Here is a 461,373-nt window from a genome sequence, read left to right on the forward strand (position 1 = left end):
ATGTGGCAGGAAATAAAGTCTACGAAAAATAAGTATTTCTAATAAGTAATTTTAATAAAAAAGTTATATTTGCGGATATAGCTAAAACACTAAATTTTACAGCAATATGAAGAACATTATTATCTTGCTTTTATTATGTTGGTGCGTATCCGGTGTATATGCACAGCGTAAGGTGGTAGAGGTGGAGCCTCAAGCTTCAACGCAGGCTGAATCTACAAAAGGGTTAAAACGGAAGGTTGCAATCAGCCGGTTCAGCAACGAAACCCAATACGCCAAAGGACTTTTCTACGATAAGAATAATGACCCGATGGGTAAACAGGCACTCGATATTCTTTCGGCAAAACTGGCTGCTTCAGGAAAATTCTTATTATTGGAACGTAATGATTTGGATAAATTGATGGAGGAATCCAAAGCTACTGAGGGCGGATTCCAGAAACTAGGAGCCGATTATTTAATATTGGGTTCTATTACAGAGTTTGGTCGTAAGAACGTAGGAGATGTAAGAGTTTTCTCGTCGACTAAAACTCAGATAGTGGAAGCGGCTGTCAGTATCCGTTTGGTGGATGCTTCAACCGGATTGATTATTTACTCGGATGAGGCAAAAGGCGATGCCGAACTGAAAACAAAGTCTACTTTGGGCGTTGGTGGTAGAGCTGATTTTGATGCAACGTTGAGCGATAAAGCTATTTCTGCTGCTATCTCTCAATTGGTTGAAAATATTATCAATAAATGTACGGACAAACCGTGGAAGGCTTATTTTCTTTCATATGATCCGGATGCTATCATTGTTTCAGGTGGTAACAGCCAGGGGATAGAAGTCGGCAACCAGTTTATAGTAAAGGAAAAAGGTAAAACCGTGAAAAATCCGCAAACTGGCATTAATATCGAGCTTCCGGGTAAAACGGTAGGCAAAGTGGAAGTCTTGTCCGTTGGTGGCGATACTCCGGAAACCGAATACTCGATAGTTTCCATGAAAGAGGGGACTGTTGATGCTCAAAACTTGCAAAACTATTATATAGAGGAGATAAAGTAATGAAAACAAAATATATTTTAGGCATATTCGCCGTTTTTTGTTTGTTGTTAAGTGGTTGTAAAGTAGGTAATGTGGCTTCCAGCCAAGGATTGTCCGACCAGGCATTTCTATTTTTCACGTCTACCCATAAGTATAGCACTCCAGTGAGTGTAACAATTGATAAGACAACGCATTTTGATGCAAAGGTTGTAAAGGAAGGCAAGCATACGGTGAAAGGGGATACTTATGCTGTTGCTACCGGCAAACGGCATGTGGTAGTTAGCTATCAGGGAAAAATCCTTTTTGAACGGGATGTATTTTTATCTACTCAGGAAACTAAGAAAATTGCATTGCCATGAAGAAAATCCTGTTATTCGGTTTCTCATTGTTCATGTTGACTTCGTGCATGACTTCTACCAGTTTATATGATTGGAAGAATTACGAGACGACCTCTTACCTGTATTATAAAAAACAGACGGCGGAGGCTACTGAGCAATTAATGAAAACTTACGAAGCAATGATTAACAAGCCGAACGGTTCCCGGAAAACAATTGCTCCTGGAATTTGTGCGGAATATGGCTATTTCCTTTTGCAAAACGGTAAAAAAGCGGAAGGAGTTGCCATGCTGAAAAAGGAGAGGGAGTTATATCCTGAGTCGAAAGTATTTATGGATCGTCTTATTAATCGGTTTTCAGAATGAAAAAGTTAGTATATCTTTTATTGATAGTAACCGGGCTGGCTTCATGCACGACAAGCAATACGGTTACCCGGCAGAAGAATTATCCTAAGATGTATGAGGATAAGCCTTTGAGTATTTTGATTATGCCGCCCATCAACAAAACAGTAGATGTGGATGCCAAAGAGTATTTCTATACTTCAATGGCCAAACCTCTTTGTGAAAAGGGCTATTATGTAATTTCTCCTTTCGTAGCGATGGATTTCCTGAAAAGCGAGAGTGCCTACGACAGTGAATTATTTATTGATGGCGACTTGGCTCCTTTCCGTAATATTCTGGGAGCTGATGCCGTTCTATTTACGGTCATCAATAAATGGGATAAATCTACTATAGGCGGAAAGATTACCGTGGATATTGAATATGTATTGAAATCAACGGTTACCCGAGAAGTTTTATTCGAAAGGAAAGGCGAGTTGACTGTGGATACGAGTGTTAACTCCGGAGGTGGAGGTTGGGGTGCTTTGATTGACTTGGCGGCTTCTGCCCTGAGTACGGCACTTACAGATAAAGTGGTGGCTGCCCGCCGTTGTAACAATTACGTTTTACGGGACTTACCGGAAGGCAGATATTCACCCTTGTTTGAAAAAGACCAGGATGTAGAAGCTGGAGGCCCGGTATTTTCGGGTGTGGTAAAATATTAATCATAACTATGATTTCGGAAAACCATAGTTATGAATACAAAAACAGAGCAGGTAGAATTTTGAATCATTCAAGACTCTGCCTGCTTATTATTTAGATAAATATCAGGTCAATTTTAAAATAGAGGGATTGCGTTTTTTATTTTTTTGACTCCAACCAGACGGTCGTAGCGGGCACCTTCCGCACGATGGTAAACGTAGATAATGTATTCATTTTGTGTCTGGAAATAATCTCCTTCCAGAGGAGCAGTTTCACCGGTTGTCCCGTTTGTTGGGACAAAAAGATACTGGTAATCGTAGTTCCCTTGTTTCAGCAAAATAGATTTTTCGTATTGTCCCTTCTCTGCATTGTAATCCATTTTACTCTTTTTGTTCAGGGCATTGCATAAGAAACCACCATTCAGATGAACGTCTCCACCTGGGAGAGAATCGCTGATCAGTGTGAAATGTACGATAAAATAATCTGCTTCCGTATCTGCATCCATGCAATTGTCGCAGCGGATAATAAAACGTCCGTTCTGGTCATGGTCGTATTGATAGACCTGGTTACTGCGTTTATAATCCGGCATAAGTATAGCATGATGTTGATATTTATGGACGCTGGTTTCCTGTACGTGCAATCCATTATAATGGGAACTGAGGAAATCCATTCGCCGGTATTCGTTTCCTGCAGGAAAGATCAGGGCAGGATTGTTTGTATAAGAAATCCGGTTGCCCCGGATTGAGGTTGGTTCCGATACATGTGCTGCATTATCCGGACGGTTGTTCTGGTAGACAAATACATTCAGTTCCGTTTCAGGATTTACAGGAGAGAGCTCCCGCATATCTATATCCAGATTAACTTGTTGGTGATGAAGGTTCGTATCTATCTCTGTGTTTCCACTTACGGAAGCCTGGATGTCGACTAATGGTTCTATAATAGAAAAACAAGCGGTAAACATAATATTCCCCGGATCATCTTCCCTGTATACCTGTAAGGCATAATTCCCGGAAATTTTAAATTGAATATCTTGGTTCGGCAGGAAAAGACGATAGTTCGAATAAATCCGGCTTGTTTCGAAAGAATTTCCGAAATCATCGATCGTCATACCTTGCAGACCATCCATATATTCGATAGGAGACAGACCAGACGGAGTCCAGTCCCCGTTGCAATGAATAATTTTATAAACATAGCCTAAATAGCCGTTACCCATTCCATCGAAGTTGATTTCAATTTGCTCGTTTCCACCTAATGGAATACAAGGTACTGAAGTCATATTCCCGGCAACTTTGACCTGTAATGTTTTTATTTGTTTGCCATTGATGTTTGTGTGGTATTTTTCTTGTGCGTCCGTCGTGCCGGCGGCGGCAAATAACCACAAAACAAACAGGCAATACACGCTCTTTTTCATATCAGTTTCTTTGACGGTGCAAAATTATGGAATTATTTCTCTAATTATTTCCTTTTCCCTGCTTTTAAGCATAAAAAAATGTTTACTTTTGCGGGAAAATTACATATAAACAATTTTAGTTGTATCATGGCAAATGTGATTAAGATTAAAAAGGGTTTAGACATTAATCTGAAGGGTAAAGCTTCGGAGGCACTGTTAAACGGCGGGAAAAGCGAAACTTATGCGATCGTTCCCGACTATTATAACGGTATTGTGCCGAAAGTTGTTGCCAAACCAGGTGAAAAAGTCAAAGCCGGTTCTGTATTGATGATTGATAAGAACCGCCCCGAAATCAAGTTTGTTTCGCCTGTAAGTGGCGAAGTAACTGCCGTTAACCGAGGAGAGAAGCGTAAAGTGCTCAGCATTGTTGTGAAGCCGGATGCGCAGATCGAATACGAGGAGTTCGGTAAAAAGAATGTGGCTTCCCTGAAAAGAGAAGAGGTAAAGGAGACCATACTGAATGGAGGTATGTGGCCTTTTATCAAACAACGTCCTTACGACATTGTTGCTGTACCAACGGAAACTCCGCGTGATATTTTCGTTTCTGCATTTTATTCCGCACCGCTGGCTCCGAATTTCGATTTCATTCTGAAAGGGCAGGAAGTTGATTTTCAGGTTGGATTGGATGCACTTGCAAAACTTACCGATGGTAAGGTATATGTAGGTGTACGCAAGGGTTCTGCTGTTAAAGCAAATGGTGTTGAAATTGTAGAAGTGGAAGGTCCGCATCCTGCAGGAAATGTAGGTGTACAGATTAATCACATCAAGCCTGTAAATAAGGGTGAAGTGGTTTGGACGGTAAATCCTGCCAATGTCATCATGATTGGACGTCTTTTCAATAAAGGTGTTGCTGATTTCAGCCGCTTGGTTGTGCTGACTGGTTCTGAAACGACAGAAAGAGGATATATCAAAGCTATTTCCGGTTGCACAATTAACAGTTTGGTTGCAGGAAAAGTTCTGGACAATGAACATATCCGCATCATCAGTGGTAACGTTCTGACCGGAACGAAGGTGAACAAGGACGATTATCTGGGTGCTTACGATAACCAGATTACTGTTATTCCGGAAGGTGATGACAATAATGAACTTTTCGGATGGGCAGTTCCCGGTTTTGGAAAATATAGTGTAAGCCATTCATATCCTACCTGGTTGATGGGTAATAAAGAATATGTAATAGACGCCCGTATCAAAGGAGGTAAACGTGCGATGATTATGTCGAACGAGTATGACAAGGTATTCCCGATGGACATCATGCCTGAATATTTGCTGAAAGCAATTATCGCTTATGATATCGATAAGATGGAAAATCTGGGTATCTATGAAGTGGCTCCGGAAGATTTCGCTCTTTGCGAATTTGTAGATACTTCAAAAATCGAGATACAGAAGATTGTCCGTAACGGATTGGATCTGTTATACAAGGAAATGAATTAATAACATTAAAAAATTAGAATACTTTGAAAGCGTTAAGGAATTACCTCGACAAGATTAAGCCTAACTTTGAGGAAGGCGGAAAGCTGGCGATGTTCCGTTCTGTATTTGATGGCTTCGAAACATTCCTGTTTGTTCCGAATGCAACATCCAAATCAGGCGTACATATTCATGACAGTATTGATTCAAAGCGTACGATGACTGTGGTTATCATTGCTTTGCTGCCTGCTTTGCTTTTTGGTATGTATAATGTCGGTTATCAGCATAACCTCGCAATTGGTGCTGATCCGGGATTTTTCATGACTTTTATTTTCGGATTTTTGGCTGTATTGCCTAAAATCATTGTTTCGTATGTAGTAGGTCTGGGTATCGAATTTATGGTAGCCCAATGGAAGAAGGAAGAAATTCAGGAAGGTTTCCTGGTTTCCGGTATCTTGATCCCGATGATTGTTCCGGTGGATACTCCGCTGTGGATGATTGCCGTTGCTACTGCATTCGCCGTCGTTTTTGCGAAAGAAGTATTTGGCGGTACAGGATATAATGTATTCAATGTTGCTTTGGTAACACGTGCATTTTTGTTCTTTGCTTATCCGGCTGCAATGTCCGGCGACCAGGTGTTTGTTCGTACAACCGATACATTCGGAATGGGAGCAGGTCAGGTAGTAGACGGTTTTTCCGGAGCTACTCCATTGGGACAAATTGCTATAGCAGGCAAGGATCTGATTAATTCGTTCCAGTCTGTTGACGTATTGGGTAACCCTCTTTCTACATGGGATATGTTTATCGGATTGATTCCGGGTTCTATCGGTGAAACTTCCGTACTGGCTATTTTGATTGGTGCGGCTATTCTATTGTTTACCCGTATTGCAAGCTGGAAGACAATGGTATCTGTATTCGTGGGTGGTGCTTTCATGGCGGCAATCTTTAATATGATCGGTACAACGGTTGCAATGTGTGTATCTCCGATAGACCATTTGTTCTTGGGAGGTTTTGCATTTGGCGCTGTATTTATGGCTACCGACCCTGTTACTTCCGCACGTACGGAGACAGGTAAATATATCTATGGCTTCCTGGTGGGTGCCCTGGCTATTATCATCCGTGCATTGAACCCGGGTTATCCTGAAGGTATGATGCTCGCTATCCTGTTGATGAACGTATTTGCTCCGTTGATTGACTATTATGTAGTTGAAGCTAATATTTCACGCAGATTGAAACGTAGTATTACAATGAATAAATAAAAGGAGTATGGCTGCAAAAAAATATATTTGTAAAGTATGTGGCTATGTCCACGAAGGAGATAAAGCTCCCGACACGTGTCCTGTTTGTAAGGCTCCGGCTTCTAAATTTGAAGAAGTAAAAGAGGCAAAGAAAGGATTGAACCGGGATAGTAACGCATATACTATTATATATGCTTCTGTAATGGTTGTTCTGGTTGCTGTTGTTTTGGCATTTACATCTCAGTCATTGAGATCTTATCAGCAGAAGAATGAGGAAAATGATAAAAGACAACAGATTCTTCGTTCTATCAACGTGAATGTTCCTTCTTCTGAAGCAGAAGCTAAATATAATGAATTGATAAAGGAAGCATTCCTGGTGAACAACGAAGGAACAAAGGTGGAAGGCGATGCATTTAATGCTGATGTAGTAAAAGCAGCAGCAAGCAACGAGTATCCCGTATTTGTTGCTTCTGTCGATGGAAAAACTAAATATATCATGGCTCTTCACGGAGCAGGTCTTTGGGGACCGCTATGGGGATATATTTCTTTGGATGAAGATAAAAACACGATTTTTGGTGCAGACTTCAGCCATGCCGGTGAAACTCCGGGTCTGGGTGCTGAAATCTCCAAGCCTGCATTTAGCAATGAGTTTAAAGGCAAGCATATCTTCATGAATGGAGAATTTAAATCTGTAGCAATCGTTAAGCCGGGTAAGAGTGTTGCCGGTCAGGATTATGTAGATGGTATTTCCGGTGGTACAATTACAAGCCAGGGTGTGAATCACATGATTTTCGACAGCTTGAACGGCTATGTTAAGTTTTTAACCTCACAAAATCAGTAAGAAATGGGATTATTATCTAAAAAGAATAAAGAAACGTTGTTAGGCCCGTTGAGCACTAATAACCCTGTTGTCGTTCAGATGCTGGGTATTTGTTCTGCTTTGGCTGTAACATCGAAGATGGAACCTGCTATTGTGATGGGGCTTTCCGTTACTGCTGTCGTTGCATTTGCCAATGTGATTATTTCGTTACTTCGCAATACGATACCTAACCGTATCCGTATTATTGTGCAGTTGGTTGTTGTTGCAGCCTTGGTAACAGTAGTTAGTGAAGTATTGAAAGCCTTTGCTTATGATGTAAGTAAGCAACTTTCCGTATTTGTCGGTTTGATTATTACGAACTGTATTTTGATGGGACGTCTGGAAGCTTTTGCTTTGGGTAACGGACCGTGGGAATCTTTCCTCGATGGTATCGGTAACGGTTTGGGATACGGTTTGATTCTGGTAATTGTCGGTTTCTTCCGCGAATTGCTGGGTTCAGGAACATTGATGGGCTTCCCTGTTATTCCGGAAGCATTCTACAATATGGGTTATGTGAACAACGGTTTGATGATTTTGCCTCCGATGGCTTTGATTGTTGTTGCAGTAATCATTTGGGTTCACCGTTCTAAGAACAAAGAACTACAGGAAAATTAAGCTAAACCATTAAACAGAAAAATAGAATGGAACAAATATTAAGCACATTCGTCCGCTCGATTTTTGTGGATAACATGATCTTCGCATATTATCTGGGTATGTGTTCGTTCGTGGCTGTTTCCAAAAATGTGAAGACTGCTTTGGGATTAGGTATGGCGGTAACATTCATTCTTGTATGTACCCTGCCTATTAATTATATGCTTGAGAATTATGTATTGAAAGAAGGCGCATTAAGCTGGCTGGGAGCAGACTTTAAGGATGTAAACCTGAGCTTCCTTGCATTTATCCTCTTTATTGCCACAATTGCTTCGTTTACACAGTTGGTGGAAATGGCGGTGGAAAAATTCTCTCCGTCGTTGTATGCTTCACTGGGTATTTTCTTGCCATTGATTGCCGTAAACTGTGCCATCTTGGGTGGTTCACTCTTTATGCAGCAAAAGGCATTCCCTAATGTGGGTGTTGCAACTGTTTACGGTTTAGGTTCCGGTATCGGTTGGATGCTTGCTATTGTTGGTATGGCTGCTATCCGCGAAAAACTGGCATACTCTGATATACCGAAGCCTTTGAAAGGTTTGGGTATTACCTTTATCATTACAGGTCTGATGGGTATGGCATTTATGTGTTTCTCGGGACTTAAGATATAAGTATTAACGCATTAAATAAGAAATAGAAATGACTTTATTAATGTCAGGCGGACTTACTATTGCAGCCGGAGCTATCGTGTTCTTGATAGTAACACTGATTCTTGTGGGTGCATTATTATACGCAAAAGAAAAATTAGTACCGTCCGGTAATGTAAAACTGGAGGTAAATGGAGAAAAAGATATTGAAACTCCGATAGGTGGTACACTGCTGGGAGCTTTACAGAGTGGAGGCATTTTCTTATCGTCTGCCTGTGGTGGTGGCGGTAAGTGCGGACAATGCCGTGCTCAGGTAATCGAAGGCGGTGGCGAAATTCTGCCTACTGAAAAAGGTTTCTTCTCCCGCAAACAGGTAAAAGACCATTGGCGTCTTGCTTGCCAGTGCAAGGTGAAGGAAAATATGACTGTTCATGTGCCGGATGAAGTATTCGGTGTAAAAGAATGGGAATGCGAAGTTATCAGCAACAAGAATGTGGCTACTTTCATCAAGGAGTTTATTGTTGCTTTGCCTAAAGGTGAACATATGGATTTTGTTCCGGGTTCTTATGCCCAGATTAAAATTCCGGAATATTCAATGGATTATGACAAGGATATCGATAAGAGCCTGATTGGTGACGAATATCTGCCGGCATGGAAAAACTTCGGTTTGTTCGGCCTGAAATGTAAGAATACCGAATCTACTATCCGTGCTTATTCTATGGCTAACTATCCGGCAGAAGGCGACCGTATTATGTTGACTGTACGTATTGCTACTCCTCCGTTCAAGCCGAAACCTCAGGTTGGCTTCCAGGATGTAATGCCGGGTATCGCTTCTTCTTATATCTTTACCCTGAAACCGGGTGATAAGGTGGTAATGAGCGGTCCTTATGGTGATTTCCATCCGATTTTCGACTCTAAGAGAGAAATGATGTGGGTCGGTGGTGGTGCCGGTATGGCTCCTCTGCGTGCTCAGATTATGCACATGACGAAGACATTGAAGACTACAGACCGCAAGATGTCATACTTCTATGGTGCCCGTGCATTGAACGAAGTATTCTATCTGGAAGACTTCCTGGAAATCGAAAAAGAATTCCCGAACTTCACATTCCACTTGGCGCTTGACCGTCCGGATCCAGTAGCAGATGCTGCCGGTGTAAAATATACGGCTGGTTTTGTTCACCAGGTAATTTATGATACGTATCTGAAGGATCACGAAGCTCCGGAAGATATTGAATACTATATGTGTGGTCCGGGCCCGATGTCAAAAGCTGTGGAAAACATGCTGGACAATCTGGGTGTGCCGCGTGAAATGTTACATTTCGATGACTTCGGCGCTTAATTGCCCATAAGTCGGAAATTATAAGGAACCGGAAAGAGAATTTTTCTCTTTCCGGTTTTTTTGTTAATACGTGTATGCTTATATAAGTTAGGCCTGTTATCATTCATCCGTTTCTTTTATATTATAACTGGCAGTAATATTTATATTCGATAAGAAAAGATGTCTTGTAAAAGAAATCATAAAAAACATCTAACTTTTTAACCGGATAATTTGTTTAATAGATAAAAATTACTATGTTTGCGGTTACATATTTTATAATATTCAGATATGCAGTATTTTAAATCTAATATATATACATTCTTTTCGATGATGGTGAATGCCTTGGTCAAGCTGATCCGTCTATTTTTAATCTCTCCATCTTTTGAAGATAAAGAACGGAAAAATGAAAGAGGATATAATCTGTTTGTTCCGATGATGGTTTTTGCGGGGAAACCGGAAGAGGAAACAGGATATAGGATTCTGTTTTTTCGAAAATTTTCATTACCTGAATTTTATATAAAAGTAATTCCGGATCGATTGGGGTGAGAAACCCTTATCTATCGCTAAACCGCTGAAAGATAAGGGGAGAGAACTTTCTGTTTTATTATTAAGGTAGCTTTTTTGAAGTTATCATTGTTTTTTATTCTCCCAAGTCAACATATTCCGGGATATTTTCTAAAAAAATGTAAGTTTGTTTTTCATAATCTATTTTGCAGCAGAAGTGGCGGAGTCCGTTACTTACTATCAGGTATTTTACGTGTAGCACCATGTTATAACGTACTATCTGGTCGAATACGGCACTTGTTATGTTTATGGCAGGTGCTTTATATTCTACAATGACTAAAGGAGTGAGGAAACGATTATATACAACAGTATCGCAACGTTTTGATGTGTTATTCAACTTTACCTGGACTTCGTTTGCTATAAGTTCTTTTCGATAACCCTTATTGGTAATCAGATAATTAACAAAATGTTGACGTACCCATTCTTCCGGGGTTAGTGCAACATACTTGTTACGGACTGGATCGAAAATGAAATGCTTTCCTTCTTTTTCGACTACTTTAGGTGTGTAAACAGGCAGGTTTAATGCGAGCATTTATTATATTTGTTGTTTTATTCTGCAAAAATAAACTTTCAAAGGGATGATTTATGAAAACAAAGCAAGAAATTGTAGAAAATTGGTTACCCCGTTATACGGAACGTCGGTTGGAAGACTTTGATAAATATATATTGTTGACGAATTTTACTAAGTATATAGAATTGTTTGCGAACCATTTCAATGTGCCTATCTTGGGTTTGAAAAATACAATGCCTAATGTTGCGGCAGAGGGGATTACTTTTATAAATTTCGGGATGGGTAGTGCAAATGCAGCTACTATAATGGATTTATTATCAGCTGTTAAACCTAAAGCCGTCTTGTTTCTCGGGAAATGTGGGGGTCTTAAAAAAGTAAATCATTTAGGCGATTATGTCATGCCGATTGCTGCGATTCGTGGTGAAGGAACTTCAGATGAATATCTGCCTCCTGAAGTACCGTCGCTTCCTGCATTTTCTATGATGCGTGCTATTTCGTCAGCCATCCGTGACCGGGGAAAAGATTATTGGACCGGGACGATTTATACAACTAACCGACGTGTCTGGGAGTATGATAATCATTTCAAAGAATATCTTGTTTCAACCCATGCAACAGGAATCGATATGGAGACAGCAACCTTGTTTACAGCAGGTTTTGCGAATGAAATCCCGACCGGAGCTTTGCTTATGATTTCAGACAAGCCTATGGAAGAAGATGGTGTTAAGACAGAAGCAAGTGATAAAGCAGTAACTAAAAATTTTGCAGAAGAGCATGTAATGTTAGGAGTGGAAGCTTTACGACAGATTATGGATGGAAAGAAAACAATCCGCCATATCCGTTTCAGTTGGTAATAAAACGAAGATTATATGGCTAAGAAAGAATATGTTTTTGAAGAAATCTACCGGGACATAAAAGCCAGGAAATTCGCTCCTGTCTATATTCTTATGGGGGAAGAGCCCTATTTTATAGATCAAATCACCGATTTGCTGATTGAGAATGTACTGGAAGAATCGGAGCGGGATTTCAACCAAGTAATTATGTACGGTGCCGATACGAGCGGTGCTTCAATTATTAATGCCGCACGCCGGTTTCCTATGATGTCCGAATACCAGTTAGTTGTTGTTAGGGAAGCACAATTAATCAGGGATATAGAACTTCTTACGAATTATGTGAAAAATCCGTTGAAGTCTACCGTCTTAGTGATAAACTACAAATATAAAACGTTGGACCGCCGGAAATCCTTGGCTGTAGCAGCGGATAAAACCGGAATTGTATTTGAATCAAAAAAGATACCGGATTATAAAATGCCCGGTTTTATTACTGCTTTCTTGCAACAACGCTCCATAGGAATAGAGAATAAAGCCGCTCAAATGCTTTCTGATTACCTTGGAAACGATTTAAGCCGTTTAAGTAAGGAATTGGACAAGTTATCATTAATCCTGCCTGAAAACGCCCCAAAACGCGTCACACCTGAATTAATCGAACAAAATATAGGCATAAGTAAGGAATATAATAATTTTGAGCTAATAAAAGCTCTGGCAGTTAAGGATGTTCTGAAAGCAAACCGTATCGCCCAATATTTTGAGAAGAACCCGAAAAGCAATCCGATACAAATGACACTTCCTGTATTGTTCAACTATTTTTCTAACTTGCTGATTTGTTATTATACCAAGGATCGCTCTGAAACAGGGTTGATGACTGCGCTTGGTCTGCGGGGTACTTTTCAGGTGAAAGATTATCAGACCGGCATGCGGAATTATTCTGCAATGAAAATCTTTAACCTGATAGGTGATATCAGGACTACCGATGCCCGGTCGAAGGGAGTCGGTAATACCTCCGTCCCGGATGCTGAACTTTTAAAAGAGTTACTTTATAAAATTTTACACTAAACGCTTCACAAAAGTATTTTTTACAAAAAGAATCGAGGTAAAAGCCATTTTTTTCTGGAACGTTCAAAAACAGGAACAGAAAAAAGTGGCTTTTCTTTTTGTATTTCAGAAACTTATACGGATTTTTCCCCTCTGAGATTTTAATATTTTCTTTCTTCTGTCCCTTTGTCCACAAATATTACAAAAATACCGCAGAAAAGGGTAAGGTTAATACAAAAGTATACTTGTTACAAAAAGATACAGATAATAATAAGACATTCTGGCAGCTCTGTTGAGAGACATAAATAAAGTTTGGATACAATTGTAATCAAACAGGGTAGGTTACAATTGTGGCTATACACACTTGTAATAAGAATCTGTTTGTGTACCTATACAAATGTAATCACAGTAAGTGTTTTACAATTGTATCAGTACACATTACTAATCTATCAAATAAAAATAGATTACATAGAGTCTCTATTTAAATATATCTATTACTTTTCTATGAACCAATCGTTTATTCGATATTATTAATGAAATACATTAATACATTTATTACATTTGTGTACAAAACTAAGTTAAATCATAAATATTCGCTCTTTATTTTATATATAATCATTAGTTAATCATATAGTTATGCAAAACAAGTAAAGTTTAGCTTAAATGGTTTTTTCTTGTGGAATATAGAAATAACATTTGTGTATTATACAAAATTGAATTATACGACACAAATGTACTCGTTTATGTTTATAAAAATAAATTGCACATTTGGAAATTATAGTTTATATTTGTGTCGTGATTGATTTGTGTACATTCTTATTTGTAAACAGTCACAATGGCAGTATTTTTATAAACAATATGAAGATATACAAGAATGAGAGAACGTATTAAGATGGTTATGGACCGGGAAGGACTTACTCCTGCTAAATTTGCAGAAGAAATCGGTATTCAACGTTCAGCCATGTCACATATCATGAACGGAAGAAATAATCCGAGCTTGGATGTACTTGTTAAGATTCTTGAACGGTTCACTTATGTGGATTCCGACTGGTTATTGTTTGGAAAAGGTAACATGATACGCAATCTGATACAAAATGAGCCGGATTTGTTTACAAATACGCCCATAAATCCGCCCGAGGTACAGGTTGTTCCCGAAAATCGCAAGGAAATTAGGGTTGATACACCTGTAAACAGCTTAAAACAGCCTGTAATTGAGCGAATTATACAGGAAGAAAAGCCTTCCAGAAATGTGAGCAAAATAATGATTTTTTATTCCGATAATACCTTTGATACTTTCGTCCCCGAAAAAAACAAGAAAGAATAAGCCCTGTTGGTAAAATACCAACATTCATGTATCTTTGCATGGAAATAGAGTAATCATATTATATGAAAAAGTACATGTTAGACATGAAGGTGACTGAAAACAGCCGCCTGCATAAAAATTACTGCCTGCTGAAGCTAACATCCGACGAGGCTCTCCCCGATATGCAACCTGGACAGTTTGTTGAAGTCCGTGTGGATAATTCTCCTACAACATTCCTGCGCCGCCCTATCTCTATTAATTATGTAGATAAGGCAACCAACGAATTGTGGCTGCTTATCCAGTTGGTTGGCGATGGTACACGCCGGATGGCTGAATATAGACCGGGTGACACTGTAAATATTATGTTGCCTTTGGGTAATGGTTTTACTGTCCCGTCTCAGAAAGAACAAAAATTATTGCTGATTGGCGGAGGTGTCGGTACGGCTCCGATGCTATATTTGGGTGCCATACTGAAAAATGCAGGTTTCAATCCCACTTTCCTGTTGGGTGCACGTTCAAAAGATGATGTGCTGCAACTGGAAGAATTCAAGAAATTCGGAACTGTATATATCACTACTGAAGACGGCTCTTTGGGTGAAAAAGGATATGTAACCAATCATACGATCTTGAAAGAGACTTATTTTGACCAGATTTACACCTGTGGTCCGAAGCCGATGATGGTTGCCGTTGCTAAATATGCGGCATCTGCCTCTATCTCATGTGAGGTTTCCCTTGAAAATACAATGGCTTGTGGTATCGGAGCTTGTTTGTGTTGTGTGGAAAAAACAGTAGATGGCCACATCTGCGTATGTACTGAAGGACCCGTATTTAATATAGATAAATTGACATGGCTGAATTAAACGTAAACATAGGAAACTTGCAGTTAAAGAACCCGGTTATGACAGCATCGGGTACCTTCGGATATGGAATTGAATATTCCGATTTTATGGATATTTCCCGTTTGGGCGGTATCTTCGTAAAAGGAACGACTATCCAGCCACGGGAAGGGAACTTGTATCCCCGTATGGCGGAAACTCCTTCCGGAATGTTGAACGCTGTAGGTTTGCAGAATAAAGGTGCAGCCTATTTTGCTGAACATATTTATCCGGAAATCAAGGATATTGATACGAATATGATTGTGAATGTAAGCGGTTCTTCCATAGAAACTTATGTGGAATGTGCCGAAAAGATTGCCGCATTGGATAAAATTCCGGCTATCGAACTGAACATCTCCTGTCCGAATGTAAAACAAGGCGGTATGGCCTTCGGTGTGACTACTTGTGGAGCCTCCGAAGTAGTAAAAGCCGTTCGTAAAGTATATCCTAAAACACTTATTGTAAAGCTTTCTCCTAATGTAACAGATATTACCGAGATCGCAAGAGCAGTGGAAGCCGAAGGTGCAGACTCTGTATCTCTTATTAATACAATGTTAGGTATGGCTATCGATGCAGAGAAACGTAAACCTGTATTATCAACAATAACCGGCGGTTTGTCGGGACCTTGTGTAAAACCGGTAGCGCTGCGTATGGTATGGCAGACCTATAAAGCAGTGAAGATTCCTATCATCGGTTTGGGGGGTATTTCCAATTGGAAGGATGCAGTGGAATTTATGTTAGCGGGTGCAACTGCTATCCAGATTGGTACATACAACTTTATTGATCCGGCAGTCGGCATTACAGTAATTGACGGAATGAATGAATATTGTGACCGTCATGGATTTAAGAGTGTAAAAGAACTGATTGGAGCACTTGATGCTTGATTGAAGACATATTTCATCTATATTTAAAGAAAAAAGGTATCTACAAACGTAGATGCCTTTTTTCTTTTGTTAAGAGTTATGTTGGCATTTTAGATAAATATTCTATCTTTGTTTGCATATTTGTTTATTAATACCATGAATTTACTGAGTAGTTCAGTAATTTACTAATTGAAAAATATCGTGTTACCTATAAAATCAAGAAAATCTAACATTATTAATTAAACAAGAACATGAAAATCAGACACATTCTATTCGTGTGCATGGTTGCATTTACTACTGTGTTTCATGCAAGTGCTAAAACAATCATTCCGATCACAACAGACAATATCAGCCTTATCTATAAGGTAGATGAAGCCAATGGTCGGTTGTATCAATCTTATTTAGGACAAAAGTTATCTTTTAGCTCAGACATCGACCAGTTGCCATTAGGAAGAGAAGCCTATCTGACACATGGCATGGAAGACTATTTTGAGCCGGCGATCCGTGTCCTTCACAATGATGGTAACCCCTCTTTATTGCTAAAGTACGTATCCCACGAAACGAAACAGATGCAACCGGGTGCCAATGAAACTGTAATTATCCTGCGTGATGAAGTTTATCCGGTAGAAGTAAAATTGCATTTCATCGCTTATCCGAAGGAAAACATTATTAAGGAATATGCCGAAATATCCCATAATGAAAAGAAGCCTGTTACCTTATATAATTATGCTTCTTCCTTACTTCACCTGAACAGTGATAAATATTACCTCACCGAGTTTGCCGGGGATTGGGCGCATGAAGTGAATATGAAAGAAAGCGAACTCTCTTTCGGCAAAAAAATATTGGATACTAAATTAGGTAGCCGTGCCAATATGTTCTGTTCCCCATTCTTTCTGCTTGCTCTTGATGAAAAAGCGGAGGAAAATTCCGGAGAAGTATTGTTCGGAACCATCGCATGGACAGGCAACTATCGTTTTACTTTTGAGGTAGATAATTTGAACGGCCTGCGTATCCTTTCCGGTATTAATCCATATGCTTCGGAGTATACATTGAAACCGGGTGTTGTATTCCGTACACCTGAATTTATCTTTACCTACAGTTCGGAAGGAAAAGGAAAAGCAAGCCGTGACTTCCACCGTTGGGCTCGTAAATATCAATTGAAAGACGGCGAGAAATCCCGTATGACTTTATTGAATAACTGGGAGGCTACCTATTTTGATTTCAATGAAGACAAACTGGTGGAAATCATGGGAGAAGCAGCAGATTTAGGTGTCGATATGTTTTTGCTTGATGATGGCTGGTTTGCCAATAAATATCCCCGTAGCAGTGACCATCAAGGACTGGGAGACTGGACGGAAACCATTACAAAATTGCCAAACGGTATTGGCAAACTGGTGAAAGAAGCAACCGATAAAGGCATAAAATTCGGTCTTTGGATTGAGCCTGAAATGGTAAACCCGAAGAGTGAACTGTATGAGAAACATACGGACTGGGTGATTCATCTGCCTAACCGCGATGAGTATTATTTCAGAAACCAGATGGTTCTCGACCTGAGCAATCCGGAAGTACAGGATTATGTATATGGTGTTGTTGATGGCCTGATGACGAAATATCCGGGTATTGCATACTTTAAATGGGATTGCAACAGTCCGATTACCAATATTTATTCTGCTTATCTGAAAGACAAGCAATCTCATCTTTATATAGAATATGTACGTGGATTATATAGCGTATTGGAACGAATCAAGGCTAAATATCCCAATCTGCCGATGATGCTTTGCTCCGGTGGTGGTGGACGTTCTGATTATGAAGCATTGAAGTATTTCACTGAATTTTGGCCAAGTGATAATACCGATCCGGTAGAACGTCTTTTTATCCAGTGGGGATTCTCTCATTTCTTCCCGGTAAAGAGTATGGCAGCACATGTTACCAGCTGGGGTAAGCAGCCGGTTAAGTTCCGTACGGATGTTGCCATGATGTGCAAATTAGGTTTCGATATCCGTCTGCATGAAATGGAACCTGCTGATTTACAATATTGCAAGGAGGCTGTTGCCAACTTCAAACGTCTTTCTGATGTGATTTTGGATGGCGACCAGTATCGTTTGAAATCTCCATACGAAAGCGATCATGCAGCCTTCCTATATGCCAATGAGGCGCAAAGTAAAGCAGTCCTTTTCGCATTCGATATCCATCCACGTTATGCGGAAATGCTTCAACCGCTTCGTTTGCAAGGCCTGAAGAAAGATGCCCGGTATGAGTTGAAAGAGATAAATCTGGCTCCCGGAACAAAATCAAGAATGTCCGGTACAATGACTTATTCCGGTGAATTTCTGATGAAGGTTGGTATTCCGGTTTTCTCAAGCCGTCATACGGTTAGCCATGTAATAGAGATTACGGAAGTAAGGTAAGAAATAATTCATTTAAAGGAAAAGAAGGGCTTGCCAGGTAAGCCCTTCTTTTTTATTGTATAACGGACTATTATTGTAGCAATTTATACGAGACGAAAATGAAATGAAAGAAAGTCATGTATCCAATAAATATATACATTTGCGTATAAAACCATATATTTTCTGAACGCGAGGCATATGTCTTTTGTTTTTAAAGTATATAGGGATTGAAAAAACGAACTGAATAATATAGTTGAGCTATGTATATAATTGAACATCTGAGTGAAATATTAGAGAGCACCACAATAACCCCGTATACGGCGGGGATAAGGTTAGCCTTCAGTTTTTTTCTTGGTGCTATTGTAGGTATTGAACGCCAGTTCAGGAGACGGGAAGCTGGGATGCGTACGTTTACCCTGATATGTATGGGGTCTACTGCTGCTATGTTGATTTCCATCTGGATACCTCAAATATATCCAAACTTTCTGAATGGAGACCCCGGACGTATTGCAGCCCAGGTTCTTACCGGTATAGGTTTCTTGGGTGCCGGAGCGATTATGCAAAGCCACGGAAGTATCCATGGGCTGACCACCGCTGCCTGTATCTGGGTAATGGCTGTTATCGGATTGGCCGTAGGTGCCGGCATGTATTTGCCTGCTATATTGGCTACTCTGCTGACTTTATTTATATTGATAAGCTTGGAAAGACTGGAAAAACGGATGTTCCTGAACGGGGTGAACAAGATACTTACGATTACCTGTTCGACAGCTACCCCTGATTTGAAAATGGTTCGTAAGATATTGGAGAACAGGAGTATTTATATTGTAAGCGTATCCTTTGAATCACTATATGAACAGGATAAAGCCATCATAACCTATAAAGTAAATGTGAAGGCACAATCCTCGTATACAAGTTTATTCAGCGATATAAAAAGCCTGGGGTATGTAACGCAAATCAGATTGATAGCCTGAGCTATCAATCCAATTCACCATTCAGCATTTTTCCTGCTATGCGCGCGGCGTCTTCTACGAACCTTGCACAAGGGCGCCGGGCATAATATTCTTTTGTACGGATCTCCGGAGCCGGAGAGCTATCAGTATTTATTGACTTCAAAAGATTCCGGCATATAATTGTTTCGTTCTTTTCTTTAAACATCTCCGCCATTTGCTGCACAATGCCATAATTTTTTTTGCGGGCTTCCTGGTCTTGCGGGTCCATTACAGGATATTTGAAACCTGCCAGCATAGCCATTGCACTGACTGTTCCGCAGACTTCACGCATGCGTCCTAATCCTCCCCCGAACGAAACAGACATCTTTTTAGCTATTTCCAAATCCATTTCAAATACATCGCTATAGGCAAGAAATACAGACTGGGCGCAATTGTAACCTGATTCAAAATTACGGACCGCCTGGTTTACGCGGTCCTCCAAATCAAATTCTCTCATAATATAATAAAGTTCCTGTTTCTTAAAATTCGTAATCCACGCAAGCCCGGTCTGCTTTGACCGGTCCGATGATGCCTTTAGATACGGCAACGTGTTCGGGGTGGTTAGCATATGTGCTAACGTCTTCCAGCGAATCGAGTTCTGTTGTAAGAATGATGTCCCAGGTTTCGGCCGGATTGATATTGAAATCTACCCGTATCAGACGCAGAACATCGATTTTATGGATTAATGCTTCCAGTTTGGTTTTAATCTCTTGCATTTTAGCTGTTTTCTCAGCCGGAGTGGCAAACTCTGTCAGTTTGAACATTACGATGTGTCTTACCATATAGCTACTTCTTAAAGTTTAATTATATCTGTTCATCTAAATGAGAATCTTTGTATCCCAGGAAATATAAAATACCGTCCAGCCCGATTGTCGAGATAGATTGTTGGGCATTGGCTTTTACCTTCGGTTTGGCATGAAAGGCAATCCCCAGTCCGGCAATACTGATCATCGGCAGATCGTTGGCCCCATCGCCTACAGCTACCGTCTGGCGAATATCCACATTTTCTACCTGCGCAATCAGACGGAGGAGTTCGGCTTTACGCTTGCCGTCAACGATATCACCCAAGTGACGTCCGGTCAGCTTGCCGTCTTCCACTTCCAACTCATTGGCATATACGTAGTCGATATTATATTTCTGTTTCAGGTAATTTCCGAAATAAGTGAATCCTCCGGAAAGGATGGCAATCTTGAATCCGATTTTCTTGAGGATACGCATCAGGCGGTCCACACCTTCGGTAATCGGAAGGCTTTCTGCTATTTCCTGCATGACAGAAACATCCAATCCCTTCAGCAGGGCACAACGTTGGCGGAAACTTTCATTAAAGTCGATTTCCCCACGCATGGCAGATTCGGTAATAGCCTTTACCTGGTCGCCTACACCGGCGCGTATGGCCAGTTCGTCGATAACTTCTGTTTCAATCAGGGTAGAGTCCATATCGAAACAAATCAAGCGGCGCATACGGCGGAACATACTTTCCTCCTGGAATGAAATGTCCATTTCCTGTTCAGACGAAAGTTTCATGAATGCAGCCTGCATTTCTTCCTTGTTACACGGTGTGCCCCTGACAGAGAACTCAACACTGGCTTTCGGTGTACGGGCATTTTCATCCAGCGGAATACGTCCGGTAAGACGTTTAATGTCGTCGATATTCATACCTTGTTCGGCAACGATACGGGTGACACCGGCTATCTGCTTCGCTGTAAGTTTACGTCCTACAATCGTGATGATGTACCGGTTCTTTCCCTGCATGGAAACCCACTGGTCGTAAGCCTCTTCTGTAATCGGATTGAAACGGATATTTACATCCAATTCATAGCTTTTGAACAATAATTCTTTCAGAATATCTCCCGAATTTCCTTCACAGCTTTGAAAAAGAATGCCCAGAGATAAATTATTATGAATGTCAGCCTGACCTATATCCAAAATAACCGCATTATTTTTTGCCAGAATTTCGGTAAGCGCCGCAGTTACTCCCGGACGGTCTGTTCCATTAATATTTATCAGTATTATTTCGTCTTTTTGTTGCATATTTATTATATTTGTGGACAAAGGTACAAAGTTATGTACATAATTTGACGATTTAAGTAACAAAAAACACTTTGTAACTGTTACACATAAAGAGATATTATTGTCTAACTATAGAACCTGGCGACCTTAAAAAGTCCTGACTGGCAGGCACACAGAATGAAGATACAGTTTGAAATTAAGGAAAAAATGCCTGAAATTATCGAGGAAATAATGCATTCTGATAAATGGCAGACAAATGTATTTGAGAAAATGCAAGGTTTGAAGCGTGTTAAAATCAAAGATCCTCAGTTTGATTCCGAGGCATGTATCGAGATCTGGGACCGTGAAATCCATATCCGGACTGCATGGTCTAATTATACCTATCGTATCTTTATGCGTGGGGATTCCGTTTGGTGTGAGTATATTGGTGCTTATCGCGGATTGTTGGAACAGAAACTCTTGCCGACTCTTACTCCCAAATTGAATATTTTGGATTCGGAAGTGGTAGAGAGCTCTCTTACCGGAAATAAAAAGGAAACTTTACGTACCTATGGCACAGAAAATCTTAAATTGAAAAACTTCCGCCGTGGAAACTTCAAGGAAGAATATAATAGAGCATCACCTATGGATCACCCAACTGTAGTATATGATGAGTATATAAAGGAAGGAATGCCGATGCCTTCGCCATATGATAAAAAAGGGTAGAACCCTTTTTTATAGTTGACAGTTGACAAGTGACAGTCATTTCGGCTTTCTGCCGATTTATATACCGAGCGCAAAGCTCAACTGTCACTTGTTAACTTTGTTTTATGAGATGGCATAAAACAAGTATATCAGGAATGGCAAGAGATATAAAGTTGCCATCAACAGGAAAAATATCTTATTACTTTTTTTCATGACTTTTCTGTATTAATGGATGTATATAATGTGTAAGCCTCTGTTAGTTCATCCAGACTGATTCCAAGTAAATTCATTTCTTTGAAAACAGAAGGGAGGACCTCTTCTACAAATTGGTTACGCCGCATACAGCGTATTTTGTTTTCAGCTTCCGGGGAGATAAAATAGCCGATACCACGTTTATTATAAATGATTCCATGTGTTTGCAGACGCTCGAATGTACGCATGATTGTGTTCGGATTCACCTCCATCTCGACAGCCATTTCACGTACCGACGGAATACGTGCTTCTTCTTGGTATTCACCGCTCAATACACGGTCGCATATCCGTTCGGCTATCTGGATAAATATGGATTGGTTTGTATTATAGTTCATCGCAATTCCTTTTCTTTAAGTTTTAGATAAGCCACATAAAGAATTACTATGGTGGCGATAATTAAAATACGCCCATAATATAGCCATATGAACTTGAACATGTTCATTAAAGGAGATTCTGCTGTAATCGTTGTGGGATCAAAAAACAACATACCATTGAGTAAGAAACGTGCAAGCAGTGTCCCGGCAATCATCATCATCGCAGAACCGCATATGGCGATCAGAAAGGCATGTTTGGAAAATGTGATATACGAAAGGAAAAATAAGGACGACATAAATAAGGCTATCGGTAGAAAAAATGGCAAAAGGCCGCTTATTTTTTGCCATTCAATAGCTATATTTTCCTGAGCAATTATTATTGTTGTAAATGTTATAATATGTACCAAAAGAATATAAATCAAGGCAATAATACTACCGACTGTCAATATGGATAGAAATTTCTCTAATGTACTGGCGGGAAGAGTCATATAAACTCCTTTAGGGAAATGAACCTTCTTTCCGGCATAGTTACAGTAATAAATAAATGTCCCCAATCCGCCTAAAATGTAGAAGCCTTGTAGCTGTTCAGACCGGAATATTACCGTGCCGGAATTAATAATAGAGACAATAAATATAAGAAGTGCAGCCATATAAGCCCCCATTAAATAGAGGAACTTAGTTTTATTCTCCATCCAGTCCGCCAACAGTAAATATTTTATGCGTTGTAAACTTAATTGATTTTTCATGTCGGAGTATATTTATCGGTTGAATAATCTTTTTATTTCAGCAGGATGCTGGGTGGCAGCATTGAATAAGAGTTCCAATGATACGGAAGTAGTTTCCCCGTCCAGGTTTTCGCCAACTCCCATCGTTCCCATCGGAGTCGTTTCTGAGTAGAGGACTTTCTCATCTGGTCTGACCAAGTGGAAAAACAGTTTGGAAGAAACCTCGTTCAGGCTGCAATTCATCAGGAAATCCTTATTATCCAGTATTAAGACCGAATCGATCAGACTTTCCAAGTCACGAACCTGATGGGTGGAAATGATAATCGTCTGATTTTCTTCCGTAAAAGAGGCGACCAATTTGCGAAAAATGGTTTTCGACGGAATATCCAGCCCGTTTGTCGGTTCGTCCATCAGCAGGAGAGGAGTATGTGCCGAAAGAGCAAGAGTGATTGCCACTTTTTTGCGCTGCCCTTGCGACATTTTGTTTAACCGTGCGGTAGCATCTATTTCCAGTTGGTCAAAACAACTTTTGAAAATATCTTCCCTGAAAGTAGGATAGAAGGGAGCATACATTTTTATATATGCCTCCGCTGTTACATCCGGCAAAGAGATTTCTTCCGGAAGCAAGAATAACTTTTGGAGCAGGCTTACGTTCCTTTCCGCCGGGTTCTCGTCGAATACTTGGCAAGAACCACTGTCCAGGAAAATCTGTCCACTTAATATGTTTAATAAGGTGGTCTTTCCTTCGCCATTCTTGCCTAATAAGCCATAGATACAACCGGAGGCTATATCCAGGTTGATATGCTCTAATATTGGCTTATTCTTTTTATAACAGAGCGTTGCTTCTTTTAATGTAATCATAGATTATCTGTTTTAGTGTATTAGTTTAATAGTACACAGCAAATGTAGAACTATTTTAGATACAAACAAGAGGTTTCCGGATTATTTTCTTGATTTTAAAAAATATTTTCCAACTTGGGAAAGAAGCAAGGAAAGAGGCATAAATGTTAAAGAATATTAGTAGCGATAGTAATTTGAATTAGTACTGCTACTAATTGAATTTACTATCGCTACTAATTTTTATATGCAGTGGTACTTTGATTATGCCTGAAAACAGTAGACAGAATTAAATCTCGCACTATAACCTTGACTGTTATCGGAATCTCAGGACTGATAGGGTAGACAAACTGCTTTGGGTTATCCTATTATTAATCATATCAAATGTAAAAGCTATTTATCTGCTGGATAATCAATGCTGTACGAATTAATCATTTATTTACGAAAAGTTAGTAATTTGATTGCTTTTAAGGAATTTAATCGCGTTATTTGTTACCAACAATTTAATTCTGATCAGCATGAATACACATTTAAACTTTTTAGGTGCGTTGTTAATCACATTGACAGCCGTTTCCTGTAATACAGGGAACAAAAATTCCGGAGACAATAACCTGCTGGATGATTGTCCGGTAGTGGGTAAGTATGTACAGGTGGGCAACGACAAAGTGCTGTCGTGTGACCAGTCGCTTCTGACAGATACGATTTCTCTCCCTCTTAGCTTTTTTGCAGAAGAGATGGAAATCGTCAAGTTGGATAGTCGGGATACGGCACTGGTCGGGCAAAGCAATGTCAGCCTTTCTGATAATTATATACTGGTACACAGCGGCTATCCTCCTACAGCATTTAAACTTTTCGACCGGAAAGGAAATTATCTGACAGACATCGGTTCTGTCGGACAGGGGCCAGGCGAGTATCAGAGTGTGTATGCAGCTCAGATTGATGAAAAGAACAATCGTGTTTATCTGATGCCATGGCAGTCGGAACAGCTTCTGGTTTTCGATTTACAAGGGAATGTATTGGAACCGGTGCCGCTGGGATTTCGTTGTCCGAAAGCTACTTTTAAAGTCGATCCGGAACGGGGGACCGTTACTGTCGTTGTGCTGCCCTTCCCGAATACTCCCGCGATTGTATGGGTACAGGATTTGTCGGGGAAGCATCTTAAAGAGGTGGCTCCCGGACATCTGGAAGTACCCTGGACTTTCAATAATGAGGTGATGCCTGCATTTAATCTCTCCGGAGTATTTGATGTCGATATTTTGTGTGTCGACCCGACCCGTGCCGATTCCTTGTACCGGTATGATATGGAGAATAACCGGCTGTGTCCGACTTTTACTTTCAATTATACGAAGAACCCTATCCCCTGGCATGATAATTGTGAATGGCCGGATCATTTTGTAGGTCAATATTCAGGTCCTCCGGTCGTTCAACAAGTTGAAGGAGGAACGATTGCTACACCCGGTGAAACCGTTCATTATATTATAGAGAAGAACACTTGTAAAGGTGCTTATTTCAAAATGTATAACGATTATTTCGGCAATCAGGAAATCGACTGGCCCAGCGGTACATTCTACAACGGTTATTTTGTCCGTAACCTGGAACCCGGTAATTTATCGAATGATATCGATAATTTGTTAAAGAAGGAGGAGCTCTCTAATGACATGCGAAAGAAATTGACTGATTTGCAAAACACAATAGACGAGAACGACAATAATTATATAATGATTGCCCGGCTTAAAAAGAGGATGTAATCAGTCAATATAAAAGTAACTATCGTATTCGAAAGTTCATGTGGTGCATGGTCAAACAAGAAGGATAGTTCGGTTTATTTGCAAATAACTGTTAATACTATGCTATAAAACAGGCTATTTTTGCCTAATGTGTGCGGTAAAACATATAAAAAAACTTGTTTTCTATCAGAAAAGTGTTATATCATTTGGAGGAAAGAGGACTTTCCCTGTATCTTTGCTGCCGTTAAGAACAAGAAAACGATTCCTTAGCGAAGGAAAAAGCTCTTGTTTACTTCCTGAAAATCAGGAGTCGGAAGAATGAAACTCCCCTGCGGAGACGTTGTTCCGATTAAGTTTAACGTAAAAATGATGATATGAAAGTAAGAGCTTATGTTCTCTTTGTTGCGGCTGCGTTGCTTGCCATTTCAGCCGGAACAAAAAACGCGAGACCTACTGAGGGTGCAAACCCTGGAGACCTTGCGCCGAGAATAGAGTTTTTGGGAAACGGAAGAGATTCCAGTTTCCAAAATCATTCGGGACGCTACACTTTGCTTAATTTTTGGGCAGCTTACGATGCTGAATCGAGGGCCCGTAACGTTCAATTATGGAATGAAGTTAATAAGATGAGTTCTGACAAAATTGACATGTGCTCAATCTCGATGGACGAGAAGCCGTCTATCTTTACCGAGACGGTAAAGGCTGACAAGCTGGAAGGTACAAAACAATTTCATGAAGGACTCGGAAGAAAGTCAAAGTTGTATGGGAAGTATAAACTGGATAAAGGTTTCCGGAACTTCCTGATAGACGACAAAGGAGTTATTATAGCCGCCAATGTAACTCCGGATCAATTGACAAAGATGCTTGAAAAAATTTAATCAGTAGATTATTTATTATTTTAGAAAGAGTTGTTTCGTTTATTCGAGACAACTCTTTTTTATTTTAATGAATACAGAAAGCTCCATCCACTAATAGAGCAAAGTGTTATTGAATATAAGGAATGGATCCGGATAATAAGGGAGCATTCCTATTTATTGAGATAATCATCTATCCATCCAAGTTTTAAAGTCAGATACACGCTCTCTGCTAACAAGAATATCTTCTTTCTCGTGCCAGTTAGCAAGAATAATTTTTATCCTATTTGACGAGTATGTGATCATATCCTGAATAGCATAATAATTAACTATGAAATTTCTGTTAATTCGGTAAAACAGCATTGGATCAACCAATTGTTGTATTTTATCTAATGAGTAATCGACAGGATAACTTTTGCCGGAGTTCGAGAAAAGGAATACAGATCGTTCAAGAATATAAAAGCAGAAAATATCTGATGTCGGAATTGATTTGTAATGTTCGCCTATCTTTATCAAAAAGCGTTTTTTATTCCGGACAGGTAACTGTTGAATGACGGATTCGTATTTAGAATAATCCTGTATCGTTCTATATATCGTATTGAACTTGTCGATGGCACCTCGCAATTCATCCGGGTTAATAGGTTTCAATAAATAATCGATACTGTTTACCTTGAAAGCTTTTAAAGCATATTCATCATAAGCTGTAGTAAAAATAACGGGAATTTTTATTCGGATTTTCTCAAAGATTTCAAAACACAGTCCATCTTCAAGTTGGATATCCATAAATATCAATTCGGGACTCCGGTATTCAAAGAGCCAATTAACAGACTGCTCAACCGATTCAAGCACATTGATCACTTCTATCTCCGGATCGATTTCTTTCAGTAGACGGATTAGTTTCCGAGAAGCCGGGCGCTCATCTTCTATTATCAATACTTTCATCTTAAATGTCTATAACGTGTATTTTTACTATGAATTTATTATTTTCCCGGCTTACAATCATCTCCTTGCCTGTAATAAGTTTAATTCGTTTCTTTAAATTGGACAAGCCTGTACCGTATGAGTTATCCAGTGTATTTTTTCTCTGTATATTGTTTGAAACAACAATAAACAGCTCTTCCTCATAGATGTTTATTTTTAAAGGATTGTTTTCCGAAGCTGAATTGTGCTTAAGGGCATTCTCTACCAATGTCTGCAACGATACCGGTACTATTTTGTATTTTCCAATATTAGGAATATCTATGTCAAGAGAAATTTTATCACCATCACGTTCTTGTTGCAATTGGAAATAGTTCGTTATAAACGTAATTTCTTTTTCCAAAGGCACTAAATCCGTCTCCTCATTATCCAGTATATACCTGTAGATACTCGATAACTTTTGAATATAACTGTCCGCTTTTTTCGGCTCTTCGTATACCAGTTCAGACAAGGTATTCAGGCTGTTAAACAGGAAGTGCGGATTAACCTGTGTTTTCAAGGTTTTATATTGATATTTCAGATTCTCCTCCCTTAATTTTTGTTCGTTGCCAATGGCTTGACGCCATGTTGTATAAAAAAACACAACACAGCATATAAACAGCCCGATTGAAAGGGATATTATTGCTCCTGACCCTATTCTGTTTATGAAATTCTCCATGCCCCATCCTTTAATCCGGAATAATACGTAATTACCCGAATAATATAGAGTAAGTGCAATAAACAAGGTGGCAAGGAGGGAGAATACGAATGAGGGAATAAGTTCCTTTTTCAACTGTGCAATCGACTTTTTTGAATTATTGCCGAGTATCTTGATAAATAAATAAGCGATATTCAAAACAGACAGTAAATTAGTTATACCAAACACGACTGTTGTAACATCAAACGGACTTAAGTTCTCGGATAAACTTATGACCATACTGAATCCGAAGCTAAATAATGCCGCAACAACTAATAGTGCTCTTGTATTCTGTTTCATTTATGCAAATTTAATAATTATTCCGAAAGTTAGGACTGTGGTTTTCAAATCGTTTCAATCGATTCTTGACAAGGTTATGTATCTTACCGTATACTTTATATCATTATATGGCTGTGTCTTTTCTTTTATGTCCATAAGTACATCTTCCGTCAGAATTGCATATTCGATCTGTTTATCGGAAAGGGAAACATAAACCTCACCCCAATAATGGCTTCTACCCTTTATTGTAATATTTTCATATTCCAGGTTTAAAGGATTATTCATAACCGAATATTTCAAAATGGCACATATCTCATTATTGACTTCCGTAATTCCCAACCATGTAATTCTTGTGTCTTTATTCTCAAATGTTCCATAGGCTATTCCCAGTTCCCGATTTATGTTCATGGCTTTGTATTCGGTATTTAATTTTAAAGAATCCCAGTATTCGTATGCAAATATCTCAAAACTCAAAACATCCCACATCAAATTCATAATCAGCGGATCTGCCTCAGGTAAATTTTCTTTGAAAAAATCAGCTGGTATAATTTCTGCCCCCTGTTTATACTTGAAGTTTTCCATATAGTTGACTCTTTTGCCTTTGGGAAATTCAGTATAAAGAGATTTGGATTTGCATAAATAGATATTTCCCCATTGGACAGAGTCATTTTTACAGGTTAAGTCCCCTGCTATTCTGGTTTTTACTTGAAAATCACCAGATAAATCAAAGTCATAATAATCTGTTATCATGTGGTAAGATCTGGCCTGCGATTTATCAAGTTCAATTGCCGGAAGAGACTTAAGATAAGCCAATGCGTTTGCCGTCTGTGAAAACGTACGTTTAGCAGTAAATGTTACTGCCATCAATGTTAAAAATAAACTTAATGCTTTCATTTCTTTGTGTTTTCATGTGAATATTTATCACAAAGAAAAGTTTTGTACTTTACATGACTAAATAAAAGTTGCCAAACTGTTGTTTCAGGTCGACGAATTGTATAAATTATGTTTTTATTCGTTTAATACAACGGGCATTGTACTTGATAAATGTAGTTTTAAGCGGATGTGTATAAATCCGGAGACATCTATTCTATATATCTTAATATTTTTACAAGGATTACCGGCGGCTATACTGTTGGCAGGGATAGTTCTTCAAATGTGTTTTTTTGTTTTTTTATTTTACCGTTTAATAATTCTTTTACCTTTGTATGCGTAACTATATACGTTATGGATAAGGAATCACATCACATCTGTAATCTTAGAAGAGGAGATATCGTATCTTTCGAATATTTGTATAATTGTTGGAGTGGTAAGCTATACAACTTTGTAATGCGTATATCCCGGAATGATATTTATCTGGCTGAAGAAATCGTACAGTCGGTATTTATAAAGGTTTGGGAGAACAGGGAACAGATTGAGACAGATAAATCGTTTGGCGCTTACCTCTGTACTATCGCCAAAAATCAATTAGTAAATATCTATCAGCACCGGATGCTTGAATCTCTTTACCAAACAAAAATAAAAACATCCGAACCTGTAGAGAATACTACAGAAAAAGAAGTCGATTACCATTTACTGGAAGAATATATCGATTCTTTAATAGAGCAATTACCTCCTGCCCGAAGGGAAATATTTATACTGAGCCGTAGAAAGTTATTGACAAACAAAGAAATAGCAGCAAAACTCAATCTTTCTGAAAATACAGTAGAGTCACAATTAACTAAAGCAACCGCTTTTCTTCGTAGCAAGATAGATCGTCACTATGGTTTATCTATCCCTTTACTTCTTTCTTTGCTGATTAATTAACTAATAAAAGTTAAAATATCAAATATGGGTAATGGATTTTATTTCGTTGCCTGTATACCTAATAGATACAATAAAATGGGAAAGATAGATTACATACAATTATACGAAAAATCTCTGGAAAAGACGAATAAAAAGGGACAAATGTCTTCGTAATGCCTGTCAATAAGGCGTTTGCGAAGACAAATGAGGACAGGCGAAAAATCGAGGTAACGTAAAGGAAAGCGGATTTATGAAGAAGAACGGTCTCCAAATCATTACCCGCCGAATGGTGATTTTTAACACACCGTGTTGTATTTGGCAGCTTGTGGCACAGGTTGGCATATCAAGGTCTAACTCGTTGAGTAATAACTTTGCAAACAAAAAACGAGTATGGCAAGAAGCACATTCAAGGTTCTGTTCTACGTGAACGGCAGCAAGGAGAAAAACGGTATTGTCCCCATCATGGGACGAGTGACAATCAACGGGACTGTGGCGCAGTTCAGTTGTAAGCAGAACATCCCGAAAACGCTTTGGGACGTGAAAGGAAACAAGGCGAAAGGCAAGAGCCGCGAGGCACGAGACATCAACCTTGCCCTTGACAACATCAAGGCGCAAATCATCAAACATTACCAGCGCATTTCAGACCGCGAGGCATTTGTTACGGCTGAGATGGTGCGCAACGCCTATCAGGGAATCGGCAGCGAGTATGAGACGCTGCTAAAAGCATTCGACCGTGAGAACGAAGTGTTCAAGAAACGGGTAGGCAAAGACAGGGTAATGGCTACCTATCGGGCACGTGTACGGGCAAGAAACCATGTAGCCGCCTTTATCAAGTCGTTTTACAGACGCAGCGATATGTCCATGTTGGAACTTACTCCCGATTTCATCAAGGAGTTCGCCGCATACCTCTCGACTGAAGCCGGATTGCGGAACGGTTCGATATGGGCAAACTGTATGTGGCTGAAAGGCGTGGTCATGAAAGCGCATTATAACGGGTTGATACCGCGCAATCCTTTCATCCAGTTTCATATCAGCCCCAATGTGAAAGAACGGGAATATCTGACGGAGGATGAACTGAAAGCGGTCATGACACATGAGTTTGCAGACAGCAAGCTCGCATACATCCGTGACATTTTCATCTTTGCCAGTTTCACCGCCTTGTCATTCGTGGACATTCAGGAACTGACGAATGACAACATCGTGGAGGTGAACGGCGAGAAGTGGATATTGTCCAAACGCCACAAGACAAAAGTCGCCTTCCAAGTGAAGCTGCTGGATATACCCTTGCAGATAGTCGAACGCTACCGACCGATGCAGAAAGACAATCGTATATTCCCCGGCTTGAACTATTGGTCTATCTGCAAACCGTTGAAACGGATGATAAGGGAATGTGGCATAACCAAGTCAATATCATTTCATTGCAGTCGTCATGGCTTCGCAACATTAGCTTTGAGCAAGGGGATGCCCATTGAAAGCGTAAGCCGTGTGTTGGGACATACGAATATAGTCACGACCCAACTCTACGCAAAGATAACCACGCAGAAGCTCGACAACGACCTGACCATGTTCGGCGACAAACTGAGTAAGACGTTTAACGGAATAACGATGTCATGAGTATGAGAAGAAACAGCATAACAGTGAATGAATCCGGCAATATCATCATGCCGGAGAATGTCTCAAACATTTGGATGAGCGAGCCGGAATTGGTGGAACTGTTCGGAGTAATTGCTCCGACACTTCGTTCTGCCATCAGAAACATCTATAACAGTGGAGCATTAAAAGAATACGAGGTACAGAAGTATGTTCGGCAGGAGAACGGGTATCATGCCGATGTGTTCAGCTTTCCGATGATAGTCGCACTTGCTTTCCGCATTGACAGCTTCGGTGCGGAACAGGTGCGCAATGCCATATTTAAAAGGCTGTACTTGCGAAAAGAGAAAACAAATATCTTCTTTTCGCTGGGTATAAATGGTTGGGATATGTCTAATTATCAGGCATAAGTTCTAATGATATGACGACATGAAGTAGTGAGACCTATGCGTATTCCCATTGCCAACAATGTATTTATACGAGTATGTGAATAGGTGTATTGCCATTCATACGTACGATTACGACAAACCCGAAGAAAAATCCATTAGAATGGCATTTCTTCGGGCTTTTGTTGTATGTCATAAAGCCAAATCCAAGAAAATCTTACGTGAGGTATGCGTGAGTTGTTAATCCGTTCTGCGCTAATTGCCGAGTTTTGCACTGATTAAACAAAAAAATGAAGTGCTAATGAAACAAGGCAACTTTGAAAATGAGGAGTTTATCCGTGTGGGTACTACCCTCTACAAGTTAGTGAACCAGCCCCGTCTGAACGGAGGCTATGTGAAGAAGCGCATCGTGTGGAACAACGAAACACTGCGGCAGGACTACGGCAAGGACTATCTCGCCACCGTGCCGAAGTACGACGGCTTCTGCACCGTCCCCGACCATGTGGACTACCGTCCCGTGGTGGACAAGTTCCTGAACCTCTACGAGCCGATAGGACACCGTCCGCAACAAGGCGAGTTTCCCTGTATCCGGTCATTGGTGCGCCATATCTTCGGTGAACAGTATGAATTGGGCATGGACTATCTTCAATTGCTCTACCTGCAACCCGTGCAGAAACTGCCTATCCTGCTGTTGGTATCAGAAGAACGCAACACGGGCAAGAGTACATTCCTGAACTTCCTGAAAGCTGTGTTTCAAAACAATGTCACTTTCAATACCAACGAGGACTTCCGCAGCCAGTTCAATTCCGACTGGGCAGGAAAACTGCTCATCGTGGTGGACGAGGTATTGCTCAACCGCAGGGAGGACAGCGAGCGGTTGAAGAACCTCAGCACCACACTTTCCTACAAGGTGGAAGCCAAAGGCAAAGACCGTGACGAGATAGCGTTCTTTGCCAAGTTCGTGCTATGCTCCAACAACGAGTATCTGCCTGTTATCATTGATGCAGGTGAAACACGCTATTGGGTGCGCAAGATAGACCGTCTGCAATCCGATGACACAGACTTCCTGCAAAAGCTGAAAGCTGAGATACCTGCCTTTCTGTATTACCTGCAATACAGACAACTTTCCACCGAAAAGGAAAGCCGTATGTGGTTTGCGCCCTCTTTGCTGCATACCGAAGCCTTGCAGAAGATTATCCGCAGCAACCGCAACCGATTGGAGATAGAGATGTGCGAACTTATCCTTGACATTATGGAAAGTGTCGGCACGGACACATTCTCGTTCTGCCACAACGACATTCTTCTTTTGCTGGTACATTCGCAGGTAAAGGTGGAGAAGCACCAAGTCAGAAAGGTATTGCAGGAATGTTGGAAACTTACTCCTGCCTCTAACGGGCTTACATATACCACTTACCAATTCAATTACAATCGGGAGTGCCGATATGAGCCGATAAAAAGAGTCGGTCGTTTCTACACCGTCACAAGGGAACAACTTGAATCCCTGTAATACTATTCTTTTTTTGTTGAATTGATGAATAATGATATAACCATACTGATAATAAACAGCATACACTCTCAACAAATTCTCAACAATCGAAAAGAAAAGTTGAGAGGGAAACAGCATCAGTTTGTTGGATTCTCTATTTGTGAGTGGTTTGTTGAGAAGATGTTGAGAATATAAAGCATTAACGTATAGGACAATACATATCTCATTCATCAAATCAACGTTTTTACAGTCATCATCAAATCCATAGAAATTATATCATGAACATCCAAGAAGCAAAACAAATCAAAATTGCGGACTATCTGCAAAGTTTGGGTTATTCGCCCGTAAAGCAACAGGGAAACTGCCTGTGGTATAAATCCCCGTTCCGTCAGGAAACGGAAGCCTCGTTCAAGGTGAACACCGACCGCAACCTGTGGTTCGATTATGGACTGGGAAGAGGTGGTAACATCATCGCACTTGCAGGGGTACTGTACGCATCCGACCATGTGCCTTATCTGCTTGGCAAGATAGCGGAACAGGCACCACACATCCGTCCCATATCTTTCTCTTTTCGCCAGCAGGCATCCGAACCGAGTTTCCAACATTTGGAGGTGGGCGAACTCACCCATCCGGCATTGCTCCGATACTTGCAGGAACGGGGCATAAACATCGCTTTGGCAAAGGCGCAATGTAAAGAGCTCCACTTCACCCATAACGGCAAGCCCTATTTCGCCATCGGTTTTCCGAATGTGGCGGGAGGATTTGAAGTGCGTAACCGTTTTTTCAAAGGCTGTGTCGCACCCAAAGACATCAGCCATATTCGGCAACAGGGAGAAGCGAGAGAGAAATGCCTTGTATTCGAGGGCATGATGGACTATCTTTCATTCCTCACGTTGCGGAAGAGGAACTGCTCGAACTTGCCCGACCTTGACAGGCAGGATTACGTCATCCTCAATTCGACCGCCAATGTTTCCAAAGCTATAGATGTGCTGCACGGGTATGGACGTATCCACTGCATGCTCGACAATGACGAGGCGGGAAGAAAGGCGTATCGGGAATTGGAAAGGAAGTTCGCCGGACGCATCCGCGACTTCTCCGACAACTACAAAGGGCATAAAGACCTGAACGATTACCTGCGTGGAATCCGGCAGAAATTAGCCGTTAGTCCACCGCCAAGAACTATCGTAAAACCCAAGAAGAAAGGGTTGGGATTATGACATCCCGAATGAGAAAAACGGGAGATGCCCGAAACTCATTCCTTAAGGATTGGGAGGTAGCAAGTTTGTGTTTCGGGTGTACCGAAACCGCTTGCCACCCACCATCCAAATTGCAGGAGGTGGCATCCCGTCGGTCTATACAGTTGAATCAGTAACCGAATTAAAAGGAATAAAATATGGAACAGACAAAGGAACACAAGGAACGCAACAAGGGAGGTCGCCCCAAGAAGGAAGCAACCGAGAAACTGAAATACCGTATCGCAGTGAAAATGACGGCAGCCGACTACTTCCGCCTGCTGACACGATCGCATGAGGCGGGCGTATCACCAAGCGAGTACATGAGGGAATGTTTCCGTAACGGTCATGTGAAAGAACGGCTGTCGGAGGAACATGCCGGATACATCCGCCAACTCTGCGGCATGGCTAACAATCTCAACCAGCTTGCGCGTAAGGCAAACGCCGGAGGCTTCCACGATGAACGGTGGGACTGCAAGGTGGCAGTGGCAAGGATTCATGAACTTATAACCAAGATAGGGATATGATGGCGAAAATCGTAAAAGGAAGCGACTTCAAGGGTGCGGTGGATTACATCATCGACAAGAAGAAGGATACGCAGATAGTAGCAAGCGAAGGCTTGTTTATGGAAAATCTGGAAACTATCGCCATGAGTTTCAATGCCCAGTCACGGATGAACGATAAGGTGACAAAACCTGTCGGACATATCGCGTTGAGTTTTTCCAAAGAGGATGAGTTACGGCTGACGAACCGTATCATGGCAGGCATCGCGCTTGAATATATGGAACGGATGGGAATCAAGAATACGCAGTTCTTCATCGCCCAGCATTTCGACAAGGAGCATCCGCACGTGCATATTGCTTTCAACCGCATAGACAACAACGGCAATACCATATCGGACAGGCACGAGCGTCTGCGCAGTACCCGCATCTGCAAGGAATTGACCTTGAAATACGGCTTGCATATGGCTGGCGGAAAGGACAATGTCAAACGCAACCGCCTGAAAGAGCCAGACAGGACGAAATATGCGCTTTACGACATCATCAAAATGGAAGTCGGCAGATGCGGCAACTGGAACGTGCTTATCGCCAACCTGAAACGGCAGGGAGTGGAAGTACATTTCAAGCATAAGGGGCAGACCAGCGAGGTGCAGGGTGTTGTATTCTCCATGAATGGCTACCATTTCAACGGCTCCAAAGTGGACAGGCGTTTCAGTTATTCCAAGATTGACACGGCTTTGCAGCACAACAGATGCAGGGAACGTATGGGAATAACAGCCGGAATATATGAAACGGCTACACCAAGCGCACCGTCCGGCACGGCACAAAGCGAGTTGTTCAACGGCTCTTGGGGATTGCTAAAAAGCAGTGGCTCATCTTATAACGCTGCTGATGCGGAAGCCAATCAGGAAATGGTGGATATACTTCGCAGAAGGAAGAAAGTTAAGCGCAAGAGAGGTGTTGGGTTCTAATATTCTGTACTAATCCAATTCTCACGACACTTGCGCTCTATATTCATTCGGAGTGTAACCTACCTCTTTCTTGAACAGTCGGGTAAAATGTTGCGGGTACTGAAAACCGAGATTATAGGCGATTTCATTAACGGTGTCGTCTGTAGATGCAAGTTCCGTCTTGGCTATTTCAATAGACTTGTCATGAATGAAATGCAGGGCGGTTGAACCTGTTTCTTTTTTCAATAAATCACTGAAATAGTTGGGCGAGAGGCAGAGCTTGTCTGCACAATACTGTACAGTGGGCAAGCCTATCCGTTTAGCAGCCCCATCATGGAAGTATTCGTCAAGCAACCGCTCAAATCTTGCGAGGATGTCTCGGTTTTGGTTGTCGCGTGTGATGAACTGGCGGTCATAGAAACGTGTGCAGTAATCAAGGAACGTCTTGATGCTGTCTGTGATGAGGTTCTTGCTGTGACGGTGTATCGGATGGTTCAATTCATATTGAATCTTGTGGAAGCAATCCATGATGATTTGCCGTTCTTCCACACTAAGGTGCAATGCCTCGTTTGTCTCGTAGGAAAAGAACGAATATTCACGCATTATCCGCCCGAGAGGTGTATTCCGCAGCAGGTCGGGATGGAACATAAGCAGGTAGCCATCTGGTTGGAACTGCATGCCGTCATCTTCCGCACCGAACACCTGTCCGGGCGCGATAAATATCAGTGTGCATAATTATTCCTAAGTCTGTGAAACCGGAACGCATGAAGCAGAATCTCGACATATTAGACTTCACCCTGTCGGCCGACGACATGGCACGGATAAAGACGCTGGATACCGACAAGCCTTTCTTACTCGGCTCGCACGAAGATCCAGAAATCGTAAAATGGTTCATGCAGTACAAAAACGCCTGAACATCAACAACCATATTTCGATAGCCGCTATCGACTATATTAAGAAGTTATTCGTATATGCCTTTATTGTAATCCGTCATGTACTGAGTAAATGTTTTGCCTGTTTGCTGTTTGAAGAAGCGCATGAGATGGCTCGGATCAGAGAAATTGAAATCATCCGCCATTTCACTGACAGTGCGGTTGGAGAATAGCAATTCGTTCTTCAGTTCCTCAAGCAGACGTTGTTTTATCAAATGGGTAGCTGATACTCCGAATTGGGCTTTTACTGAGTTATTGAGTGTGATGCGACTGACATGAAGCATGTCTGCATATTCCTGCACCCGCTGGTGGGTGCGGATATTCTGTTCCAACAAGTCCTTGAACCGAAAAGCGAAATTGTTTTTAGCAATTTCAGCGGGCAAGCAATAGGCGGCAGCGTATGTACGATTGATAATCAGCAAAAGATAATATAGTAAGGAAACAATGATATTGTACGTATCGGACACTGGATTCATCAGCTCATACTTAATCTTTCCGAGCAGCCGCATATATTCCTTCATTTCGTCATGTGTGGCATTGATGTAAGGCGGCGTATCTGTCTGGTAACAATACAAAAGGCGAAAAACGAAGAACTTGTCGGCGATAAAAGTACGCATGAAATCTTCGCGGAATATAAGGAACGTGTAATCCAACGCCGTCTCATCTACATGCCACTCTTGTTGCTGATGGGGTGAAAGCAGGAGAACCATGCCGTCGCGCAGTTCAATCTTGCGGAAGTTCAGTAGCAAATATCCGTTTGCCTTACGGAAAAAGTAGAAGCTGAAGAAGTCTGTCTTAAACCGCTTGTTTTCTGTCAGCACAAGTCCGATGTCCTTGTTTATGGCAGTATTGATGTAAAAATCCACGCCGCAGCGTGTCTTGTTGAACGGTACGCTGACCAGTCGATCAGGGTTGATTATCTCGTCCATATCCTTGTCGTTTTTGCAAAGATAATAATTTCATTTATCAAAATGGCATAATTACCGTTTTTTCAGGCATAGATGTTTCGCCGGATTCTTCCGAACTTTGCACCCGTAATCAATAACAAGACATATAGTCATGAAAAAGACATCTACAGTACAATTGGTGCGCAATGCCACCTTGAAAATCAGGTATGCGGGACACACCATGCTAATTGACCCCGTTTTAGCCGACAAAGGCACTTTGATATCGGCCCTCGGTGTGAATAAAACACCGAGGGTACACCTCACCATTCCTATTCAGGATATTATCGGAGGCGTGGACATGGTGCTCCTGACCCACAATCACATCGACCATTACGAGCCGAGTGTCCCCACACATTTGCCCAAAGAAATTCCTTTCTACGTTCAGCCCCAGGACGCGGACGCCATCAGAAACGACGGATTTACAAATGTGATACCCATCGAAGAAATAAAAACAATAGACGGCATATCCATTTACCGCACGACCGGACATCATGGTTTCGGGCAGATCGGGCAGATGATGGGACCTGTATCAGGTTATGTGCTAAAAGCCGAGGGCTTCCCGACCGTTTATATAATGGGTGACTGCCGATGGGAAGCATGTATCCGAGACACCGTGGAACGGTTCAATCCTGACTATATCGTGGTAAACTCCGGAGGTGCAATCTTTCCCGAATTTTCCAAAACGGACGGTCCTATCATCCCCGACGAGAACGAAGTGATGCAGATACTTGACGAATTGCCTTCGCATATCAAGCTGATAGCCGTACACATGGATGCCATCGACCATTGCCAGACCACCCGTGCAATTCTGCGCAATGAGGCAACGCATCACGAAGCCGACATGAGCCGGCTGATTATCCCGGAGGACGGAGAAACAGTTGTGTTATGAGTGTCTGCATTAAATCCCTGATAAAAAACATGAACATAGTGGTAGGGTGCACTATAGGATGCCCTTACTGCTATGCCCGTAACAACTGCCGCCGTTTCCACATTACCGACGACTTTTCCGTGCCTGAATACATGGAACGAAAACTGCGCATCATCGATACGTCCCGTCCTCATGTGTGGCTCATGACAGGAATGAGCGATTTCTCCGATTGGAAGCCTGAATGGAACGCAGAAATTTTCGAGCGGATCAGCAGCAATCCCCAGCACGCCTATATCTTTCTGACGAAGCGCCCTGACAAAATCAGTTTCTCCTCTGACGACGAGAACGTATGGATGGGCGTGACCGTCACGCGCAGTTCCGAGAAAAGGAGGATTGATGATTTGAAAAAGAATATCAAAGCACGACACTACCATGTCACGTTTGAACCTCTCTTCGATGATATCGGCGAGATTGATTTCGAGGGAATTGACTGGATTGTCATAGGCACAGAGACCGGAAACCGAAAAGGAAAGTCATATTCGCGCCCCGAATGGGTGCTTAGCATTGCAGAACAGGCAAAGGCTCATGGCATACCGGTGTTCATGAAAGAGGATTTGCTGCCGATTATGGGCGACGAAAGAATGATTCAGGAATTGCCGGAACAATTTACCAGACGAATACAATGAATATGGATACAATAAAGGAAATAGATGTAAAGAGTGTAATGACCAAATCCTCTCTGCCGGTGGGAGGATATTCGGTCAACCCTTATGTAGGGTGTCCCCACGCCTGCAGGTATTGCTACGCATCGTTCATGAAACGGTTCACCGGGCACACCGAGCCGTGGGGTACGTTTTTAGATGTAAAAAACTGGAAGCCGATAACGAATCCTCATAAATACGACGGTGAACGTGTTGTAATAGGGTCTGTGACGGACGGTTACAATCCGTATGAAGAAGAATTCCACCGTACCCGAAGGCTGCTCGAAGAGCTGCGAGGAAGCGATGCCGAGATTATGATATGCACAAAGTCCGATCTTGTCCTTCGCGATCTCGACCTGTTGAAGAGTTTTCCCAAAGTGACTGTGTCATGGTCTGTCAATACGCTCGACGAGCAGTTCTGCGCAGATATGGACAACGCCGTAAGCATTGAACGCCGTCTGAAAGCGATGCGTCAGACATACGAGGCAGGTATCCGCACCGTATGCTTCGTCTCGCCCATATTCCCCAGAATAACAGACGTAAAGGCAATAATAGAGGAGGTAAAAGATTATGCTGATTTAATCTGGCTTGAAAACCTGAATTTACGCGGGCAGTTCAAAGGCGGGATAATGACGTATATCCGTGAGAAGTATCCTGACCTCATACCGCTTTACGAGGAAATTTACAATAAAAAAAGGCTTGAATACTGGCAGGCATTGGAGCAGGACATTTCAAATTACGCCAAGGAGCAGGGCTTCCCGTATCGTATAAACGATCTGCCATACGGACGCTCGGAAAAAGGCAAACCTGTCATCGTAAACTACTTCTACCACGAAAAAATACGATTGACAAAATGAGGCTATGCCGGACTGATGCAGAAAAGTTGTAGCGCGGATAAAAGCACCATGTATGTGGATAATATCCGGCAATCTTCCGAGCGTATGCGGGAGATGCTCAACACGCTGCTGGATTTCTTCCGTCTGGACAACGGCAAGGAGCAACCCAACCTTTCCCCTTGCAGGATTTCCGCAATCACGCATATTCTTGAAACGGAGTTCATGCCCATTGCCATGAACAAGGGGCTGACTTTGATAGTGGAGAGCCACACCGATGCGGTGGTTTTGACCGACAAGGAACGTATCCTGCAAATCGGCAACAACTTGTTGTCAAACGCCATCAAGTTCACGGATAACGGTAGTGTATCATTGGCAGCGGATTATGATAACGGTTTGCTGAAACTTATCGTTGAAGATACCGGTACGGGCATGACCGAAGATGAGCAACAACGAGTATTCGGTGCATTTGAACGTCTTTCAAATGCCGCCGCAAAAGACGGCTTCGGATTAGGATTGTCCATCGTGCAGCGTATTGTGGCGATGCTCGGTGGAACTATACGCTTGGAAAGCGAGAAAGGCAAAGGGAGCCGCTTCACGGTGGAAATTCCCATGCAGACAGCCGAGGAACTGCCGGAACAGACAATTCAAGCGCAAATGCGCCATAATCATATCTGCCATGATGTGATTGCCATCGACAATGACGAGGTACTTCTCCTTATGTTGAAAGAAATGTATGCCCATGAAGGGATGCACTGCGATACCTGTACCAATGTTTCGGTACTGATGGAGCTGATACGAAAAAAGGAATACAGCCTGCTTCTGACGGATCTGAATATGCCTGAGATAAGCGGTTTTGAACTGCTGGAACTGTTGCGCTCATCCAATGTAGGCAACTCGAAGAGTATTCCCATAGTCGTGACAACCGCTTCGGGCAGTTGCAGCAAGGAGGAACTTATAGGGCGTGGATTTGCCGGATGCCTGTTCAAGCCGTTCTCCATATCCGAACTGATGGAGATTACGGATAAATGCGCATTAAGCAGCATATTGGATGAAAAGCCGGATTTTTCCACTCTGCTATCTTATGGCAATGAATCCGTCATGCTGGACAAACTGATAGCGGAAACCGAAAAGGAAATGCAGGCGGTCAAGGATGCAGAACAGCGTAAAGACCTCCAAGAACTGGACACACTTACACACCATCTGCGAAGTTCATGGCAGATTCTCCGTGCCGACCAGCCATTGAGGGAACTTTACGCCCAACTTCATGGAAGTGCCACTCCAGATGACGAAGCGATATGCAAAGCGGTGACCGGCTGTGCTGGATAAAGGTGCTGAAATTATCCGGCAGGCAAAAGAAGAAAGGAAAAATACGAAAATGGATAAAACAAGAATCATCGTGGTGGAGGACAATATCGTGTATTGCGAGTTTGTCTGCAACCTGCTGGCACGGGAAGGATTCCGTACCGTGCAGGCTTACCACCTCTCGACCGCGAAGAAACTTCTGCAACAAGCCTCAGACGGGGACATCGTGGTTTCTGACCTACGACTACCCGACGGTGACGGCATCGACCTATTACGATGGATGCGCAAGGAAGGCATGACACAACCGTTAATCATCATGACCAACTATGCCGAAGTGCATACGGCAGTCGAAAGTATGAAACTCGGCTCGCTGGACTATATCCCCAAGCAGCTTGTGGAGGATAAACTTATGCCTCTGCTTCATACCATCCTGAAAGAACGGAGTATCGGACGAAATCGTATGCCCGTTTTTGCCCGTGACAGTTCCGCCTTTCAGAAAATCATGCAACAGATAAGATTAGTTGCCCCTACTGATATGAGCGTGCTGATATTCGGAGAGAACGGCACGGGCAAGGAGCATATCGCCCACCATCTGCATGATAAGAGCAAAAGGGCAGGGAAACCGTTTGTGCCTGTGGACTGCGGTTCACTCTCCAAAGACCTTGCGCCCTCGGCATTCTTCGGACATGTCAAAGGCGCGTTTACGGGTGCGGACAGCACAAAGAAAGGATACTTCAATGAGGCAGAGGGTGGCACATTGTTCTTGGATGAGGTAGGCAATCTCGCATTGGAAACCCAGCAGATGTTACTCCGTGCCATACAGGAACGGAGATACCGCCCTATAGGTGACAAGACGGACAAGAGCTTCAATGTCCGCATCATCGCCGCCACCAACGAGGATCTGGAGAAAGCGGTCATTGAAAAACGTTTCCGACAGGATTTGCTGTACCGTTTGCACGACTTCGAGATAACTGTTCCGCCCTTGCGTGACTGTCAGGAGGACATCATGCCGTTGGCGGAGTTCTTCCGTGAGATTGCCAACAATGAATTGGAATGTAGCGTGACTGGGTTCGATGCGGAAGCCCGTAAGACATTGCTGACCCATCCGTGGCCGGGTAATGTCCGTGAGCTTCGGCAGAAGATAATGGGCGCGGTGTTGCAGGCACAGACGGGAGTTGTCATGAAAGAGCATCTGGAACTTGCCGTAACGAAACCGACCTCACCTGTCAGCTTCGCCTTGCGAAACGATGCGGAGGACAAGGAACGCATCTTACGCGCGTTGAAGCAGGCAAACGGAAACCGCAAGGTTGCCGCCGAATTGCTCGGAATCGGACGTACAACGCTGTATAGCAAGTTGGAAGAGTATGGATTAAAGTATAAATTTCAGCAATCATAGCCCGCAACTTGCCGAAAATAGAAGTAACGGTTAAACCGGATTATTCAGCGAAGATAAAAAACGTCCTGTGATAAAAATCATGGGACATTTTGATGTGTATCCGATTTTTATTGCTACTTTTGTACCAAGACGAGAGACATTGACAGCAACTCACAGCAGAACGTAGAAATAGACAGGGTTGCCAAATCATTACCTCATTTTTACCTTATCCTCAGAACTGCTTGCTAATAAAGTGGTTATAAAAATCTTCCAGAATTTCGATAAGTTCTTGCAGAAGCAGGCTTCTCCCGAAGAAGTACAGATGCTTATCCTGTGGCTGAAAAATGAAGGTGAATTTCAGGATTGGGCTGATGAGCAGTGGAATGCTGTTTCATTCGATATAGATACGGATTTACAACAAAAGTTATTTGGCCGGATAAAAGAAAAGATAGACCGGAAGAACAATACACAGGCATTTACAAAACAGGGTAAATCCCATAAGATTTATTTATGGACGGCACGTGTGGCTTCAATTGTAATACTTCTGTTGTTGACGGGTTTGTCTACCTACTATTATGCAATGAATTTGCAGGACATGGAAGATATGATTGTTCTGGTAGAGAGAGGACAAAAGGCGAATGTTATACTTCCTGACGGTTCTAAAGTTTGGGTAAACTCGGACTCTAAATTATCATATGGCAACCGGTTCAACCGTCATGAAAGAGTTTTATCTCTGGAAGGAGAAGCCTATTTCGAGGTTACGCCTGATAAAGAACGTCCGTTTATTGTAGAGACTAAAGACATAGCAGTTCGTGCATTGGGTACCAGTTTTAATGTAAAAGCCTATGCAGAAGAAAAAGATGTATCGACTGTATTAAGAACCGGAAAAGTGGAGGTGACATCTGGGGATGATAGTTTAATTTTAAGTCCGAACGAAAAGATTGTTTTTAATAAACAAACTGGCCGTATGGAAAAAAGCACAGTCGATGATGCAGTCGATTACATCAACTGGAAATATAATGAACTGACTTTTAATGGGGAAACTTTTGAAAATATCGTTCATACGCTGGAACGTAATTATAACACACGGATTGTATTCGAATCCGAGTCACTGAAAAAGTATCGTTTTACCGGAACTCCGGGCAATACGAGTCTGGAAAGTATTTTGCAAATATTATCCCTGACTTCGCCATTATCGTATGAGGTGCGTGACAGCGTGATTGTCTTGCGGGAAAATATGAGCCAAAAGGCTTATTATGAGAGAGCGTTAAAATAATATGGTTTGTCTAACATTTAAAATACAGAGCATGGAAGATACAGGATAAAGTAAAAAAGGGATAGTGACAGACACCATCCCCTAATTCGTGATTTATAAACAGCACTTCGGTATCTCGCAAATAACAAGTGCAATTAATAAATACCTTTAAGTCTACAAAATTATGAATTATTTAATTAGTAGGGCTATTTATGTCCTTAAAAAACGGCAATTTAGGTCAATTAAATTAATATTGCTCATTCTGATACTTGCCCCATCGTTGTTTGCTCAAATAACGATTAATGTAAAGAGCCAATCAATCCGTCAGGCATTAAAAGAGATAGAGCGTTTAAGTAATTATAAATTCTTTTATAATAACGATTTATCAAGTTTAGATAAAGTCATTTCTTTTTCTGCAAAAGATGAGAATATAGATTCGGTAATGAGTAAACTTCTTGCTGGCTCGGATATTACTTACAAAGCGGATGATAACAACCTGATTGTTCTTACCTTAAAGGCTGCTTCTCCAAAACAAACAAGTAATGACCGTAAAATAAAAGGTTCTGTTGTTGATGAATCCGGCCTGCCTGTTATCGGTGCAAATATTGTAGTTGAAGGCACAACAAACGGCACTATTACCGATTTGGACGGAAACTTTTCTCTTCAAGTGCCGGAAAAAGCAGAATTGCGTATCTCTTATATCGGTTATTTGGATCAACGGGTAAAAGTTGGAAATAATAATACGCTGCACATTATCCTAAAAGAAGATACGCAGGCTTTGGATGAAGTGATAGTGGTAGGTTATGGGACGATGAAGAAGAGTGATTTGACCGGTTCCGTATCTTCTATAAAAGTGGATGAATTAAAAGAGGGTATAGGTACATCTGTTGACCAAATGCTATTTGGTAAAAGTGCAGGTGTAAGTGTTATACAAAACAGTGGTGAACCGGGAGCTGGATTTTCTATTAATATCCGTGGGGCAAGTTCTATTAATGCAGGAGTTGAACCTTTGTATGTAATCGATGGGGTTCCGATTGATAACTCCCGTGCAGTAGAATCAGGTTCTATTGTCGGTTTTAACAGTAACCGTACCCCTCGTAATCCGATGTCCACTATTAATCCGGCGGATATTGAATCGTTAGAAGTTTTAAAAGATGCTTCTGCTACAGCTATCTATGGTTCAAGAGGTGCCAATGGGGTTGTTTTGATAACAACGAAATCAGGAAAGACAGGCAAGCAACAGGTCAGTTATTCTGGTTCAGTCAGTATTTCCAGTCCTGCAAAAAAGCTGGACCTATTGAATGCTGCTGATTATAAGAGAGTATTGAATGCCATTATTGATGAAGGTGGCGAAAGTGAGATTTATAGGGTTGGAGATATTGCAAACAATGGCTTGGGTACGGACTGGCAAGATGAAGTGACCAAACAAAATGCAATTAGCCATGAACATCAGCTATCGTTTACCGGAGGAAATGAGAAGACATTCTATTATGCATCATTGAATTATGCTAATCAGGATGGTATTGTTAAGAATACGAGTTTTGAACGCTGGGGGGCACGTCTGAACCTGAAATCGAATATTAACAGCCGCTTAACCGTTAATTTTAATGTGTCCGGCAGTTATGTAAAGGATCATTTTGTTGCTAATGGTTATGGTGTAAATGCAGAAGCCGGCGTTCTGTATGCTGCTTACAATTATGACCCGACTCTTGCTGTAAAAGATGAAGACGGAAACTATGTCCGTTCTACGATTCTTTCTGTTGATAATCCTGTAGCCATCCAGGAAGGAATGAAATCACATTCGGATACTTATCGTATATTGGCTTCTGCTTACGGAGAATATCGTATCATCGATGGACTGACTGCCAAACTTAGCCTAGGTACTGATTTTGTGAATGAGAATAGAAAGAATTTTATTTCCAGTTTGACACAATATGGAGAAGATAATGGCGGCATAGGTTCTAATCAGAACTCAGAGAAGAGTAACTATATTATAGAAGGTACATTGAACTATGCCAAGACATTTAAAGATAAACATTCTGTAGGTGGTTTGTTTGGTATGAGTTATCAACGTTTTGTTAATACCAGTATGAATAGCCGTGCCGCAGATTTCCCGGATGAGTCTTTAGGTGCTGACAATTTGCAATTAGGAAATCAGGAAACTTTTAGGATAACAAATTCTGTGACCGGAAATCGTTTGGCATCTTATATTAGTCGTTTTAATTATGGGTTTGATGATAGATATTTGGCAACTATTACTTTTCGAGCTGATGGTTCTTCACGTTTTGGTACAAATCATCGATTCGGTTATTTCCCCTCTGCAGCATTAGCTTGGAAAATCTCAAATGAATCTTTTTTAAAGAGTTTCAATGCTCTTTCCCAATTAAAGATGAGATTAAGCTGGGGACGTACAGGTAATCAGGAAATAGGCAATTATCCTGCTCTTAGTACGTATAGTTCGGGAAATGATGCTATTTGGAATGGTCAAGCGGTTACAGGAACTAAACCCTCGAAAATACCTAATCCAGATTTGAAATGGGAAACAACAGATCAGTATAATATTGGAGTCGACTATGGCTTTTTCAATAATAGATTGAATGGTAGTATTGATTACTTTTGGAAAAAGACAACAGATATGTTGTTGGAACTTCCGATTCCTCAGTCGACAGGATACAGCAATCAGTTAACTAATATTGGTCGTATCGATAACCGGGGAATAGAATTGTCATTAAATACAGTCAATATTGATAATCGTGATTTTAGTTGGACTTCTAATTTCACGTTCTCTGCAATGAAAAATGAAGTGAAAGATTTGGGAGGGATAGATGAAATTATCATTGGAGCTGGCTATACTCATGTTGATCAGGTTGTTATCCGCCGTCCGGGAGTTCCTTTGAATTCTTATTATGGATATGAAGTGGAAGGGGTATGGCAAGTAAATGATGATTATAGTAAAATGAAAGAGGACTATGTTCCTGGTGATTTGAAGTATGTGGATCAGAATGGTGATGGAGTAATAGATGATAAAGACCGTGTTGTTTTAGGTAATTCATTCCCTGATTTCTCCTGGTCTTTCGGTAACACTTTTACTTATAAGAATTTTGGCCTTTATGTTTTCTTTGAAGGTGTTCAAGGTGTAGATATGTTGAACGGAAATTTGATTGATAATTATTTCCCGATTAGTTTCAGACGAAATAAATTTTCTGAACTGTATTTGAATAGATGGACAGTTGATAATCCGACTAATGAATATCCATCTTTTGTTAATCCTTTGAAGTTTGGGCGTAAAGTATGTAATTCGAGAACCATTTCAGATGCATCTTATGTTCGTTTAAAAACAATCCGTTTGAGTTATACATTCCCTAAAGTATCAAAATATATTGCATCCTTGCAAGTATATGCTACAGCGGAAAACCTTTTCACATGGACAGACTACATCGGACTGGATCCAACATTGAATTCAAATAATAACTCGAATTTCCGTATGGATTTCAACTCCTATCCAAGCGCAAGAACATACATGTTTGGAGTAAAATTAGATTTTTAATACGATTAATACAATGTCTTATGAAACGATTATCAATATATCTGTTCTCAATATGTGCTTTATCTTTGTTTTCAGGATGTGAAGCTCTATTGGAAGAACCTGTTAAATCAGAATACACAGAAAGTACGTTATTAGCTTCTAAATCCGGATTAGAATCTGTGCTGGCTGATGCCTATGGTAAAGGCAATGATATCCGAAATATCGTAAAACGCTCAGATATGACTACGGATATTTTAACGCAAAGTGGAGGAGGAGAGAATGGAACCGCAGTCCCTTTGATTAACTTTCGTTGGGATCCGTCAAATGAATTGGAAGCATTTAGTTGGATGCAATATTGGGAAATGATACGTAATGCGAATGTTGTATTAAGTAATATATCTAATGCTTCAGGATTTACAAAGGAAGAGGATAAAACACTAATGGAAGCTGAAGCTCGTTTTATTCGTATTTGGGCCTATTATTATCTATGGGATCAATACGGGCCAATGCCCATCCGCCGAAGTGTGGATGACCCGTTGGAATTATCCAGAGCTTCAGAAGAAGAATTTCTTGAATTTATGGAAACGGAGTTGACTGATATAATAAAAGTCCTTTATCCGGCAGATAGTGAGCCTGCTTATGGAAGAGCAAATAAAGGTGCAGCATTAGGGTTTCTGTGTTTATGGTATCTGAATACACATCAATGGCAAAAGTGTGTAGATACAGCCCAAGAAATTATAGATGGTAAAGCAGGCAAGAAATATGAATTATTCAAAGACTATAATATGTTGTTTGCTTTGGAAAATGAGAGAAACAATGAATTTATATGGGAAACAACATGTTTAGCTAATAGTGGGTCAACTAATATTTTGTTAGCAACAGATTTGCCTTTGGATTTTAAAGAAGGAATAGATGGATATCTGGAAGGAGTTATAAATTCTAAATGGTCGAATTTTGCTTCCAATTATAAACTTTATGATGACTTTTATTATAGTTTTGAAGCGAACGATCAACGGAAAGGTCGAATAGTAACAAAATATAAAGATTCAAAGGGTAATACGATTGATTTATTGGATGCTTCTCACCAAAATGATACAAGAGCTATCAAATTTCCACCGGATCCTGCAGCTTCTGGTAATGCTCATGGTAATGATTTCCCCCTTATCCGTTATGCAGAAATATTGTTGGCAAAAGCAGAGGCTTTATTAGAGTTGGAAGGTGTTAACCAAACAAGTATCGATTTAATTAATCAGATCAGAAATAGAGCAGGCCTTACTGATGTTTCATTAAGCGATTTCTCGTCTAAAGAGGCTTTATTGGAACAAATATTGAAAGAACGTAAATGGGAATTTTATCATGAAGGAAAACGCCGTCGTGATTTAATTAGAACAGGGAAGTATATTCAATGTGCTCGAGACCGGGGTATTACAAATGCTCGGGAGTTTCATGTTTGGTTTCCTATAAGGCAGTCTGCTATAGATGCTAATTCTTTATTAAAACAAAATGAGGGATATTAAACCTGACAATCGATGAAACATTGTTTATGTACATGTTTAACTTTAGTCGGTTGGGCTGCGACTTCAGTGTCAGCCCAACCGGCTAAGCCCAATATTGTTTTGATCATTACAGACCAACAACGGGCGGACCTCTGCGGGCGTGAAGGTTTTCCTTTGCAGGTTACTCCTTATGCCGATTCGTTAGCTTCTCAATCTGTATGGTTTAATAATGCATATACATCTGCTCCGGCAAGTGCTCCGGCTCGTTGTTCTTTGTTATCGGGGAGATTTCCCAGTGCAACTCATGTGCGAACGAATCATAATATACCTGATGCGTATTATGAGAAAGATATGTTGGATATATTGAAAGAAAATGGATACCATACAGCTTTGATCGGAAAAAACCATACATATCGAAATGCAAATACGGCATTTGATTATTTTGTCGGCTATGGACATCGCGGTAAAGATAAACCTGAAACAAGTAATGAAAAAGCATTTGCTCAGTTCTTAAATAAAGAAGTACCGGGACATTATTTGGAACCAGCGCCTTTCTCTGTCGAACAGCAACAGCCTTATCAAATCGTAAGTCACGCATTAGAATGGATTAAACAACAAAAAAATAATCCGTTTTTTATCCAGGTATCTATACCTGAGCCTCATACTCCCTCCCAAGTGTGTGACCCCTATTTTTCAATGTTTCCTCCGGAAAATTTACCTCCACTTTTGACATCCCGTAAAGACTTGGAAAAGAAAGGTGAGAAATATATGGCACTGGCAGCATTGGAGGATAAAGCCTGCCCGAACTTACAGCAACAGATACCTCTTCTAAGAAGCATCTATTTAGGGATGGTCCGTATGATCGACGATCAAATGAAACGGCTGATAGAAGGGATAGAATCGTATGGCTTAGGGGATAATACATTGTTCATTATTTTATCCGATCATGGAGATTATTGTGGTGAGTACGGACTTATCCGCAAAGGTTCAGGTGTGGCAGAGTCTCTTACTCGCATTCCTATGATTTGGTCTGGATATGGTATTAAGCCTCAAAGTAAACCGATGGATGCACATGTATCTATTGTCGATATATTCCCGACATTATGTAGTGTTGTAGGCGCAGAGATTCCAGTAGGAGTGCAAGGGCGAAGCCTTTGGCCAATGCTGAAAGGAGAAGAGTATCCTCGTGAAGAGTTTTCCAGTATTATGGTAGAGCAAGGGTATGGAGGAGAAGACTTTACCATGGATGAACCTCTCACTTTTGAAGAGGCTGGAAGTTGTAAAACGGATGTAGAAGGAAGTTTTGATGGCCTTAATCCCTGGACACAAAGCGGTTCTTTGCGGATGGTGCGTAAAGGAGACTGGAAATTGGCTATGGATAATAACGGACGGGGAGAACTGTATAACCTGAAGGAAGACCCTTCTGAAGTAAATAATTTGTTCGATAATAAAAAATATGTATCTGAACAGCTTGATTTGTTAAAAGAATTATTAATTTGGAACGTTCGTTTGCAAGACCCTCTGCCTGTTCCGCGCAGACAATACCCTTTCAAACGGAATCCTTATAATTATCATAAAATATACCATGAATAAAGCAGTTTTATTATTAACAGCATGTAGCAGTCTGGTCCATACAGTGGATACGATTGCCCAGAAGCAGAGACCTAATATTATCATTATCTATACGGATGATATGGGAATAGGCGATTTGTCTTGTTACAACAGCGGGTGGGTGAGTACCCCTAATATAGATAAACTTGCATCGCAAGGATTGAAGTTCAACCATTATTATACATCCTCGCCGGTCAGTTCGCCTTCCCGTGTAGGTCTGACTACCGGAATGTTTCCGACGGAATGGGGCATTAACACTTTCCTGCACGAACGGAAAGGAAATGCCAATTGTGAGCAGTGTGACTATCTGGACAGCAATGCGCCTACGATGGCCAAGTCGTTGAAAGCTGCCGGTTATGCAACCGCACATATCGGGAAGTGGCATATGGGAGGCGGACGGGATGTCGACGATGCGCCACAAATACCGAAATACGGTTTTGACGAATATGTGACCACCTATGAAGGTCCGGACCCGGACCCGCTGATTACGGCATCCAATTGGATTTGGAGTGAAAAGGATAGTATCCAGCGTTGGGATCGTACAGCTTATTTTGTAGATAAGACATTGGATTATTTGGCCCGCCATAAAGATAAACCGTGTTTCGTTAATCTTTGGCCGGACGATATGCATGATCCGTGGATTCCATCATCAGGATTTTATCCGATTTCCGAATCTTGGGCAAGCCGTAACAATTTTGTGGCTGTACTTACTCAATATGACAAACAGATCGGGCGTTTGATGGAGGGACTCGAACGGTTAGGAATACGCGAAAATACATTGGTTATCTTTACAAGCGATAATGGTGCATTGCCGACTTTCGATAATGCACGAACCAATGGACACCGTGGGTCAAAAAACAGTATTTATGAAGGAGGTGTCAATATGCCTTTTATCGTCAGTTGGCCGGGAACCATTAAAGCCGGTGAAACAGATAATGAAAGTGTAATTAATGCGGTAGACCTTTATCCTTCTTTGTGTCAGATTGCAGGAGCAAAACTGATTGAAGGTTTCGAATATAGCGGAGAAGACATGAGCCAGGCGTTGTTAGGCATCAAGGAGCAGCAGCGGACCAAAGATATGATGTGGGATTTCGGACGGAACAAATATTTCAATAAGCCCCAGAAGAAACAACGGAGTCCGCATCTGGGTATCCGGCGGGGTGATTGGAAACTGTTAGTTGATTCGGACGGGAAAAATCTTGAACTTTATGATATTAAAATAGACCCGAACGAGACGACCGATCTCTCTGCTAAATATCCGGAACTTTGTTCGGAACTGAGCCAGAAGGTAATCAACTGGTATTTTACCAAAAGGAAAGTACGGACAAAATAATCTTCAATAAATATATAAATGTTATATGAATAAGAATATTTTAAAATTAGGCTATCTGGGAGCAATGGCAACATTGGCTCCCGGTCTTTCAGCCCAACAGGATTCCCGACCGAATATCCTCGTTATTTTGGCGGATGATATGGGATATTCAGACTTGGGATGTTATGGCGGTGAAATTCATACTCCCAATCTGGACAAGTTGGCGGCGGAAGGGCTTCGCTTTACCCATTTTTATAATACAAGTCGTAGTTGTCCTACCCGGGCTTCATTGTTGACCGGACTTTACCAGCATCAGGCAGGTATCGGACGTATGACGTTTGATGAGCATCAACCGGGTTATCGTGGCACGATGACCCAGAACGGGGTGACGATTGCCGAAGCACTAAAGGAGAATGGTTACCAGACAGCTTGGGTAGGTAAATGGCATATTGCCGAAACGCCTTTACGTCCGGACCAGCGTCAGTGGTTAGCACATCAGGTACAACATGATGAGTTTACACCGAAAGAAAACTACCCGATCAACCGTGGTTTTCAGGATTGCTATGGTACGATTTACGGAGTAGTGGATTATTTTGATCCGTTCAGTTTAATCAGTGGAGACAAACCTGTAAATTCCGTTCCTGAAGATTATTACAGCACGATCGCACTGGCGGATACGGCAGTAGCCTATGTGAATAAATATGCAGAAACAGAGAAGCCTTTCTTTATGTATCTGGCATTCCACTGTCCGCATTGGCCGTTGCATGCACTGCCGGAAGATATTGAAAAATATAAAGATACATATAAAGACGGTTGGCAGGCTATACGTGAGTCCCGTTACCAGCGAATGAAAGAAATGAAACTGTTTGGTGATGCCGACAATTACCTTTCTCCCCGTCAGTTCAACGACTCTTGGGAAGAGAACCCGACCAAAGAATGGGATGCCCGTGCGATGGCTGTTCATGCAGCAATGGTCGACAGGATGGACCAGGAGATTGGTCGCGTAATAGAAACGCTTCGTAAAAACGGTCAGCTGGATAATACCTTAATCCTTTTTATGTCGGATAACGGGTGCAGCAACGAAGACTGCCAGAATTATTCGGAAGGCGAGAATGACCGTCCGGCGGAAACACGTGATGGGCGGAAAATCGTTTATCCCCGTCAGAAAGAGGTGATGCCCGGCCCGGAAACCAGTTATGCATCTGTAGGGGCTAAATGGGCGAATGCAGCCAATACCCCGTTCCGTTTCTGGAAGGCAAAATCGTATGAAGGGGGGATTTGTACTCCGATGATTGCCCACTGGCCGAAAGGTATCAAACAGCCAAAAGGCTCGATTACAACACAGATGGGGCACGTAATGGATATTATGGCAACTTGCCTGGATATCTCCGAAACGAAATATCCGGCAGAATATAATGGGCATAAGATAATTCCTTTAGCCGGTCAGAGCCTGGACCCGATATTTAAAACCGGTGTACGTAAAGGGCATAACGAATTATGTTTCGAGCATTTTAATGAGAAAGCCCTGATTGATGCTTCCGGTTGGAAGATTGTTTGGCCAAACAATAAGAAAAGTTGGGAACTTTACAATTTGAATGAAGATCGCAGCGAAATGTATAATCTGGCAGAGCAATATCCGGATAAGGTAAAAGATATGGTGGCCCGTTATGAAGAGTGGGAGAAAGATTATATGGTTGTTCCCCGCCCGAAGTAAAAAATAAAAACTATGAATATCAACATGAATAGTAACGGTTTGAAGCCATAAAGAATCTCCGGTAACGCTTCCTTTTATTTTATCTTTTCTTAATTATTGGGAAAAAGCCGTATATTTGTCTTAATTTCTTGTTTATATAGTATACATATAATAAGGAAACAAATCTATGGAAGAGGAAAACAACATATTTAAGAAATTTCAGGAGTCCTTCAATCATTTGAACGGGCATTTACATATATTGGAACAGCGTGTACCGGTGGAGCTTCAAATGGAATATTTTAAATATTCGGAAGAGATAAAGAAGAATAAATCGGAATTGACCGATTCTGATTATATCGTATTCTCGGAAGGGTTGGAAGACCCCGAAGTGACGACAGAACGGAAGAAATACATATTGGCGGTATTGGCAACATCGCGTGAGGTTAAAGCTTACCGTATGCTTGAGAGCTACATGAAGTCGCCGGGGCAGGATGTAAGAGACTGGGCAAGTATGGCATTGATGGAAAGCCGTATCTCGCTGGAATCCGAATTGTCGGACGAAAAACAGATTTATATATCTACCGGTTTAGGAGGGAAAGGGGAGAAATTGCGTTTTTATGTGTTGATACTCGCTAAAGAATTGAAACCTTTCCAGGATTATCAGCGGACAGTAATCGAACGTGAGTTTGCTTATTCTTTGCCAAGGGCTGATTGTGAAATCGAACGCCTTAGCATACACGACGAATATGTAGAGTTGGTATTCCTGATACCGGTACGTACAGATATAAAACTAACACTCGACAAAATAATAAACGAATGTAACCAATACGGTGATTTTCTTTCGGATGTTTTTACCATAACAAATGTAAAGGAATTGACGGAAGATGAAATCACAGCAATTTTAGAAAAAAAGCATGGGGGAGACAATCAAGCAAGCCGTTAAATACGGCTTAGTAGGAGCGAGTAATACGCTTATTACAGCAACTGTCATATGGGTTATGATGAAGTTGTGTGGTTTTTCAGAGGTAACATCCAATATCACCGGATATGTTGCCGGAGTTTTAAACAGTTTCATATGGAATAAGCAATGGACATTCCAAAGTTCGGCAGGATGGATTAGTAGTGCCGTACGCTTTGGCGTCGTGTTCGGTATCTGTTATTTGCTGCAACTTAGTTTCCTTATGTTTGTCTTGATGCCTTATGTGCCGATAGACCCGTATTACAATCAGTTGATTGCAATGGCATTCTATACAATGATTAATTTTTTGATGAATAAGTTCTATACATTCAAAAATTAGAGTTTGCATTAATTACATAAATACCTAAAATACCTATTAAATGGAAAACCAAAAAACACTGGGCCCTATACAGAAGACTGTAGTAGGTGTCCAGTTTCTTTTTGTTGCATTTGGGGCAACGGTGCTTGTTCCTTTATTAGTCGGCATGGACCCTTCGACGGCTCTCTTTACAGCAGGGTTAGGAACCTTATTATTTCATCTGGTGACCAAAGGTAAAGTCCCTATTTTTCTGGGAAGCAGTTTTGCTTTTGTCGCACCGATTGTAAAGGCTACGGAATTATACGGGTTACCGGGGACCATGTCGGGACTTGTAGCCGTAGGTGCGGTCTATGCGATTATGAGTTTATTGATCAAACTGAGAGGTATCGGATTTATTAAGGCATTATTCCCACCGGTTGTGATCGGACCGGTTATTATATTAATCGGTTTGTCGCTGGCAGGTTCCGGGGTCAATATGGCTAAGGAGAATTGGGGTTTGGCTTTGGTAGCACTGTTAACAGCCATATTCGCTTCATTGTTGGGTAAAGGTATGTTGAAACTTATCCCTATTTTTTGTGGAATAGTTGTTGGTTATGCAGTGGCAAGCGTATGTGGTTTGGTCGATTTCGAACCGGTCATGGCGGCTCCCTGGTTTGCTTTTCCCCAGTTTGTAAAGCCAGCGTTATCATGGGAGGCTATTATTTTTATGATACCGGTCACGATTGCTCCGATCATTGAACATATAGGCGATGTATATGCGATAAATGAAGTCACCGGTAAAGATTTTGTAAAAGACCCCGGACTTCACCGGACTATGTTAGGGGATGGCTTGGCTTGTGTTGCCGCCGGCTTTATCGGAGGTCCTCCCGTGACCACCTATTCAGAGGTAACCGGAGCTATCTCACTTACAAAGATAACCGACCCGGTGGTAATCCGTATAGCCGCCGTAGCAGGTATTGTGTTTTCTGTATTTGGAAAAGTCAGTGCTTTACTTAAAAGTATACCGCAGGCAGTGCTGGGCGGGATTATGTTGTTGCTGTTCGGTACGATTGCCGCAGTCGGCATTAATAGTCTTATCCATAACCGGACAAATCTGGGGGATACGCGCAATTTGATTATCGTATCCCTGATTCTGACATTTGGTATCGGTGGAGCAGCGATTGAATTTGGAGGATTTACTATGGCTGGTATCGGATTGTCGGCTTTGCTTGGAGTCCTCTTGAATCTGCTATTACCCAGGAAAGACAAAGGAAATGGATAATATCCCCGATGTTTGAGGCAAATTTGCCTTTTTGTGAATTAAAGGAAAAAGGATATTTATAGTGTAGTTTAATACTTCTACAGGCGATTAGATGCTGCAAATATCCTTTAATTTATCTACCTTTGTGCCGCTTTTACTAAAAAGCTCGTATGTTTAATCTGTTTCGATAAAAGAGGCATAGCCTATGCAAAAGTCAGACTGCATCATCGGGGTGGAACATGTGTCCAAACATTTTGGCGACAAAGCCGTACTGAATGATGTGAATTTGTTGGTCCGTAAGGGCGAGTTTGTAACGATATTGGGACCTTCAGGGTGCGGTAAAACCACCTTGTTGCGATTGATTGCAGGCTTTCAGACTGCTTCGGAAGGTATAATAACCATAGCGGGGAAAGATATAACGCAGACACCTCCCCATAAGCGTCCGGTTAATACAGTTTTCCAAAAGTATGCTCTCTTTCCCCATTTGAATGTTTTCAATAATATAGCTTTCGGTTTGAAACTGAAGAAGCTCCCTGTTGCAGTTATTGAAAAGAAAGTGAAGCAGGCTTTGAAAATGGTAGGGCTTACAGATTATGAATACCGCGATGTCGATTCCCTTTCCGGGGGACAACAGCAACGTGTGGCGATAGCCCGTGCCATTGTAAACGAACCGGAAGTCCTTTTGTTGGATGAACCGCTTGCCGCCCTCGACCTGAAGATGCGTAAGGATATGCAGATGGAATTGAAGGTGATGCATAAAACATTAGGTATCACTTTTGTTTACGTAACCCACGACCAGGAGGAAGCTCTTACGCTTAGTGATACGATTGTCGTAATGAGTGAAGGAAGAATCCAGCAGATAGGTACGCCTACCGATATATATAATGAACCGGTCAATTCTTTTGTTGCCGACTTTATCGGAGAAAGTAATATCCTGAATGGCAGGATGATTAAGGATAAACAGGTGTTTTTTGCCGGGCATGAGTTCGAATGTGTGGACGAAGGTTTTGGCGAACAGGCTCCTGTAGATGTTGTTATTCGCCCGGAAGATATATACATATTCGAACCATCCGAAGCTGCCATGCTTACGGGAACAATCACTTCTTCTATTTTCAAAGGAGTCCATTATGAAATGATGGTGCAGACGAAAGAGGATTATGAATTTATGGTACAGGATTATCATTGCTTTGAAGTAGGACAGGAGGTCGGTTTGCTGGTTAAGCCTTTTGATATACATGTTATGAAGAAGGAACGAATCTGCAATACGTTCGAAGGAAAGTTGATAGATGCTACCCATGTGGAATTTTTAGGAAGTACATTCGAATGTAAAGAGACGCTGGATATTGAAGAAGGCGCTCCGGTACAGGTCCAGGTAAATTTCGAGCATGTCATTCTGGAAGATGATGAAGAAGACGGTATCCTGACCGGGGAGGTGAAGTTTATCCTTTATAAAGGCAATCATTACCATTTGACGGTTTCATCCGATTGGGATGAAGATATCTATGTGGATACGAATGATGTCTGGGACGATGGGGACCGTGTCGGTATAACCATTGCTCCTGAAAATATACGAATTGTTCAAATAATAAAGGAGGAAGGTGGTGATCAGTAAGTTTTCAGCTTTTTTCATGCGGCGGAGGAATTGGACGATTCCTTATGCATTATTCCTTTTTATTTTTGTGGTGATGCCTTTGTTGCTGATCGTGTTCTATGCTTTTACGAACGCCGACGGTAGCTTTACTTTTGCTAATTTCCGGAAGTTCATGGTCCATCCGGAGGCAATCAATACGTTTGTCTATTCTATCGGAATTGCGATTATCACGACATTGGTCTGCCTGATATTGGGGTATCCGGCTGCTTATATACTGGCTCATAAACAGTTCAATGTTTCCCGCACAATGGTTGTTTTGTTTATTCTGCCTATGTGGGTGAATATCCTGATCCGTACGTTGGCTACCGTTGCTTTGTTTGATTTTCTGAACTTGCCGTTGGGAGAGGATGCTTTGGTATTCGGTATGGTTTACAACTTCCTGCCGTTTATGATCTATCCTATTTATAATACCTTGCAGAAAATGGACCAGAGCTTGATAGAAGCAGCCCAGGATTTGGGTGCAAATCCATTTCAGGTTTTTATGAAAACGATTCTTCCCTTGTCGTTGCCGGGAATCATGAGTGGGATTGTGATGGTGTTTATGCCGACAGTTTCCACTTTCGCTATTGCGGAACTTCTGACAATGAATAATATAAAACTGTTCGGTTCTACCGTACAGGAAAGTATCTACAACGGTATGTGGAATTACGGTGCGGCACTTTCTTTAATCATGCTGTTGCTGATAGGCGTGACCATCCTGTTTACGAATGAGGATGACAGTGCCTCAAATGAAGGAGGAGGGGTGATATGATGAAGAAACTTTTGGCAAAAGGATACCTCTGGCTGTTGTTGGCAATTCTTTACTCTCCGATATTGATTATTATGATTTTCTCGTTTACGGAGGCAAAGGTATTGGGTAACTGGACCGGATTTTCAACAAAACTTTATAGCTCACTGTTTGCCGGAGGAACCCACCGTTCGCTGGTAAGTGCTTTGTGGAATACATTTACTATTGCAATGATAGCTGCAACCATATCTACCATATTGGGTAGTATTGCGGCGATAGGCATTTTTAATTTGCGTTCCCGTACCCGGCAGGTGATGAATTTTGCAAATGCAATTCCGATGATGAATGCCGATATTATTACTGGTGTGTCATTATTCCTGTTATTTGTGAGTTTCGGTATTTCGCAAGGGTTTACAACGGTCGTGCTGGCGCATATTACGTTTTGTACTCCGTATGTCGTATTGAGCGTCATGCCCCGTTTAAAGAAAATGAACCAGAATGTCTATGAGGCGGCACTGGATTTGGGGGCAACTCCTTTTCAGGCATTGCGTAAAGTCATTTTTCCGGAAATCCGTCCGGGAATGATCAGCGGTTTCATTCTGGCTTTCACATTATCTATCGATGATTTTGCCGTTACGATTTTCACCATTGGCAATGAAGGGCTTGAAACATTGTCAACCTTTATCTATGCTGATGCACGTAAGGGAGGATTAACTCCGGAATTGCGTCCGCTTTCAACCATCATCTTTGTTACCGTGTTAGTATTATTGATTGTTATCAATAAACGTTCCGGCAAATCAACGACATAATCAAGTTATAAAGAGGAAATGAAGACCAGACTGATTCATATATTCATAGTTTTGCTTGCCTGTTGCGGATTATTTTCTTCCTGTAAGGATTCAGAAGAAGAACGTAGCCGGATATTGAAAATATATAACTGGGGGGATTATATAGACGAGTCGATCCTTGAAGAATTCCCTGCTTGGTATAAGGAACAGACCGGGGAGAATGTACGCATCATCTATCAGGTATTCGATATTAACGAAATCATGCTGACTAAGGTTGAACTCGGGCATGAAGATTTCGACCTGATCTGTCCGTCCGAATATATTATTGAGAGGATGTTAAGGAAAAACCTCCTGTTGCCTATTAACCGTGATTTCGGAAAAACACCGGATTATATTAAGAATGTATCTCCTTATATTCAGGAGCAACTGGATAAATTGAGTTATGACGGTAGAAAAACGAACGACTATGTCGTGCCTTATATGTGGGGAACTGCCGGCTTACTTTATAATAAAAAATTTATTTCCGACGAGGAAGTAACAAGCTGGGAATGTCTTTGGGACCCGAAGAACAAGGGACGTATATTAATGAAAGACAGTTACCGGGATGCCTACGGGACAGCCATTATCTATGCAAATGCCGAATCGCTGGAGAATGGGACTGTTACTGTTGAGCAGTTAATGAACGACAGCTCTCCGGAAGCAATAGCCCTTGCTGAAGAATACCTCAAAAAACTGAAACCGAATATTGCCGGATGGGAAGCAGATTTCGGAAAAGAAATGATGACCCGCAATAAGGCTTGGCTGAACCTGACCTGGAGCGGAGACGCCATGTGGTCCATACAGGAAGCGGAAGCGGTAGGGGTGGACCTTGGCTATGATGTTCCAAAAGAAGGTAGTAATATTTGGTACGATGGATGGGCTATCCCGAAATTTGCACGTAATGTGAAGGCAGCCAGTTATTTTATTGATTATCTTTGCAGACCGGATATAGCTTTGCGGAATATGGATGCAATCGGTTATGTGAGTGCCATTGCAACTCCGGAGATTCTGGAAGCGAAGATGGATACTACTATTACGACGCTTTCCGATTTGAGTTATTTCTTCGGACCGGAAGCCAAAAGTATCCCGATTAATCATGTGCAGTATCCGGACCGGGCTGTTGTGGAACGTTGCGCTATGATTCGCGATTTTGGCGATAAAACAGAACAGGTACTGGAAATGTGGAGCCGGGTGAAAGGTGATAACTTGAATACGGGAATCGTATTGCTTATCTTCACTGTTTTCGGAGTCTTGTTTATCTGGATTGTATATCGTAGAATTGTTGAGTATAAGCAGAAGAACCGGCATAACCGCCGCCGTCGTAAACACCCTGTAAAATGAAAAAACTATGGAAGGCATTAAAAATTTGATTATCGACCTTGGAGGGGTAATAGTTAATCTCGCACGTCTCCGTTGTATTGAAGCTTTCGAATCTTTGGGTGTGGATATACGTGAGAAACTGGTCAATAATTATCAGCATAAAGGCCTTTTCATGAAATTGGAATTGGGAACGATTACCCCGGAAGCTTTTTATGATGGTATTCGTAGTCTGACCCAGCAGTATCTTACAGATGACCAGATAGATGGAGCCTGGATTGCCATGTTGGAAGATGTCCCCGATTATAAACTGGACCTGCTGCTTGATTTACGGAATCGCTACAATACGTTTTTATTGAGTAATACAAATCAAATTCATTGGGAATGGTCCGAACGCGCTTATTTCTCTTATCTGGGGCACGATGCCAGTGACTTTTTTAATAAGGTATATCTTTCCTACCAGCTTCATATGTTGAAGCCTAATGCCGATATTTTCGAATATGTGTTGAAAGATGCCGGTCTTAATCCGGAAGAAACCTTATTTATTGATGATGCAAGCCAGAATTGCCGTACTGCTGAACGTTTAGGGATGAGTACCTATACGCCTCAGGCAAGAGAAGACTGGTCGCATATATTTAAATAAAAAATATCCCGGCCTGATATAAGCCGGAATCTATTTGTTATTTACACCACCGTTTGTAATCCTCAAAAGTAGAGTTGGAAAAATCGGGAATAACCTTATATACTTTATCTTCCAGCGCCTCTGCCGGATTGGTCGTACTTAATCCGATTATACGCATTTTCGCCAGAGTTGCCGCTTCCACACCTGCAAAAGAATCTTCGAAAACCAGACAATCTTCAGGTGAAACATTCAGGTCGGCGGCTGCCAACTGATAGCACATGGGATCCGGCTTACCTCTGGTAATACGGTCGGCTGTAACTACCGTATCAAACATATTATGCAAGTTCAGAACATTGAAAGCCCGTTGTACTTTTGCATTGTCCGAGCTGGTAACCAAGCCAATGGTAATACCATTCTTTTTTAGTGTTTCCAGAAATTCCAAGGCTCCCTTTACCGGAGGAAGAGGCATGATTTGATCAAATTCCATAGATTCCCGGAGTACCATCTGTCTAAACTCTTCTGAGAACTGGGAAAAGTATTTTTTCAATATGTAAGGCATTGTAGTACCTTTTATACTGGATGCAAAATCTTTGATATTTAATCCATACCGTTCACTGGCTTCGTTCCAGTAAACATCATAGATAGGTTCGGAATCAACAATCACACCGTCAAAATCAAAAAGGGCTGTCTTCAGTTTTATATCCTGCATTATAATGTCTAATTTCAAATTCGTAAATAGTATTATTTTTCTTTGGAGAAACTGTAGAGTACGATTCTTGCACTCAACTCACCGATAACATTCGGAGTAGCAGTAAGTAGCTCAAATGCATATGTATCTCCATAGTTGCCTATAAGTGTATCGACATTCTTTTCCGAGATGAACAAATAACCTTCTTCCGGCTGGTCTGTCTCAAAATTATGGAACTTGTTGCCCATATAGAAATTCAGTCCGTATAAGTTCCGGTAATATTTAAGGTTATTCATTACATACATGTTCGAATCATTCAAAGGAAAATCTTTTACTACCTGTTCTGCGAAAGGACGGGAGGAAACCCCTTGGCGTATTCCACGCATGATAACTCCGTCAATCAAAAGATTCACACAGAATGTCAGTGCAATGGTTGCATACAATATTTTGATATTGATTTTCTTGAACATCTGATAATACACTGTACCCAAGGCAAGAAGCAGAATTAACAGAATACAAATTGTCAGTCCGTTTGGAGCTGTAAACATATTGGCTACGTGTGATACGGCTTCAATAACTTCCACATTCTGTGTATACTGTCCGGCTATTACTACCGGATTGATGATACCAGCCATTGTCAGGATTATTCCAATCATAACAACTGCTACTACTGATGCAAGGAATGCGGCAAACACACGGGTTACTTTAGTCCGGTATTCAGTAATATACAGTGCATATTGAGATAAAAAGACTGCGATAAACGGGTAAGCAGGCATCAGGTATGTACTGCGTTTGCTAAGCGGTATTGAATAGAAGAAGAGAATACAAACAACGGCTACCAGACTGAATAGTTTTTCTTTTTCCATGGAAAGAATCCCGTGCCAGCTATCTTTTAAGATCTGTTTGAACGACTTCTCCGGTTTGCGGTATTTCAATCCGAACAAAGAGAAAAAGAAAAATATTGTCCAGGGAATAAAGCCGGCGGCTAAAGTAACCAGATTGAACCACGGACCGTTCTCATGTCCCAAATCATACTGGATATTCGGTGTGCTTAGGTGAAAGAAGCGTCCGAAGTTTTCGGCTAAAACTACATTCAGGAAATCATCTCCTCCCTGCTTGTATGCCGAAACATACCATAGAAGAGGCAGGAACATGGATGAAACCCCCGCATATAACAATGCTTTAAATATTGTCAGCAAAGAGTATTTACGCAACATCAACAGGTATACGCCAAATACAAACAGTGGCAATACCACTCCAACGGGACCTTTGGTAAGCACTGCACATCCCAATAAAGCAGGGATAATGATAGGCACGCCTTTTAATTCCAGTTGGTCTTCCCATCGATATAACTGGTATAGTCCGATTACCATGAAAGCAGTCAACAACATATCCACCCGTGTTGTCATTCCCGCGCGGTGTATCTCCACGCAGGTGATAAGCAGAAGTGTCGCTATAAATGCTTGTTGGAAACGCAGACGTCGTCCGAAGAAGATTAATGTAAAACCAATCAGAGAGATAAAAGCAAGTGCAGATGGCAGGCGGGAAGTAAATTCCGATACATATCCCTGTGGATAAGAAAAAGCAGCCATCAGCCAATGTGCCATCGGTGGCTTATATGCAAATTCATTTGCATATACCTGAGGCAATACCCAGTTACCGCTTTCCAGCATTGAAACAGCTACCGCAGCTTCGCGGGGTTCTCCTTTAGTGGAAAAGTCTCCTAAGCCAATCCAGGGTAAAACAGAAATAATACAAATGACGATTATCATTGTTACCGGCTTCTGCAGGTAAAGATATTGAAGAGTAGGTGTACGCATATTCTTAATAAGAAAAAGGAATTATCCTATTAGTTATTTAAAATTTAAATACAAAAGAACGACTTTTTACGGACATTACCGCATTTTTAAACACTTTTATGTCCCTAAAGATTCCTTGATCGCGGCACGGATAATTTCTGCATCTTCCTTATTCTCCTTTAAAATAGAAAGGATAAGATTCAGATAACTTTCCTTGTTGCTGATACCGCAGAGGTTACATAACCGGGATTGAGGTAATACACCTTTCTGATTGTATACACGAAGGATATTTTTATAATCGCCGGTTTCTGCATATTGTATGAAATCTTTTTTTATTTTGCTATAGATTTCTTCCACGTGCACATTTTCACGGATACTTTCCACATGTTCTCTTAGTTGTTCCATTGTAGTAATTTTCCGGTCCACCGTTGTTTCCAGTCTTTTCCGTACACGGTGTTTGGCATGGAGGATAACCTGGCTATCCAAATCTTTCAGGAATAGTTTGATTACATTTTCTTTCACCTGGCTAAACACTGCTTCCGGCTCTCTCATCAAGCGGCGTGCTACTGTTTTTATAACAGGTTCCAGCAGTAATAGGTTTTCCACTTCGGCTACATCCGGCACATAGATATGCTGTTCGCGTAAATAATCAATTTCTCCCTGTGTGCGCCGGTCGCGGTCTACGATTCCTTTCGAATCGAGTGTATGGAAATCTTTTAACTGGGCGAAAGCTTTGGTTGTCTCTATTACTTTCTGGCAACCACCCATCGGCTTAACCATATAATCCGGAAAGATCAGCGGATACAGCCGGTTATCTATACTATTGGTATCAGTCCCTTCGATGAAAAGAATCGGTTTACGGCTACCGATAATTTCCATATAAAGTTCTTCGGGGAAATCTTCCAGGCTCTCTATCAGTTCGTAGTCCCATATTCTGGCATCCGCATCGTAGGAACGGACCCAAAGGCGTTTGCTTTCGCGACGTGAAGAAGAAAAATCGATGTCGTGCGTAAGATATACATATGTACAGTCCGGACGCATATCTTCTATATCATCCCAAAGCTGGTTTTTGATGGAGTCGTGCAGCAACACTTCCGGCTCTTCGATAATCAGGAGAGAGTCGGGGGGAGCACACAACACCGCACCTATCAGGTAAAATACCAGTTTCTCGCCGTCACTCATCCGTCCGGCGGTATAGGAATCGCTGTCTTTGCTTACCGATGCCAGTTCAATAAAACCGGACTTACGTACCAATCTGTTATGCGGGAACATCTTTTCCCAAATCTTTTGTATACGATCTATATGGGTGACAGGAGGAGGAAGTTCCGGATTTTGCTTACAAGCTTCCTTATAGTTTACCGCTGCTTCAAATTCTTCCGTTTGCAAACGGAGAATTAATTTCTCATATTCGGACATACGCGGCATGAAGATACGTTCCGCAATCATCGATTGCAAACGTGTCAGTTCGTTTCCTTCTTGCGGTAATTCGTTTTCGTTGCTGGAAATGAAAAGCGAGTGCATTCCGGATATCCGTATGCTTATATCATAACGTCTTTGCAAATCCTTGCCGAATGAAGTTTTTCCAGAGCCGTTTGCACCTATTACTACCAGGATTTTAGTGTCCAGTACCAATGGTTCGGGGCTATATTGCCGGGTTGGGAGGATAAGTTCCATACAAGTTCCGATTTTGTTTCTCCTCAAAGATAATAAATCATTTTTACGTATAAATAGAACGTAGTAATATTATAATAAATTCATCAACTTGGCAATCCTACATGCTTCGAAGGAATTTTTGACATGCAGTTTCTCCAGTATATTCTGGCGATGCCTGTTTACCGTATTTATGCTTATCGACAACAAATCTCCGATTTCCTTGCTAATCTTTCCCTCCTCGATCAGACGGAGTATTTCTTTTTCCCTGCCGGAGAGGATGTCGTTGCATTTCTGCTTGTCCGGCTGGATAATATCTCCGGTGGAGGAATTGACAATGATTCCTTCGTATGTTTCATGAGCGGACTTTTCGTAAGAATAGTTATACAGGCAAAGGGCCAGCCACAGATTACCACGGGGCGAACTGCATACATAAAAAGTCCGGTGATGAATCGGTATATACTGTCCGGAACGGTCGAGCATACGTATCTTGCTTATAATGTGATAATCGGAACGTTCGGAGACAGGCAGTTTCTTCAGTAAATGAAAAAAACGTAGCTCCAGGAGATGCTTTTCCGTAAGGTCGTCGGGGTGGATTTTAGAGAAAATCTCTTCCTCCCAGATAGAATCGATTTCTTTACTTTCTTCCGTGGAAAGCCCTAATCCTGTAGCAAGCCCGCCGTTGTAGATATAGCTTTTATTCGACTTCAGGTCGCTTAAGACAGCAATGGAATTCTCCGTTTCCGCATATCTGCATGCTGTCTGCCGGTGTTTAGCCAGCAAGGCAGGTTGAAGCAAATCCTCTTCAAATGGCTGTTTTAAAAGTTTTTCATTCAGAGTAGAAACGATATTCATTTTTTTATGCAAAATGGTTATTAATCAGTATTGCCAGTTAATGTACGGGATTATACCTTTGCAAAGGTAATTTTTTCCGGTTATTCTTTGATGTTTAAAGGGGCTTACCGGATAAATAATGTATTTAAAAAAACGATATTGTATGAGAAAGTTGATACCTGTGGCGGGTCTGTTGCTTATGACTGTTTTGTCCCAGCCCGTAAAGTCGCAAAGTTTAGAGAAAATGAACTGGTTTAACGAACCGGAGAAATGGGAAATAAAAGATAATACACTTTCCATGTTTGTGACTCCCCAGAGCGACTACTGGCGGATATCCCACTACGGATTTACAGTGGATGACGCACCTTTCTATTATGCCCTATATGGTGGGGAGTTTGAAGCGAAGGTGAAGATTACCGGCGATTACAAAGCCCGTTTCGACCAGATGGGGTTGATGCTTCGTATCGACCACGAAAATTATATTAAAGCAGGCATCGAGTATGTGGATGGAAAATTCAACCTGAGTACGGTTGTCACCCATAAAACCAGCGACTGGAGTGTGATAACTCTGGACAAGACGCTTCCGTATGTCTGGATAAAAGCTGTAAGACGCCTGGATGCGGTGGAAATATTTTACTCTTATGACGATAAGACTTACACCATGATGCGTAATGCCTATCTGCAGGATAATACGCCGGTTATGGTAGGGTTGATGGCTGCATGTCCCGATGGAAAAGGGTTTGAAGCAAAGTTTGAACATTTTACGGTAAAGCACCTGCCGGACTTACGCCGTCTGGAATGGTTGAAAAAGAATGCGGAATAAAATAAGATTTTGATAGTATGAGAATAGAACATTTAGCCGTCTGGGTAGACGATATAGAAGCAATACGCCAATTTTACCTGACTTATTTTGAAGTATCCTGTGGTTCGAAATATTTCAACCCTAAAAAGAATTACACTTCATATTTCCTTGCATTCAAGGATGGAGACTGTCGTATCGAGTTAATGCACAGGCCGGATGTTGCAGATAATACGGCAAAAAGAGGACTACTGAAAGGACTGGCACATTTGTCCATCTCCGTAGGCAGTAAAGAAAAAGTAAACGAACTGACGGAACGTTTGCGTAAAGACGGATATACAATAGAAGGGGAGCCGCGTACTACAGGCGACGGATGCTATGAGAGCGTTGTGTTGGACCCGGAAGGTAATTATATAGAGATTACCGAATAAAGAAACATCTTTCTTATCATTATGAGAACTTTCTTCCACCCCGATGAAATTTTTTCTCATCGGGGTGAGAATTTTTTCTCATAAGGAAGGAACTTTTGAGAAACTATAGAAAAATATCTCAGATTAAAAGTAATCGGAGAAATAGGGTTTCTTTGTCGGAATAAGTTTTTCCAGCAAGCGTAATGTTTTTGCATTCGTTTTTAAACGTTCGGTCTTATGTAAATAGGCAGGCGATTTATAACTCATCAGCATCGTTGAAAGTGTACGGATATCCAGTTCTACAGCATCTCCAATGGGGTCCTTAACCACTTCGATTTCGTTGTTTACATTTTGACGGACTCCGAAAACACCATTATTCCATTCGGCAGTCGTATCTTTAACTATAAAATGAAACGGCCTGATTTCATCATCCCAAGGATAAGTCTTCAGAAATTCGGCAACATCGACAATCCGTGCCATATAATAGGGTTCTATTGTTTCGACAATATGGCTGTCTTCCAATTCAAATGCTATAGGTTCGTTTAAATAGCTGTCGCCCCGTACTTCATCAATCATAGAAAAATGAGCACCTACAAAGTTCCATAAACCATGTTTTGCCTCCTGCGTAAGGTAAAAGGCTTCCTTAATATGGAAAATATCTCCTTCCACCCAATAAAACAGGCAACCCTGAGGTTGGTTGTCGGAATCATAATAGACGGCTGCCGTCCGTTCATCCTCATTTTCCCAACGCCAATATTCGTCCCATTCTATTTTATTACGGATAAGAGCTCCGTGCATTTGATGGGCGTAGCGGTCGTATACGAGTTTAACGTCTTCATCGGTTACATCCAGCCTTTCCACAAATCCCGGAACATTCACATGTTTGGGTAGTTGCGTATCTTTAAATGAGTAAGTCATATGGTCGGAGATAATCTCCCAGCCTTTACGCCGGTAATAGGGAATGGAATAGGGGAAAAGGTAAGAAACATACTGTCCGGCTTGGCGCATCTTTTTCAGAGCTTCTATAATCAGATCGTTCATCAATCCCATATTTGCATATTCAGGGTATGTGCCGACTCCGGTGACGCCTCCCATATCAAATATTTTGCCGTGTATATTTACCTTACAGGGATAAATACAAATCTGCGAAATCAATTCATCTTCGGGTGTGAACCATCCGAATACTTCAGCTTCCTGCAAGACGGGACGTTTCGAACGGATAAGTTCGCCGTCCTGGTATCCGCTTTCCTGCAAATCCCGGTCTGTGACCTGGAAAACATACCGCATTAATTCATTGTACTGGTCTATATATTTAAGAGTTACCGGCTTTATTTGTAGTTTATGTTTCATCCTGTCTCTTGTTTTATTTGGTTTGTTTTATTCTGTTTTCATTGTCGTGGCAAGATAATGCTTTTTCTTCAAAAGACGGAAACAAAAAATGTCAAACAAGTGCAGACAGGGCCAATTTTGTCAAAATGATAAAATACCCTATTCATATATCGCCTGTACGGGATAATTCCCGGAGGTCTTGAAAATACGCAACTCTCGTGAGGTTTTGTTTTGTCTATTTGTTGTTGGAAATGGCGCAGAGCTTACTTGTTGAATTGGACGCGGAAATTAATTTATTAGACGCGGATCACGCGGAAAACGCGGATTAAGAAATATAATACATGTATTAATCCGCGTTTTCCGCGTGATCCGCGTCTAAACATATTGTTGTATTTTATGGAAAATAATAATCTATTTAATATTCGCGTCCGGTTTGGTTTTATAACCATTCCAGAACTGCGTTTCTGCTCAATAACATCAAAAAACGAAACATATATGCTTCGATTTCAAAACATATATGTTTTAAAGTTAAAATATAGGTGTTTTTATATGCAAAAATAGTAGGAATTAGTACCGGTACTAATTGAATTTACTCTCCGGGAAAGTGAAAAAAGGTCCCGGACAAGTATAAAAAGCCTGCTTTTTAACATGAAAAAGGACCTGATTCTTCCTGAAATCTCTTTTATGTAAAAATATGGAGTTAGCAGAAAGGCTATTATTGTGATAAAGTGTTGACTGATGGGGCGAAATGATGATATTTTGTAATGTGGAGAAAGGGAGATGTGCCGGAAACCAATACGGATATTCCGGCACATCTCCCTGCCTTTTTATTGGGATACCGCAAATATAGAACTTACAGGTGCCAACTGTAAATTTATTTTGGTATAGGTTTCACCTTGATTGTCTTTCAGGTATTCGACATTTTTCCATTTTTCAATCATTCCGGTATGCGGGTTCCAGCATTCCAGCTTCAAATCACCTTTCAGAGTAACCCATGTGTTTACCGCTTTGTCTGTAGAGTTTGCGAACAGATAAATATCCTTCCCGTCTTTTTGTTTATGGATATAGGATAACTGTCCCAACTTCTCGGACGGAAGATTCCGGTACTCATTTACTCCCAAAAGCGGACGGGTTAAAGCATCCGGTTGATTCAGGGCTTCTACTGCATCGATTTTTACATCCGGATCGGGGAGTAGGGCTGCAATAGCTTCTGCTAATGCATCTTTTTCCGCCAATGGCAGGAAGATAGCTTCCCCTCCTTTGTCATTCCGGGTTGAAGTACTTTCCTGCGGCATATTTCCCACCGGGTCGATATTGAAAATTTGCCGGATAATGGTAACGACTTCTTCATCCCTTCCGAACTCGGACGATTTGGATGGTAGTAAATGGGTAGCCAATATTTTTCCGCCGGCATTATAATATGCCTGGATTTTCTTTAGTGTTTCTACGGAAAGTACTTTGGCTGCCGGCATAATCAGTAGTTTATAAGCCTGATGTGTCTGTTTCGTATCCAGGAAGATTTTACCATCTTGTATCCGGTATTTGTCTTTTTGCAGCTCTTCCGGATGGACAAAGGTAAAGTCCTGTCGTATCTGTCCGGTCAACATATCTCCAATCCGGTTGTAATCGGTATAGGGAGGTACATCTTTGCCGATGGTCGGACGGTTGGGATTATCCTGTTCGTACCAGGCTTCCAATGATTCGATCGGGTAGAGGAGTGCTATATCCGCAACCCGGTTTCCTCCTTCCAGCAAAGATACCGAACGGCCTACATAATCGCTGTAGTGGTGTAAAGCCGGGCCAAGTAACTTACTGTAGTGGGCAATCAACGGCGGAATTTTTACAATATCCGGATTATACCACATGCCATGAGGAACAAGGAAGTTTACACCGCGAACCATTACTTCCATAGCTCCGCGATACAACATAAACGAGTCCATTTCTGCAATATAATTACCATAGATTTCTACGGCTACATTCGGACGGTCGTGTACATCGGCGGCAGAACTAATCAATTTGAATCCTGGGCGACCATAAGGGTATCCGTGAATCGCATCCATTAGGGGTACAGGGGTATGACGGTAATACTTAAAGGGATCGCCATACATGTCGACGGTTGTCGGTTCATAATTTCCAGGTGGGTGCCCCATGCTCAACAGCCCGTGCTGTGTACTCCATTCCGCTACTTTCTTCGGATAGCCTTCGCCTACCATTTCAGCACGTAAACCATAGAATGCGACACGGGTGGCTTCTGTTTCTTCACCTATATTATACCATAAAGCCGGATAATAGAGGACAGCCTTTTTATTGTAACGTTTCTCGAAGTTTTGTGTCAGAGCCTGGTTCCAGAAACGGGAGTTGCCCAGATACCCAACATCATCAAAGAAAGTCCTTCTTACCGTATTCCCAAAATAGTCCTTGAAGCGGGCTGCATATTGTTCGTACGTCATGGAGATGAAATGGTCGATTGCTTCAGGGTCCATATAATCCAGGCGGGAATCTACATTATATTCCAGATAGAAAGACATGATTTTCCATTTTCCTGAAGGGGCATTCCATTGTAGCATGCCATTGTGTACATTGTCTGTTAAATCAATGCGTTCCAATGTTTCCATATCCATGGCAACCGCTCCCATGAAAAGGTCTTTAACCGGTACCTTCATCTTCACAGCCATAGGACCGGAAATGTCTTTTTCCTGCTTGGACAATCTTTTCTGGGTATATTGCGGGTATTCTTTCGTTAGTTTGCCGCCCATCACTCCACTGGGAAAATCCACATCATCATATAAAATCACTTCTGTTCCCAGTTGATGCGAACATTCAAGGATATCCCGGTACCGGTCGAAATATTCGTCGGACAGATATTCGGGCGTTGTTCCGGGGCAGATACCTGTACCTCCCCACATCTGAGCGGGGGTTAACGGCAATATAGCCACTCCGCCGAAGCCGTCTTTCCGGTAAGCATCTGTTATTTGTTCATAAATTCCTTCCTTGGTCAACTCTCCGTTGATATGCCAGAAAGGTTGTGGCCGATACTTGTTGGGCGGGCTTGCGAAGTTGGTTTTCCACTCTTTTTGATTATCAGATGTGGAGCTGCAAGCCCCACATCCTATTAATAGAAAGAGTATTCCCGCTACAATTTCTTGATTGCGTTTTCTCATTATTTAAGTATTATAATTAATTATATCCCGGGTTTTGTTCCAGGCTCTTGTTACTTTTCTGTATTTCGGAATAATGGATAGGCAACAGGTAAAATGCGTCTTTCCATTCTTTCTCGCGCGAAGTTAATGATAAAGTATAACGTTTGTACGAATATGCATTACCTTCTTTTTCAATAATTGTTCCGATTATCGGAGTATTATCCGCAATTTTCCAACGACGTAAGTCAAAATAACGGTGTCCTTCAAATGCCAGTTCTATTTGCCGTTCATGGTAAATCCGTTTCAGCAGGTTCTCTCCTGTATCTTCAATGTCCGGCATATCGACACTTTTACGGCTTCTTACTTTGTTTACATATTCACGTGCCACATCTTCATGTCCCAAATGATATTCCGCTTCAGCATAATTCAGGTACATTTCAGCCAAACGGAAATAGGGGTGAGGGGTTGTGTAGTGATAATTGAAAGAATAAGTGCCTAAGGATTCGTCCTGAAATTTCCTCATGTAATAACTTGTCATTGTCATATCCTGTGTCAGCATATCCGCACCTTTCTGGAAGGTTTCGATGATACGTCCATCAATAGACTTGGAACCGTTGTAGTAAATGCAATCATAGAAACGCGGGTCCCTGTTCTTGTAAGGATTTGCCGGGTCATAGATTGAATTTGGATTTACTTCGCCTGTTGTGCTATTCAATACCGGAATCTCTCCATCGGTTGTTTCATACGCATCCACGATATTTTGGGAAGGCGTACCCCAACCACGGCCACCATCGGCAGGTGAAGCAAAATAGGCATCCCGTACGTGGCTGTAGGTTTCACTGAACTCACGGGCGAATATATATTCGCTGTTTCCGGCATCCAGAAACATTTTCCGGTAATCGTCGCACAATTCATATCCCTTGTCGAATAATTCTTTTGCTGCATCGGATGCTTGCTGCCATCGGTCCTTATCGTTGTTCGGATTGTTTAACGGGCTGGCATAATAAAGCAGGACTCTGGCTTTTAATGCACGGGCGGCATTGGCACTTGCCCGGTTCCGCTCGTTCGGCCGGTCGGGTAATGTTTCGATTACATCCTTCAAATCTTTTAGAATATAAGTGACGCATTCGTCATAAGTATTCCGTTTTACCTGCGACCAGTCGCTATCGATACTATATGCTTCTTCAACAATCGGAACGCCTCCGTATGCCCAAATCAGCTTGGCATAGGTATAAGCCCGGAGAAACTTGATTTCTGCCGTCATTTCTTTTTTGAAATCGTCCGGCACTTCCGAGGTTTCGATATTCTTAAAGTAGGTATTGATATTACGGAGATAGCTATATCCGGTGTTCCAGAAATGCAGGATATCATTTACACCGCCTATATTATCCGAAGTCAGGATATTCTCCCGTATATTATTGCAACCTCCGTCATTATATTTTTGATAAACTTCGTCGGTAAAGAATGGCAGGAAGAAAAAGTTTCCTGTATTCCCCAATGTATTATATTGGTCGTTCACGAACATTTTAATCAGATTCTGGTCCTGCCATAGAACAGGGTCGGAGTAACTATCTGTCGGAGTTATATCCAATACATCGCTGCAAGATGCCAGAAACATCATTGAACATGCAAATCCTATATATAATTTCTTCATAATGTAATTCCTTTAGAATGATATGTTTATACCTAAGTTAATCAATCGTTGCGGGTTCAACGCCCAACCGCCATAACCGGCACCGGTGGCTTCCGGGTCGATACCCATGTTATGCATGTGGTCCAAAGAGAATAAGTTTGTTCCGCTTATATAAATGCGGGCATTCTCTACGCCTAATTTGCTCTTAACCGTGTTTGGCAGCGTATAACCGATTTCTGCGTTTTTCAATTTAAAGAATGCTGCGTTAATATTTGTAAATGTTGTACCACCTATACGGTTGGGAGTTCCTAAACGTGGTTTTGTTCCGTTCGGATTTTCCGGAGTCCACATATCTTCAGTCCACCATTCCATTAAGTTGCCGGCTCCACCGGATGATGGATCCACCCAAGCATCATTAATCGTATTAATTACTCTGGCTTGTCCCTGGAACATCAAAGCAATGTCAAACTGTTTCCATGTAAAGCCAAGGTTTAAACCATAAACAATTTGTGGAATATCCGTCAAATCCTGTCTGATCTGGTCTAAAGAAGTAATATCTCCGTCACCGTTTGCATCCCATATCTTAATGTCGCCAGCCATAGTTCCCGGACGTTTCGGTACGCTTGGGTCATTAATATCCGCTTCACTATAAATACCGATTGCTTTGTATCGTAAGGAACTGCCAATAGGATGTCCTTCTGATTTCTGATATTCTTCAGCCATCGGCACTTCATCGGAGAATACAACTTTATTCTTTGCCAGTGTGAAGTTTCCGGAAATAGAGTAGGAGAAATCTTTCTTAATGGTATTCTGATGATTAATCATAAATTCAAAACCATTATTCTCTGCAATACCTATATTTTCATCCGGCAACGATAAACCTGTAAAAGCAGGAACGGAAGCATTACGCTTAGCCAGGATATCTTCACGGCGTGATTTGAACCAGTCTACTTCAAATCCTAAACGTCCGCCTAAGAAACGGGCTTCCAAACCGACATCATATGAAGTGGCTGTTTCCCAAGTGATATTAGGATTCGGCGTACCTTTCTGATATAGGCCGGAGGCTTGCGAACCGTTGAACACGGCACCCGATGCCAAACCGTACATCACTAAATATTGATAGGCGGCAACCGCATCATTCCCCATCATACCCCAAGAGGCACGCAATTTCAGGTTATCCAGCCAGTTTACATTTTCCATAAACTTTTCGCGGGTGATGGTCCAACCGGCAGAAACCCCAGGGAAGAAACCGAAGCGGTTTCCTTTCGGGAAATTCTGGGAACCATCATAGCGGAACTGGAATTGTAGCATGTACTTGTTGTCGAAATCATACAACAAGCGACCGAAATAGTTTAAACGGGCTGTTTCGCTGTAAGAGCCACTATTCGTTTGTGTGTTGCTATCACCGAAGGGTAATTCATCCAATGCACCGCTGGGGAAGTTGCCCCGATATCCATTCAGCATATTGGAATTGAATTTATTTTCTTCAAATCCTAAGAAACCGTCCAAAGTATGCAATTCGGCAAATGTATTCCGGTAGTTAATACGAACATTGCCTGTAATGCTTTCCGTACGTTTTTCTTCTACAGTCAGAGACGGGCTTGTAACGGTTGGAACAATTACTTTGGAATAAACATCTGTAGCCTGGTCGTAATTATACACATAAGCAACATTCTTGAATTGTTTATATTTCTGGTGATAATAATCGTATGCAAAACTACCATTTAAAGAAAGTCCCTTAACCCAAGGGATGTCGATCGTGATATTTGCCTGTGAGTTTAATATCCAGCGATTGGTCTTTGTATAACCTGCTTCTCCGGATGTTTGAACCAGTGGGTTATCCCCATCGCGTGCCGGAGCAGCAAGGTCTGTTCCCGGATATTTGGCAAGAATGGTCGGAAGGTTCAGTGCCACATGGGAATACATGGAACCACCGTTTACGGAACCGTCTCTCGGTAATACACGGTCAAGTTTCTTGGCGGATATATCCAAACCTACTTTAATATAGTTATTAACCTTTGCATCCAGATTGGAACGGACATTAAACTGGCGGTTGTAGGTAAAACCATTATTAAACGGAGTTCCCTGGTTCAATATACCACCGGACATAAAATACTGCACTTTTTCCGAACCGCCACGCAAGGAGATGTTTGCCTTATCCTGGTGTGTCCATGTCTTTTGTACGGTCCGGTACCAGTCCGTATTCGGATAATTCAAAGGGTCTGAACCATCGGCAAACTTCTGTATCTCTTCCGGTGAGTAGGTTGGATCCAATCCTTTCGACTGGTTAGCCCAGTTATGAGCTGTAGCATAAGTCGCTGCATCCGCCATTTTTACAATCCGGGATGGCTGTGCAAAAGAATGGTTGTAGGTAATGTTGATGGTCGGCTTCATACCTGTTACCCCTCGTTTGGTTGTAATCAGGATAACCCCGTTTGCTGCACGTGAGCCGTAGATGGCTGCGGAAGCATCTTTTAATACGGAAATGGACTCGATGTCGTTCGGGTCTATCCGGGAGAGAAGCCCGTCTTCTTCCGTACGTGCAATACCATCGACTACATATAAAGGTTCTGTGCTTCCTCCATATGTGCTTCGTCCGCGGACAAAGATGGAAGTACTTTCGTTTCCAACTTCACCGGAACGGGTATTGATAATCACACCCGACAAACGTCCAGCAAGGCCTGCTGCTACATCAGAAGAAGGGCTGACTGCTATCTGGTCTGATTTTACAGTAGTGATGGCGGCAGTTACAACTTCTTTTTTCTGAGTTCCATAACCAACAACGACTACTTCATCCAAAGCCTTAAGGTCTTCTTTAAGGACGATATTCAATACGGATTTGCCATTGGATGATAATTCTTGCGTATTGTATCCGATGTAAGAAACCTGCAGAACACTTCCTTTAGGAACTGTCAGACTGTATTTTCCGTTAATATCGGTTACTGTTCCGTTCGTTGTTCCTTTTTCTACAACGTTGGCACCGATTATCGGTTCTCCACTTTCTGTTTTTACCACGCCGGTTACTACAGTTGTTTTGTCGGATGCCTGTCCCGTTTGTTTGGTAATAATGATATGCCCGTTCTTAAACACAACCGAACATCCTGTTCCATCGAGTAATTGCTCCAGTACGGCTTTCACATTATTTTCCCTTGGGACATTTCTTATTATCCGGGAATCGTTTACTTCCTGGACTTTATAATCCACAAATAATTTTGTTTGTTGTTCTATTTGTTTGAATGCGGCTTTCAATGTTAGATTGTTTCCTGACAAGTTAACCCGTTGTTGCTGGGCATAGGTAAACAGACAAAAGGTTGATAAAGCTGCAGTTAATATGAACCTGGACATACTTTTCCCAGATTTTATGTGTATTAGATTAGTTAAATTCATATATTTGTATGTTTGATAATTGAATATTAATTAATGCTTAACGACTTATAGTCGGAATTTTTTATACAATTCGATTTCAAACGCCGGGAAGAGGGATTTCGCAGGTTCATCTTTCCGGTTTTCTTTTGCTCATATTTCTGGTTCTCCTTTCTTTTTTAATGGATGAATACTACATTCTTTCTTATTTTATAATGCAGTCCATTCAGTTGTTGTAATACATTCAATAGGTCTTCCAGTGTTTCGTCAGGTGCAAATTTGACATTGTAGCTTTCTTTCATATATCTTTGTGAATTACACTGGATTACTACATTAAATTTCCTTTCAATCGTAGTAATCAACTGGCTGAATGTGGCATTTTCAAAAATCAAATATCCTTTTCTTTCCATACTATATAACGTTGCGTCAACAGCGTGGATATGTATGCTGTTGTCTTTATGGGAGTAGACTAACTGTTGGTTGGGTTTCAGTATGGACGACAATAGCGGTTGTCCTTTTATATCCACCCGTACACTTCCTTTTTCCAGTGTGGCCTCCGTATAAATATCGGAAGGGTAGGATTTGACAGTAAATACAGTGCCTAAAGCCTCAACATCCATGTAAGTGGTTTTTACAATAAAAGGCTTTTCCGGATTCTTTTTTACGGTAAAAGAGGCTTTTCCTGTAAGGTAAACGGAGCGGGTGTTCATGGATGTAAAATCCTGGGGATATACCAACATAGAACCGGCATCTACCCAAACCTTGGAACTATCGGGCAAGGTAATCATTTTGCTTTCCCCGAAGGGAACAAAAAATTCGGCCATCTCGACGTTCTTCTTTGTCGCAGCCCGGTTTGTCAGATAATAAGTTGTAGAACTAACTATAAACATCAATCCGATTATTGCGGCATATTTCAGCAAGTTCCGGTAAAAAGGATTGATTTTATTGGTATCGGGAAGTAAGTAAATGCGGTTTTGTAGTTTTTTCCAGTCGTTACGGGTTTCGTCGGTAACCTCTGCCGGGCTTTGTTCCCAAAGTTCCTGCAAGAGGGTTTCTTTGAGTATTGTATCTTCTTTTCCTCCAAGCCAATGCCCGAACAAGTACCGTGCCTTTGGGGAAAAGTGTTTTCCAAAGTATGAGTTTATAATATTTTGAGACTTATTTTTCTTCATAAAAAATATCGTATTTATTATGAAGTAGGTTACCGGTTGAAATACACACAACCGAAAATCAAATTTTTTCAAATATTTTTTATACGCAGAATCAGAGCGTGTTTCTAATGAAAAGGAGTAGCAAAAAATATAAGATAAAGAATCTTGCGTAAAATGGCGAGAGCAGCTGTCAGATGATTTTCTACAGTCCGTTTACTAAGGTTTAGTTTTAGGGCGATTTCTTCGTTGGATAAACCTTCTTCGCGGCTCATCCGGTATATCCGTTGCCGTTGGGGAGACATTTGGGATACAGCTTCGTTTATTATGTACTGTAATTCCCGGACAAAAAGGGATTCTTCCTCAGATTCTGCAATTACAGGATTTTCCAATAATTCATTTGCATATTTTTCAGAAATAGTCAAACGGTCGAAATAGTTGTAAACGGTGTACCGTGCCATTTGGAAGAGATAGGAGGAAAAGGATTTGACGTCAGCCAATTTACTCCGGTCTTTCCAAAGAGTGAAAAAAATATCCTGCGCCATATCACGGCTTATTTCTTTATCATGTGTCAACCCTGTCAGAAAATAAACCAGGCGTGGCTGATATTGAAAAAATAACCGTTCAAAGGCTTCCGAGTTTCCTATGGCGATCTCCTTTAAATCCCTATGTTCCTGTGGTAGCTCCATTTCGCCACTAAGTACTGAAAAATATTAGAAATGTCAAAATAAAATTCAGTACAGACTTTTATTCATGCATCAAAAGAAAACATTCCGCCTGCTTTTTTTCTTTATCCTCAGAAAACAGGATGATACATTCAAGGGTATAAACATTTAGTTTGTTTAAATATGGAATCATTTGATTATGAAGCTGAAACATTAGTTCTCCCTCTGTGATATCCTTTTTGTTATAAGGGATGATTTTTATATTCAGGTTATTATTGCCTTTCACTTCATTATCGAACAGATTGATTGAGATAGTAGATTGTTCCAGAATTATATGATCCGGGTTCATACACTCATCTGGGTTCATGTTCTTTTGTTTTTCCGAATTTCTTACATCATAAACAAACGCTTCTAATGATTCATACTTTTTGGAAGTGAAGGTCCAGCAAGTGGAAACTAAGCAGGGCATTTCAATAATGGTTTCTTTTTTATTATTCTTCCCGGCATTTTTTTCGATTATACTTTTTACTTTATCCAACAGTTTGTTAAACTTGCCACAACAGAACAATAGAATCACCAGTAGGATAAGCCCCATTGCCAATATCCAATTCAGATTTTGCATAAAGTAGGTATTGTCGTCGACCGATAGTTTTTGTGCTGCCGAATCATATCTTACATTGACTTTTATATCCTCCTCTGTATCTCCATATATATCCATATACTTCTTTGTATCTCCGTATTCGTTGTCAAATTTGGCATTTCCCTGGTTTACGCTTATCCGTACGCCATCCTCCCGGAGAAAGTGGAAAGAATATGCAATATACCAGGTTGTATAATTTCCACCTCTACCGCTATGTTTTATCGATTTCCACTCTCCGGATAGAGTAGCGACTTTTTCCTCTCCGTATTTTCTAATCAGGATGTCGTCCAGGTTCGTATACATGCAAGCAAGAATGGGGTAAATAATCAAACAGCCTATAATATAGCGGAAAATGTGTATAAATAGGTTCGTTTTCCCTTTGATTACATATTTATCCATTAACTTGGAAAAATTGTATACAAGTAAAAGCGTAATTGCCAATAGCAGGCAGATAATGCCTGCCGTTTTATGTCCTACTTTGTTCTTAACGGAATCGACACGGGGCGTAGCTTTTATTTTAGAAGTTATTGTCTTATCGGATAAATCAATCGAGGAGTATGTATTATAAGTATATCGAATCGTATCTGCTTGTCCTGTTGCCAACAAATTTTTAAGGCTGTCCTGCTCGCGCTGTTCTGCTTTTTTCTGCATCAGTGCTTCTGCATAGGTGTTTTGCAATGAAATAATTCGATCGCATATTTGATCTGGTTTATTGTAGGAAGAAGGCAGCCCTTTTGTTGCCAATAGTTTGCATTTCATTAGTTCTTCTCTTTCCACATGAATATCTTGCAGGATATATTTTATGATTTGTGTGGATTGTTCGTCTAAAAAAACTCCTTGGGCAGCCATTACCATGATGTTTATCCTGTCTTCGTCTGTGAGGATTGCTCCTTTTTCCACCAGATAATATAGCATCTTATAGTTTTTATATAGCCCGCATTTATACACGGGCGACATACCGGACGGGTCTTTCTGGTTTATATCGACACCCTGTGCAAGCAGTAAATCGACAGCCTGTTTTTGATTTCCATATGCAGCATAATCCAACGGAGAATTATACATCATCAACATATTCTTTTTATTCCGCTGATTTATATCGGCACCGGCAGCTATGAGAGACTTCATTTGTGACAAATCGCCATTAAATGCAGCAAGCATCAATAACGAGGTTCCTTTTTCGTTGGTCGTATCTACCGGAAGCCCTTCTTTTCTCATTTTGTGTAAGGACTGGGTATCGCCTAAAATTAAATGGATATACTTTTCAGAAAATTCAGTTTCTGATGTCTGGCTATATGCAAAAGTTGAAAAAGTGAATAGAAGACCTATTAATGTTCTAAAGAGTATTTGTTTTATCATTTCAATATAGAGTTTTATTTATCCTTGCCGGATTTCTTTAATGTAAAAATCGGAAGATAGAAAAATATTCCCAATATGGACATAGCCAGACCACCGATTGTTCCTGCGGCAAGCGGGAACCAGAAGGCTTCCTTGTCTGTGCCCAACATAAAAGGAATAAATCCTAAAATAGTGGAAACGACGGTCAGGAAAATAGGAGTGATTTTAGCATTCCAGGCTTTCAGGTATGCCCTCCATACAGGCATAAGCGGTTTGCGGATACGAATTTCATTGTATTCATTCAAAATATAGATGCTGGCATTTACCGTAATACCGCACAGTAATACAAAGGAAGCAAACCCTCCCTGGTCGAAGTTGAGCTTGAACGAGTAGAATGTCAGGAAGACGCCTATGTAAGAAATAGGGATGACGAAGATAACAGCAAGCGGTTGTTTTAGTGAGTTAAACAAAATACTGGTAGTGAAAAAGATAATGACAATAATAAGCAACAACAACAAATACTGTTTATTATCTTTTTTATCCCATCCCCAATATGCGCTATCCGCTTTGGCGGTATATCCCATCGGCAACAATTTGTTAAATTCTTTCAGTTCCCGTTCCTGTATTTTGTTTCCCTGGTTGGATGCGCCGATATATTCGTATTGCAGGCACAGGCGGTATTGTTGATTTTCTTTTGCTACCTTCTGGGGCATTTGTCCTTTTTCTACGGTGGCCAGTTCTGATAATTTGTATGAACGCCCGTTGACACTCAGCGGTTGGTATTGCATATTCCATATGTCATATTCCTCAGATTGTCTGGAGTTCAACTTTAGTTTTTCCGTTTCTTTGTCGACAACAATCGTACCGCTATACATATCTTTGCCGAATACAGGGCGAAGGGTGGAGAATAGGGTTATCGGTTGTATATTTTCCTGTGCCATCCGTGCCTTGTCGAGATTGAAATAAAATTCCTGGTAGTCATCTTTCCACCATGAAAATTCGGAATTGATAAGAACCTCTTTGATACGGCGGTAGGTCAGCAGTTTGGCTTTCAGTTGGTCCGCCCATTCGTATAGTTCATCATAGTTATAACCGAGCATAATAATCCGGAAAGAACCGGCATTTTCCCGCACATCGTTACTGAATCCCTGGTCCATCAACCCCCATACATTCCAACTGCCGCCACCCAGTTCGAGTGCTTTGCTGATGATCTTGCTTTTCAATAGATAAGGGAAACCGCTCCGTTCGCTTTTCTTTGTAAAATAGATTTGTATGCCAGCCTGCCTGGCATTGTATATATTCGTCTGGAACTGGCGTATTTCACTGAATGTACTCAAGTAGGCTTCCATACGGCCCATCAAGTTGTTCATTTGTTCCAATGTCGTACCATTAGGAAGAGAAGCGCTGACAGAAAGAACCGTTTCTTCACTACGGGTAAAGTAGCTACCCTCATATACTTTTTCTACAAATAAACGAAGCGTTCCCCCCAGTGCTTTGTCTACAACCGGTTTTATTTTCTCTTTGTAAGTTTCTCCGGATATTATTTTGTTGTATCCTTCAATAAACATCGAATCTGTTGCCGTATATACCTTCTTTTTATCCTTGTTGTCGTATTCTATTTTTTCAGGAAGCAGAAAAACAGGAAGACCGAATGCCAACAGCAAAACTACGCATGCCAACTTTTTCCAATTACATAAAAACTGGATCTGTTTATAATAATACCGGTTGAAATAGACCGGAAAACGATGCAGGAAACGATTGATCCTTTTCCGTATACGTGTAACCAGTTTGGGGTGTCCGGAGTCTGCCTTTTTGAGTTTCCCTTTCCGTGTCTTCTTGTATTCCAGTCCCATTTTATCTATTAGAGATGGCACGAGGAAAAGTGCGATAATGAGCGAAACGCCCAGGTTGATGATTACCACCGCAGCAAAATCCTGAAGGTTCAGGCGTATTTTCTCATCCAGAAAGAAAATGATAACCAGAGCCCCCATAGTAGTCAGTGTTGCAGCCAGGATAGATAAAATAGCTTTCCTGTCATGGCGGTTTCGTATATGTTCCGTCATGACAATCGTGTTGTCTATCACCAGGCTGAGCGAGATTGTGACTCCGGCAAGTGAATACAGTTGCATTTCCAGCCCAAGCAGGTAGTAAAGGATAACAGCGATACAGAGGTTTACCGAAAGGCTGATAGTTATCAGGAACAGGTATTTCATTTCCCGGGTAATCAGCAAAACGAACAACAACAAGATTAATACGGTCAGTCCGGTACGGATATAAATCTTATCCAGTTCGTTCTGGATAAATTCCGTTGCATCATAGCTGGTATGTATCTCATATCCTGCAGGAAGGATGGAACGTATGTGCTCCATTTCCGCCTTAATCTGTTTAGCCAGTTCTAACTGGTTGGCTGTCTCTTCCGCACGGATAGACAGGTAGATAGAGTTTAAGCCATTGATACGGTAATAACTTTGCGGGGTTTCTTCCTGGCGTGTTACTTTCAGCAACTGATCCAGCCGTATTAGTTTTCCATCTTTATTTGTCAGGGTAATAGATGACGGGGCAAAGGTATTCTTACTGTTTACATCCGGCACCAGCGCCAGGCGTATCCATTCCTGATGAGTTTCAAATTGTACATTTCCCGTACCTAAAAACTCTTTCTGGTAGTATTGCTGGATGGCATTTTGTATATCTTCTATGCCAATGCCGAGAACGGTCAGTTGCCGGCTGTCATATTCCAAGCGCCATTCCATTGGAGTGGCACCGCTCACGTCAATCCTGTAAATTCCCTGAATACTGCTAAGGCGGGGTTTTATCTGGTCTTCCGCGAAACGTTGGATAAAAATAGGGGTAGCCGCCGCATTCAGCGTATAGCTCATAAAAGGACGCGTTTCTTTCTCGTCCGGGCGGCTCATTTCCAAAATCGGATAACTAAGCCCGTCGGGAAGGCTTGGCCAGGTTTGGCGAATAATCGTAGATGCTTCAAAACGGGCGGCCTCTATATTGGTATGCTTGTCGAGTTCGAGGGTGACATATCCCCAACCATTGCCCGAAGTCGAGTTTATCTCCTTAATCCCTTTGATACGTGCCAGCATCGATTCCAAGCGGGAGGTAACTTCCATTTCAATAACGCGTGCCGAATTGCCCGGCATGTTGTAGCTGACTGTCAATTGCGGCAAGGTACGCGAAGGAGACAGTTTGATTGGCAGCAATGGAATGAAAGCAATACCCGCCAACGCCACGCAAAGGAAGGTGACGATGATGGTAAAAGAGGATATTTTAGGAGATGTACTCATGCTTTTCTTTATTTACAGATTACTACAGCCCGTTTTTGTAATCGAACTGGTTGGAAAGGGAAATACCCGTTTCAAAGTCATGCAGAGTGAGTTTCCGTATCTTATAGTAACTTAGCCAGTAGTTTTGCAGGGCCGAAATGTAGTTGCGTTGTGCTTCCTGCTGGCGGTTTAACGACAAAGTCAGGCTATTGATGTCGGCCTTGCCGATCATAAAGCGCTGTTTGGTTTCGGCATATGCCATAATGGCAAGGTCGAGCGCTTCCTCGGCACTGACGATCAGGTCTTGTTGGATATTGAAATCGCCGACAGTCATAATTACATCTTCTTCGACAGTCAACTCTTCCTGTTTAGCTGAAATCTGGGTGACGTTCAGGTTGTTTTTGGCAATGTTGTGTTTTCCGCGTCTTACTCCCCAATCGACCAACGGAATGCTGACGGATACCGAAACGACATCCTGCTGTAACGGGTTACGGTAAACATCCTTAAATTTATCGGATACCTGGTTGAACCCGATACTTGCACTTACCGAAGCATTGAACAAGGCTTCTTTTTTTGTTTTATCCACCTGCTGTTCGGCTTCCAATATTTGCTGGCGTAAATCCAGGAAGGTCGGATTATTCTCGCGGGCAAGTACCAATGCTTCATCTACTGAAATTTCCATATTGCGCGGACGTCCCGGTAGCCGCAGGTGTATTTCCGTATTCTTGTCGAAATTAAGATAGGAGGCAAGGCTGAACATGGCGCGTTTCAAGGATATCTCCGCATTTTGCAAGGTATTGCGTGCATTTACAGCATCCAGCTTTAAAGTAAGCAAATCGGCACGGCTGATGGATGCAATTTTAAGCCGTTCCTGACCGGTCCGGTATAGGGTATCGGTGGAGGCAACATTCTCTTTGGCAAGATCGTATTCCGCCTGTGCCATCGCCAATGCAAAGAAATAGGTGGTGGCCTGTTCACTGAGCCGCTCCATATTATATAGCAGGTTCTTTTTCGCTTTTTCAAATTTCAGCGGTTCTATTTTGCGTTCCCATTTGAATGGATTATATCCCAACAGGCTCTGTGAATACCCGATGCGGATAGGAACCGAGGTAAATTGGCTGTATGCATTATCTCCGAAATTCCGGATGTATCCCAAATCGGAGTCCAGGATAAAAGTACCTCCCAGCAAATCGAAATTCTGTTTCACTTCCAACTTCCCTCCGGCATAGTAAGATTGTTGTTTCCGGTAAATATCAATGTCACTTTCCGAATCATACCTACGGGTAATATCCCGGTAGTATTCCGCCGGCGTGAGGTTCAATGTCAAGCTGGGCAGACGGTCGGCTTTATAAGTCCGGTATTGCCAGTAGCCTGTCAGATACAGGTTTTTACTTCGGAATGCTTCCAGTGAACTGTCGGCAGCAATCTCGATTGTCCGGTCCAATGTAAGTGTAAGTTTCTGGGCATTTGATGCTACAGGCAGACAGGCAAGTATTAATAGTGTTTGTATGAAGGGCTTTTTCATATCTGTTCAGTTTTAACTACATCATGTTTGCGATAAATAAACCAGTAAATCAAAGGTATGACGAAAAGGCTGACCAGCGTACCTATCAGCATTGCCGATATCATGGCAATGGAAAGAGGTTTTTGCAATTCGCTCCCCATATCGAATGTGAAGAGTAGGGGCACCATTCCGAATATGGTGGTCAGTGAGGTCATAATGATAGGACGTAAACGGCGGCGGCCGGCTTCATGTATTGCCTCCATTAACGGGACACCCTCTTTACGCAGTTCGTTAATAGCATCCAGTTTCAGGATAGAGTCGTTGATAATGATACCGCAGGTTACAACAATACCGATGGCACTCATCAGGTTCATCGTATGTCCGCAAATCCATAATACCAGCAAGGAAGCCGCCACATCTATCGGTATTTCCAGCAACACAATCAACGGTTGAAGGAAACTCTCGAACTGTGCCGCCAGAATGAAATACATCAACAAGATAGAGATAAACAGGATGACTACCAGTTCATTCAGCATTTGTTTATTGGAGAAGAAACTACCGGAGAAATCGATATCCCAGTCTGTCCCTACTTCTTGTTTTACGCCATGCATCAACTTTTCGGCATTCTTTACATTGTAAAAGCTAAAGGGAATGTATTCGCCGTTTTTCCCTGCCGTAATTGTTTTCAGGTCTTGTCCGGATGTTACGCGAATCAGCGATTGCAAAGGGATATATTTTACATTCCCGTCTTTGTCGGGAATAGTATGTATCAATGTATTTTGGAATACATCGTTCACTGTTTGCTCGTTCCCAGCTAATGCTATCGGGAGATATTGCTGGTAGGAGCGGAGAGTGGCAACCTTATTCTCCTTAAAAGCCGTTTTCAATATACGGTATACTTCATTGTAATCTACGTTATATAATAGAAGCTTCTGCCGGTCTATCGATATATTCAATTGGTTGTCGAATGCAATACCGACAGGAGAATATCCTGTTTGCTTCTTTAAATTCCGCTCCATTTTATGCAAAGCAGCAGCATCGGGAGCTTCCGTTTTATTCCGGCTGTACAGTTCGGCGACAATATCGGCTTCTCCTGTTACAAACAGTTTTTCAAAAACAGTAACCGGTGGGGAGAAGGAGAGGACGGCATTGGGGTATTTTGCCTCTACCCATTTTGCAATTGTTTCCTGTAAAGGAGCTATATCATTTGTGTTTTCTGTTTTAAAATAAAGTTCGCCTTCCGAAACGGACAATTCCTTGTCGCGGTTCAGTAAGAATTGTTGTTGTCCTATATAAGCCGTGTATTCGTTTACTTGTGCACTGACTGTGGCAAACAATCCGTTTATACGTTCCTGGTTCTCATCGAGATGGATATTTTCATTCCATTCCACATGGACGATCAGTTCGTTTTCGTCGATTTCCGGCATACGGCTTTTAGGTATTTCATAGAAAAGAAAAGCGCAGAGCGGAATTGTTATTACCGTAAAAATCAATGTCGCCTTTTTATGGCTGAAGATAAAATCGATGCCGCTATCGTAGAAACGGTCCAGCGTATGGTCTTTTATCAGGTTATTAATTCGCATATTGAAGCCTTTATGCTTGATATCCGGTATGCTATATACCAATTTGTATAATACGGGAAGCAACATAATCCCGGTAAAATAAGAAACCAATAACCCGACAGTCACGGCAAATGCCTGGTCGAAGAAGATTGCACCGGCGATTCCGCTCATAAATACCAAAGGCACAAATACGGCAATGGTGGTAAATGTTGAACTCAGCATCGGGGTAATAACCTCTGTTGTTCCTTTGCCACAGGCCTCTTCCAATGAATCCCCCCGCGCCCTGTATTGCATGATATTCTCCGTTACGATAATAGAACTGTCAATCATCATACCCAGAGCCAATATCAGACCGGATATGGAAATAATATTCAGGGACATTTTAAAGAGATAGAAAAATAAGAAGCTGACAACCAAGCTGACAACCATACTCAATCCGATAACCGCCGGACTTTTAATATCTCCAAGGAACAATACGGCAACGATACAGATAAACAGGAAACCCAGCGAAAGATTTTGTTTCAGGTTTGATATCGTATAATCCAACAGTTCCGTTTGATTTCTACTGACACTAAATTCAATATCCGGATATACGGAAGCAAAATAGTCGGTAACCTCTTTCAATGCTTCCTTCATATTGTCCATATTTTCATCCGCCTGCTTGATAACAGCGAGCGTAACCGCCTTTTTCCCATTCGATAAAGAGGCTCCGGTCTCTTTTTCCGGAACGATGGATATCTTAGCCAGGTCTTTTAATTGGAAGATACGGTCGCTTTTCCGTATATAAATGTTTTCCACATCTTCAGCAGTACGAAGTAAGGTGGAGAACTTGATATTGTATTCGTAATAGCCGTCGCGGACAGTCATGCTTCCCGGCTCGATATTATTGGATGACAAAGCGGCTTCCAGTTCATCGAGCGTGATACCTGCCATCTCCAGCAGTTTCATATCCGGAACGATTTGCAACTGGCGTTTCAATACCCCGGTTACGTCGACCATAGCAACTTCCGGCAATTGTTCAATCCGTCTTTTTATGACTGTCTCGGCAAACTGGCAAAGTTCCAGGAACGCCTCCTGGTTGTCGTGTATTTGCGAACCGGGACTTGTGTCCTTTTCTCCTTTTAACGTAAGATTAAGGCAGAATACAGGAATATCGGTGGCACTGGCTTTGATTACCCGCGGACGTTCCACTTCACGCGGCAGATAGTTCATGGCTGCATCTATCTTTTCGTTTACCTCGATGAAGGCAAGGTCCGTATTGGTTCCGAAATCGAATTTTAGACGGATGATGGCGGCGCCGTCGCGTGTTTCACTATGTATATCCTGTAATCCTGCCACTTGCATCAGTTGCAGGCGCACCGGTTTTACTACCGTATTTTCCAATTCGCGTGCGGATGTATTCTGTCCGGCAACCTGTACGGTAATTTCCGGAATGGCAATATCCGGCAGCAACGATACCGGAATGGTAAAGTAAGTAACCAAACCGACGATGAAACAGGCTGTGAAAGCCATCAGTACCGCGATGGGACGTTGTAGAAGAAACTTTATCATATGTATCGATTTTCAACGTTCAATTCTCATTTTTCAATAACCGAAACCGGTGCTTCATGAGCCAGATTGATATTGCCGCTGGTGATTACGATGTCTCCTTCTTTCAGCCCGTCTATGATTGTGTAGCTATCCGTATTTTCCATACCGGTATGGACATAATTCCAATACGCCTTGTTATTGTCGAGCGTAAATACGACCTGTTTGCCGGAACGTAGCACTACTGCTTCTTTGGGTACGACCAACTGTTTACCCAGCGAACGGTGGATGCTGATCCGTACGTTCATTCCTTCGAATAATTGTCCTTTATTGGCAACAGATGCTTTTACTTTTACCATGCCGTTCGCATCGACCAGCGGATTGATTTCCGATATGCGCCCTTCTGTTTTAATATTGGGGGTTGCAAAAGGGGAGACCTCTACGCGGTCTCCGGTTTTAATCAAGGGCAATTCGTTTTCCAGTACGGTAAAGTCCGCTTCCAGACCGCGGTTGTCGATAACCGAACAAAACGTTTCGGAGGTCGAAGCCGTATTGTATTGTTTGGCAAAAAGATTGGCAACAATCCCGTCGAACGGCGCAGTCAGCACTGCATTCTTCAATTCGAAATCGGCTAACTGGTATTGTGCCAATGCCTGGTCGTATCCGCTCTTTATCCGTGCCAGCTGCATGGTTGCAGCCGGGACATTCCCGGAATCTTTCAGGGCGTATCCTTGTCCGATTAATACATCCTGTAGTTCCAGGCGGGCATTCTCCAGCGAACTTTTGGCCTGGTCCGCTTTGTTTTTAAGGCGGAATGTGGAGAGTTCAGCCAGCTTTTGACCTTTCGTCACCCGGTCCCCGTTTTTTACATAAATAGAGGCGATAGGTTCTGCCGATTGGAATTTCAGGTCTACATACTGGTGGGAGGAAAGTTTTCCATTACTTATCAGTTCGTGGTTGAAATCGGTAAGTTTCAAGGTCATAACCGTTACCTCGTTTGTTTCATCCGGCAAAACTGTTTCCAGTGTTTCATCTTTCGTACTTTCTTCTTTTTTATCTCCGGCACAAGCCATCATTCCCGCCAGAAACAGTATTACGAACAAATAGTAATATTTCATGCTGTAGTGTTTTAACAAAGTTATGTGACAAATATATGTATAAATAATCATGAATTATTAGGAATTATCATTTAATTTAATCTTTAGTGTCATATTTATTATTTAGTGCCTGACAGCGTATTTTTTCCCTTGCTTTCAAAATCTTTTTGGATTCTTCTCTCATTTCCTGAATTGCCCGGCTATTTACTTTAGGTTCTTTCGTCAATACGGCATGAACCGCAGCCAGCATTTTCTCGTCCTGATAAAAGTCGGGTTCAGCATAGAGTTTACATAACAAGTAATATGGATAAATACGTTCCGGCAGTATATCGATAGCATGAAGTAATAAATATTCAGCTTTTTGATAATGTCCCATGTTTTGTTCGTTTTTTGCTATAATATAATAAAGCATGGGATCCGCACTTAACTGTACGGCACGGTCCAACAGTTTATTCGCACCTGCATAATCTTCGGTCTTGCCTTTACATTGTGCGGCTTCAAACAGAAATTCCGGTTTATGTTTAAGTTTTGGATAAAGTAAATTATATGTCTCTATAGCAGATGAATAAGCATGTGAATTATATGATATTTTCACTCTGTTCCATTCTTTATATGCATGATAAAAATCTTTTTGTATCCAGAATAGACAGCCACTGATACTTGTCAGCAGACATAGATATCCCATAGTTATGTATGTTTTTCCGGATTTTATTTTTTCGGATTGACTGTCCGGATTTTTATATTTCTTTTTATAAGTAGCAATAGCTCCCATACTGATGAGTAAAATCCAAAAAGAAGGTAGTTGTAACGGATAAGAGGAAAAAGCGAAAATTATCAACGCCACTATGCCGCCTACCATTCCTATTTGTTTATTTTTTAATCCCTGATAACAGATTATCCCTAACCAGGAAAGAAAAATTAATAATGCGAGTATTCCTTGTTCCGAAGCGATTTGCAGGAACTCATTAAATGCATATTCCGGACATCCGGCAACCCGTTTTTCTGTTTCCGTCGCAAGATCCGTTGCAAAATAATGAGCCTGTGCTTCCCGGTAAGCGGCCGGAAAACCACCCAGTCCATGTCCGGTGATAGGTTTTCCGGCAATGGCTTTTCCTGTTACTTTCCACATGAGCAAACGCCCGTTTGCCGAATCCTGCTTCATATTGTACATACCTGCCGCAGCACCGGTTAGTATGATTGCAGCACCGGCAATTAATAAAAATGACACTTTGTGGTATTTGATAAATACCCGCTTCGTTTTATCCCATCCGATTTCTTGAACCCAATAAACCATTGCACATGAAAAGACTGCTGCCAACCATGCCGACCGGCTCATCCCGGCAGGAAGAACCATCATAATGGCAGCTATACATATCCATGCAAAGTATCGGGCAGCCAGCCGGAAATACAAAGCTACGCTTAGGCAAAGCGGCAGGATGACAGCAATATATCCGGAAAAGGGACCGGGATTATAGAATGTCCCCGTCAACCGGAACAAGGAATGGTTGGAAACGGCCTCTCCATGCAGTTGCCCTAATCCTAATAAGGCTTCCGCCAATCCCGTACACATCAATGTAAAGATAAACAGCGGTTTTAAAACAGGGTAAGCATTAAATAACCAGCGTAACAGAAACCAGAAAATTACCAGTTGTCCGCCGAACATCAACTTTTCAGGTTCAGGGTTTAGTCCCCAATCATACGTGGCGAGGGTCAGTATCATATAAAGAAGAACCAGCGTATCCGGCAAGGACCATTTAAAGAAATCCTTTTTTCCTGTTAAAGCCAATAAACAGGTACATATGGAAAATAACGGCATAACCAATTGAAACCAGTGGATTTTTCCTATGACCAGCCCGTTCACTAAACTTCTGCTTTCGACAAAAGGGGTAGAAAGCAAAAGAACTCCGGCTATCGCTGTCAGTAAAAATAATAGGTAACGGAACTGTTTCATCTGTATTCTGCTGTTAATGTATTCTTTTGAGAAAACGGTTCCGTCTGAATTTGCCGCTATAAGGTTCTACCGATTTCCAGATAATCCATGCCTTTCCTACAATATATTCTTCCGGCAGTAATCCCCAGTACCGTGAATCCTGCGAATTTTCTCCTTTATCGCCAGCCATGAAATAATAGTTTTTGAGGAAGCGGTATGCTTTAACCGGCTTATTGTCCAGGTAAGCGACAGAATCTTTATATATCAAACTACCTGCCTGTTCCCATTCGATCAATTTCCGGTACAGGCAGTAATTGTTCCTATCCAGGATAACAGAGTCGCCAACTTTAGGTATATAAAGCGGCCCGAAGTCTTTAATATTCCAATGCAGAATCGAATCAAAAGGGAAGCTATTGAACACTCCTTCCCCAAAATCATCTTTATCATACCTGCTGATTAGTTTTTGGGATTCTATATTCCCTAAAGGGATTTCGCAGCCTCTTACGTTGTATTTCCCATTTTCGATGGATAACGTATCACCCGGAAGCCCTACACAACGTTTTATATAGTACTTCATAATGTGCATCTCTATTTTATCCCAATTATGCGGGTGGGGAAAATTGAAAACCAGCACATCATTCCGTCGTACTTTTCGTAAACCGGGCATCCTGTATATATCGACCTGTTCTTCCCTCATGGAAGCAGAGAGGTTAAAAATACGCGGTCCCACCAACAGTTTATTTACCAGTATACAGTCGCCGATTTCCAATTCCGGCTCCATAGAGTCGCTGGGAATACGGAAAGAAGTAAAAAGAAATACCTGCCCGATAATCCAAAGGCAAGCAATTCCTGCCAACCCTAAAATAAGGTTAAGTATCCAATTCAGTATTTTATGGAGTTTGTTCATCTTCTTTCTTACCAGAATATTTGTTTTCCTTCTTTGTATTCGAAGATCCGTTCATCTTTTCCTCTTGTATGATTTTTCAAATAGAGCAAAGCACCTTTTGGAGCCATGAAATTTAATGAATCGGAAACAGCCGTTTGTATGCCGGCCGATACCCATTCATGGTCCAGATAGAACATTTCATACGAATCCCCTTTCCGGATAAAGTTGTCGGAGTTTCTCGGAGTAAAAGCGATACGGGTTATTGAACAGGCTTTTCCTAAATCCAGGCCACTCCATCCTCCATCAGGAAAACGATAGTCAAAAGAGGTATACGGGTCTCCATCAAATACATTTCTATAATCATGTATACCGTCGAAACTTCCGGGTGTACCGATTACTTTTCCTTTTAGGGCAACCGTATCTACATTATTTTCATAAAATGCCACTTCACTAATATTGCAATGGCTTCCTTTCGGACCTTTATAACGGACATATCGATATTTTTTATCGGTAGCCGGAGAAACAACGGTTATCAACCTTCTCGGTTCGTCTTTTATCTGAAATAACGTATCCGCATGGCTAAAATCCGGAGCATTACTTCCTTCAAAAATCCCATTTACCATACGGTTAAGGAAATATTCATAGAAGAAATGGAATTTAAACAAAACAGTAACTTGTTCCATTTCCTGTCCGGGTGTAAAAAAACGAATCGTACCATGCTCCGCATCTACGTGAAAAGGATCTGAAAGCATCTCCAATCCCTCTTTTGTCGAATGTGCCAAACGGCATACTACTCCTCCTTTTACATCTTTGAAGCACACTTTATTTTCAAGGAGATAACCATAGTCTACCGGTTTCCATTGTTGTCTTGCGGAGAGACAAAGCCAGATAGGTTCAGACTTTTTTATCCGCTTATATAACTTTGTACCGGATATTTCTACCGGGAAACAACCGGAGCCGGCATATATTTTTGTTATATCCTTTATTTGTCCGGTTCTGAAATAGGAGGGAACCGGCAGTCCGGAAGCATTAAATTGTTCTTTCAGAGAGTTGTTTGTACTAAAAGTATGCCTGTATATCTTTCCGGCGGATAAATATACCTCCGGGGCTTTTCTTATTTCGGAATAGGTCAGTATTTCTATCATATACGTATTTTGCTCTTTATCGAGTACAAAATTCCACATATGCGGTGAATTATTATCACCCCTTAAAGGGACTTCATCTATGCCACAAGGAATACCCAAAGCCCTCATTACATAGATAACAGCGTCAGCATGTTCCCTGCATGTTCCGGATTTCCATTCTACACAGACCTGAGGACCTGTATGAGGAGTAATGGCCAGTTGCTCCGTATATTTTATATTTCCTTCCCTGCGGAACGTATCCAGTAACGCTTGTGCTGCAAAGGCCGGATCTTCTGCTTCCGGAAGTTTACGGATACTGTCCAAAAGTGGATTATATTTCTCATAAATTTGTTTTCTCCAATAGGTTAAAGGTTCGTCGCCAATCCGATAGGGCAGGATATATTCGCAGAAATTTTCAAAAGAGACATGTTTCCCCCACGGTTGTTCTTCCCAGACCCTGAATGCTTCATCAATATTCTCTACCAGATATGCAGAATCTACATTTAATAAATCATATTCCATATTCAGTGCAGAGTACGAGAATGGACCATATTTCAGTGCCAACGAATCCCGTATAGAAGCTGGATGCTGGTCCGTCGTAGCAAATAGCTTATATTGTTCCATCTGCCTGTCGAGCGTTTTTCCTGTATAATAATAGTAGTAAGGCATATTTTCTATCAGGAATTGCGCAGCCTTCAATTTAAGAGTATCAGCCTGATAATGGTTAAGGACTTTCTCTAACTCTTTCCTGTTATTGCCTGCTAAAGAAAGAGCCTGCTCCAAATATGTATTTTTATTCCCCTGCCATGAACAGGAAAATAAACAAAAAGCAGAAAAGATAATTAGGTATAGTTTCATTTTATTTAGTAAGTTTTTACACTGTCATTTTCTATTAAAAATATACGGATATCCCAACATTTGATGGGAATAGTAAAACGGAGAAGGGCATTCCGGGGGATTTCGTTATATGTTAACGTACTGTCTGTTTCCTGTTCTTGTTGTAAGGAAACAAACTGTTCACTTTGAGTATCCCAATATTGTAGAGTATGGGAATATTCCCGTTGTCCGTCTAATTTCTTTAATGTATAATTTCTTTTTTGAGACTTATCCGGTATGATTTTATGAATGCTACCGGTCGGACTCACATGAAAAGGCACTGTAATAAAATGTAGGTTAGTTCCATTTGGAGAATCGGCAATAATAAAAACATTATCACCAACAATATTTTCAAACGAACAATTTTTACCGTTTCGGTGACCGATAGCAAAAGGTTCCCAATGCTGTTGATTATAGGCGCAAAGGTAAACCTGCGATTTTCTTTTTTCTGTTTTTTTATCCGTAGTTACCGTTATATTAATCGTTTGATTTGGATATTCGGTGGTTACATCCTCCAATAGTGGACTTTTAAGATAAGTGACATATCCGTCATCTTCTTTTACATTGAAAGTCCTTACCGGTTCAAAATGTGTACGATATACTTTTGCCGGCTTTCTCATCCTTCTTTCAGAAAACATCCATTCATATTTCCGTGGTTGGTCGGAACAGGGGCAAAAAGGATAAAACTTGCCGTTACTGAGAACAGCAGCCCATGTATGTCCCCGGTCGCCTTTCACCCAAGTCGTTTGTTCCATTACAACAGGAATACCAACTGCTCGCATTATATAAATTCCTAAAATGCATAAGTCATCACATATTCCCTTTTTGGTACGATAGGTTTCTTCAATAGAAGGATAAAGCCCTAATCCGCCACTTGTATCATATTGAATAGTCCTCATTAGTTCCTGGTTTATAATAAGGCAAGCCTCTAATGGCGTTTTGGGATCAGCCATCTCCAAAAGAGGAAGATAGCGATCCCTAAAATACTGTCTTAAGTTGGATGCTTTTTCTGCTTGTACCCGATAGGGGAGTATATATTTACAGAAATCCTCGAAAGATGTATTCCTTGCCCATTTTTTATCCCACACAGAAAAGGCTAATTCTATATTATTTACTAAATAAGCACTATCAAGAGTTTCTATATCATATCGTTTCTCTCTCACGATTTTATGTCCTTTGCTGAAAAGAGAGTCGAAGTGTTGTTGTATTTTATTTTCTTTAATAATAGATAAATCAGGTCTATATTTATTACTATTTTGGTCTAGAAAGTATTCGTCTATAGAAAAATGATAAGGCATATTTTCAATCAGGAACTGAGCAGTTAATAATTTTTCTGATTTTTTTTGATAGTGATCCAATGTCTTTTCTAATTCAGTACGTTTTTCTTCAGAAAAATGTAGAGTATAAGTTTGCATGCTGTCTGTTTTAGAGAGACAGCATGTTAATGTTAATAATATTGTGAAGATACATTTAATCATTTGTTATATTCTTATCAATAATATATTCTTTACTTATAAGAATATTCAACAATATGATACTCGGGTTCATTGCTTATACCATAAATTTTCTTATTTCTTTTGTCTACACTAATACGAGATATGCCTTGATCTAATGAAAATATTTTTTTTGGAGTTCCTTCCCAGTCAAAAACAAAAATTTTTTCTGCTAATAAATTGTAGTCTTTTTCTCCTACATTTTTACCGTTATATAAAACGAAAAAATCATCACCTACATTTACAGGACTATAAAATGCATCTTTATATGTCTTATTTACAGGTCGAGTTGTAATGACATTTCCATCTGTATATTCTTTGAATTTAGGAAAAAAATGTTCAGGTCCATGTATTCTACTAATTAATGTTCCATTATTATCATAAATATCGATTAGATCTGTGAAAAAATGACAAATTGCAACCCTATCAACTTGATTTGTTATAATAATAGAACGATAAGCATCTATTATTTCTGCATTTGTATAGTTGAAATTAGAAATAGGATATGAACCGAACCCTTTTATTTGTTCTCCAGCATTATTAAATAAATATAAAGGATATTCAGGACGATATAAAGAACCTATAATGTTTTCACCTAAGAATCCGATTTCTCCGAAAAATTGTTCTTTTATTTTTATTTGTTGATATGGTATTGGATCCGGATTTGTAATAAATTCACTTATAGTATATTTTGAAATAGTAGAAGTACCCATATCAAAAATAGAAATTACATCCTGATTTTGTATAAACCAAGGCATTATCATTTCTGTAGGTCCCTGTCCCATAGAGATACGTTCTCCTATTTTCTTTTTAGATTTTAAATTAAATATATGAAATAATTTATCTGTATTTTGGTTATAAGTTATTAATAAAGTATCATATACTTGTAATTGAAAAGGCTTCATAAGTATACTATCAAACTCAATATTACTACCGTACAATGCTTGTTTTATAGGGAAACTATTCTTATTTATAGAAATAGAATGTTGATATTTATTACTTGATGTACAAGCTAACATCGTTGATAATAGGAGCAATAACAGTGTATAGGTTAAATTTTTCATGTATTTCTTTATTGATTGTGATTACTTTAAGAGATTAAGCACAATTACATTAAAACAAATGTAATTGTGCTTTGGTCTACATTAGTTTTTTAATTATTTCCAATGTCCAGGACAAGAAATAGATGTTCCATCTACAAAATTGATAAGACACATATATCCTGAATTTGGACATAGTCTTTGACAATCACTTGAACTTCCTTCACCACTTGCTAATGCCTCAACATTAGCCAAGGCTAATTCAGATATTGTAACTTCATTTTTATTCTGATTGAAATTTAAACCTGCTGCAAGAGCAATAACTGTAATGATGACAGTCCCAAAAATACGTTTCTTCATTTTTATATCAATTTTAATTATATTTGCTTGTTGTTCTCTTTGAATAGCTTTCTTTATGTTCTATTATATTATTATATTACCATAATACACCTCCTTTCTGAGGTTTTGGGGAGTTTGTCAAAATAGTTTCAAGGCTTGATAGACAGACTCCCTTCCATTCATCACTGAACATTTCCCCTAATTTTTACTTTGACAGGCCTGTTTGTGTTACATCTGATTGTTACAGTTTCATCAAAAAAGCCTGTATCTTTCGGTGTAACTGTAACTTTTACCCGTAGAGTATCGCCGGGCTTTGCCGGTTTTTTATCATACGTGGCTGTTGTACAACCACATGTGGTATTAATATCAGTTATCACAAGGGGATTGTTTCCTGTATTTATTATTTCAAACGTATTTGTTTTAACTGTACCCTTTGGAATATTGCCAAAGTCGATTTTGTTATTTATTGCTTCGGCTGTTGTCTTAATATGCTTTACCGAATTCTCTTTCCCTGTTAATTGTTTTAGATATAAATCTTTGACCGCAGAGTTATGTATCGGATTTCCCAATGCTATGACTTTATTATCTTTATCCAATAGGAATGTCTGAAACATTATATCTGCGGGAAACTTATTTAATAGATTTAGTTTATTTCTATGATCCACACAGACTGGACGGTCGAATTTATCTACTTTTAATATATAACGTAACTCTTTGTCATCTTTCGATTGAAAGAAAAAGAGGAAGGGGACTTGGCTATTTGTAGCCGAATCAACATACTCTATCAGTTTTTTCCATTTAGGTAACTGTAGTTTACAGCTCGTACATCCTATGGAATCAATATAGATTAAAACTTTATATTGTGATTGTGGAATCTGATAATCCACAGTGTCTGTCACAAAGCGGGTAAAAGTTATATCTTTTGGAAATAGAATCTCTTTCCCTTGCCATTCATTAACAAGACGGGTGATTCTTTCCTTTTCGTTTTCTTTACAGGAAGAGACCAATAGAAGTAGAGAGAATATCAGTAGTAGTTGTTTCATATTTGTTTTTACATTTTGAATTCCAAGATAGGTTCATCTTTTTCAACACAAGTTGCAATAATTGTTTTTGTTTTTTCATTAACATCTATTCCGTAAACAGGATAATCCAGTGTGTATTTACGAACCGGATTCCCTTTTAAATCAAATACATAAATATATCTTCCGCCATCTTCCGGATTTTTCCCTTGCTGATAGATTACTTCTTTTTCTTTAAACGATACACCATGAAAAACGGTATAAATATATTGGTCGGTTATCCGTATATCACTAAATCCCATGATACCGGTTGGAATACCTTCCGTACCGACTGTTTGAAATTGAGGCTCTCCGTTAGGGCCGTATAGAACAGTATGTGTATTTTCTTTCAGGTTGTATATTTCAATTGCTTCCCCCAGTTGGGTCACCATAGCATAAATGCCTTTTTGAGGATTGTAGTCTGTAAAACTCCTCCATGCTTGAGCTAATGCGGGACGAACTTCTTTTTTATTGTTTGTCTCAGTAGGTATTTCGCCTACGTTTTTAAAAGATTTACCATTGTAGTCTACTTGATGATAACGAAAATCCCCTAAATAGTCTGTTATTAGAAAACAAGTGTCTGTTGCATAAAAATCGAGAGAACGGACTAATTGCCTATCTAATGGTATTATTTGCTCCCGTTTGGCTGTTACTTTTTGAGGATCGATTGACCAACGTGAAATTTGCATCCTGTTGGCATCTAAAGCCCAAATTGAATCTAACGAATTGAACTGGAACATTTCAGCAGATAACATCTCTTCCGGAGCTTCCCCACGCTTTCCAAATGAAACTAAATGTTTCCATTCAGGGTAGGAGAAGGCATGAAAATAGTAATCAGTGTTATGCAAATCCATAACAATAGCAACGCTGTCTCTAACCGTTACCCGAAATGGGTAACGGAAGAGAACAGAGTCCAGAGATACTTCCTGTGCTGTCAAATTCTTTTCTTCAGGAAAAGAACTGTAGCGGGGATGGAGATTGGGAGGACTGCTACAGGAAATAAAACTGCTTATTATTATAAGAAGGATGTATTTCATTGTTAATCTAAACTGAGACCAGTATACATTTTTTCTACTTTGTGTCCGTGACACTCAACAGATCCTTTTCCATAACATCTGACATTTACACCACTTTCTCCTTGGGCTAAAGCTTCTATGTTCTCAAAAGCTAAATCATTAACAGATACTTTTTTTGAAGTATAAAAAAAGCAGATACAACATAAGAAAATAATCGCAATCGTCCCTTTAATGAATTTCTTTTTCATATTCATATTGATATTTTTTTACGTTTCAAAGATAGGTGAAAATATTTATATGAAAATTCTTTGTTTGGCTTACAAAATATTAATATTCTATTATTCAGCATATTGCGATTGTAATTGTCAGGAAAATGTCAGAAAATATTATATGATTATCATTTGATATTAATGATAGATAGAGTATTTTTGCAAATAGAAAATAAAAACTCTATGGAATTATCTAAACAAATAATTTTGATTTCAGGAATATGCCTATGCGTAACATTTTTATTTTTTTACTGGATACGAACTGTTTTTTTATCTGAACAGACAGAGTTGAATTCTATTATGGCTCATTCCTTTCAAGCAGCATTGAATAAAGAGAAAACAATAAAATTGGATGATGCTTTACAATATGCAGAATATGATTCCAAGCAATCCCCTAATGATATACCTTATGAAGAAAAAGCAAATTGGTGTGATCAGGATTATTTGATAGAGCATGATTCTATGAGAACAATGCTGGATGACCTTTTCCATAGACAACTTATCGAGAATGGGATATATGTACAATCCGCAGTCTCTTATTCAATAGAAGGGCGAACTGTATATAGTCGTTCTGATAGTTCTTTTTTTATAAAGGCGATATCTTTACCTCCAATTGTTTATAGGTTCAATGATAAACCAGAAGGTCGTATCGAACTTCGTGCTTATGTTCTATTTTCTTTTTGGGATTCATTAAAACATATACATTCTTTGGGCTTTATCCTACTTTTCTGGATATTCTCTCTTCTGAGTATAAATGTGGCATTCTTATTTTGGAAAAAGCGACAAGAGACATTATCAATAATAGGTGGAGAAAAGAAAAATGAACAAGTTTTTTTATCCATAAAAATCCCGACAGAATATAGGCAATTATCGACAGATTTACAATTCAACGAAAAGACAGGAATACTCCAATCTACTAATAATCAAATAGAGTTATCCGGTAATGGTTTGAAACTGTTTAACCTATTTATAAATGGAACAAATAATTTTTTGAGTTACGAGGAAATTTGTAAAAAAATTCTGGCACGCAAAGTTGATAAGCTTACTCCATCAGATAAGGATGTTGTCTTTACGGCTATTAAGCGTTTGCGTAAAGATTTGGCTCCAATACCTTTTATAGAAATAAAATCAAATAGGGGAAAGGGATATCAATTGGTTTTTCATGGATCAATGGACAGATTGTAATTTTTTTCTCCAACACTTTTCTGTTATTGCCTGCTAAAGAAAGAGCCTACTCCAAATAAATATTTTTATTCCTCTGCCATGAACAGGAAAAAACAAAAAGCAGAAAAGATAATCAGGTATAGTTTTGTTTTACTTAGTAAATTTTTACACTGTCATTTTCTATTGTTATAATATTTCATGCTTCTCCATTGAACAAGAGAAACATAAAATAAAACTATATATTAGAATATGTGTATAAAAATTCATTCTGTATATTCTGTTAATTTAAAAATTTTAAAACTTAGTTCGTCGTCACTAAAATTAGGATTTAGATAGTGACTATCCGATATATACAAACCATCTTCTAAAACAAACATAACACGAGAATTATATATGTAATTAGGAAACTTTGTTTCTCCTATTTTATTGAATTTTTCATCTAATATAATAATAGAAAAGTTTTTACGTCCATAACATATTAATTCTGCAGGACGTATGTTTTTTTCTATTTCGTTTTGAGGATATGCAATACGGTAATATACATTTCTATATTTGTCATATAATAAATTTCCATACCAAGAATTTGTGCAAAAATCTATCGGAGAAGCTGTTAGTTCATCCGGTAGTTTTACTTCTTTAAAATAGTCACTTTTTACAGGTATTTTCTGAAGTGAATCATGTTTTAAGTTTGCTATATAGATATTTTCGTCATAGGCAAAAGAATAAATGAAATATTCTCCATTGTAACAACGACTAAAAGAGCTTTCTAAACCGTATTTTTTCAACTTTAGATCAGAGCCGGGATAATCTGGATAGTCAAATGGAAGTGCTGTAATTTCATGAGTGTCCATATTAAATATTATAGATACAGGATCATGTTCTATAAAACGATTGGGGCCAGAATACAAATACATTGTGCGTCCAATTACTTCTGCTGGTTTATAATATGCTGAAGAGAAATCAAATAAAGATAAATTTATTTTATTAATATCTTCATCATAAGCATACTTAGTAGAGATTATACCTTCTTTATTAATAAGTGAAATTTCTTTTATATCTCTATTTGGGACATAAATACTATCGAAATTATGAATATAATATCCATTAGCTAATCCAACGCCATTATTCCCATCTATGGACAATTCTAATCTAAATTCCAATTTTTGTTTTTGTAAATCATAGAAAAGCAAAATATTTGAATTTATGTTTTGAAAAATAAAATAAAAATCTCCATCCCCTTTTTCATAAATAGAATACATAAATAATTCATTTTTAATATCATTATCTAAAGGTAGGATTATTTTTTTATCTGTCTCTATTAATGTGTATTTTTCTGTTTTTGTACTATTTTGGCATGAAACAAGGAAGAAGGATAATATTATATATATAAATATATTCATAATTTGTATTTTTTTATTATTTAAATGGCGGATGTGCCACTATAATATATTATATTTCATTAAAGTAAAATCCGGATTTAAACCTATAATATAGACCGTATTATATATTCCCTTGATAGGCATCCTTTTTGTTTCCAATGTTCTTATCAAGAGGATTCTTTCCAAACTTTGTACCTTTATAATTAAACGGTTGTATTAATCCTGCATCAAAAAATAAAAAATTATCTTTCTCTATTTTAATAATTCTATTTTTATCTTTTGTATTTTCTTCTTTTATGCAAATTCCTATTCTGGGTTGTTTATCAATATCATTGAAGGAGCAATAACCTATTTTATTCTTATTCATATCACCAACAATTAATCTATTACTGGATGATTTTATAAAAATAGGGGTAATAAAATCATTTGGTCCTTCTCCGATATTTATGATTTTTCCAATTTCTTTCTTAGATTTTAGGTCAATTATGTGTGCTTGTCCTTCTGCCTCAAAAGGATCTGTCCAAACAAGATATTTCTCATATAGGAATAATGGGCCAGGCATTCGTGTTTCTATGCTATCATAAACAATAGTAGGAGAAATGTTTTCATATTCTATTTGGGTAGAATGTTGGGAACATGATGTTGAGATGAATATTCCTATGATTGTATAATGTATGGTATTTTTCATTTTGTAGAATTATGGATTATAAAAGTATTTCAAAAAAAAGTTTTTTTAAAATATTTACTGTTAATTATTGTTTTCTTACGCATTTATGGATATTTGTACGTGGAGTAGAAACGGTGCCACTTACGCAAACTCTTGTATTTTCCATATTCTCATAACCGGACCTACGGAAAAGTTAGCCCTTCATATATTTCAATTTAGTAGCAGTAGTAATTCAAATTAGTACCGCTACTAATTTGAATTACTACTGCTACTAATATTTTTTAACATTCGAGGCTTGGTTTCACATGCTTATATAGTGCCGTCAAGTACTAAGTAGCCAAATTGTATTTCATCATCAAAAACGAATAGGAGCCTGTTATTACTTTCATCATAGCAGAAACTGGATATATTGTAGCCGATATCCAAAGTTCGGATATAGTTTCCATCTATATCGAATGCAATAAGTTGAGTTGGAAGGTTTGTTTTTATGCCTTTCACATCGTCCTTTATAAAAGTCTTTTTCCCGGAATATAAAGCAAGTATATGTTCTTTACAAAAGATGATATCCTCATAATAACTATCTTTTGTCTTATCCTTTTTCCAATTAGGACCATATACGTTCGTTATTAAATCGCCGTTTAAGTTGAAAATACTCATTAAGTCGTGATATGAGTAACACTCTACATATAGATTTTTTTCGGGAGATACAGCGATATTGACTCGTTTTTGAGTAATATCCGGATGTTTGTATTTTAAGATATGTATATCACCTGTATTCATATTCCATTTGGCGACAGATTGATTAAACCCGAAATCTCCGGTAGGTTCTATTATCAAAGCAATAGACAATGTATCATTTATATAGTAATACTTATCGGGGAATAATCTTGCGTTCATTCCGGTTTTTTCTTTTGCCTCATAAAGCGGATTGGCAAGTACGCTATCTAAGTCATAACAGAATATTTTTTGTTTGCCGTGGTCCGAAACAAAAAAACGACGGTTTTTTGCATCCGTTCCGATACATCCCATAATCGTAATTTCACCAGGTCCCTGTCCCTGATAGGTACTGCTGGTTATATATTCAAATGTATTTTTATCGAATAGATGGATTTGTTTATCTTGAGGTTTATAGTCTCCTATAATTAAAAAATTATCCATTAAATACAATCGGGAGATATTACTAATTAAGACATCCTCAATCTTTATTTCTTTTATTTTGTCGTGAACATGGGTTATTTTATTCCGTTTGTTCTGGACTTTTTCTGTCTGGGAGTGTTGCTTAGTACAGCTCAGAACTGTAATAAAGAGTAAAAAGTATATGGCTTTATTCATTTGGTGAGCATGGATCATTGGTTTATCTTAACAAGTTCAAATCTCTTAAAACTCAACTCATCATCGCTAAATTTAGGATTAAGATAATGGCTGTCGGATATATAAAGGCCATCTTCTGTTATAAACATTAAAGTAGAGTTGTAGGTAAAATCAGGAAATAACGTTTCTCCTAAAATATTGAAATCTTTATCCAAAATAATAATAGAGAAATTTTTTCTACCGAAGTCCATCAACTCTAAAGGTCTTATGTCATTCGTTATATTTGTTTTAGGATAGGCTATCCGGTAATATACGTCTCTGTATTTATCATATAGGATATTTCCATAATTCGGGATTTCGCACATATCTTTAAACGTAGTATTGCCGTAATCGTCGGGAGCTGTTACATGTTCAAAGTTTGAACTGGGCGTTTTGATTTTCCTGAATGTTTGGTGCTCGATATCTGTCACATATAAATCTTCATCAAAATAGAATGAATATACGAACCCTTTAGTGTTGAAGCAACGACTGACATATAATTCTATACCTGCCTTTTTCAATTCATTGTCTGTGCCAGGGAAAGCCGGATAGGTGAGAGGCAAAGCATTTACTTTAGCTGTGCCAAGGTCGATAGTTGCGCAGATAGGATTGGGGGTTATATGCCTGTTGCACGAAGGCATGATGAAAAAACGGTTCTCTTTAAGAACTCCGGGCATGGATAAGAAGGAAGTACTGCAATAGGTACTCAAAGTAGAACCTTCTTCGGTATTTTCATACGAAAATGTATTAAGAAGTTTACCCTCATGATTTGTCAGGTAGATTTCAGGTAAATCACGAGAGGTTACAAAGATGCTGTCTAAATTGTGAATATAATATCCCCATATGTTGCCAACACCATTCATACCTTCAATATCATATGAAGTTTTAAATTCTAAATTACAACTGCTTAAATCATAAAATAGTATTTCATTTCTATTCGGATTCTGAAATGTAAGATATTGCTTATTCCCTTTGTCTGCATACACAAACAAAGTTTTGGGAGAATTTTTCGTTTGGTTGTCTATTGGAAATAACAATCGATTTCCGGTTTCCTTCAAAATGTATTTACTCTCTTCTTTATGACAGGAGGTGAAGGATAATAAGATTATCACAATTATGAAATAGGAATGATGAATCATCTTATAGGTTGAATCTGTGGCTCGGCAATGAATCATAGGATGTATTTCTTTTTTAAACTGTTCTTACTTTTATTATTTCAAATGAATTAGTTGTAATACAATATTATCATCGTTTTCTTTTTGATCTACAAGTCTGCACCATGTGCTATCGTTCAAATAAAATATCTTGTTGTTGGATGAATTAGAATCATCTATATCATTTGTAAAATGCTTAAAAACAGATACGTTATTGTTCTCTCTATCTATCATAACCCATTTGAATGGAGATTCTTCCTTCCCGAAAATGAAATAATTGATTATAATATATCTGTTCGATACACAAAAATCGGACATCATTGCTTTCTGGTTTAAATCATTTTCGCTTAATACGTCCTTTTTTCGAACCTCGTTTGGCAGATATTGCTTTAGATTAATTCCATATAGCTTATGCAAGGAATCATTTTCGATAAGATATATGTTATCATCATTCCTGTCGTAGTAATAGATTGAATTTTCTGTTTGTGTAATATATGTAGACATAAATTCAAACTCCTGGTCTTCTCCGGAATCTTCTAACAACGGATGGATTGTTTTTTTATCAGGATGATATAGCCAAAGCCCGTTCTTTCCGTACCTTTTATTTATGCAGGGTTGTATCATTAAGAATTTACGACTTTTTGTAATGGCGAAGTCCCGGATAAACGAATCCATTTTGTCTGAGGATATAAATGCTCCATTGTATGAGTATTTATTAATTTTGAAGTTCATCATATCATAGATATATATTTGGTTCAATATAGTATCTACTGCAATCGAGTTGTCATCGCGATACTCTTCCGGGCCTTGGCCGATATAATTAATCTGTTTTACGAAATCTCCATGGGTTGTAAAGACAAAGATTCCTTCATGCCTTGTGTCCTGAATAATTAGAGTATCCTTATCAAAGAATATTTTTTCTATATCGGACAATAAACATTTGTTTCCAGCTTTTAGGACGATATAGTCCAACTTTTTTGATATTTGCGAGTAAGTTAGTTTTTCTGAATATTCATCCAGATTTATATCAATCCGACTATTCTCTTTATGACAGGAAGAAAACCCTAATAAGATAAATATCATTATTAGTAGTGTGGTTTGACTTTTCAACATAGATATCCTTTCGTTTTGAAGTTCTTTACAAAGGAAAGGATATCTATGAATATAAGCAATTTATTATCCGGACATTTTTAAAACGTCTGTGCTATTTGATTTTTATAGACACCGGATGAGTTTATCCCAACAAACTACTTTTGTTCGCAACATACCTATAAAATCTTATCGAGGCCCGGGTCGGAATAGGCTCCACACCCCGATCTCAGGAGCTGTAGGGTCCGGGTCGGGGACTTTCCGGGAAGGGGATATGCTGGAATTTTCTTTACTACTTTCTCCGGAAGATTCAGGGAACTTTGGTAAAAAAGATACATGATTCCGGAAAGAAAGGAAGTGAATTAACTATTTTGGCGCTTATTCAATGGGGAATACATGCTAAAAAAGTCGATAAATAAACATTTATGATAGTTGAATCAGAAACTATCATAACCTTAATCCATTGGTTATTAGTGGTTTTGTTGAATTTATGAGAGTATGATAGTTGTTTTGTATACATTTCAGGAAAGAAGAAACCCATATGAACAGGATATGGATGCATTGCAAATATCCTTGAACATATGGGTCACCTTATTTTAATATGCACGTGCAAACAATACGCGTTGTGCGGACGGTTTACCGGTAACCATACATTTGCCCGGAGTCTTGTCGCCAGCCAAAGGTATGCAACGGATGGTTGCTTTTGTTTCGTTCTTTATCAGTTCTTCTGTTTCAGGAGTGCCATCCCAGTGAGCCATGATAAAGTAACCGTCTTCAATCTTTTCTTTAAATTCATCGTAAGTCTCGACAGTGATTGTGTTGGCTGTACGATGGTCTAATGCTTTCTTGAAGATGTTTTGCTGGATTTCTTCCAATAAGTTCTGTACATATGTTTCGATACCATCGCAAGTAACCGTTTCTTTTTCAAGCGTGTCACGGCGCATTACTTCGATCGTATTGTTTTCCATATCACGGCCACCCATAGCAAGACGTACAGGAACACCTTTCAATTCATATTCGGCGAATTTCCAGCCCGGTTTCTTATTGTCGGCATCATCAAATTTAACCGAAATGCCTAATGCTTTTAGTTTGGCAACAATACCATTTACTTTCTCTGTAATTTGAGCCAACTGTTCCGCACTGCGGTAGATAGGAATAATAACTACCTGGATAGGAGCAAGGTGCGGAGGCAATACCAAACCGTTATCATCCGAGTGAGACATGATAAGAGCACCGATTAAGCGGGTGGATACTCCCCAGGATGTAGCCCAGGCGTAATCCGTCTTACCTTCCTTGTCGATAAATGTTACATCAAAAGCCTTACCGAAGTTCTGTCCCAAGAAGTGGGATGTACCTGCCTGAAGAGCTTTTCCGTCCTGCATCATCGCTTCGATTGTATATGTATCCAAAGCTCCTGCAAAACGTTCGCTGGCAGATTTTACCCCTTTGATAACCGGCATTGCCATATAGTTCTCAGCAAAATTTGCATATACGTCCTGCATTTTCTTTGCTTCGATTTCTGCTTCTTCACGGGTAGCATGTGCCGTATGTCCTTCCTGCCACAGAAATTCGGCTGTACGGAGGAACAAGCGGGTACGCATTTCCCAGCGCATCACATTCGCCCACTGGTTGCACAGGATAGGCAGGTCGCGGTATGATTGAATCCAATTACGGTATGTATTCCAGATAATGGTTTCGGAAGTCGGACGGATAATCAGTTCTTCTTCCAGTTTAGCTGCCGGGTCTACAACGACACCTGTACCGTCATGGTTTGTTTTCAGGCGGTAGTGGGTTACAACAGCACATTCCTTGGCAAACCCTTCTACGTGTTCGGCTTCCTTACTTAAGAATGATTTCGGGATTAATAATGGGAAATAAGCGTTTACGTGACCGGTTTCCTTAAACATATCGTCAAGGATACGTTGCATCTTTTCCCAGATTGCATAGCCATAAGGTTTGATGACCATACAGCCGCGTACAGCAGAATTTTCTGCCAAATCCGCTTTGATTACCAGATCCTGGTACCACTGCGAGTAGTTCACACTTCTTGGTGTCAGTTCTTTCAGCTCTTTTGCCATTTCTTTATTTATCTATATGTTGTTTTTCTATATAATAACGAGGGGCAAAGGTACAAAAATATTTATATCTTTGTCAAAATCAATTTTTATATAGACCATGGATACACGTAGAATTATCATTCGATTTTCAATCTTGTTGTTATTTTTTATTCCCTTATTTGTAAATGCCCAGAGTACAAAGCCGCTTCGTTTAGGTGTGGCGGGAGTATCCCATGGACATCTGCATGAGGTAATTGTCCGTATGGACAGGGGGGATTTTGAAGTGGTGGGTGTTGCCGAACCTAATTTGCAATACCGGGAACATAACGGACTCAGGAATAGATTGCCTGATTCTTGTTTTTATGCCGATTTGGAAGAAATGCTGGACAAAACCAAGCCGGAAGTGGTAGTTGCCTATGGCTCTATTTACGACCATCTTGCCGTAGTGGAAGCATGTGCGCCCCGGGGTATCCATGTGATGGTAGAAAAGCCATTGGCTGTCAATATGAAACATGCGAACCGTATGGCAGACCTTGCCCGTAAGAATAATATCCTTTTGCTTACGAATTATGAAACGACCTGGTATAACACCAATCATGAGGCCTACCGGTTGATTAAGGAAGAAAATGCCATCGGAAAAATAAACCGTATAAATGTCTATGACGGCCATCAGGGGCCTTTCGAGATAGGATGCGGCAATGAATTTACCGACTGGCTGACTGATCCGAAGTTGAACGGGGGAGGTGCTGTGATAGATTTCGGCTGTTATGGCGCTAATCTGGTGACTTGGTTAATGGACGGACAGAAACCGGTCAGTGTATATGCAGTTTTGAAACAATTGAAACCGGACAAATATCCTAAAGTTGATGACGATGCTACAATTATAGTAGAATATCCTTCTGCGACTGTTCAGATTATGGGTTCCTGGAATTGGCCGATAAACCGGAAAGATATGCACATATATGGTAACAAAGGATTTATCTACCAGGATACCCCGACAGCCATGCGTGTCTATAAAGATCATATGGGAATGCAATGGCAAGCGCCGGACCTGCAAGCGCCTTACAACGATTCTTTTTATTATCTGAAAGCGGCTGTGCGCGGAGATATTAAAGTCGCACCCACGGATTTATCTTCACTCGAAAATAATCTGATTGTTGTTGAGATATTGGAATCTGCCATAAAAAGTGCAAAAAGCGGAAAAGCTATCAAATTGCAATGACTTAACAGTTAAAAAGCTATTACTAACATAAAAAAAGGCTGTTCCCATCACGGAAACAGCCTTTTTTTATGTCGATTTAAAAATCTGCTTATTTATACGGTTCGCCTTTGATAGCTGCGATACCCGGAAGAACTTTTCCTTCGATAGCTTCCAGCAAAGCACCACCACCTGTAGATACATAAGAAACTTCGCTTGCGATGCCGAACTTGTTTACACAAGCAACAGAGTCACCACCACCTACAAGGGAGAAAGCGCCGTTCTTAGTAGCTTCAACGATTGCGTTACCTACTGCACGGGAACCGTCTGTGAAGTTTTCAAATTCAAATACGCCTGTAGGACCATTCCACAGGATAGTTTTTGATTTCTTGATCACATCAGCATAGATTTCAATTGTTTTAGGACCTATGTCAAGACCTTCCCAACCGTCAGGAATTTCGTTTACGTTAGCATAAGCGGTGTTTGCATCGTTGCTGAATGCGTCTGCAATCTTAGCGTCGACAGCCAATACCAGGTTTACGCCTTTTTCTTTAGCTTTCTTCATCAGGTCGAGAGCCAGGTCTAACTTATCGTCTTCAACGATAGAATTACCAATCTTGCCACCCTGTGCTTTCGTGAAAGTATAAGTCATACCACCTGTTACGATCAGGTTGTCTACCTTATTCAATAAGTTTTCAATGATTTCGATTTTAGAAGAAACCTTGGAACCACCCATGATAGCAGTAAACGGACGGGTAATATCGTTCATTACTTTTTCTACCGCCTTTACTTCTTTTTCCATCAGGTAGCCGAACATTTTGTGGTCAGCATCGAAATAATCGGCAATCAAAGCCGTAGAAGCGTGAGCACGGTGAGCTGTACCGAATGCGTCGTTTACATAAACGTCAGCATAAGAAGCCAATCTCTTAGTGAAATCTTTCTGGCTTTCTTTAACAGCTTTCTTAGCCGCTTTCTTTTCGTCATCTGTAGCATCTTCAGCCAAACCTCTCGGTTTGCCTTCTTCTTCAGCATAGAAACGAAGGTTTTCAAGCAACAATGCTTCTCCCGGTTTCAAAGCAGCAGCTTTAACGCCGGCTTCTTCACCGATACAGTCGCTTGCAAACTGAACTTCAACACCCAGCAGTTCTGATACGTGTTTCAGGATGTGTTTCAGTGAATATTTGTCAGTAACGCCTTTCGGACGTCCCAGGTGAGAACCGATAATTACACTACCACCGTCTGCCAGAATTTTCTTCAGTGTAGGAAGGGCGGCACGGATACGAGTGTCGTCTGTGATGTTGAAATTTTCGTCCAAAGGAACATTAAAGTCAACTCTTACAAATGCCTTTTTGCCGGCAAAATTGAAATTGTCAATTGATTGCATAACTATTATATTTAAATTCTGTATTAAAATATCACGCTTAGCGCTCGCAAACTTACATAAAAATATTTTAAGTTCGTTGTTTCAGATTCCATAATTATCGACTTAATAGAAAAAAAGGACTTGCATTGAAAAGGCTAAGAGCATATTGTAATAATTTTTTTTCAAAACTTTTAATAGTCGATAATAAAGCAGTCTTATATATTTGCCACCAGCTATTGATAATCATTTTTGTAAGAAAATTTTTAAACAATGCGAACTAATCATCTTAATTTGTTACTTGTACTCGTACTTGTATGTTTTTCGATGAGTACACGCGCATATGGCGCAGAAGAAAATGTGATGTTGTATACTCCCTACACCAAAATTGCAGTTCCACCGGGAGAGTCTATCAATTACAGTGTCGATGTCATTAATAACAGTGACGAAGTGAAGAACGCTTCTATTTCCGTAGAAGGGATACCGCGAGGATGGAAATACGAGATGAAGGCGGGAGGCTGGACTGTCAACCAGATATCGGTCTTGCCTGGTGAAAAGAAGAATTTTACTTTTAAAGTAGATGTCCCGTTTAAAGTTAATAAAGGGACTTACCGATTTTCTCTGACAGCTCCCGGAGTTGTTGAATTGCCGTTGAGTGTAACTGTTTCCGAACAGGGTACTTATCAAACGGAGTTATCTACAAAACAACCTAATATGCAGGGAAATTCCAAGTCGACCTTTAATTTCAATGCTTCTTTAAAAAATCAAACAGCCGACCAGCAGCTATATGCTTTGATGGCAGAAGCTCCGCGGGGATGGAATGTAACATTCCGGGTAGGAGGCAAGCAGGCCACTTCGGCACAGGTGGAAGCCAATGCCACAGAAAATATAAGTATAGATGTCAGTCCGGCTGCTAATGTACAAGCGGGTAGCTATAAAATACCAATTCATGCAACAACCAGTTCGACTTCGGCTGAAATAGAGCTGGAAGTTGTTGTCACCGGTTCCTATGAAATGGAGCTAACGACTCCGCGAGGCTTACTAAGTACGGACATTACGGCCGGAGAAACGAAACGTATTGATTTGGTTGTTCGTAACAATGGGTCTGCCGAACTGAATGATGTTCAGTTGACAGCGAACAAACCTGTAGATTGGGAAGTCTCTTTTGAACCGTCTAAAATAGAAAAACTGACAGCCGGCAGTACAACGAATATCACTGCAACAGTAAAAGCAGCCAAAAAAGCACTGCCCGGCGACTACATTACAAAGGTCACAGCCAAAACTCCCGAGGTGAATACAACAACCGAATTCCGCATATCTGTTCGCACACCGATGATTTACGGTTGGCTGGGAATACTGATTATTATTATTGTATTGGGTGGCGTTTATTTTCTGTTCCGCAAATATGGAAGGAGGTAAGTCATGTGCCAGTTTGTTATCGAACTTACCGGTTTGACAAAAAAATATGGGAATTTCACAGCTGTTAATGAGCTGAACCTGACTATTCGAAAAGGTGAAATATTCGGGTTACTGGGGCCTAACGGAGCAGGAAAATCTACTACCATATTAATGATGTTAGGTTTGACGGAACCGACATCCGGCTCTGTAAAAGTATGCGGCATCGATTCTACAACTCATCCGATAGAAGTAAAACGGAAAGTCGGATATCTGCCGGAAGACGTTGGTTTCTACGAGGATATGACAGGATTGGAAAATCTGCTTTATACAGCGGCTCTGAATGGTATTTCCAGAAAAAAAGCATGCGTGAAAGCCGAACAATTACTCGACCGGGTTGGTATATTGGGAGAAGCGAATAAAAAATCCGGAAAATATTCTAAAGGGATGCGCCAGCGTTTAGGTTTAGCTGATGTATTAATAAAGAATCCCGAAGTGATTATTCTGGATGAACCGACCTCGGGAATTGATCCGGCCGGTGTACAGGAGTTTATGAATTTAATTTTGCAGTTGAGCCATGAGGAAGGTTTGACAGTCCTTTTCTCTTCCCATCATCTGCATCAGGTTCAGTTAGTTTGCGACCGGGTCGGCTTGTTTGGCAATGGCAGGCTTCTGACCCAGATAGAACTTTCGGCTTTACATAAAGCGGAACATGGACTTGACGATATTTATAATCAATATTTCGGGGGGAGGGGCAGTCATGAGTAACACAAATCATCCTTTCTGGGTTATTGTCAACAAAGAAATCTCCGATTATGTGAGAAGTTGGCGTTTTATTATCCTGATTGCTATCATTGCGTTGACATGTATGGGGTCGTTGTATACGGCTCTTACAAATATTCGCGATGCCATAAAGCCGAATGATCCGGATGGCGCTTTTCTATTCCTGAAACTGTTTACCGTCTCAGACGGGACGTTGCCGTCATTTGTCGTATTTATCAGTTTTCTGGGACCTTTGCTCGGTATCTCTTTAGGGTTCGACGCAATCAATTCGGAGCAGAATAAAGGGACATTGAGCCGTATCTTATCCCAGCCCATTCATCGGGATTATTTGATTAATGCAAAATTTATGGCTGCATTGATTGTGATTGGCATGCTGTTGTTTGTCCTGGGTTTCCTGGTAATGGGATTCGGTTTGATTGCGATAGGTATTCCGCCTACGGCAGAAGAATTTGTACGCATTGTCTGTTTCCTCTTTGTGAGCCTTTTTTACGTAGCTTTTTGGTTGAGCCTGTCTATCTTCTTTTCCATACGTTTCAAACAGGCGGCGACGTCAGCTTTGGCATGTATAGCGATATGGCTGTTTTTTAGTGTTTTTTATAACATGATTATCAATCTGGTAGGGAAGGCGCTGACTCCTTCTGTTTGGGCTTCCGATTATCAGGTGATCGCTTATCAACGGTTTATGTTGGGATTGCTGCGGTTCGCGCCAAGTGAGCTTTTTAGTGAAGCGACCATGACATTACTTATGCCTTCCATAAGGAGTATCGGGCCGTTGACAATGGAGCAAGTACATGGTGCGATACCAAGCCCGTTACCTTTAGGGCAAAGCCTTTTGGTAGTCTGGCCCCAATTGACCGGATTGATTGCTGCAACTGTAGTATGTTTTGCTTTGTCGTATATTTCTTTTATGAGGAAAGAAGTACGGTCGAGGTAAGTTTAAGTTATAGAAGCAGCATATGCTACTTTATTAAATGAGCCAATCCTTTTGGGTTTATCAGAGGATTGGCTCATTCATTGATATTTATCAGGATTTTATTCGGTTAGTTTGAAACGCAAACGTAACCGTCCTTCCGTATAATCGTAGGTAAGCATTTTAAAATGACCGATTTCGGAGGTATTGCTTACATGTGTGCCGATGCAGGCACAAGCATCGTAATCGCCTACACGTACGATACGGAGTGTTTCGCTTACGTCGTCCGGAAGTTTACTTAAATCGACAATCTCTCCAGCCTGTTCCAATGGCATAAATTCGATGGTAACCGGAAGGTGACGGTCGATTACTTCATTCACTTTCCGCTCTACTTCCGCCATCATTTCGGCTGTCGGCGCTTCGGAAAGGAGGTAGTCGCACTTACTTTTTCTCCTTTCTATATGGGCATTTTTTGAACGCGGGCATCCGAACATCCGAACCATCGTCTGGTTCAATATATGCTCGGCTGTATGCATGGGTGGATACTCTTGTTTGTTGTGATCGTTTAGTTGGATTTCTTGTTCCATTTTTCTATTTCTTTTTTAAGTATGCTATAAATATGTATATCCGTATAGGTTCCGGATACCAGTAGTTCTCCCTCATGTTCGGTACCCTCATGGGTGAAGCCCAGACGTTGGGGAATGGCATTACTTGGCTGGTTTTCTACCGCACAACGGATTTGAATGCGATTCATTCCTCTTACATTCACAGCCCATTTACATAGATACCGCACAGCGGCTGTTACGATACCTTGTCCCCGGTATGCTGGAAGAAGCCAGTAACCGATTTCTGTACGATGGTTGTTCCAATCTGTAAAATGAATGCCAATCAGTCCGCATAATTCCGTACCTTTTTCCAATACGAAAACGATATCCCTCCGTTCATAAGGAACTTCTAATACGGATTTGAGGAATTGTTGTTCATCGGATGCGCTTTTTAGAGAATCGACAAATGGAAGCCATACGCGTAAGTCTTCCCGGTTTTTGTCTATTGCATGGAATATTGCTTCACCATCTTCGAAACAAGCCTCCCGGATTGTATATTCAGGAAGATCCAAAGCATGGGAGTGGGGACGAATACTTTTTTCAAAAGCCCTTCTCTCATTAGTACCCCTGTAATAAACCAGGCCGCTGTATTTGAAACCTAACGTATCAATCAGGTGGAGCATATAGGCATTATCAAAGTTGGTATCGACGCGGAAATTGTAAATGCCTTTCTGCCGGCTGACATTTTCAGCCTCCAGCATAAAACGCTTGGCGATACCTTGACGTTTAGCTTCTTCAGCAACAGCCAAACGATGTACAATCATATATGGAAGTTCATTAAACCATATGCCGTCAATCTCTTTATATGCAGGTTCTCCGTCAAAAGAAACAACGCCATAAGCTATAATCCGGTTATCAGCCAATAACACATAACCGTTTCTATCCCTGATATCTTGTTGTATGGTTTCGATTGCCGGATAATTATCGTCCCATTGTTTGCTATTAAGGCGGCGCATTTGCGCTTTTGCCTGTAATATGATTTCCCAGATGCGTTCAATTTCTGTTTCCTCGGCAAGCCGGAAAGCTAGAATAGGATCGGAGGTTCTATTTTCCATGTCTTTGTAGCTCTTCTTTTTAACTTTAATAATTCAAAGATAGAGATAAAAAACGAAAGATTAAGTAAAAGCTATTTTTTTGCTTTGATTTCAACTTTTGATAGGCTATATCATATTAATATGTACCTTTGCCGCCTGTAAACAATAAACAAATATCATTATGTCAGTTGCAAAAAGGGATTTAGAGGATAATAGAAAAGTAACTACGCATCGTTTGATTGAAATGAAGCAACGCGGAGAAAAAATCTCCATGTTGACAGCGTACGATTATTCTATGGCTCGCCTTATCGATCAGGCAGGTATGGATGTTATTTTGGTAGGAGATTCAGCTTCCAATGTGATGGCGGGAAATGTAACGACACTTCCGATTACTTTGGACCAGATGATTTATCATGGTAAATCTGTAATGAAGGCTGTTAAACGTGCTTTAGTTGTTGTCGACTTACCTTTCGGTACCTATCAGGGTAATTCGAAGGAAGCATTGACTTCGGCTATCCGCGTGATGAAAGAAACGCATGCTGATTGCATTAAACTGGAGGGTGGCTCTGAAATCAGAGAATCCATCGAACGCATTTTATGTGCCGGTATTCCAATAATGGGACATTTGGGACTGACTCCCCAGTCAATCAATAAATTCGGAACTTATACAGTTCGTGCCCGTGAAGAAGCGGAAGCGCAGAAACTGATAGAAGACGCTCACCTGTTAGAAGAAATCGGTTGTTTCGCAATTGTTCTTGAAAAGATACCGGCAGCTTTGGCTGCACGTGTAGCTACCGAACTGACAATTCCTATTATAGGTATCGGTGCGGGTAGCGGAGTGGATGGCCAGGTGCTGGTTATGCATGATATGCTGGGTATCAACCAGGGATTCTCGCCTCGTTTCCTTCGTCGTTATGCAGATATAGGTGAACAAATCACCCGTGCCGTGCAAACATATATAGAAGATGTAAAGACACAAGATTTCCCGAACGAAAAAGAACAATACTAATAAAGTGTTTTCTCAAATTTTAATCGGAGCAGCTTCATCTGGTAGTGGCAAAACCACATTTACCTTGGGGCTGCTTCGTGCTTTAAAAAAACGTTCTTTACAGGTTCAGCCGTTTAAATGCGGACCCGATTATATAGATACACGCCACCACCGGATGGCTGCCGGATGTCCGTCTATCAATCTGGACGGTTTTATGATGTCCGAAGATCATATCCGCGATTTATATTCCCGCTATACGGCAAATGCAGATGTTGCAGTGGCAGAAGGTGTAATGGGCTTGTTCGACGGATATGACGGTATGAAAGGAAGCAGTGCCGAAATCGCCCGTACATTGGATATTCCGGTCGTATTGATAGTAAACGCAAAAAGTACAGCCTATTCAGTTGCACCTCTATTATATGGTTTCAAACATTTTAATAAAGAAATCCGGGTTGTAGGTGTAGTATTCAACTTTGTGGCTTCCGAAAGCCATTATTCGTATTTAAAGCAAGCCTGTGAAGATGCCGGAGTAGAAGCGCTGGGGTATCTTCCTAAACAAACAAATATTGAAATTCCCAGCCGCCATTTAGGATTATCACTGGATGAAGACTTTTGTTTTGACGAGTTTGCAGACCGGATTGCCGATTTGGTGGAAAAACATGTGGATATAGACCGGTTACTGGCAATCTCCGCTTACAATAAACTCGTACTATCTTGTGAGAAAAGAGGTCCGGCAAAAACGACACATACACCTCTGCGTATAGCTATCGCCCAGGATGCAGCATTCAATTTCGTTTATGAGGAGAATATACAGTTGCTTCACCGTATAGGAAAAATAGTGACGTTCAGCCCTCTGAAAGATCCGTTTTTACCGGATACCGATTTCGTCTATCTTCCCGGAGGATACCCGGAATTATACCTTTCTACGTTAGCTTCCAATTTTACCATGCTACAATCTGTTCGTGAATATGTGGAAGAAGGCGGTAAACTGCTGGCGGAATGTGGCGGGATGATGTATCTTTGTAATCATATAACAGATACGGATGGAACTGTATATCCGATGGCCGGGATATTAAACCAGTCTGCTACCATGGAGCAAATGAAACTTAGGCTGGGCTATCGTTCTCTGAACTATAAGGAATATAGAATGAAAGGACATGAGTTTCACTATTCCCGTATTGTTCCACAGGAATCCCCACTTTTATCGGTAGCTACGGCATTTACGGCAAAGGGCACTCCGGTTGATACCCCTTTATATCATTATAAAAATTTATTGGCAGGATATACTCATTTGTATTGGGGAGATACTTCCCGAAACAAATGGTTAATGGATTTTCTTTTTAATCTGTAAAAATAGTATAAGCATTATGAGAATATATACCCGTGGAGGAGATAAAGGACGAACCGGTATACATGGCGGCCAACGTGTGGATAAAGACGATATACGTATTGAAGCAAACGGGACATTGGACGAAGCAAATGCCGAAATAGGCATTGTCCGTTCTTTATTACCAGCCATTCATGAGTGGCAGGATTTGCTCGGAAAAATACAACGGGAGTTGATGGTTGTAATGTCCCATGTGGCAACCCCTTCGGATATACGGGATAAGAATCCGAATACATTACCGGGCAACCTGGCTGCTTTTTGTGAAGAGCAAATAGACCTGTTGTCTTCCCAGATGGAAGATAACGGTTATTTCATTCTTCCGGGAGGCTCTCCGGTTTCCGCCCATCTTCAATTAGCCCGTACCATTGTACGCCGTGCCGAACGCCGTTTGTGGACATTAAATAAACAAGATGCTGTTCCTACAGAAATCCTGCAATTTATAAACCGCCTATCCGACTTGTTTTTTACAATGGCACGTTATGAAATGTTCCGCCAAGGGGATGCGGAAGAACGCTGGCAATCTTTTTTATATAAAAGGAAGAAAGGTTAAATTGCCACATCTTCCCATTGTCCGTTTATCAGTTCACGGGTAGTTTTAAAACCTGCCTGTTTTAGCATTTCAAAAGCTTCAGCACGTCCGTCGTTCACAAGGTCCGGATAATGGCAATCGGAGTTAACCATCACCGGGATATGTAGTTGTTCAAGACGATGCAGGTAAGCCATATGCGGAAAAGTCTGTTGTTTCTTTTGCAGGTTCTTTGTATTTACTTCTACCATCAAGCCTTTTTCAGCAATCAGGTGCAGGCACTCGTTAAATGGTTCCTGATACCAACCGGCATCAAAAGAAAACCCCGGATATTTATGCCCGTTCATATAAATCTTATCCATATGCCCGACAATATCTATACATCCTGCTTCTATCATTCTTTTCGTCGATGTGAAATAATGTGCTACCAATTTGCTTATGTCGCTCTGGTAGTATTTGTCCACAGCATCCCTGTAATCGGAAAAAGAACCGTCGATACATACCATATTTTCTTCTGCCAACGGTTGGGCAATAGGCAAAAAGTGAATAGAACCAATCCGGTAATCGAGCGGTAATTCGCGGAAATAAGGAATAGAAGCATTGTAAGTCTCGTCCAGGTAATCGATTTCCAACCCTACATAGATTTCGAGTTGCCCGCTATATTTATCTTTCAGACGTTTTATTTCCATCAGATATTCCGGCATATCGTCTTTAGACATATTCCAAAAAGTTTCGAACGGCAATGGAGAGTGGGATGAGAAACCATAAGCACGGAAACCGTGCGAAATGGCAAACTTCACGAAGTCTTCGGGGGTACTTCTACCATCACAAAATGTACAATGGCTATGATAATTACTAAGTTGCATACAAATGTCTTTCTATGTGCTTATTTTAATCCCACAAAGGTATAAAATATCTGTTACAAACAGAATCCCCCACTTATTCCTATACAATTATAAATACACCAGGTAATTGAAACACCTGCCTGATAAAGGTCAGGTGTTTCAGGTATTTCATCCGTTTAGTTATTTCTTGTCTCTTCAAAATGTAAGATTGTAAGATGCATATTATTTATTCCCATGATATTTTTATAATGTATATCTATTGGACAGACATTACTTATTTTTTCTTTTAGTATACCTATATATTGGGTTGGATTATATTTTTTACAATTATCCATAATAGACAAAGTAATACTATCATTAATAATTCGAAGTTTAACATCTATAATGTTATTACTGTTGTCATTGTTTATAGATATTTTATACACCTCATTTATGAATTTATTTATAATATTCCTCGGTAGCTCTTTTACACCATACAATTCACAAAATTTGTGGATATCAGTGATTAGAGTATTAAATTCTTCTTTTTTATTATTGATAGAGTCATTAAACTCAAAAAAAGAATATTTATTTTCAGGTAAAAGTATAAAATCCTTTAACCTATGAGGATAATTTCCTGTTTTTACTCCTATGTATATTCCAAAAATAATAATTGTAATAACTTCTGAAGCAATAAAAGAATACCATACTCCATTTATTCCTAATAAATAATATAAAAACAAGGTTAATGGAATAAATACCAGAAATGTAGGAGCAACAACAAAATAAACGGAATAATTTGTTTTAATAATGCTTTGATAGTAATATCTGAAAAATATTGTAATTTGCGTAAACAACATGCTGACAGTGAATATTCTGACAGCTAATATCGGATTTGCATCCACTTCATGTAAAATATTAAAAATAGAACAGACCCAATCTGCCTTTATAAATATGAATATATTAACTGCTATATTAACAAAAAGCATAATTTTGAATGTCGAAAAATAAGTTTTTCTCAAATTATACATATCATTCTGCGCATAAAACAAACCAAAAAAAGGAATTGAAGCTGCCCCCACACCTTTTATAAGACAAATAGTCAAACGGGATATTGTATAAATGACAGTCCAAATAGCTACATATACAATACCTGCAAATTCTAATAAAATGGTATTGATTACAATTAATTTTAAAGCTGTAGCTATATATTCACCGACAGAAGGCATTCCTACTTTTAAAACCTGAGATAATTGTCTTGGATGTAAAGATCCTATCAGGTTGAATTTCAAATTCCTGACAGTCAAAGGTTTTCTGAAATGGAGTAAACAAAAAAGCGCACCAATTGTATAACTGATTGCAGAAGATGATGATGCTGCCCATAGCCCATGTCCCATAACTCCTAATAATAAATAATTCAATAAGAATTTTGAAATTGTCATAAACAGTATTGCTATAATACCTAAGGAAATAGAGCCATCTATACGAGTAAAAGTAATAAGTAAGTGAAGCATTACATAGGGTACAAAACAAATGATGACACCTTTAATATAATTTTGGCACATCATAAAAATCTCAACATCGTAAGTTGTAAGTGCTTTTGCTATATAGCCAGAAAAAGGATATGCAATAAAAGTTAATACTAGCGAATAAATAAAACCAAGTCTGATATAACTATTGAAATGAATATTTAATGAATTAAAATCCGATTTACCATAATCCAATGATAGTATGGTAGAGCCTGCATTGGTTATCACAGACACAAATAAAATAGTTAACATAAAAACAGTAGACGATACACCAACAGTAGCTAAAGCTTCTTCTCCACACCATTTCCCTATAGTTAATGTATCAATTGTAGAACAAATATAGTTTGAATATCCGGCAACAATTGCATTAAACGAGTATAATACAATCAATTTAAATATAAGATTGTTTTTCATAAATCAAAGTTAGTATAATAAGTTTTAAAGTAATAATCTCCCTGAATATGCAGTAAACATGTTTATTGGAATGTGGTTATTTTTAGTCATCTATGTAAATCATAAGAAACAATATTGTGCTCATAAATTTTTAGGTACAAAATTAATGCTATATTTTGAGTTTTGACTCTTAATTTAATTTTATTATGATTTTAAATTTTAACCGATGAAATCATCAAAAGAATAAAATAGACACTGTCCATTTTGATTTACATATACTAAAGCCATATATGTTTTTATTTTATTAATACTTACCCTATTATATAAGGAAACAATATTTAACTATTTTAATAGTATTTAGTTATAAAATAGATTTCTAAATAAAAGCAATTAATGCCTATGTTTTTTTTGATATATAATGTATTATTTATAAATATTTGTTATATCAGCAGCTATGCTCTGAAAAGCCAGACAACTTTTTTCTGAAAATCCGAATGATTTATGTCATTTTGATTTAAAGAAAAAACGGCTCTCAAAATAAACGGAAAAATCTATTCCCGTTCAAGCAGTCAATTGGGATGCAGAAATCACCTGCGAATGGAATACCGGAGATAAAGCGGAATTTTCTTTACAATACAACCTCGTATAGTTTGGTTACCGGTCGCTTATATTAAGTAAGAAATAAAAAAACAGGATAGGCAATAAAGTCTATCCTGTTTTTTTATATATGGAAGAATAATTATTCGATTACATTTAATTCTTTTCCCACTTTGATAAATGCAGCAATTGCTTTATCCAGATGTTCTCTTTCGTGTCCGGCTGATAACTGAACACGGATACGAGCCTGTTCTTTCGGAACTACCGGATAGTAGAAGCCGGTTACATAGATGCCTTCTTCCTGCATACGGGCAGCAAAATCCTGTGACAATTTAGCGTCATACAACATAACGGCACAGATAGCGGACTGGGTCGGTTTGATATCAAAACCGGCAGCCAACATCTTGTCACGGAAATAAGAAACATTACCCATCAGTTTAGTATGCAAAGCATCGCTTTCCTTCAACATCCTGAACATTTCAAGGCTGGCACCTACGATAGCAGGAGCTACGGAGTTGGAGAACAAATAAGGACGGGAACGCTGGCGCAACATGTCGATAATTTCTTTCTTACCGGTTGTAAAGCCACCCATCGCACCACCGAATGCTTTACCTAATGTTCCGGTAAAGATATCTACACGTCCGTAGCAATTGAACTGTTCTGCCACACCATGACCTGTCGGACCAACCACACCGGCAGAGTGAGATTCGTCAACCATAACCAGCGCATCATACTTTTCAGCCAGTTCACAGATTTTATCCATCGGAGCGACATTACCGTCCATAGAGAATACACCGTCTGTTGCGATGATACGATGGCGTTGAGCCTGAGCTTCCTTCAAGCAACGTTCCAAATCCGCCATGTCTGCATTTGCATAACGATAACGTTTTGCTTTACAAAGACGTACACCGTCGATAATAGAAGCGTGGTTTAAAGCATCGGAGATGATCGCATCTTCTTCGCCAAACAGAGGTTCGAACAAACCGCCGTTTGCATCAAAACAAGCTGCATATAAAATAGTATCTTCCGTTTTAAAATAATCGGAGATTGCAGCTTCCAGTTTTTTATGCAAATCTTGTGTTCCGCAGATGAAACGAACGGACGACATACCGTATCCGTGTGTGTCCATCGCTTCCTTTGCAGCTTTAATCAGTTGCTGGTTGTCAGACAAACCCAAATAATTGTTGGCACAGAAGTTTAAAACTTCGCTTGCCGGTTGAACCTTAATGTCTGCTCTTTGAGGAGTTGTGATAATACGTTCGTTTTTGTACAAACCGGCTGCTTTAATATTTGCCAGTTCCTGTGTAAGGAAATCTTTTAGTTTACCGTACATAACTTTGTTTTTTGTTAGTATTTTTAATTAAGTTAATAATATAATTTTCCGTTTTGTGGTTAAAAATGACAATCTGAAAGTTTCTATGGCTAATTAGTTGCCAATATCGAACTATCAGCTGTCAACAAGTAAGGCAAAGGTCATATTTTTTTTGAATATATTGTTGAAAAAACACAAGAAAATCATATTGAAACTATTTTATTTCTCTATACCTTTGCCGCTGAAAAAACTTATAAGAACAGAAAAACGCAATGAAGAATGTTTTAGTAATTGGTGCTACCGGTCAGATTGGATCAGAGTTAACCATGAAGTTGAGAGATATTTATGGAGGTAACATTGTTGCAGGTTACATTCCGGGTGCAGAACCAAAAGGAGAACTGTTAGAGTCCGGACCTTCTGCAATCGTAGATATCACAAACGAGCAACAGATTGCTGAGACAGTGTCTAAATATAAGGTAGACACTATCTATAACCTTGCTGCCTTACTTTCTGCCGTAGCAGAAGCAAAACCACAGTTAGCATGGAAAATCGGCATGGGCGGTTTGTTTAATGTATTGGAAGTGGCACGCGAAATGCACTGCGCCGTATTTACTCCGAGTTCAATCGGTGTGTTCGGGAACAACACTCCAAAAGATAAAACTCCGCAGGATACGATTCGCAATCCACGTACTATGTACGGTGTAACAAAAGTTTCCGGTGAATTATTGAGCGACTATTACAACATCCGTTTCGGTGTCGATACGCGTTCCGTTCGTTTCCCCGGTCTTATCTCTTATGTAACACCTCCGGGCGGTGGAACTACAGACTATGCTGTAGACATCTATTATTCTGCTGCTAAAGGTGAAAAATTCGTATGTCCGATTAAAGCCGGAACATTCATGGATATGATGTATATGCCGGACGGTTTGCGTGCTGCTATCGAAATTATGGAAGCTGATTCTACTAAATTCGTACACCGCAACTCATTCAACATTGCTTCTATGAGTTTTGATCCGGAAATCATCTTCAACAACATTAAGAAATATATGCCGGAATTTCAGATGGAATACGACGTAGATCCGTTGCGTCAGGCTATTGCCGAATCATGGCCTAATTCGCTGGATGATACTTGTGCCCGTGAAGAATGGGGTTGGAAACCGGAATATGACCTGGATTCCATGACCAAAGACATGCTTGCCAAACTGAAAGAACGCTTCAATAAGTAATAGACAAAAGAGGTACATTAAGTAATAATAAAAGCGTATGTGGTCTGAGTGTAAAGACTGCATACGCTTTTTATTTTATATGTTTTACAGCATGATTTTGTTAAACATGGTTAATGTGATGAGATTTCCAAATAGAAATACATGCTGCATAACATAAAATACATATATTTGCACTGTGTTTTTCATGGTATTAGATTTAAGGTTAACAATGAAGATTGGCTGTCCGTGATGGATAGCCTTTTTTGTTTTAAACCATTATTTCTTTTGCTTTACCAACATAATCACTGGATTGTCTTCTTCATCCAGCCTCGAGGCGATTTCTTTTAATTTGCCATCTTTCAGTTGACCTTTCTTGTAAACTTCCACAAGCCGGGATGCATTTAAATCAGTGGCGTTTTCGATTTCGCGATTAATAGATTTCGCTGTCATAGCAACCGTTCTTTTTTCTGCATAGTCATCATTATATACGGAAACTTGAAATATGGCTTTTTCTTTTTTGTCGTACATCAGTTCATTCGTATAGAATCCGTTACCCTTTTCAAAGTTAAATACATTTTTAACGGTTTGCATAAAATAATAACGGTCGGTATAAATACCCATATAAAGAAAAACTTCAGGCTCCATGGTATGTACGGAGGGTATTCTTACAATGAAGGGGCTTAATGTACCATCCGGTGCATAGTTATATAATGTATCAGCTGATGTATCCATAAGTGTCCATTTGCCGTGGCTTAAGCGTATTTGGTAAGAATAATTTGCTACAAAGTTATCTCCATCGGTCACAATCGGTGTGTTGATCGTTTTAAAAGGAATAAAGATTTCCCGGGCGATACTTCCATCCTGTTTTGATATAAGAACATGGTATGATTTGCTTCTATTCTCTCCTTTACTATGATAATCTGACATATCATAGCAAATCAAATTATATTTGTCATAATCATAAATGGATGAAACTTCCTGACCAAGATTCAAACACCTTTTGAATTTTCCGTAAAGATCGTACACTAAAATTTTATTTTCCAGCGACTTTACGAATATTTCACCATTGCTTTCATCAAGAATAATCTCATTAATCCTTGTATATTCTTCCGCTCCTTGTCCTTGCCGGTTTATCTTCCGTAATCCTTTACCGGTTTTTCTGTCAAAAATAAAAATATCCCCATCATTATTCCTGTTTTTTACCAATAAGTATTTTTTTCCTACATCTTGTACCAAACCCTGTGTAAGAAACTCGTCAGTGGTTTCCAACGCAATATATTCCACATCCATAAAGTCCTGAAGAACCAGTTCTTTTTTAGGGTAGCTTTTCGAAACGTCGATGGTGATTAAATCATCGTCTGATTGTTTGTTTCCCGTACACCCTGCCAATACCATCAACAGAATGGTTGCTAAAATTGTATTTGTTTGTTTCATATCAGTTATTTTTCATGATAGATATATAAAAGTGTCTTATTCAAGGTGAAAATAATAATTTCTCTACAGATCCCTATTCTGCCGGATTTTTATTACAGTTTCAGTTTTCCTGTCATCCGGAGAGGGTCGGGGAGCGGTTCGGAAGGTGTTGGTATTTTATCCATTTCTTCTTTTCCCGCAGCGGTAAGCTGGTAGATCCGGTGGGTTCTGTACCCGTCACTTTCCAGGCATCCCTCTTCTTCAAACTTCTTTATATCATTGTTGGCCGTATAATAAGTACACCGGTTAAGTGCCGCATAATCCGAAATATTGATAACCTGGTGATTTTTCAGGAACAACAGCATCTGCATTTTCCGGTCTTTACGGCTGGTTTTCTCGTTATTTTCCCGTTTTACCTTTTGAGGCCTGCAATCCGTAACCATCTCTTTCAACTCCGGGCTGCAACGAAAATTGACACCATCCACACAGACATTGAACAAAGTCTTGCCATCTTCTTTCACTTCTTTCTTTGTCGTTTTCAGGGAAGGGGAGAAGTGCCCCAATCCTTCCAGCTCGACACTGTATCCGTTGGACAACTGAAAGCCGATGTATTTGGATAATGCATCCAGAACACCTTTGATGTCCGATGAAGTGACGGAACAGCACTCATTAATATAGGTACAAACATTGTCCATGCGCTTGGTGCCGTTTGAAACAAGGCGGGCACAAGGTTGTTCCCCTTGGATTTTATTCGCGGGTGTTTCGTAGATAGCAAATTTTACTCTGTTCATGTTTTTATTTTTAATAGGTTTGTTATTTATTTTCCTGCTGTAGTTTTTTCAAAAAGTACCCGTACAAATCTGTTCACGAGATGGTCGTTTATATTTTCGAGGGCGCCAAAAATATAAATGACCGCCTCGTGAATATTTTCGACCGCCTCGAAAACAAATTTATTACCGACTAAATATACAAAATATCGGGAGTAAAAGCAAATAAGATTACGTATTTTTTCTGTAAAGTCGTACGGCTGCCGAACTTATTGTAGAGCGTGCTAATGTAGAGAAGGAATGCATGGGATTAACTATGTGGGAGAAATCATTAAAAACGTCTACCTTTGTAATCGAATTATGTTTGTAACCAATTAAAATAGAAAAAAATGACGGACGGAATCAATACCCTACGCTATTCTGATTTATTCTTGGCGATGTATTTCGATGGTGGAATGAGTTGTCTGCATCGAAATCATTCGCATGTATTGGTATATATGTATTCTGGCGAAATGGTAATAGACGAAAGGGGTAAGATTACCCGATTGCATAAAGGAGACTGTGCTTTCATTCGCAAAGATTTCAGTGTGCAGATGACAAAACAGGCATGGAACGGGGAACAGTTCAAGGCTATTTTCTTGATGTTTACCATGAAGTTCTTGCGTAATTTCTACAATGGGCTAGACCGAAACACAATACCCACAGATGCTAAGCGAGATAAAATAAGTCTTTGTAAGTTACCGTCCAACCGTCCTGATATTGTAAGTTTGTTTGAATCTATGACACCTTATTTCGATTCCAATATTCAGCCTACGGATGAATTACTGCAACTGAAAATGACAGAGGGCATTTACGTATTACTCAACACCGACAAAAATCTATATGCTTCTATTTTTGATTTTACCGATCCATGGAAGATTGACATACTGGATTTTATGGAGAGGAATTACGCAAACGACATTTCGATGGACGAGATTGCAAATTACACAGGACGCAGCCTCTCCACTTTCAAACGTGATTTCAAGAAGTGCAGCACCCTTTCACCACGGCAATGGCTGATACAGCGTCGTCTTGATGCGGCACACGAACTGATACGCAAAGGTGGACGCAAAGTTTCAGAAATCTGCTTTGACGTGGGCTTCAAGAACCTGTCTCATTTTTCGAAGATTTACAAACAGGCGTATGGCGTACCGCCAACACAGGATATATAGTATTTAATTCATAAGTCTTACACTATAGATTGTGGGACTTATCCATTCATGGACTTCTGAACAAAGCAAATTGAACCATAGAGCAAAGTGCCTGTACCATATTCCCTCTACCTTTGCATCATCAAACAGATTAAATAAATCAGATAATTATGATGACAACAAAAACAATGGAAGAGAAAGTGGCACTGGTAACAGGTTCTGCTATGGGTATAGGACTTGCTTGTGCTGAAGCCTTTGCAAAAGCAGGATATATAACCGTATTGGCTGATATTCGTGAGCCGAAAGAACAAGCAGAAAAATTAGTTGCTGAAGGGTACAAAGCCATTTCGTATCAGTGTGACGTATCAGACACGGAATCCATAAAAGTAATGATGGATTGGATTGTAGTAACTTATGGACGATTGGATGCTGCTCTTAACAATGCTGGCATACAGACACCTCAACGCCCTATGGCTGAAATTACCGATGACGAATTTGACCGCACGGTGGCTGTTGATTTGAAAGGCGTATGGAACTGCATGCGTTATGAAATTCAACAAATGCTCAAACAAGGTGGTGGAGCTATCGTTAATACTTCATCGCAGGGTGGCGTTACGGGATTTCCCGGGCAAGCAGCTTATATTGCCTGCAAACATGCCGTTATCGGACTGACACGCACCGCTGCTATTGACTATGCTGCAAAGAACATTCGCATTAATGCTGTATGTCCGGGCGTTATCCGCACTCCTATGGCAGAAGATTTGATGCAACGTAATCCTTCTTTGGAGCAAGAGTTGGTGCGTGACATTCCTGCAGGACGGCTTGGCAAGCCCGAAGAAATCGCCAATGCCGTACTTTGGCTGTGTAGTCCGCAAGCGAGCTTCGTAGATGGTCATGCACTATTAGTTGATGGTGCTTACAGTATTCATTGAAATAAGATGGATTTCTGTCACATATTGGCTTTGATAGCACATTCTTTTGTATCGGATGCCGTCAATGATTACCAACCCTAAGTTCTCCGTACCGCAGATAGCCTGTTCGATAAAGGCGATACGTGTCTGAGGCGTATGCTTGCTTAATATTCAATTTGAGTTGCGTTATTCTTCCGATTTCATTCGCATATTACAGCGTTTTTCCGTAAGTTTGCCCCAAGAAGTTACGAAAAGAGTGTAATTTATTGGAAATGAGCGTAGGTTAATTGCTCTTGATAGTAATAGGTTACGATTTAGTTAGTTATCTACTGCATTATCCTTCTGCGCGTTGCGTAACCTTCAAAGAACTCTTCGTATGCAAAAGTAGCTATTTAATTCGAGATTTTGATATAAACTCCCGTTTTTTATCCCCTCATTCATAAGAATTTTCCGTAAAAGCGGTATTGTCCGTCGGCACACCATTGCCCAAAACGAGTTTGGAACAAACGTGTGCCGACTACCGCATAGCTGGAGAAAAGGGCATTGCCTCACGCCTAAACGATGTTTAGACAGATGAAGCAATGCCCCTTTCTTTTGCGCCTATGCCAAGAGGTGCTTTTACGGGTTTTCAAATGATTTTTCTTTTTTCGCTGTCTCTTTTGCCGGAAGCGGAAAGTGAATGCAGAGTGTGTCAGCCTGCCCCATGAATGAAACAGGCGCCCACACACAGCCGGACAAACCGGGAAGAATGATTGTTGCCACCCGGCTGAACAAGTTCCGTCGGATCGGAAACAATCATACTTCCTTTGTTGTGGTTTGCCCTTTTCACGCTTCCGGTGATGTCTTTTTCCTTTTGGTGATTCTTTTTTTTACGGATTTTCCCCTGAAGTTTTTTTCTACACAATCTGCCTCTGTTTTCGTTTACCTCCATTTTGCGCCTTTCAGTAAGCCGCATCAGTCAGTCATTTTCGTTCTGGGCGCAAAGGTAATTCCGGGATTGGACGGGAAAGCAAGGTCAAGCCTCCTGTTTTCGGTAAAAATCTCCAGCCCTGCGGGTAGTATTTTGACCGAAAAACCTTGCATTCCCTAATCCCTACCTTTTCAAGCACCCGAAACGAAAACGACCGATGCGACAGAAAGACGCATAAAAAAAATGTCGGATAAACGAGAGGCAGATAAGATAGTTTGAAACTCAACTCCCTCAGCTCTTGAATCCGCATTAAAAACAAAAAAATCAAAAACAGCGAAGATATGACGGCAACGGCAAATTTCAGACAAATGGCGCAACACATCGGGTTGGCGATATGCGGCTTGATGATGCGCACCGCCTTCGGGGTGTTCGGCATCCTTTGGGGCATCATCAGAGAGATTGTAAACGGAGTGTTCCGAGTGGCGATAGGTGTAATCGTGGCTATCCTTTCCACCATTGCCTTCTTTGGCTTCATCCTTTGGTTATTCACCCTTTAACCCTTACCGACATGGCAAAAAGAAACAGCAAGACGGCAGCGCAGCAGTGCAGATATTACGAGGTGGACAACATCTTCGTGTATATGGTGGAAACGTACATCAACGGCAATTTTGAAACTTTCCGAAGATTGTACCACGAACTGAACAAGGACGCACGGAGGGATTTCATGGACTTCCTTCTCAGCGAGGTAGAGCCGACCTATTGGAGAGAGATACTGAAACAGATAATCTAAAAATGACAGCGATATGAAAGGAACAGACCATTTCAAGAGAACGATATATATGTACTTGGAACAGCGTGCGGAGGAAGATGCGCTATTTGCAAAGAAGTACCGCAACCCTGCCAAGAACATGGACGAGTGCGTGACCCACATTCTGAACTATGTGCAGAAAAGCGGTTGCAACGGTTTCACGGACGGAGAGATATTCGGGCAAGCCATCCACTACTATGAGGAAAACGAGATAGAGGTGGGCAAACCGATGGACTGCCAAGTGGTTGTGAACCACGTTGTGAAACTCACGGCAGAGGAAAAGGCGGAGGCACGTCAGAACGCTGTCCGCAAATACCAAGAGGAGGAACTCCGCAAGTTGCAGAACCGCCACAGACCGTCAGCGAGAAAAGAAAACCAACCCCAACCCTCATTATTTGATTTAGGCTTATGAAACCGAAGACCAAGATACAGAAAGAGGTGGCAAGACTTTCCGCCAACCTTCGCCCCATATCAGCGACACAAATAGATTGGGCATACCGCCACTGCGTTGAGCATATCGGCTACCGCACCAAGAAAGGGAACATCACCTGTTCCGACTGCGGTCACGAGTGGCACAGCGACAGCGGACTATGCGACACCCTTGAAGGCTGCACCTGCCCCAAATGCCATGCCGAACTCAAAGTGCAGGACACACGCAGACGCATCTACAAGGAAACGCAGAATTTCAGCGTGATAACCACCTGCAAAGGGTATCAGGTAATCCGCGTGGCGCAGGTCAGATGCGAGAGCAGGAAAGGCGAACCGATGCGTTTCTACTGCCACGAGGTCGTGCAGCGTTGGATTTCACCCGACGGCAAGGTTACGGACATGGCGTTGCTCCGTGGCTTCCTTTTCTGCTATTGCGATGTGTGGGCATTAGGCAGCGATATGGAGGTAAGACCGCACAACAGCCTATACGATGATGTGGTGGCAAGAAGCTGTGCATATCCAAAGATGAGGATATTGCCCCAACTCAGACGTAACGGCTTCAAGGGCGATTTCCACGGCATCTCCCCCGTGCGTCTTTTCAAAGCCTTGCTTTCAGACCCAAGAATTGAAACCCTTATGAAAGGCGGTGAGATTGAGGTCATGAAACACTTTCTTTTCAATACCCGTACTGCCGATGAATGTTGGGCATCATATCTGATTGCCAAGCGTCACAAGTATCAGATAGACAACCTCTCAATGTGGTGCGACTATCTGCGTATGCTCAAAAAACTCGGTCAAGACCTCCGTAACCCGAAGAACATCTGTCCCGAAGATTTCATGGCGGCACACGACAACGCAACCCGAAAAATTGAAGCCATACACGAGAAGGAAAGAGCCGCAGAGCAACGCCGTTGGGAGATTGAAAGGCGTGAGCGTGAGCAACAGCGACAACTCCAACGAAAGAAAGATGCGGAGGATTTCATCGCCAACAAATCCAAATTCTTCGGCTTGGTAATCACGGACGAGGAAATAATCGTCAAGGTGCTTGAAAGCATAGACGAGTATTACAACGAGGGCAAGACGCAGGGCATCTGCGTGTTTGGCAGTGGATACTACAAGAAAGCCGACACCCTCATACTATCGGCAAGGATTGGCGATGAGATTATTGAAACCGTAGAGGTGGACTTGCGAACCCTCGAAGTGGTGCAGTGCCACGGCAAGCACAACCAGGACACCGAATATCACGAGCGCATCATAGACCTTGTGAACAAGAACGCCAACCTTATCCGTGAGCGGATGAAAGCGGCATAGCATAACCCCTAAAACAACATTGATATGGAAGTAAGAATTGAAAGTATGATTTGTGTGTGGGATGATGCAATCCCCACGATGTTCCTTGAATTTGTGAACCTCCTCACTCTCACAACGAGTGAGGGGGAATTGAGAAAGAGCGTAAAGGAGTTTGCCGAGAAGCACGAACTTGACAAGTTTTTCCTTTACGGCTTCGGCTCACACCATTTCTACCTGCACCAACGCTACACAAGCAACCCCGAAATGGTGATGAAGAACAGAGTTCTGTCAGTACATTTTTAACCATCTAAAAAGCAACATTATGACAACACGAATGACCATCAACGGAGTAAGCACCTGCGCGGAAGCAGGTACGGAGAAATACGAGCGTTTCCAATCGGGTATCGGAAGACGCAGGCGGACACTTGTGCAGTACGACTACCGCCACCCCATAGACAGAGAATTGTTCTCTTGTGTCAAACCCACGTTGGACGAGTGCCGAGCCGCACGGGACAAGTGGCTGAACGCAAAGAAGGGAAAGGAGGACAGACTATGAACACGACCTATCAAACGCTGATAGTCAAGTTCAGCGAACCTATCACGGCATTGGACGGTATCTTTGACGATACCGGAGCGTGGGGAACGGACACCCTCAAGGGGTGGATAGATGATTACGAAAGCACACGTTTCACCGCCACCGACAGCCATACGGCAGTCATCACGAGCGAGTACAATATGGAATGTGTGAAAGAGTGGCTACAACGGCAGACCCCCATTTCCGAAATGCGAGAATTTTGAACGGGATGGCGGTGTCCGCACCGCCAATACTTAAAACCCTAAAAACAAAAGATATGATAGCCAAGACGATATTACAGCAGATAGGCGGAAAACGCTTCACCGCCATGACAGGTAGCCGTGATTTCATAGATATGGGCAACGGCTTACGGATGAGCCTTGCAAGGAACAAAACAAGTGCCAACCGCCTTGACATCATCTATGACGAAGGGGCAGACCTCTACAATATGCGCTTCTACCGCAGGACGTTCAGCAAAAAGACCTTTGAGTGCAAGACAAAGGACATTGCCGTACACGAGGGTATCTATTTTGATATGCTGGAGGAAATGTTCACGATGGTGACGGGACTTTACACACGCTTTTGAGTGGCGGGGCGGCGAGAGCCGCCCTACTTTCTTTCAGTGAGCATGATGGCGGACAAAGAAAGTAGCAAAGAAACCTTTGTCCAATCTGCGATAACTAAAAAATCCGCAAGTAAAACTTGCGGAGGCTATATATTGGGTCGTTATTTTTTGGTGGAGGGGAATGATAATCTCGAACCGTTGAACTACACATTTCTGCTTCGTCTCCATTTCCCCCAACGATTTGATACGTTCAATCATTTTTGTTGTTCCTTTCTGAATTTTCCTAAATACTTTCTTCATAATTTCGCTATACTTTTTATGGTTAATAACTATGTTTTGTATTGCTCTCACAACACTTACAACTTGAAGTGTTATTTGGAAACCGATAGGCAAAAATGGCTCAACGATGTCAATTAACGAGAAAATCCTACGATAATCTATCAAGTGATAGAGCAAAAGACGTGCCAAGTTAAATATGGCACGTCTTTTGCCAGTTTTGTCAGTCCTTTTATGGGATATACAACAGCGCAAACTCCGCCTTTCTCCGTTTGAGCAGCATGGCGTGGCGTTTTCCTTTGTAGTTGCAGAAGGCTATATACTCACGGTAGATGTTCCTGTCACCAGCTTCCAGCTTCTTGATTAAGGTGCTTTTGGGGATTGTTTTGCTGCCTAACAGCTTCGCCGGTCCCACATTGTAAGCTAACGTGCCAAGCAAAATCGAATCAACCCCGAATTTACGGAACATGGCGACAAATTTGCGCAGGTCTTTCCGCAAAAGTTCATCCGCATCCCGTTTTGTCATGGTTCGTGCCGAATACTTCTCGTTTGGCAAAAGTTTGTGACCCCAACCGACGTATGGGTAGTGTTTTTCTGAGTGCCAGCCTTCAAAGTAGCGGCAGCATAAAAAAGCACGTTCCATAAGCGGCAGTCGGTAGATTGCCGCCTGCCCGTCCGTTCCCTCTTGGCGGCTGATCTGCGCGGACACAGAACAGACCGTCAGAAGTGAACAGAGCATTGTCATGAATACACGCATCATTTCAACAAGGGGCTGAAGTTGCCGATGGGAACGATGGTAAGATCGTCGTCCTTTACATTCCTGTTGTTGAAGTCAAATTCCAGTTCGTAGGAGTTGCTAAAGTTATCCTCCACCACCACGATGAAATTATGCGCCTCATCACCCGCCGCCGTGTAGTACAGGCGGAATTTTTCGTTCTCCAGCAGGTAGCGGTCGTTAGGCAGGAAGGTGATGCCGTTATCCATTTTGAGCGAGCCTTCCCCCTCGAACTGGAAATAGCGGATGGTATAGAGCGTACCCGAAAAGTCGCCCTCCTTTTTCAGTTCACAGCGGATTTCCACTGTCTGCCCCTTTACTACCTTGTTCGGCACGGGCATGACCTCCACCGTGAAGGGATAGGACTGCTGGATGTCCATGTCATCGTCACATGACACGAGGGTGAATGACATGGCGGCTATCAGGCATAACGCCACTGCCTTGAATATTGATGTTCTCTTGTTTCTGTTGTTCAGTATGTTCATTGTTCTTCGATTTTTAGATGGTTGTTTTTCTGTTTTTTCGTTGTCAGTTGCAGGTACTCGTTCAAGTCCTTGCAACCGTCATAGAGGGAGGAACGGTCGGTGACACGTTCCCCGTATCGCATGGTAAGTGCGGCAAGCGTCCGCCGTCCGGCTTCGTCACGGTCGAGGAAGCAGCCGATGCGCCCGTATCCGTCCAGCAATCCCGCCGCCTTCTCCACGTTGGCGACTGAGTTCAGCACAAGACAGTCAGCGTTACCGGTTACACCAAGCGTCACGGCAGAGAGAAAGTCCATGAAGCCCTCGAACACGAGGCACTCGTCAGCCGGGATGTCATTCGCCTTTACCAGTGATACAGACTTCGGAGGTATGCAACCCTTGAAATATCGGCTTCTGACTTCATAGCCACCTGCCATGTTCGGAAAGCCAACGGCAAAATACCGTTTCCCACGCACACCGTAGTTCAAGCGGCAGCAGTGACGGGATGCGATGGCGTAAGGGATGCCCCGTTCCTCTAAATACTCCGTCAGCAGTGAGCGGAGCAGCGGAGCGACCTCCACATCCTCAAAAACGGATTCGGTCGGCTTCGAGAGATAGACGGGCTTTTCCCATCCGGCAACCGTCATATTGGCGGCTTCCGCTATGAACTTCGCTTGCTTCATGAAGTCATCGCTTTGCAGAAACTCCCCGGCAAGCGTGAAGATGTCGCCGCCCTTGCCCAAACCGAAGTCGTACCAGAGCTGTTTCGCCACGTTCACACGGAAAGAGGATGTGCGCTCGCCCCTGTACGGGGCAAGATACCACAGCTCGTTACCGCTCCTTCTGACAGGCTCATGCCCCAGCCGTGCGAGAAAATCCGCAAGCGGCATCCTTCTGACAGCATCTATTTCCGTCCTTTCCATGCCCGTGTCAGTTGATGATGAACTTGATACCGACCCCGAACTGCGTGTGGAACTTCCGTGTGTCGCCACCCCAAAGGCAACGCTCCCGCAGGTTGGCAAGCAGGGCGATACGGTCTGCCACGTAACACTCCACATCGAGCGTCAGCGCACCGCCGTAGATGAAGGCGTCCCGGTCGTGCAGCGTGGAGCCGTCATGCAGCACCTTCTTCCCCCAATTTACCGCCTCATATCCGGCGAGAGCCGAAGCCCCGGCATAGACGAAAACAATCTTTCGGGCGTCCGACAGTATCTTGAAGTAATAGCCGCCCTCCGCCGTGAACTGCGCCACGGGTATCTTGGTGTCCTTGTAGGGATTGTTCTTCAACAGGTATTCGCCACCGAACACCCACTTGTTCCCCTTCTTCGTGTAGGTGGAGAGAGCCGCCCCGAAGCTGTACCCGCCGTCCTTGCCGCCGAGATTGAAGCCGTCCGCCATGTCCGCCCTCACCTCGATGCCCTGCATCTTCGGCAGACACCGCTGGGCGTGCGCCTGCCCTGTAAAAAGGGCAAGCGACGCGATGATTATTGCGATGTACTTTCTCATGGTCAGCGTACTTGAAGTTCGTTGATGGTACCCGCGCGTACCAAATCCTCGTTCTCAATCACGAAGGACTGGTGACGGCCGCCGTTCTTCTCGTTCAATTCCACCACGAGGCACTTGTCATCGGGGATGGTGAACTTCGCCATCGTGAAGACCGTGCGCTCGCTCTTTTTGCCCGGCACGAGGGTGGCGTAGTTCTGCGCGCGGAGCGGCAGAATAATCTGCTCCTGCACGGCAGTACGCTTCGCAACCTTCTTGTCCACGATTTTCCAAGTGATGTAGTCCACATCGAAAGGCACGTTGCTCTGGTTCTTTATCTCCGTGTGGAAATAAAGCAAGCCGTTGTGCGTGTAGATGCCTTTCAACAGGTATTGGATGCCGAAACGCTTGCAGCCGATATGCTTCACCTCGCGCTTGTTCTGTTTGTGGATGGACTTCATGATAAGGCGCACCAGCATCGGGCTTTCGCTGCCCAGCTCTTTCAGATAGATTTCCTGCGCGTTGTTCGGGCGGTTCACCGTGCTGCCGTCATGGATGAAGTCGCACATCTCCACGTTGAGCAACAGCGGTTCGGCGGCGTACTTCACGTTGAAGGTGTAGAAACTGCCGTCCTCCGTGATGACGGACATATTCGTTTCGTTGGGAAAATTCCTTACGGTAGCCTTCACACGGATGATGTTCTCCGCTCCGTCGGCTTTCCCGGCAATCAGGTCGGGCGAGCCTAAATCGACATAGCGCACCTCCGCCGGAAAAATGACGTGGACGGTCTTGTCGTAGGTCACTTCCAGACCGTGCGGCGGTATCATGCGGTCGAAGGTCAGCTTGCGTGACAGCCCGTGATATAGGTCGCCGTCCGCCTCCTTCTGCGGATAGACCTCCTTCGTCAAGGTCGGTTGTTCACTTCCGTTGGTCGTTTCAACGGTTACATTCTCCTGCGCGTTGGCAGTTATGATGCCCATAGCGAGGGCAAACATGATGATTACTTTTCTCATTACTTTTGGATTTTAGTGGTAATTTTTATTGTTTTCAATATTTTTCTTGGTAAAGCATGACCCTGTACCCGGCTTTCAGATGCACCTTGACGGTTCGCATCTTTTTGGCGATGTACTGGCTCGTGCCTTGTATCAGCCCCTTGCCCAAGTCGGAGGCGAGCTGCGCCCCGGCATTGGTGGAGATGTTGATGCTGCTTCCCAGCGAGCCGCCCATGTTGGCGGCGACCTCCCGGACGGCGTTCATCTCCATCGAGTTCGGGATGAAGATGCCGGGCTGTCCGTCCGTGTCATAGACCGCAAGCTCCACGGGGATAATCGTGCCGTCGTATTCCAGCGAGGTAATCTCGATGTCGAGCCGCTCACCCTGTATCTTGCCCGTGCCGACCACCACCGCACCCCGGGGTATTGTCCTGCCTGCCACCGCCATAGGCTCCAGCAGGCGCAGCCTTACCGTCTGCCCGTCCGTCACGCTCTGCGCCCCATGCACGCACGCCGGTATGGTGTTCCTGTCCAATACCTCCGCCGTGCCGACAGCCGTGTTGAAACCCCGGTTGCGTTCCTGCGATAAGGCGGCGACAAACTCCGCGTTACTCATAGGCTGTGAGAGTGAAGAAACTACTTGATGCTCCACCTGTCTGATAGGCATTGCCTTGTTCTTCTTCCCTTTCTGCACGGTAGTTGGCTCTGCCCTCTGTTCCGCCGATGGCTGTCCTCCGTTCTGACCGCCCATGTACTTTGCCGCCAGCTCGTAGGACTTCTCCATAAGAGCCACCTGCTCGTCCATAGAGGAAGCCTTGCCCCTCTCGCTTTCCAGTTCCGACTCCAGCGATGCGATGCGCTCCAACAATTCGTCCATCTCCGCATTGTCGTTTTTCGGCTGGTCGTAGAAGTTTCCGAGCGTGGCGTTCAGGTCACGGTAGGCGGCTGCGGAGGACTGGATGGTCTGCGGCGTGGCTGGCTTTGCCCTTTCTTCCTTGCCGCCCGGATTGGCGAGGTCGAAGTCCACTCCGTTCTCCGTTCCCGCTATCTCGCGGTCGAACATGTCGCCCAGCTGCCCGATGGCACGGTTGCGGCTCTCCTGACGCTCTTCCATCTCCCCATGCTCGTAGGCTTTCAGCTTGTCGCCGATAATCTGCCGGTTCGCCTTGTCAGCGTCGGGCATCTCGGTGTTGTATCCGTCCGTTCCCGGCGGTTGCTCCTTGCCGGAGGACGGGGCGAATATCAGCCACATCGCCCCGATGAACACCAACACCATAGCGGGCAGCACGATCATCTTCTGCCGTTTCAGCCGTTGCGCCTCTGTCAGCGGTTCGCGCTCCTTTTTCGGTTTCCCCGTTTCGGGAGCAGCTTTGTTCTCTTTCGTCGGTTCATTCTTTGTCTGTTCCATATAAATAAGGTGTTAAGTGATTGCCTGTTTCCGCCGGGGTCGGCAGTTCCACCCGTCCGGCGTGTCCCGTTTCCATATGTGAGCCGTCGTTCCTGCCGATGTCATAGACGGCTCTGCCGAAGGTGTAAAGGGCAAGCACCGCGAAGGCGGCGAACATCCCCAGCACGATGCGGCGGCGTGTTTCCGGCGGCAAGCCGTCCAGATACCCTTTGAGACTTGCCGCCAAGCGTTTCCGTTTGTCGTGGAGTTTCCAATACATGCCCCACATTGATTTTCTGATACTTTTCATGTCCTGTTACCGTTTGATAGTCTGTAAATCCTTGTTCTCAATGATGGTGAAACCCTCGATGGTAAAACCGTTCGGGTTGTCATCCGACCGCGATGCGTTCAGCAGGCGGCAGGTGGTCACGAGGCTGCGCTCGGTGACGTTGCTCTGCCGGATGATTTTCTGTGTGGCGTAGGTCACGGCACGGTAGGGATAGGCGTTGAAGTCGCACACCACGCTGTCCACCTTCAGCACTTGGTTGATGTTCCCGGCGATGATGCGGTTGTAGTACCCCTTCTCCGCGAAGTCCGAATAATAGTGGTACACGCTCTTGTCCGCCAGCAGCAAGGCACGTTTCACGTTGTGTTCAATCGCGCTTTTTTCAGGTGATAGCGTGAAGAACATCTCGTGGAAACGGCGCACATGTTCCCGTGCCTCCGCCGGGCGGTTCTGCGACAAATCCTGAGACAAGGCGAGCATCAGGCTCTTGCCGTTGTCCAGCACATAGATTTTCTCCCGTTGCTTCTCTGCGAAACGGTAGGAGTTCCACACGCTCCACACCGTCACCACGGCGCACAGCGAGAGGAAGACGATACCGAACAGGCGTATCTGCCTGAACGACGATTCGATGTTTCTAAGTGATTTGAATTCCATTTATATTTTCCAATTTATGATTGCACATTGATTATTTCAGCAATTTGCCGACACGTCCGACTGCGTTTCCTGCGGCTGCACCCGCCACGCTGCCCGCCATGCTTCCGGCTCGTCCCGCCATCTGGTTCACGTTGCGACCGTAACCGCCCATGCCTCCGGCTTGGATAATCCAGCCCGCAACGGTGGGAATGGTAAAGTAGCCGATGATGCCGATGCAGAGGAATACGATATACACCCCGTCGCTCGAATCCAGCGAGAAGTTCGGGTCTGCCTGCATCCGCTCGATGTCGTTTTGCAGCATCAGAACCTGTATCTTCGCCAGTATGGTGCTGAACATGTCCGATACCGGTAGCCACAGATAGACCTGTATATAGCGGCATATCCACTGCGTGAGCGTGTTTTGGAAACCGTCCCATACCGACAGGGCGAAGGCTATCGGACCGAGAATCGCCAGCACCACGAGAAAGAAGGTGCGGACGGTGTCTATCACGAGGGCGGCGGCTTGGAACAGCAGTTCGAGTATCTCGCGGAAGAAGTCGCGGATGCTCTTCTTCATGTTGTACATTCCCCGGTCGATATACATTCCCGCCATCGTCACCATGTCGGAGGGCGACCAGCCGAGTTCCTCCAGTTGCTTGTCAAATTCCTCGTTGGACACGAGGTAGGCGGTTTCGGGGTTGCGTACCATCGCCTCGTATTCCAGTTTGTCCTTCTGCTCCCGGTATCGGTTCATGTCCAGCGTTTCCGCCTCCAGCATCTTTGCCGTGCCCTGTACGACGGGTGAGAGGATGCTGTTTATCGTGCCCAGCACCACAGTCGGGAAGAACATGATGCACAGACCGATGGCAAAAGGACGGAGCATCGGGAATACGTCTATCGGTTCAGCTCTCGCCAGCGACTGCCATACCCGGTAGGCGACGTAGAACAGCGCACCCAGCCCGGCGATGCCTTTCGCCACACCAGCCATGTCCCCACACAGCGGCATCATCTGCTCATAAAGTGAACGTAAAATCTGATGAAGGTTGTCGAACTTCATAGGCTACCAGTATCTTTCGTTCATGTTCCCGTACAGCCCCATGATGCGGTCGAGGTCGTTCTTCTTTTTCGCACGCAGGTAACTCACGGAGATGTTCTTGTTCGTGTAGTAGCTCACGAGGTTGCGGTAACGCTTCATCTTCGAGTGGCAGCGTTCCACCACGTCCATGCGCTCCTTGTCGGTCATGGAGAGCGTGGTGATGTTCACCACGTTCCTGAGTTCCGTCAACACTTCGTTGCTTTCCTCCAGCAGTTTCGTGTAGCCGAAAGCGATTGCGGAAAGCTCTTCGGGTCTGAAATTCCCGTCACGGAGCATCCGTTGGAAACTGTTCACATAGATGTCTGTGATGTCGCCCACCATCAGGATGGTCTGCTGCACCTTGCGGGCGTCCTTGACCAGATTGTTCACCGATTTGAGGGCATCGTAATACTTCTTGCCCTGCTGATAGATTTTCACCGTCTCCTGAAAGTTGCTCACCATGTTCGTGGCGGTCTTGGAGGTATGGATGATGTTTTTGGAGGCATTGATGATGCCCTGCGCTAGATTGCCCGGATCGCTTACGACCCACTGTGCGCTTGCCCTGCCCGCGAAAAGCAGGCACAGGCAGATAATCATTGTTATTCTTGTTCTCATGTTACTTTGGATTTTAGTGGTTGTTATTCTTCGGTCGGATGTCCCGGCTGCGGCTTCACCCGCACATAGTCCCCGTTTGGCGAGAAAGTCAGCACATCCGTGGCCTCGTTGTAGGACACGTCGATGCGGAAGCCGGTGTTCATGAACAGGTTGCCGTTCTCCTCCTGCAAGAGATAGGTTTCCGGCTTGAGCTTGCGGCGCAGACCGCTACGACGGAACACCGTCACTTTGTAGGCTTCGCCCTCCTTGTAGATAAGCACGTCAGGTTTTCCCTCCACGCTCTCCCAGTTCCCGCACAGCATGTCGCGGCGGTTGTCGGCCACGTCGCAGGATTGCAGCATCATGACCGCCAATCCGATAAGGCACTTGCTGACTTGCAGCATTTTCACTTTTGGTAAATTCATACGCGTTTTTCTTTTTTGGTTGATACATTCTGTTTTTTAGTTATTCCTTGTTTCTCCGCCTTTCGGCAAGCTGCCGGATGGCGGCTTCGATGTCGTCGCCCAGCTTCTCCGCCAGACGGTAAACCTCCACTTTTTCCGTTTCCTCGGTGGTGTACGCCAGATACTCTTCCGCGCTGACCTCCGTGGCATAGACCGCCGACTGCGTGCCGCCCAAGCCTATCCACACCTCCTTGTAGAGCCGTGAAGGGTTGTTCGCCATGTTGATGGAGAGTATCTGCGACTTCTCCTTTTCCGTCAGTCCGAGCAACGCCTGTATCTGGTCGAACTTGTTCATATATTTCCTTTGGTCAAGCAGGATTTTACAATCCGAGTTGTTGATAATGCTCTCTTTGACCACCGGAGAACTGATAATGTCGTCCACCTCCTGCGTCACCACGATTGCCTCGCCGTAATATTTTCTGACCGTCTTATACATATAGCGCAGATATTCAGCCATGTTCGCCGATGAGAGGGCCTTCCAAGCCTCTTCCACGATAAGCTGTTTCCGCACGCCTTTCAGCCGCCGCATCTTGTTGATGAAGGCTTCCATGATGATGATGGTCACGACGGGGAACAGTTCGCGGTTTTCTTTAATCGAATCTATCTCGAAGACGATGAACCGCTTGCCGAGCAGGTCGATGTTCTCCGTGGAGTTGAGCAGGAAATCGTAACGCCCGCCCCGGTAATACTGCCGCATGGTGGTGAGCATGTTGTCGATGTTGAAGTCGGACTTCTCCACCTTGATGTCACGCTGTGCCAGTTCCTTGCGGTAGTCGTCACGCATATACTCGTAGAAGGTGTTGAACGACGGCACGATGCTACGGTCGGATTGGATGCGCTCAATATAGGCACTCACGGCACTGCCCAGCTCGCCGCTCTCCGTCTTTGTCACCTTGTCGTCCTCCGACTTCCAGAGCGTCAGCAACAGGGTCTTGATGCTGTCCTTCTTCTCCACGTCGAAGATGTAATCGTCGGTGTAGAACGGGTTGAAGCTGATGGGCTTATCTTCCGTGTAGGTGAAATACACACCGTCCGCTCCGCCTGTCTTGCGTCGGATCATGCCGCACAAGCCCTGATAGGAGTTTCCCGTGTCCACCAATACCACATGTGCGCCTTGCTCATAATATTGGCGCACGAGGTGGTTCATGAAGAAAGACTTGCCGCTGCCCGAAGGACCCAGCACGAACTTGTTGCGGTTGGTCGTGATACCTCGCTTCATGGGCAGGTCGGAGATGTCAAGGTGCAGCGGTTTTCCCGTGAGCCTGTCCACCATCTTGATGCCGAAGGGCGAGAGCGAGCTGCGGTAGTTGGTTTCCTCTGTGAACAGGCACACCGCCTGTTCGATGAAGGTGTGGAAACTCTCTTCCGCCGGGAAGTCCGCCGCATTGCCGGGTATCGCCGCCCAGTAGAGTGTCGGGCAGTCGATGGTGTTGTGGCGCGGCACGCATTCCATGCTTGCCAACTGGCTGCCCACGTCGTTCTTGATATGCTTCAGTTCCTCCGCATCGTCGCTCCACGCCATGACGTTGAAGTGTGCCCGTACCGAGGTCAGTCCGTAGGAATGGGCTTCGTTCAGGTATTGGTCTATCCACTCGCGGTTGATGCTGTTGCTCCTTGAATAGCGAGATAGCGACTGCATGTTACGGGCGGACTTCTCGAACTTCTGCAAGGTTTCCTCACTGTTGTCTATCAGCACATACTGGTTGTAGATATGGTTGCAGGAGAGCAGAAGCCCCACCGGGGAGGCGAATGACAGTCGGCAGTCACTCCGGTCGGTGGAGAGCTTCTCGTAACGGGTGTCGGTAGCCACCTTGCCCGGCAGGTCTTCCGCGTCGGAGAGGGTGTGCAGACACAGGCGGTTGTCGCCGATGCGCATCTCCCTTGCCGAAAGCTCGATGTCCTGCAAGGTGGTGTCACCTTCCGGCATGAGCGAGAAGTAGCGTTCAATAAGTCCCGTCTTTCCCTCAGTACCCACAATCTCATCGGTGGAGAGGCGGCGCAGCCTGACAAGCCCGCTGTCGTTCATGATGCGCTCGAACTGTTCGCAGGCTTCCAAGAACTTGGTCGTGGTTTCCCTGTCCAGCTCCTTCGGGATGATATGTCCCCGGCACAGCGTGCTGAAATTGCTCTGCATCCGGTTACGCTCCTTTGTTGTCTTGGTCAGGTAGAGGTAGCAGGTGTGTTTCAGGTACGGACGCTCGTTGAAGTGACGCTCGAAAGAGCGGCTTAAAAAGCTCATGTCGTCCTTCTGAAGCTCCGGTTTGTAGCGTTCCTTGATGAACCAGTCCTGTTTGTGGACGACGGAGTAGTCCGGCAGCACCTTGATAGCCTTGCACCAGCAACTGTGTATCGCCTCGTACTCCGCACCCGTCACGGTGTAAAGTTCCGGTAGTTCCACCTCGAAAGCCACCGTGATGTCGGCGTCCTTTGAGATGATGCAGCCATGCTCCACCGCTAAAAGTGGGAACCTGTTTTCCAGTGTTGTCATTTTCGATGTATTCCTCATTGTCTTTCTTCCTTTCGTTGTCGTTTGAACAGACGGGTTATCCGCCGCCGGTTGATAAGGTATCGGGGATGGCTCCGTGCCGCTCCTAATTTCATCAGCCCGTGTTCACCGTACCGGGCGTTCAGCGCGAAGGTCTGCCATACAAGGAGGGAGGACGATGCCGCGCCGAAGCCGATACATATCCACTGGTCGATACCGACCATGTAGAGGATGACGAACAGGACGAAGAGAGCCAGCAGACCTCCGCAGAAGATGAAGAGGTACTGTGCCTTCAAGCCCTTGAACTCTACCGGACGGCCGATACCCTTGTTGATTGGGTATTCAGCCATACATTATTTATTAAAGGAAGAATGAGCGCAGGATGGTGGCGGCAACAATCAGGAAGATGCACGCGCCGAACCACGAGGCGGCTGTCTTGCTGGTGTCGGGGTCGCCCGATGAAAACTTGCCGTACACTTTTACGCCCCCGATAAGCCCGACGACTGCACCGATGGCGTATATCAGTTTAGTTCCGGGGTCGAAATAAGAACTCACCATAGAGGTGGCTTCGTTGATGCCCGCGATGCCGTTTCCCTGCGCGAAAGCGGAGGCGGTTGCGGCGATGACAAGTGCCGCGGAGAGGATTGCTTTTCTGTTTTTCAAGATGTTCTTGTTCATAAACTGTTCTTGTTTTTTGCCGTCAAAAGGGTGGATGGTCCTTTGTCGGGCGGTTGATACTTTGTTTCTTTACTTTGGTTTTAGTGGATGCCCGTTTGTTTCCACGGACGTGGGCGTGTCCGTTGCGGATGGGGATGCGCCTTGCGTTTCCTCGCCGCGTGGGTTGATGTCATTCTTTCATGTTCATTTCTTTTATTGTTGTCATACATAGTTGCGAATGTCGAACTCCTCGATGTTGTCCGGCACGACGAACTCCTTTTCAGATTTCTTCAGCCGAATCTCGATAAGCCCCTTGATGCGGATGCCTATCTCCGAAGAGCCTTCCATCATTTTCTCGTACAACTCCGTGCCCTCCATGTCGGTGAACACCTTAGCCGCCTTTTCACGTTCCGCCTGTGTCGCGTCCGGGTTTTTGGCGGTCTTGCAGGCGTCGTCAATCTCGTCAAAGCTGCTGCCCGAAGCCCGTGGCGTGTCCGAGGCGTCCTCTTCCGGTTCGTCGTCCCCGTATCCCAGTTCCTCCGGCGGTATGCTCGTGAAGGTCTCATCGAGTTTTTCCTCCGGGACTTGTGCCGGGCGGGATGCGTTTCCCGTTTTTCCGTCGTCAAAAGTAGCCTCTTCCTCCGACAGCTCAATGCCTTTTTCAATAGTGGCGGCTTCTTGCGTCGGTATGGCAGCGGTTGTCCGGGTGGATGCCATCCTGAAACGGCTCTTGCCGATGATGTCCGCCTTTTCCGCAGGGACTTCCTCGTGTGCCGCTATGCGTTTAGCCTCATTCCCGTCCAGTGACCGCCATAATCCGACAATGCCCTTGAAGAAGCGGACAATCCGCGTGTCCATGATGCGCTCGTAAAGGAGCAGGAACAGGAACCAGAGGTTGCAGCCGACCGATACCGCCAGCAGAATGTCTGTCATGCTGATTGTGTAATTCATATCCTTCCGTTTTTGGTTAGAATACTGAATTGTAATTTCGGGCATAAAGGCTCTTTATCGCATCTTCGCACTGGTTGAAGTGGTGCGTCAGCACATGGTCGATGTAAGCGGACAGCGTAAGCCGGTCATGCCCGATTACACGGGTGATACGCATGATACGCTCGTGGTACTCCGGGCGCACATACGCCATCTTCCCCTCACGTGCCTTTACTTCCGGGTCGCGGATGAACAGGCGTTCATAGTCCTTCTCACTGCATTTGCCGCTTACCGGGACAGGCGACAGTATTTCCACACTCGCCTGCACTTGGGTAAACATACCTCCGCAGTCTTGCTGTGGTCTTTTTTCATTCGGTGTCATTTCTTTTTCCATTTTCAAATCAGATCTTCACGTTGTTTCTTGTACAGTTCGTTGATTCTCTCCTTGTGCTGTTCCAGATGCTGGCGCAGCACGGTATCCACATATCCGCCTACTGAGATTTCCCCTCCGGCGATGTCGTTCACGATTCTGAGGATCTTGCCGTGGACGTCACGGCTGATATAGACACATTGGCGGGTCTTTATCTCGTTGCGGCGCAGGAATAGCTCGTTGTAGTCCTCGTCCTGCCTTTTCCGGCGTCCACTTTCCCTCTGCGCTTTTTCCCGTGTTACGGGTTGCACAGGAGATGGTTCCGGTGCGGCGGTGTCCTCTTCGGTCGGTGCAGCTGCGGGTACTTCCTGTGCGGGGCGCAGTGTCCCGTCCTGTGTGCGCCGCCCGATGGAGGCTAACAGCAGTTCCTCGTCGATGCCTTCCGTGTTCACTTTCCTGCTGCCCATGCTCACTGCGGTCTGATGATGTCGCTTATCTCTTCGGAAAACTCCCGGATGCCACTCCCTTTCAGCAGTGCCGTGTCCATCGGGAAGATGGTGGAGCGGAAAACGCTCTTGCGCTCTTCCGAAAGGTCACGGCGGAACTTCTTGCTGTCGGGCAAGCGGGTGGAAAGTACCGGAAAGCCCATTTCGGCTATCACTTCCTCGTAGATGCCGTACAAGTCGTTCCTCTCCCTGCCGTCCACCATCGTCCAGAACAGATGCAGCCCCTTTGTTTTCGCCTGTCCGGTAGTCATCAGCCTGTCGCGGAACATCGTGACGAATTTCAGGGTACTCTCCACGACAAAGCGGTCGGCACTCAGCGGAGTGAAAATGTAGTCCATCTGCGAGAGCGTCTTTATCACGCCGTTGCTTCGGAGTGTGCCGGGCATGTCGAAGAACACCACGTCGGGTTTCACGTCCTCAGTGGCAATCATCCTCTCGGCATCGTCGAGGGCGTTCACCGCATTGCTTTTGACGATGGTGTAGGCGTTCTTTTTGATCCGGCGGAAATGGTCGCAAGCGAGAGCCTTGAAGTAGGTGCTGCTGTCGATAAGCCCCATTTCGTGTTCGCGCAGCCCGTGGATGCTGTGCTGCGGGTCGTCGCAGTCCACGACGGCGACATTGTAGCCTTTCACGTTGTGCAGGTAGCTGGCGGCAAGTGCCGTGACAGTGGATTTGCCGATGCCACCTTTCTGTGTTGCGAATGCAACGAAGATTTCCTTACTCATAGTTCCATTTATTTTAATTGTTGATGATTTGTTTTTCTGTTTCCATACGGATTTGGCTGTCGCACCATCCGCTTCCGTGACTACACACGCAGGCGGGTCGTCGCGTATCCGGTTCTGTGGTGAAGCGGTGCGTCGGACAAATGGTGATTGACGACATTGCGTCATGAAGTCATTGAATCCATACGTCACCGAATTGTCGGAGAACCGGGTTTCCGACGGTTCGGGTATCCGTTTCGGCAAGTATCCGAAGAAGCGGATTTCCGGGTATTTGAATGTTCCGTTTATCATATCTTCAAATCGTTCGTTTCTTGAATCATGCTGCAAATAAACAAGTATATTTTGGAACCTGTATCACTTCTCCGGCAAGTGGCGGCACGTTGCGCCGGTTGGCAGTCATTGACCGGGTCAAGCATCTGTCCGATACCGCTTTAAGGGCGTAACTTTGCACCCGGACAGCAGGGTTCGCCGATGACGCGCGGCCCGGAGTCCTGAAAGGTATTTTCCCAATCCGTCCCCTGACGGATTTTTATGTTCACCTGAACATAGCAAGATGTCTTTTCAGCCGCTCAAAATATTTTGAGCAGCCACGAAAAGCACTTGCCCTTGCAGGGGGCGGGCTTTCCCTCCGAAGTCGGGAAGCCTTTCAGAACTGCGGTGCTGTAATCCGAAGCGGCGGCTTATGCCGTCAATCCGCTAAATCCAAAGTAATATGAAAGAGAAAAGGAAAAGCAAATCAGGGAGAAATCCCAAACTTGATCCGGCGGTGTACCGGTACACCGTCCGTTTCAACGAGGAGGAACACAACCGTTTCCTCGCCATGTTCGGAAAATCGGGTGTCTATGCACGGTCTGTTTTCCTCAAAGCGCACTTCTTCGGGCAACCGTTCAAGGTGCTGAAGGTGGACAAGACGTTGGTGGACTATTACACCAAACTGTCGGATTTTCATGCACAATTCCGTGCCGTGGGTACGAATTACAACCAAGTCGTGAAGGAACTGAGGCTGCATTTTTCAGAGAAAAAGGCGATGGCGTTGCTCTACAAATTAGAGCAACACACCGTCGAACTCGTGAAACTGAGCCGCCGGATTGTGGAACTTTCAAGGGAAATGGAGGCAAAATGGTCGCAAAAATCAGTGTAGGAAGTTCGTTGTACGGCGCGATTGCCTACAACGGGGAGAAGATTAACGAGGCGCAGGGGCGGCTTCTCACCACCAACCGCATCTACAATGACGGTTCGGGAACGGTGGACATAGGCAAGGCGATGGAGGGTTTTCTCACCTTCCTGCCACCGCAGATGAAGATCGAGAAGCCGGTGGTGCATATCTCTCTCAACCCGCACCCGGAGGATGTGCTGACCGATATTGAGTTGCAGAATATCGCCCGCGAGTATCTGGAAAAACTCGGTTTCGGAAACCAGCCTTATCTTGTATTCAAGCACGAGGACATCGACCGCCACCACCTGCACATCGTGACGGTCAACGTGGACGAGAACGGGAAAAGGCTCAACCGGGATTTTCTCTACCGCCGCAGCGACCGTATCCGCAGGGAACTGGAACAGAAGTACGGATTGCATCCGGCAGAACGTAAAAATCAGAGATTGGATAATCCGTTGCGCAAGGTGGCCGCATCGGCAGGTGATGTGAAGAAGCAGGTAGGCAACACCGTGAAGGCTCTGAATGGGCAGTACCGTTTCCAGACGATGGGCGAATACCGTGCGCTCCTTTCCTTATATAATATGACGGTGGAGGAAGCGAGGGGCAACGTGCGCGGACGGGAGTATCACGGGCTGGTCTATTCCGTCACGGACGACAAGGGTAACAAGGTGGGCAACCCGTTCAAATCCTCGCTTTTCGGGAAGTCCGCAGGCTATGAAGCCGTACAGAAGAAGTTTGTCCGTTCCAAATCGGAAATCAAGGATAGGAAACTGGCAGACATGACGAAACGCACCGTCCTTTCCGTGCTGCAAGGCACTTATGACAAGGACAAATTTGTATCCCAACTCAAAGAGAAGGGCATCGACACCGTACTGCGCTACACAGAGGAAGGGCGCATCTATGGGGCTACCTTCATCGACCACCGCACGGGATGCGTGCTGAACGGTTCGCGCATGGGTAAGGAGCTTTCGGCGAATGCCTTGCAGGAACACTTCACCCTGCCATACGCCGGACAACCGCCGATACCGCTATCCATCCCTGTGGATGCTGCGGACAAGGCACACGGGCAGACCGCCTACGACAGTGAAGATATATCGGGCGGTATGGGCTTGCTCACTCCCGAAGGTCCGGCGGTAGATGCCGAGGAAGAGGCTTTCATCCGGGCGATGAAGCGCAAAAAGAAGAAAAAACGCAAGGGCTTGGGTATGTAATCAGAGTATCAACAATTAAAAAATCAATGTATGTCACAACAAGAAGACGATTTGAGGGCATTGGCGAAAATCATGGATTTTCTGCGTGCCGTGAGTATCATTTTAGTGGTCATGAACGTGTACTGGTTCTGCTACGAAGCCATCCGGCTGTGGGGCGTGAACATCGGCGTGGTGGACAAAATCCTTCTGAACTTCGACCGCACGGCGGGGCTGTTCCATTCCATTCTCTACACGAAGCTGTTTTCCGTCCTTTTGCTTGCCTTGTCCTGTCTGGGTACGAAGGGTGTCAAGGGTGAGAAAATCACTTGGGGGAGAATCTGGACAGCATTTGCCGTCGGGTTCGTGCTGTTTTTCCTGAACTGGTGGTTGCTGCCCCTGCCGCTGCCGCTTGAAGCGGTGACGGGACTGTATGTCCTTACCATTGGAACGGGCTATGTCTGCCTGTTGATGGGTGGTCTGTGGATGAGCCGCCTGTTGAAACACAATTTGATGGAGGATGTTTTCAACAACGAGAACGAGAGTTTCATGCAGGAAACGAGGCTTATCGAAAGCGAGTATTCGGTCAATCTGCCGACACGTTTCTATTACAGGAAACGCTGGAACAACGGTTGGATCAATGTAGTTAATCCCTTCCGTGCGTCCATCGTGTTGGGTACGCCGGGCAGCGGCAAGTCCTATGCCGTGGTAAACAATTTTATCAAGCAACAGATTGAAAAGGGCTTTAGTCAATACATCTACGATTTCAAGTATCCCGACCTATCTACTATTGCCTACAACCATTTGCTGAACCACCCGGACGGCTACAAGGTAAAGCCGAAGTTCTATGTGATCAACTTCGACGACCCGCGACGCTCTCATCGGTGCAATCCCATTCACCCGGATTTTATGGAAGATATTACGGATGCCTATGAGAGTGCCTACACAATAATGCTCAACCTCAATAAAACGTGGGTGCAAAAGCAGGGCGACTTCTTCGTGGAGTCACCTATCATTCTGTTTGCCAGTATTATCTGGTATCTCAAAATCTATCAGAACGGGAAGTTTTGCACGTTTCCCCATGCTATCGAGTTTCTGAACCGCCGTTACGAGGATATATTTCCGATACTGACCTCTTATCCGGAGCTGGAGAACTACCTTTCGCCGTTCATGGATGCGTGGCTTGGAGGGGCTGCGGAGCAGCTCATGGGTCAGATAGCGTCGGCAAAAATCCCGCTTTCGAGGATGATTTCACCGCAGCTCTACTGGGTGATGTCAGACAGCGAGTTTACGCTGGACATCAACAATCCCGAAGAGCCGAAAATCCTCTGCGTGGGTAACAATCCCGACCGTCAGAATATCTACGGTGCGGCACTCGGTCTGTATAATTCCCGTATCGTGAAGCTCATCAACAAGAAGGGGATGCTGAAGTCATCGGTCATCATCGACGAGTTGCCCACAATATACTTCAAAGGGTTGGACAATCTTATAGCTACCGCCCGAAGCAACAAGGTTGCCGTGTGTCTGGGCTTTCAGGATTTCAGCCAGTTAGTGCGTGACTACGGGGACAAAGAGGCGAAAGTGGTGATGAACACTGTCGGCAATATTTTCTCCGGTCAGGTGGTGGGGGAAACAGCCAAGACGCTCTCCGAGCGGTTCGGTAAGGTGTTGCAGAAACGGCAGTCCATCTCCATCAACCGGCAGGATGTTTCCACCTCCATCAACACGCAGATGGACGCGCTCATTCCACCGAGTAAGATTTCCGGGCTTACGCAGGGAATGTTTGTCGGTTCTGTATCCGACAACTTCAACGAGCGTATCGAGCAGAAGATTTTTCATTGCGAGATTGTGGTGGATGCCGAAAAGGTGAAACGGGAAGAAAGTGCCTACAAGAAAATTCCCGTCATTACAAACTTCACGGACGAGGACGGCAACGACCGCATGAAGGAAACGGTGCAGGCGAACTACCGGCGCATCAAGGAAGAGGTGAAGCAGATTGTGCAGGAGGAACTGGAGCGTATCAAAAACGATCCGGTGCTGTGTAAACTGCTACCAGATAATGAGACTGTCTAACAAGTCCCCAAAATTGAAAATTATCCCTATCGAAGTTTGAAGTGACCCCCAAAAGTTGGATACAATTTTTTTGGGGGGCACTTCAGTTCTGACGGGTAAAATCGTAAAATTCGGACTTGTTAGACAAATACTTACGCGGTTTCAACCTCAGGTACTGAATCTATCGAATTGACAAATTTAACCAATTGCGGATCTGAATCTTTTTGTATGAGGTTTCGGAGACTCTTTTTCAATTCATAAGCATCATCCCCTGCTGTATTTATTAAATCCATATAAAAATCTTTGTTTTGCAGAATCAATGAACGGCATGCCCCATCGGAAATTACAGGTTTCACTATTTTATCAATAACGTCTCCAGCTTGACTTTTCAAATTACCATGCGATCTAAGCCATGTTTCGAAAAATTGAAACTTTATTGCATTGATAGTCTTTTTACCGATGCAGAAATCATTTCTTATATCGGTAACTGTCGATTTAATTTTTCGTTTATCCAATCTTTCAACTATATTCTTGAAACAATTAGGGAAAGGATTCAAACTTTGAGTTCCAGAAGCAATATCCATCAGAATCTTTTTGCCAAATTCAGTCAAGTTATCTGGCAAGGATTTGATTTTAGCCAGTAAATGTTTTATTGCGACAAACCAATAATATGATGTATGTGCTGTTCTTTGGGCGTATAATGTATCAACACTTATTTCAGACAACGCTTCGAACGCTATTTTATTGATATGATCGGTCAGGACATTGCTTATTTTAGTGGTCAAATCGTAAAAAGATGCGTCAGGAATTACATCTTTAATATTGTTCTTAGTGATATACTTATCCAAATCGGTATTCCACTCTGCTAAATGCTCGATAAATACCTCATCCGTTACACCTATTCTGTTCTTAATATCTTCAAATTGGGGCAATATGTCTGAGAGCAATAATTTATAGCCAAGTTTATGATTTACCATGTATTGTAGTGTTTCATTTAATAGCGGTATATTCCATCCCACACTATTTACTAATAAGTCTCCATGATCCACATAATAGTCCATGAGTTCTGCAACATATTTTATATCTCCACCCTCTATTAAGGAAACGGAATGACCATGTGCCAATTGCATGGCGACTAAATCGTAATATCCAGACTCTTTAATGTTTCGGCCATCAGTTTCTAATTCAGAATGCAACTGATTTATGTAGGTTGAATCTAACGTTACAGGTAAAGGTCTTTCTTCGTCAGATGCCAATAAACGATAGGTTGTAAATATAGCCCCTATATTATCTTTATTTACATTCTGTTCATCAATGCAATTCGTGATCGCTTGCAAAAGCGTTGGAAACGTATAGGTAGAATTATCTTTTAACGTTTTTACAATATCTGCATGGTCGAAATTATCGGGTAGTAAGTTTGCCAAATAATTATCGAGCGCCTCCGAATTTGTTGCTACTTGATAATATTTATATGCTTTAGTTGTCGCGTTATCCCGATAGGCAGCATCTGTTGCATTTGCAGCTTGAATATAATCGATAAATGTATTTGGCTTGACTGTTTTTGCTTCAATCAATGACGTAAAATCGCACGCCAACTTATTTTGCGCAATAAACCTGTCTATTGCATCTAACGTTTTGAAATAGTCGCCGCCATTGAAGTCATTGAACCGAACTATCTTCTTATATAATTGAGCAATCACATGGTTTTGGCTTTCCGTGTCTAAATGCAACAGCAGTTCTTGGTATTCGACAGGGAACACCTGCTTCTCTATGGATTCTTTTAATTTCAATTGTGCTATTCTTTGCCATACACGCAGAATAACATCGCTCTTTCGAGTTAATTTATGCAAACAATGTATAATCTTATCGATAAGCGCATTGTCCATACATTGTATAACTTCTTCTAATACAGTGTCAAATTGTTTATTAGTCTCTGCATATTGATTTATGTCGTGGTCTTCTTCTCCGTTGATGCAGCCTTCAATATATTTTTTCAATGGAATTTGTCGAGCATCTTCAACATCGACACCATATACCAAAGCTGCAATTTCGCGTTGTGTTTGCAGATCATTGTTAATTATTGTTTGAATGCCATTCAGATAGTCGCCGGACAATATTTGTTCTACTGGATTTGCCAGAATATCCGTCTTCTTCAAACAGAACAATGCTATGTTTATCATCAAAATTTCGTTACACCACTCTTGTTTAAGAGCGACCATCTCATTGATATATGATATAATTTCCCTAACATTGGCATTAGGATTTACCAATCTGAATATCCGATTTATAGTTTCTTTCGCTTCATTTTCTGTTTCTCCAAATGCTTCAACAAACAGTTTGTTGAATATACTTCGATAGTCGGTAATAACAGGAGGAGCAACACGATAAACAATAGGGAAAGTTTTATTGATAAAATACTTGGTCAGTTGTTTCGTTTGTTCGTCGGTCTCATCTCCGAATGCACAAGCTAAATGTGTTTCATCGAAAGGAATAACAGCCCAAACATTTTCAAAACCGCTATCGGCGAAGAACGTATGGATAGAAGACCATAATTCTTTTACTTTTTCAGCGGGGAGACGATCCATGTTGTCAAAAACAAGGACTAATTTACGTTGTCCTTTTTCCTTGATAAAATCAGAAATGTCTTGCATCCATGTTTTGAACTCGTAAACCGTTGGTTCGTCTTCGCTCAAAGTCTCATAGCAAACGTCCTTTTCGACTTTATCTTGATAAATAGCTAACATATAACTCCATCCATATTTATGATCTTTGCTATATGCCCATTTCCAAACGCACAATGCAATAAGAACTGGCAGTGCAGCTATGATAATAGACAATAAAGAAAACCACCATGTTGTGGGTGTAGGTTTTACTGCATACGCAATAAATGTAAATATCGGAGTTAAAACTGCAACCAAAAATGCCGCAACCATACCATTACTGATAAGGGGATATTTTTCGGTTACGGTCTCCGTTTTACGGGCTAATAAATATTTCAGCTTTTCAGACCATGATACGGTTTTCGTACCTCCACCTTTGACTTTTATTGTTGCATTTCCAGATAGGATACCATCATCAATAAGTTTGCTTGTAAGCAATTCCAATATAGAGCGGCGTTGCAAGTCCTCTTGATGTCCCCATGCGTCATACTCAAAAAAGTAATAGTCGTCTGATAATTCACGTTCCAACATTTTAACCACGTTGGATTTTCCAGATCCCCAAATACCTTCGATGCCGATAATTCGAGGTAAAGTACATTCCTCATCCAATGAATCATTCTGACAAAAATGGCGAGCAATAGTTTTTGCCAACCTTTCTTGCGAACCTCCATCGAATTTGTCAATACCACACGGTTTATTTTGGATAAACCGCGGATATTGCTGTTTGGATTGTAGTTTTGTTTCCATATACGTAATTTATTGATTATACGAACTCCAAATAATTCTCCCGATTTACCACATGAAACTCGGCATAGGGATAGGCTTCTTGGAAGGCTTTCGGTGCGGCCGGCATTTTATTTCCCCACTTGAACTCCAAGGCGGTAAGACTGTCGGCACTCTCCTCAATCAGGTCGATTTCCTGTTTGTCGTAGGTGCGCCAGAAATAGAACTCCCTGTGCAGTCCCTCATTGAAGTTCGCTTTGCGCCGCTCTCCGATGATGTAGTTCTCCCACAGCGCACCGACATCCTGCCGAATGGCCAGCGGTGAGAAAGCCCCGATAATGGCATTGCGAATGCCGTTGTCGTAGAAGTACCACTTGCCAGCTTTTGTAACCTCCTTGCGTAGGTTACGCGAATAAGCCCCCAGACGATAGATAACGAAGACCTTTTCCAATAGGTCGAGGTATTTTTCAACGGTCGTCTTGCTCATGCCGAGTTGTTTACCTAACTCTTCGTAAGAAACTTCGCTGCCCAACTGAAAAGCTATCAATCGCAGTAGATCGCGCATCTTGCTCGAATTTTTTAAGCCGTCAATTGCTAAGATATCTTTAAGCAGGTATGCACCGACAATATCACGTAGGTAGTCTGTTTTACGTTCATAGTTCTCCATCATTACTACTTCGGGATAGGAACCGTAAATCAAGCGCGCTTCGAGGTTCTGGCGGGTTTCAAGTGCCGTTTCCGTCTGTGCGATTTCCCGTTGCGAGAATGGTGTAAGGAGAAATTGCGTACTGCGGCCGACCAACGGTTCACCAGTCTTATTCAGCAAATCGAATGACGAAGAACCACTTGCCAAGACACTTATTCCCGGTATTTCATCAACTATCAACTTCAGAATACTACCGATTTGTGGTATGTTCTGTGCCTCATCAATAGCCAGCAAATCAATACCATCCAATAAATGCCGATAATTGGCTATTGAGCGATTCTCCAATAGTGCTAATGTGTCGTAGTCTTCGCCGTTGAGCATCATCGTCCTACCTGAATAGTTGTCCACAATTTTACGCATCATTACCGTTTTACCAACACGGCGAGCACCAAAAATCAGTACTGCTTTATTGGGCGCGATTCGTGCTGTAATCTTCTCTTGAAGTATTCTATTTACTGTTTCCATACCTTATAAAATATAATGCAAAGATAATCATATTTTTTTAATTGGCGAATTTTACAAAAAAAACGGGCTATTAAATGGCGATTTTTACAACCACAATCTTATGGAAGTTGTTTCATTGTTTTTAGTAATGATATATGTTCATACTATGATGACTCAATAATTTACCAGACATACGTTTCTGAAATTTGTCCTTATAGGAATGAAAAACTCACATATATTGTGCTAATTAATATATAATTAAATGAAAATAAAAAGACAGGATACGAGTATTCCTGTCTTCTCATATGTAATGGATATTTTTTTATTTTCTCATCCGCTCCAACTCCTCATCACGCAACATTCTCTCGTTCAGTTTTTCCTGCATCCTGTCAATGAAATAGGTGCGGCTTTCGTTCTTCCGGCGTTTGATATCAGTGTAGAAGCGGTAGCAGTCTTTAGAATCAACCCCGAATATCTTATAGAGAAGTGGGGCGAGCTGTTTGAGCGGCATATTGCCGTTGTTGATGCAGCCCATCACGTCTATGCCGTAGATAAGTTCCACGAGGTCGATGGCATTGCCCGTCCATTGAAGAAGGCTGGCGGTGGTTTCTGTTGCGTTGTTGGCGGATATTAGTGGTGGCACTTGGGGCGTGGCAAGGAATTTCTGCATCTTTCTTACGAAAGACAGAGCCTTGCTGACGTAGGCGGCAATCTCTCTTTTTTCTTCTGACAGATTACGTACGGGATGGTGCTGCAACTCGATTTCGATGTAGGCAAGCGCGATGACGGTAAGGTTCATGTCCATGCCGCCGTTGCACAGTTCGATCACTTGGGTGGCGAAAGCCGTGTATGCCGTTTCCATATTGCAGTCGCCGGCTTCGTTTATCAGGCGGAAAAAGTCGGTTTCCGCCAGCAAGAAATAATTCATGGTTCTGTCAATTTTGAAAATTACACTTTGTTTTCTGCGTGCGCACATGAATATAATTGGCAAAAAACGCGGCAGAAAATAAAAAATCCAACACTCAATTTTACAAAGTGCTGGATTTCAGAGGTATAAAATTCAGTATTTTTTCACAAGGACAAATTATCTCCGACTTAAATTGTTTGTAATCGGAACATTTATTCTATTCCTGAAAATAGAAATGTATGCTTGCCGCACATTTTGGCTATCTTGCTTTTTTATCAAGGATATAGATAATGCGACATACACCGTTGGGATAGCTTTTCAAAGAGGAAAGCGTCCAGTGTTGCTCTGGCAGAGCCGACTTAAAAAAATGTCGTCCGCTTCCGGATATGAAAGGAACGGTGTATAGTATGATTTCATCCACAGCGTGCATCCGCAGCAGTCCGTTTATATAGTCTGCCGTGTCCGGTGTGGCTTCCGCGAGGTAACGGATGTTTGTGCAGTCTTTTCTCCATTCGTGCAGCATTGAAATGGAATAGTCCGGTGTCACACGGTAAAAGGCTTTCTTCCTGATTTCATCAAGACCGCAACGGTCAAGGCACAAATCCTGATGTGCTTTATCATATAACTCTGAAGAAAGACATCCGTCCATCGTCAGTACGGCGAGAATCTGAACTTTACCCATAATCGTTTCCTTTCGTTAGGCAAGGGTAAAAAAGTAGCGTGCAATTCACACTACCTTCAAGCGATGGCTCTGGTAAAGCCTTTACGGAGAGTACGTGAATGCACGCTATGCGTAAGCATAGCATAAGCATCACGCAATCGTCTCCGTAGTTCCAATTTACCAGATTTTCGCTTGAAACGCCTTGCGGTCTTATCCTATATGTTGGCGGCGAAAAGCTCCTGCCAATCGCCGTTTTTCTCAAATGTTATGCAAAGATAGCCAAATTCAGTGAATTACGGGCTATGATTGCTTGAATTTATATTTAAGTCCATACTCTTCAAGTTTGCTGTATAGTGTTGTCCTGCCTATGCCGAGCAGTTCTGCGGCGACACTCCGGTTGCCGTTTGCCTGTTTCAACGCACGCAATATCCGCTCCTTATCCTCCGCGTCATTGCGCAAGGCGAAGCTGACAGTAGAGGTCGGTTTCGTCACGGCAAGTTCCAGATGCTCTTTCATGACAACACCTTCCTGCGCCTGCAATACAGCACCCATAACTTTCTGCCGAAGTTCCCGCACGTTGCCCGGCCATGCGTGTGTCAGCAACGCTTTACGTGCTTCGGAACTGAACCCGCTCACGCTACACTCCAGCTCTCTGTTTGCCATATCACGGAAGAACTCTGCCAGCGGCATAATGTCTTCTTGACAGTCACGCAACGGAGGAACGGTTATCCCGAAGTCGTGCAGGCGGTACAGAAGATCCTGCCGAAAACGCTTTTCATTCACCGATACCTCCAAATCTTCATTGGTAGCAGCGATGATGCGGACATTGAAATTCCGGTCTGCCTTGTCTCCGACCGGGCGATACCGCCTCTCCTGTATGGCACGGAGCAACATCTGTTGGGTTTCCAACGCGAGGTTTCCTACCTCGTCCAGAAACAACGTGCCGCCTTCCGCCTCATGGAAATATCCTTTCTTGGCATTGTCCGCACCTGTAAATGCACCTTTGACGTGTCCGAAGAAAGCCGACGGTGCAAGCTCTTTGGAGAGTGAACCGCAGTCCACCGCCACAAATGGCTTGCCTGCACGTTTGCTCTTGTCATGCAACAGGTGGGCAATATGCTCCTTGCCCGTGCCGTTCTCACCAAATATCATCACGCTCATATCGGTGGCGGCTACCAGCCTTATGCGGTGCATGATTTTCTGAAAGGCGGAACCTTCACGGGCGAATATAGGCATACGGCGTTGTCCTGCCTGACGTTCTTTCAGTATGGAACGGATCAGGGGGACAAGTTTATCCTCCACAAGCTGTTTGGGAATATAGTCTATCGAGCCGAGTTTCATGCTTTCCACGGCGGTATTAACTTCGGCGTAGTCGGTCATAATGATGAAGGGCTGCATCTTTCCCTCCTTTCGCATCCAGCACAAAAGGTCTATGCCACTGCCGTCAGGCAGACGCAGGTCGGCAACCACGATATCATTATCTGTTGCCTGTTGCAGATGTTTCTTCGCGGTTGAGAGGTGGTAAGCCTTCATATTGCGGTAGCCCTCCCGTGACAGCATATTGCAGACATATTCGCAATACACGATGTTGTCTTCCACCACAATTATTTTTGTCTTATTCATCTTCGTATTTTCTCCTTTCCTCTTCTGCCAACCGTATTATTTCCACTCCCTTATCCAGCACGGCAGTCACGGCATGGCTTAACGCTTCACCATCCGGGAGAGCATCGCCACGAAGCAATCCGTAAAGTACATTCAGCGGTTGGTCGGCACGGAGCACCTCCCACGAACTGCGCAGGTGGTGGATCAGGGAATCCAGCTTTTGCAGGTCTTTTTCTTTTGCTGCATCCCGTACCGCCTGCATTTCCTTTTCTGTTTCAGTTATCAACTTTTCCAGCATGACGGCTTCATTGCCATAGGACAATAAGGCGGAAAAGTCCGGTTTCCCGTCCGGTGTCGCTTTTATGGCACACCTGTCGGAAACCTCCATCAGTTCCGATATGGAGAACGGTTTGAACAGGCATCCGGCAAAGCCTTTTGCCAATAGTTCCCCTTTGTTACAACTGCCCGAAGCGGTTGCCACAACCACCGGGATTGTTGGTGAATTGCCCACGTTGGACGAACGCAACAGTTCCAGCAATTCGAAACCGTTTATATCGGGCATATTCAAGTCTGTCAGCAACAGGCTGTATTCTTTCTGGCGTATCATTTCCATCAGTGCCGCAGCATCGGTGCAAGTGTCGCAGTGTATTCCTTCTTGGGAATACATCTCTTTCAGCATCAGAAGTAATACCTCATCATTGTCAATGGCGACAACATCATGGAATTTATTGTTATGATAAACAGGTGTATTGCTTGTATATCCAAGCTGTTCTTCAGCTTCCTGCATAGAAATTTCAACTGTGAAACGACTGCCTTTCCCTTTCTTGCTGTCTAAACGGATTGTTCCGCCAAGCATCGACACAATATTACGCATTATGGCAAGCCCAAGCCCGAAACCCTCCTTTGCGGCGGCATTTGATAGACGTTCAAACGCACCGAACGCTTGTTTCTGTTCCTCTTCTGTCATGCCTGTACCTGTATCTTCAACGACCAGTGTCAGAACTCCATTATCATATTCAGTAATCAAAGAAACACCGCCTTCTTCTGTGAACTTGACAGCGTTTGACAGCAGGTTATTCCCGATTTGTATTATTCGCTCTTTGTCGGTCAATACAATGGCATCGTGTCCAGTCTTCACGGACAAGGACAGCCCTTTGTTCACGGCAACAGGCATGAACTCCGTTTCAAGTGTGTGCGTGATTGCTGAAATCCGGCAGGGTGACAGACGGGGCTGTTCCTTGCCGTTGTCCAGGCGGAAGAAGTCAAGCAAAGTGTTAAGCATATCCCGCATACGGTCGGAGGATTGCAGTATGTTTTGGATATACTGCCCGGACTTATCCTCACACTGTTCTTTCCGTATCAGTCCGGCATAGCCTGTTATTGCTGTCAGCGGTGTGCGCAGTTCATGGGTGATAGTATGTACCGCCTTCTTCCTTGACGTTATCAGTGCCTCGTTCCGTTGTACGGATTGTTCCAGTTGCCTTATCAAATCAGTTGTCTTGTGCTTGTATTGTTTAATGCTTTTTGCATCACGATGTATGATGATGTAGGAAATTAACAACAATAGAAGAACGAATCCCATTAAACCGCCTACTTGCATAAATGACTTTTCACGCATGGCAACTATTTCGTTTTCCCGGCTTTGCAGTTCGGTTTGTACCTTTTCTTCTATTTGGCAAATCAATTCTTGCAGTTGTCTGTTAAGTTCTGCATTACGAGCTGCAAGGCTGTCGGCTTGTTCCGACAATTGGCGATCCTGCACTTTCTGTTCGCTGATTACGTTTCTATTGACCGAATGAAGGATAGTGGTTGATACTGCTGGAGTTACTTCCTTTTTTTTGCCGAATATGCCTAAGAAACCTTTTCGTTTTGGCTTTTTGGACTGTTCCTGCACACTTTTCTGTACAATAACCGGAATTTGATTGGCTATCTTCTTGTTAATAGATTGTTGTTCATCCATTAACCGGACTATCTGGAACATCTGTCGTTCCTTATCCTCTAAAAGACTGCGCACACTATCGATGCGCTCTGCTGGATAGGTGGCCTTGAAACGGCAGAGCATACTGTCCATTGCCATACGCCGTGCATGGTAATGCTCGATATCTTTATCGTTCCATTCCAGTATTGTTTCACCCAATAGAGAAAATTTTATCATTTGAATATTGATATTGTTTATTTCTTTTCGGAGCTCGTCTATTTTTTTATTGCCAAGTTCTAATGCTTCTATCTCCTGCCATTCATAGAGGCTATTATATGCCATACATCCGATAAGAATGGAGATAAGTATATATCCCAACCGTATTGCCTTATAGAAATTTCCTGACCGCTCCATTATTTTAATGACATTGATTTTTGGAACATGAATAAAAGTTTATCTTTTTCGTTCATGCGGATATTATCAGAATAACCGTCTTTTGTTATTTGATACCCACATGGCTTAACCATAAAAATGCCTAAGCCCTTAGTGTACGAACTTACTTCTGAGGCATAGTCTTTACTTGTATTTAATGGAACTTTCCCTTTAATATGACACCACTCATTATTACAACTGATGTCTTCAATCTCAGACATCAGTTTTTGCAAATCTGTAATAGCTTTGGAACTCGCTACTTGGGGTATCTGCAACTCAAAACAGAGCATCGGTTCGAGAATGTCCACACCTGACTGTTGCAAAGCCAGCCTGAAGACATAAGGGGTCAGCTGTCTGAAATCAGCAGGTGTACTTACCGGGCTATAATACTCGGCTTGAGTAAAAGTTACTTTCAGATCTGTCACTTCCCATCCATGTAAACCAGATTGGCAAGACATACGAATCCCTTCAAAAACGGCATTTTGAAAAGAATGGTTCAGATAACCATAGGAGATGTCACTTTCGATTTGCAACCCTGCCCCTAACGGTAAGGGTTCAAGAGTCAGCCCTATTGTGGCCCAGTAAGGGTTGGGTGGTACTTCGATCTGAATAATCTTATTGACCTTTTTTATAGGTCGTTCTTTGTAGATAGTCTTGATCTCATCAAAATGGACCTTTACGGAAAATCGTTCTTCCAGCAATGTCTGTATGATTTCCTTTTGGGTCAAACCATATAACGAGATTTCCAATTCATCACTATATGAGTTTATGGAAAAGGACAAAGACGGGTCTTCAATCCACAATGTATTCAGAGCGGATATCACCTTGCTTCTCTCTTCGGGCTTATTTGGCCGGACGGAGGATTTGAGAGCGGGATGCTGATGAGATAATCCTTGAATCAAACAAGGTTTAGCACCTAAATAATCTCCGATTCGAAAATCTTCTATATCTTCTACAATCGCGATATCATTGGCACCCACTTCATCAACATTTATCTCTCTGCCCTGATAAATAGTCTTTAGATTTTTAATCTTGATGAATTTTTCCGAATCGTTGATTCTTACAACGTCTCGAAGTCTCAGACTTCCGTCAATTATTTTAAGAAAACTTCTTTTATGCCCTTTGGGGTCATGCTCTATCTTATAGAGATAAGCTGAAAGTCTGTTTGAGACTGATGCCGGAGGAAGTATAAAAGAAGAAATGGCGTCCAACAACTCATTGATACCGATATTGAACATTGCTGATCCATGTAGCACCGGATAGACTTTGGCTTTTGCCACAAGAGCGATTATCGTATTCCAATAATCAGCCGGTGAAATTTCGCTATCCGCCAAATATCGTTCTAATATATCGTCGTCATGGTTGCATACAAATTCTTTGTATTCTTCCTTTATATATGTTTGGGAGCAAACCGGATAAACCGATCCATCGACAACAGTTTGCATAAACAGGACATCTTGCGACAGATTTGTTTTTATATCCATATACAAACGCTCCAAATTCACACCGGCACGGTCAATCTTATTGATAAATATAATTGTCGGGATTTGCAGCTTTTGTAAAGTACTGAACAGCAACTTTGTCTGCGCTTGTATGCCTTCCTTTGCGGATAAGATGAGGACTGCTCCATCAAGCATTTTGAATGTCCGCTCCACTTCCGCAATAAAATCCATGTGTCCCGGAGTGTCAATGATATTGCATTTCACTCCATTCCAGATAATAGATGTCGTAGAAGCCCGGACAGTAATTCCTCTACGTTTCTCTATATCCATAGAGTCCGTTATGGTGTCACCATTATCCACACGGCCGCACTTTTCCGTTGCTCCACTGGCAAACAGCAGATTCTCGGTTACGGAAGTTTTTCCTGCATCAATGTGAGCAAGAATTCCTAAATTTATAATATTCATTTGGATTAAGCAATAATATACTACAGTAGATGCATTGTCGAAACGCACCTTTTAATACCTCCTCGTAGCATATGAGAACTACAGGATTACTAACTCGTATTAATATGTATATTATTACTGCCGCATAACGATTACAAAATTACACAAAAAAATATATCTAACAAAAGTGGGAGGATTTTTTAACTTTTTACCATAGACATTTTATTAGGGAAGCGTAGGTTCAACTGGCAAGTACAAATAAGTAGAAATGTTTGAACAACACCGTTTTAGGAAGTTGAAAAATCAAGTTTCTCTCTCGGTATAGCGTTTATTTTGGCCAATATCTTCTTTAGTTTAGCATTTGTGTATTTCCCATTCGTGTTCTATTTAGCTCCTTATTATGAGTATGTAGCAAGTTACTTATCAAATTCAGCCTCTTTGAGGGTCAAATATGGTTTTGCAAATGGTGACTGACAAGACATAAACAAGGTCAGCAGGAATTTTTTACATAAATGGACATGAATGTATATAACCTAAAATAAGAATAAATTTTAATAAGGGCTGCCCAAAAAGAAAAAAATGCAGTTGCCATCCTATAGATACTTGCAGAAAGGATAAAATTTACTTTTAGACCTTTTGGGATAGCCCTTATTAATACTTCAGATAAAATTCCTTAGGTTATATTTTCAATCCTTTGGACCGGGTTTCCTCCTTGGCATACAGTCCCGGACGCCCGATTATGACATGGTTGGCAACGATACTATCCGCCGGACTGCGTATCTGCGGCGGTGCATTTTCGGGATATTGCGCCTGCCTGTTCCTCACATCTTCCGCTTCCGGCTTGAGCTGTTGCCCTTCATTCTCCTTTTCTGCGACTTCGGGCGTGGGTGGCGCAAGCTCCAGCTGAATTTTTCGGTCAAGGGCGGCAAGTTCGGACTTCAACTGCTTCAGCTCGTCCTCCTTCTTCCACACCTTACCCGCTATCTCCTGTAACTGCGGTATCTCCATCTCCAGCACCTCGTTCTTCGCCTTGTACTGGTCGATGATGGAGGGTATCCTCTCCATCGCGTTGAGGAAGTTGCGGGCGGCGGCCAACGGGTCAGCCATCGCCAGATGCCCGTTGTTGTAGGTGTACTTGTAGTTCCCCTCGACCACGAAGCGGTTGTCGGTGAACTCCAATCCCTCTTTGAGTATCCTTTCGCTCACCACCTTTATCGGAAAACCGTAAAGTTCACCGACCTGCGTGTACAACCCTCCGGTCGTGGCATTCTTGGCTATCTCCTGCAAACGCTTTCCGATGACCTTCTCATCGGCGGAATCCACTCCGTCCACCTTTATTATATTAAGGCGGTTGCCCTCCTTGTCGGTCTGCACCACCGACAGGAAGCGGTTCCAGTCCTCCGTCATGGCATCTATGAAAGCCGTGTTGTTGCGCAACTCGCCGGTCTTTGACTCCAGCTTGAACTCCGAATCACGCTTGCCCTTGTTGAACGACTTGCGTTCCCCTTCGAGCGATGCGATCCGCTTTTCCAGTTTCGCCTTGTCCAACAGGTCGGTATTGCCGGAGAGCAACGCCATGTATTCCGAGAAATTCATGCCCGATTTTTCGTCCATTGCCCCCTCGTCGATGGTACGCGCACCCATCGCACCGCTTTTGAGCTGGCTTATGAAAGTCTGCTTGCAGTGCAGGAGGTTGAACTTGTAGCTGTCCAGTGACTTCTCCACCGCGTAGATGATTACATCCACGTTGTTCCCGGCGAAATGTTTGGCAATCTCATTACCTGCCCTAACTCCGCGTCCGTCACGCTGTTGCAAGTCGGACGGTCGCCACGGCGTATCGAGATGATGGATAGCCACACACCGTTTCTGGGCGTTCACACCCGTTCCGAGCATAGAGGTAGAGCCGAACAGCACACGCACCGTCCCGGCGTTCATGGCGTCTATCACCGCCTTCCGCGCCTTGTCGGTCTTGCACTCCTGAATGAAGCGCACCTCGCTTGGCGGTATACCGTAGTCCTCCGTCAGTTTGCGCTTGATTTCCGAATAGACGTTCCACCCGTCGCCCGGCTGGTATGTCCCCAAATCAGAGAAAACGAACTGCGTGCCTTTCTGGGCGTCGTATTTTTGATAATACTCCGCGATCATCTTGGCACAGTGACTCGCTTTGTTGTCGGGATGATCTTCGTAATTCGGGTCTATCATGCGCATGTCGAGTGCCATTTTCCGGGCATAGTCCGTGGCGATGAGCATCTTCGCCTTTTCTTCCGTTTCCGAAAGCGGCAGCCTGCCCAACAAGGTGGCATCGCCCGTCTTGGCGAACTGCATCAGTTTCTGTATGAAGTCCTCCTGTTCCGGCGTGGGCGGTATATGGTGCAGTATCTCGTTCTTGGCAGGACGGTCAACGCCCACATCCTCCGCCGTGCGGTAGTCCGTGATTTCATTATAGAAGGCGGCAAGCTCCGGCACTTTGATGAAGTAGCGGAAACGCTCCTTCTGGACCACATTGTTCGTCACGTTAAATTCAAAATCCGTCGTCTTCTTGGCAAATATCGCCGCCCAAGCGTCGAAACACCTTATGTCCTGCCGTTCCAGCTCCTTCGGGCGCAGGTACTTGAACAGCAGGTACAATTCAGTCAGTGAGTTGCTGATAGTCGTGCCGGAGAGGAAGGTCGCACCCAAGTCTTTTCCTGTGCGCTCCTGTATGGTGCGTATGGCAAAGAGCATGTTAAGTGCCTTCTGGCTTCCCTCGCTGTTTCCCAATCCCGCCACACGGTCGTGGCGCGTGTTGAAAGTCAGATTCTTGAACTGGTGGCTCTCATCTATGAAGATGTGGTCGATGCCCATCTGCTTGAAATCCACCACGTCGTCCGTGCGTGACTTTATGGCGTGTTCCACCTTCTCCAGCTTCGCTTCAAGGTTGTGCTTGCGCTTCTCCAATCCTTTCAGCATCGCCCGCGACACGTTCTTTCCCTGCTGCCGTAGCACTTCGAGGTTTTCCTCCACCGTGTCAAGCTCTGCTTGCAGGATGCGCTGCTGCAATTCCGGCGACTGCGGTATCTTGCCGAACTGGTCGTGCGACATGATGACGCAATCGTAGTCGTTGTTCTTTATATTATTGAAGAAGCGCACACGGTTGGCGGTCGAAAAGTCCTTCTCCGAAGCGTACAGAATACGTGCGTTGGGATATGCCGCCTGATAGGTGGCTGCAATCTCCGCAACGTTGGCTTTCAGCCCGATAATCATCGGCTTGTGTGCCAAATTCAGACGCTTCATCTCATGCGCGGCGATGCACATTATCAGCGTCTTACCGGTTCCCACCTCGTGGTCGCAAATTCCGCCGCCGTTCTGTTTCAACATCCAGACGCAATCCATCTGTGAGGGATAGACGCTCTTGATACCCCGGCTTGCCAGCCCTTTCAGGTTGAGGTCGGGAAAGGTCTGATGGGAGCCGTCGTAGCGCGGGCGCACGAAACAGTTGAACTTGCGGTTATACATCGTCACAAGCCGCTCCTTGAACTGCGGCGACTGCTCTTCGAGCCATTCGGAGAAGCCGTTTCGTATCTCGTCAATCTTGGCGTTGGCGAGTTGTATTCCCTCGCTGTCGCGCATCTTGATGTCGTTGCCATGCTCGTCCTTGCCGATGGACTTCATCATGTCAGGGCAGGTGTTGTGCAGGGCGTGTTTTAGGAGGTGCATACCGTCATAGTTCCGGTAATACCCCTTCACCAGAAACTCGTCCGTGATTTTCATGGTGCGGTAGCCGCACACCACCGAAAACTCGTCCATGCTTGCGGAATAGGCGATTTTCACCTCCGTGTCGAACAGCCGGCTCATGTAGGCGGCATAGACACCCGTCGGAATCCAGCGTTCCCCGAAATTGAAGTCCAGATCCTCGAAGGCGATGCGCTGCGGCTCGGCATCTTTCAGAGCCTCCAACGCCTGCTTCACCTCCGGCATACGCTCATTTTCGGGATTGTCACCCATCCATGCCTCTATGCGTTCCGCTTTCTCTATGACATTTCCGGCGATGAAACGGTCTTTGATTTCGTAACCGGTCACGAGCGGATTGTAGTAGATGCGCCCTTGCAGGGCAGTGAGCAAATCCTCCGCCGTGCTGTCGGTTATCTCCCGCATATAGTCGAGATTGACCGTACCATATTTGTTGAGCGACGCAGACAGGGCTTCTTCGGGAGAGCCTACGTTGGCATGGCTCTCCACCGCGAAGGAAACAGGATGCTCGAAGATGTCCGCCTTGACGAACTTTCCGTTTTCCATCCGTTCCAGCGAAAGGATGTCGCGCCCGCCCGCATCCATCATCACTAACTTCACGTTCTGCTTGGCGTTGAGGTTGCCGTAGCGCATGACAAACTCATCGTAACAGGTATTCAGATGCTCTCGCCACGGAACATTTGCCTCGCGCCGGAGCGATTCATAACGGTACAGACGCTCGTAGGCGTCACGCAGCGACACATACAACAACGCCTTTTCCTTCTGGTATCCTTTCAGGTCGAGCGGCTGGAATGTCGCCCCGTATGGCGTGATGTCTTTCAGGTAGCCGATGTTATGACGCCCCCGGTCAGCCACCAGCGACCCTTCGCGCAGGTGCATCTCCGGCGTGCGGTGGTAGGCACGCGGAGAAAGGTCCACGACTTCCTCCTTCGGCTTTTCCGCTTCGATGTCGGGGAAAAGGAAAGTCCCCACCGCTTCCGATGGGGTATCTGTAACGGCAGGTGCGGCGACTGCCTCCGGCTGTGTTTCCTCCTGTCGTGGCTGCTCACGGGAAGTTTCCGGCACGGCTTTCACTTCCGTCTTTTCCGCCACTTGTTTCTCGTTATGCTGCCTTGCCAGTTCCCGAAGTTCTTTCCTACGCTCCGGCGTCAAACCCATCATCATTTCATAGAAACCGTTGATGGGAGGATTGGTATCCCAGTCCAGTGTGGCATAGATGTCGTCCGGGTCGGCAGGCTTGGCGGTGTTCTCCGCTTTCACCTCCTTATTCTCCATTGCGGGTTTTGCAGTTGGAGCTGTCGGTGTAACCGTGACTTTCGGTTTGGGCGGAGTGGACTTTGCCGTAACTGCCTTTTTCACCGTCTTTTTCTTTTTGGAGGTTTTCGGTTGGCTGACCTCTTCCGTCATCCCCCAGAGGTCAAGCAGGGTGAGCTGCACGCCTGCGGAATATTGCGGGCGCGGTTCTATCTCCGGCTTTTCATCTGCGGGTTGCGGCTTTTCTGTCGGAGTTTCCACCGTCTGCGCCGAGGATACTGTTTCCAATTTTATGGCAGGACGCTCTACTTTATTTTGAACGGCAACTTTTTCTTCCGTTCCTGCCTGCCGGATTGAACCCGAATACAAGCGCATGGCAAGCCTGTAATGGAAATCCTCGTCGAGCATACGGCGCAAATCCCCGGCGATGCCTGCTGCCTTGCCCTCGTGCAGATAAACCATAGCGGGCTTCCCGTAGGGGTCTGTGTCAAGTTTCGCCATCGTATGCACGATGCGTTCCGGGTGGTGGATGAAATAGGCGTTGTCGGTCAGGGCGGTTTTCGTGTCCGTCTGTATCACGGTCATCAGCCGCTCGTCCTGCGACATTTCCTTCTTGCTGAGGTTCTTTTGCAGGACAATCAGGTCACTGCCCACCTCCGTGCCCGCGTTGTCCGTGAACAGGTTGTTGGGCAGGCGTATCGCGGATACCAGATTGGCCTGACTGAACAGCTCGTTACGCACGGAGGTCTTGGTGCTATTCAATACCCCTTGCGAGGTGATGAACGCCACGATACCGCCGTCACGCACGGCATCCAGTCCTTTGAGAAAGAAATAGTTGTGGATGGTTTTCTGGGCGGAGCGTCTGCCGAAAGAGTCGCTCCGCTGAAACTCCGCGTCGAACACGGCAATGTCACCGAACGGAATGTTGGACACCGCCAAGTCGAAATAATTGTTGAACGGTCTTTCGATTTTCTCAAAACCGCAGGTGCGCATTTTCTGGTCGGGATAGAGATGCCTCAAGATTGTACCCGTGAGCAGATCCTTCTCGAAAGCCATCACATCCGCATTGGGGCTGTGCCGCAGCATGGAATCCACGAACACGCCGACACCTGCCGACGGTTCGAGCATACGGGCGGGGCGGACGCTGTAATCTGCCAGCACGTCCGCGATGGTGTCGGTTATCTCTTTGGGGGTGTAGAAAGCGGTCAGCACGGACGCTTTCAGCGAATCCACAAACCGCTTGTACTCTGTTTCGTCCTTGCTGTTCTCACGGATAAGCCTGTGCAGCTCCACCGTCGGGGCGAACAGTTCGAGGTCGGATTTCGCCCACCGGACGGCATCCGTCAGTTCCTTTGCAGGGTTGAGGATACATTTCAGACCGCCGAAACCGCAGTACCTTTGAAGTATGGCACGCTCTTCGGTTGTCGCTGTCCTATTTTCCCTGTCAAGGATGAATGCCGTCCGTATCGCCTCGATGTTGTCCCGCAGTTTCTGTTTGCGGTTAAACGCCATATTCGTCTAAGTAAAGGACGGTTGCTCCCGTCAGCTCCGTGTAGAGCAGGTCGTAATCGGAAGACAGGGCGAAATTGTCATCCGAGAGGTCATAGACGGAGAACACGTTGCCGACAAGCGGCAGCAGTTTCAGGACAAAGGCTTCACGCTTCTCTTCCGGCACTTCATCGGCAAACTCGTTTTCCACGACTTCGCGGAGGATGGCGTAACGGGAATAATGCAGCCCGCGCAGCAGCGTGTCCATCGCCAGTTCCTGCGCACCATCGGCGGGATAGCCTTCAAGCCGTGCCCTCTCATACGTTTCGGCGGCACGGTCGGCCCGTTCCCGTATGAAAGCGGTGTCGTCAGCCTGTTCAAACTTGTTCGTGCGGAGATAGTCCAGCAGGTACAGACCGTAATAGGAAAAGTCGGTCTGACCCTCGTTTTTCTTCTTGTTGTTCATTACTTTGGATTTAGCGGATTGATAATTAACGGGATAATCGGTTGGAAAAAGGAAGAAAAAGGCACTCGGTATCCCTCCGAGTGCCACCACTAAATCCAAAGTATGAGTGTAATCCGGTATCGAAGAACAATTCATTACTCTGAACAAGTGGCAAAGTTAATACTATTTCTTCCGTCCTGAAAATTTCTTGTCCTTTTTAGCCTCCGGGAACACAAAAGTCGTGTTATATTCCCCGTCAAAGGCGACAACAGCATCGAAACTCTTGCCCTGTTTGCTCTTGAACCCTTTGAGCAGCTTGGTATGCCCTTCGGTGAGCAGGTCTTTGATTTCATCGTCGGACAGGGTGCGTCCCGCTTTCAGCCGGAACACGGGCAGTCCGCACTCCGTGTTGTCGCAGCGTACCACCTTGCCGTAGAACCGCATCCTGCCCGTGCCACACTTGGGACACGCGCAGCCGGAGTCACGGCTGCCGAAGAGCTTGTCGCACGAGATCAGTTCGGAGGTTATCTCACGTGTGTACGCCTCTATCTCCTTGCGGAAGGTGTCGTCGGACAGTTCCCCGCGCTCGATACGCGCCAGCTCCTTTTCCCATTCGCCCGTCATGGCAACATCGGCGATGCGCATCGTCTTGACGACGGAATTGAGGGCAAGTCCTTTTTCGGTGGGAACAAGCGACTTCTTGCAGCGTTCCATGTAACCGCGCTTGAAAAGCGTTTCGATGATGGAGGCGCGTGTGGCGGGAGTACCGATGCCACAGTCCTTCATCGCCTGCCGCAGTGCGTCGTCCTCAATTTCCTTGCCCGCCGTTTCCATTGCCGAGAGCAGGGTGGCTTCGGTATGCAGCGGCTTGGGTTTGGTCTTTCCTTCGGTAATGGACGAGCCTTTCGGTGTCAGCGTGTCGCCTTCCTGCCAGCCGGGGATGGTAATTTCCTCTTTTTCCTCGCCATAGACGGCACGCCATCCGGTTTGCTTCACGACGCTGCCTTTTACGGTAAACTCCACTCCGGCACATTCCGCCGTGACAGTGGTCACATCCTTGACGCATTTCTCAGAGAATGCCTCGACCATGCGCCCGGCAATCATCTGATAGATGGTATTGTCCTCTTTGGAGAGGAAGAGCGGTTTCTCACCCGTGACGAGCAGGGCATGGTGGTCTGTCACCTTGCCGTCGTCCACGCTGCGGCGTGTCGGGGCGGCTTTTGCCCGCACCTTGTCTTTCCATTCGGGCTGTGTGCCGATGAAAGCGAGCAGTTTGGGAATTTCGGCAAACACGTCTTCGGGGATGTAGCGGCTTCCCGTTCTCGGATAGGTTATCAACTTCTTTTCGTAGAGTTTCTGCGCGATTTCAAGCGTCTGTTCCGCCGTGAAGCCGTGCTTGGCGTTGGCTTCTTTCTGGAGCGTGGTCAGGTCGTAGAGCAAGGGAGTTTCCTCCGTCTTCTCCTTGCGCTCGGCTTTCGTGACAGTGGCGCAACCTGCCGCCTTTACCTTATTATATAGTTCCATCGCCGGTTCTTTCTCTTTCCATTTCTCGGAGGATGAGAATTTCACGACTTCGCCGTCGCAACCGTCCGTTGCGATATGGAGCTGCCAGAATGCTTCGGACGTAAAGCGGCGGTTCTCCCAGTAGCGTTCACATACCATAGCCAACGTTGGTGTCTGCACCCGCCCCACGGAATACGTGCCGTGTCCGGCGGCGATGGATAACGCCTGTGTGCCGTTGATGCCCACGAGCCAGTCGGATTCGCTCCGCGCTTTGGCGGCGAGGTAGAGGTTGTCGTATTTGCTGCCGTCTTCGAGTTTCCGCAGTCCCTCGCGGATAGCTTTGTCGGTGAGAGAGCTGATCCACAGGCGCACGAAAGGAGTGGTGCAACCCGTATAGTGGTAGAGGTAGCGGAAGATAAGCTCTCCCTCGCGTCCGGCATCGGTCGCCACGATGATATGTTCGCTTGTGTCGAACAGTCTTTTGATGACTTTTATCTGCGACACCACGCCGCTGTCGGGCTTGTAACCTTTCTCCGTCCTGACCTGACGGGGGACGAGCGTGAATGTGTCGGGAATAATCGGGAGGTTGTCACGGACAAATCCGCGCACGCCGTAGCCGTCGGGCATGGCAAGCTGAACGAGGTGTCCGAATGCCCATGTCACGGCATAACCGCCTCCCTCGAAATATCCTTCCTCTCTCTTTGTCGCGCCCACGATGCGGGCGATTTCACGTGCCACGGAGGGCTTTTCTGCAATGATTGTCTTCATGTCTTCTTCTTTTTTGTTGATACTTTGGATTTTATTTTGGATTCAGTGGCGGACACGGGATTACATTTTCATGCCCTTGCCCGTTTTCTTCTGCGGCTTCTCCTGCTGCTGTTGCTGGCGGGCGTCCTTCGGGTTGGTCTGACCTTTCTGCAACGGCTCTCTCAGATTCTTTGTAGCCTCGTTGGTCTTGCCATCGTTGTTCACCGCCACCTGCGTGCGGCTCTCGTTGGACGGAGCAACCTGCTGTGCATTGTCAGGGTTCGTGTCGTAGCGGTACGGGCGTCCCTTCTCCGGGTTGAACTTGATATACATCGTGGCATGGAAGCCCTGCTTGTCGGTCACGTTCTCCAGCTTCACGGCTTTACCCGCCACATAGTCGGCTTTCTGCTGGTCGGTGAAGCTCACGCCGCTCCATTTGCTGATGGGGCGGATGCTGCCGTCCTCGTTCGTCCACGTGTTGCGGCGTTGCTCCTTCTTGGTCTGTGCGGCATTTTCCCCGCCCTGCGCCTGACTTTTCGATGTGTCGCCTTTGGTTTCCTGTGTCTGTGCGGTACGGGGCGACTTGCCGGTTCCCGGCACGAACTCCACGCCGCGCTGCTCCACGTTCACTTGCAGGGTGGTGACGAACTTTCTGCCGTCGTTGCGCTCGATGAGCTTGTCGCGTACGGGCAGTCCGGCGCGGAGCATGTCCCGCTCCTGCGTGGTGATTTCCGTCTTGCCGATGCGCTCCGGGATGCGCACCCTGCTTGCCGGAATGTCCGTGATTTCATTCGTCTTGCGGTCGATGCTGATGTAGGAGGGGATGATCTCGCCCGTTTCCCTGTCCACAATGTCCACGACCCTACCGAGATTGCCCGTTTCGCGGAGGTTCTTCCGGTCATTGTCGGAGAATTTGTGTTCCTTGTACTCATCCAGCTTCTGCTCCTTGCGGATGAAGTGCGGCACGAGGCTGATGTTTCCCTCACCGTCCTTCTTGAAGGAGAGGCGGGCGTCCAGCTCGAATGATTCGCCGCCGAAGGTCGGTTTGACCTTTACCAAGTCGGACTTGCCATAGTTGAGCATCTTCGTAAGGTCGCCGGACTTTTCAAGGTTGTCCCGCTTTACGCCCCATCTGTCCTCCAGCTCCTGCCAGTTGATTTTACTCTCGTCGATGGGCTGGTAGCCACGTTTGCCCTGCATCTGTTCGGATTTGTCCTGTTGCTGTTCTTTCCGTTGTTCCATGTTCTCCTGTTTTTGAGGTTCTTGTTTCTCTGTCTGTTGTGCTGCCATCTCTTCCTGCACCTTCTTCTCATAGTCGGAGGTGTCCACCTTGTGAGGGGCGAGCAGCTCCTTGTTCGCTTCGGGGTCTTTCAGCAGTTGCTTCATCACCTCTAAGAGATTTTCAGCTTGGTCTGCCGCAATGCGGTAGAAACCGAAGCGGCTGGGTTCCTTGCACTGCCGGAAGAAGTTCTTGAAGAAGTTGTCCAGCACGTCGCCATGTCGGTCGAATTGCAGGAAACTCTGCGCGTTCTCCGCTTTTGCGGGGGTGCGCTTGGGTGTGCCGTCCGCGTTCAGCCCGGCTACCACGCTGATCTCGCCTGTCTTCTCGTCACGGACTACCAGCACGTCCTTTTCGTCTTTTTTCTTTGCCATCTGAAAAATGTTTTAATGGGTTATTTATGAAAGAAATTATGGATACGAGCCTTGTAGAAGGCTATATCTTCCTTTTTGAAGTCCTTGATATGGTTGGAAAGGAATGTCAGCACGTCCTCCTCGCTGTAATAGGTCTTCTTGCCCAGCGTCTTGTAGGGCAATGCGCCTACGCTGCGGTAGCGTTGGAGGGTGCGTTTGCTTATCTGGAGCAACATGCACAAATCCTGATTGTCGAAAAGGCGGATGCTTTCCGTGATAGTGGGCTGTTTCCCCTCAGCCTTCATCGCCAGCAGCAGTTCGTCCTGACGGTCGAGCCGTTCCATCAGCTTCTGCATCCAGCCCTCGAAGTTGTTTCGTGTGAGCAGTTCCATGACCTATGTCCTCCTTCCTTTTGGTTTGCCGCCCGTGCGCAGCGTGTGGTTGTGGAACAGGGTGTCTATTGTCCCTTCCTCGTTCCTTACTGTGTTGTCCTCCAATAGCCGCAGTATCTCGGAAAGGCGGTAGCGGCAGCTTCCGCGTACCACCACATACTCGATACGGTGGTCGGTGCGCATACGCTGCATGGTGCGCTTGCTCACGTTGAGCATCTTCGCCGCCTGTGCCGTGTCAAGCAGCTTGTCTTCGGTTTCCCGCTTCCGTTTCTTCTCGTCCCTTGCCTCGCGGATGTACCCTGCGATGTTCGCAATCTGCGCCATCATCTCCTTGTAGGCGGAACTTTCCATTGTTATCACTTTCATGTTCAGTCCTTTCTTTTTGTTTCTGCGACAAAATTCGGCAATAAACAAAAGGGGCTTTAACAACTCACTACGTGACTCACGTAAGATTTTTGCGGAAGATGGCTCCGTAACCCGGTCAAACGGCGCAACAGGCAGCCTTTCAGCGGAAAACGATACGTCTTGTATGCCGTTTCGTTACCTTTGCGGCAAACTCTAAATGACATGAATATGGAAATAGTATCTATCGAGAAAAAGACTTTCGAGATGATGGTGGCGGCATTCGGCGCACTCTCGGAGAAGGTCGCCGCCCTGAGGCGCAAAAGCGACACGGGGCGCATGGAAAGATGGCTCACGGGCGAGGAGGTCTGCGGGCAGTTGAGAATAAGCCCGCGCACGTTGCAGACGCTGCGTGACAGGCGGCTTATCGGCTACTCGCAGATAAACCGCAGGTTCTATTACAAGCCAGAGGAGGTGAAGCGGCTGATACCGCTTGTCGGCACGCTCTATCCGCACGGCAGATGATTTGATTTATTCACCCACTGAATCCGAAGTTATGATGAACGAGAACAACGATGTTTTTACGATGGAAGACGAGCCGATAGCCTCTGTGGTGCAGGATATGCGCAAAGGCTCGAAATGGCTGTCCGCATTTCTGGAAAGCTACCGTCCTCCGCTGGACGGGGAACGTTACCTGACGGACGGCGAGGTGTCGGAACTGCTCCGTGTGAGCCGGCGCACCTTGCAGGAATACCGCAACAACCGCGTGTTGCCCTTCATACTTTTGGGAGGGAAGGTGCTTTACCCGGAAACGGGGCTGCGCGGGGTACTGGAAGCGAACTACCGCAAGCCGCTGGAGTGAGGCGGTTTCATGAAAAAGTAAACGGGTGACACCTTTTGTGGTGCTACCCGTTTACTTGTCTTATGGGGTATGTGCAATCAGCAATACCCGGCTTTTCCGTTCTGTATGAACATCACGTATGTCTGCCGTTTCTCTTGTGAGAGTGCCTTTCCCACCAGCCATGTGCGGAACAGGTGGGTGTTGTAGGTATTCACCCTGAAAGCGACCGGGATGATGATTTCAAGGGCGTACACGTCCGCGTGCAGCCCGTTTTCAAGCTGCATGTAGCGGCACACCTCGTAGTCGTTCAGCACGTCCGACTTGCGGACGGCTCTGATGGCGGCGTTCACTGCCGGGACGGTCGTATGGAACAATCCGGCTATTTCGGTGGCGGTCATCCACACGTCGTTACCGGTTACGCTGACTGCCTTGTCCTCGATGATGATTGTGTCACGTTTCATGGCTTTTCTTTTTAGATGGTGCAACCTGCAAATTCCTCGACGCCGTTCAATCTTGCGGCAAGGTTCTCCATGTCCTGATTGAGCTTCTCTTTGGTTATCTTTGCGTAAATCTGCGTCGTCTTTATGCTCTTGTGTCCGAGCATGGAGCTGACCGTTTCGATGGGAACACCGTTGGAGAGGAATATCGTCGTGGCTGCCGTGTGGCGGCTCTGATGCCACGTGATATGCTTGGTGATGCCGCAACGCTTGGCGACGGCACGGATACCGGCAAGGCACGTGTTATAATGCGGAACGGGAAATATCCTGCCGTCCCCGCACAGTCCCCGGTATTTGCCGATTATGCGGTTGGCGATGTCGAGCAGGCGGATGTTGGACACCACGCCCGTTTTCTGGCGGTTGATGTTTATCCACTCGTGTTCGTCGAAGTAGGTGCGGATATTCTCTTCCGTAAGGTTGCGCATATCCGCGAACGACAGCCCCGTGAAGGCGCAGAACAGGTAGAGGTCGCGGTACAATTCCTGTTTGGCGTTTTTCAGTTTCCCCTCCATCAGCAGGCGGATCTCATCTTTGGTCAGGAAACTGCGTGTTGTTTCCTCCTTCTTGATTTCATACTCGCGGAACGGGTCGCGCGTCAGCCACTCGTTGTTGATGGCGATGAATACCATCGTCCGTAACGGGCAGACGTACAGCCACACGGTATTGGTGCAGCAGTGCTTGTCCGTGCGCAGGAACATCTCGAAGTCGGAGATGAAAGCCGGGGTAAGCTCTTTTAGGGCGATGTCCTTCACATGGTAGCGGATGTCGAGGAACTCTTGCATGTGCTTGTAAACGGTGCGGTACTTCAGCAGCGTGCCTTTGGCTTTCATGCCTGCCTCCACCTGCTTCTCGTAGTCCTCGTTGTGCTGGCGGAACACCTGCATCAGCGTGTGGTAGCGGTGTTCCAGTCCGAGAAAGGCGTTCTTCACCTTCTCCGCCGTGACGAAGTTGTCACGCTCCATGATTTCCTGATAATGCCTGTTGATGCGTACCCGCATCTTGTCAAGCATACGGTTCGTTTCGAGTGCCGCCGTGCTTCTGCCCGTGACACGTCCACCTTTGGTGTCCCACAGTTTCGGATCGACAGTCAGTTTGCAGCTGAACTGTGTCTGGCTGCCGTCCACCGTGATGCGTCCCATGACGGGAACTGTCCCGTCCTTTTTCACTACCTGACGCTTGAGGTAGTAGATTACTGAAAATGTACTCTTCATTGTCCTTAATTTTTGGGTTTCAAAATTAGTTGGTGAAGAGTCCGGTGTTGGTACGCAAAACGGGGAGGAACGGCGCAATCTTTTTCCGTAACCTGATTTTTCGCATGAGTTATGGATAACTCACTATTCCTTAGAGCCTTGTTTCGCTATTCGTACCCGTTTGTCGCATTTTCGGGCATGGTTACGAACAAGTAACGTAGCGGCGTCAGGATTTGGCTTCGGCAGGGATTGTAATGGCTTCACGGATTATCGCCACTTCAACCAAAACCCTTGTAACTCAATTCTATCACTATATCTTTCCGCATTTCACTTTTTTGTAGTAACTTTGCCCCAAAAATCAGAATAAAGAATATACCTATGGAACTATATCAGGCAAATGGGAACCGCTATGCGGATATGGCCTACCGGCGTTGTGGACGCAGTGGGTTGTTGCTTCCGGAAATATCGTTAGGCTTATGGCATAACTTCGGGAGTGTGGATGTGTTCAGTAACTTTATCCGGATTGCACATGCGGCATTCGATAATGGGATTACACATTTTGATTTAGCTAATAATTATGGCCCGGTGTATGGTTCGGCGGAAGAGAACTTCGGGCGTATTCTGAAAAAAGGATTGGGTGCTTACCGGGATGAATTGGTTATTTCAACAAAAGCCGGCTATGATATGTGGCCCGGACCCTATGGAAACTGGGGAAGCCGCAAATATCTGATGGCAAGTCTCGACCAAAGCCTGAAAAGGATGGGACTGGATTATGTGGATATCTTCTATTCACATCGTCCTGACCCGGAAACACCGATAGAAGAAACGATGGGCGCATTGGCAGATATTGTACGTCAAGGGAAAGCCCTGTATATAGGTATATCCAACTATAATGCAGACCAGACGGCGAAAGCATTGGCTGTGTTGAAAGAACATCGCGTTCCCTGCCTGATACACCAGGCTCGTTACTCTATGTTGGACCGGTGGACGGAACCGGATTTATTACCCTTGTTACAGCAGGAAGGAGTAGGGATGATTGCATTCTCACCACTGGCTCAGGGAATGCTCACAAACAAATACCTGCATGGTATTCCTGAAAACTCGAGAGCGGCCAAATCGACCGGGCATCTGCAACGGGAACAAGTAACGGAAGAGGTAATAAATAAAGTTCGTCAATTGAACGAGCTGGCAGCAGGGCGCGGTCAGACCTTGGCAGAGATGGCACTTGCCTGGTTGCTGAAAGACGACCGGGTGACAAGTGTGCTGGTAGGCGCCAGTTCTGTAGAACAGCTGATGGATAACCTGAAAGCTTTACGGAATACTAAATTTTCGGAAGAAGAGATACTAACAATTGAAAATATCTTATGAGATAATTTTTGAGACAGAAGAACAAAAGAACATAAATTATAAGAATATGAAAGAAATATGTTCTTTTGTTCTTCTGTCTCAATATAAATGAAAACCCTAATTTAATGAAACCATTCTTGTATCAGGTTGCATCCCTGTTTTATTCCAAATATGAGGCGGATATAAGCCGGCTTGCGTTTGTATTCCCCAACCGCCGTGCCGGGCTTTTTTTCCAGAAATATCTGTCGGAGGTGGCAGGCAAGCCCCTTTTCTCGCCGACAATCCTTACTATTAATGATTTGTTTATACAGTTGAGTGGGAAACAGGCTGCCGACAGGATCAGCATGTTGTTTATTTTATATAGTATTTATGTCCGTCGCAGCGGTTCGTCCGAGACATTCGATGAATTTCTGTATTGGGGTGAAATGTTGCTCAATGATTTCGACGATGTGGATAAATATATGGCGGATGCCCGCATGCTCTTCACCAACGTAACCGACTTACGTGAAATAGAAAGCAGTTTTGATTTCCTGAGTGAAGAACAAATAGCTGCAATCCGTACATTCTGGTCGTCTTTTTATCCGAAGGGGGATAGCCCCAACCAGAAAGAGTTTCTTGCCGTATGGGAAATCCTGTACGACTTGTATACCGGATTGCGCCAAACATTGGCAGAGGAAGGCAAGGGGTATGAAGGAATGATTTTCCGTGAGGTTGTAGATAACCTGAAACAAGGAACCTGTTGTGAACTGCCCTATAGCCGGGTCGTATTCGTAGGTCTGAATGCCTTGTCGGTTGTGGAAGAACAATTCCTTCTTCAATTGCAGAAATTGGGTATTGCGGACTTTTATTGGGATTATGCTTCGCCGAAAGTAACAGACCCGGATAATAAGGCGTCTTATTTTGTGGAACGTAACCTGAAATTATTCCCTTCAAAATGGAAGATAGACGCAGACAAACCGGAAAAGATAAATGGCAAATCCACTCCGGAAATCGAAGTGATAGGGATTCCTTCCGGTATCGGACAGGCAAAACAGGTATATAGCCTGCTTTCCGAATTGTGTAAAGAAAGTGATATGAGTGCGGAAGAAGCACTCCGGACAGCCGTAGTCCTTCCCGACGAAAATCTATTGATACCTGTATTGAATGCAATCCCCGAACAAATCCGGCGCATTAACGTAACGATGGGGTATCCGCTTGCCGGCACACCGGTCGCATCTTTAATGGAATATATCCTGGCGTTGCAAAAGAACATCCGGTATGTAGACAGGCAACCCGTATTCTATTTCCGGGATGTACTGCCGGTACTCAACCACCGCTATATCAGTTCTACGGCACCGGACATTATCGCTGCACTGATAAAGGATATTTCCGAAAATAATAAGATTTACATCGGGTACGCGGATTTGGATAAAACGCCGCTGCTGTCCATTCTGTTTACACCCGTTACGGCTGTCGATGCTTTTTCCGATTATCTGATTCATGTATTGCAGGAATTGAATAAAGCCATAGAAGAAGGCAAATCCACGACTGAAGAAGATACGGACAATGAGCCGTTTTCCATTATTGACCTGGAACAGGAATTTATCTTCCATTACTTCACTACAGTAAACCGTATGAAAGAGGTGATGCAGGAAGCCCATGTGGAAATGAAAATCGATACCTATTTCCGCCTGTTGAAACGGGTAACGGATACGATTACCATTCCGTTCCACGGTGAACCGCTTTCCGGATTGCAGGTAATGGGGGTATTGGAAACCCGTGCGCTGGATTTCGACCGGCTGATTATCCTGTCTATGAATGAAGGAATCTTCCCGATGAAGAAAGCCGCCAACTCATTTATTCCGTATAATTTGAGAAGAGGATTCGGACTGCCGACTTATGAGCATCAGGACAGTGTGTGGGCATACCATTTTTACCGGCTGATTTATCGGGCCAAACGTGTAAGCCTGCTATATGATACACGAAGTAACGGACTGCAAACCGGAGAAGTAAGCCGTTTTGTTCATCAACTGCACTATCATTACGAGGAGCCGATTCAAGACAAATTAGTCGTATATAATGTTTCGGTATCCAAAACTCCGGCTTTGCAAATCGGAAAAACCGAAGAAGTGATGTGGAAACTGAATGCTTTCCGCAAAGAAGGTCCCCGTGCCATTTCTGCAAGTGCGATTAATACCTATATAGATTGTCCGTTGAAATTCTATTTTTCGGTAGTGGAAGGTATCCAGGAAGAAGATGAAGTAAACGAAACAATAGAAAGTAATGTATTCGGCAGCATTCTCCATAAAGTAATGGAAGAGTTGTACCAACCCTTCCGTGGAAAAATGGTAACGGCTGATTTACTGAAAGCTATCAAAAAAGATACTCCGATGCTTACCGGAGCCATAGCTCGCGCTTTTGCGGAAATCTTTTTCAAAACGGATGTGGTGCGTCCGCTTACCGGGCAAAATTTCCTGATTGGTGAAATGATCCGGAAATATGTGGAAAAGGTGCTGGAACGCGACAGCAAACTGACACCTTTCCGGTATATCGAGTCCGAGAAGAGAATAAGCCGCTTGTTTACCCTCACGGACAAAAGTGAAATCCAACTGAAAGGGTTTATCGACCGCATCGACGAAGTACGGGATGCGGTACGCATTATCGATTACAAAAGCGGAAGCGGAACAACGGTATTTACAACTATCGAGGATTTGTTCAATAAAGAAATAACAGACCGCTCGAAAGCCGTTATGCAGGTATTCATGTATGCGTGGATGTATGGTGCAGCACCGGAAGGCAAGACGTTGCAGCCGGGCATTTACTATATGCGGACACTCTTTTCTTCATCATTCGACCCGGATATTTACCGCCGGTTCGAGCGGACAAAAACAGAGCGGGTTACAGACTTTACCAGTTACTATACGGCTTTTGAAGCAGGAATGCGTGCTTGCCTGGATGAAATATTCGGAACAGATGTTCCTTTTGTACAAACACCCAACGGCAAAGCCTGTGCATACTGCCCGTTTAAAGATATATGTGGAAAATAGAAGGTCAGTCGAGCATTAAGCTCATGTAAGCTTCACGTGCGGGATAATCGAACAAGAGTTGTGTGAGCGATTGGATATCCATTTTTTCCATTTTCTCCGGATCTTGCAACGAATATTCGTGCGTGGAGTTCCAATGATGAATCAAACGTTTCGTATCCAGCACACAAGCCATTCCAAACCTGTAGGTGTCCGCCCCAAGAATAGGAACCCGGCATATTGCTTTCTTTACCTTATTTTGTAAAGTAGCTTCTTGTAGCAATAGGTTTTTTATCCGTTCGTCGTTAAATAAAAGCTCTTTTACATACACATGTTTGTTCTCCGGCTTCTCATTTTCATCCGAAGGATAAAGGAATACCATTCCTACAGGTTGTTCCTTATTATCCAGTGCAGTCAGGAATTGTCCACCGGACAGTTCTATATCTCGAAGGATATTAATAAAATCATCATGTGTATGAAGCATGCCGCAGGAACGTTCCCGCAATTTCTTGTCAAAAAACTTATAGAGAGATTTAAGCGAAGGGACTTCGGGTTCTACAACAGTCAGGTCCGGCTCATCCACCGGTATTTCCGGTTGTAGATAGGTTTCGAGTGAATAATCGAATGTTTCCGTAAAACCGAATTTCCGGTAATAGTCGAACAGCCAAGGCTCGGCTGGGATAGTAACAGTCAGAGCAAAATCCCTATATTTCATTTCCTTAAAGGTTTTTTCAAGAAGCTGCCTCATATATCCTTGTCCCCGTACTTCGGGAGACGTACAAACGGCATAAATATAAGCAACAGAAATTTCCGTACCATAATAAGTCATCGTATACGGAAGTATGTGAAGTGCAGACACAATCCGTCCGTCCTTTTCCAATGTCATGGCATTCTCGTCCTTATAAATCCGGTCGAAGAACAATTCGATAAATTCCTCACTGTCATTAAAAGACATTCTCCACAAATCTTTAATCTGCTCTTTCTTATCCATAACCCTTAGTTTTTTAATTGTCAACTGTCACTTGTCAACTGTCAACTGAAAAATGTTACGCATTTTTCTTTATCGCTGCCGATTTCTCCAATAAAATCACAGGATTGTATGACAGCTTCGCTTTACGAAGTCCCGGAATACCCAAATCTTCCTCACGGTTTACGTAGGTGTATTGTTCCGGGAGGTGGGATGCCAGTTCCTTGTTTATAACAGCGTAGGCACCTTCATAGTTCACATCCGCTTTTTCCACATGAACCCCGAAAGTATCATGGTTTATTGCCGCTCCGAAAGAGAAAGCTACAATCTGTCCACCCACGCAGATACCTCCGCCAATCAGTCCCAGTTCGCTGAAATGGTTCAGGGCATAGGTCATGGAACGGCGTTCCGCTTTTAAAGCATCCGTATCATTTTCTTCCTGGTTTGCCTTATACCATTTGCATTCGAGTTCCAGGCATTCGGGAATAAGTTCTTCCGACAGCGGTACATATTTATATTCATATTTCTTATTGAAATTATTAATATGGTTGCGCTTGGATTGGAATTTCTTGCCTTTCAGGGTCGCTAAATCTTCCCTTAGATAGATATAATCGAAATAATCACGCTCAGGGATGTAGAAGAAAGCACCCGGCAAGACCTTTTCCAACTCATCCTTGGCATCCTGGGTTACTCCCAGCATACAGAGGGGATGTCCTTGTTTCAGTGAATCTTTTTCCAGTAATTCGACGGCTTGCTTTAAATCGCCTTGCCCGGTAGGAGTCATGTAGGCAACTCTTGTTTTATCTTCGATCCGGAAACGGATTAGTAATTGTCCGTCGACTACGGCATACTCGGTATCATATAAAAAACTCCAGCTGCAAATGTTGGCGAACGAGTAATCGCAGTTGCGATAGTTGCTTGGATAAGTGAAAGATGTTATAATCTCTTTATCTTCTATAGTAATCGGTTTAAACGGTATTTCCATCTTTTTTTGTTAATTTGTAACGCAAATATAAAACTTAAAATGCTTGCATTTTGTTTTGAAAGTTTGAATTTTAATAGATATTATAAATCACTTCATAAACAAAACTGAAAACATTTATATAAAAAGAAATGTTTTCTTTGTAGAAATAAATCGAACAAAAATATGAAAGCAGATATTGGATTAATAGGTCTTGCCGTAATGGGCGAGAACCTGGCGTTGAATATGGAAAGTAAAGGTTTCAGTGTGGCTGTTTATAACCGTAGTTTTCCAGGTGAAGAAGGTGTGGTTGATCGTTTTATCAACGGCAGGGGTAAGGGAAAACACTTTATAGGAACACATTCCATCGAGCAACTGGTCGATTCGGTTGCCCGTCCGCGTAAAATAATGATGATGGTAAAAGCCGGTTCTCCGGTAGATGAGTTGATTGCTCAATTGGTACCGTTTCTCTCTCCGGGAGATGTAATAATCGATGGTGGCAATTCTGATTTCCATGACACCGAACGCCGTGTGAAAGAGGTAGAAAATAAAGGCATGTATTTTATAGATACCGGAATTTCAGGAGGAGAGGAAGGTGCTTTGCGTGGCCCGTCGGTTATGCCCGGTGGTTCTGCTGCCGCATGGCCGTTGGTGAAAGATATTCTTCAGGGAATCTCGGCAAAACTTGACGATGGCACTCCTTGCTGCGAATGGATAGGTAGCGGTGGAGCCGGACATTTTGTAAAAATGGTACATAATGGTATTGAATATGGCGACATGCAACTGATTTCCGAAGCTTATGCTTTATTGAAATACCGCAAAGGGCTGGACAATGATGCTTTGGCTATCATTTTTGACGAATGGAACGGAGGCGAGCTGGATAGTTTCCTGATTGAAATAACGGCGAATATTCTTCGCTTCCGGGATGAAGACGGAAAACCTTTGCTGGATAAGATTCTGGATGTTGCCGGACAAAAAGGTACAGGAAAATGGAGTGCAATAGCTGCTATGGATGAAAACGACCCGTTGACATTGATTACCGAGGCCGTATATGCCCGTTTACTTTCCGCTTTGCATGGCGAACGCCAGAGAGCTTCCGGGTTGTATCCGGAAAAGGTTGAAGTGAACGAAGAACTTTTCATTGAAGAAGTCCGCCAGGCTCTTTATGCAGCCAAGCTGGTTTCGTATGCACAAGGTTTCTCTCTACTTCGCCGGGCTTCCGAACGATACGGATGGGAACTGGACTTCGGAACGATTGCACGCATCTGGCGCAAAGGCTGCATTATCCGTTCTGCATTCCTGCAAAAAATAACGGAAGCTTACCGGAAGAATCCGGATTTGGAAAACTTGCTGTTTGATGATTTCTTCCGGAGCAAAATACAATCAGCTTTGCCAGCATGGCGTAAAATGGTTGCCGAAGGTGCATTAAGCGGAGTGGCATTGCCTGCCATGAGTGCTGCACTGAGTTATTTTGACGGGTTGCGCACGTTGCATTCTGCTGCCAATCTGATTCAGGCGCAGCGCGATTATTTCGGAGCTCATACCTATGAACGGACAGACCGGGAACGGGGACATTTCTTCCATACGAACTGGACGGGAGAAGGGGGAAATACAGTTTCAGGTACATATATCGTATAACGTAACAGGAGAGCATAAGAAATGAAAAAAGCAAGTGACCAACTACTCGTTATATTCGGAGCTTCGGGTGATTTGACAGCCCGTAAACTGCTCCCTTCCCTTTTTGAACTGCATGTCCGTGAATTGTTGCCTGAACATTTTTGTATTCTGGGAGCGGCACGAACCGACTATACGGATGAAGAATACCGTGCGGAAGAAAGAAAACAGATACTCGAAGCATCTAAAAATAAAGATCTGGACGAAGCGCAACTGGACAGTTTCCTTCGTCGTGTATTTTATCTTGCCTTCGATTCTACTAATTCGGCGGAATATGGCAAGTTAAAAGAACGTATCCGTTTCCTGCAACAACAGGAACAGTTGCCGGACAGAGTAATTTATTATCTGGCAACGCCTCCTTTAATGTATGAGTTGGTTCCGGCCTGCCTGCAGGAAAACGGAATGAATGTGCCGGAAAAAGAAGATGGCTGGCGCCGTGTGATTGTAGAAAAGCCTTTCGGGACAAGCCTGGAATCCGCCCAACGCCTGAACCAGCATCTTTGTAAGATTTTCGATGAAAAAGAAATCTACCGTATCGACCATTATTTGGGTAAGGAAACGGTACAGAATATCTTGGTACTTCGTTTCTCCAACGGCATATTCGAACCGCTCTGGAACCGGAATTATGTAGACTCGGTGGAAATCAGTGCCAGTGAAACACTGGGAGTTGAGAACCGGGGTAAATATTATGATGGGGCAGGAGCATTGAGGGACATGATACAAAATCATCTGATGCAATTGATGGCATTTACTACAATGGAATCGCCTTCTGTTTTCGATCCGGAGCCAATCCGTGATGAGATAGTGAAAGTATTCCGTGCCCTTCGTCCTTATCAGCCGAAAGAAATAGATAAACTGATAGTAAGAGGGCAGTATGACGGTTATCGGCAGGAAAAAAATGTAGCTCCGGATTCCAATACCGAAACATATGTGGCCATGAAGATGTTTATTGATAACTGGCGCTGGAGCGGTGTTCCTTTCTACATTTTTACCGGAAAGAAACTGCCGGAGAAGACCTCTGAAATTGTTGTAAATTTCAAATCGACTCCTCACCAGTTGTTTGCGGGACAATGTTCGGGCAGTTCCTGTAATAAACTGATAATCCGTATCCAGCCAAATGAAAGTATTACGTTGAAATTCGGATTGAAGATGCCGGGTGCCGGTTTTACCGTCAAGCAGGTGGGAATGGACTTCCGCTATGATTCGCTTTCCAAAAGTTATCTTCCCGATGCTTACGAACGTTTATTACTCGATGCCATGTTGGGAGATTCTACCTTGTATGCCCGCAGTGATGCGTTGGAAGCCAGTTGGAAACTGATAGACCCGATTCTCCGTCACTGGAAGGAGGAGGGTAGTAAGAACCTGTTTTTCTATGAACCGGGAGAGGACGGACCTCTTGAAAAAGCCTTATTGGGCATGCTGCCGGACGATTCCTGTGATTCATGCGGATAATAAAAAAGGAATAATAGTATGGTAATAGAAAATTTTAAAGATAGCAAAGAAGCGCTCCGCTCAATGACTTCCTGCCTGCTCTATTATATGAGCCGGAAAGATGACGGGCTGCCTTTTAATCTTGCTCTTTCAGGGGGCGAGACTGCAAAGAAAATGTTTACCCTTTGGGTGGATGAATATAGGGAAACGATTGAATGGAAAAACATCCGTTTTTTCTGGGTGGACGAACGTTGTGTTTCTCCAACAGATCCGGAGAGCAATTATATGCATGCAAATGAATTATTGTTTAAGCCTCTATCCATTCCGGAAGATCATATCTTCCGTATTCATGGGGAAGTAGAACCGGGAACGGAGGCGATGCGTTATTCACGTATAGTGAAGGAGTTTTTACCCAGACATAGCCAGCTTCCGTATTTCGACTGCATCATTTTGGGTGTAGGAGAGGATATGCACACAGCTTCTATATTCCCTAACTCCTTACCCTTGCTTACGGATAGCCGAAACTATGCAGTATCCCAACATCCGGTAACACTTCAATACCGGGTGACAATGACGGGGCCACTGATATTGAACGACTCTCCATTGCTTGTGCCTATACTTGGAAACGAGAAAGCAAAGGTGGTGAATAAGTTGAAGAAGGGATATTCGGTAACTCAACCTACGCCTGCAGCTTATATTCTGTCTCATGCGGCAGAAGCGAATGTGTATACTACATTAGGCTAATAATAGTGGGTGTCAAAATCGTTTTGACACATTCTTTTAGGCACGGATTCCACTGATTTCACGGTTTCAAATACAATATTAAATAAACCGTGAAATCAGTGGAATCCGTGCCTAAAATTCCGGTAATCGGGAATTTTGTTGTTATCTCTTTTCCAATATCAATCCTAAATCAAATTGTGTACTTGCACCTACTACATTGTTGGTTACAACCTTCAATGCCATTTCTACCAGTGCATATGTATCCCCCAATATATCTTTTAACATAGGAAGGGCTTTGGCTGCCAATACCAGATACTCATTCAAGATTGCCTTATCTACCCATATTTTCAGGGTACCGTCTGTATCTATATAATAATGTAGGGTAACCGGATATTTCAAATCCATGCCAATTATGGATTTGAAATCCACAACAAGATTCATTTCTTTCTCTTTAAAACCGAAAGTCAAAATGTCCAAAGTTTTAGTTTGGTCGGAATCATCAATAGGATGATAGGAAACAATTACATTTCCGTTCTCTTTAAATTCAACGGACTCAAAATAGGGAAGTAATAACATCAATACCGTTTTGAAGGCCATGTTTACTGTTTCATCCGTCATTTCTTCTTTGATGAAGTTCTTTATTATGTCCGGAAGCATATCGATAAATTCTTTCGGAAGAGTAATATGCCCTTCTTGCGTTTTAAATTCAAAAATAAACACACGAGCACTCTTAATGCCCCACTTACCAACAACAGGAGAAAGTGATTTATAGTCTACATTTATCTCCAATACGCCGTTTTTGATACTGCCGTTAATCGTTATATCATAACATCCTTCTTTCTTACTGCTTCCGCTTAGTCTGTACATTTCCCCGACCTGCAAAAGTTCCACATCAACAGAGAAATCATTGGCGAGGTAAGCTAATGTTTGGAATTTTAGGGTTGCTTTCGAAGCGGACACCGCCAATACGGTAATCGGGAATTTAGCATCCTGGGCTACATTGTTGATCTTAATACTAAGACTATCATTGGCATAACTGCCGGCGATAGTTCCCCAACCGGAGGTGGTTATATCGAGTATCATTTTACCGTCTTTCGCTACATTTCCATTTACCTTTACAGTAAGTCCCAGGTCGGTATCGGTTTTCGTTTCACCTTTTATATTCGCACTGCCTTGGAAATTGTAGGAATGATTATCCTGTTCTTCCATTGTTACATTAACAGGCACGGAGCTATGTCCGTACAACACATTTTTAAGAGTGACAATCGCTGTTTTTGCAGACTGTACGTCAATAGTGACTGCTGTTCCGGCAATGCTTTTCCCATTTAATGTCAAGGTGGCATTCTCTGCTGTAATATTTTTAGGGATTTCTTTCCATGTATCTCCATCCTCTTTGCTACAGGACATGAAAATACTCACAGAACACATAAGGGCAAGTAAAAAGAATAGTTTTTTCTTCATTTTCTATACTAAATTGATTAAATATTCAGGGTTTTTGCAAAGTAAAGGCTTTATTCGGCTCGCGTAAAGAGAGATGTTTGCGATTGTATGTTCTATTTTTAAGAAAGGGGAAGGCATAATGGAAGAAACAGGAAAAGAACGGACAAAATACATTTAAGAAATTGTTCTGAATAATTCTGTATATATGTATAAATCTGCTTAGGGATATTTATATTTTTTATTTTAGAGGGAGTGGCTTCCTCATAAAAGAGTATGTTCTATTATTAATGGAGCGGTCAAATTCAACCTAATTTAAAAACACATTTAGTCGGTTTTTGTTTTAGCTTCAGATTTGTTTTTGTATAAAACAAGCGGTTAATCTCCTTAAGTTAGGGCATTGCAGGTACTATTTGCTGAAAGATGATGTTACATCTTTGGTATTAAGTGTTCTATTTTTAAGAAATCGATTTTATTTATTTACATTTTACCTTTTTCATTGTTCTCTTTTTGTAATAATGACTATATTCGCCGCTCAAATAAATTTAAATTCTACCAATTAAAAAAAGAAAATTATGAAGAAAAAAAGTGTTTTGTACTTATTGTTAGTAATTTGCTCAATAGGCTTATTTGCTGCCTGTGATAAAAAAGATGAAGGGGAGCCCAAAGAACCTGTATTACCTGTAGAAAAAGAATTAGCAGGTACTTATAAAGGTTTATTGAGTATATTAGTTAATAACCAAAGCTTAGGAGATGATGCAATTCAAAAAATTTATATTTCAAAATCTACTTTCGGAGACAATTTACTGAAATTAGAATTAAAGAATTTTAGTTTTGGTCCTATGTCCCTTGGAGATATAAATGTTGATTCTTGTGTTGTAACAAAGAAAGAGAATGTGTATGCGTTCAATGGAAATACAATATTGACATTGACAGAACCTATTGGGACTTGCCCTGTTTCTGTTACAGGCACAATAGAAAATAGTAAAATCAATATCAATATAAATGTCGCTGTTGCTGCTTTAGGCCAGGATGTAGTTGCCAAATTTGCCGGTTCCAAAATGACAGGCAATGAAAATACGGAAGCTAAAATCCTTACTTACACCTTCGATAATAATTTGATTACAGAGCAACCCGCCATTGACGAAGACAATGGCGAGATTACTTTTAAAGTAATCGATTCTGCAACGGATGAAGATTTGAAAGCGCTCATCCCAACCATCACTATTTCAGAAAAAGCTACAATTACTCCAGCAAGCGAAGAAGCACAGGATTTCTCAAACGGCAAGAAAGTTACTTATACGGTTGTATCGGAAGATGGTACGGTGAAGACTTATGAGGTGTCTGTGGCGGGCAAACAGAGTATATTAAAGTATTCGTTTGAGGAATGGGTTACAAAAGGAACGGGTAAAGCCCAACATGAAGAACCTGAGTCTGATCAGCTTGCTTCCAGTGTAGAAGGAGCATCTCTTTTATATATATATGGAGTAGAAGGTTTTCCCGTTTGTAAGTCAGAGGATAAGAAAAGTGGTAATTATGCAATCAAATTAGTTACAATGGATACAAGTGAAGCTGCTAATAGCTTGGTTCCTGCTATTACGTCTGGATCTGTATTTACAGGTAAGTTTGATTTAAAATATGCATTCTCTGATAAATTATCATGTACTCAATTTGGTATACCTTATGATAAAAAACCAATAAAGTTCAAAGGTTGGTATAAATATACTCCAGGAACAAAATTTATTGATGGCACTGATTATAAAAATATTATAGAAGTATCTAATAAAACGGATGAATGTGCTATACAAGCAGTATTATACAAAGTAGATCGTGATAATGATGTTCTAACTGGACATGATATTAATGATTCTCCTAAACGAGTAGCTGTTGCTGCATTAACAGATGGTACAGCTAAAGCCGAATATACAGAATTCGATATTCCTTTTGTTTATTTGGATGGAAAAACTTATGAAGAAGGTGCAAAATACAAATTAGCAATAGTATGTTCTTCAAGTAAGGAAGGTGATTTTTTCAAAGGAGCAGGAGGTAGTACCTTAATCCTTGACGAAATAGAAGTTCTCGGAGAATAAATTTATTTGTTACCCAATTATAAAGATGAGAGGTGTCAACAATGTTGGCACCTCTTTCTATTTATGATTAATACGCACCAGCCTAATTTTATCAACAGACTTTATCTACAAATCAACTATCATACTATCATTATCACCCCTAAACAACATATAATCAATATATTGAGTTATGATAGTTCTTATTTTGAACTCTCATTTATCTATCATACAACTCTCATTTTCCCCATTTTGCACTCAAGTACCGTTCTTTTTACTGATAAAAAAGATCAGTTAAAAGGGTAAATTTTGTTTTTCCAATTTATCCATCCTTCTCTCTTTTTTTCTAAAGGCTATTACTTTATTTTGCAGAATATTTACTTTTTGTTGGCCAGATGTCCGTTTAATAGCATTTTACACCCCCGTCTCGATGGTTCCGACATCCGGGTGTTAATTCTACTGTGACCTGGGTGTCGAGCAAAATTGGTAACTATCTTTTAATATTCAGCTATATGTTTATTAAGAATAGATTGCTGTCTCTACTGTTTCAATTGTAGGAGTATGATGGTTATGATAGTAGTTATGATAGTTGAAAATAGAGCTATCATAACCCAATATCATGATTAAATGGTATTTATGGGTGATAATGATAGTATGATAGTTGTTTTGCTATTAAAGTGCACAACGAAAGAGTTATAAGCAGAAATTAACCAATTATATATAACTGTAAAAGATAATCATGTTTCTTTATTGGGAATATATGTTCCTTTTTTAAGAAATAAATCATATAATACATGCCTGATATTTTATTTTGTCCTTTTATACGGATATTTCCTATCTTTGTATCTAATAACAATCATATGGTTTTATTTATTAAAAACGGAAAAGAAATGAAGACGAAACTGATTTACTTGTTTGCAATCCTTTGTTCCGCAGGAGCATTTACTGCTTGTAGCAACAACAATGGTGGTGATGACCCACAACCTGATGTTCCAATTCTTCTGAAAGGTGAAAATATATATAGTGGAGATAAGTTGGCTTTGACTTATAGTGATGCGGTAATGCCCGGCAAACAGATAAAATTCGCAACAACAGATGGGAAAACCGGAGCTCTCACAATGAATGGAGTTTTAGATCTGAGTTTTTTAAGTAAAAGCGATAATACTTCAGCATCTTTTGTTCCGGGAGTTATACCGGGAGAGGCAACAACTATCATTAATGTAGAATTAAAACAGAATGGTTCCAAATATACATTCTCCGGTACAGATAGAAATGATAACCGTTCAGTAGAGTATACCGGAGAAGTAGACTCTACCAAATTGACATTATCTCTAAAAGTTGTGATGAATGGGGCTACTGATTTACTCGGTACTTGGAATTTGAAACAATATGTAGCGCAACAATCACTACCTATTTATGCGGAATGGGTGTCTACAAAAGATTTTAATATAGCATTATCTTCTGTTGGAGAACAGGCCATTAAACCTAAGGAGTTAGTTTCATATATTCTATTACTGCCATTTGTTACAGGAAATAACCCATATCAGTTATTAAATGCGGTATTAAAAGATGTAACGTTTAAACCTGATGGCAATATTATTGCTTCTTACTCCAAAGGAGAAAATATCAATAATCCTCAATGGCTTAATTCTCCTGCAAATATTGCTCAATATTATGTAAAGGATGGAACAATCTATCTGCTTTTAAATCCGTCAATGCTTATGTCTGCATTTACCAAAGCAGGAACAACAACTCCCATGGATGAAGTGTTAGCAAATTTAATGACAAACATCTTGCCTATGTTAGGAACCGGTTTCCCTCTTACCTATAAGATTAATGGCAATGATTTAACGGTTTACTCAGGTACAGAATTGACTATGAAGTTAATTAATACAGTATCTCCTTTATTAAAAGATCAAGAACTTGTAGCTGGTATCATTCAAAAGATGCAACAGAATCAACAATTGGCTCCATATATCCCGATGTTTCAATCTATCTTAGAACAACTTCCGGAAGTGTTAGCAACGACACAGCAATTTGAAGTTGGAATCAATTTAAGCAAATAATTAAACATATCTCAATTGAGATATAGTAAAAAAGAGGTCATCTACTTGTGGTAAATGACCTCTTTTTTATTTAATCATTTGTAAAACTAAAACTCAATACAGTCTAAAATCCTATATTATTCGTTCATCAAATCATATAAACGAACATTATTGTCTCTTTGCAATGCAAGATTATATAAATCGGAAACAAATTATATAAAACAGACCTTGAATAGACAAGCATAAACCCGTTACTTTGCAACGCTTTTAATAAAAAATCGAATTGATTGATTATGAAGAAAAGGACATTCTTTTATATTAAACATAAAATCAAATGAGAAAAAGTGTATTGTATTTTTGCACATTGATCTGTTCAATGTGTATCCTTACTACCTCTTGTAGTAAGGATGATAATGGTAAACAAACTGATGATGATACCAGTTGGCAAATATTACCGGAAGGTGATATTGCAACAGAAAACGTAGATTTGAATTTAGATGGTATGTCTTCTACCGGAGAGATTAGTTTTAAAGCTCTAAGTTCTGATAAGGCTCAAATAGAACTTAAAAATGTAATTAAAGGATATAGCGAGGTTGCTATTGATTTAACCATGGAAAAGCAGGCTGATAATTCATTTAATTTTTCTGGTAAGAAATTAATGGATACAGCCCCTGATTTAACAAAAGTAGACGCAGGTAAAACAACTTTTTTAACTGTTGAAGTTAGCGGAAATATTACTCAGGAAGGAAAGATGACCATTACAGTTAAGACTGCGGGTATTGCTAATTATGCTGGTGATTATAATAATGACAAACTTATTTTAAATTATAGTGAGGCTGTATTATTAGGTAAAACTGTTACTATAAGTGCTGATGATTCAAATATGAGTTTCATACTTAAGGGAGTAATACCTGGAGAATCAGAGACTATTATTTCTGGTGTACAGTTTGATGAAAAAGGAGCTTTTTCTGGAGAAACAAAAACGACAGAAGGAACGAGCATTAAATATGCCGGTTCTCTATCAATTGAAACAAGTGTTTTAACGCTTGATTTATCTGTGACACTGTCTGAAACAGCTTTAGGTAAACTAAATGGAGTATGGTCTTTACTTGATAAGGTAGACACTGATGAATATATGACTGAAATAAAATCATCTCCTTTCTTTTTAAGATGGCCTGCTATAACAGTAGTAGAAGAAACGGGTACCGATGGTGAACAAATGGCAAGAGTTGGTTCAGTAATCGTTTCTCATATTCTTGCAGAAGTGTTAAGCCAAGTAACATTCCATACAGATGGTAATATAACAGCTCAATATTATCCTAAACTACCGTTCAATGGAGATAATGCTATGGAATGGATTGTGGGAAATGCCTTTAATATAGAGATCAATCCTTCGCATACAGAATGGAACACATCTCCCAAAAACTTAGCTTTTTGGTATACAAAAAATAATAAACTATATGTTATGCCAAATATCGAGATGATTATGAAACAAACTTCTCAAGACAATGGAAATGGTGGAGCTTCAGTTGGAGGAATGGAGGATATACTCTCACTCGTATCTAAATTAGGTTTAGATACAAGCAAATTAGATCCTGCATTAATTGAGCAAGTAATCCAATGGTTCACTACTGGTATCCCTCTAAATTATAGAACAGTCGATGGTAGATTAGAAATTTATGTAGATAAGGAAATGGTAGAACCATTTATGCCAATACTTTTTACAATGTTACCTCAACTACAGGCTAAATTAGACGAGATGGCTGTAGAAAATCCAATGATTGGATATTTACCAATATTTTTAGCTATAAATAAGCTTACAGATATAGAAACGATTTGGAAAAATAACACCAAGCTTTTTGAGTTAGGTATAGCATTTAAACAGAATGAGGTAAAAGAATAAGGTGAATATTTTGTTAATAATAACTTACTAAAAAAGAGAAATCTTCTATTAATTTGTAGAGGATTTCTCTTTTTTAGTATAAGATTCGATTTAATCTATTTATTTTTTTCCTAATAACCACTTCCTTAATTCCCCCATCAACTCTTCCCTGTATAGAAACGACTCCTTGAATGCAAAGCTATGCCCACCTTCCGGGTAAACATGAAGACTTACCGGAACCTTATTTTCTAAAAGAGCTTGGCAATAAGAAATACTGTTTTTGGGAGAAACCGCTGCATCATCTGCCGCAACCGTAATAAATGCAGGTGGAGTATCTTTAGTGACATGCAGATTAGCAGAGTAAGCCCGTATTAATTCTTTATCCGGCTGTTCACCCAGAATCTGTTTTCGTGAATTTATATGTGTAATAGAATCCTCCATACTGATAACCGGATAAAAAAGAATCTGGAAATCAGGACGTGTATCGGCTGTGGCAAATACAGAAGCAGACGCAGCAATATAGCCACCTATCGAAGCGCCCATAACACCTAAACTGGTAAAACGCCATTCCTCTTTATGCTGTCGCATAATCTGCAAGCTTTGTTGAATATCGTCAAGGAGAACATCCTTATGCCCATTTGGCATTCGATATTTTAGAATGCCAAAAGTTATTCCTTGCTGATTGAACCATTCCGCCATATCATGCCCTTCATGCCCAACTGCAACCTTTGTCAGACCACCTCCCGGGCACATAACAATCGCTTTACCACTTGGATTTTCTGCCGGATAAACCATCAGGGCCGGACTTGAAACATTTGCGATAAAACCCGGCAACGAAGTATCTTCAGCTCCGCTCAATCCATTAGCCTCCGGTGTACCGTCAGGCCAGATGTTTAATTCTATATACTGTTCCATTTCTATATAATTTTATTCGATTCAAATAACCTTTGCCATTTGTTTAACAACTGAAGGGCCCGAAAAGATGAAGGCTGAATAAATTTGTACCAAATCTGCACCTGCAGCTTGCATACGAAGAGCATCTTCCGGTGTCATAATACCTCCGGCACCTATGATAAGCACATCTTTCCCAAGTTGCCTTCTTAATAACTCGACAATCCGGCGGGATTTGTTTCCGATACCTCTTCCGCTTACACCTCCGGCACCGTAAATTGCTAACTCTTCAGCCGTATAATTTTGTATATTCGAACGGTCAGCAGTCGGGCCGGTAGCAATTACACCGTCTATATGAAAACGCTGGACTAAACCTGCAACTTTTTCAATGGCCCCTTCCGGAATATCTGCAGATAGCTTCAACAGGACAGGACGATTTGAAAACATGGAACTCTTGTATTGATCAAGTTTTTCAAGAATCTGGATAAACAATTCATCGTCAGAGGAGGGAAGGTTGATTGTAAAATAGTCAGCCTTAGGAGAAAGAACCTTATATAGAGACAGGATGTCGTTGATTGCAACTTCTCCGGTCGATTCCGGATTTTTGTTGATATTGATACCCAACAGATAGTTGCGGGAAGACCGTTGTAAATGCTTGTTTAATTCATCCAGTCCGGGATTGTTAAATCCGGTTCTGGAAATCAGCGAATCATATTTAGGCAGACGGAATATGCGTGGTCCGGGATTTCCTTTTTGGGGGGAAGGGGTAATGGTTCCTATTTCAATAAATCCAAATCCAAAATCAGATAGTTCATCAAACAGTTCTCCCTGTTTATCAAATCCTGCGGATAAACCGATTCTACAGTTGACAATCTTATCTCCCCAATGATAAGGTGTTGTCTGCTGTTTATATAAATTACGGATAAATACCCGTAGCCAGGGGATATGACTATACGTTTTTAATCCGCCGGCCAGCAGGTTGTGTACATTTTCCGGTTCGAGCAAAAATAAGAGAGGCCTGATGATTTGTTTGTACATAATTTGTTTGTTTTTATTGTCATTGCAAAGCTATTCAATAAGAATCAGATATACTATTTCAATATTTTTATAGATTATAATAGGAAGTTATTTGCATAATTGATCTATTTCTTTTTCTTTTGTCATAGAAAAATCTGTCTACCTTAATTTTATCTGATATTATAATTATGGACATAAACAAAACCGAAGCAATTTTGGAACATATAGAGAAGAACTCTTATGAATCTTTTCGTATCAAAGAAGATATTTTATCCCATATAGAAACACCTCTGCATTATCATCCCCATTATGAGCTTGTATGGATAAAAGCGGGGGTGGGAGTCAGGATAGTGGGAGATCACGTTAGCCCGTTTAAAGAAAATGATATGATGCTGATTGGTCCTAATCTGCCCCATGTATGGACCAACGACCCGGAATATTATGCCGAGGATCCAGATTTAATGGTAGATGTATATGTCGTACATTTTGCAGAGGATATATTAAATGAGTTGATTTGCAGGTTTCCGGAGCTAATAAAAATCAAGCAGATTCTTTTTAACTCCCGGAGAGGTATGCAGATAGTAGGGGATACAAATATTAAATTGAGGGAAATCATTTTCAAACTGAAGCAAGCTACTTCAATAGAACGTTTTGTGCTGTTCATGCAAATTTTCCACCAATTGGAAAATACGGAAGATACCTTGTTGCTTTCATCCGAGAAATTTGCGAGTCTTTTTTTAGAAAGTGAGTCCGAACGCCTACGTAAAATCTATGAACATATCAGCAAGAACTTCCACAGGAATATTCAACTTGAAGAGGTCAGCAATATAGCATGCCTTTCCCCTACAGCTTTCTGCCGTTATTTTAAACAAAAGACCGGACTGCGTTTCACCTCCTTTCTCAATGATTTCAGACTCGAATATGCCCAAAACCTGATGAACAACAATGCCTATAAGATATCGGCAATCGCCCATATGTGCGGATTTCAGGATATCTCGTACTTCAATAAAATGTTCAAGGAAAAAAATGCAATTACCCCATCCGAATATATTATGCGTTTGAAGCACGATTAATCATAGAAATTGTAAAGATTGTTTTATATCATGTCATTTTCGTCCTATTCAAACATTTTGTTCTTACCTATATTTGTATTTAGATACCTGAAATAGATGGTACGATAGTATTCTTTATTACAAAGTTGTGTTTCTAAATACAGTTATATGAAGATTTTTAAATATTGTGTTTTATTATTTTCCCTTGCAGGTTGTTCTTCTTCAAACGAATTGAATAATGGCATTTTTCAAATTACTTTTTCGAATACCGGGAAACTGGAGGAGGTAATAGTATCTACGGAGCAAGGCCCTAAAGCAATGGATATGCAAACGCCGGAGCGCAAAGGGGAGGTTTATCTCAAGTCTATGCATGCAGGAAGCTGGCTGGAACCGGAAAAAACAAAGAATGAGAAAGATAAATTCATTCAATATTTTTCGTCGGAAGACGGAGATATTTCATTGACTTATTGTCCGTACGGTACGAATACTTTTTTGGTAAAGGCTTCGTTCGTGGCCAATGTAAATCTGGATTCGCTTGCTATTGGTATCCGTTTTTTTGCTATACAACCGGAGCTGGTTGAAGCCTGTTACTGCCTGCCGCTTAGTCTTCCGTTTTTAAGGGAAGATTCTTTGAATAAGATTCCGGATGGTTATATTTCCAATGGAGAAACTTTTAATAATACATTTTCTTTGATAACGCGGGATGAGACTTATTCGGTGTCTGTCTTGCCGCCCGATTTTCGTTTAGATCCTGTTTTTGATGCAACGGCGGCATCAGACTATAGGGTAGGCTTCAAGCCCCAAAAGAAGACGGAACCGGATAAACCTGAATTGGCTGATGGCTCCATCACTGTTTTGTGCAACCATAACCGGAAAATAAATAAAGGAGAAATAATCGAACGTGGATATCTGGTTTCTGCGGATTTGAATACCCCAGGAGGATATGCTACCGGATATCATATCGGAGAATATATGAATAAAGTCGACTATAAAAAGACTGATAACCTGATAGATATTTACCGGAAATCTATGGATTATTTATTGAATAATCCCCATTGCTTCGGTAAAATCGGTAACTCTGCAGCCAACTACTTTGGAGCCATGCATACGCAGACAGCCCAGCCTTTTGATAACGGGACGGCTTTTTATGCAATGTATGGGAATAGTTTCTCGGCTGCTGCATTAAATCAATATAAGCAGATTCAGCCCAACGCTCCGGATAATTTACAAATACGGCTGAATGCCGTAAATGATTTTTTATTGAAATCGGATGTCCTGACCAAGGAGGGTGCTTATTGGAGTATGCTGGATTTGCGGTTTAATAAAGGCTATGTAGACCAAGCATATAAGAAATGGATAGAAACACATGCCACCGGGTGGGTTACTTACTACTTACTGGAGGCCTATGGGATATCAAAAGATAAAACCTATTTGCCAGTTATAGAGAAAACTTTAAAATGGATGGCAAATGAACAGTTACCGGATGGCAGTTTCCCTAAATATTTTGAAAAAGGCATTCCTTCCGAAAAAAAACTTGGAGATATAGCCTGGATGACTCTCGCCTTTTTTAAAGCGGCTGAGTCGGGGATAGCCATCCCCGGAATAGATTTGAAAAAACAGGCATTGCTTTCTGCTGAATGGATATTGACTAATCTGGTTCCCCAAAAACAATATCAGGGAAGTTTTGAAGATGTCGGCGGGGTGAATGATTCGTATTGTCCCAGTATTACGGCACGGGCTCTGATTGAAGCCTACCGGCAAAGCCATAATAAAATGTATTTGAATGCCGCCGAAGATGCATTGTCTGTTGCTTTGTCATGGATTACCTGTGGCTATACGATGGATGGAAAGTCTATGGATACCTGGAGTGAAACATACCGTTTTCAGCCGGCTTATGCGCAAGTGGAAAGTACGAGCTGCTATTGGCCATGTTCTTATACACTTCCTGCTTTGTTTTTGGCAGCCGGCGAACTGGCATTACAAATACAGGAGCCTGACCGGAAAGCATATTGGACACAGCTAAGTAGCCGGTTTAATTATGTTTCCGCTTATTTATTGGATAACCAAGAAACAAAAGGGCGATTTGGGATGGAGTGGTTGCTTTCTCCTTTTCTCGTTTTCTCAGAATGGGGAAATTCCCAGCTTTGTTGGAGTGTTTTAGAAACTTTGCGAATACGGATACTTATGTCTTTACCTGAATTTAAACTAAATTCCTTACTATCGGGGATATATAAAGGTAATAGTTATTCAATTATACTTCCAAAATGGAGTGATAATGATTTTTTGTTGTCTATAAATAAAGATGTAGAACCTGTAACATTTAAGAATATCTCGGGTCATAATTGTATATTCCTATTATCGGAAGGACAACATGTAAATGATAAGTTATCTTGTGGCAGATTATTAGGATTGTTACCTTCTTCTGTATATAAGATGAAAAATCTGCAAACAGGTGAATTTTCAGGAGAATATACAACAGAGCAACTTTTAAACGGAATAGATATTTCGTTTACAGATTTCTTATTTTTCGAATTAGTTCCGAAAGAGAGATAAGATTATACAATTGTTCATTATAATGCCCTGTCAAAATAAACCCCCTTTCCAATATAAAATATATCACTGGAAAGGGGTTTTATTTATTACTCTATTTATAAATATATTTTACCTGGGGGCTTTCCTGTAAACATAAATCGCAATAAATGTATAAACGAAATTCGGTATCCATGCCGCCATCCAGGGGCTCAGACCACCATTAATTGCGAATGTAGATGTAACGGTAGTAAACAGGATATAGGAGAAACTAAGTCCTAAACCAATACCGATATTTAATCCCATACCACCTTTTATTTTACGTGACGACAAAGAGGCACCAATCGTAGTCAGGATAAATGCAGTCATAATGGAAGCAAAACGTTTATGGTATTCTATCTGGAATGTCTGAATATTCCCGATACCTCTTTTCTTTTGTCGTTCTATATATTCCGAAAGCTGGGGAGAAGTCATCGTCTCGCAATCGTCGGAAGAGATAAGGAAGTCGGAGGGGACAATCGTAAGTGTCGTATCCTTACGGCTACCTTCTGTGATATGTTCACGCATGCCGTCGAAATCGCGTATCATATAATCGATAACAGTCCAGTTATAAAGCGTATCGTATTTGATAGAACTTGCTGTTAAACGGGAAATAATCTTCTTATCATCATAATGGTCAAGAGAAAAACGGTATCCCATACCAGCTTTAGCGTCATAACGGTCAAAATAAGCGATTACTCCGGGTTCTATTTCCAACTGTGCAGCCCGGGCAAATTCTGTTTCCGGTCTGTGCCGGACGTATGTATTCATAAATTTAATACGGACTTCGTTAGATGGAGGGATGATAAAAGCTGTCAATAAAAATGTACTCAGTGCAATAATGGCTGCTGATATAAAATAAGGGACCATCAGCCTGCGGAAACTCATTCCACTTGCCAGCATCGCTATAATCTCTGAGTTATCAGCCAACTTTGAAGTAAAGAAAATTACTGCAATAAATGTAAACAGCGGACTGAACAGATTGGCAAAGTAGGGAATAAAATTCATGTAATAATCGAAAATAATGGACTTAAGCGGAACATCCGGCTTCAGGAAGTCGTCAATCTTTTCGTTAATATCGAAAACAACCGAAATGGAGATAATCAACAAAATGGCAAATATATAAGTGCCAAGAAATTGTTTAATAATGTATCGGTCTATTCGTGTCAGCTTGAGTTTCATGTGAGTGTTTTATCTTATAACCGGTTAGATAATTGACGAACCATTCCGCTTTTCCAGCTTGTAAAATCTCCCTCGATAATATGGCGTCGTGCTTCTTTGACCAACCAAAGGTAGAATGCAAGATTATGGATAGATGCGATTTGAAGTCCTAATAACTCGTTTACTTTAATCAGATGGTGTAAATAAGCTTTGCTATACAATGTATCCACATAGGAATGTGCATCCGGATCAATAGGAGAGAAGTCATTCTCCCATTTCTTGTTTCGCATATTTATCGTACCGAAACGAGTGAATAATTGCCCGTTCCTTCCATTGCGTGTCGGCATGATACAGTCGAACATATCGACTCCCCGCTCGATTGCTTCAAGGATATTGATAGGGGTTCCGACTCCCATCAGATAGCGTGGCTTGTCTTTAGGTAGTATTTCGTTTACCACTTCTATCATTTCATACATCTTATCGGTCGGTTCACCTACCGCCAAGCCACCGATGGCATTTCCATCTGCGTTTTTCCGGGCTATGTTTTCAGCGGCTTTTTGACGCAGGTCCGTATATACACAACCTTGTACAATCGGGAAAAGGGACTGCTGATAACCATACTTCGGTTCCGTGCTATTGAAACGTTCGAAGCAACGGTCCAACCAACGTTCTGTCAGGCCAAGCGATTGTCTGGCATAATCATAATCGGCATCTCCCGGACAGCATTCGTCGAAAGCCATGATAATATCCGCCCCGATAATCCGTTGTATATCCATTACCTTCTCCGGAGTAAACAAATGCTTGGAACCGTCAATATGTGAACGGAACTCTGCTCCTTGCTCATGTAGTTTACGATTATCGGAGAGGGAGAATACCTGAAATCCTCCACTATCGGTCAGGATCGGTTTATCCCATGTATTGAATTTGTGTAATCCCCCGGCTTGTTCTAAAACCTGTAACCCGGGGCGAAGATACAAATGGTAAGTATTACCTAAAATTATTTGAGCTTTTATATCTTCCTTTAATTCAGTCATATGTACACCTTTTACTGTACCTTGTGTACCGACTGGCATAAAAATAGGCGTTTCAATTACTCCATGATCGGTGGTAATAAGACCCGCCCTTGCATTTGATTTTGTATCGTTATGTAGTAAGTCAAATTTCATAGTGCAAAGGAACTCATAATTCTTTTAAGAAAAAAGAGTTTGTAGGAAATTATGTTATCTCCTGGTATACAGTTTTATACGTTTTTTCACGACTACGAATAAGTCTGTTATCCGGATAATAAAATTCCTGATATTGCATAACATAAAAAGCAAAGACTTTCATGTTATGGAGGAAGTAACATAACTATCTGGTATTTATAATAATTAGGCTTAGATGTTCCATAGTTCGTATAGAACCACGTTAAAATGGGATAGTCCTGTTTTTGTATGTTAACAATCTGTTATTTATGTTGTTATATAGCATTTAAGATAAAAAAATTAAACAGAATAAATTAGCAGGATACTTTTTAAAAGAACTTTTGATGTTCAAGCTTAGTATTGGGTAATATTAATATAAATACATTATCTTATTGAAATGCAAAAGCTTAATGTGAGTTAAGCCTTACTCTTGCATGATGAAAATAGTTCTATTTTTGTAAAGAATTTGATTATAACATGAGTTCTATACGAACTTTAGTAGAATAATAGAGCTTAGAAAAAATATCAATGGGAAATTCGTTTAATCATTATAATAATGGTCGATAAAAAATAACCAAACCTTTATTATTTTACACCGAAGAGAGTATAGTTAAGCTCTCTGAACTTTTCGTATTATCACCAAAACTATTAATCCCTGAAATGGGAAAGAGGTTGTTCAAAAGAACAGCCTCTTTTATTTTCAGAAACCAAAGTCTTCAACTTCAACCTCTTCCACCTTTTCTTCCTTAGGTTTTTCCACAAACTTGTGAACTTCATTTGCTTTAATAATAATTGCACGCATTGGACGTACAGGGCAAATCGATTCACATCCTCCACAACCAATACAGAGATCCGGATCTACTTTGGGTATGGTTAATGTTCCTTCATAAGGAACCATATGGACCGCCTGAGTCGGACAGTGCTCGGAGCAGGCTCCACAATCCGTTCCTTCTGTTTTTACAATGCAACGATTTATAAAGAAGGTGGCAATGCCGACTTGGGTAGTCATCTTTTCTTCTTTGCTTATCGGCTTTATAGCTTCAACCGGACAAACATCCGCACATACTGTACATTCATAATTACAATAGCTGCTGACATAAGCCAACCGGGGCCTTAGCAGGTAATCGAAGCCATATTCCAAACCGGCAGGGCGAAGTACCTGACTCGGACAACGGGTAACACAAAGATGGCAACCTGTACATTTATCTTTGAAACGTTCAAGGCTAATGGAACCCGGAGGTGTGATGGGAGGCCATTTTTTCCTTTCCTTGTTTCCATGTCCACAACCTTCACCTTTATGATTTCCACAGTCACCTTCCTTACATTTTCCTACTTCATCCGCTATAACGGATACGGCCGGAAGAGAAGCTGCAACAGTTATTCCTGTACGAAGCAGGGAACGACGCATCGGGTCGATGTCTTTATCAGTATCAGCTTCTACAGAAGGTGTTGTCCTTTGCTTTTTCAAAGGGAAATTGAAACGATACTGCAATCCTCCTTTTGCACAAGATGATACACAGTTGAAACAATCGACACAACGGGATGTATCTATTGTTAAATCTTTACTGTTAATAGCTTCTGCTTTACAAGTATGTTCGCAATTTCCACAATGTGTACAACTGTCTTTATCAAAAGAAATACGGAAAAAAGAGAAACGCGAAACAAGACTTAATAAAGCTCCTGTAGGACAAATCGTATTACAAAATAAACGCCCTCTGGAAATTGTCATAAAAGTGAATACAACCAAAGCCATCAGAGCAGCAATTATTCCCTGAAGAGCTACCGTACTGATTGTAACATGATATAGGGAATAATTGTCCATCTTCATCAACAATTCTGCCAGCATATTATTTCCCCACATAACAGCCGGACGGAACAGATTTGTTGCTATACGTCCGTAATTACTATACGGATCGAGCAACAAACACAACTCACTGGAACCAAATACTAAAAAAACCGCTGTTAGCGCAAGTATCGCATACCTCAAGAGATTCACCGGTTTATGATATTTGAACCGGCGCAATCCTTTTTTCTTCTTTTTTCCGATGCAAAATAGTCTGTTAATAATGTCTTGCAGGATACCGGCCGGGCACATCACTGAGCAATAAATACGCCCGAACAATAATACTAATACAAATTGGAATATGATAAATCCTGCTAATCCGCCCAATACGGCAGGCAGGACTTGCATGTGTAATAATATATGTATTTTATCTGAACTCCATCCGGCAAAATCAACAAAAAACAGAGTTACAGGTATGAAAAAGAGGCATGCGAACAAAATTCGCAGCCCCCTTAAATAGTTTAGCCTTTTCATCAGATCTTGATGCGTTTGATATTTAATTTCTTTAAATCAGTTGTTCCTAATTTCAATGTCTCCCCTTTGCCAATATGTCCCACAGCTTCCATATCCAGCTTCTTCACCTGATTAAACAGAGCCAAAGCAGCAGTATCTATGGCTACGATATTTGGAGAAACGATCAGGGATTTCAATGTCGCTACATCGGCTGCGCTTTTTCCCTGCGGGCCATTCTGGTGCATAATCCGATAGGCATCAACAATATTCAAAACCGGTTTCTTTTGCCATGTACAAATATCGGCAATGCATTGTTGCAGGTCATTCTGATGGAAGAAACGACGATCCCATACAATACCCATATAGTTTTTCATAGCGCAAGTCATTTTGGCACCTCCATGGTTTTTCAGAACCGGCACATTAATCCAGGCATCAGCTTCTACCAATGCTTCATGTATCTTTGCATTTTTAAGTGATACACCATTGGGGATAGAGACTTCTTTATAATATTTTTCATCATTACCCGGCATAATGATACCACCGGCATCTTTTACAGCATCGGCGATACCGCTTGTTTCATAACATTTCTGCCAGTTATCGCATGTATGGTCGAACACGGTTACTTTTTCAGCACCCGCTTCAAAGCATTTTTTCACCAGCGCTTTTACTAACTTCGGATTGGTATTTCCCGCCATTTCCGGCGAACGGTCCCAGCCGATATTCGGTTTTATCACAACCTTTTGCCCTTTTTTGATATATTTGCCAATTCCGCCTAATGCTTCCAAGGCTTTATCCAACATGGCTTCAGGTTCACCTCCCATAACAGCTACCATATCAGGAGCTTGCTCTACTGCCATAGTGTTTGATGAAAGAGCAGCTTGCAGTCCTTCGAATTTTAAAGAAAGAGCAGCACCTGCAATTACACTGGTTTTTAAGAAATCACGACGTTTCATGTGTTTATTAAATTTGATAGGATATTAAAGATTTAACAAAGGTAATAATCTGTGATAAATAATGTATATTTGACGTTGAAAAATTTATACAAATATGCATTTATATACGTATGTATCAATAAAATCCTTTATTGAAGGATGCAAAGCTTCTGATTCAGACCCGGTTCTTACACTACAAATACCCAATATGATGTATTCCGCCCAGGAATATGAAACGGAATACGGCCTGTCTTTACTCCGTCAAGCTATTGGTTTGTATGAGAAAAAGAATAATATTGCCCCGGATCAGAGTAAACAAGCAATGCCTTTTTTCCGTAAAAACAGAAAAATGCTGGTAGGACCGGAAATGGAAATGTATGCACTTTCATTGTTTGAAAGCCAAACAATCCCTCATAGTCTGAAACTTGGACACAGCTATCCGTATGTAAGACTTATGCTGGATTATCAATTGCTGGGAGAATATTGCCTTTCGCAAAATATGTATCTACTACGTTGTAAATATAATGAAGAAAAGAATTTGCAAACTTTTGCGGACCAAATGGAACAGGAGTACAATAAGTTCTTTTATGACGATGAACATACAGGTTTTACACCAGATTCCCGTTTATTTTCTATGCTCTGTAATGCTTGCCTGGAAGTAAGAAATCCTCATTTCATATCAGAAAAAGAATGGCGTATCGTTTCTTTCCATACTCCCTCGGACGTATCCTATTTATTGGTGGACGGTCAGTTAATACCATCTGTCACAATCTCTATTCCATTTGGCTGTATCCGACAGATAGCTCTACAAAATAGAAACGAAAATAAATTAACATACAGTGCATTGGCCGGTTTTCTTCAACAAATAGGTTTAATGCCGGAACATTATCTGGAAGGTATGATAGAACAATAAACGTTTTTATTATGGCAATAACTTTTGATATACGATTACCCCATTACAATCGGGGATTTCATTTAATTACAAAGGATATAATTTCACATTTACCAGGTATAACCATCTTGCCATAAACTCACCCCAGCAGGCTCATCTGCCACTGTATGAATGATGTGAATTATTTTCATTACTTTTGTGTCTTAAAAAAATTAGATACGTGGAAGAATATCTGAAACATTTGAATGAGAGCCAACGTGAAGCGGTCGTCTATACCACAGGTCCTTCTTTAGTAATAGCCGGAGCCGGGTCAGGAAAAACGCGTGTACTGACATACAAAATAGCTTATTTATTGCAACAAGGATTACCTCCCCAAAGTATTTTGGCATTGACTTTTACGAATAAGGCTGCCCGTGAAATGAAAGAACGTATAGCTGCATTGACTGATACGGAAACAGCCAGACGTTTATGGATGGGTACTTTTCACTCAATATTTTCACGTATTCTGAGATATGAAGCCGACCGAATCGGCTATCCGCATGACTTCACCATTTACGATACTGCCGATTCCAAAAGTTTGTTGCGCTCTATCATTAAAGAAATGCAGTTGGATGATAAAGTATATCGTCTTAACATGATACAAAGCCGCATATCCAATGCTAAAAATGCACTGGTAACTTATAAGGCTTATGAGCAGAGCAAGGAACTGATCGAACATGATATGGAATCGAAAGTTCCTTTGGTTCGAGATATATACAAGCGTTACCAGAATCGTTGCCAGCAAGCAGGGGCAATGGACTTTGATGATTTATTATTGCAGACCAATATCTTATTCCGCGATCATCCGGATGTACTGGATAAATACCGTAACTTTTTCCAGTTCGTATTGGTTGACGAGTATCAGGATACTAATTTTGCCCAACATCTGATTGTTCAGCGTTTATGTGAAAAGCACCAGCGTATCTGCGTGGTAGGGGATGATGCACAAAGTATTTATTCATTTCGCGGTGCAAACATCGATAATATCCTCCAGTTCAAAAGCCAGTATCCGGGTTGCCGTATCTTCAAGTTGGAACGGAACTATCGGTCTACCCAAAATATTGTAAATGCGGCAAACAGCCTTATCCATAAAAACACAAAGCAAATTCCGAAAACTGTCTATTCCGAAAAAGAAGAGGGGAACAAGGTTTGTGTCTTTTCTTCTTATTCCGATTATGAAGAAGGGTATGCTGTTGCAGGCAAAATAAACGATATGCAGTTGCGGAACTATGAATATGCGGATTTTGCAATTCTATATCGTACGAATGCACAATCGCGTATTTTGGAAGAAGCTCTTCGCAAGCGGGGTATTCCTTATAAAATATACGGGGGACTTTCATTCTACCAGCGTAAAGAGGTTAAGGATGTTATTTCTTATTTGCGTTTAATCGTCAATCCGCACGATGAAGAAGCATTCAAGCGAGTTATCAATTATCCGGCCCGTGGTATAGGCGATACGACTTTAAATAAACTGATTACGGCTGCTACCGATAATAATGTAAGTTTATGGACTGTATTGAACGACCCTATCGGATACGCTCTTTCCATTAATAGCGGTACGGCAAAAAAACTAAGTAATTTCCGGGACTTGATACAAAGTTTTATCAACCGGAATGAAGCACATTCGGCAGAAGAGATTACCGCTGTTGTTGTAAAAGAGAGCGGCATTGTCAGTGTGCTGTTTCAAGACCGTTCTGTTGAAGGTATCAGTAAGCAGGAAAACTTACAGGAGTTGCTGAAAGGTATTTCCGAATTTTGCGAACTTCGTCGTGAGGAAGGTATAGAGCATGTTTCTCTTGCAGACTTTTTGTCGGAAGTCTCTTTGCTTACCGACCAAGATAACGATAAGGACGAGCAGGCAAATAAGGTGACAATGATGACAGTCCATGCAGCCAAAGGGTTGGAGTTTAAGAATGTATTTGTTGTCGGTATGGAAGAAGATTTGTTCCCGTCCATGATGGCTAAGGATAATCCGAGAGCAGTAGAAGAGGAGCGGAGGCTCTTTTATGTGGCCATCACCCGTGCGGAGCAAAACTGTATCCTGACTTACGCCAAAAGCCGCTATCGCAACGGACAAAGTACAATGTGTTCTCCCAGCCGCTTCCTAAAGGATATCGATGTGAAATTCCTGAATTTGCCGGCAGATGCAATGGCTGCAGATACATTTGCCGAGGCCCGCGAACGTTTCCAACGGCCAGCGGCATTTACTTCTCCTTTCCAGCAACCCAAAGCTGTAATAGAGAAAGAAAATACGTATTCATCGCCTGTTGTACAAAAAGTGCAGCAAGCCACTCGCCTTACCAAAATAGAGAATGCCAACAATGTACCTTCAACTCTGGCTACTGATTTATCAGGTCTTAGTGTGGGTGCCAAAGTCCGCCACGAACGTTTTGGAGATGGAGAAGTGACTGCCATCGAAGGTACGGGAGGAAATGCAAAGGCAACTGTTTCCTTTACCCATTTCGGACAGAAACAATTATTGTTGAAGTTCGCCAAATTGACAATTCTCTAACCTTGTTCTCACTTTCCCGGAATGTATTAATAATTACCCGGCAACTGCTTACAACTACATGCCGGGTAATTATAACTATATGCCAGGTGATTGTAACGATCTGCGCACTCAAATCGGACTATCCCGTACGGATAAGACATAAAAAAGGGGACTGACTAACTTTTGGCGTTAGCAGTCCCCGTCTTATTTTAATCCTATCGGATTATGAATTTACAACTTTATTTTCCTTTTCACTCTTTTTTACCTGGGTAACGATTTCCTGCTTTTCTTTATCAAAGTCGACAACAATTATGTCTCCTTCTCCTACAGAAGCACGAATAATCATTTCTGCCATTTCGTCTTCCAGATATTTCTGGATAGCACGTTTTAGAGGACGAGCTCCAAACTGAACATCATAGCCTTTGCTTGCAACAAAGTCTTTTGCCGCATCTGTAAGTTCCAATGAATATCCCAAAGCAGCAACACGTTTGTATAAGCCTTCCAGTTCGATATCGATAATCTTATGAATAGCTTCCTTGTCAAGCTGGTCGAACATGATGATGTCATCTACGCGGTTCAGAAATTCAGGAGCAAAAGCTTTATTCAATGCTTTCTGAATTACACTGCGTGAAAAATCTTTATCCGGTTCGCCGGCAGCTTGTGAGCTGAAACCAATACCACGGCCGAAATCTTTCAACTGGCGTGTACCTATATTAGATGTCATGATCAGAATCGTATTCTTGAAGTCGATTTGTCTGCCCAAGCTATCAGTCAAACGACCTTCGTCCAGCACTTGCAACAGCAAGTTAAATACATCCGGGTGTGCCTTTTCTATTTCATCCAGCAAGACTACAGAATAAGGTTTACGACGCACTTTCTCTGTCAACTGTCCGCCTTCTTCGTAACCTACATATCCCGGAGGCGCTCCGATAAGTCTGGATACGGCGAATTTTTCAAGATATTCACTCATATCGATACGAACTAAAGCGTCTGCAGAATCGAACAGGTACTCAGCCAGTTTCTTGGCAAGGTGAGTTTTACCGACGCCTGTCGGACCCAGGAACATGAATGTACCGATTGGTTTATTCGGATCTTTCAAGCCAACGCGGTTTCGCTGGATAGCTTTGACAATCTTTTGCACGGCATCATCCTGACCAACGACTTTCTTTTTCAGGTTTTCACCCATTTCAAGCAGCTTTTGGTTCTCTGCTTTTGCTATACGCTGTACAGGAACGCCGGACATCATGGCAACAACTTCAGCGACTTTATCTTCATCCACCGTTTCCCGATGCTCTTGTAATTCCTGTTCCCATTTACTTTTAGCAGCTTCCAGTTGCAACAGATACTGACGTTCCTTATCACGGAAACTGGCTGCAAGTTCAAAGTTTTGCGATTTCACGGCAGCAAGTTTTTCTGTCTTTGTCGCTTCAATCTTTGCTTCCAGTTCTTCTATACTTTTCGGTACGGTAATATTAGATATATGTACGCGGGAACCGGCTTCATCCAAAGCATCTATCGCTTTATCCGGGAAATTACGGTCGCTGATGTAACGTTCTGTCAATTTGACACAAGCTTTTAATGCATCTTCCGTATAAATTACGTTGTGATGTTCTTCATACCGTTCCTTGATATTCTTCAGTATCTGCAACGTTTCCTCCGCAGTAGTCGGGTCTACGATTACTTTCTGGAAACGACGTTCCAAAGCACCGTCTTTCTCGATGTTTTTACGATATTCATCAAGTGTTGTAGCACCGATACATTGTATTTCTCCACGGGCTAAAGCCGGCTTTAACATATTGGCCGCATCCATTGAACCTGAAGCCGAACCAGCCCCGACAATCGTATGGATTTCGTCAATGAAAAGGATAATGTTCGGGTTCTTGGACAATTCATTCAGTATAGCCTTGATACGTTCTTCAAACTGTCCGCGGTATTTTGTGCCGGCAACGATGGATGCCATATCCAGACTGATAACACGTTTATCAAACAATACGCGTGATACTTTACGCTGGATGATACGCAGTGCCAGGCCTTCTACTATAGCAGATTTACCAACACCAGGTTCACCGATTAATACAGGATTGTTCTTTTTACGACGACTCAGGATTTGAGCCAAACGCTCTATTTCCTTTTCACGCCCTACAATCGGGTCTAAACGATTCTCGGCTGCAGCACGAGTCATATCCGTTCCGAAATTATCCAATACAGGAGTATCATTCGAAGATTTGGGTTGAGCACCGCCGGAAGAGGAGCGAGGGGTGTCCTTACGAGAGGAGAATTCTTCATCTTCATCCTCGTCGTCATCGGTATATCCGTCACTTATTTCTTCGGCTTCGCTAAATTCTTCGATACGGTTCAAGCCTGTTCCACTTACCAGATAATTATATACGTCGCGGTAACTGATACCTGCATTATTTAAAACTTTGGCTGCCACGTTATATTCTTCTTTCAGAATGGCAAGAAGGAGATGTTCCGTTCCGGTTTCTTCTTTTTTGAATAAACGTGATTCCAACATACTCATACGGAGTACGCGTTCTGTCGTTTTGCTTATGGCAATCTCATGCTGGACAGGGGACTCAGCGTCAAATGTATTCTTAATTTCTTGTTCAATTTTCTTTTTTATATCCCATTCGTCTATATTCAGATCACGCAGTGCCTGTACGGCCTTGCCTTCACTTTCACGAATAATCGCAAGCATTAAGTGTTCCGGTCCTATATAACTGTTTTGAAGCCTTGCTGCTTCTTCACGGCTATATTCAATGACGTCCATTAATCTCTTTGAATAGTTATTTTTCATATTTATAATATAATGTACTGTGACAATGCAAAAATAATAAACTCTCTGTATTATATAAACAAATTCCGTGCCATTATTCCTTAATAAAAACGTAAAAGCCCGAAGGGTTAAAATTTCAGCTCAAAAACTTTCGTGATAAACGGAAAACCCTTACCTTAGTGCACTTTTTAAAAGATGAGATATTGAGTGTAATAAATATAAAACTAAATGGTTGATCAAGACAGAATTATTAAGATTAACATCGAGGAGGAAATGAAATCTGCATACATTGACTATTCAATGTCTGTAATCGTTTCGCGTGCCCTTCCGGATGTTAGGGATGGTTTCAAACCCGTTCATCGTCGTATTTTATTTGGAATGAACGAATTGGGAAATACATCCGACAAACCTTATAAAAAATCTGCAAGAATTGTTGGTGAAGTTTTAGGTAAATATCATCCGCATGGCGACTCTTCCGTCTATTTTGCGATGGTTCGTATGGCACAGACCTGGTCTATGCGTTATACGTTGGTCGACGGACAAGGAAACTTCGGTTCTGTAGATGGTGACAGCCCTGCTGCTATGCGTTATACGGAAGCAAGATTAAGCAAGGTTGCTGAAGAAATGCTCCGGGATATTGACAAAGATACGGTAGACTTCCAGTTGAACTTTGATGATACACTGAAAGAACCGACCGTATTGCCTACCCGTATTCCTAACTTGCTGGTGAATGGGGGATCCGGTATTGCCGTAGGTATGGCTACAAATATGCCGACTCATAACCTTACTGAGGTTTTGGATGGCTGTATAGCTTATATTGATGCTCGTGGTGATATTGAAGTCGAAGGCTTGATGGAGTATATTAAAGCTCCGGATTTTCCTACAGGTGCTACAATCTACGGATATGCCGGGGTAAAAGACGCTTTCGAAACGGGTAGGGGACGTATCATCCTGCGCGGTAAGGCTGAAATAGAAGTTGAAAATAATCACGAAAAGATAATCATCACAGAAATACCTTATCTTGTTAATAAGGCAGAGTTGATTAAAAACATTGCCGAACTGGTTAATGAGAAACGTATCGACGGTATTTCCAATGTAAATGATGAGTCCGACCGCAGCGGTATGCGCATTGTGGTAGATGTAAAAAGAGATGCAAATTCCAGCGTCGTTCTGAATAAACTTTATAAGTTGACTGCTTTACAGTCTTCTTTCAGTGTAAATAATATTGCACTGGTTAACGGACGTCCTAAGTTGCTTAATCTTAAAGATATTATCAAAGCGTTTGTAGACCATCGCCATGAAGTGGTAATCCGCCGTACTAAATTTGAATTGCGCAAAGCTGAAGAACGTGCTCATATTTTAGAAGGTTTGATTATCGCATCCGATAATATCGATGAAGTAATTGCAATTATTAAATCGTCTAAGAGTCCGAATGAAGCTATTGAGCGTCTGATGGAGCGTTTCTCTCTTTCAGAAATTCAGTCTCGTGCCATTGTAGAAATGCGCCTTCGCCAGTTAACCGGACTGGAACAGGATAAATTGCGTGCTGAATATGAAGAAATCGAAAAATTGATTGCTTATTTGAAGGGGATTCTTGAAAATGATGATCTTTGTATGCAGGTCATTAAAGATGAACTTTTGGAAATAAAAGATAAATTTGGAGATGAACGTAAAACAGATATTGTTTATGCTTCAGAAGAATTGAATCCGGAAGATTTCTATGCGGACGATGAAATGATTATCACCATCTCCCATATGGGATATATCAAACGTACTCCATTGAGCGAGTTTCGTGCGCAAGGTCGCGGAGGAGTAGGAGCTAAGGGTTCTGAAACACGTGATGAAGATTTCGTAGAATATATCTATCCTGCATCTATGCATGCCACCTTATTAATATTCACTGCCAAAGGTAAATGTTATTGGCTGAAGGTTTTCGAAATACCGGAAGGAGCAAAAAACGCAAAAGGCAGAGCTATCCAGAATTTATTGAACATAGAACCGGATGATAAGGTTAATGCATTTATACGTGTGAAGAAATTAACAACCGATACTGATTTCATTAATTCACACTACCTATTATTCTGTACAAAGAAAGGTGTTATCAAGAAAACATTGCTTGAAGCATATTCACGTCCTCGCCAAAATGGAGTAAACGCTATTACTTTGCGTGAAGACGATGGTTTGATTGAAGTATGTATGACAAATGGCAACAGCGAAGTATTGATAGCGAACCGTAATGGCCGTGCTATCCGTTTCCATGAAAGTGCAGTTCGTATGATGGGACGTACCGCTTCCGGAGTTCGAGGTATGACTCTTGATGAAGATCCGAACGATGAAGTTGTAGGAATGATATGCATCAAGGATAAAGAAAAAGATAAAGAAACTGTACTTGTTGTATCTGAACAGGGTTATGGTAAACGCTCCAATATTGATGATTATCGTATAACGAATCGTGGAGGTAAGGGAGTAAAAACTATTAATATTACAGAAAAGACAGGTAAGTTAGTGGCCATCAAGAACGTTTCGGAAGAAAATGATATTATGATTATAAATAAATCTGGTATCACTATCCGTATGAAAGTTAAGGACTTGAATGTAATAGGTCGTGCCACTCAAGGAGTACGTCTGATTAATCTCGAAAAACGTAACGATGAAATAGCTTCCGTATGTAAAGTTATGTCTGAAACAGAAGAGGAAAATGTCGAAATGAAAGCTGAACTTGAAGTTCAAGAGTTACGGGAAGAAAATCAGGGAAATGAACATATTATAGGAAATACCGATTTGGATGATGTAACGGATGTTATCAACGGAGATGATGATAGCTCTAAAGATTCTGAAGAAATAATAGAAGAATAAGTTTAAACAATTAGAAATATTAATCTCAAATCACTATCACAATGAAACGAGTATTATTGACAGTTGCACTATGTGTTGCAGCATCATCTGCTTCTTTTGCACAGAAAAAAGCTGTAAATGAAGCACAAAGTATCGCAAAAAGCGATAAAGCTGATTTTGGTGAAGCCAGAACCTTAATAAAAGGTGCACTGGAAAACCCGGAAACAAAAAATGACCCTAAAACATGGTATGTAGCAGGTGTTATTGAAGATCAGCAATTTAATGCAGAAAGAACAAAGCAGATCTTAGGACAGCAACCAAATGAGCCTGTTATGTATGAAGCATTATATGGTATTCTTCCTTATTTCGAAAAAGCTTATGAATTGGATCAGCAGCCTAACGAAAAAGGTAAAATCAAACCTAAATATTCAAAAGATATTAAGAGTATCCTAAGTGCAAACCATATCTATTTGTTTAATGGTGGTGCTTATTATTTCGATCAAAGAGATTATAAGAAAGCTTACGAATTTTTCAATCAATATGTAGATATTGCTAATCTGCCTATGTTCGCAGGAACAAAAACAGCAGAAAAAGACTCTACATTTATGACTGTTCAGTTCTATGCTGCAGTTGCTGCTACTCAGCTTGGTGATTCTAAAACAGCTATTGCTGCTTTGGAACGTGCTAAAAATACAGGATATCGCCAGAATGATGTTTACCAGTATCTGTGCTATGAATATGATCAAGCTAAAGATTCTGTAAGTTTGGAAAAAACATTAGAAGAAGGTATGACTATTTTCCCTGATTCAGCTTATTATCTGAACAGTTTGATTAATATTTATATTTATTCAAACAGAAATGAAAAAGCTCTGGAATCATTGAATACAGCTATCCAGAAGAATCCAAATGATGCAAATCTTTACAATGTAATAGGTCGTGTTTACGAAACTGGTTTGAAAGATTATGACAATGCTGAAAAGAACTTTAAAAAAGCATTGGAAATAGACCCGAATTTAATTGAAGCTTTATCAAGCTTAGGTCGTGTATACTATAACCAAGGTGTAAACAAATTGGGTGAAGCTAATACAATCAATGACACTAAGAAATATCAGGAAGAATTGGAAGTTGCCAAGAACTTATTCAAGCAAGCTCTGCCATATTTCAAACAAGCTCATGATGCTAAACCTACAGTAAAGGAATACATGATCGCATTGAGAGGTATTTATTACAACCTGAACATGGGACCGGAACTGGAAGCTATCGAAGCAGAAATGAACAATAGTACTGAAGAATAAATATTTGATTATTCTAAATAAAAAAACGGAAGTAAGAGAATTTTCTTACTTCCGTTTTTTTATCCTTCATAGGAGAGATTTTATAATATTCTTAGAAGACTATTAAACATAATCGTAATTATATTTTTATTCTATATAATTCAAATAAGTTGTTTATTTGGACATTTAATTATTTACATATAAAAAATATGAGCCAGATATTTTAAGAATACCTGGCTCATAATAATTATAGTTGTATCTTTTTATTGACCTTCCATGTAATATTCAGATAATATATCTCGAACTTTTTCCGGAGTCAATCTTCCATATACTTTTCCTCCAATAGTAACAACTGGTGCTAATCCGCAAGCTCCAACACATCGCAGACAATCGAGCGAAAATAATCCGTCTGGTGTAGTTTCTCCAATTTTTATATCCAATTGCCTCTGGAACTCTTCAAGTACTTTTTCGGCACCTCTAACATAACAAGCAGTTCCCATACATACAGAAATCGGATATTTCCCTTTCGGTGTCATTGTAAAGAACGAATAAAAAGTAACTACACCATATACCCGTGAAACCGGTATATGTAAATCCGCAGCTACGATTTCTTGTACTTCACGCGGCAAATAACCAAATATACCTTGTGCTGCATGCAATATATTTATCAATTCTCCCGGATCATTATTATGTTGGGCACATACAGCTAATAACTCTTGAACCTTATTTTGTGGTAAATGTATTTTCTCCATAATTATTTTTCCTGATTGTCTTGAATAAACATATTGACAGCCTCTTTACGGTCGAAATAATGGGTATGTAATAAATGATGCGCACGGGGTCCACATGGTTCCCCGAGATATTCTGCATAGAGTTTTTGAACATACACATTTTCATGGCTTTTCCGCAGCTTTTTATTTTCATCTTCCTTGTATAAAGCCGCAGCTCTCTGCCGTAATACATCCATACGTCCCAAATGGAAAGGTTGCCCTCCTCCTCCTATACATCCTCCGGGACATGCCATAATTTCTATCGCATGATATGGAGATGTTCCGTTTTTCACTTCTTCTATCAGTTTACGGGCATTACCTAAACCATGAGCGATACCGATTTTAACAGGAACACCATCAAAATCTATTGTCGCACTACGGATACCTTGTAAGCCACGCAATTCTTCAAATTCGACTTTGGGTAAAGCTTTCTTTGTAAATACTTCGTAAGCTGTACGACAAGCTGCTTCTATTACACCACCAGTTGTTCCGAATATCACACCTGCACCAGTAGACTCTCCTAACGGATGGTCAAAATCACTATCTGGAAGTTCATTGAAGTTAATGTTGGCATAACGAATCAAGCGTGCCAACTCACGAGTATATATGGATATATCGACGTCCGGATTACCATTCACAGAAAATTCAGGACGGCTTGCTTCATATTTCTTAGCCAGACAAGGCATAATCGATACCACTACCAATTTATCGCGGCTTACTCCTAATTTCTCTGCAAAATAGCTTTTTGCAATGGCCCCAAACATTTGTTGCGGACTTTTTGCTGTAGACAAATGCTCACGCAATTCAGGAAAATGTTGCTCTACAAAACTTACCCACCCCGGACAGCAACTGGTCATTAAAGGGATTTTTACTTCTCCATCACCATTCAGATATTTGCTGATGCGTTGTAACAATTCAGTACCTTCCTCCATAATAGTCAGGTCGGCTGCAAAATCCGTATCAAACACATAATCAAAACCTAATTGGCGAAGAGCAGAGACCATTTTGCCTGTTACCAATGTTCCCGGTTCGCAACCAAAATCCCTTCCTAATGAGGTTCGTACGGCCGGGGCTGTTTGTGCAATCACTATTTTATCCGGATCAGCCAAGGCATCCAATACAGGCTGTTGCGTATTACGGCCGCTTAATGCATTTACTGGGCAGACAGACACACACTGTCCGCAATAAGAACAAGTACTACCTGCTATGTCACGTTCAAATGCAGTAGACACAGCAGCGCCAAAACCACGGTTAACCGCCGTTAATGCACCAACTGTCTGAATTTCATTGCACATCGTTTCACAACGGCGACACATGATACATTTATTCATATTCCGAATAATAGAAGGAGACTTGTCTATTGTAAAAGTAGACATTTCTCCCTTATAGCGTATTTCGCGGATACCCAAGTCATGAGCGATATTCTGCAATTCACAATATCCGTTGCTACTACAAGTCAAACATTCAGCTGGATGGTTAGACAGAATAAGCTCCATCACTGTTTTTCGTGCATTCATAACACGAGGGGTATGCGTATTTACAATCATACCTTCCGTGCATTCCGTCTTACAAGCCGGGGCAAGATTACGTCTTCCTTCCACTTCAACCACACAGATACGGCAGGCACCTGGGTTATTTTCATAATGCAAATCTTCCAGTTTCATGTAGCAAAGTGTCGGGATACGTACCCCCATTCCTTTAGCTGCATCCAGGATTGTCGTACCTTTAGGCACTTCAACCGGTCTTTTATCTATTATTAATTTAACTGTTTCCATTTTTAATTGCTGGGAATTGTATAGATTTAACGAACATAGACTGCACCGAACTTACATTTTTCGATACAAGAGCCACAACGAATACATAAATGCGGATCAATTACATGAGGAACTTTCCTGCTTCCTGTTATTGCATTAACCGGACACACACGGGCACATAACGTACATCCCATACATTTCTCCGGATTAATAAAATATTGGGTCAAATCGCGGCATTGATGTGCCGGACAGGTTTGTTCGGTTACATGTGCTAGATATTCATCATAAAAGTTATCCATAGTGGAAAGTACTGGATTCGGAGATGTCTGTCCTAATCCGCACAAAGCCGTATCTTTTATCACTTTTGCTAAATTGCGCAAACGCTCCAAATCTTCTATCGTTCCTTTTCCGGAAGTGATTTTCTGCAGTATCTCATACAGCCTTTTATTTCCTATACGGCAAGGCGCACATTTTCCACATGATTCTTCCACCGTGAAATCCAAATAAAATTTGGATACGGCAACCATACAATCATCTTCATCCATTACAATCATACCTCCGGACCCCATCATCGAACCTGCAGCCAGCAGATTATCATAATCAATCGGCAAGTCCAGATGCTTTTCCGTTAGGCAACCACCGGAAGGACCACCTGTCTGCACAGCTTTGAACTTCTTCCCGTCTTTAATTCCTCCGCCTATGCCAAAAATAACTTCACGAAGCGTTGTACCCATCGGAACCTCTATTAATCCGACGTTATTTACTTTTCCTGCCAAAGCGAACACTTTAGTCCCTTTACTTTTTTCCGTACCGATGCTACTGAACCACTCTGCTCCTTTCAATAAAATAACAGGAACATTCGCATACGTTTCTACATTATTCACATTGGTGGGACATCCTTTGTATCCATGTTCACTTGGGAATGGAGGCTTTACAGTCGCTTCACCGCGTAGACCTTCCATACTATGGATCAATGCGGTCTCTTCACCACAAACAAAAGCTCCGGCACCATAACGTATTTCAATATCAAAAGAAAAGTCTGTTCCAAAAATATTATCACCTAACAAACCATATTCCTTTGCCTGGCTAATTGCTATTTTCAGTCGTTCTACTGCTAACGGATACTCGGCACGGATATATACCAGTCCTTTGGTTGCCCCAGTACAATAACCATTAATCGCCATCGCTTCTACTATCGTGTGAGGATCTCCCTCCAAAATAGAGCGGTCCATAAATGCACCGGGATCACCTTCGTCAGCATTACATACCACATACTTCTGAGGAGCTTGTACCTTGCGGGTAATCTGCCATTTCAGACCCGTAGGGAACCCCCCCCTCCTCTTCCACGCAATCCGGAATCCATAATTTCTTTGATTACTGATTCCGGAGTCATTTCCGTCAAAGCCTTACCTAACGCTACATAACCATCGCGGGCTATATATTCGTCTATATTTTCAGGATTAATAAAGCCACAATTGCGGAGAGCTATTCGTAATTGTTTTTTATAAAAATCAATATGCTTGGAATCAGGTACCTGTTCATTTGTTTTAGGATTTACATAAAGCAAACGTTCCACTTTACGTCCTTTCACTAAATGTTCCTGTACAATCTCTTCTGCATCTTCGGGAGTTACCTGTACATAGAATGTATTATCAGGAATTATTTTAACGACTGGTCCTTTTTCGCAAAAACCGAAACAACCTGTACGAATAACCTGAACAGTATTATCCAAGCCTTTTTGCTTTACAGCCTCTTTCAAATTTTCAAGTATAAGTTCACTTTGTGATGCACGGCAACCTGTACCTCCGCACACCAGGATGTAACTACTATAATATGCCATTTGTTATTCTGGTATTAAATAAGTTATTCAGATTTAACAGTATTATATGTAATAGGAATAATATCGTCTATTAAGGCTCCGGTTTTAATATAGACTTTGATGATTTCATCCACCTTTTCTTTTTTTACATGGCCGAACACAACTGGTTCTTTTCCGGGCACTGTTACTTCTATCGTCGGTTCTGCATAACAAAAACCCATACAACCGGTTTGAGTAACCAATGCGTCTATTTTCTCACGATCCAATGCTTCTATGAAATAGTTCATAATTTCTTTGGCCCCGGCAGCAATACCGCACGTTGCCATAGAGACTTTTATTTGAACCATTTGATCTGGATTATTGCTTTTCTCTCTTATATCAAGAGTGGTACGTAATGAATCGCGCATCTTGCGTAAATCATCGAGTGTCTTTACTTTATTCATGGTTTATAATTTTTTAAGGCATATAAAATTGTATAGATAATGGTCACAAACTTACATATTTATGCTTGAATACAACAAATCCTTCTACCAAAAAATAAGAGATAGAATTCTAATATTCGTTTATTTAGTCTTCCCAAGCCCGGGTTTGCAAGACTTTCGAGTTTGGAGGTACACTATGAGTCAACCATATATTTCCTCCGATAATGGAGTTCTCCCCGATAGTAATTCGTCCCAAAACGGAAGTATTTGAATAAATAGTCACGTTATCTTCTATGATAGGATGCCGCGGAACATCTACAGGAAGCCCCTTTTCATCGAGAGTAAAACTTTTTGCACCCAAGGTCACACCCTGATACAGGCGTACATGGTTTCCTATAATTGCAGTCTGTCCGATGACTACTCCGGTTCCATGGTCTATACTAAAATATTCCCCGATTTGTGCCCCCGGATGAATGTCTATTCCTGTTTCCGAGTGTGCCATTTCCGTAATAATACGAGGGATAACCGGAACGCCCAGTTTCAATAATTCGTGGGCCGCACGCTGATGTAAAAGTGCATGAAGCGCAGGATAACAAAATATAATTTCACTGGGACTTTTTGCAGCCGGGTCGCCATCCAGAATTGCTTTGACATCTGTCGATAACAGATGCTTGACATGAGGAATTTGATTAACAAAAGCTATTGCTATTTCTGCAGCACGGCTTTTTGAATCGCAACACTGTTCTACTTCAAAACAAAGTCCATTGTATATCTGTTCCTGCAATAAATCATATATTTGTTCTAGATATACACCCATATAATATTGTATAGACCCAGCATGAGCCTCCTGCTCGTCTCCAAAGAAACCGGGGAAAATTACCATTCGCAACAGCCGTATAATCTCCTTTAATGAAGTAACCGAAGGAGATGGTTTCTGATGTAAAGGTATATATTGATATTCAGGGAGATTGACATCCGATAACTTCTTAACATTCAGCTGTATTTGCTCTAATATTTCTGTTCTGCTCATCTTTTTTAATTTTTATGTTCAAATATAGGGATAGTTACCAATAGTTGAGCAATTTTCATTTTATTTCTTGTTTATTTGACTTTTTCCAAGATATGCCCTAATTTTGAGTGATTGTTTATAGAATATACCCACAATGAATTTTTTACATTTACCTTTATGGCTCTGCCTCTTCTTATTCACGCACAGCCAAATGATGATTGCAGAAAATAATAAAATTGATTCTTTACACACGGCGGAGTATATCTCAAGTATATACATATCCGAGCCCCAGCGTGCATTACAACTATTAAATGAAGCAGAAACAGGAGAAACAATTCCTCCTAACATTCTCCATTCCTTGCGGAGTTCTGCTTATAGAAGCATGAATATGTGGAAAGCAGCTTTTAATGAAGCCAGAAAGTCATATATCCTTGATTCCGTATCTCAAGAAAATCCTCCGCTTTTATTAGAAACAACGATAGCTTTAGCTGAGTTGTCACATTTGTTGAGCCAATATAAAGAAAGTATGAGATATGCCATTCAAGGTATAACGCTAGCTCAGGAAATGGACGATGTAAAAGCTAAAAGCAAGCTGCTTTTTTGTATTGGGGAAAATAAACGGTTCTTGTCATTTAAAGAAGAAAGTTATGAATATTTCAACGAAGCGATTAAGCTTTTACAAAAGGCTGATGATTTGCTGGCAATGAGAATGCTATCTTATTTTTACGGCTTGAAAATGGGATATCTGATTGACGATGCAAAGTACAATGAAGTACAGTTTATTGGATTAGAACGTAAAAAGCTTATAGATAAAATGAAAGATATGCCAGGCATACGAGAAGGATATATAGACCAGCAATATGCTTATTTATATTCCAAACTGGTATATGCTTATTATATGGAAGGACAATATGCACAGGCTGAAGAGTCTTTCAGACAATACCGGTCAACCCACGCAGCATCGACCCCTGACGGAAGATATGACGCAGTTCCCTATCTCCTGTTTAAGAAACAATATCATGAAGTAATTGATATTTGCAACGGTTTTAAGCGGATTTTACAGAAACAAGACACCCTCAATTATCAATACAGAAGTATTTTACAAAATGAGATAAAGGCATATAAAGGACTGAATGATTATAAAAACATTGCAAGATTACGTGAATCGATTATTGCAATAACAGACAGCATTAATACCAGAGAAAAACAAAATGCAGCATTGGAATTAGATGCCGTTTACAAAGCTAATGAAAAAGATGAATATATATCCCAACAAGCTTTCCAGTTAAAAATTAGAAATATCTTCCTCCTATTCTTTATCTGTATTACATTTCTGATAACAATCTTTTTATGGAGATTATGGAAACATAACCGTATTATCAAATATAAGAATAAGATTTTAACACAACATATCAACGAACAGATTTCCACAAAAGAAGGCTACGATAAAATGTACGATGAATCTCTTTCTGAAGTAAATTCATCATCAGGCAATATGGATTCCACGGATGAAGAAAGTACAGCAGAAGAACGGGCAGAAAACAAATTAATTTTCGAGAAATTAAATAGTCTTATTATTCGCGACAAATTGTATCTATCTCCCGAGTTATCAAGAGATGATTTGTCAAGAATGGTACGTTTGAACAATGCTCACTTTGCCCGAATGATAAAAGAAAACACAGGCACTAATCTCAACGGATATATCAATAATTTGAGATTAAAATATGCTATTCTGCTATTAAAGAAACATCCGAACTACACAATCAAAGCCATCGCTGAAGATTCGGGTTTCAACAGCATGCCTACGTTTCATAATCTTTTTAAGAAAAAAACAGGTATGACTCCTTTTGAATTCAAACGTGCTCAAGAGGAACTAAAATAAATTATATATCAACTGTTTAAAATTATTTTTAATAGATTTCAAAACTATTTTTTATATCAAAGGTACTCTTGTTATATACAATCGTATCATATTGATTTTCAGTTAGATAATATTATTTTTTATAATTAAAAGTATTATTTTTTATAATTGTAGAAGATTCCAATGAACCTTTACAGGTTAAATATGTTTCCTTTGTTCTTGTAAAAATCAGAATTAAGATTAATATCATGAACAAAAAAGGTTTATCCAACAGACTTGCTAAACGAATGTCGATAACCCCTCAAGAAGCTGCTACTTTCGTGAAAGCATTTCAAGAAGAATTAGCAGGTATATTGAAAGAAGATAACTGTCTTACATTAAAAGATTTTGGTGTTTTTTCTTTATGGGGCCAGACTGAACGTTTAGGACGTAATCCTAAAACTGGCGATACTTGTATGATAGCTCCCCGATTCAGTGTCAAATTTAAACCAGGAAAAAGATTACTATCCCAATTGAATACAAAGTAGTAGCTTTTACAGCTTTGTTTTAATAAAGTATCAATAGATATTTCAGGGTGAAAATTTCATAGTAAAATAACAGCAAACAAGGAGCCGCTTATAAATCAATAAATTTCTTTCTTCAAAAAAAATAAATATAAGCGAAAATGCTGTAATCTTGAAAAGATTAACATCTTTCATTTAACATGGAGGAAAATATTTTTAATGTTTTTCCTCCATGTTGAATGGTCAATTTATGTTCCAACTTAATATTATTTAAAATTCCATTTATCGCAGTCCATAGTACTAACCCGAAGATATTCGTTTATGTAATGACTAAAAAAGTTTTTTACTCCATCATTCTCCGTAAAATATATATGGGATGAATTGTTACTATATTTATATATGATTTTTAATAATCCTATTTGATGTTCTGATAGCTGGGAACATAAAAGATTGATATAAAATTCGAATGTGTGATCAGGTGAATGGTTTTCCCAAGAATCATGTGAATAAATCTCTTCGTGCAAATATTTAATAATTATACAGAATGAGTTAGAGGCTAATAAAAAATTATCCATATAATTAGCTAAATCATGTACTTTCTAGAAGTACTCTTAACTAATTAAATGGATAACTTATAATTATAAAAAACAAAGTACGCAGGATGAGACTTGAACTCACACGCCGTAACCGGCACTACCCCCTCAAAGTAGCGTGTCTACCAATTCCACCACCTGCGCAGATGGTGCCCAGAACAGGACTCGAACCTGCACGGCTATTAACCACTCGCACCTGAAACGAGCGCGTCTACCAATTCCGCCACCTGGGCTTGTCATTACATGAAAAAAGCGATCTCATATCGCCTTTGTTATCTGAGAGAGCGGAAGACGGGACTCGAACCCGCGACCCTAACCTTGGCAAGGTTATGCTCTACCAACTGAGCTACTTCCGCGATAACGGGTGCAAAGATATAGGTATTTTTCATTTTTCCAAAACTCAAAAGCCTTTTTTTACACCCTTATTTTCCCAAGCTTCTCCATTTAAAAGCATATCTTGTTTTAAACCAGAAACTTGATATTATTTATAAAATTTACATTTTGGCTATCAATTCGCTAAAAAGAAGACTCATAATAGAGGCAGCCCGGTTTGCAGCAACAATTACATCCTCCCCATCATTTACAAAATCATCAGCAAAATGGTATCCTTCATTTGTTATGACAGACATTCCGAATACACGCAAACCGGCATGACGCGCCACTATCACCTCTGGAACCGTACTCATACCAATAGCATCGCCTCCCACCCTGCCATAAAAAGCATATTCGGAAGGCGTCTCGAAAGATGGTCCCGTAAGGCCTACATAAACACCTTTTTTCAATGGGATGTTATATTTATTCGCTATCTCCTCGACACAACGGATAAATTCCCTGTCGTATGCCCTTGTCATATCCGGGAAACGGACGCCAAACGAATCATTATTCGAACCTATCAGCGGATTAGGCATCATATTGATATGGTCGCGTATAATCATCAGGTCGCCAACCTTAAAAGTGTTATTAATTCCACCTGCCGCATTAGAGACCAACAGATTTTTAATTCCCAGCAATTTCATCACACGCACCGGGAAAGTAACTTCCTGCATGGAATACCCTTCATAATAATGGAAACGTCCCTGCATGGCAAGTACCTGCTTCCCTCCCAATTTGCCATAAATCAGGTTGCCTTTATGACCAATGGCAGTAGAATGCATAAAGTGAGGAATCTCACTATAAGGAATAATTGTAGTATCTTCAATCTTATCGGCCAACGACCCCAGACCACTTCCCAGAATAATCGCTGTTTCCGGCTGTCCAGAAATACGGGTATTCAGATAATCGGCAGCTTTCCGGTATCTCTTATTCATTTCATTTGTGTCCATCTTTTCTTATTTTCGTTGTATTAAATTATAAGCAATTTCGGCTGTTTTTTCCATAATTTCATCCTCGCCCGGTACTTTCTGTCCCTTCATAAGAATTTTCCCATCACAGATAACTGTGTCTATGCAACTGCCATTAGCGGCATAAACAAGATTGGAAATAAAGTTGTGATTAGGAGTAAATGCCGGAGTATGGAGATTAACTAAAGAAAGATCTGCCAGATATCCTTCTGCAATCCGTCCGGCATTCAGGCCGATGGCATTTGCACCTTCCTCTGTTGCAGCATGGAAAATGGTATTCGCCGGCATCACTTCCGGATTTTTTCTCCACACTTTTCCCAACAGAGAGGCCAACTTCATAGTTTCCACCATATCCAGATTATTGGAAGACGAACATCCGTCGGTTCCCAAAGCAACCCGGATACCTGCATCCTTCATTTCACAGAATTTAAAACGTCCTCCGGATGCCAGTTTCATATTGGATGCCGGATTATGCACAACTTTTACATCATGGTCGGCAAGCATTTGTATCTCTTCATCATCCACATACAGGGCATGGGCAAGAATCAAACGGGGAGATAAAACCCCTAAACTGTTCAGATAACGAACGGGAGTCATCCCGAAATTTTTCAGACTGTTATGTACTTCTGTTTCTGTTTCCGCCAGATGCAAATGAACCGGAATATTCCGTTCTGCAGAAATATTATGTGCCCATTGAAGCAACTTTCCGGAGACAGTATAAATGGCATGAGGACCCATTGCATATTGTATCCGGGAACTATACCTGTCCGTCTCCGTCATCAACTTCAGGTTATATTGCTTATTTTTTTCTGTTTGTTCGGGCACGAAATGGTCAAAGCAAACCCCTGCAATCAATCCGCGCAATCCCATTTCTTCCACCGCTTCAGCAGTGGCATGGAACTTATGATACATATCGAAGAATGTGGTAGTCCCGCTCTTTATCATTTCAAGGCAAGCTAATTTCGCACCCCAATAAATATCTTCATAAGTCAGTTTAGCTTCATTTGGCCAGATTTTTTCTTCCAACCAGGGCATCAACGGCATATCATCCCCAAAACCGCGAAACAAAGTCATTGCCGCATGCGTATGTGCATTTACAAAACCGGGGATAGCCGCTTTCCCTTTTCCTTCGATTTTCTGGTCCGCCGGTATATTCAAACCGGTTCCTATCTGTGTAATCCGATTATCTTTTATATAAATATCGGAAACCGCCCCATCTAAAAGGACTTCTTTTATCAATATGCTCATAAGAACTTAGCCTTCATATTTTTTATTTTCTCATCACGTATACGTTTCAGTAATCCGGGTAATTTATCTCGTTTCACTGCCGCAAAAGAGCAACTCTCCTTTACTTCCACTATACCTAAATCATCTTTCTCCAGTTCTCCCTTTTGAAACAGAAAACCTACAACATCTTTCTTACTCAGCTTATCCCGTTTGCCCCGGTTGATAGTCAGTGTAATCCATTCGGAACGCAAAGGTTCTTTTGCTGTTTCAGGCAAAAAAAATTCTTCCGGCTCACGCTGTATATATTCCGGTATGGTTTCTGTATCGTTCAGTATCAAATAAGCATTTCCCGTTCCATTCATACGTGCCGTACGTCCATTCCGGTGGATATAAGCCTCTTCACTTACTGGAAGATGATAGTGAATTACATTCTGTACTTCCGGAATATCCAATCCACGGGAGGCAAGGTCTGTCGATATAAATACGGTAGCACTGCCATTCCGGAAGTAAGACAAGACACGTTCACGCTCCGGCTGTTCCATTCCGCCATGGAAACATTCATTATCAACCTTCATTTCAGTTAGATAATTGCTTACTCTTTCCACCGTTTCACGATAATTACAAAATATCAGGGCTGAAGTTCCTTTCAGTTCTCCCAGCAATTTATAAAGCGTTTCCAACTTATCTTTTACCGGAGATTTCACAATCCGTACAGTCAATCCTTTCGGTTCTTTTACCTCTTTCAGGAAAGAAAGACGCACCGGAGAAGTTATCCCTGTAAACGAAGGTATCTCAACTGCTTCCGTTGCTGATGTCAGTACCCTGCGGCGTACTCCCGGTAAATGCGAAAGTATCTCCTTTATCTCTTTCAGGAAACCAAGTTCAAGGGATTTGTCAAACTCATCCATAATCAATGTCCGAACAGTATCGAGATTGACAGTGTTTCGTTCCATATGGTCCACAATACGTCCGGGAGTTCCTATCAATATCGTAGGCGGGTGTTCCAGATTCTTCTTTTCCGTACGAAGCGGATGACCTCCATAGCAGCAACTAACCTTATACCCTGCCCCTAACGAACGGAATACAGTCTCTATCTGTAAAGCCAGTTCTCTTGATGGAGCAATTATAAGAGCTTGTATCTTTTTATCTTCACCCGTTAAGGTCGTAAGAAGTGGCAGCAGGAATGCCAACGTCTTGCCGGAACCTGTCGGACTCAGTAAAACCATGTCTTTCGAAGTCCCAGCAGCAAGTACAGCCTGCTGCATCTCATTCAGTGCTTCAATACCGGTATTGGCAAGAGCACGAGCTATTATTTCATTATTCATATATCAACTGAAGCGTCTGTAAAATTCGGCAACCGATTCTATTCCTTTATAGAAGAAATCGAGCGTACAACTTTCATTGGGCGAATGGATGGCATTTTGTTCAAGCCCGAAACCCATCAACACGGTTTTTATGCCTAAAACTTGTTCGAAAGTCGAAATAATAGGAATACTTCCGCCACGGCGAACAGCTAAGGGCTTCTTCCCAAATGCAACACCGACTGCTTCTTCCGCAGCTTTGTAAGCCGGCATATCTATCGGACAAACATATCCTTCTCCCCCATGTTTAGGAGTCACCTTTACTTTAACGGAAGCAGGTGCTACGCGCATCATATATTCTTCAAACAAACGGGATATTTTCGAATGGTTCTGATGAGGTACCAAACGGCAGGAAACTTTGGCGTATGCTTTAGACGGTAAAACCGTTTTACTACCTTCTTCTATATATCCGCCCCAGATTCCGCAAACATCGAAAGAGGGACGGCAACTGTTCCGCTCGAGAGTGGAGTAACCTTTCTCACCAGCCAATTCATCCACACCTATAGCTGCCTTATATTTTGCTTCGTCGAAAGGTATTTGGGTAATCATTTCACGTTCGGCCGGAGAAACGTTTTCCACATCGTCATAAAAACCAGGAATCGTGATGCGCCCGTCGGCATCGATTACATCGGCAATCAATTTACAGAGTACATTTATCGGATTGGCTACTGCCCCGCCAAAATGTCCGGAATGCAAGTCCCTGTTCGGGCCGGTCACTTCTATTTCCCAATAAGCAAGCCCACGTAAGCCGGTTGTTAACGAAGGTGTTTCCGCACTTACCATACTGGTATCGGAAACAAGAATTATATCTGCTTTCAATAATTCTTTATGGGTACGGCAAAAGGCTTCAAGGCTGGGAGAACCTATCTCCTCTTCTCCTTCAAAAATAAACTTTACATTACACTTTAATAAATCGTGTTTAATAGCTGTTTCAAAGCCTTTTACCTGCATCATGGCTTGTCCCTTGTCATCATCGGCGCCACGCGCCCAGATACGCCCGTCGCGAATTTCAGGTTCGAAAGGCTGGCTTTTCCAAAGTTCCAGAGGCTCGGGAGGCATTACGTCATAATGGGCATAAACAAGGACTGTCGGAGCGTCCGGAGATATTATTTTTTCACCATATACCACAGGATTTCCCTCTGTCGGCATAACTACAGCCTTATCGGCACCGGATGACAATAATAACTCTGTCCATCGTTGGGCACAAGTTGCCATATCCGGTTTATGTTCTTGTTTGGCACTTACGGAAGGAATACGTATCAAAGAAAATAATTCTTCAATAAAACGTTCTTTGTTCGATTCAATATACGCTTTTACTGACATAGGTCTGTTTGTTTAAAATTATTTAGCCACAAGTATACAAATTAAAAACGGGAAGGCAAAATAATAAACAGAAGGAACAAGAGCTTCCTCCTGCAGGCAAAATATAAAATAGCCCCTTTTCCGATTCATAGTTATGGTTTTCCAAAATCATAACTATGAATTAGGAAAACCATAACTATGAATGAATAAAGCTACAAGATAAATAGAAGGAACGAAAAAGCCCATCTAACAATAAAAAGTCAGATGGGCTCGTAAGAATTTATTGGAAATTATAGTTCTTATTTATAAATACGTGCAGCAAACCCTCCGCCGGGAGCCATTTTGATGGTTAGCTTACGATTGGCAGGGACAGGAATCACTTCTTTTTTATAATCACATGCAGCACGGTCTGCATTAATACCATCTTTAAATAGTTCCATTTTATAATCTCCGGAGCCTAAGAAAGAAAGATCCAGTTCCATTTCGCGTGGAGTCCAGTTGGTCAATGCACCGACATACCAGTTATCCCCATGTTGACGCGCCATTGCAATATATTCGGAAACTTTTCCGTTCAAAGCAATAGTCTTATTCCATACAGTAGGAATCGCTGAAATAAAACCGGTACATTCTTTTTCCCTTGCATAATTAGATGGATTATCGCACATCATATTGAGTGGAGATTCAAAGATTACATAAGTAGCTAACTGGCGGCAACGAGTTCCTTGACTCATCGGTTCGGTATAGACAGGATGATAATTCTTGCGGATAGCATTACGCATCGCACCTTGTGTATAATCCATCGGGCCTGCAACCATACGGATAAAAGGTATTGTAACGTCATAAGTCACCAAATCTGTAGTCTCGGGAGCCCACTTCATGTTTTCCAGACCATATACACCTTCGTAATTAACCACATTCGGATAAGTACGTGCCAAACCGGTAGGCTTACAAATTCCATGATAATCGACCATCATTTTATGCTTGGCACATATTTCTGCTCCTTTATATAGAAAATCCATTATCTTCTGGTCGTCGCGGTCCATAAAGTCAACTTTAAATCCTTTAACTCCCATATCAGCATAATGTTTTACCACCTTTTCCATATCACGGTCAAAAGCATGATAACCCGCCCACAAAATAATACCTACATTTCGTGCTTTGCCATATTCTACCAGTTCCGGAATATTAATTTCCGGAATAACCTGCATCAAATCGGCAGCCAGATTAACAGCCCATCCTTCATCAAGAATTACATATTCAATACCATGCTCGGACGCAAAATCTATATAATATTTATAAGTATCATTATTAATACCGGCACGGAAATCAACTCCATAGATATTCCAGTCGTTCCACCAGTCCCATGCCACTTTACCCGGTTTAATCCATGAGACATCCGGAACGCGGGATGGTGAAGCCAAACGGTATACCATATCATTGTTTGCCAATTCCTTGTCATTCTCAGAAACAACAAATATACGCCACGGGAAAGTACGGTTTCCTTTTGTTTTTGCAATATAGTTTTCCCGCTCAGTTACCAGCATTTGCAACTGATTATGCCCGCCTTGCACTTCTGTTTTAGGATAAGGGGCATGAACCGCTTTAAAAGAAGGTTTGTCTGTCAAATTATTCAGGAACATCCCCGGATAATCCTCCAGATCGGATTCTGTAATACATAGCTTCTTTCCATCATTCAATTCTACAAGCAAAGGGAGAATAAGTAGCCTTTTACTGTTTAATCGGGTGATAGCTTCATTTACATAAAGCTGCTCGAAAGAGTTACTGTATTGTTTCTCAAATGTCTCAGCCTTACTGTTCACATAGGGTGCAAATGTTTTATGATCGGAAGAAAAGTTATATTCTGCTTTTTCATCCGCTACTACAATACCATTCTTCATTTGGGTTACAAAACGATAAGCAAGCCCGTCATCATACAATCGGAAATCCAGCCCATAATTCCCTTTAAATGAAATTCGCATCTCATTGTAAATATCCGAAACTACGGACTTTTTGTAAACAGGAGAAGGAATTTCTTTTTTAACGGAAGCTTTCACGACTTTCAATACTTTAGGCGTTTCCCCCAACACCTTTCCTTCTTGCAAAGTCATCGAAATTGGTGAAGGAGCCAGTACTTCCGTTCCTTCATGGTTTAATGAAAATTGAACATCATCACCTACAGAAACTGTAGCTTTTAATTTTCCGTCCGGTGATTGCAAAAGATAGCTTTTTTGCGCCATCATAGGTAAACTGCCCAAGAACAGGCATACAAGAAAAGTCTTTACTTTCATGGTTTCATGATTTTAAAGTTAAACTAAACATGGCAAATATACAGAATTTATATAAAAGGGCATATATGATAAGAATCATGTTTACCTGGAACGAATCTTTTATTTTACAGACCTTTTCAGTATCTTCGCGTCATAACCCTAATTTACAATTAGAAATGAAACTAATGTATCTTCTTTTGCTTCTATTAATAATATCTTTAACCGAATGCAGGAATGAGCAGGAAGCCAAAAACTTAATAGACCGTGCGGAAATACTGATGGATACAAATCCAGATAGTGCTTACCTATTATTGGATAGTATTCTTATTCCGGATAATCTAAATGATGAGTTGCTGGCGCGTTGGTGTATGTTATATGGTAAAGTAGCAGATATATTATATACCGAAATGCCTTATGTACAACAATTATCCAGAGCTCAAAGTTATTACCAGTCACAAGGAAACGTGAAAGAACAAGCCCGGATCGGTCTGTATTTAGGTCGCTCTTATGTCGAAGATAAAGAGTATGAAAAGGCTATGCGTGCTTACTTGGCAGCATTAAAAACAGCTATAGATGCAGAAGATTATGATGAAGTTGGAAATATCTATAATTATATCGGAAACTTGTATGCATTGGACGAACAGTATCTATTAGCAAAAAATAAGTACAAAGAAGCTGCAGAATATTATAAGATTGCAAAAAATGAATACAACTACGCTTTCGCATTAAGGGATATGGCACATATGTATATTTTAGCAGATTCAAGTCTGACAGCTAAACCATATTTGCAGGAAGCAAGTAGAATAATATCTTTAAAAGGTGATTCCACCGACAGGGCTGCTATTGCATACAGTTTAGGTGCCATGTATAGCAGGCTTAGGGAGAACAGTTCCGCAAAAAAATACCTGCAGGAAGCGATAGACCTGTCCAAGTCCAAAGATATTCCCGCTTATTCGGAACTTATTGAAATTTATGTAGAAGAAAAACAATTTGCCGAGGCACACGATTGCCTGAGAGCCGTAAAACAAATTATAGGAGACAATACCATACCACCAGATATCCTTTACAATTTTTACAAGGTTGAAAAAGCGGAAGGAAGAGTGGATAGAGCATTGCAATATCTGGAAAAATATCATGCGGTTGCAGATTCTATCCATATTTCACATGACGAGATGAACCTGCATAAAGTTGAGAAACAATACGATTTTCTGAAAATATCTTTGGAAAATGTCAATTTGCATGTTGAGAAACAACGTTTTTTCATTTTACTGTTGCTTTCTGTATTTATTGGTCTTTGTATATTCCTGATTTACCAAATGAAACTAAACCGGAGTAATAAGAAGATATATAACCAACGTATGGACATCGATAGGAAAAATGTCGTATTATCCGGATTACAGGATAGTTTAAAGATAAAGCAGGATGAGTTGAATGATTTATCTTCCAAGTTATCGGAGAATGAAATATTTATTTCCCGTATAGGGTCCAGACAGATATTGGAAGAACTATATAATCAAAAGAATCAGGAACTGGATAGTCTTAAAAATAAGATTTATACTCACCAACGAGAGTTATTAATGTCTTCTTCCATTGCTAAAAAAGTAATGAAGCTATCAAGTAAAGTGATAGCTGGTGCAGACAAGTCCCCCCTTTCCGAAAAAGACTGGAAACTAATCATAACCAAAGTGAATGAAATCTATCCTGCATTGGAGCTAAAATTGATCGATGCAGGGGTCAGTGGTTCGGAATTACGCTATTGTTATCTATCTGTTTTCGGTCTTGATACGAATAGTGAAGCTATTTTATTGCATATTATGCCGGATTCTGTAAACAAACGCAGGCAAAGAGTACGCCTGAGACTGGGAATAAGCGGTGAAAATGTCGATTTACTTGCATTTCTCACAAAAGGAGATTAAATAACTATAAACCAATTCATTACAAAAACTTCCTATTAAGCTATTGTCCTACAATACGCCTGCTAACTAATTGATAATCAACAACTGCTTGTCGCGAAGATAATAGAGTTTTTCTTATCTGGATTTAAAACATCTATTACTTTTGTGACATAAACGAAGTCGAGATATAAAACGGCTCTTATCTATACCTGAATACTAATTCTTTTTATCATAGGTACACTATTAAAAAGAATGCCAATGAATAACAATTTTATCAAGTTTAGCAGGCTGATAGCTTCGTGAGAAACAAGAACAGCTTAGAGAACCCCGGAATTCCGGGGTTCTTTTTTTAGGAAAACCGGGAATAAGCCCCTGTAATGGTGCATATCACGGATCACCCCGAAAAGTTGTGGAACTACGCATAAATATTTTTGAGTCTAAATAAGAAATAAGGGATATTGTTAACACCTCTAAGAACCGATCTAAAAGCTTTGATCTTAGCATTGAAGGATTCAGCCGAAGCATTTGTTGCTCTACGGTCAAAGAAGTTTAAGATAGTTCTATAATGTGCCTGTACAGAGCGCATAACTGTTCCAAAATGCTCAAATCCGGATTCTTCAATAGCATTATACCAGCGAGCTAAGCGCGTAAGAGCCATTTTTTTATCTTTGGTTGTTTGATAGATACTCTTTAACTGCATAGTCAGCTTATAGGCAACTTCTAAAGAAGGATGATAGTGAAATAATATTTCTGCTCTTTGTCTTTGCCTTGGTGTCCACTTATCTTCATTCTTGAACAACAAATAACGGCTTCTTATCAAGAGTTGACGGTGAGTGTCTCCATTTTCAAGAATCAATGCCACATAGGGCTCCTTACTTTCTTTGGCCAATGCGAACTCTTTATTTTCCTCTTCGATAGCTTGCCAACGAAGAGCTATCCTCATATCCTGCAGAGCATCACAGGCGAGTTTTTGCACATGAAAACGATCTGTTACCTGTGCTGCTTTCGGAAAACAGCGACGTACTGTTAAGCCCATATTGGCAGCCATATCTAAAGTGACTTCCTTTACTTTACAACGTAACCTGTCTTTTATTCTTAACAGTACCTCTATAACTTCTTCCGCTTTAGTTCCCTTGATTATTGCTACAATTGATCCTTTGCGTCCCTTGGCTTCTTTATTAGTCAGAATGGTATAAAGCTCATTGTCGCTCAAAGAGGTTTCATCTATACTTAGAAAAGAACCCATGTTTTTCTCAAACAATAACCATTTGTCGGCATGTTCACGGTCTTCCCATTCATAAAAACCAGATAAATGTAAACGGTACCATTCCTCTAACCGCTGACCATTTAGCCCATAGAACTTAGCCAATGTGCTACAATTAACAGGGGTATTATCCAGGTGTTCCTTTTAAAAAAGAGGCAAACTCCTCTGTTAAGCGGGTGCCTTTTGATACTACTTCCCAATCACGCATAAAAGGATTACCTGTATCCATATCCACCCAACGACGCCGACGCACATGAAGGATTAAACTTTTACCTCGAAGTGGGAAGTCATGAATGGAGGTGGGGGGATAAAAACCTTTAGACTGAAGATGTTTATCTTTACGCTCCATTTCTGATAAATCCTTTTCATCTAAATAGATTAATATGGCTGTAGATGTGCGCTCGGCATGGGTTACATCAAAATAGGTCAGTAGACCTTCGGGTAATAATAGTTCGTAGCCTGTTTCCATAAAGCAAAACTACTATCTTTTTTTTACCCCACAACTTTTCGGGGTGATCCCATATCACTTGTGGTATATTTAAATTTCTTGCAAAAACTTTCTGACAATCCATAAATTTCAGTACATTTGGAATCTATGAATTCCAAATCCATATCAACGCTACAACAAATATGAAATATAAAACTTATCTAATAGCTATTTTATGGGAGAGCCTTTTAAACCTTGCCTTACCTGTTTTAGCACAAAATAACCTACAACATCAAAAAGACTCTTTACGGCAAGTGATTGAACACTCCGAAGGTATTGATAAACTGAAATCATACAACAGATTGTACTATTTATATATGTCGGAAGTTGGCGACGACCAAAAAATGGATACACTGCTGATGTTGTTCAGTCAGGTTGAAGCCGAAGCCATAAAGCAGGGAAACGTAGAAATGCAGGGAATGGTGTATGGAAATACCATCATATCTCACATAAACCGGGAGGAGTATGACGAAATCATTCAAAAAGCGCCCGGCTATCTTGACTTTTATATCCGGCACGAACTGTGGAAATTCTATTATCAGATCAATATGCAGCTGATCACTGCCTATAATCTGAAAGGGGATTATAAACAAGCAGCCGAAGCGGCGGAACTCATGTTCGACCGTGCCAGGAAGCGGGAGGATAAGGCAGGGATGGCATTGGCGCTCTATGCTACCGGAATCACTTATAATGTTCAGAATAGATGGAAAGAGGAAGAAGAATGTTTCAGAGAGTGTACCGGCTTATTATGGGAAGTTTCGGGATACGACAATATCCTGACACAATCCTATGCGTTCTTATGTACTGCTCTCCGGGCACAGGCACAATATGATAAACTATTGCAACTTGTGCCTGACTATGAAAAAGCGATTGCGCGATTCGAGAAATCATCCGGAAGAACACAGCCCGAAGCGCGGGGAAATCTCTATGTAGCATTGATGAATACATACATAGATACGAAAGACTACGACAAAGCCGGGGAATATCTCTCCAAATTGGAAAATATTGTCAATAACAATATTTCCAAGTATGAGTTGGCGCGTGCAAAGGCACTGATTTTTCAGTCACGCGGAGACTACCGCAGAGCACTTGCTGTAATAGACAGTGCAACGGTCGGGGTTGATGAGTCGGACTTCGGCCTCAATAATACCAGAAAAATAAAGATGGAGATACTTGCCCGGATGGGACGTGTTGACGAAGCGTTAGACCTGTTGGATCAGTTCATAGCTACCAATGATACTATAAAAAACGTGGAGGTCAATGCCCGGTTCGATGAATTACGTACCCAATATGAAGTGGAAAAACATATTGCCGAAAAAGAACGTAATTTCCATTACCTTCTTTTTGCTCTTACCATTTGCCTGGTTCTCGCTTTGCTTCTGGCAGGCGCTTTCTATTACAATCGGATTATCGCCCTCAAGAATCGTAAGTTGTATGAACGAATTAAAGAACAAGACCGATTAGCGGATGAATTATCCCGATTGGAGAATACCCGCCAATCGGAATCCTTAGGCGAGGATTCCGGCAAAACAGCCGGAGCTACGGAACTATTTGCACCTTCCGGCGAACAGCAGAATCTGGTTATTCGATTGCAGGAGTATCTGCTCTCCAATGATAACCTGTCAAATACTGACATTAACCGCGATGATATAATCTCCGCACTTGCCACCAATAAGAACACATTGACAGATGCCGTCAAAGCCGTTACTGGAAAATCTCCCATGGAGTATATGCGTACTCTGAAAATGGAAGAGGCACGTCGTAAGCTCGGCGGTCATCCCGAACTTACGATTGAGGCGATAGCTTTCAGTTGCGGTTTTAATATACCAAGCACTTTTTATCGCCTGTTCCGAAAACAATATGGCATTAGCCCGACAGAGTACCGGAAAATGTCAATGCACCAAGAAAAATAAGAAATACTATTCTAAAACTCAAAAGTACGGATTCACCATGCTTTTTTTTATGTCCGAAAGCCTGAGAAAACAGCAGAAAAGGACAAAACGCCACAAACTTGGGACAAAATGCAATAGTTTTCAGCCCGTATTTCACATACTTTGCACAATAAAAAATAAAGTTATGGACGACTACATTTTAATAATTGCTTTAGGGCTTGTCTTTTGCTCACTGGCAATTGTGACATTCGTTTTTCTGCATTGTCGGAAAGTGGAACGGAAATGTAACCGCTACATAGCGAAGGGCATCCACGAACAAGATTGCTTAACCCGGCAATTGGAGCGAACACGCATAGAAAAAGAAATGATGGAAAAAGTGATGAAAACAAAACTATCGGAAGTAGTTAAATCTTCCATTGCAGGGGGAAAAAACGATGGCTGTACGACTAACTGTAAGAAACAGATATCGCGGATAGAGATAACCTATTTCATTTAATGTACATATAGCAAATGAACCTTATGAAACAATTACAAGAAAAACTACTGGCTCTGCTTCTTATGATTATATTATCCGAAGTATCAGCTTCTGCGCAAGAGGTACAAGAAAAAGTAATCATTTTCCGCTTTCTTCCGGGCGAGGAAATGTTTATCCTCAAAGGCAATGAAGCGGAACTGGAACGGCTTTATGTACTGATTGACTCTCGTAAGGCGGAGATTACGGCAAGTAGAATACCCGTTTATGTAGATGGCTATTGCGCCTCGCTGCCGACTGCGAAAGAGAACCTGAACACGGCATTTATACGTGCCAACCGCGTGAAGTCGGAGTTGATTCAGCAGAAAGGGCTGAAAGAAGCCGATTTCATCACCGCCAATTACGCGCGTGCGTATCATGGTAATAAAGACTTGGTGGTAGTGACGCTCCGTATCCCTTCGGCTAAGGCTACGTCGGAGACGACGCCCGCCAAAGATGAAGAAGAAGTAGAACGGGAAGAAGCCCAACAGAAACAAGTAATTGTAGAGCAAAAAACGGAAATCACAGTGGAACAACATCCTGCCTCTGTATCGGAGCAACGCATCCGGGAAACGGAACAGCCTTATCGGTTTGCCATCCGCACAAATGTGCTGTATGATGCCTTCCTGCTGCCAACACTGGGCGTGGAGTGGCGCTTAAATGAGAATATCGGCATCAAACTGGATGGTAACCTTGCATGGTGGAGCGGCAGTCATGGCAAAGTGCAGAAAGTATGGTTCATCAACCCCGAAGTACGCCGGTATCTGCTGCGCGATAAACGTTTCTACGTGGGAGTATCGGGCAGCAACGGAGAGTATAACATATATAAATATATGTTGGGCGGTATCGTTTCAAAAGATACCGGCTATCAGGGCAAGCTGTGGAATGCAGGATTAACCGTGGGCTACCAGCTTTGTCTGTTCCACAACTTCTCCATTGACTTTAATCTCGGCCTGGGCTATAGCCGTTCCGAATACGACAGTTTCGGCATGACTGATGGCATGCGTGTATATAAGGAAGCAAGCAAGATAAAGAACCTCTGGGGACCGACACAGGCAGGAGTCAACCTGATATGGACTATCGGAAATAACAGAAAATAGAAACTATCAAAAGATGAGAACGAATACACTTTTAAAAATCTTGTCCGTTTTTGCAGCAATCTCCCTCGCTGGTTGCGACGTGAAAGACCCAATCTACAACACGCCGCATCCCAACCATGGGAAGGTAACGCTAACGATGGACTGGACAAACCGCACTGCCGGGATAGACATTCCGGCAAGCTACACGGTTGGGATGGGCAACTACTCGGCAGTGGTATCGGGTACTTCCAACACGTTGGACTATCTCTTTGAACCGGGGGCGTATCGTGCCCATATCTACAACATGCCGGAGCACATTACCGTGAGCGGCACCGTGGCAACCGTTGCCGGGGCTTCAGGCAACATGGACGATGCAGGCAAATTCATTCATAACACTCCGGGCTGGCTGTTCACCTCGGCGATAGATACCACGATAGAGAAAGATACGGAATACACGCTGACCGCTATGATGCAGCAGCGAGTACGGCAGTTGACGCTCATTATTGAGCCTATGGGGGAAACGGTCGGCAAGATAGAACGTATCGAAGGTTACCTGTCAGGAGCAGCCGGAACGCTGGACATCGACAACGACACCCACGACACGCCCATGAACGTAGTGCTGCAATTCTCAAAAATCACCGAAGGCGCAAATGCCGGAAAATGGTCGGCAACAGTACGTTTGCTCGGCACTGCGGGTACGCAACAGAAACTGAGCGTCCTGATCCGGTTCCCGGACAACCACCCCTCTCCTGTGCATCTTGACAGCGACCTCACCACGGAACTTGCAGCATTCAACACGGACAAGCGAACACCGCTCATCCTGGGCGGCAAAGTCGTAGAAACACCTACTGAGACGGGGTTTAACGCCACCATCAACGATTGGATATCCGTTTCGGGTAGCGGAACGGCAGAATAAATATGAAACCAAGCAAATAGTTGCCCATTAAAAAATATCAATATAAAAAAGATGAGTGTGAAAAAGTTTGTTTTACCAGCAACATTAATCGTCGTATGCGCGGTTATCGTATCATGCGAGAAGGATAATATACCCATAAACAATGATGGCACAGTTCGTTTTACTTCGGGTACTACAGCTACACAAACATGTGTAACCATAGACCCGCAGAATAAAAGTGTTTGGGAAGAAGGTGATCCTGTGGGAATCTTCATGGTGAAACACGGGACGGACGACGTGTTGGAAAACGCGGAGAATATAAAATATACAGCTTTGGGAACCGGGATATCGACCTCATTCGCCTCTGTAGTACAGGCTATTTACTATCCTCTGGATGAAACGGAAAAAGTGGATTTCATAGCTTACCATCCTTATAGAGAAACGGTGTCCGGCTTTGTTTATCCGGTAGATGTATCCAATCAGACATCGCAGACAGACATCGACTTGATGTGGGCGATAGCCGACAAGCAGGGTACGGGATACAGCAAAGAGGATGGCAGGAACAACACATCCGTGGATTTGGCTTTTGACCATCAACTGACGAAGTTGAGAATGAAAGTAACGAAAGACCCAAATGTACCGGGTGAGATTGTCAAGGTGACCATCAACGGCATGAATACCACCGCCAGCTTCGACCTCAAAGGTTCGGGCGGGCTTACCGGTATGGACAGCGCGAAAACCTTTGAAGCATGCACCGTAACCGCCGGTTCCGTTTACGAAGCCATCCTGCTCCCCCTCGGTCCTCTCGACGCGACGCATACAGTGACGTTCACCACCGACCAAGGCGAAGACTATACGTGGAGTATGTATAAGCAGATAGCAGAATTGAAACCCGGTAATATATATACGTATGATATCACCGTGGCAAAATATGTGATAGAGGTTACCGGAAACATCAACAGTTGGACGGTAGGCACTACAATAAGCGGTAATGCCAAATAACAATCACCTAAAAATAAAAGAATTATGTTACGAATAATAATTTATGCATTAATTCCCGCGGTAACATCCCTTGTCCTGTTTGCCTCATGCAGCAAGGACGATATGCCGGGAACAGAATCGGAGCACACAATTCCCCCGCAAAAGATACGTTTCGAAATGGCTTATGCTACACCAGACAACGGGGCAATCGATACGCGCGTAGCCGTAAGTACGGATGGACGCTATACCAATACATGGCAGGAGGGTGACGAAGTAGGTGTCATGATCATAGACGATAAGAAGGGCTATAGCAACATTAACAGAAACCTTGCACAAAACATGAAGATGACATATAAAGGCGGACGTTGGATATATACCCTGCCGGATACTTGCACATATTACCCGAAAGATGGAACGCTGAGTTTCATTGCCTATTTTCCATATATTGGAGAGTTCTTCAATTTTTCTGACGTACAGATTAGTTTAACAAGTTTGGAAGATTCCAAATTCATGCATTTTCTTTATGCCAAAACGACGGGAGTTCGTAATACCTCCGAACCGGTAACCCTCGAATTTTCTCCGTTACAGGCATGTATAGAACTGTCGGTGAAGGGAGGAAACGACCAGATTATCACCGAGCTCCATGGGTGTGACATCGACTTCAGTTTATATGTGGAAACGGGAACGGTAAAGGGTTATGACATCATAAAGCCTTTGGAACTATCCCGTCTGGAGCAGCCCGGCGATGCGGATTATGCGACACGCTACACCTACCGGGCGTTTATTATCCCGCAGACGATAGCTGCCGGGACGGAATTGTTCCGATTTAAGGACGGGGAGAAGCAATGGATTTACCGTACGACAGAAGAAATAAAGCTGGAAGCCGGACAAGTGAAACCTTTTGAGATTACTCTGGTTCCTATCTTGTAACAATGTACCGGACAGGCCTGGCCATCGCCTCCCTTGTGCCCCATCTGTCTCTTCTGAAAAAAAACTATATTAATACGAGTTGGGAATAAATGAATTGCATATTTTTTATCTTTGTATAACCAAGGATGAATATTCAACATTAAATTACAATTTATGAGAAAACTTGTTTGCTTACTTTTCTGTTGCTGCCTGTTTGTTTCATCGAAAGCTCAACTGAAATGGTATAATCCCATGGATACCGGTTTTCCTGTAATACAAAATCAGGGATTCACCGATGAAATAGGGAAAACTTATGTACGGCTTCCTGACCGGGCTAAAGAAAAAGTCCGGGATGCAGTATGGTATTTATCCCGTAATTCGGCCGGACTTGCCATCTGCTTTTATAGTAATGCTCCCGAAATAAAAATACGTTATGCCGTAACTGGCCCGTTTAATATGCCGCATATGCCTTCTACCGGAGTCTCCGGTATTGATATGTACCGTATGAATAGTGATGGCGAATGGCAGTTCTGTTTTGGAAATTATTCTTTTAACGATACGATTCAATATGCTTATGGCAATTTGAACAAAGAAACATATCATAGCCATGAATTTGAATATCGGGTTTATCTTCCGCTGTACAATAGTGTGAAATGGATGGAAATAGGTATTCCTGAAGATTGCGAGCTTAAATTCATTCCTAAATCAGCAAAAAAACCTATTGTATTGTACGGAACATCAATTGCACAAGGCGCCTGTGCCTCCCGTCCGGCAATGGCATGGAGTAACATTTTGCAACGTTCACTGGATTTTCCGGTTATAAACCTGGGATTTTCGGGAAACGGACGACTTGAAAAAGAGGTTCTGAATTTTATAGGCGAACCGGATGCTTGCCTTTTTATTTTAGACTGCCTTCCAAACTTAACGAATAAAACGGAGGCTGAAGCAAAAGAGCTTATTATCGCAGCAGTTAAACAATTACGGGAAAAACATGCTGCTCCTATCTTACTGGTGGAACATGCCGGATATAGTAATGCTTTGACAGATTCCGGTTTTTATGAAACATATACACGATTGAATAAAGGTTCCCGGGATGCATTCGGCACTTTACAGGCTGAAGGCATAAAAGATTTATATTATCTATCCCATGAAGAATTAAATTTATCTCCGGATGCCTGGGTCGATTATGTACATCCCTCCGACCTTGGTATGCAGCAACAAGCAACAACTGTAGAAAAAAAGGTCCGGGAAATCCTGCATATTCCCATGCGCTAACGTGAAAGGATATAAATTAGTCACTAAAGAGATCAAAAAAATCCCCTTATTTTAGTCCTCAAAAGATGATAAAATAAGGGGATTAATATGGCTTAGCAATATTACTTTTCTATTAACCGCAATAACATTTCCAATGCAGCATGAGCCGCCTTTTCAATATTTTCACTTCGTTCCGTACCAAAATGAAAACAAGAGGAAACAACCTTCTCATTCAGAGCGGCAGCAATCCATACCGTACCCACCGGTTTACCCGTTGTCCCCCCACCCGGTCCGGCAATTCCTGAAGTCGCTACAGAGCAATTACACCCAAGTATCCGTATTGCACCCAATGCCATTTGCTCTACCACAGGTTGGCTCACAGCCCCATATTGAACAAGGCTTTCTTCTGAAACACCTAATACATTATGCTTGACTTCATTGCTATAAGAAACAACACCTCCGGCAAAATAATCCGAACTTCCCGGGACTTGCGTGATAATATTGGCTATACGTCCTCCCGTACAACTCTCAGCTGTTCCCAGTATCAAATGCCGGGAACGTAAAATATCACCTACCTGTATACCTATACCTGTCATGGGGGGGTATCAGATTACGACTCTTGAAAATGGAGTTGCATCCATTGGACAGAAATCTTTATCCAGATATTTATAATAACCGGTAATAGCAACCATTGCCGCATTATCCGTAGTGAATGAGAATTTAGGGATATGGACTTTCCAGCCATAGCGTTTTGCATGATCCAGAAATGCGTCCCGAAGACCGGAATTGGCAGAAACACCACCAGCCACAGCCACTTCTTTAATGTTCAGGTCTTTGGCTGCTTTACGGAGCTTATTCATCAGAATATCGATTACGGTTGCCTGTAGTGAGGCACACAGATCCTGTTTATTTTTTTCGATGAAATCGGGATCTTCCTTCAATTTGTCACGTAAAGTATACAGGAAAGAGGTCTTTAATCCACTGAAACTATAATCGTAGCCGGGAATATGCGGCTTACTGAAGACAAAGGCTTTCGGATTTCCCTCATTTGCCAAACGGTTTACAACCGGTCCGCCAGGATATCCCAGTCCCATTACTTTCGCACATTTATCGAAAGCTTCACCAGCGGCATCATCTATAGTCTGCCCGATTACTTCCATATCATTATATGCATTTACTTTTATTATCTGGGAGTTCCCTCCGGATACCAACAGGCAAAGAAATGGAAATGAAGGTGCATGATCATCTTCGGGAGTTTCCTTAATAAAATGTGCCAGCACATGCGCCTGTAAATGATTGATTTCAATCATCGGAATATCTAATGATGTAGCCAATCCTTTTGCGAAAGAGGTTCCTACCAATAATGACCCCATTAAACCCGGACCACGGGTAAATGCAACAGCACTTAATTCAGATTTATCGATACCTGCACGCTTGATCGCTTCTGCTACAACCGGTATAATGTTCTGTTGGTGTGCACGGGATGCAAGCTCCGGGACCACCCCTCCATATGCTTCATGGACAGCCTGGCTGGCAATCACATTCGATAGCATCACGCCATCGCGTATCACGGAAGAAGATGTATCATCGCAAGATGATTCAATTCCTAATATTGTTACACTCATATCTTTATTTGTTTTTATGCAAATGCCTGTTCCGGACATCTGAATTTTTGTGCAAATTAACGAAATCTATCGGGATATTGTTGTAGTTTTGTGCTTAAATATAGTAAAGATATCAAAGGATTAAAATACATAATAGTTACTCTGCTTACTCTACTGTGGATCTTTTATGCAATTCCATTTGTTTTGCTGCAAATCCCATACATACAGCAAAAGGTCGCAGATGTTGCTACTAAAGAACTTACAGACTATCTGGGGGTACCGGTAAAAGTGGGGAATGTCGACATCGAGTGGTTTAACCATTTGGTGCTGGAGAATTTGTATCTGGAAGATCAGGAAGGCAAAACACTATTTGAAGCAAACCGTATTGCTGCCGGCTTCGAATTATTACCCTTGATAGATGGTAAGATTGTATTTTCAACTGTCCGTCTGTTTGGCTTTTCTGTCAACCTGAACAAAAAAACGCCAGACAGCAAATTAAACCTGCAATTCGTTCTGGATGCCTTTGCCAGTAAAGATACCACCAAGCAAAAACCCAATATAGACTTACGTTTTAATTCCATCCTGATAAGAAGAGGCAACTTCCGTTTTGATATAGAAAGCGAGAAACAGACTCCGGGGAAATTTAACGGTAAACATATTGATGTCAAGAATTTAAGTGCAAAAATATCAATAAAAGCTTTCAATAAAGATAGCCTGAATGCCGATATAAGGAAGCTGAGTCTGGATGAAACTTCCGGGTTCTCTCTGAACAAATTATCTCTTAATCTTATAGGTAACAGGGACAGTGCAGTTATTAATAAATTTGAAGTCCGCTTACCGGAAACAGATTTGAAAATAAAACAGGCAAGCATCAATATGAAGGAAACAAAGGATGTAGCCGATTTGCTGGAACATGCACCGATTATATTGGATATCGCCCCTTCGCAAATATGCCTGAAAGATTTATCCGCATTTGTTCCGGCTTTTCAGAATTTCAATGATACGATTGAATTATCAGCTGCGGTTTCCGGCAATATCAATAACATCAAACTGTCCCAACTGATACTTAAATACAGTGATAAAATGCTATTTATCGGAAAAATGGATATGAAAAACATTACTCACCCGAGCAGTGCCTATCTATTCGGACAGGTAAATAAGATGTATATCACGACAGAAGGTATTTCAGGCCTGGCTAATAACTTTAGTGAAAAACCGGTAATCCTGCCTGCACCTATTGTAAAACTGGGTACAGTAAACTTCACAGGCGAAATATCCGGGTTCTTTGACAACCTGGTTGCTTTCGGTAAATTTTCTTCTGCCATTGGTTCCATACAAACAGACTTGATATTCGGAAAAAATAAAGATAAAGGCATAGCTGCCTACCTGAAAGGACATTTATCTACATCCGTCTTGCATATTAACGAACTGTTTGACGAAGGAAATCCGTATGGAACTGCCCAATTGGATGTAAGTATTGATGCACGGAAACAAACAGGAGGTTCTTTTTCAGGAAATATAAATGCAAATATCAATGATATTGAATTTAAAAAGTACAAATACAAAGACATAAAATTATCCGGAAACTTTAAAAAGAATAGTTTTAACGGAACTGTCCAGGTGAATGACCCGAACGGAAAGCTATATGCTGAAGGGTTATTTAATACACAGGGAAAAAATTCCGAGTTCAATTTCACCTCCCGATTGGAACATTTCCGCCCGGATAGTCTCAATCTCACCGATAAATATCAGGAACCGGATATTTCATTCTCACTAAATGCTGATTTCACCGGTAACAATATCGATAATCTGGAGGGTAATATCCGTTTGGACAGTCTTTCTTTTATCACTGCTCCGCACAGCTTCTTCCTAAAACAGCTTCTCATTAATGCTACCGGACATTCACAGGATCGCCGCCTTACCATTACTTCCGATATTATAAATGGCGACATAGCCGGTGCATATTCTTTTACGACTATTGCTCCCAGCCTGATGAACACATTTGAAAAATATATTCCGGCACTTATCAACGCCAAAAAGAAAAAACAGCAACAAAAAATTATGGATAATAATTTTACGATGTTGCTGACTATCGAAAATACGGAAGCCATCTCCTCTACCCTTCATTTACCTTTCACAATGGTGAATCAAGGACGTATAACCGGGCATTATAACAACCAATATGACCGTTTCCGAATCGAGGCTTACTTACCTAAATTTAATATCGGGGCATCCAGATTCGAATCCGGATATCTGACATGCGATAATTTGGAAAGCAAAGCAAACCTGGCTCTGAAAGCTACTAATTATAGCCCTTCCGGACTTAAGAATTATCTGGATCTGAAAGTGGATGCACAAAACAACTGTATAAATGCCTTGATAGGATGGGCGAACAATAAACAACGCTTGTTTAAAGCTGATTTATCTGCATCTGCTATTTTCTCTAAAGAAGGCATTGAAAAGGATTCTGTGCTTCGTACAGATATTACACTAAACAAAAGTTCTTTGATTCTGAACGATTCCCTTTGGCACATCACCCCGGCAAACATTAAGGTATCTCAGGGTAGAGTCGGGATTCACAATTTCTCTGTTTCCAATGAAACCGAATCGCTCCAATTAAACGGATTTATATCGAAAGATCCGGCTGATACTCTTCTTCTGGATCTGAAAAAAGTAGAACTAAGCTATATTTTCGACATATTGAACATTCCGGTTCTCCAATTTGGAGGAAAAGCAACCGGAACCTTCCATATAACAGATTTGTATCAAAGCCGTATGTTAAACACGGATTTGGAAATACAAAACTTTTCTTTCAATCAAGTACCGCTCGGACGGCTAAATCTATTCAGCGAATGGGATGATGCTCAAAAAGGGATCATGATGCTGGGTAGCATCTACAAAAATGATACAACATGGACCGATGTAAGTGGTTATGTATATCCTGTCGGAAAAAATGCTGGACTCTCCCTTTATTTCGGAGCAAATGATATCAATATAGCATTCCTGCAACCTTTTGTCGGAGCTGTAGCAAAAAATATACAGGGCCGGGGATACGGCGACATACATCTGCACGGGCCTTTCAGTGCCCTGAATGTAGAAGGGGATGCTTTTGTCCAGGATGGTGGATTAGGTATAGAATTTTTGAATACTTATTATACATTTTCCGACTCCCTCCATCTTACCAAGCAAGGGATTACGGCTCATAATCTGGTTGTACATGACAAATTCGGAAATTCAGGAAAAGTAAACCTGGCAGTTAATTACAAACACTTCAGGGATATCACTTTTGCGGTCAATGTCCAGACACATAATATGTTGGTATTTGACGTTACAAAGAAAATCAATCCGCTTTTATTCGGAACAGTGTTCGGAACAGGAACTGCTTCCATAAAGGGGAATGATCAGGTAATAAACCTGGATGTAAACATGCGGAATGACTCCAAGACAAACATCAATCTTGATTTTATGAACAATTCTTCTGCTGCCGACTATGACTTCATCACCTTTATTAATCAGAAAGAGTTTGCTGAACAATCTAAAATGATGAGCAGGGACTCCATTAAAAAGACTCTGTTACTGAATGGCAATAAAGAAGACGAAGGAGCAGAACTCCGGATGAACTTTTTGCTGGATATCACTCCCGAAGCCAATATTTCATTATTGATAGATCCCATTGCAGGCGACAAAATATCTGGAAACTGTAGCGGAAGTTTACAAATTCAATATGGAACCAAAAGTGACCTGCGCATGTATGGAAATGTTGGTATTGTTAACGGAACCTATAATTTCAGCTTACAGCAATTAATTCGAAAAGATTTTAAGATAAGGGATGGCAGTAGCATCAGCTTCCGTGGCGATCCGCTGAATGCCAGTATGAATGTGAATGCCATTTATAACCTGACAGCAAATATCCAGGACCTGGATGCAAGTTTGGCAACAGAAAGCGGAAGAAAAAATATTCCGGTGAACTGTGTGCTGAAGTTAGACGGAATGCTGCGTTCTCCTAATATCGCTTTCGATCTGGAACTCCCAGGTTCGAATGAAGAATTGGAAAGACAGGTAAGAAGTCTGGTGGATACGGAAGATATGATGACACGCCAGATAGTATACCTTTTGGTCCTTAACAAATTCTATACTCCGGATTATACGGTTAATCCCTATCGTTCGAATGATTTCAGTGCAGTTGCCTCTTCTGCCATATCTTCACAAATATCCAATATATTAAACAGCCTTACCGATAAAGTTCAGATCGGTACAAACATACGAACCAGCCAGAATGGTATTGAAGATACGGAAGTAGAAATGTTATTATCCAGTCAACTGCTCGATAACCGTTTACTCTTCAATGGTAATTTCGGTTATAAGAATAATGTAAATCAGAAAAATGCTTTTATCGGAGAGTTTGATTTGGAATATAAACTGACCAGAAGCGGAGATATACGCCTGAAAGCCTATAATCATGCCAACGACCTGTACAAATACTTGAAACAAGCCCAAACGACCCAGGGTGTTGGTATTATGTATAAGAAAGATTTTACCACATTATCTGATATATTCCGCCGTAGAAAAAGACCATTCCGGCTACTACCTTCAAAACCGGCTGCCAAAGATACTGTTCCCGCTCAGAAAGCAGACAGCATTAAAGTGAGTCCAACAACTCACTAACAGCCCTATTGTAAACCTGCAAAGAAGAACTCTTAACCACTTTTTTGCGAAGCTTCTTTTCTGCATCCGGCAACAGATAATCCCATACCGTTTTCATTTTGGATAGGACCTGGTGTTCCCCTCCTTCCAGACGGATATTGTATCCGTCTTGTAATAATCTATGAAACTCACGGAGCCTTTCTTTTTTCTCTCCGGCAGACAGGGTTTGACCGGAACTATACTCCATTGCCAACCAAGGTTGTGCCAGCAAACCACGACCGGACATCAGTCCTGCCAATCGGGGAAAGCGTTCTGTTATAGAATAGATATCAATCAAAGAATAAAGGTCCCCATTGTAGAACAACGGCACAGGACATGTCTCATAAAAGAGAGAAAAACTATCTAAATCCACGCTCCCTTTATATTGTTGCGTACCTATGCGGGGATGTAATGTTATATGTGTCAATGGATATTTCTTTAATAAAGGCAACAGACGAAAAGCATCCGTATTACAATCCCATCCTAAACGTATTTTTAAAGAAAAAGCCAATTGGGGAAATTCATAGATTGTATCCAGTAAACAAGCGATTTCATCGCTATAGGGAAGTAGCCCTGCTCCACGATGAAGGCGTACCTGCATTGGAAACGGACATCCTAAATTAATATCTGCACGTCTATATCCTTTTTCAATAAAAAGAGTTGCAATATTCCTGAATTCATCGGGTGTTGCAGCTATCAACTGAGGGACGACAGGAACAGCCGCATTTTCTTCCGGAGCAATATCCTTCAAGTCTTTGTTCCGGAAACCATCTTTTTCTAAACGTATAAAAGGTGTATAATACGTATCTATTCCACCAAAAACTTTAGCATGAACACGCCTGTACACCTGGTCTGTATACCCTTGCAAAGGAGCAAAATGGACAGGTAAACTCATTAGGGAAACATTTCTTTAAAAATAGAATGAAGCTGGGCTTTTGCCATCTCGAAATCGACTTTTCTACCTAACTCTTTTTCCAGAGAAGTAACACCCTTGTCTGTAAAGCCACAAGGATTAATCAGGTTAAAATAACTCAAATCCGTGTTTATATTCAAAGCAAAGCCATGCATGGTGACAAAACGGCTACTCTTTACTCCTATCGCACAAACTTTACGAGCTCTACCTTGAACCTGCGGATCGATCCACACTCCGGTTGCGCCATCCAATCGTTCCCCCTTAATGCTATAAAGAGCAAGAAAACGAATAATCGTTTCTTCCAACTGATGAATATATTGCTTCAACCCAAAGTTCCAGCATTCTATATCGAAAATCGGATAACCGGTAATCTGCCCCGGTCCATGATAAGTAATATCTCCTCCCCGATTTATATGATAAAAAGAAACACCCTTCAGCCGTAATAAATCTTCCGGTATCAGCAAATTTGAATCTTTACCGCTCTTGCCAATAGTCAGTACCGGATTATGCTCACAGAAAAACAGTCTGTTTATTTCCTGCATTCCGGAAGCCTTCGCTTGAAGCAAAGTATCAAAAGCCGTAGTTTGCTGCTTTAATGCATCGGCATAGTCAATACGTCCGAGATCGTAGTATTCAAATCCGCTCTCCATTTCTTTCTTTTTTTGATTTTACCATTATCTGAGTCCGGGTCCGGATTGCCTGCTCCATATCCCATTTCAATTTTAATTAATTTGCCCATCAGGGAGAGTATTTTCCCTTGTCTCTTCAGCATATACGGTGATGGTTTTCCAGAATTAAACCGGATGGGATTAGGCAAAGAAGCAGCAATCAGAGCAGCTTCCCCACTGGTTAATTTATAAGCCGGTTTATTGAAATGAGCCTTAGCTACAGCTTCCGCTCCATAGATACCATCTCCCATTTCGATAGAGTTCAGGTAGACCTCCATAATACGTTCTTTTCCCCAAACCCATTCGATTAAAAGGGTAAAATAAGCTTCTAAAGCTTTCCGGAAGTAACTTTTTCCCTGCCAGAGAAAAACATTTTTAGCTGTTTGCTGTGAAATGGTACTGGCACCTCTGACACGTTTTCCCTTCTCCGCTTCTTTCCGGGCTTTCTGTATCTGGTCTATATCAAAACCGTTATGGTCCAAAAACAGATTATCCTCCGAAGCTACGACTGCCTGTACCAACGGTTGAGCTATTTGTGATATAGGGACCCACTTATGTTCCAGTTTCAGAGTTTTTCCTTCCTGAAACTGGTCGAATAAACGGACAAACATTAGCGGTGTATAATATACCGGAACAAACTTGTACGCAACTACAGCCAGTATACTGGAAGCAAATAGAAAGAGAATAATATTTCTCCCCCAAATCAATGTTTTCTTCAGTACAGGTTTCATCTTATTTTATGCCTCCCGCTACTTAGAGAGAACTGTCTCCAAACGTTCTTTCCAGGTTTCAAAAGCTCCGCAATATTTATCGGCCTTCAAGCCATCCGGTTCTATTACATTAATTTTCTTCAATGAAGCAAAAGCTTCTTCCGTCGAATTATAGATACCTGCACCGATACCTGCACCCTTTGCTGCTCCAACAGCACCGTTAGTATCATAAAGTTCTATTACCGTACCGGTTACACCCGCCAGAGCATCACGGAAAATAGGACTCAGGAAAAGATTGGCATTTCCAGCACGGATTACATCAATCTCGATTCCCATCTCATTCATAATATCCATTCCGTATTTGAAAGAGAATACGATGCCTTCCTGTGTTGCACGAGCCATATGGGCCTTATTATGAATATTGAAGTTTAATCCATGTATAGAGCAACCTGTCTCTTTATTTTCAAGCATGCGCTCGGCACCATTTCCAAAAGGAAGAATAGAAAGCCCTTCTGCCCCGATAGGCACGGAAGCGGCCAGCTCATTCAATTCCGGATAAGTTATGCCTTCCGTACCGACAGTCCGCTTCATCCAAGAATTCATGATACCAACACCATTGATACACAATAAAACACCCAAACGGGGTTGCTCTGCTGAATGGTTGACATGTGCAAAAGTATTTACACGTGAAAGCGTATCATAATTTACTTTACGGTTTACCCCGTATACCACCCCGGAAGTACCTCCGGTCGCTGCAATCTCACCCGGTTTCAATACATTCAGGGATAAGGCATTGTTCGGCTGGTCGCCTGCACGGTAAGTAACCGGAGTCCCTTTTTTTAGTCCCAGTTCGGAAGCAACCGAATTCAATAATTCACCTTGCAAACCAAAAGTCGGTTTAATTTGAGGTATCAAGTCATTACTGAATCCATAATAATTCATTAAATCTTCCGAAACACAATTATTCCGGAAATCCCAGAAAATACCTTCGGAAAGCCCCGATACCGTCGTTACAATATCTCCTGTCATTCTCATGGCGATAAAATCACCCGGTAACATGAATTTATAGATGGTGTCATAAATAGCAGGCTCATATTCTTTTACCCAGGCGAGTTTGGATGCGGTAAAATTTCCCGGAGAATTTAGCAGGTGATTCAGACATGCTTTTTCACCTAATATTTTGAATGCACGTTCGCCATAAGGAACCGCCCGGCTGTCGCACCAAATAATGGACGGACGCAATACTTCCATCTTTTTATTTACAAGTACAAGCCCATGCATCTGATATGAAATACCGATAGCTTTTATATCCGTACCGGCAATGCCGGCTTTAGCTATAGCCCCTTTTATTGCTATTTTCAAATATTTCCACCAATCTTCCGGATTTTGTTCTGCCCATCCTGTACGAGGAGCATAAATAGGTGCTTCCTCTTTGGGATAGAAATCTGAAGAGACTGTCAATCCTGACTCTTTGTCTACAATAGAAGCCTTCACAGAAGAACTTCCTATATCACAGCCTAATAAATACATATCTTTATGGTTTATTTCTTATTCAATCTATCGAACACAACTTACTGTATCGTTATGAAACAGACAAATAGGCAGTATTCATTGTCTGCAAAGATACTTTTTTCTTTTTTCATGGCGATAATAAATAGATTTCGCGCATGATATGATTTAACATATATTATCTGCAACATTAAAACTCTTCCCGTCCGATTCAGTTTTTATTTTATAGATTTGGCGCACAAAGATATTATTATGGACATAAAACATCTACAATTTTCCTTCCGGATATACTGGGCCAGCATAAAAGGACTGTTAAATGTGATAGCAGAGGGCTTAATTCTGATAGCATCCCTGGCATCACTTTTCTTATTGGTTTACCAATTCGGTTTTAAATACTCCTCACATACTGCCCATATGCTGGAACTGAGCAGGGTATATATACTATTAGCCTTTTTCGCGGGAATAACGATACGATACATTGTAAAATTTAAAGAAATTGTACAGGAAAAAATGCTTTATTTGGATATTGGTATCTACTTTTTCCTGTTTGCCGTGTTATCCGGAAAAGTATTCTTTAAAGAAGCGATTCACCAATCCCTGCCTTACCTGGGTTTTCTGACGAAACCAGTATTCGTATATTTCCTGTTGCTTTTGCTCAGTGTTATCCACCTGTCACGGCAAACATTCACACTTTTGCAGAGTCATATCAAGCCTTCCATGCTATTCCTGCTAAGCTTTGTATTCGTCATATTGGTTGGTTCCGGATTATTAATGCTACCCAATGCAACAGTACATGGCATACATTTTATAGATGCTTTATTCATTTCCACCACATCCGTCTGTGTTACCGGCCTGACCTCCGTAGATGTAGCCACAACATTCACACATACCGGCCATATTATTATTATGCTCCTGATACAGATAGGCGGTGTCGGCGTAATGACATTTACCAGTTTTTTTGCACTGTCTTTTATGGGACATTCGTCTTTTTCCAGTAAGCTGGTTTTAAAAGATATGTTGAATGAAGACCGTACCAACGGGCTTTTTAAGGTGATTCTGAATATCCTGTTCGTTACTCTATTTATAGAAGGTATAGGTGCCTACCTCATATACCTGGATATAAAGGGAAGCATTCCGGGAGCAACTATGGCTGATGATGTCTTTTTTGCCATTTTTCATGCTGTATCAGCTTTCTGTAACGCGGGTATTTCTACGCTTAGTGAAAATATGTATGCTCCATTGGTTGTACATAAATATAAACTGCATGTATGGATAGGGCTTCTGATTATATTCGGAGGATTAGGTTTCCCGATCGTATTCAATTATTTGAAACTGCTGAGGCATTTGATTATAAACGGATTCAAAATATTGATAGGACGCCAGAAGCATTATATCCATATGCCCCGTATTATCAATATCAATACATATATTGTAGTTATTTCTACTCTTATATTGGTTATCGGAGGAACAATCCTGTATTATTTCTCAGAGATGAACAATACCCTTGCAGGCATACCGTTCAGGGAACAGTTGGCTAATGCCTTTTTAGGAGCAGTTACTCCCCGAACCGCCGGATTTTGTGTAGCAGATATGGGCACGCTTGCAACAAGTACCCTGATGCTAACACTTATCTTAATGATTATCGGTGCAGCACCAATGTCAACCGGTGGCGGTTTGAAAGTAACAACGGTTTGTGTCGCCTTATTTACTGCACATAATATGGCACGGGGAAAAGAAAACGTAGAGATACGTAAACGTGAACTTTCTTCTGCAACCATTCGCAGGGCTTTCGCTATTATCGTTTTATATTTTTGCTGGTTGGGTGCTGCGGTTACGGCTCTGTCCATAACAGAAAAAGGAGCCTCGGTATTCACCCTGACATTTGAAACGGTCTCTGCCTTAAGTACAGTAGGGTTAAGTTTGAATTTTAGTCCGATGCTTTCGGTTGCAGGAAAACTTATTATTATCAGTTCCATGCTGGTAGGACGTATAGGTATCCTTACCTTCTTCATCAGCTTCTATAAAGAATATAAAAAGAATAATTACACATATCCCCAGGAAAATATATTAATGTAATAAAATAGCTATATATGAAATACTTAGTTATAGGATTAGGAAATTTAGGACGTGCCATTGCTGAAAATCTGACTCAGATCGGTAATGAAGTAATCGGGATTGATATAAACACGCATAAAATCGAAGCAGTCAAAGGTACTATTTCCGGAGCAATCGGACTCGATTCCACAGACCGTGATGCATTAAACACGCTCCCTTTAAATGAAATGGATGCTGTTTTCGTAACATTCGGAAAAGATTTCGGGACTTCTATCCAAACAGTGGCTTTGCTTAAAAACCTGAATGTAGACAAACTGATTGTACGGGGTATATCTCCTATTCATGAAGCTGTAATCAATTCTATCGGTGTAACGGAGATTATCACACCCGAGGATAATTTTGCTGCAATCTATGCATCCCAGTCTCTTTTGGGTGATTTATTTAAAGACTGGTATAAAGTTACCGAGACCCATCATATTTATAAAATAAAGACTCCTCCTTCTTTTGTAGGGCAGACTCTTCAGATAATTAAACTGGAAGAAAATTTCGGGGTACGCCTGGTAGGAATAGAACGTCCGACAATTGAAAGGAATCTGATCGGAATAAAGCAAACTCAATATACCGTAATCAACAAAATCACCCCGGACCTGACTATTGAAGAGGGTGATTTGTTGATTCTATTCGGTAAAATGGATGTTTTACACAGACTAACTGATATTTAGTCTACTTTTGTAACGAGCACTTTGTCGATACGGGCACCGTCCATATCGACAATTTCAAACTCGAATGAAAGCCATGTAAGTTTTTCTCCAGTCTTTGGTACGCGTTCCAAAATTTCGAGGATTAAACCGCTTAGCGTATTATAGTCGTGTTCGGCATAAAGATCCTCCATGTCAAAATATTCAAGGAAATCATAGAAGTTGTACTGGCCGTCTACCAGCCAGGAACCATCTGCACGCTTCACAATCTCCGGCTCCTCTCCTAATTCCGGGACCTGGCCGATTAAACCTTCCATAATGTCTTTCAGCGTCACAATACCCTGTATGCCTCCGAACTCATCCGTCACAAGTCCGTATTTAACACGTGCTTGTTTCAATTGTTCCAATGCATTATATACACTCAGGTTTTCCGGAAAATATTGTGCCGGATGGACTACCTGTTCCAACGAAAAAGAAGGCTCGTCGATACGACCGAACAAATCTTTCAGATAAACAACCCCTTTGATATTATCGAATTTACCGGATGATACGGGATAAATATTGAATAGGTTTTTCTGGACTTTATCACGGATTTGTTCAATATTGTCTGTCGTATCCAACCACACCAATTCACTACGGTGTGTCATGATGGAACCTACATTCCGATCACCCAGGTTGAAAACACGTTCTACAATATCCTGTTCCACTTCCTGAACTTCCCCGCCATCAAGACCTTCTTTTACAATCGCTTTAATTTCTTCTTCGGTTACCTTATTCTCTTCAACCGAATCGATACCTGTTATCTTGATTGTAAATTCCGTACTTTTGGATAATAGCCACACAAACGGCGATGCTATCATAGAAAGGATATTCATAGGCTTGGCTATCAACATGGATACCTTTTCCGCATATCCCATTCCGATACGTTTGGGAACAAGTTCACCCATAATCAATGTCAGATAGGTTACTATCACTACAATCGTAGTTTTAGAAATAACCAATGCATAATTTTCCAGATGAGGTATATGCCTCACATATTCCGCCAGCGAACCGGCAAATGCTTCTCCTGAATATAAACCGGTCAAAATACCAATAAGAGTAATACCAATCTGAATGGTAGACAAGAACTTATCCGGTTCATTAGCCAGCTTCAGCGCTGTCTGTGCAGATTTTTTACCACGCTTGGCTTCGACCTCGAGACGCGTTTTACGAGCCGATACCAAAGCAATTTCGGACATTGAAAGAACACCATTTAATAAGATAAGACCAATGATAATTAATATTTCCATTAATGACACAACAATTGATTTGGAGACGAAGATATAAATTATTCAATCGTATCTATACAAATAAGGAAATAAATCTTTAAATAACGCATTAGTTTATATAGCCTGGCATAATGTGTACAAAAAAAGTCATAACTATCATTTTCGAAAATCATAGTTATGATTTCTAAAAATGATAGTTATGACTTGAAAATAGGATATGCTTATCTTATTTCACAAAAGGAGCTTTCAGCAGATACTTGGCACATCCCTTTACGCCATCAAACTGTGTACCTCCATCCGGCATACCTTCCAACTCTACGAAATAATCTTTATAACCATTCGCGTAGAACTGTTTGAAGATAGCTTCAAAATTCATCATTCCGGATTGTCCCAATACAGAACGGTCTTTTATATGCAGCAGCTTGATTCGGTCCGGATATTTCTTCATATATTCCACCGGGTCATTCTGTCCCATCACAGCCCAGTATACATCCATTTCAAACAGGACTAACGAAGGGTCCGTATTTTTCAGGAAAATATCATAAATGACCTCCCCTTTATTATGGCGTCCGAATTTTGCTTCCGTACCGCCGGATACCACCTTGGCAAATTCAAAATCATGGTTATGGTAACCGAACGGGAAACCGGCTGCTTTCACGATTTTACCGGCTTCATTGAATACTTCGCATACAAATTGGGTTTCTTCTATGCTGCGGGTTTGGGGCTGACCGGGCTGTACCAGATATTTAACACCCAGTTTTGCATGGTCGTCGGCAGTTTTTTTCCAGTACTCCTTGATATCATTCAGATTACTCTTGGTATATTCGCGTATCGGAGGATTTACGTGGGAGCTGGTAATCTTCAGGCCGGCATCATCTGCCATCTTCTTAAACTCCATCATTTCTATACCGCCAATCTTGCCTTTATCATAGCCGGCAAGTTCAAGAGTGGCATATCCCATTTCTTTCAGTTTCTTCATACCGCCGGGAACATCCTTATAAAGCTCTCCACCTAAAGAGTAGATTTGTAAACCGATGTTCTTGCCTGCCATCGTTTCCGATATTACCGGAGATGCAGTAACTGCTGCATCTGCTGCTCCTACCTTGCCGGCGAACAAGCCACCGGCTGTCAGCAAAGAAGCATTTTTCAGAAAATTTCTTCTATTAATCATGGTCTATTAAATTTTAGATTGTACCAAAGGTATGATTTTATTCTTATTCAAGCTCCTTTTGAGGAAAAACATATTTTTTTTCATTTAAAATTAGTAGCAGTAGTAAATCCAATTAGTAGCGGTACTAATTCAAATTACTATCGCTACTAATATTTTTTAACACGTATGCCTGAATTAAGGCCACCCGCATTATCTAAAATCTATCACGCAGTAAGTTTTATCTATCAACTCCTATAAACAAAAGCTCTCGCGTACAGGTTTTAATAGCACAAACAATATGTCGTCAAACTAAAAAATAATAGAATAATGAACTACGATATTGGCATAATAGGCGGAGGACCCGCCGGATACACGGCTGCTGAACGAGCTGCCGAAGGAGGATTAAAAACCGTTCTTTTCGAGAAAAATGCAATGGGAGGCGTCTGCCTGAACGAGGGCTGTATACCGACTAAAACATTATTATATTCGGCTAAAATACTGGATAGCTTCAAAACGGCATCCAAATACGGTATTTTATCCGAGGGCACCCCTTCTTTCGATTTAACCAAAATCATCGACAGAAAAAATAAAACGGTCCGGAAACTGACTTCCGGAGTAAAGATGCGCCTTACATCAAGTGGAGTCGATATAGTAAACGGGACAGCAATCCTGGACGGAGAAGCAGATGGAAACATCCGCATCCGTTGCGGTGATGAACTTTTCACCGTAAAAAATGTCCTGCTTTGTACCGGCTCTGAAACAGTTGTCCCCCCAATCAAGGGGCTATCGGAGGTAGATTACTGGACTTCACGTGAAGCACTGGATAGTAAGGAATTGCCCCAGACACTGGCAATTATCGGCGGTGGAGTTATCGGTATGGAATTCGCATCCTTCTTTTCAAGTATGGGCGTCAAAGTGAAAGTAATCGAGATGATGCCCGAGATACTGGGAGTGATGGATAAAGAAATTTCAGCCATGCTGCGCAGCGAATATGCCAAAAAGGGAGTCGAATTTCACCTGAATACTAAAGTGACGGAGGTCCGACCCGGGCAAGTGATTGTTGAAAAAGACGGCAAAGCAAGCAGTATCGAAGCAAATAAGATACTGGTCAGTGTCGGACGTAGAGCCATCACACAAGGGTTGGGCTTGGAAAGCCTTTCTATCGAAACTACCCGCCAGGGCGTCAAAGTAAACGAATATATGCAGACTTCCCATCCCCATGTATATGCCGCCGGAGATATTACCGGTTTCTCCCTGCTTGCCCATACGGCCTACCGCGAGGGAGAAGTCGCCATCAACCATCTGTTAGGAAATGAAGATAGGATGAGCTATAATGCCATTCCATCGGTGGTCTATACCAATCCGGAAGTGGCCGGTGTAGGTAAGACGGAAGAGGAACTTCGCAGCAGCGGGCACTATTACAACCTTGTAAAAATACCGATGACCTATTCCGGGAGGTTTGTTGCCGAGAATGAAACCGGAACCGGCCTGTGCAAACTGCTCACCGATGGAAACGGACAAATCATCGGTTGCCATCTCTTGGGAAATCCTGCATCCGAAATAATTGTGATTGCAGGAATTGCTGTGGAAAACGGCTTTACGGTAGAGGAATTCAAGAAGAATATATTCCCGCACCCGACCGTTGGAGAAGTCATACACGAAAGCCTCTATCTCTGATATGTATTGCATCAATAATACTTGTACGGACGCCTGGTTCAATCTGGCTGCCGAAGAATATCTGTTAAAGAATTTTACGGATCCGATCTTCATGGTATGGCAGAATGAACCGGCTGTTATTATTGGCAAACATCAGAACGTGTGGGATGAAATCAACCGGTCTTTTGTCCGGGAGAAACAGATTAAAGTGGTACGCCGCTATTCCGGCGGAGGTGCCGTTTACCAGGATGAAGGGAACCTGAATGTAACATTTATAGAAAATGGGAACGACCTGCATTCCGATAAGTTTACAGAACAACTGGCGGTTTTCCTGGATACATTCGGGTTGCAGGTACAATCGGACGAGCGGCAGGCACTCACCATAGACGGGCTGAAAATATCGGGAAGTGCCCAATCCATCCACAAGAAACGTATCCTGCACCATGCCACCCTGCTTTTTTCTACGGACCTCTATAAGCTGACAACTGCTTTGAATCCGGAGAATAAGAAGCCGAAAAAGGTACAGTCAGGAAAGACAAACTATTTCGTAAAGTCCGTCCGGAGCCCGGTAACGAATATCAGTTCGTATATCCGCCGTCCGGTTTCGATAAAAGAATTCAGGAAATCGCTACTGGAGTTCTTTGCCGGACAGAAAACGGAGACTACCTCCTATTCATTTACCAGCGAAGATATAAAAGCCATCCGGGACCTGAGGGATAATAAATATGCCACAGCCGGTTGGAACTTCAACATTGAAATTTAAAATACATAGATACTATGGCAACATTTGATATAAAAATGCCCAAACTGGGTGAAAGTATTACAGAAGGAACGATTATCTCCTGGTCTGTAAAAGTCGGAGACACCATTCAGGAAGACGATGTGCTTTTTGAAGTAAGCACAGCCAAAGTCAGTGCGGAAATACCCTCTCCCGTAGCAGGAAAGGTTCTTGAAATCCTCTTTTCGGAAGGAGAAACGGTAGCAGTCGGAACTGTTGTAGCGATTGTTCAACTGGAAGGTACGGCAGACGACGATACACCTGCCGGAAGTACAGGTAGCGCAAAAGAAGAAAAAGTTTCCAATACGGCAACCGTAGCGGAAGAAGCTCCCACCGCACCTGTCAAATCCTCTAAGGAGGAAGACGGAAGGTGGTATTCACCCGTGGTCCTGCAACTGGCACAGGAAGCCAAGATACAACAAACCGAACTGGACAGTATCCCGGGAACCGGATATATGGGACGGTTGAGTAAAAAGGATCTCAAAGAGTATATTACCCAAAAGAAAAGCGGCGTGGCTCCCCAGGCAAAACCGGTATCCAAGCCACAACCCGCACCAGCCCCGGCAGCAACAGTCGCTCCGGCTCCCGAACCTGTACACCAGGCGGCTCCTGTCCTATCATCCAGTGGCGATGAAATCGTAGATATGGACCGGGTGGCACGCATTGTGGCAGACCATATGGTTTTATCCAAGAAAGTATCTCCGCATGTAACTACGGTTGTGGAAGCGGACGTTACCAAGCTGGTTCAATGGCGTAAACGTACAAAAGACGCCTTCTACAAACGGGAAGGCGTAGCGCTTACTTATATGCCTGCAATTGCAGAAGCTACCGCCAAGGCTTTGGCCGAATTTCCTTACGTGAATGCCTCTGTCGACGGATATAAGGTAATTCTTAAAAAACATATCAACCTCGGCATAGCCGTGTCGTTGAATGACGGCAACCTGATTGTCCCGGTTATCCACGACGCAGACAAACTCAATCTGAACGGATTGGCGGCAAGTATCGACAACCTGGCTGCAAAAGCCCGCAACAACAAGTTGTCTCCGGACGATATTCAGGGAGGTACCTTCACGATCACCAACTTCGGTACGTTTAAGAGTTTGTTCGGTACCCCGATTATCAACCAGCCGCAGGTTGCCATCCTCGGTGTCGGTTTTATCGAGAAGAAACCGGCCGTAGTCGAAACACCCGAAGGAGATACGATTGCCATACGCCATAAGATGTATTTGTCCTTGTCGTATGACCACCGGATTATAAACGGTGCCCTCGGCGGCGAATTCCTGCGCAGGATTGCCGATTATCTGGAAAACTGGAATGCTTAAATTAAAACACAATCATCATGAAGAAATATGATATCAAATCAACAGATAAAGAGACCCTCAGGAAATGGTATTACCTGATGACCCTCGGGCGTGCTCTCGATGAAAAGGCCCCGTCCTATCTACTGCAATCGCTTGGCTGGTCGTATCATGCTCCCTATGCGGGGCATGACGGCATACAGCTTGCCGTCGGGCAGGTGTTCCACCGTGGAGAAGACTTCCTCTTTCCCTATTACCGGGATATGCTGACAGTGCTGTCTGCCGGAATGACCCCGGAAGAAGTAATCCTAAACGGTATCTCCAAAGCGACCGACCCGTCAAGCGGCGGGCGGCATATGTCCAACCATTTCGCCAAACCGGAATGGCATATCGAGAATATATCCTCGGCAACCGGTACACACGATTTACATGCGGTTGGCGTTGCACGTGCCATGGTATATTACGGGCATAAAGGGGTATCCATCACTTCACACGGGGAATCAGCCACTTCCGAAGGCTATGTATACGAAGCCATCAACGGGGCAAGCAACGAACAGTTGCCTGTTATCTTTGTGATACAGGATAACGGCTATGGCATTTCCGTTCCGAAGAAAGACCAGACTGCCAACCGGAAAGTAGCGGATAACTTCTCCGGCTTTAAGAACCTGAAAATCATCCACTGCAACGGCAAAGATGTTTTCGATTCGATGAATGCCATGACCGAGGCGCGCGAACATGCCATCAATACCCATAACCCGGTGATTGTCCAGGCAAACTGTGTGCGTATCGGTTCCCATTCCAACTCGGACAAGCAGACTTTATACCGCGATGAAAACGAACTTTCTTACGTAAAGGCAGCCGACCCGCTACAAAAATTCCGCCGTATGCTGCTTCGCTATAAACGTTTTACGGAAGACGAACTGAAAGAAATCGAAGCACAGGCAAAGAAAGACCTGAGTGCGGCAAACCGGAAGGCGTTGGCAGCTCCCGACCCGGACCCGTCTACCATATTCGACCATTTACTGCCGGAGCCCTATCAGCCCGAAAAGTACACAGAGGGCATCCATCAGGAAGATGGCGAAAAGGAAACATTGGTAACAGCTATCAACCAGACCCTGAAAGCAGAATTTCGTCACAATCCCGATACATTCTTATGGGGACAGGACGTTGCCAATAAGGAGAAAGGAGGCGTATTTAATGTGACCAAGGGCATGCAGCAGGAGTTCGGAGACAAACGCGTATTCAATGCTCCTATTGCCGAAGATTACATTGTAGGCACAGCCAACGGAATGTGCCGTTTCGACCCTAAAATACACGTAGTCATCGAAGGTGCGGAATTTGCGGATTACTTCTGGCCGGCTATCGAACAATACGTGGAATGTACGCACGAATACTGGCGGAGCAACGGACAATTTACCCCGAACCTGACTTTGCGTTTGGCTTCCGGCGGGTATATCGGCGGAGGACTTTACCACTCGCAAACACTGGAAGGGGCATTGACTTCGATTCCCGGAGCACGTATTGTCTATCCTTCTTTTGCAGATGACGCAGCCGGATTGCTGAGAACCAGTATCCGTTCCCGCGGCTTCACTTTGTTCCTCGAACCGAAAGCATTATATAATGCTGTAGAAGCCGCCGCATTTGTCCCTGAGGATTTCGAAGTGCCGTTCGGAAAGGCCCGTATCCACCGTACCGGGGACGATTTAAGCATCATCACCTATGGAAATACGACCCATTTCTGTATACAGGTGGCAGACCGATTGCAAAAGGAAACCGGCAGGAATATAGAGGTTATCGACCTTCGCTCCTTGATACCTTTAGATAAAGAAGCCATCTTTGCTTCGGTAAAAAAGACAGGTAAAGCCTTGATTGTCCACGAGGATAAAGTATTCTCCGGTTTTGGGGCAGAGATAGCAGGCATCATCGCAAGCGAAATGTTCCGTTATCTGGATGCACCTATCCAGCGTGTAGGCTCCACCTTCACTCCGGTAGGGTTCCATCCGGTACTGGAAAAGGCGATTCTTCCGGGTGAAGACAGAATATATCAGGCAGCAAAAACATTATTAGCTTATTAGGATATGAAAAAGATAGGATTATTTTACGGAGGAGCAACAGCCAAAACGGGTGTTGTTGCCTTAAAAATACAGGAAACATTCGGAGAAAACCTGGTAGAACTCGTACAAGTGGAAAGCGCTGGCAGAAAAGAACTGGAAGCCTATGAGAACATCATAGCCGGTGTTTCCACCTGGTTTGACGGGGAATTACCCACGTATTGGGACGAACTGCTTCCGGAGATAGAGGCTACCGACCTGAGTGGTAAAAAGGTGGCTATTTTCGGACTGGGCGACCAGAAGAATTATCCGGATAACTTTGTAGACGGAATCGGCATTTTAGCCGATTCTTTCAGGAACAGCGGAGCAACACTTGTCGGGTTTACCTCTCCGGACGGTTATCTGTTCAACCAGTCGCGGGCTATAACAGACAATCACTTCACAGGGCTTGTCCTTGATATTGAAAACCAGTCCGACCTGACGGAAGAACGCGTCCTGAAATGGACTAAGCAACTGAAAAAAGAGTTCGGATTGTAGCGACCTGCCTGTGCGGAGCCTGTACCTACACTGTTGCGACACCCGCAATACTGCTGTTGCGATATCTGCATCACTACTGTTGCAGTATCCGCAACAGTACTATTCGCCCTACCGCAACAAACCGGCAAAAAAATGAGAGAAGGATGCTGCAAGTTCATTGCTTCACCCTTCTCTCTTTCATCGAGTCTATTTTAAATCTAAGGAAAAAATTATTTTTCTATCCGGATACGGGCATCTACCGCAAACAATCCGCGTTCGGTTGCCACCAACGGATTAATGTCCATTTCTTTAATTTCAGAAGCAAAACGGAGCAATGTAGACAATCGTACGATAATATCGGCATATTGCTGTTCGTCTATGCCACGCTGTCCACGTGTACCTTTAATAATCGGATAACCACGTAGCGAACGAATCATAGAATACGTTTCTTCATAGGACAAAGGCGATAAACCATACGAAACATCCTTCAACACTTCCACGAATATACCACCCAGACCGCATAATACAACATGCCCGAAACGTTCTTCGTATTTTGCACCCAGGAACAGTTCCTGCCCCTTCAACATCGGTTGTACCATTATGGCTTTCACATCCGGCAAACGCATCATCCGTTCATATTCGAAGATAAGATGTTCTTCGCTACGGATATTCAATGCCACACCTCCGATGTCGCTCTTATGCACAGGACCTACCACTTTTGCCACAACAGGGAATTTCACCATCTTGGCAAAAGCAACCAGTTCGTCTATATTTGTAGAGGTAAGTTCTTCCACTACCGGAATATTTGCCGCTTTCAACAGGATACGGACTTCTTCCGGAGCCAGATAACCGCTCGACGGAAGCCGGTCGATAATCCGTCTTACTTCCGGTACATCCACTCCATACAATTGAATGTCCGAACTCATCGGTTTGGGCGTATTGAGTACGCGAGATAAGGCCGTACCTAATGTTACTTCATCCGAGAAGTTCACATGGCCTTTCTTTACAAAACTCTTCACCTCCGGACCTGCCGTTACGATGGACGGAAGCACAGGGAAAATAGGTTTCTTGCATTCTTCCATTTTCTTATGGAGCACCTCATACGTTTCGTATAACTTAACGAGACCGGGGCTACCGAAAATAACCATCATCAGGTCTATTTCATCGAAACGGTTCTCGCAAAAGTCAATACATGTCGCCAGATGTTCCGGTGTTCCTGTCCCGATAATATCGATAGGATTGCCTACAGCGGCACCCGGATATAGCTTGGATTTGAGCTCGGCGGCAAGAGGACCTTCCAGATTAGGCACATTCAACCGTCCTTTGGCAAGCGCATCGGCAAGCATAACCGCCGGACCTCCGGCATGGGTAATGATGGCACAATTCTTACCTTTCACTTCCTTCAGGGTAAAGATACTGGCAACGGTTGTCAATTCCTCCCGGCTGAAACAACGTACGATACCGGCTTTACGGAAAAGAGCTTCCACAGCCGAATCGGAACTGGCAATAGCTCCCGTATGGGAAGATGCGGCACGTTTTCCGACATCCGTACTGCCTGCTTTGATAGCTGCGATATGGCAACCTTTACGTATCAGGGAAGAAGCATGATAAAGCAACTTATCCGGATTCTTAATCTGTTCGATATAAAGCATCTTTATCTTGGAATCGAGGATAGGATCAAAATTACGGTCCATATATTCAATCACGTCTTCCACACCCGTCTGCTTGGAGTTTCCGACAGACCATACGGAAGAAAAACGCAATCCTTTGGTCAATGCGGATTCTATGATGAACAGGGCGGTTCCTCCCGAACTGGAAATGAAATCCACACCATCGGCATGAAATTCCGGTATCGGTTGGGTAAAGACTCCGTGATAGTTCATATTCATTAAGCCGATACAGTTCGGGCCAATCAATGTGGCACCTGCCTCATTGATACTTTTCAGCATTTGGTCTTCAAGGATGGCACCTTCATGTGTTTCCTCTCCGAAACCGGCGGAAACCACAATAAACGCTTTCACATTTTTCTGTTTGGCCAATATATCTACAGCTTCAGGACATGCCGGACCGGGGATGGAGATAATTGCCAGCTCTGTATCCGGCACATCATTTACGGAACGGTAAGATTTCAAACCTTGCACTTCATCTTCTTTGGCGTTGACTACATACAGGTCTCCTTTATACTTTCCATCCAGCAGGTTACGGACCAGACGTCCACCCGGTTTGTGGACATTATTAGAGCCACCTACAACAACTATACTCTGGGGATTGATTAGTTCTCGGCAAATCATAACATTTTGATTAGTTTATAACAATGATTGGGAGCAAATTTAGTCTATTTATCGTATTATACAAGAGTTGCACACCGTTTTTATTTACATTTTGCACATTCTTGCTGCAACCAGCCGCACCATTCTTCCATTCCGTTTCCTTTGGTGGCCGAGACCTCAAAAACCTGCAAATGATGATTTACCTTCAATGCATTTTCGCGCAACACTTTCACATCCGTATCCAGATAAGGGGCCAAGTCTGTTTTGTTGATAATACAAACGTCCGCTTCCACGAACATATGGGGATATTTCAAAGGCTTGTCGTCCCCTTCAGTAGTGCTGACAATAACTACTTTTTTCGCTTCACCCAAATCAAACATGGCAGGGCACACCAGATTTCCCACATTCTCGATAAAGAGAATCGCTCCATCCAAAGGAGCAAGATGCTTAACCGCATGATTTACCATATCCGCTTCCAAATGGCAACCGGTTCCGGTGTTTACCTGGAAAACGGGAATCTGAAGGGCCGCAATGCGGTCTGCATCATTGGAAGTCTGCTGGTCGCCTTCTATTACATATAAAGGCATTTTATCTTTCAGCCGGCGTACCGTTTCTTCCAGCAAGGAAGTTTTGCCGGAACCCGGCGAACTCATCAGGTTCAGGCAGAAAATATTCTTTGCTTCAAAATAGCCCCGGTTTCGTTCCGCCAGCAGATTGTTACGTTGAAGAATATCCTGTTCCAGATTGATTACTCTACTTTCATCATGGGTATGATGGTGATGTTCATGAGCATGGTGGTGTCCGTGTCCGTGTTCATGGTCGTGATGATGGTGCTCTCCGCACCCGCAAGTTCCACACATAAGCATTTGTTTTTAATGAAAGCGGACCTGTATCCGCTTGTCCTTTTATTTTATAACAATCGATTTTATTCTCAGTTCTTTCCCTTTTAAGATTTTAACAAAGTAAGAGTTGCATCCGGGGCATGAAGCGTATAATGTCTCGAGTGGAAACGTCGTACCGCAATCGGCACATTGCCCCTCTCCTTTTATATAATGGCGAACGATCCGGGCCTGTTCCAGCATCGTTCCTTTGACAGCACTTTCCAGGGCGAACTCCAAGGTCTGTATCTCTACCCCCGACAGATAACCGATTTCCAGTTCCACTTCTTCAATACAATCCGACTGATGGCAGCGGGCTTGCTGTTCGGCAAGTTCCACGATACTTTGTGCGATAGACAGTTCATGCATACTTATTCATTTTTACTTCTGTAAAACTTCTTGCCGGGAGGCGGCAACAGCCAGTTGACCGGCGGAAATCCCCCCGTCATTACAGGGAATACGTCCCGGCAGATAACACGTTATCCGTTCTTTTGCTAACAACTGCAGCAACTGTTCCGACAGGCGCTTATTTTGAAAACAGCCCCCCGACAGTACAACAGTCGAAATGCCGGTTTGTTCCTTCTGCTGCCTGATACATTCAACCAGTGCAAATGCGATTGTATTATGGAAAGAGGCGGAAATTCCGGCAACAGGTATCCCCTCCGCCAGTTCTTCCAGCATGGCATCGAATGCAGGACAGAAGGATATATATCCATTTTCAATCCGTACCGGATAATGTCGGGACAGCTCCCCGGAAGCTGTTTGCTCCAACCGTACCGGCGCTTCCGCCTGATGGGTGGAAATATCGCAGATATCTAAAAGGGAAGCCACCGCATCAAATAAACGTCCGGCGCTGGAGGTATACGGTGTATTTATTCCTTTTTCCATCATAGCCAAAAGCATTTCTATCTTCTGCCTTCCTATCCTTTCTATAAATCCCGCGGGGAAAGGAATACGTTTTCCATAATAATGCCAAAGGCAGGCAACAGCCATACGCCAGGGTTCGACGGATGCTTTATCGCCACCGGGCAAAGGAATGTATTCGAAATGTAATAAACGGCGATAGGAACGGCGGTCGCAAAGGAAAAGCTCCCCACCCCAGACTTTGCCGTCGTCACCCAGACCCGTGCCATCCAATACCCAGGCAAGCACCGGTGCATGCAAACCGTATTCCAACATACAAGCCGCAGCATGTGCATGATGATGTTGTACTTTTAGCAGAGGCAGATTCATCTCCGCAGCCCAGCGCTCCGCTTCACGGGAAGAGAGATAATCGGGATGGAGGTCGCACACCAACTGTTTCGGGGTAAAGCGGAACAGATGGCGGAAACGGTTCAACGACTCTGTATAGAAATCGAAAGTTTCCCAGTTCTTTAAATCTCCTATATACTGGCTTTGCAGGATCGTATCCCCTTTGCCAAGAGCAAACGTATTGACCTTTTCCGCACCAAAAGCCAAAATACCTTCTACCGGAATATCGGCAAAAAAAGGCTCGGGGACATATCCTCTGGAACGCCTTATCAGGCAAGGCTGGTTTCCGCAAACCTGCAAAACCGAATCATCCACCCGGTTATGGATTTTTCTGTTATGGTGTAGCAGCAAGGCTACCTTTCCGGACAATTCCTTTTCTGCTTCTTCGGGAGTGATGGCTATGGGCAGTTCGCTCAAATTCCCGCTGGTCATTACCAATGCCGGCGTATCCGTTTGTTCAAACCAATCAGAATGAATAGGCATATAAGGCAGCATACACCCTAATGTCCGCATATCCGGATTAATACCGGAAGCCAGGGACCGGCGCTGTTTCAGCAATACAATCGGACGTCTCCACGACAGCAGACTTTCTTCTTCTGTCGAATTAACCTGGGCATACTCTTTCAGATGTTCCATATCCCGGAACATCACAGCAAAAGGTTTGTTATCCCGCATCTTGATTTGGCGCAGGCGGGATACGGCAATTTCATTGGTTGCATCACAAATCAAGTGATACCCTCCGATACCTTTAGCGGCTATCACTTCCCCTTCGGCAATCAAACGGGCGGTAAGAGACAGTAACCGGGGATAGTCCGTTATATATACATTATTATATAGCGCATAGTAAAAAGGCCCGCAGTGATTGCAGGCAACAGGCTGTACATGAAACCTGCGGTCCGATACATCCGTGTATTCCTTCCTGCAATCCGGGCACATGGCAAAATCCGTCATAGTCGTACGGTTTCTGTCGTACGGCAAATCACGGATGATTGAAAAGCGGGGACCGCAATGTGTACAGTTGATAAAAGGATAATGGATGCGGTGAGGTTGTGTTTTACGGTCGGACATACATTCCGGGCAAACGGCTATATCCGGTGCCACCTGTGTAATCTCATCCGATTCCGAACGGCTCGGGGTAATCCTGAAATCCGGATAAATGGATGCATCTCCTTTTTCTTTAGAGGTTTCTATCCGGTGGATACAAGCAACGGGAGGATGTTCCCTGTTGATCCGTGAAATAAAAGTTTCCTGCTGTTGCGGAGTAAGAATTGCCCGGATGCAAACCCCGTTGTTCCGGTTGTCCACCTCGCCTTTTATTTCCATCTCATTTGCAATCCGATAGATAAACGGACGGAACCCTACACCCTGCACTAAACCGTAAATGGTCAAAACCGTTATATCAACTCCCGCAGGTTCCATACTTGTATTTTTGCTTTTCGACAAATATAGGTGCTTTATTCAGAATAAGCAAAAACAGCACAATGGCTATTTTCTATAGCCGGGATAAATTAAATCTATAGCTATCATAAATATTTTATGTGTGATATATTACAACTCTTTCGGAACATAATCCTTACTTTTGAGGTTAGATAAATATAACATTTATTTTATTAATTAATATGTGTCTGGCAATACCGGGAAAAATACTGAACATCGACCGCTCCGAACCGGAGCTTACAATGGCTAAAGTGGATTTCGGAGGAATTACAAAGAATATCTGCATCCAGTGGGTAGATGCGTCTATAGGCGATTATATACTGGCGCATGCCGGCATGGCAATTTCCGTAATTGATGCGGAAGTTGCAGCAGAAACACTAAAAGACTTAAAGCAGTTGACAATTGACAGTTGAAAGGTGACAATAAAAAAGTCAACTGTCAACTGTCAATTGTCAACTGTCAACTGATATGAGGTATATCGACGAATATAGGAACAAAGAGCACGTAGAAGCACTCGTCCGGTCTATCCGGCAAGCAGTGACTCGTCCCTGGCACATCATGGAGATATGCGGCGGACAAACCCATGCCATTGCCCGCTACCGGCTGGAAGAGATGCTACCCGAAACCGTTAAACTGCTTCATGGCCCGGGTTGTCCGGTTTGCGTTACCCCCGTCGAAATAATAGACCGGGCATTGGAACTGGCAAAACGTCCGGATATAATTCTTGCTTCTTTCGGTGATATGATGCGCGTCCCCGGAAGCCGGGAAGACCTTTTACAGGTAAAAGCACATGGAGCGGATATCCGCATGTTGTATTCCCCTTTGGATGCCGTGGAACTTGCCGCCAATAATCCGACGAAAGAAATTGTATTCTTTGCCATCGGCTTCGAAACAACAGCCCCAGTGCATCTAATGGCTTTGAAAGAAGCAAAGCGCCGAAAGCTGACCAACTTCTCCCTGCTTACTTCCCTATTCACCGTTCCTCCGGCAATAGAAACAATCCTCTCCGACCCGGATAATAAGGTGGACGGATTTCTTACCGCAGGTCATGTCTGCGCCATCACCGGAAATAAAGCCTATCATTACCTGGCAGAAAAATATAAAACCCCTATGGTAGTCACCGGCTTCGAGCCGATAGACCTGCTGTATGGCATCTATCATTGCATCCTCCAACTGGAAGCCGGAACTTACCAGGTAGAGAATGCTTATAAACGGGCCGTACCGGAAAACGGAAATCCGGCAGCTTACGCATTAATGGAAGAAATGCTGGTACCCTACGACCAGGAATGGCGGGGTATCGGCTGTATTCCACAGAGCGGCTTGCGTCTGAAAGAGGCTTATGCCGGTTATTCTGCCGAACGGAAATTTACTTTCCAAACAAATAAGGCGGAACTTTCATCCGAATGCATAGCCGGCGAAATTATGCGAGGAACAAAACAGCCGTCCGACTGTCCTTTCTTCGGAACCCGTTGTACCCCGGAACATCCGGTAGGTGCACCGATGGTATCCTCGGAAGGGGTCTGTGCGGCATACTATAAATATAGGTGACAGTTGACAAGTGACAGTTGACAGTTTAAAAAAGAGCTATCAATTGTCACTTGTCACTTGTCACTTGTCAACTGTCAATTGAATCGTTATGAACTTGAATTGTCCTATCCCTCTCTCCGGTTCGGACTGTGTGTTGATGGCACATGGCGGCGGAGGCAGGTTGACCCATGAATTGATAAGCAGTATCTTTTACCCTGCTTTCCGTAACCCGTTGCTGGAACAGGACCACGACGGATGTGTATTTCCGGTAGAAGCTGGAAGGATGGCATATTCCACCGACTCATTCGTAGTGGAACCTATCTTCTTTCCGGGCGGGGATATCGGAGATTTGGCAGTGAATGGTACGGTAAACGATTTGGCTTGTTGCGGTGCACGCCCGTTATACCTGACAGCCGGTTTTATCCTGGAAGAAGGACTACCGCTTGCCGACCTCAGACGGGTGGTCCAATCCATAAAGACCGCCGCCGAACATGCCGGAATACAGATTGTAGCCGGTGATACCAAAGTGGTGGAACGGGGCAAATGCGATAAATTATACATTAACACAAGCGGTATAGGCAGGATTCCGGAAGGTATCCGGATAGCCCCTTCCCGTGCCCAAAAGGGAGATGTGGTAATTTGCAGCGGACCTATCGGAGTACACGGAATCACCATCCTCTCCGCCCGCGAAAGCCTCGGTTTCGAAACAAACCTGAAAAGTGATACGGCATCCTTAAACAATATGATTGGCAGCTTGTTGGAAGTTATAAAGGACATTCATGTTTTACGCGACCCTACACGGGGAGGCGTAAGCGGGACGCTGAACGAGATAGCACATGCCGCCAACGTTGAAATCGTATTGGATGAAGCCAGCTTGCCCCTGCCGGACGCTGTCAGAGGCGCCTCGGAGATACTGGGTCTGGACCCGCTATATATCGCAAACGAAGGGCTCGTTCTGGTGATACTGCCCGAACCGCTTGCCGGTCAGGCATTAACTGTTATGCACCGATTCCCGGAAGGACAACAGGCAACCGTTATCGGCCGGATTGAACAAACAGGCAAATCCATCGTCAAGATGAAGACGCTATACGGGAACCACCGCATCGTAGACATGCTGAGTGGCGAACAATTACCCAGAATCTGTTAGAAGAACGACATTAAGTAATAAAAGATATGGAAGAAAAAAGACCGTCCGTTTATGAGGAATGCCGCCGAAACGGTATCTCCCGCCGAGATTTTCTGAAGTTCTGTACATCTGTTGCCGCACTGATCGGCATCGAGTCCAGTGGAGTCGCACAGGTCGTCAAAGCCTTGGAAACGAAACCCCGCCTGCCGGTTATCTGGCTGCATTTGCAGGAATGCACATGCTGTAGCGAATCTTTCATCCGTTCTTATCATCCCACGGTAGGCAACCTGCTGTTCGATAATATCTCCCTCGACTATACGGAAACACTTCAGGCTGCCGCCGGTTTCCAGGCAGAAGCCTGCAAGGAAGAAACCATGAAGAAGTATTGGGGAGAATATCTGTTGATGATAGAAGGTTCCATTCCCACTAAAAACGAAGGGTATTGCTGCGTAGGCGGTAAGAGCGCCATGCAGATCGTAGAAGAATGCGCCAAAGGGGCAAAAGCCATCATTGCATGGGGCAACTGCGCTTCCGCCGGTTGCGTGCAGGCAGCCAACCCCAATCCTACAGGAGCAAAAGCGATCCATAAACTGATTAAAGGCAAACCATTGATGAACGTACAAGGCTGCCCTCCGATAGCCGACGTGATGACGGGAACCATTGTCTACATGCTTACCTACGACCGCATTCCGCAACTGGACGGACTGGGACGCCCGAAGATGTTCTATAACCGCCGCGTACACGACACCTGCTACCGCCGGGCCAACTTCGACGCCGGGCTGTTCGTTGAAAGCTTCGACGATGAGAACGCCAAACGCGGATACTGCCTCTATAAAGTAGGTTGCAAGGGCCCGAATACATATAACTCCTGCGGTATCATCAAATGGAACGAAGGAACCAGTTACCCCATCCAGAGCGGCCACCCCTGTATCGGTTGCAGCGAAGAAGGTTTCTGGGACATGAGCCCGTTCTACAAACGGTTGCCCGACGTACACGGTTTCGGCATAGAAGCCACGGCCGACCAGATTGGTATGGCAGTAGGTGCTGCGACAGTTGCCGGTATAGCCGTCCACGCCGTTGCCACCAATATCCGTAAGAAGAGTTTGATTGATAATGAAGAACCAGATGCTAACAAATAATCATTAATACCATGGCAGAAAGAATAGTAGTAGATCCCCTTACCCGTATAGAAGGTCATCTCCGGGTAGAGGCAGAAATAGAAAACGGTAAAATCAAGGATGCTTTCAGCTCCGGTACAATGGTCCGTGGTATAGAGACTATCGTCCGCAACCGCGACCCGCGCGACGCCTGGGTATTCGTAGGACGCGTATGCGGGGTATGTACCTCCATCCATTCGCTCTGCTCGGTAAGGGCGGTAGAGAATGCTTTCGACATCGTAATCCCTCCCAATGCGCAGTTGGTCCGCAATATCATGCAGGCTACGCTTTATATGCACGACCATGTCGTACACTTCTATCAGCTTCATGCCCTCGACTGGGTGGATGTTGTGTCTGCCCTGAAAGCAGACCCGGCCAAAGCATCCGCCCTGGCACAGCAACTGTCGCCCTGGCCAAACAGTTCGGTAGGTTATTTCACCGCATTGAAGGAAAAGCTCTCCCGTTTCGTAGGCAGCGGCCAGTTAGGCATCTTCGCCAACGGATATTGGGGACATCCGGCCTACAAACTATCGCCGGAACAGAACCTGATAGCAACCGCCCACTATCTGGAAGCCCTCGACTGGCAGAAAGAAGTAGTAAAAATCCATGCGATCTTCGGAGGAAAGAATCCCCACCCGAACTATCTGGTAGGCGGTATGCCTTGTGCCATCGACCTGAACGAGGCAAATGCAGTCAACACCGAACGCCTCGACCTGGTAAAACAGAAACTACAGGAAGCAAAGACCTTTATCGACCAGGTATACATCCCCGACTTATTGATGATTGCCGACGTATATAAGGATGAATGGAGCAAAATCGGAGGCGGTGTAAAGAACTATCTCTCCTATGGCGATTTCCCTGCTTTTGAATATGAGACGATAGACAGTTTCAAACTCCCCCGTGGCATTGTCCTGGACCGTGACCTGTCGAAAGTACATCCCGTAGACGCCAATTCACCCGAAGAAATAAAAGAATATATCTATCATTCCTGGTACACCTATACACAGGGAGACAAAGCCGGCCTGCATCCGTATGAAGGTGAAACGAACCTGAACTATACGGGTCCCCAACCTCCGTACAACCATCTTGATGTAGAAGATAAATACAGTTGGATCAAAACGCCGCGCTGGAAAGAAGAGCCGATGGAAGTTGGTCCGCTGGCACGTATGATTGTAGCTTATGCCGCTGGCAAGGAACCTCAGAAATCAACGATAGATAATGCTCTGAAACAACTGAATCTCCCGGCAGAAGCCCTCTTCTCCACCCTCGGACGCACAGCAGCCCGCGGATTGGAAACCCAACTGGTGGCAGACTGGGCACTGGAATTTTACGACCAGCTTATCCAGAATCTGAAGAACGGCGATTCGCGTATGGTGAACCATTACATGTGGGAAAAGGAAGAATGGCCGAAACATGCACAAGGGGTCGGTTTGTCGGAAGCTCCCCGTGGTGCCCTCGCCCACTTTGTCGTCATTGAAGACAAGAAGGTTAAGAACTATCAGATGGTAGTTCCGACCACCTGGAACGCCTCTCCAAGGGATGAAAAAGGAGTCCTTTCCGCTTACGAGTCCGCCCTGATAGGTACCCCTGTCCACGACCCGAAACAACCGCTGGAAATTCTCCGTACCATCCACTCTTTCGACCCGTGCCTGGCCTGTGCCGTGCACCTCTATGATGCACATGGGAAACATGTGCATCAAGTGACAGTTGATATGTGACAATTGACAGTTCATAAGAGAAAAGCATTAAAATAATTATCCAGTTGGCAAGCGACAGTCTATTAACTGTCAACTGTCACTTGTCAACTGTCAACTAAAAAAGTCATGAGAAGCCGTAAAACACGTTTAAGGGAAGTCTATGTATGGGAATTGCCCGTACGCTTCTATCACTGGTTGAATGCGCTCTGTATTGTCATACTTTGTATTACAGGGTTCATGATAGCCGATCCGCCCGCCATTATGACGGAAACGGAGGCCAACTTCAGTTATTGGTTCGGTACTGTACGTTTCATTCACTTTGTCACGGCATTTGTGTTCTTCTTCAACTTCGTCTTCCGTATCTACTGGGGATTCGTTGGCAACCGGTTCGCACGGTGGACGAACTTTATTCAGCTAAAGAAATCGCAGTGGCAGGAAATCATACAGATTATCAAAGTGGACATCCTGATGATAAAGACAAAGCCGGTCGAAAGCATCGGTCACAACGCGCTGGCAAGCCTGATATACTTTGTCATGTTCCTCGCCTTCCTGGTACAATGCATCACAGGGTTCGGGCTATATGCAAAGATGAGCGAGTCTTTCTTCCCGCAACTCTTCGCCTGGACAGTCCCTCTGTTAGGAGGAGACTTGTTTGCACGTGAGATACATCACTTCCTGATGTGGTTCTTTATTATCTTCGCCATCGTCCATATCTATCTGGTATGCTACCACGACTATATCGAACGCCGCGGGGAAGCCTCTTCCATGATTGGCGGATGGAAGTTCGTTGAAGAGTCGAGAGCCGTCGAAGAAGAAGTAGCCGAAACTGCCGAAGTGATTGCCAAGGCAGCCAAAGAAGATAAAAGCGTTTGACAGATGGAACAACAACCGAATACACTTATCCTGGGTGTCGGCAACCTGCTGTTGAAAGACGAAGGTGTCGGCATCCATGTTATCCAGGCTCTTGAGAAAGAAGAGCTTCCCTCCCATGTCTCCCTGATGGATGGAGGGACAGGCGGCTTGCACCTGTTGAGTTGGATACAGGACTACGACCGGATTATCATGGTAGACGCCACCCTCGACGACCAGCCTCCCGGAACCATCCGCTTGCTTCGTCCCCGTTACTCATCCGACTTCCCTCCCTTAATGAGCGCCCACGAAATAGGTTTGAAAGATATGATAGAAGCGATGATACTAACGGAAAAGCTACCGGATATTCTTCTGTTAGTTGTCTCGGCAGAGAATATCAACGAAGTAGGTATGGAACTCACCCCCGCTGTAGAGGCGGCCGTCCCTCAGGTCATCGCTCACATCCGGAAGCTATTAGAGGCGGATATTAGCAGTTGACGCAGATAAGAAGATTTGTAGACGCGTTATCTGCGTCATCCGCGTCATCCGCGTCTACAAATCTGTTATACCAGTTCCTATCCGCCTCAAATAAGTTCGTAACTGCTTATCTGTATCGGCATATCGAGGTTATGGAGCACCTTTTCCAACAAAATACCATCGCGGTTATCATACTCGTAGCCAAAAGTGGCACGGATACCTTGCAGGATAAACTGCGTTGCACGGTCTAAAGCGATAGGCAGGCTGTCGCCTTGCAATAAAGAACCTGTAATTACACTGGTAAACGTATCACCTGTACCCGGATAATGGGCAGGCAGATACGGGCAGGTAATCTTCCAGTAGCGGTTCCCCACCCGGTTATAAGCATACACTGAAGTTTTATGCGGTTCGGCAAGCACAGGGACACTTGTCGCTATCACAATCTGCGGGCCTTTGTCCGACAGGCAACGGAGGTAGTGTTTCAGTTCTTCATCGCTGTTTTCTTCTTTATACGGCAAGTCCAGCATATAAAACAGTTCGGTAAGATTCGGGGTTATCACATCCGCTTCCGTTATCAGATGCTGCATCTCCTTCACCATTGTCTCATCGAAAGTTGTGTAGAGCCTGCCATTGTCTCCCAACACCGGGTCTACAACCACCAAACTGTCTGCACGGCGAAAGTCATTGATAAAACCAGACACAATCCTCGCCTGCCGGGGCGAACCCAGATAACCGGTATAAATCGCATCGAACTCCACGCCCAGACGTTCCCACTCCTTTATAATCTTAGGCATCTCGTCCGTCAGGTCGAGGAAGGAGAAATCGGGATACTGCGTGTGGTTGGACAGTACGGCCGTGGGCAACGGACAAGCCTGAAAACCCATAGAAGACAAAATAGGAATAACAACTGTAAGAGATACCCGCCCCACCCCGGAAAGGTCGTGGACGGCTGCTACTTTCTTTACTTTATTGGCATACATCATAATTACAATTTACAAGTGGTAAACCTTGTTTTCATCCCGCAAGATACACACTGTTCACGACATAGGAAACAAGAAAGGACAGCGATTGTTCATCAACATAAATCATTAATGCAGGGAAAGCTGCATCACTTACACTAAAGAACCAGGTTTACGGATAACGCAGATGATGCGGATAAGAACGGATAAAAATAAATTAAAAATCCGTCTTAATCCGTCCAATCCGTGTCATCCGCGAACCTGGTTCTTCGGGGTTACTCTACCACCATCATCTTGTCGCCGACAGCCACTTTGTCGCCACCGGTGATGAAGACCTCCTTTACCACCCCGTCTATCGGGCTACGTATCTCGTTTTCCATCTTCATGGCGACAAGGACACAGAGCGGAGTTCCCGCCGTTACTTCCTGGCCGGCTTTTACATTCACCTTCAGGATAACGCCCGGCATTTGGGCTGTGATAACCTGCCTTCCGGCAGCAGCGGTGCGGACGCGGGACTGGCGCATCTTTTTCAGCTCGTCTATCACCTGAACCTGGAAGAAATCACCTTTGTTCTTTACCTCATATAAGTCGTTGCCGACCGGTGAAATCTGCACACCGTGCGATTTGTTGTTCAGGATAACGGAGTAGATGCTATCGCCCCCCACGTTGTAATCCACATCGTATATCTTACCGTTCACCGACACCTTCTTGATGGGCCCGTCTTCCAGAATCTCCACCTTGAACTCGGTATCCGGCATATCGTTTACTGTTGCGAAATAAGTTGCCAATGCTTTTGTCATGATTCGTTCCTCCTGTTAATAGTTGTTCGCAGTCATCTGCAATTTACCGTAATACTTCCAAAGGGATTCACCTACCAATGGAACCGTAGTAGCACGCGCGGCAGCCTCCTTCTCCTGTTCGAAGTGCTTCAGGGCGGCGGCGATAACAGCAATCAACGGGTCGCTGCTCTGGCGGCGTTTCAGGTCTTCCTTGTCGAACTTGGTGTCGATGAAAGTAGTGTCGTAATTCCCTTTCAGGAACGTCTCGTTATGTAGCACACGCTGGTGGAACGGAATCGTCGTCTTTATACCTAATATCTTGTATTCCCTGAGGGCACGCACCATGTTGGAGATGGCCGACTCGCGGTTGCGTCCCCAGGTACAGAGCTTCGCAATCATAGGGTCGTAGTGGAGCGACACTTCGAAGCCCGCATAGGCAGCACTGTCCAAACGGACATTACGCCCTTCGGGAGCTTCACGGACACGGATGATGCCGGGCGACGGCATAAAGTTGTTCTCCGGGTCCTCGGCATAGATACGGCATTCGATAGCCGCCCCGCGAAACTCCACATCCTCCTGCTTGTACGGTAGCGGACTGCCGGAAGCCACTAAAATCATATCGCGAACAAGGTCTACACCCGTGCACTCTTCCGTAACCGTATGCTCCACCTGCAAGCGGGTGTTCATCTCGAGAAAGTAGAAATTCTGGTCTTTGTCCATCATAAACTCGAGCGTCCCGGCGCTGTAGTAACCAATCTTCTTACAGGCTTCGACGGCAACCGCAAGCATCTTCCGGCGCGTTTCGTCCTTTACGAAGGGAGAAGGGGATTCCTCTATAACCTTCTGGTTGCGCCGCTGGATGGAACATTCGCGGTCGTACAGGTGGATAAGATTCCCATAGAGGTCACCCAACACCTGCACCTCGATATGGTGGGGATGTTCGATATACTTCTCGATATAGATGGCATCGTTGCCGAATGAGTTTGCCGCTTCCGAACGGGAAAGGCGGAAGGCTTCATCCAGCCCTGCTTCGTCGCGAACCAGGCGCATGCCCTTTCCTCCACCTCCGGCAAGCGCTTTCAGCATGATAGGATAGCCCACTTCAGCAGCCACGCGGCGTGCTTCTTCGAGGTCGGATACAGGGTCTTCCGTTCCGGGCACAACAGGCATACCCGCTTCTTTCATAATCTTGCGCGCCTCCGTCTTGACACCCATTTTAGCGATGATGTCGGCACTCGGACCGATAAAGACCACCCCTTCTTCCTCGCAACGGCGGGCAAAGTCGGCATTCTCTGACAGGAAACCATAGCCCGGATGGATAGCCGCGCCGGTCTTTTTCGCGATGGAGAGGATTAGCTCCGGTTTCAGGTATGACGTGTCCGACAGGTCTTCGGAGATGCAATACGCCTCTTCGGCATAGCGGACGTGCAGGGCGCCACGGTCTACATGTGTGTAAATCGCAACAGTCGGGATATTCATCACGCGGCAGGTACGAAAGATGCGCATGGCTATCTCGCCGCGGTTGGCTACTAATACTTTCTTTATCATAATCGTTGCGTTTTTAAAGTGGAAGATTGGAATGCTTTTTGGGCGGGTTGGACTGGCGTTTGTTTGCCAGCAACTCGAAGCTGCGTATCAGGCGCGGACGGGTAACCGACGGCTCGATGATTTCGTCTACATACCCTAACTCGGCGGCACGGTACGGGTTGGCGAACTTCTCCCGGTAGTCGTCCTGCAACTCCTTTCGTTTCAGGTCCACATCCTCCGCCTTCTTCAGTTCCTTACGGAAGAGGATATTTACCGCGCCATCCGGTCCCATTACGGCAATCTCGGCTGTCGGGTAGGCAAAGTTGATGTCACCGCGGATATGCTTGGAGCTCATCACATCATAGGCCCCGCCATAGGCTTTGCGGGTGATGACGGTTACTTTCGGGACAGTCGCCTCGCAATAGGCATAGAGCAACTTGGCGCCATGGCGGATAATGCCTTCATATTCCTGGTTGACACCCGGCAGGAAGCCCGGCACGTCTACCAGCGTAAGCAGCGGAATGTTGAAAGCGTCGCAGAAGCGGACGAATCGTGCCGCCTTCACCGAAGCATTAATATCCAGCGTCCCGGCAAGGGCGGCAGGTTGGTTGGCCACCACACCGACCGTCTTTCCGTTCAGGCGGATATATCCGATGACAATATTTTTCGCATATTCTTCCTGTACCTCGAAGAAGTTGTTATCGTCCGCCACCGAGTTAATCAGGTCCTTCATGTCGTAGGGCTGGTTCGGGTTGGTCGGAATCAGGTTGTTCAACTGTTCGTCGATACGGTTGGCACTGTCGGTTGTCGGCACGAACGGCGGCTCTTCCATATTATTATTAGGCAGGAAGGACATCAATTCGCGAATCTTCAGGATACAGTCCATATCGTTGTCCGCCGTCAGATGTGCTACGCCGGACCGGGTACTGTGCACTTCGGAGCCGCCGAGGTCGTTCATAGACACTTCTTCCTGCGTAACGCTCTTTACTACTTCTGGTCCGGTAATGAACATATAGCTTGTGTCCTTTACCATCAGGATAAAGTCGGTCAGCGCAGGCGAATAAACGGCGCCTCCGGCACACGGTCCCATGATGGCGCTAATCTGCGGTATCACGCCCGACGCCATCGAGTTGCGGAGAAATATCTCAGCGTATCCGGCAAGCGAGCGGACGCCTTCCTGAATACGTGCGCCGCCCGAGTCGTTTAGCCCGATTACTGGGGCTCCCAGCTCCATCGCCATATCCATTACTTTGCATATCTTACGTGCATAGGTCTCCGACAAGGCTCCGCCGAAGACGGTGAAGTCCTGCGCAAAAACGAAAACCGTACGTTTTCCTATCATGCCGTAACCGGTAACGACCCCGTCGCCCAGCGGCTTTTGTTTCTCCAACCCGAACTCAGTGCACCGGTGGGTGACAAACTTGTCTATCTCTACAAAGCTGCCTTTCTCAAGCAGGAGTTCGATACGTTCGCGGGCTGTCAGCTTGCCTGCTGCATGTTGCTTCGCAATCCGGTCTTCCCCGCCGCCAAGCTCTGCCTGGTGGTTGAGGGCCTTTAATTGGTCAATCTTTTCTTTCATGGGACATACGGTTTTTTAGTTTCGCTTAATCGCAATGTAAGTAAATCTAATAGAATAACAACCGAAAGGCTCTTAGAGTTTATTTATCAATGGATAGGAAAAATCTATCAGGAGGGAAAGAAAGGGAAAAAATGAACCCAAACAAATTATCAGAACGTGAAGACGACTTTATCATTAACGTTATTTACCAGCCAAGCCGTAGCGTCAAAGACCTTTGCAAGTTTGCGTCGGCGAAGAGTAAGTTTACGAAATCCGAACTTGAAAGTGTCTATCGGGATTTATATGCACAGGCTAAAGAGGAACTCTACAATGCTTCGACTGTACAATTTGGCTTTGCTAATAACTCTCTGGGTATGGACGGGGTATTAACCGGACAGGAATCACGATTCGATCCGGTAATAGCAAAGTGTTGGTGAAAGAGATAAACCTTCCGAATTGTAAATTTTCTGTGTCAAAAGTCTATATTAGGGAACGCAGACAGAGCGCAGATTTACGCAGACCATATTTTTTTATTGAGAATCTGCGTCAATCTGCGTGTTCTGCGTTCAGTAATAGCTTTTTTGACAGCCTCATCGGGAGGTTCCATTTACTGGAATATGATTGGTTTTTCATATTACTTTATAAAGACTTCCATCTGCCACAGTATTTATATCTTCATCTTTTCTTTGATATCCTCTTTGAATTGCTTTATCTCTTCTTCCTCAAACCGGCAGTTACAACTTCCTTTTGTATACCTTTGTTTCAGCCAACCGTCTATGAAAATAGCCTTTTTATTATAAGCCTGACATAATTTGCATACTGAAAAGTGGATAGCTAAACGTATTCGCTCTGTCGCCGATAAAGGAACATGAATGCGTTTTTCTATTAAATACGTAGCCTGTTTACAGGATAGCGTAAATATATGTATAAAGTCTTTTAGCATTTAAACCTATATTTTAAACCAGTGAACATCAATACATTTTCTCAATTGAAGGCGGCTGCGTTGCAATAGTTTCCAATAGTTGGCAGTCGTCAGATTTAGTTCCCGGCAGATTTCCGCCGCTTTCTGTTCCTGTAGATAGCATTTATTGACAACTATCAACCATTGCTGGGGCAGACGTCCGAGACACTGATTGAGTATATCACAAAAGCTGTTATTATCCAATAATGTACTTACCGCAAATTCATCCTCTTCCCAAGGGTCTGCCACATCAAGTTCAATCCATTCACCGTGTTTATCGAAAAAGGTTTCAAAAGAGAATGGTTGTGGGTTTCCATTATACCGTTTCTTATAAATATCAGCTATCTTATGATGCAATATACTTGTCAGCCAAGTCAACGGCGAACTTTTCCCTTGAAAAGACTCCCTGCTCTTGTAAGCGGAAAGAAAAACTTCCTGAACTACATCCTTGGCATCTTCTTTATCTGACAGCAAATAATATGCTCTATCCAATAGTTTTTCCGAGTAGTCGTCTATCCATTTTTCCAGTTCAAAAGCCGACATGGTAATTTCGGTTTGTCGCATACGGTTTATTTATTAGAATGTTAATCCAGAGCATGATTGTTTCAACCAATGCTCTGAACTCTCTATTTTTACAAAAGTAACACTTTATTTGATAATCACTTTCAAAACCATATTTATTGCTGGAACCGGGAACATCTCATCTACTTTCACTATGTTTTTTTCTTCTTTTTCCGGTTTCCCGGTGAAAAGTCCTTGTGTATTTCCGGCTCCGGGATATTGGCTGACTGCTGTTCCATCATCAAAAAGTGCCGTCTTTAAAGTCACATCGCCTTTGATACTTGCAGGAATCGTGGCATCGTTTGCATAAAACCAGTCATTAGAATAGCCAAACATGGCAGCATAAGCGATATGATCGCCCTCTACAGATTCAAACATCACTTCGGCTTTCTCACCCGGCGCTACCGGAGCATTGCCTGCAATATATACTTTCTTTACATTCGACATTTTTTCCAGAGAAGCTTTCAATATGGAGCCATCGCCCATTTGCGCAAGGTTCGATAAGCCTATCCCGGCATCTTTCTTTCCTGCTTCAAAGATAGGATTGACATCTCCTGTATAAATCACTACGACAGCAGGAGAAACACCGGTGATAATGCCTGTATTGGCTGAAACCTTCGCACTCAAAAGAGAATTGTTTCCACTTTCCGCGATAGCCGTTATCTCCGCATTAGACATCGCTCCTTTTGTATAGAAAGGCATTTCATTAAGCAACTTTCCTCCGAAAACATTGGATACGGCCCATACCCCCGGTGAAAAAGGAGTTTCGTTGGCAGTGCCACCCGAAGTGTTTGTAATTGTCAGTGTAAATTCAGAAGAGCTGGCCATATAATCCAGTTTCAGTTGCATCAATTGCGGAGCCGACACACCTCCAACCTCCATGATGTTGGCACTTTCTGCATCCCCTGTCATGTTATCTTTTGTTCCGTTGTCCCACAACTTGATTTGCGAAGAAACATCCCCCGTTATAGCGGTCCCGTTATCATTATAGAGTTTGAGGCCCGGATTCTCGGGCGCAAAAAACCAATCCTTAGATTTTCCGTACATAGTGGCAAACATCAACGCCTGCCCTTTACCCGCATGAAATTTAAAGCTGATGCTCGATCCCGGCAATACAACGGGAGCATCTACACCGGCACCTCCCATTCCTACAAATGCTCCACTTTCCACAAATTCTTTCGGTTCCAATACATTCTCAAAAGAAATTACCGAAGATACCGGTTGCGGCATATCCTTGTCGTCATTATCACTACATGATACTAAAACTGTTGAAGCCAATGCAAACATGGTTGCTACTAATAGATACTTTTTCATATTTGTTATTCTTTAAAATTGTTGATATTATAATTTCCTTTATTTCTTTTCCAGAAGAGAGATATAATCGGCATATCCTTTTTCTTTCATCTTAGCCTTGGGGATAAATTCCAGTGATGCACTGTTAATGCAATAGCGTAATCCTCCCTTATCTGCCGGACCGTCATTGAATACATGCCCCAAATGCGCATCCCCCGTTTTACTACGGACTTCAATGCGTTGCATACCGTGGGAGTTATCAGTCTTTTTCATTATCAGATTTTTATCTATGGGTTTGGAAAAGCTGGGCCAGCCACAACCGGAATCAAACTTATCCGTCGATATGAACAAAGGCTCTCCGGTAGTAATATCTACGTAAATACCTTCACGCTTTTCATTCCAGTATTCATTTTGGAATGCTCTTTCCGTTGCATTCTTTTGTGTCACGGCATATTGTTCGGCTGTCAACCGGATTTGTAACGTAGCATCATCCGGTTTTTGGTATTTCTTTTGAGTAACATCCATCATCGTCTTTTCCATCTTCATATTGGCTTTCCGGGCAAATTCAAATAACTCAGGACTGATATGGCAATATCCATCCGGATGCTTGTCTAAATAGTCTTGGTGGTATTCTTCTGCCTGATAGAAATTACTTAGCGGCTTAATCTCCACCACGATTGGTTCGGAATATTTTGTTGCTAAAACAGCTACTGCCTCTTTTATCACAGACAAGTCGGCTTTATCCGTGTAATAAATACCGGTACGATATTGTACTCCTCTGTCATTACCTTGTTTGTTAAGGCTTGTCGGGTCTATGGTTTTTAAAAAGAGGTCTATCAGTAATTTCAGGTCTGCTTGCCGGGGATTATATTCCACCTTTACAGTTTCGGCAAAACCGGTATTACCATTACATACTTGTTCGTAAGTAGGATTCTTGATGTTTCCATTAGCATAACCCACTTGCGTATGGATAACACCATTGATTTGTTTCATAAAATGTTCTGTTCCCCAGAAACATCCGCCTGCAAAATAAACTTCACTTCGGGCATTCATGCTTTTACTTTTTGAAGGTTGGTCACTCATTGTCTGTGCAAATGCTAATCCACCGGATAGCAACAAAATGATAGTTAATACTATATTCTTCATATATCTTTCTTTTTGTAAGTTAGTAATTTTAGTGTGAACTCAAGATTTTATTAGAGCATAAGGAAGGGTGCAAATACATAAATCCCAATCCCAACATGGGAATATCTTTTAAAATCATAAAGTTAGTGGTAAGAACTCCGTCTGTCACTTGCCACATTCCGGGGGTAGTAAACAGAAAGCTGAATGTAATCAGAAATGTTGCAATCAGGCAAAGCCCGGCAAATGGTCTTAAAACATCATATTTCAGACTGAAAAACAACAGAAGCCCTGTAATAATTTCAATTACCCCGAAAAGATTAGAAACTTGTTGGACGCTTAATATATCATATAGCCAGAATAGTAAAAAATGATTCTCCACTAAAGGCTTGATGCCGGCAGCTTCAGTGGGTGTAAATTTAAAGAAGCCAATCCATAGCATGATTATAACAACACCTAAGAGTGATAAGTAATATCCAAAACGTGCCAGACGGGGAAACTGTGAATTAATATAACTGAGAATTGATTTCATATTCTTTCATTTTAATTAGTAATATGTTATTTCGCTCTTTTGATAGTTTAGTCTGCCTTCCCATGAAATACTGACACGAATCGGGGATATTTTTTGCAAAAAAAAATATCAATGAAGAAAAACCAATGCTACTTTTTGATATAATCGTAAAAGAGTAGAAATTCATATAAGACCGCTTTGCACAAGATACTCATTCTAACATATGAAAAAATGAACAGTACAATACTGATGAATACTCCCGTAACTTATTACGGATGAAAATGATATAGAATATTCGTTTATCTTTCTTTAGAATTTTATTACAGTATTTATTTTGTATTCATAAACTTTCTGCGGAGTATGGCCGTTACAGCCGAAACGTGCAATGTGGAATTTAAAAACATTAAATTATGAATCAAATGAATGCAGAAGAATTGTTTCTTGCCGTTTACTTCATTGAAGTAATCAAGAAACTAAAAGAAAACAAGAAGCATCCGGCAGTGCATACTTATCGTGCAACGTTGAACTCCTTCACGAAGTTTTCAAGGAGTGACGAAGAGCTGGAAAATGCAGAGACAGAAGAGTCGAATATTTCAGTAGCCAAGGTGTTTACTGCCTGGAAATTAAAGGAGTATGAAACTTGGCTAAGAAACAGAGGAGCAAGCTGGAATACAGTCTCGACATATATGCGTACACTCAAAGCAGTGTACAACCGACTGGTAGCAAATAAAATATTGGAATATAACGCTAATCTGTTCGATGACGTATACACGAAAGTGGAATCACAGACAAAGCGGGCGTTGACTGAAGAACAAATGAACACGTTGCTACGTGCCGATTTTGAAGAATTGCCAGAAGATGTACAAAATGTGTTCGCCTATTTCCTGTTGATGTTCCTTTTTAGAGGGATGCCTTTCATTGATCTTGCCTACCTTCGCAAACAAGATTTAAAAAGTAACTGCATCACCTATTGCAGACATAAGACAGGGAGAAAAATTGTAGTACGCATACCCAAAGAGGCAATGGACCTGTTTGAAAAATATCGGAATAAGGATACAAATTCTGGATATTTATTTCCTATACTGAACGATACAGAGAAAAAGGAGCAAGAACAATATACCCGTTACCGGAAAGTACTACGCGATTTTAATCGAAAATTATATAAGTTAGCAAGGCTACTGCTGCCCGGCGTAAGAATTAGTTCTTACACGGCCCGCCATACTTGGGCGACGCTCGCCTTTTACGCGGGCATACCCATCGGCATCATCAGCAAGGCGTTGGGACATTCCTCTATCAAGGTAACGGAAACTTACCTGAAACCTTTTGAAAATACGAAAGTGGATGAAGCCAATGATGAACTGATTATGACAATTTTCAAGAGTAATGAAAGTAAAAAAGTTGCTTAAGATATTGAACCACAACTCATTCACAAGGAGGAATTACTTACCAAGTAACAGCAAAATTCGGTTACAAAGGTAGGATTAGCGCTCCATATATACAAGAAAAAATCTTATTTTTCTGCAAAAAATACAATATTTTACTATTTTAATAACGAACAATATACGACGAACACCATATTGCCCCGGCCACACTCTGAAAAGCACATAAAAGCCTCAATCCATTTCTGATACCTCAAAAACGGAGAACTATTTTATACGCTATATTCTTAGCAAAACGTCCTGTTTCTATACAAACGATAAAAAAAAACGTTTTTTTTTGCCTCGTCAGGAGAACCGCTAACTGTTACTTGGTAAGTAACGGGTATTTCAATTGATAAATATGCGATTAAAAAATATTAATATGAAATCGACAGCCTCCCCGGATTGGGCTTTGATACGCAGAGCGGACTCTAACGGAGAACTATCTCTCGACCAACCGCAACAATTTACAGTTCTGTTTGTATTAGATGGACACTTGAAGCTCGAATTTCGTATGAACAGTTTAGTAGAGATTGATAGTGACCATCTGATTATTATCGACAATAGACAATTATCTAAGGTGTCATGCTCATCAGAAACTACAGTTTTGATGTTTACGCCGCCAGAAAAGATTTTCTTATTTTTCCACTGTTACAGTAGGGCTTTATCTGCCGCCTACTTTAATATTTTACCCTTATTACCCGAATTGCACCAGTGGATAAACGAATTGTTGGCAGAACAATTTAAGGCTAACAAAGAGTCAGACGACGCATGTAGAAGAAAATATTGCGCACGACTTGCTGCTATTTTAAACAAACTTCCTCCAGAAGAGGCAGGAGAAACTCTCATTCCTTTTTATGCCTGTTCCATATTAGGTAAGAAAAAATGTTACAATCAGAACTGCACTATAGAACCTTAATCCTATTAGTACATGAGAATCAAACTACAAGCCATATTATTATTTGTATTCGCTACAGGCTTTAGCTCGTTGTCCGCACAAGAAATAGCAGTAAAAACAAATCTGTTTTATGCCGGCTTGATGCAAACTCTGAATATAGGTACAGAATGGAAGATATCTCCGAAACTGACGCTTGATTTGTGGGGAGCTTATAATCCATTTCCTTTAGGTAAAAATGGTTATGGTTCAACCAATAAAAAAATGAAACACTGGATTATCCGGCCCGAACTTCGCTATTGGCTTTGTGAAAGTTTCAACGGCCATTTTTTCGGCGGGCATGTGTTCTACGGACAATACAACATCAGTAACATTCATTTTCTCGGAACGGGTAATTATCGAAAACAAGGCAATGCAGTGGGCGTGGGTATCAGCTATGGATACCAATGGATTTTATCTCCACATTGGAGTATGGAAGGAGCGATAGGAATCGGATATGCACGCTTGCATTATAACAAATATCCGTGCAAAGAATGTGGTAAACGGATCAGCACGGAGAATCGTAACTACTTGGGACCGACACGTGCTGCTATATCTTTCATTTATCTACTTAAATAATAAGTATATGAATCATTTTCAGACCATTATCATAACATCTTTTCTATTGAGTATGACAGCTACCCTCACTTTCGCCCAAAAGAACGAGTCTGTCAGGCTGAAAGATTTTTTTATAGGGAAAAACGAACAGAGCGATTCCGTTACACTGAAATTCCTCCTGGTAATCCCTCCCCATATTACAAAAGCCAATGACGAACTGCTACTTACCCCTATACTGACGGACGATATTGGAAACCGGAAGTTCTCTTTTCCTACCGCTCGTGTATGCGGTAATAAGCGAATAAAAAGTATCCGCCGGAAAAAGATACTCCATGCTTCTGAAATAAAAAAACATCCAAAGGACAATCCTATAGAACCTATCGGTAATCAGCAATCGGACACATTGATATATATTACCCGGACGTCGGCTGAAGAGCCTTGGGTATGGCAGGCAAAACTGGTGTTACACCGTCTGCTCCGGAATTGCTGCACAGAAAAGGAGTTGGAACCGATAGAATTACAGGCGTGGAACCGGCCAGAGGAATATGCGCCCTTAAAACCACAAACTGAAAAAATAAAACTTCCGGAGATTCCCGGCAAAAGCCTAACGGAAATACTTGACGAGCAAGAACTTTTTGTGGAGCCGATAGATAACTATCACGCAGGTAAAAAAATTTTGGCGGGCGAGCAGGAAGGAGGACAAATCATATATTTCAAACTGGGTAAAGCAGAAATAGACAACGACTATCTGGATAACAGGAACGTTTTGAAACATATTGTCGATGTTGCACGACAAATAAATGAAGACCCCGAAGCGGAAATTGCCTGCATCGTGTTATTGGGACTTTCTTCACCGGAAGGGACTTTCGAGTTCAACAAACAACTGTCAGGAAAACGCGCCGAGGCACTGAAACAATATATGGTCGAGAGGATTGTCTTACCGGATAGTTGCTTTGTCCTGGTGAATGGTGATGAAGGATGGGACGAGTTACGCTACCAGGTAGCACACTCCGATATGCCGGAACGCGACGCTGTATTAAAGATTATCTACACTGTTCCTATCCTTGGAGGACGGGAAAGCCAGTTAATGCGTTTGAAGCAAGGTATTCCCTATCGCTATTTGAAAAAGGAGTTTTTTCCGCAATTACGCCGGGCAAGTTACATTAAAGTCTATTACCGGATGAAAAACAAGAATGAATAACCTACAATAATTATATTAATCTTTTTAATGGTAAACAAAAAATGAACAAAAACAAATTTCTAATTGGAATGTTTGCGTTGGCAACGCTGGCATTTAATGCTTGTAGCAAAGACAATATACCGGATGAAAACAACGGTGGTGGTAACACCGAAGTTATAGAAGGAGTCGATACCTACGCAAAATTCAGCTTTAAACTGGGTAAGGGCGGCAGTTTGACACGCGCCACAGGCGATAAGTACGAAGGTACAACCGAGGAAAAAAACATCAAGAATGTGCGTGCCTATGTCTTCAAGGAATCAGGCGACTACGAGGATAAGACCGAAGTAACGGATGTAGCAGATCAGTCATCCATACATACCGCTGTATTAAAACTGACTTCCGGCAAGAAGAAGGTGTATGTAGTAGCGAATATGAATGATAGTTGGGTTGGGCAGACTACAACGACAGCCCAGTTCGAAGCGATGATTTTGCAGCTTTGTACGAAAGCGGGACGCATTGCCCATAACAAAGGATTAGGAGAGGCTGAAAAAAGACCAGTCATAACACGTGAGGGAGACGCATTTAACAACCTTTACGGACAAGGAAATGCAGGTACGAACGGCTATTTAATGGCAAGTGTACTTGCGAATACCGAATTTACATTGAATCCTGGCATTTCGGAATCTGCTTGTTCACAAGAGTACCCTACTTCTGAACTCAAGGCAGCAAACAACCATCTTGAAATCGCTATTTCCCGCGCTACGTCCAAATTGCAGGCTACTTATGCAGCGACTGGAGATGCCCTGACATTGAAGGATAAAAGCGGGAATGCAATAGGTAAATTGCTTGAACCATTCTTTACGGTTCGTAATATCCCCATTCAGAGTTATATGTTCTTACATAATCAGAATAACGGTTTCCTCACTCCGTTCTACTCGAATACCAATACCGGCTCTTCGTTTGTGGATTTTGAAAAATACTATGACGAAGCGAATACACCGGATTTGGCTTTGAGTGCGAGCGATGCCGGCGATCAAATAAAATCCATCTATCTGCCGGAGAACTCTAACCAAACACCGGTAAGAGGAAACACTTCGTATGTGTTGGTGAAAGGAACATTCGCCCCGGCAGCTAATGTAATGATTAATAATATCACGGTGGAGGGGACTGCTCCCAACCTTACTATTACCGTAGCGAAAGACTCTAAAAACTATTCCGCAGGAGAAGAAAATGTCCCGGATTATTTCGTGGTTCCGGATTGGGATAATCAAATATATACAGGTTATCCCGGACTTGAAGCAGACAAATGGGCTGCCCATGGCCGTGCAATGATCCTCAAAACCTATCTGGATAAAGCAGGCAAGCAAAAGTGGCTGAATGCCATAGACGAAGATTCCGCAGTGAAAGAGCTTGATGTAGAAGAAGACTCCAAAGTGTACTATACTAGTGAATTCTCCTCTACCTCAGATGGAATCTATTCGGTTGTTGTAATTAAAAAATATTCATTTACGCGTAACGGAGGTGTTGGTGCTTATGTTGCCTCTGAAGAGAGCAAAGTCCGTATCCTCCAATATCAGGACGGGGTTTGTTATTATCGTGTGAATGTCGAAGACAATATGGACGAAAAGACCGAAGCCAACAACCTCTTTTACTCGGTGATGCGTAACCGTTTCTACAATGTAAACGTCTCAAAGATCACTTCCATAGGTTATCCAAGTGATGAAGATGTTACTGTTGACCCATCAGACCCTATCAACCAGAAAACATATATGCAGGCACATATCACAGTGTCAGAATGGACTAAGGTTGAGCAGGATACCGAATTAGGAATGTAATACATTCCAAAAGGGATATGTAATCTACCGGTGATTCTATTCTGGGAATTTCCCCGGAATAGAATTCACTGATTTAAAAAGAAACGATAAGTTATATGAAATAAAATGCTATTGAACCATTATACATATCACCGAAGACAAGCCGTGGCAGTCTGTCTATTATCTCTCTTATGGATTATTACGGGATGTATCAACGAAGACTTCTCCGGTTGTCCGCAGGGAGAGTTCCGGGTTGCGTTCGAATATGTCCATCATACCGATGATATGCACCCTGACCGTTTCGGTATCGACGTGCAAAAAATAGATTTGTATATGTTCGATGCAGCAGGATATTATATGAAATGTATTACCCGTGAGAATTCACCCTTCCCGGAAAATTTCTATATCACTCCCTTGCTTCCGACAGGTGACTACACGTTAGTAGCATGGGGAAATCTGACCGATAGAGTCACTTTGCAACCTGCTTTTGTGAGCGGACAAACGACATTCGAACAAGCTATGTTATCACTCAATTCGGATGAGAACCGTATTGTGAACCACAATTTAACTCCCGTTTTTCATGCCATAAAACAGGTGACGGTGGATAAAACGATAGACCGCACAGAAGTGCTGTCATTGATTAAAAACGAGAACCAACTGAACCTTAAGGTAAAATGGTTCGAAAAGAGTGGAATACCCTGTATCCACCGCTGTGCGGAAAGCGTACATATCCGCGTGGTTGACCCGAAAGGAGCAACTTATAAATTTGATAATTCTGTAATTGCCTCGGGCAACGAACTTATATATTATCCATACCAAAGTAACACCAATGAAGAATGGAATGAATTGACGGGTATATTCTCACTGATGCGGTTGGTAGAAGGAGAAAAATTAACCCTACTAATAGAACGTCCCATGCCAGATGGAACTATAAAAGAACTTTATCGTGCTGATTTGATTGAGCTTTTCAGGAAACATCCATATACCCGCACTCAGTCGGAATTGGACCGACAGGATGTCTATGAAATAGAAATATCACTTACTGACGACTTGGATAATGGTACAGGAACTTTTATGCAGGCAGCCATTACTATTGACAAATGGACAATTGTATTACAAGACACAGAAATATAATAGTATTTATAAATGAAACTAAGACATATCTATAAAATCGGCTTCTTGAGTACGCTGTTATGGCTTGTTACAGCCTGTATCAAAGAGATGGAAGAATTGCCTGAAAAAAATAATCAGGCTGATGAAAAAGAGGTGTCTATAAATATCTCGTCCAGAATTGCCATTGAGGATGAAAATGAAGTATCAAAACTGCGCATGCTCATCTTCTCTACACGCACATCCGATCCATACGGACCTAAAACACTGACAAGCAATAATGTAATCAGTATGGAAGAAAACTATACCGCCATTGTCTATGTGGGATATAACGACATTTATATAATCGGTAATGAGCCGGTAGATCTCTCCGGCATAACGACACCGGAAGATCTGAAAATCCGAATGGATACCGAAAGTACGCTGACAGCTTCGAAATTCGTATTTTATCGACAACTGCTCAATGTAAATGTGCGGAGCGAAAATGAAATTTATGTGCCGGGACAAAACACGCCTGTCTCCAGTTTGGAAATGTCACTACAGCGTGTAATAGCCAAACTGACTGTGAAGTTTGACCTCAATACGGAAATTTATAATGAGAATACTCCGACCGGAGAGTATGTAGAGTTTGAATCAATGGAACTTATCCGTATTCCCAAATACAGTTATTTGACTCCGGATAAATACAAAGTAGAGGATGGATTTCTGGACAACCATGTATTCCAATTACAAAATGGCAGTACGGAACAACATCATTTTACATGGTCGTCTGGCGAACTCTATTTGCCGGAATATTTGCTTGAGAGTAACAGCTTCCGGACATTTCTGCGGATAAAAGGAGTATCAGACGGTGTTACACGTATCTATACTTTACCAGTCGGTGATGGAATGAACCCTCTCGATTCTTTTTCCAGCGACTGGAATATTACCCGCAATCGGCATTATAGTTTGATAATCAGCGGTATAAAAGGCTATGGAGAGGAATCACTCGAAGCGACTGCCAAGGTTGCAGGATGGTCGGAAATTAATGTTCCCATAAACATTATAGGTACCAATTTTCTGGCAGTCAATAAGAAAACGATTCGAGTAAATTCTGTCCGGTTTGATACTTATGTCCGGTTTGCCTGTAGTAATCCGATTGTTATGATATACCCCAATGGTATAAATGAAAGTCAACTGAAATATACCGTACAATATGATGACGCAACCCAAAGAAGCGGACGTATCGGTTTTAAACGGGGAAATTGGAATAGCAGTCAAAATATCACATATATAGCTACACTCAAATCAGGAACAGCCTCAGTTAAACTGAATCTGGAATTTTATCAAACAGAAGTAACCGGAAGAATAGGATACGCTAATTGGGCGGGAGCAATGGGTTATCCCACTTCTGCAAATAGTACCCAAGCAGGTTACTATAATGCTAAATTGTACCATGACGCCGCACAAAAAACAGGATGCTGGGCTTATTATCCGGACAATGTCAGTCCGGATGACGTGACAAGAGGACAAGGGTGCTGGAGACTTCCTACTATAAATGAAAATTGGGCATATGCAGAGCTTCCCAGTTGGTGTATTGACGAAGCCAATAGTACCCAAGCATATATTGCAGATAAATATTATTATTATATAGAAGCCGCTAAATATCAAAGCTATCCTTATTTATGTGTTCTTGATACCCGTCCACCGGAGCTTTCGGAATTTATCGTTTCAAATGAAGACGTTACCGGCATCAAGATAGATGGTGCTTCTTCGGTTTGTACAAGTATGGGGGCAGGCTGGCGTTTACCTATCGGCGAGGAGATGAAGTATGTATTCTTATATGCCGGGACCAACGGATTACCCAATAATTTCTTTTCAGACAGCTATTGGGGGAAGAACGGCGATACTTTTATTGTAGCTACCATAAACGACCCGGACGGAAGTGATACAACGGAAACATTACGGGAAGGAAATCATACAGTTCGTTGCGTAAAACCACGTTATTAATAAATTGCAGTTATGACATTGATACAAAAACATATACGAATCATCGGGTTGTTTTTTCTTTTCTGCGTGAGTGCCTGCAGCAAAGAAATACCTGACGACACCGTAATGCCGACTACTTCGGAAAAGGTGGTATTAAGATTGAACGTGCAACATGAGCCAGTAGTACAGACACGGGCTACAGATACACCTGCTGACGATGAAATGGTAGAAAGTGTAGATTTTCTGGTATTTAACAGTGAAAACAAGATCGTTTTACACCAACATCCATCACTGGAATGGACGGGCACGGCATATAAGCTGACAGTAAATATATCTTCAGCCACAGGGAGACATACCATGTATCTGGTTGCCAACCACCCTATGGCAGAAGGGGAAATAAATACTTTACAGGATTTGGAGAACCAGATATGCGAGAGTGAGACAGCATTGGTTACTCCTCCGTATGTGATGGCTACAAATAAAATAACCTTACCTGCTCTCAACGCAACAGCTATCCGCAATGCTATGGACGGCAGCAGTACTTTCAACTTAAAACGAAATGTGGCGAAGTTCAGCGTGGAAGTAGCAGCCAATAATTTTACGCTTTCTTCAGTACAATGGGCAAAATGTCCCACTCAGGCTACCGTGTTATCTGAAGCTGATTATACCAGCACTCAGACAGAATCCATAAACAATTTGGCTCCGGCAACCAGTCCAATTCACTTATATCAGATTCATAATATAGGCTCTGCCCCCCATCAAGGATTTCATATAATCGTATCCGGAGAATACACTGCAGCGGACGGAACTAAAAAGGAAGGTTACTATAAACTTCGTCTGATCGCGGCCAATGCTTCGGGAAACAAAGAACCGCTGACATCCATTGTCGGCAACAACTATTATAAAATCAATATTCAGAGTGTTTCGGGATATGGAGCCAATTCATTGGAAAATGCGAAAGCGAATGGTTTTACTAATGATATGGAGGCATTAATAATTCTGGATTATACCGGTTCACATTCTTATCAGGAGGACTTTTTGCAAAATGGTTATCAAATGGGATTCGAGAGTTCGCATTGGTTCATATACAGTGATGAATTGCTGGAATCTTTCCCCTTGGGTTATTGCTATCGGACTATCCGAAACCAGTCATTGAGCGGTTATACTACATTTGACCCTGATTACCCGAATCGTAACCGTGGAGGAATAAAGGTAAAGACCAACGGGTTATTTGTAACAGAAATGATAACTTGTAACGATACGCCCGACAATCCAGTTGAAATGGAATTGTATTACACAGACTTGAATGACATGCCTGGCAATGTATTTACGAGTACCATCCAGTACGGTGTTCTGCAAAAAGAAGTAATTGTCGAACGAAAGCCTTCGATAAACCGGTCATATACAGTGATACCGATGCTTGATACATATTACGGGGAAATAATCGGAAACCTGCCCTGGATGGGGATTGCCGAGCAACGGCATGAAGGGACGACCCTTTTCCAGCAGATAGACTCGGATAACGATCATATTTTTATTCATATAAAGGAAAACGACACGGGTGTAGCTCGTGAGGGAAAAGTTCGTTTGTTCGGTAAAAATGGATATTATGAACTTCGTATCCGACAAGAAAGCAGTTAATAAAGGAGGATATACTATGATTCAAATTGAAGAGATTCACAAACAAGAAGCCGGTAATCAAGAGTATATTTATATACATATGGATGAACACAACAGATTTGTCGCTTATGGCCGGTCAGCTTATTATTTATCAATCCTTTATCCTGATTGGATAGGGAATAAAGATTCACATTTGGATAAAGTTAATAAAGAGGCTTATCTGATTGTTCCCGATGAATGTATTAATCTTCTGACGGTAGTATGTAATATACTGATTGATAATGAATGGACATGTTTTATATTATCATCCGTGCTAAAATCACATATTCTCAGTGCTAAAATGCAAACAAATAACTGGTTCGAAGAGAAATGTTCCAATGCAAAGAAATATGAGCCGGTACGGGAGCCGGACATAAACCATCAGTCAATGGTAGCAAACGTGGATACGGCATGTATAGCTATAAGGCTTGTGCAACAGCCCTTGTGGAGGCTGTACGGTTCAAAACTATTGCGCATCCTTATTGCTGGGGGCGGGCTGGCAATCTGTTTGGTTAGTGCTACGCTTGCTTTGCCTTTCTATATCATAAATGTCCTAACCCGAAAAAAAACGCCATAACAAAAATCACATATTCTTATATAGAAAAAATATACTCAAATGATTAGAGGATTTACAACTATGAACAGATTAAATATTGCTTTGTTACTTTTGATTTTCTCATCCGTCAGCTGTTGTAGTAGCCAAGAACGAAAACAACAGCACAACCGGATCACACAAACAGCTGCTTTCACGCTTCCAGAGATTCCAATGATGCTACAATCATCAAAAGAGCGGGCTGATTATCTCGTTTCTCATTATTGGGATAACTTCAATTTTGCCGATACCACCCTTATCCGTAAAACAGAAATTATCGAACAAGCGTTTGTGGACTACCTGAATCTTTTTTCTCATACCACGAATGCTGTAGTCGAAAAAAGTATCTCCTCAATGTTACATAAAGCAATCATCGGTAGCAAGAGGATGTTCTTGCATTTTACGGAATTATATGAAAAATACCTTTACGAACCCAACTCCCCGTTTCGTAACGAATTTTATTATATCATTGTCCTGCGGGCTGTTATTGCCGATGAGCAGGTCAATGAGTTACAGAAGATACGTCCTCGCTACCAACTTGAAACAGCACTCAAAAACCGTCCGGGAATAATTGCAGCCGATTTTGAATTCACTTTGAAAAGCGGTCGAAAGATGAGACTCTCCGAGATTAACACCCTCTACACGGTCTTATTTTTCAACAACCCGGATTGTGAGGAATGTAAACAAGTGAAAAAGCGCTTATCCGAGCTCACCGCCTCCAACTTGAAGATTGTAGCCATATATCCCGGTGAGGACAACGGACTGTGGAAAAGTACAGCTTATCCGCAAAGTTGGATAAACGGGTACGCCGGACAGGCATTAAGAGAACAACAGCTTTACGATTTAAAAGCCGTTCCTTGTTTATATCTGCTTGACAAAGACAAACGAGTCGTTCTAAAAGATATGAGAGTAGAGGAACTGGTGAGTTATCTCCAGGCTTTTGATTGAAACAACAAGAAACGTTGTAGTAATGGCGTTTATCAATCTCCAAAAGGGAAACCGCAAAACCATCCCGCGACAAAAAATAAACGTCCTGTATGACAAATTGGAGCAGAAAAACATACGTTATCCCAAATGGGAACTGAGTACAAAAAGGGGGCTCCGTTTTACAATATAAATACCAGGCTGGTAGAAATCGGGGCAAGCAAAAAAATCATTCATTTACCGGACAGATTTTTTTAGTATCAACCTCGTCTATGTACCCCTACATGTACAATTCAGAGGTTCTACCAAAATCCATCCCCTGATTCACAGGGCTTTGCCAAGAAAGGGGTTGCCTCACTAAAAGTAACCCCTTGGGTGTTAAAAGTCTATATTAGGGAACGCAGACTACACAGACAGAGCGCAGATTATTTATTGAAAAATATGGTCTGCGTAAATCTGCGTGTTCCGTGTCATCAGCGTTCAGTAATAGCTTTTTGACACATTATTTATGTGTCATAATATCCAGCACCAGCCTGTCCGTGGCTTCCATGCCCTTCGAGCCGATGGAGGTAAGGTTTGTGATGGACTTGTCCACATCCTCATCGATAATACCCTCTACCGGGGTTACCACCTTATCTTCCATCGCCATCAATGCGGACAGCATAGCCGTGGATACGCCGCTCGATACCTTCATCGCACAGCTGGGCTTTGCACCGTCGCATATCATTCCGGTGATATTGCCAATCATGTTCTTGATGGCATACGAGATTTGCGTCTTGCTGCCTCCCATCAGGTAAGTTATGCCGCAACTGGCTCCCGTGGCAGCTACCACGCAACCGCAAAGGGCGGAAAGGCGTCCCAAGCTCTGCTTGATGTATATCACCATCAGGTGGCTCAGCATCAGGGCGCGGATAAGTTGCTCTTCAGTACATTTGATATCTTCGGCAAAGGAAAGGACGGGCAAGGTGGCAGCTATGCCCTGGTTGCCACTGCCGGAGTTGCTCATAACGGGTATCATGGCACCGTCCATACGGGCGTCGCAGGCGGCAGCCGTCATCACCAGCATGTGGGTGTAAGGGGATTCGCCCATATATTTTTTTCCGAAGGCACCGGAGACGGTCTTGCTTACCGTATGCCCGAAGTTTCCCCGGATAGAGGCTTCGGCGGCTTTCTTATTCAGGTCGGCAGTTTCGAGGATGAAACGGATGTCGTCCAAAGGCATCTCCATAGCAAACTCGTAGACGGTAGAGAAAGATAACTTCAGTTCGTCGTGCGCGGCACAAACTTCCTCGGAGCCGTTTCCGGACTGGCGCAAGTCGGTCAGGACTTCGCCGTTCTTCTCCACATAGATGATATTCGTATGTTCATGGCAGATGATAACCTTGGAGGTATCTTCCCCTGCCGAGCAGTTCACTTCGATATAGAGTTTGTCCACGTTTTCCTTCAAGGCGATATGGATGCATTTGCTTTCTATCATCTGCTTCCCTTCTGCAAGTGTGTCCGGGGTCAGGTCGCGCAGTACTTCCAGCCCGTAGGCAGACTTGCCAATCAGCGAGCCGAGGGCGATAGCGATGGGAAGCCCCACCATACCGGTACCGGGGATACCTACGCCCATGGCGTTCTTCAGGATGTTGGCACTGAGGAAGACCTCTATCTTTGTGGGCTTGGCACCCAGTGTTTCAGCAGCTTTTGCAGCAGCAAGGGCAACGGCTACAGGTTCCGTACAGCCGATAGCAGGAATTACCTCCTGGTGAATTAGTTTGATGATTTGTGCTTTTGTCTTATTATCCATGGTTTAGAATTTATATCATTCGATGGACAAAGGTAATCAAAAGGGCAATACAGCCTTTATCCCTACCCAAATATTTGTACATTTGCGCCCTGTAACTGAAACGAACATGGCATCAAACAACAGCATATCCCCGGTTGCCGGCCTGCAACACCTGTATGACCTGCTCCAAATGGAGTACGCGTATGAAAAAGAGACCTACCGGGAACAATCCGAACGCATCGGCATCCAACGCAAAATACAGCAGGGCTTCTGCTGGTATCCTGTATCGAGAGGTAGAAGCTACTACAATTCGCTGAACCAGCTCGTTGTGGAAATTGAACGGACAGCGGACAAGGAGACGGAACATAACTTTGAATACGGGCGTCCGGTTTGCTTCTTTACGGTGGACAGTGGCGGACGACCGAAGTACCTGAACTTCTCCGCCGTCATCAGCTATGTGCAGGACGACCGGATGGTAGTGGCACTACCTAACCCCTCCGCCCTGCTCGATGTGGAAAAGGGGATGGATATGGGTGTACAGCTCTATTTCGACGAAACGAGCTACAAGACAATGTTTAGCGCGCTATCCACTGTGATGAAAGCAAAAGATAACCGTTTGTCACACCTGCGTGAAGTCTTGCTTGGGAAGGTGCCGGCCGGAAAACTGTCCCTTTTCCCTATCCGCTTTCCCTGGCTGAACGTTACCCAGGAAGAGGCGGTGAACCATGTGCTTGCTGCCAAGGAGGTAGCCATCGTACACGGCCCTCCCGGAACGGGCAAGACGACCACGCTGGTCGAAGCCGTCTACGAAACCCTGCACCGTGAGAACCAGGTGATAGTCTGCGCCCAAAGCAATACGGCAGTCGACTGGATTGCCGAGAAACTGACCGACCGGGGTATCAACGTCCTCCGCATCGGCAACCCCACCCGCGTAAACGACAAGATGCTTTCCTTTACCTACGAGCGCCGCTTTGAAGCGCACCCCGACTATGCCGAACTGTGGAGCGTACGCAAAGCAATCCGCGAAACCCAGTCGAACATGCGCAAGAAAAGCCACAGCGAGAAAGATACGGCACGCAACCGCCTTTCCCGTCTCCGCTTCCGTGCCACCGAACTGGAAGTGAAGATAGATGCAGAATTGTTCGACGAAGCACGTGTCGTGGCATGTACCTTGGTAGGTTCCGCCAACCGGGTGCTGACGAACCGCCGTTTCAGTACGCTCTTTATCGATGAGGCGGCACAGGCGCTCGAGGCTGCATGCTGGATTGCTATCGAAAAGGCGGACCGTGTGGTTTTAGCCGGCGACCATCACCAACTTCCCCCTACTATCAAATGTATAGAGGCGGCACGGGGCGGACTGGACCAGACCTTGATGCAAAAGGTCATAGCCAACAAACCGGAAACGGTTTCCCTGCTAAAGATACAATACCGGATGAACGACGATATTATGCGTTTCCCCTCACGCTGGTTCTATAACAACGAACTGCAATCGGCACCGGATGTCAAATACCGCGGTATTCTGGAATACGATACGCCTGTAGTCTGGTACAATACGGCAGACTGCGATTTCGAAGAAGATCAGCTTTCGGACAGCATGAGCCGCATGAACCGGCAAGAGGCAGGATTGCTCGTCGGGCAGCTACAGGCCTACATCGAAAAGATAAGCAAGGAACGAGTCTTGGATGAGGGCATCGACTTCGGACTGATTTCGCCCTACAAATCGCAGGTGCAGTATATCCGGGGGCTGATAAAGCGGAATGCGTTCTTCAAGCCGTTCCGGAAACTCATCGCGGTCCATACGGTGGACGGTTTTCAGGGACAGGAACGGGATGTCATCCTGATAAGCCTTGTCCGTGCGAACGACAAAGGGCAGATTGGCTTCCTGAACGACCTCCGCCGCATGAACGTGGCCATCACCCGGGCGCGGATGAAGCTGATTATTATCGGCGACGCTTCTACCCTGACCCGGCATGCGTTCTACAGGGAACTGTATGCGTATATCTCGGAGAATGGTAACGTCATCGAGTTGCCGCCCCCTTCCGCTCCCGACTGTTAACGGATACGGCTACCGACACAAGTGCCAAACGTTGGCTGCATAAGGGGTTGTTCCTGTTTCCTGAGGTAAATAAAGTATAAATTATCTGCAATCCGGGAGGAATACGTTCTTAATAAACCGATTTTTTTACTTACGTTTGTAACACAAACATCTAAATAACACAACGCCATGAAGTACAAATTACTGGTTCTCGATGTAGACGGGACATTACTGAATGACAATAAGGAAATAAGCCCCCGCACCCGTGCTGCCCTTCTGAAGGTACAGCAAATGGGAGTGCATATCGTATTGGCGTCCGGAAGACCTACCGGAGGCGTTCTTCCATTGGCGGAAGCCTTGGAGTTAAATCATTACGGAGGGTATATACTTTCTTATAACGGTGGACAGATTATCAATGCCCAGACCGGGGAATTGCTGTATGAGAAACGCATCAATCCCGAAATGCTCGCTTATCTGGATAAAAAGGCGAAGAAGAACAACTTTGCCATCTTCACGTACCATAAGGACTACCTCCTGACCGACTCTCCCAACAATATCTATGTCTGCCAGGAAGCCAAACTGAACAATATGCGGATTGTTGCAGTGGATAACTTCCCCGATGCCATCGACTTCAGCCCATGCAAATGTGTACTGGCAAGCGACGATGAGACAGAACTGGTAGGACTCGAAAGCCATTGGAAGAAACGTCTGGACGGCGTGCTGGATGTGTTCCGCTCGGAAGATTACTTCCTGGAAGTGGTACCCAGGTTCATTAACAAGGGGAATACGCTTGCCGTATTGATGGAGAAGCTGAAAATTACAACCGAAGAAGTGGTTGCCATCGGGGATGGTGTGGCCGACGTATCCATGTTACAACTTGCCGGAACCGGAGTGGCTATGGGGAATGCACGGGACTCTGTAAAGGCTTGTGCCGACTTCATCACATTGCCTAACAGCATGGACGGTGTGGCGGTAGCCGTCGAAAAAGCAATCCTTGCCGCCATCAAGCCCACTGAAGTACCGCTCACCCAATTGAATGCCCGTGCCAAACATGCGCTGATGGGGAACCTGGGTATCCAATATACCTATGCCTCCGAAGACCGCGTGGAAGCAACCATGCCGGTAGACGAACGTACCCGCCAGCCTTTCGGTATCCTGCACGGCGGTGCTACACTTGCCTTGGCGGAAACGGTTGCCGGACTGGGTTCCATGATTCTGGCACAACCGGATGAGATTGTTGTGGGAATGCAGGTTAGCGGCAATCATATGTCATCGGCTCACGAAGGTGATACGGTTCGGGCTGTCGCTACGATTATTCACAAAGGACGCTCCTCGCATGTATGGAATGTAGACGTGTTTACCTCTACGGACAAACTGGTATCCTCCATACGTGTAGTTAACAGTATATTAAAAAAGAAATGATTCCGGAAGAAGAACATTACAATAATAAGATAGATACACTAATCAGGCAGGACCGGAGCTTTGCAATTTGGCGTATACCGGGAGAATTACCCCGGTTTGCTATGCAGGCCTCCGGTTCTGCGCGTGTTTTATACGATATCGGAAAACTGGATGAACAGAAAGGTTTCGTAATTACGCCTTTCTGTCCGTCTCTCGAAACACCGATTGTTTTAATCGAGCCGGATGTTTTCGATTTGGAGGAAGTAAACAAAGTTCCGGATTCCACAGAAAAGGGAAAAGAAGCTATATCTTCATTTTCTTCGGATAATGCCTGTCTCAAACAGGAATATATGCGAGTGTTCGATTGTTTTACTAAGCCTCTCCGAAGCAAAAGATTCGACAAACTGGTCTTATCCCGTAGCCTGACCTTACAAAGGCCGGGGAATTTCTCACCGGGAAACGCCTTTTACCAGGCTTGCAAACGGTATACCCGCTCATATGTCTACCTCTGCCACACTCCGGAAACAGGAACCTGGCTGGGCAGTACGCCCGAAATCATTCTTTCCGGTGAAAACGGCGAATGGCATACTGTCGCCCTGGCCGGCACACAGCCGCTTCAGAACGGTGAACTGCCTACATTCTGGGACGAAAAGAACAAGGAAGAGCAGGGATATGTAGCAGCTTATATCCGAAATAAACTTATTTCATTAGGTATTGCGCCTACGGAGACGGAACCTTTTGCTGTTCGTGCCGGGGAGCTATCCCATCTAAGAAGTGACTTCTGTTTTTCCATACCGGATCATAAGCGGTTAGGCGATTTACTGAAATGCCTCCATCCCACCCCTGCGGTCTGCGGATTGCCGAAAGAAGAAACTTATCGTTTTATCCTCGAGAATGAAGGATACGACCGCCGCTACTATTCCGGTTTCATTGGCTGGCTGGACCCTGAAAAGCGGAGTGATTTGTATGTGAACCTCCGCTGCATGCATATCGGCAGTCAATGCCTGACGCTTTATGCGGGAGGCGGTCTGCTTGCATCCTCCCAACCGGAAGAAGAATGGCAGGAAACGGAAGATAAATTACAAACGATGCGCAGACTGATATAATATCATGAAAGTTTCAAATGATGGGGATGTGTCAAAAAGCTATTAGGGAACGCAGATTACGTAGATTATTTATTGAAAAAATATGGTCTGCGTAAATCTGCGCTCTGTCTGTGTTGTCTGTGTTCCCTAATATATGCTTTTGACACATCTCCATCATTTTGAAAAACCATAACTATCCTTGTTTTACCCCATCATACCTTATGTCTTAATTTACTACTTTTGTTGCCGAATACATTTTCTTAAACAAATAACACTATGACTACTAAAAACAAGATAGGCATCCTTTTCCTATCCATTCTGTTTTTGTCCTGTTCCCAAAAAGAATATACCGTTTTTCAGGGACAATACGATAATGAAACTGCATCTCAAATAGAGGGATTTCCGGAGTTGTTACCTTCCTTGCTGGAAAAAAATAACATGACAAACGATGAGTTTATCCACTTAAGTACATCGATAACAACCGGACTTCCGGCTGATGAATGCACAAAACTCAAACAATTCAGGGAAACGGTTCCATTCCCTACCCAAGCTACACTATTACAGAAAGTGATTCCTATCAGCGATATAACCACATACATGGAAAATACTTACGGAGGTACAGTCGGAGGTTTTGTTGCTACCGTTGGCGATACAAAAAATATGATTACCCTACTAGAGGTCTATTGGGGACTGCGGTTGGATTATGCCGGAACCAAATTTAAACCGGACGGTGCAGGTTATGCCGTAATTCGTTTCTATTCCAACGATTTAAACAATCTTGTAATTCCCTACGGCCCGGCCTTGGGAGGGAATGTTACCGATGCACCTCCTTTCGGCGGCGGAGGATTTACTACTTCCAAATTAGGATACGGAGGTACACCCGAATATAAATTCGACAACTATTACGCCCCGGTGGAAGGAGCCGAATTATACGAAGCAACCCCTCAGGGAAAACTTATTCTCCGTTCCGTTTACACCGGAGGTAAATGGCAAACATACGAAGGGGAAACCGTAAAGACCAAGGCAGAAACTTCCAATATCATTCCGCTTCCTTTAAATACATATGTCTCATATAAAGGAGAGCGCCTGTTGGCAAGAGCTAAAAGCCCGGAAGGAGTACATTTGTTTTCCTTTGACGAGCAGATTGCCCGGAAGCTGAATATGTTACCTTACGAAAAGGGAGTTTACATGCTCATTGCCGACGAAAAACAGGTCGGTTGGGAATGACCTTATTGACAAATAAATCTTTCCGTTATTCGGATATTATGTCTACTTTTGCGAGTAAACATAATATCTGAATATAATATGTACACAGATAAGAAGAATATCCTCCAACTCGTAGCCTTATTAAAGGAACATGATATAAAAAAGATTGTACTTTGTCCGGGTAGCCGGAATGCACCTATTGTACACACACTGGCCAACCATCCGTTTTTTACCTGCTATTCGATGACTGATGAACGAAGTGCCGCTTTCTTCGCACTCGGACTGGCTTTGCACGGCGGACAACCGGCAGCAATCTGTTGTACATCCGGCAGCGCTTTACTGAACATCCATCCGGCCGTTTCGGAGGCTTTCTACCAGAAAGTTCCGTTGGTGGTTATCTCGGCAGACCGTCCGGGGGCATGGATCGGGCAAATGGACGGGCAGACATTGCCGCAACCCGGGATATTCGGGACATTAGTAAAGAAATCGGTCAACCTGCCGGAAATCCATACGGATGAAGACGAATGGTATTGCAACCGCCTTGTCAATGAAGCATTGCTTGAGCTGAACCATCATGGCAAAGGACCGGTACACATCAATATCCCTATTTCCGAGCCTCTGTTCCGGTTTACGGTGGAGGAACTGCCTGAAGTACGTGTCATAACCCGCTATCAGGGACTGAACGTATACGACCGGGAATATTCCGGATTAATCGAGCGGCTGAACAAATATAACCGCAGGATGATTATTGCAGGACAAATGAGCCTGATTTACCTTTTCGAAAAGAAATATACCAAGCAACTTTATAAACACTTTGTCTGGTTGACAGAGCATATAGGGAACCGGATTGTACCGGGAATACCCGTAAAGAATTTCGACGCAGCGCTATATGCATTGGATACCCACGGCACGACAGAAGCAAACGAACGTACTTCCCTACAGGATTTAGTCCCCGACCTGGTAATCACATACGGCGGACATATCGTCTCCAAGCGCCTCAAACAGTTTTTACGTACCCATCCCCCTCGCGAACACTGGCATGTTTCACCGGATGGAGAGGTTGCGGATTTATATGGTTCACTGACAACCGTAATCGAAATGGACCCGTTCGAATTCCTCGAAAAGATTGCATTCCTGCTGGAAAATAAACCGACGGAATACCCTCGTACCTGGGAAAACAAAACACGGGATTTACCGGAACCTGAATTTGCTTATTCGGAAATGGCTGCAATCGGGGCACTTCTCAAATCGATTCCGGTACCGGCAGCGCTGCATCTGGGTAACAGTTCCACCGTTCGCTACGCACAGTTATATAAATTGCCCGAAGATATAGAAGTGTGTTGCAACCGCGGTACAAGCGGTATCGAAGGTTCGCTCTCCACTGCCATCGGATATTCCGTATGCTCGGACAAACTGAACTTTGTTGCATTAGGCGACCTGAGTTTTTTCTATGATATGAACGCATTATGGAACAGTAACTACGGTTGTAATTTACGAATCATGCTACTGAACAACGGAGGCGGTGAAATATTCCACGCCTTACCCGGCTTAAAGATGGCAGACAAGACACACCGGTTTGTAACAGCCCCCCACAAGACATCCGCCAAAGGATGGGCGGAAGAACGGGGATTCGCCTATTTTGCCGTAAATAATATGGAAGAGCTGACGGAAGCCATGACTACCTTTACCCAGCCTGCTCCTTATAACCAGCCGATGCTGATGGAGGTATTCACAGATGCAACGGAAGATGTTCGTCTGCTCAAAGCATATTACCATTCACTTAAGAAATAAACACCATCATCATGATCGGAATATCAACAAAATAATAAATACATATAAAGAATAAGAAATATGGAAACAAAAAGAGAATGGACCCCCATCAAACAATACGAAGACATCCTGTTCGATTTCTACAAAGGAATCGCCCGTATCACCATCAACCGTGAACGGTACCGCAATGCCTTTACCCCTACCACCACAACAGAAATGAGCGATGCTTTTTATATCTGCCGCGAACGCCAGGATATAAACGTAGTGGTACTGACCGGAGCCGGTGACGTGGCATTCTGTGCAGGTGGCGATATGAATGTAAAAGGCCACGGCGGGTATGTAGGCAAAGATGGCGTAGCCCGTTTGAATGTGCTCGACGTACAGAAACAAATCCGTTCCCTTCCGAAGCCGGTAATTGCAGCGGTAAACGGTTTTGCAATCGGTGGCGGACATGTGTTGCATGTAATGTGCGACCTGACTATCGCTTCCGAAAACGCTATTTTCGGACAGACAGGTCCCCGCGTAGGTAGCTTCGATGCAGGTTTCGGCTCTTCTTATCTCGCCCGCATCGTCGGTCAGAAGAAAGCCCGTGAAATCTGGTTCTTATGCCGGAAGTACAATGCACAGGAAGCATTGGACATGGGACTGGTAAACAAAGTCGTACCCTTAGACAAACTGGAAGACGAATATGTGCAATGGTCGGAAGAAATGATGCTGCACAGCCCGCTGGCTCTTCGTATGATCAAAGCCGGTCTGAATGCGGAACTGGATGGCCAGGCAGGTATCCAGGAATTGGCAGGAGATGCCACCATGCTTTATTATATGACAGACGAAGCGCAGGAAGGAGGTAAAGCATTCCTGGAAAAACGCCGTCCGCGATTTGAGGATTATCCTAAATTCCCGTAACCAAAGAAAATGAATACCGTTCATTATACGATCCGAATCATTCCCCGCACCCTGCACTTCAAACAACCTGCCGGAACTTCGCGGGGAATTTATACCGTACGGAAATGCTGGTTCCTGCACCTGACCTCGGATGAAAAGCCCGGTTATACAGGTATCGGCGAATGTGCCCCATTGCCGAAGCTCAGTTGCGACGATTTGCCGGATTACGAAGCTATCTTAAAGCATGCTTGCGAACAGTTTACCGCTACCGGGATGCTGGATAAAGAAGCTCTCCGTCCCTACCCGTCCATCCTGTTCGGCTTGGAAACCGCCCTCCGCAATCTGGAAACCGGAAGTTACGCCTTATGGGATACCCCTTTCTCACGCGGTGAAGCCGGAATCCCCATCAACGGGCTTATCTGGATGGGCGACTACCGGAAAATGTTAGCGCAAATCGAGGCCAAGATGCAAGCAGGTTTCCGTTGTATCAAACTAAAAATCGGAGCAATCAATTTTGAGGAAGAACTGGCATTACTTCAACATATCCGCGCCCATTTCTCTTCCAAAGAAATAGAGTTGCGTGTAGATGCCAACGGAGCATTCTCCCCTTTGGATGCAATGGATAAACTGAACCGCCTTGCCGAACTGAACCTCCATTCCATAGAACAGCCTATCCGTGCCGGACAATGGGAAGAAATGGCACGCCTGACAGCATCGACACCTCTCCCCATCGCACTCGATGAAGAATTAATCGGTTGCAATAACCCGGCAGATAAAAAGAAGCTGCTTGCCACAATCCGTCCCCAATACATCATCCTGAAACCTTCGCTGCATGGAGGCATCAACGGGGGAAACGAATGGATAGCGGAAGCCGAAAAGCAGCATATCGGTTGGTGGATAACGTCGGCACTCGAATCCAATATCGGGCTGAATGCCATTGCGCAATGGTGTGCCACATTCGATAATCCGCTGCCACAAGGGCTGGGTACCGGTGCGCTTTTCACCGATAATATAGAAATGCCCCTCAGTATCCGGAAAGACTGCTTATGGTATAATCTGTAACCTTCAGAGTCATATGCAAACAATAGAAGAAGATTTAAAAACATTCCTTGCCGAATGGGAAGATCCTTCACCCTATATTCAAGTACAAACCTCCGGTTCGACCGGAACCCCCAAACAACTGACGGTTCGTAAAGAACAGATGTGGCAGAGCGCCCGCATCACCTGCGAATATTTAGGACTAAAGAAAGGCGATAACGCCCTGCTATGTATGCCCCTGCAATATATTGCCGGAAAAATGATGGTAGTGCGCTCCCTCTATGCCGGATTGAACCTGATTGTACGCCAACCGTCCGGTCATCCGCTGGCAGGCGTAAGCGAACCGCTTCGTTTTGCTGCTATGATACCGATGCAGGTCTACAATACCCTCCGGAATCCGGAAGAGCGGGAACGGCTCTGCCAAACGGATATTCTTATTATCGGAGGCGGAGCCATAGATGCGGCATTGGAAAATGAAATACGGCAGTTGCCGAATGCAGTCTACTCCACTTACGGCATGACGGAAACACTTTCGCATATCGCCCTTCGTCGCTTGAACGGCCCGGAAGCCTCTCCGGCATATCATCCTTTTCCTTCCGTTGACATTTCCCTGTCGGAAGAGGATACGCTGGTGATAAAAGCCCCTTTGGTCTGCGATGAAGTGCTGAAAACAAATGATGTCGCCCGCCTTCATCCGGATGGAAGTTTCAGTATTCTGGGCAGAAAAGACAATATAATCAACAGCGGAGGCATAAAAATTCAGACAGAAGTAGTAGAAGAAGCGTTACATCCCGTTATTTCTGTTAAATTTGCGATAACATCTGTTCCGCATCCCAAATTCGGAGAAGCAATCGTGTTGTTGATAGAGGATAAAGAAAAGAAGGTGGAGCCTGCCGGGCTTCAATCCCGTATCGATAGCGTATTGCCGAAATACCAACGCCCTAAATACATTATCGAAGTAGAAACGCTCCCACTGACCGGCAGTGGCAAAATAGACCGGAAAACCTGCCGGGCCTTGGCGCAAAGCAGGATATCATTGAATATCATTTAAAAACACTCGTATATGAAGTACTTTACTATTACAGCCTTATCCCTTCTTGCCCTTTCCGCTTACGGGCAAAGTGGGGAAAGTTGCCGGTTCGCACCGGACCCGACACTCCAAAAACCGGAAGTTTATGCCGGTTACGATTGTGTAAACCTGTTGGACAGCACAGCCGTACATGTACAACCCACCGGTTCCGGTTCCTTTGCCGTATGCAAAGTCATCAAAATCATGACACCCCAGGGGGCGGTAGACAACCGTATCATCAAATACGATTACGACCCGCTTACGGCTCATGCCGAGTTCCACCGTGTCACCGTGTACAAAGCAAACGGAGACGTAATCAACCTGGATGTTACCCAGGCTTGCGACTATGTAGCCCCGGCACGCGCCATCTATTGGGGGGCACGCCAGATTATGATTGAAGTTGGGCAACTGGCTCCCGGCGACATTATCGACTACCAGATTAATAAGAAAGGGTTTACCTATGCCCTGCTGGCAAACGGCGGAGACGACGAATCCCGTTTCATCCCCCCTATGCGCGGGCAGTTCTACGATATTGTTCCGTTCTGGGCTACCGAACCTACCGTGCGTAAAGTGTACAAGGTTTCCATCCCGATGGAAAAAGATATGCAGTTCCAGTTCTATCAGGGAGACTGCACATCCTCCATGCGCTATGAAGACGGCAAGAAAGCCTATACATTCATAAGCAACGACATCATGCCGACCAAACGCGAGCCGAATATGGTAGACCTGTTCGACGCAGCTCCCAAACTGATGATGTCTTCCACTCCCCGCTGGCAGGATAAATCTCTTTGGTTCAACAAGGTAAACGAGGATTACGGAAGTTTTGCTCCACTGCCTGAAGCACAGAAGAAAGTGGACGAACTGATAAAAGGCAAAAAGACGGAAATGGAAAAGATAGCCGTCCTGACCCACTGGGTTGCCGACAATATCCGCTACTCCGGTATCTCCATGGGGAAAGGGGAAGGTTATACGCTGCACAATACGAAAATGAATTATACAGACCGTTGCGGTGTTTGTAAAGACATTGCCGGAACACTGATTTCCTTCCTTCGCATGGCTGGCTTCGAAGCCTACCCGGCTATGACTATGGCAGGCAGCCGCGTGGAAAGTATCCCTGCCGACCATTTCAACCACTGTGTGGCTGTCGTAAAACTGTCCAACGGCACTTATATGCCGCTCGACCCGACCTGGGTGCCTTTCTGCCGCGAGCTGTGGAGCAGTGCCGAGCAACAGCAAAACTACCTGCCGGGCGTGCCCGAAGGTTCAGACCTTTGCCTGACACCGGTTTCCGCCCCGGAAAACCACTATGTACGCATCAACGCCACCAATAAACTGGATAACAAGGGAACATTGACCGGACAGTTCACCATCACGGCCGAAGGGCAGTCCGACAGCAATATCCGTGGCATGTTCACCCGCGGATGGCAATCACAATGGCAGAACATGCTGGAATCGCAGCTTCTTGCCGTATCGCCCAAAGCACGCCTGCTGAGCGTCGATTATGGCAAAGACCCGAAAAACTACCAGGCGGCTCCTATCAAGATGACATTCCGTTACGAAATACCGGAATATGCTCTCCCGGGAGAAAAAGAAATGCTTTTCAAGCCGTTGGTAATGAATAACCTCTACAACCAGGTAAAGAGCTTCCTCCGTATCAATACGGATCTGGAAACACGCCAATACGGATTCAAGGACGGCTGTTCCCGTTTGGTGGAACTGGACGAAACCATCCAACTTCCCGCCGGATACAAACTGGTCAACGAATCGAAGGCAGACAATAAACAAAGCGGCGCCGCCGACTTTGAAGGAACGCTCCGCCAGGATGGCAATAAAGTGGTATTACACCAGAAACTGGCCTTAAAGAAACGCGTTTACGAAGCAGGCGACTGGGACGGTTTCCGCTCCGCCGTGAATGCTTATAAGAGTTTCGGAGATTATTTAATTATCAAGAAGTAACCGACAGTACCGGAAAAGGAACTACCGATTACTGAAACTATATAAAATACAAAGACAATGATTAATAAGATAAATAAATTCGCATTCCTGTTGTGCCTGCTGCTGGTGACGGTATCGGCATTTGCGGCTTCGGAGGCCGAATACGGGAAATTGTCAAAGACCTATACCCTGAACGCAGACGGAAGCCAGGAGTTCCGCTGCAATATGGAATTGACGCTCTTTACACATACCGCAATGAACGGTACGTACGGAGAGAGCTTTATTGTGTACAACCCGGCATTCCAGGAACTGAAAATCCATGCATCCTATACCAAACAGAAAGATGGCAATATCGTTAAAACACCGGACAACGCCTTTGTAGAAGTGTTGCCGCGCAATGCTGCCGATGCACCGGCATACAACAACCTGAAAGAAATGGTTGTAGTCCATACCGGGCTGGAACTGGGCGCTACCATCTATCTGGATTATTCCATTCTTTCCAAACCGGGCTATTTGCCGGCCCTGGATATATATGATGAATTGCTGCAATCTTCTCCGGTCAAGGAATATACCTATACAATCGTTGTGCCGGAAAACGAACAGGTATCCTATACCATGCAATACGACAAAGCCAAACCGGAAATAAAGGTAGCCAACGGCACAAAGACCATTCAATGGACACTGCGCAACCTTCCGGCCGCTTCACGCGATTTGTTCGTTTATGCTATGAACGGAGATGTCCCTTTCCTCACTGCAACGACTTATCCTTCGGAAAAAGAAGCATTGCAGACTTTATTCAAACAATTTAATCCTAAGAACGACAGCCAGATAGAAGTAGTTTCCGAAAGTATTACTGAAGGTAAGAATACAGATACGGAGAAGCTGCAAGCCATCATGAATTATGTAACGAAGGATTTGGGTAACAGCCGCCTCTCCCTGTCTGAAACAGGTTTCCGCCTGCGTCCTGCCGACTTGGTTATCAACTCTGCCTACGGAACCGTAGCCGAAAAAACAAACCTGCTGAACGGTCTTTTAAATGCCGCAGGCATACAGGCCGAACCTGCCGCCCTTTACCGTGTAAACGCAGACCGGGGATGCGGATTAAATGCAATCAACGAATTATTTGTAGTTGCCAATGCAGACGGGAAACGCTATCTGCTTTCGCCCACATCGACCCAACGGGTAACAGCCGGACGGATTCATAATCTGGTTCCTTCTTTCAGCCTGGCATCCGGAGAAAAGCTGACGTTCGATGCACTGGAAACAGATATCAACTACCAGGTAAGCATGACCGTTTCACCGGATAAAGCCGAATCGAAAATCACATCGGACACAGGCGAAGGACAGTTCCCCTATTTTAGCGAGAACAAGAAAGAAAGCACTTCCAGCCAACCGTTGAAAGCAGAAAACGGATACCTGCTGGTGAATCTGCCGGATGCTCCTTCCACCCTTGCAAACAGCTATTTCTGCCGGATGAACAGTGTCCGCAAAGAAAACCTGCTGATGCCCTGTCAGGTAAACGAACAATATACGTATACCGTAGCCATACCTGCCGATATGGATTTACGTACTCCGGCGACCGACAAAACCATTGCCAATGCAGCCGGCAAATATGTTTACTCTGTCCAAAAAGACGGAAAGACGGCTAAAGTGACCCGCAGCCTGCAACTGAACAAACAGCTTTATACCCCTGCCGAATATGCCGCTTTACGTACCCTTCTGACCGAATGGGGAAATACAAACAGCAAAGTATTGATGTTTACCCTTGAATGACAAATAACATAAACCAGGGATGTCAAAAGTCTATATTAGGGAACGCAGACTACGCAGATTTACGCAGATTATTTATTGAAAAAACAGGGTCTGCGCAAATCTGCGTGTTCTGCGTCATCTGCGTTCAGTAATAGCTTTTGACACGCTCGCATCTCCATTTATCCTGAACAATTGATAAAAACACATCGTATGAAAACACTAAATCTACTCGTCTCATTGCTGCTGACATGCACAATGAGCACCCAGGCACAAATATTGCCGCAGGATTTGTATCCTGAACCGCAGGAAATCATCATTTCCAGCCAACAATACACCCCGACACGCGGATATGCCTTACGCGGCATCAGCAATCCCGACCCGGAGGCAGTCAAACTACTGAAAAAAGCATTGCCTTTCGCCCAATCCGGCAAAGCCCTCCCCCTCGAAATAAAGAAAATAAAAGCAAAGACCCCTGAAATGAAACGTTCGGGAGCCTATACGCTCGTTATCACCCAAAAAGGGATTACAATCGAAATCGTAGACGACCGTTCCTTGTTTTACGCAGCACAAACACTCAACCAGTTATCCGGCTACGGTGAAAAAGGAACCCGTGTCCTCCCCCTTTGCTCTATCAAGGATTACCCGTCCGTAGCACACCGGGGCATTGTAGAAGGATTTTACGGCGAACCGTGGAGCCATGCCGACCGCGTGGAACAACTCCGCTTCTACGGAAAACTGAAAATGAACACCTATATCTACGGTCCGAAAGACGACCCTTACCATAGTTCCCCGAACTGGCGCGAGCCTTATCCCGCCGAACAAGCGCAGCAAATCAAAGAGCTGACCACCGAAGCGGCACGCAATAAGGTCGATTTCGTATGGGCCATCCACCCGGGGCAAGACATCCAATGGAACCGGACCGACAGCTTGAACATCATCACCAAATTCGGGCAAATGTATGATTTGGGCGTACGTGCCTTTGCCGTATTCTTTGACGATATCTCAGGAGAAGGTGCCAAACCTGAAAAGCAAGCCGGCCTCTTGAATTACATACAGAAAGAATTTATCGAAAAGAAACCGGACCTCCAACCGCTGATTATGTGCCCGACCGAGTACAACCGTGCCTGGGCTACGACCGATTATCTGGATATCCTGGGAGAACAGCTCGACCCTGCCGTCCAGATTATGTGGACCGGCGACCGTGTGATAGCCGACATTACCAAAGAAGGGCTGGAATGGGTGAACAAACGCATCCGCCGCCCGGCTTACGTATGGTGGAATTTCCCGGTCAACGACTACTGCCGCGACCACCTGTTGATGGGACCGGCATACGGACTGGATACGGAAGCGGCATATGCAATGACCGGATTTGTTGCCAACCCAATGGAACGGGCGGAAGCCTCCAAGGTGGGCTTATTCGGAGTAGGTCTATACACTTGGAACATGCCTGCATACAACCCTGAAAACGCATTCGAAGCCTCCTGCAAGTATATCATGCCGGATGCCACGATTGCATTCCGTACTTTCTGTGAAAACAACAGCGACCCGGGACCGAACGGGCACCTGTACCGCCGTGAAGAATCCGCCCGTCATAAAGCGGCAGCCGAATCGTTCCTTGCATCTTATAAGAAAGGTTCTTTCCTCGAAACGGCAGCAAACCGCATGGGCAGCTTGTTCACCCAGATAACCGTTGCCCCGGATATGATTTACAGCCGGAGTAAAAACATGGCCCTCATTAAAGAAATCAATCCCTGGCTGCAACAGTTCCAGTTATTAGGTCAAGCCGGAACACAATCTTTATTGATGGCGCATGCCTGGTACAGCAAAGACAAATCCGCCACCTGGTACCGCTATCTGCGCCTGAACTCCTTACTGGACAGCATGAAGATAATAAACCGTACCTTCAACCAGAATCCGTACCAGAAAGGCATAAAGACCGGTTCGCTGGTACTGACTCCTTTTATCCACGAATTATACCGCCAGACCAGCCGCAACTTGCTTGCCAGCGATGAAACTCCCGCCAGTGAAGTGAATATGAGCATGGCCTCTACCCTGACCAATGTGGAACAACTGAAACATCAGCCTTATTCGGACGATGACAACCAGATAGCTTATGTCCCGCTGTATGAAGTTATCCGCGTGGAACCGGGCGAATATATCGGTTTGGGATGGGAGATTCAGAAAGAGGCTGCCTCGTTTAATTTCAATATGCCGAAAAGTAATGTGCCGGGACGTGTATTCGAATGGTCTGCCGACGGCAAAAGCTGGACGGCTATACAGGATATACCTGCCGAAGATGTTAAGGAGACAGTTGCCTCCATCGACCCGAAAGCGCGTTATATCCGTATGCGAAATACTTCGGACAAACAAATGCAGTTGTATGTATTGAGTTTCAGTGTCAAAACGAAAGAGGCCCCGGAAGTCAACGAAGAACTGATGATGTACGACTCGAACCTGAGCACATTCAAAGTATTGAAACCGGGCGAGAAAGTCCATGTGAAATGTAACGATACGGATAAAATAGAACTCTATCTTTCCGGCAACAACGACAGTATGATTTCCATCACAAGCCCCGAGCCGGACGGCAACAAGCATATCCTTTATTACGGCTATGCCGATTATGTCAAGTTAGACAAATCCGCATTTGAAGGAGCCGATGCGATTGAAATCAGTGCAGTAAGCAAACCGGTACGGATACATCAGGTTGTACGGTAAAAGCAGGTTGCTTCCGGCAATATCCTGTTAAAGTTATCCCCGCTACTTGGGAAGAGCATTCCCCGGTAGTGGGGATACCTCTTCCCTACCGTTGGGGAAACACCTTCCCAAGTATTAGGGAAGCCTCTTCCCTAAAGTTGAAAGCACATCCCATCCACCACTGGAGCCATACACATTTAATATAGTCACACAGCTTTGTTAAAAAATATTAGTAGCGATAGTAATTTCAATTAGTACCGCTACTAATTCAAATTACTACCGGTACTAATTTTTATTTATAGGGGTACTTCGGCTATAGTTAAAAAGTATGGCTTTATTGGTTGCAAATACGCCGTGCTATCTCATACCCTTCTTTATAAAGCGCAGATAGCCGTTCCGGGTTATTGTCCGTACGTCCGACGTTCATTTTCTTTTCAGGGCGGATGACGAATGCGTCTCCTTTCGCTTCAAGTTCATCTATATAATCCAGCACTTCATTATAATGGCGGTAACGCAGCTTCAACTGCTTACGGATTGCCGGGTATTTACGGTAAATGAAGCCGGGCAACCAGAAATCTTTCTCTTTTTTCCGATACCCTTTGTTCCGAGTCAGGACAACCACATTCTTGGAAAACCCGTCTTCTATGGCACGACGGATAGGAATCGCATCGCATACGCCTCCGTCCACCATCGGAACACCGTCCACATAAGCAATCGGGCACAATACAGGCAGTGTGCATGAAGCCCGGCATATATCCACCAGACGCGCCGGGTCTTTTTTCTCTTCAAAATATTCGGCTTTTCCCGTCAGGCAGTTGCTCGTCACCATGACGAAGCGGTTCTCCGACTTGAAATAAGTTTCATAATCCAGCGGATAATATTTCTCGGGATAGGTATAAAACAAGAACTTCATGTCGATATATCCCCTCCCACGCAAAAAGTGGCGCAGACCGATATAGTTATATTTCTTCAACAAATCGACATTGCTGTAAAGGGAACGTCCCCTCTGTCGCGAAGCATAAGAAATCCCGTTGCTGGCACCGGCCGAAACACCGATGGTATAGGGAAACCAGATATTGTTGTCCATAAAGTAATCCAATACGCCGACGGTGAAAATGGCGCGCATCCCCCCTCCTTCCAGTACTAAACCTGTGTGATTGTCTATTCTCATATCTTTGTCAAAATTAAAGCCATTGCCTGGTTCACACCGGACAATGGCCACAAAAATATAATAAATCAGCGATATAAAAACATAGTCTGTACTTAAAGACTAACTTCATTTACTAAAGTATGGTGCTCAAAGAAGTCTTTTATATTCTGCAAAGTCGTCTCTGCAATATTCTGCATGGCTTCTTTGGTAAAAAATGCCTGGTGTGACGTTACAATCACGTTATTGAACGAAAGCAGACGGGCCAATACATCATCGTCTATAATTTTGTCGGACTTGTCTTCATAGAAATATTCGCCCTCCTCCTCGTACACGTCCAGCCCTGCGGCAGCTATCTTTTTCTCCTTCAACCCATCTATCAGGTCGTTGGTATGAATCAACTGTCCACGGCCGGTGTTTATAATCATCACACCCTCTTTCATCTTCGCGATGGAGGCTTTATTTATCATATAACGTGTCTCTTCCGTCAGCGGGCAATGCAGGGATATAATATCCGATTGCCTGTATAGCTCGTCCAATGAAACATAGCTGAACCCTTCTTCCCTGGCATATTTCTCATCCGGGAACAGGTCGTAGGCCAACACATGCATGCCAAACCCTTTTAATATATGGATTAAGATACGGGCTATCTTACCGGTGCCGACAATACCGACAGTCTTTCCATGCATATCGAATCCCATCAATCCGTTCAGGGAGAAATTACCGTCGCGGGTACGCCAGTAAGCCCTGTTGATTTTACGGTTCAGGGAAAGCATCAATGCGACTGAAAATTCGGCCGTAGCATACGGAGAATAGGCAGGGACACGTACTACCGGGAGCCTGCCCTTTGCAGCTTCCAAGTCCACATTATTGAATCCTGCACAACGGAGTGCCAAAAGTTTCACCCCATTGCCTACCATGGCATCTATAACCTTGGCATCGGCCATATCGTTTACAAAGATGCAGACAGCATCCACATCCTGTGAAAGGATTACATTATTGGGATTCAAAAGCCCCTTGTAATAACGGATATCGAAATTAAACTTTTCATTTACCTTATCAAAAGAAGCGATGTCGTAAGGCTTAGCCCCGAAGAATGATATTTTGTATGCCATATGTTTCGTTTTTATATCTAACAAATTGACGGCGCCAAATGTTGAAAGAAAAGAGTTAACCGTCGAAAGAAAAGGTGTACTTTTGACGCAGTTTTAAACAAGAAAGAATATGTATTTTAGGTATAAAATGGCGATAAGGACAGGTGGTATATCCATTATTGTCCTGATTTTTCTGATATTGTGCGGGCGCAATTTTATTGTCCGGAAATATACAGACCGCAAACTGGCTGCAATAGAAGAACGCCATCAGCTTGCTATTAAGTATAAAGATGTCTATATGCAAGGGCTGAGTGGCATCAGGATAGACGGGCTGAGTATTGTGCCTTCCAATGCCGATACGTTACTGAATGCAGAAAGTATTGAAGTCAGTCTGGCCCTGCCCGAGCTTCTCCTGTTAAAAGTGAAAGTACAGGAAATCGGGGTGAATCATTTATCCGTCTGTTTTATCAAACAGGAAAAAAATTCAAACTTTGATTTTTTATACAGAAACATGCCTTCGGATAAACAGCATGTAAATGCGGTAGAAGCAGAACGTAATTATGCCGGCAATGCCCACAAGGTTTTAGACCGGGTCTTTCATCTGCTTCCTGCTAATGCTTCATTAACTGATTTAAGAATATCCTACAGGAATAAAGATGATAATTTGCAAATAGAAATTCCCTCTCTCATTATAAAAGACCATGCTTTTGAAACAAATATCCGGAGTACGGAAAACGGTATTTCCGGTGAGTGGAAATGCAAAGGGGAACTTCAAAGCAAACAGAAACAGTTGAAAATCTGCCTGTCCACTCCCCGGGAGAGCAAGATAACGCTCCCTTTCCTGAAGTACCGTTGGGGGGCCTGTGTACAATTCGATACGCTTTCCTTTGAAATGTCTACCCTCAAAGAGGAAAAGAATCTACATGCTTTACAGGGACGTACATATATCAGTGGACTGACCATCCACCAGGAACGTATTTCACCGGATACGGTATCTCTGAATCAAGGGCTACTGGACTGGAAACTAAATATAGGAAAGAACTTCTTCGAACTGGACAGTACGACTGAACTGCAATTCAATGAACTCAAACTTAACCCCTACCTGAAAATTACCAGGGACAAAGACTGGCGGATTACCGCTTCCGTAGATAAAAAAGATTTTCCGGCAAACGAGTTATTCAACTCTCTTCCCCACGGGCTTTTTTACAACCTGGAAGGATTGAAAGCCGAGGGAACCTTATCCTGGCATTTCCTGCTGGATATGGATCTATCGCAAATAGACAGCCTGCAATTTGAATCGACGCTGAATGGACGGAATTTCCATATAACAAATTACGGAAATACCGATTTGAGGAAAATGAACGAACCGTTTATATATACGGTATATGAAAATGGTGAACCGGTACGCACTTTTGAAATAGGTACGGCTAATCCGTCATTCCGGCCGTTCAATGCGGTTTCCCATTATCTGCCATTGGCTATCATGCAAAGTGAAGATGCCGGATTTTTCCAGCATGCCGGTTTTATACCGAGTGCTATCCGCGAATCGTTGATACAAGATATAAAAGAACGCCGTTTTGCCCGTGGAGGAAGTACACTCAGCATGCAGCTTGTGAAAAATGTATTCCTGAGCCGTAAAAAAACAATCGCCCGCAAACTGGAAGAGATATTGATCGTCTGGTTGATTGAAACAAATCATCTGACCTCCAAAGAACGTATGTTTGAAGTTTATTTGAATATTGTAGAATGGGGTCCTCTTATTTATGGGGCAGCTGAGGCTTCGCACTTCTATTTCAAAAAAGAACCGGCAGACCTGACCTTGAGCGAATGCATATTTCTGGCCAGCATCATACCTAAGCCCAAACACGTACGGTATTGCTTCGACGGATTGGAATTAAAACCTTATTATGAGGAATATTTTAACGTAATTCTCAACCGGATGACAGACCGGGGACGAATTACTGCGGAAGAGGCTCAAAATGCCGGACCTGGTTCCGTAAAGATTACAGGACCTGCCGTTAATATGTTAAAAGCATTGGGTATTCAGGAAGAGGATATATAGAATATATTAGTTATATTTGCAACATTAACCCTGTATTTTGGTTCTTTATAAAAACATATAATATTATGAATGATCGTTTCTTAGGCCTTATAGAAAGAAGCATGAAGGAACATTGGGACCTTCCTGCTTTCTCCGATTATAACGGACATACTTACCACTTTAAGGATGTTGCCCGCCGGATAGAAAAGTTCCATATTATATTGGAACATGCCGGTATTAAACCGGGCGACAAGGTTGCCCTTGTGGGGCGCAATTCATCCAACTGGGCTATTTGTTTCTTCGGAATACTTGCCTACGGTGCAGTAGCTGTACCGATCCTGCACGACTTCAAACCGGATAATATACATCACATTGTCAACCATTCAGGTTCGAAAGCCGTATTGGCTGCTGCCAGCAACTGGGAAAATATGAATGAGAAGATGATGCCTGATGTGAAGCTTTTCATGATGCTGGATAATTTCTCTATCATTAAAAGCAAAAACAAAGATGTCCGGATTGTCCGGGAACGGATTAACGAATACTTCGGTAAGAAGTTTCCCCGCTCCTTTTCTCCCGATGATGTAAAATACCATAAGGAGAAACCGGAAGAATTAGCAGTGCTGAACTATACGTCCGGTACGACCAGCTTCTCTAAAGGGGTAATGATTCCTTACCGCAGTTTATGGAGTAACACGCAGTTTGCTTACGACCGCCTGCCGTTTATTCATCCGGGCGATAATATTGTCTGTATGCTTCCGATGGCACATATGTACGGTCTGGCATTCGAGATTCTGAATTCGGTAAATAAAGGATGCCATGTGCATTTCCTGACCCGTACGCCCAGCCCGAAGATTATTGCGGAAGCTTTCGCTACTATCAGGCCGGCGCTGATTCTGGCAGTTCCTCTTATTATTGAGAAGATTATAAAGAATAAGGTTTTCCCCGAACTGGAAAAACCGCTTACCAAATTGCTGTTGAAGGTTCCTTATATTGACCAGAAAGTAAGGGATATGGTGGCAAAGAAGCTGGAAGCGTCTTTTGGTGGTAACTTCGGTGAAATCGTAATCGGGGGTGCCGCTATCAATAAGGAAGTGGAAAGTTTCCTGAAATCCATAAACTTCCGTTACACGGTCGGATATGGAATGACTGAATGTGGCCCGTTGGTTGCTTATGAACAGTGGGATACCTTCAAACAGGGTTCTGTAGGCCGTATTGTAGACCGTATGGAAGTAAAGATTGATTCGAATGATCCGGAAAACGAAGTGGGAGAAATCCTTGTACGCGGAACGAATGTCATGCTGGGTTACTATAAAAATACGGAAGCTACCAAGGCGGTAATGATGCCTAATGGCTGGATGCGTACCGGCGACTTAGGCACATTGGATGCTGATGGCTTCCTTTATATCCGCGGACGTAGCAAGACGATGATATTAGGCGCCAGTGGCCAGAATATCTATCCGGAAGAGATAGAAGACCGCCTGAATAATATGTTGTATGTAGCCGAATCTCTGATTATTTCGCAAAGTGGTAAATTAGTCGCTTTAATCTATCCGGACTGGGAACAAGTGGATAAAGCTGGTATCCAACATTCCGAAATAGAGAAATTGATGCAACAGAATATCGACCAACTAAATACTGAAATGCCTTCATACAGCAAAGTTTCCTGCTTCAAACTGTATCAGGAGGAATTTGAAAAAACTCCGAAAAGAAGTATTAAACGTTATTTGTATCAACCGGCTGAAGATAATTAATATCACGCACTTAAGGTTTATTCGTTCTTTGATATCCTGATCATCAAAGGCCTCTATATAGATGTCGACCTCCGATACTTTTCATCGTATTGAAGGTCGACAAGTTTTTTCTTTATAGATGAAGCTGGATATAAGACTTAACTTGCTTATTTTCAATAAGGGCTTATTTCCTTTTAAGAGGGGCTTAATTGAACCGTTAGTGGTATTTAAACTACGATGACATTAAAATATTTGCAGGACCTGTCGTTGGACTAATTGAACCGTTAGTGGTATTGAAACAGGATGGCCTTGATCTCATCGAACCGCTCGCGGAATTGGCTTAATTGAACCGTTTGTGGTATTTAAACCCCATATTCGAGCCATCACGTTTGGCTGTATTAATCATTTTAATTGAACCGTTTATGGCATTGAAAATTACCTCAGCTGAACAGTCCAGTCTTGTTATATCCATTTTAATTGTACCATTATGGCATTTGCATTTAAAATTTTACAATTATACTATCATACTCTCATTATTTATCATAATAAACTGTTTGACAAGATATTAATCTATGACAGTTCCCATTTTCATCTAACATAGCATCTATCATATCCATCATAGTCTTAGATGAAAAAGAGCAATAAGTAGCTCTTTTTTTATTAAATATACTACTGAATATCAAAGATATAATATATTTATATTCCCGACACCCGGGTCTCATATATCTTCACACCTCCATCTCGAGAACGTTAAGATGGGGGTGTAAAACCGATCAAGATTGGCATCTCAACAATAAGATATAGATACTTTCGTAAAAAAGGTACTATAGTTTTGGTAAATAAGTAGATGACTGTATCATTGGCTGTCAAGCAATGTTATTTCATAGAATAGAGAAAAAACTAACAGATTCCTTTGTAGGTAACTAAACAAAACCGTATTTTTAGAGGCATATAGCATAAATTTCAATATTGTCATTAGATACAATATCATGCCTGACGTAATAAAAAATATAAGAACAACAAAAATGTACGTTTATATAACAGACTCTTACGAAGTAAAATAAGAAGTCCACTGGACAATATTCTTGAGGGAAAAATTATACAAAGTACTTAGAGGAAATAACAGCGAAACATTAAATGACCGCTGTTAGCATAACGTTAGCAACAGTACAAAAGTGAAATATGAAATTTAAAATAAAGGTTACATCGAGACTTTATTCTCAAAATCAATATCAAAGACCTATGAATTTTGATTATTCAAGTGGTTATCCAGAAATGAGTTGCTTTGATTATAATGCCATTGAAACTTATTTTCAAGATTTGACAGGACAAATTAAAGTGGATGATTCAATAACTAATTGGACTTTATCTATTGAAATTTCTCTTGGTGGAGCAATTGGAGAAAAGGAAATTTGTATTGGGAAACGAGGTATTACTTATTTAGCTGATAAGGAAAAGTTCATAGGCGTCAATATATCTTTACCAATAAAAGAAGAAATAAATTGGGGTATTGATAAAAAACACCGTTTCAATGAATATGCTAAAAGAAAATCAGACAAGGGCGTGACAATAATTCCCGTTGATTATACTCAATTTAAAGATATGACAGATTATGTGGAAAGTAGTATTAAACTATCCTTAAAACAAGTTTTCACTGACGGGATTACTTTGAAAGGGCATACAATAAAGTTATAATCATTATAGAATTTAGTTGATAACAATCGGCTTAACTTCCGAAAGTCAGTTAGCCGCCCAACATTAGTAGCCAAGAAAAATATGAATAAAATAATCGTAAAACCGGGTGAAGTTTTTGGCATACCTTTGTTTATGCCTAAAAACGATTGGGGATTGAAGTCTAAACTAACAGAAGAAGACTTGAATAAAGATTTTGTCTTTGGAAGAGTAATAGAAACAAACTCTTCTGTGTTGGTTGAAATCTTTAATAAGGTGGGTAGTGCTTATACTGAACTAAATGAAATTATTAGTTCTGGAATTATGTATTCTCCTCTTCAAATCTTTTGGGACGGAATTATTAAAAAAAGATGGAGAAAAATAGGACAAACAGAAAACTACAATAAATATAAAGATTCAAACTATGCAAATCTAAAAATGGTTTTCGGGGTTCCCGAAAATTTCAGACTAAGAGAATTTGCAACGGCAAAAGAAACTCCTATCACTCGTGAAGAAATGGAACGAAATCTGTATTCTTACTCAACGGTATGGTTTCCTATTGATTTAGAAAACAAAATAATAGAAAAACTGGCTACTAACAAGCGTATCAATCGCCCCTGAAAGGTCGATTATCCGCCAAACATTATAATAAATATAATCAATGAATTATGGCAAGATATGAATTAGGAGCAATTTATAAAATGAATGGAAAAAATGGAATTGTTTATTATGTGAGACTTCTGACTAAAGATTGTTACGGAGTTTTTGCGCCATTGCAAGGTGGATTAAACGACGAAACATTTTCTAAAACACCTTATCGTCTCTATTTCGTTTGTAATTCTTTTCCTGTGAAGCGAGGTGTATGGAAAAAAATCCTGCCATCTCTTGATAAGACTGATATAAAACGTTGGAAACGTCCTGACCGTTTAGCCAATTTTGCCAATTTCAACAGGAAATTATTTCTTGAACAATGCCTAGTTTACCATGAAGATGGGAATCTCTACAAATGTGAAAGTAAAGAGATATTTATAAAACTGGTGAAGTCTGGGATGATTTCAAATATCTTCAATAGACATGAAAATATACCAGCCTTTTTAATGAGTTATTATGAAGATTATCCGAATAGCTATATTATAGAGAAAAAATTTATTCATACTGGAACTTCCGAATACCAAAAAGAACAATTAGAAGTTCTGAATGAATTAGGATTTGATACTAAAGAATTATTATAACAAGCACCTGCACTGCCTAATGGCAGCAAGCTGCAACACATTACCGATAAACAAATAATTGAAATGTTAGATTTTAGCAATACAATGAATAATCATCACTTCGCTTTGAATGATGTTGAATTGAGAATATTACAACCCGTCTTTTTGCAGTTTCATGCAAAGACAGGATTGAGTATTGATGAATATGGAGATACAAGATTGATACCTCAAAATCTTCAATTACTTATTAATTTGGCAAATGATTATATAAAGACGTCGGATAAACAATCAATGAAAATTATAATAGAGTTTGTCAAGAATTTGCGTCCTATGATAATAGATAAAAACACAATTTGGGTAAGTGGAGATTGAAATATTGGCTCAATTACTAATTCCAGTTTCAAGCCTTCTTAGAAATGTTGTTAAGGCTGACAGATATGAAGAAGAAATTAATGGAATGACCTTTAATTCTTATATCGTAGACTGAGAGACACTGATATTAAAGAGATTGCTAACAAACAGGTAAAAAATATCGAAAAGACTGCATATTAGTACTTGATATCATAAAATAATAATATAAAAACATTGATAACAAACATTTTACCAGCTAAGAAACAATATGAAAAATATTATTGAGCTATTGCAAAAGGAACGAATAAAAACTGTTGATGCCTTAAAGCAAGGCGATCAACAGCAACTTTCCTATCTTCAACAGATAGACAAGGCGTTAGGATGGCTGAAAATGATTGAAGAAAATAAGTTGGAAAATGTTGGGAAATATGATGTCTATAGATTACCTGAGCTTCCATTGGAAAGTTCAGGATTGTACTCCTTTTATCGTATAATGCAAGATTATGAAAGTCCGAATATTGAAGATTGGCAAGAGTATAAAACAGACGGACAGGCTTTGTTATTAAGTGTTGACGATATTATAATAACTCGAAAAAGCAGGTAACAAGTAGATAGGCACTCCCAAAGGTTGCTGTCTACCACCCATTAGCAATAAATTAAAACATGATACAAAAGTTTATAGCATATTTATATGAAATACACGAAAAATCTAACGAGATTACCAACAAACAACCAAATGCTAAAAACAATTAGTTGCCAAGCTCTATTGATGAATGAGTATGTAAAATGACAATTATGAACTTACAAGAACTAATACCTAAAGATAAATTTGATATTGAAGCTATTAAACGTTTGTCTGATGCCAATACAGAGCAAATAGCGTCAATAGCGACCCCTCTTTTGGAATGGATTGCAGATATGAATTGGCCTGTAGCTTTAGAGTTAATTAATGTATTGCCTCGGTTTCATAAAGGCCTGATACCAAGTATCAAATATATACTTATAGACCAGAAAAAAGACCCGATTTGGAAGTATTGGATTATTACGCAGTTATTAGTTCAGTTTCCAAAAGAAAGCCAGTTGGAATTTCTTCCTGTTATAAAAGGGTTTGCTGAGCTTACCCCGAAAAATGAGGATGAGATAGAACTGAAAAGAGGAGCTTTAGATTTTTTAAGTCAGTTTGGTAATACGACAAACATTTCATTATAAGCGGCAGGTATATTATTCTTTTATTCCCCATAAACTTTTAAAATACGCTTCTTTATCCCAATTTTCAAATCCGATAACCAGATAATAAACAGAGGAGCCTTCGGTATAATCCTTTCGAGCTTTCAGCATCCCGATGTCATCTTTAGCTTCTTCTTTGCCGTATCTGAGCATTTTAGCTGTCATGCGCGTAACAAACATGTTCAAATACTCTTGAGTGCTTTGGTCCATTTTCTTTAATTTATAGTCGCAATAATCAATCGTTCTCTCATAATTCAAGCCGGCAGACACCGTATCTCCCATGAAATCGGATATGATAGCCTTTAAGAACAGGTTCATCCAAAAATCACCATATTTTGCCTCTGCTTCTTCCAGCGTAGCGAGTGCGGTGTCAAATCGCCCCTGACAACACTGTATTTGGGATTTATGCCCATAAAGTGTATGGTATAAACCCAAATTGTCGTAATCAGATGTATGAGACTGGGAGACAAGCACTATTGCCTGGTCAATCAGTTCAACGGCTAAAGCCAGCGAATCCGAATTATCGCGGTTTGAGCCGGCAAGTTGTAAGGCCCGTTCTGCTGTTTTGCCTGCCTTTGCTAACGGTTCATCTTGATCTGTGTTTTTGTTTTTGGAATTAACGCATGCAGTTGCCATTATTGCATGAATTATCAATATGAATACTATTTTTCCTTTCATTCTCTATTGTAAGTTATTTATTAATGCTTTTATAAATTCTTCCCTTTCTATTTTATCAATCTTATTATTTCCATCTTCTTTAGAGAATAGCCACTCATATCCCTCTCCTTCTAACAGAAGCACAAAGAAACCTTGAAAACATCTTATGCCAATTCTTTATCATAGAATTGAATTAGATCTCCATTTTCATTCTGATAGGATATACCAAGAAAATCCATTCCGTTACGCTTTACGTCTTGCCATAACATCTTTCGTCCATCAATCAGTGTTACATATCCATCATCATCTATTTCATAGTCTTCTTTTTCATCCTCATAATCTATGCTATATGTTAATTCTATAACTAATTTGGATGCTGGAATTGGATATTGTTTTAATGCTCTGTTCTTAATTACTTCTACGTCATATTCATCGCAAAACATATTGTTATAGCCATGTATAGAGCCGTCATGAATCACTATTTCTTCGCCTGTAGCCGTATCTCTGGCTACAATCAGTTCAGGTGCAATATCTGTTTCTACAATATAAGGCTGTTCTTCTCCTTTAACCTTAAACAGATTACCATAATACCATACTTCGAAAAGCTCATTTCCTGCCGATGAACGAAGGATAATCCATTTTGTTATTTTTTGTGTTCATAATGTTTAGTAACTAACTGACTTTTCAGAAGTTAAGCCGTTTGTTATCAGTCATATTTTTATTCAGAGCTTTTATATTCACTCTATTTCTCAATCCATCTATTGGTTCGTAATGCCAAGATTGTTGAATCTTTAATCCATTTTGAAAATTCTTCAAAACATGAATATATCATTCCTGCGGGTAACTTGATGTCATAATACCGATTATCTACGTTGTCTTTTGTTAGTAACCATTCATAACCTTGTTGTTCTACCAGAAACACGAAATAACCTTGAAAGCATTCTCCATGCTGTGAAAGTATGTCAAGATTAGCAAATGCCGGATTTTGCATAAAATCACATTCGTTAAGCCAGATCTTTTCAATCAATTTATCCGTGAGCAGATTTGCCGACAAATTATCAAAGGAAATATGGCGTTGTCCTTTTTGTTCAGTTACATTGAGGATACGATCTAATTCTGCTGACAACACAGCACATTGTTCAATATCTCCGACCATATTGTTGCTTATCCATAAACAATAGTTTATGAATATAGGACTTTCGTTAAGTTGCCATAGCCTTACTTCTATTGCGAACTTAGATTTGTTTCCAAATATATTTTCACATTCTTTTTTCATCGTCAATAATAGGATGTAGCTTGCCGTTGTTAGGCGGCACGTGGTGTTAACATTATATTTCTCTTAGATTGAGTTCTTACGATAAAATTCATTGAAGTTATCTACAAATAACTCAAAATTATCCTCTTCATTTACTGAAATTTCTTTTAACATGTCTTCTATGATGTAATATGAGGATATATTTTTATTTACTATTTCTTTATTATATTTATTGGCAAGAAATTTGTAGAAACTATTCCAAAACAATTCCTCTCGTTTTTCGCACTTTATTCTTTCTTCTTCTGGAGTGTGAATGACTTCAGACATATAATAGCCATCCAAAAAACGAAACATATTGTTTATAGTCGGATTTTCAAAATACATCTTAGGTCTTTTACAAATCATGTTTAACATATCAGCAATATTGTTGTACTCTAATTTATTCATTTTCTTTATTTTAATGCTAATGTTCGGTAGCTAATCGACCATTAAGAAGGTTGAGCCGTTTGTTATAAGCTACTTTTTTCTTTTATATATTGTTCCACATCGCTTAGATTCGTTAAATCAACACATCGCTGCCAACCCCAGTCGGCTAACAAAACGGGAGCCATTTTTCCTAAAGCGATTAAAATGCTTTTCCATAAGTCTTTAGATTTCGGAGCAATCCATATATCCAGCCAAAGAGCGTTTATTACTCCAGCTTCATCCACCGACCAAAATACATTTTGTTCTTCCTCCATACCTCTGCCATAGGTAAGCTTTAATTCTTCCCGATAACTGGAGTAGCCCGTTTCTACTTGGTCATAGGCTGGGAGAAAACCAAGTGCCTCATTCAACTGTTCCGGACACAAAGAAAGTTCCTCTATTCCATGAGGACTGTCCTCTCGTACAAATATATCAGTATAAACGCCACCGGCTAACTGATGCTCTTCGGCAAAATCATCTATTTCACCCATTTGCTTCATGCAAAAGCCCTTGGCAGTCAATGGTAATATCTCCCATTGACAATAATCATCTTCATGAAAAAATGCTATTCGTTTTTGTTTATCCATAATTTACTTTCTTCTTAGCTTATAATGGTTTGCAGCTTGCCGCCGTAGGCGGAACAGGTGCTTGTTATTCGCATATTATTCAGGTCGCCAATATGGATGTAATGCCGTTTCAATATTAAACTTTGGAATATTAAACTCATTTATCCATTCAAGGCGAGTCCAAACGCCAGAGTTTTCACCAACCATAAGTATCTTTTCATTACAAAAAACAGCTTCCATTTCATAAGGACGATGACCAATTTCAAAGTTCATTACAATGAATCTAACTGGTGCTTTATCTTGTAACGGCACAACAACCGAACTGCATTTTAAGGTGGATTTTGTCATTTTTCCTAATGGTCTTTCACTATGCTTAATGACTTCAACAGAGCGTTTGACATTTCTTGAAATTACTATTGGCTTATATATTGGACCATACTCCAGTTCTACATCATTGGGCAGAGCATCCATTTTATCTGCCAATTTTATAAGACCATTCATTATCATTTCTTTCATATCTATTGGATTTACATTGCAAAATTCCGTCCATGCAGTAAGCTGTTTGTCGGTAGGAAAACTCTCGCCATCCATATCAAACCACGCATCGAAGTTACCGCCCAAAGAATTGATATGGATAGGGGATTTGGCGGCATATAGCCCCAAATCATCAACTCGCCAAAGCGAGCAATCAAGATTTGATATGTAGTTTTCTTCTTTCTCCATTTGTTATTGCGAATAACATTATACTAACAGCGGTCATTTAATGTTCCGCTGTTATTTTTTCCAAGTATTTTCACAAATTATTTTCCCTCAAAAAATATCATCTAAAACGGACTGCTCATTTTGCTTTTGTAAGAGTCTGCTATATTCCTCTAAAAGTACGGTTTTGTCTAATTACCCACAAAGGAATCTGTTTGTTTTTTCCTCTATCCTATAAAATTACATTCTTTAGCGGCCAATAACAAGACACGAGCATCAACCCTAAAACAAAAAAGGCAGCCCCCGTTTTCGGAACTGCCTTTTTTCATATCTTGTTTATCCGGTTATCAGCACTTTATGCTTAACTGACGTAGCACATCACGTATCTTTTCGAATGTCGTAATACGAGTTGGAACTAATGGCAAACGTAACTTATTTTCAATGAATCCCATTGCATTCAGCATGCTCTTTGCACCTGCAGGATTGCCATCTACAAATAATAATTCAAACAATTCGGTAAAACGATGGTGGATAGTGCGCGCATTCTCATAATCGCCCGCAAGCCCCAAACGAACCATACGGCTAAATTCACGTGGAAAAGCATTGCCTATAACAGAGATAACGCCTATTGCACCCAAAGTTATCAAAGGGAAAGTAATGCCGTCGTCACCTGAAATCACATTAAAATTAGCCGGTTTATTCTTGATGATATCATCCATCTGGGTAATGTTGCCGGATGCTTCTTTTACAGCTATCACATTTTTAAATTCACGGGCAATACGCAACGTAGTAGCCGCAGTCATATTTACGCCGGTTCTTCCCGGTACGTTATACAACACGATAGGAAGACGTGTAGCCTCGGCTATCGCTTTATAATGCTGGTAAATACCTTCCTGCGATGGTTTGTTATAATAAGGGACTACAGAAAGGATTGCATCGATACCGCGGAAATCGTCATTTTTCAGTTTTTCCACAACGGAGCGGGTACAGTTGCCTCCTACTCCTAAAACAATCGGAATACGGCCGTTAACCTTCGTTACAACCAAATCTATAATCTTCTTTTTTTCTTCTTCTGTAAGTGTCGGAGTTTCTGCTGTGGTGCCCAATACTACCAAATAATCCGTACCGTTCTGCACCTGATAATCGACTAATCTGCCTAACGCTTCATAATCTACACTTTCATCTTCCTTGAAGGGAGTGATCAGTGCCACACCCATTCCTCTTAAATTTATGTCTGCCATGGGGAAAATATTCCTTTTTTGTTATTTAGCACTGCAAAAATAAAGAATTTATATCATTTAGAACGGATTGCTTTCAAATAAAATAATATTTGTTCGAATAAATACTTTATATCATCACCCTCTGTCACTACGATAGACAGATCGTAAAGGTCCGGTCCGTTGAATTTCCGCCCGGTCTTGAAAGAGCAAGGATGTTGTAACATAATGTATTGCATCGGGTAGCAATCGGATCGGCATAAATCGATCAAAATATCTGCTTCCAACGCCTTACACTGTTCTACGATGGCATTTTTGGGAGCATACCAGGCATCCGTATGCTCTTTCTCACTCACAATGATATAAGAAGAATCCATTTCCGGGGTAACTCCTTCCGATACGTACATACAGGCATGCACCTTTTTTCCCATCTTACGCAACTGTTCCAGACAAGGCTCCACAACAGGAGCATCTATAGCCTGAAAAAGGACCAATACAACTTTTGCATCTTCCAAAGCACAAAACTCATGTTTACGGGCCGAAGCTCGCGAAGCTGCATATTGTATCTTCTTTTTAATAAAATAGTTCGTCAGTCTCATTCCGCAATCATATTTAGGAATTCATCTTCATTCATGATTTTCACACCCAGCTTAGCCGCTTTTTCGAGCTTAGCCGGCCCCATATTTTCACCTGCCAGAATATAATCCGTTTTGCCGGATACCGAACCGCTATTCTTTCCGCCGTGTTGTTCAATCATTGCCTTATATTCATCGCGGGAATGTTTCGAAAAGGTACCGCTGATTACAATCGTAAGCCCTTTCAGTTTTTCCGAACGGTTCACCAACTGGTCTTCTGCGACCGACATTTGCAATCCGTATTCTTTCAGGCGGTTCACTAAAGTACGGTTTCTTTCATCCGCAAAATAGTCGATGACGCTTTGTGCAATGCGTCCGCCAATTTCATCCACCTCTGTCAAAGTTTCCAATGAAGCTTCTTCCAGTTGCTCCATTGTATGGAATGCGGATGCCAGACGCTTGGCTACAGTTTCACCGACAAAACGAATGCCCAATGCAAATAAAACACGTTCAAAGGGAACTTGTTTGGATTCTTCCAGACTTGCCAGCAGGTTCCGGGCGCTTTTATCCGCCCAGCGTTCCAATCGTATCAAATCGGCGAATTTCAGGGTATATAAATCGGCCGTATTACTAATCAGGCCAGCCTCATACAAATCTTCCACCGTCTCCGGTCCCATATTAATGTTCATAGCCTTCCGGGTAACGAAATGCTCTATCCTACCCTTTATCTGCGGAGGACAGCCGGATTCGTTCGGGCAATAATGGGCTGCCTCTCCTTCCGGACGGACAAGCAGCGTTCCACATTCGGGACAAGTCCGGATAAAGCGAACCTTATCCCCCATTAGTATTGAACGGGAATCCACATCTACCCCGACTATCTTCGGAATAATTTCTCCGCCCTTTTCCACATATACATTGTCCCCGATATGTAAATCGAGCCCTTCAATTATATCTGCATTATGCAAGGAAGCACGCTTAACGGTCGTACCGGCAAGAAGCACCGGTTCCAGATTGGCAACAGGAGTTACAGCCCCCGTTCGTCCCACTTGGAAAGAAACGGAATTAAGACGCGTTACCGCACGCTCCGCCTGGAATTTATAAGCAATTGCCCAACGGGGGCTTTTCGCTGTAAATCCCAGATTTTTCTGTTGCCTCAATGAATTTACTTTCAATACGATACCGTCTGTAGCCACCGGTAAGTTCTTTCGTTCCGCATCCCAGTAAGCAATGTAATCGAATACTTCCTCCAGGCTTTCGCATTTACGTATCACATCCGGTATTTTAAAGCCCCAGGAACGGGCTGCGGCAAGATTATCGAAATGGGTTTCGGACGGAAGTTCTTCCCCGAGAAGATAATAGAAATAAGCATCCAGTTTACGGGCTGCCACAATAGCAGGATTCTGTTGCTTCAATGTACCGGATGCGGCATTACGAGGATTGGCAAACAAAGGCTCTTCCTGTTCTTCCCGCTCTTTATTCAGGCGGTCGAACTCTGCCCAGGGAAGCAATATTTCTCCACGTATTTCAAATTCTTCCGGATAATTGTCGCCCATCAGTTTTAATGGGACGGAACGAATTGTTTTTACATTAGCCGTTACATCATCTCCACGGGTACCATCGCCACGGGTTACCGCACGCACTAACCTGCCTTGATTATAAATCAGGGAAATAGATGTCCCATCATATTTCAGTTCGGCAACAATTTCGAAAGGTTCATTCAAATCACGTGTAATACGCTCATAGAAGTCACGTACTTCATCTTCCGAATAGGTATTACCCAATGAAAGCATCGGATAACGGTGTACCACCTGTTCAAATTCCTTTGAAAGGTCGCTTCCCACCCGTTGGGTCGGGGAATGAGGGTCTGCATATTCCGGATATTTTGCTTCAAGAGCCTGTAGCTCCTTCATCATCTCATCAAACTCACGGTCTGATATGGTAGGCATGGACAATACGTAGTAATTATAATTGTGTTGTTCCAGAGCTTCACGCAATGCCTTTATCTTTGACTCAATTTCAGCCATATTGATTATTAGGTAATAGTAAATAAAAATGGACTGAAATATAAAAAATAATTTTCGATATTCAGTCCATTCCTTAGATTAATAAACAAGTTTTACATTATCTATCCACATCGTATTACCCGGCGAACCGATGTAGGCGCCTCCGTTGCTCGAAGTAAACTGGAGGATAAGATGTGTAGGCGTTTCATTATCTTCCGCCCAACCGATTTCCTTAATCGGAACACTCTCTCCTTCACTATTTACCGTATATCGTTCTTCCGCCTGAATCCGCATATAGGGTTCATATTCGGGACGGGAAGTAATATCCCCGTACATAACCGGAAAAGTGGCATCATTCACCCATCCGTCTGTTGAAGAGATAAAACGATGTACCAATGTTCCGATTCGCTTAGCATATACATTTCCCTCCTTATCTTCCCAACGTTTCTGTAAAAACAGGTTTACTTCCATAGAGTCGGCCCCTGCAATCTTTGTCTTACGGCTGAAGCCGGTACTGCGTATACGATAGTCTTCCGGAACCATCTTTATCTTATAATCAAAACGGATCGCTTTCGGCTTATTGGTAAAAGGGACTCCGGTGCAAAGCATACCTTGAGGATTTTTTGTCCCTTTTATCGGTTCATGTACCTTGCCTAAAAAGATTGAACCGGCAGCTACCACTTCTATATCGACAATGCCCAGCACCTTTACTTTTTCCATTCGTGTTTCCAGGCGGGCACAACTACCCTCTCCTCTTTTCTCCGGAAAAACGGATGTATTTGTTTTAACAATTCCGGCTACTTTAGCCATCACATTTGAGTTTGCCCACGGGGAACCGCCTTTATTCTGATATGCTATATTTCCGACAATCGTATCCGTCGGACCTAACTCATACAAGTATTTGGTTGCTCCTCCGATTATCTTAGACTCATGTATCTCACGCACAATCCACTTATCCATATCACCGAAAGCAATGGGAACCACCTTTTCCTGCGCTCTGACCGAAAACAGGTTATTCATACACAGGCCTAAAGCCATCAATCCCATCAACCGGCAAACTTTTATTATTCCATTAGCCCTCATTTCCATTCTTGACTTTAATAAAATCGACTCATTTTTAGTTACAAAGAATATCCCCATTCTTTTAAAGCCATCCCCCAGTTTTCTTCTACAAGATGAACCGTACGATCGTCATATTTATACTTATTCTTCTTGTATCCTTTCTTTTTACCCAGGTATTGTTCAATTTCCGGTTTGGCTTCTTCAAAACCGGGAATATCCAGTTTTTTGTATATATCTTCTGTCATCGCAAAAGCATCCTGCTCAAAATCTTCAAACTTGATTTCAACCAGATTGCCTTCCGGTATCAAATGTTTCTGTTTTTCAAATTTATAAAACAAACGACGATACACTTCAATGAAATTACTTTCAAGCTGCTCATTAGATATATCCTGCAAACGGAGAGGCTGTATTGTGTTTGTAAAGAAACTACGCGTACTTTCAAATACGGTATAGGGATTTCTTTTCAGATAGATAAACTTCGCATTGGGAAACATTTCCACCAATGTTTTTACGCGCCCTGTATGGGGAGGGTTCTTGCTCAGGAACTGAGAACCATGCGTATTCCAAAGAGAAACTTTAATCAGTTTCATAAAAGTTTCCTTAAACACTTCCCGTTCCCGATCCGTAATATTGTCGAACAACAAATAGCGGTCGCAATATTCCAGCATATGTTTCGGGAAAAACCAGAAATGATAATAGGTATAAGGCATCATATTCGCAAGAGCAAATTCTTCTTCCTGCGGCAAATCCACCTTCAGTTCCATATTATCCGTCGGGCGTTTGTCCGGCATCAGGATAGACATATTCTTTTTAAAGAAAGGCTGCCCCCATAACATCAAGTTGGGGAACACAGTCTGATAAGTCGTATTATATCCGAAATGCTTGTCGCACGAAAATACATTATGTACGAACGTTGTCCCGCTACGCCAATGTCCGAGAATGAATACCGGATCCATTTCCAACGGTTTGTCGGCTATCTTACGATAACGGGCATTTTCAAACGGTTGACACAAACTCAGTATACGGCACACGGCTTTTGTCAGGTAATACTTATTACGGAAGCCCTTGTCGATAGTCATGTTTTCCGTTACTGCCTTGAATGTTTTCCAATCGGCTCCGACTAACGTATTTATCGGCAGTTTATCAAATTCCAATAACCCCATAACTTATTTATTTTCCGTTATACATTTCACAGGAAGTCCCTGGCGTTCCAACTCCTTGCAAACAGCCTGGATTGCTTCATAATGCTCCTTTCCAATACCCAGTTCCGGCAAATTCAGAACGGCAAGAGCATCTTCTGAAACCATATCGCGCGCATCCACCCGGTCAATAATCATACCCACAGCCGAGGTATTATTCGTAATCGGGTCAATCAGGATAAATGCTCCGGTTTGCTTGTTTTTCAGATACGGGTCGAAAAGCAGTTCTTTACCGGTAGTAAAGACCACGCGTCCGATTTCATTCAGTCTCATCGGAAGTTCTTTTTCTCCCAGCATACCGTTCTCTACCGACAACTGCTCCATCGTATTTACATTCACTTTATAGCGGATGCTATCTACACGGGCACGGGTCAGGTTGGTTGTATGTTTGATATAGAATTGCTTGTTCACGTCCATCGGCTCTTCATCCATCCAGACCAACATCGCTTCAAAGTTACGGTCTACCATTGGCAGGTTATCCGGATGAACCAACATTTCACCACGGGAGACGTCTATTTCATCTTCCAATGTAATTGTGACACATTGGGGAGGAAATGCATAATCCAGTTCACCGTCATAAGTAACGATACTTTTCACTTTGGAAGTTTTACCGGATGGCAATGCCATTACGGTATCGCCCTTACGGACGATGCCACTGGCTACTTTGCCGCAGAAGCCGCGGAAATCCAGATTCGGACGTAATACATACTGTACAGGATAACGGAAATCCGCATAGTTACGATCCTGGTCAATAGGCACTGTTTCCAGAAAATCCAGTAAAGACGGACCTTCATACCAGGGAGTTCGTTCACTCTTGTCTACCACATTATCGCCATCCAATGCGGAAAGAGGAATGCAGGTGATATCCGGTATATTCAACGGCTCCACAAATTGCTTGTAATCTTCTACTATCTTGTCGAAAACCTGTTTGTCGAAGTCTACCAAGTCCATCTTGTTGACAGCCAGTACAACATGCTTGATACCCAATAAAGATACCAGATAGGTATGGCGGCGTGTCTGTGTAATCACTCCTGTGCGTGCATCAACCAAAATGATTGCCAGGTTCGCAGTAGAACCACCGGTAATCATATTACGGGTATATTGTTCGTGTCCCGGAGTATCGGCTATAATGAACTTACGGTTGTTCGTACTGAAATAGCGGTATGCCACATCAATTGTAATCCCCTGTTCACGTTCGGCTTTCAAGCCATCCAGCAACAAAGCGTAATCAATATGGTCGCCGGCATTCCCCATACGTTTGCTGTCGCGTTCAAGTGCGTCCAGCTGGTCTTCGTATATCTTTTTACTATCGAACAGCAAACGTCCTATCAACGTAGACTTTCCGTCATCTACCGAACCGGCAGTAAGGAAGCGAAGCAAATCCTTCTGCTCGTCTCTGTCCAAAAACTCTTTTATATTTAATGTAGACATAATCCTTTATTTAAAAATATCCTTCTCTTTTCTTTTGCTCCATACTTGCATCCTGGTCGAAATCGATCACACGGGTCGTACGTTCACTCTTAGTGGTGGTCATCATTTCCTCCACGATTTTTTCTATTGTATCGGCATCGCTCTCCACGGCACCGGTTAACGGCCAGCACCCTAATGTACGGAAACGAACCATGCGCATCTGGATTTTTTCGCGATACTGTTCAGGCAAACGGTCATCGTCCGCCATAATCAGATTGCCGTCCAACTCTACAATAGGACGCTCTTTAGCAAAATACAGAGGTACGATAGGTATATTTTCAAGGCGGATATACTGCCAGATATCCAGTTCTGTCCAGTTTGACAGTGGGAAAACACGGATACTTTCCCCTTTATGTACGCGTGCATTATAAATATCCCACAATTCAGGACGTTGGTTTTTCGGGTCCCACTGATGGAATTTGTCACGGAAAGAATAGATACGTTCTTTCGCACGGCTCTTTTCTTCGTCACGACGAGCACCGCCAAAAGCAGCATCAAATTTATATTTATCGAGAGCATGGAGCAATGCCTGCGTTTTCATTAAATCCGTATGGACCTTACTCCCATGAGTAAACGGACCTACACCGGCATTAAAAGCTTCCATGTTAGACTCTACAATCAGGTTCCAACCGAACTTCTTTGCATAATCATCACGAAACTGAATCATTTCTTTAAACTTCCACTTCGAATCGATATGCATCAAAGGAAAAGGCACTTTCCCCGGAGCAAACGCTTTTTCGGCAAGACGGACCATCACGGAAGAATCTTTACCGATAGAATAAAGCATAACAGGATTTTCAAATTCAGCAGCTACTTCCCGTATGATGTGAATAGACTCAGCCTCCAATTCCTGCAAATGGCTCAATTTATAATCAGACATAATTGTATTTTTATAGCTGATAACCGACAGGTGACAACCATTTTATTTTTAAAACGAGTTGCCACCTGCCAATAATCAACGGATTTGTATTTTAGGTATAATTAAATCCAATAATTTATTTACGGATTCCTCCACAGTCAAAACAGAGGTATCCAATTTTAATGCCGGATGAACCGGAGCTTCAAACGGAGCTGAAATACCGGTAAAATCCTTAATATCACCTTTACGAGCTTTGGCATACAGACCTTTCACATCCCGTCGTTCACACTCTTCTATTGGAGTATTCACATAGATTTCGAGGAAATTGTCCTCTCCTATAATAGACGACGCCAACTCACGAAGGTCGTTTGTCGGACTTATAAAAGCTGCTATGGTTATAACACCCGTATCAATAAATAGTTTGCACACTTCTGCTATCCGGCGGATATTTTCCACACGGTCTTCGGCAGAGAAGCCAAGGTTATTATTTATTCCGCTACGAATATTATCGCCATCCAAAACACGGCATAAAAGTCCACGTTCCTGCAAGGCACGTTCCAGTGCAATTGCAACCGTACTCTTACCTGACCCACTCAGTCCGGTAAACCAGACCATCACACTATGTTGTCCTAATAAACGCTCTTTATCTTTCCTACCCAACATCCGGTCGAATATCGGATAGATATTATTCTCATTTTCCATATAAACAAATATCTGCTAAATTAAAACTCCCAAATCATGGGAATGACAAATACCGAGATTAAGAAAGTTATCAGGTTAAGAGGTAACCCGATCTTTACGAAATCCGTAAATTTATAACTACCGATACCTTGCACAATCAAATTGGTCTGATACCCGATCGGCGTACTGAAACTTGCCGAAGCTGCCATACAAATCACAACAAAAAATGGAGTGGGATCTACTCCCAATTGCTTGGCGACAGCCAATGCAATTGGGAAACTCAATGCAGCAGCTGCATTGTTAGTAATCAATTCCGTAAAGATATTGGTGATAATAAAAACGATAGCCAGCAACATATAAGGTCCCATATCCGAAGATACTCCGATAATATAATGGGCAATCAGGGACGCAAATCCGGAATTTTCCATTGCTTTACTGATTGCAAATGCACAAGCAATTGTAATCAGAATATCCCATGAAATATATTTTGTATACTTTTTAGGCGGAAATATCTTTGTCCATGCCATAATAATCGTTGTTATACAGACAAAGAAAAACATATCCAGATGGAGTTCCGGAAAAGCTTCTTTCACGGAAGGCAATTCACCAATTGTTGCACCGGTAATCATAAAGATAAGCAATCCGAGTGCCAACCAGCGTTTTTTCTTAGAAACAGGCTCCATTCCGTCATTCCCATTTGCCAACAATAAGAAAACACTGGATTCACCCCATGTCGGGATGAATGAATCATCCGCCCAAAGGACTAAAGTGTCTCCTTCATGGAAAACGACTTTATCCAAATCATGCGTATAACGTTCTCCCCCGCTTTTCACTTCCTTGATAATAGCGCCGTAATGACGGGTAAAATTAAATTCTCCTAATGTTTTATTGATACCGGGAAAACGAGCACCTAATACGGCCTCCACCCTATGTAAATTTCCGGGATTACCATCTTCATCATCCTCCATATATTTATCAGTTCTGGAATCCGGAAGCAATTTACTTGAGAAAATAAAAAGATAAATAAGACCTGCCAATGCAATAAAAATACCGACTCTTCCGAGTTCAAACATAGTAAAACCTTCATATCCGGCTTCCAATATCATACCGTGTACCACCAGATTGGTGGAAGTTCCGATCAAAGTACAGATACCGCCCAAAATGGTTACATAAGACAGAGGTATTAAAAATTTGGTTGCCGGCAATTTTACAGATTCAGCCCAACGTTTAATAATCGGAGCAAAAATAACAACAACCGGAGTATTATTTAAAAAGGCAGAAATAAAAGCGATAGGAGGCAACATACGGAGTTGAGCTTTAAAAATAGTGGTCTTCCCTTCGGGTAGCAACTTTTTTATCAATTGTCCCAATGCTCCACTCTGACGAACCCCTTCACTCACAAGAAAAAGCATCGCCACAGTAATCATCCCTTTATTGCTGAAACCTTCCAGCATTTCTTTCGGAGTCAGTATACCTGCACATAAAAAGAGAACGACAACAGTAAGCAATACCATTCCCGGCCTCATTCTATCCCATACCAACGCCATAATCATGCCAACCAACGTCAGCAAGACAAATATTATTTCGAAATTCATTCTAACCCACGTCTATTTTATGCTCAATTCAGACAGGGTACAAATGTAATAAGAATATCTTTTTCATTCTTACTATGATAACCTATTTTAAATCTTATATTGTTTACAACCCTAAATAATCAGGATATAGAAGAATTTTATGTTAAAGAGCCTTCACAATAAACCATGGATTATGCAAATCTTCCTTATTGTATTGCAATGGCGTTTTGCCATCTATATGGAAAATATCACATCCGGCAGCTTTTGCTATTGCATGTCCGGCCGCCGTATCCCACTCCATTGTCGGGGCAAACCGCGGATATATATCGGCAGAGCCATCTGCTACCAGGCAAATTTTAAGACTGCTTCCGCTGCTAATCAGTGTAACGGGCTGTCCCTGTTTTCTCAAATTCTCGATGAAAGCGGTTGTTTCTTCTGTTTGATGCGAACGAGAAGCTACGACAACGACCCCTTGGTGTCCCATAAGTTGTGGCAAGCGTATTGCTTTAGCTTGAATTTCCTCCATAGAAGGTTGTACGGTACTGTCTATACCGGTTATTTTGTAAGCACCTGCTTCTTGCGAGGCAAAATAAAGTTCTTTACGAACAGGGACATAAATAACACCCATTACCGGAACTCCTTTTTTGACAAGAGCAATATTTACGGTAAACTCCCCGTTTCTTTTAATAAATTCTTTAGTTCCATCCAATGGGTCTACGATCCAAAGTGTGTCCCACTTCGAACGCGTTTTAAACGGGACTTCTTTGCCTTCCTCACTCAATATAGGGAATGAAGTGACGGACAATATGCCTGTAATTATTTTATTCGCATTTTTGTCCGCTATAGTCAATGGGGAATTATCCGCTTTTTTTTCTATTTGAAAATCTGCACTCGGGTCTGTATAGACGTCCATAATAGCTTTGCCTGCATCCAAGGCAGCACGAATTGCTATATATAAATAGTTTGTTACCATTATTTTGCATTTATTGGTTCGTAATACACAAATATAGAGATTAATTTGAGAATCCGGCAATCATTTTTAAACTATTATTTCCTTCAATGTTCTTAATAAAGGGGATACACTTCTATTTTTTTGTATCAAAAAACAAACATTATAAATATTAAATGAAATATATGCTCCAACTAATGTTACTGTTTATCATCTTATTTGGGATTATTCGTATCTTTCGGGAAAAGTATGCTAAAACATATAAATAAAAGGGAATGAGCCTCAGCTACACAAACTTTAAACTAAACAGTATGTTAAATGTTATTTCTAAAAAAGGTAAATAAAATATGAACTTAGGTCGTTGGATGAATGAACTCCTCATACATTGGGGAATCAATCCGAAAGTAGCGAACACTTTTGATGAAATCATCATTGCTGTCTTACTACTTTTGGTTGCAATAGCACTGGATTACATGTGCCAGGCTATTTTTGTAGGAAGCATACGGAAGCTAACCCAGCATACCCATTTCAAATGGGATACATTGCTTATAAAACGAAAAGTTATACATAACCTGGTGCACACCATACCTGGCATATTGGTCTATGCCTTGTTACCGATGGCTTTTATCAAAGGCAGGGGCCTGTTATTACTATCCCAAAAAGTTTGTGCAGTCTATATTATATTTGTTCTTCTACTGGCAATAAACGGAATGATTTTATTTTTCCTGGATTTATACAATCAAAAAGAAGTCAGCAAACACAAACCCATCAAAGGCTTTATGCAAGTTTTGCAGGTTCTTTTGTTTTTTATCGGGGGAATTATCATCATTGCTGTTCTTATAGGGAAATCACCGGCTACTTTATTTGCCGGATTAGGTGCTTCAGCTGCTATTTTAATGTTGGTGTTCAAAGATTCCATACTTGGATTTGTTGCCGGTATACAACTTTCGGCAAATGACATGCTCCGTCCCGGAGACTGGATAACAGTTCCGGCATCCAATGCAAACGGGATTGTACTGGAAATTACACTGAATACCGTCAAAATACAGAACTTCGACAATACGATTTCGACCATTCCTCCCTATACCTTGGTAAACGGAAGTTTCCAAAACTGGCGGGGCATGACAGAATCGGGCGGACGCCGCGTAATGAAAACAATCATTCTCGACCTGCACACCATCAAATTCTGCACACCTGAAATATTGGAGAATCTCAGAAAAGATATACCCCTTATGGCAGATTATAAACCGGATGAAGGAGTGGTCCCCACCAACTCCCAGCTATTCCGTGTATATATAGAGAAATATTTAAATTCCCTGCCTGTAGTAAATACAAGCCTTGATTTAATCATCAGCCAGTTGCAATCCACAGAATACGGAGTTCCTATTCAGATTTATTTCTTCTCACGCAATAAAGTATGGAAAGAATACGAACGTATCCAATCGGATATATTCGACCACCTTTTTGCTATGGTTCCTAAATTTGATTTAAAGGTATACCAATATTCGGATTGATAAGTTCAAGTATTTTTTTAGTTTTGTACACCTAATCTCATTATACACTAAATAATACATACTGAATGAAAGAATGGATAAATAATCTCCTGACAGAATTAGGCATTACAAACTTAGGGAGTAATTTGATACATAACATCCTTGTCCTGTCGCTAATTATCATAGTGACAGTCATCATCGACTATACTTGCCGGTATATATTTCTCGGCATGTTCAAACGTCTGGCAAAAAAGACAAAAAATCAATGGGACGACCTTATTGTCGAGAAAAAGATCATCAACAAACTGATGCATCTGATACCCGCCATACTGGTTTGTGTAATGCTTCCTTTTGCCTTCCCTCCCGAAGAAATGCCTAAAACGCTCGCATTCCTCCAGGTTATATGCAAAATATATATTATTGCCGTTTCACTCCGGTTTATCAATTCATCACTGAATGTAGTTCATGAAATCTATAACCGGAAAGAAACGATGAAAAACAAACCCCTTAAAGGTTTTATCCAGCTATTGCAGGTATCCGTATTTTTCGTCGGAGGGATAATAATCATAAGCATCCTGATAGGAAAGTCACCAACTACTTTATTTGCCGGATTGGGAGCTTCGGCTGCAATCCTCATGCTGGTATTCAAAGATACAATTCTGGGATTTGTTGCCGGCATACAACTTTCCGCCAATGATATGCTTCGTCCGGGCGACTGGATTACTATGGATAAATATGGGGCAAACGGAACGGTTATCGAAGTTACCCTGAATGCTGTCAAGGTAAAGAATTTCGATAATACCATTACCACTATCCCACCCTATGTATTGGTTAGCGATGCATTCCAGAACTGGCGGGGCATGTCCGAATCGCCAGGCAGACGCATCAAACGTTCTATCAATATCGACATGAACAGCGTATGTTTCTGTACTCCGGAAATGCTTTCCAAATTCCGTAAAATATCCTTGCTTACCGAATACATAGATAATACGGAAAAAGAACTGGAAACCTATAATGAGGAACATAACATAGACGGTTCCATCCGCGTGAACGGACGTAGACAAACCAATATCGGAGTCTTCCGCGCCTACCTTGTAAACTATCTACGAAGCCTCCCCCATGTCAGTAAAGAACTGACCTGCATGGTCCGTCAGCTCCAACCTACAGAAACAGGTATTCCTATTGAACTCTATTTCTTCTCTTCCATTAAGGAATGGGTTCCCTACGAGGGCATTCAATCGGATGTTTTCGACCATGTACTGGCTGTTATTCCTGAGTTTGGACTCAGCGTCTTCCAGAACATATCAGGAAGCGATTTACGCAGCCTGAAAGATTCTTTTAACTGATTTCCTGCCATTCATGGCGGGAAATTTCCTCATAACTAAAAGGAGGTTCCGAATATTCCAGAACAGGATCTACTCTAATAAGACGATCGTCGCCAACTTCTATCATATAACCTTGATTATCTATAGTTGTAACAGAAGTTGAATAATCATCACAATTCTCCTTTCTGTATAACATGGCATGTTTCATGGAATAATCAGCGTCATTTTCTGCCGGTAATGTAAGCCATGCCATTACCTTCGGTGAATGCTCTTCATCATCCATATTAAATAAATGGTCCACCAACCAATAGAAAATACAAAATTCCATGTCGTAAGGACAAGTCAAGGCAAATACTTTATCTTTTATCTGATGCAAATTTATGACAGCAACATATTCCATTTCATTATATAAATCGCAAAACTCACTAACATACTCCTCTACCTGTCTCCTGTCAGCCCCTACGATAATAACCATTTTATCATTAGGCTCCGGTACTGTCGGCTTAACCTTTGCAGCTTTTATTTGTTCATATTTCTTCTTATTTATACGGTGCCTGACTGCCATATAAGCAATGAACAAAGCCACAGCTCCCAGGATAAAAAAGATTTTCTTGTTCTTCTTGCCAGCATGCCTTTCGGCTACCCAGGCATTATCCGGATTAAAAACTACAGGAATAAATTTCCGATAAGCAATATTCTCTCCATTTTTCTTAGCAGGTACCCAGTTCCCTTCAGACAGATAAACCAACCGCTTTGCTTCCTCTTTTAAAGAAGCATCTGCTCCATTGGTTATCACATCCACATCGGAAACAGAACCATCCGCACCGATGGTGCAAGCAACAAGAATCGTTTCCCCATTCTTCAACTCACTGGCATCCTTCGGATACACCATAGCGTCATTGAAGAAATTTGCCATAGCATATCTTCCACCTTTAAATTCAGGAAAAGTAAAGTCCGCCCCATCCCTATAATCTACCGGACTATATCCCCCCTCGGAGTCTTTTTGCATATATGTCGCATAATAAAGACCATCTGCCCCTTTTTCAAAAGATATAATGCGACGTCCCAGTAAATAAAGCTCACTACCGGATACAGACTCATCTTCCGAAGAGAACAACTCCATTTCAATAAATCCTATTTTTATATCCTGAAAATGGCATTTGTCCGCTAATGTCAAATACAAGCGTTGGTGAATCATACTCCCGGCCCTGTCTTTCTTTTCCTCTTGGGTAAAACGATATTTGTCACTCAACTTTACTTCTTCCTTATCACCGTTAACCAAGAAATAAGTCAGACGGATTCTTGCATTATCCAACAAAGGAACAGGATCTGAAATAATTCCGCTACGCAATTCATTAGGTATAGTAACAACCGAAAAAGTGCCTTCATTTACAGCATCTGTTTCCCAATCCCTATCCCCTGCCGGGAAGGTAGCATCCATCTTAAAGATAGTAGGCTCATTTGAACCTTTTAACGGCTCATCTATACAAAGGCTATCCAGATAAGGTTTCACCCGTTCTTTCATTTCAGGGGCAGGTCCCAACAATAAAACAGAAGACTCTCCTGATGCTACTTCTGGTAAGCATATAAAGGACAATAGAAAGAGTATGTTTTTTATTTTCATTATAATAAGTAGTAGTATTTGTTTATATCAATATCAAAACTGAAAATAAATGAATGGCTGTACCCCGGCACTTTTAAACTGGACAACTATAAATATAGCAGTAGCCAACATTAATGCCTGTACCAACAATGGAGAACGAGTCACAACACCTTGCAACGCATTCTCTGCCGATTTCGGCATAAAATGGAGCAGATACCCCACCACCATCAGAGTAAAGACTCCTTTATATCCCAGTATAAACTGGAAGAATACCTCCGGATGGAAATTCGTAAATATCTGGGTAAGCATCTCCTGCACCGTTTTCATCGAATCGGCACGAAAGAAAATCCATCCGAAACAAACCAAATGGAATGTAATCAGGATTCCCAAAAACCTACGCCAAGGTTTCATTTCCGCACCTATAGGCTTAAAGCTGCTGAAATGGTTCATAATGAATTTATGCACAGCCAATGCAACTCCATGCAATGCTCCCCAAAGAATAAAACTAACAGAAGCACCATGCCATAAACCACCGAGCAACATCGTTATAAGCAAATTAATATAAGTACGAATTTTCCCTTTTCGGTTTCCACCGAGCGAAATATACAAATAATCTTTCAACCAGGATGAAAGAGAAATATGCCAACGCCTCCAAAATTCCGTAATCGTTGCCGATTGGTAAGGCGAATCAAAGTTTATATTAAAACGGAACCCCAGCAACAGTGCTATGCCGATTGCCATATCCGAATAACCGGAGAAGTCACAATAGATCTGTAATGCATACCCATACACACCCAATAAATTCTCGACTCCGGTATAGAGCAATGGTGCATCAAATATACGGTCTACAAAATTCAAACTGATATAATCGGAAATAACTGTCTTTTTGAAAAGCCCGCACAATACGAGGAACAAACCTTCCCCGAACTGAGCACGCGTAACCGTCGGTTCTTTATAAATCTGGGGCAGAAAATCACGGGCACGTACAATTGGTCCTGCCACCAACTGGGGGAAGAAGGAAACATAAAATACATAATCGATCCAACGATGAAGAGGCTGGATACGTCCTCTATATACATCAATAACATAGCTTATGCTCTGGAATGTGAAGAACGAAATACCTACCGGAAGAAATATATCCAAAGGTTGATAGGTTACATGTTGTAAAGAGGTATTACCTAAATGGAAACCGATTTCTCTTCCTACTGTTGCTATAATTTCACGCAAAAAATTAAAATACTTGAAATAACCCAGTACTCCCAGATTGACACACAGACTCAATGTCACCCACAATTTGCGTTTCACCACCGATACCGTACGATCAAGCGCTTGTGCAATACAAAAGTCGGAAGTAGCCGTAAACAACAACAGGAGAAACCATATCCCACTACTCTTGTAATAGAAATAAAGAGAAAACAATGTTACATAAATAATACGCGCCAGCAAATGTTTCCTCAAAGACATATAAATAATAAGGAAACCTATAAACAGAAAAAAGAACAATCCGCTGCTGAACAGCATCGGCGCATTATGTTGATAGACAAAAATATCTTCTAATTTTTCAAATGAAAAAAGCGAACCATAATAATCGCTAATATTCCTCACAAACTCAACCATCTCTTTTTGATTTTCAAATCTCAAATTCCAACTTTCATCTCTTCATTATAGGTTTGCATCAGGGCACGATATAGCAAAGTTCCCTGTTCCCTGTATCCTTCTTTGGAAAAATGGATACGATCCCTGCCCATCAAACCATTTTTATACCACTTGGTACAAGAATTTTTGCCTCCGGTAGCAGCAAACAAATCCCAACAAGCAACACTATCTTTACGGGCTATATCTACGATTACCTTTGCTGCAATCTGAGTATTACTGTTACGGACATAGGTTCGTTTTTTATTTACATAGGTTCGCTTATAACATTCCGGAGGGGTAGTCAGTAAAATTGCCGTTTCCGGCATATATTTTTTCGCCAGGGAGACAAAGGTATCCACTTGCCCGGCAAATTCATCCCGGTTAAAACGCCGCCCGAAAGTCTCGTTCGTTCCTAAAGAAACAATAAGTAAGGATGGCTTTAATAAGGCAAGTTGGCGAATATAATTCTCATCCGTATAATTAATAAACATTGCCCCATTCACCCCGATAGAATGATATAAAATACCAGGGTTACCATTAGTCAGGTTAAAACCATAATATACATTTTTAAATGAAGAAGCAGGTAGCAACTGGTCGGTTCCCTGCTTGCGGCGGGTGCTATGTAATTGAAGCGTATCCGTCAGGCGCGAAAGATAAAAAGTATCAGCAACAACATCCATCTCACCGGAACCACCAGCCAGATGTGCATCCACCAATCCCTTCGATGCTCCAGCCGGTAACATAGGCATGGATTTCCCGCCCCGGTAAAGTATTGCACGATTAAAATCATAACCGGCACCATTATTAGGAGCAATTATCAAATCCAGATTAATTGAAGGGGAAACGGACTGTATGCCAATCCCGCCTATTCCGACCGGGCATTTCTTTACATGCTGGATAGTCCGTCCTGCCACCCACTCTTTTGCCGCAGACGAGATGAAATAATCATCAGGTTCGTTTGTTTTGCTCAATTTCAAAGGAGCTACCCAACCACGCCCCGCATTTCCAAACCGTTCATGGAAAAGACGCATTACCTTTCCCGAATAATAACCAGCCTGAATATGGGAATCGCCCAAATGGACGATGGTAAGGACCGTATCTTTACCCACTTGCAAAGAATCCAAGCCATCGAAAAAACGTTTCAACTCCGAAAAGTCTTTTGAATATTCACTTGCTGCCAATGGTAACAACACGGAATCTTTCTGTGCTCCTACTTTATAGGACAAAGACGGCAAGGATACAGCTTCTATTACGGCATCCGGCCCCGTATCAGTAGTTTCAGAGACTGTATTTCCGGCTCTCCCGGCAAAGGTTGCCAAAGCAATCAGTCCTGAACCGGCCAATATATTAATAAACCACTTTATCTGCTTCATCATAAAAGTCCTTTTCCAATAATATAGCTTTCAATAAAGCGGAAGCGATTTCTCTCCCCCCTCTGAAACTTAAATGTGTATAATCTTTGCTTGCCCAGTTGTTATTAACAAACCGGACCATGCTGTTTTCTCCTCCCATTGCCCCGAATACATTCCAGAAAGCGATACCTGTACGGCGCGCTATCTGACGTTGGGCATGGAGCAATGCCAGTACCGCCGGCATTGTTTGAAATTCCCCATCTATCTGGTGGCTGCGATCTGAAACTCCTAAAAGCAAAATATCCGCATCCGGAAAACACGCTTGTACCCGGTGAATCGCTTCTTCCATTCGTTTGGTATACCAGCCATATTGCAACATCTCATCGCTTACGACATTCAAACCATACTGAAGAATAATCAAGTCATAAGAACGTATCTCATTCAATTGCTGGCAACGGGAAATATCCAAACGTGAAAGTACCATACCCGAATTTCCACGCAGAGAATAATTATCTACGATTACCCCTGTATTATCTTCCAATGCAACTCCCAGCACTTGCAAACCATCCGCTTCGGTAAATGAGAAAGACGCTTCGGTAAAAGAGCCCTCGCGTTCATACTGCCGGATAGTAGATGTAGAAGGCAGAGCTTCCATTATCGTGTCCCCGTTGCAAACAAGCTGCATATGGGTACTCGTATTTTGCTCGTACAATAATTTGACAGACGAAACCGTTTGTAATTCCGGATAACTTTTCGTCGTTTTTACAGAAAGAGTAGCTTCTTTATCCTGCGGACTGAATGTCATTCCGGAAAGCGTATAAGCATGATCATGATCCGTCAAAATGGATGAAGTTATCCACCCTTTCGCTTTTTGTTCTATAGTCGGGCGAAACTGCGAAGCCACAGAGGTGACCGGAACAAAGCCCACACCATGCCCTCCGAACTTTTTCTGCAAACCGGAACGAAAATCGGCAACAAGAATATCGCCTTCGATAAAAGAATCCCCAAGAAAGGCTACCCGTGCCGGACGTCTCTCTTCATGACTGTTTTTAAGAGCTGCAAAAAAACGTTTCAGACCGACATGCCCTACCGAATAATCTTCTATACGGATACCCAAAGAATCTGCACCCTGTTCGGCATGCATCACACGATAAAGGGAATCACGCTGAACCAATGCTATCGAATCCATATTCGATACTTTCAGCAAGGAATCCCGTATTGCTACCGAATCTATTTCCAATGTATCCGGTTGTTCCAATTGTGTGCGCAATGAGTCAAGGGACGAAGAAGAAGGCTTTACCCGCAAATCGGATAACAAATCCACTTTCTTTATTTTCATTCCGAACAAAGAATCCGGCAAATGATACAAACCTAAACAAATAGCTAACGTAATAAGCAGCAGGGCTAAAAGCCTGCCGAAACTATTCTCTTTATTCATCTAATCTATTCTTTCGAGGGTACAAAGATAGTGATAATATGATGCCATACTTACGTAATTCGCAATTTATGCCTAACTTCACTGCGCATTTGTATAAATATTCAAACACACAATCAAATGGAGGAACCTAAAAATAAAAACTGGAAAGTGTTGGATAGTGAATATCTTTCCCATGAACCCTGGTATACCGTACGCCGTGATAAAGTACAATTGTCCAACGGAAATATTATCCCTTCTTATTACATTCTCGAATATCCGGACTGGATCAATGTCATAGCCATTACAAAAGGCAAAAAGTTTATTTTTATCAGTCAATATCGCCATGGCATAGGCAAGGCCTATTATGAATTATGTGCAGGTGTTTGCGAAAAGGAAGATGCTTCTCCTCTTGTATCCGCGCAACGGGAACTGGAAGAAGAAACCGGATATGGCAAGGGCAATTGGGAAAAAATCATGGAAATATCAGCCAACCCCAGTACCCACACGAATATCACCCATTGCTATCTTGCAACAGATGTGGAACCGGTGGCCGCTCAGCATCTGGAAGCAACGGAAGACCTGACCGTCCATTTGCTTACTCTTGATGAGGTCAAAGAGCTATTGCTGACAGACAAAATCAAGCAAGCAACCCATGCCGCTCCTCTTTGGAAATATATCGCAGAGAACCACCTGTTATAATTTTATTTCACCCGGGAATAATTTTATTTCCATTCGACAAAATCTGTTTTCGAGGCGGTCAAAAGCATTTTTGACCGCCTCGAAAATATTAACGACGCCCTCGAAAATATTTTTGACCACGCCGAAAACAAATTTATACGGGTACTTTTTGAAAAAGAAACGGGTATAAATTTATTTTCATTGCAATGAAATTTTTACCTTTACCCCCACGTTTTACAAACACTGGGCTATGTTTACAAAAAATACAATCTGCATATTAACTATTACTCTCCTTTCGTTTTTCGCTTTTCCACTACAAGCACAGGATGCTGTTTATCCTAAAAAAGGGGAAGGCATTACTTTACTTCTCAAACGTTACGGACGAACCGGGCAAGATTACCATAAGCAATTTATAGAACTTAATAAAAACAAACTGGGACCGGGTAAATCGCTGAAAATGGGAGTTAAATATAAACTGCCTCCAATTAAAGGGAAAGAAACCACAACCCGGAATACAACCAAAAACTCCAACACGAATACCAGCACAAGTAAATCCAAAAACCATGAACCGCTCTTCGGGAATAAATTAGCCCACTATAAAGTAGAATCAAACGAGTTGAAAGGAGCCTGCTTCTACCTGGTAAGCGGACATGGAGGCCCCGACCCCGGCGCTATAGGAAAAATAGGGAAAATACAGTTGCACGAAGACGAATATGCTTACGATATCGTTCTCCGTCTGGCACGATGCCTAATGACAAAAGGAGCGAAAGTCCACATGATTATTCAGGATGCCAAAGATGGTATCCGGGATGACAAATATCTTTCCAACAGCAAACGTGAAACATGCATGGGAAGTCCTATTCCATTCAACCAGGTACGACGTTTGCAACAGCGTTGCGACAAAATAAACAGCCTTTTCAAGAAAGATAAGGAATTATACAAGCGGGCTATTTTCGTACATGTAGATAGCCGGAGTAAAGGGCACCAAACGGACGTATTCTTTTATCATTCCGACAAAAGTTCGGAAAGCAAGCATCTGGCAAGAACCATGAAAAATACATTTAGCCATAAATATAGTAAACACCAGCCAGGAAGAGGGTTCACCGGAACCGTAAGCGGCAGAGGGCTTTATGTATTAAAGCGGACCACTCCCCCTTCCGTTTTTGTAGAACTGGGAAATATACAAAACAGTTATGACCAGCAACGCATAATCCTGAGTAATAACCGGCAAGCACTGGCAAACTGGCTGTGCGAAGGATTTATTGCAGACTACAAACGATATAAGAAAAAGGTCAAATAATACTTTCCCTCGAAATTATTAAGTTTTACTTTTACATAATTCAACTTAAAACGAGTATATTTGTAAGTCACTAAAAAATCGTTTTAGGCAAAATCATGAATAACTCCTATATATCCCCGTTTGCAAAACCGGTCTACGTTATGTTAAAACCGGTAGGAGCGGTTTGCAATCTTGCTTGTGAATATTGCTATTATCTTGAAAAAGGGAAACTATACCCGGAAGTTAAGAACCATATTATGAGCGAACAGTTGCTGGAAAAGTTCATCAAAGAATATCTGGAATGCCAGACAATGCCGCAAGTATTGTTCACCTGGCATGGAGGCGAAACACTGATGCGCCCTATCAGCTTCTACAAAAAAGCACTCGAACTTCAAAAAAAATACGGACACGGACGGCAGATTGACAATTGCATTCAGACGAATGGAACACTACTCACTGACGACTGGTGTCGTTTTTTCAAAGAGAATAATTTTCTGGTAGGCGTATCTATTGACGGTCCGCAGGAATTTCACGATGAATATCGCCGCAACAAGCAGGGACTCCCCTCCTTTTATAAAGTGATGAAAGGTATCGAACTGCTGAAAAAGCACGAAGTGGAATATAATGCAATGGCTGTCGTAAATGATTATAATGTAGATTATCCATTGGATTTCTATAACTTTTTCAAAGAAATAGACTGCCATTATATCCAGTTTGCCCCTATCGTAGAGCGTATCGGATTAAAAGCCGACGGAACAAAACTAACGTCTCCCGAGCAAATGGACGCCAACATAAAACTGGCGCCTTTCTCGGTCAATGCGGAAAAATGGGGAGATTTCCTTTGTGCAGTATTCGATGAATGGCTGAAAGAAGATGTCGGAAACTATTATATCCAATTATTCGACTCCACATTAGCGAACTGGGTCGGCGAACAACCGGGGGTATGCACACTGGCACGGACATGCGGGCATGCCGGAGTAATGGAGTTCAATGGAGATGTTTATACTTGCGACCATTTCGTTTTTCCGGAATATAAACTTGGAAATATCTATACACAAACTCTTACAGAAATGATGTATAGTAAAAATCAATTGAAGTTCGGAGCCGATAAATACGATAAGTTGCCCACTCAATGCAAGGAATGTGATTTCCTTTTTGCTTGCAACGGGGAGTGTCCTAAAAACCGCTTTATCCATACGGCAAACGGCGAACCCGGTTTAAATTATTTATGTAAAGGATACAAGAAATTCTTCCGGCATGTAGCTCCTTATATGGACTTCATGAAGAAAGAATTATTGGCGCAACGCCCACCGGCAAACGTAATGCAATGGGCGAAAACAAAGTCAATTTAGAATAACAATTATATGAAATTCAACAGACGTGATTTTATTAAAACAGGAGGTATGGTTATGCTTGGCTCATTAGCTGCTCCTTCTTTCTTAGGAAGTTGCATGGACAATGCAGCGAGTAAAGCTGCCGGTATCTCATTCGCAACTAACCACTTCGGGGTTAGTGAAAGTGATATGAAAAAAGTTTTGGCTGCCGCTCTTGAAAAAGGTGGCGATTATGCTGACCTTTTCTTTGAACATTCTTACCGGAACAGTATCGGACTGCAGGACGGTGAAGTAAACCGTGCCGTTTCCAATATCGATTTTGGTATGGGAGTTCGTGTTCTGGCAGGCGACCAAACCGGATACGCTTATGTGGAAAATGTAACACTGGATGAAATGCTGAATGCAGCACGTACGGCTGCACGGATTGCAACAGGCTCGACTCCCAAAACTCCGGTTAATCTGACGGAAGAACCTATCGCGCAGAACTATTATACGGTTCAGACCCCATGGGACGAAATGGCTGTTAGCGAGAAAAAGCCTTACCTGCAAAAACTGAATGATAAAATATTCGCTTTAGATAAACGGGTACATAAAGTAATGGCTTCCCTTGGAGACTCTACTTCGCATATTTTATTCTGCAACTCCGAAGGACAGATGTATTATGATTACCGCCCGATGGTTACATTGGGTGCTGTCTGCATTATGGAAGATAATGGGAAAATAGAAAACTCGTATGCTTCCCGAGCATTTCGTATGGGTGCGGAATTTCTGACTGACGAAGTGATTGACGAAGTTGCAAAAGAAGCAGTAGATAAAACATCTATTCTTTTCCAGGCTATTAAACCGAAAGGAGGCGAAATGCCGGTGGTTATGGGTGCCGGCGGTTCTGGTATCTTGTTGCATGAAGCAATCGGGCATGCTTTCGAAGCAGATTTCAACCGCAAAAACACATCCATCTTCTCCGACCAGCTCAACAAGAAAGTATGCAACGAGCATATTAATGTTGTAGATGACGGTACAATTCCTTTCAACCGCGGTTCGGTTAATATTGACGACGAAGGTACGCCGGGACAGAAAACTTATATTGTAAAAGAAGGTATTCTTACCAGCTATCTGCACGACCGTATCAGTGCCAAGTACTATGGTATACCATCTACAGGAAACGGCCGTCGTGAATCATTCCGCCAAATGCCTATCCCACGTATGCGTGCAACTTATATGGAAGCAGGCAACGTTACAGAAGAAGAGATGATTTCTACCGTAAAGAAAGGTATCTATGCATCCAGCTTTACGAACGGCCAGGTTCAGATTGGTGCCGGTGACTTTACTTTCTTTGTAAAAGACGGTTACCTGATTGAAAACGGTAAACTGACACAACCGATCAAAGATATCAATATCATCGGTAATGGTCCGAGAGCTTTGGCAGACATTACAATGGTTGGAAACAATTATAAAATGGATAATGGAACCTGGACCTGCGGAAAAGACGGACAATCCTGCCCGGTAACCTGCGGTATGCCGTCTGCACTGGTAAGTAAACTTACTGTAGGAGGTGAAAATTAAAAAGGGACATAAATCACAGTTAAATTGACAAGATTATGATAACAAACGATAATAAGAAACTGGCACAATGGGCAATGGAATTTGCCCTGAAAAACGGTTGCCAGGCCTCGCGTGTAAGTCTTTATAATGGTTCAAGCAGTTCGATCGAGGTTCGGGATATGAAAATAGACCGTTTGCAGCAAGCTTCTGAGAACAATCTGGTTATCCAGTTGTTTGTAGACGGACGTTTCGGTGCTATTTCAACAAACCGCCTGGACAAAAAAGAATTGGAAGCATTTATTCGTAACGGTATAGAATCTACCCGTTTTCTTGCAGAAGACAAAGCCCGTACCTTACCGGATGCATCCCGTTATTATAAAGGTAATGGAGCAGACCTCCAATTAATCGACCCGAAATTCGATTCCATACAACCGGACGACAAAGTAGCGCTTGCCATGAATGTATGCAACGAAATGATGGGAAAAGACGAGCGTCTCATTTCTGCAAATTCATCCTATAGCGATGAAAAGAATTTTAAGTATATGGTAGCAAGCAACGGTTTCGAAGGAGAAACTGCGTCTTCATCTTTCGGACTGTCAGCAAGCATCAGTATCAAAGGCGAAGGAGATGCCCGCCCAGAATCTTATTGGTATGATTCTTCTCTTTACTACGATACATTGGTAAAAGAAGGACTGGGAGGAAAAGCCCTTGAACGCGTTCTTCGCAAATTAGGCCAAAAGAAAGTAGCATCCGGCAAGTACCGGATGGTTGTCGATAATATGAATTCATCCAACTTGCTTTCACCGATTATCGATGCCCTGTATGGCTCTTCCATCCAACAAAAAAATTCATTCTTGCTGGATAAATTGAATCAGAAAGTATTGGGCGATAAAATGACATTGATTGACGAACCGCATCTTATCAAATCGGCTGGTGCCCGTTATTTCGATGGTGAAGGTATTGCAACGAAACGTATGCCTGTTTTTGAAAACGGCGTATTGAAAACTTATTACATTGATACCTATTCTGCCAATAAAATGGAGATTGAACCGACTATCGCTTCTCCATCTATCTTTACAATGGAGATGGGGAATAATAATACGGATGGGCTGGTCGCTTCGGTCAACAAGGGTATTTTTATTACAGGTTTCAATGGAGGAAACAGTAACAGCAGCACCGGCGATTTCTCTTATGGTGTAGAAGGTTTCCTTATTGAGAATGGAAAATTGACACAGCCAATCTCCGAAATGAACGTCACCGGTAATATGATTTCTTTATGGAATAATCTGGCAGAAGTTGGCAACGACCCGAGAACTTCCTCTAGTTGGCGTATCCCGTCATTACTATTCAATGATGTGGATTTCAGCGGACTATAAAATTTTTCTATAAGAAAAAAAGGTGTACCTGTGTAATTTATAATCAGATACACCTTTTTTTGTTTCATATTTTTACCCCTTTAAACAAGAAACAATTCTTTACTCTATGGTCATAATACCAGCAATCAAAGTTCCATAGGCTTTAAATAAAAGAACGCCCGGACTATCGCAGCCCAGACGCCTATATTCAAAATGAGAAATCTAAGTTTTATAAACGATAGTTCTCTTTGTCTATGATGTGATAGGGATAAATCTTTTACGTTACAAACGTATATAACTTTATTTTTTATCGAAAGACATTTCTAACCGAAACAGAAAAAAACAGGATTAAAACAGTTAAACAGTAACACTGAACCAAAATATTACGTTTTCTTGTATCTGATAAGCTCTAATCAATAAAAGAACGTCTGGACTATCACAGCCAAGACGTTCGACAATACAACTAGCATAAAATATAATTGAGTTATATAATATCATAGATCTCAGGTATTTGGTTGTACAATATCTATTTTATTGGTAAACATACGTAATCCTATCCTATGGAGAAACAAACTTTTAACCGAGATGCAAAAAAACAATACTGAAACATACTTTTATTTTGTTCAATCTTCTACGATAAAATATTCTGAACAAATCATTCATATAACCTGTTGCTTTTATAAAACAGATATATGCTCACTCATTTTTTAAATCTACTGGCAACAATAATAAGTGTTACAAGTCTTCTTATTGTAACCTATGGTGCATTAATCGGAATTATTTCTTTCCTGAAAAATGAACTGAAAAGATTTACAGGAAATTACTCGGTAACCGACATCCGGAAACTAAGAGCCGTATTCGGTACTTATTTACTTTTAGGACTGGAATTCCTAATCGCTTCGGATATTTTAAAAACAGTATTGGAACCGACTCTTAATGAATTAGCGATTTTAGGTGGTATTGTAGTCTTACGAACGATTTTGTCTGTATTCCTTAACAAAGAAATCAAAGAATTGGAAGGAGAAGAATAATGTTAACGTAAGTTTTCGTCAAGAATAAACCAAGACATACACTTGGGCTGTCATATTTATTACAGTTTAAGTTACACAAACTATCTATTTTTGTCTTCAAATAATTTATTAATAAAAATATGGAACAATTACATGCACATGAAGTCCTTCATATGATGGAAGGGAATAGCTATACGGAAGAAACATTAAAAGAGGCTATCATTATGAAATTCGGCAAAGATCAACGTTTTTACACCTGTTCTGCGGAAAATATGAATATCGACGAATTAATTGAATTCCTTAAACAAAAAGGAAAATTCATGCCCTCAAACGAAGGGTTCACTGTCGACATAACGAAAGTTTGTAACCATTAACCTTTATCTCCAAATTGTTTTTGGCTGGGCCAAAAACAAACCAGAAAGGCTTAGAATTGATTTAAGACCTACGATACTCCATTGGGGAAATCCCCATATGTTTCTTAAAAAACTTCCCAAAAGTAGACTGGTCAGAAAAATGAAGCTGATCGGCTACTTGTTGTACGGTTATTTGAGGTGCTCTTAATAACATTTTAGCTTCCATGATTAATGCATCATCAATCCATTTACTTGCAGACTTGCCTGTAAGCTCCTTAAGTATCAGCGACAAGTATTGAGGGGTTATAAACAATTTATTTGCATAAAATGTAACCTGATGTTCCTCCTTATTGTTTTCATATAACAAATTAACAAATCGTTCAAATAATTCTTCCTTGCGGTTCAATCGAGGTTTAATGAGTTTATCATCTTTTTTAATAAAGATATTTGCTAATTCCAGCCAATAAGCTAAGAAAGCAATCTCGACCATCTCCTTCTGATAAAAATGAGTATGTTCACTCATTTTACATCTTATTATATTAAAACATTCGGCTAACCTTTCCGCTTCTTCCGGTTCCAATCGTATACATGGGTTCTTTCTTATTGCCATATCACTAACAAGTGACGGATACTTCCCCATATCAGAACACTCCTTAAAAAAATCTTTAGAAGCAATAAGAAGTATAGCCCTATAATCATCACTAACCTGATCCAATTGGTAAACATGAGTCGGCATAATCGTTACAAAATCGTTTGTACTAATAGAATAAGGAAGATAATCTAAACGAATTTTAGCGGTGCCTTCCAAAACCAAGTTCATTATAAGAGCATTCAATCTCATTGGAGATGTACGTTCGACTTTCAACCCACGTACATTAGGATGACAATCTACATTTACAATTGATAAGACACTTTGGAAACAGTCTCTATAAACTATATATCTATTTAACTCTTCCAGTTCTACAAAGGTTAGCTTCTCCATACTTTTTTATATTAGAATTCTGCGTAAAAATATACATTCATTCGGATATAAATAAACTAGCATTTCATTTTGAACAAGAAATATTCACAAAAATAGTCCAATTACAATTTCAAGTTTCAATTTGGACTACAATTCTAAAAGAAAGACATTTCCCATTTTTATATTATACATATTTTTTAACCAAACAGTAAAAACAGTTGCCATTTAGTATGTTTAATCGAGTTTATTATATGCAAAAGTGTATAATTAGGGTCTTTTATAAATCGAGTATATACAAAAAACAGATGTTTGCCGGCCTTTTTTACTTTCGGACAAAAGAACTTTGTATTACAAACTGTATATTTGCCGTTGAAAACATTTACTAAGCAATACAAAAAACAGATGTCAAAAATTTCTTCAGCAGCTTTTGCAGATACCAAATCACATTATGATCTTCTGGATGGGCTCCGTGGCGTGGCAGCTCTTATGGTCATGTGGTATCATGTATTCGAAGGCTATGCTTTTGCAGGCGGTACTACAATTGAAAACTTCAATCACGGATATTTAGCCGTGGATTTTTTCTTTATCCTTTCAGGTTTCGTTATCAGTTACGCTTATGACGATCGCTGGAGTAAAAATTTCACAATGAAAGAGTTTTTCAAACGCCGTTTGATACGTCTTCATCCTATGGTCATTATGGGTGCCGTTCTGGGTGCTATTACCTTCTGTATTCAAGGGTCTGTGCAATGGGATGGAACACACATTGCCATATCAATGATAATGTTATCTCTGCTTTGTACGATACTTTTTATTCCTGCAATGCCGGGCGTTGGTTATGAAGTTCGTGGAAATGGTGAAATGTTTCCATTGAACGGACCTTGTTGGTCATTGTTCTTTGAATATATAGGTAATATCCTCTATGCCCTATTCATTCGTCGTTTATCTACTAAAGCTTTAACTGTACTTGTCGTATTATTGGGAGCTGGACTGGCTACATTTGCTATCACCGACGTCTCTGGTTATGGAAACATTGGAGTTGGCTGGACATTGGATGGAATAAACTTTGTTGGCGGATTATTGAGAATGCTTTTTCCTTTCTCTATGGGTATGCTTTTATCGCGTAATTTTAAGCCTATTAAGGTTAGAGGTGCATTCTGGATATGTACGGCAATATTGATTACCTTGTTCTCAGTACCTTATTTAGAAGGTTCTGAACCAATCTGCGCTAATGGCATTTATGAAGCATTTTGTATTATCGTAGCTTTTCCTATTCTTGTTTGGATAGGGGCATCGGGAAGTACTACAGATAAGAGCTCCACTAAGGTATGCAAGTTCTTAGGAGATATCTCTTATCCTCTTTATGTAATACATTATCCATTCATGTATTTATTCTATGCATGGTTGATTAAAAATCAACTTTTCACATTCAATCAGACTTGGCAAGTTGCTCTGGGCGTTTACGCATGGAATATATTGATAGCTTATCTATGCTTGAAATTCTATGATGAACCAATACGAAAGTATTTGGCAAAACGTTTCTTAAATAAGAGATAAGAACTTGAAGGGTCACTCATGTTATGAAACGTTGGATTTATCTGGCTGCCACTTTTCTCATTATTTTGGCAGGGCTTGCATCCCGAAAGTATGGTGATGTGTTACCAAAGTGTATCGCGGAGTACTCTGGCGATACACTTTGGGCTGCCATGGTATATTTGGCATTACGTTTTCTTTTCTCCCCAATTTCTATTCTTAAAGCCACCACAGGGGCTTTATTATTTTCCTATTGTATAGAGATTAGTCAATTATACCAAGCAGACTGGATAAATATTGTGCGAAGTACCATGCTTGGATCATTAATCCTTGGACATGGATTCCTATGGTCGGATATGGTATGCTATACCGTTGGGATACTCCTATCTGCTACCATAGATTATTTATCATGCAGAACATAAAAAAAGCCCGTATACAACTTCCCAGTTACATACGGACCAAACAAATAACAAACTCTACTTATATGAAAAAACAAATACTACTACTAACATAATTATGTTTAGGATGCTTCCTAAACTTTTTACACTATTATAACAGCGACATTAGTAATTTGGTTCAAAGGTAGAGAGAATTTTTTTTCAAAAAAAGAGAAAACGAATATAAAACCTCATTTTTTTTAGTACTTTTGCCTCAAAATCAACCAGATAGGTAAAAATGTTAAAACATCTTATTGTATATACAGGAGTAATTCTATTTGCTTCTGCCCTAAGTATCAGCGCACAAGAACAAACTACTACAGTCGATACTACCTCCCAGAAAGAAATTTTCGTTGATGGACGTAAGTTGAATGAAAAGCAGCTAAAGAGATATTATAAACAACAACGAAAAGATTCGATTCGTGCTCATAAACCTGTCTGGTGGTCGATTTTAGGAGGTCCCTCCTATACTCCGGAAGCCTCTTTCGGTGTTGGAGGTGCCGTATTGGCAAGTTTCAAAATGAATAAACGGGATACAATCTCACAACGTTCGTTTCTTCCTGTAGGTTTAAATCTTTCCGTTAACGGAACAATTGTAGTAGCCGGTGCAGGAACATTTTTCTTTAATGAGAATAAATTTCGTATTTATGCCAATTATGGATACAGAAATGAGCCGGCACATTATTATGGAATCGGTATAGAAGAGGCGGACAATACTTTACGAAGCGACTCTACTACAAAATACCATCGCAGCTATTTTCAATTATATCCACGCTTCGTATGGGAAATCCGTCCTAACTTTTATGTAGGAGGCCTGTTCGACCTGAACTTTACCAACACAACAGATATCAACCCGGAAATGGCAGAAGATCCCTATTTCCTTAAATATAAAAGTAAATATCTCAATGTGGGAATCGGAGGATTAGTGCAATACGATACCCGCGACGACGTGGCAACCCCTTCGCGAGGCCTATTACTCAGTACCAATTTTAAATTATTCGGTAAATACTTGGGAGGAGCCTATAATTATGAAATATTAGAATTAGAATACCGCCAATTCAAAAACATATTCCGTCCCCGAAGCACTCTTGCCTGGATTGCTAAAACCCAGATAGGATTCGGAGATATCCCCTACTCCGAATTACCGACATTCGGTTCTCCTTTCGACTTACGCGGATATTATATAGGTAAGTACAGAGATAAATCTATGGCATATGGCATTGTGGAATATCGCCATATGTTAGGCTCGATGGAAAAATATAAGAGCGGTAATTTCTGGGCAAAATGCGGCTTTGTTGTATGGGGAGGAACTGCAACCATCGGTGAAACTCCTTTCGACTGGAATAAATGGAAATTCAACTTCGGGGCCGGTATTCGTTTCCAAATGCAACCCGGTAAAAACTTCCGGCTTGATATTGGCAAAGGCGTTGGAGAATCCGGAGTACAGGTTTACATGAATATGACAGAAGCCTTTTAATGCGGATTATTCATTAAAACAGTAATATATAGTCTTAAATTTAACACATCTCTTTTGTTTACTCTTACCAAACTTTTTACCTTTGCCGGCGAAAGGGGTGCCATACTGTAAACGGGCTGAGATTATACCCTATGAACCTGAAGCAGGTAATGCTGCCGTAGGAAAAAGACAGATTAGGCTTATTCCCTCCTTTCGTATGTAAAATGAGCAAGCAAACAACATTTCGTTATCCCGTTGCACTTACAATAGCGGGTTCTGACAGTGGAGGTGGTGCCGGAATACAGGCAGACATTAAGACCTTTTCTGCATTGGGAGTTTATGGAACTTCGGCTATAACCTCCATCACCGCGCAAAATACGCAGGGAGTAAGAGGAATACAAGCTATTATACCAGAGATTCTGGAAGGGCAGATTCATGCTGTTTTTGAAGATATAATAGTAGATGCCGTAAAAATCGGTATGCTTCATAATAAAGAAGCTGCACAAGTAGTTATTTCCGCTATCGATACGTTCAAGCCGGCCAAAATAGTTTTAGACCCGGTTATGATTTCAACCAGCGGTAGTAAGCTATTGGAAGACGACACTATCGATATCATTACCAGAGAGCTATTTAAACGCGTTACATTAGTTACGCCGAATATAGACGAGGCCGCTTTTCTTTCGGGGATGACCATCCGGAATGAGGAAGAAATGGAAACAGCCGCTTACCGCCTGATGGAAATGGGATGTAATGCCCTTTTGATGAAAGGCGGGCATCTCGGCAAAGAAGAAATGGCTGATATTCTATACATAAAGGATCAAGCCCCTATACGTTTTGCTGTTCCGGCTATAGATACATTTAATTCACACGGGACCGGTTGCACATTATCTTCTGCCATAGCCGCTTATCTGGCTCTCGGCAAGGATTTGCAGGAAGCTGTGCGGATGGCAAAACAATATATTACAACCGCCTTATCCGAAGGAGCGAATGTAAAAACAGGGCATGGACACGGTCCGCTCAATCATTTCTTCGCCCCTGTGCCTTTAATTAAAATAGAAAGATGAAAAAACTGATTGTAATAACATATCCTGATTTTTTCCCCGGAGAAGGAAAGATAATCACTCGTCTTTTTGAAGAAGGCCTGCAATATCTGCATCTACGTAAACCGGAATGTTCCGAAAAAGAGTTAATGCAATTAATCGATACGATCCGTCCGGAATTCCACAACCGCATCATTCTGCACGACTGTTTTAATCTGGCAGAAAACAATCCTGTAGCAGGTTTGCACATAAACCGCCGCAATAACCGCATACCGGCAAACTTCAAAGGGAACCTGAGCCGCTCCTGCCATTCGCTGCAAGAAGTAGAGGAAAGCAAGGGATTCGATTATGTATTCCTGAGTCCCATTTTCGATAGTATATCAAAAGAAGGATACCCAAGCAATTTCCCGCTGGAAAAACTGAAAGAGGCATCCGGGAAAGGGATTATCAATGAAAAAGTAATTGCTCTCGGAGGTTTGGATAGTACTACGATTCCCTTACTCAAAGAAATTAATTTCGGAGGTTTTGCCGTATTGGGAGCCTTGTGGGGAAATCAGCCCACGGAGAAAGATTCAAATTCGATTATAGAACGATACAAACAATTCCAGATATGAATAAACAAAATATATTAACTACGTTTGGGGGCACTCCCCGTTATGTGGATTTCTCACAAAGCAGCCGGTTGATGTTCATTACCCACAGAACAGAAAAATATACGGAGCTTGAAGAAATAAAGATGGTAATAGAAGGCGGTTGCGACTGGGTTCAGCTCCGAATGAAAGACACCCTGAATCCTGAAGATGCCCGGAAAGCGGCTCTATATACAAAAGAAATATCCGGCAACAGTTGTATCTGCTGTATCGACGATAGTGTGGATATAGCCTTAACATCCGGAGCCCACGCAGTACATCTGGGGAAAAAAGATATTCCGGTTGCCGAAGCATGGCAGATTGTAGCCAACCACCATCCGCAACCTCCATTCTTTATCGGAGCTACAGCCAATACATTTGAGGACATCGTACTGGCAGACAAAGCCGGGGCCTCTTACATCGGTTTAGGTCCTTACCGCTTTACAGAAACAAAAAAGAAATTAAGCCCTATTCTGGGATTGGAAGGTTACCGTAAAATAATACGGCAATGTGAAGAAGCAGGTATTCAAATCCCCATCTTTGCAATCGGAGGAATCGAACTGGAAGATGTCAGGCCTCTGATGGAAACAGGCATCACGGGCATAGCCGTTTCCGGTGCAATCATCCAGGCTGAGAATCCAATAGAAGAAACACGTCGTTTCATTCAGAAAATAGTAAAATAATATAACAGATAAAATATTCAAACAAACAGCATATGGCAAACAAGAAAAGCATGCGCATCACCTACCCTTCGTCGGAAAAAATATATATCCCCGGCGAAATCAATAAAATCCAAGTGGGAATGCGTAAAATCAAACTATTAGACACCGTTACCATTGAGAAAAACGGAGAAAAAGTATTTAAGAAGAACAACCCGGTTATCGTGTACGATACCAGTGGTCCCTACTCCGACCCTAAAATAGCAATCGATATCAATGCTGGAATCCCTCGCATCCGTGAAGAATGGTGCGGAAAGAGAAAAGACCTGGTACAATTGTCCGAACTCTCTTCCGAATACGGCCGTCAACGTTTGGCAGACTCCTCACTGGATAGTATCCGTTTTCCGAAACGGCATCTGCCTTACCGCGCAAAAGAGGGCAAAAACATTACACAGATGTATTATGCCAAGCGGCGTATCATCACTCCGGAAATGGAATATGTAGCGATCCGCGAAAATCAACAGATTGAAGCGCTCGGGCTCAAATCTTATATCACACCGGATTTTGTCCGCAAAGAAATTGCTGCCGGACGTGCCATTATCCCCGCCAATATCAACCACCCGGAAGCTGAACCGATGATTATCGGAAAGAAGTTCCTGGTTAAAATAAATACGAATATCGGCAACTCCGCCCTCTCTTCCGGCATTAGCGAGGAAATAGAGAAAGCCATCTGGAGTTGCAAATGGGGAGGCGACACGTTAATGGACTTATCTACCGGAAAGAACATTCATGAAACACGCGAATGGATTATCCGTAACTGCCCAGTGCCAATGGGTACTGTTCCTATTTACCAAGCGCTCGAAAAAGTGGACGGCCGTGTAGAAGACCTGAACTGGGATATCTACCGGGATACACTAATCGAACAAGCCGAACAAGGAGTCGATTATTTTACCATCCATGCCGGATTACTGAAAAAACATGTCGAACTTACCCGTACACGCCTTTCTGGCATTGTATCCCGCGGTGGTTCCATCATGGCCCAATGGATGCAGATACACAACGAAGAAAACTTCTTGTACACACATTTTGCTGAAATCTGCGAAATACTGAAAGCATACGATATTGCAGTATCGATTGGCGACGGACTTCGTCCCGGTTCTATCTATGATGCAAACGATAGAGCTCAATTTGCAGAATTACATACGATGGGAGAATTGACCAATATCGCTTGGGAACAGTTTGTACAAGTAATCATTGAAGGTCCGGGCCATGTTCCCATGAATAAAATCCACGAAAATATGAAAGAACAACAATATGCCTGCCATAATGCACCTTTCTATACGTTAGGCCCGCTTACGACAGATATTGCACCCGGTTACGACCATATCACATCTGCCATCGGCGCCGCACAAATTGCATGGCACGGAACTGCTATGATTTGCTATGTTACTCCCAAAGAACATCTTGGCCTGCCGAATAAAGAAGATGTCCGCACCGGAGTTGTCGCATATAAAATTGCAGCCCATGCAGCCGACCTCGCCAAAGGACATCCCGGAGCACAGGTTCGCGACAATGCGTTGAGTAAAGCCCGTTTTGAATTTCGTTGGAAAGACCAGTTCAATCTGTCTTTAGACCCAGAACGTGCTATGCAATATTATAAGGAAAGTGCAGTAACAGACGGGGAATATTGTACAATGTGCGGTCCGAACTTCTGTGCCATGAGAATAAGCAAAGAACTGCACAAAGAATGTAATGATTAATTCTATCTCATAAAGTTATCAGCAAACACTGATAGTACAGAAAGCGCAGGTTTACGCGGGCTATTATTAAAATATGATCCGCATAAGTCTGCGCTTCGTTAATGTTGTAGGAAACATCATTATAAAACCGTAAAAGAAAATCCCTGCCAGTTCTGTTTTATAAAATCCACTTTACTATCCTCGGTAACCAGATAATCGATATCTTCCAAAGAAGCAATATGATAGGTTTCGGCTGTATTCAACTTATAGCTGTCTGCCAACACAATACGTTTCTGTGCCCGCTCTACCATCAACCGCTTCACCATCGATTCTTCCCTGTCAGGATCTGTTATTCCCAATTGTGGATGTATACTACAGATACCAAGTACTAACCAATCCGGCCGTACAGTCTGTAAAGCCTGATATACGGAAACACCCACAGTAACCTGAGAAGAAGCAAACACCTTCCCCCCTAAAAATATCAGTTCCAGTTTGGGATGATTCATTAATACATTTACTATCGGAAAACTATTCGTATAAACAGTTATTTCAAGATTATCCGGAATCCGCCGGGCTACTTCCAAACCGGAAGTCCCTCCGTCTATCAATAACACATCCCCCTGACGGAATAAAGGAACCACTTTTGCGGCTATTTCCTGCTTTCCCGCAATACCTGTATTCAGACGATCCAGGAATTCGACCGAAATGCCGGATTTAGCAATTGCACCTCCGTATACTTTAGTCAGTATCCCCTGCTTATCCAGCTCTATCAAATCCCTTCGCAATGTATCATCCGAAATGCTTAATTCTTCACTCAGGGATGTAATATAAACCCGTCCATGTGTATTCAAACGGTTTAAAATATATTGATGTCTTTCTTCTTTCAGCATGTTTTTCAAATGTAAGATATTGCATATTTCCGCAAATATATATAATATTAGAAGGAAAATCGAAAGATTTTTGCAACGTTCATACTCTACTTGCGGTATTTTGCATAATATCATTTTCAATAAGCAAAGAAACCGCAAAGTATAACAGGATGCCGCAAAAAGGAAATTCCAGGAAGATGACTTTAAACAAAGAAAAGTAATTATTCAACTATTAATAAATCAAAAAATATGAAACAACAGATTTTAGTAGACATGGATGGCGTACTGGCAGATGTGTATACCCAATTCATCAATTTTGAATACAAAACATCCGGTATCCGGTTAGACAAAGACAGTTTATACGGTATTTCAGAAATGGACGCTTTTCCTAACAGCCAATCTCATGTACGAAGCAAAGGATTTTTCAGGACAGCCCCGGTTATAGCAGACAGTACGGAAGGTTTGAAGTATTTAAATGACAAATATAAAGTACTGATTGTCTCTTCCGCCACCGAGTTTCCCCAAAGCCTGGCAGAAAAACAGGAATGGCTAAACGAACACTATCCGTTTATCGGTTGGGAGCAAATGATATTCTGCGGTCGTAAAGACAGCATCAAAGGCGATATTATGATTGACGACCATTTAAAGAACCTCAGCACTTTTGAAGGCAGAAAGCTGCTATTTACCCAACCGCATAACATATATGTAGAAGATAAAAGCTACCAAAGAGTATCAGGCTGGAAAGATATTATGCAAATACTCTGAACCTGTCCATTCTTTTTATTTAGCATGTATAAACTTCCGGTATCGTTCCATCGCACCGGCAAGTAAGGCTTCATCTTCGCATGTATATCCGTCGAAAAACGAGCATGACACATCCACCCCCTTCTTTGCGGAAGACTTTTTCCAATTGCCTGTTATTCTGCCGTTATGCAGGATAACGGGATAAAAGATGCCCCAGGAATTAAAGGCTTTCGGGTGGTGCTCGGATGCAAGGACTACCGTACGGTCTTTATAACTAATCAGAAACTCATCATAAGAGGGCAAAAGATGAAGAACGTTTTTAGCAGAGCGGACCGTTCCCCAAGTTTCATGTACAAACAACTTTTCCTCTTGAAAACGGTCGGTCAGCAACTCTCCTTCTATCAATGCGACGGCCTGCCTTGCTTCGGTAACAGACAGTCCGGACCACCAGACAAAATCATTCAGGCTTGCCGGTGAATGGCTTCGGAAATAAACCCTGGCAATTTTCGCAAGCGATTCTTCCTTGGTCAGTTCGGGAATAGCGGGTACACGTTCGTCCAATAACGCATACGTAATCTCCTTCCCCTTATCGGGCCCACTACATACAATTCCTTCGATCTCTGCAAAAGCGAGGAAACGGCGGATACGGGTATCATCGGTTAATATTCCCGCCTGGCTCAATACCTGTTCGATTTCTTTCTTGGTTAAACTTTTTCCTCCTTCCAGTGATTTTACAATCAAATCGCTTGCCAGGATGCTGTGTTCCTCCGATATTTCGAGTTTGCGACCACTTATATATGAATTATAAGCCCTTCGTATGCGTTCCGAAGAAAGACGTAGCATCCAGCGAATATCTTCCGCTGCCACAAAATGCCAGGTAGGCCGCATCACATGCGTCCGTAAAATCTCCCCTTTCGCTATCGCATCCTCCACCGTCCGAAGGGTTGCCGATTTCAGCCGGATACCTACAGCCCATTTCGCCATTGTATACTCCTGCGCCTGCATGGCACCCATATATGCAACTAAGTCTTTCGGTGAACTGAACTGAGGATGCACCAACTGCTGGCTCGCCATCCGGATTTTTGTTATCATATGCGATTGTTTTATTGAATCGCAAATATAGAGATTTAGTCTTAGGGCTTAATCACATTCCAAGTCCAAAATGATAAATTATGTATGTCTGGTATTTATTTTGAAATCAGGCGGTTGTTTATGATTGCTTTATAGACCTGCTCGCGCAGGGTGCGGGTAACCGGTATTTTATCGCCGGCTATAAGAAGCTGGTTCCCTTCGATTGCTTTTATCTGCGAAAGGTTTACCACATACGAGCGGTGCACCTGCAAAAAATATTTCTCCGGAAGCGAAGCAAGAACAGACTTCAAACGGGTATTTACAATTTCTTTGGATGAAAGGGTATGGATAATGATATAGTTCTCCATGCTCTCGACATACAGAATCTCTTTCAGATAAATCTTTTTAAGCTGCTTTTCGCTTTTTACGAAGATATATTCATCTTCCTTTTCTTTCTCCGGCAACTCGCCCTCCATAAGCGCATGAACCTTATTCACAGCTTTCAGAAAACGTTGGAAAGGGATTGGTTTGAGCAGATAGTCCACCACATCGAGTTCGAAACCCTGCAAAGCATATTCCTTATGAGCAGAAGTTATAATCACTTTCGGAGGATTCCGCAGGCTGGCAAGAAATTCCAGTCCCGTCAGGTGCGGCATTTCAATATCCAGAAACAAAAGGTCCGGTTGGACAGATTGCAACATCGTATTCAACTGTATGGCATCTTCGCATTCGCCGATTACCGTCAGATAATCAATCTTGCCGATATACCTTTTCAAGCCTTTCCGTGCAATCGGCTCATCATCTGTGATTATACATTTTATTTCCATATCATTCAGAAAGTTCAATAATTAAATCTACGGCATATTCATGGTCATCCAGCCTGATTGTCAGTTCGTGTTTACCCGGATAGAGCAAGTCCAATCTTCTTTTCAGGTTCTCGATGCCGATGCCTTTCTTTTCTTTTTCAAGAACATCCGTCAAAGCAACCGAGTTCATAACCTTAAAGTGGATTGCATTTCCTTCCGGGCGGATATCCACATTCAGCTTATAATCTCCACCAACATATTTAAACGCATTCTCCAACAAAGGTTGGAAAAGCAACGGATGGATGGTCTGCTCCTGCAATGCTGGGTCTATGTAGCATTGCAATTGCAGGCGTTCCGTCATACGGAGTTTCTGGAACCGGATATAGTTTTGCAGGTAGTCCATTTCGCGGTGAACCGGGACCTGCCCGTTTATATCATAAAGCTGGTAACGCAACAGGCTCGAAAGCAAATCAATCGTTTCTATCGCTTCCTCATTCTCCTCGTCTATCTGGAAATATACGGTATTGAGCGCATTAAAAAGGAAATGGGGATGGTATTGCGCTTTCAGCAATTTCAGTTCACTTTCCAGATGGTCTACTCTGACTTTCTCCAGCTGGAGAGTGCTCTCCGTATATTTTGTGAAAAGGATATGATCCCGGATTAAGATATAATAGAACAGGAAAAGAGGAACAGCCGCCGTGTTTATCAGAAGCACTTCCCCCCAGCGGAAACCGGCCCGGTTGATATAAATGAATACAACAAACAGAGCTGCATTCACTACAAGCAGGATAAAAACAAATACGATTCCATATTCCTGTATCCGTAAAAACAGGTTGTTACCCTTCTTTTTCCCAAGGAAACAGTTGGCTATCCGGCAAAAGAAAATATAAGAGAATATACCGGACAAAAACATTACGGCAAGCGCCTCCAACCGTTTAATCCAGCCGGCCCCACTTATTTCCCACATACGGACGCCATAAGCCATATCCGTAATGATCCATATGCAACAGCAAGCGAAAAATGCCATCAGCAAAGGCATCCATAAACTATATTTCGATTTCATAAGCCGCACTTCTTCTACAAAGATATTCTTTTGCTCTGGTCGATTGTGGTATCACGCCTGTTTTTTTCAGAAGCCTTCCCCTGTTTCAAATAAAGGGAAACGGAAATGCCGATGCAACGGTAATCATTAAACTGCCGGGTAGAAGCCTCTCCCCTGTTTCCCACCAGCGTCATTTCCAAATCCTGGCGGTTGCTCTGGAACAAATCGTTGGCATACAGCCGCAAAGTAAGCCTGTCGCCCCACACCTTCTTTTGTATGGCTGCCGATACGGAATAATGAGGTTTTACCGTAGCTTGTCCGATAGCCATCCTGCCGTTATAGAAACCGGATAATTCCGCATTCCATCCGTAAGGAAAAGTGAACTGGTTGTTTATACTGGCAGAAGGAGTAAAAAGTTTTTTTTCGATGGCCTTGCCAAACTCTTCCCATTTATACAGGCTATAAAAGCAAGTCGCATTTGCCGTCATGCGCCAGGCTTTCAGCCGGATGAGGTTGCCGGCATCCAGCCTTACCCCTATGCGCAGGTTGTTTTTAAAGTTTTCAGGATAGACCACCGCCACATCATTGTCCAACAGTTCGATGTTCTGCATTATCGGGTCTTTGGTATGCGAAAAGAAAAGCGTGGCACGGTACATCCGCTTATGAATATAGGTCCATTCTATATTGTCCGTCAGTTCGGCACGCAAATCCGGGTTTCCGGTAGACCGGGTATATTCATCCCATATATAATTGAAGGGACTTAAATCCCGGTAATTGGGGCGGACAATCCGCTGGTTGTATAAAACCGAAAAGCTGTTTTCCGTTCCCGGAAAATTATACCGAACCGTCAAAGTCGGGAACAGATGCAGGTAAGTATCCCTGTAGGAAGAATCCCGCAAAGCCACGTCCGAAGGATGATGCACACCGCTAATACGCGTCTGCTCCAGCCGTAACCCGGCTTCCAGATTAAAAGAGCCGGTCTGTGCATTTGCCTGAATATACGCAGCATTGATATTCTCGCTGTAATCGTAAGAGTTGCTTAAGCCATAATTCGTTTGCCACCCCTTTTGGCGATCGTTTTGATAAAGGGCATTGTTATCCAGGTTTACCCAGGTAAACTTAGCCCCGGCTTGCAAGGTTGCTTTCTGAAATAAGGGAATCGTTGTATTAGCTTGTCCGGAATACATATGGATATTCCCTTTTAAATCTCCCCTCATCCTATCGCTGTTGAGTAACCGGGCGGCAGGGTCTCTCATTTCACTCTCCATCCAAATCGCTTCCTGATGCGCATGCAGCAGATAGTCGAACGAGATATCCGCCGTCCGCTTCCGGTCGTCCTTATAACTCAGGTAAGTACCTCCCGAGAATCCCCGTTGATTCAGGCCGGATTCATTTTGTGTGTACAGGATTGAGTCTACAGGACTCCCCTTCCGGTTAAAGCGAGCTTCGGTGCTGCCGGGCAATCGCTTGGTTAAGAAATCGCCTATGGAAGACAGGCCGAACGTGAACTGCTCATTTATATCATAATCCATACCAATACGTACCCAGTTTGCCCGGATACGGTCTTTAAGATACGAACTTTGGTTGACCTGCATATCTTCTTCCGCCTTACCCTCCGGCCTCCGGTATTCCCTGAAGACATCCAGTGTGGATTTATATTTACCTTGCGAATGGGAATAGTCCATAAATACGCCGACCTTGTTCTTTTGCCAGGTGAAACGTCCGCCCGCATTCCATCTGCCATCCTGATTTTGCTGGTAGCCGATATTTACATGGGCGGTCCATCCTTTGGTTGCGACTTTCTGTGTACGGATATCTATCAATCCCGTCTTACCGGAAGCATCGTACTTGGCGGAAGGATTCGTCACCAGTTCTATATCCTTAATGGAGGATACAGGCATGGAGCGCAAATAATTCACTAACTTATCACCGGACAGGTAGGTACTTTTCCCGTTGACAAGCACATGGATTCCCGGTTGACCGTTCAACAAAACGCTTCCGTCTTCATTCACCACCACTCCGGGAAGGCTACGCAAAGCATCCAGCACATTCCCCTGCGAACCTGATACCATTGCATCCATATGGAACGTGGTTGTACCCGGTTCCATTTTCATCAGGGAACGTTTGCCTGTTACTGTTACCCCGGACAGCATCCGGCTGTCTTCTTCCAGAACCAGTGTCCCCAGGTTTTTACTTTGCCGGTCAGTTAGAAAACGGATAGGAATATATTGTTTTCGGAATCCCAACATCGTAACTTCCAGATAATAATCCTGTGGTTTCAATCCGGCAAAAGCAAACAGACCGTTTGTATCAGTTATTCCTCCGGTTACATAAGATGAATCCTCAGCATGTAGAAGTAATAAGGTTACGCTTTCCATCGGACAGCCATTCGCATCGGTTATTTTACCGGAAATACAAATTCCGGCATCCTGTGCCCAAAAAGGAATTGAAACCATTCCTAAAAGTAAAATCCATAAAATCTTAATTGTCCGCATGTTTCGTGTTTTATTTAAATCTTTAAGCGAAACTACGGACTACGGGAAACAAGGAAAAATAAGATTGACGAAATGCAGGTTTTCGAAGGTGTTTAGCAAAGAAAGCTGCTTTTTTGTAACGGCAGGCTTTACCGAGCGGTAGCGTTGACCTTTACCGCCCGATAACTGCTGTCGATACCGCTCGGTAACTGCCGTCGATACAGGCCGGCGTTTACAGTAGATGCCGAACGGCGTCGCCTACCTGGTTATTATTTTGTCTTTTTTATCTCTATATCTACATTGTAAACCGATTCACTGTTCAATGCCGGGCTGTTGAAGTAATATTTACCGTCCTTCCGAAAGAGTGTTCCAAGATAAGGTTCTTCGTTGTGCATGCTCGACCCATCGAGCAATTTATAAAAATACAAAATGATTACATCCGCCCCTCTTTCTTCGGTTGTACATAAGTCCTCAAAATAAAGCTGGTAACCAGTTCCCGTAAAAAAACAGGAATCAGGTTTAATAACTATCGAGTAGGCTCCGGACTCGTGCCAATCATCTTCTTCAGACGCATTCGTGGCAAATTCATATTCCCCATGCCAACTTTCGTCCACTTTCAAGTTATAGTCCTTTATTTTACTTAAATCGACCTTGAAATATTGATACTCTATGATATCTCCTTCCGGTTCATTTTCTTTATTTTCATAAGTTTTGAGGTATAGGGACGTATTATGAAACCAACAGGCCTCGTCGATAAGAATCCCGACAGACCATAATCCGAATAAATAATCAAATCCGGTTTCCGTTGCCCCATAAACATGTATAAAGCTATTTCTATCGACTCCTTCCGCTTCTATACCTGCTGTTACACAATATTCCATATTAGGTGAGAACAGTGGATCGCTATCGAATAAAAACTCTTCTCCGGTTTTTGATGAGATAAGAGAGAAGCCTGTACCTGCGTATGCGGAACGAATAAATTTATAGTAATTAAGAGAGGGAATATAGCCGGCATATTCATATTCCATACTGGCATCACTCGACATATCCGTATTGTTTATCAGTCTTTTCGTAGCCCCGTCTTTCAAAGGAACCGAAAAAACACCATTCACATCTTGTATCTTATTGGTGGTATCCACCCGATTCTTATACATGTTAAACACCTCCCTATATTCCGATTCATCAATATGGAGTAACATATCATCAAACCAACATGACGGATTTCTATAACTACCGGATTTTTCGCTTCTGAATATAATTTCCGCATCATCCGGGAACCGGGTATTCTCCACAACGGAAGTTTCGACAGGTGATATTTCGGTAAGAGGTGTTTCGGTCATTTTATTTTCTTCCGGCTCCACTGCTTTATTACTCTCTTTTGCACGATTGCCGCAAGCACTCGACAACAATAGTAAAGTCATAATAAGCGATAATGTATTTGTTTTCATTCCTAATTTAATTATGTTTTACACTTTATTTTATCAGTTTCATATGTAATGCCCATGCGCAGTTTCTCATACAACTTCCCGCAAAAACGCATGTATTATCTACATCAATTGAAAAACAAAGGTAATGATAATGATTAAACCTGCCATACAAAAAATAAACAGATAGCCTGATTATAAAAAACTGCATCGTAAATGCCGGAACTCTTTTTGGGGTGGTTTAACTCATTGCCGGAATCAGACAGTTCATTTGCCAATCGGGCGAGTTCAACCGTTTCATATTGTATAAGGTATTCCCCCTCTTTTATTTTGCAATCATTAAATCAAAGTATAAAAAAAGATGTTTAAAGCTATTGTCCGTTTTTCCATACAGAAGAAACTGTTTGTAGGGCTAACCGCCTTATTCCTGCTGATAGGTGGAATCTATGCAATGCTGACATTACCGATTGATGCCGTACCGGATATTACCAACAACCAGGTACAAATCGTAACTGTCTCGCCCACCCTTGCCCCGCAGGAAGTAGAACAACTGATTACACTACCGATCGAGATTGCCATGAGCAACATTATGAATGTGGAAGAGATACGTTCGGTATCCCGTTTCGGTTTATCGCTGGTGACGGTCGTTTTTAAGGAAAGCGTACCCACACTCGATGCGCGGCAACTTATCAACGAACAGATACAATCCGTTTCCGGTGAAATACCAGCCGAACTGGGAACGCCGGAATTGATGCCTATCACAACCGGGCTGGGAGAAATCTACCAATACATATTGAAGGTTGCCCCCGGATATGAGGATAAATATGACGCGATGGAACTCCGCACCATACAAGATTGGATTGTAAAGCGCCAATTGTCCGGTATTCCGGGGATTGTGGAAATAAACAGCTTCGGCGGTTACCTGAAACAATATGAAGTGGCTGTAGACCCCGACGTCCTTTACTCCCTGAACATTACCATCGGCGAAGTGTTCGAAGCCCTCAACAGCAATAACCAGAATACGGGAGGTAGCTATATAGAAAAAGTGAACCGCGCTTATTATATTCGCTCGGAAGGTATGATTAGCAAGATAAAAGACATAGAACGTATCGTGATAACCAACCGGGGCGGCATCCCTATTCATATCAGTGATGTAGGAACCGTCCGCTTTGGCGCCCCCAAACGTTTCGGTGCCATGACGATGGACGGTAAAGGCGAATGTGTGGGCGGTATCGCCATGATGCTGAAAGGAGCCAACGCCAATGTAGTAACCAAAGAACTGGAAACCCGCGTGGCAAAAGTCCAGAAGATGCTTCCCGAAGGAATAAGCGTAGAGCCTTACCTGAACCGCTCGGAACTGGTAAACCGGAACATCTCGACAGTAGTCCGCAACCTGATAGAAGGCGCACTTATCGTGTTTGTCGTATTGATGCTGTTCCTTGGCAATGTACGGGCAGGGCTGATTGTTGCATCGGTCATTCCCCTGGCCATGCTGTTTGCTTTTATTATGATGCGGCTGTTCGGCGTATCGGCAAACCTGATGAGCCTCGGGGCAATCGACTTCGGTATCGTGGTAGACGGCTCTATCGTTATCATCGAAGGCATACTGGCGCATATCTATACCAAACGCCTTGCCGGGCGTACCCTCACGCCGGAAGAAATGAATAAGGAGGTAGAAGCCGGCGCCGGTGGCGTGGTACGCAGTGCAACTTTTGCCGTATTGATTATACTTATCGTATTCTTCCCCATCCTTACCCTGACGGGCATAGAAGGGAAATATTTTACGCCGATGGCAAAAACACTGGTGTTCTGTATTATCGGAGCTTTGATTCTGTCGCTTACCTATGTGCCGATGATGGCATCCCTTTTCCTGAAACATACCATTTCCACCAAAAAGACTTTGGCAGACCGTTTCTTCGAGAAGCTGAACCTGCTTTATCAAAAGGGGCTTCATTTCTGCCTGCACCATATCTATGCCACCACATTGACGGCATTCGCCATGTTGGCAGGGGCTTTGCTCCTGTTTACAAGATTGGGAGCCGAGTTTATCCCAACATTGGATGAAGGTGATTTTGCCATGCAGATGACGCTTCCGGCCGGAAGTTCGTTGACACGGAGTATCGAACTATCCAGCCAGGCACAAAAAGTATTAAAAGAGAAATTTCCCGAAATCAAACATGTCGTGGCAAAGATTGGTACGGCGGAAGTTCCTACCGACCCGATGGCGGTAGAAGATGCCGATGTGATGATCATCATGAAGCCTTTCAAGGAATGGACCTCGGCGGGCAGCCGTGCCGAGATGGTCGAAAAGATGAAAAAAGCACTCGAACCGATAACCGGGGCGGAGTTTAATTTCAGCCAGCCTATCCAACTCCGTTTCAACGAACTGATGACCGGGGCAAAAGCAGATATTGCCATCAAACTGTATGGCGAAGATATGGCTGAACTCTACGCCAAAGCCAAAGAGGCAGCCATACTTGTAAAAAAAGTTCCCGGTGCATCCGACGTTCTGGTAGAACAGGCAATGGGACTTCCCCAATTGGTTGTGAAATACGACCGTGCCAAGATAGCCCGTTATGGTATGAACATCAGCGAACTGAATACGATTATCCGTACGGCGTATGCAGGAGAAGCAGCCGGGGTAATCTTCGAAAACGAAAGACGCTTTGATTTGGTAGTTCGTCTGGACAACAAGAAAGTATCCGACCTGAACCTGGACAAGCTGTTTGTCCGTACAGCCGAGGGTATCCAGATTCCTGTAAGCGAAGTGGCAACTATCGAACTGGTGAACGGTCCTTTGCAGATAAACCGTGATGCAACCAAACGCCGCATCGTCATCGGGGTCAATGTCCGCGATGCCGACATACAACAGGTGGTAAACAACATACAGGATACGCTCGACAAGGATATCAAGCTGAAACCCGGTTATTACTTTGAATACGGAGGACAATTTGAAAACTTGCAGAATGCCATCAATACGCTGCTTATCGTGATTCCGGTAGCATTGGCACTTATCCTGTTGCTGTTGTTCTTTGCTTTCAAGAGCGTTACTTATACGCTGGTAGTATTCTCAACCGTTCCCCTGTCACTGATTGGGGGTATCGTGGCACTCTGGCTACGTGACTTACCGTTCAGTATCTCTGCCGGAGTCGGATTTATAGCTTTATTCGGAGTGGCAGTCCTCAACGGTATCCTGATGATTAACCATTTCAATGATTTACGCAAACAAACAACATATAGCATGACAACCAATAAAATCATCCGTAAAGGATGCCCTCACCTATTGCGTCCGGTATTCCTGACCGGTCTGGTTGCTTCCTTGGGTTTTGTTCCGATGGCGATTGCCAAATCGGCCGGAGCGGAAGTACAACGCCCGTTGGCAACGGTTGTAATCGGAGGTTTGATTGTCTCTACAATACTTACCTTGATTATCATTCCTGTATTCTACCGGATGGTGAATATCGCTCCTGTATGGTGGAGAAAACTAAGAAAGCCGAAAGGAACCGTTCCGGTTATTCTATTGGCAATCCTGCTTCTCTCTCCGGTATATACAAGTGCCCAGACAGAAGAGGCTAAGGCGGTTTCCCTGGATGAAGCCATAGCGATCGCCATAGAGAACCATCCCCGGCTGAAAACGGCATCCGCCGCTATCGACTATTCCAAAGCCGGAAGAGGACAAATTCTTGAAACGGCCTCCACCTCTTTCAATTATTCCTGGGGGCAAATAAACGGAGAGGTCCGGAATGACAACCAAATGGAACTGACGCAATCGTTCGGTTCCCTCCTCACTCCTTTCTATAAAAACGCATTGGTATCCCGTCAGGTCGAAACCGGCCGGTATTATAAAGAGATGGTGAAAAAGGAAATCACAGCCGAAGTAAAACGTGCCTATGTCTATTATCAATACGCCAACCGCCTTTGTTCTTTGTATCGCGAGCAGAACGACCTTGCCGGACGTTTGCAGAAAGCCGGGCAACTTCGCTATGAGCAGGGAGACATTACGCTGCTAGAACGTAATATGACAACAACACTGGCAGCCGACCTTCGTGCCCGCCTGATACAGGCTGAAGAGGAATACCGCCTTGCCGCCCGCCGTTTTACATGGGCTTGCTATGCGGACTATGCGATTATTCCTGCCGACACTTCTTTGTCCGTCCTTCCGGTGCAAACGGATGCAAACCTGCTATCTGATGTTTATAAAGACTTTTTCATCAGCCAGGCAGACGAAAAGAAAGCAATGCTGAATATAGAACGGAGCCGTTTCTTTCCCGAACTATCCCTCGGATATGTACGGCAAAAGATAGCCCCGTTAAGCGGACTGAACTCATGGATGGTGGGTGTGTCTTTCCCCGTCCTGTTCTTTCCCCAGCACAGTAAAATAAAGCAGGCTAAAATAGATGCCTATATCGCACGCACCACAGCGGAAGCCAATATCCGCCAGACAGACAACCGTATCAGCGAGCTGCAAGCCATGCTGCGTAAACAGTCCGAAAGCATCCGTTACTACACAACCGGTGCACTGCCCGAAGCCGAAGCTTTACTCAAGAGTGCCTTGATACAATTCAGGGAAAGCGAAACGGATATCACCCAGTTCGTGCAAAGCCTGAATGCCGCGCGTGAAATACAAAAGGGCTACATCGAAGCTGTATACAATTATAATATAGCCGCCCTCGAACTGGAATTATATACAAAATAGATTGATAGAACGAATAATAATAAAGTAAGATGAAAAAGATATTGATACCTGCTGCTTTGCTGTTACTGGCAGCTTGCAACCAACCTACCCAGCCCGGTAATACGGGAGAAGCAACTCCGGTAGAAGCCGAACCTGTCCAAGCAGAAGTTTCCGAAACAGTAACGGACACAACAGAACAGGTGGATGCCATATCCTCGGCAACGGCCATGCCGAACCATTCTTCGTTCAACGGGACATTGATGGTTCCTCCCCAACGCCATGCAACCGTCACGCTGACAATGGGCGGTACGGTACACAGCACAACCCTGCTGCCCGGCGATTATGTAAAGAAAGGAACCGTATTGGCTACCTTGGAAAATCCGGACTTTATCCTGCTCCAACAAAACTATCTGGATGCACATGCACAAACAGAATATATGGAAACCGAATATGCCCGCCAACAGCGGCTGGCATCGCAGGAGGCCGCTTCACAGAAACGTCTGCAACAAAGCAAAGCTGATTATCTTTCCATGAAAAGCCGGCTCGAAGCCGCCGCCGCACAATTGACCATCCTCGGTGTCCCGGCAGAAGAACTGCTTCAGAAAGGTATCCGTCCTTATCTGGAAGTAAAATCTCCTTTAAACGGTTATGTGGCAAATATGGCTATCAACCTGGGCAAATACATCAATGCAGGCGAACCTATCTGCGACATCATAGACAAAGGAGAAACACTGATATGCCTGACTGCCTACGAAAAAGACCTGGAAAATCTGGAAGCAGGCAAACACATACAGTTCCGTGTCAACGGGATGGGCGAACAGACATTTCATGCTACTGTACTGTCAATCGGGCAGGTAGTAGATGAAACAAACCGTTCGCTCGAAATTTACGGACGTGTAAAAGAAAGCAATCCGCGTTTCCGTCCCGGCATGTATGTAAGTGCACGCGTAGAAAAATAGTATATTTGCAATTGTGAAAATGAACAGGATAGATAAATATGTAGTGGTACTGGCCGTTATTTCGATAATGGTGGCATTCCTGACCCATTTCCCCGAGTTAATTTCGTTGTTCGACCATTCGGGGGAAAATAACCTGTTTCCGGGTATGCACTGGGCGGATGTGGCCAACGAAATCTTCTTCACCTTTATTTCGTTGCTGTTGCTTTTTGCCCTGAATACGTTTGTGTTCAGGTTCAACCGCCCGTCGTCAATCATTACGTGGAAAAAGATTGTGTTGTCGTTTATAATGACATGGATTGTCAGCAACGTGTTAGGCAAAGGATTTGTATTCCTGCATCATCATTTCGATATTCCGGCTATCGATGCAATGGTACACCACTATCTGCATCCCTTGCGCGATTTTATCATTACCTGTATCGTGGTGGGCAGTTGTTATATTACTTATCTGGTACGCAAAAGCCAGCAGGTATTGGTTGAGAACCAGCAACTGCGGGCCGAAAATCTGCTCAACCAATATGAGGCATTAAAGAGCCAGCTTAATCCGCATATGCTGTTCAATTCATTAAACACCCTGCGTTCCCTGATACGAGAAACACCGGATAAGGCACAGGATTATTTACAGGAGTTATCGCATGTATTACGTTATACCTTGCAAGAGAATGAAAGCCAGAGCGTATCCCTCCGGGAAGAAATGGATTTTGTAAATGCCTATATCTTCCTGCTGAAAATGCGTTATGAAGAGAATCTTTCGTTTGATATTCAAATAGACGAAGCGATGGACATCTGCCAGCTGCCTCCCATGTCGGTACAACTGCTGATTGAGAATGCGGTAAAGCACAATGAAATCAGTAACCGCCGCCCATTGGTGATTCATATCCATGCGGCAAACCATATGCTGAGTGTTTCTAATCCGGTACAACCCAAGCTAACGGCAAGTGCAGGTACCCGTATTGGTCTTGCGAACCTGTCCAAACGCTACCGGCTACTCTTCAAACAAGAGATTGTCGTCCGGGAAGAAAAAGATATGTTTGTCGTTACAATTCCGTTAATCTGAAACACCTGCTAATTTTTACTGTATGAAAGCACTTATTATTGAAGATGAAAAAGCAGCCGTCCGCAACCTACAGGCTTTACTGTCGGAAGTAGCGCCCGACATGGAAATATTGGCTGTATTGGATAGTATTACGGAAACGATCGATTGGTTCAGGGCCTCTCCCGCTCCGGACTTGATATTTCTGGATATTCACCTTGCAGACGGTTCTGCTTTTGAAATATTCGAACATGTGGAAATCCGTTGCCCCATTATCTTCACTACGGCATACGATGAATATGCCCTGAAAGCATTCAAGGTAAACAGTATCGATTATTTACTCAAACCCATCGACAGGAAAGACATACAAAAAGCGCTTGATAAGCTGAAACTTCTAAATAGCGATAGCCCAAACAAAGAACCGGATTATACCTCTTTACTACGTGCCTTAAAAAAAGAAGAGAACTACAAAACCCACTTTCTGATTCCGGTAAAAGGAGATAAATTACTTCCTGTTTCGGCAGACTCCATCTTATTCTTTCATATAGACGAAGGGGTCGTAAAAGCGATGATGGCAGATGGAAAAGAACATATATTTCCCCAGACTCTGGATGAACTGGCAGACAGTCTGAACCCGGCTTTTTTCTTCCGCGTAAACCGCCAGTACCTTATTTCCAGAAAAGCTGTGCTCGATATCGATTTGTGGTTTAACGGACGCTTATCCGTAAACATGAAAGTGCCCGTGCCCGAGAAAATATTAATCAGCAAAGCACGGGTCTCTGAATTTAAAGAATGGTTTGCGGGAGGATAATCCTATATACAATATTGTAAAACACAAGGTACGGAAAGATTAAACAAAGCACATCGAATATAAAAATAAACCACTTAGCCTGACCTCCTGTAATATAAGCCAAACATAAAATAACTAAAAAAGTTGTTTCTTAATTTCATCTGCATTATTTTTAATTCGTCTTTTGAATAAACAAACTAAACTCTACTCTAATGAAAGTATTTCCACTCTCAAATGCCCAATTGAGGCTACTTCCCACAACACTCCAATTTTCAGGAAGCTTTGCTTATCAGTTAATCCGCACCTGCGATTTCCCTTTGGAAAACGAGATCCATCTGCAAAAAGCAGTACAAGACTCTGTACCCTCTTCTTTCAGACTCCGGTTGACGCAAAATGAACAGGGAGATTACGAACAGTATATCGGAGAACCGATACCTATTGACTTCGAAGATATCAGCGGGCTGCCACCGGCAAAGGCACAAGCCATAATCAATAAAGTGACATTCGAACCATACCCCGGTATACTGGACCAGCCATTGGCAAGAATCACCCTTGTGAAAAAAACAACAGGCATCACACTTATTTTCCATGTCCACCATATTATTGCCGACGGTTCGAGCATATATACCTTTTATAAAGACATCTTGCAGAACCTTGCGGCACTGAAAGAAGGTAAGAGTTATACAACAGAAAAAACAGGATACCAGGAATATGTATTCCACGAAATCGAATATCTGAAATCGGAAAAAGCGGAACAGGACAAAACGTTCTGGATAAATAATCTTTCCGGTCTGGAAGAATATCCCACTTTGCCGGCTGCCGATATTTCATTTCCGGTTCCCTACATCGACTTTTCGTTTACAGAAGAAGAATCCCGCAAGTTCCTTGCTTTTTGCGATACTTTTGAGAAACGGATTTCACCATTTATACTGGCATCATCCCTGTTCGCTATTTATCTGGCACGGGTAAACCGGACACCGGATGTTGTTTTGGCAAGTGGTATGAATGCACGTCCGCAAGACCAGAAAGGCATAAGCGGAATGTGCGTGAATACGGTTCCACTGAAATACCCCTACAAACCGGAACAAACGGTAAGGGAAGCCATTGCAGAGGCCAAATACATATTGAAACAAGGGCTGACGCACTGCCAATATCCGTTTAACCTATGCACCAACGAACTGGTTAAAGCCGATATTCAACCGGAATCCCTTTTCTCCTATTCCATTGTCTCCAACTCGATAGACATACCCGGAAAGATAAATGAAAAAGAAGCGTTGCTGCTTCCCTTCACCGTCAGGGTCAACCTTGCTAAAAAAGATGAGCAAGGTTTACAGAGCTTACGTTTCGTCTACAACAAACACCTGTTCACTGAGAATGAAGTTCGCAGAATGTTTGCCTGCCTACGGACCATGTTGATAGATGCCGTAGAACATCCGGATAAAGCCTGCGGAGATTTGGAAATGTTATCTCCCGAAGAAACCGAATTGCTCGATTCTTTCAATAAAACGGAATTTGCATACGACACCACCCAATCGATCGTCAGCCTCTTCCGCAAGCAAGTGGCAGAAACACCGGACAATATTGCCGTCGTATATAAAGAGAGACATTATACCTATCAGGAAGTGGACAGATTATCCGAATGTATCGGACAACACATAAAAAGCCTCGGATTGAAGAAAGAGCAGGCTGTGTCTATCCTGATACCCCGCTGCGAATATATGGCAATAGCCTCGCTCGGCGTATTAAAAGCCGGTTGTGCCTACCAACCGTTAGACCCCTCTTATCCGATGGAACGGCTTGCCTTCATGATGAAAGACACGGATGCACAACTTCTGATTGCCGACGAAAGCCTTATTCCCCTTGTCCCGGATTATAAGGGCGAAATATTGCTTACCAAAGACATTCCATCCCTGCCGGATAAGGGAATCCGGTTGGATGAGGTCCGCCCGGAAGATTTATTTATTTTCCTTTATACCTCAGGTTCCACAGGCGTACCTAAAGGTTGCATGCTGGAACACAGGAACCTGGTAGCCTTTTGCAACTGGTACCAGCGTTATTACGAACTAAAGCCGGGAAACCATGTCGCAGCTTATGCCAGTTACGGGTTCGATGCCAGCATGATGGATACCTATCCGGCACTGACCTGCGGGGCTACCATGCATGTAATCGGCGAAGATATCCGCTTGGATTTAATTGCACTGAACGAATACTTCGAAAAACATAAAATCACCCATAGTTTTATCACCACACAAGTGGGACGGCAGTTTGCGCTGGAAGTGGAAAACCATTCCCTGAAACACTTATCTATAGGCGGTGAAAAGTTAGTTCCCCTGACGCCTCCGGCAAACTACCATTTCCACAATGCTTACGGTCCGACGGAATGTACCATTTATACAACGGTTTACCAACTCACAAAAAATGAAGAAAATATACCCATCGGCAAACCGCTGGATAATCTGAAACTTTACATTGCAGACCCACGGGGCCACCGTCTTCCGGCAGGGGCTACCGGCGAGTTATGGGTTGCCGGCATACAGGTATCAAGAGGTTACCTGAACCGTCCGGAAGAAACGGCAAAAGCCTATATTCCCAATCCATTCGACAATGAACCGGGATATGAAAGAATCTACCGCACCGGAGATATTGTACGCTATCTTCCGGATGGAAATATCGCATTTGTAGGGAGAAAAGACGCCCAGGTGAAAATCCGGGGATTCCGCATCGAGCTGACAGAAGTAGAAGCCGTTATCCGCGAATTTCCCGGTATCAAGGATGCAACGGTACAAGCGTTCGACGAGGAAGGCGGAGGTAAATTTATTGCCGCTTATATCGTATCGGACCAGCAGGTAGACATCGAGGCGCTGAACGACTTTATTCTCGATACCAAGCCTCCTTATATGGTTCCGGCGGTTACGATGCAAATAGATAAAATCCCGCTGAATCAAAACCAGAAAGTAAATAAGAAAGCACTTCCCGTACCGGAAAAGAAAGCATCCGCCACGGAAGAAATACAGGATAACCGCCCATTGAATGTCCTTGAAGAGGAATTAATGGAAATCGTTGCCGGTATTATCCATACGACAGAGTTCGGGGTTACTTCCAAATTAGGCTATGTGGGCCTGACTTCCATATCCGCTATCAAACTGGCTACCGTGGTTTATAAAAAATACGGGGTGACGCTCGACTCGAAAACGCTGGTAAAAAGCGGAACGATACAGGATATAGAGAATGAGGTTATCCGGCATTTGCTGACGGCTCCCCAAAAAGTAGGCGGAAAGGATAATACAAGCGCCCAAAAAGAATATTATCCCCTGTCCTACTCCCAATCCGGCGTGTACTATGAATGTATGAAACGCCCGACTGAAACGGTATATAATATTCCTTTCATCCTGACTTACCCCTTGGATATCCTGCCGCAAAAACTGGTTGCCGCCGCCACGGAGGTTGTGGAAGCGCATCCGCACCTGATGACGCATTTCGAAATGAGAAATGAAGATATCGTACAGGTATATGCCATCCAAAATGTAAGCATTCCCGAAATACTGATGAATGAAGAAGAGTTTGCCATTCACAAAAAGGAGTTCGTGAAACCCTTCAACCTGATGAAAGGGCCGCTATACCGCCTTGAAGTGGTTCGCACGGAAGAGCACACTTACCTGTTGCTGGACTTCCATCATTTAGTGTTCGATGGAGCATCCTGCGATTTATTTATCAATACGCTCAATAAAAGGCTCGAAGGCGAAGCGGTCGAAAAAGAAACCTATTCTTATTTTGAGTATGCAGACGACGAAAAGAATGCGGAAACAAGTGCGGAATTTGAAGCGTCCCGCATCTTCTTCGATAACCAGCTCAAGACATGCGAAGGAGCCAGCGAAATATCTTCCGACCTAAACGGTAATCCGGAAAACGGCTCGCTTGCCGAATGCCTGTATCCGGTAGACCATGCGCAGGTAGATGCTTTCTGCAAATCGGAAGGCATTACTCCGGCACATCTGTTCCTTGCCGGGGCATTCTACACAATTTCCCGCTATGTCAACAACAAGCAGGTTTATATCAGTACCATCAGCAACGGGCGTTCCAATGTGAAAATAGCCAACACGACCGGTATGTTTGTCAAAACACTGCCATTGGCTGCCACTATCGGGGAACAGACCGTAGAAGCATTCCTCAAAGAAACAGGCCGCCTGCTGGATGATACCCTTTCACACGAAAACTACCCGTTTGCCAAACTGGCTGCCGAATATAATTTTAAACCGGAAATCATGTATGCCTACCAGGTAGGCGTATTAAACCGGTATACAACAAATGGCCAGCCTGTCGGATTTGAAATAATGGAACTGAAAGTCGCCAAGTTCAAACTATCCATCCATATCGAAATGCGCGAAGACAAACTTTGTATTGTCCTGCAATACAATGATGCCGTTTACAGCAAAGCACTCATGGACGGGTTTGCGGAAGCGATGGCTACGGTTATTTCCCATATGATGGAGAATCCGGCTTCGAAAACCAAGTCTGTTTCCATGCTAAGCAAACACCAGGAAGAAGTAGTAGATAAATTCCATGAAGCAGGAACAGCAGATATTCCTATCCGCCTTTTCCATCAGGGAATCGAGAAACAGGCAGAACTTCGCCCTGACCATACGGCACTGATTGCTACGGATGCTACATTTACTTATGCCGAAATGAACCGGCAAATGAACCGGATTGCACATGGCCTGATCGCCCTCGGCGTGAAACCCCAGGCACGTATCGCCCTGTTGCTGCCACGCACCAGCCGGATTATACTTTCCATGTTCGGGGTAATGAAGGCGGGAGCTGCCTATATTCCCTGCGACCCGGAATATCCGGCCGAACGTATCCAGCACATCCTGGACGATTCCGGTGCAACCTATATTATCACGACAAGCAGCCGCATCTCCGACTTTGAAACGGGCAGAGCCATCGATATAGAAAAACTGCTCGAGCACCCGGATACCACCAATCCGGATATCGCAACAGCACCAACCGATTTGGCATATCTGATCTATACTTCCGGTTCCACCGGCAAGCCGAAAGGCGTGATGCTGGAACATCAGGGTATCTGCAACTACCTGTTCAATCATCCGGTCAATCAGCATGTACACGCCATGGCAACCGAAGCACATATCACTTTGTCCGTGACAACGATATCCTTCGATATGTCGCTAAAGGAAATAGGCACGACCCTGTTCAACGGGCTAACGCTTGTCCTTGCTAACGAAGACCAGGCAAACAACCCGTTGTTACTCACTCAATTGTTCAAACAGACAAATGCCGATGTATTCAATGCTACCCCGTCGCGTATGCTGCAATATATGGAACTACCCGATTTCTGCGAAGCGCTCTCCCACTGCAAAGTAATTATGTCGGGAGGCGAGAAATATTCGGATAAACTGCTTCGCCGCCTGCATGAAATCACCAAGGCACGTATTTTTAATACATACGGCCCGACCGAAATCACGGTTTCTTCCAATTGCAAAGAACTTACACACGCAAACAGCATCTCTATCGGACGCCCGTTGCTAAACTACAAAGAGTTTATTGTAGATACGGATGGCAATGAACTTCCCGCAGGAGTGGTCGGCGAATTATACATCGGAGGTATCGGTGTGGCACGAGGATACAACAATCTGGAAAAGATGACACAGGAACGTTTCATCGATTACAAAGGATGCCGCATTTACAAATCCGGGGATTATGCCCAATGGACTCCCGAAGGAGATGTGGTTATATTGGGACGTACCGACAACCAGGTCAAATTAAGAGGACTCCGCATCGAATTAGGAGAAATCGAGGCTTGTATCACAAAAGTTCCGGATATAAAAAGTGCGGTCGTCATGATCCGTACAATCGGCGGACGAGAACATATCTGCGCTTACTTCACCGCCGGGCAAACCATAGACATCGACTTCCTGAAAGAAGAGCTGAAAAAGACGCTTACCGCCTACATGATACCGACAGCCTATCTGCAACTGGATAAACTGCCCCTCACACCCAACGGCAAGACAGACCTGAAAGCGCTTCCCGAACCCCAGCTCGCCATCAGCGGAAAGCAGGAAGAAGCGGCAAACGAAGTCGAACAGAAGTTCTGCGATATCTTCGCCAAGATACTCGAAGTGGAAAAAGTAGGTGCCACGGATAACTTCTTCGATATGGGAGGAACCTCTTTAGTCGTTACCCGCATTATCATAGAAGCAGCCAACCTGGGTTATACCATTGCCTATGGCGATGTATTCTCGCACCCTACTCCCCGTGCGCTGGCCGGATTGACAGGAGCGGGAGACGAACAACCCGTCGGCATGTCGAAAGAAATTACCGGCTATGACTACAGCCTTTTGAAAAATGTACTGAAAGCAAACAATCTCGAAAACTTCGCAAAAGGGGAACGCCAGCCTTTAGGCAACGTGCTGCTGACGGGAGCAACCGGTTTTCTGGGTATCCATATCCTCAAGGAATATCTGGATACACAAACAGGAAAGATATATTGCCTGATGCGCGGACACAATAACGTGCCTGCCGAAAACCGTCTGAAAGCAATGCTTTTCTATTATTTCGAAGACGCGTTTGAAGAATTGTTCGATAAAAGGATATTCATTATCCAGGGAGATGTCACCCATTCCGAACCTTTCGACTACCTGCTGAACGAACCGGTCGATACGGTTATCAATTGCGCTGCCAACGTGAAACACTTCTCCAAGGGTACGGATATAGAAGATGTAAATATCGGAGGGGTAAAAAATATAATTGGCTACTGCCTGAAGACCCGGGCACGCATGATTCATATCTCGACCATGAGCGTGGGCGGCATGAGCGTCAACGGTTATCCCAAACCGGGAACAGCCATGACAGAGCAGATGCTGTACTTCGGGCAATATATGGATAACAAATACGTCAACTCCAAATTCATAGCCGAACGGACCATCCTCGAAAACATAAAAGAGAACCGCCTGAATGCAAAAATCATGCGTGTAGGCAACCTTTCCGCCCGCAACAAAGATGGAGAATTCCAGATTAACTACAGTACGAACAGTTTCATGGGACGCCTGAAGGCTTACCGCTTTTTGGAAGAATGCCCGTACAGCCGTCTGGACAACAGCATGGAACTGTCGCCTATCGATGAAGTCAGCAAAGCCATCCTGTTATTGGCCACGACTCCGAAAGAGTGCTGCATATTCCATCCGTTCAACCATCATTTCATCCTGTTGGGAGATATCTTTACGGAAATGTCCGAACTCGGCTTTAATGTAAAAGCTGTGGAAGACGAAGTATTTGCCCGCACATTGGCAGAGGCAAAAGCCGACCCGGAAAAGGCGCGTATCTTATCCAGCATGCTTGCTTACGAGAACATGGCGCACGGACAGAAAGCAGTCAATAACCCGAAGCATAACGCGTATACCATGCAGGTGCTTTACCGCTTGGGATATCGCTGGCCTATCACTTCGTGGGATTACATCATCCGGTTCCTCCAGGCATTGCAGGGACTGGGCTTCTTTGATAATGAAAACGAACTGTAATAATATAGATATCCATGCAAACCCGAAATCCGTATCTGATACATAAGGTTTTTAAATCGTACCTGATTGCGTCTATTCTGGCAACGGTAGCTACTACATTAGGTTTGGTGGTCGACGGCATCATCGTCAGCCACCTGATGGGTCCGTTAGGATTGTCGGCAGTCAATCTGGCATCGCCCCTTTCCCAGTTTTATGTCACCTTTCACCTGCTGGTAAACACGGGGACTGCCATGCTTACTGCCACAGCCATAGGCAAAGGGGATATCCGGCAGGCGGAACGGTACTTTTCTTTTGCCATCACCTGCGACCTGGTGTTAGGTGTATTGTTTTCTCTTGCCGGCATATTCTTTTTGGACGAAGTAACAGCCGCCCTCTGTACCAATGCCGAACTGTATCCGATGGTGCGGGATTATGTGCAGGTGATGCTGCTTACGGCTCCGGTCTATTTACTGCTTCCCGGATTGGGAGTCTTTGTACGCACGGACGGTTCCCCTCGCTTGACCTCCATTGCCCTGATCGTTGCCAATGTTGTCAATCTGGGGCTGGATATTATACTTATCAAATATTGCCATTGGGGAATAGCCGGTTCGTCTATTGCTACGGCAATCGGTTTTCTGACCGGCATCCTGATTGCGCTCATCCATTTCAGAAAAGAGCGGCATATGCTCCGGTATGTTTTCACCTTTAAAGGAATATCCGTATCCGATGCCATCGTCATGGGGCTGCCGATGGCATTGGGTTCCGTCTTTATGACGGTACGCTTGCTGTGCATCAACCATATTGTATTGTTTTACCTGGGAGCAATGGCGGTCAGTATCCTTGCCATCTGTTTCAATTTGCTGAGGCTGGTCAATATGTTTATCAGCGGGACGGTACAAACCTTGCAGCCGGTAGGTTCCCTGCTGATTGGGCTGGAAGATTACCAGGGCGTACGGATTGCTGTAAACAAAGCCTTGAGAGTGCTTCTGCAAGTATTGTCGGTGGTCTGTCTGATTATCCTGATTGTCCCGGGCCCTATTGCCTATCTGTTCGGATTGGAAGACCCGTCGATTATAGAAGAAGCCAAGAAAGCCATACGGGTCGTATCCGTCAGCTTCCTGCTCTTCGGTATCACTTATTTGCTAATGGCGGTCTATCAGTTGACCAAACGGCATAAGCTGGCGATATTCATATCTACCATCCAGTCGTTGGCAATTATTCCCTTTATGTACGTATTCGCCCGTGTTGCGCCCGGATTGGTTTGGGAATCGTTTCTTGCCGGCGAGGTTGCCGTATTCCTGATAGTCGTTGCCATTACCTGTTTCATCCGCAAGAAAGACAAATCTGTAGCTCCGTTGACACTTCTTCCGGAGAGCAGGCAAGACCGGTTGCTGGACTTCTCCATCAGCAGGGATAAGGATGATTTCGAAGAACTTCTTTCGTCCGTAGAGGCATTCCTGAAACAAAACAAGATAGACAGCCCTGTCGCCAACAAAGTAAAATTATGCAGTGAAGAGCTTGTGTTGAACGTTATCCAACATGGCTATTCCGACAAAAAGAAGCACTACATCGATATCCGTATCCATATCCGGGAGAAGCAAATAAACATCTGCATAACCGACGACGGCATTCCTTTCAATCCCATCCGGTACGACAAGCAGGAAGGGTTAGGCTTGCTGATAGTTAAAGACATCTGCCGGGATTTGGAATATAAATACCTGTTCAACCAAAACAGGGTATTCGCCAGAATCCCTTATTAAACCTTTTGCAGAAAGATGGTCTACCTGTTCGACACACTGGAAACATTCGGTACGGAAGAGTTGGCTGCCGCCCTGGAACAAATCTCTCCCCAGCGGAGGGAAACCGCATTAAAGTACAGGTTTGAAATCGACCGCAAACTCTGCGTCAAAGGATACCTGTTGCTGAAACAGGGATTAAGAGAGGAATATGGAATAACGGATAACCCCGTTTTCGAATATATGCCCGGCGGCAAACCGTTCCTTCCCGCCTATCCGGATATCCACTTCAACATCAGCCATTGCAAACGGGCGGTAGTTTGCATAATCGACAGATATCCTGTTGGCATCGATATAGAAGAAATCCGTCCTTTCGACCCGGATGTAGCGGCTTTCGTATGCAGCAGGCAGGAATACGATATGCTGCTTTCTTCCCCTGAACCGGATATTGCTTTCATTGCACTATGGACACAAAAGGAAAGCTTGCTTAAACTGACCGGAGCGGGTATCCATACGGATTTGAAGCGGCTATCGGAACAAGCGGATAACTATGTTTTTGAAACCCGTATCCATAAGGAGAAGAATTATATACGGACGGTATGCCGCCATAGAGGTTAAAAAAGCCGTTTTCCAAGTTATTCCAGGTAAGAAGCATCTTCCTCCGGCAAACCCGGATGTTTTTTAAGAGCCAATCAGGAAATTCCTATATTTTTTTCTTCAAGGTAAAAAAGAACGTCATTCCTTTCCCGATACTGCTTTTAGCCGTAATCTGCCCTTTATGGAAATTGACGCCGTTCTTGACGATGGATAGTCCCAATCCGGTTCCGCCCACTTTGCGGCTGCGTCCTTTATCTACCCGGTAGAAACGTTCGAAGATACGGTTGATATGCTCTTCGGAAACACCGACCCCGTTATCTGAAAAACTGAAATAATAGAATTTCGGGTCTTCTTTATAGCAATTGACTGTAATCTTTACGCCTTCCCCGGCATAAGCAATGGAATTATCATACAGATTCCGGAAGATAGAATATAAAAGAGAGTAGTTTCCGTATATAACCGGGTTATCCGGTAATATCAACTCTGAAGTAATCTTCTTCTCTTCCATTTCTTTTGAACATTCCTTTTCTATCTCCGTAACCAACCGGGTTATGTTCACATCGGAAAGGTCGAACATTTCGGAAGCCTCATCCAGGCGGTTCAGAACGGATATGTCGCGCAACAGACCGGTCAGGCGTGTGCTCTGCGAATAGCAGCGTTCGAGGAAGAACTGGCGTTTATCCTCCTTCAGATCCGGATTGCTCAGGATTGTTTCCAGATAGCCCTGGATACTGCTTACCGGGGTTTTCAGTTCGTGTGCCACATTCTGGGTAAGCTGGCGTTTCATCCGGCTTTCCTCCTCCTGCCGGGAAATATCGTTGATGGATAACTCATAGCTGTTATCGAGGAACAGGATACATTCTATCAGGTATATTTTCCCGTTTTTATCTATGGTGACAGATTCGCGCATAACTTTCCGTTTGCGGTTCTGATTCGGTATGTTCTTAGCCAGGAACTGGCGGATAGGTTCCAGTTCATTCACTTCTATGGCATCTTCCGACTGGCGGATTTGCGTATCGGATATTACATTCAGAAACTGGACGAAAAGGATATTCGAAAGTATTTCCTTTCCTTCCGCCGTGAACATGGCAAAACCTTCCTTGGAATACTGGAAATGCTTGATAAGCTTTTCACGCTCCATAGACAGTTCGTCTTTTGCTTTCTGCTGGAGATGGTACAAGGATATTATATTCTTGGAGATATCACCCAACTCGTCATTCGGAAAGAGGTATTCGCTTTTAGGGATACGGCCGTTTTTAATATTCAGGGCAAAGTCGCGCAATTTGGAAATCGTACGCCCGATACTGAAGGTAAAGCGTGAAAGGACGAAGAAGAAGATAATCGTCATCAATGCCAGGAAATAGATAAAGTCCTTATTCACCGTCAGCACACGCTGTGTATAAGGGTCCCACGGCAATGCCGAACGATAGATATACCCTCCGATATTCGTTGCGGAATAAAAATACCGTTTACCGGTAGAGTTGGACGAACGGATGGCAAAGCCGCTATTATATAAACGGGCTTTGCGTACTTCGCTACGGTTATTATGGTTATTAAATTCTTCCGCCCCGCTATTATCAAACAACACATCTCCATCCGGGTTTATAATCGTAACGCGCAGGTCTTTTTGTGGAATATCATAAATAAACTCATGGACGACTGCATCAACATTTTTATCCTGTTTGATACGCCGGTATAGCTGGTAGTTGTAATTGCTCAATACACTATCCAGCTTCTCCTGTGCAAACTCCCTCTCCCGTTGATACTGAAACAACAGAAAACAAAGCGTAAACCCGAGAAACATCGCAAAAATAGACCAGAACAACCGTTGGCTGAACGGTACCCGGTTTCTTGTTTCTGCTTCAATCTCCATCTTCCCTGACTCTTTATCTGTTAACTTTCAAAACAATAACCAAAACCCAAACGGGTTACGATATTCTTACCATAATCCCCTATCTTCTTCCGCAGGCGAGTGATATTTACATCGATAGTACGGTCCAGCACGTAGACTTCATCTTTCCAGATGCGTGCCAATATTTCTTCGCGGGAAAATACATTTCCTTTATTTTCAAGCAGGAGTTTCAGGATTTCAAATTCCTTTTTGGTAAGGGGCACTTCTTTCCCGTCTACCGTCGCTTTAATGCGCTTGGCATCCAGTACAAGTGTTTCATATACCAGCAATTCACCTTCCTGCGATTTATCTTTATCGGTCGTTCTTCTCAATACGGCCTTAACACGCGCTACTACCTGGCGGATGGAGAATGGCTTGGAGATATAATCGTCCGCACCCAGGTTAAAACCGGTCAGCATATCATTTTCCGTATCTTTTGCCGTCAGGAATATAATCGGAATGTGGGCGGTACTTTCATTTTTCCGTAACATGCTTGCCATCTTGAAACCGGATATTTCCCCCATCATCACATCCAACAGCAATAACTGGTAAGCAGGCAGATTCAGTTTCAATGCCTCTTCCGCACTGAAAGCCGTATCCACTTCATACCCTTCTATTTCAAGATTGAATTTAAGGATTTCACACAAATCCTCTTCATCATCCACAACAAGTATTCTCGGTGTATCCATAGTTTCCATGTTTAATGTGCATTACAAATATATTTATTTTTCAGCAAAGGACGGCAAATGTTGTTTCAGCTACGTGAAATAGATATTACAATTCGATTACAAAAGAAAAATTACCCCATACCGGTTTCTTCCAACCGGGGCAATAAAAAAAGGGAATGTGCCAAAAGTCTATATTAGGGAACGCAGAATTCGCAGACTAAGCGCAGATTTACGCAGACCATATTTTTTCAATAAATAATCTGCGTAAATCTGCGTGTTCTGCGTCATCAGCGTCCAGTAATAGCTTTTTGACACATTCAACCAATCCTTAAGTTCCACTTAAAAACAATACGCTATGAATCGTCGTCCATCAACTCCGCTTCCAACATGGCGCAAAGGGCATGATATATCGGCAAATGATATTCCTGTACCCTGTATACTTCTGTAGCCGGAGCACGAAGCGTGATATCGCAAATATCCGACAGGCATCCTCCTTCCCTTCCTGTAAAAGCGATGGTCTTTACGCCCAAAGTTTTTGCTACCTTACAAGCATTCACCACATTTTGCGAATTGCCGGATGTAGATAATCCCATCAAGACATCCCCGGCTTTCCCATATCCGAAAACCTGCTGTGCATAGACCATTTCCGGATTCACATCATTAATGAATGCGGAAGATAAAGCGGATTGCTCTACCAACGAAATCGCAGGAATCGCACGCTGCAAGGAATCGGCAAGCTCCGCGCCTTCCCCCGGATAAAAAGTTTCAATCGCATGTCTCTGTTTTGTTGTCAAAGCTCTTTTCTTTTTGAAACCTTTCATCAACTCGCCTACGATATGGGAGGAGTCTGCCGCACTCCCCCCATTTCCGCAAATCATTATTAAGCCGCCAGATTTATAACAATCCGTTATCATATGGAAAGAAGCGATGATATCATCTTTACAGCTTTCCAATTCCGGATAATGTTTAATAAGAAGGGCTAACTCATTATATGCTGCATCATTCATAGGCTCTTCTTTATAATAAGTTGGAAGCTACGGATAAAGCAGCAACATCTCCTATGCTATCGCCTAACCCGGAAGGAACCACCCGGCAGACCGAGCGGGAATACCGCTGGGATTCTTTCTCTATCTCAAGCCTCATCGTAGGTTCGAGCAAAGGTTGCACGCGGTTATAAATACTTCCCAGGATAATCACTTCCGGATTCAATACATCAATCAGTATGGAAAGCGCCTTACCTAAATAGGTACCGCAATCTTTATAAATATCAATTGCCAAGGCATCTCCCTGCTGTGCCGCTTCCGCTACGGTTTTAGCATCTACCGTATCCAGTTCGTTCAATGTTTTACAGAAAGAAACATCCAAACCGCTCTGTATTTGCTCCAACACTTTCGTCCGGGCAAACTGTGCGATTCCGCCCCCACTGCAAAAGCCTTCGAAAGAACCGGCTTTTCCATAACCGACAGGTCCTAATTCACATAGCCGGATATGCCCGACCTCGCCTGCCATATCATTTGTTCCGGTATACAGTTGGCCATTCAAAATCAATCCGGCTCCCATACCTGTACCGAAAGTCAGGAATATAACATTACTATACCCCCTGCCTGCACCGTATTGCCATTCAGCCAGGGCACAGGCATTCGCGTCATTTTGTATACCTGTTGGAATATTATACCGTTTTTCGAACAACTCTTTTATGGGGATATGATTCCATCCCGGCAGATTGGGAGGAGACATAATAATCCCTTTCCGGCTATCCAACGGACCTCCGCAACTGATACCTATGGCGGAAATAGGCAAGCCTTTATCCAAAACAGCATCTATCGCTTCGTATATCTTCTGCATGGTATATTCCACCCCTTTCAATACTTCTGTCCGGAAACAAACCTTATGGATTACCTTAATTTCATTTCCTATTATCTCTCCCAATGCAACAGCACACTTTGTACCGCCAATATCCAAACCTATGACATATTTATTCATACCTCGATACTTTTAATGAAAAAAACAATACATAGAATAAAGACACACCATATAAAAAGAAGGCCGGCATAAAGCTCCACAAATCGCTTACCAATCCAATTATAGGGGGTATTATTCCTCCTCCGCAAACACTCATAATCATCAATCCGGATAACTCATTTGCCCGCTCCGGGATGTATTGAAGGCCAATAGAAAAGACCAATGGAAATATTGAAGCCGAGAATAATCCTACAAGAAAAATAGCAATCTGTCCGGTAAGATAATTAGGAGCAAAAAACATCATTATAAAAGAACATATAGATAATATTGCACAACTGACCAGGACAATATTCGTCCTAAATTTATTCAAAATAATCGCACTGAAAAAACGTCCGACCATCAAAGCTGAAAAATAAATACTAATCCCAATGCTTCCTTCCTCCTGTGACACCTGATACGAACTGCGCAGATACTTTACGATATTCGTATTCATCCCGACATCGAATCCCACCATCAAGAATGTCCCCAACACAACCAATAAAATCCGTTTATCTTTCAATAGGCTTAAAGAACTGGAAATACTTGCGGTTCCCGTATTCGAGGATTCTTTAATAGGCGTTACGTACAACCAGAATATGGTTATCAAACAAACCAGTAAGTAAATCCAATAGACGATGGACCAATTATCAAAATAAATAGCGCAAGAAGCAGCGATGAAAGGACCTAACATCCCTGCTATGGCTTTAACGAATTGAGAGATTGTTAAATTCCTGGATAATTTATCCGGAGCAGAGACATCCTGCATTAAAGGATTTGCCGAAACCTGAATGATCGTATTTCCTATCCCCAGGAATGTGAAAGAGGCCAGCATGCCATAATAGGTATAGCAAACTATAGGTATTAACATCCCGATACCAATACACACAATCCCCCAGTTGGCCGTATATTTTTTCCCTTTCCTGTCCTGGAATATACTAATCGGTACGGACAGCAACGCAAACCAGACGAATGCCAACATGGTTAGTATCTGGGTCAACGTATTGCTTAACCCGAACTCCAACTGGGTATAACTTGTAGCAACTCCAACGATATCACCAAATCCCATGACGTAAAACGCCATGAGGACTGGTAATATGCCTTTGGATGTTGATTGTAAACATCCTGAATTATCCATGCTATTCTTCTAAAAGGTTTACTTCCTTAATCGATTTCCGTTTGGGACTGTACCGCAACGTCTTGATTTCATTCGGGATAAAATCGCCTTTCCATTCAAAATTATCGTAAGTGAAATTAATTTTTGCGGATGTTGCCCGACCTAACGTTTCCACACAGCGGATAATCAAGTCGTCTCCCTTTTCAGCTTCTTTGATGGAAGTAATATTCACATTCGGAACATCTATATTCAGGAACGAAGCGGATTTACTTAACTTGCCCGGATGAATCCCCTGATAAATCATTACAGGCCTGGACAGGAACTCTTCCGCTTTTCTCGGGACATTTGCTTCACGCCAGTCGCCTTTATGGGGCAACAAGGTCATTCTGAATGTCTGACGTCCCTGGTCCATCCAGTAATATTCATTTTCCAAATCCAGCTTTTTAGGATTATGGTGGGCATAAACGGCAGACCTTGCAATAGAGATTCGCATATCCGTATCTTTTACGTCATAACCGTACTTCGCATCATTCAACACAGCCAGACCGTAAGTCCTGCCTCCGAGACTACCGCTTAAGTCGATCCAACGCAGTCCGGGGTTTTCATATCCGTTCGTTTCCCTGACAATCGAGCCGTAAGGCGCCTCATAGGTAGAAACAGAAGAAGAAAGTGCCATTGGAAATGAGAACTTCAACATTTTCAAACGTTCATGCCAGTCTAATACGACTTGTGCATTTATATCACGCGAACCGGAAGTCAAAGACCAATCCATGGTTAAGGTCGAGTCGCCCCAGTATGAAATGACACGTATGGAAGCTCTTACCGGGCCATTTTCCAAAACCTTAATATTGGCATTCCGGAAGTATCCTATTTCATCGTCGAATGTTTTGATATCGTGGCTCCAGGCATCACTCTTATCATCGATAACAACAGCTTTACAGCCCTTGCCCCTACCGGAGAATATATCCTTTCCTACTTCTTTATCAAAAATACCGATGCTTCCGTCACTGAAAACAGTTACTTTATAAAATTCGTTTTCCAACGTATTGCCTTCTGCCGTTGCCGGTCTGGTAACTTTATAAGACTCTCCTTTCCGGATACGTATCTGGCGGTATCCCATAGGCGGAAGCGTTACTGTTGCAACCAATCCCTGGCGGTTGCCGCATTGGGATTCCCCGATTACCCATTGATGAGGTATGGAATTTTCCAGTTCATCGGTAACCAATGTGGTTTCGGGCTTGCCCCACCAACCGAAATCGTAATGGATATTGGTTGTGATTTCCCACGCATGCGGATTAAAGATGACCAAATATTCCGAACCCGGATCTTCCGAAGGTATTTGCCATTCCAGCTTTTGAATAGCCATCGTGGCCACTTCGTTTGCCGTGTCTAAAATTCGTCCGTAACAATCGGAAGCGTCTTTAGTATGGGATGCCAATGACGAACCGGCAAGGCTATCATGGAACTGGAAGAACAGCAAGCGCTCCCAGGATTCCGTGAACAAAGATTTCGGATAATTTGCCCCCCAGACACGTCCGCCGACAGCACACAATTTCTCTGTTGAAACGAGAGCGTCTTCAGAGTGGCGGTTACCTTTCTTTATAACCCAGTCTGCCGTATAACAACCGACTGCATGATGTTGTAAATCATCTTTTACAACAGGCAGTTTCAAGGATTTGTCTTTTCGGGCTTCATCAAAATAGTCATTCGTTCTTCCATAAACGATAAGAGGAGCTCCGTCTTCTTTCTTCAACTCTTCTATCGATTTCAGGTTTGCTTTTGTCGGTCCGCCTCCATGGTCGCCCACTCCATAAAATGCCATGAATGATTGCATCGGCTGTTTAGGCGCCTTATTCAAAATAGACTCGATACGCGACCTTACCTGATTGTCGTCATTATAACTATCCTGGATACGATAAGCTAAAACACGTGAACCATCCGCACTTTCCCACCAGAAGAGGTCGGAAGGAATATCCTTTTCATGAGGACCGGGGCGCATGAATACATAATTATCCAATCCCTGCTTTTTCAAAATCTGAGGCATCGTTCCGGCATGTCCGAAAGAGTCGGGATTATAAGCAACGGTTGCCCGTTTGCCTACAAGTTTTTCCAAAGTCATCTGGCCATAAAGTCCCTGGCGTACCATCGCTTCCCCACTGGGCATATTCACATCCGGTTCAACCCACCAGCCGCCAACAACCTCCCAGCGTCCTTCTTTTATCCGTTGTCTGACCTCGCGCAACATTTCGGGGTCATTCTCCGCTACCCACTTATAAAACTGGGCGGAACTACAGGTAAACACCATTCCCGGATTCTCCTTCATCCGGTCTAATGCAGACCGGAACGTACTATGAACAACAGATACACCTTCTGTCCATCTCCACAACCAAACGGGGTCGATGTGTCCGTGACCTATCATTCTGAATTTATACTTGGAGACATCCCCTTTCCAAGCCGATACCGAATCAGTACCCAATATGGAGGTAAAAGGGGTCAATGACACCGCCGCTATACCTAATGCCGAACGATTCAGGAATTCTCTCCTTGACAATTTCTCTTTATTTTTCATGATAAATAAGATTTTATTATTAACGAATCAACTTATTCCGGTTCTTCTGACAACAATGGATTTCTTTGCATCTCCTGCGAGCAAATCGGGAAATAAATATTATCCTCATTGAATACATGCCCGTAAGGATTGGATGCACCTATCAAATCAACAAAATTAAATTCCCCGCTTTTCAATGCCGGATATTTTCTTGTACGGGTAATATCGTTCCATATTTTCATTTCAAAAATGAACTCGCGGATTTTCTCTTTCCAGACTTCCTGTACAAACTGTTCCACCGAATAATTACTCATTGCCAATTCGGATACAATCGTAGATTTGTCCTTATTTATGGATGCCCGGGCTTTTATGGTTGCAAGATAGTCAATCGCTTCTGCCGTGACACGGTTATTTGCCCGAACTAACGCTTCTGCTGCTATCAGATACATTTCAGCCAACCGGTAATGGACTTGGTCTTTTACTGAGACACCGGTAACCAAAGCTGCTTCTTCCTCCCACCAGAAATAAGGAAGCGGTTTTCCAAACTCTCTCAGTTCCTGCGTTCCTTTTCTCTGCTTATAGGAACGATGGAAATACTGGTGATCCTGGAAACGCAAATCATCCGACTCGTCATAAAGGCTTAACAAGAGAGGGTCCGGTTGGTAAGCATTGTTGCAATCCGACCATTTAAACTCGCCCCATGAGGCCGCCACATTCGGGAAACAACACATCGGACGGCTGCCACCTTCATATATCCCGGCTTCATATTCTATCGTATACAAATACTCTTTCTCATTATCTGATGTACGTAAAATATTATAAGCGCTGTTTTCCCCCTTATCCTTATGTTGGATTAATTCATAATTTGCATTATTTATCAAAGACTCTGCGGCTTCCGCTGCCAGCGCATACTTGGATTCGTCTTTAATCGGATAACCTGCCATATTCAGGTAGACATCTGCCAACAGGGCCAAAACGGAACCTTTGGAAATACGGAACCCATTTTCCGGGAAAGATTTGTCTGCCAACCCCATCGATAATGCTTCTGTCAAATCCTTTACAATGAAGTCATAGACCTTCTGTTCCGTAGACCGCTTCACATACAAATCATCAATGGTCGTATAGGTGGTCGTTACAATAGGTACAGCACCAAAAGCCTTTACCAGATAAAAATAATTCAAAGCACGGAAGAACTTGGCCTCACCAATCAACCGGTTTCTTTCAGCTTCACTCAAACCGGGACATTCCGGAATGTTATTGATAGCGAAATTGGCAGTCCTGATGATCGCTTCATACGAACTTTGCCACATGGTCTGCAAATGGTTATTATCCACAGTCGGGTCCAAGGTCAAGGTCTGGCTGTGGGTAATCCAAACTTCCTGTCCTTTATACGTATTGTCGAACAAGCCGGACAAGTATCCGCCGTCCATCATATGAGTTCCTGCCCATACACTGTGGTTATATCTTTCGGGAACTCCCTTTTTATATAACCGGTTCACTATGCTGTACGCATCCGTAGCATCCTGGAAAAAGTTTTCCGAATCCCTTTCACTTCTGGGGTTTTCTTCCAGAAAAGAAGTACATGATGCCAGGAAAACAGAAGCTACTATCGTAAATAATCCAATATTAATTTTCATAATAATAGTATTTCAATAATTTAAAACATAAAATTAACACCTAACGTATATGTACGGGCCGACGGATATTCGAAGGACATGATATTCTGGGAGAACTTGTCGTTATAGGTCGTACCCTCGGGATCATACCCTTTAAAGTCTTTCGAACAGATTACAAATGCATTATTGACACTGAAATAGACTCTGAGGGACCTTGTTTTCAGTTTCTTCATCAACGTATTGTTGAATGTATAACCTAACTGTATCAGGTTTCCTCTTAGATAAGAACCGTTACATACCCAGTGGGAGTCTGCCATCGTATTCTGGCCGGCATAACTCTGCTGGCGGATTTGCTGCACCATCGTATTTTGGTTTTGCTCCGTCCAGGAATCATACAGAATCGACTTCAAGCCATTTGCAATACCGGTACGGTCTTCCATGGTGTGGGTAAACTGCTGCCAAACATCGACACCTCCGACAAACTGTAAATCCAACGTAAAATCCCAGTTTTTATAGTAGAACTTATTGATAAAGCTGCCTGTCCACTTCGGCATTCCATTACCGATAATATATCTTTCGGACGAACGTTTTGCTTCTCCCGGAATGGCATTTACCTTTGCGGCTTCTTCTGCTTCATCCGTTCCCCATGTACCATAACGCACATATCCGTAGAAAGAGCCTAATGATTCTCCGACACGCAATATGGTGTTACCCCCCTGGATATCCGGTCCCATAATGATGTCTTCATTATTGTCTCCTAATTTTAATATGGTATTTTTATTGTAATTGAAATTTAAAGTACTTTCCCATCTGAAATCTTTATTCTCGATATTGACTGTATTCAGCATAAAGTCGACTCCCTTATTTTCCACTTCTCCGATGTTATCCCAAACACTCGAGAAACCGCTGGTGAATGGAATAGGCTTATCCAAAAGCAAATCTTTCGTCCGTTTCAGGTAGAAGTCAAATTCTAAATTAATACGGTTGTCGAACATTCCCAGGTTAAAGCCGGCATCAAACTGGTCGGTCTTCTCCCATTCCAGGTCCGGATTCGGCATACGGGATATTTCGCTGGTCACTTCACGGCCTCCATTAATCAAAGTAGTACCGGAAGCCATAGTCGACAACGTTTTATAAGGATCGATTTCCGTATTACCCGTACGTCCGTAACTGGCTCTTACTTTCAGATTATTGATCCATTTTACACGGAAAAAATCTTCATTACTAATCACCCACCCTAAACCGGCAGAAGGGAAATATCCATATTTATTATTCTTACCGAAACGGGAAGAACCGTCAATACGCATAGTGGCTGTCATCAAATACTTGTCGTTGTACGTATAACTGGCACGTGCAAAATAAGAATTCATCGTCCAGGAACTATAGCCGGAAGCCGGAGCCGAGGGTGTTTTTCCTGCGCCCAAATTATCATATCCATAATAATTCGTATCGAAATCGTAAACATTCCCTGTTTGGTTATGTTCCTTCGTATCTTTGGACCAACTGGCACCTAATGTCGCATTGATACGATGTTTGTCTTTTAGCAGTTTGTTATAATTCAAATAAGTTTCTTCCTGCCAATACAACCATTGGGCATTATAGAAGCTGGCCTCACCTCTACTTGAAATTCCCACCAAATTATTCGGGGAATAATTCTTATCCTGCCTGAAGTTTGCATCCACACCAATCTGCGAGCGTAAAGACAGCCCGTCTGCCAAATGGAAAACAACAGCCACATTACCAAATAACTTCGTACGGTAACGTCCTTTTTTTCTTTCCAGAAGTTCTTGCAGCGGATTACTCATGCCTTCCAAACCTAAATTCAACTTACTTCCCGGATACTGGGTGCTGGAATATGAACCGTCAGGAAATTTTACCGGCAAAATCGGAGGCATTTCCCACATGGTTCTACGAGCCGTCTGTCCGCCTCCCGTATCATCTACCGTGTTTCCCCACATATGGTTTACCATCAAGTTCGAATTCAGCTCGAACCATTCCCTGGGCTTTGTATCATAAGTAAACTTTGCACTGATACGTTTAGCATAGTTGTTGTGAAGCAACCCCTGCTGGTCTGTATAATTAAAGAATGCACCGACGGATGAATTTTGGTTCTGTTGCTGGATATTCAACTGATGGCTATGGGATATAGCATTACGGGTTCCCACATCCTGCCAGTCCGTGTCGTAAAGAGGATTTCCGTTTGCATCGAAAATAAGCGGATCGGACCTGTCAACAAAATATTCTTTCACTCCCTGGCTTTCCAAAAAGGCCTGGCCTTGCGGATACTTGCTCAAATTGGCAAAGGCGATATCTTCAACCTTTAGAAACTCTTCCGCATTCATCACGTCCATCTTTCTTGCCATAGTCGCCATACTTACATAACCGTTATAAGATACAGTCAGCCCTTTCTGCCCTGTATTCCCCCGTTTGGTTGTGATAAGAATAACCCCATTCGCTCCACGGGCTCCGTAGATGGCAGTGGCAGACGCATCTTTCAATACCTCCATCCGCTCTATATCATTCGGATTAATATACTGTATCTCGCTCATCTGAACACCATCCACAACATACAGCGGGTCTGTATTGGTATTGATGGAATTCATACCACGGATAACAACCCTCGACGAATTACCATCCTGCCCCAGCGGATTACTGGTGCCATTAAAGATAGAAACACCGGCGGCTTTACCTTTCAAACCCTGTAATGCATTAAATGACGGTGTAGACAATAGTTCCTCTGCCGATGTCACACTGATAGCACCGATCACATCCGATTTACGCTGCGTGCCATATCCGACCACCACCACTTCGTCTATCTCTTCCGTATTTTCATGCAATGTTACATTTAATATACTTTTCTCTCCTACAGGCATTTCAAGCTCTTTATAGCCTATATAGGAAAAAACCAAAACCGCATTTTGAGGCACATTCAGCACAAACTTCCCGTCTACATCCGAGATTGTTCCTATGGTCGTACCCTTTACCATAATATTCACTCCAATTACTGGAATGCCTGAAGAATCCACTATTTTTCCTGAAATTTCTCTCTCTGAATGCTGAGAAACCAAATGACTCGAATTTTTGATATTTTCTGCTTTCAGAATCCTGGCACTTATCAGCGGAAAACCGAAAAGAGAAGTGATGATAAACCATTTTATCATTTTAATTTTTTGCTCACCGGACCACCCTGAGCATATAAAGATATTTCTCATAATAATAAAGTTAATTATTGATTGATTGTAACTGATTTTACCTATGCTCTCCGTTTAAGAGGGCATGCTTTGCTCCTTTCTCCATTCATAGGCTAACTAAATTTTAATAAAACAACTATTATATAACCAGTCGACTGTTCTTGCTTAAACGTTAAAGCAAATCGAGTAAAAAAATGTTCCTGCTAAGGAATATCGCATTTTAAAACCAATGCTTCCTTTTCCACAGGGGTCATTTCTCTTTTGCTCACGATATTTTGATGTAATATGCGAACAGCATTTCTGCCGATTTCCATAACCGGCATTTTTGCTATCTTCATATGGGGAACTAACAAATGGAAAGCAGGTATCTCATGTATGCAAGCCATATCCAAATCCCTCAAATTAATTTGCCGTTTCTGGAAATGGGAGAACGTATCCATTGCCAAAACATGAGTCACGAAAAATATGCTGTCTATATCCGGTCTCTTTTCCAATATATTATCTAAAACAGCACCTATATTCTCTTCAAAATCTGCAAACTCGACGATTCCACACAAATCCGGATCGAATGCTATTCCCGCTTCATCTAATGCCCTCTTATAACCGTTAAGACGCATTTCCATAATCTTCAGGTGCGGGTTGGTCAACAAAATCGCTATTTTCCTATTTCCATCCAAGATTAACCGATGTACCAACTCATAACTACACTCTTCGTTATTAATAAGAATATAGTTCGTTTCCATATCTTCAAAATAGCGGTCAAACAGGACGAAAGGGTAAGATTCCTCACATAACAACTTAATCTCCGCTTTTGAATACTTTGTAGGAGCAATAATCAAACCGTCTATCTGTTTTGACTTAAACATTTGAATAATCCGGTTTTCCCGTTCCAGTTCCGACTCCGAACTGCCTATCATCAATGTATAACCATAGTTTTCAGCTTCCAGCTCAATAGCTTTGGCCACTTGTGAATAGAAGGAGTCGGAGATAGAAGGCAAGATTAAACCGATAGTGCCGGTCATCCCCGTATTCAATCCGCGAGCTAATAAATTAGGACGGTAATTCAATTCTTTGGCACACTGCCATATCTTATCCTGAGTAGCTTTGCTTATCCTTTTCTGGGTACCTTGATCCGACAACACCCACGAAACGGTCGTTATCGAAATATTCAGCTTTTTTGCTATGTCTTTTAACGAAGCACCCATTTTATCTTTACTTTTTGCTTTGCTTAAACGATAAAGCAGTTTTCATATAAATAATTTCTACAAATATAAAAACATATATTTCTAAAAACAAAATATAAAACAAACAAAAATGAACACATAATAACTATTTAACATATATTTTGATACTAAGATAAAAACCTCCCCTATCCCTTAATATTTACCTGCGGTAGTAATTTAAATTAGTACCGCTACTAATTCAAATTACTATTGCTACTAATATTTTTTAACACACCAGGTACAATAATAGCTTTTGTACGAGGCAGCCAATATCAGGAAACATGCATATACACTAATATTAATATATTATTTTTTTTCTTTCAGATGCTTTTCCAATGCAATATACACTTCTTTCCTATAACTGACAAAAATAGTTTTATCTGTTTGGGAAGAATCTTTCTTTTTCCCGTCATAGTGCGGAATATTGGATAAAAACAGGCTATACGAGAAAATCATGTTCTCCTCTATTTTACGGGAAGGTTTGAATGACTTGGCAGGTATGTAAGAATAAATACCCTCTTTACAACGGTAGGGCTTATACATTTGCACATATATTCGGGTGGTATTCCACTTATAAATAATGTAGTCTTGCGGTTGTGCCTGCCAAAAAATCATTAAAGCAGTGGCTTCGCTACATATAGCTTGCTTCACAATCCAAACTAATATTGGTATGTGAATATCCCAATTCACCACATTTGCCAGATAGTGCAGTTCGTCAGGTTGTGTTAATATAGACAAACCGTTTAAGTCAATATCCGGATTCTCAACAATGCAGTCATCTATATATTGTTTTACTTCATATTTTATTCATATTGACAATAATGGGTTGCAGCTTGCCGCTATTAGGTGGAACAGGTGCATATTATAAACTAATTTTCGTATTCAATCTTATACTCTTCATATACATTGAATACCGTTTCACAATCTGATAAAACGCTTTCGAGTAAAGGCTTGACTTCACTATTCCAATCCAACTTGCCCAAGCCTGCGCCTATTTTCGGGAGAGATACGGTTTTAATGCCTTTGCCTGCACACACTTTCTTTAAGCGTTTCAATCCTTTATTCAGATATGCAAGTTCTGCATGATACATATCCGGCTGTGTAGCAATGTAGATTATGCCTGGAGAGCAACCTTTGATTTCTCCTACAAACACATCGCCAGCCTGGAACTTGGTGTTTCTTGTATACTTCTTAAAGAGTTTTTGGATTTCAGGGAATTGACTTGACAGTTTAAAAGCAAGTCCTGTTCCCAGTCCTTCTTGTGAGCCAACAGCCACCCCCTGCGCTATGTACTCATCTTTACTTTGCAATATATCTCCCGAAATGTAATTTATCATATACAAACTCATATTTTGCACTTTGCCCTCTATAAGCAGAACCGCATTTAATAATATTTAGGCGATAAATCCCCATTGAGGCTGTTGTTGGATATTTCTTGCAGATTGTGATTAACATATCAAGATTTACAAGTAAATACTGACAACCATCATCGTAATCTAATACCTTTAAACTCTCTTCCGCTTTTTGTACATTTTCTAAAGCAAAATTGAAATATCTCAAAGGAAATAAATCAGCCTTTGTATTTTCTTCCGGTCTTATGCCTTTATTGGTATGCTTCTTCATTTTTTATTTATTAATTCGATGCTAATGATGATTGGCGAATAATCGCCCTTGTAGGATATTTATCCGCTTGTCATCTGCAATGTTACATAATATCTCCAAATAATTCATTGAGCCGTTCCTCATTTATAGGATTACTTCCCCGCCATCCGGAAAGCGGTAAGATTATATCAGACCTGAAATTGGTCGTAGCTTTATCACTCATATAACATCTTTCTTCAAACGGTGTAAAGCCTTCAAATAGAGGCTTTATATATGGATTTGGCATGATACCAAGTTCTGCAAGTGCCATAAGTTGACCTCGAAAACGATATTTTTCATAACCGGGAACAATCTTTGCCGCTCTTATTCTTTGTTCCAACTTACCAGGTGTTTCTTCTGCTGGAGCATTACGAATGTAATCAATAAGAGTACGAAAAACCGTAATGTCATTTTCAGTCGGTTCGCATAGTGGCAATTTGGAAAATTCTTCCAAGTCTATTACATAAGCGTCCCAACCTTCATTCCACGCATAGCCATAATATAACCTGAAGATTTCTTCTCCACGTTGCAACCAGTTATTTACCTTAATTGAGCAAATCGGACAGCACCCATCTCCAACAAAATTGTGGATAGGAACGGCTCTTGCAAACAAATAACTTAGAATCGGCTGTCTGCCCCTTGGGAAACTCCCAAATCCACAAACAAAGGTAGACAAACAGCTTCTTAGGCTTATATTTTCGTTCTGCAAAACGAACTTGTATTTTTCAATACATTGGTTGTGTGTTAAATGAACGACCTCATTTACAGGATAACCAGACTCTATAAGATAAGCATATTCGGCAGGAGTTAAGTTATTTGTCGCATAATGAATTGTCTTTGTATCACAATCAAACTTATCTCCACAATCAATTTCACGGAGATAGCCTTTTTCATCTTTGATGTATTTCTTTTTGAAATACACTTTCTTTAATATTTTGAATAACCTATCATTCATATTTTGTATTTTTATGCAGATAATGTTATGCTAACAGCGGTCATTTAATGCTTCGCTGTTATTTTCTCTAAGTATCTTATTAAATCTCTTCTTCTAAAATATCATCCAACTGACTTCTTATTTCACATCGTAAGAGTCTGTTATATAAACGTACATTTTTGTTGTTCTCATATTTTTTATTAAGTCAGACATGATATTGTATCTTGATTTTTATCATATACATTCTGATAATCCATCAATATCAGTATTATGCCTCTAAAAATACGGTTTTGTCTAATCAGCCACAAAGGAATCTGTTTGTTTTTTCCTCTATTCTATAAAAAACAATCCTTGGCAGTCTATTGCACAATGATCGGTTACATGACTCGTAACTATGAAATATATTACCGTACAGCTATAATAAGGATTAGAGATTGCTCATAAACTTAAATTGAAAGACACCCTATCCGGAAAGAGAGGGAGTCGATACTGATCATGGAATTAATGCAACAAAACCAGGGGTTATGTAACATTAACTGGGGGTTATGTTGCATTAACTGGGGGTTATGCAGTAATAACCCCGGTTAATGTTGCAAAAACCCCTACAAAAGGAAAAGGAAATATAAAAGGAAATACAACTACTCGAAATTCAAAATTTTATGGAAATGAGTGTTTGATGAAAAAAGATAGGAGGTCCTTGATAAATATATACTATTTTTGCAGCCGAATGAATCTCCCATTATGATATTTCTATAGTAAGCGAATATGGACAGTATATTGATTGTAGATGATGAGCCCCAAATACGCAAATTGCTTTCGCGTATCATTGAACTGGAAGGTTATGAAGTTTTCCAGGCGGCAAACTGCCAGTCTGCCCTGAAACAGTTAAAGGAACACCCCCTCCAGGTTGTGTTGTGTGATGTGTTTCTTCCCGACGGAAACGGGGTAAATTTAGTTACCACCATCAAACAATCATATCCGGAGGTAGAAGTCATTTTACTGACAGCACACGGAAATATACCGGATGGTGTCCAGGCGATTAAGAACGGGGCTTTCGACTACATAACCAAAGGAGACGACAATAATAAAATTATACCGCTCCTCAGCCGCGCCATGGAAAAAGCCCGGATGAATATCAAGGAGAAAACAAAAAAGGATGATTCCCCCCAAGCCTATTCCTTTGAGATGATAAAAGGGAAATCGGCAGGCATACAGCAAGTCATTTCGCTGGCGCAAAAAGTGGCAGTCACAGATGTGACCGTCTTACTGACAGGAGAAACCGGAACAGGCAAAGAAGTTTTCGCACAAGCCATCCATCAAGCCAGTAAGCGAAAAAGCCAGGCATTTGTTGCCGTAAACTGCTCCGCTTTCAGCAAAGATTTGCTGGAAAGCGAACTGTTCGGACATAAAGCAGGCTCGTTCACCGGTGCAACCAAAGATAAAAAAGGATTGTTTGAGGTAGCCGACAACGGAACCATCTTCTTAGATGAAATCGGAGAAATGGCATTTGAACTGCAAGCCAAGTTACTGCGTGTGCTCGAGGCCGGAGAATATATAAAAATCGGCGATACCAAGCCTACCAAAGTAAATGTGCGCGTCATATCCGCCACCAACCGGGATTTGAAAAAAGAAATCGAAGCCGGAAACTTCCGCGAAGATTTATACTACCGCCTTTCGGTCTTCCAGATACATATCCCCCCTCTGCGGGAACGGAAAGAAGACATCGAATTGCTGGCGAACTCTTTTATCCGGCAATTTTCCATCAAGTTAGGGAAACAGGTAGAAGGCATGGCTCCCGACTTTTTAGAGGCCTTAAAAGCTGCCGACTGGAAAGGCAATATCCGCGAACTGCGTAATGTAATAGAGCGTAGCCTGATTATTTGCGACCGGCAACTGACCCGCCAAGACCTCCCTATCGATATGCAAAACCAAGCCACAGAACAGGCCTCCTGTAAAAACTACTCCGAGTTCGAGCTTGCCGCTATGGAAAAACACCATATCACCAAAGTCCTCCAATATACAAAGGGTAATAAGACAGAGGCATCCCGTTTATTGAAAATCGGACTTACCACGCTCTACCGTAAAATAGAAGAATACGGTATTTAATCCACTGCCGCCTTTCCATTTTGAAACCCGTACCTTTCCATTTTGAAAAGGTACATACTTTGTTACGCCCCTATCATTTCCTTATATCTCCTTATAATCCAGAATATTACATAAACAAATCCTCTTATGGCACGCATTTGGCATATAACAGTGCAACTAACAAGAGTATTAATCAAAAAAAAGTAATTATGGATTTATTTTCATTCGGTTTTCTGATTTGTATCCTGAGCGGTGCAGCCTGCTTCTGGTTATTTTTTAAATGTATAGACTGGTTCGAGAAAATCTAAAAGTAAAAGGAGAGTCAATTATGTACACAGCATTATTTGTAGTAGGTGTCATTATGTTCATTTATTTAATGTATGTGCTTATCAAACCCGATAAATTCTAAAAAACAGAAAAGTTATGAATACAGAAATTTTAGGTGTTATAGCACAAATTGTCCTGATGGTAACCCTCAGTTATCCGCTGGGGAGATATATCGCAAGAGTTTATAAAGGGGAAAAGACGTGGCTGGATTTTATGAAGCCCGTCGAAAAGGTTATGTTCAAATTAAGTGGTATCGACCCTACCGAAGAGATGAACTGGAAACAATACCTGAGAGCCTTGCTCGTTGTCAACCTCTTCTGGTTCTTCTGGGGTATGGTATTATTGGTAACGCAAGGTATTTTACCGCTTAACCCGGATGGCAACGGGGGACAAACGGCCCATCAGGCATTCAATACCTGTATCAGCTTCATGGTTAACTGTAACTTACAGCACTATAGCGGGGAAAGCGGCCTGACCTATTTCACCCAGTTGTTCGTCATCATGCTGTTCCAGTTCATCACAGCGGCAACAGGTATGGCTGCCATGGCGGGTATCATGAAAGCCCTTGCCGCCAAAACGACCCAAACGATTGGTAACTTCTGGAACTTCCTGGTCCTGAGCTGTACGCGTATCTTATTACCGCTTTCTTTAATCGTTGGTTTTATCCTGATCCTTCAAGGCACGCCTATGGGATTCGACGGTAAAATGGAAGTGACTACGATGGAAGGCGCCAAACAATATGTATCGCAAGGCCCAACGGCCGCCATCGTGCCGATTAAGCAGTTAGGAACAAACGGAGGCGGTTACTTCGGCGTTAACTCATCCCATCCGTTGGAAAACCCGACTTACCTTGCCAATATGGTTGAATGCTGGTCTATCCTGATCCTTCCTATGGCAATGGTCTTTGCATTGGGATTCTATATCAAACGTAAAAAATTAGGTTACAGCATTTACGCCGTCATGCTGGCTGCTTACCTGATAGGGGTAATCATCAATGTCAATCAGGAAATGGGAGGAAATCCGCGCATCGATGCTTTAGGCATCGCCCAGGATGGCGGGGCGATAGAAGGAAAAGAAGTCCGGTTAGGCTCGGCCGCAACTGCCTTATGGAGTGTCACCACCACCGTTACATCCAATGGTTCGGTGAATGGTATGCACGACTCTACCATGCCGTTATCCGGAATGATCGAAATGCTGAACATGCAAATCAACACCTGGTTCGGAGGTGTAGGCGTAGGATGGATGAATTACTTTACCTTTATTATTATCGCTGTATTTATCAGCGGTTTGATGGTTGGACGTACACCGGAATTTTTAGGAAAAAAAGTGGAAGCGCGGGAAATGAAGATTGCTTCTATCGTTGCATTGCTCCATCCTTTTATCATTCTGGTAGGCACAGCCTTGGCTGCCTATCTGTTCGTCCATGCTCCCGGTTTCGTAGCCAACGAAGGCGGCTGGTTGAATAACCCCGGTTTCCACGGGCTGAGTGAAATGCTTTATGAATATACTTCCTGCGCAGCCAACAACGGTTCCGGTTTTGAAGGATTGGGCGATAACACCTGGTTCTGGAACTACTCCTGCGGCCTTGTACTGATATTCGGACGTTTCATTCCGATTGTCGGACAGGTTGCCATCGCCGGATTGCTGGCCAATAAGAAATTCATCCCGGAAAGTGCCGGTACATTGAAGACCGATACTGCCACCTTCGGTATCATGACGTTCGTCGTTATCTTTATCGTTGCAGCATTATCTTTCTTCCCGGTACATGCGCTAAGCACAATTGCCGAACACTTATCATTATAAGTACATATAAATCAAGAATAAAAGAATATAAGCAAATTATTCAGCAGTATGAAAGATAATAAACCCGCTTCTTTATTTCAAAAGGAGCAAGTGATAGAAAGTATCAAACAATCATTCGTAAAACTGGACCCGCGGGTAATGATAAAGAACCCGATCATGTTCACGGTTGAGGTTTGTACCGTTATTATGTTATTGGTAACGATTTATTCGCTCTTCAATACTACACAAGGTTCATTCGTTTACAATGTATGGGTATTTGTCATCCTGTTCATCACCCTGTTGTTTGCCAACTTTGCAGAGGCAATAGCAGAAGCACGGGGCAAGGCGCAGGCAGACAGCTTGAGAAAAACCCGCGAAGAAACGCCAGCCAAACTGGTTGTGAACGGAACGATAAAAAACATCAGCAGTTCCCAATTGAAGAAAGGAGACCTCTTTGTTTGTGAAGCCGGAGACGTAATACCTGCCGACGGAGAAATCATAGAAGGCCTGGCATCCATCGACGAAAGTGCCATCACCGGCGAGTCCGCTCCCGTCATCCGCGAAGCCGGTGGAGACAAAAGTTCTGTAACCGGAGGTACCAAGATTCTGTCCGACAAGATTAAAGTGCTGGTCACCACCCAACAGGGAGAGAGTTTCCTCGATAAAATGATTGCATTGGTAGAAGGCGCTTCCCGGCAGAAAACCCCGAATGAAATCGCATTAACGATTCTGTTGGCAGCATTCACACTGGTTTTCGTAATTGTTTGTATCACCCTGAAACCTTTTGCCGATTATACCGGAACAGTTATCACAATCGCTTCGTTTCTTTCCTTGTTCGTATGCCTGATACCTACGACGATCGGCGGCCTGCTTTCGGCTATCGGTATTGCCGGAATGGACCGTGCATTGCGTGCCAATGTAATAACCAAATCGGGTAAGGCGGTCGAAACTGCCGGCGACATCGATACCCTTTTGCTGGACAAAACCGGTACGATTACTATCGGTAACCGGAAAGCGACCAAGTTTTACCCCGCCCAGGGAGTGGATGAACATGCTTTTATTGAAGCCTGCCTCCTCTCCTCCGTCTCCGATGATACTCCCGAAGGAAAATCGATTATCGAATTGGGACGGGAATCTGGCATACGTATGCGCCATTTGAACACGGAAGGGGCTCATATGATTAAGTTTTCAGCCGAGACCAAATGCTCCGGTATCAACTTAAAGGACGGAACGGAAATACGCAAAGGTGCATTCGACGCTATCCGGAAGATTTCGCAAGCTGCCGGAAAACCATTCCCGAAAGAAACGGAAGACATCATCCGTGCAATCACCGGCAACGGAGGAACTCCTCTGGTCGTCAGTATCAATAAAGAAATCGCCGGAGTGATCGAACTGCAAGACATCATCAAACCGGGTATCCAGGAACGTTTCGAACGCCTGCGTAAAATGGGGGTAAAAACAGTGATGGTAACCGGAGATAACCCGTTGACCGCAAAATATATCGCTGAGAAAGCCGGTGTCGACGATTTTATAGCCGAAGCCAAACCGGAAGATAAAATGGAATATATCAGGAAAGAGCAAGCCTCCGGAAAACTGGTTGCCATGATGGGCGACGGAACCAATGACGCCCCTGCCCTCGCCCAGGCGAATGTCGGTGTAGCCATGAATAGCGGTACACAGGCAGCCAAAGAAGCCGGCAATATGGTTGACCTCGACAACGACCCGACCAAACTGATTGAAATCGTGGAAATCGGTAAGCAGTTGTTGATGACACGCGGTACGCTGACTACCTTTTCCATAGCAAATGACGTAGCTAAATATTTCGCGATCGTACCGGCCTTATTCATGCTTTCCATTCCGGAACTTGCCGCCCTGAATATTATGGGACTTCACAGTCCGGAAAGCGCCATACTGTCGGCCGTGATATTCAATGCCATCATTATCCCGATCCTTATCCCATTGGCTCTGAAAGGAGTCCAGTACAAGCCCATCGGCGCATCAGCCCTGCTTCGCCGTAACTTATTGATTTATGGTTTAGGCGGTGTGATAGCCCCGTTCGCAGGGATTAAATTAATCGATTTAGTAGTAGGTTTATTCTTTTAATCAGTAGCAAAGATGAAAAATTTTATAAAATCATTCAGACTCACAATCGTATTCTGTGGTTTCTTTTCCCTCTTCTATATTCTGGTACTTTGGATATTCGCCCAGTTTGCCGGTCCTAATGCCGGCAATGCGGAAGTCGCCTTGTTGAACGGCAAAGTAGTCGGTGCAGCCAATGTTGGACAATCTTTTACCCAAGATATTTATTTCTGGGGACGCCCCTCTTGTGCTGGCGACGGTTATGATGCAACCAGTTCCGCCGGTAGCAACAAAGGACCGACGAACGAAGAATACCTTGCCGAAGTAGCCGCCCGTATCGATACATTCCTGCTCCATCACCCTTACTTAAGTAAAAATGAGGTTCCCGCAGAAATGGTGACAGCCAGCGGTTCAGGGTTGGACCCCGACATCACGCCTGCCAGCGCCTATGTACAGGTTAAGCGTATTGCAACAGCCAGGAACATGAGTGAAGAAGCAGTAAAGGCTATCGTAGACCAAACAATCGAGAAACCGTTTTTAGGAATATTAGGTACGGAAAAAGTAAATGTACTGAAACTGAATATCGCATTGGAAGAAACAAAGTAATTATCAAACAACTCAAATAAAAAACAATACAATATGAAAAGTAAATGGATAAGAGTGTTCTTACTCTTTATGCTACCGCTTATGTTGCCGGGAATGATTCATGCACAAAAATTCGGTGTAACAGGAAAAGTAGATTTTGTAAGCGACTATATCTGGCGTGGAGCCTACCAAAATTCCGGCTTCTCCGTACAACCCACGTTGGGACTGTCGTACGGGGGATTCTCCCTGGGCGCCTGGGGCAGCCAGAGCCTGACTAAAATAGACGGAGCGCAGGAATTCGATATCAACCTGAACTATACATACCGGAATTTCAGTATTACCGTTACCGATTATTGGTGGAACGGCATCTCCAATCCGTATGGAGATTATAAAAACGACCACCATTTCGAAGGCGCTTTGTCCTATTATTTCGGCGACAAGTTTCCTTTGACACTCGGTTGGGCTACCATGTTTGCCGGAGGAGATGCGAACGATGAAGGGAACCGCGCTTTTTCCACCTATATAAGCGCTTCTTACAATTTTGCCTGTCCGGCAGACATCACATTGACACCTTCCATCGGTTTCACCCCGTGGAAAGGCATGTACTATGCAAATAAAGCCGCCTTTACCGACATCGCCCTGAAGGCAAGTAAAGACATTCGTATTACCAACCGTTTCTCCATCCCCCTGTTTATACAAGCCATTGTCGCTCCGGTATTTGATAAAACCTATCTGGTGGCGGGCTTTAGCTTAGGCTTCCAAAGCTGACAAGCGGAGAAACATATCTGTTCATACATGAAACTCTATATCATATCAAACCGGTTACCGGTAAAAGCCACTCCACAGGGTAAGTCTTTCCTTTTTTCACGCAGTGAAGGAGGATTGACTACCGGATTAAACTCACTACAGACCGATTGTGAAAAGCATTGGATCGGATGGCCCGGACTTTGTGTGGACAAAGACGAAGACAAGCAGGAAATAAGCAGGCAGTTGGAAGGGATGAACTTCCACCCTGTCTTCCTGTCCGACGAACAATACAAGAATTATTACGAGGGCTATAGCAACAGCACGATATGGCCGCTTTGCCACTATTTCTTTGCCTATACCCTGTATAAAAAAGATTTCTGGGCCGCTTACCAAGAGGTCAATGCTTTATTTTGCCAGGAGATTTGCCAACTGGTATCGGACGACGATTGGGTCTGGATACAAGACTATCAGTTGATGTTGCTTCCCAAAATGCTCCGCCGTGAGCATCCCGGGTTGCACATCGGCTATTTTCATCATATCCCGTTTCCTTCCTATGAACTGTTTCGCATACTGCCCGAACGGGCCGAAATACTGAAAGGCTTAATGGGAGCCGATTTCATAGCTTTCCATACCCACGATTATATGCGCCACTTTATCAATACGGCGGAACGTGTACTGCATCTGAATTTTAACCTGGATGAAGTGCTGACGGAAAACCGTATCGTAAGAGTAGACACCTTGCCTATGGGCATCAATTACGAACTCTACCATCATGTATCCTACCGAAACGAAGTAGCCAAAGAGATAGAACGGACCCGTATTCTATTCGGCAAACATAAAATGATTCTCTCCGTCGACCGGCTGGACTATAGCAAAGGTATTTTACACCGTTTGTCCGGATTCGCCTCCTTCCTTAAACATCATCCGGAATACCACGGAAAAGTGACCCTTGCCATGGTGATTGTCCCTTCCCGCGACCATGTAGACAGTTATGCCGGACTCAAAACCAAAATAGATGAAGAAATCGGAGCCATCAACGGACGTTATTCCACGATAAACTGGACTCCGGTCTGCTATTTTTACCACAGTTTTTCCTTCGAACAATTAGCTGCCATGTATTATGTGGCAGACATAGCGCTCGTAACCCCACTTCGCGACGGGATGAATCTCGTAGCCAAAGAATATGTGGCAACCAAACAAGGCAACCCGGGCGTACTTATATTGAGCGAAATGGCGGGAGCAGCCGTAGAATTAACGGATGCCCTGCTAATCAACCCTAACGACACCGACCAAATAGAACAGGCCATTTGCCGGGCATTGGAAATGCCGTTCGACGAACAGCAAGAACGTATCCGGCGCATGCAAGCTATCATTTCCACACAAACCGTGAATAAATGGGCGTCAGACTTCATAAACGAATGGAAAGAGATAGCATACAAAAACCGTGAACTTTCACAGAAGAAAATATCGAAAGCAATCCTGCAAGAAATAAAAAGCCTTTATTCCAAAGCAAAAAAGCGTCTGATTCTACTGGACTACGATGGCACTTTAGTGGCTTTCAACGACCGCCCCGAACAGGCTGCCCCGACATCCGAACTACAGGACATATTACAAAATCTGGCTTCAATTCCGCAAAACCATGTAGTAATAAACAGCGGACGCGACCATTCTACTTTGGAAAAGTGGCTGGGCAAGCTGCCTGTGTCTTTTGCCGCCGAACACGGCGCTTTTTATAAAGAATACGGCATCTGGCATAAAAACATCCACAAAACGGATTGGAGCCCCGGAATACTGTCCATCATGCAACTATTCGTAAACAAGACACCCCACTCCCATCTTGAAATAAAAGAAACAGCACTTGTCTTCCACTACAGGGAAGCCGATGCATGGCTGGGGGAATTGCGCGCCCGGCAACTGGTAAATGCGTTGATTTCCATTTGCCTGAAACATAATTTGCAGGTTTTGCAGGGAAACAAAGTGATAGAAATCAAATCGCCGGACTATACCAAAGGTTCGGAAGTAAACCGCCTGCTTGCCAATACCAGCTACGATTTTATTCTGGCAATAGGCGACGATACGACAGATGATGATATGTTCCGCGCGCTCCCGGCATCTGCGATAACAATAAAAGTTGGAACCGTATCCGAAAATGCACGGTATAACCTGCCTTTCCAGAAAGATACTCTTCCGTTCCTTCAACAGCTAACAGATAGCGGGAAAGATATAAGTACAGGAAAAGACTATCTGAAAGAGCAACTCACAGCTACATTTTCATACTTAAAGAATTTATTAAGGAAATAATTAAAAACAACTATTTATGAGCAACTTAAACTATGGAGTAATTGGCAATTGCAGTACGGCTGCCCTGATTTCGGAACGGGGAAGTATCGACTGGTTATGTTTTCCAGAATTCGATTCTTCTTCCGTTTTTGCCGCTTTACTCGATACGGAAAAAGGCGGTAGCTTCGGCTTTGAAGTAGCAGGCAACTACCGGATAACACAATCCTATATTCCTCATACCAATATCCTTTCCACCCGCTTCATTTCCGATGAGGGAGCATTTGCCATCATGGATTTTATGCCCTACTATTCCCTGAACGGAAACAATGATTTATACTGCCCGGCAGAAATCTACCGTTACATCAATTGGATAAAAGGGAAGCCCCGGATAAAAGTCAATTACAACCCGGCTCCAGATTATGCACGGGGAAAAACAATCTATAACATTACCCCACAGTATATTGAAACCTATTCATCGTCCAACAATAAAGACCGCCAATACCTCTATGCGTCCCTACCTTTGCAAAAGATCGTCGAGAAAGAAGAAATCGTTCTCGAAAAGGATGAATTTTTCCTGCTTTCATTCAATGAGAAAGTGATACCTATAGACATAGAACGGGAAAAGCTGGAATACTGCCGCACATTGGTGTATTGGCTTAACTGGACGGACAGTACCAAAAAATATACGTTATACAACGACATTATCGAACGCAGCCTTTTGGTTTTAAAACTGATGTCGTACCGGAACGGGGCTGTATTGGCGGCACTTACAACCAGCCTGCCCGAAACCATCGGAGACATACGAAACTGGGATTACCGTTTTTGCTGGCTGCGGGATGCTTCCATGTCCATCGAAACCCTTTTCCGGGTTGGACACGATGGTGCGGCACGACGGTTTATGAAGTTCATCCAATCGACCTTCGTATCCAAGCATGACTACCAGATAATGTATGGCATTCATGGCGAACGCCAACTGACAGAGGTTGTACTGGAACATTTATCCGGCTACAAGAATACCCAACCTGTCCGCATCGGCAACGATGCCTATCACCAGCGGCAGAACGATTCGTTCGGCTACCTGATGGACTTGATTTACCAGTATTACCGCCTGATGCCCGGTACGCTAAACGAAATAGAAGATATGTGGGAGATGGTCAAAAGCATCATCTTCATTGTCAGGGAAAACTGGCGGAAACCGGACAAAGGCATTTGGGAAATCCGTGGAGACGGACAGCATTTCGTTTCTTCCAAAGTGATGTGCTGGGTAGCCATGGACCGCGGAGCGCGTATTGCAACCCTTCTCAATAAATTCAATTACCACGAAAGCTGGCAGGAAGAGGCGGACCGGATTAAAAGGGATATTATAAAAAACGGCTGGAAAGATGAAATCCAAAGTTTTTCGCAAGCATACGGCAATCTCAACCTGGACTCTTCGTTGCTATTAATGGAACCCTACGGTTTTATCGATGCAGATGATATCCGTTACCATAAAACCGTACAGGCGGTAAAAAAGGCGTTGCTCCACAAAGGACTGATGTACCGGTACAACAGTGAAGACGATTTCGGCCTGCCTTCCTCCGCTTTCACCATTTGTACATTCTGGCTTATCCGTGCCTTGTATGTCATCGGGGAACAGGATGAAGCCCGTTGCCTGTTCGACGAAGTGTTGAAATATTCCAACCACTTAGGGTTGTTCAGCGAAGATATCGATTTCGATACGAAAGAACAACTGGGCAATTTTCCCCAGGCATATTCACATCTGGCATTAGTAAACACGGCTATTTTATTCGCCGAGGAAGACAAACAGCTTCAATTCAAATAATAAATATATATTTACCGACGTATTATACAAACACATGAAACAAAAAGATAACGTACAGCATTTTCTTGATTTGATAAAACGCTCCAGGCGGGGTAAATTCAAAATCTACATCGGCATGATAGCCGGTGTAGGGAAAAGTTACCGCATGTTGCAGGAGGCGCACGAAATGCTGGAAAACGGTGTGGATGTCCAAATCGGTTATATCGAAACACATGGGCGTGCAGGGACGGAAGCTCTGCTGCAAGGCTTGCCTGTTATCCCCCGGAAAAATATATTTTACAAAGGGAAAGAAGTTGAAGAGATGGATGTAGACGCCATCCTCCGGATGCATCCGGAATTAGTGATTGTAGACGAACTGGCACACAGCAATATTGAAGGAAGCCGGAACGAAAAACGCTGGCAGGACGTACTGGAATTGCTGGATGCGGGCATAAATGTAATCTCGGCAGTGAATATCCAACATATCGAAAGCCTGAACGAAGAGGTGAAAGATATTGCCGGAATAGAAGTCAAGGAACGCATCCCCGACAGTTTGCTACAGGAGGCAGACGAGGTTGTGAATATCGACCTGACTGCCGAAGAATTGATTACCCGCCTGAAAGCCGGAAAAATTTACCGCCCGGAAAAGATAGAGCTGGCTTTGAACAACTTCTTCAAAACGGACAATATCCTCCAGTTGCGCGAATTGGCGCTGAAGGAAGTGGCTTTCCGGGTAGAAAAGAAAGTGGAGAATGAAGTCGTCACAGGCGATAAAGGGATACGCCACGAGAAATTCCTTGCCTGTATCAGCAGCAATGAACGGACGCCAAGGCATATCATCCGCAAGGCTGCCCGTCTTGCCGCCCGCTACAATACCCAGTTTTGCGCCCTGTATGTACAAACCGACCGCGAAAGCGCGGACCGTATCGACCTTGCTTCGCAACGGCACCTGCTGAACCATTTCAAATTAGTCACCGAACTGGGAGGCGAAGTGATACAAGTGGCCTCATCCGACATTCCGGGCACGATTATCGAAGTCTGCCGTGAAAGGCAAATAACAACCATCTGTATGGGACAGCCGGCATTCAGAATGCCCCTTATGCTGCTAAATATCACGAAATACAGAAAATTCCTGTCTGCTTTGGCACAAATGAATATTGATTTAATTATACTTGCATAAAAAGTGACGGTATTATGAATATAAAAACGAAACTGACATTAGGTATCGGCATACTGGTATCGATGATTGTCTTATTAGTCGTACTGGCTGTAGTAAATTTACAGATTCTAACGGCTACCGAACCGGACAGCCCGGCTGCCGGTCCGGGACTGCAACGGGCTTTATTATGGATTTCCTGTGTAGGAGTAGCCTGCATCTTCATAGGCATCGGAATGTTGTTGCGTCTCCCCGCTTCTATCAACAACCCGATAAAAGAAATAACAAACGGTATCCAGGAGATAGCCAACCATAATTACGAAAAACGGCTGGATTTAGGCTCGAACCAGGAGTTTGCTGAAGTTTCCAAAAACTTTAACCGCATGGCAAAGCGCCTGGCGGACTACCATGCCAGTACGCTGGCGGAAATGATGGCAAGCAAAAAATACATGGAGACTATCATCAACAGCCTCAGCGAACCTATCATCGGATTGAACAACGAGATGGAAATACTTTTCATCAACGATGAAGCATTGAATGTACTGAACCTGAAAAGGGAAGAGGTTATTAAAAAATCGGCTCAGGAGATATCTCTCCGGAATGATTTGCTCCGACGCCTGGTTCGTGAGTTACTTGAAGATACCCCCCGGGAAAAGAAAGAACCGCTTAAGATTTATGCAGATGATAAAGAAAGTTTTTTCCAGGCTAAATACATGACTATCACCCAGCCATCAACCAATGAAGGCGTTATGGAGAAAAAAGGATATGTCATCATGTTAAGAAATATTACCGAGTTCAAAGAACTGGATTCGGCAAAAACGACATTTATCTCCACCATCTCACATGAACTGAAAACACCGATTTCCGCTATCATGATGAGTCTGCAATTATTGGAAGATAAACGTATAGGAGGTTTAAACCCCGAACAGGAAGATTTGACAAACAGCATCAAGGATAATAGTGAACGCCTGCTGAGCATCACCGGAGAACTATTGAACATGACACAGGTTGAATCCGGTAAACTCCAATTGAAACCCAAAATCACGAAACCGATCGAACTGATAGAATATGCCATCAAGGCGAACCGTGTACAAGCCGAGAAATTCAATATTCAAATCGAAGTGGATTATCCCGAAGATAAGATTGGAAAGCTGTTTGTAGACAGTGAGAAGATTGCCTGGGTACTGACAAACCTGCTGTCAAATGCAATCCGCTACTCGCCGGAAAACGGGCATGTCGTTATCGGTGCCCGTCAAACCGACAACGGATATATCGATTTATATGTGCAGGATTTCGGAAAAGGTATCGACCCCCGTTATCACAAAAGCATCTTCGACCATTATTTCCGTGTTCCGGGAACGAAAGTGCAAGGAAGCGGTTTAGGCCTTTCCATTTCACGTGATTTCGTAGAAGCACATAGCGGCACGCTGACCGTAGAAAGTGAATTAGGCAAAGGCAGCACTTTCGTAATGCGTTTGAAAGCATAACCTCCCTGTCTTTTCACTTTTTGGGTTCATAGTTATGATTTTCCCAATTCATAACTATGATTTCAGAAAACCATAACTATGAATCCAAAATTAATCAGTTATAAATTGACTTCACAGGGAAACCATGCCCAGAAAGTAGAACCTACTCCAGCCTCTGAAGAAAAACCGACTTTTCCACCTGCGGCTTCGGCTATCGCCTTGGATATAGCTAAACCAAGTCCCGTTCCCTGCACAAAATCATTGAATTTCTGGAAACGCTCAAATACTTTGCCATGTAATTCTTTAGGAATGCCTATGCCGGAATCCTCCACATAGATTCGTATCCCCTTTCCTTCGATAAGATATCCCATTTTTATATACCCGGAAGAGGTATATTTTACTGCATTGGTAAGAAAGTTCATCCATACCTGTTTCAGGCGGCTTCTGTCCAGAAAAACGCTGCAGTCCTTTACCGGACTGTTCTGTATAAATTTAACATCTGCATTTGCAATTTTCGGCCGGATTGTCAAATATAACTCATTAGCCACTTTGTCAAGATTGAATTTCTCACTTCGCCGTTCAAGGCTGCCGGATTCGATTTTAGAAAGATCCAGAATATCATTAATCAACCGTAACAACAGCTCGTTATTGGACTTGATAATATTCATGTATTCCATCTGCTCCTCCCGGTCGTCACTTTCGGCCAATAATTCGGAGAATCCTATGATTGCATTCAACGGGGTACGTATCTCATGGCTCATATTGGCAAGGAAAGCGGATTTAAGCCGGTCGGAAAGTTCGGCTTTGTCTTTTAGTACCTGCAACTCCTGGATAACTTTTTCCCATTTTGTATTATTAATCGTAATTCCCGTATAACGGGTAATGCGTCCGTCTTTATCGCTTTCTACCTGAATCCCGGTAACCAACAAAGTCTGCCACTCTTCATCCCATCTGGTTTTCGAACGGTATTTAAAATTAAAATCCTTATCGATGCCTTGCAACATATGTCCGAGGCATTTCCGAACCGTATCCATATCATCCGGATGGGCGACGTCCATATAGTCTTGAGGATAAATTGTCTTCTCCGGGTCAAAATCATTTACCGAATCATTGAATGCTTTGAATTGCTGGCTCTTCACATCAAAATCCCAATAGGACATACCGATGGTTTTAAAAGAAAGTTCAATCTTATTATTCCTTTCTTTCAGTTCGCGGTTCAATTGCTGGAGTTTAGGGATATTCTGCCTGAAACCTGTAAAACGTATAATATGCCCGTTTTCGTCTTTTTCGAAAGGGACGCACGTGAAATCACAATATTGCCAGGTTTTATCATATTTAGTCTGCATACGGCAAGTAAAATTGATAGTTTCATCTTTACCCGCCAGCATGGCTTGTATTGCATCTTTGAAAAAGGAACGGTCCTCGGGATAAATAGCATTCAAGTATTCGGAAATCGTTAATAGTTTGCCATCGACATAATTGTTGAGAGGATCATTATATGATTCGAACCGTTGCGTCCAAACATCAAAATCCCAGTGGACAATATTGCTGACTTTCATAGCCAGTTCACGCTTGGTAGCCAAATCTTGTGCTTCCTTGGCGATTTGCATTCTTTCCGTTACATCCAATTCGGTTCCGACAATCTGCAATTTACCTAAATGTTCAGTAGACAGACGCATCCGGCTTTCATAATAGCGATACAGCCCCTCCCGATTGTCATAACAACGTAAAGTGACATGTCCGTATTGAATTTCCTGATTTATCAGTTGCGAAAAGGTTTGTTCCAGCAAAGAACGATCCTGTGGATGCAACCTATCCTTCAGTTCATTCAATGTCATTGAACCTTTCACGATAGGCTCCCCATATAAAGGTTTAAACACCTCCTTATGAATATCATATACCCACGAAGACATATTCGCGGCATCCATCGCCATTTCCAGGTTTTTCTTGCTTTCTTCCGTACGATATTCAACCTCCCTTATAGCAGTCACATCATTTGAAAGCAACATATGACCGATAATCTTCCCGGCTTTATTCCATATGGCAACAATTTTGACTTCATAAATCATCGAATCCTTATTATTGCTTTCATAATAAGCGTCTTTTTTTATTTGGTCAAAATCATATTCAAACTCCAGCGTGATATCATCCCCTTTCAGTATTTTTGCTAAAAGTTCGTCATCCACATAAGGGCTGTTAAAAAGGTTGACTTTATTTAATACGGTATTCCGGTCATCTACACCGTACATCTTCAAAGCATGGTCGTTTATACTACGCAAAACACCCTTTGAATCATAAACCTCAACGCTTATAGGTAAACGAGCATACGTACTCTCCGCAAACAAAATCCGTTCATAGATTAATTCAGATATTTCTTTATCAAAAGAAATGTCGCCTTCCTGCCGAGAAGTGGTTTCATTTTGTTCCATTTATCCCTTGTTTTCTACCCAAATAGATTAATAATATGTATATTACATACACATTCAAAGCCTTTGATTTTTAAACATATCAAAACTTATACAAATGTAAAATAATAAATCAGAATACAAAAATTCAGAATAATAAAACCGGACAATAAGACTATCTTTTGTTTTACTGTTCCATCATTCGTTTTTTATCTCTATCTTTGGCAATAACTAAACAAAAATCTATTATTATGTTCGCAAAAGAAACTTATATGGCCCGCAGGGCTAAATTGAAACAAACCATCGGTTCCGGTTTGCTTCTATTCCTGGGAAACGACGAATCGGGTATGAACTATGCAGACAATACCTATCATTTCCGCCAGGATTCCACTTTCTTGTATTTTTTCGGACTGCCCTATGCCGGCCTGTCCGCCATCATTGATATAGACAACGACCGTGAAATTATCTTTGGCGACGAACTGACTATCGATGCTATCGTTTGGATGGGTACGCAACCTACCTTGAAGGAAAAGAGCGAAGCAGCAGGTATCTCCGAAGTCCGTCCTTTCAAGGAAATCGAAACCTACCTGAAAAATGCACAACAAAAGGGACAAACCATCCATTATTTGCCTACTTACCGTGCAGAACATCAGATTAAATTGCTCGCATGGCTGGGCATCGCTCCGGGTATGGAAAAGCCTTCCGTACCATTCATCATGGGTGTTGTAAACCAACGTAATTATAAAAGTGCGGAAGAAATTGCCGAAATCGAAAAGGCTTGTATCGTTACTGCCGACATGCACCTTGCCGCTATGCGCACGGTACGTCCGGGTATTCGCGAAAGCGATGTAGCGGCAGCCGTTGCCGAAGTGGCTTTTGCTAACAATTACGAACTGTCCTTCCCTATCATTGCTACCATCAACGGCCAGACATTACATAACCATGATCATAGTAATATGATTAAGAGCGGCGATATGCTGTTGTTGGATGCCGGTGCCGAAACGGAAATGGGATATGCGGGAGATATGTCGTCTACCATTCCTGCCGATTCAAGATTTACTCCCCGCCAGAAAGAAATTTATGATATTCAGGTTGCCAGCCACGAAGCCGCTGTAGCAGCCCTCCGTCCAGGTGTACCGTTTGTTGATGTTTATGAATTATCCTGCAAAGTAATTATGGAAGGACTAAAAGGGCTGGGCTTCGTAAAAGGCGATCCGATGGAAGCTGTAAAAGCCGGGGCACACGCCATGTTCATGCCTTGCGGGCTCGGACATATGATGGGCTTGGATGTTCACGATATGGAAAACCTGGGTGAAATGTATGTTGGTTATGGCGGACAACCGAAGAGCACGCAGTTCGGACGTAAATCACTCCGTTTGGGACGTAAACTGGAAACAGGCTTTGTATTAACTATCGAACCGGGCATCTATTTTATCCCCGAATTGATGGATTTATGGAGAAGCCAGAACAAGTTCACCGAATTTATCAATTACGAAAAGCTCTTTACTTACAAAGATTTCGGCGGTATCCGTAATGAAGAAGATTACCTGATCACTGAAAACGGCGCCCGTTTGTTAGGGAAGAAAATACCCATTCGTACAGAAGAAGTGGAAGCCTTAAGATAAACAGAAGGTTATCCGGTGGCTAATAACCTTTATAAGAAACATAGCTATAATTACCTGCGCAGATTGTGTTTACTATCTGCGCAGATCTTTTTTACTACCCGGAACATAGTAAAAACTATGTTCCGGGTAGTTGGCGACAATCTGCACGGGTGGATGAAGATGTGTTAAAACAACCCTCTTAACAACTACTTTTTGAACCAAACTACCCCCTCGAATGTATTAAGTAAACGTATAACTAAAAAGTAGTTTGTCATGAATAATCAGTTACTTAAAGCCGCTAAAACCGTAGTCTGCCTAACAGCCGTCCTTCTTTTTTCAGGCTGTAGCAAAAACACAATTATCCTGGATGCCGGCAGTGATAAAAACAATTCCGGGAACCATTCGGGAAGTACCCTTGTCGCTTTCAATGCTTCCGTTGAAGGAAGAAACCTGTTTACCCGTTCCATGTCTCCCATGATAAAGGGGATACAAAGCCGGATGTTTGCTTATACATCCGAATCTTCCACAAAAAATGCAACTCCTGTAGCAGAAGGTTTATATGTTACCTCATCACCGGGTGTACTGAGCGGTGTGGACGGATATAAAATGTATCTGGATAACGGGCTGTATAATTTCTATGCCGTATCCGATAACTTCTCGCAAATACCTCCCTCATTTAAGAACGGACAATCGGAACCGTTATTTAATGGAATCGATTACCTATGGTGGCATAATACGCAACTGGATGTTACAAGTTCCCAAATCATGATACCGATCACCTACCAACATGCAGCAAGCCAGGTAGTAGTAAGTGTTGCAGCCGGTACGAATATTACGCTGAATAAATTAGTATCCGCCATGATTACTCCACCGGAAGTGGGAGCCAGTATGGAATTGTCTACCGGAATAATTACGCCGGCACATTCAATCGACCCGGTTTCCGACAAGATGGGTATCAACCAGTTTACCTGCCAATACATTATGCTACCTGCCGAAACGACCCACCAAATGCTTCTCACGCTCGAACTGATGGTGGATAATGAAAGTACCTCCCGCACCTATACCGTGGAGATACCTCTACCCGACAGCGCACTAAAAGCCGGAAACTCTTATTTATTCAAAGCTTTAATCAACGAAAATACGATTGATTTTCCCAATGTAAGCATTAAGGAATGGACAGAAGTAGACGAAAAAGGAAATCCGCTTTACCCTGTACAGTAAAAGTTTAGCATCATTTTAGGCAAACCTTTTTTTCTTAGGAGAATTGTCCGTAATTTTGCCGGGCGAATCATATAAAATCAAAGACATTGGCAAGAAATAAGAAGCAGTTGCCTTTACTGGAAAAGGTAACGATAACAGATGTAGCCGCCGAAGGAAAGGCGATTGCGCGGGTGAATGATATGGTAGTATTTGTACCTTATGTGGCTCCCGGTGACGTGGTTGATATCCAGCTAACACGCAAGAAACACAGTTATGCAGAAGGCAAAGCCGTATATTTTCATGAATACTCTCCTAAGAGAGCGGTTCCTTTCTGCGAACATTTCGGTGTATGTGGCGGTTGCAAATGGCAACATCTTCCTTACGAAGAACAAATCGGATATAAACATAAACAGGTAATCGATAACCTGACCCGCATCGGAAAAATCGAGATGGAAGAAATTCTCCCGATTAAAGGTTCCGAACACACGACTTTCTACCGTAACAAACTGGAGTTTACTTTCTCTAATAAGAAGTGGCTGACGGATGAACAGGTTCGTTCCGGCGAACAATTCGATTGTATGAATGGGGTCGGTTTCCATATCCCGGGAATGTTCGACAAGGTGCTCGACATCAATAAATGCTGGTTGCAGAACGATATTTCCAACCGTATCCGTTTATGTATTAAAGAGTATTGCCTGAGTCATGAAGGCTATCCGTTCTTCGACTTGCGCAATCAGGAAGGTTTTATCCGTACCTTAATGATTCGTACGGCTTCTACGGGCGATTTGATGGTGGTTGTTGTTTTCTACGAAGAAGATAAAGAACGCCGCGAAGCGCTCCTTTTACATGTTGCAGAACAATTTCCGGAAATCACATCCCTGCTATATGTAATCAATGGCAAATGCAACGATACGATTACAGACCAGGAAGTTTTGGTATTCCGTGGCAAAGACCATATCATAGAAGAAATGGAAGGCTTAAAATTCAAAGTAGGTCCGAAATCTTTTTACCAGACTAATAGCGAACAGGCATATGTATTATATAAGATAGCCCGCGAGTTTGCCGGACTTACCGGAAACGAGCTGGTTTACGACCTATATACGGGAACAGGCACTATTGCCAATTTCGTTTCCCGCCAGGCAAAAAAGGTAATCGGTATCGAATATGTGCCGGAAGCTATTGAAGATGCTAAAGTAAACTCCTCGCTGAATGGCATAGAGAATACGCTTTTCTATGCAGGTGATATGAAAGATATATTGACTGCCGAGTTTATCAACCAACACGGACGTCCGGATGTTATCATTACAGACCCGCCACGTGCGGGCATGCACGATGATGTAATCAATACGATTCTGTTCGCTGAACCGGAACGTATTGTTTATGTAAGCTGTAACCCGGCTACCCAGGCACGCGATTTAAGTTTATTGAATGCCAAATATGCAGTAAAAAAGGTTCAGCCGGTAGATATGTTCCCTCATACCCATCATGTGGAGAATGTAGTATTACTTCAAAAACGCTCCTAACAAATAGTTTTATGTATAAACATATCTTCCTTCTTTTATTTCCCCTGTTGTTGTCGGGCAGTTGTAACACTACCTCCAAACAGACCGAACAAGAGGAGGAAGATATAGTTGTCACCGACCTTCCGCAACTCAAAGCACAAGGGGAAATAACAGCTGTTACATTATACAGCTCCACTTCCTATTTCCAATACAAAATGCAGCCGATGGGTTACGAGTACGATCTTATCAAAGATTTTGCCCGTTCCCAAGGGCTAAAACTGAATATTAAAGTAGCCGAGAATGCAACCCGACTGGTTGAAATGCTTGAAGCTGGTGATGCAGATGTGGTAGCCTTCCCTATTCCTTTAAACAACAAGCTAAAAGAAAAAGTAATCTATTGCGGACGGGAAGAGCAAGACAGCCAGGTGCTGATACAACGCTCCAATAAAGGGGATACCTTACTTACGGATGTCACCCAATTGTTGGGCAAAGATATATATGTAAAACCCGGAACCAAATACTACGAACGGTTGAAAAACCTGGACGTAGAACTGGGTGGCGGCATACACATCCATGAGATGCCACAAGATACCATTACTTCGGAAGACTTAATCAGTATGGTATCACAAGGTCAAATACCCTATACTATCAGTGACGAAAATATCGCCCGGTTGAATAAAACGTATTTCTGGAATATCAATGTCTCCCTAAAAATAAGCTTCCTGCAACGTTCTTCCTGGGTGGTACGCAATACCAGCCCGGAACTTGCCAAGGCTATTAACGAGTGGGCATCGGACAAAACGGGGAATCATATTTACAAGGCGCTGACCAAACGGTATTTTGAATTGAGCAAGCAACCCTTCTCGGCTGAACTGTCGGAAGTTAAAAACGGGCATATATCCCCATACGACGACCTGTTCCGCAAATACGCAAAGAATATAGGATGGGACTGGCAGCTCCTGGCATCCATTGCCTATCAGGAATCGCGGTTCAATCCGAATGTAGTTTCCTGGGCCGGAGCAGAAGGCCTGATGGGAATTATGCCGAATACAGCCAAAGCTTTAGGAGTTACTCCCCACGAGCTGAAAGAGCCGGATACGGGCATCCGGACCGGAGTGGATTGTTTACGAAAGTTTCGCCAGGGCTTTAATGACATAACCGACCCTGTAGAAAAAATCAAATTCACATTAGCGTCTTATAATGCAGGTATCGGACATATTTATGATGCACAACGGCTTGCGAAAAAGTATGGTAAGAATCCGAATATATGGGATGATAATGTATCCGAATATATCCGCCTCAAAAACGACCCAGAATATTATAATGACCCGGTCTGCAAACACGGTTATCTCCGTGGCTCGGAAACATTCAATTATGTACGGGAAGTGATGGAGCGCTACAAATACTATAAGCAGAAAACCGGGCACAAAAAATCGTAAGCCTCTACTTCCCTATATTTCCGGCTATCATGTCTTTTACCAAAAGCATCACTTTCGGGTGGCTGACAGGAATGCCGTCCATGACTTCTTTTATTGCTTCCGTACTGATTGCAAATGAAACATCATTCGCTTCATAGATAAAACGGATATTCACGTCCGGATTGCCGGTAATAAGCATCGCAATAGTGCCCGGTAAATCTCCCCAGGGCGGACAGTCAATATGGGAAGCTATAAAAACGGCTTCGATATCCGTGCCCTTTCCTACTTCCGATTTAATAGACATGAAACCACCTGTCTGATCCGCATTCTGTTTCAGGAAAGGGAGCCCCAAGCCTACTCTGCGGGTGGTACGGGTGGTATAAAACGGGTCGGTAACATGTGCGACTGTTTCCGCATTCATGCCACAACCGTTATCTGCAATATGCATGGTTATTTTATCCTGCTTCTCTTCTATATAAATAAGTATATCGGAAGCTCCGGCACGAACACTGTTGCCGGTAATATCAGTCAGGTGGAAAGACAGGTTATCCATAATTATCAGTATTATCTTAAACTTAAACCGTATATATCGAATGGCCGCTTTCTCTCCGGAAAGCCATAAGCAGGTTCTCAAAAGAAAGCTTTTCCGTTTGCCAGAAAGAATACCGGCAACCTATCTGTTCCGGATAATGTGCATCGGAAGCAGTATATTGCGTATAATTCCGGAGATATGGATGAACGGACAGTAGTTTCTCATAACGTTCGGGATGGTTAAATTCGATGCCATCCAAAGGTAATGAAGGGTCGATAAAGCCTAATTGCCCTATTAAGCTGAAAGAAGGGCGTTCAACATGGGCGGCTGTAAATATCCCTCCTAACCCTTTTACAGTTACTGCGATCTGGTCGACACTCTGGTCCAATGCGGAAATAAGCAGATAAGGGGCTTCGCCCATAATTTCATTCCGGCTATTTACCCATACCTGGTCGCCAAAGCGTTCCGGGTTATTCAATATTGGAGGCAGATGTTTGTCTATATACGACTGGAAAGCGGACCGTGCTTCATCTGTAGGAAATAAAGCGATGCAATGAGCCTCTTCAAGCGTGGTTACTTCGGCCCCGGCAAAGACTGTTAATCCAGCTTTTGCTCCCAACTTCTGTACTTCAGGACATTGGAGCGTACTGTTATGGTCGGTAATAGCAATCGCATCGAGCCCACGGGCAAGAGCCATTTCTACTATTGCCGAAGGACTCATTTCCAAACTTCCGCAAGGAGAAAGGCAAGTATGAATATGCAGGTCCGCCCGGTAAGAATTCATTTCTGTTGTAAGAGTTGATAGATTTTTCCGGTTGCTTCAAAAGCAGACATATCAGTTCCTAATAGTGCAACACCCTCCGCATTTGCCTTCTGTAAAGTCTCTTCAGCAGGTAAAGCTCCATTTACAATCAGGATACCTGCAACTTCCTTCAGAGTAGCCACTGCTATAATATTAGGATGTGTCTGCATCGTTATCCATATCATCCCTTCTTCGATATGTCCCATCACATCACTTAATAAATCACTAGTATAACCATCCGCTATTTCCACATCCAAAGCAGAATCTCCGCAGAATACTTTCAGATTTAATTTATTTACCAAATCATTGACCTTCATATTTAGCTCCTTTCTTATAACAATCTTTATTTAAGCGGTCTTTACCCCATCTTTTCTCTATCAGGCGGAAAGCATGTTCCTTATCCAGTTTTCCATGTTTTTCCATATTGCGCTGCATGAATACACAATCACTGAATTGTGCCTCGTGCCGAACAATATCTTCAGCCAGGTTCTGACAATTAGGAGCACCACATGCTCCGCAATCGATTCCCGGAAGATAACACATTAATTTCCGCACCTGTTCCATTTTCTTCAAAACTTCTTCAATATTACCATCATAGGGTAACTTCGGATTAGGCTTAAGCGGGGCAATTGCAATATGTTCCTTCAAATAATCCAAAGCTCCTTTTGTTTCCATATCATATATCTGCGGCATCTTTTCCCGTTTCATAGAACGTTTCATAATACGCTCGGAAGTAAGGAAACGGTTTGCCACTGTCAGGATGCCACCGGCACAACTGCGGTCGCAGGCACGGAGTTCAAGAAAATCGACGTTACGTACTTCCGTCGTTGTCTCCATCCGTTCCAGAAACTCAATTACATTATGTATCTCATCGATAGCAAGGCAACGACCGGAAAAATATTTAGCTTCTCCCCCTGTCTGGCTCCACCGCATCTCCTTTTTGGTAAGTGTCGGAGGAAGCTTACATTCGGGGATATAACCTTTCGGACGGTTTTTCAGGATATGGTATACCTTATTATATAATGTATCCATATTAATAACCCCTTTAATAGCCGAATAATATCCTTGTTCGCCTTTCAATGCCGCAATCTTGGCAGCACAGGGCGTTGCATAAAACATACCTATTTCATCCTGGACGTAGCCTTCCTCTTCCAACTGTTTGCGATAATAGGTGGCAGTTGCATTTACCGGAGATTTCACCAATAATATATTATCTACTAAGGCTGGGAAACGAACCTGTATCAACCGGACAATGGCAGGACAAAAGGAACTGATAACAGGGCGGTCTTCCATATTTTCCATCTGCCTCAACATTTCCCGATGAATCATATCCGCAGTAAACTCTACCTGATAGACATGTGTGAAACCTAATTCATACAAAGCACTGAATATTTCTTCTTCGGTAGTATATTTAGAGAATTGTCCGATAAAGACAGATGGTATCAGCACAACCCGGGCTTTATAATCGAATATTTTCTGAAAGTCATCCTGCTCCACATAAATTGCCTCTGTCGGGCATACTTTCATGCATTCGGCACAGTCCACGCACCAGTCTTTACGAATCGTCGCTTTCCCATCGCTAATCCGCACGGCTCCGGTCGGACATTCTTTCATACAATGCGTACAACCAATACAACGTTCGTTGTTTATCTGTAATGCATGGTAAAATTTTGTATTTTCCATATTTTAATCCTCAGGCTTCGAGAACCAAGTCATCATCCGGACAGTCGTACCGACTCCGACTTTGCTCTCAAGATTTAATTCGTCAACATTCTTTTTCATATTCGGCAATCCCATACCGGCGCCGAAACCCATTTCCCGAACAGCAGGTGAAGCCGTCGAATAACCTTCTTTCATAGCCTGTCCGATATCCGGAATACCCGGACCCTCGTCCTGAAGTTGCATTATTATTTTATCAGCTTCCACATCTACAAGGACAGTTCCCCGCCAGGCATGGGCTACAACATTCACCTCTGCTTCATAAAGAGCTACAACCACCCGTTTGATAATACGCGGGTCGACGGATAACTGCTTCAATACTTTCTTTATTTGGCTGGAAGCATAACCAGCCTTTGAGAAATTACCTCCTTCCAATTCGAATTTGAATTGCATGCTATGTCCTCCTTCTTCTTTAATAAACAGGTAAAAGCCCTCTGCTATACAACTCGCCTACCGTATGATATAGAGAATGAGCGGTTTCCATCAAAACCATATTATTTTCCGCGGCAACTTCTATCATATCAGGAGTTACTTTCTTTCCACGGACAAAAAGTATACAAGTAATATCCGCCATCTCTGCGGTCCGAATAGTCTGCATATTACATAAACCTGTTATTAAAAGGACTTCATCACAGTCAAGGGTTAACACATCGCTCATCAAATCGCTGGCGAATGCACATTGGACATCTTGGTCTGCATCACTGTCCCCACATACAACCACCGCATCAGTCAGTGCCAGAATTTGCCGTATCTTCATAATATTAAGATTATAATTACAGGCACTAATATAGAAATAATTTCTTATAGACGAGGGGTTTGAGATATTTTTTCCAAATACTCTGTTGGAGACATTTTTTCTTTTTCAGTAAAACGACGATAAAAACTGGAACGGGAAGTAAAACCACAACGATACATAAGTTCCTTGATTGACAAACCCGGATATAAAATAGCCTGTGCTTTAAAATATTCCAGCCTCAAATGATTGATATATTCACTGAATCCGGTAAATCCGCTATATTGGATGGCTTTTATCAATGTACTTCGCTTGGCATTCAAATCTTTGGTTAGCTGCAAGATATTATAATCGGGATTTGTAAAGGGTTGCTGTTTCTCCATCATTTCAACCAGCCTCAGATGTAATCCATAAATAAGTGGAGAAACAACTGTTTCCTGATATTCATCTTTCTCTTGTTGGGTAAATTCAGCCTCAACACGGGGATAAGACAAAGGGTCTTCTTTGTATATATACAAGAATGTAAAAATATCCGGGATAAAAGTAACCAAGAAAGCATAATATGTAAATATCATATCATTTGCTTTCAAAATAAACAGCAAATAAGACACCATCAATAAGAAAAAGGAAGAGATATAAAAATACATCATTGTTGTAGGCTTTCGCTTTGAGATAAGCCATGTTCCGGCAAAAGGCACAAAGAAATAAATCATTGGAGTTATCATCGACAAAATAAAATACCCTGCACGTATTTGTACGTCCAGGATATCTAAATTATCCAGTATACCCTCAAATGAATAAATAGGAGTAATTTTGCCATTAAAACATATATAACACAGGCAAACCAGCGTTGAAAAAATAAAAGGTAAAGAAAGAGTAATGAAACGTAGCGGATTCAACCACCCCGGACGCAGAGATATTATGGGTACTAAGGAAAATATATGAATAAAGGAATACCATTTTAACATACGGGGGAAAATCAACAAATAATTCCTCTCCCCCAATCCATAATTATGAATGAATCGACCAAGCCATTCCAAATTATCCACCAGCATACTCAGAGAGCATACCAGGACTATCGCGCCCCACAACAATTTGATCCGGTTATCTTGAGCTCTTGATATTAATACCGTGCTGAATACGATTCCGACTAAATTCAGGACTATGATAATTATCAATATACAAAAAGAAATATCAGGCATTTATGTTCTATCTCCTTAACTCTTATCCAAAATATATAGATGACCTTTTTATATGCAAAAATCAGTATTGCCGTCCTATCAAAATCAACAACCGGAAACATTTATGGGCAAAAACGATTTATAAAAAAAGACCATTTTTATCAAATTCCGGCACGCAAATATATATATTTACCTGAATATAAAGACTAAGAATGGTTGTAAAACACATAAAAATCTTTTATACAATATGGCGAGGCTACCCCCAAATAGTCTATATTTGCACTCATTGCAATATAGAGATAGCAAAAACCAATCTAAAACATAGATAATACTGTTGAATATGGAAAGAAAAAGAGTCTACACATTCGGAAATGGAAAAGCCGAAGGTAAAGCAGATATGAAAAATCTGCTGGGTGGCAAAGGTGCAAACCTTGCCGAAATGAATTTAATCGGGGTACCTGTACCTCCCGGGTTCACTATTACGACAGATGTTTGTACCGAATATTATGAATTAGGTAAAGAAAAAGTAGTCGAACTGCTTAAATCTGAAGTAGAAAATGCCATTGTTAACATCGAAACTTTGATGAACTCCAAGTTCGGCGATATAGAAAATCCTTTACTGGTTTCTGTTCGTTCGGGTGCACGTGCTTCCATGCCGGGTATGATGGATACGATCCTGAATCTTGGTCTGAATGACGAAGTTGTTGAAGGATTAACACGTAAAACAGGCAATGCCCGCTTTGCTTGGGACTCTTATCGTCGTTTCGTTCAGATGTACGGAGATGTTGTTTTAGGTATGAAGCCGACAAACAAAGAAGATATCGATCCGTTTGAAGCTATCATCGAAGAAGTGAAAGAAGCTAAAGGCGTTAAGCTTGACAACGAACTGGATGTAGAAGACCTGAAGACATTGGTTAGCAAATTTAAAGCTGCAGTCAAGGCTCAAACCGGCCAGGATTTCCCGACTTGCGCTTACGAACAATTATGGGGGGCTATTTGTGCCGTATTCAATAGCTGGATGAATGAACGTGCAATCCTTTACCGTAAAATGGAAGGTATACCTGATGAATGGGGTACTGCTGTTTCCGTACAGGCTATGGTATTCGGAAATATGGGCGATAGCTCTGCTACCGGAGTTTGTTTCTCACGTGATGCAGGAAATGGTGAAGATTTATTCAATGGCGAATACTTGATTAATGCACAGGGCGAAGACGTAGTTGCTGGTATCCGCACTCCGCAGCAGATTACAAAAATCGGTTCACAACGCTGGGCTGAACGTGCCGGTATTCCTGAAGAAGAACGTGCAGCTAAATATCCTTCTATGGAAGAAGCTATGCCGGAAATCTACAAGCAACTGGACAATCTGCAAACTAAACTGGAAGACCATTACCGTGACATGCAGGATATGGAGTTCACTGTACAGGAAGGTAAACTTTGGTTCTTGCAGACACGCAACGGAAAACGTACCGGCTCTGCTATGGTTAAAATAGCCATTGACCTGCTTCACCAAGGTATGATTGATGAAAAAACCGCCTTAAACCGTATCGAACCGAATAAACTGGATGAGTTACTCCATCCTGTATTTGATAAGCAAGCACAAAAAAGAGCCAAACTATGGGTTAAGGGTCTCCCTGCTTCTCCTGGTGCAGCTACCGGACAAATCGTATTCTTTGCCGAAGATGCTGCCAAATGGCATGCAGATGGAAAACAAGTAGTGCTTGTTCGTATCGAAACATCTCCGGAAGACCTGGCAGGTATGGCTGTAGCCGAAGGTATCCTTACTGCTCGTGGTGGTATGACCTCTCACGCTGCTGTGGTAGCTCGTGGTATGGGTAAATGTTGTGTATCTGGTGCCGGCGCATTAAATATTGATTACAAAAAGAAAACGGTGGATGTCGATGGCATTACTTTCAAAGAAGGTGATTTCATTTCTATCAACGGTACAACCGGTGAAGTTTATGTAGGTCAAGTTGAAACAAAAGCTGCTGAATTATCTGAAGATTTTGCAGAACTGATGACTTTAGCTGACAAATATACGAAACTGCAGGTTCGTACAAATGCAGATACCCCACATGATGCTGCTATAGCCCGTAGTTTTGGAGCTGTAGGTATTGGATTATGCCGTACTGAACATATGTTCTTCGAAGGAGAAAAAATCAAAGCGATGCGTGAAATGATTCTGGCAGAGGATGCTGACGGGCGCAAGAAGGCTTTGGCTAAAATCTTACCTTACCAGAAAGAGGACTTCAAAGGCATTTTCAAAGCGATGGACGGTTGCCCTGTTACTGTTCGCCTACTTGATCCTCCTTTGCACGAATTCGTTCCTCACGATTTAAAGGGTCAGGAAGAAATGGCTGAAGCAATGGGAGTTTCCGTAAAAGAAATCCAAAAACGTGTAGAATCTCTTTGCGAACATAACCCGATGTTAGGCCACCGTGGTTGCCGTCTGGGTAATACTTATCCTGAAATTACAGAAATGCAAACCCGTGCTATCTTGGGAGCAGCTCTGGAATTGAAGAAAGAAGGCATCGTTACTAAACCGGAAATCATGGTTCCATTAACCGGCATTGTATATGAATTCCGGGAACAGGAAAATGTAATCCGCAAAGCTGCAGCCGAACTGTTTGAAGAAATGGGTGATAAGATTGACTTCAAAATCGGTACGATGATCGAAATCCCTCGTGCAGCCTTGACTGCAGATCGTATCGCTTCTTCTGCAGAATTCTTCTCATTCGGAACAAATGACTTGACACAGATGACTTTCGGTTATTCTCGCGACGATATCGCTTCATTCTTACCGATCTATCTGGAAAAGAAAATTCTGAAAGTAGACCCGTTCCAGGTTCTGGACCAGAAAGGTGTTGGCCAGTTAATCCGTATGGCTACGGAAAAAGGCCGTGCTGTACGTCCTGATTTGAAGTGTGGTATTTGTGGAGAACATGGCGGAGAGCCTTCCTCTGTTAAATTCTGCCACAGAGTAGGCCTTAATTACGTATCCTGCTCACCATTCCGCGTTCCGATCGCACGTATCGCAGCGGCTCAGGCAGCTATAGAAGAATAAGATTTTTATAAGATTAGATACTAATTCACAATCACTTAGGCGGATACACGCTTTACAACAGGCGTTTATCCACCTTTGTTTTTGTATGGATTGAATGAGAGTTCCTGTGTCCGTTCTCAAACATCGCATAAACAATTGCTTTGTCCATATATGTTTTTTGCCAATATACACACCTGCTCTATAAATAAGCGCGAAAGAGCTTGTGTTTCATTTTGCGATAACAAAATAAAACAAAGATCCCTTTCTATCCTTATGTCCTTCAGAGTTAGAATACGGAATAAATTATAATCCGAACTATACTTTATTGCATACATAGAGATCAGACCGATACAATCCGAATGCAATAGATAGTTTTTAAGTCCCTCTGTCGAATCCAAACAAGCACACACATTCAATTTGGAGATATCAATATTATGGTTTGATAACGCATGTTTAATAGCTTGGTAAGTACCTGAAGAATATTCCTTTAAGACCAATGGTATTTTGTAAATTTGTTCAGTGGAAATAGATTCCTTTTTTAAAGTATGATTGGATATACTTGTTATAGGGATTATTCTGTCTTTCATAAAAGGAATATATTTCAGATTTCGTTCACGGGCATATCCTTCAACAATTCCAATATCTATCAGTCCCTTTATTGTCATATTTTCAATGGCTTCACTATTCGCGGCAGAAACCTGTGTTACATTAATATGAGGATATCTGTTATGGAACTCCGCAAGAAGTGGCGGGAGAATATATTGTCCGGCTGTAGCTGTAGTACCAATACGTAAAGTGCCTATCTTCTTATCACTTAATTGATACATTGTAAATAACAGATTTCCGTATCTCGATAAAATTTCATTGCTTAGCTCTAAGAACTTTTCTCCTGCTTGAGTTAGTTCAACCTTACTACCCAAGCGTTCAAATAGCCTTACTCCATAGTAATTTTCCAATTCCTGGATATTTTTACTTACTGCAGGTTGACTGATAAGTAGTTCCTTTGAAGCTTTTGTGAAATTCAGGTGCTTTGCTACACATTGAAATATCTCTAAACGAAAATCGGACATAATATTCATTCTATAAAATTATTCTACATTAAAACCGGAACTATATATTTTACCAGGAAATATCCGCCTACGATTAACCATACATATAATATAGAAGCAAGTATAAAAGGCTTCACACCTGCTTTTTTAAATTTATCTATACTGGTTTCAGCTCCCAAAGCGGTCATTGCCATTGTGAGTAAAAAAGTATCAAGTGTATTAATAAAAGACAATAAACTTGCAGGTAGTAAATTAAAAGAGTTAAAACAAATAACACCTAAAAAACCAAGAGCAAACCAGGGGATAGATATATTTTTCACATTTCCTTTTTGAGCAGCTGCTTTTCCGGCTGCTTTGGCGACCATAAAACTAATGATCAACAAGACTGGCACCAGCATTATGACCCGGATCATTTTTACAATGATAGCAATATCCGAAATATCTTTCCCCATCGCATTTCCGGCTCCTACAGTATGAGCTACCTCATGTATAGTCGCACCGGTAAATATTCCCATTTCATTAGGGGGAAGAAGAAAGATTCCATTTCTGTATAATATCGGATAAAGAAACATTGAAACCGTACCAAATATTACAACTGTTGAAACTGCAACCGCAGTTTTATAAGGTTTGATTCTAATAGCCGACTCAGCTCCTAATATTGCTGCCGCACCACATATGCCACTACCAACAGAGGTGAGCAGAGCCACACCGCGGTCCATTTTTAATATTCGCCCGATAAAAATGCCTCCATAAATAGTAGTAATTACAATAATCGCATCAATCAAAATAGCCGGTACTCCGACAGCCAACACATCTTGAAATGTCAATTTAAAACCATATAAGATAATACCGAGACGCAGCAGCTGCTTGGAACTAAATTGTATACCTGGAACCCAAGTACTTGGGAGATTATTTCTTAAACTATTGGCATATAACATTCCCAGAACGATACCTACAATCATTGGACTGAGTGACAGGTCTTTTATAAAATCCATTTCGCCAATGTAAAAGGCGGCACAGGAGAATAATGCGATTAATAAAACACCGTGAAGCATACTGTTTCTTTTCTCTGTAAACATCTTTTAAAGTATTTAAATTAATTTGAAAAATCTTTTTTGCAAAGATGCGTCTTTTTTATGTTTCCTACTCCTTCCTTTTTTTTATGCAGGATAATATATAGTTATACGGATATTGTCTCTTAACATATAAATGCTATGGCTTAGCAATGATAAACAATACATTTTCAACACACACCAAGAAATACAAGAGATAGCTTTAAATATCAGCCAATTATAGTTTCAAAAAGTTCTTATACTAACTAAAAAAGTTCAAAATCCAGATGATAAATCAGAAAAATACTTTTATATTTGCCAAACGAAAGACAAAACTAACAAAGGTGGATAAACGAAAAACATAACGCTTATCCACCTTTATTTATACCCGACTTTTACTAACTACAAAATAAAAACTTTACCAATGGTGAATTATATGGAACACATCCCAAACTACACACAGGAAAAAAAACTTCCTAAAATCCAATGTCCTTACTGTATGTCTAAAGACTTAGAAATAACCTCTAAAAGCTTTAATTTCAATAAAGGCATAACTGGTACTATCTTTGTCAAGATATTTGGGAACCTCCTTTCTGAGGAAAACAATATCATAAGTATCAAATGCCGGCATTGCAGAAAACAATTCGATATTTCTACTGAGTTTGCTAAATATTTGTAAGATGAACAAGTCATAAACTATCCTTCAAAATCAATAAAAACAGTTGTCCCCTTCCCTACCTCAGACTGGATATCCACCTTGGCACCATAACTGCTAAGGATACGCACGGAAAGACTCAGACCAATACCATGCCCCGAATACTCCCGCGTATTTGTCGCACGGTAAAAAGGTTGATAAATATGTTCCAACTCTTCGGGAGGAATACCGATGCCTTTATCCGAAATCTCAAGGACAGAACCCAAAAGGCGCATTTCCACAGGGGCTTCACCGGAATATTTGCAGGCATTATTTAAAATATTTCCAATGGCGATCTTTAATAAGTGATGATTGGCTATCAGACAAAAAGCAAAATTATCCGTTGTAAACTTAACACGGTTGCCGACAAATTGCTTCAACAGGAAATCTGCCAGAAAGACTGTTTCACGGGCACTTTTCAAAATTTCCTTATCTCCATGTGAAAGGAAAAGCAAATTCTTCATCAGCTGGATAATACGCTTGGTTTCCGATGCTATACGCCGGAGAGCCTCCTGATATTCAGCTGGTGTACGCTCCTTCAGTAAACTGATTTCACATTCACCCTGGATGGCGGTCAATGGATTATTCAACTCATGGGATGCATTACTGATAAAAGATTTCTCACTATGATAAGCTGCATCTATCCGGTTAACAATACGGGTCGCATAAAAGTAACCGGTTAAATAAATAAGTATGGAACTGATCAACAGGAATCCCAGTAATAGCCATCCGATACGTTGTTGTATATCGCCCCCATACCTATTATTGGAAACAACAACAACGATAAAATTTCCTTCATTATCCGGATAGTAAATAGCTACGCCTAACTGCTTCCCTCGGCTGAACTTCACAATATCTCCGGCATATAGTTTTTGTATTTCTTCTGTTGTAATATAGCGTGACAAAGCTGTTCGTGTATCCTCTATGCTGTCGGCATTCAGTAATATCTCGGAGGTTACCGGCAATGCTTCTTCATAATCCTTTTGCACCATTGCATAAGCATCGGCTTCCAACTCATCCTTTTCCCAATGTTTCTGAGCAATAATATAAGCCTTTTCTGCCAGGTTGGAATAATACAGGCGATTAATATAACCCGTTGCCACAATATAAAAGACAACGGCCGCCAAAGTAATGATACCAATGGTAACCGTTGTATAAAAGAGTGTTATTTTATTTCCTGTTTTCATCCTTCCATCATATAGCCGACACCCACTACCGTATGAATTAGCTTTTGTTCAAAATCCTTATCTATTTTCGATCGAAGATAATTCACATACACATCCACCACATTTGTATTCGTATCAAAATTCTTATCCCATACATCTTTCAGCAAGGTAAGACGGCTTAATGCTATTCCCTGATTTTGTATAAAATATTCCAAGAGGCGATATTCCTTGACAGTCAGATCAATCATCACCTTTCCACGTATGGCGCGATGACTGGCCATATCCAGAGTCAGGTCCCCACATGCCAGGACTTTTCCGGGTTGCTCCATTCCCGAACGACGGAGCAATGCCTTGATACGTGCTTCCAGTTCCTGGAAACTAAAAGGCTTTACTAAATAATCATCTGCTCCGGCATCCAGGCCGTTTACAATATCGTCCGTTGTCCCTAAAGCAGTAAGCATAACAACCAGCGATTGATACCCATACGATTGGCGGTATTGGCGACAAAGTTGCAAACCATTCATTTTAGGCATAATTATATCCAGAATCAAGAACTGGAAATCCTCTGCCTGTATAAGATTCCACGCAGCTTCACCATCATAGGCAACCCGAACCTCATGTCCGAATTCTTTCAATCCCCGTTCAATGAATGAGGCAATATTCACTTCATCTTCTACCAATAATATTTTTGCCATATTTTAAACTTCTGCTATGCTATGCAAATATACTGATTTTTATAACCGCCGTTGTAGTAATTTTCCTTCTTTATCAAATAACATACGACGGTAAAAAACCTCTACAATTAACGGGAATACAAAAAGGGTAAAGAACGTTGCACCTATTAGTCCTCCAATAATGACGATAGCAAGCGGACGCTGGCTTTCCGAACCGATACCATGGCTCAAAGCAGCCGGCATCAAGCCTATTACCGCCATTGAGGCTGTCATTAATACTGAACGTACTCTGGATTTGACACTCATCTTCACGGAGTCATCCAACGGATAATTATGTTTCAGATTGCTCTTAATATCCGAAATCATAATCACTCCGTTCTGTATGCAAATACCGAAAAGAGCGATAAATCCGATTCCCGCAGAAATAGAGAAATTAAAACGGGTTATCAGTAATGCCAGTATCCCTCCTACTGCGGCATAAGGAACATTCAACAAGACCAGTCCGGCATCACGCGCATTTCCAAACAACACAAACAAAATAATGAAAATAATAGCAATACTGACAGGAACAACCTGTGCCAAACGCTTAGAAGCCCGTTGCTGGTTTTCAAAATCACCGGTCCATTTCAAAGTATATCCGGAAGGTAAGTTTACTTGTTTATTTACTTTTGCTTGCGCTTCAGCTACAGCTGTACCCATATCTCGTCCACGTACTGAAAACTTCACAGCACAAAAACGGGCATGATTATCACGGTAAATAATCAATGGTCCGGTAATCGTACGGATATCGGCAAGTTCTTTAATCGGAACCATTGTTCCATCACGGGCTGGTACCAGAATTTTACCTATTTCATCTTCACTCCGGCGGAAAGAGGATTCGTAACGGACCATAATATTAAACTTTCGTTCATCTTCATAAAGAAGAGAGGCACTTTTTCCACCGATTGCCATTTCGATAATAGACTGAACATCCTCTTTTGCCACACCATAACGTGCCAAGCGGGATTCACTCAGTTCAATACGAAGCTCCGGTTGCCCGATATTACGGATAACCCCTAAATCCTGTATACCTTCTACCGTTTGTAACACATTAAAAATCTCAACCGCTTTCTTTTCGGATTCATATAAATCTTTCCCGAATACTTTCACGGCAATAGAACCTTTTACCCCACTGGCTGCTTCTTCCACATTATCACTGATCGGCTGGGAGAAATTAAAATCGACTCCGGGATAGATATCCAACCGCTTCTCCATACTTTCTACCAATTCTGCTTTTGTCATTTTGCTAGCCCATTCTTTTTCAGGATAGATGTCTACATGAAATTCTATATTATAGAAACCTGTGGCATCTGTTCCATCATTCGGACGTCCTGTCTGTGAAAGCACTTTCTTTACTTCCGGATAAGATGCCAGTTCCCGGCGCATACGGTTCGCCAACTTTACAGATTCTTCTAACGAAATACTTTGAGGCAGTGTGGCACGGACATAAATAGAACCTTCATTCAACTGAGGAAGAAATTCTGTACCCAGTAACGTAAATCCCCAAAGCCCTCCGGCTGCAAGTAACGTTGTAACACCGATTATTAATTTTTTATGGGTATGACAACGGTCGAAAATAGATGCGGTCATCCGGTTTACCAAGGTGAGGAACGGATTATGTTTTTCCCTTACATTTTTTCTCAACAACATCGATGACAGAACAGGGACCAATGTAAGCGTAAATATTAAAGCACCCAATAAAGCAAACCCCAAAGTATAAGCAAGCGGACTAAACATTTTTCCTTCCACTTTTTGAAAAGAGAATATAGGAACCAGTGCCGTAATGATAATCAGTTTTGAGAAAAACACTGCACGAGCACGGTCTTTTGCCGTATGCCGTATGATTCCCATTTTACTCATTACATTAAAAGCCGGCATCCCTACTTCACGTGCCTTTTTATCGAGAGCGACAAACAAACCTTCCACCATCACCACCGCACCGTCGATAATAATACCGAAGTCTATTGCTCCCATCGATAGCAGATTGGCGCTCATCCCCATTGCCCGCAAACAAATAAAGGCGAAGAGTAGCGCCAACGGGATAATGATAGACACTATCACCGTTGTACGCCAATCCGCCATAAAGACCAACACAATGAACGTTACCAATAATATACCTTCTACCAAATTATGGGTTACCGTATGTACAGCAAGGTCAACTAAATCTTCCCTGTCATAGAATGGGACAATCTGCACATCTTCCGGAAGAGAATGTTCCTGTATATCGGCTATTTTATCTTTCAGAGCAGCGATAACCTCACTGGGATTTTCTCCCTTACGCATAACAACGATGCCTTGTACAACATCATCCTCTTCCATACGTCCGACCTGTCCAAGCCGGGGCAGGCAGGATTCATGGACATCAGCCAGATTCTTCACTAAGATAGGTGTGCCATTGATATTCTTGACCACTATATTTTCTATTTCCTTGATATCATTAATCAAACCGATACCACGTACCACATATGCCTGCGAACTCTTCGTTATCACATCGCCACCTACATTAATATTACTTTTGGATATGGCATCAAACAATTCCAAAGATGTAACGCCGTAATTTATCAGCTGATTCGGATTTACACTTACTTCAAAAGTTTTGACCTCACCTCCGAAACTGACAATATCCGCCACTCCGGGTACAGCCCTTAATTTACGTTCTATAACCCAATCCTGATAGGTCTTCAATTCCCTTACAGACCGCTTGCCGCTACGCAGAGTATAACGGAATATTTCTCCGGTCGGCCCATATAGTGGTTGCACTTCGGGAGTAACACCTTCCGGCAGGTCAGCATCATTCAACAGATTATAGACTTGCTGGCGGGCATAAAAGTCGTCTACATGATCATCAAACATCACATTTATTACCGAAAGTCCGAATAAAGTAGTACTACGGATATCCGTTTTCTTCTGTACCGGATTCATTGCTATTTCAATCGGTATGGTAATAAATTTTTCTATCTCTTCCGCACTGCGTCCGGGCCATTGGGTAATAATCGTCACTTTTGTATTCGTTACGTCCGGAAAGGCATCAACCGGCGTATGTATAAAGCTGACGGTACCGGCTATAATAGCTATTGTAGTCAGGAAAAAAATAAAAAACTTGTTCTTTAAAGAGAACGCTATAATATTATCTATAAAGGAATGCATTTTCAGATTTATTTAAGGGCATTATACAATAAGATTGCATTCTCGTGAATAACCCTGTCGCCTGCTTTCAGACCGGATTTCAGGAAGCAGCATTTATCTGTCTGCCGCAATACGGCAACTTGTCGTATTTGCAAGACTTCTCCATCTCCCACAAGAATTACATATTGTTTGCCATCATCAAAAATAACGGCACGTGCCGGAATACGCGGAACGACTTCCCCTTCAATTCGGCATTGTACATACACGTTAGTAAACATACCCGGTTTCAATAAGTAATCTTTATTATTCAAGCGAACGCGTACTTTCATTGTTTTACTCTCGTCATCCAAGATGTTGTATACCTTATCTATCTGTCCGGTAAACTCTTTACCTTTACCATATGCCAATGTAGTGATACGAACATCCGCCCCTTCCTTCACTTTGCTAATATCACCTTCGTATACATCCGCCATTACCCATACGTCACCGAGACCGGAAACTGTAAACATTTCATCATCACGATCCGAACGTATCTGCATATTTTTGCTGATGTTCTTATTGATAACAAAACCGGAAACCGGAGACTTCACTTCATAAGTAGAGTTTCCGGTAATATGATTAATGGAATAAACCTCCTTAATTCTTTTTTGTTCGGCAAAAGCATTTGCAGCTTCCTGTTCTGCCTGAAGCACATCACGGTCCGATGCCATACCACTGCGGAACATGTCACGAACTGCACCCAAATTACGTTTTGCAAGTAACACCTGTTGTTCCGCTTCTTTCTCCTGTTTCTCAAAATCAGCGACTTCACTACTACGTATTACAGCCAAAACATCTCCTTTTTTAATAAAATCTCCGGTTTCGACATTTACTTCGGTTATAGTTCCTCCGAATATGGGATACACATGGGCCACACGTTCGGCATCAAAGGTTACCCTTCCATTCAATAACAATTCGTTATTCGGAATCACTTCCTGTACTGTATCAATAGATACAATTTGTTTCAGGCTATCGGTTAATAATATTTGTTGTACACTTTCCTGTTTTACCGTTTGTTTTCCACAACCACACAATAAAGGGAAAAGTAAAAGAAATATCAGCAGGTTCTTATTTGTCATTTCATTCATTTTAAACAATTCTATTCCGATTAAGATTAATATTTGAAAACATCGCTTCCGGTCACTGTATTTATACTTTCTACTGCCATCAATACATTTTTCCGGGTTTCATATAATTGAAGGCAAGTTTCTTTGTAACTCTGATAATAATCCACAAATTCCAACAGGCTGATATTCCGCTTTTGGAAACTGCTGTTTACCCCTTCTATAATTATCGTGAAGTTCTTTTCTAATTCATCATTTGAAGAATGATAAAGAGTTAGAGCTTTTTCCAATCGGGTATATGCAGTAAAGAGTTCATTCTCTGCCTGCTGCCGGGCATATAACTCCCTGTTGCTGTTTTGTAAAACAGATAAGCGGGCAGCCTTAATATTTCCTTGGTTCCGGTTAAAGATTGGAATGGAAACATTTACCCCTATTGCAAAATATTTATTACAAAAATTACCAGCTCTGTCGAAACTTCCAGTCACGCTGACTTCCGGGAAAGCCAGAGACTTCTGAAGTTTGACATCTGCTTGCGAAGCCCGGATGCCGGCCTGTATCAATTTCATATCAGGGCGAACCGACATCCGGTCATTCAACTCGGCAAAAGATACCACCCGGGTATCTATTTTGCCTAACACATTCTCATCAAGTAACGGTTCAAAAGACTCATCATTGGATAAACCTAATAATAATTTTAAATCACCTTGCAAAGCTACAATTTCATTATCGGCAGTATTCCTTTCCTGAGAGAGTGAAAGTAAAAGAGCCTCGATACGGGATTTCTCCAGTAAAGAAATATTCCCTTTCTCATTCTGATCTTTATATACTTCCAACAATTTCTTTATATAGCTGATTTCCTTATCATAAACAATAAGGGATTTCCGGGAATAATACAAATCGATAAACTTCGTTTTTAACTCATTCCGGAGTGTCCGCAATACCTCTTCAAACTGGTATGTTGCCATTTCCTTGTTTATCTTCTCCAGCTTTATCCGATTATTCCGCTGACCGGCGATATAGATAAGTTGCTCTATGCCAACAACAGCTTCCCCTTCCGGACCTACGTCGAAATATTTCCCGTTGTTTCGATTGTAAACGTTTTGCTCCAATGTGAGCACCGGATTTTCAAATAGTTTTGCCTGTATAACCTGTGCCTCAGCCATATCTATATTATAACGTTCGGCAATAAGATGAAGGTTACAAGTCGAAAACCGCTCCACTGCATCCTGCAACGAAAGTTTGACAACCTGAATCTGTGCATTGGCGTTCAAAGAGCAAAACACAAAAAATAGCAAGAAAATACGTTTGTACATTTGTTTATCAATTTTTGCAGACAAAAATACAAGCCATGCTTCTGCCAGCCGTGTATATCCGGTTAGAATGCTCTTAGCTGGTATTAAAAAATAATTAGAAAAGAGTCCGACTAATTATTAAAGGCTTGTTTTTCATCCGCAAAACAATTACATTTGTAGAAATAAAAAACTATTACTATACCTTTTAATCACATTTAAAAAACCAATGAGTACGAGAAAAAAAATAAGAAAGGTGAGCTTGTTTGCTTTTTTAGGCTTTATTTGTTGCCTGTTTATCTGGTTCTATTCAGAGAAGAGAAAGTACCTGATAAATGGGGAATGTAGATATACTGTTGCTACTTGTAAGTATACAAACAATTCACCGACTGCAAAAAGTTTATTCTATTTTGAGGTAAATGGTAAACAGTATCCTACAATTGCATCTACTGTAAAAGTTAAATATCCAGTCTACAAACCGACTCGTTTACTTATCAAATATTCAGTAAAAAATCCGAACTGGAGTGAGGTTGTAAAATGTGAAGTTCCTTCCTGGGTATCCATTATCCCGGAAAACGGTTGGGAAGAATATCCTCCCGCAATCAATTGGGATGGTACAGTTCTGGATGCGAAATTAAAATAATCATTTCTTTATACGCAACTCATAAGCAGGAACAGGCTGCAAATGCCGCGTATCCAAGAAAAGCATTTTAGGATACACCAAGTCCAGTACACGTAAATCGAATTTACCGGGTACAACTTCTATCCTGACGCGCGTAATTCCTTTTTTCTTGAAATCGAGAATTTCGGCAGCCCTGCTCGAGACATCAATAATGCGTCCTCTCCGGCGAGGGCCACGATCTGTAACGCAGACTATCACGGTCTTCATATTGGAAAGATTAGTCACCCTCAAAAAAGTTCCGAAAGGGAGCGTACGATGGGCTGCAACCAATTCATCCTGGTCGTGAATACGTCCGCTGGAAGATTTCCTGCCATGGAAACGGTTATGGTAATAAGAAGCAAGCCCTTCCTCCTGGCTCCACATCTTTTCTGTGCTTTGAATAGCAAATAGAATTAAAAAGATATGTACCAAGCGGAAGGGCATACACGTTATATTTGATTTACTCTACAAATATAACGTTTTATTTTTTATTGTAATAACTGGCCCTTGTATTCGCCTGTCAATGTATTTAAGAAAGATACAATCTTAGCAGTTTCCACATCTGAAATGTTCTTACCTATCTGGAACTGGTGCATGATTCGAATGGCATCTTCAACAGAAGCGACAGAACCATCGTGCATATACGGAGGTGTAATCATTACGTTACGTAATGTCGGAGTTTTGAACTTATGCAAATCCTGTTCATTGTTTGTAAAAGCAAAACGTCCCTTATCGCCGTCAGTCAGACCGGTTCCGCGATAATCGAAATAACTCATCTTTATACCCATATATTCAAATGACTGTCCACCGATATTCACACCAGTGTGGCAAGTGGCGCATTTATTATCTTTGAATAATTGATAGCCTTCCAATTCCTCAGCGGTAAGAGCCCCCTTATCACCCATCAGATATTTATCAAAACGGCTCGGCGTAAGCAATGTTTTTTCAAATTCGGCAATCGCATCTGTAATGGTAGATTGATTGAAACCTTCCGGATAAACTTCAAGGAAACGTTTACTCAATTCTTTATCTTCCGCCAGTTTAGCAGATATTTCATCAAATGAATGGCTGCCCATTTCCACCGGATTCAATGGAGGACCGGCTGCCTGTTCTTTTAAATCGGCGGCACGTCCATCCCAAAACTGCATAAAGTTCAAGGCAGCATTATAAACAGTCGGAGCGTTCACACCACCAAACTGGCCATTTATTCCTTCTGAGTACTGTTTACGGTCTACCCCACCGGTATTCAAACCGTGGCAAGTGGCACAGGAAATTGTATTATCAAAAGAAAGGCGTGTGTCGTGATACAAATCAAAACCTAAAGCAACTTTAGCCGGATCTGTAGGCAAAGAAGCCATTAGTGGTTGCAAAGGTTCGTTTTCAAACTCTGCATCAACAGTCGGAGTAGTAAACCGGTTCTTACGCACATCTTTTGCCCATGCAATGATAGTCGCTTTTTCATCACTGTTCAAACTGGTTCCCCAGTGGATTGCTGTAAATTTAGCCGGAGGCATACTGCCACTAAGAGCCGTATTTTCCACTTTTGCCATATCAACTTCAGATACAGGCTGACCATTTTCAAGAGCATTCACCATATCTGTAAGATCCAGATAACGAGTCCCCTCCAACATATCGGCCTTTACAACCGGACCTATTACAGGGAATTTGGCATAGAACGGACCTGCTGCCGTTGCAGAATGGCATTCCAAACATCCGTTTTCACGGATAATAGATGCAACCTGCTTTGCTGGATTATCCGCATACTTCTTGTATTCGGAAGAACAAGAAGGCATAACAAAAGCCAACGTAAGCAGACCAATAGGTAAAACCGCCTTTTTACTAATAGTGTTAAGCATAAATATTGGTTTATTTAGATTTATTTGGACACAAATTTAGATATTTTTACGAATACGGGTCGATGAATCAAATAAGTATTATCTATCGAGAGATAAGATTTATCTATTCAAAATTGATTTTCAGGCATTTTTTATCTACAAGGATTAAGAGAATAAACAAAATTACCGGATAGTTTCAAAAAATTTCAAAGGAGATGTGCCAAAACGATTTTATCATTATGTAAGCAGTCCTATACTTTTGACATGTCCTAAACTCAGATTTCCAAGCCGTACAACTCAGATTTCCAAGTTGAGCAACTCAGACTTCCAAGTTGAGCAACTCAAACTTCCGAGTCGTACGACTCAGACTTCCAGGTCGTGCAATCCGTAAATCCGTGTCTGAAAGGATGTATTAAAATCGTTTTGACACATTCCCCTTTGAAACTATTATTTATATATTATTTCTTATTTCCATATCCTGGATTCTGCTCCAACAAATTATTAGCGCCAATTATACTATAATGTATAGGGAAACGATTAAAGTTTGCATTATTAGTTGCCTTATGATCCCACCAGTTTTCTGTAACATAGGCATCCCAACGAATCAAATCCGTACGGCGACGTCCTTCGGCAAGGAATTCCTGCATCCACTCCTTCAACATACGGTATTTATCCAGATTAGCTGCCGTTACAGGATCCGGATCATTCCCATTTTCGAAATAACGTTTACGCACTTCGTTAATAAGGTCAGCGGCACCTTGATTATCTCCTGCACGCATTTTACATTCGGCAAGCATATAATAGATTTCAGCAAGACGGATAATAGGAACGTCCGGGTCGAACATCCGGTTAAATTCATCTTGGTTAGGACGGGGACTACGTTTAGTAACGCGGACTCCCGAATTTTCCTCAGCAGTGCCTATGTTGGAAGGGAGTTCGGATGCAGAAGCGTATTCTGTGCCTACTTTAGAAAAATAAGCAATCTGGTCACGTTCGAAAATAATCTGGTCTTTATATTCACGGTCGCCTTTACATACCCAATCCGGATGCAGAGGGTTACGAAGTTCGCCAACAATAAACATACCCCGGTATTTGCCATTGCCTGTATACACATACAATTGCTTACGTACATCAGCAGCATTGAAGGTTTCATATGGATTACCCACATTAAACTGGTACAGGTTACCTTCCGGATCACGGCTCGGTATCAGACAGCAACCATTATTAGAACCGGAATCCTTCAAACCTCCCAAATAATTTTTGAAGTTGTAAGGAACCATATACGACCAGTACATGCCATCTGTTTCCAACTTTGCATTCTGGCTGGGAACAGACCAAATAATCTCCGGACAAGTCTCATTGTCAAAACCAAAGATATTAGTCCAATCCGTATCCAGTTTATAGGCACCATACTTGCCATTGATAATATCTTCGCAAATCCGGGCTGCCTCCGCATACCTTTCTTTTCCGATATACGGTTTGGCATTAAAGTATAGCCGAGCAAGCAAAGCTGCTCCTGTTGCACGATGAATACTGCCGTTTTCCATCGCTCCCATCTGTTCTTTCAATGGTAAATAAGGAATAGCCTGTGTCAACAGGGAATCGATAAAATTAAATGTTTCCTGTGCAGTGGAACGTCCTTTCACTGCACTTTGTGTCGTTGTATACAAAGGGACACCTCCAAAAAAGTCTAATCCGTCCAAATAAAAAGAAGCGACTAATGTTTTTTGTTGATGCATCATAGATTCACGTACACCTTTTTCGAAGCCCAATTTATCAAAATCTACTTCCGACAGGTCTTCCATAGCATCCCATGCCAGTGCAATTCCCATAGAAAAATTCGTCCAACCCGTTTCCACCATAGTCATATCTTCCGTATACTCATGATGATGGAACTTTTGGTATACTCCTCCGTTATACCAGTCGCTACCACGTGTCGGCAAGCAAAATTCATCAGTTCCCAACTCCTGCATCATCCAGCGTGGAGCATCATGTCCTACATACCATCGCCAGTGAGTAAAAGGGCGGTTAAAGCGTTCCCATACTGCATCCTGTGAAGTATAGAATGTTTCCGGAACAACTTGCGAATAAAAAGTAGGGTCTATGTTACAGGATGTTCCCATCACTAAACACATGGCACCCGATACTATCAATTTGAATATTTTATTGTTTTCCATTTTCTTAATCTGTTTTTAGAATGTTACCTGAAGACCTAAGGTATAAGTACGGACCTGTGGATAGATCCCTTTATGTTTGTCATTACTATCTGTCCAGAAAGTATCGGTGCCTTGGTCCCATCCGGAGATATTTACTTCCGGATTCGTTCCGCTATAACCGGTAATAGTACATACATTACCTACTGTTCCGTACACACGGAGACGATCTACAAACTTCGTATACTTCTTCAATGGCAAAGTATATCCTAAAGTGATGGCATCAATCTTCAGGAATGTTCCGTCTTCCAAATAATAATCGCAAATCTGTTTTTCGCCGCGGATATGGTTGAATTTACCATAAGCATCCTTCAATACGTTACAGTTGTCGATTCCCTGGATACCGAAATACATATTCACTGCATTGTAAACGTCAAACTTAATCCAACTTCTCATATTAACTCCCAAATCCCAGTCTTTATAAGAAAGGGTATGGTTCCAGGCAAGAATCACTTTAGGAACATAGTTACCCATATACTGTTTGTCATTTTCCGTTTTATCTTTAGCGTTGATTACCTCACCGTTTTTATTATATAACTGAAATTGCCCGTCTTCTGTAAAACCCGCGAATTTCCAGAGATAAAAAGAACCGATAGTGGAACCTTCTTCCATGCGGGCTGCATCACCGGGAGAACCGGGTGCAGGGAAACCGTTTCCATTATAATAGGTATTGTTGCCCCATAAAGTAAGGATTTTCCCATCGTTATGGCTCAGGTTCAAACTGGATGTCCAGGTGAAATCTTTATTACGGATAATATCACCGCCAACTTCAAATTCCCATCCTTTACTTTCCATACTACCTATATTCTGCCATTGGTCTCCATTTGTGAATGGAGGCTGAGGCACTTTCACCTTATAAATGAGGTTATCAATCTTCCTGCGATAATAGTCGAACTTACCATACAGACGATTATTGAAGAAGGAATAGTCCAAACCAACGTTCCATTCTTTCTTTTCTTCCCAACCCAAATTGCGGTTCACATTTTGTCCTTTACCGTAAGAGTAAGCCCATTCACCATTCGGCAACATCCAGTACTGGTCGGATGATAACATATTTGCCATATAATCGGCTCCAAAGTCATTATTGCCCGTCACTCCATAGCCGAAACGTAATTTCAAATCGCTTAACCAGTCCAGGTCTTTCATGAATTTTTCATTTGAAACACGCCATCCGGCAGATACAGACCAGAAATTAGCCCACCGATGGTCTGCCGCAAACTTGGAAGAACCTTCATGGCGAATAGATGCCGCCAACATATATTTATCCTGATAAGCATAGTTCACACGAGCAAAAACAGAAAACAAACGTTCCGTGATGCTTTTATTGGAAGTCATTTTAGCTTTGCCATCACTCAAATAGGAACCTTTTTCCAAATCCCAGTACTTAACACCATCAACGGCAAAGTTTGCATTTTCCGCACTGAATTTCTCTCCATTCTTTTCAAAATAGGAATAACCGCCTACTGCATTCAGGTTATGACCACCTCTGAAATCTTTGATATATGTGGCAAACCCTTCGGAGGTAAGGTTTTCGGTCTTGTCAAATGAGAGTTTAGCCCAACCTTTACGGGAGTTATTCAATTCTTCCCGATGGTATCTTGAGCGATACTGATGTTGTTCCCATTGACGGTTTTCATATCCGAACATCTGTTGTACAGACAAGCCGGGAACTGCTTTCACATTCAGTTTTAACGTTACTTCCGGTTTAAACCATTTATCCACTCCATTATTATCACTCAGCTTAGAATCGGCAACCACATTATAGTCCAGTGATTCGTTTAACCAGACGTTATAACCGGTTTCACTATCCGGATTATACGGTGAACGTGTCGGATTATTTCGCAATGCCTGTTGGAAATTCGGATAGTGGTTTATACGATTTGCCTGACGATAATCTGTATTCGTACGAATTTCCAACCAATCGTCAAAAAGCTTGAAGTTCGCATTCACACGACCTCCAAAGTCTTTACGGGAATCCATAATAGCGATACCATCATTTTTTTCATAAAAGAAAGAAGAATAAATCTGTGCTTTCTCCGTACCGGCCTCAAGGGCAATATGATGTTTGTGTGAGAAATTGTCATGATTAATCATTTCATCCCACCAATCGGTATCATTCCCATAATCGGTACCTATTTTATGTTCTACATATTCACGTCCGGAAAGCATTTTCAGCCTTCCGTAATCCTGTTTTTTAGATAATTCCGTACTATACGTCATCTTAACCTTGCCATTTGTATCGGAACCACTCTTTGTCGTAATCAAAATTACCCCTGAAGCCGCACGTGTACCATAAATGGCTCCTGCCGAACCGTCTTTCAAAACATCGATAGATTTGATATCATCCTGATTTACCGAACGAATATCTCCACCAGGGAAACCATCGATTACAACCAATGGGGCTTTACCTGCATTTATTGAGGTCATACCACGTAACTGGAAAATAGTTTCTCCATTGGCACTTCCTTTATTAATCATAACCAGTCCTCCGACTTTTCCTTGCAGAGCAGTAGAAATATCAGAACCACTTACTCCGGCCATTAAATCTTTGGAAGATATAGATGTTACAGCGCTGGTTACTTGTTTTTTGTCAAGTGAACCATAGCCGATTACCACAACTTCATCCAAAGCTTGGGAGTCTTCCACCAACTTAACATGAATTGCAGTATGGTTATTTACAGGAACTTCCTGTGTTGTATATCCGATATAAGAAATAACTAAAACGGCATTTTTAGGAACGTCCTGTAAAGTAACTTTACCATCCATATCGGTAATATTACCATTAGTAGTTCCTTTTATAATAACGTTTGCTCCAATCACCGTGCCCATATCATCGGAGACCGTAACCGTTATTGTATGTCCGGCCTGGTCTATCACTGCTTTTTCTGTTCGGTGAGCAGTTAACAATTGAGAATTATCATTTGCGGCATTCATTCCTGTAGTCAGGCTAAATAACAATCCGCAGGCTAACATAATCATTCGTGGCGTCATCTCATATCTTTTGATAAGGATGCCACAACATTTGTTTTGTTGTAAATCCATGTATTAGTTTGTAAAAGTTAAAGATTAATAGATTTAAGTCATTCCAGACCATTTGTCGCCTGTAAGGCTACAGGCATAAAAGCTAAAGGTTAATTTCATTTTGATATCATAGGCCTTGTCTTTAAGTTATTAATATATACTGTTATTGATTTTCAATGGTATCATACAGACAATAAAATAAAAAATATTATATTTAAATACGCACTCTATTTATTATACTATATTTAGTTATTAAGAATGGCGTAAAATTAAGTAATATATTCGAACAAAAGTGTTAATGCGTAAAAAACAAATACATTTTCAATTCATCTATTTATTCCTTATGAAATATATTCCTACAAAGAATTAAAAGATAAAGATTATTTATTGCGTTAATATTTCAAAATAAAAATTTCTATTAAATACATTTTTATGCAATTTATAACCATCTAACAGTATTCCTAAAATTATCTATTCAAACATTTATATCCAATACAAATTGGATTTTATCTACAATCTTATTCTATATGCATTTTGAATTATAATGCTAGTAAAAAACATATATAATTTTTCACAAGATGATTATTTTTACCTCGCCTGCTTTTTT

At 42.5% G+C, this 461,373-nt stretch carries 374 protein-coding genes, 3 tRNA genes, 4 pseudogenes and 1 riboswitch (1 of these 382 only partly in view); of the genes and pseudogenes, 187 read left to right on the forward strand and 194 right to left on the reverse strand.

The annotated features are described in order from the left end of the window. From guaD to ACGE0T_RS08155, 5 genes are all read left to right on the forward strand, one after another. Positions 1-32 carry the 3' portion of a guanine deaminase gene (gene guaD / locus ACGE0T_RS08135; protein WP_459190027.1) on the forward strand. 1,282 nt of this gene lie to the left of the window's left edge, so 32 of the gene's 1,314 nt are visible here — the last part of the coding sequence; its start codon lies off the left edge, out of view; its stop codon occupies positions 30-32. A 74-nt stretch (positions 33-106) separates the two neighbouring features. Further along, a complete protein-coding gene (locus ACGE0T_RS08140) occupies positions 107-1,033 on the forward strand; it encodes a CsgG/HfaB family protein (protein ID WP_459190028.1) in 927 nt (308 codons plus the stop codon). Beyond that, entirely contained in the window at positions 1,033-1,371 is a 339-nt protein-coding gene (locus tag ACGE0T_RS08145; RefSeq protein ID WP_459190029.1) for a hypothetical protein, read from the forward strand. The genes ACGE0T_RS08140 and ACGE0T_RS08145 overlap by 1 nt, the downstream gene beginning before the upstream one ends. Further along, positions 1,368-1,712, forward strand: a complete 345-nt coding sequence (locus ACGE0T_RS08150) for a DUF4810 domain-containing protein (RefSeq protein ID WP_459190030.1) — start codon at positions 1,368-1,370, stop codon at positions 1,710-1,712. The genes ACGE0T_RS08145 and ACGE0T_RS08150 overlap by 4 nt, the downstream gene beginning before the upstream one ends. Further along, positions 1,709-2,389: a GNA1162 family protein gene (locus ACGE0T_RS08155; RefSeq protein ID WP_459190031.1), complete on the forward strand. Its 681-nt coding sequence runs from the start codon at positions 1,709-1,711 to the stop codon at positions 2,387-2,389. Before ACGE0T_RS08150 ends, ACGE0T_RS08155 begins: the two co-directional genes overlap by 4 nt. 113 nt (positions 2,390-2,502) lie before the next feature. Here ACGE0T_RS08155 and ACGE0T_RS08160 read toward each other — a convergent pair whose 3' ends face one another. Beyond that, positions 2,503-3,777 (reverse strand): type IX secretion system plug protein, encoded by a 1,275-nt coding sequence (locus ACGE0T_RS08160; protein WP_459190032.1) that lies wholly within the window; start codon positions 3,775-3,777, stop codon positions 2,503-2,505. A 126-nt stretch (positions 3,778-3,903) separates the two neighbouring features. Here ACGE0T_RS08160 and ACGE0T_RS08165 point away from each other — a divergent pair, with 126 nt between their 5' ends. From ACGE0T_RS08165 to ACGE0T_RS08195, 7 genes are all read left to right on the forward strand, one after another. Then, entirely contained in the window at positions 3,904-5,247 is a 1,344-nt protein-coding gene (locus tag ACGE0T_RS08165) for a Na(+)-translocating NADH-quinone reductase subunit A (protein ID WP_459190033.1), read from the forward strand. Positions 5,248-5,270: 23 nt separating this feature from the next. Then, positions 5,271-6,482 carry an NADH:ubiquinone reductase (Na(+)-transporting) subunit B gene (locus ACGE0T_RS08170; protein WP_459190034.1) on the forward strand — a complete coding sequence of 404 codons (1,212 nt, stop codon included), beginning with the start codon at positions 5,271-5,273 and terminating at the stop codon, positions 6,480-6,482. A gap of 7 nt (positions 6,483-6,489) precedes the next feature. Continuing rightward, positions 6,490-7,302, forward strand: a complete 813-nt coding sequence (gene nqrC, locus ACGE0T_RS08175; protein WP_459190035.1) for an NADH:ubiquinone reductase (Na(+)-transporting) subunit C — start codon at positions 6,490-6,492, stop codon at positions 7,300-7,302. 3 nt (positions 7,303-7,305) lie between these two features. After that, entirely contained in the window at positions 7,306-7,935 is a 630-nt protein-coding gene (locus tag ACGE0T_RS08180; RefSeq protein WP_459190036.1) for an NADH:ubiquinone reductase (Na(+)-transporting) subunit D, read from the forward strand. A 26-nt stretch (positions 7,936-7,961) separates the two neighbouring features. Next, positions 7,962-8,579, forward strand: coding sequence for an NADH:ubiquinone reductase (Na(+)-transporting) subunit E (nqrE, locus tag ACGE0T_RS08185; protein ID WP_459190037.1), 618 nt, complete (start codon positions 7,962-7,964; stop codon positions 8,577-8,579). A gap of 28 nt (positions 8,580-8,607) precedes the next feature. Then, positions 8,608-9,894, forward strand: a complete 1,287-nt coding sequence (nqrF, locus tag ACGE0T_RS08190; RefSeq protein WP_459190038.1) for an NADH:ubiquinone reductase (Na(+)-transporting) subunit F — start codon at positions 8,608-8,610, stop codon at positions 9,892-9,894. Between the two features lie 267 nt (positions 9,895-10,161). After that, the gene (locus ACGE0T_RS08195) at positions 10,162-10,419 is read left to right on the forward strand and encodes a hypothetical protein (RefSeq protein ID WP_459190039.1); all 258 of its coding nucleotides are present in this window, start codon (positions 10,162-10,164) and stop codon (positions 10,417-10,419) included. A gap of 94 nt (positions 10,420-10,513) precedes the next feature. On the opposite strand, the gene ACGE0T_RS08200 is transcribed toward ACGE0T_RS08195, so the two are convergent. Then, positions 10,514-10,969, reverse strand: a complete 456-nt coding sequence (locus ACGE0T_RS08200; RefSeq protein ID WP_459190040.1) for a type I restriction enzyme HsdR N-terminal domain-containing protein — start codon at positions 10,967-10,969, stop codon at positions 10,514-10,516. A 53-nt stretch (positions 10,970-11,022) separates the two neighbouring features. On the opposite strand from ACGE0T_RS08200, the gene ACGE0T_RS08205 reads away from it, so the two are divergent. The 7 genes from ACGE0T_RS08205 to ACGE0T_RS08235 all read left to right on the forward strand — a co-directional run bounded on the left by ACGE0T_RS08205 (position 11,023) and on the right by ACGE0T_RS08235 (position 19,215). Beyond that, positions 11,023-11,799 carry an AMP nucleosidase gene (locus ACGE0T_RS08205; RefSeq protein ID WP_459190041.1) on the forward strand — a complete coding sequence of 259 codons (777 nt, stop codon included), beginning with the start codon at positions 11,023-11,025 and terminating at the stop codon, positions 11,797-11,799. 15 nt (positions 11,800-11,814) lie between these two features. Continuing rightward, positions 11,815-12,837 carry a DNA polymerase III subunit delta gene (gene holA / locus ACGE0T_RS08210; RefSeq protein WP_459190042.1) on the forward strand — a complete coding sequence of 341 codons (1,023 nt, stop codon included), beginning with the start codon at positions 11,815-11,817 and terminating at the stop codon, positions 12,835-12,837. An 853-nt stretch (positions 12,838-13,690) separates the two neighbouring features. Further along, on the forward strand, positions 13,691-14,140 hold the full coding sequence (locus ACGE0T_RS08215) for a helix-turn-helix domain-containing protein (protein ID WP_459190043.1): 450 nt from the start codon (positions 13,691-13,693) through the stop codon (positions 14,138-14,140). A gap of 62 nt (positions 14,141-14,202) precedes the next feature. Further along, positions 14,203-14,979: a dihydroorotate dehydrogenase electron transfer subunit gene (locus ACGE0T_RS08220; protein ID WP_459190044.1), complete on the forward strand. Its 777-nt coding sequence runs from the start codon at positions 14,203-14,205 to the stop codon at positions 14,977-14,979. Then, positions 14,967-15,878 carry a dihydroorotate dehydrogenase gene (locus tag ACGE0T_RS08225; protein WP_459190045.1) on the forward strand — a complete coding sequence of 304 codons (912 nt, stop codon included), beginning with the start codon at positions 14,967-14,969 and terminating at the stop codon, positions 15,876-15,878. Before ACGE0T_RS08220 ends, ACGE0T_RS08225 begins: the two co-directional genes overlap by 13 nt. A gap of 230 nt (positions 15,879-16,108) precedes the next feature. Further along, the gene (locus ACGE0T_RS08230; RefSeq protein ID WP_459190046.1) at positions 16,109-18,265 is read left to right on the forward strand and encodes an alpha-galactosidase; all 2,157 of its coding nucleotides are present in this window, start codon (positions 16,109-16,111) and stop codon (positions 18,263-18,265) included. A gap of 239 nt (positions 18,266-18,504) precedes the next feature. Then, positions 18,505-19,215, forward strand: a complete 711-nt coding sequence (locus tag ACGE0T_RS08235) for an MgtC/SapB family protein (RefSeq protein ID WP_459190047.1) — start codon at positions 18,505-18,507, stop codon at positions 19,213-19,215. Between the two features lie 4 nt (positions 19,216-19,219). Here ACGE0T_RS08235 and ACGE0T_RS08240 read toward each other — a convergent pair whose 3' ends face one another. From ACGE0T_RS08240 to serB, 3 genes are read right to left on the reverse strand one after another with little or no spacing between them, the layout of a single operon-like run. Continuing rightward, positions 19,220-19,690, reverse strand: a complete 471-nt coding sequence (locus tag ACGE0T_RS08240; RefSeq protein WP_459190048.1) for a C-GCAxxG-C-C family protein — start codon at positions 19,688-19,690, stop codon at positions 19,220-19,222. A gap of 22 nt (positions 19,691-19,712) precedes the next feature. Further along, positions 19,713-20,015, reverse strand: coding sequence for a Dabb family protein (locus ACGE0T_RS08245; protein WP_459190049.1), 303 nt, complete (start codon positions 20,013-20,015; stop codon positions 19,713-19,715). Between the two features lie 22 nt (positions 20,016-20,037). Next, entirely contained in the window at positions 20,038-21,264 is a 1,227-nt protein-coding gene (serB, locus tag ACGE0T_RS08250) for a phosphoserine phosphatase SerB (RefSeq protein WP_459190050.1), read from the reverse strand. Between the two features lie 156 nt (positions 21,265-21,420). Between serB and ACGE0T_RS08255 the strand changes: the two genes are divergently transcribed. Further along, entirely contained in the window at positions 21,421-21,948 is a 528-nt protein-coding gene (locus tag ACGE0T_RS08255; protein ID WP_459190051.1) for a hypothetical protein, read from the forward strand. 188 nt (positions 21,949-22,136) lie between these two features. Here the strand turns inward: ACGE0T_RS08255 and ACGE0T_RS08260 are convergent, their stop codons facing one another. The 3 genes from ACGE0T_RS08260 to ACGE0T_RS08270 are packed head-to-tail and all read right to left on the reverse strand — an operon-like array spanning position 22,137 to position 24,079. Next, positions 22,137-22,514, reverse strand: a complete 378-nt coding sequence (locus tag ACGE0T_RS08260) for a GntR family transcriptional regulator (protein WP_459190052.1) — start codon at positions 22,512-22,514, stop codon at positions 22,137-22,139. Continuing rightward, on the reverse strand, positions 22,511-23,239 hold the full coding sequence (locus ACGE0T_RS08265; RefSeq protein WP_459190053.1) for a hypothetical protein: 729 nt from the start codon (positions 23,237-23,239) through the stop codon (positions 22,511-22,513). The genes ACGE0T_RS08260 and ACGE0T_RS08265 overlap by 4 nt, the downstream gene beginning before the upstream one ends. A gap of 12 nt (positions 23,240-23,251) precedes the next feature. Then, the gene (locus ACGE0T_RS08270) at positions 23,252-24,079 is read right to left on the reverse strand and encodes an ABC transporter ATP-binding protein (protein WP_459190054.1); all 828 of its coding nucleotides are present in this window, start codon (positions 24,077-24,079) and stop codon (positions 23,252-23,254) included. 494 nt (positions 24,080-24,573) lie between these two features. Here ACGE0T_RS08270 and ACGE0T_RS08275 point away from each other — a divergent pair, with 494 nt between their 5' ends. Together ACGE0T_RS08275 and ACGE0T_RS08280 are read left to right on the forward strand one after the other, a co-directional pair. After that, positions 24,574-25,803, forward strand: coding sequence for a 6-bladed beta-propeller (locus ACGE0T_RS08275; RefSeq protein ID WP_459190055.1), 1,230 nt, complete (start codon positions 24,574-24,576; stop codon positions 25,801-25,803). Between the two features lie 353 nt (positions 25,804-26,156). Then, entirely contained in the window at positions 26,157-26,657 is a 501-nt protein-coding gene (locus ACGE0T_RS08280) for a thioredoxin-like domain-containing protein (protein WP_459190056.1), read from the forward strand. A gap of 165 nt (positions 26,658-26,822) precedes the next feature. Here ACGE0T_RS08280 and ACGE0T_RS08285 read toward each other — a convergent pair whose 3' ends face one another. The 3 genes from ACGE0T_RS08285 to ACGE0T_RS08295 are packed head-to-tail and all read right to left on the reverse strand — an operon-like array spanning position 26,823 to position 29,460. After that, positions 26,823-27,575, reverse strand: a complete 753-nt coding sequence (locus tag ACGE0T_RS08285; RefSeq protein ID WP_459190057.1) for a LytR/AlgR family response regulator transcription factor — start codon at positions 27,573-27,575, stop codon at positions 26,823-26,825. 1 nt (position 27,576) lies between these two features. After that, a complete protein-coding gene (locus ACGE0T_RS08290; RefSeq protein WP_459190058.1) occupies positions 27,577-28,587 on the reverse strand; it encodes a sensor histidine kinase in 1,011 nt (336 codons plus the stop codon). 54 nt (positions 28,588-28,641) lie between these two features. Next, positions 28,642-29,460, reverse strand: a complete 819-nt coding sequence (locus tag ACGE0T_RS08295) for a hypothetical protein (protein ID WP_459190059.1) — start codon at positions 29,458-29,460, stop codon at positions 28,642-28,644. Positions 29,461-29,790: 330 nt separating this feature from the next. On the opposite strand from ACGE0T_RS08295, the gene ACGE0T_RS08300 reads away from it, so the two are divergent. The 7 genes from ACGE0T_RS08300 (at position 29,791) to ACGE0T_RS08330 (ending at position 36,513) form a co-directional block, all read left to right on the forward strand. Next, complete coding sequence (locus ACGE0T_RS08300; protein ID WP_459190060.1) at positions 29,791-30,369, forward strand: RNA polymerase sigma-70 factor; 579 nt, start codon at positions 29,791-29,793, stop codon at positions 30,367-30,369. Positions 30,370-30,738: 369 nt separating this feature from the next. After that, entirely contained in the window at positions 30,739-31,962 is a 1,224-nt protein-coding gene (locus ACGE0T_RS08305; protein WP_005775881.1) for a site-specific integrase, read from the forward strand. Then, a complete protein-coding gene (locus ACGE0T_RS08310) occupies positions 31,959-32,348 on the forward strand; it encodes a hypothetical protein (RefSeq protein ID WP_004328110.1) in 390 nt (129 codons plus the stop codon). Before ACGE0T_RS08305 ends, ACGE0T_RS08310 begins: the two co-directional genes overlap by 4 nt. Positions 32,349-32,625: 277 nt before the next feature. Continuing rightward, positions 32,626-33,831: a primase-helicase family protein gene (locus ACGE0T_RS08315; protein WP_004328112.1), complete on the forward strand. Its 1,206-nt coding sequence runs from the start codon at positions 32,626-32,628 to the stop codon at positions 33,829-33,831. 257 nt (positions 33,832-34,088) lie between these two features. Next, entirely contained in the window at positions 34,089-35,027 is a 939-nt protein-coding gene (locus tag ACGE0T_RS08320) for a toprim domain-containing protein (RefSeq protein WP_005775883.1), read from the forward strand. 176 nt (positions 35,028-35,203) lie between these two features. Then, the gene (locus tag ACGE0T_RS08325) at positions 35,204-35,569 is read left to right on the forward strand and encodes a MobC family plasmid mobilization relaxosome protein (RefSeq protein ID WP_004329306.1); all 366 of its coding nucleotides are present in this window, start codon (positions 35,204-35,206) and stop codon (positions 35,567-35,569) included. Further along, the gene (locus ACGE0T_RS08330) at positions 35,566-36,513 is read left to right on the forward strand and encodes a relaxase/mobilization nuclease domain-containing protein (RefSeq protein WP_118161531.1); all 948 of its coding nucleotides are present in this window, start codon (positions 35,566-35,568) and stop codon (positions 36,511-36,513) included. Before ACGE0T_RS08325 ends, ACGE0T_RS08330 begins: the two co-directional genes overlap by 4 nt. Positions 36,514-36,534: 21 nt before the next feature. Here the strand turns inward: ACGE0T_RS08330 and ACGE0T_RS08335 are convergent, their stop codons facing one another. Continuing rightward, positions 36,535-37,194 (reverse strand): helix-turn-helix domain-containing protein, encoded by a 660-nt coding sequence (locus ACGE0T_RS08335; protein WP_004329304.1) that lies wholly within the window; start codon positions 37,192-37,194, stop codon positions 36,535-36,537. A gap of 23 nt (positions 37,195-37,217) precedes the next feature. Between ACGE0T_RS08335 and ACGE0T_RS08340 the strand changes: the two genes are divergently transcribed. Next, a complete protein-coding gene (locus tag ACGE0T_RS08340; protein ID WP_005775886.1) occupies positions 37,218-37,406 on the forward strand; it encodes a hypothetical protein in 189 nt (62 codons plus the stop codon). A 47-nt stretch (positions 37,407-37,453) separates the two neighbouring features. On the opposite strand, the gene ACGE0T_RS08345 is transcribed toward ACGE0T_RS08340, so the two are convergent. Next, positions 37,454-38,353: a helix-turn-helix domain-containing protein gene (locus ACGE0T_RS08345; RefSeq protein ID WP_004329302.1), complete on the reverse strand. Its 900-nt coding sequence runs from the start codon at positions 38,351-38,353 to the stop codon at positions 37,454-37,456. 130 nt (positions 38,354-38,483) lie between these two features. Between ACGE0T_RS08345 and ACGE0T_RS08350 the strand changes: the two genes are divergently transcribed. From ACGE0T_RS08350 to ACGE0T_RS08440, 19 genes and pseudogenes are all read left to right on the forward strand, one after another. Continuing rightward, a complete protein-coding gene (locus tag ACGE0T_RS08350) occupies positions 38,484-39,260 on the forward strand; it encodes an MBL fold metallo-hydrolase (protein WP_004329300.1) in 777 nt (258 codons plus the stop codon). Continuing rightward, the gene (locus tag ACGE0T_RS08355) at positions 39,257-39,925 is read left to right on the forward strand and encodes a radical SAM mobile pair protein A (protein ID WP_004329299.1); all 669 of its coding nucleotides are present in this window, start codon (positions 39,257-39,259) and stop codon (positions 39,923-39,925) included. The genes ACGE0T_RS08350 and ACGE0T_RS08355 overlap by 4 nt, the downstream gene beginning before the upstream one ends. Then, complete coding sequence (locus ACGE0T_RS08360; protein WP_004329298.1) at positions 39,922-40,797, forward strand: radical SAM mobile pair protein B; 876 nt, start codon at positions 39,922-39,924, stop codon at positions 40,795-40,797. The genes ACGE0T_RS08355 and ACGE0T_RS08360 overlap by 4 nt, the downstream gene beginning before the upstream one ends. Next, a pseudogene (locus ACGE0T_RS08365) lies at positions 40,798-42,159 on the forward strand (sensor histidine kinase); the annotation flags it as partial. After that, positions 42,152-43,474 carry a sigma-54-dependent transcriptional regulator gene (locus ACGE0T_RS08370; protein ID WP_005775887.1) on the forward strand — a complete coding sequence of 441 codons (1,323 nt, stop codon included), beginning with the start codon at positions 42,152-42,154 and terminating at the stop codon, positions 43,472-43,474. The pseudogene ACGE0T_RS08365 and the gene ACGE0T_RS08370, both read left to right, overlap by 8 nt. A 232-nt stretch (positions 43,475-43,706) precedes the next feature. Beyond that, on the forward strand, positions 43,707-44,729 hold the full coding sequence (locus ACGE0T_RS08375; protein ID WP_459190061.1) for a FecR family protein: 1,023 nt from the start codon (positions 43,707-43,709) through the stop codon (positions 44,727-44,729). Positions 44,730-44,892: 163 nt separating this feature from the next. Further along, the gene (locus ACGE0T_RS08380; protein ID WP_459190062.1) at positions 44,893-48,255 is read left to right on the forward strand and encodes a TonB-dependent receptor; all 3,363 of its coding nucleotides are present in this window, start codon (positions 44,893-44,895) and stop codon (positions 48,253-48,255) included. Between the two features lie 20 nt (positions 48,256-48,275). After that, positions 48,276-49,751, forward strand: a complete 1,476-nt coding sequence (locus ACGE0T_RS08385) for a RagB/SusD family nutrient uptake outer membrane protein (protein WP_459190063.1) — start codon at positions 48,276-48,278, stop codon at positions 49,749-49,751. A gap of 12 nt (positions 49,752-49,763) precedes the next feature. Continuing rightward, entirely contained in the window at positions 49,764-51,323 is a 1,560-nt protein-coding gene (locus tag ACGE0T_RS08390) for a sulfatase family protein (protein ID WP_459190064.1), read from the forward strand. After that, complete coding sequence (locus tag ACGE0T_RS08395) at positions 51,316-52,674, forward strand: sulfatase family protein (RefSeq protein ID WP_459190065.1); 1,359 nt, start codon at positions 51,316-51,318, stop codon at positions 52,672-52,674. The genes ACGE0T_RS08390 and ACGE0T_RS08395 overlap by 8 nt, the downstream gene beginning before the upstream one ends. Before the next feature lie 25 nt (positions 52,675-52,699). After that, positions 52,700-54,367 carry a sulfatase-like hydrolase/transferase gene (locus tag ACGE0T_RS08400; protein ID WP_459190066.1) on the forward strand — a complete coding sequence of 556 codons (1,668 nt, stop codon included), beginning with the start codon at positions 52,700-52,702 and terminating at the stop codon, positions 54,365-54,367. A 166-nt stretch (positions 54,368-54,533) separates the two neighbouring features. After that, positions 54,534-55,289 (forward strand): hypothetical protein, encoded by a 756-nt coding sequence (locus ACGE0T_RS08405; protein WP_459190067.1) that lies wholly within the window; start codon positions 54,534-54,536, stop codon positions 55,287-55,289. Beyond that, positions 55,261-55,644, forward strand: coding sequence for a GtrA family protein (locus ACGE0T_RS08410; RefSeq protein ID WP_459190068.1), 384 nt, complete (start codon positions 55,261-55,263; stop codon positions 55,642-55,644). The genes ACGE0T_RS08405 and ACGE0T_RS08410 overlap by 29 nt, the downstream gene beginning before the upstream one ends. 40 nt (positions 55,645-55,684) lie before the next feature. Beyond that, the gene (locus tag ACGE0T_RS08415) at positions 55,685-56,884 is read left to right on the forward strand and encodes a uracil-xanthine permease family protein (protein ID WP_459190069.1); all 1,200 of its coding nucleotides are present in this window, start codon (positions 55,685-55,687) and stop codon (positions 56,882-56,884) included. A 184-nt stretch (positions 56,885-57,068) separates the two neighbouring features. Beyond that, positions 57,069-58,475, forward strand: coding sequence for a polyamine ABC transporter ATP-binding protein (locus ACGE0T_RS08420; RefSeq protein ID WP_459190070.1), 1,407 nt, complete (start codon positions 57,069-57,071; stop codon positions 58,473-58,475). 16 nt (positions 58,476-58,491) lie between these two features. Continuing rightward, positions 58,492-59,265: an ABC transporter permease gene (locus ACGE0T_RS08425; protein WP_459190071.1), complete on the forward strand. Its 774-nt coding sequence runs from the start codon at positions 58,492-58,494 to the stop codon at positions 59,263-59,265. Next, the gene (locus tag ACGE0T_RS08430) at positions 59,262-60,050 is read left to right on the forward strand and encodes an ABC transporter permease (RefSeq protein ID WP_459190072.1); all 789 of its coding nucleotides are present in this window, start codon (positions 59,262-59,264) and stop codon (positions 60,048-60,050) included. Before ACGE0T_RS08425 ends, ACGE0T_RS08430 begins: the two co-directional genes overlap by 4 nt. Before the next feature lie 18 nt (positions 60,051-60,068). Next, entirely contained in the window at positions 60,069-61,409 is a 1,341-nt protein-coding gene (locus ACGE0T_RS08435) for an ABC transporter substrate-binding protein (protein ID WP_459190073.1), read from the forward strand. Positions 61,410-61,416: 7 nt separating this feature from the next. Then, complete coding sequence (locus tag ACGE0T_RS08440) at positions 61,417-62,028, forward strand: HAD family hydrolase (protein ID WP_459190074.1); 612 nt, start codon at positions 61,417-61,419, stop codon at positions 62,026-62,028. A gap of 37 nt (positions 62,029-62,065) precedes the next feature. On the opposite strand, the gene ACGE0T_RS08445 is transcribed toward ACGE0T_RS08440, so the two are convergent. From ACGE0T_RS08445 to ACGE0T_RS08460, 4 genes are all read right to left on the reverse strand, one after another. Beyond that, positions 62,066-62,716, reverse strand: a complete 651-nt coding sequence (locus tag ACGE0T_RS08445; protein ID WP_459190442.1) for an HAD family hydrolase — start codon at positions 62,714-62,716, stop codon at positions 62,066-62,068. A 32-nt stretch (positions 62,717-62,748) separates the two neighbouring features. Continuing rightward, entirely contained in the window at positions 62,749-64,515 is a 1,767-nt protein-coding gene (locus ACGE0T_RS08450) for an ArnT family glycosyltransferase (protein ID WP_459190075.1), read from the reverse strand. A 96-nt stretch (positions 64,516-64,611) separates the two neighbouring features. After that, the gene (locus ACGE0T_RS08455; protein ID WP_459190076.1) at positions 64,612-66,168 is read right to left on the reverse strand and encodes a DUF4435 domain-containing protein; all 1,557 of its coding nucleotides are present in this window, start codon (positions 66,166-66,168) and stop codon (positions 64,612-64,614) included. A 69-nt stretch (positions 66,169-66,237) separates the two neighbouring features. Next, entirely contained in the window at positions 66,238-66,999 is a 762-nt protein-coding gene (locus ACGE0T_RS08460) for a response regulator transcription factor (protein WP_459190077.1), read from the reverse strand. A gap of 178 nt (positions 67,000-67,177) precedes the next feature. Here ACGE0T_RS08460 and ACGE0T_RS08465 point away from each other — a divergent pair, with 178 nt between their 5' ends. Continuing rightward, entirely contained in the window at positions 67,178-67,801 is a 624-nt protein-coding gene (locus ACGE0T_RS08465) for a DUF1349 domain-containing protein (protein WP_459190443.1), read from the forward strand. A gap of 17 nt (positions 67,802-67,818) precedes the next feature. Further along, entirely contained in the window at positions 67,819-68,208 is a 390-nt protein-coding gene (locus ACGE0T_RS08470) for a VOC family protein (protein ID WP_459190078.1), read from the forward strand. A 123-nt stretch (positions 68,209-68,331) separates the two neighbouring features. Here the strand turns inward: ACGE0T_RS08470 and ACGE0T_RS08475 are convergent, their stop codons facing one another. The 20 genes from ACGE0T_RS08475 to ACGE0T_RS08570 form a co-directional block, all read right to left on the reverse strand. Then, the gene (locus tag ACGE0T_RS08475; RefSeq protein ID WP_459190079.1) at positions 68,332-69,537 is read right to left on the reverse strand and encodes a GNAT family N-acetyltransferase; all 1,206 of its coding nucleotides are present in this window, start codon (positions 69,535-69,537) and stop codon (positions 68,332-68,334) included. Positions 69,538-70,343: 806 nt separating this feature from the next. After that, positions 70,344-72,677, reverse strand: coding sequence for a glycosyl hydrolase (locus tag ACGE0T_RS08480; RefSeq protein WP_459190080.1), 2,334 nt, complete (start codon positions 72,675-72,677; stop codon positions 70,344-70,346). A 16-nt stretch (positions 72,678-72,693) separates the two neighbouring features. Further along, on the reverse strand, positions 72,694-74,310 hold the full coding sequence (locus ACGE0T_RS08485; RefSeq protein WP_459190081.1) for a RagB/SusD family nutrient uptake outer membrane protein: 1,617 nt from the start codon (positions 74,308-74,310) through the stop codon (positions 72,694-72,696). Positions 74,311-74,322: 12 nt separating this feature from the next. Then, entirely contained in the window at positions 74,323-77,634 is a 3,312-nt protein-coding gene (locus ACGE0T_RS08490; protein WP_459190082.1) for a SusC/RagA family TonB-linked outer membrane protein, read from the reverse strand. Between the two features lie 197 nt (positions 77,635-77,831). Next, positions 77,832-78,824, reverse strand: coding sequence for a FecR family protein (locus ACGE0T_RS08495; RefSeq protein ID WP_459190083.1), 993 nt, complete (start codon positions 78,822-78,824; stop codon positions 77,832-77,834). Positions 78,825-78,928: 104 nt separating this feature from the next. After that, complete coding sequence (locus tag ACGE0T_RS08500; RefSeq protein WP_459190084.1) at positions 78,929-79,489, reverse strand: RNA polymerase sigma-70 factor; 561 nt, start codon at positions 79,487-79,489, stop codon at positions 78,929-78,931. 58 nt (positions 79,490-79,547) lie between these two features. Then, positions 79,548-81,320: an ankyrin repeat domain-containing protein gene (locus ACGE0T_RS08505; protein ID WP_459190085.1), complete on the reverse strand. Its 1,773-nt coding sequence runs from the start codon at positions 81,318-81,320 to the stop codon at positions 79,548-79,550. Positions 81,321-81,475: 155 nt separating this feature from the next. Continuing rightward, positions 81,476-84,733 carry an efflux RND transporter permease subunit gene (locus tag ACGE0T_RS08510; protein ID WP_459190086.1) on the reverse strand — a complete coding sequence of 1,086 codons (3,258 nt, stop codon included), beginning with the start codon at positions 84,731-84,733 and terminating at the stop codon, positions 81,476-81,478. A 22-nt stretch (positions 84,734-84,755) separates the two neighbouring features. Beyond that, positions 84,756-86,237: a TolC family protein gene (locus ACGE0T_RS08515; RefSeq protein ID WP_459190087.1), complete on the reverse strand. Its 1,482-nt coding sequence runs from the start codon at positions 86,235-86,237 to the stop codon at positions 84,756-84,758. Continuing rightward, complete coding sequence (locus tag ACGE0T_RS08520; RefSeq protein ID WP_459190088.1) at positions 86,234-89,329, reverse strand: efflux RND transporter permease subunit; 3,096 nt, start codon at positions 89,327-89,329, stop codon at positions 86,234-86,236. The genes ACGE0T_RS08515 and ACGE0T_RS08520 overlap by 4 nt, the downstream gene beginning before the upstream one ends. Before the next feature lie 26 nt (positions 89,330-89,355). Continuing rightward, on the reverse strand, positions 89,356-90,423 hold the full coding sequence (locus ACGE0T_RS08525) for an efflux RND transporter periplasmic adaptor subunit (protein WP_459190089.1): 1,068 nt from the start codon (positions 90,421-90,423) through the stop codon (positions 89,356-89,358). A gap of 76 nt (positions 90,424-90,499) precedes the next feature. Next, complete coding sequence (locus ACGE0T_RS08530) at positions 90,500-92,353, reverse strand: O-antigen ligase family protein (RefSeq protein ID WP_459190090.1); 1,854 nt, start codon at positions 92,351-92,353, stop codon at positions 90,500-90,502. A 13-nt stretch (positions 92,354-92,366) separates the two neighbouring features. Beyond that, complete coding sequence (lepB, locus tag ACGE0T_RS08535; protein WP_459190091.1) at positions 92,367-93,239, reverse strand: signal peptidase I; 873 nt, start codon at positions 93,237-93,239, stop codon at positions 92,367-92,369. A gap of 8 nt (positions 93,240-93,247) precedes the next feature. After that, entirely contained in the window at positions 93,248-95,200 is a 1,953-nt protein-coding gene (locus ACGE0T_RS08540; RefSeq protein WP_459190092.1) for a transglutaminase-like domain-containing protein, read from the reverse strand. A gap of 5 nt (positions 95,201-95,205) precedes the next feature. Further along, positions 95,206-96,633: a transglutaminase-like domain-containing protein gene (locus tag ACGE0T_RS08545; RefSeq protein WP_459190093.1), complete on the reverse strand. Its 1,428-nt coding sequence runs from the start codon at positions 96,631-96,633 to the stop codon at positions 95,206-95,208. 92 nt (positions 96,634-96,725) lie between these two features. Then, positions 96,726-97,775: a BF3164 family lipoprotein gene (locus ACGE0T_RS08550; protein ID WP_459190094.1), complete on the reverse strand. Its 1,050-nt coding sequence runs from the start codon at positions 97,773-97,775 to the stop codon at positions 96,726-96,728. Between the two features lie 93 nt (positions 97,776-97,868). Beyond that, entirely contained in the window at positions 97,869-98,111 is a 243-nt protein-coding gene (locus tag ACGE0T_RS08555) for an NVEALA domain-containing protein (RefSeq protein WP_459190095.1), read from the reverse strand. 161 nt (positions 98,112-98,272) lie between these two features. Next, the gene (locus tag ACGE0T_RS08560) at positions 98,273-99,133 is read right to left on the reverse strand and encodes a DUF1573 domain-containing protein (protein ID WP_459190096.1); all 861 of its coding nucleotides are present in this window, start codon (positions 99,131-99,133) and stop codon (positions 98,273-98,275) included. A gap of 8 nt (positions 99,134-99,141) precedes the next feature. Further along, positions 99,142-100,185 (reverse strand): BF3164 family lipoprotein, encoded by a 1,044-nt coding sequence (locus ACGE0T_RS08565; RefSeq protein ID WP_459190097.1) that lies wholly within the window; start codon positions 100,183-100,185, stop codon positions 99,142-99,144. A 2-nt stretch (positions 100,186-100,187) separates the two neighbouring features. After that, positions 100,188-100,418: an NVEALA domain-containing protein gene (locus ACGE0T_RS08570; RefSeq protein ID WP_459190098.1), complete on the reverse strand. Its 231-nt coding sequence runs from the start codon at positions 100,416-100,418 to the stop codon at positions 100,188-100,190. A gap of 198 nt (positions 100,419-100,616) precedes the next feature. Here ACGE0T_RS08570 and ACGE0T_RS08575 point away from each other — a divergent pair, with 198 nt between their 5' ends. Beyond that, positions 100,617-101,618: a helix-turn-helix domain-containing protein gene (locus ACGE0T_RS08575; RefSeq protein ID WP_459190099.1), complete on the forward strand. Its 1,002-nt coding sequence runs from the start codon at positions 100,617-100,619 to the stop codon at positions 101,616-101,618. Positions 101,619-101,860: 242 nt separating this feature from the next. On the opposite strand, the gene ACGE0T_RS08580 is transcribed toward ACGE0T_RS08575, so the two are convergent. The 6 genes from ACGE0T_RS08580 to proS form a co-directional block, all read right to left on the reverse strand. Beyond that, entirely contained in the window at positions 101,861-102,997 is a 1,137-nt protein-coding gene (locus tag ACGE0T_RS08580) for a DUF4221 family protein (RefSeq protein WP_459190100.1), read from the reverse strand. A gap of 100 nt (positions 102,998-103,097) precedes the next feature. After that, positions 103,098-103,664, reverse strand: coding sequence for a hypothetical protein (locus ACGE0T_RS08585; protein WP_459190101.1), 567 nt, complete (start codon positions 103,662-103,664; stop codon positions 103,098-103,100). A 288-nt stretch (positions 103,665-103,952) separates the two neighbouring features. Further along, on the reverse strand, positions 103,953-104,975 hold the full coding sequence (locus ACGE0T_RS08590; RefSeq protein ID WP_459190102.1) for a 6-bladed beta-propeller: 1,023 nt from the start codon (positions 104,973-104,975) through the stop codon (positions 103,953-103,955). A 14-nt stretch (positions 104,976-104,989) separates the two neighbouring features. Continuing rightward, entirely contained in the window at positions 104,990-106,168 is a 1,179-nt protein-coding gene (locus ACGE0T_RS08595) for a DUF4221 family protein (protein ID WP_459190103.1), read from the reverse strand. 36 nt (positions 106,169-106,204) lie between these two features. Continuing rightward, a complete protein-coding gene (locus ACGE0T_RS08600; RefSeq protein ID WP_459190104.1) occupies positions 106,205-107,260 on the reverse strand; it encodes a 6-bladed beta-propeller in 1,056 nt (351 codons plus the stop codon). Between the two features lie 572 nt (positions 107,261-107,832). Continuing rightward, positions 107,833-109,314, reverse strand: a complete 1,482-nt coding sequence (proS, locus tag ACGE0T_RS08605) for a proline--tRNA ligase (protein WP_459190105.1) — start codon at positions 109,312-109,314, stop codon at positions 107,833-107,835. Positions 109,315-109,411: 97 nt separating this feature from the next. On the opposite strand from proS, the gene ACGE0T_RS08610 reads away from it, so the two are divergent. Continuing rightward, positions 109,412-110,515, forward strand: a complete 1,104-nt coding sequence (locus tag ACGE0T_RS08610) for a Gfo/Idh/MocA family protein (protein WP_459190106.1) — start codon at positions 109,412-109,414, stop codon at positions 110,513-110,515. Positions 110,516-110,603: 88 nt separating this feature from the next. Here ACGE0T_RS08610 and ACGE0T_RS08615 read toward each other — a convergent pair whose 3' ends face one another. Continuing rightward, positions 110,604-111,875, reverse strand: coding sequence for a phosphoglycerate kinase (locus ACGE0T_RS08615; protein WP_459190107.1), 1,272 nt, complete (start codon positions 111,873-111,875; stop codon positions 110,604-110,606). 249 nt (positions 111,876-112,124) lie between these two features. On the opposite strand from ACGE0T_RS08615, the gene ACGE0T_RS08620 reads away from it, so the two are divergent. From ACGE0T_RS08620 to ACGE0T_RS08630, 3 genes are read left to right on the forward strand one after another with little or no spacing between them, the layout of a single operon-like run. Continuing rightward, on the forward strand, positions 112,125-113,270 hold the full coding sequence (locus ACGE0T_RS08620; RefSeq protein WP_459190108.1) for a COG1470 family protein: 1,146 nt from the start codon (positions 112,125-112,127) through the stop codon (positions 113,268-113,270). Between the two features lie 3 nt (positions 113,271-113,273). Further along, a complete protein-coding gene (locus ACGE0T_RS08625) occupies positions 113,274-114,014 on the forward strand; it encodes an ABC transporter ATP-binding protein (protein ID WP_459190109.1) in 741 nt (246 codons plus the stop codon). After that, positions 114,007-114,963 (forward strand): ABC transporter permease, encoded by a 957-nt coding sequence (locus ACGE0T_RS08630; protein WP_459190444.1) that lies wholly within the window; start codon positions 114,007-114,009, stop codon positions 114,961-114,963. The genes ACGE0T_RS08625 and ACGE0T_RS08630 overlap by 8 nt, the downstream gene beginning before the upstream one ends. Before the next feature lie 98 nt (positions 114,964-115,061). On the opposite strand, the gene ACGE0T_RS08635 is transcribed toward ACGE0T_RS08630, so the two are convergent. Together ACGE0T_RS08635 and ACGE0T_RS08640 are read right to left on the reverse strand one after the other, a co-directional pair. After that, positions 115,062-115,526: an alanyl-tRNA editing protein gene (locus ACGE0T_RS08635; RefSeq protein ID WP_459190110.1), complete on the reverse strand. Its 465-nt coding sequence runs from the start codon at positions 115,524-115,526 to the stop codon at positions 115,062-115,064. After that, the gene (locus ACGE0T_RS08640; RefSeq protein WP_459190111.1) at positions 115,505-116,599 is read right to left on the reverse strand and encodes a GNAT family N-acetyltransferase; all 1,095 of its coding nucleotides are present in this window, start codon (positions 116,597-116,599) and stop codon (positions 115,505-115,507) included. Before ACGE0T_RS08640 ends, ACGE0T_RS08635 begins: the two co-directional genes overlap by 22 nt. Before the next feature lie 160 nt (positions 116,600-116,759). On the opposite strand from ACGE0T_RS08640, the gene panB reads away from it, so the two are divergent. From panB to ACGE0T_RS08655, 3 genes are read left to right on the forward strand one after another with little or no spacing between them, the layout of a single operon-like run. Continuing rightward, the gene (gene panB, locus ACGE0T_RS08645) at positions 116,760-117,587 is read left to right on the forward strand and encodes a 3-methyl-2-oxobutanoate hydroxymethyltransferase (protein WP_459190112.1); all 828 of its coding nucleotides are present in this window, start codon (positions 116,760-116,762) and stop codon (positions 117,585-117,587) included. A gap of 4 nt (positions 117,588-117,591) precedes the next feature. Beyond that, positions 117,592-118,917, forward strand: a complete 1,326-nt coding sequence (locus ACGE0T_RS08650) for a cobyrinate a,c-diamide synthase (RefSeq protein ID WP_459190113.1) — start codon at positions 117,592-117,594, stop codon at positions 118,915-118,917. Positions 118,918-118,933: 16 nt separating this feature from the next. Next, on the forward strand, positions 118,934-119,503 hold the full coding sequence (locus ACGE0T_RS08655; protein ID WP_459190114.1) for a cob(I)yrinic acid a,c-diamide adenosyltransferase: 570 nt from the start codon (positions 118,934-118,936) through the stop codon (positions 119,501-119,503). Here the strand turns inward: ACGE0T_RS08655 and ACGE0T_RS08660 are convergent. The 3 genes from ACGE0T_RS08660 to kbl form a co-directional block, all read right to left on the reverse strand. Continuing rightward, a complete protein-coding gene (locus ACGE0T_RS08660) occupies positions 119,500-120,345 on the reverse strand; it encodes a histidinol-phosphatase (protein WP_459190115.1) in 846 nt (281 codons plus the stop codon). The two genes, ACGE0T_RS08655 and ACGE0T_RS08660, sit on opposite strands and share 4 nt — an antisense overlap. A gap of 155 nt (positions 120,346-120,500) precedes the next feature. Further along, positions 120,501-122,246, reverse strand: a complete 1,746-nt coding sequence (locus tag ACGE0T_RS08665; protein WP_459190116.1) for an MATE family efflux transporter — start codon at positions 122,244-122,246, stop codon at positions 120,501-120,503. Between the two features lie 718 nt (positions 122,247-122,964). Then, positions 122,965-124,155: a glycine C-acetyltransferase gene (gene kbl / locus ACGE0T_RS08670; protein ID WP_459190117.1), complete on the reverse strand. Its 1,191-nt coding sequence runs from the start codon at positions 124,153-124,155 to the stop codon at positions 122,965-122,967. A 251-nt stretch (positions 124,156-124,406) separates the two neighbouring features. On the opposite strand from kbl, the gene ACGE0T_RS08675 reads away from it, so the two are divergent. Beyond that, positions 124,407-125,360 carry an NAD-dependent epimerase/dehydratase family protein gene (locus ACGE0T_RS08675; protein ID WP_459190118.1) on the forward strand — a complete coding sequence of 318 codons (954 nt, stop codon included), beginning with the start codon at positions 124,407-124,409 and terminating at the stop codon, positions 125,358-125,360. A 255-nt stretch (positions 125,361-125,615) separates the two neighbouring features. Here the strand turns inward: ACGE0T_RS08675 and ACGE0T_RS08680 are convergent, their stop codons facing one another. After that, positions 125,616-126,773, reverse strand: a complete 1,158-nt coding sequence (locus ACGE0T_RS08680) for a 6-bladed beta-propeller (protein ID WP_459190119.1) — start codon at positions 126,771-126,773, stop codon at positions 125,616-125,618. A 92-nt stretch (positions 126,774-126,865) separates the two neighbouring features. Beyond that, positions 126,866-127,543, reverse strand: coding sequence for an HU family DNA-binding protein (locus ACGE0T_RS08685; protein WP_459190120.1), 678 nt, complete (start codon positions 127,541-127,543; stop codon positions 126,866-126,868). Between the two features lie 365 nt (positions 127,544-127,908). On the opposite strand from ACGE0T_RS08685, the gene ACGE0T_RS08690 reads away from it, so the two are divergent. The 11 genes from ACGE0T_RS08690 (at position 127,909) to ACGE0T_RS08740 (ending at position 134,217) form a co-directional block, all read left to right on the forward strand. Further along, the gene (locus tag ACGE0T_RS08690) at positions 127,909-128,730 is read left to right on the forward strand and encodes a helix-turn-helix domain-containing protein (protein WP_459190121.1); all 822 of its coding nucleotides are present in this window, start codon (positions 127,909-127,911) and stop codon (positions 128,728-128,730) included. A 149-nt stretch (positions 128,731-128,879) separates the two neighbouring features. After that, positions 128,880-129,641: a glucose 1-dehydrogenase gene (locus ACGE0T_RS08695; protein WP_459190122.1), complete on the forward strand. Its 762-nt coding sequence runs from the start codon at positions 128,880-128,882 to the stop codon at positions 129,639-129,641. Between the two features lie 682 nt (positions 129,642-130,323). Further along, positions 130,324-130,710: a hypothetical protein gene (locus ACGE0T_RS08700; RefSeq protein WP_009126113.1), complete on the forward strand. Its 387-nt coding sequence runs from the start codon at positions 130,324-130,326 to the stop codon at positions 130,708-130,710. Positions 130,711-130,871: 161 nt separating this feature from the next. Further along, positions 130,872-131,087, forward strand: coding sequence for a hypothetical protein (locus ACGE0T_RS08705; protein ID WP_004291535.1), 216 nt, complete (start codon positions 130,872-130,874; stop codon positions 131,085-131,087). Between the two features lie 11 nt (positions 131,088-131,098). Next, positions 131,099-131,320, forward strand: a complete 222-nt coding sequence (locus ACGE0T_RS08710) for a hypothetical protein (protein ID WP_004291534.1) — start codon at positions 131,099-131,101, stop codon at positions 131,318-131,320. 13 nt (positions 131,321-131,333) lie between these two features. Then, the gene (locus ACGE0T_RS08715) at positions 131,334-131,750 is read left to right on the forward strand and encodes a PcfK-like family protein (protein ID WP_004291533.1); all 417 of its coding nucleotides are present in this window, start codon (positions 131,334-131,336) and stop codon (positions 131,748-131,750) included. Continuing rightward, the gene (locus ACGE0T_RS08720) at positions 131,747-133,078 is read left to right on the forward strand and encodes a PcfJ domain-containing protein (RefSeq protein WP_004291532.1); all 1,332 of its coding nucleotides are present in this window, start codon (positions 131,747-131,749) and stop codon (positions 133,076-133,078) included. The genes ACGE0T_RS08715 and ACGE0T_RS08720 overlap by 4 nt, the downstream gene beginning before the upstream one ends. A gap of 24 nt (positions 133,079-133,102) precedes the next feature. Beyond that, positions 133,103-133,360 carry a hypothetical protein gene (locus ACGE0T_RS08725; RefSeq protein WP_004291531.1) on the forward strand — a complete coding sequence of 86 codons (258 nt, stop codon included), beginning with the start codon at positions 133,103-133,105 and terminating at the stop codon, positions 133,358-133,360. Positions 133,361-133,379: 19 nt separating this feature from the next. Beyond that, positions 133,380-133,613 (forward strand): DUF3873 domain-containing protein, encoded by a 234-nt coding sequence (locus tag ACGE0T_RS08730; protein ID WP_004304291.1) that lies wholly within the window; start codon positions 133,380-133,382, stop codon positions 133,611-133,613. Continuing rightward, positions 133,610-133,855: a DUF6956 domain-containing protein gene (locus ACGE0T_RS08735; protein ID WP_004291529.1), complete on the forward strand. Its 246-nt coding sequence runs from the start codon at positions 133,610-133,612 to the stop codon at positions 133,853-133,855. The genes ACGE0T_RS08730 and ACGE0T_RS08735 overlap by 4 nt, the downstream gene beginning before the upstream one ends. Positions 133,856-133,908: 53 nt before the next feature. Beyond that, on the forward strand, positions 133,909-134,217 hold the full coding sequence (locus ACGE0T_RS08740; protein ID WP_004304290.1) for a hypothetical protein: 309 nt from the start codon (positions 133,909-133,911) through the stop codon (positions 134,215-134,217). A gap of 33 nt (positions 134,218-134,250) precedes the next feature. Here ACGE0T_RS08740 and ACGE0T_RS08745 read toward each other — a convergent pair whose 3' ends face one another. The 19 genes from ACGE0T_RS08745 to ACGE0T_RS08835 all read right to left on the reverse strand — a co-directional run bounded on the left by ACGE0T_RS08745 (position 134,251) and on the right by ACGE0T_RS08835 (position 148,456). Then, positions 134,251-134,640, reverse strand: coding sequence for a hypothetical protein (locus tag ACGE0T_RS08745; protein ID WP_004291527.1), 390 nt, complete (start codon positions 134,638-134,640; stop codon positions 134,251-134,253). A gap of 64 nt (positions 134,641-134,704) precedes the next feature. Continuing rightward, positions 134,705-135,232: a glycoside hydrolase family protein gene (locus ACGE0T_RS08750; RefSeq protein WP_004291526.1), complete on the reverse strand. Its 528-nt coding sequence runs from the start codon at positions 135,230-135,232 to the stop codon at positions 134,705-134,707. Then, positions 135,229-135,732, reverse strand: coding sequence for a DUF3872 domain-containing protein (locus ACGE0T_RS08755; RefSeq protein ID WP_004291525.1), 504 nt, complete (start codon positions 135,730-135,732; stop codon positions 135,229-135,231). Before ACGE0T_RS08755 ends, ACGE0T_RS08750 begins: the two co-directional genes overlap by 4 nt. Further along, on the reverse strand, positions 135,729-136,631 hold the full coding sequence (locus ACGE0T_RS08760; RefSeq protein ID WP_004291524.1) for a toprim domain-containing protein: 903 nt from the start codon (positions 136,629-136,631) through the stop codon (positions 135,729-135,731). Before ACGE0T_RS08760 ends, ACGE0T_RS08755 begins: the two co-directional genes overlap by 4 nt. Positions 136,632-136,638: 7 nt before the next feature. Then, the gene (locus ACGE0T_RS08765; RefSeq protein WP_004291523.1) at positions 136,639-137,214 is read right to left on the reverse strand and encodes a conjugal transfer protein TraO; all 576 of its coding nucleotides are present in this window, start codon (positions 137,212-137,214) and stop codon (positions 136,639-136,641) included. 2 nt (positions 137,215-137,216) lie between these two features. Then, entirely contained in the window at positions 137,217-138,203 is a 987-nt protein-coding gene (gene traN / locus ACGE0T_RS08770) for a conjugative transposon protein TraN (RefSeq protein WP_004291522.1), read from the reverse strand. A gap of 34 nt (positions 138,204-138,237) precedes the next feature. Further along, positions 138,238-139,590 (reverse strand): conjugative transposon protein TraM, encoded by a 1,353-nt coding sequence (traM, locus tag ACGE0T_RS08775; protein WP_004291521.1) that lies wholly within the window; start codon positions 139,588-139,590, stop codon positions 138,238-138,240. Next, positions 139,571-139,858, reverse strand: a complete 288-nt coding sequence (locus ACGE0T_RS08780; RefSeq protein ID WP_018697145.1) for a TraL conjugative transposon family protein — start codon at positions 139,856-139,858, stop codon at positions 139,571-139,573. Before ACGE0T_RS08780 ends, traM begins: the two co-directional genes overlap by 20 nt. A gap of 27 nt (positions 139,859-139,885) precedes the next feature. Continuing rightward, entirely contained in the window at positions 139,886-140,509 is a 624-nt protein-coding gene (gene traK / locus ACGE0T_RS08785) for a conjugative transposon protein TraK (protein ID WP_004291519.1), read from the reverse strand. A 31-nt stretch (positions 140,510-140,540) separates the two neighbouring features. Continuing rightward, positions 140,541-141,545, reverse strand: a complete 1,005-nt coding sequence (gene traJ, locus ACGE0T_RS08790) for a conjugative transposon protein TraJ (protein WP_004291518.1) — start codon at positions 141,543-141,545, stop codon at positions 140,541-140,543. 3 nt (positions 141,546-141,548) lie between these two features. Then, a complete protein-coding gene (locus tag ACGE0T_RS08795; protein WP_004304283.1) occupies positions 141,549-142,178 on the reverse strand; it encodes a DUF4141 domain-containing protein in 630 nt (209 codons plus the stop codon). Positions 142,179-142,201: 23 nt separating this feature from the next. Continuing rightward, positions 142,202-142,582, reverse strand: coding sequence for a DUF3876 domain-containing protein (locus ACGE0T_RS08800; RefSeq protein WP_004291516.1), 381 nt, complete (start codon positions 142,580-142,582; stop codon positions 142,202-142,204). A 40-nt stretch (positions 142,583-142,622) separates the two neighbouring features. Beyond that, positions 142,623-145,127, reverse strand: a complete 2,505-nt coding sequence (locus ACGE0T_RS08805) for a TraG family conjugative transposon ATPase (RefSeq protein WP_004291515.1) — start codon at positions 145,125-145,127, stop codon at positions 142,623-142,625. After that, entirely contained in the window at positions 145,124-145,456 is a 333-nt protein-coding gene (locus tag ACGE0T_RS08810; RefSeq protein ID WP_004291514.1) for a DUF4133 domain-containing protein, read from the reverse strand. The genes ACGE0T_RS08805 and ACGE0T_RS08810 overlap by 4 nt, the downstream gene beginning before the upstream one ends. A 10-nt stretch (positions 145,457-145,466) precedes the next feature. Next, the gene (locus ACGE0T_RS08815) at positions 145,467-145,784 is read right to left on the reverse strand and encodes a DUF4134 domain-containing protein (RefSeq protein WP_002560983.1); all 318 of its coding nucleotides are present in this window, start codon (positions 145,782-145,784) and stop codon (positions 145,467-145,469) included. Between the two features lie 201 nt (positions 145,785-145,985). Further along, positions 145,986-146,714 (reverse strand): hypothetical protein, encoded by a 729-nt coding sequence (locus ACGE0T_RS08820; RefSeq protein ID WP_004304280.1) that lies wholly within the window; start codon positions 146,712-146,714, stop codon positions 145,986-145,988. 16 nt (positions 146,715-146,730) lie between these two features. Beyond that, complete coding sequence (locus tag ACGE0T_RS08825) at positions 146,731-147,084, reverse strand: DUF3408 domain-containing protein (protein WP_004291505.1); 354 nt, start codon at positions 147,082-147,084, stop codon at positions 146,731-146,733. 2 nt (positions 147,085-147,086) lie between these two features. Next, complete coding sequence (locus tag ACGE0T_RS08830) at positions 147,087-147,527, reverse strand: DUF3408 domain-containing protein (RefSeq protein WP_004291503.1); 441 nt, start codon at positions 147,525-147,527, stop codon at positions 147,087-147,089. A 2-nt stretch (positions 147,528-147,529) separates the two neighbouring features. After that, the gene (locus ACGE0T_RS08835; protein WP_005783105.1) at positions 147,530-148,456 is read right to left on the reverse strand and encodes a ParA family protein; all 927 of its coding nucleotides are present in this window, start codon (positions 148,454-148,456) and stop codon (positions 147,530-147,532) included. Between ACGE0T_RS08835 and ACGE0T_RS08840 the strand changes: the two genes are divergently transcribed. The 4 genes from ACGE0T_RS08840 (at position 148,455) to mobC (ending at position 152,704) form a co-directional block, all read left to right on the forward strand. After that, positions 148,455-148,619, forward strand: a complete 165-nt coding sequence (locus tag ACGE0T_RS08840; RefSeq protein WP_196029218.1) for a hypothetical protein — start codon at positions 148,455-148,457, stop codon at positions 148,617-148,619. The genes ACGE0T_RS08835 and ACGE0T_RS08840 overlap by 2 nt on opposite strands. A gap of 381 nt (positions 148,620-149,000) precedes the next feature. Then, on the forward strand, positions 149,001-149,429 hold the full coding sequence (gene mobA / locus ACGE0T_RS08845; RefSeq protein WP_004291488.1) for a conjugal transfer protein MobA: 429 nt from the start codon (positions 149,001-149,003) through the stop codon (positions 149,427-149,429). Beyond that, entirely contained in the window at positions 149,408-150,655 is a 1,248-nt protein-coding gene (mobB, locus tag ACGE0T_RS08850) for a conjugal transfer protein MobB (protein ID WP_004291483.1), read from the forward strand. The genes mobA and mobB overlap by 22 nt, the downstream gene beginning before the upstream one ends. A 30-nt stretch (positions 150,656-150,685) precedes the next feature. Beyond that, positions 150,686-152,704 (forward strand): conjugal transfer protein MobC, encoded by a 2,019-nt coding sequence (gene mobC / locus ACGE0T_RS08855; RefSeq protein ID WP_004291482.1) that lies wholly within the window; start codon positions 150,686-150,688, stop codon positions 152,702-152,704. Positions 152,705-152,835: 131 nt separating this feature from the next. On the opposite strand, the gene ACGE0T_RS08860 is transcribed toward mobC, so the two are convergent. The 13 genes from ACGE0T_RS08860 to ACGE0T_RS08920 all read right to left on the reverse strand — a co-directional run bounded on the left by ACGE0T_RS08860 (position 152,836) and on the right by ACGE0T_RS08920 (position 176,241). After that, a complete protein-coding gene (locus ACGE0T_RS08860) occupies positions 152,836-156,090 on the reverse strand; it encodes a P-loop NTPase fold protein (protein WP_004291481.1) in 3,255 nt (1,084 codons plus the stop codon). 16 nt (positions 156,091-156,106) lie between these two features. Further along, the gene (locus ACGE0T_RS08865; protein WP_004291480.1) at positions 156,107-157,237 is read right to left on the reverse strand and encodes an ATP-binding protein; all 1,131 of its coding nucleotides are present in this window, start codon (positions 157,235-157,237) and stop codon (positions 156,107-156,109) included. Between the two features lie 301 nt (positions 157,238-157,538). Next, a complete protein-coding gene (locus ACGE0T_RS08870) occupies positions 157,539-158,144 on the reverse strand; it encodes an RteC domain-containing protein (RefSeq protein ID WP_004304269.1) in 606 nt (201 codons plus the stop codon). Between the two features lie 238 nt (positions 158,145-158,382). Then, positions 158,383-158,805: a dihydrofolate reductase family protein gene (locus tag ACGE0T_RS08875; RefSeq protein WP_004291474.1), complete on the reverse strand. Its 423-nt coding sequence runs from the start codon at positions 158,803-158,805 to the stop codon at positions 158,383-158,385. A 279-nt stretch (positions 158,806-159,084) separates the two neighbouring features. Further along, positions 159,085-160,407: a sigma-54-dependent transcriptional regulator gene (locus ACGE0T_RS08880; RefSeq protein ID WP_004291471.1), complete on the reverse strand. Its 1,323-nt coding sequence runs from the start codon at positions 160,405-160,407 to the stop codon at positions 159,085-159,087. Continuing rightward, positions 160,400-162,718 carry a hybrid sensor histidine kinase/response regulator gene (locus ACGE0T_RS08885; protein WP_004291467.1) on the reverse strand — a complete coding sequence of 773 codons (2,319 nt, stop codon included), beginning with the start codon at positions 162,716-162,718 and terminating at the stop codon, positions 160,400-160,402. The genes ACGE0T_RS08880 and ACGE0T_RS08885 overlap by 8 nt, the downstream gene beginning before the upstream one ends. Then, positions 162,718-164,643, reverse strand: coding sequence for a tetracycline resistance ribosomal protection protein Tet(Q) (gene tet(Q), locus ACGE0T_RS08890; protein WP_004291466.1), 1,926 nt, complete (start codon positions 164,641-164,643; stop codon positions 162,718-162,720). The genes ACGE0T_RS08885 and tet(Q) overlap by 1 nt, the downstream gene beginning before the upstream one ends. Before the next feature lie 657 nt (positions 164,644-165,300). Continuing rightward, on the reverse strand, positions 165,301-171,117 hold the full coding sequence (locus ACGE0T_RS08895) for an N-6 DNA methylase (RefSeq protein ID WP_004291462.1): 5,817 nt from the start codon (positions 171,115-171,117) through the stop codon (positions 165,301-165,303). Continuing rightward, entirely contained in the window at positions 171,107-171,559 is a 453-nt protein-coding gene (locus ACGE0T_RS08900) for a DUF1896 domain-containing protein (protein WP_004304266.1), read from the reverse strand. Before ACGE0T_RS08900 ends, ACGE0T_RS08895 begins: the two co-directional genes overlap by 11 nt. Positions 171,560-171,721: 162 nt before the next feature. Continuing rightward, positions 171,722-173,809 carry a type IA DNA topoisomerase gene (locus ACGE0T_RS08905; RefSeq protein ID WP_004291456.1) on the reverse strand — a complete coding sequence of 696 codons (2,088 nt, stop codon included), beginning with the start codon at positions 173,807-173,809 and terminating at the stop codon, positions 171,722-171,724. Between the two features lie 60 nt (positions 173,810-173,869). After that, positions 173,870-175,441, reverse strand: a complete 1,572-nt coding sequence (locus ACGE0T_RS08910) for a DUF3945 domain-containing protein (protein WP_004291455.1) — start codon at positions 175,439-175,441, stop codon at positions 173,870-173,872. A 20-nt stretch (positions 175,442-175,461) separates the two neighbouring features. Continuing rightward, positions 175,462-175,812, reverse strand: coding sequence for a helix-turn-helix domain-containing protein (locus ACGE0T_RS08915; protein WP_004291454.1), 351 nt, complete (start codon positions 175,810-175,812; stop codon positions 175,462-175,464). Positions 175,813-175,815: 3 nt separating this feature from the next. Continuing rightward, positions 175,816-176,241, reverse strand: a complete 426-nt coding sequence (locus ACGE0T_RS08920; protein WP_004291432.1) for a helix-turn-helix domain-containing protein — start codon at positions 176,239-176,241, stop codon at positions 175,816-175,818. Between the two features lie 138 nt (positions 176,242-176,379). Between ACGE0T_RS08920 and ACGE0T_RS08925 the strand changes: the two genes are divergently transcribed. Beyond that, positions 176,380-176,679 (forward strand): helix-turn-helix domain-containing protein, encoded by a 300-nt coding sequence (locus ACGE0T_RS08925; RefSeq protein ID WP_004291426.1) that lies wholly within the window; start codon positions 176,380-176,382, stop codon positions 176,677-176,679. A gap of 31 nt (positions 176,680-176,710) precedes the next feature. Then, positions 176,711-177,016 (forward strand): helix-turn-helix domain-containing protein, encoded by a 306-nt coding sequence (locus tag ACGE0T_RS08930; RefSeq protein WP_004291424.1) that lies wholly within the window; start codon positions 176,711-176,713, stop codon positions 177,014-177,016. A gap of 77 nt (positions 177,017-177,093) precedes the next feature. Here ACGE0T_RS08930 and ACGE0T_RS08935 read toward each other — a convergent pair whose 3' ends face one another. Beyond that, positions 177,094-177,456 carry a hypothetical protein gene (locus tag ACGE0T_RS08935; RefSeq protein WP_004291423.1) on the reverse strand — a complete coding sequence of 121 codons (363 nt, stop codon included), beginning with the start codon at positions 177,454-177,456 and terminating at the stop codon, positions 177,094-177,096. Between the two features lie 11 nt (positions 177,457-177,467). Then, positions 177,468-178,703 carry a site-specific integrase gene (locus ACGE0T_RS08940; RefSeq protein WP_004291422.1) on the reverse strand — a complete coding sequence of 412 codons (1,236 nt, stop codon included), beginning with the start codon at positions 178,701-178,703 and terminating at the stop codon, positions 177,468-177,470. Between the two features lie 357 nt (positions 178,704-179,060). Here ACGE0T_RS08940 and mgrA point away from each other — a divergent pair, with 357 nt between their 5' ends. Together mgrA and ACGE0T_RS08950 are read left to right on the forward strand one after the other, a co-directional pair. Then, entirely contained in the window at positions 179,061-180,050 is a 990-nt protein-coding gene (gene mgrA, locus ACGE0T_RS08945; RefSeq protein WP_459190123.1) for an L-glyceraldehyde 3-phosphate reductase, read from the forward strand. A gap of 104 nt (positions 180,051-180,154) precedes the next feature. Continuing rightward, the gene (locus tag ACGE0T_RS08950) at positions 180,155-183,055 is read left to right on the forward strand and encodes a PD-(D/E)XK nuclease family protein (RefSeq protein ID WP_459190124.1); all 2,901 of its coding nucleotides are present in this window, start codon (positions 180,155-180,157) and stop codon (positions 183,053-183,055) included. 4 nt (positions 183,056-183,059) lie between these two features. On the opposite strand, the gene ACGE0T_RS08955 is transcribed toward ACGE0T_RS08950, so the two are convergent. Together ACGE0T_RS08955 and ACGE0T_RS08960 are read right to left on the reverse strand one after the other, a co-directional pair. Then, positions 183,060-184,022 (reverse strand): GNAT family N-acetyltransferase, encoded by a 963-nt coding sequence (locus ACGE0T_RS08955; RefSeq protein ID WP_459190125.1) that lies wholly within the window; start codon positions 184,020-184,022, stop codon positions 183,060-183,062. Positions 184,023-184,077: 55 nt separating this feature from the next. Next, positions 184,078-184,983, reverse strand: a complete 906-nt coding sequence (locus ACGE0T_RS08960; RefSeq protein WP_459190126.1) for a DUF2156 domain-containing protein — start codon at positions 184,981-184,983, stop codon at positions 184,078-184,080. Between the two features lie 162 nt (positions 184,984-185,145). Here ACGE0T_RS08960 and gnd point away from each other — a divergent pair, with 162 nt between their 5' ends. From gnd to pgl, 3 genes are read left to right on the forward strand one after another with little or no spacing between them, the layout of a single operon-like run. Further along, on the forward strand, positions 185,146-186,597 hold the full coding sequence (gene gnd, locus ACGE0T_RS08965) for a decarboxylating NADP(+)-dependent phosphogluconate dehydrogenase (protein ID WP_459190127.1): 1,452 nt from the start codon (positions 185,146-185,148) through the stop codon (positions 186,595-186,597). Between the two features lie 21 nt (positions 186,598-186,618). Beyond that, a complete protein-coding gene (gene zwf / locus ACGE0T_RS08970) occupies positions 186,619-188,085 on the forward strand; it encodes a glucose-6-phosphate dehydrogenase (protein WP_459190128.1) in 1,467 nt (488 codons plus the stop codon). Between the two features lie 18 nt (positions 188,086-188,103). Next, positions 188,104-188,808, forward strand: coding sequence for a 6-phosphogluconolactonase (gene pgl / locus ACGE0T_RS08975; RefSeq protein WP_459190129.1), 705 nt, complete (start codon positions 188,104-188,106; stop codon positions 188,806-188,808). A gap of 141 nt (positions 188,809-188,949) precedes the next feature. Here pgl and ACGE0T_RS08980 read toward each other — a convergent pair whose 3' ends face one another. Then, a complete protein-coding gene (locus ACGE0T_RS08980; RefSeq protein WP_459190130.1) occupies positions 188,950-190,248 on the reverse strand; it encodes a hypothetical protein in 1,299 nt (432 codons plus the stop codon). Between the two features lie 551 nt (positions 190,249-190,799). On the opposite strand from ACGE0T_RS08980, the gene ACGE0T_RS08985 reads away from it, so the two are divergent. The 3 genes from ACGE0T_RS08985 (at position 190,800) to ACGE0T_RS08995 (ending at position 196,238) form a co-directional block, all read left to right on the forward strand. Continuing rightward, complete coding sequence (locus tag ACGE0T_RS08985; RefSeq protein ID WP_459190131.1) at positions 190,800-192,314, forward strand: PCMD domain-containing protein; 1,515 nt, start codon at positions 190,800-190,802, stop codon at positions 192,312-192,314. A gap of 866 nt (positions 192,315-193,180) precedes the next feature. Beyond that, positions 193,181-194,356: a DUF4925 domain-containing protein gene (locus tag ACGE0T_RS08990; RefSeq protein ID WP_459190132.1), complete on the forward strand. Its 1,176-nt coding sequence runs from the start codon at positions 193,181-193,183 to the stop codon at positions 194,354-194,356. Positions 194,357-194,669: 313 nt separating this feature from the next. Then, complete coding sequence (locus ACGE0T_RS08995) at positions 194,670-196,238, forward strand: DUF4925 domain-containing protein (protein ID WP_459190133.1); 1,569 nt, start codon at positions 194,670-194,672, stop codon at positions 196,236-196,238. A gap of 99 nt (positions 196,239-196,337) precedes the next feature. Here the strand turns inward: ACGE0T_RS08995 and ACGE0T_RS09000 are convergent, their stop codons facing one another. Both ACGE0T_RS09000 and ACGE0T_RS09005 read right to left on the reverse strand, forming a co-directional pair. After that, positions 196,338-197,132 carry an alpha/beta hydrolase gene (locus tag ACGE0T_RS09000; RefSeq protein ID WP_459190134.1) on the reverse strand — a complete coding sequence of 265 codons (795 nt, stop codon included), beginning with the start codon at positions 197,130-197,132 and terminating at the stop codon, positions 196,338-196,340. 21 nt (positions 197,133-197,153) lie between these two features. Then, positions 197,154-198,146, reverse strand: coding sequence for a quinone-dependent dihydroorotate dehydrogenase (locus ACGE0T_RS09005; protein WP_459190135.1), 993 nt, complete (start codon positions 198,144-198,146; stop codon positions 197,154-197,156). 167 nt (positions 198,147-198,313) lie between these two features. Here ACGE0T_RS09005 and ACGE0T_RS09010 point away from each other — a divergent pair, with 167 nt between their 5' ends. Next, the gene (locus tag ACGE0T_RS09010) at positions 198,314-199,198 is read left to right on the forward strand and encodes an AraC family transcriptional regulator (RefSeq protein ID WP_459190136.1); all 885 of its coding nucleotides are present in this window, start codon (positions 198,314-198,316) and stop codon (positions 199,196-199,198) included. Positions 199,199-199,345: 147 nt separating this feature from the next. Then, complete coding sequence (locus ACGE0T_RS09015) at positions 199,346-201,730, forward strand: prenyltransferase/squalene oxidase repeat-containing protein (protein ID WP_459190137.1); 2,385 nt, start codon at positions 199,346-199,348, stop codon at positions 201,728-201,730. A 108-nt stretch (positions 201,731-201,838) separates the two neighbouring features. Here ACGE0T_RS09015 and ACGE0T_RS09020 read toward each other — a convergent pair whose 3' ends face one another. The 4 genes from ACGE0T_RS09020 to ACGE0T_RS09035 all read right to left on the reverse strand — a co-directional run bounded on the left by ACGE0T_RS09020 (position 201,839) and on the right by ACGE0T_RS09035 (position 207,339). Continuing rightward, a complete protein-coding gene (locus tag ACGE0T_RS09020) occupies positions 201,839-202,927 on the reverse strand; it encodes an LptF/LptG family permease (RefSeq protein ID WP_459190138.1) in 1,089 nt (362 codons plus the stop codon). A 14-nt stretch (positions 202,928-202,941) separates the two neighbouring features. After that, a complete protein-coding gene (gene tgt, locus ACGE0T_RS09025; protein WP_459190139.1) occupies positions 202,942-204,072 on the reverse strand; it encodes a tRNA guanosine(34) transglycosylase Tgt in 1,131 nt (376 codons plus the stop codon). 718 nt (positions 204,073-204,790) lie between these two features. Then, a complete protein-coding gene (locus tag ACGE0T_RS09030; RefSeq protein ID WP_459190140.1) occupies positions 204,791-206,407 on the reverse strand; it encodes a 4Fe-4S dicluster domain-containing protein in 1,617 nt (538 codons plus the stop codon). Then, a complete protein-coding gene (locus tag ACGE0T_RS09035; protein WP_459190141.1) occupies positions 206,407-207,339 on the reverse strand; it encodes a DUF362 domain-containing protein in 933 nt (310 codons plus the stop codon). The genes ACGE0T_RS09030 and ACGE0T_RS09035 overlap by 1 nt, the downstream gene beginning before the upstream one ends. Positions 207,340-207,433: 94 nt before the next feature. On the opposite strand from ACGE0T_RS09035, the gene ACGE0T_RS09040 reads away from it, so the two are divergent. The 3 genes and pseudogenes from ACGE0T_RS09040 to ACGE0T_RS09050 all read left to right on the forward strand — a co-directional run bounded on the left by ACGE0T_RS09040 (position 207,434) and on the right by ACGE0T_RS09050 (position 210,761). Next, a complete protein-coding gene (locus tag ACGE0T_RS09040) occupies positions 207,434-208,231 on the forward strand; it encodes a hypothetical protein (protein WP_459190142.1) in 798 nt (265 codons plus the stop codon). 11 nt (positions 208,232-208,242) lie between these two features. Next, positions 208,243-208,332: pseudogene (locus ACGE0T_RS09045) on the forward strand (secondary thiamine-phosphate synthase enzyme YjbQ); the annotation flags it as partial. A gap of 98 nt (positions 208,333-208,430) precedes the next feature. Next, complete coding sequence (locus tag ACGE0T_RS09050; protein ID WP_459190143.1) at positions 208,431-210,761, forward strand: ATP-dependent helicase; 2,331 nt, start codon at positions 208,431-208,433, stop codon at positions 210,759-210,761. 202 nt (positions 210,762-210,963) lie between these two features. On the opposite strand, the gene ACGE0T_RS09055 is transcribed toward ACGE0T_RS09050, so the two are convergent. Then, the gene (locus tag ACGE0T_RS09055; protein WP_459190144.1) at positions 210,964-213,537 is read right to left on the reverse strand and encodes an ATP-dependent Clp protease ATP-binding subunit; all 2,574 of its coding nucleotides are present in this window, start codon (positions 213,535-213,537) and stop codon (positions 210,964-210,966) included. Positions 213,538-213,744: 207 nt separating this feature from the next. Here ACGE0T_RS09055 and gyrA point away from each other — a divergent pair, with 207 nt between their 5' ends. Beyond that, on the forward strand, positions 213,745-216,372 hold the full coding sequence (gene gyrA, locus ACGE0T_RS09060; protein ID WP_459190145.1) for a DNA gyrase subunit A: 2,628 nt from the start codon (positions 213,745-213,747) through the stop codon (positions 216,370-216,372). 41 nt (positions 216,373-216,413) lie between these two features. Continuing rightward, on the forward strand, positions 216,414-217,646 hold the full coding sequence (locus ACGE0T_RS09065) for a tetratricopeptide repeat protein (protein ID WP_459190146.1): 1,233 nt from the start codon (positions 216,414-216,416) through the stop codon (positions 217,644-217,646). A gap of 242 nt (positions 217,647-217,888) precedes the next feature. Here the strand turns inward: ACGE0T_RS09065 and ACGE0T_RS09070 are convergent, their stop codons facing one another. From ACGE0T_RS09070 to epsC, 5 genes and pseudogenes are all read right to left on the reverse strand, one after another. Beyond that, positions 217,889-218,377, reverse strand: a complete 489-nt coding sequence (locus tag ACGE0T_RS09070) for an NADH-quinone oxidoreductase subunit NuoE family protein (RefSeq protein ID WP_459190147.1) — start codon at positions 218,375-218,377, stop codon at positions 217,889-217,891. A 2-nt stretch (positions 218,378-218,379) separates the two neighbouring features. Beyond that, on the reverse strand, positions 218,380-220,170 hold the full coding sequence (locus ACGE0T_RS09075; RefSeq protein ID WP_459190148.1) for an NADH-dependent [FeFe] hydrogenase, group A6: 1,791 nt from the start codon (positions 220,168-220,170) through the stop codon (positions 218,380-218,382). A 26-nt stretch (positions 220,171-220,196) separates the two neighbouring features. Further along, positions 220,197-221,989, reverse strand: a pseudogene (locus ACGE0T_RS09080) (NADH-ubiquinone oxidoreductase-F iron-sulfur binding region domain-containing protein). 23 nt (positions 221,990-222,012) lie between these two features. Next, positions 222,013-222,411 (reverse strand): (2Fe-2S) ferredoxin domain-containing protein, encoded by a 399-nt coding sequence (locus ACGE0T_RS09085; protein ID WP_459190149.1) that lies wholly within the window; start codon positions 222,409-222,411, stop codon positions 222,013-222,015. A 124-nt stretch (positions 222,412-222,535) separates the two neighbouring features. After that, positions 222,536-223,420, reverse strand: coding sequence for a serine O-acetyltransferase EpsC (epsC, locus tag ACGE0T_RS09090; protein WP_459190150.1), 885 nt, complete (start codon positions 223,418-223,420; stop codon positions 222,536-222,538). A gap of 133 nt (positions 223,421-223,553) precedes the next feature. Between epsC and ACGE0T_RS09095 the strand changes: the two genes are divergently transcribed. Both ACGE0T_RS09095 and ACGE0T_RS09100 read left to right on the forward strand, forming a co-directional pair. After that, positions 223,554-225,281 (forward strand): helix-turn-helix domain-containing protein, encoded by a 1,728-nt coding sequence (locus tag ACGE0T_RS09095; protein ID WP_459190151.1) that lies wholly within the window; start codon positions 223,554-223,556, stop codon positions 225,279-225,281. A 227-nt stretch (positions 225,282-225,508) separates the two neighbouring features. Continuing rightward, entirely contained in the window at positions 225,509-225,787 is a 279-nt protein-coding gene (locus tag ACGE0T_RS09100) for an HU family DNA-binding protein (protein ID WP_459190152.1), read from the forward strand. 629 nt (positions 225,788-226,416) lie between these two features. Here ACGE0T_RS09100 and ACGE0T_RS09105 read toward each other — a convergent pair. From ACGE0T_RS09105 to ACGE0T_RS09140, 8 genes are all read right to left on the reverse strand, one after another. Then, positions 226,417-226,500: transfer RNA gene (locus tag ACGE0T_RS09105), tRNA-Leu, on the reverse strand. 3 nt (positions 226,501-226,503) lie between these two features. After that, positions 226,504-226,589 (reverse strand) — tRNA-Leu (locus ACGE0T_RS09110). A 50-nt stretch (positions 226,590-226,639) separates the two neighbouring features. Next, positions 226,640-226,712: transfer RNA gene (locus ACGE0T_RS09115), tRNA-Gly, on the reverse strand. A gap of 138 nt (positions 226,713-226,850) precedes the next feature. Then, the gene (locus tag ACGE0T_RS09120) at positions 226,851-227,678 is read right to left on the reverse strand and encodes a purine nucleoside phosphorylase I, inosine and guanosine-specific (RefSeq protein ID WP_459190153.1); all 828 of its coding nucleotides are present in this window, start codon (positions 227,676-227,678) and stop codon (positions 226,851-226,853) included. 6 nt (positions 227,679-227,684) lie between these two features. After that, positions 227,685-228,944, reverse strand: coding sequence for an amidohydrolase (locus ACGE0T_RS09125; RefSeq protein ID WP_459190154.1), 1,260 nt, complete (start codon positions 228,942-228,944; stop codon positions 227,685-227,687). Next, positions 228,941-230,248 (reverse strand): DEAD/DEAH box helicase, encoded by a 1,308-nt coding sequence (locus tag ACGE0T_RS09130; RefSeq protein ID WP_459190155.1) that lies wholly within the window; start codon positions 230,246-230,248, stop codon positions 228,941-228,943. The genes ACGE0T_RS09125 and ACGE0T_RS09130 overlap by 4 nt, the downstream gene beginning before the upstream one ends. Before the next feature lie 3 nt (positions 230,249-230,251). After that, positions 230,252-231,607, reverse strand: coding sequence for a dipeptidase (locus ACGE0T_RS09135; protein ID WP_459190156.1), 1,356 nt, complete (start codon positions 231,605-231,607; stop codon positions 230,252-230,254). A 278-nt stretch (positions 231,608-231,885) separates the two neighbouring features. After that, entirely contained in the window at positions 231,886-233,874 is a 1,989-nt protein-coding gene (locus ACGE0T_RS09140; RefSeq protein ID WP_459190157.1) for a glycoside hydrolase family 97 protein, read from the reverse strand. Positions 233,875-233,939: 65 nt separating this feature from the next. Between ACGE0T_RS09140 and ACGE0T_RS09145 the strand changes: the two genes are divergently transcribed. Beyond that, positions 233,940-235,769 carry a tetratricopeptide repeat protein gene (locus tag ACGE0T_RS09145; RefSeq protein WP_459190158.1) on the forward strand — a complete coding sequence of 610 codons (1,830 nt, stop codon included), beginning with the start codon at positions 233,940-233,942 and terminating at the stop codon, positions 235,767-235,769. Positions 235,770-236,163: 394 nt separating this feature from the next. On the opposite strand, the gene ACGE0T_RS09150 is transcribed toward ACGE0T_RS09145, so the two are convergent. Further along, positions 236,164-237,117, reverse strand: coding sequence for an ISAon1 family transposase (locus ACGE0T_RS09150; protein ID WP_459186778.1), 954 nt, complete (start codon positions 237,115-237,117; stop codon positions 236,164-236,166). Positions 237,118-237,139: 22 nt separating this feature from the next. Then, positions 237,140-237,481, reverse strand: coding sequence for an ISAon1 family transposase N-terminal region protein (locus ACGE0T_RS09155; RefSeq protein ID WP_459186777.1), 342 nt, complete (start codon positions 237,479-237,481; stop codon positions 237,140-237,142). Positions 237,482-237,642: 161 nt separating this feature from the next. Between ACGE0T_RS09155 and ACGE0T_RS09160 the strand changes: the two genes are divergently transcribed. From ACGE0T_RS09160 to ACGE0T_RS09190, 7 genes and pseudogenes are all read left to right on the forward strand, one after another. Continuing rightward, positions 237,643-239,412 carry a helix-turn-helix domain-containing protein gene (locus ACGE0T_RS09160; RefSeq protein ID WP_459190159.1) on the forward strand — a complete coding sequence of 590 codons (1,770 nt, stop codon included), beginning with the start codon at positions 237,643-237,645 and terminating at the stop codon, positions 239,410-239,412. A gap of 163 nt (positions 239,413-239,575) precedes the next feature. Next, the gene (locus ACGE0T_RS09165; RefSeq protein WP_459190160.1) at positions 239,576-239,887 is read left to right on the forward strand and encodes a hypothetical protein; all 312 of its coding nucleotides are present in this window, start codon (positions 239,576-239,578) and stop codon (positions 239,885-239,887) included. Between the two features lie 23 nt (positions 239,888-239,910). Beyond that, positions 239,911-241,002 carry a DUF3575 domain-containing protein gene (locus ACGE0T_RS09170; protein WP_459190161.1) on the forward strand — a complete coding sequence of 364 codons (1,092 nt, stop codon included), beginning with the start codon at positions 239,911-239,913 and terminating at the stop codon, positions 241,000-241,002. 13 nt (positions 241,003-241,015) lie between these two features. Further along, on the forward strand, positions 241,016-241,897 hold the full coding sequence (locus tag ACGE0T_RS09175; RefSeq protein WP_459190162.1) for a FimB/Mfa2 family fimbrial subunit: 882 nt from the start codon (positions 241,016-241,018) through the stop codon (positions 241,895-241,897). Positions 241,898-241,954: 57 nt separating this feature from the next. Next, complete coding sequence (locus tag ACGE0T_RS09180; RefSeq protein WP_459190163.1) at positions 241,955-242,878, forward strand: fimbrillin family protein; 924 nt, start codon at positions 241,955-241,957, stop codon at positions 242,876-242,878. Positions 242,879-242,902: 24 nt separating this feature from the next. Next, on the forward strand, positions 242,903-243,787 hold the full coding sequence (locus ACGE0T_RS09185; protein ID WP_459190164.1) for a fimbrillin family protein: 885 nt from the start codon (positions 242,903-242,905) through the stop codon (positions 243,785-243,787). Positions 243,788-243,940: 153 nt separating this feature from the next. Continuing rightward, a pseudogene (locus ACGE0T_RS09190) lies at positions 243,941-245,032 on the forward strand (SGNH/GDSL hydrolase family protein); the annotation flags it as partial. A 110-nt stretch (positions 245,033-245,142) separates the two neighbouring features. On the opposite strand, the gene ACGE0T_RS09195 reads toward ACGE0T_RS09190, so the two are convergent. Beyond that, positions 245,143-245,616, reverse strand: a complete 474-nt coding sequence (locus ACGE0T_RS09195; protein WP_459190165.1) for a CinA family protein — start codon at positions 245,614-245,616, stop codon at positions 245,143-245,145. 9 nt (positions 245,617-245,625) lie between these two features. After that, positions 245,626-246,645: a tRNA (adenosine(37)-N6)-threonylcarbamoyltransferase complex transferase subunit TsaD gene (tsaD, locus tag ACGE0T_RS09200; RefSeq protein ID WP_459190166.1), complete on the reverse strand. Its 1,020-nt coding sequence runs from the start codon at positions 246,643-246,645 to the stop codon at positions 245,626-245,628. A gap of 171 nt (positions 246,646-246,816) precedes the next feature. Here tsaD and ACGE0T_RS09205 point away from each other — a divergent pair, with 171 nt between their 5' ends. Continuing rightward, a complete protein-coding gene (locus ACGE0T_RS09205; protein ID WP_459190445.1) occupies positions 246,817-251,289 on the forward strand; it encodes a translocation/assembly module TamB domain-containing protein in 4,473 nt (1,490 codons plus the stop codon). On the opposite strand, the gene ACGE0T_RS09210 is transcribed toward ACGE0T_RS09205, so the two are convergent. From ACGE0T_RS09210 to ACGE0T_RS09225, 4 genes are read right to left on the reverse strand one after another with little or no spacing between them, the layout of a single operon-like run. Next, complete coding sequence (locus ACGE0T_RS09210; protein ID WP_459190167.1) at positions 251,264-252,202, reverse strand: tRNA-dihydrouridine synthase family protein; 939 nt, start codon at positions 252,200-252,202, stop codon at positions 251,264-251,266. The genes ACGE0T_RS09205 and ACGE0T_RS09210 overlap by 26 nt on opposite strands. Continuing rightward, on the reverse strand, positions 252,202-252,870 hold the full coding sequence (gene lipB / locus ACGE0T_RS09215; RefSeq protein WP_459190168.1) for a lipoyl(octanoyl) transferase LipB: 669 nt from the start codon (positions 252,868-252,870) through the stop codon (positions 252,202-252,204). The genes ACGE0T_RS09210 and lipB overlap by 1 nt, the downstream gene beginning before the upstream one ends. Then, entirely contained in the window at positions 252,813-253,619 is an 807-nt protein-coding gene (mtgA, locus tag ACGE0T_RS09220) for a monofunctional biosynthetic peptidoglycan transglycosylase (RefSeq protein ID WP_459190169.1), read from the reverse strand. Before mtgA ends, lipB begins: the two co-directional genes overlap by 58 nt. A gap of 18 nt (positions 253,620-253,637) precedes the next feature. Beyond that, positions 253,638-255,128 carry a xylulokinase gene (locus ACGE0T_RS09225; protein ID WP_459190170.1) on the reverse strand — a complete coding sequence of 497 codons (1,491 nt, stop codon included), beginning with the start codon at positions 255,126-255,128 and terminating at the stop codon, positions 253,638-253,640. A 231-nt stretch (positions 255,129-255,359) separates the two neighbouring features. Between ACGE0T_RS09225 and ACGE0T_RS09230 the strand changes: the two genes are divergently transcribed. Together ACGE0T_RS09230 and ACGE0T_RS09235 are read left to right on the forward strand one after the other, a co-directional pair. Further along, positions 255,360-257,183 (forward strand): TrkH family potassium uptake protein, encoded by a 1,824-nt coding sequence (locus ACGE0T_RS09230; protein WP_459190171.1) that lies wholly within the window; start codon positions 255,360-255,362, stop codon positions 257,181-257,183. A 14-nt stretch (positions 257,184-257,197) separates the two neighbouring features. After that, positions 257,198-257,884, forward strand: coding sequence for a potassium channel family protein (locus ACGE0T_RS09235; protein WP_459190172.1), 687 nt, complete (start codon positions 257,198-257,200; stop codon positions 257,882-257,884). On the opposite strand, the gene ACGE0T_RS09240 is transcribed toward ACGE0T_RS09235, so the two are convergent. Then, positions 257,881-259,149 carry a hemolysin family protein gene (locus ACGE0T_RS09240; RefSeq protein ID WP_459190173.1) on the reverse strand — a complete coding sequence of 423 codons (1,269 nt, stop codon included), beginning with the start codon at positions 259,147-259,149 and terminating at the stop codon, positions 257,881-257,883. The genes ACGE0T_RS09235 and ACGE0T_RS09240 overlap by 4 nt on opposite strands. A gap of 205 nt (positions 259,150-259,354) precedes the next feature. Beyond that, positions 259,355-260,299: a sugar phosphate isomerase/epimerase family protein gene (locus ACGE0T_RS09245; protein WP_459190174.1), complete on the reverse strand. Its 945-nt coding sequence runs from the start codon at positions 260,297-260,299 to the stop codon at positions 259,355-259,357. A 306-nt stretch (positions 260,300-260,605) separates the two neighbouring features. Between ACGE0T_RS09245 and lpdA the strand changes: the two genes are divergently transcribed. Genes lpdA through ACGE0T_RS09270 form a run of 5 tightly spaced genes read left to right on the forward strand, consistent with a single transcriptional unit; the run spans position 260,606 to position 266,598 of the window. Beyond that, the gene (gene lpdA / locus ACGE0T_RS09250; RefSeq protein WP_459190175.1) at positions 260,606-261,955 is read left to right on the forward strand and encodes a dihydrolipoyl dehydrogenase; all 1,350 of its coding nucleotides are present in this window, start codon (positions 260,606-260,608) and stop codon (positions 261,953-261,955) included. A 1-nt stretch (position 261,956) separates the two neighbouring features. Next, positions 261,957-262,697 (forward strand): lipoate--protein ligase family protein, encoded by a 741-nt coding sequence (locus tag ACGE0T_RS09255; RefSeq protein WP_459190176.1) that lies wholly within the window; start codon positions 261,957-261,959, stop codon positions 262,695-262,697. A gap of 14 nt (positions 262,698-262,711) precedes the next feature. Then, complete coding sequence (locus tag ACGE0T_RS09260) at positions 262,712-264,034, forward strand: dihydrolipoamide acetyltransferase family protein (RefSeq protein WP_459190177.1); 1,323 nt, start codon at positions 262,712-262,714, stop codon at positions 264,032-264,034. Between the two features lie 17 nt (positions 264,035-264,051). Then, a complete protein-coding gene (locus ACGE0T_RS09265; RefSeq protein ID WP_459190178.1) occupies positions 264,052-266,085 on the forward strand; it encodes an alpha-ketoacid dehydrogenase subunit alpha/beta in 2,034 nt (677 codons plus the stop codon). 3 nt (positions 266,086-266,088) lie between these two features. Beyond that, positions 266,089-266,598 carry a flavodoxin gene (locus tag ACGE0T_RS09270; RefSeq protein ID WP_459190179.1) on the forward strand — a complete coding sequence of 170 codons (510 nt, stop codon included), beginning with the start codon at positions 266,089-266,091 and terminating at the stop codon, positions 266,596-266,598. A gap of 209 nt (positions 266,599-266,807) precedes the next feature. On the opposite strand, the gene ACGE0T_RS09275 is transcribed toward ACGE0T_RS09270, so the two are convergent. From ACGE0T_RS09275 to hypF, 4 genes are all read right to left on the reverse strand, one after another. Continuing rightward, entirely contained in the window at positions 266,808-268,868 is a 2,061-nt protein-coding gene (locus tag ACGE0T_RS09275) for an acetate--CoA ligase family protein (protein ID WP_459190180.1), read from the reverse strand. An 80-nt stretch (positions 268,869-268,948) separates the two neighbouring features. After that, complete coding sequence (hypB, locus tag ACGE0T_RS09280) at positions 268,949-269,707, reverse strand: hydrogenase nickel incorporation protein HypB (RefSeq protein ID WP_459190181.1); 759 nt, start codon at positions 269,705-269,707, stop codon at positions 268,949-268,951. 45 nt (positions 269,708-269,752) lie between these two features. Beyond that, positions 269,753-270,094: a hydrogenase maturation nickel metallochaperone HypA gene (gene hypA / locus ACGE0T_RS09285; RefSeq protein ID WP_459190182.1), complete on the reverse strand. Its 342-nt coding sequence runs from the start codon at positions 270,092-270,094 to the stop codon at positions 269,753-269,755. A 12-nt stretch (positions 270,095-270,106) separates the two neighbouring features. Continuing rightward, on the reverse strand, positions 270,107-272,395 hold the full coding sequence (gene hypF / locus ACGE0T_RS09290) for a carbamoyltransferase HypF (protein ID WP_459190183.1): 2,289 nt from the start codon (positions 272,393-272,395) through the stop codon (positions 270,107-270,109). Between the two features lie 200 nt (positions 272,396-272,595). Here hypF and ACGE0T_RS09295 point away from each other — a divergent pair, with 200 nt between their 5' ends. The 7 genes from ACGE0T_RS09295 (at position 272,596) to ACGE0T_RS09325 (ending at position 279,267) form a co-directional block, all read left to right on the forward strand. Beyond that, complete coding sequence (locus ACGE0T_RS09295; protein WP_459190184.1) at positions 272,596-272,826, forward strand: HypC/HybG/HupF family hydrogenase formation chaperone; 231 nt, start codon at positions 272,596-272,598, stop codon at positions 272,824-272,826. A gap of 55 nt (positions 272,827-272,881) precedes the next feature. Beyond that, positions 272,882-273,961, forward strand: a complete 1,080-nt coding sequence (gene hypD, locus ACGE0T_RS09300; RefSeq protein ID WP_459190185.1) for a hydrogenase formation protein HypD — start codon at positions 272,882-272,884, stop codon at positions 273,959-273,961. Positions 273,962-274,043: 82 nt separating this feature from the next. After that, positions 274,044-275,087 (forward strand): hydrogenase expression/formation protein HypE, encoded by a 1,044-nt coding sequence (hypE, locus tag ACGE0T_RS09305; protein WP_459190446.1) that lies wholly within the window; start codon positions 274,044-274,046, stop codon positions 275,085-275,087. Between the two features lie 26 nt (positions 275,088-275,113). Continuing rightward, positions 275,114-276,205 (forward strand): hydrogenase small subunit, encoded by a 1,092-nt coding sequence (locus ACGE0T_RS09310; RefSeq protein WP_459190186.1) that lies wholly within the window; start codon positions 275,114-275,116, stop codon positions 276,203-276,205. An 11-nt stretch (positions 276,206-276,216) separates the two neighbouring features. After that, positions 276,217-277,941, forward strand: coding sequence for a nickel-dependent hydrogenase large subunit (locus ACGE0T_RS09315; protein WP_459190187.1), 1,725 nt, complete (start codon positions 276,217-276,219; stop codon positions 277,939-277,941). A 105-nt stretch (positions 277,942-278,046) separates the two neighbouring features. Continuing rightward, the gene (gene cybH / locus ACGE0T_RS09320; protein ID WP_459190188.1) at positions 278,047-278,793 is read left to right on the forward strand and encodes a Ni/Fe-hydrogenase, b-type cytochrome subunit; all 747 of its coding nucleotides are present in this window, start codon (positions 278,047-278,049) and stop codon (positions 278,791-278,793) included. 3 nt (positions 278,794-278,796) lie between these two features. Further along, positions 278,797-279,267 carry a hydrogenase maturation protease gene (locus tag ACGE0T_RS09325; protein ID WP_459190189.1) on the forward strand — a complete coding sequence of 157 codons (471 nt, stop codon included), beginning with the start codon at positions 278,797-278,799 and terminating at the stop codon, positions 279,265-279,267. An 86-nt stretch (positions 279,268-279,353) separates the two neighbouring features. Here ACGE0T_RS09325 and ACGE0T_RS09330 read toward each other — a convergent pair whose 3' ends face one another. The 4 genes from ACGE0T_RS09330 to ACGE0T_RS09345 form a co-directional block, all read right to left on the reverse strand. Next, positions 279,354-280,226, reverse strand: a complete 873-nt coding sequence (locus ACGE0T_RS09330) for a pyridoxamine kinase (protein ID WP_459190447.1) — start codon at positions 280,224-280,226, stop codon at positions 279,354-279,356. A gap of 254 nt (positions 280,227-280,480) precedes the next feature. Further along, positions 280,481-281,005 (reverse strand): biotin/lipoyl-containing protein, encoded by a 525-nt coding sequence (locus ACGE0T_RS09335; RefSeq protein ID WP_459190190.1) that lies wholly within the window; start codon positions 281,003-281,005, stop codon positions 280,481-280,483. A 15-nt stretch (positions 281,006-281,020) separates the two neighbouring features. Next, positions 281,021-282,532 (reverse strand): acetyl-CoA carboxylase biotin carboxylase subunit, encoded by a 1,512-nt coding sequence (accC, locus tag ACGE0T_RS09340; protein ID WP_459190191.1) that lies wholly within the window; start codon positions 282,530-282,532, stop codon positions 281,021-281,023. A 13-nt stretch (positions 282,533-282,545) separates the two neighbouring features. Continuing rightward, on the reverse strand, positions 282,546-284,090 hold the full coding sequence (locus tag ACGE0T_RS09345) for an acyl-CoA carboxylase subunit beta (RefSeq protein WP_459190192.1): 1,545 nt from the start codon (positions 284,088-284,090) through the stop codon (positions 282,546-282,548). Between the two features lie 131 nt (positions 284,091-284,221). On the opposite strand from ACGE0T_RS09345, the gene ACGE0T_RS09350 reads away from it, so the two are divergent. After that, entirely contained in the window at positions 284,222-284,506 is a 285-nt protein-coding gene (locus ACGE0T_RS09350) for a hypothetical protein (RefSeq protein WP_459190193.1), read from the forward strand. Positions 284,507-284,736: 230 nt separating this feature from the next. On the opposite strand, the gene ACGE0T_RS09355 is transcribed toward ACGE0T_RS09350, so the two are convergent. The 5 genes from ACGE0T_RS09355 to ACGE0T_RS09375 all read right to left on the reverse strand — a co-directional run bounded on the left by ACGE0T_RS09355 (position 284,737) and on the right by ACGE0T_RS09375 (position 288,538). Next, on the reverse strand, positions 284,737-285,012 hold the full coding sequence (locus ACGE0T_RS09355) for a hypothetical protein (protein ID WP_459190194.1): 276 nt from the start codon (positions 285,010-285,012) through the stop codon (positions 284,737-284,739). A 6-nt stretch (positions 285,013-285,018) separates the two neighbouring features. Next, complete coding sequence (locus ACGE0T_RS09360) at positions 285,019-285,594, reverse strand: sigma-70 family RNA polymerase sigma factor (protein WP_459190195.1); 576 nt, start codon at positions 285,592-285,594, stop codon at positions 285,019-285,021. 84 nt (positions 285,595-285,678) lie between these two features. Beyond that, positions 285,679-286,905, reverse strand: a complete 1,227-nt coding sequence (locus ACGE0T_RS09365; protein ID WP_459190196.1) for a spondin domain-containing protein — start codon at positions 286,903-286,905, stop codon at positions 285,679-285,681. Between the two features lie 39 nt (positions 286,906-286,944). Then, positions 286,945-287,967: a peptide-methionine (R)-S-oxide reductase MsrB gene (gene msrB, locus ACGE0T_RS09370; protein ID WP_459190448.1), complete on the reverse strand. Its 1,023-nt coding sequence runs from the start codon at positions 287,965-287,967 to the stop codon at positions 286,945-286,947. Between the two features lie 91 nt (positions 287,968-288,058). Beyond that, entirely contained in the window at positions 288,059-288,538 is a 480-nt protein-coding gene (locus tag ACGE0T_RS09375; RefSeq protein WP_459190197.1) for a DUF417 family protein, read from the reverse strand. A 389-nt stretch (positions 288,539-288,927) separates the two neighbouring features. On the opposite strand from ACGE0T_RS09375, the gene ACGE0T_RS09380 reads away from it, so the two are divergent. The 10 genes from ACGE0T_RS09380 to ACGE0T_RS09425 all read left to right on the forward strand — a co-directional run bounded on the left by ACGE0T_RS09380 (position 288,928) and on the right by ACGE0T_RS09425 (position 300,698). Further along, positions 288,928-289,923, forward strand: a complete 996-nt coding sequence (locus ACGE0T_RS09380; RefSeq protein ID WP_459190198.1) for a tyrosine-type recombinase/integrase — start codon at positions 288,928-288,930, stop codon at positions 289,921-289,923. A gap of 394 nt (positions 289,924-290,317) precedes the next feature. Further along, complete coding sequence (locus ACGE0T_RS09385) at positions 290,318-290,854, forward strand: hypothetical protein (protein WP_459190199.1); 537 nt, start codon at positions 290,318-290,320, stop codon at positions 290,852-290,854. 12 nt (positions 290,855-290,866) lie between these two features. Continuing rightward, entirely contained in the window at positions 290,867-291,448 is a 582-nt protein-coding gene (locus ACGE0T_RS09390) for a DUF3575 domain-containing protein (RefSeq protein ID WP_459190200.1), read from the forward strand. 7 nt (positions 291,449-291,455) lie between these two features. After that, on the forward strand, positions 291,456-292,628 hold the full coding sequence (locus ACGE0T_RS09395) for an OmpA family protein (protein ID WP_459190201.1): 1,173 nt from the start codon (positions 291,456-291,458) through the stop codon (positions 292,626-292,628). 41 nt (positions 292,629-292,669) lie between these two features. Continuing rightward, positions 292,670-294,442: an Mfa1 family fimbria major subunit gene (locus tag ACGE0T_RS09400; RefSeq protein ID WP_459190202.1), complete on the forward strand. Its 1,773-nt coding sequence runs from the start codon at positions 292,670-292,672 to the stop codon at positions 294,440-294,442. A 105-nt stretch (positions 294,443-294,547) separates the two neighbouring features. Continuing rightward, positions 294,548-295,555: a FimB/Mfa2 family fimbrial subunit gene (locus ACGE0T_RS09405; RefSeq protein WP_459190203.1), complete on the forward strand. Its 1,008-nt coding sequence runs from the start codon at positions 294,548-294,550 to the stop codon at positions 295,553-295,555. A 12-nt stretch (positions 295,556-295,567) separates the two neighbouring features. Then, the gene (locus ACGE0T_RS09410) at positions 295,568-297,520 is read left to right on the forward strand and encodes a hypothetical protein (RefSeq protein ID WP_459190204.1); all 1,953 of its coding nucleotides are present in this window, start codon (positions 295,568-295,570) and stop codon (positions 297,518-297,520) included. 12 nt (positions 297,521-297,532) lie between these two features. Continuing rightward, a complete protein-coding gene (locus ACGE0T_RS09415; RefSeq protein WP_459190205.1) occupies positions 297,533-299,140 on the forward strand; it encodes a fimbrial protein in 1,608 nt (535 codons plus the stop codon). A gap of 16 nt (positions 299,141-299,156) precedes the next feature. Beyond that, complete coding sequence (locus ACGE0T_RS09420) at positions 299,157-299,735, forward strand: hypothetical protein (RefSeq protein ID WP_459190206.1); 579 nt, start codon at positions 299,157-299,159, stop codon at positions 299,733-299,735. Between the two features lie 60 nt (positions 299,736-299,795). Further along, entirely contained in the window at positions 299,796-300,698 is a 903-nt protein-coding gene (locus ACGE0T_RS09425) for a DUF5106 domain-containing protein (RefSeq protein ID WP_459190207.1), read from the forward strand. 478 nt (positions 300,699-301,176) lie between these two features. Here the strand turns inward: ACGE0T_RS09425 and ACGE0T_RS09430 are convergent, their stop codons facing one another. Beyond that, positions 301,177-302,466, reverse strand: coding sequence for an L-cysteine desulfidase family protein (locus ACGE0T_RS09430; protein WP_459190208.1), 1,290 nt, complete (start codon positions 302,464-302,466; stop codon positions 301,177-301,179). Between the two features lie 106 nt (positions 302,467-302,572). Here ACGE0T_RS09430 and ACGE0T_RS09435 point away from each other — a divergent pair, with 106 nt between their 5' ends. The 11 genes from ACGE0T_RS09435 (at position 302,573) to ACGE0T_RS09485 (ending at position 319,336) form a co-directional block, all read left to right on the forward strand. Further along, complete coding sequence (locus ACGE0T_RS09435) at positions 302,573-304,501, forward strand: AAA domain-containing protein (protein WP_459190449.1); 1,929 nt, start codon at positions 302,573-302,575, stop codon at positions 304,499-304,501. A 168-nt stretch (positions 304,502-304,669) separates the two neighbouring features. Next, positions 304,670-305,902, forward strand: coding sequence for a Cof-type HAD-IIB family hydrolase (locus tag ACGE0T_RS09440; protein ID WP_459190209.1), 1,233 nt, complete (start codon positions 304,670-304,672; stop codon positions 305,900-305,902). Next, positions 305,899-306,987 (forward strand): isochorismate synthase, encoded by a 1,089-nt coding sequence (locus ACGE0T_RS09445; protein ID WP_459190210.1) that lies wholly within the window; start codon positions 305,899-305,901, stop codon positions 306,985-306,987. Before ACGE0T_RS09440 ends, ACGE0T_RS09445 begins: the two co-directional genes overlap by 4 nt. Positions 306,988-307,242: 255 nt before the next feature. Further along, the gene (locus ACGE0T_RS09450) at positions 307,243-308,193 is read left to right on the forward strand and encodes a hypothetical protein (RefSeq protein ID WP_459190211.1); all 951 of its coding nucleotides are present in this window, start codon (positions 307,243-307,245) and stop codon (positions 308,191-308,193) included. 78 nt (positions 308,194-308,271) lie between these two features. After that, positions 308,272-309,963, forward strand: coding sequence for a 2-succinyl-5-enolpyruvyl-6-hydroxy-3-cyclohexene-1-carboxylic-acid synthase (gene menD, locus ACGE0T_RS09455; RefSeq protein ID WP_459190212.1), 1,692 nt, complete (start codon positions 308,272-308,274; stop codon positions 309,961-309,963). Positions 309,964-310,023: 60 nt separating this feature from the next. Further along, entirely contained in the window at positions 310,024-310,848 is an 825-nt protein-coding gene (gene menB, locus ACGE0T_RS09460) for a 1,4-dihydroxy-2-naphthoyl-CoA synthase (protein ID WP_459190213.1), read from the forward strand. Positions 310,849-310,857: 9 nt separating this feature from the next. Continuing rightward, entirely contained in the window at positions 310,858-311,889 is a 1,032-nt protein-coding gene (locus ACGE0T_RS09465; RefSeq protein WP_459190214.1) for an o-succinylbenzoate synthase, read from the forward strand. A gap of 13 nt (positions 311,890-311,902) precedes the next feature. Beyond that, positions 311,903-312,916 (forward strand): AMP-binding protein, encoded by a 1,014-nt coding sequence (locus ACGE0T_RS09470; RefSeq protein ID WP_459190215.1) that lies wholly within the window; start codon positions 311,903-311,905, stop codon positions 312,914-312,916. Positions 312,917-312,928: 12 nt separating this feature from the next. Then, positions 312,929-314,890, forward strand: coding sequence for a DUF3857 domain-containing protein (locus ACGE0T_RS09475; protein ID WP_459190216.1), 1,962 nt, complete (start codon positions 312,929-312,931; stop codon positions 314,888-314,890). A 57-nt stretch (positions 314,891-314,947) separates the two neighbouring features. Next, a complete protein-coding gene (locus tag ACGE0T_RS09480; RefSeq protein WP_459190217.1) occupies positions 314,948-316,642 on the forward strand; it encodes a DUF3857 domain-containing protein in 1,695 nt (564 codons plus the stop codon). A 189-nt stretch (positions 316,643-316,831) separates the two neighbouring features. Continuing rightward, positions 316,832-319,336: a beta-N-acetylglucosaminidase domain-containing protein gene (locus ACGE0T_RS09485; protein WP_459190218.1), complete on the forward strand. Its 2,505-nt coding sequence runs from the start codon at positions 316,832-316,834 to the stop codon at positions 319,334-319,336. 313 nt (positions 319,337-319,649) lie between these two features. Here the strand turns inward: ACGE0T_RS09485 and ACGE0T_RS09490 are convergent, their stop codons facing one another. Both ACGE0T_RS09490 and ACGE0T_RS09495 read right to left on the reverse strand, forming a co-directional pair. Then, positions 319,650-320,486, reverse strand: a complete 837-nt coding sequence (locus ACGE0T_RS09490; RefSeq protein ID WP_459190219.1) for a patatin-like phospholipase family protein — start codon at positions 320,484-320,486, stop codon at positions 319,650-319,652. Between the two features lie 92 nt (positions 320,487-320,578). Further along, the gene (locus tag ACGE0T_RS09495; RefSeq protein WP_459190220.1) at positions 320,579-321,577 is read right to left on the reverse strand and encodes a 2-hydroxyacid dehydrogenase; all 999 of its coding nucleotides are present in this window, start codon (positions 321,575-321,577) and stop codon (positions 320,579-320,581) included. Between the two features lie 109 nt (positions 321,578-321,686). Here ACGE0T_RS09495 and ACGE0T_RS09500 point away from each other — a divergent pair, with 109 nt between their 5' ends. Together ACGE0T_RS09500 and ACGE0T_RS09505 are read left to right on the forward strand one after the other, a co-directional pair. Next, entirely contained in the window at positions 321,687-323,618 is a 1,932-nt protein-coding gene (locus ACGE0T_RS09500; protein WP_459190221.1) for a biosynthetic peptidoglycan transglycosylase, read from the forward strand. 65 nt (positions 323,619-323,683) lie between these two features. Continuing rightward, a complete protein-coding gene (locus ACGE0T_RS09505) occupies positions 323,684-325,348 on the forward strand; it encodes an AMP-binding protein (RefSeq protein WP_459190222.1) in 1,665 nt (554 codons plus the stop codon). A 319-nt stretch (positions 325,349-325,667) separates the two neighbouring features. Here the strand turns inward: ACGE0T_RS09505 and ACGE0T_RS09510 are convergent, their stop codons facing one another. Continuing rightward, a complete protein-coding gene (locus ACGE0T_RS09510; RefSeq protein ID WP_459190223.1) occupies positions 325,668-325,799 on the reverse strand; it encodes a hypothetical protein in 132 nt (43 codons plus the stop codon). A 710-nt stretch (positions 325,800-326,509) separates the two neighbouring features. On the opposite strand from ACGE0T_RS09510, the gene imm9 reads away from it, so the two are divergent. From imm9 to ACGE0T_RS09540, 6 genes are all read left to right on the forward strand, one after another. Then, complete coding sequence (gene imm9, locus ACGE0T_RS09515; RefSeq protein ID WP_459190224.1) at positions 326,510-327,022, forward strand: Imm9 family immunity protein; 513 nt, start codon at positions 326,510-326,512, stop codon at positions 327,020-327,022. Positions 327,023-327,103: 81 nt separating this feature from the next. Then, positions 327,104-327,619 carry an Imm26 family immunity protein gene (locus ACGE0T_RS09520; protein WP_459190225.1) on the forward strand — a complete coding sequence of 172 codons (516 nt, stop codon included), beginning with the start codon at positions 327,104-327,106 and terminating at the stop codon, positions 327,617-327,619. A 47-nt stretch (positions 327,620-327,666) separates the two neighbouring features. After that, positions 327,667-328,230 carry a hypothetical protein gene (locus tag ACGE0T_RS09525; RefSeq protein WP_459190226.1) on the forward strand — a complete coding sequence of 188 codons (564 nt, stop codon included), beginning with the start codon at positions 327,667-327,669 and terminating at the stop codon, positions 328,228-328,230. Between the two features lie 63 nt (positions 328,231-328,293). Continuing rightward, a complete protein-coding gene (locus ACGE0T_RS09530) occupies positions 328,294-328,581 on the forward strand; it encodes a hypothetical protein (RefSeq protein ID WP_459190227.1) in 288 nt (95 codons plus the stop codon). Between the two features lie 247 nt (positions 328,582-328,828). After that, positions 328,829-329,164 carry a hypothetical protein gene (locus ACGE0T_RS09535; protein ID WP_459190228.1) on the forward strand — a complete coding sequence of 112 codons (336 nt, stop codon included), beginning with the start codon at positions 328,829-328,831 and terminating at the stop codon, positions 329,162-329,164. A gap of 191 nt (positions 329,165-329,355) precedes the next feature. Beyond that, on the forward strand, positions 329,356-329,769 hold the full coding sequence (locus ACGE0T_RS09540) for a DUF5071 domain-containing protein (RefSeq protein ID WP_459190229.1): 414 nt from the start codon (positions 329,356-329,358) through the stop codon (positions 329,767-329,769). A gap of 12 nt (positions 329,770-329,781) precedes the next feature. Here ACGE0T_RS09540 and ACGE0T_RS09545 read toward each other — a convergent pair whose 3' ends face one another. From ACGE0T_RS09545 to cysQ, 16 genes are all read right to left on the reverse strand, one after another. Next, positions 329,782-330,465 carry a hypothetical protein gene (locus ACGE0T_RS09545; RefSeq protein WP_459190230.1) on the reverse strand — a complete coding sequence of 228 codons (684 nt, stop codon included), beginning with the start codon at positions 330,463-330,465 and terminating at the stop codon, positions 329,782-329,784. Positions 330,466-330,608: 143 nt separating this feature from the next. After that, complete coding sequence (locus ACGE0T_RS09550) at positions 330,609-330,887, reverse strand: hypothetical protein (protein ID WP_459190231.1); 279 nt, start codon at positions 330,885-330,887, stop codon at positions 330,609-330,611. Between the two features lie 299 nt (positions 330,888-331,186). Next, on the reverse strand, positions 331,187-331,720 hold the full coding sequence (locus tag ACGE0T_RS09555) for an Imm42 family immunity protein (protein WP_459190232.1): 534 nt from the start codon (positions 331,718-331,720) through the stop codon (positions 331,187-331,189). 63 nt (positions 331,721-331,783) lie between these two features. Next, complete coding sequence (locus tag ACGE0T_RS09560; RefSeq protein WP_459190233.1) at positions 331,784-332,146, reverse strand: hypothetical protein; 363 nt, start codon at positions 332,144-332,146, stop codon at positions 331,784-331,786. A gap of 62 nt (positions 332,147-332,208) precedes the next feature. Then, positions 332,209-332,751 (reverse strand): hypothetical protein, encoded by a 543-nt coding sequence (locus tag ACGE0T_RS09565; RefSeq protein WP_459190234.1) that lies wholly within the window; start codon positions 332,749-332,751, stop codon positions 332,209-332,211. 75 nt (positions 332,752-332,826) lie between these two features. Beyond that, on the reverse strand, positions 332,827-333,453 hold the full coding sequence (locus tag ACGE0T_RS09570; RefSeq protein WP_459190235.1) for a hypothetical protein: 627 nt from the start codon (positions 333,451-333,453) through the stop codon (positions 332,827-332,829). Between the two features lie 323 nt (positions 333,454-333,776). Continuing rightward, on the reverse strand, positions 333,777-334,670 hold the full coding sequence (gene dapA / locus ACGE0T_RS09575; protein WP_459190236.1) for a 4-hydroxy-tetrahydrodipicolinate synthase: 894 nt from the start codon (positions 334,668-334,670) through the stop codon (positions 333,777-333,779). A gap of 53 nt (positions 334,671-334,723) precedes the next feature. Then, complete coding sequence (locus tag ACGE0T_RS09580; RefSeq protein ID WP_459190237.1) at positions 334,724-335,245, reverse strand: DUF6913 domain-containing protein; 522 nt, start codon at positions 335,243-335,245, stop codon at positions 334,724-334,726. Next, positions 335,242-337,245 carry an NAD-dependent DNA ligase LigA gene (gene ligA / locus ACGE0T_RS09585; RefSeq protein WP_459190238.1) on the reverse strand — a complete coding sequence of 668 codons (2,004 nt, stop codon included), beginning with the start codon at positions 337,243-337,245 and terminating at the stop codon, positions 335,242-335,244. The genes ACGE0T_RS09580 and ligA overlap by 4 nt, the downstream gene beginning before the upstream one ends. A gap of 78 nt (positions 337,246-337,323) precedes the next feature. After that, a complete protein-coding gene (locus ACGE0T_RS09590; RefSeq protein ID WP_459190450.1) occupies positions 337,324-338,271 on the reverse strand; it encodes a PCMD domain-containing protein in 948 nt (315 codons plus the stop codon). Between the two features lie 74 nt (positions 338,272-338,345). Further along, on the reverse strand, positions 338,346-339,449 hold the full coding sequence (locus tag ACGE0T_RS09595; protein WP_459190239.1) for a sulfotransferase family protein: 1,104 nt from the start codon (positions 339,447-339,449) through the stop codon (positions 338,346-338,348). A gap of 3 nt (positions 339,450-339,452) precedes the next feature. Further along, positions 339,453-340,916, reverse strand: a complete 1,464-nt coding sequence (gene cysN, locus ACGE0T_RS09600; RefSeq protein ID WP_459190240.1) for a sulfate adenylyltransferase subunit CysN — start codon at positions 340,914-340,916, stop codon at positions 339,453-339,455. 10 nt (positions 340,917-340,926) lie between these two features. Further along, positions 340,927-341,838, reverse strand: coding sequence for a sulfate adenylyltransferase subunit CysD (gene cysD, locus ACGE0T_RS09605; protein ID WP_459190451.1), 912 nt, complete (start codon positions 341,836-341,838; stop codon positions 340,927-340,929). A 72-nt stretch (positions 341,839-341,910) separates the two neighbouring features. After that, positions 341,911-342,516 carry an adenylyl-sulfate kinase gene (gene cysC / locus ACGE0T_RS09610; RefSeq protein ID WP_459190241.1) on the reverse strand — a complete coding sequence of 202 codons (606 nt, stop codon included), beginning with the start codon at positions 342,514-342,516 and terminating at the stop codon, positions 341,911-341,913. Between the two features lie 20 nt (positions 342,517-342,536). Next, on the reverse strand, positions 342,537-344,090 hold the full coding sequence (locus ACGE0T_RS09615; protein ID WP_459190242.1) for an SLC13 family permease: 1,554 nt from the start codon (positions 344,088-344,090) through the stop codon (positions 342,537-342,539). A gap of 142 nt (positions 344,091-344,232) precedes the next feature. Continuing rightward, positions 344,233-345,042: a 3'(2'),5'-bisphosphate nucleotidase CysQ gene (cysQ, locus tag ACGE0T_RS09620; RefSeq protein ID WP_459190243.1), complete on the reverse strand. Its 810-nt coding sequence runs from the start codon at positions 345,040-345,042 to the stop codon at positions 344,233-344,235. A gap of 323 nt (positions 345,043-345,365) precedes the next feature. Between cysQ and ACGE0T_RS09625 the strand changes: the two genes are divergently transcribed. Both ACGE0T_RS09625 and ACGE0T_RS09630 read left to right on the forward strand, forming a co-directional pair. After that, complete coding sequence (locus ACGE0T_RS09625) at positions 345,366-346,532, forward strand: mechanosensitive ion channel family protein (protein ID WP_459190244.1); 1,167 nt, start codon at positions 345,366-345,368, stop codon at positions 346,530-346,532. A gap of 65 nt (positions 346,533-346,597) precedes the next feature. After that, positions 346,598-347,857: a mechanosensitive ion channel family protein gene (locus ACGE0T_RS09630; RefSeq protein WP_459190245.1), complete on the forward strand. Its 1,260-nt coding sequence runs from the start codon at positions 346,598-346,600 to the stop codon at positions 347,855-347,857. Here the strand turns inward: ACGE0T_RS09630 and ACGE0T_RS09635 are convergent. The 4 genes from ACGE0T_RS09635 to ACGE0T_RS09650 are packed head-to-tail and all read right to left on the reverse strand — an operon-like array spanning position 347,850 to position 353,864. Next, positions 347,850-349,460, reverse strand: a complete 1,611-nt coding sequence (locus ACGE0T_RS09635; protein ID WP_459190246.1) for an energy transducer TonB — start codon at positions 349,458-349,460, stop codon at positions 347,850-347,852. The genes ACGE0T_RS09630 and ACGE0T_RS09635 overlap by 8 nt on opposite strands. A 33-nt stretch (positions 349,461-349,493) precedes the next feature. Then, complete coding sequence (locus tag ACGE0T_RS09640) at positions 349,494-351,056, reverse strand: MBOAT family O-acyltransferase (protein WP_459190247.1); 1,563 nt, start codon at positions 351,054-351,056, stop codon at positions 349,494-349,496. Positions 351,057-351,076: 20 nt separating this feature from the next. Next, entirely contained in the window at positions 351,077-352,450 is a 1,374-nt protein-coding gene (locus tag ACGE0T_RS09645) for a GDSL-type esterase/lipase family protein (RefSeq protein WP_459190248.1), read from the reverse strand. Continuing rightward, complete coding sequence (locus tag ACGE0T_RS09650; protein ID WP_459190249.1) at positions 352,422-353,864, reverse strand: SGNH/GDSL hydrolase family protein; 1,443 nt, start codon at positions 353,862-353,864, stop codon at positions 352,422-352,424. The genes ACGE0T_RS09645 and ACGE0T_RS09650 overlap by 29 nt, the downstream gene beginning before the upstream one ends. A gap of 117 nt (positions 353,865-353,981) precedes the next feature. On the opposite strand from ACGE0T_RS09650, the gene ACGE0T_RS09655 reads away from it, so the two are divergent. The 7 genes from ACGE0T_RS09655 (at position 353,982) to ACGE0T_RS09685 (ending at position 361,415) form a co-directional block, all read left to right on the forward strand. Then, on the forward strand, positions 353,982-354,542 hold the full coding sequence (locus ACGE0T_RS09655; RefSeq protein ID WP_459190250.1) for an NUDIX hydrolase: 561 nt from the start codon (positions 353,982-353,984) through the stop codon (positions 354,540-354,542). Between the two features lie 229 nt (positions 354,543-354,771). Next, positions 354,772-355,821, forward strand: a complete 1,050-nt coding sequence (locus ACGE0T_RS09660; protein ID WP_459190251.1) for an N-acetylmuramoyl-L-alanine amidase family protein — start codon at positions 354,772-354,774, stop codon at positions 355,819-355,821. A 95-nt stretch (positions 355,822-355,916) separates the two neighbouring features. Then, positions 355,917-357,152: an anaerobic sulfatase-maturation protein gene (locus tag ACGE0T_RS09665; protein ID WP_459190252.1), complete on the forward strand. Its 1,236-nt coding sequence runs from the start codon at positions 355,917-355,919 to the stop codon at positions 357,150-357,152. Positions 357,153-357,164: 12 nt separating this feature from the next. Continuing rightward, the gene (locus ACGE0T_RS09670; RefSeq protein ID WP_459190253.1) at positions 357,165-358,697 is read left to right on the forward strand and encodes a TldD/PmbA family protein; all 1,533 of its coding nucleotides are present in this window, start codon (positions 357,165-357,167) and stop codon (positions 358,695-358,697) included. A gap of 35 nt (positions 358,698-358,732) precedes the next feature. Then, complete coding sequence (locus ACGE0T_RS09675; RefSeq protein WP_459190254.1) at positions 358,733-360,052, forward strand: TldD/PmbA family protein; 1,320 nt, start codon at positions 358,733-358,735, stop codon at positions 360,050-360,052. A gap of 671 nt (positions 360,053-360,723) precedes the next feature. Further along, positions 360,724-361,062 (forward strand): DUF1622 domain-containing protein, encoded by a 339-nt coding sequence (locus ACGE0T_RS09680; protein ID WP_459190255.1) that lies wholly within the window; start codon positions 360,724-360,726, stop codon positions 361,060-361,062. 119 nt (positions 361,063-361,181) lie between these two features. Then, on the forward strand, positions 361,182-361,415 hold the full coding sequence (locus tag ACGE0T_RS09685) for a YecH family metal-binding protein (RefSeq protein WP_459190256.1): 234 nt from the start codon (positions 361,182-361,184) through the stop codon (positions 361,413-361,415). A 61-nt stretch (positions 361,416-361,476) separates the two neighbouring features. Here the strand turns inward: ACGE0T_RS09685 and ACGE0T_RS09690 are convergent, their stop codons facing one another. After that, entirely contained in the window at positions 361,477-362,376 is a 900-nt protein-coding gene (locus tag ACGE0T_RS09690) for a helix-turn-helix domain-containing protein (RefSeq protein WP_459190257.1), read from the reverse strand. A gap of 381 nt (positions 362,377-362,757) precedes the next feature. Between ACGE0T_RS09690 and ACGE0T_RS09695 the strand changes: the two genes are divergently transcribed. From ACGE0T_RS09695 to thiC, 7 genes are all read left to right on the forward strand, one after another. Further along, the gene (locus ACGE0T_RS09695; protein WP_459190258.1) at positions 362,758-363,909 is read left to right on the forward strand and encodes an acyltransferase family protein; all 1,152 of its coding nucleotides are present in this window, start codon (positions 362,758-362,760) and stop codon (positions 363,907-363,909) included. A gap of 23 nt (positions 363,910-363,932) precedes the next feature. Further along, a complete protein-coding gene (locus tag ACGE0T_RS09700) occupies positions 363,933-364,307 on the forward strand; it encodes a ribosomal maturation YjgA family protein (RefSeq protein ID WP_459190259.1) in 375 nt (124 codons plus the stop codon). A 253-nt stretch (positions 364,308-364,560) separates the two neighbouring features. Next, positions 364,561-365,799, forward strand: a complete 1,239-nt coding sequence (locus ACGE0T_RS09705; RefSeq protein WP_459190260.1) for a BamA/TamA family outer membrane protein — start codon at positions 364,561-364,563, stop codon at positions 365,797-365,799. Between the two features lie 83 nt (positions 365,800-365,882). Then, positions 365,883-365,980, forward strand: a riboswitch (TPP riboswitch). Between the two features lie 22 nt (positions 365,981-366,002). Continuing rightward, positions 366,003-366,842 (forward strand): bifunctional hydroxymethylpyrimidine kinase/phosphomethylpyrimidine kinase, encoded by an 840-nt coding sequence (gene thiD, locus ACGE0T_RS09710; protein ID WP_459190261.1) that lies wholly within the window; start codon positions 366,003-366,005, stop codon positions 366,840-366,842. After that, positions 366,839-367,432 (forward strand): thiamine phosphate synthase, encoded by a 594-nt coding sequence (locus ACGE0T_RS09715; RefSeq protein ID WP_459190262.1) that lies wholly within the window; start codon positions 366,839-366,841, stop codon positions 367,430-367,432. The genes thiD and ACGE0T_RS09715 overlap by 4 nt, the downstream gene beginning before the upstream one ends. Next, positions 367,429-368,130 carry a thiamine phosphate synthase gene (locus tag ACGE0T_RS09720; protein ID WP_459190263.1) on the forward strand — a complete coding sequence of 234 codons (702 nt, stop codon included), beginning with the start codon at positions 367,429-367,431 and terminating at the stop codon, positions 368,128-368,130. The genes ACGE0T_RS09715 and ACGE0T_RS09720 overlap by 4 nt, the downstream gene beginning before the upstream one ends. 32 nt (positions 368,131-368,162) lie before the next feature. Beyond that, entirely contained in the window at positions 368,163-369,866 is a 1,704-nt protein-coding gene (gene thiC / locus ACGE0T_RS09725) for a phosphomethylpyrimidine synthase ThiC (protein ID WP_459190264.1), read from the forward strand. Between the two features lie 119 nt (positions 369,867-369,985). Here thiC and ACGE0T_RS09730 read toward each other — a convergent pair whose 3' ends face one another. Continuing rightward, positions 369,986-370,735 (reverse strand): DeoR/GlpR family DNA-binding transcription regulator, encoded by a 750-nt coding sequence (locus ACGE0T_RS09730; RefSeq protein WP_459190265.1) that lies wholly within the window; start codon positions 370,733-370,735, stop codon positions 369,986-369,988. Positions 370,736-370,963: 228 nt separating this feature from the next. Between ACGE0T_RS09730 and ACGE0T_RS09735 the strand changes: the two genes are divergently transcribed. Further along, positions 370,964-371,479: a 5' nucleotidase, NT5C type gene (locus ACGE0T_RS09735; protein ID WP_459190266.1), complete on the forward strand. Its 516-nt coding sequence runs from the start codon at positions 370,964-370,966 to the stop codon at positions 371,477-371,479. 15 nt (positions 371,480-371,494) lie between these two features. Here the strand turns inward: ACGE0T_RS09735 and ACGE0T_RS09740 are convergent, their stop codons facing one another. From ACGE0T_RS09740 to ACGE0T_RS09760, 5 genes are all read right to left on the reverse strand, one after another. Beyond that, complete coding sequence (locus ACGE0T_RS09740) at positions 371,495-372,550, reverse strand: winged helix DNA-binding domain-containing protein (protein WP_459190267.1); 1,056 nt, start codon at positions 372,548-372,550, stop codon at positions 371,495-371,497. A gap of 95 nt (positions 372,551-372,645) precedes the next feature. Further along, positions 372,646-373,356 (reverse strand): LytR/AlgR family response regulator transcription factor, encoded by a 711-nt coding sequence (locus tag ACGE0T_RS09745; protein WP_459190268.1) that lies wholly within the window; start codon positions 373,354-373,356, stop codon positions 372,646-372,648. 1 nt (position 373,357) lies between these two features. After that, a complete protein-coding gene (locus ACGE0T_RS09750) occupies positions 373,358-374,398 on the reverse strand; it encodes a sensor histidine kinase (protein WP_459190269.1) in 1,041 nt (346 codons plus the stop codon). 14 nt (positions 374,399-374,412) lie between these two features. Then, positions 374,413-376,872: an outer membrane beta-barrel protein gene (locus ACGE0T_RS09755; protein WP_459190270.1), complete on the reverse strand. Its 2,460-nt coding sequence runs from the start codon at positions 376,870-376,872 to the stop codon at positions 374,413-374,415. Positions 376,873-377,120: 248 nt separating this feature from the next. Beyond that, positions 377,121-378,299 carry a DUF5991 domain-containing protein gene (locus ACGE0T_RS09760; protein ID WP_459190271.1) on the reverse strand — a complete coding sequence of 393 codons (1,179 nt, stop codon included), beginning with the start codon at positions 378,297-378,299 and terminating at the stop codon, positions 377,121-377,123. A 337-nt stretch (positions 378,300-378,636) separates the two neighbouring features. On the opposite strand from ACGE0T_RS09760, the gene ACGE0T_RS09765 reads away from it, so the two are divergent. The 7 genes from ACGE0T_RS09765 (at position 378,637) to ACGE0T_RS09795 (ending at position 395,594) form a co-directional block, all read left to right on the forward strand. Then, a complete protein-coding gene (locus ACGE0T_RS09765) occupies positions 378,637-382,971 on the forward strand; it encodes a CusA/CzcA family heavy metal efflux RND transporter (protein WP_459190272.1) in 4,335 nt (1,444 codons plus the stop codon). 29 nt (positions 382,972-383,000) lie between these two features. Then, positions 383,001-383,909, forward strand: coding sequence for an efflux RND transporter periplasmic adaptor subunit (locus ACGE0T_RS09770; protein ID WP_459190273.1), 909 nt, complete (start codon positions 383,001-383,003; stop codon positions 383,907-383,909). A gap of 19 nt (positions 383,910-383,928) precedes the next feature. Further along, a complete protein-coding gene (locus ACGE0T_RS09775; protein WP_459190274.1) occupies positions 383,929-384,963 on the forward strand; it encodes a sensor histidine kinase in 1,035 nt (344 codons plus the stop codon). A 22-nt stretch (positions 384,964-384,985) separates the two neighbouring features. Next, positions 384,986-385,750, forward strand: coding sequence for a LytR/AlgR family response regulator transcription factor (locus ACGE0T_RS09780; RefSeq protein WP_459190275.1), 765 nt, complete (start codon positions 384,986-384,988; stop codon positions 385,748-385,750). A gap of 191 nt (positions 385,751-385,941) precedes the next feature. Next, entirely contained in the window at positions 385,942-393,261 is a 7,320-nt protein-coding gene (locus ACGE0T_RS09785) for an amino acid adenylation domain-containing protein (RefSeq protein ID WP_459190276.1), read from the forward strand. Positions 393,262-393,275: 14 nt separating this feature from the next. Further along, positions 393,276-395,000, forward strand: coding sequence for an MATE family efflux transporter (locus tag ACGE0T_RS09790; RefSeq protein WP_459190277.1), 1,725 nt, complete (start codon positions 393,276-393,278; stop codon positions 394,998-395,000). Positions 395,001-395,015: 15 nt separating this feature from the next. Then, complete coding sequence (locus ACGE0T_RS09795; protein ID WP_459190278.1) at positions 395,016-395,594, forward strand: 4'-phosphopantetheinyl transferase family protein; 579 nt, start codon at positions 395,016-395,018, stop codon at positions 395,592-395,594. 85 nt (positions 395,595-395,679) lie between these two features. Here ACGE0T_RS09795 and ACGE0T_RS09800 read toward each other — a convergent pair whose 3' ends face one another. From ACGE0T_RS09800 to ACGE0T_RS09860, 13 genes are all read right to left on the reverse strand, one after another. Beyond that, a complete protein-coding gene (locus tag ACGE0T_RS09800; protein WP_459190279.1) occupies positions 395,680-397,446 on the reverse strand; it encodes a sensor histidine kinase in 1,767 nt (588 codons plus the stop codon). A gap of 20 nt (positions 397,447-397,466) precedes the next feature. After that, positions 397,467-398,153: a response regulator transcription factor gene (locus ACGE0T_RS09805; RefSeq protein WP_459190280.1), complete on the reverse strand. Its 687-nt coding sequence runs from the start codon at positions 398,151-398,153 to the stop codon at positions 397,467-397,469. Between the two features lie 332 nt (positions 398,154-398,485). Continuing rightward, positions 398,486-399,139, reverse strand: a complete 654-nt coding sequence (locus tag ACGE0T_RS09810) for a D-sedoheptulose-7-phosphate isomerase (RefSeq protein WP_459190281.1) — start codon at positions 399,137-399,139, stop codon at positions 398,486-398,488. A gap of 10 nt (positions 399,140-399,149) precedes the next feature. Further along, entirely contained in the window at positions 399,150-400,115 is a 966-nt protein-coding gene (locus ACGE0T_RS09815; RefSeq protein WP_459190282.1) for an ROK family protein, read from the reverse strand. Continuing rightward, complete coding sequence (locus ACGE0T_RS09820) at positions 400,108-401,214, reverse strand: MFS transporter (protein ID WP_459190283.1); 1,107 nt, start codon at positions 401,212-401,214, stop codon at positions 400,108-400,110. Before ACGE0T_RS09820 ends, ACGE0T_RS09815 begins: the two co-directional genes overlap by 8 nt. A gap of 55 nt (positions 401,215-401,269) precedes the next feature. Then, a complete protein-coding gene (locus ACGE0T_RS09825) occupies positions 401,270-403,816 on the reverse strand; it encodes an alpha-mannosidase (protein WP_459190284.1) in 2,547 nt (848 codons plus the stop codon). Positions 403,817-403,848: 32 nt separating this feature from the next. Further along, the gene (locus tag ACGE0T_RS09830; protein WP_459190285.1) at positions 403,849-405,432 is read right to left on the reverse strand and encodes a RagB/SusD family nutrient uptake outer membrane protein; all 1,584 of its coding nucleotides are present in this window, start codon (positions 405,430-405,432) and stop codon (positions 403,849-403,851) included. A gap of 20 nt (positions 405,433-405,452) precedes the next feature. After that, on the reverse strand, positions 405,453-408,572 hold the full coding sequence (locus ACGE0T_RS09835; protein ID WP_459190286.1) for a SusC/RagA family TonB-linked outer membrane protein: 3,120 nt from the start codon (positions 408,570-408,572) through the stop codon (positions 405,453-405,455). 233 nt (positions 408,573-408,805) lie between these two features. Next, a complete protein-coding gene (locus tag ACGE0T_RS09840; protein ID WP_459190287.1) occupies positions 408,806-409,807 on the reverse strand; it encodes a LacI family DNA-binding transcriptional regulator in 1,002 nt (333 codons plus the stop codon). Between the two features lie 324 nt (positions 409,808-410,131). Beyond that, entirely contained in the window at positions 410,132-410,563 is a 432-nt protein-coding gene (locus ACGE0T_RS09845; protein WP_459190288.1) for a DUF4274 domain-containing protein, read from the reverse strand. A gap of 131 nt (positions 410,564-410,694) precedes the next feature. Then, positions 410,695-411,162, reverse strand: a complete 468-nt coding sequence (locus tag ACGE0T_RS09850; RefSeq protein ID WP_459190289.1) for a macro domain-containing protein — start codon at positions 411,160-411,162, stop codon at positions 410,695-410,697. Beyond that, positions 411,125-411,448, reverse strand: coding sequence for a hypothetical protein (locus tag ACGE0T_RS09855; protein ID WP_459190290.1), 324 nt, complete (start codon positions 411,446-411,448; stop codon positions 411,125-411,127). Before ACGE0T_RS09855 ends, ACGE0T_RS09850 begins: the two co-directional genes overlap by 38 nt. Positions 411,449-411,530: 82 nt before the next feature. Then, complete coding sequence (locus ACGE0T_RS09860; protein ID WP_459190291.1) at positions 411,531-412,421, reverse strand: hypothetical protein; 891 nt, start codon at positions 412,419-412,421, stop codon at positions 411,531-411,533. A gap of 744 nt (positions 412,422-413,165) precedes the next feature. Here ACGE0T_RS09860 and ACGE0T_RS09865 point away from each other — a divergent pair. From ACGE0T_RS09865 to ACGE0T_RS09910, 10 genes are all read left to right on the forward strand, one after another. Continuing rightward, positions 413,166-414,506, forward strand: coding sequence for a sigma-54-dependent transcriptional regulator (locus ACGE0T_RS09865; protein ID WP_459190292.1), 1,341 nt, complete (start codon positions 413,166-413,168; stop codon positions 414,504-414,506). Positions 414,507-414,813: 307 nt separating this feature from the next. Continuing rightward, positions 414,814-414,894: a K(+)-transporting ATPase subunit F gene (gene kdpF / locus ACGE0T_RS09870; RefSeq protein WP_459190452.1), complete on the forward strand. Its 81-nt coding sequence runs from the start codon at positions 414,814-414,816 to the stop codon at positions 414,892-414,894. A 14-nt stretch (positions 414,895-414,908) separates the two neighbouring features. Next, the gene (gene kdpA / locus ACGE0T_RS09875; RefSeq protein ID WP_459190293.1) at positions 414,909-416,615 is read left to right on the forward strand and encodes a potassium-transporting ATPase subunit KdpA; all 1,707 of its coding nucleotides are present in this window, start codon (positions 414,909-414,911) and stop codon (positions 416,613-416,615) included. Positions 416,616-416,663: 48 nt separating this feature from the next. Continuing rightward, on the forward strand, positions 416,664-418,697 hold the full coding sequence (gene kdpB / locus ACGE0T_RS09880) for a potassium-transporting ATPase subunit KdpB (RefSeq protein ID WP_459190294.1): 2,034 nt from the start codon (positions 416,664-416,666) through the stop codon (positions 418,695-418,697). Positions 418,698-418,709: 12 nt separating this feature from the next. Beyond that, complete coding sequence (locus tag ACGE0T_RS09885) at positions 418,710-419,279, forward strand: K(+)-transporting ATPase subunit C (protein WP_459190295.1); 570 nt, start codon at positions 418,710-418,712, stop codon at positions 419,277-419,279. 33 nt (positions 419,280-419,312) lie between these two features. Further along, a complete protein-coding gene (locus ACGE0T_RS09890; protein WP_459190296.1) occupies positions 419,313-420,026 on the forward strand; it encodes a TorF family putative porin in 714 nt (237 codons plus the stop codon). Positions 420,027-420,053: 27 nt separating this feature from the next. After that, a complete protein-coding gene (locus tag ACGE0T_RS09895; RefSeq protein ID WP_459190297.1) occupies positions 420,054-422,306 on the forward strand; it encodes a bifunctional alpha,alpha-trehalose-phosphate synthase (UDP-forming)/trehalose-phosphatase in 2,253 nt (750 codons plus the stop codon). 16 nt (positions 422,307-422,322) lie between these two features. Continuing rightward, positions 422,323-424,107, forward strand: coding sequence for a glycoside hydrolase family 15 protein (locus ACGE0T_RS09900; RefSeq protein ID WP_459190298.1), 1,785 nt, complete (start codon positions 422,323-422,325; stop codon positions 424,105-424,107). A 34-nt stretch (positions 424,108-424,141) separates the two neighbouring features. Beyond that, entirely contained in the window at positions 424,142-425,266 is a 1,125-nt protein-coding gene (locus ACGE0T_RS09905; RefSeq protein WP_459190299.1) for a sensor protein KdpD, read from the forward strand. A gap of 14 nt (positions 425,267-425,280) precedes the next feature. Continuing rightward, positions 425,281-426,729: a HAMP domain-containing sensor histidine kinase gene (locus ACGE0T_RS09910; RefSeq protein WP_459190300.1), complete on the forward strand. Its 1,449-nt coding sequence runs from the start codon at positions 425,281-425,283 to the stop codon at positions 426,727-426,729. A gap of 98 nt (positions 426,730-426,827) precedes the next feature. Here the strand turns inward: ACGE0T_RS09910 and ACGE0T_RS09915 are convergent, their stop codons facing one another. Next, entirely contained in the window at positions 426,828-429,137 is a 2,310-nt protein-coding gene (locus ACGE0T_RS09915; RefSeq protein WP_459190301.1) for a PAS domain-containing sensor histidine kinase, read from the reverse strand. Positions 429,138-429,364: 227 nt separating this feature from the next. Between ACGE0T_RS09915 and ACGE0T_RS09920 the strand changes: the two genes are divergently transcribed. The 4 genes from ACGE0T_RS09920 to ACGE0T_RS09935 all read left to right on the forward strand — a co-directional run bounded on the left by ACGE0T_RS09920 (position 429,365) and on the right by ACGE0T_RS09935 (position 434,858). Further along, on the forward strand, positions 429,365-430,738 hold the full coding sequence (locus ACGE0T_RS09920; RefSeq protein ID WP_459190302.1) for an aminopeptidase P family protein: 1,374 nt from the start codon (positions 429,365-429,367) through the stop codon (positions 430,736-430,738). Positions 430,739-430,990: 252 nt separating this feature from the next. Then, positions 430,991-431,938, forward strand: coding sequence for a fimbrillin family protein (locus ACGE0T_RS09925; RefSeq protein ID WP_459190303.1), 948 nt, complete (start codon positions 430,991-430,993; stop codon positions 431,936-431,938). Between the two features lie 86 nt (positions 431,939-432,024). Beyond that, entirely contained in the window at positions 432,025-433,440 is a 1,416-nt protein-coding gene (gene rlmD, locus ACGE0T_RS09930; protein ID WP_459190304.1) for a 23S rRNA (uracil(1939)-C(5))-methyltransferase RlmD, read from the forward strand. An 11-nt stretch (positions 433,441-433,451) separates the two neighbouring features. Continuing rightward, a complete protein-coding gene (locus ACGE0T_RS09935; protein ID WP_459190305.1) occupies positions 433,452-434,858 on the forward strand; it encodes an MltF family protein in 1,407 nt (468 codons plus the stop codon). A gap of 4 nt (positions 434,859-434,862) precedes the next feature. Here ACGE0T_RS09935 and ACGE0T_RS09940 read toward each other — a convergent pair whose 3' ends face one another. The 7 genes from ACGE0T_RS09940 to ACGE0T_RS09970 are packed head-to-tail and all read right to left on the reverse strand — an operon-like array spanning position 434,863 to position 439,198. Continuing rightward, the gene (locus tag ACGE0T_RS09940; RefSeq protein ID WP_459190306.1) at positions 434,863-435,390 is read right to left on the reverse strand and encodes an ATP-binding protein; all 528 of its coding nucleotides are present in this window, start codon (positions 435,388-435,390) and stop codon (positions 434,863-434,865) included. Between the two features lie 22 nt (positions 435,391-435,412). Then, positions 435,413-436,153 carry a PHP domain-containing protein gene (locus ACGE0T_RS09945; RefSeq protein WP_459190307.1) on the reverse strand — a complete coding sequence of 247 codons (741 nt, stop codon included), beginning with the start codon at positions 436,151-436,153 and terminating at the stop codon, positions 435,413-435,415. Then, positions 436,150-436,488 carry a DRTGG domain-containing protein gene (locus tag ACGE0T_RS09950; RefSeq protein ID WP_459190308.1) on the reverse strand — a complete coding sequence of 113 codons (339 nt, stop codon included), beginning with the start codon at positions 436,486-436,488 and terminating at the stop codon, positions 436,150-436,152. The genes ACGE0T_RS09945 and ACGE0T_RS09950 overlap by 4 nt, the downstream gene beginning before the upstream one ends. After that, positions 436,475-437,854, reverse strand: coding sequence for a [Fe-Fe] hydrogenase large subunit C-terminal domain-containing protein (locus ACGE0T_RS09955; protein WP_459190309.1), 1,380 nt, complete (start codon positions 437,852-437,854; stop codon positions 436,475-436,477). The genes ACGE0T_RS09950 and ACGE0T_RS09955 overlap by 14 nt, the downstream gene beginning before the upstream one ends. A gap of 3 nt (positions 437,855-437,857) precedes the next feature. Further along, positions 437,858-438,283, reverse strand: a complete 426-nt coding sequence (locus ACGE0T_RS09960; RefSeq protein ID WP_459190310.1) for an ATP-binding protein — start codon at positions 438,281-438,283, stop codon at positions 437,858-437,860. A gap of 19 nt (positions 438,284-438,302) precedes the next feature. Next, a complete protein-coding gene (locus ACGE0T_RS09965; RefSeq protein ID WP_459190311.1) occupies positions 438,303-438,647 on the reverse strand; it encodes a hypothetical protein in 345 nt (114 codons plus the stop codon). Positions 438,648-438,691: 44 nt separating this feature from the next. Then, the gene (locus ACGE0T_RS09970) at positions 438,692-439,198 is read right to left on the reverse strand and encodes an AraC family transcriptional regulator (RefSeq protein WP_459190312.1); all 507 of its coding nucleotides are present in this window, start codon (positions 439,196-439,198) and stop codon (positions 438,692-438,694) included. A gap of 946 nt (positions 439,199-440,144) precedes the next feature. Here ACGE0T_RS09970 and ppdK point away from each other — a divergent pair. Then, positions 440,145-442,865 carry a pyruvate, phosphate dikinase gene (gene ppdK, locus ACGE0T_RS09975; protein ID WP_459190313.1) on the forward strand — a complete coding sequence of 907 codons (2,721 nt, stop codon included), beginning with the start codon at positions 440,145-440,147 and terminating at the stop codon, positions 442,863-442,865. 116 nt (positions 442,866-442,981) lie between these two features. Here the strand turns inward: ppdK and ACGE0T_RS09980 are convergent, their stop codons facing one another. From ACGE0T_RS09980 to ACGE0T_RS10010, 7 genes are all read right to left on the reverse strand, one after another. Beyond that, positions 442,982-443,923: a LysR substrate-binding domain-containing protein gene (locus ACGE0T_RS09980; protein WP_459190314.1), complete on the reverse strand. Its 942-nt coding sequence runs from the start codon at positions 443,921-443,923 to the stop codon at positions 442,982-442,984. Between the two features lie 14 nt (positions 443,924-443,937). Continuing rightward, positions 443,938-444,972, reverse strand: a complete 1,035-nt coding sequence (locus tag ACGE0T_RS09985) for a YeiH family protein (RefSeq protein WP_459190315.1) — start codon at positions 444,970-444,972, stop codon at positions 443,938-443,940. A 669-nt stretch (positions 444,973-445,641) separates the two neighbouring features. Further along, the gene (locus ACGE0T_RS09990) at positions 445,642-446,826 is read right to left on the reverse strand and encodes a sensor histidine kinase (RefSeq protein ID WP_459190316.1); all 1,185 of its coding nucleotides are present in this window, start codon (positions 446,824-446,826) and stop codon (positions 445,642-445,644) included. Beyond that, positions 446,823-447,500: a response regulator transcription factor gene (locus ACGE0T_RS09995; RefSeq protein ID WP_459190317.1), complete on the reverse strand. Its 678-nt coding sequence runs from the start codon at positions 447,498-447,500 to the stop codon at positions 446,823-446,825. Before ACGE0T_RS09995 ends, ACGE0T_RS09990 begins: the two co-directional genes overlap by 4 nt. Positions 447,501-447,539: 39 nt before the next feature. After that, the gene (locus ACGE0T_RS10000; protein ID WP_459190318.1) at positions 447,540-450,665 is read right to left on the reverse strand and encodes an efflux RND transporter permease subunit; all 3,126 of its coding nucleotides are present in this window, start codon (positions 450,663-450,665) and stop codon (positions 447,540-447,542) included. 8 nt (positions 450,666-450,673) lie between these two features. Beyond that, a complete protein-coding gene (locus ACGE0T_RS10005) occupies positions 450,674-451,762 on the reverse strand; it encodes an efflux RND transporter periplasmic adaptor subunit (protein ID WP_459190319.1) in 1,089 nt (362 codons plus the stop codon). 35 nt (positions 451,763-451,797) lie between these two features. Beyond that, entirely contained in the window at positions 451,798-453,060 is a 1,263-nt protein-coding gene (locus ACGE0T_RS10010) for a TolC family protein (RefSeq protein ID WP_459190320.1), read from the reverse strand. Between the two features lie 205 nt (positions 453,061-453,265). On the opposite strand from ACGE0T_RS10010, the gene ACGE0T_RS10015 reads away from it, so the two are divergent. Beyond that, positions 453,266-453,679, forward strand: coding sequence for a hypothetical protein (locus ACGE0T_RS10015; protein ID WP_459190321.1), 414 nt, complete (start codon positions 453,266-453,268; stop codon positions 453,677-453,679). On the opposite strand, the gene ACGE0T_RS10020 is transcribed toward ACGE0T_RS10015, so the two are convergent. The 4 genes from ACGE0T_RS10020 to ACGE0T_RS10035 form a co-directional block, all read right to left on the reverse strand. Next, positions 453,680-454,141, reverse strand: a complete 462-nt coding sequence (locus ACGE0T_RS10020; RefSeq protein WP_459190322.1) for a septal ring lytic transglycosylase RlpA family protein — start codon at positions 454,139-454,141, stop codon at positions 453,680-453,682. It lies immediately after the preceding gene. A 44-nt stretch (positions 454,142-454,185) separates the two neighbouring features. Beyond that, a complete protein-coding gene (locus tag ACGE0T_RS10025) occupies positions 454,186-455,553 on the reverse strand; it encodes a cytochrome c peroxidase (RefSeq protein ID WP_459190323.1) in 1,368 nt (455 codons plus the stop codon). 437 nt (positions 455,554-455,990) lie between these two features. Continuing rightward, positions 455,991-457,709, reverse strand: a complete 1,719-nt coding sequence (locus tag ACGE0T_RS10030) for a RagB/SusD family nutrient uptake outer membrane protein (protein WP_459190324.1) — start codon at positions 457,707-457,709, stop codon at positions 455,991-455,993. A 15-nt stretch (positions 457,710-457,724) separates the two neighbouring features. Then, positions 457,725-460,736 carry a SusC/RagA family TonB-linked outer membrane protein gene (locus ACGE0T_RS10035; RefSeq protein WP_459190453.1) on the reverse strand — a complete coding sequence of 1,004 codons (3,012 nt, stop codon included), beginning with the start codon at positions 460,734-460,736 and terminating at the stop codon, positions 457,725-457,727. Positions 460,737-461,373 lie beyond the last annotated feature (637 nt).

It is taken from the genome of Parabacteroides sp. APC149_11_2_Y6 (assembly GCF_054506995.1).

What these genes read in the sequence shown, in the direction of transcription:
- ACGE0T_RS09335 (WP_459190190.1), bottom strand. Translation starts at nt 281,005, where the DNA reads ATGACAAAAGCATTGGCAACTTATTTCGCAACAGTAAACGATATGCCG.
- lpdA (WP_459190175.1), top strand. Translation starts at nt 260,606, where the DNA reads ATGAACTACGATATTGGCATAATAGGCGGAGGACCCGCCGGATACACG.
- ACGE0T_RS08955 (WP_459190125.1), bottom strand. Translation starts at nt 184,022, where the DNA reads ATGGATAAGAAAGAGCAGATTAAAGATTTGTGGAGAATGTCTTTTAAT.
- ACGE0T_RS08550 (WP_459190094.1), bottom strand. Translation starts at nt 97,775, where the DNA reads ATGAAAAATTTAACCTATACACTGTTATTGCTCCTATTATCAACGATG.
- ACGE0T_RS09795 (WP_459190278.1), top strand. Translation starts at nt 395,016, where the DNA reads ATGGTCTACCTGTTCGACACACTGGAAACATTCGGTACGGAAGAGTTG.
- ACGE0T_RS09155 (WP_459186777.1), bottom strand. Translation starts at nt 237,481, where the DNA reads ATGGAAACAGGCTACGAACTATTATTACCCGAAGGTCTACTGACCTAT.
- ACGE0T_RS08765 (WP_004291523.1), bottom strand. Translation starts at nt 137,214, where the DNA reads ATGAGAAAGTACATCGCAATAATCATCGCGTCGCTTGCCCTTTTTACA.
- ACGE0T_RS08585 (WP_459190101.1), bottom strand. Translation starts at nt 103,664, where the DNA reads ATGAAAAATACCATACATTATACAATCATAGGAATATTCATCTCAACA.
- ACGE0T_RS09350 (WP_459190193.1), top strand. Translation starts at nt 284,222, where the DNA reads ATGAACCCAAACAAATTATCAGAACGTGAAGACGACTTTATCATTAAC.
- ACGE0T_RS09865 (WP_459190292.1), top strand. Translation starts at nt 413,166, where the DNA reads ATGGACAGTATATTGATTGTAGATGATGAGCCCCAAATACGCAAATTG.
- ACGE0T_RS09470 (WP_459190215.1), top strand. Translation starts at nt 311,903, where the DNA reads ATGCAAACAATAGAAGAAGATTTAAAAACATTCCTTGCCGAATGGGAA.
- ACGE0T_RS08555 (WP_459190095.1), bottom strand. Translation starts at nt 98,111, where the DNA reads ATGAAGAAACGTATTTTTGGGACTGTCATCATTACAGTTATTGCTCTT.
- ACGE0T_RS08830 (WP_004291503.1), bottom strand. Translation starts at nt 147,527, where the DNA reads ATGGGCAGCAGGAAAGTGAACACGGAAGGCATCGACGAGGAACTGCTG.
- ACGE0T_RS08245 (WP_459190049.1), bottom strand. Translation starts at nt 20,015, where the DNA reads ATGGTAAGACACATCGTAATGTTCAAACTGACAGAGTTTGCCACTCCG.
- ACGE0T_RS08870 (WP_004304269.1), bottom strand. Translation starts at nt 158,144, where the DNA reads ATGAATTATTTCTTGCTGGCGGAAACCGACTTTTTCCGCCTGATAAAC.
- ACGE0T_RS09015 (WP_459190137.1), top strand. Translation starts at nt 199,346, where the DNA reads ATGAAGATTTTTAAATATTGTGTTTTATTATTTTCCCTTGCAGGTTGT.
- ACGE0T_RS08900 (WP_004304266.1), bottom strand. Translation starts at nt 171,559, where the DNA reads ATGAACAACAAGAAGAAAAACGAGGGTCAGACCGACTTTTCCTATTAC.
- ACGE0T_RS10025 (WP_459190323.1), bottom strand. Translation starts at nt 455,553, where the DNA reads ATGCTTAACACTATTAGTAAAAAGGCGGTTTTACCTATTGGTCTGCTT.
- ACGE0T_RS08720 (WP_004291532.1), top strand. Translation starts at nt 131,747, where the DNA reads ATGAAACCGAAGACCAAGATACAGAAAGAGGTGGCAAGACTTTCCGCC.
- ACGE0T_RS08935 (WP_004291423.1), bottom strand. Translation starts at nt 177,456, where the DNA reads ATGAAACGTGACACAATCATCATCGAGGACAAGGCAGTCAGCGTAACC.
- ACGE0T_RS09760 (WP_459190271.1), bottom strand. Translation starts at nt 378,299, where the DNA reads ATGAAAACAAATACATTATCGCTTATTATGACTTTACTATTGTTGTCG.
- ACGE0T_RS09885 (WP_459190295.1), top strand. Translation starts at nt 418,710, where the DNA reads ATGAAAAATTTTATAAAATCATTCAGACTCACAATCGTATTCTGTGGT.
- ACGE0T_RS08385 (WP_459190063.1), top strand. Translation starts at nt 48,276, where the DNA reads ATGAAACGATTATCAATATATCTGTTCTCAATATGTGCTTTATCTTTG.
- tgt (WP_459190139.1), bottom strand. Translation starts at nt 204,072, where the DNA reads ATGAAATTTGACTTACTACATAACGATACAAAATCAAATGCAAGGGCG.
- ACGE0T_RS09590 (WP_459190450.1), bottom strand. Translation starts at nt 338,271, where the DNA reads ATGGGATTGATGGCTTTAGGCCTGTGTATGAATAACCTGTTTTCGGTC.
- ACGE0T_RS08220 (WP_459190044.1), top strand. Translation starts at nt 14,203, where the DNA reads ATGAAAAAGTACATGTTAGACATGAAGGTGACTGAAAACAGCCGCCTG.
- ACGE0T_RS09410 (WP_459190204.1), top strand. Translation starts at nt 295,568, where the DNA reads ATGAAACTAAGACATATCTATAAAATCGGCTTCTTGAGTACGCTGTTA.
- hypF (WP_459190183.1), bottom strand. Translation starts at nt 272,395, where the DNA reads ATGGAACCTGCGGGAGTTGATATAACGGTTTTGACCATTTACGGTTTA.
- ACGE0T_RS09805 (WP_459190280.1), bottom strand. Translation starts at nt 398,153, where the DNA reads ATGGATACACCGAGAATACTTGTTGTGGATGATGAAGAGGATTTGTGT.
- thiC (WP_459190264.1), top strand. Translation starts at nt 368,163, where the DNA reads ATGGCAAACAAGAAAAGCATGCGCATCACCTACCCTTCGTCGGAAAAA.
- ACGE0T_RS08325 (WP_004329306.1), top strand. Translation starts at nt 35,204, where the DNA reads ATGGAACAGACAAAGGAACACAAGGAACGCAACAAGGGAGGTCGCCCC.
- ACGE0T_RS09995 (WP_459190317.1), bottom strand. Translation starts at nt 447,500, where the DNA reads ATGGCAAAAATATTATTGGTAGAAGATGAAGTGAATATTGCCTCATTC.
- ACGE0T_RS09765 (WP_459190272.1), top strand. Translation starts at nt 378,637, where the DNA reads ATGTTTAAAGCTATTGTCCGTTTTTCCATACAGAAGAAACTGTTTGTA.
- ACGE0T_RS08700 (WP_009126113.1), top strand. Translation starts at nt 130,324, where the DNA reads ATGAATGAAACAGGCGCCCACACACAGCCGGACAAACCGGGAAGAATG.
- ACGE0T_RS08430 (WP_459190072.1), top strand. Translation starts at nt 59,262, where the DNA reads ATGATGAAGAAACTTTTGGCAAAAGGATACCTCTGGCTGTTGTTGGCA.
- ACGE0T_RS09425 (WP_459190207.1), top strand. Translation starts at nt 299,796, where the DNA reads ATGAACAGATTAAATATTGCTTTGTTACTTTTGATTTTCTCATCCGTC.
- ACGE0T_RS10015 (WP_459190321.1), top strand. Translation starts at nt 453,266, where the DNA reads ATGAGTACGAGAAAAAAAATAAGAAAGGTGAGCTTGTTTGCTTTTTTA.
- ACGE0T_RS09965 (WP_459190311.1), bottom strand. Translation starts at nt 438,647, where the DNA reads ATGAAGATACGGCAAATTCTGGCACTGACTGATGCGGTGGTTGTATGT.
- ACGE0T_RS08360 (WP_004329298.1), top strand. Translation starts at nt 39,922, where the DNA reads ATGAATATGGATACAATAAAGGAAATAGATGTAAAGAGTGTAATGACC.
- ACGE0T_RS08320 (WP_005775883.1), top strand. Translation starts at nt 34,089, where the DNA reads ATGAACATCCAAGAAGCAAAACAAATCAAAATTGCGGACTATCTGCAA.
- ACGE0T_RS08995 (WP_459190133.1), top strand. Translation starts at nt 194,670, where the DNA reads ATGAGAAAAAGTGTATTGTATTTTTGCACATTGATCTGTTCAATGTGT.
- ACGE0T_RS08710 (WP_004291534.1), top strand. Translation starts at nt 131,099, where the DNA reads ATGGCAAAAAGAAACAGCAAGACGGCAGCGCAGCAGTGCAGATATTAC.
- ACGE0T_RS09550 (WP_459190231.1), bottom strand. Translation starts at nt 330,887, where the DNA reads ATGTTTTGCGATGAATATGACGTAGAAGTAATTAAGAACAGAGCATTA.
- ACGE0T_RS09780 (WP_459190275.1), top strand. Translation starts at nt 384,986, where the DNA reads ATGAAAGCACTTATTATTGAAGATGAAAAAGCAGCCGTCCGCAACCTA.
- ACGE0T_RS08815 (WP_002560983.1), bottom strand. Translation starts at nt 145,784, where the DNA reads ATGAACAAGAACATCTTGAAAAACAGAAAAGCAATCCTCTCCGCGGCA.
- ACGE0T_RS09615 (WP_459190242.1), bottom strand. Translation starts at nt 344,090, where the DNA reads ATGAATTTCGAAATAATATTTGTCTTGCTGACGTTGGTTGGCATGATT.
- mobB (WP_004291483.1), top strand. Translation starts at nt 149,408, where the DNA reads ATGGTCGCAAAAATCAGTGTAGGAAGTTCGTTGTACGGCGCGATTGCC.
- ACGE0T_RS08180 (WP_459190036.1), top strand. Translation starts at nt 7,306, where the DNA reads ATGGGATTATTATCTAAAAAGAATAAAGAAACGTTGTTAGGCCCGTTG.
- holA (WP_459190042.1), top strand. Translation starts at nt 11,815, where the DNA reads ATGGCTAAGAAAGAATATGTTTTTGAAGAAATCTACCGGGACATAAAA.
- ACGE0T_RS09990 (WP_459190316.1), bottom strand. Translation starts at nt 446,826, where the DNA reads ATGAAAACAGGAAATAAAATAACACTCTTTTATACAACGGTTACCATT.
- ACGE0T_RS08590 (WP_459190102.1), bottom strand. Translation starts at nt 104,975, where the DNA reads ATGAATAAAGCCATATACTTTTTACTCTTTATTACAGTTCTGAGCTGT.
- ACGE0T_RS09040 (WP_459190142.1), top strand. Translation starts at nt 207,434, where the DNA reads ATGCATTTATATACGTATGTATCAATAAAATCCTTTATTGAAGGATGC.
- ACGE0T_RS09255 (WP_459190176.1), top strand. Translation starts at nt 261,957, where the DNA reads ATGTATTGCATCAATAATACTTGTACGGACGCCTGGTTCAATCTGGCT.
- thiD (WP_459190261.1), top strand. Translation starts at nt 366,003, where the DNA reads ATGAGCAAGCAAACAACATTTCGTTATCCCGTTGCACTTACAATAGCG.
- ACGE0T_RS09935 (WP_459190305.1), top strand. Translation starts at nt 433,452, where the DNA reads ATGTATAAACATATCTTCCTTCTTTTATTTCCCCTGTTGTTGTCGGGC.
- ACGE0T_RS09925 (WP_459190303.1), top strand. Translation starts at nt 430,991, where the DNA reads ATGAATAATCAGTTACTTAAAGCCGCTAAAACCGTAGTCTGCCTAACA.
- ACGE0T_RS08905 (WP_004291456.1), bottom strand. Translation starts at nt 173,809, where the DNA reads ATGAAGACAATCATTGCAGAAAAGCCCTCCGTGGCACGTGAAATCGCC.
- ACGE0T_RS08615 (WP_459190107.1), bottom strand. Translation starts at nt 111,875, where the DNA reads ATGCAATCAATTGACAATTTCAATTTTGCCGGCAAAAAGGCATTTGTA.
- accC (WP_459190191.1), bottom strand. Translation starts at nt 282,532, where the DNA reads ATGATAAAGAAAGTATTAGTAGCCAACCGCGGCGAGATAGCCATGCGC.
- ACGE0T_RS09315 (WP_459190187.1), top strand. Translation starts at nt 276,217, where the DNA reads ATGGCAGAAAGAATAGTAGTAGATCCCCTTACCCGTATAGAAGGTCAT.
- ACGE0T_RS09375 (WP_459190197.1), bottom strand. Translation starts at nt 288,538, where the DNA reads ATGAAATCAATTCTCAGTTATATTAATTCACAGTTTCCCCGTCTGGCA.
- mobA (WP_004291488.1), top strand. Translation starts at nt 149,001, where the DNA reads ATGAAAGAGAAAAGGAAAAGCAAATCAGGGAGAAATCCCAAACTTGAT.
- dapA (WP_459190236.1), bottom strand. Translation starts at nt 334,670, where the DNA reads ATGGCAGACATAAATTTAAGAGGAATGGGTGTGGCACTGATCACTCCC.
- ACGE0T_RS08425 (WP_459190071.1), top strand. Translation starts at nt 58,492, where the DNA reads ATGCGGCGGAGGAATTGGACGATTCCTTATGCATTATTCCTTTTTATT.
- ACGE0T_RS08685 (WP_459190120.1), bottom strand. Translation starts at nt 127,543, where the DNA reads ATGAACAGAGTAAAATTTGCTATCTACGAAACACCCGCGAATAAAATC.
- ACGE0T_RS08290 (WP_459190058.1), bottom strand. Translation starts at nt 28,587, where the DNA reads ATGAAACAGAATACAAGAGCACTATTAGTTGTTGCGGCATTATTTAGC.
- ACGE0T_RS08930 (WP_004291424.1), top strand. Translation starts at nt 176,711, where the DNA reads ATGATGAACGAGAACAACGATGTTTTTACGATGGAAGACGAGCCGATA.
- ACGE0T_RS09245 (WP_459190174.1), bottom strand. Translation starts at nt 260,299, where the DNA reads ATGATTAATAGAAGAAATTTTCTGAAAAATGCTTCTTTGCTGACAGCC.
- ACGE0T_RS09750 (WP_459190269.1), bottom strand. Translation starts at nt 374,398, where the DNA reads ATGAAATCGAAATATAGTTTATGGATGCCTTTGCTGATGGCATTTTTC.
- ACGE0T_RS09175 (WP_459190162.1), top strand. Translation starts at nt 241,016, where the DNA reads ATGAGAACGAATACACTTTTAAAAATCTTGTCCGTTTTTGCAGCAATC.
- ACGE0T_RS08575 (WP_459190099.1), top strand. Translation starts at nt 100,617, where the DNA reads ATGGAATTATCTAAACAAATAATTTTGATTTCAGGAATATGCCTATGC.
- ACGE0T_RS09595 (WP_459190239.1), bottom strand. Translation starts at nt 339,449, where the DNA reads ATGGGGTTATTGGAATTTGATAAACTGCCGATAAATACGTTAGTCGGA.
- ACGE0T_RS09530 (WP_459190227.1), top strand. Translation starts at nt 328,294, where the DNA reads ATGTTAGATTTTAGCAATACAATGAATAATCATCACTTCGCTTTGAAT.
- traJ (WP_004291518.1), bottom strand. Translation starts at nt 141,545, where the DNA reads ATGAAGTTCGACAACCTTCATCAGATTTTACGTTCACTTTATGAGCAG.
- ACGE0T_RS08300 (WP_459190060.1), top strand. Translation starts at nt 29,791, where the DNA reads ATGGATAAGGAATCACATCACATCTGTAATCTTAGAAGAGGAGATATC.
- cysN (WP_459190240.1), bottom strand. Translation starts at nt 340,916, where the DNA reads ATGTCTACATTAAATATAAAAGAGTTTTTGGACAGAGACGAGCAGAAG.
- ACGE0T_RS08495 (WP_459190083.1), bottom strand. Translation starts at nt 78,824, where the DNA reads ATGAAGAAAAATAAGTCTCAAAATATTATAAACTCATACTTTGGAAAA.
- nqrF (WP_459190038.1), top strand. Translation starts at nt 8,608, where the DNA reads ATGACTTTATTAATGTCAGGCGGACTTACTATTGCAGCCGGAGCTATC.
- ACGE0T_RS08505 (WP_459190085.1), bottom strand. Translation starts at nt 81,320, where the DNA reads ATGAGAAAAGAAGGGCTTCCGGTAGATACGACCAACGAAAAAGGAACC.
- ACGE0T_RS09680 (WP_459190255.1), top strand. Translation starts at nt 360,724, where the DNA reads ATGCTCACTCATTTTTTAAATCTACTGGCAACAATAATAAGTGTTACA.
- ACGE0T_RS09810 (WP_459190281.1), bottom strand. Translation starts at nt 399,139, where the DNA reads ATGAATGATGCAGCATATAATGAGTTAGCCCTTCTTATTAAACATTAT.
- ACGE0T_RS09120 (WP_459190153.1), bottom strand. Translation starts at nt 227,678, where the DNA reads ATGGACACAAATGAAATGAATAAGAGATACCGGAAAGCTGCCGATTAT.
- ACGE0T_RS08540 (WP_459190092.1), bottom strand. Translation starts at nt 95,200, where the DNA reads ATGAAACTATACCTAATTATCTTTTCTGCTTTTTGTTTATTTTCCTGT.
- proS (WP_459190105.1), bottom strand. Translation starts at nt 109,314, where the DNA reads ATGGCAAAAGAGCTGAAAGAACTGACACCAAGAAGTGTGAACTACTCG.
- ACGE0T_RS09840 (WP_459190287.1), bottom strand. Translation starts at nt 409,807, where the DNA reads ATGGGTGCTTCGTTAAAAGACATAGCAAAAAAGCTGAATATTTCGATA.
- ACGE0T_RS08560 (WP_459190096.1), bottom strand. Translation starts at nt 99,133, where the DNA reads ATGAAACAACTACTACTGATATTCTCTCTACTTCTATTGGTCTCTTCC.
- ACGE0T_RS08395 (WP_459190065.1), top strand. Translation starts at nt 51,316, where the DNA reads ATGAATAAAGCAGTTTTATTATTAACAGCATGTAGCAGTCTGGTCCAT.
- tsaD (WP_459190166.1), bottom strand. Translation starts at nt 246,645, where the DNA reads ATGAGTGTAACAATATTAGGAATTGAATCATCTTGCGATGATACATCT.
- lepB (WP_459190091.1), bottom strand. Translation starts at nt 93,239, where the DNA reads ATGAACAAACTCCATAAAATACTGAATTGGATACTTAACCTTATTTTA.
- ACGE0T_RS09035 (WP_459190141.1), bottom strand. Translation starts at nt 207,339, where the DNA reads ATGAAACGTCGTGATTTCTTAAAAACCAGTGTAATTGCAGGTGCTGCT.
- ACGE0T_RS08470 (WP_459190078.1), top strand. Translation starts at nt 67,819, where the DNA reads ATGAGAATAGAACATTTAGCCGTCTGGGTAGACGATATAGAAGCAATA.
- ACGE0T_RS08460 (WP_459190077.1), bottom strand. Translation starts at nt 66,999, where the DNA reads ATGAATATCGTTTCTACTCTGAATGAAAAACTTTTAAAACAGCCATTT.
- traK (WP_004291519.1), bottom strand. Translation starts at nt 140,509, where the DNA reads ATGGAATTCAAATCACTTAGAAACATCGAATCGTCGTTCAGGCAGATA.
- ACGE0T_RS09160 (WP_459190159.1), top strand. Translation starts at nt 237,643, where the DNA reads ATGAAATATAAAACTTATCTAATAGCTATTTTATGGGAGAGCCTTTTA.
- kdpA (WP_459190293.1), top strand. Translation starts at nt 414,909, where the DNA reads ATGAATACAGAAATTTTAGGTGTTATAGCACAAATTGTCCTGATGGTA.
- ACGE0T_RS08880 (WP_004291471.1), bottom strand. Translation starts at nt 160,407, where the DNA reads ATGAATAAGACAAAAATAATTGTGGTGGAAGACAACATCGTGTATTGC.
- ACGE0T_RS08275 (WP_459190055.1), top strand. Translation starts at nt 24,574, where the DNA reads ATGAATACACATTTAAACTTTTTAGGTGCGTTGTTAATCACATTGACA.
- ACGE0T_RS08725 (WP_004291531.1), top strand. Translation starts at nt 133,103, where the DNA reads ATGGAAGTAAGAATTGAAAGTATGATTTGTGTGTGGGATGATGCAATC.
- ACGE0T_RS08690 (WP_459190121.1), top strand. Translation starts at nt 127,909, where the DNA reads ATGACGGACGGAATCAATACCCTACGCTATTCTGATTTATTCTTGGCG.
- ACGE0T_RS09185 (WP_459190164.1), top strand. Translation starts at nt 242,903, where the DNA reads ATGTTACGAATAATAATTTATGCATTAATTCCCGCGGTAACATCCCTT.
- ACGE0T_RS09475 (WP_459190216.1), top strand. Translation starts at nt 312,929, where the DNA reads ATGAAGTACTTTACTATTACAGCCTTATCCCTTCTTGCCCTTTCCGCT.
- ACGE0T_RS08840 (WP_196029218.1), top strand. Translation starts at nt 148,455, where the DNA reads ATGAAGTCATTGAATCCATACGTCACCGAATTGTCGGAGAACCGGGTT.
- ACGE0T_RS09890 (WP_459190296.1), top strand. Translation starts at nt 419,313, where the DNA reads ATGAAAAGTAAATGGATAAGAGTGTTCTTACTCTTTATGCTACCGCTT.
- ACGE0T_RS09690 (WP_459190257.1), bottom strand. Translation starts at nt 362,376, where the DNA reads ATGGAGAAGCTAACCTTTGTAGAACTGGAAGAGTTAAATAGATATATA.
- ACGE0T_RS08200 (WP_459190040.1), bottom strand. Translation starts at nt 10,969, where the DNA reads ATGCTCGCATTAAACCTGCCTGTTTACACACCTAAAGTAGTCGAAAAA.
- hypA (WP_459190182.1), bottom strand. Translation starts at nt 270,094, where the DNA reads ATGCATGAACTGTCTATCGCACAAAGTATCGTGGAACTTGCCGAACAG.
- ACGE0T_RS09085 (WP_459190149.1), bottom strand. Translation starts at nt 222,411, where the DNA reads ATGAATAAAGTAAAGACACTCGATGATTTACGCAAGATGCGCGATTCA.
- ACGE0T_RS08950 (WP_459190124.1), top strand. Translation starts at nt 180,155, where the DNA reads ATGAAACCATTCTTGTATCAGGTTGCATCCCTGTTTTATTCCAAATAT.
- ACGE0T_RS09020 (WP_459190138.1), bottom strand. Translation starts at nt 202,927, where the DNA reads ATGAAACTCAAGCTGACACGAATAGACCGATACATTATTAAACAATTT.
- ACGE0T_RS08225 (WP_459190045.1), top strand. Translation starts at nt 14,967, where the DNA reads ATGGCTGAATTAAACGTAAACATAGGAAACTTGCAGTTAAAGAACCCG.
- ACGE0T_RS08660 (WP_459190115.1), bottom strand. Translation starts at nt 120,345, where the DNA reads ATGCAACTTAGTAATTATCATAGCCATTGTACATTTTGTGATGGTAGA.
- kdpF (WP_459190452.1), top strand. Translation starts at nt 414,814, where the DNA reads ATGTACACAGCATTATTTGTAGTAGGTGTCATTATGTTCATTTATTTA.
- ACGE0T_RS08235 (WP_459190047.1), top strand. Translation starts at nt 18,505, where the DNA reads ATGTATATAATTGAACATCTGAGTGAAATATTAGAGAGCACCACAATA.
- cybH (WP_459190188.1), top strand. Translation starts at nt 278,047, where the DNA reads ATGAGAAGCCGTAAAACACGTTTAAGGGAAGTCTATGTATGGGAATTG.
- nqrC (WP_459190035.1), top strand. Translation starts at nt 6,490, where the DNA reads ATGGCTGCAAAAAAATATATTTGTAAAGTATGTGGCTATGTCCACGAA.
- ACGE0T_RS09230 (WP_459190171.1), top strand. Translation starts at nt 255,360, where the DNA reads ATGGACATAAAACATCTACAATTTTCCTTCCGGATATACTGGGCCAGC.
- ACGE0T_RS09345 (WP_459190192.1), bottom strand. Translation starts at nt 284,090, where the DNA reads ATGAAAGAAAAGATTGACCAATTAAAGGCCCTCAACCACCAGGCAGAG.
- ACGE0T_RS08730 (WP_004304291.1), top strand. Translation starts at nt 133,380, where the DNA reads ATGACAACACGAATGACCATCAACGGAGTAAGCACCTGCGCGGAAGCA.
- ACGE0T_RS09430 (WP_459190208.1), bottom strand. Translation starts at nt 302,466, where the DNA reads ATGGATAATAAGACAAAAGCACAAATCATCAAACTAATTCACCAGGAG.
- ACGE0T_RS09095 (WP_459190151.1), top strand. Translation starts at nt 223,554, where the DNA reads ATGAATTTTTTACATTTACCTTTATGGCTCTGCCTCTTCTTATTCACG.
- ACGE0T_RS08545 (WP_459190093.1), bottom strand. Translation starts at nt 96,633, where the DNA reads ATGCAAACTTATACTCTACATTTTTCTGAAGAAAAACGTACTGAATTA.
- mobC (WP_004291482.1), top strand. Translation starts at nt 150,686, where the DNA reads ATGTCACAACAAGAAGACGATTTGAGGGCATTGGCGAAAATCATGGAT.
- ACGE0T_RS09960 (WP_459190310.1), bottom strand. Translation starts at nt 438,283, where the DNA reads ATGCAATTCAAATTCGAATTGGAAGGAGGTAATTTCTCAAAGGCTGGT.
- ACGE0T_RS08570 (WP_459190098.1), bottom strand. Translation starts at nt 100,418, where the DNA reads ATGAATATGAAAAAGAAATTCATTAAAGGGACGATTGCGATTATTTTC.
- ACGE0T_RS08155 (WP_459190031.1), top strand. Translation starts at nt 1,709, where the DNA reads ATGAAAAAGTTAGTATATCTTTTATTGATAGTAACCGGGCTGGCTTCA.
- ACGE0T_RS08400 (WP_459190066.1), top strand. Translation starts at nt 52,700, where the DNA reads ATGAATAAGAATATTTTAAAATTAGGCTATCTGGGAGCAATGGCAACA.
- ACGE0T_RS08780 (WP_018697145.1), bottom strand. Translation starts at nt 139,858, where the DNA reads ATGTGGGGCATGTATTGGAAACTCCACGACAAACGGAAACGCTTGGCG.
- ACGE0T_RS09385 (WP_459190199.1), top strand. Translation starts at nt 290,318, where the DNA reads ATGAAATCGACAGCCTCCCCGGATTGGGCTTTGATACGCAGAGCGGAC.
- ACGE0T_RS09945 (WP_459190307.1), bottom strand. Translation starts at nt 436,153, where the DNA reads ATGAATTCTTACCGGGCGGACCTGCATATTCATACTTGCCTTTCTCCT.
- ACGE0T_RS08680 (WP_459190119.1), bottom strand. Translation starts at nt 126,773, where the DNA reads ATGAAACAAACAAATACAATTTTAGCAACCATTCTGTTGATGGTATTG.
- ACGE0T_RS09910 (WP_459190300.1), top strand. Translation starts at nt 425,281, where the DNA reads ATGAATATAAAAACGAAACTGACATTAGGTATCGGCATACTGGTATCG.
- ACGE0T_RS08705 (WP_004291535.1), top strand. Translation starts at nt 130,872, where the DNA reads ATGACGGCAACGGCAAATTTCAGACAAATGGCGCAACACATCGGGTTG.
- ACGE0T_RS10010 (WP_459190320.1), bottom strand. Translation starts at nt 453,060, where the DNA reads ATGTACAAACGTATTTTCTTGCTATTTTTTGTGTTTTGCTCTTTGAAC.
- ACGE0T_RS09330 (WP_459190447.1), bottom strand. Translation starts at nt 280,226, where the DNA reads ATGTATGCCAATAAAGTAAAGAAAGTAGCAGCCGTCCACGACCTTTCC.
- ACGE0T_RS09055 (WP_459190144.1), bottom strand. Translation starts at nt 213,537, where the DNA reads ATGAAAAATAACTATTCAAAGAGATTAATGGACGTCATTGAATATAGC.
- ACGE0T_RS08985 (WP_459190131.1), top strand. Translation starts at nt 190,800, where the DNA reads ATGAAGAAAAAAAGTGTTTTGTACTTATTGTTAGTAATTTGCTCAATA.
- ACGE0T_RS09650 (WP_459190249.1), bottom strand. Translation starts at nt 353,864, where the DNA reads ATGAATAAAGAGAATAGTTTCGGCAGGCTTTTAGCCCTGCTGCTTATT.
- ACGE0T_RS08940 (WP_004291422.1), bottom strand. Translation starts at nt 178,703, where the DNA reads ATGAAGAGTACATTTTCAGTAATCTACTACCTCAAGCGTCAGGTAGTG.
- ACGE0T_RS09265 (WP_459190178.1), top strand. Translation starts at nt 264,052, where the DNA reads ATGAAGAAATATGATATCAAATCAACAGATAAAGAGACCCTCAGGAAA.
- ACGE0T_RS08270 (WP_459190054.1), bottom strand. Translation starts at nt 24,079, where the DNA reads ATGATTACATTAAAAGAAGCAACGCTCTGTTATAAAAAGAATAAGCCA.
- ACGE0T_RS08165 (WP_459190033.1), top strand. Translation starts at nt 3,904, where the DNA reads ATGGCAAATGTGATTAAGATTAAAAAGGGTTTAGACATTAATCTGAAG.
- ligA (WP_459190238.1), bottom strand. Translation starts at nt 337,245, where the DNA reads ATGGCTGAAATTGAGTCAAAGATAAAGGCATTGCGTGAAGCTCTGGAA.
- ACGE0T_RS09855 (WP_459190290.1), bottom strand. Translation starts at nt 411,448, where the DNA reads ATGAAGAAGCATACCAATAAAGGCATAAGACCGGAAGAAAATACAAAG.
- ACGE0T_RS09640 (WP_459190247.1), bottom strand. Translation starts at nt 351,056, where the DNA reads ATGGTTGAGTTTGTGAGGAATATTAGCGATTATTATGGTTCGCTTTTT.
- ACGE0T_RS09560 (WP_459190233.1), bottom strand. Translation starts at nt 332,146, where the DNA reads ATGAATAAATTAGAGTACAACAATATTGCTGATATGTTAAACATGATT.
- ACGE0T_RS09900 (WP_459190298.1), top strand. Translation starts at nt 422,323, where the DNA reads ATGAGCAACTTAAACTATGGAGTAATTGGCAATTGCAGTACGGCTGCC.
- ACGE0T_RS08415 (WP_459190069.1), top strand. Translation starts at nt 55,685, where the DNA reads ATGGAAAACCAAAAAACACTGGGCCCTATACAGAAGACTGTAGTAGGT.
- ACGE0T_RS08500 (WP_459190084.1), bottom strand. Translation starts at nt 79,489, where the DNA reads ATGGAGCTACCACAGGAACATAGGGATTTAAAGGAGATCGCCATAGGA.
- ACGE0T_RS08280 (WP_459190056.1), top strand. Translation starts at nt 26,157, where the DNA reads ATGAAAGTAAGAGCTTATGTTCTCTTTGTTGCGGCTGCGTTGCTTGCC.
- ACGE0T_RS08350 (WP_004329300.1), top strand. Translation starts at nt 38,484, where the DNA reads ATGAAAAAGACATCTACAGTACAATTGGTGCGCAATGCCACCTTGAAA.
- ACGE0T_RS09545 (WP_459190230.1), bottom strand. Translation starts at nt 330,465, where the DNA reads ATGAAAGGAAAAATAGTATTCATATTGATAATTCATGCAATAATGGCA.
- ACGE0T_RS09655 (WP_459190250.1), top strand. Translation starts at nt 353,982, where the DNA reads ATGGAGGAACCTAAAAATAAAAACTGGAAAGTGTTGGATAGTGAATAT.
- ACGE0T_RS08885 (WP_004291467.1), bottom strand. Translation starts at nt 162,718, where the DNA reads ATGGAGCGGTCAGGAAATTTCTATAAGGCAATACGGTTGGGATATATA.
- ACGE0T_RS08455 (WP_459190076.1), bottom strand. Translation starts at nt 66,168, where the DNA reads ATGGAACTTATCCTCCCAACCCGGCAATATAGCCCCGAACCATTGGTA.
- ACGE0T_RS09525 (WP_459190226.1), top strand. Translation starts at nt 327,667, where the DNA reads ATGGCAAGATATGAATTAGGAGCAATTTATAAAATGAATGGAAAAAAT.
- ACGE0T_RS08285 (WP_459190057.1), bottom strand. Translation starts at nt 27,575, where the DNA reads ATGAAAGTATTGATAATAGAAGATGAGCGCCCGGCTTCTCGGAAACTA.
- menD (WP_459190212.1), top strand. Translation starts at nt 308,272, where the DNA reads ATGTACACAGATAAGAAGAATATCCTCCAACTCGTAGCCTTATTAAAG.
- mgrA (WP_459190123.1), top strand. Translation starts at nt 179,061, where the DNA reads ATGGAACTATATCAGGCAAATGGGAACCGCTATGCGGATATGGCCTAC.
- ACGE0T_RS08310 (WP_004328110.1), top strand. Translation starts at nt 31,959, where the DNA reads ATGAGTATGAGAAGAAACAGCATAACAGTGAATGAATCCGGCAATATC.
- ACGE0T_RS08260 (WP_459190052.1), bottom strand. Translation starts at nt 22,514, where the DNA reads ATGAACTATAATACAAACCAATCCATATTTATCCAGATAGCCGAACGG.
- ACGE0T_RS08740 (WP_004304290.1), top strand. Translation starts at nt 133,909, where the DNA reads ATGATAGCCAAGACGATATTACAGCAGATAGGCGGAAAACGCTTCACC.
- ACGE0T_RS08465 (WP_459190443.1), top strand. Translation starts at nt 67,178, where the DNA reads ATGACTGTTTTGTCCCAGCCCGTAAAGTCGCAAAGTTTAGAGAAAATG.
- ACGE0T_RS09580 (WP_459190237.1), bottom strand. Translation starts at nt 335,245, where the DNA reads ATGAGACTGACGAACTATTTTATTAAAAAGAAGATACAATATGCAGCT.
- imm9 (WP_459190224.1), top strand. Translation starts at nt 326,510, where the DNA reads ATGAAATTTAAAATAAAGGTTACATCGAGACTTTATTCTCAAAATCAA.
- ACGE0T_RS09390 (WP_459190200.1), top strand. Translation starts at nt 290,867, where the DNA reads ATGAGAATCAAACTACAAGCCATATTATTATTTGTATTCGCTACAGGC.
- ACGE0T_RS08875 (WP_004291474.1), bottom strand. Translation starts at nt 158,805, where the DNA reads ATGGGTAAAGTTCAGATTCTCGCCGTACTGACGATGGACGGATGTCTT.
- kbl (WP_459190117.1), bottom strand. Translation starts at nt 124,155, where the DNA reads ATGTACGGTAAACTAAAAGATTTCCTTACACAGGAACTGGCAAATATT.
- ACGE0T_RS08440 (WP_459190074.1), top strand. Translation starts at nt 61,417, where the DNA reads ATGGAAGGCATTAAAAATTTGATTATCGACCTTGGAGGGGTAATAGTT.
- ACGE0T_RS09735 (WP_459190266.1), top strand. Translation starts at nt 370,964, where the DNA reads ATGAAACAACAGATTTTAGTAGACATGGATGGCGTACTGGCAGATGTG.
- ACGE0T_RS08825 (WP_004291505.1), bottom strand. Translation starts at nt 147,084, where the DNA reads ATGGAAAAAGAAATGACACCGAATGAAAAAAGACCACAGCAAGACTGC.
- ACGE0T_RS08345 (WP_004329302.1), bottom strand. Translation starts at nt 38,353, where the DNA reads ATGGACGAGATAATCAACCCTGATCGACTGGTCAGCGTACCGTTCAAC.
- ACGE0T_RS09000 (WP_459190134.1), bottom strand. Translation starts at nt 197,132, where the DNA reads ATGGAACAGTATATAGAATTAAACATCTGGCCTGACGGTACACCGGAG.
- ACGE0T_RS09125 (WP_459190154.1), bottom strand. Translation starts at nt 228,944, where the DNA reads ATGAGCATATTGATAAAAGAAGTCCTTTTAGATGGGGCGGTTTCCGAT.
- ACGE0T_RS10035 (WP_459190453.1), bottom strand. Translation starts at nt 460,736, where the DNA reads ATGACGCCACGAATGATTATGTTAGCCTGCGGATTGTTATTTAGCCTG.
- ACGE0T_RS08145 (WP_459190029.1), top strand. Translation starts at nt 1,033, where the DNA reads ATGAAAACAAAATATATTTTAGGCATATTCGCCGTTTTTTGTTTGTTG.
- ACGE0T_RS08960 (WP_459190126.1), bottom strand. Translation starts at nt 184,983, where the DNA reads ATGGAAATACCGTTTAAACCGATTACTATAGAAGATAAAGAGATTATA.
- ACGE0T_RS09630 (WP_459190245.1), top strand. Translation starts at nt 346,598, where the DNA reads ATGAAAGAATGGATAAATAATCTCCTGACAGAATTAGGCATTACAAAC.
- ACGE0T_RS08435 (WP_459190073.1), top strand. Translation starts at nt 60,069, where the DNA reads ATGAAGACCAGACTGATTCATATATTCATAGTTTTGCTTGCCTGTTGC.
- ACGE0T_RS09645 (WP_459190248.1), bottom strand. Translation starts at nt 352,450, where the DNA reads ATGATGAAGCAGATAAAGTGGTTTATTAATATATTGGCCGGTTCAGGA.
- ACGE0T_RS08215 (WP_459190043.1), top strand. Translation starts at nt 13,691, where the DNA reads ATGAGAGAACGTATTAAGATGGTTATGGACCGGGAAGGACTTACTCCT.
- ACGE0T_RS09480 (WP_459190217.1), top strand. Translation starts at nt 314,948, where the DNA reads ATGATTAATAAGATAAATAAATTCGCATTCCTGTTGTGCCTGCTGCTG.
- ACGE0T_RS09830 (WP_459190285.1), bottom strand. Translation starts at nt 405,432, where the DNA reads ATGAAAATTAATATTGGATTATTTACGATAGTAGCTTCTGTTTTCCTG.
- ACGE0T_RS09570 (WP_459190235.1), bottom strand. Translation starts at nt 333,453, where the DNA reads ATGGAGAAAGAAGAAAACTACATATCAAATCTTGATTGCTCGCTTTGG.
- ACGE0T_RS09850 (WP_459190289.1), bottom strand. Translation starts at nt 411,162, where the DNA reads ATGATAAATTACATTTCGGGAGATATATTGCAAAGTAAAGATGAGTAC.
- ACGE0T_RS08625 (WP_459190109.1), top strand. Translation starts at nt 113,274, where the DNA reads ATGTGCCAGTTTGTTATCGAACTTACCGGTTTGACAAAAAAATATGGG.
- ACGE0T_RS09030 (WP_459190140.1), bottom strand. Translation starts at nt 206,407, where the DNA reads ATGAAAAGGCTAAACTATTTAAGGGGGCTGCGAATTTTGTTCGCATGC.
- ACGE0T_RS09825 (WP_459190284.1), bottom strand. Translation starts at nt 403,816, where the DNA reads ATGAAAAATAAAGAGAAATTGTCAAGGAGAGAATTCCTGAATCGTTCG.
- ACGE0T_RS08520 (WP_459190088.1), bottom strand. Translation starts at nt 89,329, where the DNA reads ATGATAAAGTTTCTTCTACAACGTCCCATCGCGGTACTGATGGCTTTC.
- ACGE0T_RS08255 (WP_459190051.1), top strand. Translation starts at nt 21,421, where the DNA reads ATGAAGATACAGTTTGAAATTAAGGAAAAAATGCCTGAAATTATCGAG.
- ACGE0T_RS09405 (WP_459190203.1), top strand. Translation starts at nt 294,548, where the DNA reads ATGCTATTGAACCATTATACATATCACCGAAGACAAGCCGTGGCAGTC.
- gnd (WP_459190127.1), top strand. Translation starts at nt 185,146, where the DNA reads ATGAAAGCAGATATTGGATTAATAGGTCTTGCCGTAATGGGCGAGAAC.
- ACGE0T_RS09365 (WP_459190196.1), bottom strand. Translation starts at nt 286,905, where the DNA reads ATGAAAAAGTATCTATTAGTAGCAACCATGTTTGCATTGGCTTCAACA.
- ACGE0T_RS09170 (WP_459190161.1), top strand. Translation starts at nt 239,911, where the DNA reads ATGAAACAATTACAAGAAAAACTACTGGCTCTGCTTCTTATGATTATA.
- ACGE0T_RS09420 (WP_459190206.1), top strand. Translation starts at nt 299,157, where the DNA reads ATGATTCAAATTGAAGAGATTCACAAACAAGAAGCCGGTAATCAAGAG.
- ACGE0T_RS09005 (WP_459190135.1), bottom strand. Translation starts at nt 198,146, where the DNA reads ATGTACAAACAAATCATCAGGCCTCTCTTATTTTTGCTCGAACCGGAA.
- ACGE0T_RS09140 (WP_459190157.1), bottom strand. Translation starts at nt 233,874, where the DNA reads ATGAAAGTAAAGACTTTTCTTGTATGCCTGTTCTTGGGCAGTTTACCT.
- ACGE0T_RS09985 (WP_459190315.1), bottom strand. Translation starts at nt 444,972, where the DNA reads ATGTTTACAGAGAAAAGAAACAGTATGCTTCACGGTGTTTTATTAATC.
- ACGE0T_RS08405 (WP_459190067.1), top strand. Translation starts at nt 54,534, where the DNA reads ATGGAAGAGGAAAACAACATATTTAAGAAATTTCAGGAGTCCTTCAAT.
- ACGE0T_RS09415 (WP_459190205.1), top strand. Translation starts at nt 297,533, where the DNA reads ATGACATTGATACAAAAACATATACGAATCATCGGGTTGTTTTTTCTT.
- ACGE0T_RS09275 (WP_459190180.1), bottom strand. Translation starts at nt 268,868, where the DNA reads ATGATTTGCCGAGAACTAATCAATCCCCAGAGTATAGTTGTTGTAGGT.
- ACGE0T_RS08240 (WP_459190048.1), bottom strand. Translation starts at nt 19,690, where the DNA reads ATGAGAGAATTTGATTTGGAGGACCGCGTAAACCAGGCGGTCCGTAAT.
- ACGE0T_RS08805 (WP_004291515.1), bottom strand. Translation starts at nt 145,127, where the DNA reads ATGAGGAATACATCGAAAATGACAACACTGGAAAACAGGTTCCCACTT.
- ACGE0T_RS08750 (WP_004291526.1), bottom strand. Translation starts at nt 135,232, where the DNA reads ATGATGCGTGTATTCATGACAATGCTCTGTTCACTTCTGACGGTCTGT.
- lipB (WP_459190168.1), bottom strand. Translation starts at nt 252,870, where the DNA reads ATGGAGAGCGGATTTGAATACTACGATCTCGGACGTATTGACTATGCC.
- ACGE0T_RS09490 (WP_459190219.1), bottom strand. Translation starts at nt 320,486, where the DNA reads ATGAGAATAGACAATCACACAGGTTTAGTACTGGAAGGAGGGGGGATG.
- ACGE0T_RS09835 (WP_459190286.1), bottom strand. Translation starts at nt 408,572, where the DNA reads ATGATAAAATGGTTTATCATCACTTCTCTTTTCGGTTTTCCGCTGATA.
- ACGE0T_RS09465 (WP_459190214.1), top strand. Translation starts at nt 310,858, where the DNA reads ATGAATACCGTTCATTATACGATCCGAATCATTCCCCGCACCCTGCAC.
- panB (WP_459190112.1), top strand. Translation starts at nt 116,760, where the DNA reads ATGTCAGTTGCAAAAAGGGATTTAGAGGATAATAGAAAAGTAACTACG.
- ACGE0T_RS08230 (WP_459190046.1), top strand. Translation starts at nt 16,109, where the DNA reads ATGAAAATCAGACACATTCTATTCGTGTGCATGGTTGCATTTACTACT.
- ACGE0T_RS09395 (WP_459190201.1), top strand. Translation starts at nt 291,456, where the DNA reads ATGAATCATTTTCAGACCATTATCATAACATCTTTTCTATTGAGTATG.
- ACGE0T_RS08485 (WP_459190081.1), bottom strand. Translation starts at nt 74,310, where the DNA reads ATGAAGAAATTATATATAGGATTTGCATGTTCAATGATGTTTCTGGCA.
- ACGE0T_RS09705 (WP_459190260.1), top strand. Translation starts at nt 364,561, where the DNA reads ATGTTAAAACATCTTATTGTATATACAGGAGTAATTCTATTTGCTTCT.
- ACGE0T_RS08420 (WP_459190070.1), top strand. Translation starts at nt 57,069, where the DNA reads ATGCAAAAGTCAGACTGCATCATCGGGGTGGAACATGTGTCCAAACAT.
- ACGE0T_RS09445 (WP_459190210.1), top strand. Translation starts at nt 305,899, where the DNA reads ATGATTCCGGAAGAAGAACATTACAATAATAAGATAGATACACTAATC.
- ACGE0T_RS08910 (WP_004291455.1), bottom strand. Translation starts at nt 175,441, where the DNA reads ATGGCAAAGAAAAAAGACGAAAAGGACGTGCTGGTAGTCCGTGACGAG.
- ACGE0T_RS08810 (WP_004291514.1), bottom strand. Translation starts at nt 145,456, where the DNA reads ATGGCTGAATACCCAATCAACAAGGGTATCGGCCGTCCGGTAGAGTTC.
- ACGE0T_RS09380 (WP_459190198.1), top strand. Translation starts at nt 288,928, where the DNA reads ATGAATCAAATGAATGCAGAAGAATTGTTTCTTGCCGTTTACTTCATT.
- ACGE0T_RS09295 (WP_459190184.1), top strand. Translation starts at nt 272,596, where the DNA reads ATGTGTCTGGCAATACCGGGAAAAATACTGAACATCGACCGCTCCGAA.
- ACGE0T_RS08380 (WP_459190062.1), top strand. Translation starts at nt 44,893, where the DNA reads ATGAATTATTTAATTAGTAGGGCTATTTATGTCCTTAAAAAACGGCAA.
- ACGE0T_RS08195 (WP_459190039.1), top strand. Translation starts at nt 10,162, where the DNA reads ATGCAGTATTTTAAATCTAATATATATACATTCTTTTCGATGATGGTG.
- ACGE0T_RS09235 (WP_459190172.1), top strand. Translation starts at nt 257,198, where the DNA reads ATGAAATACTTAGTTATAGGATTAGGAAATTTAGGACGTGCCATTGCT.
- ACGE0T_RS08895 (WP_004291462.1), bottom strand. Translation starts at nt 171,117, where the DNA reads ATGGCGTTTAACCGCAAACAGAAACTGCGGGACAACATCGAGGCGATA.
- ACGE0T_RS08150 (WP_459190030.1), top strand. Translation starts at nt 1,368, where the DNA reads ATGAAGAAAATCCTGTTATTCGGTTTCTCATTGTTCATGTTGACTTCG.
- ACGE0T_RS08665 (WP_459190116.1), bottom strand. Translation starts at nt 122,246, where the DNA reads ATGAAAAACAATCTTATATTTAAATTGATTGTATTATACTCGTTTAAT.
- ACGE0T_RS09970 (WP_459190312.1), bottom strand. Translation starts at nt 439,198, where the DNA reads ATGATATTTACATATTATGCTTTCTTGGTTACTTTTATCCCGGATATT.
- ACGE0T_RS10030 (WP_459190324.1), bottom strand. Translation starts at nt 457,709, where the DNA reads ATGGAAAACAATAAAATATTCAAATTGATAGTATCGGGTGCCATGTGT.
- ACGE0T_RS09915 (WP_459190301.1), bottom strand. Translation starts at nt 429,137, where the DNA reads ATGGAACAAAATGAAACCACTTCTCGGCAGGAAGGCGACATTTCTTTT.
- ACGE0T_RS09310 (WP_459190186.1), top strand. Translation starts at nt 275,114, where the DNA reads ATGGAAGAAAAAAGACCGTCCGTTTATGAGGAATGCCGCCGAAACGGT.
- ACGE0T_RS09720 (WP_459190263.1), top strand. Translation starts at nt 367,429, where the DNA reads ATGAATAAACAAAATATATTAACTACGTTTGGGGGCACTCCCCGTTAT.
- ACGE0T_RS09625 (WP_459190244.1), top strand. Translation starts at nt 345,366, where the DNA reads ATGAACTTAGGTCGTTGGATGAATGAACTCCTCATACATTGGGGAATC.
- ACGE0T_RS09500 (WP_459190221.1), top strand. Translation starts at nt 321,687, where the DNA reads ATGTATTTTAGGTATAAAATGGCGATAAGGACAGGTGGTATATCCATT.
- ACGE0T_RS08295 (WP_459190059.1), bottom strand. Translation starts at nt 29,460, where the DNA reads ATGAAAGCATTAAGTTTATTTTTAACATTGATGGCAGTAACATTTACT.
- ACGE0T_RS09695 (WP_459190258.1), top strand. Translation starts at nt 362,758, where the DNA reads ATGTCAAAAATTTCTTCAGCAGCTTTTGCAGATACCAAATCACATTAT.
- ACGE0T_RS09635 (WP_459190246.1), bottom strand. Translation starts at nt 349,460, where the DNA reads ATGAAAATAAAAAACATACTCTTTCTATTGTCCTTTATATGCTTACCA.
- ACGE0T_RS09260 (WP_459190177.1), top strand. Translation starts at nt 262,712, where the DNA reads ATGGCAACATTTGATATAAAAATGCCCAAACTGGGTGAAAGTATTACA.
- ACGE0T_RS08445 (WP_459190442.1), bottom strand. Translation starts at nt 62,716, where the DNA reads ATGCAGGATATAAAACTGAAGACAGCCCTTTTTGATTTTGACGGTGTG.
- ACGE0T_RS09145 (WP_459190158.1), top strand. Translation starts at nt 233,940, where the DNA reads ATGATAAGAATCATGTTTACCTGGAACGAATCTTTTATTTTACAGACC.
- ACGE0T_RS09325 (WP_459190189.1), top strand. Translation starts at nt 278,797, where the DNA reads ATGGAACAACAACCGAATACACTTATCCTGGGTGTCGGCAACCTGCTG.
- ACGE0T_RS09775 (WP_459190274.1), top strand. Translation starts at nt 383,929, where the DNA reads ATGAACAGGATAGATAAATATGTAGTGGTACTGGCCGTTATTTCGATA.
- ACGE0T_RS09075 (WP_459190148.1), bottom strand. Translation starts at nt 220,170, where the DNA reads ATGGAAACAGTTAAATTAATAATAGATAAAAGACCGGTTGAAGTGCCT.
- ACGE0T_RS08595 (WP_459190103.1), bottom strand. Translation starts at nt 106,168, where the DNA reads ATGATTCATTGCCGAGCCACAGATTCAACCTATAAGATGATTCATCAT.
- ACGE0T_RS10005 (WP_459190319.1), bottom strand. Translation starts at nt 451,762, where the DNA reads ATGACAAATAAGAACCTGCTGATATTTCTTTTACTTTTCCCTTTATTG.
- ACGE0T_RS09565 (WP_459190234.1), bottom strand. Translation starts at nt 332,751, where the DNA reads ATGGATAAACAAAAACGAATAGCATTTTTTCATGAAGATGATTATTGT.
- gyrA (WP_459190145.1), top strand. Translation starts at nt 213,745, where the DNA reads ATGGTTGATCAAGACAGAATTATTAAGATTAACATCGAGGAGGAAATG.
- ACGE0T_RS09740 (WP_459190267.1), bottom strand. Translation starts at nt 372,550, where the DNA reads ATGATAACAAAAATCCGGATGGCGAGCCAGCAGTTGGTGCATCCTCAG.
- ACGE0T_RS09670 (WP_459190253.1), top strand. Translation starts at nt 357,165, where the DNA reads ATGAAATTCAACAGACGTGATTTTATTAAAACAGGAGGTATGGTTATG.
- ACGE0T_RS09770 (WP_459190273.1), top strand. Translation starts at nt 383,001, where the DNA reads ATGAAAAAGATATTGATACCTGCTGCTTTGCTGTTACTGGCAGCTTGC.
- cysQ (WP_459190243.1), bottom strand. Translation starts at nt 345,042, where the DNA reads ATGGTAACAAACTATTTATATATAGCAATTCGTGCTGCCTTGGATGCA.
- ACGE0T_RS08735 (WP_004291529.1), top strand. Translation starts at nt 133,610, where the DNA reads ATGAACACGACCTATCAAACGCTGATAGTCAAGTTCAGCGAACCTATC.
- ACGE0T_RS08510 (WP_459190086.1), bottom strand. Translation starts at nt 84,733, where the DNA reads ATGAGTACATCTCCTAAAATATCCTCTTTTACCATCATCGTCACCTTC.
- ACGE0T_RS08475 (WP_459190079.1), bottom strand. Translation starts at nt 69,537, where the DNA reads ATGAAACATAAACTACAAATAAAGCCGGTAACTCTTAAATATATAGAC.
- ACGE0T_RS08835 (WP_005783105.1), bottom strand. Translation starts at nt 148,456, where the DNA reads ATGACGCAATGTCGTCAATCACCATTTGTCCGACGCACCGCTTCACCA.
- ACGE0T_RS08915 (WP_004291454.1), bottom strand. Translation starts at nt 175,812, where the DNA reads ATGGAACTGCTCACACGAAACAACTTCGAGGGCTGGATGCAGAAGCTG.
- ACGE0T_RS09685 (WP_459190256.1), top strand. Translation starts at nt 361,182, where the DNA reads ATGGAACAATTACATGCACATGAAGTCCTTCATATGATGGAAGGGAAT.
- ACGE0T_RS09940 (WP_459190306.1), bottom strand. Translation starts at nt 435,390, where the DNA reads ATGGATAACCTGTCTTTCCACCTGACTGATATTACCGGCAACAGTGTT.
- ACGE0T_RS09790 (WP_459190277.1), top strand. Translation starts at nt 393,276, where the DNA reads ATGCAAACCCGAAATCCGTATCTGATACATAAGGTTTTTAAATCGTAC.
- ACGE0T_RS09070 (WP_459190147.1), bottom strand. Translation starts at nt 218,377, where the DNA reads ATGGAGAAAATACATTTACCACAAAATAAGGTTCAAGAGTTATTAGCT.
- mtgA (WP_459190169.1), bottom strand. Translation starts at nt 253,619, where the DNA reads ATGAAACCTGTACTGAAGAAAACATTGATTTGGGGGAGAAATATTATT.
- ACGE0T_RS08160 (WP_459190032.1), bottom strand. Translation starts at nt 3,777, where the DNA reads ATGAAAAAGAGCGTGTATTGCCTGTTTGTTTTGTGGTTATTTGCCGCC.
- ACGE0T_RS09555 (WP_459190232.1), bottom strand. Translation starts at nt 331,720, where the DNA reads ATGAAAAAAGAATGTGAAAATATATTTGGAAACAAATCTAAGTTCGCA.
- ACGE0T_RS09700 (WP_459190259.1), top strand. Translation starts at nt 363,933, where the DNA reads ATGAAACGTTGGATTTATCTGGCTGCCACTTTTCTCATTATTTTGGCA.
- ACGE0T_RS08630 (WP_459190444.1), top strand. Translation starts at nt 114,007, where the DNA reads ATGAGTAACACAAATCATCCTTTCTGGGTTATTGTCAACAAAGAAATC.
- ACGE0T_RS09860 (WP_459190291.1), bottom strand. Translation starts at nt 412,421, where the DNA reads ATGAATGATAGGTTATTCAAAATATTAAAGAAAGTGTATTTCAAAAAG.
- ACGE0T_RS08355 (WP_004329299.1), top strand. Translation starts at nt 39,257, where the DNA reads ATGAGTGTCTGCATTAAATCCCTGATAAAAAACATGAACATAGTGGTA.
- ACGE0T_RS08265 (WP_459190053.1), bottom strand. Translation starts at nt 23,239, where the DNA reads ATGAAAAATCAATTAAGTTTACAACGCATAAAATATTTACTGTTGGCG.
- ACGE0T_RS08795 (WP_004304283.1), bottom strand. Translation starts at nt 142,178, where the DNA reads ATGAGAACAAGAATAACAATGATTATCTGCCTGTGCCTGCTTTTCGCG.
- ACGE0T_RS09505 (WP_459190222.1), top strand. Translation starts at nt 323,684, where the DNA reads ATGAATGATCGTTTCTTAGGCCTTATAGAAAGAAGCATGAAGGAACAT.
- ACGE0T_RS08450 (WP_459190075.1), bottom strand. Translation starts at nt 64,515, where the DNA reads ATGCGTACACCTACTCTTCAATATCTTTACCTGCAGAAGCCGGTAACA.
- ACGE0T_RS08480 (WP_459190080.1), bottom strand. Translation starts at nt 72,677, where the DNA reads ATGAGAAAACGCAATCAAGAAATTGTAGCGGGAATACTCTTTCTATTA.
- ACGE0T_RS09135 (WP_459190156.1), bottom strand. Translation starts at nt 231,607, where the DNA reads ATGTCAGTAAAAGCGTATATTGAATCGAACAAAGAACGTTTTATTGAA.
- ACGE0T_RS08525 (WP_459190089.1), bottom strand. Translation starts at nt 90,423, where the DNA reads ATGAAATATTACTATTTGTTCGTAATACTGTTTCTGGCGGGAATGATG.
- ACGE0T_RS08305 (WP_005775881.1), top strand. Translation starts at nt 30,739, where the DNA reads ATGGCAAGAAGCACATTCAAGGTTCTGTTCTACGTGAACGGCAGCAAG.
- ACGE0T_RS08620 (WP_459190108.1), top strand. Translation starts at nt 112,125, where the DNA reads ATGCGAACTAATCATCTTAATTTGTTACTTGTACTCGTACTTGTATGT.
- ppdK (WP_459190313.1), top strand. Translation starts at nt 440,145, where the DNA reads ATGGAAAGAAAAAGAGTCTACACATTCGGAAATGGAAAAGCCGAAGGT.
- ACGE0T_RS10000 (WP_459190318.1), bottom strand. Translation starts at nt 450,665, where the DNA reads ATGCATTCCTTTATAGATAATATTATAGCGTTCTCTTTAAAGAACAAG.
- pgl (WP_459190129.1), top strand. Translation starts at nt 188,104, where the DNA reads ATGGTAATAGAAAATTTTAAAGATAGCAAAGAAGCGCTCCGCTCAATG.
- ACGE0T_RS08370 (WP_005775887.1), top strand. Translation starts at nt 42,152, where the DNA reads ATGGATAAAACAAGAATCATCGTGGTGGAGGACAATATCGTGTATTGC.
- ACGE0T_RS09820 (WP_459190283.1), bottom strand. Translation starts at nt 401,214, where the DNA reads ATGGCGTTTTACGTCATGGGATTTGGTGATATCGTTGGAGTTGCTACA.
- ACGE0T_RS09980 (WP_459190314.1), bottom strand. Translation starts at nt 443,923, where the DNA reads ATGAATATTATGTCCGATTTTCGTTTAGAGATATTTCAATGTGTAGCA.
- ACGE0T_RS09730 (WP_459190265.1), bottom strand. Translation starts at nt 370,735, where the DNA reads ATGCTGAAAGAAGAAAGACATCAATATATTTTAAACCGTTTGAATACA.
- ACGE0T_RS09450 (WP_459190211.1), top strand. Translation starts at nt 307,243, where the DNA reads ATGACTACTAAAAACAAGATAGGCATCCTTTTCCTATCCATTCTGTTT.
- traM (WP_004291521.1), bottom strand. Translation starts at nt 139,590, where the DNA reads ATGGAACAGACAAAGAATGAACCGACGAAAGAGAACAAAGCTGCTCCC.
- zwf (WP_459190128.1), top strand. Translation starts at nt 186,619, where the DNA reads ATGAAAAAAGCAAGTGACCAACTACTCGTTATATTCGGAGCTTCGGGT.
- ACGE0T_RS08755 (WP_004291525.1), bottom strand. Translation starts at nt 135,732, where the DNA reads ATGAACATACTGAACAACAGAAACAAGAGAACATCAATATTCAAGGCA.
- ACGE0T_RS08410 (WP_459190068.1), top strand. Translation starts at nt 55,261, where the DNA reads ATGGGGGAGACAATCAAGCAAGCCGTTAAATACGGCTTAGTAGGAGCG.
- ACGE0T_RS10020 (WP_459190322.1), bottom strand. Translation starts at nt 454,141, where the DNA reads ATGCCCTTCCGCTTGGTACATATCTTTTTAATTCTATTTGCTATTCAA.
- ACGE0T_RS09905 (WP_459190299.1), top strand. Translation starts at nt 424,142, where the DNA reads ATGAAACAAAAAGATAACGTACAGCATTTTCTTGATTTGATAAAACGC.
- ACGE0T_RS09010 (WP_459190136.1), top strand. Translation starts at nt 198,314, where the DNA reads ATGGACATAAACAAAACCGAAGCAATTTTGGAACATATAGAGAAGAAC.
- ACGE0T_RS09800 (WP_459190279.1), bottom strand. Translation starts at nt 397,446, where the DNA reads ATGGAGATTGAAGCAGAAACAAGAAACCGGGTACCGTTCAGCCAACGG.
- ACGE0T_RS09195 (WP_459190165.1), bottom strand. Translation starts at nt 245,616, where the DNA reads ATGACAGGTATAGGTATACAGGTAGGTGATATTTTACGTTCCCGGCAT.
- ACGE0T_RS09955 (WP_459190309.1), bottom strand. Translation starts at nt 437,854, where the DNA reads ATGGAAAATACAAAATTTTACCATGCATTACAGATAAACAACGAACGT.
- ACGE0T_RS08800 (WP_004291516.1), bottom strand. Translation starts at nt 142,582, where the DNA reads ATGAATTTACCAAAAGTGAAAATGCTGCAAGTCAGCAAGTGCCTTATC.
- hypB (WP_459190181.1), bottom strand. Translation starts at nt 269,707, where the DNA reads ATGTGTGGAACTTGCGGGTGCGGAGAGCACCATCATCACGACCATGAA.
- ACGE0T_RS08860 (WP_004291481.1), bottom strand. Translation starts at nt 156,090, where the DNA reads ATGGAAACAAAACTACAATCCAAACAGCAATATCCGCGGTTTATCCAA.
- ACGE0T_RS09895 (WP_459190297.1), top strand. Translation starts at nt 420,054, where the DNA reads ATGAAACTCTATATCATATCAAACCGGTTACCGGTAAAAGCCACTCCA.
- ACGE0T_RS09920 (WP_459190302.1), top strand. Translation starts at nt 429,365, where the DNA reads ATGTTCGCAAAAGAAACTTATATGGCCCGCAGGGCTAAATTGAAACAA.
- ACGE0T_RS09660 (WP_459190251.1), top strand. Translation starts at nt 354,772, where the DNA reads ATGTTTACAAAAAATACAATCTGCATATTAACTATTACTCTCCTTTCG.
- ACGE0T_RS08655 (WP_459190114.1), top strand. Translation starts at nt 118,934, where the DNA reads ATGAGAATATATACCCGTGGAGGAGATAAAGGACGAACCGGTATACAT.
- ACGE0T_RS09755 (WP_459190270.1), bottom strand. Translation starts at nt 376,872, where the DNA reads ATGCGGACAATTAAGATTTTATGGATTTTACTTTTAGGAATGGTTTCA.
- traN (WP_004291522.1), bottom strand. Translation starts at nt 138,203, where the DNA reads ATGAGAAAAGTAATCATCATGTTTGCCCTCGCTATGGGCATCATAACT.
- ACGE0T_RS09510 (WP_459190223.1), bottom strand. Translation starts at nt 325,799, where the DNA reads ATGGATATAACAAGACTGGACTGTTCAGCTGAGGTAATTTTCAATGCC.
- ACGE0T_RS09540 (WP_459190229.1), top strand. Translation starts at nt 329,356, where the DNA reads ATGAACTTACAAGAACTAATACCTAAAGATAAATTTGATATTGAAGCT.
- ACGE0T_RS08980 (WP_459190130.1), bottom strand. Translation starts at nt 190,248, where the DNA reads ATGAAGAAAAAACTATTCTTTTTACTTGCCCTTATGTGTTCTGTGAGT.
- ACGE0T_RS08635 (WP_459190110.1), bottom strand. Translation starts at nt 115,526, where the DNA reads ATGGAACAAGAAATCCAACTAAACGATCACAACAAACAAGAGTATCCA.
- ACGE0T_RS08990 (WP_459190132.1), top strand. Translation starts at nt 193,181, where the DNA reads ATGAAGACGAAACTGATTTACTTGTTTGCAATCCTTTGTTCCGCAGGA.
- ACGE0T_RS09100 (WP_459190152.1), top strand. Translation starts at nt 225,509, where the DNA reads ATGAACAAAAAAGGTTTATCCAACAGACTTGCTAAACGAATGTCGATA.
- kdpB (WP_459190294.1), top strand. Translation starts at nt 416,664, where the DNA reads ATGAAAGATAATAAACCCGCTTCTTTATTTCAAAAGGAGCAAGTGATA.
- ACGE0T_RS09715 (WP_459190262.1), top strand. Translation starts at nt 366,839, where the DNA reads ATGAAAAAACTGATTGTAATAACATATCCTGATTTTTTCCCCGGAGAA.
- ACGE0T_RS08515 (WP_459190087.1), bottom strand. Translation starts at nt 86,237, where the DNA reads ATGAAAAAGCCCTTCATACAAACACTATTAATACTTGCCTGTCTGCCT.
- hypD (WP_459190185.1), top strand. Translation starts at nt 272,882, where the DNA reads ATGAGGTATATCGACGAATATAGGAACAAAGAGCACGTAGAAGCACTC.
- serB (WP_459190050.1), bottom strand. Translation starts at nt 21,264, where the DNA reads ATGCAACAAAAAGACGAAATAATACTGATAAATATTAATGGAACAGAC.
- ACGE0T_RS09270 (WP_459190179.1), top strand. Translation starts at nt 266,089, where the DNA reads ATGAAAAAGATAGGATTATTTTACGGAGGAGCAACAGCCAAAACGGGT.
- ACGE0T_RS08565 (WP_459190097.1), bottom strand. Translation starts at nt 100,185, where the DNA reads ATGAAATACATCCTTCTTATAATAATAAGCAGTTTTATTTCCTGTAGC.
- ACGE0T_RS09665 (WP_459190252.1), top strand. Translation starts at nt 355,917, where the DNA reads ATGAATAACTCCTATATATCCCCGTTTGCAAAACCGGTCTACGTTATG.
- ACGE0T_RS08600 (WP_459190104.1), bottom strand. Translation starts at nt 107,260, where the DNA reads ATGTTGAAAAGTCAAACCACACTACTAATAATGATATTTATCTTATTA.
- msrB (WP_459190448.1), bottom strand. Translation starts at nt 287,967, where the DNA reads ATGAGTGACCAACCTTCAAAAAGTAAAAGCATGAATGCCCGAAGTGAA.
- ACGE0T_RS09435 (WP_459190449.1), top strand. Translation starts at nt 302,573, where the DNA reads ATGGCATCAAACAACAGCATATCCCCGGTTGCCGGCCTGCAACACCTG.
- ACGE0T_RS09355 (WP_459190194.1), bottom strand. Translation starts at nt 285,012, where the DNA reads ATGCTAAAAGACTTTATACATATATTTACGCTATCCTGTAAACAGGCT.
- ACGE0T_RS08675 (WP_459190118.1), top strand. Translation starts at nt 124,407, where the DNA reads ATGAAGAATGTTTTAGTAATTGGTGCTACCGGTCAGATTGGATCAGAG.
- ACGE0T_RS09495 (WP_459190220.1), bottom strand. Translation starts at nt 321,577, where the DNA reads ATGGCATACAAAATATCATTCTTCGGGGCTAAGCCTTACGACATCGCT.
- ACGE0T_RS09950 (WP_459190308.1), bottom strand. Translation starts at nt 436,488, where the DNA reads ATGAAGGTCAATGATTTGGTAAATAAATTAAATCTGAAAGTATTCTGC.
- ACGE0T_RS08865 (WP_004291480.1), bottom strand. Translation starts at nt 157,237, where the DNA reads ATGGAAACAGTAAATAGAATACTTCAAGAGAAGATTACAGCACGAATC.
- ACGE0T_RS08695 (WP_459190122.1), top strand. Translation starts at nt 128,880, where the DNA reads ATGATGACAACAAAAACAATGGAAGAGAAAGTGGCACTGGTAACAGGT.
- ACGE0T_RS09130 (WP_459190155.1), bottom strand. Translation starts at nt 230,248, where the DNA reads ATGAATAATGAAATAATAGCTCGTGCTCTTGCCAATACCGGTATTGAA.
- ACGE0T_RS09535 (WP_459190228.1), top strand. Translation starts at nt 328,829, where the DNA reads ATGAAAAATATTATTGAGCTATTGCAAAAGGAACGAATAAAAACTGTT.
- epsC (WP_459190150.1), bottom strand. Translation starts at nt 223,420, where the DNA reads ATGAGCAGAACAGAAATATTAGAGCAAATACAGCTGAATGTTAAGAAG.
- ACGE0T_RS09400 (WP_459190202.1), top strand. Translation starts at nt 292,670, where the DNA reads ATGAACAAAAACAAATTTCTAATTGGAATGTTTGCGTTGGCAACGCTG.
- cysC (WP_459190241.1), bottom strand. Translation starts at nt 342,516, where the DNA reads ATGGAAAATGAGAATAATATCTATCCGATATTCGACCGGATGTTGGGT.
- ACGE0T_RS08820 (WP_004304280.1), bottom strand. Translation starts at nt 146,714, where the DNA reads ATGAATTACACAATCAGCATGACAGACATTCTGCTGGCGGTATCGGTC.
- ACGE0T_RS08205 (WP_459190041.1), top strand. Translation starts at nt 11,023, where the DNA reads ATGAAAACAAAGCAAGAAATTGTAGAAAATTGGTTACCCCGTTATACG.
- ACGE0T_RS09210 (WP_459190167.1), bottom strand. Translation starts at nt 252,202, where the DNA reads ATGAGTTTACCTGTCCATTTTGCTCCTTTGCAAGGGTATACAGACCAG.
- ACGE0T_RS09440 (WP_459190209.1), top strand. Translation starts at nt 304,670, where the DNA reads ATGAAGTACAAATTACTGGTTCTCGATGTAGACGGGACATTACTGAAT.
- ACGE0T_RS09065 (WP_459190146.1), top strand. Translation starts at nt 216,414, where the DNA reads ATGAAACGAGTATTATTGACAGTTGCACTATGTGTTGCAGCATCATCT.
- ACGE0T_RS08330 (WP_118161531.1), top strand. Translation starts at nt 35,566, where the DNA reads ATGATGGCGAAAATCGTAAAAGGAAGCGACTTCAAGGGTGCGGTGGAT.
- ACGE0T_RS09520 (WP_459190225.1), top strand. Translation starts at nt 327,104, where the DNA reads ATGAATAAAATAATCGTAAAACCGGGTGAAGTTTTTGGCATACCTTTG.
- nqrE (WP_459190037.1), top strand. Translation starts at nt 7,962, where the DNA reads ATGGAACAAATATTAAGCACATTCGTCCGCTCGATTTTTGTGGATAAC.
- ACGE0T_RS09360 (WP_459190195.1), bottom strand. Translation starts at nt 285,594, where the DNA reads ATGCGACAAACCGAAATTACCATGTCGGCTTTTGAACTGGAAAAATGG.
- ACGE0T_RS09225 (WP_459190170.1), bottom strand. Translation starts at nt 255,128, where the DNA reads ATGTATTTATTAGGCTGTGATATAGGAAGTTCTTCTGTGAAGGCTTCT.
- ACGE0T_RS09165 (WP_459190160.1), top strand. Translation starts at nt 239,576, where the DNA reads ATGGACGACTACATTTTAATAATTGCTTTAGGGCTTGTCTTTTGCTCA.
- ACGE0T_RS08925 (WP_004291426.1), top strand. Translation starts at nt 176,380, where the DNA reads ATGAATATGGAAATAGTATCTATCGAGAAAAAGACTTTCGAGATGATG.
- ACGE0T_RS09240 (WP_459190173.1), bottom strand. Translation starts at nt 259,149, where the DNA reads ATGGAAATATTAATTATCATTGGTCTTATCTTATTAAATGGTGTTCTT.
- ACGE0T_RS08390 (WP_459190064.1), top strand. Translation starts at nt 49,764, where the DNA reads ATGAAACATTGTTTATGTACATGTTTAACTTTAGTCGGTTGGGCTGCG.
- ACGE0T_RS08530 (WP_459190090.1), bottom strand. Translation starts at nt 92,353, where the DNA reads ATGAAACAGTTCCGTTACCTATTATTTTTACTGACAGCGATAGCCGGA.
- ACGE0T_RS08315 (WP_004328112.1), top strand. Translation starts at nt 32,626, where the DNA reads ATGAAACAAGGCAACTTTGAAAATGAGGAGTTTATCCGTGTGGGTACT.
- ACGE0T_RS08760 (WP_004291524.1), bottom strand. Translation starts at nt 136,631, where the DNA reads ATGGAAAGGACGGAAATAGATGCTGTCAGAAGGATGCCGCTTGCGGAT.
- ACGE0T_RS08640 (WP_459190111.1), bottom strand. Translation starts at nt 116,599, where the DNA reads ATGGAAAATAGAACCTCCGATCCTATTCTAGCTTTCCGGCTTGCCGAG.
- ACGE0T_RS09815 (WP_459190282.1), bottom strand. Translation starts at nt 400,115, where the DNA reads ATGAATAAATATGTCATAGGTTTGGATATTGGCGGTACAAAGTGTGCT.
- ACGE0T_RS08610 (WP_459190106.1), top strand. Translation starts at nt 109,412, where the DNA reads ATGGATACACGTAGAATTATCATTCGATTTTCAATCTTGTTGTTATTT.
- ACGE0T_RS08490 (WP_459190082.1), bottom strand. Translation starts at nt 77,634, where the DNA reads ATGTCCAGGTTCATATTAACTGCAGCTTTATCAACCTTTTGTCTGTTT.
- menB (WP_459190213.1), top strand. Translation starts at nt 310,024, where the DNA reads ATGGAAACAAAAAGAGAATGGACCCCCATCAAACAATACGAAGACATC.
- ACGE0T_RS09485 (WP_459190218.1), top strand. Translation starts at nt 316,832, where the DNA reads ATGAAAACACTAAATCTACTCGTCTCATTGCTGCTGACATGCACAATG.
- ACGE0T_RS08140 (WP_459190028.1), top strand. Translation starts at nt 107, where the DNA reads ATGAAGAACATTATTATCTTGCTTTTATTATGTTGGTGCGTATCCGGT.
- ACGE0T_RS09785 (WP_459190276.1), top strand. Translation starts at nt 385,942, where the DNA reads ATGAAAGTATTTCCACTCTCAAATGCCCAATTGAGGCTACTTCCCACA.
- ACGE0T_RS09675 (WP_459190254.1), top strand. Translation starts at nt 358,733, where the DNA reads ATGATAACAAACGATAATAAGAAACTGGCACAATGGGCAATGGAATTT.
- ACGE0T_RS08715 (WP_004291533.1), top strand. Translation starts at nt 131,334, where the DNA reads ATGAAAGGAACAGACCATTTCAAGAGAACGATATATATGTACTTGGAA.
- ACGE0T_RS09745 (WP_459190268.1), bottom strand. Translation starts at nt 373,356, where the DNA reads ATGGAAATAAAATGTATAATCACAGATGATGAGCCGATTGCACGGAAA.
- ACGE0T_RS08580 (WP_459190100.1), bottom strand. Translation starts at nt 102,997, where the DNA reads ATGAATATATTTATATATATAATATTATCCTTCTTCCTTGTTTCATGC.